Source organism: Streptomyces dryopteridis (genome assembly GCF_049606955.1).
Classification (GTDB): Bacteria; Actinomycetota; Actinomycetes; order Streptomycetales; family Streptomycetaceae; genus Streptomyces.
On the sequence record NZ_CP187113.1, the window covers coordinates 976,529 to 1,437,901 of the forward strand.

General features: G+C 73.0%; 352 protein-coding genes, 6 tRNA genes, 3 rRNA genes, 3 pseudogenes and 1 riboswitch (2 of these 365 only partly in view). Of the genes and pseudogenes, 116 read left to right on the top strand and 248 right to left on the bottom strand.

Annotation, left to right across the window (positions count from 1 at the left end; all coding sequences use genetic code 11):
* Positions 1–1,068 carry the 3' portion of an AMP-binding protein gene (locus ACN20G_RS03920; RefSeq protein ID WP_424211304.1) on the top strand. It extends 597 nt beyond the left edge of the window, so the window shows 1,068 of its 1,665 coding nt (coding positions 598–1,665); its start codon lies off the left edge, out of view; the stop codon is at positions 1,066–1,068.
* A gap of 179 nt (positions 1,069–1,247) precedes the next feature.
* Here ACN20G_RS03920 and ACN20G_RS03925 read toward each other — a convergent pair whose 3' ends face one another.
* Positions 1,248–1,988, bottom strand: a complete 741-nt coding sequence (locus tag ACN20G_RS03925; RefSeq protein WP_424211305.1) for a class I SAM-dependent methyltransferase — start codon at positions 1,986–1,988, stop codon at positions 1,248–1,250.
* 193 nt (positions 1,989–2,181) lie between these two features.
* On the opposite strand from ACN20G_RS03925, the gene ACN20G_RS03930 reads away from it, so the two are divergent.
* The gene (locus tag ACN20G_RS03930; RefSeq protein WP_424211306.1) at positions 2,182–3,051 is read left to right on the top strand and encodes a GNAT family N-acetyltransferase; all 870 of its coding nucleotides are present in this window, start codon (positions 2,182–2,184) and stop codon (positions 3,049–3,051) included.
* Between the two features lie 7 nt (positions 3,052–3,058).
* On the opposite strand, the gene ACN20G_RS03935 is transcribed toward ACN20G_RS03930, so the two are convergent.
* Positions 3,059–5,341 (bottom strand): bifunctional salicylyl-CoA 5-hydroxylase/oxidoreductase, encoded by a 2,283-nt coding sequence (locus ACN20G_RS03935; RefSeq protein ID WP_424211307.1) that lies wholly within the window; start codon positions 5,339–5,341, stop codon positions 3,059–3,061.
* 7 nt (positions 5,342–5,348) lie between these two features.
* Positions 5,349–6,179, bottom strand: coding sequence for an enoyl-CoA hydratase family protein (locus ACN20G_RS03940; protein ID WP_424211308.1), 831 nt, complete (start codon positions 6,177–6,179; stop codon positions 5,349–5,351).
* A 209-nt stretch (positions 6,180–6,388) separates the two neighbouring features.
* On the opposite strand from ACN20G_RS03940, the gene ACN20G_RS03945 reads away from it, so the two are divergent.
* Positions 6,389–6,970: an ATP-binding protein gene (locus tag ACN20G_RS03945; protein WP_424215362.1), complete on the top strand. Its 582-nt coding sequence runs from the start codon at positions 6,389–6,391 to the stop codon at positions 6,968–6,970.
* Here the strand turns inward: ACN20G_RS03945 and ACN20G_RS03950 are convergent.
* The 8 genes from ACN20G_RS03950 to ACN20G_RS03985 form a co-directional block, all read right to left on the bottom strand.
* The gene (locus ACN20G_RS03950; RefSeq protein WP_424211309.1) at positions 6,942–8,381 is read right to left on the bottom strand and encodes an amino acid permease; all 1,440 of its coding nucleotides are present in this window, start codon (positions 8,379–8,381) and stop codon (positions 6,942–6,944) included. The genes ACN20G_RS03945 and ACN20G_RS03950 overlap by 29 nt on opposite strands.
* A 161-nt stretch (positions 8,382–8,542) precedes the next feature.
* Positions 8,543–9,553 carry an ornithine carbamoyltransferase gene (gene argF / locus ACN20G_RS03955; protein ID WP_424211310.1) on the bottom strand — a complete coding sequence of 337 codons (1,011 nt, stop codon included), beginning with the start codon at positions 9,551–9,553 and terminating at the stop codon, positions 8,543–8,545.
* 217 nt (positions 9,554–9,770) lie between these two features.
* The gene (locus ACN20G_RS03960; RefSeq protein ID WP_424211311.1) at positions 9,771–11,000 is read right to left on the bottom strand and encodes an arginine deiminase; all 1,230 of its coding nucleotides are present in this window, start codon (positions 10,998–11,000) and stop codon (positions 9,771–9,773) included.
* 109 nt (positions 11,001–11,109) lie between these two features.
* Positions 11,110–11,571 carry a hypothetical protein gene (locus tag ACN20G_RS03965; RefSeq protein WP_424211312.1) on the bottom strand — a complete coding sequence of 154 codons (462 nt, stop codon included), beginning with the start codon at positions 11,569–11,571 and terminating at the stop codon, positions 11,110–11,112.
* Between the two features lie 223 nt (positions 11,572–11,794).
* Positions 11,795–14,434, bottom strand: a complete 2,640-nt coding sequence (locus ACN20G_RS03970; RefSeq protein WP_424211313.1) for a polynucleotide kinase-phosphatase — start codon at positions 14,432–14,434, stop codon at positions 11,795–11,797.
* Complete coding sequence (locus tag ACN20G_RS03975; RefSeq protein WP_424211314.1) at positions 14,431–15,972, bottom strand: 3' terminal RNA ribose 2'-O-methyltransferase Hen1; 1,542 nt, start codon at positions 15,970–15,972, stop codon at positions 14,431–14,433. The genes ACN20G_RS03970 and ACN20G_RS03975 overlap by 4 nt, the downstream gene beginning before the upstream one ends.
* A gap of 40 nt (positions 15,973–16,012) precedes the next feature.
* Positions 16,013–16,669 carry a GrpB family protein gene (locus ACN20G_RS03980; protein WP_424211315.1) on the bottom strand — a complete coding sequence of 219 codons (657 nt, stop codon included), beginning with the start codon at positions 16,667–16,669 and terminating at the stop codon, positions 16,013–16,015.
* A 54-nt stretch (positions 16,670–16,723) separates the two neighbouring features.
* The gene (locus tag ACN20G_RS03985) at positions 16,724–17,239 is read right to left on the bottom strand and encodes a putative immunity protein (RefSeq protein ID WP_424211316.1); all 516 of its coding nucleotides are present in this window, start codon (positions 17,237–17,239) and stop codon (positions 16,724–16,726) included.
* A 143-nt stretch (positions 17,240–17,382) separates the two neighbouring features.
* Between ACN20G_RS03985 and ACN20G_RS03990 the strand changes: the two genes are divergently transcribed.
* The gene (locus tag ACN20G_RS03990) at positions 17,383–18,390 is read left to right on the top strand and encodes an arylamine N-acetyltransferase family protein (protein ID WP_424211317.1); all 1,008 of its coding nucleotides are present in this window, start codon (positions 17,383–17,385) and stop codon (positions 18,388–18,390) included.
* A 79-nt stretch (positions 18,391–18,469) separates the two neighbouring features.
* Here the strand turns inward: ACN20G_RS03990 and ACN20G_RS03995 are convergent, their stop codons facing one another.
* Positions 18,470–18,682 (bottom strand): hypothetical protein, encoded by a 213-nt coding sequence (locus ACN20G_RS03995; protein ID WP_424211318.1) that lies wholly within the window; start codon positions 18,680–18,682, stop codon positions 18,470–18,472.
* 201 nt (positions 18,683–18,883) lie between these two features.
* Between ACN20G_RS03995 and ACN20G_RS04000 the strand changes: the two genes are divergently transcribed.
* Positions 18,884–19,813, top strand: coding sequence for an LLM class F420-dependent oxidoreductase (locus ACN20G_RS04000; RefSeq protein ID WP_424211319.1), 930 nt, complete (start codon positions 18,884–18,886; stop codon positions 19,811–19,813).
* Positions 19,810–20,757, top strand: coding sequence for a homocysteine S-methyltransferase (mmuM, locus tag ACN20G_RS04005; RefSeq protein ID WP_424211320.1), 948 nt, complete (start codon positions 19,810–19,812; stop codon positions 20,755–20,757). The genes ACN20G_RS04000 and mmuM overlap by 4 nt, the downstream gene beginning before the upstream one ends.
* 121 nt (positions 20,758–20,878) lie before the next feature.
* On the opposite strand, the gene ACN20G_RS04010 is transcribed toward mmuM, so the two are convergent.
* From ACN20G_RS04010 to ACN20G_RS04025, 4 genes are all read right to left on the bottom strand, one after another.
* On the bottom strand, positions 20,879–21,364 hold the full coding sequence (locus ACN20G_RS04010) for a DUF6099 family protein (protein WP_424211321.1): 486 nt from the start codon (positions 21,362–21,364) through the stop codon (positions 20,879–20,881).
* 143 nt (positions 21,365–21,507) lie between these two features.
* A complete protein-coding gene (locus ACN20G_RS04015; RefSeq protein ID WP_424211322.1) occupies positions 21,508–21,876 on the bottom strand; it encodes a nucleotide pyrophosphohydrolase in 369 nt (122 codons plus the stop codon).
* Positions 21,873–23,123: an AAA family ATPase gene (locus ACN20G_RS04020; protein WP_424211323.1), complete on the bottom strand. Its 1,251-nt coding sequence runs from the start codon at positions 23,121–23,123 to the stop codon at positions 21,873–21,875. Before ACN20G_RS04020 ends, ACN20G_RS04015 begins: the two co-directional genes overlap by 4 nt.
* Before the next feature lie 65 nt (positions 23,124–23,188).
* The gene (locus ACN20G_RS04025) at positions 23,189–23,575 is read right to left on the bottom strand and encodes a cell division protein SepF (protein WP_424211324.1); all 387 of its coding nucleotides are present in this window, start codon (positions 23,573–23,575) and stop codon (positions 23,189–23,191) included.
* A gap of 333 nt (positions 23,576–23,908) precedes the next feature.
* On the opposite strand from ACN20G_RS04025, the gene ACN20G_RS04030 reads away from it, so the two are divergent.
* Positions 23,909–24,640: a DUF2470 domain-containing protein gene (locus ACN20G_RS04030; protein WP_424211325.1), complete on the top strand. Its 732-nt coding sequence runs from the start codon at positions 23,909–23,911 to the stop codon at positions 24,638–24,640.
* A 13-nt stretch (positions 24,641–24,653) separates the two neighbouring features.
* Here ACN20G_RS04030 and ssuE read toward each other — a convergent pair whose 3' ends face one another.
* Entirely contained in the window at positions 24,654–25,241 is a 588-nt protein-coding gene (ssuE, locus tag ACN20G_RS04035; protein WP_424211326.1) for an NADPH-dependent FMN reductase, read from the bottom strand.
* 38 nt (positions 25,242–25,279) lie between these two features.
* Positions 25,280–26,302, bottom strand: coding sequence for a TauD/TfdA dioxygenase family protein (locus ACN20G_RS04040; protein WP_424211327.1), 1,023 nt, complete (start codon positions 26,300–26,302; stop codon positions 25,280–25,282).
* Between the two features lie 864 nt (positions 26,303–27,166).
* Between ACN20G_RS04040 and ACN20G_RS04045 the strand changes: the two genes are divergently transcribed.
* From ACN20G_RS04045 to meaB, 4 genes are all read left to right on the top strand, one after another.
* Positions 27,167–27,868, top strand: coding sequence for a class I SAM-dependent methyltransferase (locus tag ACN20G_RS04045; protein WP_424211328.1), 702 nt, complete (start codon positions 27,167–27,169; stop codon positions 27,866–27,868).
* Between the two features lie 216 nt (positions 27,869–28,084).
* Positions 28,085–30,004: a methylmalonyl-CoA mutase family protein gene (locus ACN20G_RS04050; RefSeq protein WP_424211329.1), complete on the top strand. Its 1,920-nt coding sequence runs from the start codon at positions 28,085–28,087 to the stop codon at positions 30,002–30,004.
* Positions 30,005–30,042: 38 nt separating this feature from the next.
* Positions 30,043–32,283 carry a methylmalonyl-CoA mutase gene (gene scpA, locus ACN20G_RS04055; protein WP_424215363.1) on the top strand — a complete coding sequence of 747 codons (2,241 nt, stop codon included), beginning with the start codon at positions 30,043–30,045 and terminating at the stop codon, positions 32,281–32,283.
* A gap of 38 nt (positions 32,284–32,321) precedes the next feature.
* On the top strand, positions 32,322–33,329 hold the full coding sequence (gene meaB, locus ACN20G_RS04060) for a methylmalonyl Co-A mutase-associated GTPase MeaB (protein ID WP_424211330.1): 1,008 nt from the start codon (positions 32,322–32,324) through the stop codon (positions 33,327–33,329).
* 58 nt (positions 33,330–33,387) lie between these two features.
* Here meaB and ACN20G_RS04065 read toward each other — a convergent pair whose 3' ends face one another.
* Complete coding sequence (locus ACN20G_RS04065) at positions 33,388–34,389, bottom strand: asparaginase (protein ID WP_424211331.1); 1,002 nt, start codon at positions 34,387–34,389, stop codon at positions 33,388–33,390.
* Positions 34,390–34,524: 135 nt separating this feature from the next.
* Here ACN20G_RS04065 and ACN20G_RS04070 point away from each other — a divergent pair, with 135 nt between their 5' ends.
* Positions 34,525–34,980, top strand: coding sequence for an Lrp/AsnC family transcriptional regulator (locus ACN20G_RS04070; RefSeq protein WP_424211332.1), 456 nt, complete (start codon positions 34,525–34,527; stop codon positions 34,978–34,980).
* Here ACN20G_RS04070 and ACN20G_RS04075 read toward each other — a convergent pair.
* A complete protein-coding gene (locus ACN20G_RS04075; protein ID WP_424211333.1) occupies positions 34,934–36,991 on the bottom strand; it encodes a hypothetical protein in 2,058 nt (685 codons plus the stop codon). The two genes, ACN20G_RS04070 and ACN20G_RS04075, sit on opposite strands and share 47 nt — an antisense overlap.
* Positions 36,992–37,548: 557 nt before the next feature.
* Between ACN20G_RS04075 and ACN20G_RS04080 the strand changes: the two genes are divergently transcribed.
* Positions 37,549–40,593, top strand: coding sequence for a BTAD domain-containing putative transcriptional regulator (locus tag ACN20G_RS04080; RefSeq protein ID WP_424211334.1), 3,045 nt, complete (start codon positions 37,549–37,551; stop codon positions 40,591–40,593).
* Positions 40,594–40,623: 30 nt separating this feature from the next.
* Here ACN20G_RS04080 and ACN20G_RS04085 read toward each other — a convergent pair whose 3' ends face one another.
* Positions 40,624–40,860 carry a hypothetical protein gene (locus tag ACN20G_RS04085; RefSeq protein ID WP_424211335.1) on the bottom strand — a complete coding sequence of 79 codons (237 nt, stop codon included), beginning with the start codon at positions 40,858–40,860 and terminating at the stop codon, positions 40,624–40,626.
* A 197-nt stretch (positions 40,861–41,057) separates the two neighbouring features.
* Between ACN20G_RS04085 and ACN20G_RS04090 the strand changes: the two genes are divergently transcribed.
* The 6 genes from ACN20G_RS04090 to ACN20G_RS04115 all read left to right on the top strand — a co-directional run bounded on the left by ACN20G_RS04090 (position 41,058) and on the right by ACN20G_RS04115 (position 50,069).
* Positions 41,058–42,923 (top strand): BTAD domain-containing putative transcriptional regulator, encoded by a 1,866-nt coding sequence (locus ACN20G_RS04090; RefSeq protein ID WP_424211336.1) that lies wholly within the window; start codon positions 41,058–41,060, stop codon positions 42,921–42,923.
* 62 nt (positions 42,924–42,985) lie between these two features.
* Positions 42,986–46,273: a non-ribosomal peptide synthetase gene (locus ACN20G_RS04095; protein ID WP_424211337.1), complete on the top strand. Its 3,288-nt coding sequence runs from the start codon at positions 42,986–42,988 to the stop codon at positions 46,271–46,273.
* A gap of 91 nt (positions 46,274–46,364) precedes the next feature.
* On the top strand, positions 46,365–47,732 hold the full coding sequence (gene glyA, locus ACN20G_RS04100) for a serine hydroxymethyltransferase (RefSeq protein WP_424211338.1): 1,368 nt from the start codon (positions 46,365–46,367) through the stop codon (positions 47,730–47,732).
* On the top strand, positions 47,729–48,409 hold the full coding sequence (locus tag ACN20G_RS04105) for a DUF2461 family protein (RefSeq protein ID WP_424211339.1): 681 nt from the start codon (positions 47,729–47,731) through the stop codon (positions 48,407–48,409). The genes glyA and ACN20G_RS04105 overlap by 4 nt, the downstream gene beginning before the upstream one ends.
* Positions 48,406–49,491: a threonine aldolase family protein gene (locus ACN20G_RS04110; protein ID WP_424211340.1), complete on the top strand. Its 1,086-nt coding sequence runs from the start codon at positions 48,406–48,408 to the stop codon at positions 49,489–49,491. Before ACN20G_RS04105 ends, ACN20G_RS04110 begins: the two co-directional genes overlap by 4 nt.
* Positions 49,488–50,069 carry an N-acetyltransferase family protein gene (locus ACN20G_RS04115; RefSeq protein WP_424211341.1) on the top strand — a complete coding sequence of 194 codons (582 nt, stop codon included), beginning with the start codon at positions 49,488–49,490 and terminating at the stop codon, positions 50,067–50,069. Before ACN20G_RS04110 ends, ACN20G_RS04115 begins: the two co-directional genes overlap by 4 nt.
* A 110-nt stretch (positions 50,070–50,179) precedes the next feature.
* Here ACN20G_RS04115 and ACN20G_RS04120 read toward each other — a convergent pair whose 3' ends face one another.
* The 15 genes from ACN20G_RS04120 to ACN20G_RS04190 all read right to left on the bottom strand — a co-directional run bounded on the left by ACN20G_RS04120 (position 50,180) and on the right by ACN20G_RS04190 (position 75,831).
* Positions 50,180–51,298 carry an acyl-CoA dehydrogenase family protein gene (locus ACN20G_RS04120; RefSeq protein WP_424211342.1) on the bottom strand — a complete coding sequence of 373 codons (1,119 nt, stop codon included), beginning with the start codon at positions 51,296–51,298 and terminating at the stop codon, positions 50,180–50,182.
* Positions 51,295–52,485: an acyl-CoA dehydrogenase family protein gene (locus ACN20G_RS04125; RefSeq protein WP_424211343.1), complete on the bottom strand. Its 1,191-nt coding sequence runs from the start codon at positions 52,483–52,485 to the stop codon at positions 51,295–51,297. Before ACN20G_RS04125 ends, ACN20G_RS04120 begins: the two co-directional genes overlap by 4 nt.
* 9 nt (positions 52,486–52,494) lie before the next feature.
* Positions 52,495–53,919 carry a condensation domain-containing protein gene (locus tag ACN20G_RS04130; protein ID WP_424211344.1) on the bottom strand — a complete coding sequence of 475 codons (1,425 nt, stop codon included), beginning with the start codon at positions 53,917–53,919 and terminating at the stop codon, positions 52,495–52,497.
* A complete protein-coding gene (locus ACN20G_RS04135) occupies positions 53,919–57,281 on the bottom strand; it encodes a non-ribosomal peptide synthetase (protein ID WP_424211345.1) in 3,363 nt (1,120 codons plus the stop codon). Before ACN20G_RS04135 ends, ACN20G_RS04130 begins: the two co-directional genes overlap by 1 nt.
* Positions 57,274–61,422: a non-ribosomal peptide synthetase gene (locus tag ACN20G_RS04140; RefSeq protein WP_424211346.1), complete on the bottom strand. Its 4,149-nt coding sequence runs from the start codon at positions 61,420–61,422 to the stop codon at positions 57,274–57,276. Before ACN20G_RS04140 ends, ACN20G_RS04135 begins: the two co-directional genes overlap by 8 nt.
* Positions 61,423–61,543: 121 nt before the next feature.
* Positions 61,544–62,836 carry an MFS transporter gene (locus ACN20G_RS04145; RefSeq protein ID WP_424211347.1) on the bottom strand — a complete coding sequence of 431 codons (1,293 nt, stop codon included), beginning with the start codon at positions 62,834–62,836 and terminating at the stop codon, positions 61,544–61,546.
* 174 nt (positions 62,837–63,010) lie between these two features.
* On the bottom strand, positions 63,011–64,057 hold the full coding sequence (locus ACN20G_RS04150; protein ID WP_424211348.1) for a winged helix DNA-binding domain-containing protein: 1,047 nt from the start codon (positions 64,055–64,057) through the stop codon (positions 63,011–63,013).
* A gap of 71 nt (positions 64,058–64,128) precedes the next feature.
* Positions 64,129–64,833, bottom strand: coding sequence for a 4'-phosphopantetheinyl transferase family protein (locus tag ACN20G_RS04155; protein WP_424211349.1), 705 nt, complete (start codon positions 64,831–64,833; stop codon positions 64,129–64,131).
* Positions 64,833–68,777: an amino acid adenylation domain-containing protein gene (locus ACN20G_RS04160; protein ID WP_424211350.1), complete on the bottom strand. Its 3,945-nt coding sequence runs from the start codon at positions 68,775–68,777 to the stop codon at positions 64,833–64,835. The genes ACN20G_RS04155 and ACN20G_RS04160 overlap by 1 nt, the downstream gene beginning before the upstream one ends.
* Positions 68,778–68,799: 22 nt before the next feature.
* The gene (locus tag ACN20G_RS04165; RefSeq protein ID WP_424211351.1) at positions 68,800–70,005 is read right to left on the bottom strand and encodes a cytochrome P450; all 1,206 of its coding nucleotides are present in this window, start codon (positions 70,003–70,005) and stop codon (positions 68,800–68,802) included.
* 1 nt (position 70,006) lies between these two features.
* Positions 70,007–70,186, bottom strand: coding sequence for an MbtH family NRPS accessory protein (locus tag ACN20G_RS04170; protein ID WP_424211352.1), 180 nt, complete (start codon positions 70,184–70,186; stop codon positions 70,007–70,009).
* 72 nt (positions 70,187–70,258) lie between these two features.
* The gene (locus ACN20G_RS04175; RefSeq protein ID WP_424211353.1) at positions 70,259–71,014 is read right to left on the bottom strand and encodes a thioesterase II family protein; all 756 of its coding nucleotides are present in this window, start codon (positions 71,012–71,014) and stop codon (positions 70,259–70,261) included.
* Positions 71,015–71,016: 2 nt separating this feature from the next.
* Positions 71,017–72,867 carry a non-ribosomal peptide synthetase gene (locus tag ACN20G_RS04180; protein ID WP_424211354.1) on the bottom strand — a complete coding sequence of 617 codons (1,851 nt, stop codon included), beginning with the start codon at positions 72,865–72,867 and terminating at the stop codon, positions 71,017–71,019.
* Positions 72,864–74,456, bottom strand: a complete 1,593-nt coding sequence (locus ACN20G_RS04185) for an aldehyde dehydrogenase family protein (RefSeq protein ID WP_424211355.1) — start codon at positions 74,454–74,456, stop codon at positions 72,864–72,866. Before ACN20G_RS04185 ends, ACN20G_RS04180 begins: the two co-directional genes overlap by 4 nt.
* A gap of 337 nt (positions 74,457–74,793) precedes the next feature.
* Positions 74,794–75,831 carry an AfsR/SARP family transcriptional regulator gene (locus tag ACN20G_RS04190; protein WP_424211356.1) on the bottom strand — a complete coding sequence of 346 codons (1,038 nt, stop codon included), beginning with the start codon at positions 75,829–75,831 and terminating at the stop codon, positions 74,794–74,796.
* 196 nt (positions 75,832–76,027) lie between these two features.
* On the opposite strand from ACN20G_RS04190, the gene ACN20G_RS04195 reads away from it, so the two are divergent.
* From ACN20G_RS04195 to ACN20G_RS04215, 5 genes are all read left to right on the top strand, one after another.
* On the top strand, positions 76,028–77,629 hold the full coding sequence (locus ACN20G_RS04195) for a tryptophan halogenase family protein (RefSeq protein ID WP_424211357.1): 1,602 nt from the start codon (positions 76,028–76,030) through the stop codon (positions 77,627–77,629).
* A gap of 196 nt (positions 77,630–77,825) precedes the next feature.
* Entirely contained in the window at positions 77,826–78,482 is a 657-nt protein-coding gene (locus ACN20G_RS04200) for a flavin reductase family protein (RefSeq protein ID WP_424211358.1), read from the top strand.
* The gene (locus ACN20G_RS04205; protein WP_424211359.1) at positions 78,469–79,737 is read left to right on the top strand and encodes a cation:proton antiporter; all 1,269 of its coding nucleotides are present in this window, start codon (positions 78,469–78,471) and stop codon (positions 79,735–79,737) included. The genes ACN20G_RS04200 and ACN20G_RS04205 overlap by 14 nt, the downstream gene beginning before the upstream one ends.
* 210 nt (positions 79,738–79,947) lie before the next feature.
* Complete coding sequence (locus tag ACN20G_RS04210) at positions 79,948–81,819, top strand: DNA/RNA helicase domain-containing protein (RefSeq protein ID WP_424211360.1); 1,872 nt, start codon at positions 79,948–79,950, stop codon at positions 81,817–81,819.
* 234 nt (positions 81,820–82,053) lie between these two features.
* Positions 82,054–82,182, top strand: a complete 129-nt coding sequence (locus ACN20G_RS04215; protein ID WP_424211361.1) for a DUF6408 family protein — start codon at positions 82,054–82,056, stop codon at positions 82,180–82,182.
* Positions 82,183–82,233: 51 nt separating this feature from the next.
* Here ACN20G_RS04215 and ACN20G_RS04220 read toward each other — a convergent pair whose 3' ends face one another.
* Entirely contained in the window at positions 82,234–84,357 is a 2,124-nt protein-coding gene (locus ACN20G_RS04220) for a DUF2075 domain-containing protein (RefSeq protein ID WP_424215364.1), read from the bottom strand.
* A gap of 644 nt (positions 84,358–85,001) precedes the next feature.
* Between ACN20G_RS04220 and ACN20G_RS04225 the strand changes: the two genes are divergently transcribed.
* Positions 85,002–86,864, top strand: a complete 1,863-nt coding sequence (locus tag ACN20G_RS04225; RefSeq protein WP_424211362.1) for a DNA/RNA helicase domain-containing protein — start codon at positions 85,002–85,004, stop codon at positions 86,862–86,864.
* Between the two features lie 199 nt (positions 86,865–87,063).
* On the top strand, positions 87,064–87,192 hold the full coding sequence (locus ACN20G_RS04230; RefSeq protein ID WP_221890625.1) for a DUF6408 family protein: 129 nt from the start codon (positions 87,064–87,066) through the stop codon (positions 87,190–87,192).
* A gap of 56 nt (positions 87,193–87,248) precedes the next feature.
* On the opposite strand, the gene ACN20G_RS04235 is transcribed toward ACN20G_RS04230, so the two are convergent.
* The 5 genes from ACN20G_RS04235 to ACN20G_RS04255 all read right to left on the bottom strand — a co-directional run bounded on the left by ACN20G_RS04235 (position 87,249) and on the right by ACN20G_RS04255 (position 99,658).
* Positions 87,249–89,372 (bottom strand): DUF2075 domain-containing protein, encoded by a 2,124-nt coding sequence (locus ACN20G_RS04235; RefSeq protein WP_424215365.1) that lies wholly within the window; start codon positions 89,370–89,372, stop codon positions 87,249–87,251.
* Between the two features lie 248 nt (positions 89,373–89,620).
* Complete coding sequence (locus ACN20G_RS04240) at positions 89,621–91,759, bottom strand: DEAD/DEAH box helicase (RefSeq protein WP_424211363.1); 2,139 nt, start codon at positions 91,757–91,759, stop codon at positions 89,621–89,623.
* Positions 91,756–93,090 (bottom strand): BREX system ATP-binding protein BrxD, encoded by a 1,335-nt coding sequence (brxD, locus tag ACN20G_RS04245; protein ID WP_424211364.1) that lies wholly within the window; start codon positions 93,088–93,090, stop codon positions 91,756–91,758. The genes ACN20G_RS04240 and brxD overlap by 4 nt, the downstream gene beginning before the upstream one ends.
* A complete protein-coding gene (gene pglZ, locus ACN20G_RS04250; protein ID WP_424211365.1) occupies positions 93,087–95,873 on the bottom strand; it encodes a BREX-2 system phosphatase PglZ in 2,787 nt (928 codons plus the stop codon). Before pglZ ends, brxD begins: the two co-directional genes overlap by 4 nt.
* A complete protein-coding gene (locus ACN20G_RS04255) occupies positions 95,873–99,658 on the bottom strand; it encodes a PglY protein (protein ID WP_424211366.1) in 3,786 nt (1,261 codons plus the stop codon). Before ACN20G_RS04255 ends, pglZ begins: the two co-directional genes overlap by 1 nt.
* 397 nt (positions 99,659–100,055) lie before the next feature.
* Here ACN20G_RS04255 and ACN20G_RS04260 point away from each other — a divergent pair, with 397 nt between their 5' ends.
* Complete coding sequence (locus ACN20G_RS04260; protein ID WP_424211367.1) at positions 100,056–103,343, top strand: AAA domain-containing protein; 3,288 nt, start codon at positions 100,056–100,058, stop codon at positions 103,341–103,343.
* 8 nt (positions 103,344–103,351) lie between these two features.
* Here ACN20G_RS04260 and ACN20G_RS04265 read toward each other — a convergent pair whose 3' ends face one another.
* On the bottom strand, positions 103,352–103,816 hold the full coding sequence (locus tag ACN20G_RS04265) for an ATP-binding protein (protein ID WP_424211368.1): 465 nt from the start codon (positions 103,814–103,816) through the stop codon (positions 103,352–103,354).
* A 150-nt stretch (positions 103,817–103,966) separates the two neighbouring features.
* On the opposite strand from ACN20G_RS04265, the gene ACN20G_RS04270 reads away from it, so the two are divergent.
* Both ACN20G_RS04270 and ACN20G_RS04275 read left to right on the top strand, forming a co-directional pair.
* A complete protein-coding gene (locus ACN20G_RS04270) occupies positions 103,967–104,812 on the top strand; it encodes a helix-turn-helix domain-containing protein (protein ID WP_424211369.1) in 846 nt (281 codons plus the stop codon).
* Positions 104,809–105,000, top strand: coding sequence for a DUF397 domain-containing protein (locus tag ACN20G_RS04275; RefSeq protein WP_424211370.1), 192 nt, complete (start codon positions 104,809–104,811; stop codon positions 104,998–105,000). Before ACN20G_RS04270 ends, ACN20G_RS04275 begins: the two co-directional genes overlap by 4 nt.
* Positions 105,001–105,056: 56 nt before the next feature.
* On the opposite strand, the gene pglX is transcribed toward ACN20G_RS04275, so the two are convergent.
* Positions 105,057–108,773, bottom strand: a complete 3,717-nt coding sequence (gene pglX, locus ACN20G_RS04280; protein ID WP_424211371.1) for a BREX-2 system adenine-specific DNA-methyltransferase PglX — start codon at positions 108,771–108,773, stop codon at positions 105,057–105,059.
* A 148-nt stretch (positions 108,774–108,921) separates the two neighbouring features.
* Here pglX and ACN20G_RS04285 point away from each other — a divergent pair, with 148 nt between their 5' ends.
* From ACN20G_RS04285 to ACN20G_RS04295, 3 genes are read left to right on the top strand one after another with little or no spacing between them, the layout of a single operon-like run.
* Positions 108,922–109,407, top strand: a complete 486-nt coding sequence (locus ACN20G_RS04285) for a hypothetical protein (protein WP_424211372.1) — start codon at positions 108,922–108,924, stop codon at positions 109,405–109,407.
* A 12-nt stretch (positions 109,408–109,419) separates the two neighbouring features.
* Positions 109,420–110,796, top strand: a complete 1,377-nt coding sequence (locus tag ACN20G_RS04290) for a KGGVGR-motif variant AAA ATPase (protein ID WP_424211373.1) — start codon at positions 109,420–109,422, stop codon at positions 110,794–110,796.
* The gene (locus ACN20G_RS04295; protein ID WP_424211374.1) at positions 110,793–112,241 is read left to right on the top strand and encodes a hypothetical protein; all 1,449 of its coding nucleotides are present in this window, start codon (positions 110,793–110,795) and stop codon (positions 112,239–112,241) included. Before ACN20G_RS04290 ends, ACN20G_RS04295 begins: the two co-directional genes overlap by 4 nt.
* Before the next feature lie 63 nt (positions 112,242–112,304).
* Here the strand turns inward: ACN20G_RS04295 and pglW are convergent, their stop codons facing one another.
* Complete coding sequence (gene pglW, locus ACN20G_RS04300; protein WP_424211375.1) at positions 112,305–116,714, bottom strand: BREX system serine/threonine kinase PglW; 4,410 nt, start codon at positions 116,712–116,714, stop codon at positions 112,305–112,307.
* A gap of 115 nt (positions 116,715–116,829) precedes the next feature.
* Positions 116,830–117,984: a hypothetical protein gene (locus ACN20G_RS04305; RefSeq protein WP_424211376.1), complete on the bottom strand. Its 1,155-nt coding sequence runs from the start codon at positions 117,982–117,984 to the stop codon at positions 116,830–116,832.
* A gap of 915 nt (positions 117,985–118,899) precedes the next feature.
* Between ACN20G_RS04305 and ACN20G_RS04310 the strand changes: the two genes are divergently transcribed.
* Together ACN20G_RS04310 and ACN20G_RS04315 are read left to right on the top strand one after the other, a co-directional pair.
* Positions 118,900–119,976 (top strand): ImmA/IrrE family metallo-endopeptidase, encoded by a 1,077-nt coding sequence (locus tag ACN20G_RS04310; RefSeq protein ID WP_424211377.1) that lies wholly within the window; start codon positions 118,900–118,902, stop codon positions 119,974–119,976.
* 3 nt (positions 119,977–119,979) lie between these two features.
* Complete coding sequence (locus tag ACN20G_RS04315; RefSeq protein WP_424211378.1) at positions 119,980–121,137, top strand: hypothetical protein; 1,158 nt, start codon at positions 119,980–119,982, stop codon at positions 121,135–121,137.
* A 19-nt stretch (positions 121,138–121,156) separates the two neighbouring features.
* On the opposite strand, the gene ACN20G_RS04320 is transcribed toward ACN20G_RS04315, so the two are convergent.
* Complete coding sequence (locus tag ACN20G_RS04320) at positions 121,157–121,774, bottom strand: hypothetical protein (RefSeq protein ID WP_424211379.1); 618 nt, start codon at positions 121,772–121,774, stop codon at positions 121,157–121,159.
* 784 nt (positions 121,775–122,558) lie between these two features.
* Here ACN20G_RS04320 and ACN20G_RS04325 point away from each other — a divergent pair.
* The gene (locus ACN20G_RS04325) at positions 122,559–123,695 is read left to right on the top strand and encodes a hypothetical protein (RefSeq protein WP_424211380.1); all 1,137 of its coding nucleotides are present in this window, start codon (positions 122,559–122,561) and stop codon (positions 123,693–123,695) included.
* Positions 123,696–123,969: 274 nt separating this feature from the next.
* Here ACN20G_RS04325 and ACN20G_RS04330 read toward each other — a convergent pair whose 3' ends face one another.
* Together ACN20G_RS04330 and ACN20G_RS04335 are read right to left on the bottom strand one after the other, a co-directional pair.
* Positions 123,970–125,322 (bottom strand): class I SAM-dependent RNA methyltransferase, encoded by a 1,353-nt coding sequence (locus tag ACN20G_RS04330; protein ID WP_424211381.1) that lies wholly within the window; start codon positions 125,320–125,322, stop codon positions 123,970–123,972.
* A 163-nt stretch (positions 125,323–125,485) separates the two neighbouring features.
* Positions 125,486–127,534, bottom strand: coding sequence for an APC family permease (locus tag ACN20G_RS04335; protein WP_424211382.1), 2,049 nt, complete (start codon positions 127,532–127,534; stop codon positions 125,486–125,488).
* Positions 127,535–128,119: 585 nt separating this feature from the next.
* Between ACN20G_RS04335 and ACN20G_RS04340 the strand changes: the two genes are divergently transcribed.
* Both ACN20G_RS04340 and ACN20G_RS04345 read left to right on the top strand, forming a co-directional pair.
* Positions 128,120–128,788, top strand: coding sequence for a potassium channel family protein (locus ACN20G_RS04340; protein WP_424211383.1), 669 nt, complete (start codon positions 128,120–128,122; stop codon positions 128,786–128,788).
* Positions 128,785–129,447 carry a potassium channel family protein gene (locus tag ACN20G_RS04345; protein ID WP_424211384.1) on the top strand — a complete coding sequence of 221 codons (663 nt, stop codon included), beginning with the start codon at positions 128,785–128,787 and terminating at the stop codon, positions 129,445–129,447. Before ACN20G_RS04340 ends, ACN20G_RS04345 begins: the two co-directional genes overlap by 4 nt.
* 159 nt (positions 129,448–129,606) lie before the next feature.
* Here ACN20G_RS04345 and ACN20G_RS04350 read toward each other — a convergent pair whose 3' ends face one another.
* From ACN20G_RS04350 to ACN20G_RS04380, 7 genes are all read right to left on the bottom strand, one after another.
* Positions 129,607–130,395, bottom strand: coding sequence for a DUF3159 domain-containing protein (locus ACN20G_RS04350; RefSeq protein WP_424211385.1), 789 nt, complete (start codon positions 130,393–130,395; stop codon positions 129,607–129,609).
* A gap of 3 nt (positions 130,396–130,398) precedes the next feature.
* Positions 130,399–130,827, bottom strand: a complete 429-nt coding sequence (locus ACN20G_RS04355; protein WP_424211386.1) for an OB-fold nucleic acid binding domain-containing protein — start codon at positions 130,825–130,827, stop codon at positions 130,399–130,401.
* Positions 130,828–130,849: 22 nt separating this feature from the next.
* The gene (locus tag ACN20G_RS04360) at positions 130,850–131,539 is read right to left on the bottom strand and encodes a response regulator (protein WP_424211387.1); all 690 of its coding nucleotides are present in this window, start codon (positions 131,537–131,539) and stop codon (positions 130,850–130,852) included.
* Positions 131,536–134,103: a DUF4118 domain-containing protein gene (locus ACN20G_RS04365; protein WP_424211388.1), complete on the bottom strand. Its 2,568-nt coding sequence runs from the start codon at positions 134,101–134,103 to the stop codon at positions 131,536–131,538. The genes ACN20G_RS04360 and ACN20G_RS04365 overlap by 4 nt, the downstream gene beginning before the upstream one ends.
* Before the next feature lie 255 nt (positions 134,104–134,358).
* The gene (locus ACN20G_RS04370; protein ID WP_424211389.1) at positions 134,359–135,123 is read right to left on the bottom strand and encodes a DUF3710 domain-containing protein; all 765 of its coding nucleotides are present in this window, start codon (positions 135,121–135,123) and stop codon (positions 134,359–134,361) included.
* 1 nt (position 135,124) lies between these two features.
* Positions 135,125–135,661, bottom strand: coding sequence for a dUTP diphosphatase (gene dut, locus ACN20G_RS04375; RefSeq protein ID WP_424211390.1), 537 nt, complete (start codon positions 135,659–135,661; stop codon positions 135,125–135,127).
* On the bottom strand, positions 135,661–136,245 hold the full coding sequence (locus ACN20G_RS04380; protein ID WP_424211391.1) for a PaaI family thioesterase: 585 nt from the start codon (positions 136,243–136,245) through the stop codon (positions 135,661–135,663). The genes dut and ACN20G_RS04380 overlap by 1 nt, the downstream gene beginning before the upstream one ends.
* Positions 136,246–136,302: 57 nt before the next feature.
* Between ACN20G_RS04380 and ACN20G_RS04385 the strand changes: the two genes are divergently transcribed.
* Positions 136,303–136,779, top strand: a complete 477-nt coding sequence (locus ACN20G_RS04385) for a DUF3093 domain-containing protein (protein WP_424211392.1) — start codon at positions 136,303–136,305, stop codon at positions 136,777–136,779.
* Between the two features lie 95 nt (positions 136,780–136,874).
* Here ACN20G_RS04385 and ACN20G_RS04390 read toward each other — a convergent pair whose 3' ends face one another.
* The 4 genes from ACN20G_RS04390 to ACN20G_RS04405 all read right to left on the bottom strand — a co-directional run bounded on the left by ACN20G_RS04390 (position 136,875) and on the right by ACN20G_RS04405 (position 140,384).
* Complete coding sequence (locus ACN20G_RS04390; protein ID WP_424211393.1) at positions 136,875–137,777, bottom strand: hypothetical protein; 903 nt, start codon at positions 137,775–137,777, stop codon at positions 136,875–136,877.
* A 12-nt stretch (positions 137,778–137,789) separates the two neighbouring features.
* Positions 137,790–138,086 carry a DUF4193 domain-containing protein gene (locus tag ACN20G_RS04395; RefSeq protein WP_424211394.1) on the bottom strand — a complete coding sequence of 99 codons (297 nt, stop codon included), beginning with the start codon at positions 138,084–138,086 and terminating at the stop codon, positions 137,790–137,792.
* A gap of 387 nt (positions 138,087–138,473) precedes the next feature.
* Positions 138,474–139,724 carry a sensor histidine kinase gene (locus ACN20G_RS04400; protein ID WP_424211395.1) on the bottom strand — a complete coding sequence of 417 codons (1,251 nt, stop codon included), beginning with the start codon at positions 139,722–139,724 and terminating at the stop codon, positions 138,474–138,476.
* 6 nt (positions 139,725–139,730) lie between these two features.
* Positions 139,731–140,384, bottom strand: a complete 654-nt coding sequence (locus tag ACN20G_RS04405; protein WP_424211396.1) for a response regulator transcription factor — start codon at positions 140,382–140,384, stop codon at positions 139,731–139,733.
* Positions 140,385–140,672: 288 nt separating this feature from the next.
* Here ACN20G_RS04405 and ACN20G_RS04410 point away from each other — a divergent pair, with 288 nt between their 5' ends.
* On the top strand, positions 140,673–140,840 hold the full coding sequence (locus tag ACN20G_RS04410; protein WP_424211397.1) for a hypothetical protein: 168 nt from the start codon (positions 140,673–140,675) through the stop codon (positions 140,838–140,840).
* A gap of 93 nt (positions 140,841–140,933) precedes the next feature.
* Here ACN20G_RS04410 and ACN20G_RS04415 read toward each other — a convergent pair whose 3' ends face one another.
* Positions 140,934–141,755, bottom strand: a complete 822-nt coding sequence (locus tag ACN20G_RS04415; RefSeq protein ID WP_424211398.1) for an inositol monophosphatase family protein — start codon at positions 141,753–141,755, stop codon at positions 140,934–140,936.
* Positions 141,752–142,939, bottom strand: a complete 1,188-nt coding sequence (locus ACN20G_RS04420) for a ferrochelatase (RefSeq protein ID WP_424211399.1) — start codon at positions 142,937–142,939, stop codon at positions 141,752–141,754. The genes ACN20G_RS04415 and ACN20G_RS04420 overlap by 4 nt, the downstream gene beginning before the upstream one ends.
* 137 nt (positions 142,940–143,076) lie before the next feature.
* Between ACN20G_RS04420 and ACN20G_RS04425 the strand changes: the two genes are divergently transcribed.
* Complete coding sequence (locus tag ACN20G_RS04425) at positions 143,077–144,348, top strand: MFS transporter (protein ID WP_424211400.1); 1,272 nt, start codon at positions 143,077–143,079, stop codon at positions 144,346–144,348.
* A complete protein-coding gene (locus tag ACN20G_RS04430; RefSeq protein WP_424211401.1) occupies positions 144,284–145,627 on the top strand; it encodes a D-arabinono-1,4-lactone oxidase in 1,344 nt (447 codons plus the stop codon). The genes ACN20G_RS04425 and ACN20G_RS04430 overlap by 65 nt, the downstream gene beginning before the upstream one ends.
* 67 nt (positions 145,628–145,694) lie before the next feature.
* On the opposite strand, the gene ACN20G_RS04435 is transcribed toward ACN20G_RS04430, so the two are convergent.
* Positions 145,695–146,717, bottom strand: coding sequence for a hypothetical protein (locus tag ACN20G_RS04435; protein WP_424211402.1), 1,023 nt, complete (start codon positions 146,715–146,717; stop codon positions 145,695–145,697).
* Between the two features lie 528 nt (positions 146,718–147,245).
* Between ACN20G_RS04435 and sepH the strand changes: the two genes are divergently transcribed.
* The gene (gene sepH / locus ACN20G_RS04440) at positions 147,246–148,265 is read left to right on the top strand and encodes a septation protein SepH (RefSeq protein ID WP_424211403.1); all 1,020 of its coding nucleotides are present in this window, start codon (positions 147,246–147,248) and stop codon (positions 148,263–148,265) included.
* A gap of 63 nt (positions 148,266–148,328) precedes the next feature.
* On the opposite strand, the gene ACN20G_RS04445 is transcribed toward sepH, so the two are convergent.
* The gene (locus tag ACN20G_RS04445; RefSeq protein WP_424211404.1) at positions 148,329–149,177 is read right to left on the bottom strand and encodes a sulfurtransferase; all 849 of its coding nucleotides are present in this window, start codon (positions 149,175–149,177) and stop codon (positions 148,329–148,331) included.
* 186 nt (positions 149,178–149,363) lie between these two features.
* Between ACN20G_RS04445 and ACN20G_RS04450 the strand changes: the two genes are divergently transcribed.
* Together ACN20G_RS04450 and ACN20G_RS04455 are read left to right on the top strand one after the other, a co-directional pair.
* Positions 149,364–150,185 carry a VOC family protein gene (locus tag ACN20G_RS04450; protein WP_424211405.1) on the top strand — a complete coding sequence of 274 codons (822 nt, stop codon included), beginning with the start codon at positions 149,364–149,366 and terminating at the stop codon, positions 150,183–150,185.
* A 99-nt stretch (positions 150,186–150,284) separates the two neighbouring features.
* Positions 150,285–150,950, top strand: a complete 666-nt coding sequence (locus ACN20G_RS04455) for a GNAT family N-acetyltransferase (protein ID WP_424211406.1) — start codon at positions 150,285–150,287, stop codon at positions 150,948–150,950.
* Between the two features lie 15 nt (positions 150,951–150,965).
* Here the strand turns inward: ACN20G_RS04455 and ACN20G_RS04460 are convergent, their stop codons facing one another.
* From ACN20G_RS04460 to ACN20G_RS04475, 4 genes are all read right to left on the bottom strand, one after another.
* Positions 150,966–151,616: a thymidine kinase gene (locus ACN20G_RS04460; RefSeq protein ID WP_424211407.1), complete on the bottom strand. Its 651-nt coding sequence runs from the start codon at positions 151,614–151,616 to the stop codon at positions 150,966–150,968.
* Positions 151,617–151,698: 82 nt separating this feature from the next.
* Entirely contained in the window at positions 151,699–152,916 is a 1,218-nt protein-coding gene (locus ACN20G_RS04465; RefSeq protein WP_424211408.1) for an alkaline phosphatase family protein, read from the bottom strand.
* Entirely contained in the window at positions 152,913–153,509 is a 597-nt protein-coding gene (locus ACN20G_RS04470; protein WP_424211409.1) for a DUF5998 family protein, read from the bottom strand. Before ACN20G_RS04470 ends, ACN20G_RS04465 begins: the two co-directional genes overlap by 4 nt.
* Before the next feature lie 81 nt (positions 153,510–153,590).
* Positions 153,591–156,308: a GNAT family N-acetyltransferase gene (locus tag ACN20G_RS04475; RefSeq protein WP_424211410.1), complete on the bottom strand. Its 2,718-nt coding sequence runs from the start codon at positions 156,306–156,308 to the stop codon at positions 153,591–153,593.
* A gap of 209 nt (positions 156,309–156,517) precedes the next feature.
* Here ACN20G_RS04475 and ACN20G_RS04480 point away from each other — a divergent pair, with 209 nt between their 5' ends.
* Entirely contained in the window at positions 156,518–156,799 is a 282-nt protein-coding gene (locus ACN20G_RS04480; protein WP_424211411.1) for an HPr family phosphocarrier protein, read from the top strand.
* Between the two features lie 225 nt (positions 156,800–157,024).
* On the opposite strand, the gene ACN20G_RS04485 is transcribed toward ACN20G_RS04480, so the two are convergent.
* The 4 genes from ACN20G_RS04485 to ACN20G_RS04500 form a co-directional block, all read right to left on the bottom strand.
* Positions 157,025–157,690 carry a GntR family transcriptional regulator gene (locus ACN20G_RS04485; protein ID WP_424215366.1) on the bottom strand — a complete coding sequence of 222 codons (666 nt, stop codon included), beginning with the start codon at positions 157,688–157,690 and terminating at the stop codon, positions 157,025–157,027.
* A gap of 209 nt (positions 157,691–157,899) precedes the next feature.
* A complete protein-coding gene (locus ACN20G_RS04490) occupies positions 157,900–158,703 on the bottom strand; it encodes a M23 family metallopeptidase (RefSeq protein WP_424211412.1) in 804 nt (267 codons plus the stop codon).
* Positions 158,704–158,715: 12 nt separating this feature from the next.
* Positions 158,716–158,873: riboswitch (cyclic di-AMP (ydaO/yuaA leader) on the bottom strand.
* A 537-nt stretch (positions 158,874–159,410) separates the two neighbouring features.
* Positions 159,411–160,778: a M16 family metallopeptidase gene (locus ACN20G_RS04495; protein WP_424215367.1), complete on the bottom strand. Its 1,368-nt coding sequence runs from the start codon at positions 160,776–160,778 to the stop codon at positions 159,411–159,413.
* Between the two features lie 23 nt (positions 160,779–160,801).
* Positions 160,802–162,157, bottom strand: coding sequence for a M16 family metallopeptidase (locus ACN20G_RS04500; RefSeq protein WP_424211413.1), 1,356 nt, complete (start codon positions 162,155–162,157; stop codon positions 160,802–160,804).
* A 296-nt stretch (positions 162,158–162,453) separates the two neighbouring features.
* On the opposite strand from ACN20G_RS04500, the gene ACN20G_RS04505 reads away from it, so the two are divergent.
* The gene (locus ACN20G_RS04505; RefSeq protein WP_424211414.1) at positions 162,454–164,913 is read left to right on the top strand and encodes a DNA gyrase/topoisomerase IV subunit A; all 2,460 of its coding nucleotides are present in this window, start codon (positions 162,454–162,456) and stop codon (positions 164,911–164,913) included.
* A 179-nt stretch (positions 164,914–165,092) separates the two neighbouring features.
* On the top strand, positions 165,093–167,354 hold the full coding sequence (locus ACN20G_RS04510) for a restriction endonuclease (protein ID WP_424211415.1): 2,262 nt from the start codon (positions 165,093–165,095) through the stop codon (positions 167,352–167,354).
* Positions 167,355–167,363: 9 nt separating this feature from the next.
* On the opposite strand, the gene ACN20G_RS04515 is transcribed toward ACN20G_RS04510, so the two are convergent.
* Positions 167,364–168,539, bottom strand: a complete 1,176-nt coding sequence (locus tag ACN20G_RS04515) for a CobW family GTP-binding protein (protein ID WP_424211416.1) — start codon at positions 168,537–168,539, stop codon at positions 167,364–167,366.
* Between the two features lie 131 nt (positions 168,540–168,670).
* Between ACN20G_RS04515 and ACN20G_RS04520 the strand changes: the two genes are divergently transcribed.
* Both ACN20G_RS04520 and ACN20G_RS04525 read left to right on the top strand, forming a co-directional pair.
* Complete coding sequence (locus tag ACN20G_RS04520) at positions 168,671–170,269, top strand: ATP-binding protein (protein WP_424211417.1); 1,599 nt, start codon at positions 168,671–168,673, stop codon at positions 170,267–170,269.
* Positions 170,266–171,024, top strand: coding sequence for a response regulator (locus ACN20G_RS04525; protein WP_424211418.1), 759 nt, complete (start codon positions 170,266–170,268; stop codon positions 171,022–171,024). Before ACN20G_RS04520 ends, ACN20G_RS04525 begins: the two co-directional genes overlap by 4 nt.
* A gap of 16 nt (positions 171,025–171,040) precedes the next feature.
* On the opposite strand, the gene ACN20G_RS04530 is transcribed toward ACN20G_RS04525, so the two are convergent.
* From ACN20G_RS04530 to ACN20G_RS04540, 3 genes are all read right to left on the bottom strand, one after another.
* Positions 171,041–172,633, bottom strand: coding sequence for a solute symporter family protein (locus ACN20G_RS04530; protein ID WP_424211419.1), 1,593 nt, complete (start codon positions 172,631–172,633; stop codon positions 171,041–171,043).
* A complete protein-coding gene (locus tag ACN20G_RS04535) occupies positions 172,630–173,253 on the bottom strand; it encodes a DUF485 domain-containing protein (protein ID WP_424211420.1) in 624 nt (207 codons plus the stop codon). Before ACN20G_RS04535 ends, ACN20G_RS04530 begins: the two co-directional genes overlap by 4 nt.
* Before the next feature lie 275 nt (positions 173,254–173,528).
* Positions 173,529–175,646 carry a DNA gyrase/topoisomerase IV subunit B gene (locus tag ACN20G_RS04540; protein ID WP_424211421.1) on the bottom strand — a complete coding sequence of 706 codons (2,118 nt, stop codon included), beginning with the start codon at positions 175,644–175,646 and terminating at the stop codon, positions 173,529–173,531.
* 449 nt (positions 175,647–176,095) lie between these two features.
* Between ACN20G_RS04540 and ACN20G_RS04545 the strand changes: the two genes are divergently transcribed.
* Positions 176,096–176,326, top strand: a complete 231-nt coding sequence (locus tag ACN20G_RS04545) for a DUF7455 domain-containing protein (protein WP_424211422.1) — start codon at positions 176,096–176,098, stop codon at positions 176,324–176,326.
* 132 nt (positions 176,327–176,458) lie between these two features.
* Here the strand turns inward: ACN20G_RS04545 and ACN20G_RS04550 are convergent, their stop codons facing one another.
* The 7 genes from ACN20G_RS04550 to ACN20G_RS04580 all read right to left on the bottom strand — a co-directional run bounded on the left by ACN20G_RS04550 (position 176,459) and on the right by ACN20G_RS04580 (position 187,021).
* Positions 176,459–177,328: a S1 family serine peptidase gene (locus ACN20G_RS04550; protein ID WP_424211423.1), complete on the bottom strand. Its 870-nt coding sequence runs from the start codon at positions 177,326–177,328 to the stop codon at positions 176,459–176,461.
* 189 nt (positions 177,329–177,517) lie between these two features.
* Positions 177,518–179,092, bottom strand: a complete 1,575-nt coding sequence (locus tag ACN20G_RS04555; protein ID WP_424211424.1) for an RNA polymerase sigma factor — start codon at positions 179,090–179,092, stop codon at positions 177,518–177,520.
* 494 nt (positions 179,093–179,586) lie between these two features.
* Positions 179,587–180,474, bottom strand: a complete 888-nt coding sequence (locus ACN20G_RS04560; protein WP_424211425.1) for a FadR/GntR family transcriptional regulator — start codon at positions 180,472–180,474, stop codon at positions 179,587–179,589.
* Between the two features lie 160 nt (positions 180,475–180,634).
* Positions 180,635–182,401 carry an ATP-binding cassette domain-containing protein gene (locus ACN20G_RS04565; protein WP_424211426.1) on the bottom strand — a complete coding sequence of 589 codons (1,767 nt, stop codon included), beginning with the start codon at positions 182,399–182,401 and terminating at the stop codon, positions 180,635–180,637.
* Between the two features lie 156 nt (positions 182,402–182,557).
* Positions 182,558–183,307 carry an NUDIX hydrolase gene (locus tag ACN20G_RS04570; RefSeq protein ID WP_424211427.1) on the bottom strand — a complete coding sequence of 250 codons (750 nt, stop codon included), beginning with the start codon at positions 183,305–183,307 and terminating at the stop codon, positions 182,558–182,560.
* A 70-nt stretch (positions 183,308–183,377) separates the two neighbouring features.
* Positions 183,378–185,339, bottom strand: a complete 1,962-nt coding sequence (locus ACN20G_RS04575; RefSeq protein ID WP_424211428.1) for a glycogen debranching N-terminal domain-containing protein — start codon at positions 185,337–185,339, stop codon at positions 183,378–183,380.
* A 140-nt stretch (positions 185,340–185,479) separates the two neighbouring features.
* On the bottom strand, positions 185,480–187,021 hold the full coding sequence (locus tag ACN20G_RS04580) for a DUF4192 domain-containing protein (protein ID WP_424211429.1): 1,542 nt from the start codon (positions 187,019–187,021) through the stop codon (positions 185,480–185,482).
* A gap of 128 nt (positions 187,022–187,149) precedes the next feature.
* On the opposite strand from ACN20G_RS04580, the gene ACN20G_RS04585 reads away from it, so the two are divergent.
* Together ACN20G_RS04585 and ACN20G_RS04590 are read left to right on the top strand one after the other, a co-directional pair.
* The gene (locus ACN20G_RS04585) at positions 187,150–189,309 is read left to right on the top strand and encodes a RecQ family ATP-dependent DNA helicase (RefSeq protein ID WP_424211430.1); all 2,160 of its coding nucleotides are present in this window, start codon (positions 187,150–187,152) and stop codon (positions 189,307–189,309) included.
* 218 nt (positions 189,310–189,527) lie between these two features.
* The gene (locus ACN20G_RS04590; RefSeq protein WP_424211431.1) at positions 189,528–190,157 is read left to right on the top strand and encodes a hypothetical protein; all 630 of its coding nucleotides are present in this window, start codon (positions 189,528–189,530) and stop codon (positions 190,155–190,157) included.
* A 67-nt stretch (positions 190,158–190,224) separates the two neighbouring features.
* Here the strand turns inward: ACN20G_RS04590 and ACN20G_RS04595 are convergent, their stop codons facing one another.
* The 7 genes from ACN20G_RS04595 to nrdR all read right to left on the bottom strand — a co-directional run bounded on the left by ACN20G_RS04595 (position 190,225) and on the right by nrdR (position 198,032).
* Entirely contained in the window at positions 190,225–190,848 is a 624-nt protein-coding gene (locus ACN20G_RS04595) for a hypothetical protein (RefSeq protein WP_424211432.1), read from the bottom strand.
* 59 nt (positions 190,849–190,907) lie between these two features.
* A complete protein-coding gene (locus ACN20G_RS04600) occupies positions 190,908–191,618 on the bottom strand; it encodes a ribonuclease HII (RefSeq protein ID WP_424211433.1) in 711 nt (236 codons plus the stop codon).
* 355 nt (positions 191,619–191,973) lie between these two features.
* The gene (locus ACN20G_RS04605; RefSeq protein WP_424211434.1) at positions 191,974–192,900 is read right to left on the bottom strand and encodes an ADP-ribosylglycohydrolase family protein; all 927 of its coding nucleotides are present in this window, start codon (positions 192,898–192,900) and stop codon (positions 191,974–191,976) included.
* An 11-nt stretch (positions 192,901–192,911) separates the two neighbouring features.
* The gene (locus tag ACN20G_RS04610) at positions 192,912–193,571 is read right to left on the bottom strand and encodes a histidine phosphatase family protein (RefSeq protein ID WP_424211435.1); all 660 of its coding nucleotides are present in this window, start codon (positions 193,569–193,571) and stop codon (positions 192,912–192,914) included.
* 124 nt (positions 193,572–193,695) lie between these two features.
* Entirely contained in the window at positions 193,696–194,301 is a 606-nt protein-coding gene (locus ACN20G_RS04615) for a YdbC family protein (RefSeq protein ID WP_424211436.1), read from the bottom strand.
* Positions 194,302–194,504: 203 nt separating this feature from the next.
* Entirely contained in the window at positions 194,505–197,390 is a 2,886-nt protein-coding gene (locus ACN20G_RS04620; protein WP_424211437.1) for a vitamin B12-dependent ribonucleotide reductase, read from the bottom strand.
* A gap of 126 nt (positions 197,391–197,516) precedes the next feature.
* Positions 197,517–198,032: a transcriptional regulator NrdR gene (gene nrdR, locus ACN20G_RS04625; RefSeq protein ID WP_424211438.1), complete on the bottom strand. Its 516-nt coding sequence runs from the start codon at positions 198,030–198,032 to the stop codon at positions 197,517–197,519.
* A gap of 468 nt (positions 198,033–198,500) precedes the next feature.
* On the opposite strand from nrdR, the gene lexA reads away from it, so the two are divergent.
* On the top strand, positions 198,501–199,394 hold the full coding sequence (lexA, locus tag ACN20G_RS04630; RefSeq protein WP_424211439.1) for a transcriptional repressor LexA: 894 nt from the start codon (positions 198,501–198,503) through the stop codon (positions 199,392–199,394).
* Between the two features lie 173 nt (positions 199,395–199,567).
* Here lexA and ACN20G_RS04635 read toward each other — a convergent pair whose 3' ends face one another.
* The 4 genes from ACN20G_RS04635 to ACN20G_RS04650 form a co-directional block, all read right to left on the bottom strand.
* The gene (locus ACN20G_RS04635) at positions 199,568–201,553 is read right to left on the bottom strand and encodes an ATP-dependent DNA helicase (RefSeq protein WP_424211440.1); all 1,986 of its coding nucleotides are present in this window, start codon (positions 201,551–201,553) and stop codon (positions 199,568–199,570) included.
* Positions 201,554–201,679: 126 nt separating this feature from the next.
* Entirely contained in the window at positions 201,680–202,411 is a 732-nt protein-coding gene (locus tag ACN20G_RS04640) for a GNAT family N-acetyltransferase (RefSeq protein WP_424211441.1), read from the bottom strand.
* 26 nt (positions 202,412–202,437) lie between these two features.
* Positions 202,438–204,333, bottom strand: a complete 1,896-nt coding sequence (locus tag ACN20G_RS04645) for an IucA/IucC family protein (protein WP_424215368.1) — start codon at positions 204,331–204,333, stop codon at positions 202,438–202,440.
* A 22-nt stretch (positions 204,334–204,355) separates the two neighbouring features.
* Positions 204,356–205,780: a diaminobutyrate--2-oxoglutarate transaminase family protein gene (locus tag ACN20G_RS04650; RefSeq protein WP_424215369.1), complete on the bottom strand. Its 1,425-nt coding sequence runs from the start codon at positions 205,778–205,780 to the stop codon at positions 204,356–204,358.
* 365 nt (positions 205,781–206,145) lie between these two features.
* On the opposite strand from ACN20G_RS04650, the gene ACN20G_RS04655 reads away from it, so the two are divergent.
* Positions 206,146–207,333 carry a trypsin-like serine peptidase gene (locus ACN20G_RS04655; protein ID WP_424211442.1) on the top strand — a complete coding sequence of 396 codons (1,188 nt, stop codon included), beginning with the start codon at positions 206,146–206,148 and terminating at the stop codon, positions 207,331–207,333.
* A gap of 99 nt (positions 207,334–207,432) precedes the next feature.
* Here the strand turns inward: ACN20G_RS04655 and hflX are convergent, their stop codons facing one another.
* The 6 genes from hflX to miaA form a co-directional block, all read right to left on the bottom strand.
* On the bottom strand, positions 207,433–208,938 hold the full coding sequence (gene hflX, locus ACN20G_RS04660) for a GTPase HflX (protein ID WP_424211443.1): 1,506 nt from the start codon (positions 208,936–208,938) through the stop codon (positions 207,433–207,435).
* A gap of 130 nt (positions 208,939–209,068) precedes the next feature.
* A complete protein-coding gene (locus ACN20G_RS04665) occupies positions 209,069–210,553 on the bottom strand; it encodes a M1 family metallopeptidase (RefSeq protein WP_424211444.1) in 1,485 nt (494 codons plus the stop codon).
* A 124-nt stretch (positions 210,554–210,677) separates the two neighbouring features.
* Positions 210,678–212,774, bottom strand: coding sequence for a RelA/SpoT family protein (locus ACN20G_RS04670; protein ID WP_424211445.1), 2,097 nt, complete (start codon positions 212,772–212,774; stop codon positions 210,678–210,680).
* Between the two features lie 138 nt (positions 212,775–212,912).
* Complete coding sequence (gene dapF / locus ACN20G_RS04675; protein WP_424211446.1) at positions 212,913–213,788, bottom strand: diaminopimelate epimerase; 876 nt, start codon at positions 213,786–213,788, stop codon at positions 212,913–212,915.
* 70 nt (positions 213,789–213,858) lie between these two features.
* A complete protein-coding gene (locus ACN20G_RS04680; protein ID WP_424215370.1) occupies positions 213,859–214,335 on the bottom strand; it encodes a hypothetical protein in 477 nt (158 codons plus the stop codon).
* A 132-nt stretch (positions 214,336–214,467) separates the two neighbouring features.
* Positions 214,468–215,406 carry a tRNA (adenosine(37)-N6)-dimethylallyltransferase MiaA gene (gene miaA / locus ACN20G_RS04685; protein ID WP_424211447.1) on the bottom strand — a complete coding sequence of 313 codons (939 nt, stop codon included), beginning with the start codon at positions 215,404–215,406 and terminating at the stop codon, positions 214,468–214,470.
* Between the two features lie 178 nt (positions 215,407–215,584).
* On the opposite strand from miaA, the gene ACN20G_RS04690 reads away from it, so the two are divergent.
* Entirely contained in the window at positions 215,585–215,992 is a 408-nt protein-coding gene (locus ACN20G_RS04690) for a hypothetical protein (protein ID WP_424211448.1), read from the top strand.
* 37 nt (positions 215,993–216,029) lie between these two features.
* On the top strand, positions 216,030–216,296 hold the full coding sequence (locus tag ACN20G_RS04695) for an antitoxin (RefSeq protein WP_424211449.1): 267 nt from the start codon (positions 216,030–216,032) through the stop codon (positions 216,294–216,296).
* Positions 216,297–216,410: 114 nt separating this feature from the next.
* Here the strand turns inward: ACN20G_RS04695 and ACN20G_RS04700 are convergent, their stop codons facing one another.
* Both ACN20G_RS04700 and miaB read right to left on the bottom strand, forming a co-directional pair.
* Positions 216,411–217,136: a hypothetical protein gene (locus tag ACN20G_RS04700; RefSeq protein WP_424211450.1), complete on the bottom strand. Its 726-nt coding sequence runs from the start codon at positions 217,134–217,136 to the stop codon at positions 216,411–216,413.
* Between the two features lie 105 nt (positions 217,137–217,241).
* A complete protein-coding gene (miaB, locus tag ACN20G_RS04705) occupies positions 217,242–218,750 on the bottom strand; it encodes a tRNA (N6-isopentenyl adenosine(37)-C2)-methylthiotransferase MiaB (protein ID WP_424211451.1) in 1,509 nt (502 codons plus the stop codon).
* A gap of 128 nt (positions 218,751–218,878) precedes the next feature.
* Between miaB and ACN20G_RS04710 the strand changes: the two genes are divergently transcribed.
* Positions 218,879–219,907, top strand: a complete 1,029-nt coding sequence (locus ACN20G_RS04710; protein WP_424211452.1) for a TAXI family TRAP transporter solute-binding subunit — start codon at positions 218,879–218,881, stop codon at positions 219,905–219,907.
* Between the two features lie 56 nt (positions 219,908–219,963).
* Here ACN20G_RS04710 and ACN20G_RS04715 read toward each other — a convergent pair whose 3' ends face one another.
* The 3 genes from ACN20G_RS04715 to ACN20G_RS04725 are packed head-to-tail and all read right to left on the bottom strand — an operon-like array spanning position 219,964 to position 226,361.
* Positions 219,964–220,974 (bottom strand): ROK family protein, encoded by a 1,011-nt coding sequence (locus ACN20G_RS04715; RefSeq protein WP_424211453.1) that lies wholly within the window; start codon positions 220,972–220,974, stop codon positions 219,964–219,966.
* A 25-nt stretch (positions 220,975–220,999) separates the two neighbouring features.
* Complete coding sequence (locus ACN20G_RS04720; RefSeq protein WP_424211454.1) at positions 221,000–222,055, bottom strand: LacI family DNA-binding transcriptional regulator; 1,056 nt, start codon at positions 222,053–222,055, stop codon at positions 221,000–221,002.
* A 7-nt stretch (positions 222,056–222,062) separates the two neighbouring features.
* Entirely contained in the window at positions 222,063–226,361 is a 4,299-nt protein-coding gene (locus ACN20G_RS04725) for a glycoside hydrolase family 38 C-terminal domain-containing protein (protein ID WP_424211455.1), read from the bottom strand.
* A gap of 406 nt (positions 226,362–226,767) precedes the next feature.
* On the opposite strand from ACN20G_RS04725, the gene ACN20G_RS04730 reads away from it, so the two are divergent.
* The 3 genes from ACN20G_RS04730 (at position 226,768) to ACN20G_RS04740 (ending at position 233,479) form a co-directional block, all read left to right on the top strand.
* Positions 226,768–228,045 carry a glycoside hydrolase 5 family protein gene (locus ACN20G_RS04730; RefSeq protein WP_424211456.1) on the top strand — a complete coding sequence of 426 codons (1,278 nt, stop codon included), beginning with the start codon at positions 226,768–226,770 and terminating at the stop codon, positions 228,043–228,045.
* 138 nt (positions 228,046–228,183) lie between these two features.
* The gene (locus ACN20G_RS04735; RefSeq protein WP_424211457.1) at positions 228,184–230,325 is read left to right on the top strand and encodes an endo-beta-N-acetylglucosaminidase; all 2,142 of its coding nucleotides are present in this window, start codon (positions 228,184–228,186) and stop codon (positions 230,323–230,325) included.
* 76 nt (positions 230,326–230,401) lie between these two features.
* Positions 230,402–233,479: an alpha-mannosidase gene (locus ACN20G_RS04740; RefSeq protein WP_424211458.1), complete on the top strand. Its 3,078-nt coding sequence runs from the start codon at positions 230,402–230,404 to the stop codon at positions 233,477–233,479.
* A 3-nt stretch (positions 233,480–233,482) separates the two neighbouring features.
* Here ACN20G_RS04740 and ACN20G_RS04745 read toward each other — a convergent pair whose 3' ends face one another.
* Together ACN20G_RS04745 and ACN20G_RS04750 are read right to left on the bottom strand one after the other, a co-directional pair.
* Positions 233,483–234,904 (bottom strand): sensor histidine kinase, encoded by a 1,422-nt coding sequence (locus tag ACN20G_RS04745; RefSeq protein ID WP_424211459.1) that lies wholly within the window; start codon positions 234,902–234,904, stop codon positions 233,483–233,485.
* Between the two features lie 13 nt (positions 234,905–234,917).
* The gene (locus ACN20G_RS04750) at positions 234,918–235,655 is read right to left on the bottom strand and encodes a response regulator transcription factor (protein ID WP_424211460.1); all 738 of its coding nucleotides are present in this window, start codon (positions 235,653–235,655) and stop codon (positions 234,918–234,920) included.
* A 284-nt stretch (positions 235,656–235,939) separates the two neighbouring features.
* Between ACN20G_RS04750 and ACN20G_RS04755 the strand changes: the two genes are divergently transcribed.
* The 8 genes from ACN20G_RS04755 to ACN20G_RS04790 all read left to right on the top strand — a co-directional run bounded on the left by ACN20G_RS04755 (position 235,940) and on the right by ACN20G_RS04790 (position 242,229).
* Positions 235,940–236,731 carry an amino acid ABC transporter ATP-binding protein gene (locus ACN20G_RS04755; RefSeq protein WP_424211461.1) on the top strand — a complete coding sequence of 264 codons (792 nt, stop codon included), beginning with the start codon at positions 235,940–235,942 and terminating at the stop codon, positions 236,729–236,731.
* A 102-nt stretch (positions 236,732–236,833) separates the two neighbouring features.
* Positions 236,834–237,664: a glutamate ABC transporter substrate-binding protein gene (locus tag ACN20G_RS04760; RefSeq protein ID WP_424211462.1), complete on the top strand. Its 831-nt coding sequence runs from the start codon at positions 236,834–236,836 to the stop codon at positions 237,662–237,664.
* Positions 237,665–237,759: 95 nt separating this feature from the next.
* Positions 237,760–238,434 carry an amino acid ABC transporter permease gene (locus ACN20G_RS04765; RefSeq protein ID WP_424211463.1) on the top strand — a complete coding sequence of 225 codons (675 nt, stop codon included), beginning with the start codon at positions 237,760–237,762 and terminating at the stop codon, positions 238,432–238,434.
* On the top strand, positions 238,431–239,309 hold the full coding sequence (locus tag ACN20G_RS04770) for an amino acid ABC transporter permease (RefSeq protein ID WP_424211464.1): 879 nt from the start codon (positions 238,431–238,433) through the stop codon (positions 239,307–239,309). The genes ACN20G_RS04765 and ACN20G_RS04770 overlap by 4 nt, the downstream gene beginning before the upstream one ends.
* A gap of 142 nt (positions 239,310–239,451) precedes the next feature.
* Entirely contained in the window at positions 239,452–241,083 is a 1,632-nt protein-coding gene (locus ACN20G_RS04775; protein ID WP_424211465.1) for an FAD-dependent oxidoreductase, read from the top strand.
* A gap of 32 nt (positions 241,084–241,115) precedes the next feature.
* Positions 241,116–241,202, top strand: coding sequence for a putative leader peptide (locus ACN20G_RS04780; protein ID WP_424215371.1), 87 nt, complete (start codon positions 241,116–241,118; stop codon positions 241,200–241,202).
* Positions 241,203–241,300: 98 nt separating this feature from the next.
* Positions 241,301–241,843 carry a cysteine dioxygenase gene (locus tag ACN20G_RS04785; protein ID WP_424211466.1) on the top strand — a complete coding sequence of 181 codons (543 nt, stop codon included), beginning with the start codon at positions 241,301–241,303 and terminating at the stop codon, positions 241,841–241,843.
* Positions 241,840–242,229 (top strand): rhodanese-like domain-containing protein, encoded by a 390-nt coding sequence (locus ACN20G_RS04790; RefSeq protein ID WP_424211467.1) that lies wholly within the window; start codon positions 241,840–241,842, stop codon positions 242,227–242,229. Before ACN20G_RS04785 ends, ACN20G_RS04790 begins: the two co-directional genes overlap by 4 nt.
* A 1,585-nt stretch (positions 242,230–243,814) precedes the next feature.
* On the opposite strand, the gene recX is transcribed toward ACN20G_RS04790, so the two are convergent.
* Both recX and recA read right to left on the bottom strand, forming a co-directional pair.
* Positions 243,815–244,693 carry a recombination regulator RecX gene (gene recX, locus ACN20G_RS04795; protein WP_424211468.1) on the bottom strand — a complete coding sequence of 293 codons (879 nt, stop codon included), beginning with the start codon at positions 244,691–244,693 and terminating at the stop codon, positions 243,815–243,817.
* A 331-nt stretch (positions 244,694–245,024) separates the two neighbouring features.
* A complete protein-coding gene (gene recA, locus ACN20G_RS04800) occupies positions 245,025–246,161 on the bottom strand; it encodes a recombinase RecA (RefSeq protein ID WP_424211469.1) in 1,137 nt (378 codons plus the stop codon).
* A 201-nt stretch (positions 246,162–246,362) separates the two neighbouring features.
* On the opposite strand from recA, the gene ACN20G_RS04805 reads away from it, so the two are divergent.
* Positions 246,363–247,133: a Clp protease N-terminal domain-containing protein gene (locus tag ACN20G_RS04805; RefSeq protein ID WP_424211470.1), complete on the top strand. Its 771-nt coding sequence runs from the start codon at positions 246,363–246,365 to the stop codon at positions 247,131–247,133.
* Positions 247,134–247,289: 156 nt separating this feature from the next.
* Here the strand turns inward: ACN20G_RS04805 and ACN20G_RS04810 are convergent.
* Positions 247,290–248,318, bottom strand: a pseudogene (locus ACN20G_RS04810) (AI-2E family transporter); the annotation flags it as partial.
* Positions 248,319–248,652: 334 nt separating this feature from the next.
* Entirely contained in the window at positions 248,653–248,847 is a 195-nt protein-coding gene (locus ACN20G_RS04815; RefSeq protein ID WP_424211471.1) for a DUF3046 domain-containing protein, read from the bottom strand.
* A gap of 120 nt (positions 248,848–248,967) precedes the next feature.
* Between ACN20G_RS04815 and ACN20G_RS04820 the strand changes: the two genes are divergently transcribed.
* Positions 248,968–250,041 (top strand): hypothetical protein, encoded by a 1,074-nt coding sequence (locus tag ACN20G_RS04820; RefSeq protein WP_424211472.1) that lies wholly within the window; start codon positions 248,968–248,970, stop codon positions 250,039–250,041.
* Here the strand turns inward: ACN20G_RS04820 and ACN20G_RS04825 are convergent.
* Genes ACN20G_RS04825 through ACN20G_RS04835 form a run of 3 tightly spaced genes read right to left on the bottom strand, consistent with a single transcriptional unit; the run spans position 250,010 to position 252,228 of the window.
* The gene (locus ACN20G_RS04825; RefSeq protein ID WP_424211473.1) at positions 250,010–250,318 is read right to left on the bottom strand and encodes an AzlD domain-containing protein; all 309 of its coding nucleotides are present in this window, start codon (positions 250,316–250,318) and stop codon (positions 250,010–250,012) included. The genes ACN20G_RS04820 and ACN20G_RS04825 overlap by 32 nt on opposite strands.
* Positions 250,315–251,169 (bottom strand): AzlC family ABC transporter permease, encoded by an 855-nt coding sequence (locus ACN20G_RS04830; RefSeq protein WP_424211474.1) that lies wholly within the window; start codon positions 251,167–251,169, stop codon positions 250,315–250,317. Before ACN20G_RS04830 ends, ACN20G_RS04825 begins: the two co-directional genes overlap by 4 nt.
* Before the next feature lie 21 nt (positions 251,170–251,190).
* Positions 251,191–252,228, bottom strand: a complete 1,038-nt coding sequence (locus tag ACN20G_RS04835; protein ID WP_424211475.1) for an AraC family transcriptional regulator — start codon at positions 252,226–252,228, stop codon at positions 251,191–251,193.
* A 71-nt stretch (positions 252,229–252,299) separates the two neighbouring features.
* Between ACN20G_RS04835 and ACN20G_RS04840 the strand changes: the two genes are divergently transcribed.
* From ACN20G_RS04840 to ACN20G_RS04850, 3 genes are read left to right on the top strand one after another with little or no spacing between them, the layout of a single operon-like run.
* Entirely contained in the window at positions 252,300–257,072 is a 4,773-nt protein-coding gene (locus ACN20G_RS04840; RefSeq protein WP_424211476.1) for an Lhr family helicase, read from the top strand.
* 39 nt (positions 257,073–257,111) lie between these two features.
* Positions 257,112–257,981, top strand: a complete 870-nt coding sequence (locus tag ACN20G_RS04845; RefSeq protein WP_424211477.1) for a DNA-formamidopyrimidine glycosylase family protein — start codon at positions 257,112–257,114, stop codon at positions 257,979–257,981.
* Positions 257,982–258,036: 55 nt separating this feature from the next.
* Positions 258,037–258,840: an SDR family NAD(P)-dependent oxidoreductase gene (locus ACN20G_RS04850; protein WP_424211478.1), complete on the top strand. Its 804-nt coding sequence runs from the start codon at positions 258,037–258,039 to the stop codon at positions 258,838–258,840.
* 544 nt (positions 258,841–259,384) lie between these two features.
* Here the strand turns inward: ACN20G_RS04850 and ACN20G_RS04855 are convergent.
* The 8 genes from ACN20G_RS04855 to ACN20G_RS04890 form a co-directional block, all read right to left on the bottom strand.
* A complete protein-coding gene (locus tag ACN20G_RS04855) occupies positions 259,385–259,765 on the bottom strand; it encodes a helix-turn-helix domain-containing protein (protein WP_424211479.1) in 381 nt (126 codons plus the stop codon).
* A gap of 109 nt (positions 259,766–259,874) precedes the next feature.
* Positions 259,875–260,360 carry a CinA family protein gene (locus ACN20G_RS04860; protein ID WP_424215372.1) on the bottom strand — a complete coding sequence of 162 codons (486 nt, stop codon included), beginning with the start codon at positions 260,358–260,360 and terminating at the stop codon, positions 259,875–259,877.
* A 71-nt stretch (positions 260,361–260,431) separates the two neighbouring features.
* Positions 260,432–261,112 carry a CDP-diacylglycerol--glycerol-3-phosphate 3-phosphatidyltransferase gene (gene pgsA, locus ACN20G_RS04865; protein WP_424211480.1) on the bottom strand — a complete coding sequence of 227 codons (681 nt, stop codon included), beginning with the start codon at positions 261,110–261,112 and terminating at the stop codon, positions 260,432–260,434.
* Entirely contained in the window at positions 261,109–262,632 is a 1,524-nt protein-coding gene (gene rimO / locus ACN20G_RS04870) for a 30S ribosomal protein S12 methylthiotransferase RimO (RefSeq protein ID WP_424211481.1), read from the bottom strand. The genes pgsA and rimO overlap by 4 nt, the downstream gene beginning before the upstream one ends.
* 294 nt (positions 262,633–262,926) lie before the next feature.
* A complete protein-coding gene (locus ACN20G_RS04875; RefSeq protein WP_424211482.1) occupies positions 262,927–263,811 on the bottom strand; it encodes a helix-turn-helix domain-containing protein in 885 nt (294 codons plus the stop codon).
* A 246-nt stretch (positions 263,812–264,057) separates the two neighbouring features.
* On the bottom strand, positions 264,058–266,967 hold the full coding sequence (locus ACN20G_RS04880) for a DNA translocase FtsK (RefSeq protein ID WP_424211483.1): 2,910 nt from the start codon (positions 266,965–266,967) through the stop codon (positions 264,058–264,060).
* A gap of 208 nt (positions 266,968–267,175) precedes the next feature.
* The gene (locus ACN20G_RS04885) at positions 267,176–267,883 is read right to left on the bottom strand and encodes a response regulator (protein ID WP_424211484.1); all 708 of its coding nucleotides are present in this window, start codon (positions 267,881–267,883) and stop codon (positions 267,176–267,178) included.
* A 262-nt stretch (positions 267,884–268,145) separates the two neighbouring features.
* Positions 268,146–273,647, bottom strand: a complete 5,502-nt coding sequence (locus ACN20G_RS04890) for a HAMP domain-containing protein (protein WP_424211485.1) — start codon at positions 273,645–273,647, stop codon at positions 268,146–268,148.
* 232 nt (positions 273,648–273,879) lie between these two features.
* Here ACN20G_RS04890 and ACN20G_RS04895 point away from each other — a divergent pair, with 232 nt between their 5' ends.
* Complete coding sequence (locus ACN20G_RS04895; RefSeq protein ID WP_424211486.1) at positions 273,880–276,405, top strand: SpoIIE family protein phosphatase; 2,526 nt, start codon at positions 273,880–273,882, stop codon at positions 276,403–276,405.
* A gap of 112 nt (positions 276,406–276,517) precedes the next feature.
* On the opposite strand, the gene ACN20G_RS04900 is transcribed toward ACN20G_RS04895, so the two are convergent.
* The 7 genes from ACN20G_RS04900 to thyX form a co-directional block, all read right to left on the bottom strand.
* Positions 276,518–276,593: transfer RNA gene (locus tag ACN20G_RS04900), tRNA-Thr, on the bottom strand.
* Between the two features lie 5 nt (positions 276,594–276,598).
* Positions 276,599–276,715: ribosomal RNA gene (gene rrf / locus ACN20G_RS04905) — 5S ribosomal RNA — on the bottom strand.
* 76 nt (positions 276,716–276,791) lie between these two features.
* Positions 276,792–279,911: ribosomal RNA gene (locus tag ACN20G_RS04910) — 23S ribosomal RNA — on the bottom strand.
* 285 nt (positions 279,912–280,196) lie between these two features.
* Positions 280,197–281,720, bottom strand: a 16S ribosomal RNA gene (locus ACN20G_RS04915).
* The 16S, 23S and 5S rRNA genes sit together here with 1 tRNA gene alongside, the layout of an rRNA operon.
* 656 nt (positions 281,721–282,376) lie before the next feature.
* Positions 282,377–284,062, bottom strand: a complete 1,686-nt coding sequence (locus ACN20G_RS04920) for a ribonuclease J (protein WP_424211487.1) — start codon at positions 284,060–284,062, stop codon at positions 282,377–282,379.
* A 109-nt stretch (positions 284,063–284,171) separates the two neighbouring features.
* Positions 284,172–285,071: a 4-hydroxy-tetrahydrodipicolinate synthase gene (dapA, locus tag ACN20G_RS04925; RefSeq protein ID WP_424211488.1), complete on the bottom strand. Its 900-nt coding sequence runs from the start codon at positions 285,069–285,071 to the stop codon at positions 284,172–284,174.
* A 162-nt stretch (positions 285,072–285,233) separates the two neighbouring features.
* The gene (gene thyX, locus ACN20G_RS04930) at positions 285,234–285,974 is read right to left on the bottom strand and encodes an FAD-dependent thymidylate synthase (protein WP_424211489.1); all 741 of its coding nucleotides are present in this window, start codon (positions 285,972–285,974) and stop codon (positions 285,234–285,236) included.
* Between the two features lie 302 nt (positions 285,975–286,276).
* Between thyX and ACN20G_RS04935 the strand changes: the two genes are divergently transcribed.
* Together ACN20G_RS04935 and ACN20G_RS04940 are read left to right on the top strand one after the other, a co-directional pair.
* Positions 286,277–286,516, top strand: coding sequence for a hypothetical protein (locus ACN20G_RS04935; RefSeq protein ID WP_424211490.1), 240 nt, complete (start codon positions 286,277–286,279; stop codon positions 286,514–286,516).
* A gap of 76 nt (positions 286,517–286,592) precedes the next feature.
* A complete protein-coding gene (locus ACN20G_RS04940; RefSeq protein WP_424211491.1) occupies positions 286,593–287,144 on the top strand; it encodes a PH domain-containing protein in 552 nt (183 codons plus the stop codon).
* An 85-nt stretch (positions 287,145–287,229) separates the two neighbouring features.
* Here ACN20G_RS04940 and ACN20G_RS04945 read toward each other — a convergent pair whose 3' ends face one another.
* From ACN20G_RS04945 to rpsO, 5 genes are all read right to left on the bottom strand, one after another.
* On the bottom strand, positions 287,230–287,691 hold the full coding sequence (locus tag ACN20G_RS04945; protein WP_424211492.1) for a hypothetical protein: 462 nt from the start codon (positions 287,689–287,691) through the stop codon (positions 287,230–287,232).
* A 22-nt stretch (positions 287,692–287,713) separates the two neighbouring features.
* Complete coding sequence (gene dapB / locus ACN20G_RS04950) at positions 287,714–288,466, bottom strand: 4-hydroxy-tetrahydrodipicolinate reductase (RefSeq protein WP_424211493.1); 753 nt, start codon at positions 288,464–288,466, stop codon at positions 287,714–287,716.
* 112 nt (positions 288,467–288,578) lie between these two features.
* Positions 288,579–289,958, bottom strand: a complete 1,380-nt coding sequence (locus ACN20G_RS04955; protein WP_424211494.1) for a M16 family metallopeptidase — start codon at positions 289,956–289,958, stop codon at positions 288,579–288,581.
* Positions 289,955–292,171 carry a polyribonucleotide nucleotidyltransferase gene (locus tag ACN20G_RS04960; RefSeq protein ID WP_424215373.1) on the bottom strand — a complete coding sequence of 739 codons (2,217 nt, stop codon included), beginning with the start codon at positions 292,169–292,171 and terminating at the stop codon, positions 289,955–289,957. The genes ACN20G_RS04955 and ACN20G_RS04960 overlap by 4 nt, the downstream gene beginning before the upstream one ends.
* Positions 292,172–292,490: 319 nt before the next feature.
* A complete protein-coding gene (gene rpsO, locus ACN20G_RS04965) occupies positions 292,491–292,778 on the bottom strand; it encodes a 30S ribosomal protein S15 (RefSeq protein ID WP_424211495.1) in 288 nt (95 codons plus the stop codon).
* 314 nt (positions 292,779–293,092) lie between these two features.
* Between rpsO and ACN20G_RS04970 the strand changes: the two genes are divergently transcribed.
* Together ACN20G_RS04970 and ACN20G_RS04975 are read left to right on the top strand one after the other, a co-directional pair.
* A complete protein-coding gene (locus tag ACN20G_RS04970; RefSeq protein ID WP_424211496.1) occupies positions 293,093–293,401 on the top strand; it encodes a DUF397 domain-containing protein in 309 nt (102 codons plus the stop codon).
* 585 nt (positions 293,402–293,986) lie between these two features.
* Positions 293,987–294,958 (top strand): annotated as a pseudogene (locus ACN20G_RS04975) (MinD/ParA family ATP-binding protein); the annotation flags it as partial.
* An 87-nt stretch (positions 294,959–295,045) separates the two neighbouring features.
* Here ACN20G_RS04975 and ACN20G_RS04980 read toward each other — a convergent pair.
* The 9 genes from ACN20G_RS04980 to rimP all read right to left on the bottom strand — a co-directional run bounded on the left by ACN20G_RS04980 (position 295,046) and on the right by rimP (position 305,906).
* Entirely contained in the window at positions 295,046–295,999 is a 954-nt protein-coding gene (locus tag ACN20G_RS04980; protein ID WP_424211497.1) for a bifunctional riboflavin kinase/FAD synthetase, read from the bottom strand.
* 49 nt (positions 296,000–296,048) lie between these two features.
* Positions 296,049–298,385, bottom strand: coding sequence for a hypothetical protein (locus ACN20G_RS04985; protein ID WP_424211498.1), 2,337 nt, complete (start codon positions 298,383–298,385; stop codon positions 296,049–296,051).
* A 303-nt stretch (positions 298,386–298,688) separates the two neighbouring features.
* Positions 298,689–299,594: a tRNA pseudouridine(55) synthase TruB gene (gene truB / locus ACN20G_RS04990; RefSeq protein ID WP_424211499.1), complete on the bottom strand. Its 906-nt coding sequence runs from the start codon at positions 299,592–299,594 to the stop codon at positions 298,689–298,691.
* A complete protein-coding gene (gene rbfA, locus ACN20G_RS04995) occupies positions 299,594–300,067 on the bottom strand; it encodes a 30S ribosome-binding factor RbfA (protein ID WP_424211500.1) in 474 nt (157 codons plus the stop codon). The genes truB and rbfA overlap by 1 nt, the downstream gene beginning before the upstream one ends.
* Positions 300,068–300,144: 77 nt before the next feature.
* The gene (locus ACN20G_RS05000; protein ID WP_424211501.1) at positions 300,145–300,438 is read right to left on the bottom strand and encodes a DUF503 domain-containing protein; all 294 of its coding nucleotides are present in this window, start codon (positions 300,436–300,438) and stop codon (positions 300,145–300,147) included.
* 230 nt (positions 300,439–300,668) lie between these two features.
* Entirely contained in the window at positions 300,669–303,791 is a 3,123-nt protein-coding gene (gene infB / locus ACN20G_RS05005; RefSeq protein WP_424211502.1) for a translation initiation factor IF-2, read from the bottom strand.
* Positions 303,792–303,952: 161 nt separating this feature from the next.
* Positions 303,953–304,228 (bottom strand): YlxR family protein, encoded by a 276-nt coding sequence (locus ACN20G_RS05010; RefSeq protein ID WP_424211503.1) that lies wholly within the window; start codon positions 304,226–304,228, stop codon positions 303,953–303,955.
* A 155-nt stretch (positions 304,229–304,383) separates the two neighbouring features.
* On the bottom strand, positions 304,384–305,391 hold the full coding sequence (gene nusA / locus ACN20G_RS05015; protein ID WP_424211504.1) for a transcription termination factor NusA: 1,008 nt from the start codon (positions 305,389–305,391) through the stop codon (positions 304,384–304,386).
* A gap of 2 nt (positions 305,392–305,393) precedes the next feature.
* Entirely contained in the window at positions 305,394–305,906 is a 513-nt protein-coding gene (gene rimP / locus ACN20G_RS05020; RefSeq protein WP_424211505.1) for a ribosome maturation factor RimP, read from the bottom strand.
* A gap of 184 nt (positions 305,907–306,090) precedes the next feature.
* On the opposite strand from rimP, the gene ACN20G_RS05025 reads away from it, so the two are divergent.
* Genes ACN20G_RS05025 through ACN20G_RS05035 form a run of 3 tightly spaced genes read left to right on the top strand, consistent with a single transcriptional unit; the run spans position 306,091 to position 308,081 of the window.
* On the top strand, positions 306,091–306,654 hold the full coding sequence (locus ACN20G_RS05025) for a hypothetical protein (RefSeq protein WP_424211506.1): 564 nt from the start codon (positions 306,091–306,093) through the stop codon (positions 306,652–306,654).
* Between the two features lies 1 nt (position 306,655).
* Positions 306,656–307,162, top strand: coding sequence for a DUF4439 domain-containing protein (locus ACN20G_RS05030; RefSeq protein ID WP_424211507.1), 507 nt, complete (start codon positions 306,656–306,658; stop codon positions 307,160–307,162).
* 16 nt (positions 307,163–307,178) lie between these two features.
* Positions 307,179–308,081 carry an aminoglycoside phosphotransferase family protein gene (locus ACN20G_RS05035; protein ID WP_424211508.1) on the top strand — a complete coding sequence of 301 codons (903 nt, stop codon included), beginning with the start codon at positions 307,179–307,181 and terminating at the stop codon, positions 308,079–308,081.
* Positions 308,082–308,120: 39 nt separating this feature from the next.
* Here the strand turns inward: ACN20G_RS05035 and ACN20G_RS05040 are convergent, their stop codons facing one another.
* The 11 genes from ACN20G_RS05040 to ACN20G_RS05090 all read right to left on the bottom strand — a co-directional run bounded on the left by ACN20G_RS05040 (position 308,121) and on the right by ACN20G_RS05090 (position 323,614).
* Positions 308,121–308,687, bottom strand: a complete 567-nt coding sequence (locus ACN20G_RS05040; protein ID WP_424211509.1) for a GNAT family N-acetyltransferase — start codon at positions 308,685–308,687, stop codon at positions 308,121–308,123.
* A 65-nt stretch (positions 308,688–308,752) separates the two neighbouring features.
* A complete protein-coding gene (locus ACN20G_RS05045; protein WP_424211510.1) occupies positions 308,753–309,598 on the bottom strand; it encodes a GNAT family N-acetyltransferase in 846 nt (281 codons plus the stop codon).
* A 153-nt stretch (positions 309,599–309,751) separates the two neighbouring features.
* Positions 309,752–310,909, bottom strand: coding sequence for a flavodoxin-dependent (E)-4-hydroxy-3-methylbut-2-enyl-diphosphate synthase (gene ispG, locus ACN20G_RS05050; RefSeq protein ID WP_424211511.1), 1,158 nt, complete (start codon positions 310,907–310,909; stop codon positions 309,752–309,754).
* Positions 310,910–311,122: 213 nt separating this feature from the next.
* A complete protein-coding gene (locus ACN20G_RS05055; RefSeq protein ID WP_424211512.1) occupies positions 311,123–312,424 on the bottom strand; it encodes a M50 family metallopeptidase in 1,302 nt (433 codons plus the stop codon).
* A complete protein-coding gene (dxr, locus tag ACN20G_RS05060; protein ID WP_424211513.1) occupies positions 312,421–313,674 on the bottom strand; it encodes a 1-deoxy-D-xylulose-5-phosphate reductoisomerase in 1,254 nt (417 codons plus the stop codon). The genes ACN20G_RS05055 and dxr overlap by 4 nt, the downstream gene beginning before the upstream one ends.
* A 45-nt stretch (positions 313,675–313,719) precedes the next feature.
* Complete coding sequence (locus ACN20G_RS05065) at positions 313,720–314,925, bottom strand: hypothetical protein (protein ID WP_424211514.1); 1,206 nt, start codon at positions 314,923–314,925, stop codon at positions 313,720–313,722.
* 125 nt (positions 314,926–315,050) lie between these two features.
* On the bottom strand, positions 315,051–315,554 hold the full coding sequence (locus tag ACN20G_RS05070; protein WP_424211515.1) for a hypothetical protein: 504 nt from the start codon (positions 315,552–315,554) through the stop codon (positions 315,051–315,053).
* A gap of 32 nt (positions 315,555–315,586) precedes the next feature.
* Positions 315,587–317,584, bottom strand: a complete 1,998-nt coding sequence (locus ACN20G_RS05075; RefSeq protein ID WP_424211516.1) for an acyl-CoA dehydrogenase family protein — start codon at positions 317,582–317,584, stop codon at positions 315,587–315,589.
* Between the two features lie 219 nt (positions 317,585–317,803).
* Entirely contained in the window at positions 317,804–319,249 is a 1,446-nt protein-coding gene (locus tag ACN20G_RS05080) for an aldehyde dehydrogenase family protein (protein ID WP_424211517.1), read from the bottom strand.
* Between the two features lie 201 nt (positions 319,250–319,450).
* Entirely contained in the window at positions 319,451–321,064 is a 1,614-nt protein-coding gene (locus tag ACN20G_RS05085) for a PucR family transcriptional regulator (RefSeq protein WP_424211518.1), read from the bottom strand.
* Positions 321,065–321,196: 132 nt separating this feature from the next.
* Positions 321,197–323,614 (bottom strand): ATP/GTP-binding protein, encoded by a 2,418-nt coding sequence (locus ACN20G_RS05090; protein ID WP_424211519.1) that lies wholly within the window; start codon positions 323,612–323,614, stop codon positions 321,197–321,199.
* 249 nt (positions 323,615–323,863) lie between these two features.
* On the opposite strand from ACN20G_RS05090, the gene gabT reads away from it, so the two are divergent.
* Complete coding sequence (gene gabT / locus ACN20G_RS05095; protein WP_424211520.1) at positions 323,864–325,198, top strand: 4-aminobutyrate--2-oxoglutarate transaminase; 1,335 nt, start codon at positions 323,864–323,866, stop codon at positions 325,196–325,198.
* Positions 325,199–325,623: 425 nt separating this feature from the next.
* Complete coding sequence (locus ACN20G_RS05100; protein ID WP_424211521.1) at positions 325,624–326,223, top strand: phosphatase PAP2 family protein; 600 nt, start codon at positions 325,624–325,626, stop codon at positions 326,221–326,223.
* On the opposite strand, the gene ACN20G_RS05105 is transcribed toward ACN20G_RS05100, so the two are convergent.
* The 8 genes from ACN20G_RS05105 to ACN20G_RS05140 all read right to left on the bottom strand — a co-directional run bounded on the left by ACN20G_RS05105 (position 326,211) and on the right by ACN20G_RS05140 (position 336,132).
* On the bottom strand, positions 326,211–328,040 hold the full coding sequence (locus ACN20G_RS05105; RefSeq protein ID WP_424211522.1) for a chitinase: 1,830 nt from the start codon (positions 328,038–328,040) through the stop codon (positions 326,211–326,213). The two genes, ACN20G_RS05100 and ACN20G_RS05105, sit on opposite strands and share 13 nt — an antisense overlap.
* 120 nt (positions 328,041–328,160) lie before the next feature.
* The gene (locus ACN20G_RS05110; protein WP_424215374.1) at positions 328,161–328,682 is read right to left on the bottom strand and encodes a hypothetical protein; all 522 of its coding nucleotides are present in this window, start codon (positions 328,680–328,682) and stop codon (positions 328,161–328,163) included.
* A 216-nt stretch (positions 328,683–328,898) separates the two neighbouring features.
* Entirely contained in the window at positions 328,899–330,317 is a 1,419-nt protein-coding gene (locus ACN20G_RS05115) for an NAD(P)/FAD-dependent oxidoreductase (protein WP_424211523.1), read from the bottom strand.
* A gap of 24 nt (positions 330,318–330,341) precedes the next feature.
* A complete protein-coding gene (locus tag ACN20G_RS05120; RefSeq protein WP_424211524.1) occupies positions 330,342–331,136 on the bottom strand; it encodes an ABC transporter permease in 795 nt (264 codons plus the stop codon).
* Positions 331,136–332,014, bottom strand: coding sequence for an ABC transporter permease (locus tag ACN20G_RS05125; protein ID WP_424215375.1), 879 nt, complete (start codon positions 332,012–332,014; stop codon positions 331,136–331,138). Before ACN20G_RS05125 ends, ACN20G_RS05120 begins: the two co-directional genes overlap by 1 nt.
* Positions 332,015–332,067: 53 nt before the next feature.
* Positions 332,068–333,222, bottom strand: a complete 1,155-nt coding sequence (locus ACN20G_RS05130) for an ABC transporter ATP-binding protein (RefSeq protein ID WP_424211525.1) — start codon at positions 333,220–333,222, stop codon at positions 332,068–332,070.
* An 89-nt stretch (positions 333,223–333,311) separates the two neighbouring features.
* Positions 333,312–334,565, bottom strand: coding sequence for a polyamine ABC transporter substrate-binding protein (locus ACN20G_RS05135; protein WP_424211526.1), 1,254 nt, complete (start codon positions 334,563–334,565; stop codon positions 333,312–333,314).
* A gap of 52 nt (positions 334,566–334,617) precedes the next feature.
* Positions 334,618–336,132, bottom strand: a complete 1,515-nt coding sequence (locus ACN20G_RS05140) for a gamma-aminobutyraldehyde dehydrogenase (protein ID WP_424211527.1) — start codon at positions 336,130–336,132, stop codon at positions 334,618–334,620.
* 174 nt (positions 336,133–336,306) lie between these two features.
* Between ACN20G_RS05140 and ACN20G_RS05145 the strand changes: the two genes are divergently transcribed.
* Positions 336,307–336,873 (top strand): NADAR family protein, encoded by a 567-nt coding sequence (locus tag ACN20G_RS05145; RefSeq protein WP_424215376.1) that lies wholly within the window; start codon positions 336,307–336,309, stop codon positions 336,871–336,873.
* Positions 336,874–336,886: 13 nt separating this feature from the next.
* Here the strand turns inward: ACN20G_RS05145 and ACN20G_RS05150 are convergent, their stop codons facing one another.
* The gene (locus tag ACN20G_RS05150; RefSeq protein ID WP_424211528.1) at positions 336,887–337,534 is read right to left on the bottom strand and encodes a DUF4190 domain-containing protein; all 648 of its coding nucleotides are present in this window, start codon (positions 337,532–337,534) and stop codon (positions 336,887–336,889) included.
* 109 nt (positions 337,535–337,643) lie between these two features.
* On the opposite strand from ACN20G_RS05150, the gene ACN20G_RS05155 reads away from it, so the two are divergent.
* Positions 337,644–338,669, top strand: a complete 1,026-nt coding sequence (locus tag ACN20G_RS05155; RefSeq protein WP_424211529.1) for an adenosine deaminase — start codon at positions 337,644–337,646, stop codon at positions 338,667–338,669.
* Between the two features lie 52 nt (positions 338,670–338,721).
* A complete protein-coding gene (locus ACN20G_RS05160) occupies positions 338,722–339,414 on the top strand; it encodes a glycerophosphodiester phosphodiesterase (RefSeq protein ID WP_424211530.1) in 693 nt (230 codons plus the stop codon).
* A gap of 21 nt (positions 339,415–339,435) precedes the next feature.
* On the opposite strand, the gene ACN20G_RS05165 is transcribed toward ACN20G_RS05160, so the two are convergent.
* From ACN20G_RS05165 to ACN20G_RS05180, 4 genes are all read right to left on the bottom strand, one after another.
* Complete coding sequence (locus ACN20G_RS05165; protein ID WP_424211531.1) at positions 339,436–340,644, bottom strand: ABC transporter substrate-binding protein; 1,209 nt, start codon at positions 340,642–340,644, stop codon at positions 339,436–339,438.
* Positions 340,645–340,747: 103 nt separating this feature from the next.
* Positions 340,748–342,424: an alpha,alpha-phosphotrehalase gene (locus ACN20G_RS05170; RefSeq protein WP_424211532.1), complete on the bottom strand. Its 1,677-nt coding sequence runs from the start codon at positions 342,422–342,424 to the stop codon at positions 340,748–340,750.
* On the bottom strand, positions 342,421–343,929 hold the full coding sequence (treB, locus tag ACN20G_RS05175) for a PTS trehalose transporter subunit IIBC (protein WP_424211533.1): 1,509 nt from the start codon (positions 343,927–343,929) through the stop codon (positions 342,421–342,423). The genes ACN20G_RS05170 and treB overlap by 4 nt, the downstream gene beginning before the upstream one ends.
* Before the next feature lie 295 nt (positions 343,930–344,224).
* Positions 344,225–345,664, bottom strand: coding sequence for a gamma-aminobutyraldehyde dehydrogenase (locus tag ACN20G_RS05180; protein WP_424211534.1), 1,440 nt, complete (start codon positions 345,662–345,664; stop codon positions 344,225–344,227).
* Positions 345,665–345,868: 204 nt separating this feature from the next.
* On the opposite strand from ACN20G_RS05180, the gene ACN20G_RS05185 reads away from it, so the two are divergent.
* The 6 genes from ACN20G_RS05185 (at position 345,869) to ACN20G_RS05210 (ending at position 352,206) form a co-directional block, all read left to right on the top strand.
* Positions 345,869–346,375 (top strand): Lrp/AsnC family transcriptional regulator, encoded by a 507-nt coding sequence (locus ACN20G_RS05185; protein ID WP_424211535.1) that lies wholly within the window; start codon positions 345,869–345,871, stop codon positions 346,373–346,375.
* Positions 346,360–347,739, top strand: a complete 1,380-nt coding sequence (locus ACN20G_RS05190) for an aspartate aminotransferase family protein (protein WP_424211536.1) — start codon at positions 346,360–346,362, stop codon at positions 347,737–347,739. Before ACN20G_RS05185 ends, ACN20G_RS05190 begins: the two co-directional genes overlap by 16 nt.
* Before the next feature lie 364 nt (positions 347,740–348,103).
* On the top strand, positions 348,104–348,835 hold the full coding sequence (locus tag ACN20G_RS05195) for an ABC transporter ATP-binding protein (protein WP_424211537.1): 732 nt from the start codon (positions 348,104–348,106) through the stop codon (positions 348,833–348,835).
* Positions 348,817–349,944 (top strand): hypothetical protein, encoded by a 1,128-nt coding sequence (locus ACN20G_RS05200; protein WP_424211538.1) that lies wholly within the window; start codon positions 348,817–348,819, stop codon positions 349,942–349,944. The genes ACN20G_RS05195 and ACN20G_RS05200 overlap by 19 nt, the downstream gene beginning before the upstream one ends.
* Before the next feature lie 26 nt (positions 349,945–349,970).
* A complete protein-coding gene (locus ACN20G_RS05205; protein ID WP_424211539.1) occupies positions 349,971–351,185 on the top strand; it encodes an LOG family protein in 1,215 nt (404 codons plus the stop codon).
* Between the two features lie 61 nt (positions 351,186–351,246).
* Positions 351,247–352,206 carry a hypothetical protein gene (locus ACN20G_RS05210; protein ID WP_424211540.1) on the top strand — a complete coding sequence of 320 codons (960 nt, stop codon included), beginning with the start codon at positions 351,247–351,249 and terminating at the stop codon, positions 352,204–352,206.
* A gap of 235 nt (positions 352,207–352,441) precedes the next feature.
* Here ACN20G_RS05210 and ACN20G_RS05215 read toward each other — a convergent pair whose 3' ends face one another.
* The 9 genes and pseudogenes from ACN20G_RS05215 to rpsB form a co-directional block, all read right to left on the bottom strand.
* Entirely contained in the window at positions 352,442–353,521 is a 1,080-nt protein-coding gene (locus tag ACN20G_RS05215) for an ABC transporter ATP-binding protein (protein WP_424211541.1), read from the bottom strand.
* On the bottom strand, positions 353,521–355,161 hold the full coding sequence (locus tag ACN20G_RS05220; protein ID WP_424215377.1) for an ABC transporter permease: 1,641 nt from the start codon (positions 355,159–355,161) through the stop codon (positions 353,521–353,523). The genes ACN20G_RS05215 and ACN20G_RS05220 overlap by 1 nt, the downstream gene beginning before the upstream one ends.
* 56 nt (positions 355,162–355,217) lie before the next feature.
* Complete coding sequence (locus ACN20G_RS05225) at positions 355,218–356,327, bottom strand: thiamine ABC transporter substrate-binding protein (protein WP_424211542.1); 1,110 nt, start codon at positions 356,325–356,327, stop codon at positions 355,218–355,220.
* Positions 356,328–356,577: 250 nt separating this feature from the next.
* Entirely contained in the window at positions 356,578–357,693 is a 1,116-nt protein-coding gene (rlmN, locus tag ACN20G_RS05230) for a 23S rRNA (adenine(2503)-C(2))-methyltransferase RlmN (RefSeq protein ID WP_424211543.1), read from the bottom strand.
* Between the two features lie 151 nt (positions 357,694–357,844).
* A pseudogene (locus tag ACN20G_RS05235) lies at positions 357,845–358,911 on the bottom strand (phosphatidate cytidylyltransferase).
* A complete protein-coding gene (gene frr, locus ACN20G_RS05240; RefSeq protein ID WP_424211544.1) occupies positions 358,911–359,468 on the bottom strand; it encodes a ribosome recycling factor in 558 nt (185 codons plus the stop codon). Before frr ends, ACN20G_RS05235 begins: the two are co-directional and overlap by 1 nt.
* Positions 359,469–359,538: 70 nt before the next feature.
* Complete coding sequence (gene pyrH / locus ACN20G_RS05245; protein WP_424211545.1) at positions 359,539–360,318, bottom strand: UMP kinase; 780 nt, start codon at positions 360,316–360,318, stop codon at positions 359,539–359,541.
* A gap of 163 nt (positions 360,319–360,481) precedes the next feature.
* The gene (gene tsf, locus ACN20G_RS05250) at positions 360,482–361,318 is read right to left on the bottom strand and encodes a translation elongation factor Ts (protein WP_424211546.1); all 837 of its coding nucleotides are present in this window, start codon (positions 361,316–361,318) and stop codon (positions 360,482–360,484) included.
* Between the two features lie 136 nt (positions 361,319–361,454).
* On the bottom strand, positions 361,455–362,387 hold the full coding sequence (rpsB, locus tag ACN20G_RS05255; protein ID WP_424211547.1) for a 30S ribosomal protein S2: 933 nt from the start codon (positions 362,385–362,387) through the stop codon (positions 361,455–361,457).
* A 270-nt stretch (positions 362,388–362,657) separates the two neighbouring features.
* Here rpsB and ACN20G_RS05260 point away from each other — a divergent pair, with 270 nt between their 5' ends.
* Positions 362,658–363,185, top strand: a complete 528-nt coding sequence (locus ACN20G_RS05260; RefSeq protein ID WP_424211548.1) for a M23 family metallopeptidase — start codon at positions 362,658–362,660, stop codon at positions 363,183–363,185.
* Here the strand turns inward: ACN20G_RS05260 and ACN20G_RS05265 are convergent.
* The 18 genes from ACN20G_RS05265 to proS form a co-directional block, all read right to left on the bottom strand.
* On the bottom strand, positions 363,139–363,678 hold the full coding sequence (locus ACN20G_RS05265) for a TetR/AcrR family transcriptional regulator (protein WP_424215378.1): 540 nt from the start codon (positions 363,676–363,678) through the stop codon (positions 363,139–363,141). The genes ACN20G_RS05260 and ACN20G_RS05265 overlap by 47 nt on opposite strands.
* A 70-nt stretch (positions 363,679–363,748) precedes the next feature.
* Complete coding sequence (gene whiG / locus ACN20G_RS05270) at positions 363,749–364,597, bottom strand: RNA polymerase sigma factor WhiG (RefSeq protein ID WP_424211549.1); 849 nt, start codon at positions 364,595–364,597, stop codon at positions 363,749–363,751.
* Positions 364,598–364,805: 208 nt separating this feature from the next.
* On the bottom strand, positions 364,806–366,041 hold the full coding sequence (gene dprA, locus ACN20G_RS05275) for a DNA-processing protein DprA (protein WP_424211550.1): 1,236 nt from the start codon (positions 366,039–366,041) through the stop codon (positions 364,806–364,808).
* The gene (locus tag ACN20G_RS05280; RefSeq protein WP_424211551.1) at positions 366,038–367,627 is read right to left on the bottom strand and encodes a YifB family Mg chelatase-like AAA ATPase; all 1,590 of its coding nucleotides are present in this window, start codon (positions 367,625–367,627) and stop codon (positions 366,038–366,040) included. Before ACN20G_RS05280 ends, dprA begins: the two co-directional genes overlap by 4 nt.
* Positions 367,627–367,974: a YraN family protein gene (locus ACN20G_RS05285; protein ID WP_424215379.1), complete on the bottom strand. Its 348-nt coding sequence runs from the start codon at positions 367,972–367,974 to the stop codon at positions 367,627–367,629. The genes ACN20G_RS05280 and ACN20G_RS05285 overlap by 1 nt, the downstream gene beginning before the upstream one ends.
* Positions 367,975–368,323: 349 nt before the next feature.
* Positions 368,324–368,632 (bottom strand): DUF2469 domain-containing protein, encoded by a 309-nt coding sequence (locus tag ACN20G_RS05290; protein ID WP_217234657.1) that lies wholly within the window; start codon positions 368,630–368,632, stop codon positions 368,324–368,326.
* A 29-nt stretch (positions 368,633–368,661) separates the two neighbouring features.
* On the bottom strand, positions 368,662–369,198 hold the full coding sequence (locus ACN20G_RS05295) for an NUDIX hydrolase (RefSeq protein WP_424211552.1): 537 nt from the start codon (positions 369,196–369,198) through the stop codon (positions 368,662–368,664).
* Complete coding sequence (gene lepB, locus ACN20G_RS05300; RefSeq protein ID WP_424211553.1) at positions 369,185–369,964, bottom strand: signal peptidase I; 780 nt, start codon at positions 369,962–369,964, stop codon at positions 369,185–369,187. The genes ACN20G_RS05295 and lepB (ACN20G_RS05300) overlap by 14 nt, the downstream gene beginning before the upstream one ends.
* 51 nt (positions 369,965–370,015) lie before the next feature.
* Positions 370,016–370,912, bottom strand: coding sequence for a signal peptidase I (gene lepB / locus ACN20G_RS05305; protein ID WP_424215380.1), 897 nt, complete (start codon positions 370,910–370,912; stop codon positions 370,016–370,018).
* Between the two features lie 115 nt (positions 370,913–371,027).
* Complete coding sequence (gene lepB, locus ACN20G_RS05310; protein ID WP_424211554.1) at positions 371,028–371,843, bottom strand: signal peptidase I; 816 nt, start codon at positions 371,841–371,843, stop codon at positions 371,028–371,030.
* A gap of 5 nt (positions 371,844–371,848) precedes the next feature.
* Positions 371,849–372,706, bottom strand: coding sequence for a signal peptidase I (gene lepB, locus ACN20G_RS05315; RefSeq protein WP_424211555.1), 858 nt, complete (start codon positions 372,704–372,706; stop codon positions 371,849–371,851).
* A 44-nt stretch (positions 372,707–372,750) separates the two neighbouring features.
* On the bottom strand, positions 372,751–373,101 hold the full coding sequence (rplS, locus tag ACN20G_RS05320) for a 50S ribosomal protein L19 (RefSeq protein ID WP_424211556.1): 351 nt from the start codon (positions 373,099–373,101) through the stop codon (positions 372,751–372,753).
* Between the two features lie 132 nt (positions 373,102–373,233).
* Positions 373,234–374,055: a tRNA (guanosine(37)-N1)-methyltransferase TrmD gene (gene trmD, locus ACN20G_RS05325; RefSeq protein ID WP_424211557.1), complete on the bottom strand. Its 822-nt coding sequence runs from the start codon at positions 374,053–374,055 to the stop codon at positions 373,234–373,236.
* Positions 374,055–374,636 (bottom strand): ribosome maturation factor RimM, encoded by a 582-nt coding sequence (rimM, locus tag ACN20G_RS05330; RefSeq protein ID WP_424211558.1) that lies wholly within the window; start codon positions 374,634–374,636, stop codon positions 374,055–374,057. Before rimM ends, trmD begins: the two co-directional genes overlap by 1 nt.
* A 79-nt stretch (positions 374,637–374,715) precedes the next feature.
* Positions 374,716–374,955 carry an RNA-binding protein gene (locus ACN20G_RS05335; protein WP_007266827.1) on the bottom strand — a complete coding sequence of 80 codons (240 nt, stop codon included), beginning with the start codon at positions 374,953–374,955 and terminating at the stop codon, positions 374,716–374,718.
* 2 nt (positions 374,956–374,957) lie between these two features.
* Positions 374,958–375,395 (bottom strand): 30S ribosomal protein S16, encoded by a 438-nt coding sequence (rpsP, locus tag ACN20G_RS05340; protein WP_424211559.1) that lies wholly within the window; start codon positions 375,393–375,395, stop codon positions 374,958–374,960.
* 246 nt (positions 375,396–375,641) lie between these two features.
* On the bottom strand, positions 375,642–376,241 hold the full coding sequence (locus ACN20G_RS05345; protein ID WP_424211560.1) for a hypothetical protein: 600 nt from the start codon (positions 376,239–376,241) through the stop codon (positions 375,642–375,644).
* A 198-nt stretch (positions 376,242–376,439) separates the two neighbouring features.
* Positions 376,440–377,852 carry a proline--tRNA ligase gene (gene proS, locus ACN20G_RS05350; protein ID WP_424211561.1) on the bottom strand — a complete coding sequence of 471 codons (1,413 nt, stop codon included), beginning with the start codon at positions 377,850–377,852 and terminating at the stop codon, positions 376,440–376,442.
* Positions 377,853–377,984: 132 nt separating this feature from the next.
* Here proS and ACN20G_RS05355 point away from each other — a divergent pair, with 132 nt between their 5' ends.
* Positions 377,985–378,671, top strand: coding sequence for a methyltransferase type 11 (locus tag ACN20G_RS05355; protein WP_424211562.1), 687 nt, complete (start codon positions 377,985–377,987; stop codon positions 378,669–378,671).
* A gap of 334 nt (positions 378,672–379,005) precedes the next feature.
* Entirely contained in the window at positions 379,006–379,377 is a 372-nt protein-coding gene (locus ACN20G_RS05360; protein ID WP_424211563.1) for a transcriptional antiterminator, read from the top strand.
* 87 nt (positions 379,378–379,464) lie between these two features.
* Here the strand turns inward: ACN20G_RS05360 and ffh are convergent, their stop codons facing one another.
* The 5 genes from ffh to ACN20G_RS05385 all read right to left on the bottom strand — a co-directional run bounded on the left by ffh (position 379,465) and on the right by ACN20G_RS05385 (position 387,236).
* Positions 379,465–381,030 (bottom strand): signal recognition particle protein, encoded by a 1,566-nt coding sequence (gene ffh / locus ACN20G_RS05365; RefSeq protein WP_424211564.1) that lies wholly within the window; start codon positions 381,028–381,030, stop codon positions 379,465–379,467.
* A 105-nt stretch (positions 381,031–381,135) separates the two neighbouring features.
* Entirely contained in the window at positions 381,136–383,607 is a 2,472-nt protein-coding gene (locus tag ACN20G_RS05370) for a [protein-PII] uridylyltransferase (RefSeq protein ID WP_424211565.1), read from the bottom strand.
* Between the two features lie 106 nt (positions 383,608–383,713).
* A complete protein-coding gene (locus tag ACN20G_RS05375) occupies positions 383,714–384,052 on the bottom strand; it encodes a P-II family nitrogen regulator (protein WP_424211566.1) in 339 nt (112 codons plus the stop codon).
* Positions 384,049–385,392 (bottom strand): ammonium transporter, encoded by a 1,344-nt coding sequence (locus ACN20G_RS05380; RefSeq protein ID WP_424211567.1) that lies wholly within the window; start codon positions 385,390–385,392, stop codon positions 384,049–384,051. Before ACN20G_RS05380 ends, ACN20G_RS05375 begins: the two co-directional genes overlap by 4 nt.
* A gap of 356 nt (positions 385,393–385,748) precedes the next feature.
* Entirely contained in the window at positions 385,749–387,236 is a 1,488-nt protein-coding gene (locus ACN20G_RS05385; protein ID WP_424211568.1) for a hypothetical protein, read from the bottom strand.
* A 411-nt stretch (positions 387,237–387,647) separates the two neighbouring features.
* Between ACN20G_RS05385 and ACN20G_RS05390 the strand changes: the two genes are divergently transcribed.
* Positions 387,648–388,316, top strand: coding sequence for a bifunctional DNA primase/polymerase (locus ACN20G_RS05390; RefSeq protein WP_424211569.1), 669 nt, complete (start codon positions 387,648–387,650; stop codon positions 388,314–388,316).
* 95 nt (positions 388,317–388,411) lie between these two features.
* Here the strand turns inward: ACN20G_RS05390 and ftsY are convergent, their stop codons facing one another.
* A complete protein-coding gene (gene ftsY / locus ACN20G_RS05395; RefSeq protein WP_424211570.1) occupies positions 388,412–389,638 on the bottom strand; it encodes a signal recognition particle-docking protein FtsY in 1,227 nt (408 codons plus the stop codon).
* Between the two features lie 151 nt (positions 389,639–389,789).
* Between ftsY and ACN20G_RS05400 the strand changes: the two genes are divergently transcribed.
* Complete coding sequence (locus tag ACN20G_RS05400) at positions 389,790–390,776, top strand: LLM class flavin-dependent oxidoreductase (RefSeq protein ID WP_424211571.1); 987 nt, start codon at positions 389,790–389,792, stop codon at positions 390,774–390,776.
* 39 nt (positions 390,777–390,815) lie between these two features.
* Here ACN20G_RS05400 and ACN20G_RS05405 read toward each other — a convergent pair whose 3' ends face one another.
* From ACN20G_RS05405 to ACN20G_RS05420, 4 genes are all read right to left on the bottom strand, one after another.
* Positions 390,816–392,249, bottom strand: a complete 1,434-nt coding sequence (locus ACN20G_RS05405; RefSeq protein ID WP_424211572.1) for a sugar porter family MFS transporter — start codon at positions 392,247–392,249, stop codon at positions 390,816–390,818.
* Positions 392,250–392,413: 164 nt separating this feature from the next.
* On the bottom strand, positions 392,414–396,112 hold the full coding sequence (locus ACN20G_RS05410; RefSeq protein WP_424211573.1) for a chromosome segregation SMC family protein: 3,699 nt from the start codon (positions 396,110–396,112) through the stop codon (positions 392,414–392,416).
* 334 nt (positions 396,113–396,446) lie between these two features.
* Complete coding sequence (locus ACN20G_RS05415) at positions 396,447–396,656, bottom strand: hypothetical protein (RefSeq protein ID WP_424211574.1); 210 nt, start codon at positions 396,654–396,656, stop codon at positions 396,447–396,449.
* 362 nt (positions 396,657–397,018) lie between these two features.
* Entirely contained in the window at positions 397,019–397,300 is a 282-nt protein-coding gene (locus ACN20G_RS05420; RefSeq protein WP_424211575.1) for an acylphosphatase, read from the bottom strand.
* 160 nt (positions 397,301–397,460) lie between these two features.
* Here ACN20G_RS05420 and ACN20G_RS05425 point away from each other — a divergent pair, with 160 nt between their 5' ends.
* Entirely contained in the window at positions 397,461–398,381 is a 921-nt protein-coding gene (locus ACN20G_RS05425; RefSeq protein ID WP_424211576.1) for a CAP domain-containing protein, read from the top strand.
* Positions 398,382–398,483: 102 nt separating this feature from the next.
* On the opposite strand, the gene ACN20G_RS05430 is transcribed toward ACN20G_RS05425, so the two are convergent.
* Positions 398,484–399,089 carry a flavodoxin family protein gene (locus ACN20G_RS05430; protein WP_424211577.1) on the bottom strand — a complete coding sequence of 202 codons (606 nt, stop codon included), beginning with the start codon at positions 399,087–399,089 and terminating at the stop codon, positions 398,484–398,486.
* Between the two features lie 150 nt (positions 399,090–399,239).
* On the opposite strand from ACN20G_RS05430, the gene ACN20G_RS05435 reads away from it, so the two are divergent.
* Positions 399,240–399,680, top strand: coding sequence for a winged helix-turn-helix transcriptional regulator (locus tag ACN20G_RS05435; RefSeq protein WP_424211578.1), 441 nt, complete (start codon positions 399,240–399,242; stop codon positions 399,678–399,680).
* Here ACN20G_RS05435 and mutM read toward each other — a convergent pair.
* The 10 genes from mutM to ACN20G_RS05485 all read right to left on the bottom strand — a co-directional run bounded on the left by mutM (position 399,656) and on the right by ACN20G_RS05485 (position 410,146).
* Entirely contained in the window at positions 399,656–400,510 is an 855-nt protein-coding gene (gene mutM, locus ACN20G_RS05440; protein WP_424211579.1) for a bifunctional DNA-formamidopyrimidine glycosylase/DNA-(apurinic or apyrimidinic site) lyase, read from the bottom strand. The two genes, ACN20G_RS05435 and mutM, sit on opposite strands and share 25 nt — an antisense overlap.
* Before the next feature lie 185 nt (positions 400,511–400,695).
* On the bottom strand, positions 400,696–401,493 hold the full coding sequence (rnc, locus tag ACN20G_RS05445; RefSeq protein ID WP_424211580.1) for a ribonuclease III: 798 nt from the start codon (positions 401,491–401,493) through the stop codon (positions 400,696–400,698).
* A 19-nt stretch (positions 401,494–401,512) separates the two neighbouring features.
* Entirely contained in the window at positions 401,513–401,686 is a 174-nt protein-coding gene (gene rpmF / locus ACN20G_RS05450; RefSeq protein WP_003957604.1) for a 50S ribosomal protein L32, read from the bottom strand.
* A gap of 2 nt (positions 401,687–401,688) precedes the next feature.
* Positions 401,689–402,336, bottom strand: coding sequence for a YceD family protein (locus ACN20G_RS05455; RefSeq protein ID WP_424215381.1), 648 nt, complete (start codon positions 402,334–402,336; stop codon positions 401,689–401,691).
* A 166-nt stretch (positions 402,337–402,502) separates the two neighbouring features.
* Complete coding sequence (locus tag ACN20G_RS05460) at positions 402,503–403,645, bottom strand: cell division initiation protein (protein WP_424211581.1); 1,143 nt, start codon at positions 403,643–403,645, stop codon at positions 402,503–402,505.
* Between the two features lie 146 nt (positions 403,646–403,791).
* The gene (coaD, locus tag ACN20G_RS05465) at positions 403,792–404,271 is read right to left on the bottom strand and encodes a pantetheine-phosphate adenylyltransferase (RefSeq protein ID WP_424211582.1); all 480 of its coding nucleotides are present in this window, start codon (positions 404,269–404,271) and stop codon (positions 403,792–403,794) included.
* A 108-nt stretch (positions 404,272–404,379) separates the two neighbouring features.
* Complete coding sequence (gene rsmD / locus ACN20G_RS05470; RefSeq protein WP_424211583.1) at positions 404,380–405,012, bottom strand: 16S rRNA (guanine(966)-N(2))-methyltransferase RsmD; 633 nt, start codon at positions 405,010–405,012, stop codon at positions 404,380–404,382.
* A 19-nt stretch (positions 405,013–405,031) separates the two neighbouring features.
* Positions 405,032–407,326: an ATP-dependent DNA helicase RecG gene (gene recG / locus ACN20G_RS05475; protein WP_424211584.1), complete on the bottom strand. Its 2,295-nt coding sequence runs from the start codon at positions 407,324–407,326 to the stop codon at positions 405,032–405,034.
* A 47-nt stretch (positions 407,327–407,373) separates the two neighbouring features.
* Entirely contained in the window at positions 407,374–409,044 is a 1,671-nt protein-coding gene (locus ACN20G_RS05480; RefSeq protein WP_424211585.1) for a DAK2 domain-containing protein, read from the bottom strand.
* 124 nt (positions 409,045–409,168) lie between these two features.
* Positions 409,169–410,146 carry a thiamine-phosphate kinase gene (locus ACN20G_RS05485; RefSeq protein WP_424211586.1) on the bottom strand — a complete coding sequence of 326 codons (978 nt, stop codon included), beginning with the start codon at positions 410,144–410,146 and terminating at the stop codon, positions 409,169–409,171.
* 281 nt (positions 410,147–410,427) lie between these two features.
* Here ACN20G_RS05485 and ACN20G_RS05490 point away from each other — a divergent pair, with 281 nt between their 5' ends.
* Complete coding sequence (locus tag ACN20G_RS05490; RefSeq protein ID WP_424211587.1) at positions 410,428–410,661, top strand: Lrp/AsnC family transcriptional regulator; 234 nt, start codon at positions 410,428–410,430, stop codon at positions 410,659–410,661.
* 22 nt (positions 410,662–410,683) lie between these two features.
* The gene (locus tag ACN20G_RS05495) at positions 410,684–411,166 is read left to right on the top strand and encodes a DUF3515 domain-containing protein (protein ID WP_424215382.1); all 483 of its coding nucleotides are present in this window, start codon (positions 410,684–410,686) and stop codon (positions 411,164–411,166) included.
* A 99-nt stretch (positions 411,167–411,265) separates the two neighbouring features.
* On the opposite strand, the gene ACN20G_RS05500 is transcribed toward ACN20G_RS05495, so the two are convergent.
* From ACN20G_RS05500 to ACN20G_RS05510, 3 genes are read right to left on the bottom strand one after another with little or no spacing between them, the layout of a single operon-like run.
* Entirely contained in the window at positions 411,266–412,423 is a 1,158-nt protein-coding gene (locus tag ACN20G_RS05500) for a D-alanine--D-alanine ligase family protein (protein WP_424211588.1), read from the bottom strand.
* A gap of 38 nt (positions 412,424–412,461) precedes the next feature.
* Entirely contained in the window at positions 412,462–413,490 is a 1,029-nt protein-coding gene (locus ACN20G_RS05505; protein WP_424211589.1) for an NAD(P)H-dependent glycerol-3-phosphate dehydrogenase, read from the bottom strand.
* Positions 413,487–414,239 carry a lysophospholipid acyltransferase family protein gene (locus ACN20G_RS05510; RefSeq protein ID WP_424211590.1) on the bottom strand — a complete coding sequence of 251 codons (753 nt, stop codon included), beginning with the start codon at positions 414,237–414,239 and terminating at the stop codon, positions 413,487–413,489. The genes ACN20G_RS05505 and ACN20G_RS05510 overlap by 4 nt, the downstream gene beginning before the upstream one ends.
* Before the next feature lie 260 nt (positions 414,240–414,499).
* Between ACN20G_RS05510 and cofC the strand changes: the two genes are divergently transcribed.
* The gene (cofC, locus tag ACN20G_RS05515; RefSeq protein WP_424211591.1) at positions 414,500–415,309 is read left to right on the top strand and encodes a 2-phospho-L-lactate guanylyltransferase; all 810 of its coding nucleotides are present in this window, start codon (positions 414,500–414,502) and stop codon (positions 415,307–415,309) included.
* A gap of 81 nt (positions 415,310–415,390) precedes the next feature.
* On the opposite strand, the gene ACN20G_RS05520 is transcribed toward cofC, so the two are convergent.
* The 4 genes from ACN20G_RS05520 to leuC all read right to left on the bottom strand — a co-directional run bounded on the left by ACN20G_RS05520 (position 415,391) and on the right by leuC (position 418,627).
* Entirely contained in the window at positions 415,391–416,086 is a 696-nt protein-coding gene (locus tag ACN20G_RS05520; protein WP_424211592.1) for an HU family DNA-binding protein, read from the bottom strand.
* Positions 416,087–416,229: 143 nt separating this feature from the next.
* On the bottom strand, positions 416,230–416,457 hold the full coding sequence (locus tag ACN20G_RS05525) for a hypothetical protein (protein WP_424211593.1): 228 nt from the start codon (positions 416,455–416,457) through the stop codon (positions 416,230–416,232).
* A gap of 137 nt (positions 416,458–416,594) precedes the next feature.
* A complete protein-coding gene (gene leuD, locus ACN20G_RS05530; RefSeq protein ID WP_424211594.1) occupies positions 416,595–417,188 on the bottom strand; it encodes a 3-isopropylmalate dehydratase small subunit in 594 nt (197 codons plus the stop codon).
* Between the two features lie 5 nt (positions 417,189–417,193).
* The gene (gene leuC / locus ACN20G_RS05535) at positions 417,194–418,627 is read right to left on the bottom strand and encodes a 3-isopropylmalate dehydratase large subunit (protein ID WP_424211595.1); all 1,434 of its coding nucleotides are present in this window, start codon (positions 418,625–418,627) and stop codon (positions 417,194–417,196) included.
* 141 nt (positions 418,628–418,768) lie between these two features.
* Between leuC and ndgR the strand changes: the two genes are divergently transcribed.
* Entirely contained in the window at positions 418,769–419,485 is a 717-nt protein-coding gene (gene ndgR / locus ACN20G_RS05540) for an IclR family transcriptional regulator NdgR (protein WP_007266782.1), read from the top strand.
* 163 nt (positions 419,486–419,648) lie between these two features.
* Here the strand turns inward: ndgR and ACN20G_RS05545 are convergent.
* The 9 genes from ACN20G_RS05545 to ACN20G_RS05585 all read right to left on the bottom strand — a co-directional run bounded on the left by ACN20G_RS05545 (position 419,649) and on the right by ACN20G_RS05585 (position 423,666).
* Positions 419,649–419,721: transfer RNA gene (locus tag ACN20G_RS05545), tRNA-Glu, on the bottom strand.
* 17 nt (positions 419,722–419,738) lie between these two features.
* Positions 419,739–419,810, bottom strand: a tRNA-Gln gene (locus ACN20G_RS05550).
* Between the two features lie 17 nt (positions 419,811–419,827).
* A tRNA-Glu gene (locus ACN20G_RS05555) sits at positions 419,828–419,903 on the bottom strand.
* A gap of 61 nt (positions 419,904–419,964) precedes the next feature.
* Positions 419,965–420,037: transfer RNA gene (locus ACN20G_RS05560), tRNA-Glu, on the bottom strand.
* Positions 420,038–420,058: 21 nt separating this feature from the next.
* Positions 420,059–420,130 (bottom strand) — tRNA-Gln (locus tag ACN20G_RS05565).
* Between the two features lie 86 nt (positions 420,131–420,216).
* A complete protein-coding gene (locus ACN20G_RS05570) occupies positions 420,217–420,948 on the bottom strand; it encodes an HAD family hydrolase (protein ID WP_424211596.1) in 732 nt (243 codons plus the stop codon).
* A gap of 106 nt (positions 420,949–421,054) precedes the next feature.
* Positions 421,055–422,536, bottom strand: a complete 1,482-nt coding sequence (gltX, locus tag ACN20G_RS05575; RefSeq protein WP_424211597.1) for a glutamate--tRNA ligase — start codon at positions 422,534–422,536, stop codon at positions 421,055–421,057.
* Positions 422,529–423,305, bottom strand: a complete 777-nt coding sequence (locus ACN20G_RS05580; protein WP_424211598.1) for a fumarylacetoacetate hydrolase family protein — start codon at positions 423,303–423,305, stop codon at positions 422,529–422,531. Before ACN20G_RS05580 ends, gltX begins: the two co-directional genes overlap by 8 nt.
* 175 nt (positions 423,306–423,480) lie before the next feature.
* Complete coding sequence (locus tag ACN20G_RS05585) at positions 423,481–423,666, bottom strand: hypothetical protein (RefSeq protein WP_424211599.1); 186 nt, start codon at positions 423,664–423,666, stop codon at positions 423,481–423,483.
* Positions 423,667–424,238: 572 nt separating this feature from the next.
* Between ACN20G_RS05585 and ACN20G_RS05590 the strand changes: the two genes are divergently transcribed.
* The 8 genes from ACN20G_RS05590 (at position 424,239) to ACN20G_RS05625 (ending at position 435,454) form a co-directional block, all read left to right on the top strand.
* Positions 424,239–428,468: a nitrate- and nitrite sensing domain-containing protein gene (locus ACN20G_RS05590; protein ID WP_424211600.1), complete on the top strand. Its 4,230-nt coding sequence runs from the start codon at positions 424,239–424,241 to the stop codon at positions 428,466–428,468.
* Between the two features lie 9 nt (positions 428,469–428,477).
* A complete protein-coding gene (locus ACN20G_RS05595; RefSeq protein ID WP_424211601.1) occupies positions 428,478–428,891 on the top strand; it encodes a roadblock/LC7 domain-containing protein in 414 nt (137 codons plus the stop codon).
* 154 nt (positions 428,892–429,045) lie between these two features.
* Positions 429,046–429,435, top strand: coding sequence for a DUF742 domain-containing protein (locus tag ACN20G_RS05600; protein WP_424211602.1), 390 nt, complete (start codon positions 429,046–429,048; stop codon positions 429,433–429,435).
* On the top strand, positions 429,416–429,997 hold the full coding sequence (locus tag ACN20G_RS05605) for a GTP-binding protein (RefSeq protein WP_424211603.1): 582 nt from the start codon (positions 429,416–429,418) through the stop codon (positions 429,995–429,997). Before ACN20G_RS05600 ends, ACN20G_RS05605 begins: the two co-directional genes overlap by 20 nt.
* Before the next feature lie 300 nt (positions 429,998–430,297).
* Positions 430,298–433,762, top strand: coding sequence for a nitrate- and nitrite sensing domain-containing protein (locus tag ACN20G_RS05610; protein ID WP_424211604.1), 3,465 nt, complete (start codon positions 430,298–430,300; stop codon positions 433,760–433,762).
* Between the two features lie 10 nt (positions 433,763–433,772).
* Positions 433,773–434,186: a roadblock/LC7 domain-containing protein gene (locus tag ACN20G_RS05615; protein WP_424211605.1), complete on the top strand. Its 414-nt coding sequence runs from the start codon at positions 433,773–433,775 to the stop codon at positions 434,184–434,186.
* A 94-nt stretch (positions 434,187–434,280) separates the two neighbouring features.
* Positions 434,281–434,892: a DUF742 domain-containing protein gene (locus ACN20G_RS05620; protein ID WP_424211606.1), complete on the top strand. Its 612-nt coding sequence runs from the start codon at positions 434,281–434,283 to the stop codon at positions 434,890–434,892.
* The gene (locus ACN20G_RS05625; protein ID WP_424211607.1) at positions 434,873–435,454 is read left to right on the top strand and encodes a GTP-binding protein; all 582 of its coding nucleotides are present in this window, start codon (positions 434,873–434,875) and stop codon (positions 435,452–435,454) included. Before ACN20G_RS05620 ends, ACN20G_RS05625 begins: the two co-directional genes overlap by 20 nt.
* Before the next feature lie 169 nt (positions 435,455–435,623).
* On the opposite strand, the gene ACN20G_RS05630 is transcribed toward ACN20G_RS05625, so the two are convergent.
* Together ACN20G_RS05630 and ACN20G_RS05635 are read right to left on the bottom strand one after the other, a co-directional pair.
* Entirely contained in the window at positions 435,624–435,827 is a 204-nt protein-coding gene (locus ACN20G_RS05630; RefSeq protein WP_424211608.1) for an acyl-CoA carboxylase subunit epsilon, read from the bottom strand.
* Positions 435,828–435,841: 14 nt separating this feature from the next.
* Positions 435,842–437,425 (bottom strand): acyl-CoA carboxylase subunit beta, encoded by a 1,584-nt coding sequence (locus tag ACN20G_RS05635; RefSeq protein ID WP_424211609.1) that lies wholly within the window; start codon positions 437,423–437,425, stop codon positions 435,842–435,844.
* A gap of 246 nt (positions 437,426–437,671) precedes the next feature.
* Between ACN20G_RS05635 and ACN20G_RS05640 the strand changes: the two genes are divergently transcribed.
* The gene (locus ACN20G_RS05640) at positions 437,672–438,280 is read left to right on the top strand and encodes a YceI family protein (protein ID WP_424211610.1); all 609 of its coding nucleotides are present in this window, start codon (positions 437,672–437,674) and stop codon (positions 438,278–438,280) included.
* Between the two features lie 71 nt (positions 438,281–438,351).
* Here the strand turns inward: ACN20G_RS05640 and ACN20G_RS05645 are convergent, their stop codons facing one another.
* The 4 genes from ACN20G_RS05645 to ACN20G_RS05660 all read right to left on the bottom strand — a co-directional run bounded on the left by ACN20G_RS05645 (position 438,352) and on the right by ACN20G_RS05660 (position 443,507).
* Entirely contained in the window at positions 438,352–439,731 is a 1,380-nt protein-coding gene (locus tag ACN20G_RS05645; protein WP_424215383.1) for a hypothetical protein, read from the bottom strand.
* A 98-nt stretch (positions 439,732–439,829) separates the two neighbouring features.
* Entirely contained in the window at positions 439,830–441,434 is a 1,605-nt protein-coding gene (cimA, locus tag ACN20G_RS05650; RefSeq protein ID WP_424211611.1) for a citramalate synthase, read from the bottom strand.
* A 326-nt stretch (positions 441,435–441,760) separates the two neighbouring features.
* Complete coding sequence (locus tag ACN20G_RS05655) at positions 441,761–442,399, bottom strand: TetR/AcrR family transcriptional regulator (protein WP_424211612.1); 639 nt, start codon at positions 442,397–442,399, stop codon at positions 441,761–441,763.
* A gap of 52 nt (positions 442,400–442,451) precedes the next feature.
* Complete coding sequence (locus tag ACN20G_RS05660) at positions 442,452–443,507, bottom strand: agmatine deiminase family protein (protein ID WP_424211613.1); 1,056 nt, start codon at positions 443,505–443,507, stop codon at positions 442,452–442,454.
* Positions 443,508–443,747: 240 nt separating this feature from the next.
* Here ACN20G_RS05660 and ACN20G_RS05665 point away from each other — a divergent pair, with 240 nt between their 5' ends.
* Entirely contained in the window at positions 443,748–443,924 is a 177-nt protein-coding gene (locus tag ACN20G_RS05665) for a hypothetical protein (protein ID WP_424211614.1), read from the top strand.
* A gap of 114 nt (positions 443,925–444,038) precedes the next feature.
* Here ACN20G_RS05665 and ACN20G_RS05670 read toward each other — a convergent pair whose 3' ends face one another.
* The 3 genes from ACN20G_RS05670 to ACN20G_RS05680 form a co-directional block, all read right to left on the bottom strand.
* Positions 444,039–445,127: a branched-chain amino acid aminotransferase gene (locus ACN20G_RS05670; RefSeq protein ID WP_424211615.1), complete on the bottom strand. Its 1,089-nt coding sequence runs from the start codon at positions 445,125–445,127 to the stop codon at positions 444,039–444,041.
* Between the two features lie 253 nt (positions 445,128–445,380).
* Positions 445,381–446,421 (bottom strand): 3-isopropylmalate dehydrogenase, encoded by a 1,041-nt coding sequence (locus tag ACN20G_RS05675; protein ID WP_424211616.1) that lies wholly within the window; start codon positions 446,419–446,421, stop codon positions 445,381–445,383.
* Between the two features lie 180 nt (positions 446,422–446,601).
* Positions 446,602–446,733, bottom strand: a complete 132-nt coding sequence (locus ACN20G_RS05680) for a hypothetical protein (protein WP_424211617.1) — start codon at positions 446,731–446,733, stop codon at positions 446,602–446,604.
* A 539-nt stretch (positions 446,734–447,272) separates the two neighbouring features.
* Here ACN20G_RS05680 and ACN20G_RS05685 point away from each other — a divergent pair.
* Positions 447,273–449,327, top strand: coding sequence for a phosphocholine-specific phospholipase C (locus tag ACN20G_RS05685; RefSeq protein ID WP_424211618.1), 2,055 nt, complete (start codon positions 447,273–447,275; stop codon positions 449,325–449,327).
* 32 nt (positions 449,328–449,359) lie between these two features.
* Here ACN20G_RS05685 and ACN20G_RS05690 read toward each other — a convergent pair whose 3' ends face one another.
* Complete coding sequence (locus ACN20G_RS05690) at positions 449,360–449,902, bottom strand: GNAT family N-acetyltransferase (RefSeq protein ID WP_424211619.1); 543 nt, start codon at positions 449,900–449,902, stop codon at positions 449,360–449,362.
* A 114-nt stretch (positions 449,903–450,016) separates the two neighbouring features.
* On the opposite strand from ACN20G_RS05690, the gene ACN20G_RS05695 reads away from it, so the two are divergent.
* Entirely contained in the window at positions 450,017–450,718 is a 702-nt protein-coding gene (locus tag ACN20G_RS05695; protein WP_424211620.1) for a nitroreductase family protein, read from the top strand.
* Between the two features lie 119 nt (positions 450,719–450,837).
* On the opposite strand, the gene pruA is transcribed toward ACN20G_RS05695, so the two are convergent.
* Both pruA and ACN20G_RS05705 read right to left on the bottom strand, forming a co-directional pair.
* Positions 450,838–452,469 (bottom strand): L-glutamate gamma-semialdehyde dehydrogenase, encoded by a 1,632-nt coding sequence (gene pruA / locus ACN20G_RS05700; protein ID WP_424211621.1) that lies wholly within the window; start codon positions 452,467–452,469, stop codon positions 450,838–450,840.
* Between the two features lie 14 nt (positions 452,470–452,483).
* Positions 452,484–453,410: a proline dehydrogenase family protein gene (locus ACN20G_RS05705; RefSeq protein ID WP_424211622.1), complete on the bottom strand. Its 927-nt coding sequence runs from the start codon at positions 453,408–453,410 to the stop codon at positions 452,484–452,486.
* 199 nt (positions 453,411–453,609) lie between these two features.
* Between ACN20G_RS05705 and ACN20G_RS05710 the strand changes: the two genes are divergently transcribed.
* The gene (locus ACN20G_RS05710; protein ID WP_424211623.1) at positions 453,610–454,878 is read left to right on the top strand and encodes a PucR family transcriptional regulator; all 1,269 of its coding nucleotides are present in this window, start codon (positions 453,610–453,612) and stop codon (positions 454,876–454,878) included.
* 157 nt (positions 454,879–455,035) lie between these two features.
* Here ACN20G_RS05710 and serA read toward each other — a convergent pair whose 3' ends face one another.
* From serA to ACN20G_RS05735, 5 genes are all read right to left on the bottom strand, one after another.
* Positions 455,036–456,625, bottom strand: coding sequence for a phosphoglycerate dehydrogenase (gene serA / locus ACN20G_RS05715; protein ID WP_424211624.1), 1,590 nt, complete (start codon positions 456,623–456,625; stop codon positions 455,036–455,038).
* Between the two features lie 276 nt (positions 456,626–456,901).
* Positions 456,902–457,903 carry a ketol-acid reductoisomerase gene (ilvC, locus tag ACN20G_RS05720; protein WP_424211625.1) on the bottom strand — a complete coding sequence of 334 codons (1,002 nt, stop codon included), beginning with the start codon at positions 457,901–457,903 and terminating at the stop codon, positions 456,902–456,904.
* A 120-nt stretch (positions 457,904–458,023) separates the two neighbouring features.
* The gene (gene ilvN / locus ACN20G_RS05725) at positions 458,024–458,548 is read right to left on the bottom strand and encodes an acetolactate synthase small subunit (RefSeq protein WP_424211626.1); all 525 of its coding nucleotides are present in this window, start codon (positions 458,546–458,548) and stop codon (positions 458,024–458,026) included.
* Between the two features lie 51 nt (positions 458,549–458,599).
* Positions 458,600–460,480 (bottom strand): acetolactate synthase large subunit, encoded by a 1,881-nt coding sequence (locus ACN20G_RS05730; protein ID WP_424211627.1) that lies wholly within the window; start codon positions 460,478–460,480, stop codon positions 458,600–458,602.
* A gap of 222 nt (positions 460,481–460,702) precedes the next feature.
* On the bottom strand, positions 460,703–461,373 hold the 3' portion of the coding sequence (locus ACN20G_RS05735) for a diguanylate cyclase domain-containing protein (protein WP_424211628.1). Its footprint extends 2,350 nt past the window's final position; 671 of the gene's 3,021 nt are visible here — the last part of the coding sequence; its start codon lies beyond the right edge, outside the window — the gene reads right to left on this strand; the stop codon is at positions 460,703–460,705.

Genomic DNA, 461,373 nt, shown 5'->3' on the forward strand with positions numbered 1-461,373 from the left:
GCGGACGATGTGGCGCTGCTGGCGTTCACCTCGGGGACCACGGGCCGGCCGAAGGGCTGTCTGCATTTCCATCGGGACGTGCTGGCGATCGCGGACACCTTCGCCGCCCACGTGCTGCGGCCGGGGCCGGAGGACGTGTTCGCGGGCAGTCCGCCGCTCGGGTTCACGTTCGGGCTGGGTGGGCTGGTGGTGTTCCCGTTGCGGTGCGGGGCCTCCGCGCTGCTGATGGACCGGGCGGTGCCGGGCCGGTTGTTGCCGGCGCTGGCCCGGCACCGGGTGAGCGTGCTGTTCACGGCGCCGACGGCGTACCGGGCGATGCTGGAGGCGCTGCGGGAGCCGGCGGGGCGGGCACTGGATCTGTCGGCGTTGCGGTTGTGCGTGTCCGCCGGCGAGAGCCTGCCGGCGGCGACCTGGCGGGCCTGGCGCGAGCGGACGGGGTTGCGGATCGTGGACGGGATCGGGGCGACGGAGCTGCTGCACATCTTCATCTCGGACCGGCCCGAGGACAGCCGGCCGGGGCGCACCGGGCGGCCGGTGCCGGGGTGGACGGCGCGGGTGGTGGACGCGGCCGGGCGGCCGGTGCCGGACGGCACGCCGGGGTTGTTGGCGGTGCGCGGCCCGGTGGGCTGCCGGTACCTGGACGATCCGCGGCAGGCGGAGTACGTGCGCGGCGGCTGGAACCTGACGGGGGACACGTACGTGCGGGAGGCCGACGGGCGGTTCCGGTACGTGGCGCGGGCCGACGACATGATCGTGTCGGCGGGGTACAACATCGCGGGCCCGGAGGTGGAGGAGGCGTTGCTGCGGCATCCGGACGTGGCGGAGGCGGCGGTGGTGGGGCTGCCGGACGTGCGGCGCGGGCAGGTGGTGGTGGCGTACGCGGTGGCGCGGGCGGGGGTGCGGGCGCCGGGCGAGGCGGAGTTGCGGCGGCACATGGAGGCCGAGTTGGCGCCGTACAAGTGCCCGCGGCGTTTCGTGTTCGTGCCGGAGCTGCCGCGCACGAACACGGGCAAGCTGCAACGGCACCGGTTGCGCGAGGCGGCCTGCGAGAGCCCGCTGCCGGGCTGACCGGGGCGGGGCGAACGGGCCTGCCGAAGAACGGGGCCTGCCGAACGGGCCGCGCGGCCCGACCCGATCCGGCCGGGGTCGTGGCCGGATCGGGTCGGGCCTGCTCAGGGCCCCCCGGAACCCCGACCCCGGGTCCCGGGTCCCGGGTCCCGGACCCCGGGGCGGGCGGGGCGAGGGGGTCAGGCGCGGCAGCGCAGGAGGGTGAGGGCCGGGTTGGCGAGGAACGCCTCCCAGTACTCGGCGCCGTGTTCGCGCACGCCCGCCTCGGAGATCTCCAGCGGCACCCAGGTCACGTCGGTGAACCCGGCGGCCGTGAGGGAGTTCTCGTAGACCTCGCGGCTGGGGACGGTCGCCTCGAAGGAGACGGGCGTCGGGTCGAGGAGGGCGGTGAGGCGGATGTGGGTGCCGATCTCGTTCTCGCCGAGCTTGTCGCACAGGAAGCCGTACTTCTCCAGGGAGGGGCCGGAGAAGTCGTACTCGGGGGACATGACGAAGAGGAAGAAGTCGGCGCCGGGGACGAGGTTGGCGTGGATGGCGCGACACATGCGCTCGACGGTGGCCACGTCCGGGGCGTAGTTGAACGCCTGGACGGCGAGGCCGACCTCGAAGGGCTCTTCGTATCGCGGGAGTTCGGCGACGTCGCCGACGGCGTACTCGATGCCGAGCGGCTCGGCCTCTTCGATGGTGTTGGCGACGGCGATCATCTCGCCGGAGATGTCGACGCCGAGTACGCGGGAGGCTCCGCGCCGCTTCAGTTCGCGGCTGTAGAAACCGGTTCCGCAGGCCAGGTCGAGGACGGACCGGCCCTTGACGTCGCCGACGAGGGCGAGGGTGCCGGCGACCTCGCCGTAGCGGGCCAGCGGCAGGTTCTTGAAGCCCTCGAATGCCTCGCCGATCTCGTCGTACAGCTGCTCGCTCATGAGTCTTCTCCCCGTGTTCACGGCGTCGGTCTTCCGTTCGACCGCGGCCCGTGGCTCAAAGTCTCCTCATCCGGCGGCCGGAGTTCGCATGGGAGGATCACACGAAGAAGATCGCGATCGAGGTTCGGTTCAAACGACGGACAGGGCTCGAAAACCGCTTGAGGTGGGCCGCGTTGAGGATTGACGATGGGTCATGACCTGGACTTTCACCGCGGACCCGGCCGTGTTCGCCGCCGCCGCGCGCCCCGCGCTCCTCGCCGATCCCGTCGCCCACACCAATCTGCTGTCCGTGCTGGACGCCTGTCTGCGGCGCGGACCGCACGCGTACGGCGACGCGGAGGGCCCGGAGCCCGTCTTCGGGTGGTGGACGGGGGACGAGGGCGCGGGAGCCGGCGCCGTCGGCGGCACGGTGGTGCGGACCCCGCCGTTCCCCTTCCTCTGCGGGACGTTGGCCCCTGGCGCCGCGACCGCATTGCCGGCCGCCCTCGCCGTCGCCCGCCCGGACCTCCTGGACGGCTCGCTCAACGTGTCGGCCGCCGACGCGCCCGCCCTCGCCGCCGGCTGGGGGCTTCCGTTGCGGGAGGTGGAGCGGCTGCGGCTGCACCGGTTGGGGACCCTCGTGCCGCCGGACCCGGCGCCGGCCGGCGCGGCCCGGCCGGCCGAGGCCCGCGATCTGCCGTTGCTGCGTGCCTGGTACGCGCGGTACGCGGCGGCGGTCGGGGATCCGGCGCCGCCCGCCGAGACGGTTCTCGCGGAGCTCGTGGAATCCGGCCGGCAGTCGCTGTGGGAGCGGGACGGGGAGCCCGTGGCGATGGCCTGCCACAGTCCGGTGATCGCGGGCACGGCCCGGGTGATGAACGTCTACACCCCGCCCGAGGCGCGCCGGCGGGGTCTGGCGGCGGCCGTCACCACCGCCGCGACCCGGGCCGCGCGGGCCGCGGGCGCGGCGGAGGTGCTGTTGTGGACGGACCTCGCGAATCCGACGAGCAACGGCGTGTACCGGCGGCTGGGCTACCTCCCGGTCACCGAGCGGGTGGTGTTGGCTCCCGTGCCCCGACCGTAGTGGCCGCTCACGCGCCCTTGCCGGTGGGCGGGCGGCGGCTGCCCGCCCGGTAGGGGGCCGGCCAGGGCGCGCCGGGGCCCCGGTAGTCCTGTTCGGCGGCGGCGTGCAGGGTCCAGTGCGGGTCGTACAGGTGGGGCCGGCCCAGGGCGCACAGGTCGGCGCGGCCGGCCAGCAACAGGGAGTTCACGTCGTCCCAGGAGGAGATGGCGCCGACCGCGATGACGGGGATGCCGGTACGGGCGCGGATCCGGGCCGCGTGGGGGGTCTGGTAGGAGCGGCCGAACTCGGGTTCCTCCTCGGCGACGACCTGCCCGGTGGAGACGTCGACGGCGTCGGCGCCGTGGGCGCGGAACGCCTCGGCGATGCCGATGGCGTCCTCGGGGGTGGTGCCGCCGGGGGCCCAGTCGGTGGCGGAGATCCGGACGGTGACGGGCCGGTCGGCGGGCCAGGTCTCGCGGACCGCGTCGAAGACCTCCAGCGGGAAGCGGAGCCGGTCGGCGAGGGCGGGGCCGCCGTAGCCGTCCTCGCGGAGGTTGGTCAGCGGGGAGAGGAACGAGGACAGCAGGTAGCCGTGGGCGCAGTGCAGTTCGAGGAGGTCGAAGCCGCAGCGGGCGGCGCGGGCGGCGGCGGAGCGGAACGCCTCGCGCAGGGCGGGCAGTTCCTCGGTGCGCAGGGCGCGGGGGGTGGCGGAGACGCCGGGCCGGTACGGGAGGGCGCTGGGGGCGATCAGCGGCCAGTTGTCCTCGGGCGCCGGCAGGGGGTCGTCCATGCCCTCCCACATGAGGCGGGTGGAGCCTTTGCGTCCGCTGTGGCCGAGTTGGACGCCGAGGGCGGTGCCGGGGGCCTCGGTGTGCACGAAGTCGACGACGCGGCGCCAGGCCGCGGCCTGGTCCTCGTTCCACAGGCCGGAGCAGCCGGGGGTGATGCGGCCTTCGGGGGTGACGCAGACCATCTCGGTCATGACGAGTCCGGGGCCGCCCAGGGCGCGGGCGCCGAGGTGCACGAGGTGGAAGTCGCCGGGGATCCCGTCGACGGCGCGGTAGGTGTCCATGGGCGAGACCACGATCCGGTTGCGCAGGGTGAGGCCGCCGAGCCGGAACGGGGTGAACATGGGCGGGGTGTCGTCGTCGGGGCAGCCGAACTCGCGCTCGACGGAGCGGGTGAACCGGGGGTCGCGCAGGCGCAGGTTGTCGTGGGTGACGCGGCGGCTGCGGGTGAGGAGGTTGAAGGCGAAGCGGCGCGGGGGCTGGTCGACGTGGTCGGCGAGTTCCTCGAACCAGCGCATGCTGGCGAGGGCGGCGCGCTGGGTGGAGGCGACGGCGGGGCGGCGGGCGCTCTCGTAGGCGGTGAGGGCGTCGCCGAGGGCGTCGGGGTCGACGCGGGCCTCGGGGCCGGTGGGCAGGTCGGCGGCGGCGAGGGCCTCGGCGAGGGCGAGGGCGTCCTCGACGGCGAGTTTGGTGCCGGATCCGATGGAGAAGTGGGCGGTGTGGGCGGCGTCGCCGAGGAGGACGACCTTGCCGTGGGACCAGCGGGCGCAGGTGACGTTGCGGAATCCGGTCCAGGCGGAGCGGTTGCCGCGCAGGGGCCGGCCCTGGAGGGTCTCGGCGAAGATCTTCGCGCAGCGGGCGGCGGACTCGTTCTCCTCGCAGAGGTCGAGGCCGGCGGCCCGCCACACCTCCTCGCGGGTCTCCACGATGACGGTGGAGGAGTCGGGGGCGTAGGGGTAGGCGTGGAGTTGGAACACGCCGTGGGGGGTTTCGGCGATCTCGAAGCGGAACGCGTCGAGGGCGAAGTCGGCGGCCAGCCACAGGTAGCGGCAGCGGCCGGTGGTGACGGTGGGGGCGAAGCAGTCGGCTCCGGCGGCGCGGGTGCGGCTGCGGACCCCGTCGGCGGCGACGACCAGGTCGTAGGCGTCGGCCAGGGCCCAGGCGGGCGGGGCCTCGGCGCGGAAGCGGAGGCGGACGCCGAGGGCGGTGCAGCGGGCGTGCAGGATCTCCAGGAGCCGGCGGCGGCCGAGGGCGGCGAAGCCGTGGCCGCCGGAGGTGAGCAGCCGACCCCGGTGCAGGATCTCCACGTCGTCCCAGCGGACGAACTCGGCGGCGAGCGCCGTGTGCACGGCGGCGTCGGCGCGTTCGATGCCGCCGAGGGTCTCGTCGGAGAGGACCACGCCGAAGCCGAAGGTGTCCTCGGGGGCGTTGCGTTCCCAGACCTCGACCTCGTGGCCCTGGCGGGCGAGCAGCAGGGCGGCGTACAGGCCCCCGGGGCCGCCGCCGACGATCGCGACCCTCACCTGAAGGTCACCTCCCGGTCCAGCGCGGGTCGCGTTTGCCGGTGAACGCGGCGTGGAACTCGCGGTAGTCCTCGCCGGTCATGAGCAGGGCCTGGGTGGTGGCGTCGAGTTCGACGGCGGCGGCGAGCGGCATGTCGAGTTCGGCGGTCAGCAGGGCCTTGGTCTGGGCGTGGGCGAGGGTGGGACCGGCGGCGAGTCGGGCGGCGAGGGCGGCGGCGGCCTCGTCGGCCCCGCCCTCGGGGACGAGGTCGCAGAGCAGCCCGATGCGGACGGCCTCCTCGGCGCGGACGGTGTCGCCGAGCATCAGCAGTCGGGTGGCGTGGCCGAGGCCGACGACGCGGGGCAGCAGGTAGGCGGCGCCCATGTCGCCGCCGGAGAGGCCGACGCGGGTGAAGAGGAACGCGAACCGGGCGGTGGGGTCGGCGATCCGGAAGTCGGCGGCGAGGGCGAGGACCGCGCCGGCGCCGGCGGCGACCCCGTGCAGGGCGGCGATCACCGGGAAGGGGCATTCGCGCAGGGCGCGGACGACCTGACCGGTCATCCGGTTGAAGTCGAGGAGGGCGGCGGTGTCGAGGGCGAGGGTGGCGCCGATGATCTCCTCGACGTCGCCGCCGGAGCAGAACCCGCGGCCCTCGCCGGCGAGGACGAGGGCGCGGGTGGTGCGTTCTCTGGAGAGTTCGGCGAGGAGGTCGCGCAGGTCCGCGTAGCCGCCGAAGGTGAGCGCGTTGAGACGCTCGGGGCGGGCGAGGGTGACGGTGACGACCTCGTCCTCGGTGCGGGTGACGCGGATGTGCTGCCATTGCGGGGTGCCGGAGGCGGAACCGGTGAATGGGCTCACTCGGCGACGGTATCACCGGGGTGTGACCTCCGTCACCGACGCGCGGGGACCTTCGGCGGGCGCGGCGGGTCGTTCTCCCGTCGCGTCGGCGTCGGGGGCCGGGCCGGCCTGGGAGTGGCGGGCGGGGCTCCGTATCGTGGGGGCCGGCGGCCGGGTTCGGTGCGCCGGGGCGTGTCGAACCGACGAGACGAAGGGGTGGTCCCGTGCCCGTGCCGGAGTCCGTGTCGGGGGCCGGTGGTCGGCGGCTGTCGTTGCCGCGGTCGGCGGTGGCGGTGCCGATCGCGCGGGCGCTGGTGCGCACGGCGTTGGCGGACGCCTGTGAGCGGGAGCCGGCGGGTTCGGGGCGGGCGGTGGCCGATCGGGACACGGCGGAGTTGTTGACGGCCGAGCTGGTGGCCAACGCGGTGGAGCACGCGCGACCGGGCGGGCGGGTCGCCGACGACGACGCGGGCGGCATCGAGTTGATCGTGGAGCTGGTCGCGGGCCCGGACGGCTGGGGCTGTCTGGTGGAGGTCCACGACGGGGACGCCCGGGTGCCCGGCGGTCTCCTCGCGCCGGAACCGGAATTGGGACCCGCGTCGGAGATGGGAACGGGAACGGGACCGGTGCCCGATCACGCGCCGGGGCACGTCTCGGACACCGATCCCGATCTGGCCTGCCCCCTGGACCTGTGGCGGGAGGACGGGCGCGGCCTGTTGCTGCTGCGCGCGCTCAGCTCCTCCTGCGGTCACCGGGCCACGGAACGCGGCAAGGCCGTGTGGTTCAGGTTGTCGGCGCGCCCGACGCCGTGAGGGAGGCGCCGAGCCGGGAGTGCCGGCGGCCGTAGACCTCGTACAGCACGGCGCCGACGGCGAGGAAGCCGGCGAACTGGAGCCAGGTGGTCCAGCCGGTGCCGTAGATCAGGTACAGGCAGAAGACGATGCCGAGCAGCGGGGTGATCGGGAACAGCGGGGTGCGGAAGGTGCCGGGGGCGGCCTCGTCCCCGTGCCGGCGGCGCAGCACGATCACGGCGATGTTGACGACGGCCATGATGGCGAGGGTGCCGATCGTGGTCAGGTTCATCACCACGTCCAGGGGGACGAAGGCGGCGGGGACGGCGAACACGCCGGCGACGATCCAGGTGTTGGCGACGGGGGTCGCGGTGCGCGGGGAGACCCGTTCGAAGACCCGCGGGATGAGTCCGTCGCGGGACATGGACATCAGGATCCGGGTCTGGCCGTACATGACGGCGAGGACCACGGAGGCGATGGCGACGACCGCGCCGAAGGCGATCACGCCGCCGCCGAGGCTGGTGCCCGTGACGGAGTCGACGATGAGGGAGAGGGCGGCGGGCTTGCCGGCGACCTCGTCGGCGGACATGGCGCCGATCGCGGCGAGGGCGACCGCGCAGTACAGGACGGTGACCACGCCGATGCAGATGAGGATGGCGAGGGGGATGTTGCGGCGGGGGTTCTTGACCTCCTCGCCGGCGGTGGTGATGGCGTCGAAGCCGATGTAGGAGAAGAAGGCGAGGGCCGCGCCGGAGGTGACGCCGGCGGCGCCGTGGCTCATGAAGGGGGTGAGGTTGCCGGCGTCGTAGGCGGTGAAGGCGATCCCGCAGAACAGCAGCAGGACGGCGATCTTGACCACGGCCATGGCGGCGGTGGCGCCGGCGCTCTCGCGGATGCCGCGCACGAGCAGGGTGGCGGCCAGCAGCATCACGAGGACGGCGGGGACGTTGACGATCCCGCCCTCGGTGGGGCCGGCGGCCAGGGCGTGGGGCAGGCGCAGGCCGGTGAGGTTGTGCAGGAGTTCGTCGAGGTACTGGCCCCAGCCGACGGCCACGGCCGACATGGAGATGCCGTACTCCAGCAGCAGGCACCAGCCGGTGAGGAAGGCGACGCGTTCGCCGAGGGTGGCGTAGGCGAAGGAGTAGGAGCTGCCGGAGACGGGGATCGCGCTGCCGAGTTCGGCGAAGGAGAACGCGGTGAGCACGCAGGTGATCGCGGCGAGCACGAAGGAGACGACGACGGCGGGGCCGGCGGCGCCGACGCTGTCGGCGAGGCCGACGAAGATGCCGGTGCCGACGATGGCGCCGACGCCGAAGCAGACGAGTTGGAACAGGCCCATGGTGCGGCGCAGTCCGTGGCCTTCGAGGTCGGCGCCCGCCTCGGCGACGAGCTGGGAGGGGGCCTTGACGCGCAGTCCGGGGGAAGGACTCATGGGGGTGGTTCTCGTTCCTGGTGGTGCGGGCCGGCCTCGGTGGGGCCGGTGGTACGGGGGTGCCGGGGGTGGTGGCAGGTGCGGGGGGTGCTCATCGTGCGGTGGTGCGGGGCGCCCGGTCGGCGCGGGGCCGACCGGGCGGGGGTGGGTGGGCCGGCGCTCTAGCGGCCGGCGAGGGTGGCGACCAGCACGGCCTTGATGGTGTGCAGGCGGTTCTCGGCCTCGTCGAACACGACGGCGTGCGCCGAGCGGAACACCTCGTCGGTGACCTCCAGCGACTCCAGCCCGTACCGGTCGAAGATGTCGCGGGCGACGGCGGTGCCGAGGTCGTGGAAGGCCGGCAGGCAGTGCAGGAAGCGCACGTCGGGGTTGCCGGTGGCGCGCAGCACGTCCATGGTGACGGCGTAGGGGCCCAGGGCCTTGATCCGCTCGTCCCAGACCTCCTTGGGCTCGCCCATGGAGACCCACACGTCGGTGGCGACGAAGTCGGCCTTGGCCACGCCCTCCTCGATCTCCTCGGTGAGGGTGATCCGGGCCCCGCTCTCGGCGGCCAGGGCGCGGGCGGCGGCCACGACGGACTCGGCGGGCCAGTAGGCGCGGGGGGCGACGATCCGCACGTCCATGCCGAGCAGGGCGCCGGTGACCAGGTAGGAGTTGCCCATGTTGAAGCGGGCGTCGCCGAGGTAGGCGAAGGCGATGCGCTCCAGCGGCTTGGCGCAGTGCTCGGTCATGGTGAGCACGTCGGCGAGCATCTGGGTGGGGTGCCACTCGTCGGTGAGGCCGTTCCAGACGGGGACGCCGGCGTGGGCGGCGAGGGTCTCGACGGTGTCCTGGGAGTCGCCCCGGTACTCGATCCCGTCGAACATCCGGCCCAGCACCTTGGCGGTGTCCTCGACGGATTCCTTGTGGCCCATCTGGGAGCCGCTCGGGTCGAGGTAGGTGGTGTGGGCGCCCTGGTCGGCGGCGGCGACCTCGAAGGCGCAGCGGGTGCGGGTGGAGGTCTTCTCGAAGATCAGCGCGATGTTGCGGCCGGTCAGTCGGCGCTCCTCGGTCCCGGCCTTCTTGGCCGCCTTCAGCTCGGCTGCGAACTCGACCAGCGCGCGGAATTCGGCGGCGGTGAAGTCGAGCTCCTTCAGGAAGCTGCGGCCGACGAGGTCGGGGGCCGGGGCCATGGGCTCTCCAGGGGACGGGTGGACGGGCAGGGAATGCTGGAAGTCTATACGAAGCCTTGCATCGATATACAGAGCCGGGATCGCTCTGACCTCGCACTCCACCCCCCGACCGAACCCCATTATGGGGGATTGCCCGGATTGGGACGGTTCATCCGTGCGGCACACCACACACCTCCCCCGTCCCGCACCCGCCCCGCCCCCTCACTCCCTCACGCCGTCACCCCACCGCGTCCCGTTCCACCGGACAGCTCATGCAGCGCGGACCGCCGCGACCCCGTCCCAGCTCGCTGCCCGGGATCTCGATCACCTCGATCCCCTCCTTGCGCAGGTGCGTGTTGGTGGTCACGTTCCGCTCGTAGGCCACGACCACCCCCGGCTCCACCGCCAGCACGTTGCACCCGTCGTCCCACTGCTCGCGCTCCGCCGCGTGCACGTCCTGCCGCGCCGTCAGCACCCGGATCCGGTCCAGCCCCAGCGCCGCCGCGATCGCCGCGTGCATGTGCTCCGGCGCGTGGTCCTCCACCGACAGGTCCCGGCCCCCGACCCCGGGCCGGATCGTGTACGAGCGCAGCATCCCCAGCCCCGCGTACTGCGTGAAGGTGTCCCCGTCGACCATCGTCATCACCGTGTCCAGGTGCATGAACGCCCGCCGCTTCGGCAGGTCCAGGGCCACGATCGTGTGCGCGGAGCCCGCCGCGAACAGTCCCCGCGCCAGCATCTCCACCGCCTGCGGGGTGGTCCGCTCGCTCATCCCGATCAGCACCGCCCCGTTCCCGATCACCAGCACGTCCCCGCCCTCGATCGTCGACGGGTAGTCCTCCTGCCCCCGCGACCAGTAGCGGAACGGGCCGCCCGTCGTGAACAGCGGGTGGTACCGGTAGATCGCCTCGAAGTGCACCGTCTCGCGCTGCCGCGCCGGCCACCGCATCGCGTTGACCGAGACCCCGTCGTAGATCCACGCCGAGGTGTCCCGCGTGAACAGGTGGTTCGGCAGCGGGCCGAGCAGGAAGTCGTCCGGCTCCAGCACGTGGAAGCGCACCGAGGCCGGCTCCGCGTGCCCCTCCAGGAACTCGCGCTTGGTGACCCCGCCGATCAGCGCCCGCGCCAACGCGTCGGGGCCGAGGGAGTCGAACGCGGCCCGCAGGTGGTCCGTGGCCAGCGGACCGTACTCCTTCTCGTCGAAGACCCGGTCCAGCACCAGGTGCCGGCCCTCCGGGATCTCCAGGGTCTCGCGCAGCAGGTCCCCGAACAGGTGTACCGCCACCCCCCGGTCCCGCAGCACGTCGGCGAACCCGTCGTGCTCCGCGCGGGCCCGGCGCACCCACAGCACGTCGTCGAAGAGCAACGCGTCCTTGTTGCTCGGGGTCAGCCGCTTCAGCTCCAGATCGGGCCGGTGCAGGATGACGCGGCGCAGCCGCCCGGTCTCGGAATCGACATGGAATCCCATGACGTACACATTCCCAGACCGGACGGCCGTGCGATGTGGCGTTCGTCGCGTTCCCCCGCGCGCCGCCCACCGGGCCGGGGCCGGGGGCCGGGGCCCGGGCCCCGCCCGGTCAGCCCAGGCCCAGCAGGGCCACCGGGTCGCCGCTCAACGCCGGGGTGACCACGCCCAGGTCGGGGGTGGTCAGGTCCGGCAGGCCGAAGTTCTCGGCGTTGGGCATGGTGAGCGGGGCCTGGACGGCGGCCTCCGGACCGCGCGCCAGCAACCGGCCGCCGGTGGACTCGATGCCGCCCGCCTGGTCGGTCTTGGGGTCCCCCAGCAGGTTGGGCACCGGCGAGGTGACGGTGGTGCCGCCGAGGTCCGCCCCGACGGGGACGGCCGGCAGCAGCGGGGTGGGCAGCATGTTGCCCTGGTGGTGCACCGGGGTCTCGGGCGTGCCCACGATCGGCACCGGCACCGCCGTGGTCAGTTGGGGGGCGTCGAGGCCGAGCGAGGACTTCAACGCACCGCCGAGCGGCACGTCCACCGGGACGGAGGCCGCGGCCGCCGGGGTCACCGCAGCCGCTGCGGCCATACAGGTCATGAGCGCCGCAATGCTTCCGCGCGCGGTCATCTTCATATCCGACATTCCGTTCTTCCAGGCTCGCGGACCCTCCGCTGCTGATGGTTGAACGATCCCGCCACCCCGTTCCCGGGCCTTCCGGCCGGAATTTCCCTCATACGGTCGACCCCCGAGGCCGCCGGTCGACGGCCCCGGGGGGATCCGGGCGGGCCCGGGGCCGGGCCCCGGGCCCGGCTCAGAGCCGGGGGTCCACCGGCTCGGACTCCAGGGCCAGCACGGCGAACACGGCCTCGTGCACCCGCCACAAGGGGTCACCCGCCGCCAACCGGTCCAGGGCCTCCAGGCCCAACGCCCACTCGCGCAACGCCAGCGACCGCTTGCGGCCCAGGGACCGCTCGCGCAGGGCGTCCAGGCGCTCGGGACGCGTGTACTCCGGACCGTAGACGATCCGCAGGTACTCCCGCCCGCGCACCTTCAGCCCCGGCTGCACCAACCGTCCCTTCCCGTCACGGACCACCGCGCCGAGGGGCTTGACGACCATGCCCTCCCCGCCCGCCCCGGTCAGCTCCAGCCACCAGTCCGTGCCGGCCTTCACCGAGGTCTCGTCGGCGGTGTCCACGTACACCCGGCGGGTCTCCCGCAGCAGCGCGGACCCGGCGGCCCGGTCGGCGGCCACCAACCGGTCCAGCCACGCGAGCTGCTCGTCGTGCGGGACCGCCGCCAGGCTGCGGCCCTCCGCCGCGAGCACCTGGAACGGGGCGAAGCCCACCCCGGCCAGGCCCTCGGTGCGCCCGCAGTAGCGCCGGTAGGCGGCCGTGAACGCGTCCGTGTCCCGGACCCGGTCCCGCTGCCGCTCCAGCAGCCCGGCCACGTCCACCCCCCGCTCACCGGCGGCGGCCAGCGCAGCCACCACCGGCGGCAGCACGTGCGCGGCGGCCGTGCCCACGGACGCGTACTGCTCGCGCAGCAACGCCCCCGCCTTCAGCGACCACGGCAGCAGCTCGCCGTCCAGCAGCAGCCAGTCCGTGCCGAACTCCTCCCACAGCCCGGCCCCGTCCGCCGCCCGCCGGACCCCGGCCAGCAGCTCCTCGGTCAACGCCGCGTCGGACAGGAACCGGCGCCCGGTCCGGGTCAGCACCGCGCCCGTGACCGTCGCCCCGGCGGCCAGGCCGAACCGGCGGCGCGCCGCGTCCGCGTCCCGGCACACCAGCACCACGGCCCGCGAGCCCATGTGCTTCTCCTCGCACACCACCCGCTCCACCCCGGCCGCCCGGTACTCGGCGAATGCCTCCGCCGGGTGCTCCAGGAACTCGGGCAGGCGGGACGTGGCCGAGGGGGCCATCGTCGGCGGCAGGTACGGCACCAGCCGGGGATCGGCCGCGAACCGGCTCATCACCTCCAGCGCGGCGGCCGCGTTCTCCTCGCGCACCGTGACCCGCCCCAGCAGGGCCGTCTCCACCCCGCGCCGCCCGGCCACATCGGTCAGGGCCGGCGGGCGCGCCGGCGGGGCCTCCACGGCCGCGTCCGGGTCCGCGCCCTCGGCGAGCAGCGGGCGTACCGGCTCGTACCAGACCCGCTCGGCCGGCACGTCCACCAGCTCCCGCTCCGGCCAGCGCAGCGCCGTCAGCCGGCCGCCGAACACGGCCCCCGTGTCCAGGCACAGCGTGTTGTTCACCCACCCGGCCGTCGGCACCGGCGTGTGCCCGTAGACCACCGCGGCCCGGCCCCGGTAGTCCTCGGCCCACGGGTAGCGCACGGGCAGCCCGAACTCGTCGGTCTCCCCCGTGGTGTCCCCGTACAGGGCGTGCGAACGGACCCGGCCCGAGGTGCGCCCGTGGTACTTCTCCGGCAGGCCCGCGTGACAGACCACCAGGTCCCCGCCGTCCAGCACGTAGTGGCTGACCAGCCCGGCCAGGAAGGTCCGCACCTCGGCCCGGAAGCCCTCGCTCTCGCGGTCCAGCTGCTCCACCGTCTCGGCCAGCCCGTGGGTCAACTGCACCTGCCGACCGCCGAGGTGCCGGGAGAGCTTGTTCTCGTGGTTGCCGGGCACGCACAGGGCGGTGCCCGCCGCGACCATGCCCATCACCCGGCGCAGCACACCGGGGCTGTCGGGCCCCCGGTCCACGAGGTCCCCGACGAACACGGCGGTCCGCCCCTCGGGGTGCGCGGCTCCGTCCACGTAGCCCAACTTCGCCAGCAGCGCGTCGAGTTCGGAGGCGCAGCCGTGCACGTCGCCGATGATGTCGAAGGGCCCGGTCAGGTGCCGCAGGTCGTTGTAGCGGCGTTCGCGGACGATCTCCACGGCGTCCACCTCGGCCTCCGAGCGCAGCACGTGCACCTTGCGGAAGCCCTCGCGGGCCAGGCCGCGCAGCGAGCGGCCGAGTTCGCGGCGGTGCCGGCGGATCACGGCGCGCGGCAGCCCGGCCCGGTCGGGACGGGCCGCGTTGCGGGCCGCGCACACCTCCTCGGGCAGGTCGAGGACGATCGCGATGGGCAGCACGTCGTGCTCGCGGGCCAGGTCCACGAGCTGCCGACGGGCCTCGCGCTGCACGCTGGTGGCGTCCACGACGGTCAACCGGCCGGCGGCCAGCCGCTTGCCGGCGATGTGGTGGAGCACCTCGAAGGCGTCCTTGGTGGCGCTCTGGTCGTTCTCGTCGTCGGCGACCAGGCCGCGGCACACGTCGGAGGAGAGCACCTCGGTGGGCTTGAAGTGCCGTCGGGCGAAAGTGGACTTGCCCGATCCGGTGGCGCCCACGAGGACCACGAGGGACAGGTCCGTGACGGGCAGCCGGCGCGGCCGGGGCGCGGTGTCGGGGATCGTGTCGGTGTCGGTGTCGGTGTCGGTGTGGGCGTCGTCGTGCGGTGCGGTGCTCATGCGGTCCTCCCCTCCAGCGGGGTCTCACGGGTGTCGGTGGTGTCGGCGGCGGTGGGGTCGAGGGTGAAGACGGCGAGTTGGGTCGGCGGGCCGACCTCGGGGTCCTCGTCGCCGACCGGGAGGTGGGTCACGCCGTAGCCGTGCCGCGCGGCCACCCCCCGCGCCCAGGCGCGGAACGTGGCCCGGTCCCATTCGAACCGGTGGTCGCCGTGCCGGTGCCGACCGGCGGGCAGGGTCTCCCAGCGCACGTTGTACTCGACGTTCGGGGTGGTCACCAGCACCGTCCGGGGCCGGGCCGCGCCGAACACCGCGTACTCCAGCGCGGGCAGCCGCTCCTCGTCCACGTGCTCGATCACCTCGCTGAGCACGGCCGCGTCGTAGCCGGCGAGCCGGGCGTCGGTGTACGCGAGCGAGCCCTGGAAGAGGGTGATCCGGGAACGCTGCCGCTCCCCCATCCGGTCCAGGCGCAGCCGGCGGGCGGCGATGGTCAGGGAGCGGGTGGAGACGTCGGTGCCGACGATCTCGGTGATCCCCTTCTCCTTGAGCAGCGCGCCCAGCAACTGCCCCTCCCCGCAGCCCAGGTCCAGGACCCGGGCGGCGCCGGTGGCGCGCAGCACGTCGAGCAGGGCCTCGCGGCGGCGCATGGCGAGCCGCACGGGGGCGTCGGCCGGGGCGTCGGCGGGCGGCTCGGCCGCGGGCGTCCCGTCGTCGCCCGGCTCGTCCTCGCCCTCGGGGTCCTGCTCCTCCGGCGCGTCGTCGACCTCGGCGAGCCGGGCCAGTTCGAGCTGTTCCAGGGCGCGTTCGGTGAGGTTGCGACGGCGGGCCAGGTAACGCGCGGCGATCAGGGCCTGCTCAGGGTGGTCGGCGAGCCAGCCCTCGCCGGCGCGCAGCAGCTTGTCCACCTCGTCGGCCGAGACCCAGTAGTGCTTGGCCCCGTCGAGCACCGGCAGCAGCACGTACAACTGCCGCAGCGCGTCGGCGAGCCGGGCCTCGCCCTCCAGCACCAGGCGCACGTAGCGGGACTCGCCCCACTCGGGGTAGGTCTCGTCCAGCGGCAGCGGCGTCACGTCCACCGTGTGCCACCCCAGCGGCCCGAAGAGCCGGCGGACCAGCTCCGGGCCGCCGCGCGCGGGCAGAACCGGAATCTCCACCCGGACCGGCCGGACCTGTTCCGGCAGCTCCGGCCGCAGGACGCAGTCGCCGCGCAGCGCGGTCCGGAACACCTGGCCCAGGGCCACGGCCAGGAGGGAGGAGGCGGCGTAGGGGCGGTCGTTGACGTACTGGGCGAGGGCCCCGTCGGCGGGGTTCTCCCGCCCGCCCCTGCCGCCCGAGCGCGCCTTGCGGGCCAGCGCCACGGGGTCGATCTCCAGCAGCAGCGCGACCGTGCACAGCTCCGCGGACGCCTCGGGGTAGAAGACGTGCGCGAGGCCGTGGGAGGTGGGGAACGACTGGGACTTGTCGGGATGCTTGTGCAGCAGAAAGCCCAGGTCGGTCGCGGGATGGTCCGGGGTGCTGGTGAGTGAGATCGTCAGGTACACCCCGCGATTATGGAACGCGGGTACGGGCCGGCGCGCGGGATTATTCGGCGCGCGCGCCCTCGTGCGGGGCCCATCCGACGGCCTCGGCCCAGGGCTCGGCGACCGCGATGACGAGGTCCACGACCGGGTCCTTCACCTCCGCGTAGGTCCCGGTGTCGGGCACGGCGGCGGCCAGGCCCCGCTTGAACGCGGCGTACGCCGGGACGGCCTCGGGGTGGGCGCGGAACCAGTCCCGGAACAGCAGCGCGATCCGCTCCCCGGGTCCCCCCAGCAGGCGCACGTGGAGGTTGACGGAGACCTCCGGGAACCCGGAAGCGGAATCCGTCTCGGAGCCCGCGGGCCGCCGGGTCCACAGGGCCTTCGCCCAGTCCTCGGGACGGTCCGGGAGGCCGGCGGGGGCGTGGTCGCGGACGGCCGACGAGGGCCGGAAACCCAGCCGCTCCAGGGGCCCGGCGAACGCGGCGCGGGCGGCGTCGAGATCCCGCACGGACACCTGGAGGTCGAAGACCTCCTTGGCGGCCATCCCCGGCACGGCGGTGCTCCCGATGTGCCGCACGTGCACGGCCCCCGCCCCGAGCACCCCGCCCAACACCCGACACAACCGCCCCCCGACCTCCCCCCACCGGGCCTCGGCGGGCACGACCACGGCGCGAACGGATTCGGTGTCGGGAACGGGGGTGGCGGGGGGATCGATCATGCGACCAGCTTAGGGAAGGTCACGGGCCGGCGAGCGGGCCGCGGCCGGGGGCGGTCAACAGTCGAAGGCCCGCCAACAGATGTCGTCCCGTAGGCGCTGATCGTCGAGGACGAGCTCACGGATCGGGTCCGGGAGCCGCTCGCGCTGCCACCGGCACTCCGCCCGTCCGGCGGTCTCGCCGTCACCGTCGGGGGCGGCGGCGCGGACGGCCTTGATCGCGTAGGCGGCCGCCCCGAGTTCGTGCGCGGCGACGTGCGCGACGACGGCGGCCTGGCCGGCGGCGTACGCGGCGAACCGGGCCGCGCCCCGCAGGTCGCGCGCGGCGCCCATCGCGTGCCCGCCCGCCGCGCGGGCCCGCATCATCGCGACCTCGCCGCGCGTCCAGGCGCGGGCGTGCTCGATCGCCTCGCGGGGCCGGGGGTCGAGGGGACGGGCGGCCTCGAAGTGGCCGAGGACGTGTTCCGCGCACGTCGCGGCCCACAGGGCGAGCAGACCGTGGTCCGCGTCGGTGAGGGTCCCGCCCCGGCGGATCGTCACGAAGCGGGGATCCCGAACCTTCGGGAGGATCATGGCGGGTGTTCCTTCCTGCCGGTGTCGGGCGAAGCCTGCGCTCCGGCCGGGCCGATCCGCAAGGCGGCTGCCCGGACCTGAGTTCCGGGGCTTGCGGGGGGCCGGCTTGACCTCATGTGGGGTTGAGGGAGGAGGCTGGGATCATGAGCGATCGTCCCACCGACAGCGACAGCGACAGCGACACCGATAGCGGCACCGACACCCCCGCGGGCGCGCGCCCGTCCGACGAGGGGTTCGTGCCCGTGCCCTCTCCGAGTCCCACCGATCACCGGGGGGACCGGTGGTCCGGGGAGGTGCTCGATCTTGACGCCTATCTGGGGCGGATCGGGTACGACGGGCCCCGCGAGCCCACCCTGGACGTGTTGCGCGCTCTCCAGCGGGCGCACACCACCGGGATCCCCTTCGAGAACACGCACGCCGTCCTCGGCCGGCCGCTGCCCCTGGACCTGGAGTCCGTGCAGGCCCGGCTGGTCGGGGCCCGGCGGGGCGGGTACTGCTTCGAGCACGTGCTGCTGTTCGCCGCCGCCGCGGAGCGGCTCGGGTTCCACGTGACCGGGCTGATCGGCCGGATCAGTCTCGGCGCGCCCAAGGTGCTGCCGGCCACCCACGGTCTGTTGGCGGTGACCGCCCGGGACGACGAGCGGGTGTGGTTGTGCGACGTGGGCTTCGGGGCCGGTCCGCTCGGGCCGATCGAGCTGGCCGACGGGGCGCGGATCGAGCACGGGGGGTGGCGGCACCGCTTGGAGCGGCGGCCGGGTGCCCGCGGGATCGACCAGTGGTGGCTGTACCAGACCTCCCCCGGTCCGGCCGGGCCGGACAAGGACCCCGAGCGGGCGCCGACCGCGTGGATCGACCGGCACACCTTCACGTTGACCGCCCAGTACCCGATCGACTACGTGGTCGGCAGTCACTTCGTGGGGACGCATCCGCGGTCGCCGTTCGTCCGTCGGCTCTTCGCCCAGCGGATGACCCCGGCCGCCCATCACAGCCTGGACGACCTGACGCTGGTCACCACCCTCCCCGACGGCACCGGCACGACGGTGGAGATCGCCCCGGAGGCCCTGGACGCGACCCTGCGGGAGGTGTTCGGGATCGCGCTGACGGCCGAGGAGCTCCGCGAGCTCGCCGCCCGTCGGGCGGTCGCGGGCTGACGGCCGGCCGGGCGGCGTGGGGCCGGGCGGTCGCCGGGGTTCGGGTGGGAGCCCCCGCGACCGCGCCCGGTCGACGGGGTCAGCCGGTGTGGCCGCGGTCGGCGGAGGGGCCGGCGGGGCCGGGGCGGTCCCCGGAGGACTGGAGGTCGGCGTCGAGCCGGGAGAGGTCGGCGTTGAGCGCCGCCATCAGCTCCTCCATCTGCTGCAAGAGACCCTTGGGCGCGGGTTGCGCGTGGTCGTGTGCGGCCTGTCCGGGCTGTCCGGGGTACTCGATCGCGGACTCCTGGGACATGGCGGCCTCCTCGGCCCTGGCCCTTCCGGGGGGAAGGGCGCGGTGGTCGCGTCCGGCGTCGGCAGCCGGCGCGCGGGCCGGGCGGTCCGGCTCCGACGGAGTCAACGATCCCCGTTGACCCTGGTCACCGGCGGGTCCGGGGGCGGCTCGCCGGATTGACACCGATTCACTCGGGCGGGGTGGAGGCGGCAGGATGGTGACATGGATCTTCGCATCTTCACCGAGCCGCAGCAGGGCGCCGACTACGAGACCCTGTCGGCCGTCGCCAGGGCCACGGAGGACCTCGGATTCGACGCCTTCTTCCGTTCCGACCACTACCTCAGCATGGGTTCGGGCTCGGGTCTGCCCGGGCCGACCGACGCGTGGATCACGTTGGCGGGCCTGGCCCGCGAGACGAAGCGGATCCGGTTGGGCACGCTGATGACGGCCGGGACCTTCCGGCACCCGGGGGTGCTGGCCATCCAGGTGGCGCAGGTGGACCGGATGTCGGGCGGCCGGGTGGAGCTGGGTCTGGGCGCGGGCTGGTTCGAGCGGGAGCACCTGGCGTACGGCATCCCCTTCCCGGCCGAGCGGATGGCGCGGCTGGAGGAGCAGTTGGAGATCGTGACGGGGCTGTGGGCGACGGAGGTCGGGGAGACCTTCGACTTCGAGGGCACGCACTACCGGCTGCGGGACTCCCCCGCGCTGCCCAAGCCGCTCCAGGAGCGGGTGCCGGTGTTGATCGGGGGGCACGGGGCGCGACGCACCCCGAGGTTGGCGGCCCGGTTCGCCGACGAGTTCAACATCCCGTTCGCGTCGCTCGCCGACACCGAGCGGCAGTTCGGGCGGGTGCGGGAGGCGGCCCGGGCGGTGGGGCGCGCGGAGGACGCGTTGGTGTACTCGAACGCGCTGGTGGTGTGCGTGGGTCGAAACGACGCGGAGGTGGCCCGGCGGGCCGCCGCGATCGGGCGGGACGTGGAGGAGTTGAAGGCGAACGGGTTGGCGGGGTCGCCCGAGGAGGTCGTGGACCGGCTCGGCGCGTACGCGGGGGTCGGGTCCTCGCGGGTCTACCTCCAGGTCCTCGACCTCGACGACCTGGACCACCTGGAACTGATCGCCTCGCGCGTGCTGCCCTCGGCCGGTGCCCTGTGAGCCGGGCGACGGGGTCGTTCGCGGACGCGCTCGCGGCGGGCCCGGTGCTGTTGGACGGGGGGCTCAGCAATGTCCTCCTCGATCTGGGCGCCGATCTGTCCGGCGGCATGTGGACGGGGCGGGTGTTGCGGGAGGAGCCGGGGACGATCCGGGCAGCGCACGCGGCGTACGCGGCGGCCGGGGCGCGGGTGTTGACCACCTCCTCCTACCAGGTGGGGTCCGGGGTTCCGGTCGGGGCGGGTCCGGACCGGGCGGAGTTGGAGGCCCTGTGGGAGCGGTCGGTGGCGTTGGCGGCGGAGGTCGCGGCCTCGGCCGGGCGGGCGACGTGGGTGGCGGCGTCCGTGGGCCCATACGGGGCCGTGTTGGGTGACGGCTCGGAGTACCGGGGCCGCTACGGGCTGAGCCGGGCCGAGCTCGCGGACTGGCACCGGCCGCGACTGCGGGCGCTGGCGGCGGCGGGCGCGGACGTGTTGGCCGTGGAGACCGTGCCGGACCTGGTCGAGGCCGAGGCCCTGACCGGGCTGTTGTCGGAGGTGGGGGTGCCGGCCTGGTTGACGTTCACCCTCTCCGAGGACGGTCGGCACACCGCGGCCGGTCAGCCCTTGGCCGATGCCTTCGCCCTGGCCGGGGCGAGTGCCGGGGTGGTGGCGACCGGGGTGAACTGTTGCGCCCCCGAGCAGGTGGCCACGGCCCTGGAGATCGCGGCCGGGGTCACGGACAAGCCGTTGGTGGCCTATCCGAACGACGGCTCCCGGTGGGAGGCCGCGACGTCCACCTGGCACGCGCCCGAGGGCGCGCCCGGTTCCCCGGCGGAGCTGTCCTGGCCGCTGGACACGTGGCGTGCGCTGGGTGCCCGGCTGATCGGCGGGTGCTGTCGGGTGGGTCCGGCGGGCATCGCGAGTCTCGCGGGCCCGCTCGGTACGCCCTCGGCCTCGGCCCGCTGAGGGTCCGGCGCCGGGCCGGCCGGCGCCGGCCGGCCGGTTTCGGGCGGTGTCGTTCCGGGCCCGTGGTGGGCGGGGCGTGTGCCGCGCCCACCACGGGTGAGGGAACGATTCGGGAGATCGGTCACGGGACCCCCGAGGTGGACCCCCGTTCCCGGACCGTCAGTCGCCGCAGGACGGCCGTGACCCGGTCCCCGGCCTCGTCGGCCGCGTCGATGGACTCGATGCACTGCCAGTACAGGCCCTCGTCGTCGGTGGACACCGCCACGCCGACGAGGGCTATCCCCACGTCCCCGAGGAGTTCCCGCAGTCCCTCCAGGGTGCGGCGGATGTCCGCCATGCCCGTGAGGGCCGCCGCGCGGGGCGGCCCTTCCGGCAGCAGGCCCTCGCCCCGGTCCGCGGCGCGGCCGAGCACGCCGCAGCCCCGGCCGCCGGCCTCCGCCAGCCCCCGTGCCTCCGCTCTCAGTTCGGGCGGCCCGACGGCCGCCAGCCAACTTCCCACGCCCTGGGCGAGGGCCTGGGTCTGCCAAGCCTCGCCCACCATCTCGATCGCCGCCCCACTCCGCGCCAGCGCAGTCCGGCCGGCCTCGATGAGCCGTACCGCATCCATGATGTCGTCCCCCGTCCGCACGACATTCCGTCGTTCTGACCACTACCCAGAGTGAGGGCAATGGCCCGGTAAAGCCAGGGGTATCGGAAAAATTGTGGACACAATCGCGATTGTGGATAACCGGATCACTCCGAAGAGTGACATCAGGGTGCTTCGGTCTCCGGAACCGGGAACCGGTGCTCGTTGCGGTCGATCTTGCGGTCCAGCGCCTCCAGCACGTCGACCCCCAACACCTCGCAGAACTGGAGCAGGTAGGCGAGCACGTCGGCCACCTCGTCCTCGACCCGGTGCGCGGTCTCGGGGTCCTCCATGACCCGCTCCGACTGCTCCGGCGTCAGCCACTGGAAGATCTCCAGCAGTTCGGCGGCCTCCACGCTCAGCGCCCCGGCCAGGTTCTTCGGCGTGTGGAAGGGCTGCCAGCCGCGCGCCGCCGCGAAGCCCGCCAACCGGGCCCGCAGCGCGGCCACCCGGTCCCGCGCCTGTCCGTCCGCCGCTTCCGTCGTCTCGTTCACGCCCCCAGGTCTACCACCGCGACCCCGGGCAGCGCCCGTGCGGCCCTCGCCCCCGCCTCCCCCGCCGTCGCCAGCACCCGCACCTGCCCGCGCGCGCAGGCCAGTTCCACGAGGTGGAGGAGTTCGAGGGTCTGCCGGGGATCGAGGTCGCGGTCCATGCCGTCGAACAGCACCGAGAGGGCCTGCCGGGCCGGCAGCAGTTCCGCCGCCGGGTCCACCTCCAGCACGCCCGGGCCGGTCAGCAGGACGAGGGCCTGGGCGAGGAAGCGCAGTTCGCCGTCGCCGAGCCGGCCGAAGGGGGTGGCGCGCCCCGTCTCGCGGACCAGTTCGGCCAGGACCAGCCCCTCCCCGGGGGCGCGGGTGACCACGTCGGTGACGGGGCCCGCGCAGGCCCGTCCGGCCGCGCCCACCAGCAGCCCGTGCCGGGTGCCGCACTCGGCCCGGGTCCGGCGCAGCACGTCGGCGAGGTTGGCGCAGTCGCGCGCGAGCCGGCCGCCGGCCGTCGGGACCGGGGCCCGCATCCGCTCCGGGCTCGGGCCGCAGGCGAAGACCGAGCGCAGCGCGACCACCACTTGTTCGGCGGCGGCCAGCACCGTCCGTTGCCCCGGTGTGCTGCCGGCCACCCGCAGGGGCAGCAGGGCGGTGCCGAGCCGGTCGTCGGGCAGCGGGGCGCGGGTGACGCCGGTCGCGCCGCCGGTGAGCCAGGCGGCCTGCACGGTGCGCCGGCCCGGGTCGCGCTGGGCGGTGGTGAGCAGGGTCTGGCCGCCGGCGCTGAGTCGTTCGCCGGCGATCCGCAACGCGGGCTCGGCCTGGACGGCGAGGTCGAGGCGGACCACGCCGGCCGGGCCCTCGACGGTGCAGCCGAGGCGGAATCCGCGCCGGCCCTGCGCGTCGGGCAGGGCGCCCTCGGGCACGCAGGCCCCGGGGTCGGGGAAGACCTCGGCGAGGGTGTCGCCGGCGCCGAGCCGGGAGAGGGCCTCGTACGCCTCGACGATCTGTGATTTGCCGCTGCCGCTGGGCCCGGTGACGACGGTGACGGGCCCGAGCGCGAACCGGGCGCCCCGGTGCGCGCGGTAGCCGGAGAGCCGCAGTTCCGCGACGGCGGGCCGGATCGGGAGCCGGACGTGACCCGCCCGGTCCGCTCCGCCCTCGGCGGGCCCGACCGGCGCGGGGCGCGGGTCGGGCACGGTGGCGCGGCGGGCGCCGGCGGGGCGGAGGGCGGGCGGGCCGGCGGCGGTGAGGTCCATGGGCGGACGCTAGGGCCGCCCGGAACCCGGCCCGGGTGCGGAACCGTTCCGCCGCCGCGACCTTCCTACGATCGGGGGACGGCCGCCGCCATGCCGTCGACCTCGGTGCCGACCGGGGCGAGGAGGAAGACGTTCCGGTCCACCCGGTGCATGCCGCTGCCGAGGCCGAAGACGACACCGCTGCTGAAGTCGAGGATCCGCTTGGCCACGTCGGTGTCGGCGCTCGTCAGGTCGAGCAGGACCGGGATCTGGGCGATCAGGTACTCGGCGACCTCGCGGGCGTCGGCGAAGACCTGCACCCGGATCACCACCATCCGTCGCTGCGCCTCCTGTTCGGCGGCCCGCGGGATGGTGCGGTGGTCCACGCGCGAGGGCCATTCGTTGCGGCTGCGCAGGGGCACGACCTGCGCGAGCCCCTCCCACTGTTCGTCGGTGACGTCGTACCTGCTCACCGGGCCACCTCGGGCCCACGCTGCTTGTGCATCCGGCCATCCTCTCGCGTTTCACCCGTTCGGCCCAACAGCGACACGGACCCGCTCCGCGCGTGTCGTCGCCGAACCCCGCAGGACGCTACCGGCCCCACCCGCCCCCGCACCCCGGGTTCCCCGATTCCCGTGCGCCACACCCCGCCCGCAGGTCACGCGGGAGCGGGATCCGGGGGCGCGCGCCCTCCGAACGCTCCGGGCGCCGCCGGCCGGATCCGGTCGGGACGGTGCGCCACGAGGACGAGATGAGTTAGGTTAGGCATACCTAAGTCAGCCGTTCCGGACGATGGAGACCCCCGCATGCGCATGTTCGGTGCCCCCGCAGCCCCGATCGACCGTCCCACCCGGCCCACCGCCGCCGAGCGGGTGCGGTCGGTGCTCGTCGCCGCGCACTCCATGACCCTCGTCACCGAGGGCGTCCGCACCGAGATCCGCCAACTGGACGGATCCGACGTGCTCGGGCGGTTCCACCTGCACCCCGCCGGCCCCGGCCCCACCCCCGCCGAGGTCATCGGACGCCCCCGGGTCACCATGGAGTTCACCGACGTGGCCCCCACCCCCGTCCGCGACCGGGTCCGGGCCCGCGTGACCGTCACCGGCCTGCTGCTGACCCCCTACACCGGGGAGGTCGGCGACAGCGTGTGCGTCGAGTACGGGCAGGCCGTACTGGAGAGCGCCGAGGGCCGGTTCGTCCTCGGCCTCGACGAGTTGGACACCGCCCACCCCGACCCGCTCGCCGCCTTCGAGTCCGGGATGCTCACCCACCTCCTCGACGAACACGGCGAACTCGTCACCCTGCTGCTGCGGCTGGTGCCCCCGGCGGCCCTCACCGGGGTCCGCCGCGCCCTGCCGCTGGCCCTGGACCGGCACGGGGTCACCCTGCGCCTGGAGGGCGCCGACCCCGCCGCCGACCGCGACGTGCGCCTGCCCTTCGCCTCCCCCCTGGAGGACGTGGAACAGTCCGGCGCCCAGATCCAGGCGCTGCTGACCAAGGCCCGCCGGATGTCCCACCGCAACTCCCTGCCCGCCTGAGCGGGCACCCGGGTCAGTGCGCGGCGGCCGGGGAGGGCAGGGTCCGGCCCGCCGCCAGGGCGCGTGCGGCGCGGTGCGCGCGGACCGCGTCCCCGAACTCGTCCACGACCTGGAACAGGTCGAGTTCCGCCTCCGGCCGCAGCCGGTCGGGCCCGTCCCCGCGCTCCACGAACGAGTCCAGCACGAACCGGCCGGCCGTCACGTGGTGGGCGTTGAGCGAGGCCAGCACGGGCCGCAGGGCGTAGTCCACGGTCAACACGTGGGCCAGGCTGCCGCCGGTGGCCAGCGGCAGGACCACCTTGCCGGCCAGGCCGTCCTGCGGGAGCACGTCGAGGAACGCCTTCAACAGGCCGGTATAGGCCGCCTTGTAGACGGGGGTGGCGATGACCACCCCGTCCGCCTCCGCCACCGCCGCCAGCGCGCGCCGAAGTTCGGGCTGCCCGGTGCGGGCGGCGAGCAGATCGGCCGCCGGCAGGTCGCGGATCGCGAGCAGATCCCCTTCGAAGCCCGCGTGGGTGAGCCGGCGCAGCACGTGATCGGCGACCACGGCGGTGCGGGAGTGCTGCGAGGGACTGGCGGTGACGACGAGCAGACGGGACACGGTGGAGCTCCTTGGGTCGTACGGGGTCGGACGGCGGGTCAGAGGGCGGGCGCGGAGGCGCCGGCGGCCGCGCCGAAGGCGGGCGCGGGGACCTCGGTGGGGGTCAGCAGCACGGAGGGACGCCCGTCGGCGCCGATCGGGAGGGTGCCGTCCACCGTGATCCGGCGCAGCACCCGCTCGTGGTCGTCGGAGTCGTCGGTGCCGTAGTGCTGGGTGGCGCGGTTGTCCCAGATCGCCACGTCCCCGGCGCTCCAGCGGTGCCGGACGGTGTTCTCCGGGCGCTCCACGTGGGACTGGAACAGGCGGATCAGGGCCCGGGAGTCGGCCGGGTTCAGGCCCGCGATCCGCTCGACGAAGCTGCCCAGCAGCAGCGCGCGCTCCCCGGTCTCGGGGTGCGTCCGGACCACGGGGTGCTCGGTGCGGAAGACGGTCGCGGCGAACACCTCCCGGTAGCGGGCGACGGCCTCGGGGGCGACCCCGGCGGGCGGGTTGGCGTAGTCGAAGGTGTTGGTGTGCACGGCGCGCAGGTCCTCGGCGAGCCGGCGCAGCGGCTCGGGCAGCGCGGCGTACGCGGCGGCCGTGTTGGCCCACAGGGTGTCCCCACCGTAGGGCGGCAGGGTGACGGCCCGCAGCACGGAGAAGGCCGGGTAGGCGGGCACGAAGGTGACGTCGGTGTGCCACTGGTTGGCGCGGACCCCGTGCGCGGAGTCGACGCCGAAGGAGTAGCGGCCGTCGGCGGAAGGCACGGTGGGGTGGGCCACGGGGGTGCCGAGCAGGGCCGCGAACGCCTCGTGCCCGGCCTCGTCGAGGTGGTCCTGACCCCGGAAAAAGACGACCTTGTGGGCGAGGAGGGCGGCGCGGATCGCGTCGACGGCCTCGGCCGGCAGGTCCCCGGCCAGGCGCACGCCGTCGAGCACCGCGCCGATCCGGCCGCCCACGCGGGTCACGGTGATCCCGGCCTTCTCGGCGGCCCGCTCGGCCCGCTCGATCGACTCGGCCGGCGGGACGGGCACGGCGGGCACGGCGGCGTGGGCGGAGCTCTGGGCGGTGGCGGTGGCCATGGGCGGTTCTCCTCGCGAGGGCGGATGCGGCGCGGCGGGCGGCACGGACCCGCCCCGGGCCTGCGGGCGGCGTGATCGGCGGATCGTGCGCGCGGTGGGACGAAGGCGGTGACGGCGGTGACGGCGGTACGGGTGACAGCGTGACGGCGGCGGGGCGGGCGGCCGGCGGGCGCGACGGGTTCGTCGGCTGATGCCCCCGGGGCCGGAGCCCCCTCCGGCCCCGGGGTGCGGGTCCGCGCGACCCCACCGAACGGGTTCGGTGCGTTCATCGCGGGTCTGCGGATCCGACCGGCGCGGGCTCCCGGTGTGTGAGGTCCGGGGCCCGTCCGGCGCGTCGGCCCCGGCGCCGAGCCCGGTGGGGCCCGTGCGGGTCAGGGTGGGTCCGGCCGTGCGGGACGGTCGGACCGGGACGGGGCGACGGCGGCCGCGCCCCGCGGGCCCACAACGGGCGGGCGGACGGCGGGGGCGGTGGTGCGGTGCGGGTGCGGTGGCGTCCGGTCAGGGACAGGGGCGGGCCGGACAGCGGCCCGGACCGGCGCCCGGGGCCCGAAGGACGCCGAGTGCGGTGTGGAGCCGCAGGTCACGAGCCCGGTGCTCGGTTGCGGTCATGGCCACGACCTTGCCGGCCGCCCGAAGACCCGGTCAAGGCCCGTCCGGCCCGGTCGACCGAGCTCGAAGCGACCCCGGCATACCGGCCCTGACCTGCGCTTTCCACCCGAACCGGCGGGCCCGGGGGCGCGGTGGGCCCGCCCGGATTTCACAGCCCGGCAACGCGGCCGCCACAGCCGCGCCCCGCACGCCACATTCCGTACACGTGCCCGAGTCCCGCGCCCGGTGTCCGGACCGGCCGGCAGGGTGGGCGGCATGACCCTTCCTCCCCTCCCCCGCCCCACCCCCGCGCCTGCCCCCGACCCCGCCGTGCGCCGTGCCTACGACCGGGTCGCCGGGGCCTACGCCGAGTTGCTCGACGGCCACCTGGAGCGCAACCCCTGGGACCTCGCCGTGCTCGACGTGTTCGCGGCCGAGACCGCGAGGGCCGTGAGGGGCGGGCGCGCGCGGGTCGCCGAGGTGGGCTGCGGCACGGGCCGGATCACCGGCCGGCTCGCGGACCGGCCCGGTCTCGACGTGGTGGGGGTGGACCTGTCGCACGGGATGCTGCGCCGCGCCCGGGCCGCGCTGCCCGCCGTCCCCCTGCTCCAGGCCGGGGCGGCCGAACTGCCCTTCGCGAGCGGCTCGCTGGACGGGGTGGTGTCCTGGTACGCGACCGTGCACACCCCGCCGGGGCAACTCCCGCCGCTGTTCGCCGAGTTCCGCAGGGTGCTCGCGCCGGGCGGGACGCTGGTGGTGGCCTTCAAGTCCGGTCTGCGACCGGCCCGGCTGCTGCGGTCCGCGTACGGGCACGAGCTGGAGCCCCCGATGCCCGTGCACCACCACCCGGTGGACCTGGTCGCGGGGATGCTCGCGGGGGCGGGGCTGCGGGTGACGGCGCGCACCGAACGGGAGCCGTATCCGGACGAGGGGCCGGTCCAGGGGCCGCAGGGCTACGTACTGGCCCGGCGGGACTGACCGCCCCCGATCCGGTCGTGATCGAGCCCCGATCATGGCCGGAACTCGGCGGGCCGGGGGGCGCGGAACGAGTGCCGGGCGCGCGTTGTCGGCGCGCGCGCCCGCCCTACCCGCTCCGACCTGCTCTTTCGAGACCCCGTACGGCTCAAACGAGAGGGACAGATCACATCGGGTGGCTCTGGGCGTTCACACGTCGACCGCCCTAGCATCACAGTCATGACGGTCCTGCCTGACGACGGGCTCTCCCTGGCCGCCGAGTTCCCTGACGCGACACATGAGCAGTGGCAGCGCCTGGTCGAAGGCGTACTGCGCAAGTCGGGCAAGGAAGTCTCCGGCGCCGAGGCGGAAGACGCGCTGTCCACCGAGTTGGAGGACGGGCTTCGCACCCGCCCGCTCTACACCGCGCCCGCCCCGGGCGCCGACCCCGGGGGGCCGGAGGCGGGCGTCGAGCCGGAGTTCCCGGGACACGCCCCGTTCTCGCGCGGCGGCCGGGCGGAGGGGAACGTCGTCGCCGGGTGGGACGTGCGCCAGCGGCTGGCCGATCCCGATCCGGCCCGCCTGAACGAGGCGGTGCTGGCCGATCTGGAGAACGGCACCACCTCCCTGTGGCTGCCCCTGGACGCCGGGGCCTCGCAGGACCCGGCCGGGTTCCTCGACCGGGCCCTGCGCGGGGTGTACCTGGACCTGGCACCGGTGGTCCTGGAGCCCCATGACGGGGGTTCGGCCCCCGGCCGGGCCCTGCTGGGGCTGTGGGAGGCGCGCGGCACCGCGCCCGAGGAGGCCCGCGGCACCCTGGGCGTGGACTGGCTGGGGCGGGAGGCCCGGACCGGGATCGAGGCGGATCCGGCCGTGATCGCCGAGGGCGTGGCCCTGGCGGCGGAGGTCTCGGCGCGCCTGCCGCACGTGCGGACCCTGGTCGTGGACGCGCTGCCCTATCACGAGGCCGGGGCCTCCCCCTCCTGGGAGTTGGCCCTGTCGCTGGCCTCGGGGGTGGCCGCGCTGCGCGCCCTGACCGAGGGCGGCGCGCTGGAGGTGCCGGCGGCCCTGGGGCAGCTGGAGTTCCGGTACGCGGCCGACGGGGACCAGTTCCTGACGATCGCGAAGCTGCGGGCCGCGCGCCGGCTGTGGGCACGGGTGGCCGAGTCCTGCGGGGCGGCGGAGGCCGGGGCGCAGCGGCAACACGCCGTGACCTCCTCGGTGATGATGACCCGTCGGGACCCGTGGGTGAACATGCTGCGGACCACGATCGCGACCCTGGCCGCGGGCGTCGGCGGCGCGGACGCGGTGACCGTGCTGCCCTTCGACTCCGAACTCGGCGCCTCCGACGCCTTCGCGCGCCGGATCGCCCGCAACACCTCGACCGTGCTGGTGCGCGAATCGCACCTGGCGCGGGTGATCGACCCGGCCGGCGGCTCCTGGTACGTGGAGGAGCTGACGGACCGGCTGGCCGAGACGGCCTGGGGCTTCTTCCAAGAGGTGGAGGCCGCGGGCGGGCTGCCGGCGGCGCTGCGGTCCGGGCTGGTGCGCGAGCGCTTGGCCGCCGGGTGGGCGAGGCGCTCGCGGCGGCTGGCGACGCGCCGGGAGCCGATCACCGGGGTGAGCGAGTTCCCGTTCCTCGCCGAGAAGCCGGTGGAACGGCCCGCCCCCGTGGGCGGTCCGGTGCGCGCGGGGCGGCCGGGCGGCCTGCCGGTGGTGCGCCGGGACGAGGCATACGAGGAGTTGCGGGCCCGGTCGGACGCGCACCTCGCGGCGACCGGGGCGCGGCCCCGGGTGTTCCTGGCCGCGCTGGGTCCGGCGGCCGCGCACACGGCGCGGGCCTCGTTCGCCTCGAACCTGTTCCAGGCGGGCGGGATCGAGCCGGTGCACGATCCGGTGTCGGTGGACGCGGAGGGCGCCGGGGCGGCGTACGCGGCGAGCGGCGCCGACGGGGTGGCCGTGCTGTGTTCGAGCGACGCGCTCTACGAGGAGTCGGCGGCCGGGGTCGCGGCGGCGTTGCGGGCGGCCGGGGCGCGGACGGTGTTCCTGGCCGGTCGGCCGGGGACGGCCGAGGGCGCGGTGGACGCGTGGGTGTTCGCGGGGTGTGACGCGCCGGCGGTGCTCGGCGGGGTCCTGGACGGAATGGGTGTGGCACGGTGAGCGGCAGCGGTGGTTCCGGGATCCCCGATTTCTCGCGGATCGCGTGGCGGGACGGCGGGGCCGGTTCGCCGGCGTCCGGTCCTTCGGGGGCCGGGGCGGCGGGCGCGGAGGAGCGGTGGCGGGCGGCGGTGAAGGAGGCGACCGGGACGGCCGCCGACGATCTGCTGTGGGAGACCCCGGAGGGCATCGGGGTCAAGCCGCTGTACACGGCGCGGGACCTGGAGGGCCTGGACTTCCTGGACACCCGGCCGGGCATCGCGCCGTACCTGCGGGGCCCGTACCCGACGATGTACGTGAACCAGCCGTGGACGATCCGGCAGTACGCGGGGTTCTCGACGGCGGAGGAGTCGAACGCCTTCTACCGGCGCAACCTGGCGGCGGGTCAGAAGGGCCTGTCGGTGGCCTTCGACCTGCCGACGCACCGGGGTTACGACAGCGACCACCCCCGGGTCACGGGTGACGTGGGCATGGCCGGGGTGGCGATCGACTCGATCCTCGACATGCGGCAGTTGTTCGACGGGATCCCGTTGGACCGGATGACGGTGTCGATGACGATGAACGGCGCGGTGCTGCCCGTGCTGGCGCTGTACATCGTGGCGGCCGAGGAGCAGGGGGTGCCGCCGGAGAAGTTGGCGGGGACCATCCAGAACGACATCCTCAAGGAGTTCATGGTCCGCAACACCTACATCTATCCGCCGAAGCCGTCGATGCGGATCATCTCCGACATCTTCGCGTTCACCTCGCAGCGGATGCCGCGCTACAACTCGATCTCCATCTCGGGCTATCACATCCAGGAGGCCGGGGCCACGGCCGATCTGGAGCTCGCGTACACCCTGGCGGACGGGGTGGAGTACCTGCGGGCGGGGCGGGAGGCGGGGCTGGACGTGGACGCGTTCGCGCCGCGCCTGTCGTTCTTCTGGGCGATCGGCATGAACTTCTTCATGGAGGTCGCCAAGTTGCGGGCGGCGCGCCTGCTGTGGGCGAAGTTGGTGCGGGAGTTCGGGCCGAAGAACTCCAAGTCGCTCTCACTGCGCACGCATTCGCAGACCTCGGGCTGGTCGCTGACGGCGCAGGACGTGTTCAACAACGTGACCCGGACCTGTGTGGAGGCGATGGCGGCCACGCAGGGGCACACCCAGTCGCTGCACACCAACGCCCTGGACGAGGCCCTGGCGCTGCCCACGGACTTCTCGGCGCGGATCGCCCGCAACACGCAGTTGCTGCTCCAGCAGGAGTCGGGGACCTGCCGGGTGATCGACCCGTGGGGCGGCAGCGCGTACGTGGAGCGGCTCACCCACGACCTGGCCCGGCGGGCCTGGGCGCACATCCGCGAGGTGGAGGCGGCCGGCGGGATGGCGCAGGCCATCGACGCGGGCATCCCGAAGCTGCGGGTGGAGGAGGCGGCGGCGCGGACGCAGGCGCGGATCGACTCGGGGCGGCAGCCGGTGATCGGCGTGAACGCCTACCGGGTGGACTCCGACGAGCAGATCGAGGTCCTGAAGGTCGACAACTCCTCGGTGCGCGAGCAGCAGATCGCGAAGTTGCGCCGGCTGCGGGCGGAGCGGGACGAGGCCGTCACCCAGGACGCGCTGCGGGCGCTGACCGAGGCCGCCGGGCGGGCCTCGGGGCCGGGTCTGGAGGGCAATCTGCTGGCCCTGGCGGTGGACGCGGCGCGGGCGAAGGCGACGGTCGGGGAGATCTCCGACGCCCTGGAGAAGGTGTACGGGCGGCATTCGAGCCAGATCCGTACCATCTCGGGTGTGTATCGCAACGAGGCCGGGGAGTCCCCGTCGGTGGAGCGCACGCGGGCGCTGGTGGAGCGGTTCGAGGAGGCGGAGGGCCGCCGGCCGCGGATCCTGGTCGCCAAGATGGGGCAGGACGGGCACGACCGCGGGCAGAAGGTGATCGCGACGGCCTTCGCCGACCTGGGCTTCGACGTGGACGTGGGCCCGCTGTTCCAGACCCCGGAGGAGGTGGCCCGGCAGGCCGTCGAGGCGGACGTGCACGTGGTGGGCGTCTCCTCGTTGGCGGCCGGTCACCTGACGCTGGTGCCGGCGCTGCGGGAGAAGCTGGCCGAGGAGGGCCGTGAGGACGTCATGGTCGTGGTGGGCGGGGTGATCCCGCCGCAGGACGTGCCGACCCTGTTGGAGATGGGCGCGACCGCCGTGTTCCCGCCCGGGACGGTGATCCCGGACGCCGCCTACGACCTGGTCGTACGGTTGGGCGAGGAACTGGGGCACGAGTTGGTCGAGCCCTCGGAGTCGGCGGACCGGGGCTGAAGGCCGGCGCCGGCCGGTCGGGAAGGGAGCGACGCGGGATGCCGCCGAGCAGGGTCGTGGACGTCGAGGCGTACGCCAAGGGCGTGTTGGACGGCAAGCGGGCGTGGATCGCCCGGGCCGTGACGCTCGTGGAGTCCACCCGGCCCGATCACCGGGTGGCCGCGCAGCGGCTGCTGACCGAGCTGACCCCGCACGCGGGGCGGGCCCGGCGGATCGGGATCAGCGGGGTGCCGGGGGTGGGGAAGTCCACCTTCATCGACGCGTTCGGGACGCTGCTGACCCGGTCCGGGCACCGGGTGGCGGTGCTCGCCGTCGATCCCTCGTCCACCCGGACCGGGGGGTCGATCCTGGGCGACAAGACGCGGATGGAGCGGCTGTCGGTGGACCCGGCGGCCTTCGTGCGGCCCTCGCCCTCGGCCGGGACCCTGGGCGGGGTGGCGAAGGCGACCCGCGAGTCGATGATCGTGATGGAGGCCGCCGGCTACGACGTGGTCCTGGTGGAGACGGTCGGGGTGGGGCAGTCGGAGACGGCGGTGGCCGGGATGGTCGACTCCTTCCTGCTGTTGTCCCTGGCCCGGACCGGGGACCAGTTGCAGGGCATCAAGAAGGGCGTGTTGGAGCTCGCCGACGTGCTCGCCGTGAACAAGGCGGACGGGCCGCACGAGCGGGAGGCGCGGGCGGCGGCCCGGGAGCTGTCGGGGGCGCTGCGGTTGATGCACCCGGTGGAGGCCGCGTGGACCCCGCCGGTGCTGACGTGCAGCGCGCGCGAGGACACCGGGCTCGCGGAGGTCTGGGAGCGGCTGGAGGCGCACCGGGCGGTGTTGGAGGCGGGCGGCCGGCTGGAGGCCAAGCGCAGCGAGCAGCGGATCGCGTGGACCTGGTCGATGGTGCACGACACGCTGCTGGCCCGGTTGCACGCCGATCCGCGGGTGCGGTCGCTGGCGCCGGGATTGGCGGAGAGAGTGCGTTCGGGCGCGCTGACGGCGACGCTGGCGGCGGAGGAGCTGTTGGCGGCGTTCACGGGCGACGCGGACGTCGCCACGTGAGCGGGCGGGCCGCCGCCGGGGGTTCCCGGCCGGCGGCCCGCCCGTCCGCGCGGTCGGCTCAGAGGCCGGCGAGGACCTGGGTGGTGTCGCTGAGGACGCGGCGCAGGATCTCGGGGCGCTCGGCGGGGGCCGCGTCGGCGAGCAGCGCGGACAGCACGGCGATCCGGGCCTGGCCGGCGCGCAGGGTGCCGGTGGGCACGGCGCCGGCGGCGACGAGGTCCACGGCCCCGCCGTGGGTGTAGATCTCGGTGACGGGTCCGGCCTGCACGCGGGTGGTGAGGGCGACCAGCACCCCTTGGGCGATGGCGGCGCGGACCGCGTCGACGATCTCGGGGGTGGCGTTGCCGGCGCCGGTGGCGACCAGCACGAGGCCCTTGGCGCCGGCCGCGACGGCCGCGTTCAGCAGCACCGGGTCGCCGTCGGCGTGGTGCATGACCATGTCCACGCGCGGGGGCACGGTCGGCATCGCGGGCAGCGCCAGCGGGGTGGAGCGGGCCGGGGTGCGCACGACGCTGACCTTGCCGAAGCCGATCTTGCCGAGCCAGTCCCCGGAGGGGTCGGCGAAGGCGTCGGCGGCGATGGTCTGGGTCTTGACGGTGCCGCGCGCGGCGTGGATCCGGCCGCCGAAGGCGATCAGGACGCCGAGGCCGCGGGTGGTGGCGGCGGTCAGCAGGGCGTCGTAGAGGTTGCCGGGGCCGTCGGCGTCCTCGCTGCCCATGGGCTTCTGGGCGCCGGTGAGGACCACGGTGCGCGGGTCGTCGTGGTGCAGGTCGAGGAGGAACGCGGATTCCTCCAGGGTGTCGGTGCCGTGGGTGACGACGACGCCGTCGACGGCGGGGTCGGCGAGGACCTCGTGCACGGTGCGCAGCAGGGTCAGCTGGTGCGCGGTGGTCAGCCGCGGGCTGTTCACGCTGAACAGGTCGACCACGTCGACGGTGACGCCCTCGGGCAGCGGCGCGGTGGCCATGACCTCGTTGCCGTCCGCGTCGGCGGCGAATCCGGAACCCTGCCAGCGGCTGGCTATCGTTCCGCCGGTGCTGATGACCACGATGCGGCCCACGGCCCGCCCTTCCTGTCGTCGAAGTGGTGCGAAAGGCTCCCCCGAGCACACCGCCCGCAATGATAGGAACATCGACGCGCAACACGATTGCGAGTTTGTGGGCCGATTTCATGTTCGACGCACGATGATTGCGCCATGGACGCCATCGATCGACACATCTTGCGTGAGCTGCAACAGGACGGCCGGCTGAGCAACCAGGAGCTCGCGGCCCGGGTGGGGCTGACCCCGTCGCCGTGCATGCGGCGGGTGCGGCAACTGGAGGAGGACGGGGTGATCACCGGGTACCGGGCGGTGATCGATCCGGCGGCGATCGGGCGCGGGTTCGAGGTGCTGGTGTCGGTGGAGGTGAAGCGGGACCGGGAGGCGGTGGAGGCGTTCGAGGCCGCGCTCCAGGACATCCCGGACGTGATCGAGGCGTACCGGCTGTTCGGGTCGCCCGGGTGTCTGCTGCGGATCGCGGTGGCCGACCTGCGGGCCTACGAGCGCTTGTGGATCGAGCAGTTGACGGCCCTGTCGGGGGTGACGGAGGTGAACTCGCAGATCATCATGAAGCGGGTGAAGGAGCCGCTGGGGTACCCCGTGGACCGCTGAGCGCGGGGCGGGGGGCGCGCAGCAGGTGGGCCACGTCCCGGTCGCCGCGCTCCAGCAGCCGGTCGATCAGGGCGACCTCGTCGGCGCCCGGCAGGTCCACGCGGCGGGCGATCAGGGCCAGGGCCTCGGTCCGGTCGGCGGGGGCGGCCCAGCCGGTGAGGCGGGCGGCGGCGTGGGCGGGGGCGAGGTCGGGGCCGGTGTGCGGCAGGCGCAGCGCGTCGAGCCGGCCGTCGGCGACGTTGAGGAAGACGAGGTCGCCCAGGCCCGCGCCGAGGTGTTCCAGGAGCGGGCGCAGGGTGCCGAGGATGGGTTGGGTGCGCCATTGCAGGGTGGTCTCGCCGGCGAGGTGCGCGAAGGTGACGGGCTCGCCGAGCGGGGAGCCGCCGATGTGCACGGCCCAGCCGGTGGGGACGGAGGTGCCCGAGCCGCGCAGGTGCTCGACCCCGACCTCCAGGCGGTACCACCAGCGGCCGTCGACGCCCCGGAAGCAGCGTCGGGTGCCGGCCACGTCGCGCCGGGGCCGGTACGCCTCGGCGGGGCGGTCGTCCTCGGCGCCGGCCAGCCGCACCCGGCCGCGGCCCGCGCGGGCGAACTCGGGGTGGTGGAGGTTGCTGCGGACGGAGGAGGCGGTGACGTCGAAGCGTTCGGTGAGGGCCTCGACCACGGCGTGGGCCTCGGCCTCGCCGCCGGCCCGGAGGATCTCGCGGGTGATCATCTCGCGGATGCCGAGGTACTCCTCGCCGCCCCAGGCGCGCAGCCCGTACCGGTTGCGGTCCACGCGCAGGAAGCGCGGGTCGCCGGTGATCTGGTTGCGCAGGCTGGCCGGGGCGGTGCCGTCGTCGAGCCGGGTGTGCAGTTCGTCGAAGGCGAGCGGGCGGCCGACCACCGCGAGGACGACGGCGGCCCGGTCGGCGACCGACCGCGACCAGTGCGCCAACAGCCCGTCCAGGATCCGGAAGCGGCCCAGGTCGAGGACCCACTCGGGCAGTACCTCGGGCCGGATCCCGAAGCGGGCGCCGACCTCCTCGGCCCGCTCCCAGGGCACGGGCCCGTGCTCGCACACGGCGAGCAGCGCGGCCCGGGTCTCGGTGCGCAGCCGGCCCGGATCCCCGCGCACCACCCAGGCGCCGGTCGCCTCGCGGTCGGGCAGCAGGCGGGCGACGACCTCGCCGAGCCGGACGTCGAGCCCCGGCACCCGGACGACGTGCCGGGGATGAGCCTCGTACACCTCGGAGAGGCGGGCGACGGCGCCGAACCGGTCGCCGAGTTCGGCGAGGTGGCCGGCGAAGGCCCGGCCCTCGGCGGCGTGCGGCCCGCGACCGATGAGCCAGTGGCCGATCCGCTCGGCGGCGTGCCGTTCGAGTTGGCGGGCCCGTTCGCGGGTGATGAGGAAGCGGTGGCCGAGCGCCGCGAGGGTGTCGGGGCGGGCGGTGAACAGCCGCCGGGCGGCGATCACCCGCATCCGCTCCTCCCAGCCGGAGACGAGGCGTTCGACGGCCTCCAGCGGATCGGGCAGCGCCGGCGCCGGGGGCGGGGTGAGCCGGCCCCGCAGCCGTTCCAGGGCGCGGCGCACCTCCTCGGGCGCGGTGTCGGGGAGCCAGCGGGCGATCACCTCGACCTCGTCGGCGGCGACGCTCCCGGGGAGGATCACGGGCAGCGTCTCCAGCACCCGGCCGAACAGGCGGGCCAGGGCCCGGTCCCCGGCGGCGAGCCCGGCGCCGGCCGAGCGGGCGACGACGGCCACGGTGCGCCCGTCCTCGGAGCCGAGCACGGGCAGGGCCTCGCCGATCGGGGTGTGCGGCCACAGGGCCCGCAGGGTGAGGGCGACGACGTGGGTGAGGGCCTCGCGTCCGATCACCCGCTCGACCTCGGTCAGCGGGGTGCGGGCCCACCAGCCCGCGGTCAGGCGCACGTCCTCCAGCCGCTCGGCGACGAGGCGTTCGTCCACGTGCCGCAGGGCGGGCAGCACGTCGACGAGACGGGCGGCGGCGAGGGGCTCGGGCGCACTCATGGCGGGGCGGTACTCCGGGGGGTGGAACGGGCGGCCCTTTCCATGATCGCGACGGGTGGGGGCGGCGCCAGGGTCGAAGGCACCGACCCCGTCCCGTTTTCGGGGCGGCGCCGGATGCGCGGCTCCCGGCCGGCGGGACGGGGGCTCCCGATCGACGGGCCGGGAGCGCGACGGCACCGGTTCGGCCGCGGGGCCGCGCCGGCCGGGCGTTGCGGGAGCGAAGCGGGGGCGGAGCGTCTTCGCGTCCGTCGGACCTGCGGGACCGGGGCCGGCGGGCCGGTGGCGACCGGGCCCCGGGTGGCGAAGCGGAAGCCGCCGACGGGTCCGACGAATCGGCGGAAACCGGATCGACCCGGGGGCCGGACGGGGCGGGGCCTTCTCGCCGAATGGGACGGGGGTGTCCCGTGACGCGGACCCACAAGCCGGTGCATCTGGCCGGAAACCGCCCCTGTTTTTCCCATCTGTTGACTGCACCAAGGCATCGGCTTTGCGGTACCGTTCCGGCCTGACGTGCGGTTTCAAGGCCGGGGGACCTTTTGAATCAGTTTGTCTTCAGAGTGTTGGGGCCACTGCTCGTCCAGACCGATAACGGACCCCTGCGGATCAACGGCCGCCGCCCGGTGGTGGTCCTGACCATGTTGCTGTTGAACGCGGACCGGGTGGTCTCCGTGGACGCGCTGGTGGACGAGGTGTGGCCCGACGCGCCGCCCGCCACCGCCCGGAATCAGATCGCCATCTGCGTGGCGGGACTGCGCAAGACCTTCAAGCAGGCCGGCGTGGACGACCTGCTCGTCACCTCCCCGCCCGGCTATCTGCTCGCGAAGGGTGAACACCGCCTGGATCTGCACGAGTTCCTGGAGACCTCCGAACGCGGCCGGCAGGCCGCCCGACACGGGCGGGCCGAGGAGGCGTGCTCCCTCTTCGAGGAGGCGCTGAGCGTCTGGCGCGGGGCCGCGCTCGACGGACCGGCCGGCGCCCGCACCGAGGCCGAGGCCGTCCGCCTGGAACAGCTGCGACTCGCGCTGATCGAGGAACGGGCCGGCCTGATGCTCCAGTTGGGCCGGCACCGGGCCCTGGGCGGGGAGCTGACCGAGCTGGTGCGCCGGCACCCGCTGCGCGAGCAGTCCCGCGAACACCTCATGCTCGCCCTGTACCGCTCGGGCCAACGCGCCGAGGCCCTGGACGTGTTCCTGGAGGGCCGGCGGCTGCTCATCGAGGAACTGGGCATCGAACCCGGCCCGGGACTGCGCCAGTTGCACGACCTGATCCTGCGCGACTCCCCCGAACTGACCCGCCCGCCGACCCCGACCGCGACCGCCGGCGCCCCCGCGCCCGGCCCCGTGCCCGCCCAGCTCCCCGCCGACGTGGTCGCGTTCACCGGCCGGCAGCGCGAGCTGGCCGCCCTGGACCGGCTGCTCAAGGAGCCCTACGACCCCCGGATCCCGCCCCTGGCCACGGTGGTCGGGGTGGGCGGGGTCGGCAAGACGGCCCTCGCCGTGCACTGGGCCAACCAGGTCGCCGACCGTTTCCCCGACGGGCAGCTCTTCGCCGACCTGCGCGGCTACGACGAGGAACACGCCCCCGTCTCGCCGGCCGCCGTCCTCGACCGTTTCCTGCGGGCCCTGGGCGTGGAGGCCCCGCAGATACCGACCGACGCCGACGAACGGGCCGCCCTCTTCCGCAGCCTGCTCAGCACCCGCGCCATGCTCATCCTCCTCGACAACGTGCGCTCCTTCCGCGCCCTGCGCCCCCTGCTGCCCGGGGCCGGCCGCAGCGTGGTGCTGGCCACCAGCCGCGAGAGCCTCGGCGACCTCACCGGGGACCACACCACCCTCAACATCCGACTGCGGACCCTGGAGCCCGCCGAGGCCACCGCCCTGCTCACCCGGCTCGCCGGCGCCGACCGCTTCGGCGGCGACCCGGTGGCCGTGGAACAGCTCGGCACCCTCTGCGACCGGCTGCCGCTCGCCCTGCGGATCGCGGGCGCCCGGCTGGCCGCCAAACCCAACCTCAGCGTGCGCGGCCTGGTCGAACGGCTGCGCGACCAGCGCGGCCGGCTGGACGTGCTCAGCCCCGGCGAGGGCGGGGTGCGGGCCGGGTTCCGCCTCACCTACCGCGACCTGACCCCCGAGGCCGCCCGCATGTACCGCCGGCTGGGCCTGCTGCGCACCGCCGACTTCGCGGCCTGGGCGGGCGCGGCCGTCGCCGACACCGACGTGTGGCACGCCGAGGACCTCATGGACCAGCTCGTCGATGCCCAGCTCCTCGAACTCGCCGAGACCGACCCCGACCGCGCGCCCCGCTACCGCTTCCAGGACCTGCTGCGGCTCTTCGCCCGGGAGCGGGCCGAGGCCGACGAGCCGGTCGGCGAGGCCGACGCCGCGCTGGAACGGGCCTTCGCGGCCTGGCTGTGGCTGGCCGAGGAGGCGCACCGGAGACTGGACGGGCGTCCGTACCCGACCGGCCGGCCCGCCGCGCCCGCGCCCGTCTTCCTGGGGTGCGTGGCCGATGACCTGCTGCGGGCGCCGATGGACTGGTTCGACTCGGAGCGGGGCTGTGTGACGGACCTGGTGGAGCACGCGGCGGAGTCCGGCCGGGCCCGCCAGGCGTGGATGCTCACCGAGAGCGCGGTGCCCCACTTCGAGACCCGCAACCACCTCGACGAGTGGCAGCGGTGCGCGGTGCGCGCGCTGGCCGCCGCCCGCGCCGCCGAGGACGTGCCCGGCGAGGCCACCATGCTGCGGCTGCTGGGCTCGCTCGCCATCTACCAGCGGCGCTACGAGCAGGCCGAGGGCTGGACCATGGCCGCGCTGCGGCTGCTGCGCGGGAGCGGGGACACGGCCGGGGCCGCGCTGGCCCACCGCAACCTGGCCATGTGCGCCCGCTTCCAGGGGGACTGGGAACGGGCGCTGGACTCGTGCGAGGAGGCCCTGCGCGGGTTCCACGCGCTCGGCGACATCGGCAACGAGGCGCATCTGGTGGGCTTCCGGGCGCAGATCGAACTCGACCGGGGCGAGGTGGCCCGCGCCCTGCCGTTGGCCGAACGGGCCGTGGCCCTGAGCGGGCGGACCGGTTCGGTGCGGGCCGAGGCCCAGTCCCACTACCGGCTGGCCGAGGTCCGGCTGCGGGCCGGGGAGCCGGCGCGGGCCGCGGCCGCCTTCGAGACGGTGCTGCGGCTGACCCGGGGCGAGGGCGACCGGGTCGGGGAGGCGCACGCGCTGCACGGCCTGGGGCAGACCCAGTGGAGCCAGGGTCTGTCCCGGGCGGCGGGCGAGACGCTGCGGCGGGCACTGGAGATCACGGACGAGCTCGCGGACCGGTTCCTGTCCGCGCGGGTGGAGACCGACCTGGGCTGCGTGGCCGCGCTGGACGGGGACACCGAGGAGGCGGCGGAGCGGTTCCGGCGGGCCTGCGCGGCCTTCGGGGAGGTCGGGGCGCAGCCCTGGCGGGCCCAGGCGGGCCGGCTGCTGCGGGCGGTGCGGGGCGGGGGCGACGGCGGGGCCGGTGACCCGTGCGCGGTGGGCGGGGCCGGGGCGGTGGGCCCGGGCCGGGTGTTCACCCCGGCCGAGTTGACCGCGCTGCTGGCGCACCCGACCGACTGAACCGGGCGCGCGGCCCGGCGGTCCGGCGGCTCAGCCCCAGGGCATGTCCTGCTGGGCGGCGCCCCCGTGCCGGGGGTGGTGCGGCTTGCCCGAGCCCCACGGCATGTCCGAACCCCACGGCATGTCCACGCCCCAGGGCATGTCCGCGGTGCGGGCGCCGGCCGGGGCGCCGGCCGGGGCGGCCAGGGCCGTGCCCGTTCCCGTGACCAGGCCGGCGAGGGCGACCAGGGTGACGGCGGCCATCTTCGCGGTGCGGGTGCTGCGCATCGGGAGTCCCTCTCCGTGGGCTTCGGCGCCGCTGCTGCGGTGCCGAGACGAACACTCGTCGCACCGCTTATCCGTTCGATGAACCGCCGATTTCGCGTCCCTCCCCCGCCGTGAAATCGACACGATATCGAGAGGACAACGGAATCCTCCAGTCTCGTTCCGAGATTCATCGCCACGAATCACGGATGGGGGCGGTCATGGAATTCCGAGTGCTCGGGCCTGTCGAGGCCCGACGGGACGGCCGGCGGATCGCGTTCTCCGGGGCGAAACTGCACACCGTGCTCGGGGCCCTGCTCGCGGCCCGCGGCGAGGTGGTCTCCGACGAGCGCCTGTGCCGCCTGTTGTGGGGCTGGGACCCGCCGGCCACGGTCAGCGCGCAGCTCTACACCTACGTCTCGCGACTGCGCAAGATCCTGGGCGACGGCGTCCTCATCGACCGCCGCCCGCCGGGATATGCCATGAGCATCGGCAATTCCACCCTCGATCTGATCGAATTCGAGAAGCTCGCGGAAGAAGGCCGCGAATGCCTGCTCCGCGAGGATTTCGAACGCGCCGGGGACCTCCTGCGGGAGGCCCTGGGCCGGTGGAACGGGCCCGCGTTCGCCAACACCACCGAACACCTCGCGGAGGCCGAGGCCCCCCGGCTCGCCGAGGCCCGCGCCGTGGCCCTGGAACACCGGATCGCCGCCGACCTCGCCCTGGGCCGGCACGAGCGGATCACCGGGGAGCTGACCGGGCTGGTCGGCGAGTTCCCGCTGCGCGAACGGATCCGGGGCCAGCTCATGACCGCCCTGTGCCGCTCCGGCCGGCAGGCCGAGGCCATCCACCTCTACCACCACGGGCGGGGGGTGCTGGCCGACGAGCTCGGCGTCGACCCGGGCGAGGAACTGCGCGGGACCTACCGCGCCCTCCTCGACGGCACCCTCGGCCGCCCCCCGCGCACCGCCGAACCCGCCGCCGGGTCCCGGCCGGCCGCCCGCCCCGCCCGAACCGCCGGGACGCCCGGGATGCTGCCCCCCGACACTGTGGACTTCACCGGCCGCGACCGCGAACTGGACCTGGTGTGCCGGGCCCTGGCCCCCACCCGGCACGCCCCCGACCGGCCCCGCCGGGTCCTGGTCACGGGCATGGCCGGGCTGGGCAAGACGGCGCTGGCCGTGCACGCCGCGCACCGCTGCCGCCCGCACTTCCCCGACGGCCAGCTCTACGCCGACCTGCGCGCCCCCGACGGCACCGCCCGCCGGCCCGCCGAGGTGCTCCCGCACCTGCTGCGGGCCCTCGGCCCGGCCGAGGAGGTGCCCGAGACCGCCGACCAGGAGGAGCTGGTGCGGCTGTACCGGGAGCGGACCCGGGGCCGGCGGCTGCTGATCGTGCTGGACAACGCCGCCGGCGCAGCCCAGCTCGGCCCGCTGCTGCCCAACACCCCCGAACCGGCCGTCCTGGTCACCGGCCGCACCGCCCTCCCCACCGTGGCCGGGGCGCACACCGTGGCCCTGACCGGACTGGACCGGGGCGCGGCGCGGGAGCTGCTGGCTCTGGCGGCCGGGCCGGACCGGCTGGCCGCCGACCCGGGGGCCGCCGACGCCATCGTCGACCACTGCGCGGGCCTGCCGCTGGCCCTGCGGATCGCCGGCACCCGGATCGCGGCCCGCCCCCACTACACCCCCGACCGACTGGCCCGGCGGCTCGCCGACCCCGGCGCCCGGCTGCGGGAACTGCACTTCGGCGACCTCGACGTGCACACCTCGCTGCTGCTGTCCTGGCGCGGGCTGCGCCCGGCGGTCCGCGCCGCGTTCCCCGTCCTGGCCCGGCTCGGCCCGCACCCCTTCCCCGCCGCCGCCGCGACCGGCCCGCTGGGCCTGTCCGAGGCCGAGGCCGAACGCCTGCTGGAGGCGCTGGCCGACGCGGCGCTGCTGGAGGTCAGCGGCGCCGACGAGCAGGGCCGGCCCTGCTACCTGTTCCACCCGCTCGTGCGGCTCTTCGCCCGCTGCCTGGGCGAGGCCGACCCGACGCCCGCCGGCCCCGCGGCCGGGCATAACCCCCGGCTAACCGCCCGCCCCTAGCGTCGCCCCCTGCCCGCCGAACGGCCCGCCGTCCGCCCCGCACCACCGATTGGAGTCGCACCATGACCGAGCTCCTGCCCGCCCGCGCGGACAGCGCCGTGTCCTTCCCCATGACCGAGACCCAGCAGGCCCTGATGATCGGCCGCGGGGAGGGCGTGGACCTCGGCGGCATCGGCTGCTACGGGTACTTCGAATGGGAACGCGAGGAGCTGGACCCGCGGCGGCTGGAGCGGGCCTGGCGCCGGCTCGTGGACCGGCACGACATGCTGCGCGCCATCGGCTCCACCGACGGGACGCAGACCCTGCCCGCCGAGCCCCTGCCCTTCGACGTGCCCGTGCTCGACCTGCGGGACCTGGCCCCCGGGCAGGCCGAGGAGCGGCTGGCCGCGCTGCGCGCCGAGATGAGCCACACCGTCTTCCCCATCGGCGCCTGGCCCCTGTTCGACCTGCGGATCGTGCGCCTGGACGGCCCGAACTCCCCGGGCCGCGTCCACCTGGGCATCGACCTCCAGGTCCTCGACGCCTCCAGCGCCTTCCAGGTCCTCTTCCCCGAACTCGTCGACCTGTACGAGGACCCGGACGCGGAGCTGCCCGAACCCGGCATCGGCTTCGCCGAGTACGCCCGCTGGCGCGCCGAGACCCTGCCCGGCACCGAGGGCTACCGGGCAGCCCGCGCCTACTGGACCGACCGCCTCGCCGACCTGCCGCCCGCCCCCACCCTGCCCGCGCCCGCCGCCGGCGCGCCCACCGGCCCGGTCCGCTTCGACCGGCACGAGCACCGGCTGCCCGCCGCCGACTGGGCCCGGCTGCGGGACCGGGCCGCCGGCGCCGGCGTGAGCCCGTCGATCCTGCTCACCGCCGCCTTCGCCGAGGTGGTCCGGGCCTGGGCCGAGGAAGTCGACTTCACGATCAACTACCCGATCTTCCAACGGCCGCCCGTCCACCCCGACATCGACGGGGTCCTCGGCGACTTCACCAACGCCGTCCTGCTGGTCGCCGACGGCTCCGGCCGCACCTTCCTGGACCGCGCCCACGCCCTGCGCGACCAGCTGGCGCGGGACGCCGCGCACGGCGACTTCAACGGGGTGCGGGTGCTGCGCGAGCTGACCCGGCGGCACGGCACGGGCGCCGGCAACGCGATGCCCGTGGTCGTCACCAGCCTCCTCGACCACCCGGTGCGCCGGCCCGTCACCGACCTCGGCCGCGAGGTGTACTCGATCTCGCAGACCCCGCAGGTCTCCCTCGACGTGCAACTGCGCGAACTGGACGGCGAACTGCGGGTGATCTGGGACCACGTGGCCGGGGCCTTCGCGCCCGGGTTCACGGCCGCCGCCTTCGACCGGTACGTCCACCTGCTGGACCTGCTGATCGCCGACCCCGCCGCGCTGCGCGCGCCCCGCTTCGACCTCGTGCCGCCGGCCGAACGCGCGCTGCGCCGCGAGGTCAACGACACCGCCGGCCAGATCCCGTGGACCACCCTGCACGAGCTGTTCGCCGATCAGGTGGCCCGCACCCCCGAGGCCGAGGCCGTCGTGGACGCCGGCCGCCGGCTGAGCTACGCCGAGCTCGCCGGGTACGCCTGGCGGATCGGGCGGGCGCTGCGCGCCGACGGGGCGCGGCCGGGCGAGCTGGTCGCCGTGGTCGCCGAGAAGGGCTGGGAGCAGTACGCGGCGGTCTACGGGATCCTCGCCTCGGGCGCGGCCTACCTGCCGTTGGACGCCTCGGTGCCGGCCGAGCGGCTGGCCCGGCTGCTGGAGCAGGGCGGGGTGACCCGGGTGCTGACCCAGTCCCGGCTGGAGGGGCGGATCGCGTGGCCGGCGGGGGTGCGGCGGTACGCGGTGGACCGGGAGTTCGAGTCCGGTGACTCCTCCCGGCCCGAGACCGCGCAGACCCCGGCCGACCTCGCGTACACGATCTTCACCTCGGGTTCCACGGGCGAGCCCAAGGGGGTGATGGTGGACCACATCGGGGTGGTCAACCTGGTCCGGGACGTGGCCGAACGGTTCTCCGTGGGCCCCGAGGACCGGCTGCTGGCGATCTCCGGGCTGCACTTCGACGCCTCGATCTACGACGTGTTCGGGGTGCTCACCCAGGGCGGGACGGTGGTGCTGCCGCCGCCGTTCGAGCACGCCGAGCCCGAGGTGTGGGCCGAGCTGGTGCGCACCGAGCGGGTCACCCTGTGGAACTCGGTGCCGGTGCTGATGGAACTGCTGGTCGGGGAGGCCGAGACCCGGGAGCGGCGCGGCGGCGGGCGGGCCCTGGAGTCGCTGCGGCTGTCGGTGCTGTCCGGGGACTGGATCCCGCTGACCCTGCCGGACCGGCTGCGGGCCCAGAGCCCGCGGATCGCGGTGGTGGGCTCGGGCGGTCCGACCGAGACGATCTGCTGGTCGCTGTTCCAGCCGATCGACGCCGTGGACCCGACGTGGACGAGCATCCCCTACGGCCGGCCCATCACCAACCAGCGCTACTACGTGGTCGACGCGGCCGGGCACGAGCGGCCCCTCGGAGTGGTCGGCGAGATGGCCGTGGCCAGCGACGTGGGCCTGGCCCTGGGCTACTGGGGGGACCCGGAGCGCACCGCGGCCCGGTTCACGCACCTGCCGGAGACCGGGGAGCGCGCGTACCTGACCGGGGACCTGGGCCGGTACCTGCCGGACGGCGCGATCGAGATCCTGGGCCGCGACGACTTCCAGGTCAAGGTGCAGGGGCACCGGATCGAACTCGGGGAGATCGAGGCCGTGCTGCGTCGCGACCCCCGGGTGTCGGCGGCCGTGGTGGTCGCCCCGACCAGCGCGCACGGGGTGCGCCGGCTGCACGCCTTCGTGGTCGCCGAGGACCCGGCGGCCGGACCGCAGGCGGGCCCGGCGATCTCGGCGCGGCTGGCCGAGGTGCTGCCCGCGTACATGGTGCCCGCCGCGCTGACCGTGCTCGACGCGTTCCCGCTGACCCGCAACGGCAAGGTGGACCGGCTCGGGCTCGCGGCCGAGGCCGGCCGGCAACCGCAGGCCCCGACCGGTCCCGCCGCCGACGTCGACCCGGCGGGGTCCGAGGACCCGTTGGCGCTGGTGCTGTGCGCGGCCGTCGGCGACATCCTCGGGCTGGACGCCGTCACCCCGACGGACAACTTCTTCAGCCTGGGCGGGGACTCGCTCAGCGGGACCCGTCTGGCCGGGCTGCTGCGGGAGCTGCTGGGGGTGCCGGTGCCGGTGAAGACGGTGTTCCGGACCCCGGTGATCGTCGAACTCGCCGCCCGGATCGCCGAGGACCCCGAGCACGGGGCGGCGGCCCGCGAGGCGGCGGCGGCCTTCGCCGCGCTGGACCCGGAGGAGGCCGGCGCCCCCGACTCCTGACCGACCCCACCGACCCGCCGCGGCCCGCCCGCCGCACCTCACCCGCCCCACCCGCCCCGTTGCCCTGTTCCCCCTCTCCCGAGGAGCCCCGATGAGTCTGACCCTGCCCGCGCCCGTCGCCGTGCCGCGCCCGGCCCCGGATCCCGATCCGGCGGTGTTCGCGGGTCACGCGGCGGACCGGCTGAGACACCTGGACCCGGCGTTGTACGGGCTGTTGGCGCGGGAGTCGGCGCGTCAGCGCGACACCCTGATGATGGTCGCGGCCTCCAGCGTCGGCGACCCCTCGGTGCTGGCCTGCGCGGGCAGCACCCTGGGCAACCTGACCGTCGAGGGCTATCCCGGCAACCGCTTCCACGCGGGCTGCCAGGTGGCCGACGAGATCGAACGGCTCGCGATCGAGCGGGCCAAGACGGCGTTCGGGGCGCGGGCCGCGATCGTGCAGCCGCACTCGGGGTCCTCGGCGAACCTGGCCGTGCTGTCGGCCCTGCTGAACCCGGGTGACGTGCTGCTGGGCCTGGACCTCGACTGCGGCGGGCACCTGACGCACGGCTCCCCCGCCTCGGTCACCGGCCGCTGGTTCCGTTCGGTGGGCTACCGGGTCACGCCCGAGGGCCTGTTGGACTACGACGCGATCCGCGAACTGGCCCTGGCGCACCGGCCGAAGGTGATCGTGGCCGGCGCCAGCGCCTACCCGCGCGCCATCGACTTCGCCCGGTTCCGGGAGATCGCCGACGAGGCCAACGCCTACCTGGTGGCGGACATCTCGCACATCGCGGGGCTGGTCGCGGCCGGGCTGCACCAGTCCCCCGTCGACCACGCGCACGTCACCACCACCAGCACCTACAAGCAGCTGTACGGGCCGCGCGGCGGGCTGATCCTGCTGGGCCGCGACGCCGACCGGGCCGGCCCGGAGCGCGGCACCCTGGCCGCGACCCTGCGCCGCGCGGTGTTCCCGTTCACCCAGGGCACCCCCGACCTGGCGTCGGTGGCGGCCAAGGCGCGGGCGCTGGACTTCGTCGCCGGCCCCGAATTCGCCGAGCTGGCCAAACGGCTCGCGGACGGGGCCCAGGCCATCGCCGAACGGCTGCGGACACGCGGCCGGCGGCTGGTGACGGGCGGCACCGACACCCACATGGTGCTGGTGGACCTGCGCGGCACCGGGGTCACCGGGGACGTGGCGGAGGAGGCGCTGGAGGCGTGCGGGATCGTCGTCAACCGCAACCGGGTGCCCGGGGACGGCACCCCGGTGCGGGTCACCGGCGGGCTGCGGCTGGGCACGAACACCCTCGCCGCGCGCGGCATGGGGCGCGAGACGGTGGTGGAGTGCGCCGACCTGGTGGCCGACGTGCTGGACGACCTGGTCGCGCACGGCGCCCTGCCCGAGGCCACGCGGGCCCGGGTCCGGGCCCGGGTGTCCGAGCTGTGCGCCGCCCACCCGCTGCCGGGGTACCCGGCGTGAGCTTCACGGGATTCCCGCCGTCGGCTCCGCGGCTGTACGCGGAGCTGGCGGCGGACAACGACCGGGCCGCGTGGCACACGCGGTTCCGGGAGCGCTGGGAACGCGAGGTGCGGGCGCCGATGGAGGCGCTGGCCGCCGAGTTGTCGGAGGTCTTCCCGGGCGGCGGGGGCGTGCGGGTGCTGGGTCCCGTGCGCGACACCCGCATGTCCCACGACAAGTCCCCGTACAAGACCTACCAGGGCGCGTGGCTGGACCTGCTGCCCTGCCTGGGGCTGTGGGTGCACCTGGACCGGGACGGGTTGTACGCCTCGGGCCGCTGGTACCCGTACGCGGGCGCCGAGGTGGACCGTTACCGGGCGGCCGTGACGGACGAGACCGCGGGCGCGGAACTGGCCGCGCTGGTGGCCGTGTTGGAGGAGGAGGGGTTCACGATGGGCGGGGACCGGCTGAAGTCCCGGCCGCGCGGGGTGCCGGCCGATCATCCTCGGCTGGAGCTGCTGCGGCACCGCAAGATCGACGCGTGGCGGCGGCTCGGCCCGGCCGAGGGGTTGGACACGGCGCGGGCCGGGGCCTTCGTGCGCGAGACCTGGGAACTGGCCGGGCCGCTGCTGCGGTGGTGCGCGGAGCAGGGCCTGACCCCCGCGCCCCGGCCGACCGCGACCCAGGCCCCGGCGTGAGCGGCGGAGCGGCGCGCGGCACGGATCTCGTGGACCTGCGCAGCGACACCGTGACCCGGCCCGGGCCCGCGATGCGGGCGGCGATGGCGGCGGCGGAGGTGGGCGACGACCTGTTCGGGGAGGACCCGAGCGTGCGGGCCCTGGAGGAGCGGGTCGCGGACCTGTTCGGTTTCCCCGGCGCCCTGTTCACCCCCTCGGGGGTGATGGCGAACCAGCTCGCGCTGCGGCTGCTGCTGGCCCCCGGCGAGGAGCTGGTGTGCGAGCAGGAGGCGCACGTCCTGGCGCACGAGGAGGGCTCGCCGGCCCTGCTCGGCGGGATCCAGACCCGGACCGTGTCGGGGGTACGGGGCCTGCTGACGGCCGCGTCCCTGGCCCGGGTGGTGCGGGTCGGGAACCCGTACACGGTGGGCACCCGGGCGGTGGCGGTCGAGCAGACCCACACCCGCGCCGGCGGCACCGTGCACCCCCTGGCCGACCTGCGGGAGATCCGCGAGTCGACGGCGTCGGCGGGGATCGCGGTGCACGTGGACGGGGCGCGGATCTGGAACGCGATGGCGGCCACGGGCACCGGGGCCCGCGCGTACGGGGCCTGCGCGGACACCCTCGCCGTGTGCCTGTCCAAGGGGCTGGGCGCGCCGGTCGGCTCGCTGCTGCTGTGTTCGGCCGAACTCCTGCCCCGGGCACGCCGTTTGCGCCACGGACTGGGCGGCGGGATGCGGCAGTCGGGCATGCTGGCGGCGGCGGGCCTGTACGCGCTGGAACACCACGTGGAGCGGATCGGCGAGGACCACGCGCACGCGGCGCTGCTGGCGTCGGGACTGCGCGGGGCGGGCTTCGACGCGGCCCCGCCCGAGACCAACATCGTCCTCGTCGCCGCGGCCGGCGCCGAGGAGGTCGTCGCACGGGCCGCACGGGAGGGGGTGGGGGTGACGGCGCCGGACCCGGGAACGGTCCGGCTGGTCACGCACCTGGACGTGGACCGCCGGGCGTGCGAACGCGCCCTGGAGGTGCTGGTGAAGGTGCTGGACGCAACGGGATCGACAGGATCCGCACGATCGACACGAGAGAGCACGGCACGATGAGTCTTGAGGTACGGCCCGCCACGGCCGAGGTGTGGGACGACGTCCGCAAGGTGTTGCAGCCGCGCAAGAGCGCGCACACCTGCTGGTGCATGGCCTGGCGGCTGTCCACCGGCGAGTACGGCCGGATGTCGGCGGAACAACGCGGTGAACACCTGCGGGAGTTGACGCAGAAGGCGGATCCGCCGCCCGGGGTGCTGGGCTTCGTGGACGGGGAGGTCGCCGGCTGGTGCAACGTCGCGCCGCGCCGGCAGTTGGACCGGTTGACCTCGTCGAAGACGATCCTGCCGGTCGACGACAAGCCGGTGTGGTCGGTGACCTGTTTCGTGGTCCGCAAGGAGTTCCGCGGCCAAGGCGTCGCCTCCGGCCTGCTGGCGGGGGCGGTGGAGCACGCCCGCGCGCACGGGGCGCCCGCGATCGAGGGCTACCCCGTGGACCCGGAGGGCGGGCGGGTCAACCCGACCCTGGCCTACGTGGGCACGATGGACATGTTCGAGCGGGCCGGTTTCCGGCGGATGACGCGCACGGAGGCCAAGAGCGACAAGCGGCACCGCTGGGTGGTGCGGCTCGACCTCGACTGAGCCGGGCGCCCGAGCCGGGCACCCGACCCGAAGAGGGAGGGAAGGGGGTTCTCCGCCGGATGCGGCGGGGAGCCCCCTTCCCGTGCGCCCGGGGCCGGCGGTGTCCGGGGTCAGAGGGTGTGCGCGGCCAGGTCCCACAGCCCGGCGGGCCGCCCGCAGCGCAGGGCCTCCCAGGCGGCCCGCCGGTAGCAGCCGGCGACGAGGGCGTCGCGGGCCAGGCCGGAGGCACCGTGTAGGTGGACGGCGTCGCGGGTGATGTCGAGGGTGGTCTCGGCGGTCAGCGCGATCAGCCCGGCGGCCTCACCCGGGGCGAGCCGGTCCTCGTCGAGGTCGCGGGCCGCGTCGCCGACGGCCCAGCGCACCGCGTCGAGGCGGGCCAGGTACCCGGCCACCCGCAGTCGGGGCCCCTGGTGGGCGACCAGGGCCCGCCCGAACTGCTGCCGGCCCCGGATCCGGGCCACGACGGCGGTGAGGGCGGCGGCGGCGATCCCGGAGAGCAGCGCGGCCTGCTGCACGGCGGCCCGCGGCCCCACCCGGGCCAGGGCCTGTTCGGCGGCCAGGCCGCGCAGCAGCACGGCTTCGGCCGGCACCGGCGCGTCCTCGAAGACGACGCCCGCGACGGCCCCACCGCCGTGGTCGCGCAGCGGGCGCACGGAGATCCCGGGCGCGGAGGGTTCCACCAGGGCCACCAGGGGGCCCTCGGGTCCGGTCGCCAGGACCAGCAGGGCGCCCGCGTCCACCCCGGCGGCGAAGGGGCCGCCGGTGCCGGTGAGCCGGACCCCGCCGGCCGGGCCCTCGGCCCGCCAGACCACCCCGGGGGGCACGTGCCCGCGCGGATCGGGCAGCCGGCCGGGCACGGCGATCGGCGATTCCCCGGCCCGGACCCGGTCCACGAGGGCCTGCGCCCCGGCCGGGGCCAGGGGGCCGAGGCCGGAGATCAGGTCGAGGGCGAGGAGGGTGTCCACGACGGGCACGGTCCGGGTCGCGTTCCCGGCCTCCTCGCAGACCATCGCGGCGACGGCCTGCCCGAGGTCGAGGCCGTCCTGGTCCATGGGCAGCGCGAACTCCCAGGCCCCGACCTGCGTGAGGGCCTCCCAGGCGCCGGGCGCGCTCGCCCCGTCCACCTCCAGGGCGCCGCGGACGGTCAGTCGCAGCCGGCGGAAGAGGGCGTCCTCGTCCTCCCGCTCCCGCCACCGCTCGCTCTTCGCGGTCTCGGTCTGTGCGGTCACGGTCGGACCTCCGCCCCGGAGTCGAGACGCAGTCGGGCCAGCGTCTCCAGCATCATCTCGGCGGTGCCGCCCGATATGCGCATGCCCGGGGCCTCGCGCACCGCCGAATCCAGTGGGTGTGGCACCCCGTCGACCGTGGGGTCGTCGAGGGTCATGCTGTGGTCCCCGTCGAGTTCCGCCGCCCACCAGGCGACCTCGGCGGCGAGTTCGGTGGTGTACCACTTGGCGGCGGCGGCCTCGTCCTCGTTGAGGTCGCCCCGGTCCAGCCGGGTCAGGACCCGGCGCACGAGGGTGCCGGCCGCGAGCAGTCGGGCGCCCAGCCGGGCCAGCCCGATCTGGTCGTGCTGCCCGGCCTCCAGCCGCTCCCCGTCCCCCTCCAGCCGGTCCAGCGCGGCCCGGTACCAGCGCAGCGCCTTCACGTAGTAGTCGAGGCCGGTGCGTTCGAAGGCGAGGGTCTTGACCACGATGGCCCAGCCCTGGCCGAGTTCGCCGACCACGTCGTCGGCGGTGACGGCCACCCCGTCCAGGACCACCTCGTGGAAGGCGTCGTCGAGGAGGCCGGGGATCCGCCGGATCGTCACCCCGGGCTGTCGCAGCGGCACCAGGAACAGGCTGAACGCCTCGTCCTCGCCGCGAGCCAGGCACAGGCCGTAATCGGCGAACCGGGCGAACAGGGAGTGCACCTTCGTGCCGTACAGGCGGTGGCCGCCCCGGCCGTCGGGGACGGCCCGGGTGGAGAGGATGTTGAGGTCGGAGCCGGCCTGCGGCTCGCTGAACAGCACGCAGCCGAAGGAGGTGCCGGCGGCGAACCCGGGCAGGTGCCGGGCCTTCATCTCCTCGCTCGCCACGCTCAGCAGGGTGGCACCGACGATCTGCACGGTCAGCGTGTGCAGCAGGTCGGGCACGTCGTGCATGGCCAGCTCCTCGACCAGCACGGCGGCGGCCACGTGCCCGGTGCCCCGGCCGCCGTACTCGGTGGGCCACTGGGGGGCCAGCAGGCCGTGTTCGCCCAGGGCCCGGTGCACGGGCCGGGGGTCGCGGGTGCGACGAGCCTCGGCCACGGGGGCGGCCACGATCGCGTCGTGGATCTCCTCGCGCAGGGCCCGCATCGGGGTGCGGGGGACCTCTCCCCCGCTCCGGACGAGCCCACAGTCCGCGGGCGCGCGGTGGAACTCGGTGGTGAGCACGGGCAGCTCCTAGGAGGACTCGTAGAGCGGGGCGGTGGGGTCGGCGGCGGCGCGGGCCAGGACCTCCTCGATGCCTGTCAGCAGACCGCGCACCTCCTCGGCCGTGCCGGCCCGCCGGTTGTACTCGGCGGTGCCGGAGATCTCGCCGTCGCGTTCGACCAGGCCGACGCAGGCCAGGGCGGCGGCCGGGTCGGGGCTGTACAGCTCCAGGTGCCGGGCGGGCGGGCCGGGCAGCCGGCCGACGGTGATCCCGGGCAGGTCCAGGGGGACCTCGGGGTAGTTGTGCAGGGCGAACAGCACCTCGTAGGGCGGCGGGGTGCCGTCGGGCCACAGGGCGTCCACCGGCAGCCGCTGCCGGCCGAGGGCCTCGGCGACGGCGGTGCGGGCCCGGCGCAGCAGGGTGCGGGCGTCGGGCCGGCCGGTCAGGTCGATGCCGAGGGGCACCACGGTGCTGAACTGCCCGACGGCCCCCTCCAGCGGGCCGGAGAACCGGCCGGCGGTGGGGACGCCGATCACCGCGCGCGGCCGGCCGGTGCGCCGGGCCAGGGTGACGGCCAGGCCCGCGAGCAGGGTCATGAAGGGGGTGACGCCCTCGGCCGCGCCCAGCGCGAACCCGGCCCGCACCGCCTCCGGCGCGAGCCGCACGGGCAGGTGCCCGCGCTCGAAGCCGCCGGGGGCCAGACGGGCCGGCGGGTCCCCGGCGAACGCGGCCCGCGTGGCGGCCAGTTCGGCGGCTCCTTCGGGGCTCGCGAGCCGGCGGTGCTGCCAGTCGAGGTGGTCGGGGAACTGGAGGGCGGGGGCGGGGATCGCGGCGGGGCCGGCGCGGTAGCCGGTGGCGAGGTCGGCGAGGAACACCCCGGAGGACCAGCCGTCGAAGACCGCGAGATGGGAGGCGAGCACGAGGACGTGCTCGTCGGGGGCCAGGCGCAGCAGCCGGAAGGCGATGGTGCGGCCGGTGACCGGGTCCAGGGCCTCGGCGGCGCTCTCGGCCAGGTGCAGGGCCATCGCCTCGGCCGCCGGGCCGGGCGGCAACGCGCTCAGGTCCACCCGGAGCGGGACCGGCCCGGGCCCGGTGACCGGCTCCAGCAGCGGGCGGGCGTGCGCGGCCGGCCCGTGCGCGGCGGTGGGCGGGCGCAGCCGCAGCCGCAGCGCCTCGTGGGTCGCGACCACCCCGGCGAGGGCGGCGGTGAGCCGGTCGGCGTCGAGGGGGCCGTGCAGGCGCAGGGCGTGCGAGCCGGTGGCGGCGGCCGGGTGGGCGGGCTGCCGGCGCCAGAGCCGGATCTGGAGGCCGCCGGCGGGGACCGGCCCCGCGCCGGAGCGCGGGGCCGGGGCGGCGGGCACGGGGCGGCGGGCGGCGAGCAGGCGTCGGGCCAGTTCGCGTTTGGCCTCGGGGAGCGCGGCGAGCGCGTCCTCGACCCCGGTGGGGGCGGGCATCAGGGGCCGTCCGGGTGCTGGAGGGAGCCGAGGAGGGCCGCGGCCTCCTCGTCGCTCATGTTCTCGATCTGCTCGAACACGGCGAGCAGTCGGTCCTGTTCGCCGGCGGCCTCGGCCTGCGCGGCGCGCACGAGCTCGGCGAGGGCGGCGACGGTGGGGTGGCCGAAGAAGTCGGCGAGGGCGATGTCGATGCCGAACAGGGCGCGGACCCGGGAGACCACGATGGTGGCCTGGAGGGAGCTGCCGCCGAGGGCGAAGAAGTCGCCCTCCACGTCGGGGCTGCGCCATTCGAGGAGCGGGGTGACGATGTCGCGGCAGATCTGCTCCTCGACGGCGTCGCGCGGGGCGGTGCCGTCGGCGGTGTCGAGGTCGCCGGGCAGCGGGAGGGCGGCGGTGTCGACCTTGCCGTGCGGGGTGAGCGGCAGTTCGTCGAGGACGAGGACCACGGGCACCATGTAGCCGGGCAGGCGCTGGGCCGCCCAGGCGCGCAGGGCCTCGGCGTCGGCGACCTCGGAGGCGTAGGCGCCGACCTGTTCGACGGTGACGTACGCGGTGAGCATCCGCTCCCCGCCGGCGGCGGGTTGGGCGAGGACGACGGCCTGGCGGACGGCGGGGTGTTCGGTCAGGACGGTCTCGACCTCGCCGGGTTCGATGCGGTGGCCGCGGACCTTGAGCTGGCGGTCGGTGCGGCCGAGGAAGTCGAGGTTGCCGCCGGGCAGCCAGCGCACGAGGTCGCCGGTGCGGTACAGGCGGGCGGTCTCGGGGCCGTCGGCGTAGGGGTTGTCGGCGAAGCGCTCGGCGGTGAGCTCGGGCCGGCCGAGGTAGCCGCGGGCCACGCCGGGTCCGGCGACGCAGAGTTCGCCGGGGACGCCGGGCGGCACCGGGCGCAGCCGCTCGTCGAGGACGAACGCCTGGTGGCCGGGCATGGGGCGGCCGATGGGCGGGTTGCGGTCGTAGGAGCCGGCGCAGTCCATGAGGGTGACGGCGACGGTGGCCTCGGTGGGGCCGTAGCCGTTGACGAAGCGGCGCTCCCCGCCGGTCCACTCGGCGACCAGACGGCCCGGGAACGCCTCGCCGCCGACCGAGACCAGCCGCAGGTCGGGCAGGTCGGCGGGGTCGAGGAGGGGCAGCAGGGCGGGCGGGAGTTCGGCGACGGTGACGGCCTCGCGGCGCATGAGGGCCTGGAGCAGGGCGGGGTCGCGGCGTTCCTCGTCGGAGGCGATGACGAGGCAGCCGCCGGCGAGGAGGGTGGTGAACAGTTCGAACACGGACACGTCGAAGGTGAGCGGGGCGAAGTGCAGGACCCGGTCGCGGTCGCGGATCTCGTAGGCCCTGGCGATGCTCTTGGCGAAGTGGGCGACGGAGCGGTGCTCGATCATGACGCCCTTGGGGGTGCCGCTGCTGCCGGAGGTGTACAGCACGTAGGCGAGGTCGCCGGGGTTCGCGGTGGGGGCCAGGGAGGGCACTTCGCGGACCGGGGCGGCGGTGCCGGTGGTGACGAGTTCGAGGGGGACGGGCAGCTCGGCCCCGTCGTCCACGAGGGCGTGCCGGACCCCGGCGTCGGCGAGGACGGTGCGGGTGCGGGCGGCGGGGGCGCCCGGGTCCACCGGCAGGTAGTGGGCGCCGGCCTTGAGGACGCCGAGGACGCCGGCGACGGCGGCCGGGCCGCGGGCCACGCGCACGGCGACCGGGTCGCCGGGGTGCACGCCCCGGTCGCGCAGCCGGTGGGCGATGGCCTCGGACCAGCGGTCCAGGGCCGCGTAGTCGAGGAGGGTGGCGCCGTGGCGGACGGCGGGGGCCTCGGGGTGGATGCCGGCGCGTTCGCGGAAGACCCGGTCGAGGGTGGTGGTCCAGGCCGCGTCGTCCACGGGGCCGCCCCGGGACAGTTCGCGGGCGTGCCGGGAGGCGGCGGGCTCCTCGACCAGGCCGAGGTCGCCGACGGTGCGGTCGGGGTCCTCGGCGATCTGCTCCAGGACCCGGCGGAAGGCGTCGAGGAGGGCGCCGGCGGTGCCGTGCCGGTACAGGCTGGTGTTGTACTCCAGGGAGAGTTCCAGGCCGTCGTTCTCGCCGACGAGGAAACTCATGTCGAATTTGGCGGCCCCGTCGTGGAGTTGGTCGATGGCGAACTCGACTCCGGCGGCACTGGTGGTGTGGGTGCCCCAGCGGCCCAGGGAGGTGAACTCGATCTGGAACAGGGGGTGGCGCAGCGGGTCGCGGACCGGGCGGACGGCGTCCACGACCTGCTCGAAGGGCAGCTCGCTGTGGGTGAAGGAGTCCATCACGGAGGAGGCGGTGCGGGCGAGGAGCTCGCGGAAGGAGAGGGTGTCGGTGACCTCCGTGCGCAGTGTGATCATCTGCACGAAGCAGCCGATGACGTTCTCCAGGTCGGGGTGCGGGCGGGAGGCGCTCGCGGTGCCGACGACCACGTCCTCGGAGCGGGTCCAATGCCGCAGCAGGGCGTTGAACGCGGCGAGGAGGGTGGTGAAGACGGTGGTGTTCTGCTCCTCGGCGAGAGCGGTGAGCCGGCCCAGGAGATCCTGGTCCAGGCCCAGCTTCAGGCCGCGTCCGTCGCCCTTGGTGGCGGGGCCGCGCGGGTGGTCGGGCATGACCTCGGTGGCGGCGGCGCCCGCGAGCAGCCGGCGCCACTGGGCGGCCAGGGCCCGGCCGTGCTCGCCCTGGTCGAGTTTGGCGCGCTGCCAGGCCGCGAAGTCGGCGTATTCGACGGCGATCTCGGGCCCGGTGGGGCGGGTGCCGGCCGCGGCGGCGGCGTAGCCGGCGGTGAGCTCCTCGGTGAAGATGCGGGTGGAGCCGGGGTCCCAGGCCACGTGGTGGACCACCCACAGCAGCAGGTGCCGTTCGGGGGCGAGTCGGATCAGGTGGGCGCGCACGGGCGGGGCGGCGGCGAGGTCGAAGGCGGCGGCGGCGCAGCTCGCGGTGAGTTCGGCGAGTTCGCGGTCGCGGTCGGCCTCGGGGCTCGCGGACAGGTCGGTGGCCTGCACGCCGAGCACGAACGAGGGCACGGGCTCCTGCCAGGGCACCCCGTCGATCTCCACGAGTTTGCTGTGCAGGACCTGGTGGCGGGCGACGACGGCGTTCAGGGCCTCGTGCAGGGCGGCTCTGTCGAGGGGGCCGGTCAGTTTCACGGCCAGGGCTATGTTGTTGCGGGCCTTGCCGGCGCCGAGCTTGTCGACGAACCACATCTGCTCCTGCTGGAAGGAGGAGCGCGAGCGCGGGCCGTGGTCGGCGCGGGCGAGTTCGACGCGCCGGCCGACGCCGGCGGTCATCTGGTTGCGCATCCGGCCCAGCAGGCGGGAGCGCTGGCCCTGGGGCAGCCGGCCGAGCCGTTCGGCGAGATCAGACATGGGTTCCTCCGTTGCGGTGCAGGTCGGTCAGCAGGGCCGCGAGCCGGTCCGGCAGGTGCTTGGCGAAGTAGTGGCGGCCGCCGGGGAGCACGGCCAGGCGCAGGTCGACGGTGTAGCGGCCCCAGGCCAGGTACCCCTGCTCGTATCCGGCGGTGGCCTCGTCGGCGTCGCCGATGACGCAGGTCAGGGGGGTGGTCAGGGGGCGGTCGAAGCCGTCGGGGGTGCGGGCGAAGAAGCGGGCGGCCTCGGTCATGTCGTGCCGGACCATGCGGAGCACGGCCCCGAGGTCGCGGTCGTCGAGGACGCCGTCGAAGCCGTCCATGCCGGTGAGGTAGGCCACGAGCTCCTCGTCGCCGGAGACCCGTTCCATCTCCAGGGCGTGCTCGGGGTCCTCGTCGGGCAGGGCGGCGGCGAGGTCGAGGGCGACGGGGGCCCGGCCGAGGCGTTCCAGGACGTGGGTGGTGGCCAGGGCGGTGACCACGCCCGCGCAGTGCCCGTAGACCACGTAGGGGCCGGTGACGGTGCGGGCGATCTCGGCGGCGGCGAGTTCCGCGAACTCGGGCACGGGCAGCATCGGGCCGGGGCGCAGCGGGTCGTGGCCGGGCGGGGAGACGGCGAGGAGTTCCACGTGCGGCGGGAGGTGTTCGGCCAGCGGCCGGTAGGCGATGGCGTCGCCGCCGCCGTGCGGGAAGCAGACCAGGGTGAGGGCGGTCCCGCCGGCGGGACGGTCGGGGGTGAGGCGGTGCAGCAGTCGGTGCGCGCCCGGGTCCTCGGCGCCGGCGTCGAGTTCGACGATCCGGGCGGCGAGGCCGGCGGGGGTGGGGCGGCCGAAGAGGTCGACGACGCGCAGGGCGGCGGCGCCGGGGTGGTCGGCGAGGGCGGCGGCGACGGCCCGGACGGTGCGGACGGCGGCGAAGGAGTCCCCGCCGAGGGCGAAGAAGTCGGCGTCGGGCCCGGGGGCGGGCACCTCCAGCACCTCGCCCCACACGACGGCCACCCGCGCCACGACGGGATCGGCGGCCGAGTCGGTGCGCGCGGCGGGGGCTTCGGCCGGTGTCGCCGTCGGTGCCAGGGCCGGGGGAAGGGCCGGGGTCGGGTGCGGGGTACGCGGATCCGGCAGGGCCGTGCGGTCCACCTTGCCGTTGGGGCTCAGCGGCAGCCGGTCCAGGAGCACGATCTCGGCGGGCACGCAGTGCGGGGGCAGCACGCGGGCCAGCGCGGCCCGCAGCGCGGCGGGTTCGGGCCGCTCGGGGGCGTCGGGCGCGGGGTCGGCGGGGACCACGTGGGCCACGAGCCGGTCGGAACCGGCCGTCCGGCGGGCGGTCACCACGGCCTCGCGGACCCCGGGCAGGTCGCGCAGGGCGCTCTCGACCTCGCCGGGTTCGATCCGCAGCCCGTTGAGCTTGATCCGGAAGTCGGTGCGGCCGAGGAGTTCGAGAGTTCCGTCGGCCCCGTACCGGGCGAGGTCGCCGGTGCGGTACAGGCGTTCGACGCGGCCGGGGGCGAGTTCGACGGTGACGAACCGTTCGGCGGTCAGTTCGGGCCGGCCCAGATAGCCGCGGGCCAGGCCGACCCCGCCCAGGTGCAGTTCGCCGGGGACGCCGACGGGCACGATCCGGTCGTGCGGGTCGAGCACGAAGGCGAGCTGATTGGCCATGGGGCGGCCGTAGGGCAGTTTCGTCCAGCCCTCCTCCACCCGGTCCACCTCGTGCTCGATCGAGTGGATGGATGCCTCGGTGGCGCCGCCGAGGGCCACGAAGCGCAGGTCGGGGGCGTGGGCGCGGATCCGGTCGGGTTGGGTGACGGGGATCCAGTCGCCGCCGAGGAACGCGGTGCGCAGGTGCGGCAGGGCCGGGCCTCCCGCGTGGTCGAGCTGGTCGAGGAGCAGGCCGAGGAGGGCGGGGGCGGAGTTCCAGACGCTGATCCGGTGCCGGTGGAGGAGGTCGGCCCAGTGGGCGGGGTCCTTGGCCGCGGCCGGGTCGGGCAGGACGAGGGTGCCGCCGGCGGCGAGGATGCCGAGGGTCTCGTACACGCTCATGTCGAAGCTGGGCGAGGACAGGGCGAGGACGGAGTCCCCGGGGCCGATGCCGTGGTGGTGGTTGAGGTCGAGGAGGTTGTTGACCACGCCCCGGTGTTCGAGGGCGATGCCCTTGGGGGCGCCGGTGGAGCCGGAGGTGAAGATGACGTAGGCGAGGTCGCGGGAGGTGACGGGGACGGTCGGGCGGGTCGCGGGCAGGGCGGTGAGCTCGGCCCGGTCGGTGTCGAGGAGGACCCGGGCGGCGCCGGCGGGGACGGGGATCCGGTCGATGAGCTCGGAGTCGGAGACCACCAGCGGCGGGGCGGCGTCGCGCAGCAGCAGGGCGAGGCGTTCGGCCGGGTAGTCGGGGTCCAGGGGCACGTAGGCGCCGCCGGCCTTGAGGACGGCGAGGATCGCGGTGACCAGGCCGGGTCCGCGCCGCAGGCACAGGGCGACGGTGCGGTCGGGTCCGGCGCCGGCGGCGATCAGCCGGCGGGCCAGCCGGTTGGCGCGTTCCTCCAGTTCGCGGTAGGTGACGCTCCACCCGCCCGCGCCGCCCAGGACCACGGCGGGGGCCTCGGGGCGGCGGTCGGCGTGGGCCTCGAAGAGGTGGTGCAGGCAGGCGGTGTCGGGGAACGGGGCGCGGGTGGCGTTCCAGGTGTCGAGGGCGGCGGTGCGTTCGGCCGGGGTGAGCAGGGGCAGTGCGGACAACGGGCTCTGGGGGGCGGTGACGGCGGCGTCGAGGGTGGTGAGGAAGTGGCCCAGGAGGCGGTCCACGGTCTCGGGGTCGAAGAGGTCGGTGGGGTATTCGACGAGGGCGCGGACGGCGCTGCCGGTGTCGTGGACGCTGATCATCAGGTCGTACTTGGTGGCGCGGGAGGAGAAGTCGAGGGGTTCGGTGTCCAGGCCGGCCAGCGCGGGCGCGGTGTCGGGGGTCTCGTCGAGCAGGAACATCACGGAGGTCAGCGGCGGCCGGCTGGGGTCGCGGGGCAGGGCGAGGGCGTCGACGATCAGGTCGAAGGGCAGTTCCTGGTGGGCGTAGGCCCGGAGGGTGGTCTGCCGGGTGGCGCGGACCAGTTCGGCGAATCCGGGGTCGCCGCCGGTGCGGACCCGCAGCGGGAGGGTGTTGACGAAGAAGCCGACGAGGTCGCCGAAGGCGGGGTGGTCGCGGCCGGAGACGGAGGTGCCGACGACGAGGTCGTCCTGTCCGGTCCAGCGGCGCAGGGTGGCGGCGAAGCCGGCGAGCATCGTCATGTAGAGGGTGGCGCCCTCGGAGCGGCCGAACTCGCGCAGTCGGGTGATGAGTTCGGGCGGCAGGTCGAGATAGCGGGAGGCTCCGGAGTGGCCGAAGACGGGCGGGCGGGGCCGGTCGATGGGCAGGTCCACGGGGGCGGCGCCGGCCAGTTCCTCCCGCCAGAACGAGGTGAGTCGTTCGCGGCGCTCGCCGGTGATCCGGGTCCGCTGCCAGCTCGCGAAGTCCGCGTACTGGAGGGCGAGGGCGGGGAGTTGTTCGGCGGGGGCGCCGACGCGGGCCGCGTAGGCCCGTTCCAGTTCGGTGTACAGCAGGCGCATGGACCAACCGTCGGTGACGATGTGGTGCAGGGTGAGGAGGAGCACGTGCTCGTCCTCGGCGAGGCGCCCGAGGCGGGCCCGCAGCGGGACGGTCCCGGCGAGGTCGAAGGGGGCGTGGGCGTCGGCGTCGTGGAAGGCCCGCACGGCCGCCTCGTCGGCGAGTTCGGTGACGGGCAGCGGCAGCCGGTACCCGTCGATCACGCGCGGTTCGGCCTCGGCTGCGCCGTCGCGGTGGTGGTAGACGGTGCGCAGCACCTCGTGCCGGTCCACGATCTCCTGGAGCGCGAGCCGCAGGGCGGGCACGTCGAGGGGGCCGCGGATCCGGGTGGCGACGGGCACGTTGTAGGCGGGGCTGCCGGGCTGGAGCTGGTCGACGAACCACAGCCGGCGCTGGGCGAAGGAGAGCACGGGCGGGGCGGCGGGATCCCGGGGGGCGGGTTCGGCGTCCTCGCGCGCGGCGGCGCGCCCGCCGCCCCGACCGGTGAGGGCCTGGAACAGGGCCCGGCGGGACTTCGGCAGTGCGGCTATGCGTTCGGCGAGGGACTCGCTCACCTGGAGCCTCCGTGCGGGAAGGGGGGACGGGTTGCGGCGGGGAAGGGGTGGGGCGGTCGGGGCGGTGCGGGCGGGCGCCCGGCGCGGGCGGCCGTGCGCCGCACCGGCCCCGGGACAGCGCTCAGGCGGTGATCTTGCTCTCGCCGGCGGGCGCGGCGGCCGGTTCGGCGCCCTCGGCCGGCGCGGCGTCCGGGCCGGTCGGCATCTCCTTGATCTTCGCGACGGGGCCGGCCAGCAGGGTCAGGCCGCCGAGGATGGTGACGGCGCCGGCAACGGCCAGGGCCGGGGTCAGTCCGATCGCCTCGCCGAGCGCGCCGCCCGCGAAGTAGCCGAGCGAGAGGGCGCCGTAGACGGCGGACAGGGCGCTGCCGGAGACCCGGCCCATCTGCTCGTTCGGGGTGACGCCCTGCACCAGGCTCAGCACGTGGATGTCGAACATCGGGGAGACGAAGCCGATGACCGCCTGGACCACCATCAGGCCCACGAACCCGCCGATGGCCCCGCCGGTCGGGACGACGATGTAGCCGGCGCCGAGGACCACGGCGGTCAGCACCAGCACCCGGCCCAGGGTGAGGACCTTGGTGACCTGCTCGGAGAGGACCGCGCCGACGATGACGAACACCGACATCACGGCGAAGGCCGCGCCGACCTGGCCGGGGCTGAGGTTCAGGACCTTGTACGCGTAGACGATCAGCAGGGCGTCGCCCATGGCCGCGCCGAGGTTGACGACGACGTTCGCGGTGAACAGGCCGCGCAGCACGGGGTTGCCGAACAGGGTCTTCAGGCCCTCCTTCAGCTCCGCCTTCGCCGAGGTCTTGCGCTCCTCGGTCCGCTCGCGCACGTCGCGGTGGCGGATGACCAGCAGCGCGACCAGCGAGATCAGGAAGGTGAACGCGTCGGCGGTGATCGCGCGGGCCGCGCCCAGCAGTTGGATCAGGGCGCCGCCGGCGCCGGCGCCGACCGCCTCGGCCACGCTGCGGCTGATCTGGAGCTTGGTGTTGCCCTCGATGAGGTTCTCGGTGCCGATCAGCTGCGGCAGCCAGGACTGGTAGGAGACCTCGAAGAAGGTGGTCAGGACGCCGGTGACGGCGGCCACCGCGTAGATGTGGGCCATGCTCACCGAGTCGAGGGCGAAGGCCAGCGGGATCGTCGCCAGCGCCAGGAAGCGCCCGAGGTCGGCCACGATCATCACGGTGCGGCGCGAGACCCGGTCGGCGACGAGGCCGGCGATCGGGGCGAGCAGCAGGAAGGGCAGGAAGCGGAGCGCTCCCAGGACGCCGACCTCGAACGCTCCCCCGTCCATGACGACGACCGCGAGGGTGGGGAGCGCGAGGAGGGAGATCTTGTCGCCGAAGTTGCTGACGGTCTGCCCGAACCACAGGCGATTGAAATCGGAATGCCGACCGAGTGCCATGTCGACGCCTTTTCTGATGGGGGACGGAAGTGTGGAGCGGCACTCACGCTAGGAATCCGGAGTTAGCGGGCGGTTATGAAATCCGGCGGTTGTAGGACGGTTGTAGGGGCGTCGTGGACACGGTGGAGACCGGGTCCCCGGACCGGCCACGACGCCCCCGGGCGGCGGGCGCGCTCAGCCGGTGAAGGCGGCCGCGGCCTCGGCCTCGCGGGTCAGGGCCGCGGTCGCGGCCGGGGTGAGCGGGGCGGTGTCCGGGAATGGCTCGATCCGGGGCGCGGCCCCCGCTCCCCCGCCCCGGGTCCACGTGCCCACGGCCAAACCGTCCACGAGCACCGTGGCCCGGATCATCCCGCCGCCGGGCCACACCCGCTTCTCGTGGGCGGCCGGCACGGTGGGTTCGCGGGTGCGGTAGGCCACGAGGTGGTCGTCGTAGGCGGGCAGCAGCCGCACGTCGGGGGCGTCCGGGTCGGGGGCCGGCGCGGGGCCCGGGTCGGTGTGGTCCCGGGCCGAGGCGGCCCATGCCTCCTTGGCCTCCCCGGTCCGCAGCCCGGACCAGTGCGCGAAGTCGGCGGCGTCGGCCGGTCCGTGGCCGATCCGGTAGCGGCGGGCCAGTTCGCGGTGGGCGGCGGCGCCGGTGAACGCGGGCGGCCCCGCCGGCGGCAGCCACGCGTCCAGGAGTGCGAAGGCGGGTTCGCCCGCGCGCAGCGGGCCGTGGCAGATCCGGCCGGTCAGGGCGGCGCGGCGGATCAGGTGGAAGGCGGCCTGCCCGGTGCCCGGCACCCCCAGGGCGCCGAGCCGGGCGGTGAGTTCGGCCCGGGTCAGCGGCCCCTCGTCCGCGATGGCCCGTGCCATCAGTTCCTCGGACCTCTCGCACAGCTCGGGCGAGAGGTCCAGTTCGCGCAGTCTGCGGGCGGCGAGGGCGAGTTGCGCGGGTCCGTACAGGGCGAGCAGCCAGCGGGCGTCGGCCGCCGGCACCAGGTGCAGGGTGCCGCGCATGAACCAGCCGCGCAGCAGGGTCCGGTCGGTGTCCAGGGCCCGGTGGACGGCGGCCCGGGTCAGGCCGGTCGAACGGACCCGCAGGCCCAGTTCGGCCGCCGGCAGGTCCTGGGCCTGCACGGCGAACACCCGGGCCAGGACCCCCTCGACCCCCTCCTCGCGGACCTGCCCGCCGACCGCCTGGGCCGCCGCGCGGGCCACCCGCTCCGCTGTGCCTCGTTCCACGTGCCTCACCGTTCTCTCGTCGTGCTTCGTGCGTCGTGCTTGGTGCGTGGTGTTTGTCGTCAAGGTGCTACTCAGGGCGGGTCGGGGTCCAGCAGCCGCAGCCGGACCGGGCCCGCGGTCGCGGCGCAGCCCACCGCCCCGGCCCGCGTCCAGTCCGTCAGGCGCCGGCCGCGCCAGCGGGCCGGGCCCCGGCCGTGCACGGGAACGTCGATGCGGGCCGCCTCGTCGAGACTGCCCGCTCCGGCCTTCACCAGGGCCTCCTTGCGCACCCACTGCCGCAGGAACACCTCCCGGCTCCCGCCCGCCGCCGTCCACGCGGCCCGTTCCTCCCGCGTGCAGGCCCGCGCGACCAGCCGCGGGTCCGGGGCCGGCCCGGCGAGCTCCTCCACGTCCACGCCGACGGGGCCGGGGGCCGCGACGGCGGCCACCCGACCCCGGGTGTGGGCGAGGCTGACGCCCAGGCCGGGCGCCTCCACGAGGCGGGGCCGGCCGTGCGGCCGGGGACAGCTCCCGCAGGATTGCACGAGGGTGAGAGCGCCCGCCGGCAGGCCCAGCAGCCGACCGGCGCACAACCGCACCAGCACGTGCGCGGCGAGGAAGTCCGCGCGGTCGGCGTCCGCGCGGAAGCCCTCGGCCCGGGCCCGTTCCACCCCGGTCAGCAGGGACCACGGGTCCGGCCCGGCCTCGGCGAGCACGGCCCCGGTGCTCCCGGCCCACACCAGACCCACCGGCGGGAGGGCCGCCGGTGGGTGCGGGCCGCGTGCGGGAGCGGGCATCAGCGGGCGCGGCGCAGGACCGCGTAGTACCCGGGCAGCAGCAGGGCGTCGGCGTCCGAGCGCGGGTCGATGGCGTGCAGTTCGATCGCCTCGTCCGCGACGACCTCCCAGCCCTGAGCGCCGAAGGCCGCGTCCAGTTCGGGCCGGGTGAAACGGTGCGAGTGCCGCACCCCGGCCGCCTCCAGCGGGCCGACCAGGTCCTCGGCCCGGCCGCGCTTGCCGCCGACGAAACCGAGGTAGCCGAAGGAGTTCCCGGAGTAGTCGGGCTCGTGCACGATCAGCGTGCCCCGGTCGCCGAGGAGATCGGCGGCCACGGCCGCGAGCCGGGCCCGGGCCTCCTGGTCCAGGACGTGGAAGACCCCGCGCACGAAGATGTTGTACGGGCCCGCGCCGAGGGTCTTCGCCTGTTCGGCGTCGGTCATGTCCAGCGCCAGGTACTCCACGCCGGGCACTCCCGCGGCCTCCCGCCGGGCGTGCTCGATGGCGCTGGCCGACACGTCCACGCCGACCACCCGCGGGTGGTGGGAGGCCAGTTCGCGGCTGTAGCGGCCGTTGCCGCAGCCGAGGTCGATGACGGGCAGCCCGGGCTCGAAGTGCCGGTCGGCCTGGTCGAGGAGCCACCGGAACTCCTCGTCGCTGTCGGCGTCCCAGATGACGTCGCCGCCGCGCCCGGTCCGCCGGACCCCGGCCCAGTAGCGTTCCCAGTTGTCGCCGGTGTCACGGGCGACGGCGCCCGCGGCGGGCGCCTCCTCGGCCCCGGGCGGGGCGGAGGGCGCCTCCCAGGCGGCGTCCTCGCCGAGGGACTCCAGCAGGGCCGTGAACTCCTCGAACATGCCCTCGACGAGGCCGTCGGGGTACACGGCGGGCAGGAAGTCCCAGTTGTAGAGCAGGCCCTCGGGCTTCTCGAACACCTGGAAGTCGAGGGAGACCTGCGGGGTCTGGGAGATGCCGTGGACGGGGGTGCCGAGCAGGTTCTCCTCGTACTGCGGGGGGTGTCCGGCGAGGCTGGTCATGACCACGGGCATGGCCGGGGCCAGCGAGCCGCGCAGCCTGGTGAGTTCCCGCAGCACCTGCACCCCGCTGAAGTAGCGGTGTTCGAGGTCGGCCCACAGCCGGCTCTGCACGGCGCGGGCCCGGCCCGCGAAGCTGCCCTCGGTCTGTTCCACGGCCAGCAGCAGGGTGGTGGTGGTGTCGGCGAGCAGCGAGTTGACCTGCGGGTGCAGCGGCAGCCGGTTGAACAACGGGAAGTTGATCGTGAACCGGGGCCGGCCCGAGGCCCGGCCGAGGATCTCGGCGTAGGCGGCGGCCAGCACCCCGGAGGGGGTGACCTCACGGGCGTGGGCGCGCTCCTGGATCCGGGCCCACAGCGCGGGGTCCACGACGTGGGTGCGGCGGGCGAAGCGGACCGGGAGTTCGGGGGCGTCGGCGGGGCGTTCGGGCAGTTCGGGGGCGGGCGGCAGGGTCTCCAGCCGGTCCCGCCAGTACCACTCGGAGCGGCGGTACAGCTCGCTGTCGCGCAGGGTGTTCCCGACGGCCAGCACGTAGTCGCGGAAGGTCAGCTCCAGCGGCGGCAGGGCGGTGTCGGGGTCGGCGTACAGGCTGACCAGGTCGGGCACGAGGACCTGGAAGTAGCTCCAGGCGTCGGCGACGAGGAAGTCCAGGCACAGGTGGATCCGGGCCCGGCCCCCGCCGAGCAGACTGATCCGCACGTCGAACAGCGGCCAGGAGTCCCCGTCGAGGACCTGGTGGGAGAGGGTCTCGCGGAGCTCCGCCAGGGCCCGCGTCCGGTCCTCCTCGGTGAGGTCGCCGAGGTCGGTGACGGGGATCTCGAAGGCGGGGACCTCCTCGAAGACCTGCTGGGTGCCGTCGGGCAGCACCCGGGTGCGCAGCGCGTCGTGCCGGGCGACCAGGGCGCGCCAGGCCGCGTCGAACCGGGCCAGGTCCAGCCGCTCGTTCTCCCACTCGAAGTAGCCGTGGCAGCCGACGTTGCCGAGGTCGACGAGGCCGCCGCGCCCGATCCACAGGGCCTGCTGGCTCTCGGTCAGCGGGAAGGGCTCGAAGCGGGCGGCGGGGTCGGGGACGATCGCGGGCAGGCCGCCGAAGGAGCCGCGGGAGCCGCCGTCGCCGGCGGTGACGAGTTCGGCGAGCTCGGCGACGGTGGGGCGGGCGGAGAGGTCGGAGAGGCTGAGTTCGACGCCGTAGCGGCGGCGGATCTCGTCGATGAGTCGGAAGGCCAGCAGGGAGTGGCCGCCGCTCTCGAAGAAGTTGTCGTGGATGCCGACGGTGTCGACGCGGAACGCCTCGGCCCACATGCGGGCCAGGCCGTCCTCGATCTCGTCGCGGGGGGCCTCGTAGCCCACGCCGGCGGCCTCGCGGCCCTCGGGCGGCTCGGGCAGGCTGCGCCGGTCCACCTTGCCGTTGGGCAGTCGGGGCAGGGCGGGCAGCACGAGGAGCGCGGAGGGGACCATGTAGTAGGGCAGGGTGCGGGCCACCTCGGCGCGAATGGCGGCCGGGTCGGGTGCGGCGCCCTCGGCGGGGGCCACGTAGGCGATCAGGCGGGTGTCCCCGGGGCCGTGCTCGACGGTGACGACGACGACCTCGGCGACGCCGTCGAGGCGGGCGATGTGCGTCTCGACCTCGCCGAGTTCCACCCGGAAGCCGCGGATCTTGACCTGGGAGTCGGAGCGGCCCAGGAGTTCGACGGCGCCGTCCTCGCGGCGGCGGGCGAGGTCGCCGGTGGCGTACAGCACCGGGTGCGGGTCCTCGGGCAGGTGGTTGGGGAGGAACTTCTCGGCGGTCAGCCCGGGCCGGCCGTGGTAGCCGGCGGCGAGTCCGGCGCCGGAGACGTGCAGCCGGCCCACCTCGCCGTCGGGCACGGGCCGGCCGTCCTCGTCGAGGAGGTGGACGCGCAGGTTGGCGATGGGCACGCCGACCGGGACCTGCCGGGCCGCCTTGACCTCGTCGGGCGTGGTCTGGCTGGTGAGGTCCACGCCGGCGCCGAGGTCGAGGCAGGAGAGCACGTTGGTGGTCTCGGTGGTGCCGTAGGTCATGACCACCCGGAACGGGGTGTCCACGGGCGGCCAGGAGTGGACCCGTTCGGCGGTGGTGACCAGGATCCGCAGCGCCGTCGCGGCGGGCCACTCCAGCCCCCACACGGATTCGGCGAGGGCGGCCACGAGCATGGTGTGGGTGATGCCCTCGCGGACCAGCCAGTCGCGGATCTGGTCGGGGGTGCGGGCCTCCCCGGCCTCGGGAATGTGGATCGCGGCGCCGGCCGGCAGGTAGGCCAGCCACTCCATGATCTGCACGGCGAAGCCGGGGGTGGAGGTCCAGGAGGCGCGGTCGCCCTCGCGGACCCCGTAGGCGCGGCGGGTCCAGTGCACGAGGTTGGTGAGCGCCCCGTGCCGTTCCAGCACCGCCTTGGGCACGCCGGTGGAGCCGGAGGTGTAGATCAGGTGGCTGACGGTGTCGGGCCCGAGGGCGACCCCGGGGGCGTCGGCGGGCAGGTCGGGATCGGCGGTGAGGGCCTCGATCTCGGCGTGCGCGACCCCGTCCGGTATCCGGCCGGCCAGGTCGGCGGGGGCCAGCACGAGCAGGGGCCCGGAGTCGGCGATCATCGCGGCGAGCCGGTCGTCGGGGTTGACGGGGTCGAGGGCCACGACGGCGGCGCCGGTCTTGAGGATCGCGAGGGAGCCGATCACGTACTCGGCGCCGCGCGGGTGGCACAGCCCGATCCGCTGTCCGGGCGCGGCGCCCCGGGCGATCAGGGCGTGGGCGAGCCGGTTGGTGACGGTCTCCAACTCGGCCCGGGTCCAGCGGCGGGCGCCCTGGACGAGGGCGGTGGCCCCGGGGGCGCGGGCGGCGAGCGCGGCGAGCAGCCCGGGGTAGTCGGTGCCGGGGAACTCGGCGTCGGTGCGGTTGTGGTCGACGAGCGCGGTGGTCACGGTGGGGGCCCTTTCCGGAGGCTTAGGCGGCGACGCGGCTGCGCAGCAGCCGGACCGGGAGGCTGTTGATCCCCCAGGTGAAGTTGGACGAGTTGAACGTGGCCGGGCCGGTGGCCTCGAAGCCGTCGAGGACCGGCAGCAGCCCGGCGAGCAGGGCGCCGAGTTCGAGCCGGGCCAGGCGCGCGCCCAGGCACAGGTGCCGGCCGTGGCCGAAGGCGATGTGCCGGTTGGGGCGGCGGTCGACGCGGAACTCGTGCGGGGCCTCGAAGAGGTCCTCGTCGCGGTTGGCGGAGACGTTCCAGAGGGTGACGCGGTCGCCGGCGGCGATGTGCCGGCCGCCGATCTCGGTGTCGCGGACGGCGGTGCGCAGGGCGTGCACCCCGGGGGTGGTCCAGCGCAGGACCTCCTCGACGGCCGGGCCGATGCCGGCGGGGCCGCTCTCGCGCAGCAGCCGCCACTGCTCGGGCCGGCGCGCGAACTCGTGGACGGCGCCGGCGGCGGAGTAGCGGGTGGTCTCGTTGGCGCCGGAGAGCACGCCGTTGAGGTTGAAGACGATCTCCTGGTCGCTGAGCGGGCGGGCGGTGCCGTCGCCCTCGTCGACGAGGGTGTCGTGGGCGATCTCGCTGATCAGGTCCTCGCCGGGGGTGGTGCGGCGCTCGGCGAGGAGTTCGATGAAGTAGAGGAAGATCTCGGAGTGGGCGGCGGCGCGGACGGACTCGTCGGGCGAGTCGAAGGCGTCGGTGGTGAGGTCGCCGATCCAGGACCAGTCGGCGCGGGGGATGCCCATCATGGCGCAGACCACCCGGTTGGGCAGTTGTTTGGCGAGCTCGATGAAGTCGAGGCTCTCGCGTTCCAGTGCCTCGGCGACGAGTTCGCCCACGACCGCGTCGACCATCGCCTCCTGGCGGGGCATCCGTGCCGGCGCGAACGCCGTGTACAGGGCCCGCTTGAGGCGGGTGTGGTGCGGCACGTCGGAGACGATCAGCATCCGGTTGGCGACGGCGGCGACGGCGGCCGGGTCGCTGCCCAGGCGCATGCCGCTCGCGGAGCTGAAGGTGTCCCCGTCGGCGTACACGGAGACGATGTCGCGGTGCTTGCTGAGCACCCAGAAGCCCTCGCCGTCGGGTTCGGGGTGGCGGTGGACGGGGTCGTGGGCGCGCAGCCAGGCGAAGGTGTCCCAGAAGTCGTTGCGCCCGAAGGGGCCCGGGTCGAGCAGGTCGATCTTCACGTCAGGCTCCTCGGGCGGGCCGCGGGCGGGTGTCGGTCCAGTGCGCGTCCACGTGGGCGGCGCAGGCTTCCTCGTCGCCCTCGAAGCCGGCGGGGCTCCAGCCCTCCGGGGCCGCGCGGCCGGCGGGGTACAGGGCGTGTTGTCCCCGGTGGTTGACGAGGACCTGGTGGGTGGTGGGCACGGGGGCCTCCGGGCTCGGGCGGGTTCGGGTGCGACGGGTTCGGGTGCGGCGGGTTCGGGTGCGGCGCGGCGGTCAGTCGCGGACGGCGCCGGTCGTGGCGCCGGCGGCCTCCCGGAGCAGGCCGGCGAGGTGGTCGAGCAGGGCCCGCGGCCGGCGGAGCACGGCGTGGTGGCCGCCGGGCACGGTGCGGCGCAGCAGGCCGGCGGTGGTGACCGCGCCCCAGCCGTCGAGTTCCTCGGCGCTGACCGTCTCGTCCCCGTCGGCGCCCCAGGCGTGCACGGGCACGTCGAGCGGGTCCCCGGCGCGGTGGGCGTAGCCGACGGAGAGCCGGGCGTCCTTGCGGAGCATCGCGACCATGAGGGCGCGGGTGTCGGCGTCGAGGAGTTCGGGGTCGAGGCCGGCGGTGTCGAAGAGCTTGTCGAGTTCGGCCTCGTCGTCCACGATGCCCCGGCCGGCGCCGTCCCAGTACCAGGGGGCGCGGCAGCCGCTGACGACGAGGGCGTGCGGGCGGACCCGGCGGGCCACCTCGTAGCCGATGAGGCCGCCGAAGCTGTGGCCGAAGACGATCAGGGGGCGGCCGGGGGCGAGGGTGTCGGCGAGTTCGGCGGCGACGGCGGTGACGGCCTCGTCGAAGGTCTCGGGCATCGGTTCGCGCCAGCGGTTCTCGCGGCCGGGCAGTTGCACGCCGTACACCTGGGCGGCGCCGGCGAGGGCGGGTTGCCAGGCGCGGAACTGTTGGCAGCCGGCGCCGGCGGGCGGGAGGCAGAGCAGGGCGGGGCGGGTGGCGTCGGCGGGGTCGGTGCTCCAGGTGGAGATCCAGCTGCCCATGCTCAGGCCCCCCGGGTGTCGTGGCCGGCGCCGGCCTCGACGGCGTCGGCTTCGGCTTCGGCTTCGGCTTCGGCGGTGTCGCGCAGGGCGGCGAGCCGGTCGAGTTCGGCGGCGAGGGCGTCGGCGGTGGGGCGGGCCAGCAGGGCGCCGAGGCCCAGTTTGAGGCCGGTGACGCGGCGCAGTTCGGAGACGACGCGGGCGGCGGCCAGGGAGTGTCCGCCGAGTTCGAAGAAGTCCGCGTCGGGGCCGGGCACGGGGATTCCGAGGACCTCCGCCCACACGCCCGTGACCAGGCCCTCGGTGAGGGTGCCGGCCCGCTCGGGGCCGGTGGGGGCCTCGGGGGCGGTGAGGTCGGCGGCGATCGCGGCGCGGTCGGCCTTGCCGGTGCCGAGGGTGGGGATCCGGTCGCGGACCCGGACCACGGTGGGGACGGCGGCGGCGGGCAGTTGTTTGCGGCAGTGCTCCACGACCCGGTCGGCGAGTCCTGCGGGTTCGGCGCCGGGCGCGGCCACCACGGCCAGGCCCAGGGTCTCGCCGGAGCCGAGGGGGGCGCATGCGGCGGCGAGGACCTCGGGGAGTTCGGCGGCGACCCGTTCGACCTCGCCGAGTTCCACCCGGTGGCCCCGGACCTTGACCTGGTCGTCGCGGCGGCCCCGGTAGTGGAGTTGTCCGTCGGGGTGGCGGACCACGAGGTCGCCGGTGCGGTACATGCGGGCGCCGGCGCCCGCGAAGGGGTCGGGCGGGAAACGGCTCGCGGTGAGTCCGGGGCGGCCCCGGTAGCCGCGGGCGACGGCCGGTCCGCCGAGGTGGAGTTCGCCCTCGACCCCGTCGGGCACGGGCCGCAGTTCCTCGTCCAGGACGTGCGCGTGGTAGCCGGGCAGGGGGCGGCCGATGCCGGTGACGTCGTCGCCTCGGGCGCTGTCGGCCCAGGTCGCGGCGATGGCGACCTCGGTGGGCCCGTACACGTTGAGGAGCCGGCGGCCGGCGGCGAAGCGTTCGGCGAGGGCGGCCGGGCATGCCTCGCCGGCGACCACGATCACCTCGGCGGACTCCAGGGCGTGCCCGTGCGCGGCGAGCAGGGAGGGGGTGAGGGAGACGGTGCGCAGGCCGGCCGGAACGGGCTCGCGGTCGGCGGCGGCGGCCTCGCGCAGGCCCTCCAGGGAGAGGTCCACGAGGGCGATGCCCTGGCCGTGCACGAGGTAGAGCAGGGTGCACCACAGCCAGCCGTCGAAGGCGGGCGAGACGGCGTTCAGGCCCAGGCCCCCCGAGGGCAGGTCCAGGGTGGCGAGGGCGGTGACGAAGGTGTCGAGACCCCGGTGGGTGATCTCGACGCCCTTGGGGCGGCCGGTGGTGCCGGAGGTGTGGATCAGGTAGGCGCGGTCCTCGGGGTCGGGCGGGGTGACGACGAGGGGGCCGGGGGCGGCGCGGCGCGCGTCGGCGGGGGTCAGCAGCCGCAGCCCGCCGCGGTCGAGGCCGGGCGGGACTGCGGCGGCCACGAGGACGGCGGGCGCGGCGTCGGCGAGCACGTGCCCGAGGCGTTCGGTGGGGTGGGCCGGATCGAGGGGGACGGCCACGGCGCCCAGGCTCCAGACGGCGAGCAGCGCCGGGACGCTCTCGCGGGAGCGGCCGAGCAGCAGGGCCACGGGCACCTCGGGGCCGACCCCGGCCTCGGCGAGGGCGCGGGCCCAGCGGGCGGTGCGGGCGGTGAGCGCGGCGTAGGTGTGGGTGCCGTCGACGGCGCGGACGGCGGTGGCGTCGGGCAGTTCGCGGGTCCACCGCTCCAGCCGCGCGAACAGCGGCGGGAGGGTCTCGGCCGGGTGCGTGACGGCCGGGTGCGTGACGGGGGTGCTCATCGGGTCTGGTCCCCTTCGGGCGCGGCGGGTCCGGCGGGCGCGGTGGCTCCGGTGGGGTCGGTGGGGTCGGTGGCGCGCAGTCGGGGGCCGACCACCCGCCCGTCGCCCTGAGGCAGTTGCAGGGACTTCGTCTCCAGGAACGCCTCCAGGCCGGCGGTCCCGCACTCGCGGCCGATGCCGGACTGCTTGAAGCCGCCGAAGGGCGCGGCGGGGTTGAACTGGCCGCCGTTGACGTCCACGAGCCCGGTGCGGAAACCCCGGGCGACGCGCTCGGCGCGGGCGGGGTCGGCGGACCAGACGGCGCCGTGCAGCCCGTAGTGGGTGTCGTTGACCACGCGCAGGGCCGACTCCTCGTCGTCGTAGGGCACGACGCACAGCACGGGGCCGAAGATCTCCTCCTGCCCGAGGTCGGAGGCGGGGTCGGTGTCGGCGAAGATCGTGGGGCGGGCGTAATACCCGCGGGTCAGGCCCTCGGGGCGGCCGGGCCCGCCGAACACGAGCCGCCCGGAGCCCTCGGCGATGCCCCGTTCCACGTACCGGGTGACGCGGGCGTGGGCGGCGGCGGAGACCAGCGGGCCGAGGTCGGTGGCCGGGTCGCGGGGGTCGCCGGTGACGTACCCGGCCATGGCCTCGGCGGCCAGCGCGAGCGCCTCCTCCTGCCGGGCGCGGGGCACCAGCAGCCGGCTCCACTGGAGGCAGGTCTGGCCGCTGTTGAAGAGGACCTGGTCGACGGTGGCGGCGACGGCGCGGGCGAGGTCGGCGTCGTCGAGGACCAGGCTCGCGTTCTTGCCGCCGAGTTCGAGGTGGACGCGTTTGATCCCGGCGGCGGCGCGGGCGGCGACGTCGCGGCCGGCGCGGGTGGAGCCGGTCAGCGAGACGGTGTCCACGAGCGGGTGCTCGACGAGGGCGGCGCCGACGGTCTCGCCGGTGCCGACGACCGCGTTGAACACCCCGGGCGGCAGGTCGGCCTCGGCCATGGCCTCGGCGAGCAGCCGGGCGTGCAGCGGGGTCAGCTCGCTGGGCTTGTGCACGACGGTGCAGCCGGCGGCCAGCGCGGGCAGCACCTTCTGCACGGTGAGCAGCAGCGGGGTGTTCCACGGGGTGACGCAGGCGGCGACGCCGGCGGCCTCGCGGACCACCAGCGAGTGCCCGATCCGCTCCTCGAACACGTGCGAGGCGGCGGTCTCCACGCAGTGCGCGGCCATGCCGAGGGAGAGGCCCACGTGGGTCTGCCGGGCCATCCGGATGGGCGCGCCGACCTCGGCGGTGATCGTGTCGGCGAAACGGTCGGCGCGGGCCTCCATGGCGGCGACCACGCGGCGCAGCAGGGCGGCGCGCTGTCGCGGCGGGGTGGCGGACCAGCCGGGGAAGGCCGCGGCGGCGGCGCGGGCCGCGCGATCGGCGTCCCGGGCGGTGCCGGCGGCGACCGTGGCCAGGGGCAGTTCGGTGGCGGGGTCGGTGACGAGGATCCGGTCCTCGGCGTCGGAGGCGGTCCAGGCCCCGCCGATCCACTGGTCGCCGTGGTGCGGCGGCGCGGGAGCCGGGGCGGCGGTCGCGGGCGGGTCCTGTCTCACGGTCGACACGGTCATGACGGGGTTCCTCACGGGGTCTCGTGACGCGGGGTGCGGGGCGGCTCCGCACGGACGTGCGGGCGGTGGGGCGGTGCGGTGGGGCGGATCGGCTCGGGCTCAATCGGCGACGCGGACGGGCGAGCGAGGCGGGGCGGGCACAGGGCGGTGGGGCGGATCGGCTCGGGCCCGATCAGTGATGCGGACGGACGGGGCGGGCGGGACGGGACGGGGCGGGGCACGGGGCGTTGGGGCGGATCGGCTCGGGCTCGGTCGGCGCGGACGGGGCGGGGCGGGGCGGGGCACGGGGCTGCGGCTCGGGGCGGACCGGCCCGGCCCGGCTCGGCTCGGCTCGTGCTCAGTCGACGGCGGGGACGGGTGGGGCCGCCGCGCGGGCGCGGGTGTCGGCGCGGGCCCGGCGGGCGGGTCGGGCCGGCAGCCCGGCGGCCCAGGGCTCGACCCCGTGCCCGGTGCCCCGGCGGCCCGCCGACCGCGCGGCGCGGATCGGGCCCCCGCCGCCGGCCGGGGCGCGCGGGGCGGCGGCGGGGACCAGGGCGCGCAGCAGGGCGCGGGTCTCGGGGGCGGGGTCCACGGCGAGTTCCTCCCGCAGCCGGCGGGCGCACAGCTCGTACCAGCGGCGCACGCAGGCGAGTTCGCCCCGGCGGCCGTGGGCGGCCATCAGCGCGCGGTAGGTCTCCTCGTGGTGCCGGTCGACGGCCAGGGCCCGCCGGCACAGTTCGATGACCTCGCCGCCGTCCTCGCGGGCCTCCGCGTCGGCCCGCAGCACGGTCAGCGCGCGCAGGGCCAGGGCCCGCAGGTACTCGCGCTGCTCCACCACCCAGTCGGCGTCCTCACCCCGCAGGAACTCCCCGCCGTACAGGTCGAGGGCGGCCCGCAGCGGGCCCCGGGCGGCGGCGGTGTCGCCTCGGGCTGCGGCGCGCAACCCGGTGTGCACGAGCTCGCGGAATGCCTCCAGGTCGGACCAGAGCCCGTCCACGTGCAGCACGTAGCCGAAGTCGCGGTGCAGCAGCCGGATCCCGGAGTCCCCGGGCCGGTCGGGGTGGGCGTCCAGGACCCGGCGCAGGGCGTGCGCGGCCACCTTCAGGGAGCTGCCGCCGGCCGCGCCGGGCCACAGGGCGTCGTGCAACCGGTCGCGGGTGAGGACCTGCCCCCGGTGCAGCACGAGGAACTGGAACAGCCCGCGGGCCTTGCCGGCCCGCCATCGGTCCACGGGCTCGCCGCGCACGGTGAGCCGGAAGTCGCCGAGGAACCGGACCCGGACCGCGGGCCCCGGACCGGCCGGCCCGCCCGTCGCGCCGGCCGAGGCGCCCGAGGCGATCCCGACGCCCGTGGCGATCGTGGCGGTGCTCGTCGCGTCGGTCCTCGCGGTGGTCATCGCGCCCTCCCCGTTCTCGTCTCCCCGCCCGCACCGCGGCCGGTGCCCCGGTGGTCTGCGAGGAGTGTGCGCGGGCGGCCTTTCACCGCCCTACAACGGCGGGCCGGACGGCGTTGTAGGCCGGTGAAAGGCCCGTCGCGCACATTTCTCGGCACGACCACCCCGCACCGCCGACCCCGAAACGAGGGCTGTTTCCATGACCAGCAGCGACACCCGGCTCCAGAAGGTCGTCATCCTCGGCGGCGGCACGGCCGGCTGGATGACGGCCGCCTACCTGGGCAAGGCCCTCCAGGGCACGGTCGACATCACCGTGCTGGAGGCGCCGTCCATCCCGCGGATCGGCGTGGGCGAGGCGACCGTGCCCAACCTCCAGCGGTCCTTCTTCGACTACCTCGGGATCGCCGAGGACGAGTGGATGCGGGAGTGCAACGCCAGCTTCAAGATGGCCGTGCGCTTCGTGAACTGGCGCACCGGCGGGCAGGGCGAGTCCGGGGCCCGTGAGCTGCCGGGCGGCGGGCCGGACCACTTCTACCACCCCTTCGGCCTGCTCCCGGACTACGACCACACGCCGCTGTCGCACTACTGGTTCAAGCGCAAGCACGAGGGCCGCACCACCGAGCCCTTCGACTACGCCTGCTTCCGCGAACCCCCCGTGATGGACGCGATGAAGGCCCCGCGCTGGCTGGACGGCCGGCCGGCCACCCGGTACGCGTGGCACTTCGACGCCCAGCTCGTGGCCGACTTCCTGCGGCGCTTCGCCACCGAGAAGCAGGACGTCAACCACGTCCGGGACGAGATGACGCGGGCCGAGCTCGACGAGCGCGGGTACGTCAAGGCCCTGCACACCAAGGGCGGGCTGACCCTGGACGCGGACCTGTTCGTGGACTGCTCCGGCTTCCGCGGCCTGCTCATCAACCAGGCCATGGAGGAGCCCTTCATCGACATGAGCGACCACCTGCTGTGCGACAGCGCGGTGGCCACCGCCGTCCCGCACGACGACGAGGCGGGCGGCGTGGAGCCGTACACCTCGGCGATCGCGATGTCCTCGGGCTGGGCGTGGAAGATCCCGATGCTGGGCCGCTTCGGCACCGGCTACGTGTACAGCAGCAAGTTCGCCGACCAGGAGACCGCGACCGCCGAGTTCGCGAACATGTGGGGGCTGGACCCGGCGGAGACCAAGTTCAACCACATCCGCTTCCGGGTCGGGCGCAACCGGCGGGCGTGGGTGAAGAACGTGGTGAGCATCGGCCTGTCCTCGTGCTTCCTGGAGCCGCTGGAGTCCACCGGCATCTACTTCATCACCGCCGCGATCTACCAGCTCGCCAAGCACTTCCCGGACAAGACCTTCAACCCGGGGCTGACCGACAGCTTCAACCGCGAGATCGAGTTGATGTTCGACGACACCCGGGACTTCATCCAGGCGCACTTCTTCTACGCCCCCCGCGACGACACCCCCTTCTGGCGCGCCAACAAGGAACTGACCCTGCCCGAGAACATCCGGCAGAAGATCTCCGCCTACAAGGCCGGCCTGCCCATCAACTCGCCGATCACCGACGAGTCCACCTACTACGGCAACTTCGAGGCCGAGTTCCGCAACTTCTGGACCAACGGCAGCTACTACTGCATCTTCGCGGGCCTCGGCCTGGAGCCGGACGCCCCGCTGCCCTCCCTGGCCCACCGCCCCGAGTCCGTCGCCGGCGCCGAGCCCCTCTTCGACACCGTCAAGCGCCAGCAGCAGAACCTCCTCGAAACCCTCCCCAGCGCCTACGACTACCTCCGCCGGCTCCACGGCGCGTAACCGCTGCCGCACGGTCCGGCCGGCGAGGCCCGGCCGACGGGTCGGAACGGGACACCAAGAGCCCACGCGCCGACTCCCGCACGACACCCGACCACCGACCACCGACCACCGCGGCCCGACGGCACGGCCCACCGGCCGCCGTCGGGCCGCGGCGCGCGTACCGCCTCCCGCCTCCCTCCACCCCAGGAGCGAAGAGATGCCCCAGCACACCGCGCCCCCGCCGCCCACCCCGCCCGAGCCCCCGGAGCCGCCCGCCGGCGGGCCGGGCCCGGTGGACCTGCGCCCGTTCATGGCCGCGTTCCCCACCGGCGTGTCCGTCGTCACCACCGTCGACACCGAGGCCCGCCCGCACGGCCTGACGTGCAGCTCCGTGGCGAGCGTGGCCCTGGCCCCGCCCACCCTCATGGTGGGCATACGCACCGCGAGCCCCACCCTCGCCGTCCTCCTCGCCCAGGGCCGCTTCACCCTCAACCTGCTGCACGAGGGCGCCCGCGCCGTCTCCGACCTGTTCGCCTCCGGCGACCCCGACCGCTTCGACCACGTCGACTGGCGCCTGCCCCTGGGGGCCGGCGGCCCGCACCTCATCGAGTCGGCGCACGCCTTCGCCGACTGCGCCGTGGAACGCGCCCTGCGGATCGGCGACCACACGGCGGTGTTCGCGCGGGTCTCCCGCGTCACCGTCCGCGAGGACCCCGCCCCCCTGCTGTACGGGCTGCGCCGCTACGGCGCCTGGTCCACCACCGCGCCGCCCCCCTCCCCCGCGCCCACGCCCGCGCCCGTGCCCGCCCAACCCCCGGCCCACCCGCGCAGACCCGCTCCGAGCAGCCTGGGGGTCGGCCGTGTCGGCAACTGACCCGCTGCCCGCCCTCCTGATCGCCGTGCCCGCCGTGATCCTCGCGAGCCAGGCCGGCGCCACCCTCTTCCGCCGGTTCGGGCAGCCCCCGGTGGTCGGCGAGATCGCCACCGGCATCCTGCTGGGCCCCTCCCTCCTCGGCCGGCTCTGGCCGGAGGCGCAGGGCTGGCTGTTCCCGCCCGCCGTGCTCCCCTACACCTCGGCCCTCGGCCAACTCGGCCTGCTCGCGTTCATGTTCCTCGTCGGTCTCGAACTGGACCTGAAGAACCTGCGCGGCCACACCCGGGTCGCGGTCGCCGTCAGTCAGGCCGGCATGCTGCTGCCATTGGCCCTCGGCGCCCTCCTCGCCGCCGCGATGTACCCGCGCCTCGCGCCGGACGGCGTCGGCCGGATGCCCTTCACCCTCTTCATCGCGGTGGCCATGGCCATCACGGCCTTCCCGGTGCTGGCCCGGATCCTCATCGACCGCGGCCTGTACGGCACCCCGCTGGGCGCGCTGGCCATGGCCTGCGCGGCCGTGGACGACGTGGTGGCCTGGTGCCTGCTGGCCCTGGTCGTGGCCCTGTCCACCGCCGGCTCCCCCCTGGAGGCCCTCACCGCGGCGGCCCTCGCGGTGCTCTTCACCCTGGCCATGCTGCACGTGGTCAAACCCCTGCTGGCCCGCTGGGCGGCTCGCGCGGAACGGCACCAGGACGGCGTGGTCCTCGTGGTCCTGTTCAGCGGCCTGAGCCTGTCGGCCCTGGCCACGGACCTGATCGGCGTGCACGCCCTGTTCGGCGCCTTCCTCTTCGGGGTGATCACCCCCCGCGGCGGCCGGCGCGTGGAGGCCGCGGCGGCGCGCATCCGCGCGTTCACGGTCCCCGTCCTGCTGCCCCTGTTCTTCGTGCACACGGGACTGCGTACGGACATCGGCGGCCTCTCCCCCGAACTCTGGCTCTGGGCCGGCGCGATCCTCGCCGTGGCGGTCCTCGGCAAATGGGGCGGCGCCACCACGGCCGCCCGCGCCATGGGCCGCCCCTGGCGCGAGTCCCTGGCCATCGGCTCCCTGATGAACTGCCGCGGCCTGACGGAACTGGTGGTCCTCAACGTGGGCCTGGAACTGGGCGTCATCGGCCCGGACCTCTTCACGATGCTGGTCCTGATGGCCCTCACCACCACAGCCCTCACAGGCCCCACCCTCACCCCCCTCACCAAACCCCCCCACCCCACCCCACCCAAACCCACCCACCCCAAACCCAGAATCCCCACCCCTTGACCCGACACGGCCCGCCGCCGGCCCGCGGACCCCCGCTCCGCCTCGACCGGCGTCGGCGGGGGCTGTGCAAACGCGGGAACCCCGTTCCGAGGCGCTGTTCTAGGATGGCGGTGTTCATCTCAGCGGCCCGCCGGGCTTCCGTTCCACCCCGTGGACCGAGGACACGCCCCCACCCGCACGAGTCGTTTCGTGCTGCCTGGGGGCATTGCCTTGTTGTTTCGTGAGTCCGCGGCGTCCCTGGCCGCGCGCACCCCTCTCGAGGGGCGACTGGCCGAACTCCTCGGTGAGAACTTCCGCCATCGACACGGACACAACCCCTCCTCCTCGGAGATCCGCTCCTGGGAACGCAGCATCCCCGTGCTGGCCAACGTCCTGGTCGAGGCCGGGCTCGGTGACGTCGAGGTGCTGCTCGAGTACGGCCTCCCCCTGACCAGCAAGCGCGCGGACGTCGTCCTGGCGGGTGTCCACCCGACCACCGGGGAATCCTCGTTCGTGGTGGTCGAACTCAAACAGTGGAGCGAGGCCCACCCCGAGGACGGCGACCCTCTGCGCTGTCGTGTGCCGTCACTGCCCCGGCTCGCCCTCAACCCGATCCTGCAGGTCCGGGGATACTGCGAATACCTGACCTCCTTCAACGGGGCACTCGATCAGTCGCCCGACGCGGTGACCGGCGTCGCGTTCCTCCACAACGCCACGGAGTTCGGTGTCGCGGGACTGCGAGAGGTACCGGAGGACCGCCATGCCCGCATGTTCACGGGCGAACAGCGGGGCGCTCTCATGGACCATCTGCGATCGCGGCTGGCGCCCAAGCCCGGTGCCCAGGCCGCCGACGAACTCCTTCAGGCTCGGATCCGTCCTTCTCGCCAACTCATGTCGGTGGCCGCGGCCGAGGTCCGGGACCGCGAACAGTTCGTTCTCCTCGACGAACAACGCCTCGCCTACGAGACCGTGATGTCCGCCGTACGCGCTGCCCGCCGCTCGAACCACAAACAGGTGGTCGTCGTCGCCGGTGGCCCGGGTTCCGGCAAGAGCGTCATCGCCCTCTCCCTCCTCGGCGAGATGTACCGACGTGGCATTCCGGCCTTGCACGCGACCGGGTCGCAGTCGTTCACGAAGACGATGCGCAAGGTCGCCGGCGCCCGCAAGCCCGAGGTCCAGAAGCTGTTCCGGTACTTCAACAGTTTCATGGAGGCCGAGCCCAACGACATCGACGTCCTGGTGTGCGACGAGGCCCACCGGCTGCGCAAGACCTCGGCCAACCGCTACACCAAGGCGTCACTGCGCACCAGCCGTCCGCAGCTCGCCGAACTCATCGACGCCGCCCGTGTTCCGGTCTTCCTCCTCGACCAACACCAGGTGGTCCGCCCCGGTGAGATGGGCACCGTCGAGGAGATCCGCCACGCCGCGGCCGAGCAGGGTCTGCACTGCGAAGTGGTCGAACTCGACAGCCAGTTCCGCATGGGCGGCAGTGACGCCTACCTGCGCTGGGTGACGGGCCTCCTCGGCCTGGAGGACGAGCCGATCCACCCGTGGGAACCCGACGGCAAGGTCTCGCTGCTCACCGTGGACAGTCCCGACGCCTTGGAGGAGCTCCTGACGGCCAAGCGCGCCGAGGGCTACGGGGCACGGCTGTCGGCCGGTTACTGCTGGAAGTGGACCACCAAGATCCCGCCGGGGTCGACCCACCTGCCGAACGACGTGACCATCGGTGACTGGGCCAAACCGTGGAACCTCTATGGGGACCGCGCCCTGCTGGGCGCGCCGCCCGCGCCGCTCTGGGCCACCGATCCCGCGGGTTTCGGGCAGGTCGGCTGCGTCTACACCGCCCAGGGCTTCGAGTACGACTGGTCAGGGGTGATCATGGGGCCCGATTTCGTGTGGCGCACCGACCGGTGGGTGGTGGACCGGACCGCTTCGAAGGATCCCGCGTTCACCAAATCCACCCCCGACGAGGACGTGGAGCGCCTCGTCCGCAACACCTACAAAGTGCTGCTCACCCGAGGGATGGTCGGCACGGCGATCTACTCGACCGACCCCGAGACCCGCGAGAAACTCCGCACACTCGTCCCCCGGCAACCCTGACCGACCCGCGAGATCCGGCCGGCACCACTTGCCGCCGGTGACGCACCAGGCTTCCCGACGCTACCCTTGCCTCCGCTGCGCACCTTCCCGGAGGGTACGGAGCCGTGGTTCTCGGTACCTCAAGGGAACGTGAGCGAGGAATGGTCGAGCCCGTCGCGCGGAAACGCGCGACGCGAGCGGTGACGCCCGGTAGGGAATCCCCTTCCATTCCGATCTCACTGCTCTGGAGTGGCCATGGACGCGGACGAGTACAAGCCTGCGCGTCGTGAAAGGATCCGCGAGATCCTGATCGACATCGTCATCGGAACCGTCTCGAACCTTGTGGTGACGGGTCTGACGGCGATGGTGAGCCTGTTCTTCTGAACAGACGGGGGGCGGGCCCGGCGAGCCCGTCCCCCACACCTCACCGGTTCCTCAGAAGAGGAACAATTCCGTACCGGAGCCGGGCTTGGTCTTCCGGGACGACTTCCTCGACCTCTTCCTGCCCTTCCGTGCGGGACGTGGCAGATGGTGGATGCGCGCCTCCGGCGGGAGTTGCTCCCAGGTGGGACGCAAGCCCGCCACCACCACCTCGCCGACACACTCCTTGAGGTATGCCCTCGTCTCCTCGTCCGTGGAATAGAGAACGGCCGCACGGCTCGCTCGGGTCATGAGCACGTGGTAGGCGTGCCGTACCAATCGGGCGAATTCCTCGTCGTCGACGCTGCCCGCACGAACCTTGGGGTCGAAGGAACCCGGGAGCCGAACCCGCCGAATCCCGTCCGACCCCTTGGTCGCCTTGCCTCGACGGAAGACCCATTCACCGTCCCGCCGCACCATGTCGTCGCCCATGATCACCCCGCACCAGTCCCACTCCAGACCCTGTGCCGTGTACACGCAGCCGATCTGCCCGATGCCGTTCTCGTGCACGCCCCAGATCCGCGAGGGTGGCACCGTCTTGTTCTCGCAGAACGAGTCGGAGTCCGCGTTCCACTGCCGGTGCCAAGAGCCGATGCGCACGTCCGCTTCCAGACGACGCTCAGCGCCGCGGGGCTTGGTCCACGGCCAGCAGTATCCGGCCACCATCCGAGCACTCGCCCCCGCGGACGCCTCCGCGCGAATGATCCGCTCCAGGTCTTCCGGGGAATCGGCGACTTCGACGTGCATCAGTCCGTCCGGCGTCCACACGTCCGTGTCGCCGCCGGACATGCCGAGCACCGCCTGTACCCAACGGGGGTAGGCGTCACTGCCGCCGCACCGAAACTGCTCACGCAGGTCCCATCGGACGAATGACGCGCCGTTCCGAGCCGCGGCGTCCTCGACGAGCGCGGCGGTTCCCACCTCCAGTGGGCGCACGGACTGTCCCTCGTCGAGAAAGAAGACCGTCATGCGGGCCGCCTGAACCAGCTCGTCCACCTGCGGCCCGACACCCCATCGATCCTTCTTCCAGTACCTGTTGGTCGTACGCGCCCTGATTCTGTGCGCCTCGTCACAGATGAGGACGTCCAGCGGAGGAACGGGCGGCTTCACGAAGTCATGGAAATAGGTGAAGGATTCCTTGAATTGGCGATCGCCGAACCCGACGTGCTCCTGCAGCGCCCCGTTGAACGCGCGGCTGCCGCTGGCGTAGAGCACCGAACGCTCTCGAGACTCCAGCTCCGCTTTCAACTGGAGTCCGACGGCACTCTTCCCCGTCCCGGCGCCACCCGTGATCAAGAACACCGCGCGCTTCTCCTCCGGCAGCAGCATCGGCGCGTCGAGAGAGGGGAGCACCCGCGTGGCCTTGTCCAACACGCGGTCCACGACCTTCTTCTGCCTACCCCGCAGCGTGAACACCGTGTCCGCGCCTCGCGAATCGATCATCGCGTCCAAGAGCGGAACGTTCCTCAGTCCCAACCCCCTGAGGACCGTCTCCGCCTCCGATTTCGCGCCGTCCTCCGCGAAGTGCTCACGGAGGTCCTCCAACAGGCGCTCGCGGTGGTCTCCGGTGTACAGAACGGTGAGAGCTCCGCCCGGCGCCTCGAAGTCGAACAACGGCCGCACGGAATCCTCCGTGGCGTTGTGCAGGTAGGCGAAGGTCCCACATTCGATATCGGCGCCGGCCAGCGGTCCTCTGGGACTCATGAACGCCTGGTGGTACTCCATCAGCTGGAGTGCCGGATGCCGCTTGGGTTCCATTCCCGGCACCCCGACCATGGCCGACACCGCTCGTTCCAAGCGCGTGACCGTCGACCACCTTTTGAGTTCCACCAGTTGGACCGAGGTCCGGTCCTCCGTCGGATGCCGTCCGACCAACACCACATCGATGAGGCGGGGGCCTTCGGCCCTCTCCATCTCGTCGAGGGTGGCGGCACACTCGACGATCATCTGGACATTCCCCCGACCGGCCGCCACCAAGTCCTCGGCGAGATTCACGAGGCTCTCGGCCCACGCCATCCGCTCCGACAGGGACGCCTCGCTCTGCCTGAAGTGTCGCCATCGAGCCGCGAGGTGCGGAACCATGCGTCGCCGAGCGTTCAAGGTGAGCAGGTCCTGAGCGGACAGCTTCAACAACAGCATGGACACGGCGCGGTCCCCCAGGGCACGAGTGATTCGCGCGGGTGGGGGCGTGTCCTCTGAGGAAGCCCGGCGGGCCGCATTCGGTGTCGCCGATCCTAGGAAACACGCGGGGTGATCCGGAAACCACTGTGCCGTTCGTCGGCCACGTGGCCGCCACGCTGTCCGAAAGCCTCCGGTACGGCGGGTCCGACCCGAACCTCACGGACGAACACGCCCCACGCCACACGCCCCGTGGGCACCCGGCCGACGCGCACGAAAAATGCCCGGTCGCCCGAATCCCCCTTCCGGGATCCGGTCGACCGGGCACTCGATGCCAAACGGTCAGTAGCTCTTTTCGACCGGTTCCAGGATCGCCACGCATTCCAGGTGGTGGGTCCCTGAGAACGCATTGAAGAGCAGGAGACTGGACAAAGTCACAGGTCAGCGCCCCCGTTTCGTCAACCAAGGGAACTGTGTGCGTCAGCGAAGCGTCGCCGTCTCCCCAAATACGAGGCTGCTGACCAGCTCAGGCGCGTGATCCACGTCCTGTTCTAGGATGGCGAAGACCATCTCAGCGGCCCGACGGGCTTCCGCTCCACTTCTGTGGAACCGAAGGACATGCCCCCACCCGCACGAGCTACTTCGTGCTGCCTGGGGGCACCTCCTTGCTGTTCCGTGAGTCCGCGGCGTCGTTGGCCAGCCGCACCCATCTTGAAGGACGGCTGGCCGAGATCCTGAGCGAGAACTTCCTGCACAGGCACCGCCACCGGCCCCACCCGTCGGAGGTGCGCTCCTGGGAACGGAGCATCCCGGCGCTCACCAACGCGCTCGTCGAAGCGGGGCTCGGCGAAGTCGAGATGATGCTGGAGTACGCGCTGCCCCTTACCAGCAAGCGCGCGGACGTGATACTTGCCGGTGTTCATCCGAGTACCGGAGAGCCCTCCTACGTGGTGGTCGAGCTGAAGCAGTGGAGCGAGGCCTATCCCGAGGAGGACGATCCGCTGCTGTGCCGCATCGATGCCTACCCGGATCCGGTCCTCAACCCGATCGAGCAGGTACGCGGCTACTGCGACTACCTCATCTCGTTCAACGGAGCGTTGGAACAGATTCCCGACTCGGTCGTGGGGGTCGCCTACCTGCACAACGCAACCGACTTCGGGGTGGCCGGGCTCCGCGCCGTCACGGAAGACGATCACGGCCGGATGTTCACCGGTGACCAGCGTGGTGCCTTCCTCGGCTACCTCCGCTCGAGGCTTGCGGCGAAGCCGGGTGCCGAAGCGGCCGATGCCCTGCTGCAGGGCAAGATTCGGCCGTCACGGCAGCTGATGGCCGTTGCCGCCGAAGAGGTGCGCGATCGGGAGCAGTTCGTACTGCTGGACGAACAGCGGCTGGCTTACGAAACGGTCATGTCGGCAGTGCGCCAGGCTCGCCGGTCCAACCACAAGCAGGTCGTCATCGTGGCCGGCGGGCCGGGTTCCGGCAAGAGCGTGATCGCCCTCTCCCTGTTGGGCGACCTATATCGGCGCGGTGTGCCGGCCCTACACGCCACCGGTTCGCAGTCCTTCACCAAGACGATGCGCAAGGTTGCCGGGGCCCGCAAACCCGAGGTCCAACGGCTCTTCCGCTACTTCAACAGCTTCATGGAGTCCGAGCCGAACGACCTCGACGTGCTCGTATGCGACGAGGCGCACCGGCTCCGCAAGACCTCCGCCAACCGCTACGCCAAGGCAACTCTGCGGACCGGCCGCCCTCAGGTTGCTGAGCTGATGGACGCGGCTCGTGTTCCGGTGTTCCTGCTGGACCAGCACCAGGTAGTACGTCCGGGCGAGATGGGAACCGTGGAACAGATCCAGGATGCCGCAGCCGAACTGGGCCTGGAATGCTCGGTGGTGGAGCTCGACAGCCAGTTCCGATGCGGGGGCAGCGATGCCTACCTGCGGTGGGTGGTCGACTTCTTGGGGATCGAAGGGAACGCGCCCAGCGCGTGGGAGCCGGACGGCAAAGTGAAGCTCCTGACTGCCGACAGCCCCCAGGAACTGGAGGACTTCCTGGCCACTCAAAAGTCCCAGGGCTACAGCGCTCGCATGTCCGCCGGCTACTGCTGGAAGTGGACGACGAAGGTCACTTCCAACATGCACGCCCTGCCCACCGACGTGGTCATCGGCCACTGGGCCAGGCCATGGAACCTCTTCGGCGACCGCGCCCTGCTCGGCGCCCCGCCCGCGCCTCTCTGGGCCACCGACCCTGCCGGGTTCGGACAGATCGGGTGCGTCTACACGGCGCAGGGCTTCGAGTACGACTGGTCGGGCGTGATCATGGGCCCGGACCTGGTTTGGCGGACCGACCGATGGGTGATCGACCGCACGGCTTCGAAAGACCCTTCGTTCACCAAGGCGACGCCCGACGAAGACGTAGACCGTCTCATCCGCAACACCTACAAAGTACTGCTGACTCGCGGCATGATCGGCACGATCGTCTACTCGACCGACCCCGAGACGCGCGAGAAGCTGCGCTCGCTCATTTCCTGAGTCACGGCACCCCTCGGCCGATATCATGATCTCGCTGCGCACCTTCCCGGAGGGTACGAGGCTGCGGTTCATTCATCAGGCCCGAACAGGCTGTGAGTGACGAATGGTTGTGCCCGTCGTGTGGTGACACACGACGTGAGCGTGGATGCCCGGTAGGGCGTCCCCCTGCCATTCCCCATCTCACTGCTCTGGAGTGGCCATGACCTCGGTCGAGTACAAGTCTGCGCGTCGTGAGCGGATCCGCGAGATCCTGATCGACATCGCTGCGGGAGTCGTCTCCAATCTTCTGGTGGCGGCACTCGCAACGATGGCGCGCCTGCTCTTCTGACGCAGGCAAGTGGCGGGCCCGGTGAGCCCGCCACCCCATCCCCTCAGCGCTCTCCGTCAGAACAGCAGCAGATCTGGTCCCTTCGCCTGGCTCTGCTTCCGCTTCCTCTTGCCTCGTCCGCCCGCCCCCTTACGAGGTCGGGGCAGATGTGGCTTGCGGGCTTCTGGGGGCAGATTGGCCCATGTGGGGCGCAAGTCGTGGATCTCGACCTCTCCGACGACTTTCTTCAGGTACGCCCGCGTTTCGGCATCCGTGGAGTACAGAACAGTCGCACGGCTGGCCCTAGTCATCAGCACGTGGTGCGCGTGGCGCACGAGCCGGGCGAATTCCTCGTCGTCGACGCTGCCGGGCTTCACCTTCGGGTCGAAGGACCCGGGCCGATCGACCCTCTTGATCCCCGAGCCCTCCTCCTTGCGGTCCTTTCCCCTACGGAAGACCCACTTGTCCCCGCGGCGCACCATGTCCTCACCCATGATCACCCCGCACCAGTCCCACTCAAGGCCCTGCGCCGTGTACACACAGCCGATCTGACCGAGACCATTCTCTTCGACGGACCAGGTCTTCGCCGGCGGCACTTGGCCCCCCTCGCAGTAGCTGTCGCTGTCTGCGTTCCAAGGGCGGTGCCACTCGCCGATGCGGACATCGGGCTCCAGTCGCCTCTCTTTGCCGAGCGGCTTCGTCCAGGGCCAGCAGTAGCCCGCGACCATGCGCGCGGAGGCGCCGGCCAGCGCTTCGGTCCGGATGATCTGTTCGAGCTCTTCCGGCGTGTCCGCCACCTCGATGTGCATCAATCCGTCTGGCCTCCATTGCTCGACCGGCTCGCCGGACACGCCGAGCACCGCCTGTACCCATCGGATGTAGGCGTCGCTGCCACCGCAGCGGAACTGCTCCCGGAGGTTGCTCGGGACCAGTACGGCGTCGTGCCGCAAGGCCGCATCCTCGATGAGGGCGACGGTCCCGACCTCGTTCGGCCTGACCGACTGGCCCTCGTCCAGGAAGAAGACGGTGAGGCGCGACGCTGCAAGGAGCTCGTCCACCTGCGGGCCCGTGCCCCAGTCCTCGGGCTTCCAGAACCGGTTGGTGGACCGGTCACGAAGACGGTGCGCCTCGTCGCAGATCAGCACGTCAAGTGGCGGGTCCGGTGGGGTGACGTAGTTGCTGAAGTAGGTGAAGGACTCCCTGAACTCCCGGTCTCCGTAGCCCACGTGCTGCTGGAGCGCCCCGTTGAAGGCCCGGCTACCGCTCGCGTACTTGACCGTCCGCCCCTGCGCCTCCAGTTCTGCCTTGATCTGGAGGCCGATCGCGCTCTTCCCCGTGCCTGCACCGCCCGTGACGAGGAAGATCACTCGTCGCTCGTCCGGGGCGAGTGCCGGACGCTCGGGGTCCGGGAGCACCTTGGCGGCCGTCTCCAGGACTTGATCGGCAACCGCCTTCTGATCTCCTCGCAGGGTGAAGACGGTGTCCTCACCGCGGGATCTGATCATCGCGTCGAGCAGTGGCGTGTTGCGCAGGCCCATGAGCTGCAGCATCCTCTCGGCCTCGGACGCCGCCCCGTCCTCCCCGAAATCCTTCCGGAGGTCGGACAGCAACTGATCGCGTCGGTCACCCGTGTACACGCGTGCGTAGGCACCCGTCGGTGCGTCCACGTCGATCAGGGGGCGCACCGATTCGTCCGTGGCGTTGTGCAGGTAGGCAAAGCCACCGCAGGCGAAATCGACCTTCCCGAACGGGCCGCGCTCGCTCGTGAAGGCCCGGTAGTACTCGCGCAACTGCAGAGCCGGGTGCTTCTTCTCCCCCATGCCCGGCACGTGCACCAGCTCCGCGGTGGCCCGCTCCACCCTGGTCACCATCGACCAGCGCTTCAGCTCGACCAATTGCACGGACGGGCGGCTCTCCTCTGGATGCCGACCCACCAGGACGACGTCGATGAGCCGGGGATCACCGGGACGGTTGCTTTCGTCGATCGTCGCGGCGCACTCGACGATCATTTCGACGTTTCCACGCTCTGCGGCAACGAGATCGTTCGCGAGACGGACCAGGCTCTCCGCCCAGGCGGACCGCTCCGACAACGATGCCTCGGCCCCGCGGAAGTGCCGCCACCGGGCAGCAAGGTGCGGAACCATGCGACGGCGTGCGTTCAGGGTGAGCAGATCTTGCGCTGACAACTTCAGCAGGAGCATGGACACGAGGTGGTTCCCCCAGGGCACGAGTGACTCGTGCGGGTGGGGGCATGTCCTGTTCTGGAAGCCCGTCGGGCCGCAATTCGGTTGTGGTGATCTTAGGTAGGGCCTGGCCTTGCCGAGAAACGTCACCACGGCTGTCGACCGGAACTACAGCGATCGTGGCTGGATCAAGCTGTACGAGTCACGCAGCACCACCCTGCGCCTGTAGCCCTTCGATCCTCCTGGGTGCTGAATGCACGTGCGCCTCAGGGCTCAGCAACCGAGGTGAATCGCACGGATTCGGCCAACACGGCGACCGCACGACCCAGGTCGGCCAACCGGGCGGAGAGCGTCGCTTCCGCCAGCCTCGGCGGCAGCGCCTCCGCAAACTTCAGGCCTCGCACGGCTCGCTCATCGACCGCCGGAAGGCAGAGCCTGTCCGCCGCTCCTCCGGTGAGACTCTTCCAGGATGCCGGCGTCACGTCCTCACGTAGCCGAATCCAGTGATCGTTGATGCGCTGGCCGGGCACCGCCAACTCATCGAGGGTGGCCGCCAGTGTGGCATTGGCCCGGTGGCCCGCCCACGTCCACCAGCGTGTGAGGCCATCAGCGTCCCGGATGACGAGCGTGCCTCCCGGATGTACTCGTTCCAGGAAATGCCCACGCGCTTCACTCAGGGATCGGACCGCCCGCTGCGTGAGTGTCACAGGCGGATCTGCACCAAGCAGCACTTCGCGTACCGCCCGCGACACTTCGAACGATGCTCCGGGACCGAATCCAGCGCTGCTCCACTTCGCCTTTCCTCCCCCGTCCACGGGCTCCACGAAGCAGCGCTTTCGCCGCCAGTCGATGTACGTGACCAGCCAACTCCGCCCGCCGAGCAACAGGCGGCGCGGCCCGCTCACCCGCTCTGTGAGCAGGCTGGGATCGGTTCGACCGATCTCCGATCGACCGTGCAGCACGGTGAATTGCGGAGGCGCAGTGAAGACTGCCGTGAGGTGCATGAAATGGCGATGGCCAAAACGCCGTTCGGCTTCGGGGCCGATGAACAGGAGCCCCCCGTCCCGGTCCAGATAGCCCTCGTCGACAAGATGTCGCGCGATCGGTTCGGCAGCGCTACCGAAGGGGCCGAGACCGTTCCACCACTCCTGCCACAGGTTCTCGCCAACCCGATGCTCCTGCAGACAGAGAGCAAGCAATTGCTGCGCAACGATGTGCCGCGGCTCCGGAGGGGCGATCACAGGCTCTACCCATCCCCGCGACCACTGCAGCAGCAACCCGGCCGCGTCCAAAAGCCCGGATTCGTCCAGTGCCAGGAAAAGGCAGTTTCGCAGGGTGCCTGCCCTGCGCCCGGTGCGACCGAGCCGCTGGAGGAAGGAAGCGACCGACGACGGCGCGTCGATCTGGATCACCCGGTCCAGATCGCCCACGTCGATACCGAGTTCCAGCGTGCTCGTCGAGATGATGACGCAGTCACGCTCTTCCGCGAAGGCCGTCTCCGACCGTTTGCGTTCGTCGAGGGACAGCGAGGCATGGGACAGGAAGGTCGTGATCCCCTTCGCCCGGAGCTTCTCGCCCAGTTCCTCCACGAGCCTTCGGGACTCGCAGAAGACAAGACGCTTCTCACCCTTGTGGAGCGAGGCGATGACGGTGGCCGCGTTGTCGAGGGAACCGACGTAGTCGAGCTGAATGTCGCCCGGTGGCAGGGCTGCGGCAGCCCCCGTCTCCGAAGGCGCCGGTCCGGAGAGGTGCGGGGCTACGACCCGGGCCGGCCGCTTCCCTGCGCCCGAGCCTTGTAGCCACGCGAGCAGGTCCTCCGGGTTGCCGACCGTCGCCGAGAGCCCGATTCGCTGGAGGGGCCGGCCCACCACCCGCTGCATCCTCTCCAGCACCGCGAGGAGATGCCACCCCCGGTCGTCGCCGGCGAAGGCATGCACCTCATCGACCACCACTGCCTTGAGCCCCGAGAAGAAGGACTCATGGTCGACGTTGGCGCTGACCAGCATCGCTTCCAGCGACTCCGGAGTGGTCAGCAGGATGTCCGGACGCTCGGCCAGGATGCGCTTCCTTGCCCCGGCGGTGGTGTCGCCGTGCCAGAGCGCGGCTGTGCGTCCCAGCCATGACGTGTAGTTCTCCAGGCGCGGAAGCAGGTTGTTGAGCAGGGCCTTGAGCGGGCAGACATACAGCACCGAGGTGCCGGTCCACCGGTTCTTCGTCATGCGTGAGAGGAGGGGGAAACACGCCGCCTCCGTCTTTCCTCCGGCCGTCGGAGCCAGCAGCACGGCGTCGTCACCTGCAAGAAGTGGGGCTACCGACTCCTCCTGAAGCGGGCGCAGGCTGCGCCAGCCCAGCGTGTTGACGATGTGGTGGACGAGCGCCGGATCGAGCTCTCCGGAGACACTCACGGCAGCTCCAGCTCGATGTCGTCCGCGCTTCCGGCAGCCGCATTGCGCTCTGTTTCCGTGAGTTCGGACGAGGTGACGGTGAAGGCGTAGTGCAGTCGGGGGTCGAAGTCCTCGAACTCGTCCACCCGGTCCAGGACGTCGGCGACCAGCTTCCGCAGGAATACCCGCGGTGCGACTCCGACCTTCCCGCCGAGTCCGCCGGTGACAGCCACGGCAAGATCACCGATGTACGCGTCGTTGACCCGCTCACTGATCCGGTCGGGATGGCGCGCCTCTTCCCGGTACAGGTTCCTCACCGCCCGGCCGAGTTCGCCGAGATGCAGAAGATCGAAGCCCGCCAGACGAAGCTGGACCGCCCGGGGGGAGTCGAACCGCGGGTCCGTGGTGAAGTCCGTGGCGAGTCGTTGCGCGAGGGGGGCCAGACGCTGAGCGCCCTGCTGGCCGTCGTAGAACGCTGGGGTGCCGGTGATGACGAGGAAGAGTCCGGGGAAGCGTCCGGCGTCGATCTCGTCGAGGAGCTGCCGCAGGGCATTGAGCCCCTTTTCACGGACGTCACCTCGGACACGTTGCAGCGTTTCGATTTCGTCAAGGACGAGAAGGAGACCGGGGTGTCCGCAGTCACGCAGCACGGTGAGGAGCCCCTGGAGAAAGCCGAGCGCCGCAAAGTGGTCGAGGTCGCCACGGACGCCAGCCGTACGGCGCGCAGAGGCTGCGACGGACTTCTGTCCGCCCAGCCAGGCAATGAGGGCTTCGGCGGTGGCCCCGTCCCCGGCCGCGACGGCCCTCCGGTAGCCGCGTAGCGCAGCGGCAAAAGCAGGCGTGGTGCGGGCGACTTCCGCCAGCCTTCGTTCCATCAGCGCGTCGACCGCCTCGGCAAGCCCCGCCTCGTCCTCTTCGTCGACCTCTCCGGCGTCGAGGACCTCCTCCTCCAAGGTGTAGAACCACGAATCGACCACCGCTCGCAGGGCACTGGGCTGATGCGTTGCGGTGGTCAGCCGCTCGGTCAGCCTGCGGTAGACCGTCTCGAGCCGGTGCAGGGGCGTCTCCGTCTCGGAGATCTGCACTTCGGCCGTGGCGAGGCCTGCCCTCTTCGCGCGCTCGGCGAGCCAGCGGGCGAAGAAGGTCTTGCCGGAACCGTAGTCACCACGAATGGCATGGAAGGCGGCCCCGCCCCGCGAGGCCGTCGCCAGATCGTCGTCGAGCGCCACTTCGAATCGGCCGAGGCCGACCGCCAAGAGATCGAGACCCGCTTGGGGTACGGTTCCGCGCCGGAGTGCGTCGATGACCTCGCGCCTCCGGACCGCGCTGGCTTGGGACACCGGGCCCGTCATCGCGACCCCTGAGTCGGTAGGAACTGCCCGCGCAGCAGCGTCTCGTCGAGTTTCACCGTGTGACCGCCGTCGATGAATCCGAGAACGGGGTACCCCTCGACGTTCAGCAGCCGCTGAAGAGTGGCGACGAAGCCTTCGATGTTTCGTCGCACGCGTCCGGTCGCCGAGATCGCCGCTGCCAGGGCGGCCGGGGACATGGTGCCGCCCGCCGCCACCAGCTCATCGATCACGGCTGCCACGATCTTCGCTTCCGGCGCCTTGCGCACGTACGCCTTCTGCGCCTCGTAGACCTCACTCGCCACCACTTGGCCGCCAAGGCTGAGCGGTGCGGCCAGGGATTCCTCGCCCCCGCGCTCATCGGCAGTGACCACGTCCGCGTCTGTGAACAGTTCCTCGGACTGCTTCCGAGGCTTGCTCTGCCTGGGCTTTGGGGACGTGCCTTCGCTTGACGAAACGGGCTCCGCAGCCGGTGCGACGGCGACAGAGGCCCGCCACCACAACGGTGCGGCCTGCTCCCGGGGAAGCGGATCCCAGCCCTGGGGCACCATTTCAGCCGAGGGCGCGAGGACCAGCACGGGCACGGTCACCTCTGCCAGGGCGGCACCGCCGTGATATCCGGCCCGACGACCCGAGTAGCGGATGTTCTCGCGCCAAGGCACGACGATCGCCCCGTCCGCGTCCAGCACGCGGGGGCCACTGAGGTTCACTTCCCCCTCCCGGGCGTCCGTGCCGGGCCGCCAGCGGGCGGACCCGACCGGGCCGGTCACCTCGACCGGACCATTGCCCGGTTCGCGCTCCAGAACGTGTCCGTGGTCGGACGTCAGGACGACGGGCCGTCCATAACTGCGGGCCGCGGCCAGCAGCTCGCGAAGGTAGGTGACGTCGTGCAGCGACCACGCCGTGCGCTGGCCCTGCTGTCCGGAGTCGAGAGCGTCGTCGATCGTGTTGAGGACGACTCCGACCACGGCGTCCGAGGCGAGGGCGAGCAGCAGTTCCGGGGCGAGGAAGTGCCCCGCGTCGCCACCGATCGAGGCTTTGTGGAAGAGGTGTGCGTTCTTGCGGCGCTTCCTCCAGAAGGCATCGAAGCCCGAGGCCTCCACCGACTGACCGCCCGCCGTCGCGGATCCTGTCAGCAGCGAGGCCCTGCTCGCCTGGGTCACCGAGGGGAGCATCGAGACTGCCGCCAGGCGCTGTGCCGGTTCGCCCTGTTCCGGACGCGGAACGATCTCCCGCCAGCCCTCGCGTTCCGTTTCTTCTCCGAGCTGGGCCGCAACGGCACTGCTCATGCCGTCCAGCACGATGAGGAGCGGAGGCGCGCCGGCGGCCAGCGGTCGCACTATGGTCTCCAGGACGTTCTCGACGACCAGAGCGCCGTCCGGCTGCTGAGCAGTGGCATGGAGCGTCCAGCCCGCCAGCTGCCGGGCGAACACCTCATCGAGTGCTTCCCGGCGGTCCCGTCCCTCGGCATACAGCGCGCGCAGATGCCGCGCAACCTCTCGGTCGCCGCCGGGGTCTCCGCTCCACAGCACCGTGAGTGCCCGGTCGGCCCAGCCCCAGTCGGCCACATGCGCTGCGACACCCGCTGCCACCCCGGGGACGGTGGGTACGGGCAGGCGCAACCAGCGTGAGAGGCGTACGGCCATTTCCGCGACCCTTACACGGTCGGGGAAGAGCCCGGCCAGGGCATGCCCGGTCAGGTCTGCGAGTTCGTTCTCGCCTGCTTCGGGAGACTGGCGGGCCGCGGCGATCACCGCCCCCAGCTGGGCTGCGAAGCTGGAGGGCAGGAAACGGCTGGCGGCCAAGCCAGTCGTAAGGCCCGCGTCGCGTGCCAGTTCGTCAGCCCGGTCGAGTACCGCGAAAACGCGCTGTCTGGCGCTGTCACTGCTGCGGGCCTCGGAGATCCAGCGGATCAGGGTCCCTTCCACCGCATCGGTGAAAGCGGTGAGTTCGGCGCGCCGGGGGCGTGCCTGACCGATGAGACCGCCGACGGCGAGGACCGTGTCCGGGCTCGCAGCCGGATCACGCAGTGCTGCGCCGAGCAGTCCGAGTGCCATGGCGTCGGTTCCCCGCCCCGTTTCCGCGAGCGCGAGCAGCACCGGTACGGCCGGGCCGGCGACCTCGCCGAGCCATTTCTTCAGCTCGCTCCGCTCGACCTCCTTGAGTTCGGCGAACCGGCGGGGTCCTGCGGTCGTGCGGGACCAGGCGAGCAGGGAGTCCGCGTCGATGGCAGTTTCCCTCGACGTGTCCGCGGAGCCTGCGGGCCGGGCCAGCCCGAGGCGTTCGACGACCAGGGCGCGCAGGGCCGAGTCCCGGGTGAGTACTCCTGCGGCTCTCGGCCAGCCACCTTCGGCGGGTTCGGCGTCGAGCAGCGCTTCCAGCAGCCAGTCCTCGCGGTACATCCGCATGTCCAGGCCGGCGGCACCGAAGCGCTGCAGGACGATCTCGGCCCTGTCCACCGTGAGCGTGCGACGGCGCACCGCGTGTCCGCGCAGGTCCCAGCCGAGGTCTGCGTCGTCCACTCCGGTGGTGACCACGAGCAGGCTGCCCGGGGCCGCGTCCGTTCGGTGCTCCTGCCACGCAGCGAGGAGCCCGAGGACGGACGACTCGTCGCGCACGCTTACCCGCCGCGGCTCACCGCCCACCGTGGCCGTGAAGGCACCGGCGGCCCCCGGTGCGTAACGGCCGTGAATCAGCATCAGAGAGCGGTCGCGCAGCGCGGAGGCGTTCTTCTCCAGCAGGGCCTCGATCGTGCGGCGGCCGACCTGCGGAAGAGGTTGTGCCATCAGTTGTCAGCCTCTTCGGTGTCGGCCGCCCCGGCATCGGCCTCGACGACCTGCCAGGAAACCTGGACGCGTGCCCCGGGATGAGCGGTGAGGAAGGTGCGGAGCTCGCTGCTGAGATCCGCGACGGTCGCAGCCAGAGTGGCTTCGAGCCGCGTCGGTTCGACGAGGTACGTGCCGTGGGAGCCCGTCGGGCCGGGGGTGGGTGCGACCGGCGGGGCAGGAACAGCAGGCGCCGGCCACTGCGTTCCCTGTCGGGGGTCCACCACCTGGGGAGAGACGGTGGGCACGGACGGCTTGCCGTGCTGCGTGAGCCGGATGTCCTCGGCGGTCGGCTGCACCGGGGCCGGCTGCGGCGTCGTCGGCTGAGCCGCCTGTGCGAGCCGGGTGGCCTCCCGCATCAGCGCCATGGCCGATCCCTGGATGCCGGCGAGGACCGGGGCGAGCGACTCGTCCGGGGACTCGTGGCTGTTCGCCACGCGCTGGACGGTGGCCAAGAGCCCTCGGGCCCGGTCGCCGACGGAGTCGTCACGCGTCGACAGCTCGTGGACCGTGTCGAGCAACGGCGGCCACTCCTCGGAGTGGAGCGCGGAGAGCACGTCGGGCGCCTGCTTGAGGGCAGCACCGATCTCCTCGTCAGTGACCTCGTAGGCGACGCTCGAGATCTCCTGGACCACAAGGGTCGGATCGCCGGTGCGCAGTACGCGTGCCATGAGATCAGCGGCAGCCTTCAGGGACTGCAGACGCGGTGCCTGAGCACCGCCCGGTCCCTCCAGGCCCAGGCGGCCGGCGTGCTTCTGCAGCAGGTCACGCGCACCTGCAACGGCCTTGCGGTGTTCGTCCGCGACGCCCCGCACCTTGGTGGCGAGCTGGGCGACGTTACGGGCGAAGAGCACCGGCGAAACGTGCACCCCGAAGATGACGCCCGCGCGGCGCAAGGCGCTGCTGAACGCATCGTCGTCCGGCAACGGCACGGCCCGCAGCCCGTAGCCGGGGCCGATCTTGTCGAGCTCGGGCGCCTGCGGCAGCGTGGAAGTCTGGTAGATCCACGTGCGGTCGTCGAGCAGGGCGTAGGAGGCGATGAGCAGGTTGCTCACGTGCCGGTCGAGCCCTTCGTAACCCATCTCGGAGATCCACGTACGGATGGTCTCCACGGCGATGTCGCCGTCGGCATCGGCACTCTCCGCCGCCCGCTTGTTGATGCGCAGCCGCCAGTCGTTGGTGACGACGAGGGGACCGTCGTGCACCTCGCCGAGACCGAGGGCGTGCACGATCTTCCGGACCTTCTCCAGATGGTGGCCGTCGACCACCACACGGCGCGACCCGTCCTCCATCGCCCGGGTGATCCATTGGAGAGTGATCTTGAGGTCGCCCAGGGTGATGGCCTTGCGGCTCAACCGGGGGTCGAAATCCGGATGCTTGGGATAGCGCGCCGCGTACATCTCGTCGGCGAGCACCAGCAGGTTCTTCTCGAAGTCGATGGAAGGTTCGGGCCGGGTCCGCTCGAAGCCGCGCTGGAGGGAGATCAGGTGCTGCCCCTCCGGCACCTGCGCCCCGACCGTCCCGGGCTCTGCCCGGTTGATCCCGTACAGCTCCAGGAGCGAGGTGGTGAGCCGCTCCGTGAGGCTGTCCCGCGAGGCCTTGAGCTGGTTGCGGATCTGAGTGCGTTCCTCTGCGGGGCGGGTGGCCGTGTGGTCCTCCAGCCGGTCCCGCTCCAGCAGGTAGTTGATCTTCAGGAGGCGGCCGAGCTGCCGCCCCGTCTGCTCGGAGAAGAAGTCGGGCAGCCAGACGAGGACGGGCTCGTTCCAGCCTGCCCGCCTGAGCTTGTCCACGCGCTGGAGGTCGTCCATCGGCGAGTGGTCGGCGTCGTCGAAGGGGTAGTCGAAGACGATGCGGATGTTGCCGGGGAGCTGCGGCGTGAACTCCTCGTCCGGCAGGTGGCTGTCGCGCACGTTCCCGAAGACGAACTCGACCCCGCGCTTGGTACCGCGCCAGACGACTTCCCGCTCGCAGACGAAGGACTCGGTGTCCTTGACGCCCAGCGCCCGCCACAGCTGGTCCTTGATCCACTGGCGGCGGTACCCGAGCTGGTCGGCGGCACCCTGCACCTCTTCGAGGAGGGGCTCCACGTCCAGGTCCGACAGGTGCAGGTGGAAGACGGGGTCGCTGGTGTCCCCCTCGCTGCGCAGCTCTCCGTCGTAGTCGACCTGGAGGTCCCGCAGCCGCTTGACGGCAACGGAGCCGGCGTCCCCGACCCGGGTGCGGATCGCGCCGTGGTTCAGCGCGGCGAGCCGACTGCCGGTGAGGCGGGTCAGCGCGGGCACGTTGGGTGCCAGAGCGGCCAGCAGCAGCGTCTTGACCAGCCTGTCGTCGGTCTGGAAGCGCTTGTCGTCCTTCGACTTGTACTTCTCCAGGAGGGTGTCCTTGACCCGACCGTGGAAGCGGTGTGCGATCTCCGACTCGCGGCGCAGCTTCGGCGTGAAGGCGGCGCCGGTGCGGTCCGCGATGACGTCGTACAGGTCTCCGAGCGGGATCAGCTCTCCGAGCTTGAGGTCGTCCCGACGGCGGCGCAGCAGTTCCTGCACCAGCTTCAGGCCGGTCCGCTCGCGCTGCAGGGCACCTGAGAGGTCGACGAGTACGTTCAGCAGGGCCGGGGAGAGCGGATAGAGCTCGCGGAAGTCGTCCCAGCTGGCCTCGGTGCGGCCCTGCGCGTCGAGGAGGACCTGCCGTACCTCGTCGTTCGACGACTCCACAATCTTGAACGCGTCGTCGCGGACGGACTCCATGCCCGGCTTGGGGGACAGCACACGGTGCTTGATGATCTCGACGAGATTGCTGTCTTCGAGATCGACGACGTCAAAGCGCTCGGCGAGGTACTCGATCTGCTGCTCGAGGTTCTCCACGTCGGCGCCGGCCACATCGCTGCCGATGAGCTGGGACAGGTCCCGCTGGCGGGAGACGAACGACACGATCGGCACCGGTCGGCTGCTGTCCGCGGACTCGATCAGCTTGACCAGCCGCTGCACCTGGTCCCGGACGAAGTCCTGCTTGCCCATGTTCGCCTGAAGCCACAGCACCAACTCGTCCAGGAAAAGCACGACACCGGTGTAGCCGAGGGACTGAGCGTGCCGGGAGATAATCTTGAGACCGTTCTCCAGCGGCACGTAGGCCCCTGCCTCACCGCGGACGCCCTGGGCGTACGAGGCCATGGGCCCGGCCAGCAGCGCGGAGACCAGCTTCTCCCGGTACGGGTCGTCCACGGCGGAAGCGGTGAATGCACGGTCGAAGTCGGCGCCGGTCCACCCGCCCGCAGCCGGTACGCCGGTACCCGCGTCCAGCGGCGGCATGTCGTCGGGATCCGCTTCCACGGGTGCGGCACTGCTGGGGGCGAGCGCCGCCGCCCCCTTGCCCAGCCACTGCAGGAACTTCGCGTCGTCGGCCAGGAACGCTCGCTGGGCTTCGGCGTCGGCGAGCAGTGCGTCAGCCCGGAAGACGGGGGGCAGCGGCTTGTCGGGGTGGAGCTCGCGCACGGTGTGCACGTAGCCGCCCAGCAGCGCCGAGTCGAGGTCGGTGGAGCCGACAAGGTGGTAGGGGACCATCAGGAACCGACTCTGCCGCAGCCAGTCCTGGTGCGGGGCGACCACCTCCATGAGGCGGGGCTTGGCCTGGACCGCCGAGTGGTTGTTGAGCACCGCGTGTAGCACGGACAGGAAGTGACTCTTACCGGAACCGAAGGACCCGTGCAGATAGGCCGCGTGCGAGTTCCCCGTACGGACCGCGTTCGACACGATGCTCAGCGCGCGCCGGAAAGCGTCCTGAAGCTGCTCGGTGACGACGTACTCGGCAACGCGAGCGTCGGTCTCGCTGAATCCCTGAGAGAGCTCGATCTTGAAGTCGCCCGCATGGACGTCTTCCTTGATGTCGATGACATCCTTCAGGAAAAGCTCGCTCGTAGGCATCAGGCGATCAGTCCCTCGGTCGGTGGCTTGGCGTGCGTCACACGGTGTGCGCTGGTCGGTACGGGTCAATCTTGCCAGGCCCACGGCAGGCGGAACCCGGCCCTCGCAAGATCCACGCCACTCCACGGCACCCTCGGTCACTTCTCCCCCATCAGGGGTCACGCTCCGTGCCGCTGGGTAGATTGGCCGCCGGGGTACGGGGTTCCGACGGGGGCGGGGGCGGTACGTGGGGTGGCGCGAGGAGATCGCTACGGCGCTCGGCGAGTGGATCGCGATCGAAGGCGGTGCGGGCAAGCCGCCCCGATGGCAGCGCATCGCGCGCGCGGTCCGCACCGGTGAGCCCGGAGGGTTCGCGGTGGACCTCCGCGGCTCCGACATCGGACCGGACCAGCTCGACGGCCTGAGGCTCTCCGGCCCTGAAGCGGACGACATCGAGGCGAACGGCTTCTCTGTATCTGAGGCGGTGCAGAACGGCTCGCTGCTCACCCTGCGCGTGGCCGAGTTCGCCGATGTCGCGGACCCGCACCTGTGGATGCTGAAGCAGCCGCCCACCTTCCTCATCGAGGCACTGCGTGACGGTATCGCGGGGCTCGGCGAGGCCCCTCTGGCCACGGCGCTGGCTGGCCGGGCCATCGGCGGGACGCCCGCGCAGGACCCGGACCCGCCCGGTTTCCATCCCGCGCAGGGGGACGCGTACCGGGCTTGCCTCGGCTCGGGGGTCCTGCTGGTGTGGGGGCCGCCCGGCACTGGCAAGACCACCGTCCTCAAGCGCGCCATCGGTGACCTGGTCGCCCGGGGCGACCGGGTGCTGCTGGTCTCCGCGACCAATATCGCCGTGGACAACGCCCTACTCGGGGTGGTCCGGGAGAAGCGCCACAGCCCGGGTGACATCGTCCGTGTGGGCCCGCCCCACCTGCGGGAAGTCGCCGAGGACGCCTCGGTGTCCCTGCCGCTAATGGTCCGGGAGCGCCTGGCAGAGGTGGCCGTGCGCCGCCGGGCGCTCGAGGTCGAGCTCGTTGCCTTGCGAGACCGGGCAGAACAGCTGGCCGCCCTGGACACGGTTCTGGCCGGTTTCGATCCCTCCGCCTACTTCGCTGCGCTGAAGCTGCTGCGCACCCCGGGCCGCGACCTGGATTCCGCTCTGGGGCGGGTGACATCGGTCGAGGCCCGGTGGGCGGAAGCGGAAGAGAGCTTCGAGGAAGCCGCCCGGGCGGCGCAGGAGGCGTTCGACCGCAGCAAGGCCACGGATGCGTCCCGCGAGCAGTGGGAGCAGGTCGACGAGTTACGTAAGGAGCAGGCCCGGGTCCGGCTGGCGGCGGAACGCCGCGAAGCTGGCGCGCTGCTCTCGGAGGACTCCTGCGGTGAGCTGCAGGAACAGTTACGGGAGCTCGAAGCCCTGGGTTCGGTGGCCCGATGGCGTAAGCGAGAGAAGATCACGGAGCTCCAGCAGCGGGTCCGCGACGCCGAGCGGCACGCGTCCAGCGACCGCCGTGCGGCAAAGGACGCACGTACGACGGCGACCACCCACATAGCGACCCTCGACACGCAGATCGCGGCGCTGACAACCGCCATCCCGTACACCCCGCAGCAGATCAACAGCCTCGCAGCCGATGTGGAAGCCAAACTGGCGGCAGCGGAACGCGCCCAGGGGGCGTGCCAGACCTGGGAGCAGGAGTCGGCGAAAGCCACCCAGGCTGCTTCGCAAGCGCAGGCGGCGCACGATCTGGCCGCAGTGGTCGACCGGAAGGGCTGGCCGCTGCAGTACGACCGGGCTCAGCGACTGCGCTCGGTCGTGGCAGGCGACGCTGCCAGGCGCCCCGCCCTGGAGAAGCAGTACGCGGAGGTCCAGGAGGAGTACGAACGCCTCGCCCGCAACGCACAGGGCGAGATCATCAAGGGCGCGAAGCTGGTCGCCACCACCCTCGCCCGATTCCGCACCAACCGGGCGGTCTTCGAGGGCCCGTACGACGTCGTCCTGGTGGACGAGGCGGGCGCCGCCACCCTGCCCGAGGTATTGCTCGCCACGGGAAAGGCCGGCCGAGCCGCCGTCCTGCTCGGGGACTTCATGCAGCTGGGCCCGGTCATACCGCCTTCCCTCAAGGAGCAGAACCGGGACGACATCAAGCGATGGCTGCTCCCCGACGTCTTCCAGCACTGCGGGATCATCGAACCGGCGGACGCACAGACCCACCCGGCCTGCGTCACCCTCACCGAGCAGCACCGCTTCGGACCGGCCGTGATGAAACTGGCCAACGACCTGGCGTACGGGGGCGTGCTGCGCGGCGGCAGCCAGGCGCGGGCGGCGCGACCGGCGGACGACCCCGAGATCGTCCTCATCGACACCGACGGCCTGCACGAACTGGCGAGAGCCCATCTGACGGGCAGCCGGAAGGGGTGGTGGCCGGCAGGCTCGCTCATCTCCCGGGCGCTGGTGGAGCTGCACCGGGAGAACGGCGAGGACGCGGGCATCGTCACCCCGTACGGAGTCCAGGCCGAGGCCACCCTGGAAGCTCTGCGGGATGCAGAGGGCTCCGGGCAGCCCCTGGCCGAGGTGGGTACGGCACACCGGTTCCAGGGGCGCGAGTTCGACGTCGTCATCTTCGACACCGTGGAGGGCGCCGACAGCCGGGAACTGTGGATGGCCCTCGCCCACCGCCAGCCCGGAGCCGACGAGTGGCGGCGCAACGGCGTCCGGCTCTTCAACGTCGCCGTCACCCGCGTCAAGACCCGGCTCTACATCATCGGCAGCTGGGAACGCATCCGCGGGGCCAAGGCAGGAACGGCCCTCGCCCAGCTGGCCGGGATGATCGGCACCCCGGGCGTCCGACGCCTCCAGGCCAAGCACCTGATCACCCCGCCGCACGCACCCACCACGTACCGGGGTGAGTTCGGGACCGCGCTCGCCGAGGTGTTGAGCCGGCATGTCGAGGTGACGGGCATCGAGGACGAGCGCGATTTCTACCGCACCTTCACGGACCAGATCCGGCAGGCACGCAAGTCGCTGTGGCTCTGGGCCCCGTGGGTCGCGAACCGGCTCCGCTCCCTGCTGCCCGAATTGCGGGATGCGGTCGCCCGCGGAGTCCGCGTCACCGTCTTCATCCGCGACGACACGGACAAGCTCCAGCGCCAGGATAGCAACCAGTCGCTCATCGCGGACCTGCGTGCTGTGGTCCACACAGTCGTCCCGATGTACGTGATGCACCAGAAGATCGCGGTGATCGACGAGCGCACGGTCATGCTCGGCAGCCTCAACGCGCTCTCACAGCACGACACACGGGAGGTGATGCTGACGATGCGGGGCTCCCACTTCGCGCGGAAGCTGCTGGAGCACGAGCACGCGGAGGTGTTCGCCCGCCCGCCGAAGTGCGGCCGCTGCAAGGGCACGGAGATCGAGATCCGCCGCTACAAGCAACGCAACTGGGTCTGGCGCTGCTACGCCACCGCCTGCAAGACCACCCCGTCGGGCGGCTCGAACGCCTGGACCAAGGACATCCAGCTGCCGGGCTCACGCTGAGCCCGTCTTCAGTGGGGGTGCGGCTGCTCCGGGCGCAGCGGGCAGTCGGCCCACACGGTCTTGCCCGGCCCGACCCGTTCCCGCACGCCCCACCGGAGCGCGAGGGCGTCAACGATCACCAGGCCCCGGCCGCCCTCCTCGCCGGGAACGGGCGGGCACTCTGCAGGCGGCGCCACCGGCCGGCGGGGGTGCGTGTCGGACACCTGGACGCGTACGGCGCTTCCGTCGGGAGTGAGCAGGAGTCGCAGCTCGAAGTCCCGGCCGGGGACCCGGCCGTGCAGTGCGGAGTTGGAGGTGAGTTCGGCGACGACGAGCGTGAACGAGTCGAAGGCGGCCGAACCTCGTGGAATGCCCCAGGCTACGGCCTCGAGTTCGGCCAGCGCCCGGGCGAGGCGCGCGCCACGGCGGGTGGCGGAGAACCGCTGGGTGAACACACGTACGGTGACGGGGGCTTGGGCGTGGGGAGCTGTCATGGGCTTCAGCGTTCCGGCCATCGGCCCTGGTCGGCAGGGATGACACTGGTACAGATCGCTCTGTACTGGTTCACGCGCTGGACTGGGCGGGTAACTGCCAGTGAGCATTGACCGGTCGGGCGGGTGCGCGTGCGGAGGGGCGGCTGTGTGATGAACGAGGACCACGGCGGCGGTACCAACAATGAACCAGAACTCTCGGACAGCCTCAAGACTTTCGGGGCGGTGCTGAAGGTACTGAGGGAGGAAGCGGGCCTGACTCAGGAGGAGTTCGCGCCTCGGGTACGGTACTCAGCTCACTACATCGCCAAGATCGAGCAGGGCAAACGCTTCCCGCCGGGCGACCTGGCGGAGCGGGCGGAGGAACCGCTGGGGGTAGTGGCGGCGAAGGTGCTGGCGGCGGCTGCGCGGAGCCTGACGCGGAAGGCCGGACTGGCGTCGTGGTTCCACAAGTGGGCGGAGATCGAAGAGGAAGCAGTGTCCCTCTACGCGTATGAGTGCCGGGCAATCCCTGGGCTCCTGCAACCCGAGGCATACATTCGCGCGATCTTCGATCGTCGATTGCCACCACTCTCCGAGGAGCAGATCGAGCGGCAGGTGACCGCCCGCTTAGAACGTCAGCAGCTCCTGGTGAACCGGCCGAACACGGCCTTCAGCTTCATCATCGAGCAAGCGCTGCTCGAACGAAACATGGGCGGCGTGGAAGTCACTCGCTGCCTCTTGGACCATCTCTTGGCCCAAGGGGCACGCCGGAACATTGAGATCCAGATCATGCCTCTGCGCCAGGAGGATCACGCAGGCGTCGACGGCCTCATGTACCTCGCCGAGACACCTCAGCACCAGTGGGTGGGCTACTCAGAAGGCCAACAGTCAAGCATCCTCATTACCGACCCGAAAGACGTGAGCGCAATGCTCCAGCGCTATGGCAAGCTGCGGTCGCAGGCCCTCGGCCGCGAAGCCACAGTAAGCCTGCTGGAGCAGATGCGAGGAGCACTATGAGCACCATCGAACTGGCCTGGTTCAAGAGCAGCTACAGCGGCAGCTCCGGCGACAACTGCGTCGAGGTTGGAGTGCACCCCGAGACCATCCTCGTCCGGGATTCCAAGGACACCCGGTTGCGACCGCTCGCTGTGTCCCGCGACGCATGGTCAACCTTCGCGGCGCACGCCGCTGACACCCACCTCTGAGACAAACCGGCCGGGTGACGACGGCGTCCACGCCGCCGCCACCCGGTTGCCCGGTCCTACTCGTCGTCCAGAGCCGCCTGCCGGACGGGCTTACGCCCCCGGGTCTTCTTCACCGGTCGCCACGCGATCAGCTCCGCCGCACCAACCTGATGCTTGCGCAGCTGCTCCTCGTACTCGGCCACCAGCTCCTCCGCCGGGACGTCGCCCCACTCGTCGTCGTATGCGCCGTGCCACTGAAGGACCCACGGCATGACCTCACGCAGGCCGGCCAACAGCGGAACGATCCGCTCGGTGTCCCAGCCGTCCCGAGTGGTACGCGCCTTGAGCAAGTCGAACAGCGCCTGCGCCTGATCCTTGTGGTCCCACCCGGCCCAGCCGAGCATCAACGTCGAGTCGGCATCCGGACCGGCCTCGGGGTACGAGATGAACCGTTCCTTGGGCACGTCGAGCTTGCCTCGGTTCGACCAATAGGAGGCGCGCAGGAAGTCGGAGGGCTTGTACTTGGCCGGCAGATCGATGTCGAGCCGCTCCCCCGTCCTGTCCTCCTTGCGCTGCAACTCCCAGACGTCTTCCCACTCCTTGCGCGTACGCAGACCGGAGTCCTTGTAGCGCATGGCAGCGAGATACGGCACGTGCTCGTCCGCGACGACCTCGGACAGCACCTGCGCGAGGGGAAGGTCGGGCTTGCCGAGGTGGTCGGCCGTATAGAGCGCGGCGACGGAGGCGAACTCCTCGTCCGTGCTGAGCTGGTCAGCGAGGTTGTTGACGGTCATGGGGCGCGGACGCTGCAGCCCATCGCGGACCTCGTACCAGAGGTCGGCGTTCTCGATCTGGTCCAGCAGCCACGTCCGCAGCGCGGCACGTTCCTTCTTATCCCACGACTCGGCGGACCAGCGCCGCTTGTGCTCCGGCCGCTCGATCAGGCCAATGCCCTTGGGCTGGCGGTTGATGAGGTCGATGCGGGCCTGAACGATGTCTCGGTACCAGTCGGGCCAGCGAGCTGGAATCTCGGTGACGGCGGTGGATCCGTGTCGCTTGAACCACTGCTCAACGGCCTCATCTGCCTCAGCCCGCGCGATCACAATCTCGAACGCACGCTCTCCGAGACGGACCTCGGGTGGGGTAAATCCATCGCGGAGAGGCGTCACGGTCCGCGATACTTCTGCTTCGCTTAGCAGCCCGTACAGGCCGTATACCTGCCAGTCCAACTCTTCCTGGACGGCAACCATCCGCTGATGGGTACGCCCGTGGCTGGCACGAGCCTCATCAAGCGCATCTCGGAGAGGAACGCCTCGCTCGACAAGCGCTCCAGGCTCCAAATTTGCAACCTCTTGCGCAAGCGAATCGAGCTCCCGCCCCAGCTCCAACGGAAGTTTCTCAGGCAGCGGAAAATCCTGGAGCTTAGTGCCGGTGAACTCATAGAAACTCTCCCACGCATAGCGCCCCGTAGAACGCTCACCACCCCGGTTCCCCTTATCTTGACTAACCTGCTTCAGCCAAAAGCAAGCGGTCGATGAATTGAGCGCCCCCAGCAACTCAAGGTGCGCATCCTCGGGGGCACCTTCAGGCAGCTTGATCACGGGGGCTGAGCGATTGAAAACCTTCCCGCCACGATCAAGTACGAAGTGGTTATGCGTGGCAACAAAAGCGAAAGAAATTGAGAGCGGTGTACTGTACGCGGAACTTGTGCGCTGCATATAGTCCCACCACTCAAGGCCAGCATCTTCCATATCACCCTGGAACGTTCTCCGAGCTCTGAGGGTTGCACGCCATGGCCAAAGTTCCTCGCGAAGACCGCCTTCCGCCGCCGCCTCCGATGGGTACCAAATAGCCACATCCGGGCTTTCTGACCAATCTCGCACAGCGTCGCCAGTAAGGAGCGGCTTCAGGCCTTTTTGCGAGCGCCCCTCATAATACGAGCGGCGCAGAGGGCGCATATAGGCCTCATCCGCCCCAGCTCGAATTGCACGCCCGATAGGCTTCGAGATGGAATCAGCAAGAAGAGAGCTCCCGTACTCCACTCGATTCAGAAGCGAGCCAGCGCCGCCACCACTGAGCGACCACGGATGACTACCAAATCCTAGCGCGATTACATCCTCAACGGAGATCCACTCTGATTCACTACCTGGCAAGTTCACCTGTCCAACAACGGAGCGCCAGACAGCCCCCTCCGACGCAACCTTCGGCTGAACAGACTCACCTCGAACCCCCAAGACCGCCCGAACCGTCCTCTCCGGGTTCGGGATCCGGTTCCGCCCCACCAGAATCACCGTCGGCGTGCCATGTCCCGGGATGTACGCCCCCGACGTGTCAATCACATGCGACAGTTCGGCCCGGTTCCGGAAGAAGACCTCGATGAGCTTCTTGCCGAACTCACGCTTCATGAAGGAGTTCGCCGTGATCTGCCCGACGAACCCGCCCCCGCCGAGCCGCCCTCCCGGCCCCCTGACCGCAAGGTCGAACAGCCGCTGCGCGAACGGCACGGACAGGGCGTACGTCCCCGCGCACACATCCTTGTACGCTGCTCGGTAGTTATCGTTCTCCTGCTTATCCTTCACGGTGATGTAAGGCGGGTTTCCCACCACCACGTGGTACGACCCCCGCCCTAGCAGGTCCACCCGCTTCGCGTAGTCCCACACGTCCTCCGTGGAGTACGCGAATGCCCCCCGCTCGCGTCCCACTGTCATCTCCGCGAACAGCGTGTCCAGGTCGGTCTGAATACCCGCCGCGCCCCGCCCGTGCAGCAGCGAGTCCCCCACCGCCACGTTGATCGGGAACGGTGGCGCGTCCGCCAGCCGCCGTGAACCCGCAGCGCGCATCGCCGCGACCAGCAGCCGGAACCGCGCAATGCTCACCGCGAAGGGGTTCTTGTCACACCCGTGCACGGACTCAAGGGAACGGCGGACCAGGGTCCATACGTCCGTGCCCGGTTCGGCCACGCGCCACTTGTCCATCAGCCGGTGGAAGATACCCAGGAGGAAGTGGCCCGATCCGCACGCCGGGTCGATGGTGCGCAGGCCGCGGTGTTCCTTGCCGTCCGGGCCAGTCCACACCGGGTTGAGGCCGAACTCGTGATCCGAGACCGCCGACTCAAGGGCGAGGTCGAGGATGAACTCCTCCACGAACTCCGGGGTCTGGAGCAGCGCATAAGTCTTACGGGCGTGCTCGCTCAGGTCCTGGTACAGATCGCCGAGGAAGCGGGTATCCCATTCCGGGTCGGTGAAGTCGTGGCGGATCTCGCCTCCCGCGCCCCACCGGCGCCAGAAGGAAAGCAGCTCGGTCGCCGCTTCGTACCCCGGAGTGATGTCCCACAGCGGGTTGTGCTCGCGATCGAAGAGGCCGGCGGCGGTGGTGTTCGCCTTGGAGACGTGGTCGAAGGCCGCAAGCAGCCAGTCACGGTTGTTGAGCCTCGGGTTCTCGCGGAAGAACGCCTCATGACGGGCCTCGGCCACGGCCAGCCGGTCGCCGGGACCGGCGATGAAGGGTTCGTCGATCAGGCCATTGTCCTCACAGAAGCGGACGAACACACAGGCCAGCACCCAGGCCGCAGCTGACTGGGTGACACGCTCGTCCCGCCAGGACTCGTACCGGGCCGCTGTACGACGCGACTCCTTCGCCTGCTGGTACTCGGTCTCCAGGCGGGTGCGGATCTCGTCCTCGGATTCGGTGCGAGCCCGCAGGTCGTCCTCCAGAAGCAGGACCTGCCGCTTCAGATCCTTCACCAGATCCTTCAAGCGCTCCGCCCGATCCGCACCGGCCGTGGTGTCCGTCACTGTTCGCTTCCTTCTCGCCGCACTGCGTCATTTGCCGCATGGCCTGCGGCTGAGGTAGTCAATCCTGCCAGCCCCCGGACCCCACCTGCGGCCCCTCGCTCCCACAAAACCCCACCCCGTTCTTGATCACCCGGATAAAGTGATCGTCGTGACGGCTCCGACCCCTCCGACGCTCCCTCGGCACACCTTCCTCAAGGCGGGCCACGACCTCTACGAAGCTGCGCTCCAGCTGTCGAACGGTGGCGCGCTCCCCGGCCCCACCGATCACCTGGCCGGACTTGCCGCGGAGTGCGTGGCAAAGGCGATGCTCATCGACTTCTTCGGCTCGGTGCAGGACTCGCCCGATGCCAAGCCGTACAGTCGCACTCTGTTGAACCAGCAGGGCATGAACAAGTTCAAGGCGAGCCACGGCCACATGCCCGGAGCGTGGGATCACCTGGTGCTCCTGGCGCATGGGCGACGAGGTGCTGAGATTCGCAGGCACATTCCACGGCAGAACCCGTTCAAGACGCAGTCTGACGAATGGAACGAGGGCCACCGGTACCGTGATGGCGCGACATTGACGTCCCAACGCGTTGCCCGGCATCTCGCAGCCGCGCTCTGCCTGATCACCGCCTACAGACATGCGAAGTAGAGAAGCGACCTGATGACCTCACTCCCTCGGTTCGACGAAGCCTGGGAAGCCGCCTGCGGTCTCGCCCGCCTGGCCGCCCGGGAGGGACGGGACGTCGTGCTCGTCCGCGACCTCTCCGGTCAGGCCACCCTCCTGATCGACGACCGCCGCGATGCCAAACCCTTGGACCTCAATTCCGACACAGCGGTGGCGCTCCGCGAGGAGTTCACAGACAAGGTCCACCCCTTCGCGGGCGATGATCCCGTCCAGGTGGCCAGTTCTGTCTTCGTCCCGGAGATGTTCTTCGGCGCGCCTGAGCTCATCGTGCTGCAGGAGCGCGAGCAGAACGGCCCCGGTCAGGTCGCCGTACTCGAACGCACCGTCGTCGGTGGGGACTGGGCCGCCATCGGCGCCGAGGTCGAGCAGCAGCCGGCTCGCCAAACCCGCCGCGTTGCCTTCTACGGTTTCAAGGGCGGCGTCGGCCGGTCCACCGCGACCACCGTCCTCGCCCGCAGCCTCGCCGAGCACGGCCACTGCGTGCTCGTCGTCGACCTGGACCTCGAATCCCCCGGCGTGTCCAACCTGCTCGCCGAGCCCGGGGCCACTCCCCCGCACGGCATCGTGGACCACCTGGTGGAGTCGGCCGTCGGGAACACAGACGGCCTGGAGCTGGTCACCCGTTCCTCCGTCCTCCCGCCCGAGCAGGGCAATGGCGAAGTATGGCTAGCCCCGGCAGCCGGCACCCCGCTCGCTGGGCGGCCGTACGACTACCTCGCCAAGCTGAACCGCATCTACAGCGACCTCCCCGCAGACGAGCCCGGAGGCGCGCCCCGCCCCTTCGCCCAGCGGCTAGAGGACGCCATCGCCGCTTGCGAGGCGCAGGTGGAGGAGAAAGGCCGCCGCCCCGACGTCGTGCTGCTCGACAGCCGGGCCGGTATCCACGACATCGCGGCCGTCACCCTGACCAAGCTCTGCGACCAGGCGCTGCTCTTCGCCGTGGACAACCCGTCCACCTGGGACGGCTACCGGATGCTCCTGTCGCAGTGGAAGCTGCGGCCCGATCGTGCCCGCGCCCTGCGCGACCGCATCCGGATCGTGGCCGCCATGTTCCACTCCGCGGGGGACATAGAACGGCTCAACACCCTTCGCCGGCACGCCTATGACGTCTTCATGGAGACGCTCTACAACCTGCCCGACGACGACTACGAGGAGCCCTTCCTCCCCGAGAAGGGTGAGGTGGACGACAAGCCCTACGCCCCCATCCCCATCCTCTTCGGCAACGATCTGGTGGGGCTGGACCCGCTGCGCAGCCGCAACTGGCCCGAGCTGCCGTTCGTCAAGGCCGCCTACCGGGAGTTCGTCGACACGGTGGAGAAACTGGTGCTGGACCCGTACGAGGACAAGTCATGAACGACCCCGCCGTCCAGGCGACCCGCACTCTGCTGATCAACGCACTCGGCTCTGCGCCCGATGCGAACACCAGCAGCCCCGACCTCCGCACCATGTTCACGCCCTCGTCCCACCGGCTCGCACTGGACCCGGACGTGACGGTGGTCCGCGGGGCCCGCGGCACCGGCAAGACGTACTGGGCCAAGGCCCTCACCGACCCCGAACTGCGTGAGGTCGCTTCCGCCTCCTACATGATGCCGAGGCTGGGCCGTATCGAGGTGATCACCGCGTTCGCGCTCGAAGGCGGTGACGAGCCGGCGTTTCCGGGGAAGCGGACGCTCGCCGACCTGGTGACCCAGGGTGTCGACCCGAAGGACCTGTGGTCGGCCGTCGTCCTCACCGCGCTCAAGGTGCCGGAGGTCCTCGCGATCACGACCTGGTCCGAGCGCATCCGCTGGACGCGGGAGAACGGCGAGGCGTACGAGAACGCACTGCGCCGGGCCGACCGGCAGACTCGGGAGCAAGGCAAGACGCTGGTCCTGCTATTCGACGCGCTCGACCACCTGCACAACGATCGCGAGCATCTCGACCAACTGCTCTCAGGCCTCTTCGAGGTGGCTCTGGAACTCCGACTCACCACGGGAACACTGCGCGCCAAGATCTTCGTACGGCCGGACATGTACGAGAGCGCCCCCAAGGCCTTCGCGGACGCCTCGAAGCTCGGCGCGAACGCCACCGACCTCAGCTGGAGCCGGGAGAACCTGTACGGGCTGCTCTTCCATCAGCTGGGCAACCACACCAGCGATCAGGCAAAGGCGTTCCGCAAGGCGACCGGTGCATGGCGGCCGGAGGGCGAGGGTCGCTACATAGCGCCCGTCGACGTGATCGCCGACCAGAAGCGACAGGAGGAAGTCCTCGTCACTCTGGCCGGACCCTACATGGGCACGGACCGCCGCAAGGGGCACACCTACACCTGGGTGCCGAACCATCTTCAGGACGGTCTCGGCCGGGTCAGCCCCAGGACATGGCTGCACACGCTCTTCCGGTCGGCGCAGCTGACCGCCGAGCGGTACGCGGGCCATCCGCTCCCCCTGCACTACGACGCGATCCGCGAGAGTCTGAGCAGCTCGTCCAAGAACCGCGTCGATGAGCTGAAGGACGACATCGGGTGGGCGGCACTCGCCGTCAAGCTGCTCGAAGGCAGCCAGGTACCCATGGAGCCGTCGGCCGTGCGGTTCGCATGGGAGAGCAACCGGCTCTCGGGCAGGATCGTGGAGCTGTTGGAGGACGTAAAGCAGGGCAGCGGTCCCCGCAAGATCGACAATCCGACCGCGATCCTCGAAGAGCTGCTGGAACTGGGTGTCATGACCAGGCGCACCAACGGCGCGATCGACCTGCCAGACGTCTACCGGCTCGCCTTCGACATCGGCCGCAAGGGCGGGGTCGCACGCAAGCCCGTGACCTGACCGACGGATGATGCGGCTACGGGGTGCTGTTCCCGGCCGAAGCCCAGGAACAGCACCCCGCCCTCACCCCTTCGCCAGCGTCTCCAGGAACGCCCCGTCCAGGTGCGCCTGCTCCCCGTCCCCGCCGATCACCTCGACGGTCCGGCCGTCCAGGTGCGGCAGTTGCGACCGGGTCTCCACCGGGCACAGCAGCCACAGCCCGTGCGGGTTCTCGACCGGGCGGCGGGCAGCGCCCTGAAGGCCGACGAGGAAGGCGTGGCCGCCCTCGTCCCAGTAGCGGGCGATCAGGCCGGCGTCGTGCAGGAACAGCACCGTGCGCGGGGCCGCGCAGCGAGCCTGCAGGTCCTCCCCGACGCGGTGCCAGACGGCGCGTACGAAGGTGGCCAGGCCCGGCTTGATCCGGCCGGGTGCGGAGGCGCTGTCCGCGCGCAGCACCGTCTGCCAGTCCTGGCCCTTCTCCTCCACCAGCTTCCGGAACTCCGCCAAGAAGACGGCGCCCAGGTCGACGGGCAGGACCGGGAAAGCGGCGGCCACGGCGTCCGCGACGCCCGGCAGCCGGATGCCCTTCACGGTCAGGGCGAGGAAGCCGCCGCGCCGGGCAGTCGCCATGAGGCGTTCGCGGACCGGGCCGTGCGGGTCCTCCCGCTCGATGCGGGTGACTCGGGGTGGCGGCAGGAGGCTGGTCAGGCCGCCGGAAGCCGTCACGGGGTGCGCGGTCCTGGCGGCCGGCAGTTGGAAGGTGTCAGTGTCGAGGTCGTAGCGGAGGTCGAACCTGGCCGCCTGCAAGGCGTCTTCCAGCTCGACGTGGGTCGGCTCCTGGCCCCCCGACAGCACCTGGAGTTCGGGGAAGCGTGCCTTGACCCGTGCCACCAGCTCCGCCGGGTTGATGCCCCGGTCGGGCCGTACGCCCGCGCCCGCCTGGGAGATGCGCAGCGCACGCTCCAGCCCGAGGTCCCGCGGGTACAGCTCCAGGCGCGGCGTGACCTCTACGGCCGGCGCGATGGCCGCGGCCAGTGCGACGAGGCGGGTGTCGGCGAGCGGCGCGAAGCCCTCCGGGGTCGGTACGGCCCTCAGCTCGCGGACCACCTCTGCCCGGCCCGGCAGCGGCTCCTGGCGGGCAAGCCCTTCGGCGGTGGCGCCGAGCGCGGAGGCGTAGTCGGCCAGCTCCCGGGGGCTCGGGTCGTCGGTACCCGGCAGGGACTCCGAGGCGAGCAGGATGGTGTCGCCGCGCCGGTGGACTGCGAGCCGCGGCTCGTGTCCTTCCGCCTCGTCGCCGGTCTCCGCCTCCACCGCTGCGCGTACGACGGCCAGCGAGCGCGCGAGGGTCCGCTGGGGGGTGTCGTCATCGGCCCCGTGCCGGGCGCGCAGTTCGGCCGCCGCCTCGGGGGCGGTCATCACACGACCCGAGGTCTCCAGGATGTCCGCGAGTTCTGAGCGGACCGGCGCCAGCCATTCCGCCTCCGCCCACTGCTTGATTTCGATGCGGTGGTGTCGGGAGACCGGCGGCTGCTTGATCTTCAGGTGATCGGCGATGCGCGCCTGTACGGGCCAGGCACCCAGCGGGGAAAGACCACCCTCCTCGGGCGGAAGCCCCAGGGTGAGCCGTACGACCTGTTCCCGGTGGGATCCCTTGCGGCCGGATGCGGGAGTCAGCAGCGCCGCCATGTCGTCTATGGACAGGATGCGGGCCATCTCCGCACCCGGGACGTCGGCGGGACCCGCATCCGGCGCGGCGGTCAGGGTCGAGGTCCGGGACGGTGTCCCGTTGCCGGGCTTGCCACGGAGGGCAGCCGCCCACTGCTTGCGGCGCCGGTTGAGTTCCTTGCGGACCAGGGCGCCCGCGCCTCGGGCCTTGGAGATGGCGTACGGCTGGATGTCCAGCAGCTGGCCGACGGTCGTCGCGCCAAGGCCGTTGGCGACGGAAACCGCGCGGGGGGACAGGCCCGCGGCCTCCAGCACAGTGGTGGCGTCGGCTGCCGCGGCCGCACTCTCCCGCGCCTCTTCGGCGTCCTCGGCGACTGTGCCGACCGTGGAGGGCGTGGTGGTGGGACGGGCCGCGTCCGCCGCCCGGAAGACCTCTTGCCAGGCGTCCTTCATCTGCCGCAGGGTGTCGAAACGCTGCTCGATCTCACGATGCAGCGCCCGCTCGAAGAAGGCCCGGAAGCCTTCCGCCAGCGCGGGTTCGAACAGCTCATTGGCGATGTGAAGTTCGGCGGATTCGTTGGTGAGCGGGTCGTACTGGCCGTCACCCCATACGGGGCGCTCACCGCTGGCCATCTCGTGCAGAGTGACGGCTGCCGCGTAGTACTCGGCATGATCGTCGTAGTGGCTGCGGCGCACCGAGCCCAGGAACGGGTCGAGGTAGCCGCGGGTGCCCGCCTTCACATCACGGTCCGAGGCGTCGGTCAGGGAGAAGTCGAAGAGCTTCAGCTGCCAGGTGCGATCCTTGCGTCGCTGGATGCCGAAGTTGTCGGGCTTGATGTCGCGGTGGCGCACTCCGTGGCCGGCGAGCTGGTCGAGCGCCTGGAAGAGGTCTTCACCGAAACGCTCCAGCTCGTGGTAAGTGAGCTTCCCCTTGCCGCGGAGCCGGGCGCCGAGCGACTGTTCGCCGGCGTACTCCAGCTCGAGGATCGTCCGCCCGTGGATCTCGCGCAGCTCCTCGCCGCGCAGCTGCACCACGGCTCCGCCGCCGACGAGTTTGAGAGCGCGGGCCTCGGCGCGCAGCCGCTCCGCCTTCTCCTCGTCCAGCGCGACCTTGAAGACGTGCTCGTCGATGCGGACCTTGCCGTCCTCGTCCTCGACCGCCCGCTCCACGAGGAGGGCACGCGCCGTGGCTCCGGTGCCGAGGACCCGGCGTACCGACCACTCGGCGTCGATCGCCTGCCCCGGCATCGCCTCCAGCGGGTCCGCTGCGGCTGCTTCCGGGGAGTCGGGCAGCACACCGGCCCGTTCCGCCTCGTCGAGCAGGTCCAGGAACGCCTCTGCGGAGCTCAGCCGGTCGTTCACATCGGAACGGGTCGCCTGATAGACCAGCGTGTCCAGGGCCTCCGAAACGCCGTCGGCCACGGCGAACAGATGCAGGCCGGAGTCTGCACGGAGGCGTTCGGTCAGCACGCTGCGCTGCGGTGCCGGCGGCTGACCGGACAGGATGAGGTGGGAGACCGCACCGAGGCCGAAGATGTCGAGATCCGCCGGATCGGCGTACGGCTGGTCCGTCTCCGGGGCGAGGTAGACGCGGGCTTCGTCCTCGATCAGGGCAGCATCGAGCGCCGAACCGCCGATCGACCGGAAGAAGGTGGCATTGCTGTCGAAGTCGCGTGCCGCGGTCTGCCAGTCCGTGATCCGCAGCTCGGGGGCGGACCCTTCACTGCGGAAGGAGACGTAGACCGACCGCGCTGCCAGCGCGCGGTGGTACAGGGACCGGTTGTGGGCGTAGCGGACGGCCTCGGCGAGCTGACGGACCATGTCGAGCCGCATCTCAGGGGTGAGCTTGCCGCCGTAAGTGTCCAGATACTGGTCCAGGCGCAGATCGCTCTGCCGATGACGGAAGAGGATGGCCGGTCCGGCCTCGTGCTCCCGGAACTCCACGGCGTCGACGATTCCGCGGTGGTTGATGCCCTGCAGCACCTGGTACTCGCGCCGCGCGGCACGCTCCGTGGACTTGCGCGCCGCCTCGGTCGCCCCCTGGCTGACCAGGTAGATCCGGACCCGTCCCTCTTCCTGCACCAGGCCGTCGTCGCGCGTGGCGAGACGGTCCTCCCAGGTCGCGCCGGCATCGAGCGGATGCGGGCGCAGCTTCCAGGCATCACCGAACCGCAGGTGCCCCGTGGACTGCCGGATGCCGATGGTCCGGAGCAGCTGCGGCAGCGTCTGCCGGGCGAACTCGGGCGTGATCCGCCGCTCCGGGCGGTCAGGGGGCAGCCCCAGGAAGTCCTGCCAGATGCGATCCAGGCCACTGCCGCCGCCGTCCCGCCCGTACACGCGGATGCGCTGGACCTCGTCCAGGTGGCTGACGAGGTCGGGGGCCGACAGGAAAACGGCGGGCTCGATCCGCGGAACGACCCGTTCGTCCATGCCGAGCTTGCGGGCGGCCCAGCGCAGTTGGCTGCGCAGCTCCTTCGACTTGAGGTCGTTGAAGTGCAGCGGGTTGTTGATGGTCCGCGTGCGGTCACTGCCGCGGAAGTTCCAGGTGGAGCCGGTGTTGTGCAGCTCTCCGGGGTGGCTCTTGATCTCGATCAGGAACAGGCCGGCCGGGACCGCGACGAGAAGATCGCACTCATTGATCCGCCCCGAGTGCGCGGTGAAGGAGAAGGTGGCCCAGGCGCGGTACGGCTCAGCCGCAGGCAGCAGTCTCCGTACGTGGTCCAGCGCCTCCTGCTCCCAGGCATAGGGGGAGGGCCGATCCTGGAACCACTGCTGGACGGGCTTCGGCGGGCCGGGCTTGGGTACCGGCTTTCCTCCCGCTGCTGTCACTTTCCGGCCTCCATCGCACCCCGCGCCCAACCAGACGGGCAAACCACCTGGTAGAGCCTATCGCGCGCCTTCTCGGAACCATGCGGTGTGCATGGTCATGTGCAGAGCCCTGCGATCAGGTGCTGTCCTCGCTCATCAGCTGTTCGATAGCCGCCAGCACCTGGCCCAGCGCCTCCGGCTGGGTGGACAGCACTGCCAGCGAAACCGCCGGCCAGCCGGTGAACCCCTTGTCCCTTTGCACCGCGATCTTCTGCCGAAGCCCTTCCACAGCCGGCAGGGCGTCTGCGAAGGCAGACGTCGCGTCACGTCCCAGGTGGTGGGTGATCGACCCGAAGCTGAAGGCAAGGTCGTCCTTGTCCGGGTCCTCGCGCAGAGAAAGCGTCCAGACGGGCACGTCCCTTCCCGAAGCCGGGAAGTAGACAGAGACGCTGGGGTACGCAGCCCTGTTGCCCACCGTGCGCCCCGCCGCCTCTGCGTGGTCGAGCAACGCGAGGGCTGCCTGCCGCAGCTCGGGGCTACGGCTCTGCAGCGCCGCGTCCACGTCAGCCCTTGTCCACCTTCGGCCCGCCTGGCCGGACCTCGACTGCGTCTTGTTCGCGGTGGCCACCTCGCCGTGGACCCTCGGGACGAGCACACGGTGATCACCGCTGCCCTTGTACTGCGTCAGCTCGACCGCGTAGACATCGGTCTGCCGCAACTGCCGGTTCAGGAACTCGACAATAGCCCTCAGTTCCAGAGGTATCCGGTCCGCCACGAAGAGCAGCCGCATCCGACCGGCCGCGAGCCGCTCCTCGACCGTCGTCCAGAACTCCTCGGGCGACTGGCCGCCCAGCAGCTCCTGGTAGGCGTCCTCGAGAGGCCGCCCGTCCACCGCACAGGTTTCCTCGAAGGTCCGCTGGAGCAGCGCGGCAGGCCAGTAACGCGCCCCGTTGGCGGCGTAGTCGAGCATCTGGCCCACGACTTCCCGTCGTATGCGGGTGTCGGCCGCCCTCTTGACCTCCACCAGGGTCGGGACACCGTCCGCATCTACGAACAGGTGGTCCAGCCAGTACGTGGCGTTGCTCTGGTTGCTGGTGGGGACTCTCATCTCGCGCGCCACGAGAACGAGCCGAAGGGGTCGGCCGTCAGCGAGCGAACCGAAGTCCAGGATCCGGGGATGGCGTGCGAGCAGCGCCTGGAACTCGGCCTCGGTGTCGAAAGGGGCAGGCTCCAGAGCGTTCAGTCCCCCACCCAGCAGGAACACCGGTTGTTCGGCCACTTCCAGCCCCATCCCCTTGAACATCGATCACCAATGCCGACAGACTTATCAAACTGCACTGACAACCGAGCAGGGATCGGTGATGGCCGCAGGTCCGCATCTCCGTCACCGGGTCCCAGGGAGCCTCGGCCGGTTGCCCTGCGAGTGGCGGGATGTCCGGCCGCTGCTCGGCCGATGCCCGTCGCGCCGACGTGAGCGCGCTGAGAGAAACCGTTCCGGTCAGAGGCTGTTCACGCTCCAGGCGCTGACGTATTCGGTTGACCAGCCAGTCAAGGGTGGGGGCGCTCAGCAGACGACGCAGCCGGGCCTCGTCAACCGAGCGGTGATGGATGTCGGGTCTGCAAGTACTCCAGCCCGGCAGACGTCTCCGCCAGCGGGTCCTGATTCGGGTCCTCTGACCGCACCGGGGCCTCTCGGCGGAGCCTCCGTGCGGTGCCCCACTCCCAGCGGGTGACCGATACCGCCGCCACCTCGTCGATCCGCGGTCTAGGCCCGGAAGCGGCCACCGTCTACGGGTCAAGTTCACCCTGACGATGAACGTGTTCGTCGGCGGCAGAGTCGTCAAAGTCATCGTCGGCGCCAAGCCCAAGGCTGCCATCCAGGGCGAGCTGCGCGACTGCATCTCCAGCTGACCGCACACCGCGCCGACGCTCTCCCGTGGCAGCTTCACCGACCCCGGCCGAGCCAAGCTCCTTGGCGGGAACGGAGCTTCTTCCTTTCCGACGCCTGCTGTTCGGCAGCATGCTCATCCACGTCGGATCAGAGTTGGACTGTCAGTGGGGCCTGGTACACCTGGAACTGCAGCAACCCACGGATCATCTGCGGAATATTCTTTGGCATAAAATCGAGTACCATCTGGAGAGTTGACATCGCCAGGGCTGGAGGTGGACGGTGCGCGACCGGAGCAGCTTGGTGGCGGATCCCGCCATGCTCACGCTGGCCCGCGACTCGCGCGGCTGGACACAGTCCGACCTTGCCCTCCAGTTGTCACGACTCGAAGGCACCCGCATCACTCAGGGGTACGTCAGCCGAGCTGAAGCGGGCCGCGTCCCCGTCAGGGATGGGCGCGTACAACTGTTCGCCGACGCGCTCCGCTACACCGCCGACCTGCTGTGCCGCACTTCCGAAACTGCCGGGGCAGGCGTTGGGCTGATCCATCACCGCAAGCGCGCCTCCATGGGGACACCTGCCCTGCGTCGGATCCATGCGACGTTGGCGCTCACCCGTCTCCAGGTGGAATCCCTGACCCAGGCGGCAAACTTTCATCGCCGCATCCAGTTCCGGCGTATTGAGGTCAACAACTTTGACACCCCTGCGGACGCGGCTGAAACGGTGCGCGAGGAGTGGAGCGTCCCCACAGGTCCCATCGATGACATGGTCGCCCTGCTCGAAGGTGCCGGCGCACTGGTCGTAGTCCGTAACCTCGGCACTACCGCACTCGATGCCGTGAGCCAGTGGCCTGCGGACAAAGCGCCACTGGTGCTCGTCAACTCCATTGCTTCCGCTGACCGTTCCCGCTTCAGTCTCGCGCACGAGCTGGGTCACCTGGTGATGCACGGCGAGCCTGGCGAGAGGCGCGTGCAGGAAGACCAGGCCAATCGGTTCGCCGCCGAATTCCTCATGCCCCACGACGCCGTCCTGCCCGAGCTGAAGCCAGGCATCGACGTATCGCGCCTGCTAGACCTCAAGGCGAGGTGGGGGGTGTCCATGGCAGCTCTCATCAGGCGAGCCATGGACCTGGGCGTTGTCAGCGAATGGCAGTACCGCACGCTCATGGTCGAGTTGTCCGCCCTTGGCTACCGCACCAACGAACCGACCACCATCCGGCGCGAAACCCCGCACCATCTCGCTCAAGCCGTCACCCGGCTTGAGGAGCGGCTCCACCTCAGTCCGACCGAGACCGCCCACCTGGCGGGCCTGGGTCGCGAGGAGTTCCACGAGATCTACTTGTGCGCTTCTTCTCCGTCCGGACACAAGGGCGTGCCGGACTCTTCTGTGAGGTGATTCATGAGCGACACTCCCTCCCCGAGGCGGCGACAGCCCGCCCTGAAGACGCTCGACCACACCGTTCCCGCCGTACCCCTTCTCCAAGGGCGGGTGCTGCTCCACGAGAATGCCGTCAATCTTCCACGACCGCGCCACACGCTCGATGACGACTTCAGCGGCGTCGTGATGACCGGAACGAAAGCCGACGAGCGTGCCTTCCACCTTCGCAGCACGGCCGGCTACGAAGGCACCCTGCTGATCGACAGCGCCCCCTACACCACCTACGTCGCGACGGCGGACGAGCCGTTCATGGCACCCACCGACGAGCTGTTCGCCTCAGTGGACACCTCGCTGGCCTTCCAGAAGGCACGCGGAGCGAGCGCAGCACTGACCCCGACCGGCTACATTCCGCCCGCGGACTCCAAGACGCTCAAGGCAGTGATACGCGAGGCCAACAAGATCGAACGCGCCGACACCGTCGTGACGCTCCCGATCGACGTCACGTGGCTGAACCGCGAGAACATCGGTCAACTCATCGCGGTCTGCACGAAGATCTGGCACCCGAAGGCCCTCGTCCTCTTCCGCCAGTTCGATCCGCTGGAACAGACCAAGGACATGCCTGCCAATCTGCGCCGCCTGCTGGCCGAGGTCGAGCACGTGGCGCTCCTGCGCACCGACCTCGCTGCGCTTGATGCGATCGCTCATGGCGCCTTCTGCGCCGGCATCGGCGTTCAGAGTTCACTCCGCCACGCGATCCCGCCCGGCGAGAAGGCTCAGATCAGGAAGGCCGGCCCCACCTACCCGAACGTGCTGATGCCGGAGCTCATGTGCTTCAAGGGCGCCGAGTCCCTCGCCAGGCTGTACGGCAACGTGGATCCCGCAACCTGCTCCTGCGAGGAGTGCGACGGGCGTGGTCTCGATCGCTTCTTCCTACCTGACGGCGAAACCAGGCGCGAGGCCGACAATCACACCGTCCTCACATGGAGCGACTGGGTCACCGAAATGGCCGGCTACCAGCCAGGCACCCCGCGCAAGTCGTGGTGGCGCGACAAATGCGCGGCCGCGATCGACCGCTACGCATTGGAGAACCAGCGCATAGGCCTGGGCGCCAGCCCCAGGTCCGGATTCCAGGTGCCCGCGCCGCTCAAAGCATGGGCGACACTCCCTGTCGGCCCGTAGCGAGCCGCGGGTCGAGCGCTCAGGGGAGCTGGCGGTGAACGTCTTCCAGGAACTTCCAGCCAGCGACGGTATGACGTCTACGCTCGAAGGGGCGCGGCGGCACCACCACTTCCACCGAGTCCCCTTGAAGCGTGAGCAGGCCGATGCCGAAGAACTCAGCGCGCAGCACAGCATCGTCCTTGCGCCGCAATGCACCGTCCACCACCACCGCGCGAGAACAGAACGGAGTAAATCGCTCCGCCTTCTCCATCGCCGACTCCCAGCTTCGGCCGGGCACGAACGCCATGTCGATGTGGACAGGCTGCGCCGCGCGACGGGTGATCGCACCGTCCCTGCGGACCACCGCGCCCTTCGGAAGGGACTTCAGCACCCGCCGCTCCCTCTCGCTCATGGAGCCGGCAGGAACCGGCTCGCCCAGGGGCAGCGACATGAGGAGATCCAGCACGTCAGGTCGCGTCAGCGGCGGCATCCCTTCAGCTGCCCGCCGTTCCCGCTCGGGCCCGTCATACCGATAGGCCACAACAGCTTCCGTCCCGAAGGCTTCGACGAGCGCGAGCTTCGCCTCGCAGGGCACGAGGTCGCAGGGAGCCAGCGCACCGGCGACGACATCCATCTGCTCTCGCGCCACGACCGACATGAACCGACCCGCTCTCGTTTCGAACTGACACCCTCGTCTAGGGAGCGTCTGCACGCCCCTGCTTACCCTCAGGCCCCCATCACCGGGAGCACGAGTGGCTCACGTTCACACGATGCACTCGCCAGTCCCTTCCCGGCCGCAGCCAGGCGGGATAGACCGCCTAACCAGCGTTCCCCTGCCCGAGACACGGGACGCCTCAGCACGGATGCCCAGGCTAGTACGGGTACTCGTACGCCGGCGGCCACCTCGTCGGATGATCGCGAAACGGCCAGCACCCGTCACTGGCCGACCAGCAAGCGTCCGCGGCGGCCACCAACGAACGACTGCGAGCCTAGCCACCACAAGCGGCCGTGCCTACATCTGTCCGAATCTTCATCGCCGCCTGCCGCCCCCTTCCCCTTCCACCCGCGCCAGGCGGAGTGCGACTGAGAGCATGCCCGTGAAGGCATTCGCACGGTGGGGAGTTCAGGTGCCGCGAGAGCTCAACGAACGGCAGCAACAGGTGCTGCAATGGGTCGGTCAAGGCTGCCCTGACGGCGTGTGGGAGGGGACCGCGCACAAACTGAGCTGCCAAGCCCTTCACAGCCGGGGACTTGTCAGAGTCTCCAGGCGCCAGGGGCGGTGGTCCGTCGCCCTCACCAAGGCCGGCCAGCAGTACCTGGACGACGGATCTCCTCCCCCGGAACAGCCTCGCAGCAGAGACGCCGTGCCCGCGCCACGGGCTGGACTCCAGCCACCTGATGTAGCCGAGGGTGAGAAGTCCAGCGTCAAGGCAGCCGCGCCTGTGCTGCCATCGCCGAGAATCAGCCCCCTCCCGCGGAAGAAGGCCAAGACCGTCACAGAGCAGCTCCTGGAGGAGCTTGCCGAAGCCGGCGGCCGAATCGTGAAACGCGAAGCCAACGGCCGGGAGACCGAGAAATGGCCGATCCGTGTTGCCGCAGCACGGCGGTCGGGAAAGATCCCTGCAGCCAAGGAACTGCACGCGGGCTGGTGCCGCGACGGATACGAGATCCGGTTGGTCGACACCCCCGCCTGGCGGTTGGCCGTGTTGTCACCCGTTTCCGTACCGGCACGGCTCCCCACTCCACACCCCGTGGTCAGAGCTCTGCAGGCGCACCCCAAACCCATGGCACTGACCAAAGCCGTGCAGGGTAGAGCCTTCCGCCTCATCCACGCGCTGCTCACGGCAACGCAGAAGCTGGGGTACGTCAGCGCGTTCGGTACAGCCGAGAGTTCACCCGCCCCTCATCGCCGGCGCGGCGGCGCTCCCCACTTCACCATCACAGCCCAGGGCCAGCGATGCGATTTCCTCATCCTGCAAGAACAGGACCGGACCGATCACATTCCCACGAAGAAGGAGCTCTCGGACGCCGAGAAGCACTCCTGGGTGCGGATTCCTCGGTACGACTACTCCCCCGCTGAACGCCTGAGGATCTGCATCAGCGGCGGGTCACGACACAGGGCCGACGAGTGGGCCGACACGGCCGCACGCCCTCTTGAGCACCAGCTCGCCGAAATCGTGCAGGAAGTGGGGCTCAGGGGTGAGGCTGCCGAGCGCAAACGGCTGGCCGACCTGGAGGCCGCCCAGGAGAAGAGGCTCCGGTGGGAAGCCGCAATGGAACAGGCAAAGATCGACTACGCCGAGGCAGTCCGTGTCCGGCGACTCGAAGCGCAAGAAAAGGCATGGCGTCGCGCAGCGGACCTGGCCGAGTACATCGACGCCCTCCGCCTCCACACACAGAACCTGCCGACTGGTACGGAGAGGGACGGAGCCGAGGCATGGATCGCTTGGGCCTCGGGCCACGTGCAGCGGCTGAACCCACTCAACGGGACGCTCCGCCTGCCGGATATTCCCGAACCTCGCGCCGATGATCTCCAGCCGTTCCTGCACGGATGGAACCCCTACGGGCCCGGCTTCTAGAAGCGAGACACCCTGACATTGTCACGGAACGTGTTCGGCGAGGTCGGCCAGAATCTGGCTCCAACACAGACCCGCCTCGACTGCCCAACGCCAAGAAGGGCGCCTCCCGCGGCAAGACCACAAGCTGCCACGGGAGGCACCCATCCGCTACTGACGGAGCGTCAGAATTTTCTGATCGCGTGCGTCAAACGTGCGTCACGAGCGTCGAATCAGCGTCAAGATATCGCCCACAACGCACACAGTGCCCATAATGCACATTGACCTAACCTGCAGGTCAGACGCCCTTTTCAGCAGGCTCAAGGATCGCGACACACTCGACATGCTGGGTCATCGGGAAGAGGTCGAAGGCTCGCAGGAGGCGGGGCTTGTAGCCGGATTCGCGGAAGTAGGCCAGGTCGCGGGCCAGGGCGGCCGGGTCGCAGGCCACGTACGCGATGCGGCGGGCGCCCAGGCCGGCGAGCTGGCGGACCGTGGCCTTGCCGGCGCCGGCGCGGGGCGGGTCGAGGACGATGAGGTCGGCCTCCGAGATGCGGGTGCGCGGCAGGACCTGTTCGACCTTGCCCTGTTCGATGCGGACCCGGGGGAAGTCGGCCAGGTTGTGGCGGGCGTCCTCCACCGCGCGCTTGGAGGACTCGATGCCGAGGACGGCGCCGGTCTCGCCGATGCGTTCGGCCAGGGCGCCGGCGAAGATGCCGACGCCGCAGTAGAGGTCGAGGGCCATCTCGCCCTTGCGGGGCATCAGGCCCTGCATGACGGCCTTGACCAGGGTGTCGGCGGCCTGCGGGTGGACCTGCCAGAAGCCGCCCATGCCGACGCGGTACACGCGGCCGTCGGAGCGTTCGCGGACGAAGGGGCGGCCGTGGACGCGGTGCACGCCGCCGTCGCGTTCCTCCACGCGGAGCACCGAGACGGGCTTGTCGAGTTCGACCAGCGGGAGTCGGCCGCCGGGGCGCGGGGTGAGGACCACCTGGCGGTCGCCGGAGCCGGAGGCGGCGATGGCCTCGACGGTGGCGAGCTGGGGCCATTCGCGCTTCTCGACGCCGAGCTCGCTGACGCCGGCGGCCGCGATCATGCAGTGGTCGACGGGTTCGATGTCGTGGGAGCGGTGGCGGCGCAGGCCGGCGCGGCCGTCCTCGTCGATCGCGTACTGGACGCGGGTGCGCCACTGCGGGACCTCGCCGGCGGGCAGCTTGTCGCCTTCGGCGGGTACGACGGTGCCGTCCCAGCCGGCCTGTTCGGGGGTGATCCCGGCGAGGCGCTGGAGCTGTTCGGTGAGGACCTCGCCCTTGAGCCGGCGCTGGGCGCCGGGCTTGGCGTGCTGCCAGTCGCAGCCGCCGCAGCGGCCGGGGCCGGCGTAGGGGCAGGGGGCCTCGACGCGGTCCTTGGAGGCGTCCAGGATCGTGACGGCGTCGGCGCGCAGGAAGCGGGAGTCCTCGGCGCCGTCGGTGACGCGGGCCACGACGCGCTCGCCGGGCAGGGCGTGCCGGACGAAGAGGACGCGGCCTTCGGCGGTGCGGGCGATGCAGTGGCCGCCGTGCGCCACGGGGCCCACCTCGACCTCGTACTCCTGCCCGATGAGCGAGTTCTCGTCGGTGTCGCGCGGGGTCGGGGCGGGGGACGGGGTCATGGTGCGGGGTACTCCAAGCGCTCGGGGGGCGACAGGCGAAACGGCCGGACGACCGACCCACCAGTCTACGTGGGTGTCGTCCGGCCGCACGAATCGTCGCCGGGAGCCGCCCGACGCACGCCGCCCGACGCCGGGCGCCCCGGCGCCCGGCCCCGTCGGTCGGTCAGTCCTTCTTCGCGGGTTCGCGGCGCGGGGTGTCCACGGGGCCGCGTCGGACCGCGCCGGGCGCGTTCCAGTCCGCGCGCCGCTTGGCCCGCCGCTTGGCGAGCTCGGAGGACTCCAGCTGGTAGGGCACGGAGGTGACCATGACGCCGGGGGTGAAGAGCAGCCGACCCTTCAGGCGCAGGGCGCTCTGGTTGTGCAGCAGGTGTTCGTACCAGCGGCCGACCACGTACTCGGGGATGTACACGCTGACCGCGTCGCGCGGGTTCTCGCTGCGCAGGCCCTTGACGTACTCGATGACGGGTCGGGTGATCTCGCGGTAGGGCGAGTCGAGGATCTTCAGCGGCACGTTGATCCCGCGGCGTTCCCATTCGGCCCGCAGGGCCTTGGTCTCGGCCGGGTCCACGCTGATGCTGAGCGCTTCGAGGGTGTCGGAGCGGGTGAGCTTGGCGAAGGCCAGGGCGCGCAGGGTGGGCTTGTGCACCTTGGAGACGAGGACGATGGAGTGCACGCGCGAGGGGCGCACGCTGTCCTCGGAGGGGCCCTCGGCTGCGGCGATCTCGGTGGCGACCCGGTCGTAGTGCTTCCGGATCGCGGTCATGGTGCCGTAGAAGATGACCATGCCGAGGAGGGCGACCCAGGCGCCGTGGGTGAACTTCGTGGCGAGGACCACGACGAGCACGAGGCCGGTGAACGAGGCGCCGAAGGCGTTGATGGCGCGGGAGCGGTGCATGCGGCGGCGGGCGGCGGGGTCGCGTTCGCTCGCGAGGTGCCGGTTCCAGTGCCGGACCATGCCGATCTGGCTGAGGGTGAAGGAGACGAAGACGCCGACGATGTACAGCTGGATCAGCTTGGTGGAGTCCGCGTCGTAGATCCACACCAGCAGCATGGCGGCGCCGGCCAGCAGCACGATGCCGTTGGAGAAGGCGAGGCGGTCGCCGCGGGTGTGGAGCTGGCGGGGCAGGTAGCGGTCCTGGGCGAGGATCGAGCCGAGCAGCGGGAAGCCGTTGTAGGCGGTGTTCGCGGCCAGGAAGAGCACGAGCGCGGTGGCGGCGGCCAGCACGATGAACAGGAAGCTGCCGTCGCCGAAGACGGCCTCGGCGACCTGGCTGATGACCGGGTGCTGCACGTAGGAGTCGCCGACGGGGGTGCCGTTGGCGAGCAGGTCCGTGGCCGGCTTCTCGGCCATCTTCACGCCGGTGGCCATGGCCAGGCCGATGATCCCGCAGAACATGGTGACGGCGAGGCCGCCCATGAGGGCGAGGGTGCTGGCCGCGTTCTTGCTCTTGGGCTTGCGGAACGCGGGCACGCCGTTGCTGATGGCCTCGACGCCGGTGAGGGCCGCGCAGCCGGAGGAGAAGGCGCGCAGCAGCAGGAAGACCAGCGCGAAGCCGGCCAGGCCCTGGTGCTCGGGCTTGATCTCCATGTTCGCGGTGGGGGCCTTCATCTCGTCGCCCAGCACCAGGCCCTTGAAGGCGCCCCAGGCGATGAGGACGAAGACGGCGCCGACGAACACATAGGTCGGGATCGCGAAGAGCTTGCCGGACTCCTTGACGCCGCGCAGGTTCATCAGCGTCAGCAGCAGGATCATGATCATCGCCGAGAGCGTCTTGTGCTCGATGACGAAGTCCACCGCCGAGCCCAGGTTCTCGACGCCGGAGGAGATCGACACGGCGACGGTCAGCACGTAGTCCACGAGCAGGGCGCTCGCGACGGTCAGACCGGCCTTGGGGCCGAGGTTGGTGTTGGCCACCTCGTAGTCCCCGCCGCCGCTGGGGTAGGCGTGGACGTTCTGGCGGTAGGAGGCGACGACGGTGAACATCAGCACCACGACCGCGACCGCGATCCAGGGGCTGAAGTGGTACGCCGAGACGCCGGCGACCGACAGGACCAGCAGGACCTCGCCGGGCGCGTAGGCGACCGAGGAGAGGGGGTCGGAGGCGAAGACGGGAAGGGCGATCCGCTTGGGAAGAAGGGTTTCCCCGAGGCGGTCGCTTCGCAGCGCCCGGCCGATCAGGATCCGTTTGGGCACGTCGGTCAGTTTGGACACGCAGAGGATCGTAAGCGTTCGAAATCGGCCCGACCAACCCCACCCCCGTCGCGTCGCGGGCCGGAGTTCCCGGCCGTCGCGCCGGGATCGGCGGACGGTGATCGGATGGTGATCGGGTGTTCTCGGGCCGCGGTTTGTCGGCGATCTTCCCGTGTTCTCCGAAGGACCTCCCGGGCGATCTTCCGCGGATTTCCGGACGGGGCGCCGCCATTTCACGGTCCGGTCCGGGTTCCGCCGGGGAATTCCGTGATCCGGCACCCCCCGTCGCACACCCCGCCGCACACCCCGCCGCACCCTTCGCGCACGTCTCCCGCACGCCCCGGCGCCCCTCCCCCGCGGGACCTCCGACGGGGCGGCGGAGGCCGGCCGGACCGGGCGGCGGGGTGCGAAGGACGGGGCCCGGGACGGCCGAACGACGTGCGAACGGGGTTTTCCGGCGTGGTCCGAGGGCCTTCCCGGCGCGCGAAAACTCACACCGGTGACCGCGCGTGTGTAGCTTGGGCCATGATCTGAGACCCTGTGAAGCCTGAGCATGTAACGAGGCTGAAAACCAGCTAATCGAAGCTGACAGCCGGAAGGACGGCCGTGCACATCGTCATCATGGGCTGCGGACGGGTGGGCTCCGCCCTCGCGCAGACCCTGGAACAGCAGGGGCATACGGTCGCCGTGATCGACCAGGACCCCACCGCGTTCCGCCGCCTGGGCGCCGGTTTCGGCGGTCGCCGGGTCACCGGAGTCGGCTTCGACCAGGACACCCTGCGCGAGGCCGGCATCGAGGAGGCGGGCGCGTTCGCCGCGGTCAGCAGCGGCGACAACTCGAACATCATCGCGGCCCGCGTGGCCCGCGAGATGTTCGGGGTCGAGAACGTCGCCGCCCGCATCTACGACCCCAAGCGCGCGGAGGTCTACCAGCGGCTGGGCATCCCGACCGTGGCCACCGTGCGGTGGACCGCCGACCAGATGCTGCGCCGGCTGCTGCCCTCCGGGGCCGAGCCGCTGTGGCGGGACCCGAGCGGCGCGGTCCAGCTCGCGGAGGTGCACACCTCCCCGGCGTGGATCGGGCACAAGGTCAGCACGTTGCAGGAGGAGACGGGGGTGCGTGTGGCGTTCCTCACCCGGCTGGGCGAGGCGATGCTGCCGACCTCCCAGACGGTCCTCCAGGAGGGCGACCTCGTCCACGTGATGATGCGGACCGACGAGATCGACAAGGTGGAGGAAGTCTTCGCCGAGGGGCCCGAGGAGGCACACGCATGAGGGTCGCCATCGCCGGGGCCGGCGCCGTGGGCCGGTCCATCGCGGGCGAGCTGTTGGAGAACGGTCACGAGGTCCTGCTCGTCGACAAGGCGCCCACCGCCATCTCCGTGGAGCGGGTGCCGCAGGCCGAGTGGCTGCTGGCCGACGCGTGCGAGATCACCTCGCTCGACGAGGCCGCGTTGCAGCGCTGCAACGTCGTGATCGCCGCCACCGGCGACGACAAGGTCAACCTCGTGGTCTCGCTGCTGGCGAAGACCGAGTACGGGGTGCCGCGCGTGGTGGCCCGGGTCAACAACCCGAAGAACGAGTGGCTCTTCAACGAGTCCTGGGGCGTGGACGTGGCCGTGTCCACCCCGCGCCTGATGTCGGCGCTGGTGGAGGAGGCGGTGAGCGTCGGCGACCTGGTGCGCCTGCTGCGCTTCAGCCACGGCGACGCCAACCTGGTCGAGCTGACCCTGCCGCCGGAGTCCTCGGTGGTCGGCACGCAGATCAGCGAGATCCGCTGGCCGCAGGACACCTCCCTGGTCACGATCATCCGCGGCAACCGGGTGCTGACCCCGAACCCGGAGGAGACCCTGGAGGCCGGCGACGAGCTGCTGTTCGTGGCGACCCAGTCGCGCGAGGAGGAGCTGGAGGACCTGCTCCAGGCCCGCCGCTGAGCCCTCGGGCTCCCCGGACCCCGGGCCGCGCCCGGGAGGCCCCGGACACGCCGAAGGCCGCCGTCCACCCCGTACAGGGGCCGGACGGCGGCCTTCGGCGTGCACCCGGTCGACGTCGGCGCGGGTCTTCGGCCGATCGGCGACCGATCGGGCGGCCGGTCAGCGGCCGGGGTCGCCGCCCGCCTCGCGCGCCGCGCGCTCGCGCTCCCGTTCGGCGGCCTCCTCGGCCTCCATCTCGGCGAACACGTCGATCGGCGGCGGCGCCTTGGCCAGGAACAGCCAGGTGAAGTACACCGCCAGCACCATCGGCGGCAGCTTCAGCGCGATCAGCAGCCAGCCGAGCTGCGTCTCGTCGCCCCACCAGTACAGCGGGAAGAGGATCGCGTACTTGGCGAGGAAGATGAGGCCCCAGGCCAGGCTGGCCTTGATGTACGCCTTCTTGCGCCCGGGGTTGCGGGTGCGCCAGGACAGGTTCTCCTTGAACACCGGCCCGAGCACCACGCCGAGCAGCGGGAAGCCCACCAGCGCCGAGATCGTGAACGCGGCGCCGAGGAAGACGCCGTAGATCATGCCCGGCAGGTAGAAGCCCTTGGCGTCCCCGGTGAACAGGGCGAAGGCCACGCCCACGCCCACCCCGAAGACCCCGCTGAAGGCGTGCTTGACGGTGTCCTTGCGGGCGAGCCGCACGATCACGAGCAGCACGGCCAGCGCGCCCGCCGCGATCGCCGAGACCTGCACGTTCTTGTTGATCGTGTAGATCATCACGAACAGCAGGCCGGGGAGCATCGTCTCGATCGTGCCCCGGATGCCGCCGAAGGCGTCGAACAGCGCCGCCTGGGTGACCTCCCGGGCCTCCGCCTCGGGGCCGCCGGCCGGGGCGTCCCCGGCCCGGTGCGCGCCGCGCCCGGGCCTCGGGCCGGGCGGCGTCTGGTTCTCCACGGAACTCACCGGCTAGTGCTCCTGTCCATACGGTCGGAGTTCGTACTTCGGATTGAACAGCACCCGCCGGCCGTGGCTCATCGAGATCCGCCCGGACGCGATCATGCGGCGGCCGGGTTCGATTCCCACGATCGAGCGACGCCCGAGCCACACCACGTCGAGCGCGGCGGAGCCGTCGAACAGCTCGGCCTCCAGCGCCGGCACTCCCGCGCGGGGGCGCAGGGTGACGGTGCGCAGGGTGCCCGTCACCTTGACTATCTGGCGGTCGTGGCAGTCGCAGATCCGCGTGCATCCCGCGGCTTCTGCGTCCTCTTGCAGCTCCGCCGAGTGGAGGTCCTCCTGGGAGGAGGACAGGCGCTCCATCATGCGGCGGAACCGGCCCGCGGGGCGGGCCTTGGGGGCCGGCCTGGCGGACTTCTCGGGACGCGGTTCAGCACTCATACAGGGAAGCGTACCGGCGTGCTCACTCCCTCTCGAAGCGGTAGCCCATGCCCGGTTCGGTGATGAAGTGCACGGGGTGCGAGGGGTCGGCCTCCAGTTTGCGGCGCAGCTGCGCCATGTAGACCCGCAGGTAGTTGGTCTCGGTGCCGTAGGTGGGGCCCCAGACCTCGCGCAGGAGCTGCTTCTGGCTGACGAGTTTGCCCGCGTTGCGCACCAGGACCTCCAGCAGGTGCCACTCGGTGGGGGTCAGGCGCACGTCGCGGCCGTCGCGGTGGGCCTTCTTCGCGGCGAGGTCCACGGTGAACCCGGTGGCCTTGACGACCACCTCGTCCTCGCCGGCCCCGGCCACGGGTTCGGCGCGGCGGACGGCGGCCCGCAGCCGGGCCAGCAGTTCGTCCATGCCGAAGGGCTTGGTGACGTAGTCGTCGGCGCCGGCGTCGAGGGCCTCGACCTTCTCGTCGGAGCTGTGCCGGGCGGAGAGCACGAGGATCGGCACCCGGGTCCAGCCGCGCAGCCCGCGGATCACGTCGACGCCGTCCATGTCGGGCAGGCCGAGGTCGAGGACGACCACGTCGGGGTGGCGGGCGGCGGCCAGCTCCAGGGCGGTGGCGCCGTCGGGGGCCGCGTCGACCTCGTACTTGCGCGCCTTGAGGTTGATCACGAGGGCGCGGACGATCTGCGGCTCGTCCTCCACCACGAGGACCCGGGTCATCTCTCGCCTGCTTTCTCTCGGAGGGGTTCGGCCCGCGTCCCGCGCGGGTCGGGCGCGCCGGTCTCGGCGGTGCGCAGGGTCAGGACCATGGTGAGGCCGCCGCCGGGGGTGTCCTCGGCGGTCAGGGTGCCGTCGATGGCCTCGGCGAAGCCGCGGGCCACGGCGAGCCCGAGGCCGACGCCGGCGCCGCGCGGGGCGTCGCCGTGGCGCTGGAAGGGGGCGAAGATCGCCTCCTTGGCCTCGTCGGGGACCCCGGGGCCGCGGTCGACCACGCGGACCTCGACCCGGTCCCCGTGGGTGCTGGCCGCGACCAGGACGGGGGCGCCGGCGGGGCTGTACTTGACGGCGTTCTCGACCACGTTGGCGACGGTGCGCTCCAGCAGCCCGGGGTCGACGGCGACCATGGGGAGGGTCTCGGGGATGTCGAGCAGCACGCTGTCCTCGGGCACCCCGCCCAGGGCCATGGGCACCACCTCGTCGAGGTCGATCTCGCGGATCAGGGGGGTGACGGTGCCGGTCTGGAGGCGGGACATGTCGAGGAGGTTGCCCACGAGGTGGTCGAGCCGGTCGGCGCCGTCCTCGATGCCGGCGAGCAGTTCGGCGCGGTCCTCCTCGGACCATTCGACGTCGTCGGAGCGGAGCGAGGAGACGGATGCCTTGATCGAGGCCAGCGGGGTGCGCAGGTCGTGGCTGACGGCGGCCAGCAGGGCGGTGCGGATCCGGTTGCCCTCGGCGAGCCGGCGGGCCTCCTCGGCCTCCCCGAGCAGCCGGCGCCGGTCGAGGACCACGGCGGCCTGGGCGGCGAACGCGCCGAGCACCCGGCGGTCCTCGGCGGGCAGCACCCGGCCGGAGAGGGCCAGGGCGAGGTGTTCGGTGACGTGGACGTCGGCGTCGGCGTCCTCGGGGCGGGTGACGGGGTGCGGGCCGACCCCGCCGGCGCTGGTCCACGGGGTGTGGTCGTCGGCGCGTTCGAGGAGGGCGGCGGACTCCATGCCGAAGGTCTCGCGGACCCGCTCCAGCAGGGCGTCCAGGCTGTTCTCGCCGCGCAGCACGCTGCCGGCGAGGAAGGACAGGATCTCGGACTCGGCCCGCGAGCGGGCCGCCTGGTGGGTGCGGCGGGCCGCGAGGTCCACCACGGAGGCCACCGAGACGGCCACGCCGAAGAACACGGCGAGGGCCAGGATGTTGCGCGGGTCGGAGATCGTGAACCGGTGCAGCGGCGGGGCGAAGAAGTAGTTCAGCAGCAGCGAGCCGAACGCGGCCGAGGCCAGCGCCGGCCAGAGCCCGCCCAGGAGGGCCGCGGCCACCGTCAGGGCGAGGAAGAGCAGCATGTCGTTCGCTAGCCCGGGGGCGTCGGCCAGGGCCGTCATGAGCAGGCACAGGCCGGGCGGGCCGAGCACGCCGACTCCCCAGCCCCACAGCACCCGGCGGCGGCCGAGCCGGCCGGCGGTGCGGGTGCCGGGGAGCGGGACGCGGCCCTTGGCGACGGCGTCGTGGGTGACGAGGTGCACGTCGAGGTCGGGGCCGGAGGCGCGGGCCACCCCGGAGCTGACCCCGGGGCCGAGCACGTACTGCCAGGGCCGGCGGCGGCTGACGCCGAGCACGATCTGGGTGGCGTTGGCGCCGCGCGCGAACTCCAGCAGGGAGGCGGCCACGTCGTCGCCGATGACGTGGTGGAAGGTGCCGCCGAGGTCCTCCACGAGGCTGCGCTGGACCGCGAGCTCCTTCGGGGAGGCGGAGGTCAGCCCGTCGCCCCGGGCCACGTACACGGCGAGGATCTCGGCCCCGGAGGTCTTGGCGGCCATCCGGGCGGCGCGCCGGATCAGGGTGCGGCCCTCGGGGCCGCCGGTGACGCCCACGACGATGCGTTCGCGGGCCTGCCAGGTGGAGCGGATGTCGTGCTCGCCCCGGTACTGCTGGAGGTAGTCGTCGGCCCGGTCGGCGACCCAGAGCAGGGCGAGTTCGCGCAGGGCGGTGAGGTTGCCGGGGCGGAAGTAGTTGGAGAGGGCCGCGTCGACCTTGTCCGACTTGTAGATGTTGCCGTGGGCCATCCGGCGGCGCAGGGCCTGCGGGGACATGTCCACGAGTTCGACCTGGTCGGCGCGGCGCACCACCTCGTCGGGCACGGTCTCGCGCTGGCGGACCCCGGTGATCGACTCGACCACGTCGCCGAGGGATTCGAGGTGCTGGATGTTGACGGTCGTTATCACGTCGATGCCGGCGCCGAGCAGTTCCTCCACGTCCCGCCACCGCTTGGTGTTGCGGGAGCCGGGCACGTTGGTGTGCGCGAGCTCGTCGACGAGGGCGACGGCCGGGCGGCGGGCGAGGACGGCGTCCACGTCCATCTCGGCGAAGACGGTGCCCCGGTGGGTCAGCTCGCGGCGCGGGAGCTGTTCGAGGCCGTGCAGCATCACCTCGGTGCGCGGCCGGCCGTGGTGCTCCACGAGGGCGACCACGCAGTCGGCGCCGCGCTCCACCCGCCGGTGGGCCTCGGAGAGCATCGCGTAGGTCTTGCCGACTCCCGGTGCCGCGCCGAGGTAGATCCGTAGCTTTCCGCGTGCCATGTCCTCATTGTCTTTCACCTGCGCCGCGACCCTCGGCCGTGGGCGGGCCGACACTCGATGGAACGCCCGGGCCGGCCGGTTCCGGGCCCCGTTGACGGCCCTCATACGGCGCCCGGGGCCCTCTTGACGCTTCCCTGACACCCCGGGGCGTCCGGCGGGCCTCCGGGGCCGGGAACGGCCGACGGGCCGCGCCCGGGAGGGGTGCGGCCCGTCGTGGGCTCGTGCGGCGGCCGGGGGGCCTGTGGGAGGGGAGGGTCAGCGGATCTCGCTGATCTCCGGTCCGCGTTCCAGCCGGCCCATGTCGCCGGAGAACCGGGAGGTCTCGGGCTCGGGGGTCTGGACCCCGTCGGGGACCATCTGCGCGTCCTCGGGGAGCTTGAGCACGATCGGGTCGCGCGGGGCCATCGGGCCGTCGCCGCGGACGACGACGGTGTCGCGGAAGATCTGCTCCAGGATCCCGGCGGACTCGGGGTGCACCGCGCCCTGGCCGGAAATCACCCCGCGCAGGAACCAGCGGGGGCCGTCGACGCCGATGAAGCGGACGATCTGCGCGCCCCGGGTGCCGTCGGGCAGCGGGACGGGCACCTGGGCCCGCAGTTCCCAGCCCAGCGAGCCCTCGATCTCGTCGATGACGCCGCCCTGGGCGGTGATGCCGGAGGCGATCTCGTCGCGGACCTCGCCCCAGATGCCCTCCTTCTTGGGCGCGGCGAACGCCTGGAGCTGCACGGCGCTGTCGCGGAGCACGACGGTGGCGGCGACGATGGCGTCACCGGCCACCTCGACGCGCAGTTCCATGCCCTCGACGCCGGGCACCAGGATGCCGCCGAGGTCGACCCGGCCGTCGGCCGGGTTGCCGGGGACCTCGTCGAGGTCCCAGGGACCGTCCGGGCGCGGGGCGGGCGGCAGGTTGACCCGCCGGCCGGTACCGCTCTCCTCGGCGGGGGTCACGTCGGTGCCGAGACCGTCGACGACCTGCTCGGCCTCGTCGCCGATGTCGTTCTTCTTGCGACGTCCGAACACGTCACTGTCCTTCCCGGTCGGGTACGACCGAAGCGTAGCCACTGCCAGCCCGTCCGCCTGCGTGCGATCCGGCCACAGCCGCGTGACCTCCGGTGGAGCCGAACCCCCCTTCGGCCCGGGCCGAGCCGGGCAGGTCCGTGACCTCGTGGAAGCGGACCTTCTCGACACGTTGGACGACGAGCTGGGCGATGCGGTCGAATCGTTCGAACCGGACGCTCTCGCGCGGGTCCAGGTTGACCACGATCACCTTGATTTCCCCACGGTACCCGGCATCCACGGTCCCCGGGGCATTCACCAGCGCGAGGCCGCAGCGGGCGGCGAGTCCGGAGCGGGGGTGCACGAACGCGGCGTACCCGTCGGGCAGCGCGATCGCGATGCCGGTGGGCAGCACGACGCGCTCCCCCGGGGCCAGTTCCGCGGCCTCGGTGGTGACCAGGTCGCAGCCCGCGTCGCCGGGGTGGCCGTAGGCGGGGAGGGGGACCTCGGGGTCCACGCGGCGGATGAGGACGTCGACGGGGTCGACGCTGTGCTGGGACATCAGGGGTTCACCTCGAAGGCGCGGGCGCGCCGGACCTGGTCCGGGTCGGCCATGGCCGCCCGGATCTCCTCGGGTCGACCGTTGTCGATGAAGTGGTCGACCTTGACCTCGATGAAGACGGCCTCGGCACGGACCGCGACGGGCCCCTCGGGCCCGCCGATCCGGCCGACGGCGGTGGAGTAGATCTTGCGTCCGGCGACGGCGGTGACCTCGGCGGTCAGGTGCAAGACGGTGCCCACGGGCACGGGGCGCACGAAGTCGGTCTCCAGCCGGCCGGTGACGGCGATGACCCGCAGCAGCCAGTTCAGGGAGCCGAGGGTCTCGTCGAGGGCGGTGGCCAGCACCCCGCCGTGGGCGAGGCCGGGGGCGCCCTGGTGGGCGGGGGCCACGGTGAACTCGGCGGTGACGCTGACTCCCTCGCCGGCGCGCGCGTCGAGGTGCAGCCCGTGCGCCTGGCCCGCGCCGCAGCCGAAACAGTGCTCGTAATGGGCGCCGAGGGGCTCGCCCGGGGCGGGGGCGTCGGGGTGCCGAACCGGCGGTATGGCGTCGGCCGGCGGCGTCAGGCTCGTGTTTCGTCCACTCACAGCCGCTGACCTTACCCGCGTCGGCACCCGGGGCGCGGCCTCTGGCAGGCTTGGGGCATGCAGACCGCGCAGTCCTCCGTCCCGCGCCACGACGAACGTCTGAGCGCGCCCCGCCCCTGGTGGCTGATCGTCTTCCTGACCGGTGTCGCGGGTGGCCTGATCGGGTTGCCGCTGGGGACGCCGGCGTTGTTGGTCGGGCTGGTCTGCGGGCTGGCCGTGGCCGGGTTCTTCGTCTCCTCCTACGGTTCGGCGCGGATCCGGGTGGTGGCGGGGACGCTGGCGGCGGGCGAGGCGCGGGTGCCGGTGGCGGCGCTGGGCGCGGCCGAGGTGCTGGACGCCGAGGAGGCGCGGGCCTGGCGGACGTACAAGGCGGATCCGCGGGCCTTCATGTTGATGCGCAGCTACGTGCCGACGGCGGTGCGGGTGCCGGTGACGGATCCGGCCGACCCCACCCCGTACCTGTACCTGTCGACGCGGCGGCCGGTGGAGCTGGCGGCGGCGATCGAGGCGGCGCGGGGCGGCGCGGCGGGCTGAGCCGGTCGGGGTCCGTGCGCGGGTCCCGGACGGTGAGAAGCGCCCGGCCGGTGTGTGTCGGCGGGCGCTTCGTCTTCGGGGATACGTTTTTGCGGTCAGGGGCCGCTCGGGCCGTGGCCCGGGGGCAGTGACCGCGCGGGTCCGGGTTCGAGGGGCTCCGGGAGCGCCGACCAGGGCACCGCGCGTCGACGGAGGTCGGCGCGGATCTTGTCGGCGAGCTTGCGGGTGTCGCGCCGGTTCATGAACGCGCCCACCGCGGCGCCGACCATGAAGGGCATCAGGTTCGGCAGGTTGCGGATCATGCGCTTGGTGATCTGTTGGCGCAGCTCTCGTTTCATCTGACCGCCGAGGGCCGCGTTGAGGGTGGTGGGTTTGGTCAGGTCCACGCCCCGTTCCTCGGTCCACGCGGTCAGGTAGGCCATGCTGCGCTCCCGCAGGGCGCCGGGCGGGCGCAGTCCGTAGACCTCGTGGAGTTCGGCGATCAGCTTGAGTTCGATCGCGGCGACCCCGGTGATCTCGGCGGCCAGTTCGGCGGGCATGGCGGGCGGCACGGGCAACATCGCCGCGGCGCCGATTCCGGCGCCCACGGTGGAGCTGCCGTTCGCGGCGCCCGCGACGAGCTTGTCCGCGAGTTCCTCCGGCCCGAGACCGGGGAACTGTCGGCGCAGGGTGGCCAGGTCCCGCACGGGCACGCGCGGGGCGTTCTCGATGATCCGGTCGGCCACCCAGAGCGTCGCGGCGCGTGCGCCGTCGCCGCTCCTGCGCACCCCGGTGCGCACGCTCCGGCCGACCGCGCGCAACCGGCCGGGGCCGGTCGCCGGGCCGTCCGGATCCGCCGGGGCGGACGCGTCGGACCCGACGGCGGTGTCCGACGGGTCCGGGGCCGCGGGGAGTCCGGGGCCCCGGTCGGGGCCCGTCGACTCCCCGAACGGCGTCACCGAGGTGTCCTGCTCCTGCTTACGGAAGCGGCGCTTCCGGAAGGGTGTCGCGCCTGCCACGGCCGACCGCCCTCACTCGCAGTCGCGGCAGATCGGCTGGCCGTTCTTCTCGCGCGCGAGCTGGCTGCGGTGGTGCACGAGGAAGCAGCTCATGCAGGTGAACTCGTCGGCCTGCTTGGGCAGCACCCGGACGGCCAGTTCCTCGTTGGAGAGGTCGGCGCCCGGGAGCTCCATGCCCTCGGCGGCGTCAAAGTCGTCGACGTCCACCGACGAGGACGACTTCTCGTTGCGTCGAGCCTTCAGTTCCTCAAGGCTGTCGTTGTCGACGTCGTCGTCGGTCTTGCGTGGGGTGTCGTAGTCCGTTGCCATAGTGTTCGCTCTCCCCCTCTGGGTGTTAGCGGTTGTCTCAGCGCACGTAACGCGCGAGAGGTCGGACTTGTGCCCGACCTGAGGCGGAGATTTTGCCTCACATCAAGGTCTGTTACTCAATCGACACCCAGTCGCACGCCTGAAGGGGCGACGGGCCGGGATGTCGACGGGGACCGTACACGGTCCGGCGGGCGTCTCGCACGAGGGTCCTCCCGTGTCTTTCCCTCCCCCCGGGGGGTCGGAAACCCGGACTTTCCGGGCCTTCGACCCCTTTCGAGGGGCATGGAACACGCCACTGGGCGCTCTCGACATTGTGATCGATCACACAGAAATCGACCACGCGAGCCGGTGGATCTTTTCGCCCACGGCGAAATCCGGGCGGGCGTGTCACATGGGCAGCGTGACACGCATCACGAGGCCACCGCCCTCGCGGGGCTCGGCCTGGATCCGTCCGCCGTGCGCCCGCGTGACCGAACGCACGATCGAGAGCCCCAGACCCACGCCCTTGTCGCTCCCCGTGCGCTCCGTCCGCAGTCTGCGGAACGGCTCGAACAGATTCTCGATCTCGTACGCGGGAACGACGGGACCCGTGTTCGAGACGCTCAGCACCGCCTGCCCGCCGCGCACCTCCGTGGTCACGTCCACCCAGCCGCCCTCCGGCACGTTGTACCGGACGGCGTTCTGCACCAGGTTCAGCGCGATCCGCTCCAGCAGCACGCCGTTGCCCTGGACCACCGCCAGGCCCCGCTCGCCCCGGAGCTCCACGCCCTTGGCGTCCGCCTCGGACCGTGCCTGGTCCAGCGCCCGCGAGGCCACCTCCGCCAGGTCCACGGGCTTGCGCTCCACGATCTGGTTGTCGCTGCGCGCCAGCAACAGCAGGCCCTCCACGAGCTGTTCGCTGCGCTCGTTGGTGGCCAGCAGGGTCTTGCCGAGCTGCTGGAGCTCCAACGGGGCCCCGGGATCGGCGAGATGCACCTCCAGCAGGGTCCGGTTGATCGCCAACGGCGTGCGCAACTCGTGCGAGGCGTTGGCCACGAACCGCTGTTGGGCGGTGAAGGCCCGCTCCAGCCGGTCGAGCATCTCGTCGAAGGTGTCGGAGAGTTCCTTCAGCTCGTCGTCCGGGCCGTCCAGCTCGATCCGGCGCGAGAGGTCGGAGCCGACCACGCGCTGCGCGGTGCGGGTGATCTTGCCCAGCGGCGAGAGCACCCGGCCGGCCATCGCGTAGCCGAAGGCGAAGGCGATGATGCTCAGGCCCAGCAGGGCCATCAGCGACCGGCTGAGCAGGTCGTCGAGGGCGTGCTTCCGCTGGGTCGCGATGCAGTCGATGATCGTCTTGTTGAACTCCGTGACGGAGCCGCCGCTGATCGAGCCCACGCCCGGACAGGTGGTGCTGGAGACCTGCACGCTGCCGGACTCGATGGTGAACGGCACGGCGTTGCCGGCGTTGAGGGCCTGCGCGGCCAGCAGGTAGATGATCGACAGCAGCAGGATGCCCGCGATCAGGAACATGCCGCCGTACAGCAGGGTCAGGCGTATGCGGATGGTGGGCCGCAGCCACGGGAACGGGCCCTCCGACTGGGGCAGCGGGTCCCAGGTCGGCTTGGCCGGCACCTGCGATGAGGCGGGGGTCGTCGCCACCGGGGGTCAGATCCGGTAGCCGGAGCCGGGCACCGTGACGATGACCGGGGGCTCGCCCAGCTTGCGGCGCAGCGTCATGACCGTCACCCGCACCACGTTGGTGAAGGGGTCGGTGTTCTCGTCCCACGCCTTTTCCAGCAACTGCTCGGCCGAGACCACAGTGCCCTCGCTGCGCATCAGCACCTCCAGCACCGCGAACTCCTTCGGCGCGAGCTGCACCTCGCGGCCGTCGCGGAAGACCTCGCGCCGGTTCGGGTCCAGCTTGATGCCCGCCCGCTCCAGCACCGGCGGCAGGGCCACCGTGGTGCGCCGGCCCAGGGCGCGGACCCGGGCGGTCAGCTCGGTGAACGCGAAGGGCTTGGGCAGGTAGTCGTCGGCCCCCAGCTCCAGCCCCTCCACGCGGTCGCTGACGTCGCCGGAGGCGGTCAGCATCAGCACGCGGGTGGTCAGCCCCAGTTCGACGATCTTGCGGCACACGTCGTCCCCGTGCACGAGCGGGAGGTCCCGGTCGAGCACGACGACGTCGTAGTCGTTGACCCCGACGCGTTCGAGGGCGGCCGCTCCGTCGTACACGACGTCCACGGCCATGGCCTCGCGGCGCAGCCCGGTGGCCACCGCGTCCGCGAGCAGCTGCTCGTCCTCGACGACGAGAACACGCACGTCGACGTCCTTCCTTCGAGCCCTCACGGGCGTGTGTGGTGCCCGTCCATCCTGCCCGTTTCCTCGGTAAACCGGATGTAAGCCGGGCGTGGCGGACGGCCGGCGCGGGCGGAGGTGAGGATTCCCTCACCTCCCGAGGTTTCCGGTGCGCGAGGGGAGGGGAGGAGGAGGTCACACACCCCCCCGGGCCGTCTCGGCTCAACCCCGACAGCGGCGCGCACCCGTGCCCATGCCTCCGGCACGTGCCGGATGCCCGTCGCCGACCCACGAAGAAGGGGCGCACCAACCATGGACGCATTCACCGCGGGGCTGCTCCAGCGGATCCAGACCACCCGGACGGACCTCCGTCTCGCCGAGGAGACCGGTGACGAGTTCCTCGTCGAGGTCGAGCAGGCGGAGCTGGAGGACCTGCACCGGCTGGCCGCCGAACACGGCGTCCACGTCACGGCCGCCTGAGGCCGACGGATCCGCGTCACCCGCACCGCGCACCACACCCGGGGCCCGGGCCGTTCCCTCACGGGGAGCGGCCCGGGCCCCGGCGCGTGCGCCTCAGTCGTGCCAGGCGCCGAGGTCCTCCAGGATCGGGGTCAGCGCGGCGTGCACCCCGGGGCTGCCGGCGACGACCAGTTCGCCCGAGGCGGGTCGGCCGGGCCGGCCACCGGTGCGGGCCCCGGCCTCCTCGGCGATGAGCACCCCGGCGGCCAGGTCCCAGGGGTTCAGGCCGCGCTCCCAGTAGCCGTCGAGCCGACCGGCGGCCACGTCGCACAGGTCTAGGGCTGCGGCCCCGGCCCGGCGCACGTCGCGCACGAGCGGGATGACCTCGGCCGCGATCGCGGCCTGCCGCACCCGGCGGGCACGCACGTAGCCGAAGCCGGTGGCCACCAGGGCCCGCTCCAGCGGCGCGTCCTCGCGGCAGCGCAGCACGGTGTCGCCGAGGTGGGCGCCGCGCCCGCGCACGGCCCGGCAGGTCTCCCCGCGCATCGGGGCGGCGACCACGCCGACCACGACCTCCCCGCGGAGTTCGGCGGCGATGGACACCCCCCAGGCGGGCAGGCCGTACAGGTAGTTGACCGTGCCGTCGAGAGGGTCGACGATCCAGCGCACCCCGCTGGTGCCGGGGGTGTCGGCGCCCTCCTCGCCCAGCAGTCCGTCGGCGGGGCGCCGGCGGCCGATGATCTCCGTGATGAGCTTCTCGGCGGCGAGGTCCATCTCGGTGACCACGTCGACGGCGCTGGTCTTGGTGGCGGCGACGCCGAGGTCGGCGGGCCGGCCGTCGCGGAGCAGGGTACCGGCCCGCTCGGCGGCCTCCAGGGCCACGTCCAGCAGCTCGTCGAGCAGTTCCTCGCGCGCCGGGTCCGTCGGGGCGCTCATCGGGCCGCTCCGGTCGGGAAGGGGCTGTCCACGCCGGCGGCGGCGGGGCGCTCGGCGCGGCCGGGGCAGCAGCCGACGGCGCACAGGTCGCGGGTGGGGCCGAAGCGGCTCAGCGCGCACCGCTCGGGGTCCTCGCCGCGTTCGCTCGCGGCCCGTTCCAGCAGCAGCTCGCGGACGGCGGCGGCGAACCGGGGGTCGGCGCCGACGGTCGCGGAGCGGACCATCGGCAGGCCGAGTTCGGCGGCCTTGGCGGCGGCCTCGGTGTCGAGGTCGTAGAGGACCTCCATGTGGTCGGAGACGAAGCCGATGGGGATCACGACGGCGGCGGGGGAGCCAGCCGCGTGCAGCTCCTCCAGGTGGTCGCAGACGTCGGGTTCCAGCCACGGGATGTGCGGGGCGCCGCTGCGCGACTGGTAGACCAGCCGCCAGGGCCGCTCCACCCCGGTCTCGGCGGCCACGGCCTCGCGGATCAGCCGGGCCACCTCCAGGTGCTCGGCCACGTACGCGCCGCCCTCGCCCGCGCGCTCGCCGAGGGTGTGCTCCTCGACGGGGCCGGAGGTGTCGGCGGCGGCGGTGGGGATGGAGTGGGTGGTGAAGGTCAGGTGCGCGCCCTCGCGCACCTCGGCCGGCAGTTCGGCGAGGGCGGCCAGCACCCCGTCGATCATCGGGCGGACGAAGCCGGGGTGGTCGAAGTAGTGCCGCAGCTTGTCCACGCGGGGCAGGTCGGCGTCGGCGACGCCCTCGGCGCGCAGGGCCGCGAGGGAGTCGGCGAGGTTCTCGCGGTACTGCCGGCAGCCGGAGTAGGAGGCGTAGGCGCTGGTGGCGAGGACGGCGACGCGGCGGATCCCGTCGGCCCGCATGGTGCGCAGGGTGTCGGTGAGGTACGGGGCCCAGTTGCGGTTGCCCCAGTACACCGGGAGGTCGAGGCCGTGGTCGGCGAGGTCCTTGCGCAGGGCGTCGAGCAGCTCTCGGTTCTGGGCGTTGATCGGGCTGACCCCGCCGAAGCCGAAGTAGTGCTGCCCGACCTCTTTGAGGCGCTCGCGCGGGATGCCGCGGCCCTTGGTGACGTTCTCCAGGAAGGGCACCACGTCGTCGGGGCCCTCGGGGCCGCCGAACGAGAGCAGGAGCAGGGCGTCGTAGGGGGCGGCGGGGCCGTATTCGGGGGCCGAGAGCTGGTCTGACATGTCTCGAATCCTGCCACCGCCGCCGGCCTTCCGGGGAACCGGGCCGGCCGCGCGGCCGGCCGGAATGATCCCCCTGCGGGTCCCGTATGGGCGGACGTAACCTGTATGGGCCGATCACGTCCCTTACGGAGGGTTCCTTGCCCAGTCCCTACCGCGCCCTCTTCGACGCACCAGGCACCAAGAGCTTCACGACCGCCGGGCTCATAGGCCGGATGCCGCTGTCCATGGTGGGCATCGGCATCCTGACCATGATCTCCGAGCTCTCCGGCCGGTACGCCCTGGCCGCCGGGCTCACCTCCACCGTCGCCCTGTCGGCGGCGCTGATCGGCCCGCAGGTCTCGCGGTTGGTGGACCAGTACGGGCAGCGCCGGGTGCTGCGGCCGGCCGCCGTGGTCGCGGCGGCGGCGATCGCGGCCCTGCTGGTGGCGGCGGCCTACGGCTGGCCCGCGTGGACCCTGTTCGCCTTCTGCGTGGTGATCGGCTGCGTGCCGAGCGTCGGCTCGATGGTCCGCGCCCGGTGGACCGCGATCCACCGCGCGAACCCGCGCGAGCTGCACACGGCGTACTCGCTGGAGTCGGTGCTCGACGAGGTCTGCTTCATCTTCGGCCCGATCCTGGCCGTGACCCTGTCCACCGCCTGGTTCCCGGAGGCCGCGCCGCTGGTCGCGGCGGTGTGCCTGCTGGTCGGCGTCTGGTGGCTGACCTCGCTGAAGGAGACCGAGCCCGAGCCGCACCCCCGGGTCAAGGGCGAGCGCAGCGGTTCGGCCCTGCGCTCCCCCGGGCTCCAGGTGCTCTGCCTGACCTTCGTGGCCACCGGCGCCATCTTCGGCTCCACCGACGCGGTCACCCTCGCCTTCGCCGAGGAGCAGGGGCACAAGAACCTCTCCGGTCTGGTGCTCGCGGTGTGGGCGACCGGATCCTGTCTGGCGGGCATCGCCTTCGGGCTGCGGCACTTCACCGGCCGGCCCGAACGCCGTTGGCTGCTGGGCATCTGCGCGATGGCCGTGAGTATGATCCCCCTCCTACTGGTCGGGAACCTTCCGGTTCTGACCGTGGCGCTCTTTGTCTCGGGCCTCGCCATCGCTCCGACGATGATCACCACGATGGCCCTGATCGAGGCGCACGTACCCCGCGCGAAGCTGACCGAGGGCATGACGTGGATCAGCACCGGCCTCGCGGTCGGCATCGCGCTCGGGTCCTCGGCCTCCGGGCTCGTCATCGACGGGGCCGGGGCGCGGACGGCGTACGTGGTCCCGGTCGCGGCGGGTGCGACGGCGGTGGCGGTTGCGTTCGCGGGGTATCGCCGGCTGACGAGGTCGGCGCGAGGGGAGGAACCGCAAGCTCATGGCAACGGTGACGGCAGGGAAGAACGGTCCGGGCGCGCGCAGGACGGCGACCGGGTGGCGTAACTGGGCGGGGAACGTGTCGGCCGCTCCGGAGCGGGTGGCCGAGCCGCGTTCGGTGGCGGAGCTGCGCGAGACCGTGCGGCGGGCGGCGGAGCGGGGGCAGCGGGTGAAGGCGGTCGGCACCGGCCACTCCTTCACCCCGGTCGCGAGCACGGACGGGATACTCCTGCGCCCGCAGGCGCTGCGCGGGATCCTCGGCGTGGACCGGGCGGCGGGCACGGTGACGGTGGCGGCGGGCACGCCGCTGAAGGACCTGAACGTGGCGCTGGCCGGGATGGGCCTGTCGCTCACGAACATGGGCGACATCATGGAGCAGACGGTGGCCGGGGCCACCAGCACCGGCACCCACGGCACCGGTCGGGACTCGGCCTCGCTCGCGGCCCAGATCCGGGCCCTGGAGCTGGTCACGGCCGAGGGGGAGCTGTTGCGCTGTTCGGCGACGGAGAACCCGGAGGTGTTCGCGGTCGCCCGGTTGGGGCTGGGGGCGCTGGGCGTGCTCACCTCGCTGACCCTCGCGGTGGAGCCGATCTTCCACCTGACGGCCCGTGAGGAGCCGATGCCCTTCGAGCGGGTGACGGAGGAGTTCGAGGCGCTGGTCGCGGAGAACGAGCACTTCGAGTTCTACTGGTTCCCGCACACCGGCAACTGCAACACCAAGCGCAACAACCGCACCACGGCCCCGGTGGCGCCGCCCGGGGCGGTGGCCGGGTGGATCGAGGACGAGCTGCTGTCCAACGGGCTCTTCCAGGCGGTGAACTCGCTGGGGCGGGCGGTGCCCGCGACCATCCCGAGCATCGCGAAGGTGGCCAGCAAGGCCCTGTCGGCGCGCACCTACACGGACGTCCCGTACAAGGTGTTCACCAGTCCGCGCCGGGTCCGGTTCGTGGAGATGGAGTACGCGGTGCCGCGCGCCGCGCTGGTGCCGGCCCTGCGCGAGCTGCGGGCCATGGTGGAGCGCTCGCCGCTGCGGATCAGCTTCCCGGTGGAGGTCCGCACCGCCCCCGCCGACGACATCGCCCTGTCCACGGCCTCGGACCGCGACAGCGCGTACATCGCGGTGCACATGTACCGGGGCACGCCGTACCACGGGTACTTCACGGCCGCCGAGCGGATCTTCACGGCGCACGGCGGCCGGCCGCACTGGGGGAAGCTGCACACCCGGGACGCGGCCTGGTTCGCCGAGGCGTACCCCCGGTTCGGGGAGTTCCTGGCGCTGCGGGACCGGCTGGACCCGCGGCGGGTCTTCGGCAACGACCACCTGCGCCGGATCCTGGGCGACTGACCCGGGGCGCCCGACCACCGGCCGCCCGGCCCGGCTCTGACCGCCGGGCGCGGGCCCGGCGCCGGTCTCAGCGACCGGCGTTCGGGTCCGCGTTCTGCTCCCCGGCACCACCCGCGCCGCCGGCGCCGCCGCCGGCCGGCGGCTTGGAGGTGTCACCGGAGGGCTCGGGGTCCGGGGTCGGCGGCACGGGCGGCTTGACGGACTGGCTCGGGCTGGCCGAGGGGCCCGGGGTGGGGGTGGTCGGCGGGGTGCTGGTGGAGGGGGAGCCGGAGGGTTCGGGGCGCTTGCCCTCCTCGCCCTTGTCCCCGCCGGTGCCGGAGCCGGGCGAGGAGTCGCCGGAGGGCAGGGTGCCCGGGTTCTCCTTCCGGCCGCCCTTCTCCCCCTCCTTCTCCTTCTTCTCCTCGTTCGCCTTGCGCTCGGCCCCGCTCGTGTAGCCGCCGCCGGTGACGGCGCCGGTCACGCTGCTGTCCGAAGCGCCGAAGGGCTTGTCCGCGACCAGCTCGTAGGTGACGATGCCGCCCATCGCGACGGCGAAGGTGAGCGCCGCGCCGATCGCCGTGCGCTTCCAGCGGCGGGTGCCGCTCGCGTGCGTGGTCGGCGCGCCGAACTCGCCGTCGCCGGGCGGGCGCGGCGTGCCGTAGGGGGCGCCCGTGCCGTGCGCGCCGAAGGCCGGGGGCGTGCCGTAGGGGTCGGCCACGGGGGCGCCCTGCGCGAGGGTCGGGTCGGCGGCCGGGAACATCGCGGTGCGGGCCGGGTCGGCGGCGGTGTCGGGCAGCGGCACCTGTCGGGCCTTGGGCCGGGTCGCGTCGCGCAGTTCGGCGCCGCCGCGTCGGAACAGGTGCTGGATGACGGGGCCGCCGGCGGTGGCCACCACACTGACCACGCCCGCGCCGAGGATGGTGCCGTACACGCCGAGCTCGGAGGCGAGCAGCGCCGCCGCGACCGTCGCCAGGGAGCTGCCGACGATCTGCGTGAGGCTCAGGTCCAGCTTGGGCTTCTCCTTCGACTCCTCCCGCGCCGCCTCGGCCTCGGCGAGCGCCTCCCGGAGGTCCGTGTACGGCTCGGTCCCTTGCGTCGACTTGCGCCCCATCCCCATCCTTCGCGGTGCCCTGTCTCGTTGCCTGTCGCCTCTTACAGCAGTTACTGACAGATCAGCGAAGCGGATAGTTCCATTTCTGGCGATTCTGTGAAGCAAGACACCTCAAAACGGCCCGGATCGCAGGTGAGAGGCGTCCGAGGCGCCATCAACTCCCGTCCGGCCGGACAAGTTCGGCGGCGTGCCGGTCCACCCCCATGGCCCGAATGGAGTACTGTGACGAACCCTGAGGCCGTACGTCCTGCCGGATGAACGACCTCGGGAGAGGGGGCCGACGGCTGACGGAGCGGCACTCGCGAACCGGCGACATCGCGGCATCGCACGGGGTCCTGCTGCACAGAGTGACGAACGGTCACGTTGAGTGGCCAACAGGCAACCGTGCCACACCGTCGATCAAGGGCTCACGCCCGACACGCCGGTTCAACTCGGCAAGGTTGTGGCAGGCTGCACCCGGGCAGGTCACACTCGACTACGGAAGCAGCGACGCACGTGACGTCGGCAGGCACCACCCGGGAGGTCCCCATGCCCGAACTGCGTGTCGTGGCCGTCTCAAATGACGGCACACGACTGGTGCTCAAGGCTGCCGACAGCACGGAGTACACCCTCCCGATCGACGAACGGCTGCGGGCCGCCGTCCGCAACGATCGCGCGCGACTGGGCCAGATCGAGATCGAGGTCGAGAGCCACCTCCGGCCCCGTGACATCCAGGCGCGGATACGAGCCGGTGCCTCCGCTGAGGAGGTCGCGCAGCTCGCCGGCATCCCGGTGGACCGGGTCCGTCGGTTCGAGGGGCCGGTCCTGGCCGAACGGGCCTTCATGGCCGAGCGCGCCCGCAAGACCCCCGTGCGTCGGCCCGGCGAGAACACCGGACCCCAGCTCGGCGAGGCCGTGGCCGAACGGCTGGCGACGCGCGGGGCCGAGAAGGAGTCCGTGCAGTGGGACTCCTGGCGCCGCGACGACGGCACCTGGGAGGTGCTGCTCGTCTACCGGGTGGCCGGCGAGCCGCACGCGGCGAGCTGGAGCTACGACCCGCCGCGCCGACTGGTGACGGCCGTGGACAACGAGGCCCGCGCGCTGATCGGCGAGACCGACGAGCTGCCCACCGCCCCCGAGCCCACCTTCCCCTTCGTGCCCCGGATCGCCCGGCTGCCGCGCGACCGGCCGCTGGACCGCACCCTGGACCGGCTGCCCGAACGCGCCCTGCCCCCGGTCACCCCCGTGCCCGACCCGGACGAGGAACGGGACTCGCTGACCAGCCTGCTGGAGGCGGTGCCCAGCTTCCGGGGCGACCTGGTGGTGCCCGAGCGGGCCGAACCCGAACCCGAGCGGGAGGCCGAGGAGCAGCAGCCCCCGGCCGCCGCCTCCGCCGGGGCCGCGTACGCCGACGTGCTCATGCCCCGCACCATCGCGGGTCACCGTGAACGCCTCACCGGCACCACGGACCGGCAGGCCGAGGCCGACGGGGTCCGCCCCGGCCGGCGCGCGGCCGTGCCGAGCTGGGACGAGATCGTCTTCGGCACCCGACGCAAGAAGCAGGAGTAGCGGACGCGGGGGCGCGCGGAAGGGGACGGGCGCGCTCGCCCCTCCCCCGCCGCGCCCCCGCGACTACTCGGGCGCGGGTCCCGTGGCCACCGGCCGGTTCGGGTCGTTCGACCACTCCGACCAGCTGCCCGCGTACAGGGCCGCCGGGATCCCGGCCACCGCCAGCGCCAGCACCTGCTGGGCCCCCGACACCCCGGACCCGCAGTACACGCCGACCTCGGAGTCCGGGCCGCTCACGCCGAAGTCCGCGAACCGGGCCCGCAGCTCCTGCGGGGAACGGAACAGGCCGTCGGGGCCGAGGTTCTCGGTGGTGGGCGCGGACAGGGCGCCCGGGATGTGCCCGGCGGCCGGGTCGATGGGCTCGACCTCGCCCCGGTAGCGTTCGCCGGCCCGCGCGTCGAGGAGGACCCCGCGTCGGGCCAACGCGGCGGCGGCGTCCGCGTCGAGCAGTCCGAGCCCGCCCGGAGCCGGCTTGAAATCGCCCTCGACCGGGTGGGGCTCCTCGGTGCTCAGCCCGCCCCCGGCGGCCTGCCAGGCCGGCAGTCCCCCGTCGAGAACGCGCACGTCGGCGTGGCCGGTCCAGCGCAGCAACCACCAGGCGCGGGCGGCGGACCAGCCCTGACCGCCGTCGTATACGACCACGGGCGTGCCCGCGCCCACGCCGGCACGCCGCATCACCGCGCCGAACTCCTCCGGATCGGGCAGCGGGTGCCGGCCGCCGGCGCCGGCGGGGCCGGCGAGTTCGCGGTCGAGGTCGACGAAGACGGCGCCCGGCAGGTGTCCGGCCTCGTAGGCGGGACGCTGATCGGGGCCGCCCAACTGCCAGCGGACGTCGAGGAGGACCGGGGGCCGTGCCTCGGCGAGTTCGGCGCGCAGTCGGTCGGCGGAGATGATCACGGTGGTGGGTCGCATGACCCCATCCTCCCCCTCCCGGCGGCGCGGCGCGTCACACACCGGACATCCGCCGTCGGTCTCGATTCGGTCATCTCGCGTCGTACGGCGCGTCGTACGGCGCGGTCCGGGCCCGCCGGCGGCCCCGGAGTGGAACCATCGCCCAGACCCCCCTTCCACTCGGCTCGACGGAAAGAGAGCGGGACCATGACCCAAGCGGCGGCCCATTCGACCCCACGCATCCCCGGCACCCCGTGCTGGGTCAGCCTGATGGTGCACGGACTGGGCACCACCGAGGACTTCTACACGGCCCTGTTCGGCTGGGAGTTCGTGCCCGGCCCCGACCAGCTCGGGCCGTACGTGCGCGCCCTGTTGGACGGCAAGGAGGTGGCGGGCATCGGCCGGCTGACCCCGGACCGACACCTCCAGGTCACCTGGACCCCCTATCTGGCCACCGACGACGCGGACGCCACCGCCGAGACCATCCGGGCCTGCGGCGGCACCGTCGCGGTCGGCCCCCTCGACGCGGGCACGGCCGGCCGGGTCGCGATCTGCGCGGACCCGCTGGGCGCGGTCTTCGGCATCTGGCAGGCCGGGGACCACCCCGGGACCCGACTGTCGGGGGTGCCGGGCACCCCGGTGTGGAACGAGCTGATCACCCAGGAGTGCTCGGCGGTGACCAAGTTCTACGAGACCGTCTTCGGTCACGAGGCCCGCGCCTGCGAGGGCGCCGAACCGGGCGAGGACCACCGCACCCTGCACCTGGGCGCGGGCCCGGTGGCCTCGGTGCTCGGGGTCGGCCGGGCCCTGCCGCACGACCGGGGGCCGCACTGGATGATCTCGTTCCTGGTCGCCGACAGCGAGCGGGCGGCGGAGGTGTGCGAGGCGAACGGCGGCCGGGTGCTGCACGCGCCGGACACCTCCCAGCCGGGCCGGCCGGCGGTGCTCGCGGACCCGGAGGGCGCGGTGTTCACGGTCCTGGAAACCCCCCCGACCGCAATCGCCCCCCACGCGGCCCACGGCGCCTGAGCCGGCGCCCCCACCACCGTGCCGGAGGGGCACCGTCCACGTTCCCGCACCCCTCTGGCACAGTTCGGGTACCACCCGTCCCCCGCTTGGAGCAGGAACGTGACCCACGATGTCGTCGTCAACGCCGCCGGCCGGTACTCGACCTGGCCCATCGGCCGGGAGCTGCCCGCCGGGTGGCGTCCGACCGGGTTCCGGGGCGGGGAGCGGGACTGCCTGGAGCACCTGGGGGCGGCCCGGACCGAAGCGATACCGGGCGGGGCGGACCCGGCGGACGCGCCCCCCGGCAACACCCTCGTCACCGGGCGACTGACGCTGCGCGAGCTGACCCCCTACGAGGTCGCGGGCCTGCTCGACGAAGGGGCCCGGTCCGCGGGCTGGGTGGCCGACTATCCGCTGGCCGGCACCAAGTACCCGGCGGGCGGCTTCGGCCGCCGCACCCCCGGGCAACTGCTCCCCGGCTTCGGCATGTACCACCTGGTCCGCTCCCACGACGGCCTGGTCATCGGGGAGATGGGCTTCCACGCCCCGCCGCGGGACGGCGCGGTCGAGGTCGGTTTCGGCCTCGCCGAGTCCTGCCGGGGCGTGGGTCACGCCGGGGAGGCGCTGACCGCGCTGACCCGCTGGGCCCTCGACCGGCCGGACGTGGAGCGGATCGTGGGCCGCGCCCTCGTCTCCAACACCCCGTCCCGCCGTGTCCTGCTGCGCGCCGGCTTCGTCCACGAGTCCCGTGACACCGACGTGGACCGCTTCGTCCTGACCCGCTGAGACCCCGCGCGGAGGTCAGCCCGGGGTGACCGGGAGGACGTCCGGGGAGAGGGCCGCCGAGTGGGAGGTCGCGCTCGTCATGCGTTTGCGGTGGTGGCGGCGGCAGAGGACCTCGTAGCCGATCTCCTCCGCCGGGCGGTTCACGTCGCCGACGACGACCTGGGCGCCCTCCACCACCATCTCCCCGCCGACCGTGCGCGCGTTGTGGGTGGCGCGGGCGCCGCACCAGCACAGGGCCTCGACCTGGAGCTGTTCGAGCCGGTCGGCCAGTTCGATCAGGCGCTGGGAGCCGGGGAAGAGCTTGGTGCGGAAATCGGTGGTGATGCCGAACGCGAACACGTCCAGGCCCAGGTCGTCGACGACGCGCGCGAGTTGGTCGATCTGCTCGGGGGCGAGGAACTGGGCCTCGTCCACGATCACGTAGTCGGCCTTGCCGCCCTTGGAGAGCTGCTCCACGAGGTACGCGTACAGGTCCATGCCCTCGGCGGCCTCGACGGCCTCGGTGACCAGGCCCAGGCGGGAGGAGAGCTTGCCCTCGCCGGCGCGGTCGTCGCGGGTGAAGATCACGCCCTGGAGGCCGCGCGCGGACCGGTTGTGGGTGATCTGGAGGGCCAGGGTCGACTTTCCGCAGTCCATGGTTCCGGAGAAAAAGACCAGCTCGGACATGGGAGGAAAGGGGCCTTTCGGATCTGGGTGGGCGGTGTTCGGCAGGGGCGGGGCGCGGGGGCGGCCGGGCGGGGCCGGAGGGTCAGGTGCGGACCTCTATGAGGGGCACGAGCTGTTCCTCGGGGGTCATCGAGCCGTGCATGCCGGTCATCGCGGACTCGTTGGGCTCCTTGACGGAGGCGGTGATCGCCACGTCGGGGAGGGCGGCGGCGGCGATCACGTCGCCGAGTCGGCCGCGGACCCGCTCGTCGACCTCGCCGGGCGGGCCGAACCAGCCGAGGTCGAGGGCCTCGTCCCGGCTCGCGACCCAGAACCGGTCGCCGAGCACCTCGCGCCAGACCGTGAGCACGTCCTCGGCGGCGCCGGGGACGGCGTACACGTGACGGGCGCGGCCCTCGCCGCCGAGGAGGGCGACGCCGGCGCCGAGCTCCCAGTCCTCGTCGAAGTCGATCCGGGCGTCCTCGGTGAACGGGATGTCGACCATGCCGTGGTCGGCGGTGATGTGCAGGGCCGTGCGGGGCGGGAGCTGTTCGGCGAGGCGCTGGGCGAGCCGGTCCACGGTCATGAGCTGGCCGCGCCAGGCGTCGGAGTCCGTGCCGAAGCGGTGTCCGGCCCCGTCGAGCTCGCTGTAGTACGTGTAGACCAAGGCGCGGTCGCCGGCGGCGAGCCGGTCGGCGGCGAGGTCCACGCGTTCCTCGCCGGTGAGCCGGCCGTGGAAGGTGCCGCCCTTGAGCGCGACCCGGGTGAGCGGGGTGGTCTCGAAGTGGGGGGCGGAGACCTGCGCGGTGGCCACGCCGGCGGCGTCGGCGTGGGCGAAGACGGTGGGGTACGGCTGCCAGGGGGCGAGTTCGGTCCACGGGTGCCAGCGGAGCTGGTTCATCAGCTCGCCGGTGGCGGGGTTGCGGACGGTGTAGCCGGGCAGGCCGTGCCGGGCCGGGGGCAGGCCGGTGCCGAAGGAGGCCAGGGAGGTGGCGGTGGTGGCGGGGAAGCCGACCGTGAGGGGTTCGCCGGTGCCGCCGACGGAGCTGCCGAGCAGCGAGGTCAGGAACGGGGCCTCGTCGGGGTGGGCCAGGAGCTGTCGCCAGCCCAGTCCGTCCACGAGGAAGACGCAGGCCCGGTCGGCGGGGGCCAGCTCGGGGATGACGGCCTCGTACCCGGGCACGCCCATGCCGGCGGCGAGGGTGGGCAGCAGGTCGGACAGCGAGCGGGCGCCGTAGGCGGGCCGGGGGGCGGCGGCGGGGTCGAGGAGTTCCGGGTCGGCCTCGTACTCGGGCCAGCCGCGGGTGGCGGTGTCGCTCATCGACGGCCCGCGCCGGCGGCGGCGGTGGCCTCGGAGAGGGCCTGGGCGAACAGGAGGGTCTGGCGGACGGCCTCGGGCCCGTCGCCGGCCTCGCTGACGCGCAGGCTGAGGTCGTCGGCGGTGGAGTTGCCGGTGTAGCCGTGGTCGGAGTCGCAGTTCGGGTCCCCGCAGGCGGCCGGTTCCAGGTCGATGCGGGAGACGGCGCCCCAGCCGATGGTCAGGACGACCTCGCGGGGCAGGGTGCCGGGGGTGTAGGACTCCGGGTTGGCGACGACCCGGCTGAGCACGACGGAGGAGATGGTGCCGAGCTTGACCGATTCGGTGGAGGTGGTCGCGTACGGGGAGGGGGAGCCCGCGTCGGCGGCCTGCTCGTCGGTGTGGCTGACGATGAACCGGTTGTCGGTGAGGACGAGGACGGTGACGTGCCGGCGGACCTCGTTCGCGTCGAACGTGGTCTCCTGGTGCACCAGGTACGACGAGATCGGCTCCCCGCCCACCGCGGCTTCCACCGCCTCGGCCACGAGGGCCGGGTAGTAGCCGCTGCGCTCGATCGCCGTGCGCAGTCCCTGGGTCGTCGTACCGGATTTCGCCATGGGGTCCATCCTAAGGCCCGGACGGACTCCTCCGACCTGCCGTGACGTCGGGGATCGCCGGTGCCCGAGGGGTCCGCGGGCTCACCAGCTGGGCAGGGTCCGGGGGCCGAGGTCGGTGCGGGCCGGGGGGTGGGCGATGCGGACGGCGGCGCTCAGCACGGACAGGCCGGCGGCGGCGACGACCACGGGTTCGAGGTCCACGCCGACCACCTCGGGGTGGTCGTCGACGAGCCGGGAGACCCGCAGCAGGAGCTCTTCGAGGGCGGCGGTGTCCACCGGGTCGCTGCCGCGCCAGCCGAACAGCAGGGGCGCGGCGCGCAGCGAGCGGACCTGGGCGGCCACGTCGCGGTCGGTGGCCGGGACGAGGCGGTGGGCGGTGTCGCCGAGGAGTTCGGAGGGCACGCCGGCGAGGCCGAAGGAGAGCACGGCGCCGACCGCCGGGTCGATCACGGAGCGCACCACGGTGTCCACCCCGCGCGCGGCCATGGGCTGGACCACGGGCAGCAGCTCCACGGGTTTGCCCAGGGCCCCGGTCAGCTCCCGGTAGGCGCGGCGCAGGTCGGCGGCGTCGGCGAGGTCGAGCCGGACCCCGCCGAGGTCGGCGCGGTGGCGCAGGTGGGGGGCGGTGGTCTTGAGGGCGACGGGCCAGCCGAGGGCCTCGGCGGCGGCGACGGCCGCGTCGGCGTCGGGGGCGGGCACGGCGGGCAGCACCGTGATGCCGTAGCGGGCGAGCAGGGCGCGGCCCTCGGCGTCGGGGAGGGTGGTGACGGAGCCGGCGGGGCGGCCGGCGAGCAGGGCGGCGAGGCGGGCGGCGGCGCCCTCCTCGTCGATGTCCTCGAACTCGGGCACGGAGCCGGCCTCGGCGTCGGCGCGGCGCCAGTCGTGGTGGCGGACGGCGTGGGCGAGGGCGCGGACGGCGCGTTCGGCGGCGGGGTAGGCGGGGACGCGGGCCTGGTCGGCGAGGGCGTCGAGTTCCACGTGGACCACGCAGACGGGTTTGCCGGGGTGGGCGGCGGTGACCTCGGCCACGGTCTCGACGAGCTCGCGGGCGACCTCCTCGGGGGTGCTCGCGGGGCCCTCGCCGCCGACCCGGGGCAGGGCGGTGACGAGGACGGCGTCGCAGGTGTCGGCGGCGAGGGCCTCGGCGAGGGCGGCGCGGAAGGCGTCGGTGTCGGCGGCGGTGGTGAGGTCGCGGGGCGGCAGGGGGCGCAGGCCCTCGGTGAGGCAGGCGTCGTAGGCGAGGACGCCGAGGGATTCGGAGGTGCCGAGGATGGCGACGCGGGGGCCGGCGGGCAGGGGTTGGGCGGCGAGCAGGAGGCCGGTGTCGACGAGTTCGGTGACGGTGTCCACGCGGATCACGCCGGCCTGGGCGAGGAGGGCGGAGACGGTGGCGTCGGGCAGCCGGGTGGTGGGGACGGGGTGGCCGGCGGGGGTGGCGCCGGTGTGCCGGCCGCCCTTGGCGACGACCACGGGTTTGACGGCGGCGGTGCGGCGGGCCAGGCGGGTGAACTTGCGGGCGTTGCCGAGGGTCTCCAGGTAGAGCAGGGCCACGTCGGTGGCGGGGTCCTCGTACCAGTACTGGAGGCAGTCGTTGCCGGAGAGGTCGGCGCGGTTGCCGGCGGAGACGAAGGAGGAGACCCCGCCGCCCCGCCGCACGACCCCGGCGAGGAGGGCGATGCCGATGGCGCCCGATTGGGTGAAGACGCCGATCCGGCCGGGCGGGGGGTCGGCGACGGGGGCGAGGGAGGCGTTGAGGCGGACCTCGGGGGCGGTGTTGACGATACCGAAGGCGTTCGGGCCCACGAGCCGCATGCCGTGGGAGCGGACCCGGCGGCGCAGTTCGCGCTGGCGGGCGAGGCCGGTGGGTCCGGTCTCGCCGTAGCCGGCGGAGAGCACGACGAGGCCCTGGACGCCGGCGGCCCCGCACTCCTCGACCACCTGGGGGACCCGGTCGGCGGGGACGGCGACGACCACGAGGTCCACGTGGCCGGCGGGGCCGATGTCGGCGAGTCGGCGGTGGGCGGGGACCCCGTCGAGCAGCTCGGTGTCGACGGCCTCGTTGACGGCGTGCAGCTCGCCGCGGAAGCCGCTGTCGCGGAGGTTGCGCAGCACGGTCGCGCCGACGCCGGTGCCGGCGCGGCTGACGCCGACGACGGCCACGGAGCGGGGGGCGAGGAGGCGCTGGACGGAGCGGGCCTCGGCGCGCTGTTCGCGGGCGCGCTGCACGGCGAGGGACTCGGCGGTGGGTTCGAGGTCGAGGGCGAGGTGGACCGAGCCGTCCTCGAAGCTGCGGCGCTGTTGGTAGCCGGCGTCCTTGAACACCTTGATCATCTTGGTGTTGGCGGGGAGCACCTCGGCGGCGAACCGGCGGATGCCGCGTTCGCGGGCCACGGCGGCGATGTGTTCGAGGAGGGCGGAGGCCACGCCCCGGCCCTGGTGGGCGTCCTGGACGAGGAAGGCGACCTCGGCCTCGGCGGAGGGGCCGGAGGCGGAGCGGCCGTCGGGGCCGATCCGGTCGAAGCGGACGGTGGCGATGAACTCGCCGCCGACGGTCGCGGCCAGGCCCACGCGGTCCACGTAGTCGTGGTGGGTGAAGCGGTGCACGTCGCGGTCGGACAGCCGGGGGTAGGGCGCGAAGAAGCGGTAGTACTTCGACTCGTCGGAGACCTGCTCGTAGAAGTCCACCAGCCGGCCGGCGTCGTCGGGGGTGATGGGCCTGATCCGGGCGGTGCCGCCGTCGCGCAGCACGACGTCCGCCTCCCAGTGGGCCGGGTACGCGGGATCCGACGCGGTCGTCATGGAGCTCACCCTAAGCGTGGCGGGGGCGGGGCGTCCCCCGGTCGGGGTGCTCGTTTGTCCTCCGCGCGGCGGATGCTGCAAGCTGGTCCAAACCCGGGCAAGCTGGGGAAGGCCGAACGGCCGCGGATTGGGGTCGAAGGTCGGACCGACCATTCCGAGTGCCGTGAGAGACTGGTCTAGACAACCGTAAGAACCTGAAGGGCATCACCATGGCAGAGCGCCGCGTCAACGTCGGCTGGGCCGAGGGCCTGCACGCTCGTCCCGCCTCGATCTTCGTCCGTGCGGCGACGGCTTCCGGCGTCCCGATGACCATCGCCAAGGCCGGCGGCGACCCGGTCAACGCCGGCTCCATGCTGGCGGTCCTGGGCCTGGGCGCCAAGGGCGGCGAGGAGATCGTGCTCGCGTCGGACGCCGAGGGTGCGGACGCCGCGCTCGACCGTCTGGCCAAGCTGGTCGCCGAGGGCCTCGAAGAGCTCCCCGAGACCGTCTGATCCCCCTCGGGTTCGACTCGGGACCGGCCCGGTCCACCGACTTCGGTCGGCGGACCGGGCCGGTCCTTTTTTCGTCACCCGCAGACGAGTCGGCACGGGCCCCCGAAAAGGGTGCCGAAAAGAAATCCCGGTGGACCTGAATCACCGAAGGAACACGAATCGACACCGCATCCGGAATCCGCGCCGGGGGAATCCCCGCCTGAATTCATTTCTACCCGATCGGTGTTACGCCCCGCCGCGCGACATGTTGACGGCAGGTTGCGGAGTCCTCACGCGCAACCGGTGCTCGCCGGCCGTGCGGGTCGCGTGCGCGGCGGCCACGGTCCGGGCCCGCTCGGCGTCCCCGCGCGCCAGCGCGTCCACCAGGGCGCCGTGCTCGGCCCAGGAGTCCGCGGGGCGCTGGCTCGACGGCGGCTCGTACATCCACGCGATCTTCGCCCGCAGCTGGGTCAGCAGATCGATCAGGCCGGGGCTGTCGGCCGCCTGGGCCAGCGTCTCGTGGAACCAGCCCCCCAGGGCCCTCAGCTCCTCCGTACGCCCCTCCCGGGCCCGTTCCTGCCCCAACCGCACCAGTCCGCGCAGCACCCGCAGGTGCCCCTCGGTGCGCCGACGGGCCGCCCGGGCCGCCGCCAGGGGCTCCACGAGCACCCGCAGCTCCAGCAGATCGGCGGCCTCCCGCGGGCCCGGCTCGGCCACGCAGGCGCCCGCGTGCCGTCTGGTGGTGACGAAGCCCTCGGACTCCAGGGTCCGCAGGGCCTCGCGGACCGGCACCCGGGAGACCCCGTAGCGGCGGGCCAGCACCTCCTCGGTGAGCCGGGAGCCCGGCTCGAAACGGCCCACGACGATGTCATCGCGGATTGCCGTGCAGACCGCGTGCGCGGGAATTCGCAATTCGACCTCCACTCGGTCACGTCCTCACGAGGACTCTATGACAACACGAGCGGAATTCCGAGAACGCCGAAATGCGCCGGCCCTCGAACACACGGGACCACACGGGAACACGAGGGGCCACGCGGAAACGCCCGCACACCCGCGCGACGCCCCGGAACGCCGGAAGGCCCCGGCGGGTGCCGGGGCCTTCACGGGAGGACGGGGTGGGCTCAGAGCGAGACGTTCTTGCCGCGCAGGTACGCGATCGGGTCGATGTCCGAGCCGTAGGCCGGGCCGGTCCGGGCCTCGAAGTGCAGGTGCGGGCCGCTGGAGTTGCCGGTGGAGCCCGACAGGCCGATCTGCTGGCCCGGGGTGACCTGCTGGCCGACGGAGACCAGGATCTGCGACAGGTGGCCGTACTGGGTGTAGGTGCCGTCGTTGTGCTTGATGACGATGTTGTTGCCGTACGCGCCGCCGTCACCGGCCTCGACGATCACGCCCGCGCCCACCGCGTGCACGGAGGTGCCCATGGACGCCTGGAAGTCGATGCCGCTGTGGCTGCCGGAGGACCACATCGCGCCACCGGCGCGGTACTGGGTGGTGACCAGCGCGTTGGCGACGGGGGCCACGAAGGAGTTGAGGAGCTTGCGCTCCTCCTCGCGAGCGGCCTTCTCGGCCTCCTCGCGCTCGGCCTTGGCCTGGATCTCGGCCTTCGACTTGGCCTCGGCGGCGCGCTCACGGGCGTCGGACTCGGCCTTGGCCTTGGCGGCCTCCTGCTCGGCGGCCAGACGCTGGCCGTCGGCCTGCGCGTCGAGCTCGGCGGAGACGGTGTCCAGCGCCACGACGGTGCCCAGGGTCTCGTCGACCGGCGGGGTGATGTCCTTGTTGTCGGCGGCGAACGCCGGCGCGGCCAGCGTGCCCACGACACCCGTGGTGGCGAGCGCGGCGAGACCCGCGATGCCCGCGGTCTTGCGGCTCAGCCGGCTGGATCCACGGTGCTTGCCGGGGGCGCGGGTGGTGCTGCCGAAGGCCATGTGTGGCGCGTCCTTTCCTTCCTTCTCGCCTACCGGGTTAGCTGACGGGTTCGGAGCAGGAAGGTCTCCTACGGGCCCCCTCTGGCGAGGCGGTCCGATTCACCCCAGGGACTTGATGGGTCCCCGGCTCCCCAGGCTCGCGCCTGACGGGGACTCGGCGATTGCTGTCCGGTGCCGCGGGTGCGGCTCACAGCGAACGAACAGCAGGGCCGACGCTAGGCGGCGGCTCGGGCAATCACCAAACAGACGGCCCAATTTGTGACCCACGACACAAGGCATACCCGTAACCTCGGCAGAGTTCGGGACATCCGGGGCCAAAAGGGCCGGCCGAACGGACCGTCACCCGCCAACCCCGGACCGTCCCGATCGTGCCGCGGCACGAGATGGCGCACGGACCGTCAGAAGGGGACGGAAGGGACCGCGGAACGATGAAAAGAGGTCCTCGGCCCTCTTTCCCTCCCGCCCCACGATCCCCCCTCGACCCGCCCACGACCCGCCCTCGGCCCGCGCGCCGCCCGAACCCCGGCCCGCGTCCCGAACACCCGGATCACCCCGCTTCCTCCCCCGCCGGCCCCCGGCGGGGGCCACGGCCGAACGCACGCGGGCCCGGCCCCCCTTCCCGGGGGTCCGGGCCCGCGACACCCGCCCGCGCCCCCGGACGACCCCTCAGGGGGCCTTCCCCGGCGCGCGGGCGACGGTGGGTCGGATCAGTTGGCGACGACCGTGACCTCGCCGATGCCGAGCTCCCGCACCGGTCCCTCGATCTGCGCGGCGTCACCCACCAGCACGGTCACCAGCCGGTCCACGGGGAACGCGGCGACCACGGCCGCCGTGGCCTCCACCGTGCCGGTCTCGGCCAACCGCGCGTACAGGTGCGCCTGGAAGTCGTCCGGCAGCCGCTGCTCGACCTGGTCGGCGAGGGTGCCGGCCACCGAGGCCGCCGTCTCGAACTTCAGCGGGGCCACGCCCACCAGGTTCTGCACCGCCACGTCCCGCTCGGCGTCGGTCAGTCCGCCCTCCGCGAGGGTCCGCAGCACCTGCCACAGGTCGGCCAGGGCCGGCCCGGTGTTCGGGGTGTCCACGGAGCCGCTGATGGCCAGCATCGACGCGCCCCGGCCGTCCTCGGTGGAACGCAGCACCTGGCCGAAGGACCGCACCCCGTAGGTGTAGCCCTTCTCCTCGCGCAGCACCCGGTCCAGACGGGAGGTCAGGGTCCCGCCCAGGCAGTAGGTGCCGAGCACCTGCGCCGCCCACACCCGGTCGTGCCGGTCCGGGCCGATCCGCCCGATCAGCAGCTGGGTCTGGACCGCGCCGGGCCGGTCCACGATCACCACGCGCCCGGTGTCGTCCGCCGTCACCGGCGGCACCTCGCGGGCCACGGCCGGCCCGCCGGTCCACGCGCCGAGGCTCTCGGCGAGGACCGCGTCGAGGTCGATGCCGGTCAGGTCGCCGACCACCACGGCGGTGGAGTGGGTCGGGCGCACGTGCGCCTCGTGGAAGGCGCGCACGGCCGCCGCGTCGATCCGTCCGACGGTCTCCTCCGTGCCCTGCCGCGGCCGCGACATGCGGGACTCGGCGGGGAACAGCTCGAAGGAGAGCTGCTTGGCGGCCCGGCGCTGCGGGTTGGCCTGCTCGTGCGGGATCTCGTCGAGCCGGTTGCGCACCAGCCGGGAGACCTCCGCGTCGGCGAAGGCCGGGGCCCGCAGGGCCTCGGCGACCAGGCCCAGGGCCTTGGCCAGCCGGGAGGCCGGGACCTCCAGGGAGACCCGCAGGCCCGCGTGGTCGGCGTGCGCGTCGAGGGTGGCCCCGCAGCGTTCGAGTTCGGCCGCGAAGTCCTCGGCCGAACGCTTGTCGGTGCCCTCGGACAGGGCGCGGGCCGTGATCGTGGCCACGCCGTCCAGCCCGGCCGGTTCGGCGTCCAGCGGAGCCTCGACGTGGATCTCCACCGCGACCACCTGCTGGCCGGGGCGGTGACAGCGCAGCACCGTCAGCCCGTTGGGCAGCGTGCCGCGCTCGGGCGCCGGGAAGGCCCAGGGGCGGGGCTGTCCGCCCGTGGGACGCGGGTGGAAGGTCATGCTGGTCAGTGCGGGCTCGGCGGTCACTGCTGCGCCCCTTCGTTCTCGGTGTTCTCGTCCTCGGCGGCGTCCGCGGGCAGCGGCTCGTAGACGAGCACCGCCCGGTTGTCGGGCCGCAGTCGGGCCGCGGCCACCGCCTGCACCTCCTCGGCGGTGATGTCCAGCACCCGGGAGACGGCGGTCAGGGCGAGCTGGGGGTCGCCGAAGAGCACCGCGTAGCGGCACAGTTCGTCGGCGCGGCCGGCCACGGTGCCCAGCCGGTCCAGCCACTCGCGCTCCAGCTGCGCCTGGGCGCGCTCCATCTCCTCGGCGGTCGGGCCCTCGGCGGCGAACCGCGCGAGTTCCTCGTCCACGGCGGCCTCGATGGCCGGCACCTCCACGCCGCCGGAGGTCTTCACGTCCAGCCAGCCCAGCGAGGGCGCGCCGGCCAGGCGCAGCATGCCGAACCCGGCCGCCACGGCGGTCTGGTCCCGGCGCACCAGGCGGTTGTGCAGGCGGGAGGACTCGCCGCCGCCGAGCACGGTCAGCGCCACGTCGGCCGCGTCGCACTCGCGGGTGCCGTCGTGCGGGAGCCGGTAGGCGGCCATCAGGGCCCGGGCCGGGACCTGCTCGACGACCTCCTCGCGCAGCTCGCCGCCCATCACCTCGGGCAGGGTGCCGTCGCGCGGCGGGGTCTTGCCGTCGTGGCCGGGGATGCTGCCGAAGTACTTCTCGATCCACGCCAGGGTCTGCTCGGGGTCGATGTCGCCGACCACCGAGAGCACCGCGTTGTTCGGCGCGTAGTAGGTGCGGAAGAACGCGCGGGCGTCCTCCAGCGAGGCCGCGTCGAGGTCGGCCATGGAGCCGATCGGCGTGTGGTGGTACGGGTGGCCCTCGGGGTAGGCCAGGGCCGTCAGCTTCTCGAACGCGGTGCCGTAGGGCACGTTGTCGTAGCGCTGCCGGCGCTCGTTCTTGACCACGTCCCGCTGGTTCTCCATCGACTCGTCGTCGAGGGCGGAGAGCAGCGAGCCCATCCGGTCCGCCTCCAGCCAGAGCGCCAGCTCCAGCTCGTGGGCGGGCATGGTCTCGAAGTAGTTGGTGCGCTCGAAGCTGGTGGTGCCGTTGAGGGAGCCGCCGGCGCCCTGGACCAGCTCGAAGTGCCCGTTGCCCTTGACGCTCGCCGAGCCCTGGAACATCAGGTGCTCGAAGAGGTGGGCGAGGCCGGTGCGGCCCTTGACCTCGTGCCGGGAGCCGACGTCGTACCACAGGCAGACCGCGGCGACCGGGGTCAGGTGGTCCTCGGAGAGCACCACGCGCAGGCCGTTGGCCAGCCGGTGCTCGGTCGCTGTCAGGCCGCCGGAACCGGCCGACGCCTCTGTGGCCGTGTGACCCATGGGCATGTGGTCCCTTCGCTCGCGATGCCGATGCTGCTTTGTCTCGTGCCTTCGTGCCCGGACCCGGGGCCCGGCCGACACCGCCGGCCGGATCGCGTCCGAAGGTGTCACTGTATGCAAGCGCGCCGACGGGCGGAGAAGTTCCCGGCGGAACGAGGCGTCACCCGCCGGTGTCACGACGGTGTCACCCCTGGGTCGGAGTCGGCGTTGTCAGCACGTCGGGCCACAATGGACGGCGTCAGACCCATCCCCCCTTCCACGGACACCCCATCCGGACACCCCAGCCAAGGAGCCGCGCAGCGATGGCCCGCCGCAGCACGAAGACCCCGCCGCCGGAGGATTTCGAGGAGCGCATCCTCGACATCGACGTCGTCGACGAGATGCAGGGCTCCTTCCTGGAGTACGCGTACTCGGTGATCTACTCCCGGGCGCTGCCCGACGCCCGCGACGGACTCAAGCCCGTGCACCGGCGGATCGTCTACCAGATGAACGAGATGGGCCTGCGGCCCGACCGCGGCTACGTCAAGTGCGCCCGCGTCGTCGGCGAGGTGATGGGCAAGCTGCACCCGCACGGGGACTCCTCGATCTACGACGCGCTGGTGCGGATGGCCCAGCCCTTCTCGATGCGCCTGCCGCTGGTCGACGGGCACGGCAACTTCGGCTCGCTCGGCAACGACGACCCGCCGGCCGCGATGCGGTACACCGAGTGCCGGATGGCCGACGCGACCTCGCTGATGACGGAGTCCATCGACGAGGACACCGTCGACTTCACCCCCAACTACGACGGCCAGGAACGCGAGCCGGTGGCGCTGCCCGCCGCCTACCCGAACCTGCTGGTCAACGGGGCCTCCGGGATCGCCGTCGGCATGGCCACGAACATGCCGCCGCACAACCTCGGCGAGGTGATCGCCGCCGCCCGGCACCTGATCCGGCACCCCGAGGCCGACCTCGACGCGCTGATGCGCTTCGTGCCCGGCCCGGACCTGCCCACCGGCGGCCGGATCACCGGCCTGGCCGGGATCAAGGACGCCTACGAGAACGGCCGCGGCACCTTCCGGATCCGCGCCACGGTCGCCGTGGAGAACGTCACGGCCCGCCGCAAGGGCCTGGTCGTCACCGAGCTGCCGTTCACCGTCGGCCCGGAGAAGGTGATCGCGAAGATCAAGGACCTGGTCGGCTCGAAGAAGCTCCAGGGCATCGCCGACGTCAAGGACCTCACCGACCGCTCGCACGGGCTGCGGCTGGTCATCGAGATCAAGAACGGCTTCCACCCCGAGGCCGTGCTGGAGCAGCTCTACAAGCTGACGCCGATGGAGGAGTCCTTCGGCATCAACAACGTGGCCCTGGTGGACGGGCAGCCCGTCACCCTCGGCCTCAAGGACCTGCTGTCGGTCTACCTCGACCACCGGTTCACCGTGGTCCGGCGCCGCAGCGAGTTCCGTCGCACCAAGCGCCGCGACCGGCTGCACCTGGTCGAGGGCCTGCTCGTGGCGCTCGTCGACATCGACGAGGTGATCCGGCTGATCCGCGGCAGCGAGAACTCCGCGGAGGCCAAGGCCAACCTGATCGAGCGGTTCTCGCTGAGCGAGATCCAGACCCAGTACATCCTCGACACCCCGCTGCGCCGACTCACCAAGTTCGACCGGCTGGAGCTGGAGTCCGAGCGGGACCGGCTGACCGGCGAGATCGACGAGCTGACCGGGATCCTGGAGTCCGACGCGGAGCTGCGCAAGCTGGTCTCGGCCGAGCTGGCCGCCGTGGCCAAGAAGTTCGGCACCCCGCGCCGCACCGTGCTGCTGGAGTCGGCGGGCACCTCCCCGGCCGCCGTGCCGCTGGAGGTCGCCGACGACCCGTGCCGGGTGCTGCTCTCCTCCTCCGGGCTGCTGGCGCGCACCGCCAACGCCGACCGGCTGCCCACCGAGGAGGCCGGCCGGTCCCGGCACGACGCCGTGATCTCCCAGGTGGCCACGACGGCCCGCGCCGACGTGGGGGTGGTCACCTCGGCGGGCCGGCTGCTGCGGCTCGCCGTGATCGACCTGCCGCAACTGCCCGACACGGCCGCCGCCCCGAACCTGGCGGGCGGGGCGCCGCTCGGCGAGTTCGTCTCCGGGCTGACCCCGGACGAGACGGTGGTCTGCCTGACCTCGCTGGACGAGTCCGGCCAGGGCCTGGCCCTGGGCACCGAACAGGGCGTGGTCAAGCGGGTGGTGCCGGACTATCCGGCGAACAAGGAGGAGTTGGAGGTCGTCACCCTCAAGGACGGCGACCGGATCGTGGGCGCGGTGGAGTTGCGCACCGGCGAGGAGGACCTGGTCTTCGTCACGGACGACGCGCAGTTGCTGCGCTACCCGGCCGGGCAGGTCCGCCCGCAGGGCCGACCCGCGGGCGGCATGGCCGGTGTGAAGCTGGCGGCCGGCGCGAAGGTGATCCACTTCGCGGCGGTGGACCCGGCGCGGGAGGCCATGGTGCTGAGCGTGGCCGGGGCCCGCGACACGCTGTCCGGGGCGGGGGCCACGTCGATCAAGCTGACCCCCTTCGACCAGTACCCGCGCAAGGGCCGGGCCACCGGTGGCGTGCGCTGCCAGCGGTTCCTCAAGGGCGAGGACGTGCTGACCCTGGCCTGGGTCGGGCACGCCCCGGCCCGCGCGGCGGCGGCGAACGGGGCGCCCGCCGAACTGCCGGCCGCGGACCCGCGCCGCGACGGCTCGGGCGGCCCGCTGTCGGGTCCGACGATCGTGGCGGTGGCCGGGGACGCCCTGTAGGAGCGCCCGGACGACGAGCGGGGAACGGGGGTGCCGGATCGATCCGGCACCCCCGTTCCCGTGCCCGAGGACCGGACTCGAACCGCCCGGTACCGGTCTGTCCGACCCATCCCCCGAAACCGTGCGAAGACCGTACAGTCGGATCGTCGTCGCAGGTGGGTGGGGAGAGTCGGGAAGAGATGAGTCGTCGGTCGACCACGAGCCAGGTGATCGGGATCTGGGCGGAGGCGCAGCGCGCCCACCAGCGCGACGAGGCGCTGCGCCAACGGGAGGCGGCGCGCCGGGAGGCCGCGCACGCCCGGGAGGCCGCGCGGGACCGGCGTGAGCAACAGGCCGCGTACCGGCAGTACCGGGAGGCCGAGGCCCGGCGCCGGACCGCCGAGCTGGAGACCCGGCTCGCCGAGCTGACGGGCCTGTTGGCGGGCGCCGACCGGCTGCCCCCGTTCCGCCTGGGCGCGCTGACCCGCCCGGAACACGTGGAGCCCTTCGCGCCCGGGGACCTGGGCCGGCCCGTGCCGATGCCCTCGCAGGAGCAGTTCCCGCCGCAGACCGGCTGGGCGATGTCGGCGGCGCGGCGGGAACGGGCCGAGCGGGAGGCGTACGAGCGCTTCACCCTGGCCTGGCACGCCGCGCAGGACGCGGAGGGCGAACGGCTGCGGGCGCTGGACGCGTACCGCCGGGAGTACGAGGAGTGGGCCGCCGGGCAGCTCGCGGAGGTGCGGCGGCACAACGAGGGGCTGGCCGAGACGGCGCGGGGGCTGCGGGCGGGCGATCCGGACGCGGTGGTGGAGTACTTCACGGCGGCCCTGTACGCCTCGCCGGCCTGGCCGCGCGAACTGCCGCGTGCCGTCAGCGCCGGGTACGAGCCGGGGCCGCGGCGGCTGGTGCTGGACTGGGAGCTGCCGGGGTTCGCGGTGGTCCCGGAGGTGAAGTCGGTCCGCTACCAGCCGAGTCTGGACCAGGACAAGGAGACCCCGCTGCCGGCGACGCGACGCCGGGCCGCGCACCGGGAGCTGATCGCCCAGTCGGTGCTGCTGGTGTTGCGGGAGGTGTTCGCGGCCGACGAGTTCGGGGCCGTGGAGTCGGTGGTGGTCAACGGGTTCGTGGACGACCACGATCCGGCCACCGGTCGGCGGGCCGAGATCGTGCTGGCCTCCGTGACGGCCTCCCGTTCGGCCTTCGAGGTGCTGCGGCTGGCGCAGGTCAGCGCGGTGGACTGCCTCGGGGACGCCCTGGGCGGGCGCCTGTCGGCGCGGCCCGACCAGTTGGCGGCGGTGGCCCCGGGCCGGCGGCCCGACGAGGTGGGGCACGTGGTCACGCACGGGGACGGCCCGGGCGGGGCGGCCGGCGAGGACGGGGAGGGCCCGGACCTGTTCACGATGGACCCCTTGGCCTTCGAGGAGTTGGTGGCCGAGCTGTTCCGGGCCATGGGCATGCGGGCGGTGACCACCGTGCGGTCCGGGGACGGCGGGGTGGACGTGGAGGCCGAGGACCCGACGCCGATCCGGGGCGGCCGGATCGTGGTGCAGGTCAAGCGATACCGCAACACGGTGCCGCCGACGGCCGTGCGCGATCTGTACGGGACGGTGCAGGACAAGGGCGCCAACAAGGGGGTCCTGGTGGCCACCTCCGGTTTCGGACCCGGTTCGTACGCGTTCGCCGAGGGCAAGCCGCTGGAGCTGCTGCCGGGCGACCGGCTGGTGGAACTGCTGCGGGAGCACGGGCTGCGCGGCCGGCTCGGCGACCGGCCCGGCGGCGGTGGGTCCGGGGGCACGGGCGGGGGCGCGCCGGCGGTGGATCCGGCGGCGCCGACGGTGGTCATGCCCTCCCCCGCGCCGCCCCCGGCCGCCGCGCCGACCCTGGTGGACACCTCCTTCGGCGCGCCCTCGCCGGCCGTCCCGCCGCGCCCCCGGCAGGCCCCCGCGAGCGCGCCCGCGCCCGCCGCCGAGGGCCCGGAGCGCAACGTGCTGGGCCTGTCCTGGTCGGGCCCGGTGCCCTTGGACGTGTGCGCGCTGGTGTGCACGGGCTCGCGGGTGCTGGACGAGTCCTGGTTCGTGTTCTTCAACAACCCCAGCACGCCGGACGGTTCGGTGCGCTCACGGGCCCACGTGCCGCCGGACCGGGCCGCCCTGGACGTGGCCTTCGAGGCCCTGCCGGCCGGCGCGGACCGGCTGGTCCTGGTCGCGGCGGTGGACGAGGAGCGGGCGCCGGCCGGTTCGGACCTGACCGGCTTCACCCGCGCCCGGATCCGGCTGCTGGACGAGGGCGGTTCGGAGCTGGGCGAGTTGGAGGTGTCCGACGGGCGGGCGGGCGAGACGGCCCTGGTGCTCGGCTCGTTCCGCCGGCGGGCGAACGGGGACTGGGACTTCGTGGCCGGCGGGCGCGGCTACCGGGACGGGCTGGCCGCGCTGCTCGCGGACCACGGGGTGGACGTGGCCTGAGGCCGCCGGTCAGTCCTCCTCGGGGTCGCCCGGGTGCCGGCAGCCGAACGGGTCCTCGGGGTAGGGGTCCACGAGGTCCTCGGGGTCCTCGCGCGGGGCCTCCCACGCCTCGGTGCGCGGCCGCAGGGGCTCGGGCACGTAGCGCAGCACGCCCCAGATCGCCTCGGGCGGCACGGCGGCGGGGTCGGGTGCGGGGCAGGCGTCGAGGGCGCGGGCCAGCCCCGCGGTGTCGACGTCGCGGCCGATCAGCACCAGCCCGCTGCCGCGCTCCTCCCCCGGCTCCCAGGGCCGGGGGACGAAGCTCAGGAAGCGGCCGACGGCGTGCACCTCGTACTTCTCGCCGTGGCCGGGCAGCCCGAACCAGACCCAGCCCTTGATCCGGTACAGGCCGGGCGGGCGGGAGTCGAGGAAGGCGATGAGGGCGCGGGGGTCGAGGGCCGCGCCGGAGGTCCAGGACAGGCTCTCGTAGCCGCTGTGCGGATGGGCGTGGGTCCCCGCGTGGTCCCCATGCGCGTGGTCCTCGTGTTCGGCGGCCTCCGCGAGCAGGTCCTCGAAGGAGAGTTGGCCCTTGGTCTCGGTCCACGGCCGGCGGTCGAAGAGCAGCTCGGGGTCGATCCGGCCGTGGTCGGCGGGGACCAGCGGGGTGCCGGGGGCGAGCCGGCCGATCAGCTCCCGCAGCCGGTCGAGGTCGGCGGGGGCGGCGCGATCGGTCTTGTTGAGGACCACGAGGTCGGCGACCGCGAGGTGCCGGTCGATCTCGGGGTGCAGGGCGCGAGTGGCGTCGAACTCGGCGGCGTCGACGACCTCGACGGCGCCGCCGTAGGTGAGGACCGGGTTCTCGTTGGCGAGCAGCATGCGCACGAGTTCCTGCGGTTCGGCCAGGCCGCTGGCCTCGATGACGATCACGTCGATGCCGTGTTCGGGGGCGGCGAGCCGGTCGAGGCAGGCGTCGAGGTCGGCCCCGTCGACGGCGCAGCACAGGCAGCCGCCGCCGAGGGAGACCATCGAGGAGTCGCCGACCTGCCCGGCCACCGCCATCGCGTCGACCTCGATGGCGCCGAAGTCGTTGACGAGCACCCCGATCCGGGTGCCGCGACTGCCGCGCAGGAGGTGGTTGAGCAGAGTGGTCTTGCCGGATCCGAGGAATCCGGCGAGCACCACGACGGGAACGGGTCGCCTGGCCATGACCCCCGAGTCTAGAACCGCGCGCCGAAGGCCCCGCACACGTCAGGCGTGGGACACCGGCACCGGGGTCGGCGGGCCGGGCGGCCCCCGCCCTGTCGCGGGATCGGGCCGTCCCCGTAGCGTGGCCGCCCATGAGCACCTGGCGCCCCGGGCTGCCCCGACGGGCCGTCTCGCAGATCCTCCTCACCCAGCTCGCGATCGCGGCCGGGGTCACCCTGCTGGCCACCGGCCTGTTCCTCGCCCCGCTCGGTGCCCAGCTCGACGACCAGGCCATGCGCCGGGCCCTGGCCATCGCGCAGAGCGCCGCCGCCGACCCCTCCCTCGCCCCCGACCTGCTGCGCACCCGCCCCACCCCCGACACCCCGGTGCAGGCCGCCGCCGAACGGATCCGGCGGGCCACCGGCGCCGAGTACGTCGTGGTCGTGGACCGCGCCGGGATCCGCCGCTCGCACCCCGAACCCGGACGGATCGGCCGCCCCGTCTCCACCGACCCCGGCCGCGCCCTGGCCGGCCACGAGGTGATGGAGATCGACGAGGGCACCCTGGGCCGCTCGGCGCGCGGCAAGGTGCCGTTGCTCGACGCCGAGGGCGAGGTGGTGGGCGCGGTCTCGGTGGGCATCGGCTACGAGGGGGTGCGCGACCGGCTGCTGGGCACCGTGCCCGATCTGCTGGCCTACGCGGGCGGGGCCCTGTCGGTGGGCGCGCTGGCCGCCTGGCTGATCTCCCGCCGGATCCACCGCCAGACCCGTGACCTGGCCTTCTCCGATATCTCGGGGCTGCTCGCGGAGCGGGAGGCGATGCTGCACTCGGTCCGCGAGGGGGTGGTGGCCCTGGACCGCGCGGGCCGGGTGCGGCTCGTCAACGACGAGGCCGAACGCCTGCTGGCCCCCGCCGCCCCGGGGCCCGCCGCCCTCGGCCTGACCCCGGAGGCGCTGCTCGGGCCGGGCCGGGCGGCGGACGTGCTGGCGGGCCGGGTCACGGGCGCGGACCTGCTCACGGTGCGCGGGCCCCGGGTGCTGGTCGCCAACCGGATGCCCACCGAGGACGGCGGCGCCGTGATCACCCTGCGCGACCGCACCGAGGTCGAGCACCTGGGCCGGGAGCTGGACGCGACCCGGGGCCTGATCGAGGCCCTGCGGGCCCAGGACCACGAGCACGCCAACCGGCTGCACACCCTCCTCGGCCTGCTCGAACTCGACCTGCCGGGCGAGGCGGCCGACTACCTCGCCGAGATCGTCGGCGCCCACCGCAGCACCGCCGAACAGGTCACGGAGAAGGTCCGGGACCCGCTGCCGGCGGCCCTGCTCGTGGGCAAGGCCACGGTGGCCGCCGAACGCGGCGTGGCCCTGCGGCTGTCGCCCGATTCCGACCTGCCGGACCGGCTCAGCGCCCCCGGCGACCTCGTCACGATCATCGGGAACCTCGTGGACAACGCGCTGGACGCGGCCGTCGGCTCCGCCGATCCCTGGGTGGAGGTGGATCTGCGGGCGGCGGAACGGACCGTGCTCGTGCGGGTCCGCGACAGCGGGCCCGGGGTGCCCGCCGACCGGTGGGAGGACGTGTTCACCGAGGGCTGGTCCACCAAGCGGCCCGCCGCGCACCGGGGCCGGGGCCTGGGGTTGGCCCTGGTGCGGCGGCTCGCCGAACGCCACGGCGGCCGGGCGGGCGTCGGGCCCGGGCCGGGCGGCGGCGCCGAGTTCACCGTCGTCCTCCCGGAGGCCCTGCGATGAGCCCCTCCCCCGAGCCCCCCGAACCGCTGTCGGTGGTGGTCGTCGACGACGACCGGCGGGTGGCCGCGCTGCACGCCGCGCAGGTGGCGCGGGTGCCGGGCTTCCGGGTGCCGGCCGTGTGCCATTCGGTGGCGCAGGCATGGGAGGCCCTGACCGAGGCCCCGGCGGACCTGGTGCTGCTGGACCACTACCTGCCGGACGGCACCGGCCTGGACCTGGTGCGCCGACTGCGCGGCGTGGACCCGCACCCCGACGTGATCATGGTGACGGCGGCCCGGGACCTGGCGACCGTGCGGGCCGCGCTGCGCCTGGGCACCCTCCAGTACCTGGTGAAGCCCTTCGGCTTCGCGGCCCTGCGGACCCGGCTGACGGCCTACGCGGAGCTGCGGCGGGAGCTGGCCGGGGCGGACGCGACGGGCGCGCCGGCCGAGGTGGAGCAGGCCGAGGTGGACCGGCTGTTCTCCACCCTGGCCGCCGCGACCGGCCCGCCCGAGCTGCCCAAGGGCCACTCCCCGGGCACCGCGGAGCTGGTGCGCGGGGTGTTGCGGGCGGCCGGCGGGGACTCGCTGTCGGCGCAGCGGATCGCCGAACGCGCGGGCATCAGCCGGCAGACGGCGCAGCGCTACCTGAAGCTGCTGGAGCGGGCCGGGCGGGTGGAGCTGAGCCTGCGCTACGGGGAGGGCGCGGGCCGGCCGGAGCACCGCTACACCTGGCGTCCCGGCCCGAGCCCCGACCCGCCTGCGGACCCCCGTTAGACCGCGCCGGACCGGGTCAGACCGCGCCGGCGCCGGTCAGGGCGCGGACCTCGGTCTCGGCGTGCCGGGCGATGTCCGGCTCCTCCTTGGAGGTGACGGTGCCCAGCCAGCCCGCGAGGAAGCCCAGCGGGATCGAGACCAGGCCCGGGTTCTGGAGCGGGAACAGGGCGAAGTCCACCCCGGGGAAGAGCGCGGCGGGGGCGCCGGAGACCACCGGGGAGAAGACCACGAGCACCACGGCCGGCACGAGGCCGCCGTAGACCGACCACACCGCCCCCCGGGTGGTGAACCCGCGCCAGAACAGCGAGTACATCAGCACCGGCAGGTTCGCGGAGGCCGCGACCGCGAAGGCGAGGCCGACCAGGAAGGCCACGTTCAGTTCTTGGGCGAGCAGGCTGAGCGCGATCGCGACGGCGCCGATGCCCACGGCGGCGGCCCGCGCCACCGACACCTCCCGGTACTGCTTGGCGTGCCGGCGCTTGAGGGAGGCGTACAGGTCGTGGGCGACGGAGGCGGAGGAGGCCAGGGTGATGCCGGCGACCACGGCCAGGATGGTGGCGAAGGCGATGGCCGCGACGAACGCGAAGAGCACCGCCCCGCCCGTGGACTCCGCGCCGCCGCCGAGATGGGCGGCGAGCAGCGGGACGGCCGTGTTGCCGGCCGCGTTGGACGCCTTGACCTCCTCCGGGCCGACCAGCGCCGCCGCGCCGAACCCGAGCACGATCGTCATCAGGTAGAACCCGCCGATCAGCCCGATGGCCCACACCACGGACCGGCGGGCGGCCCGCGCGGTGGGCACGGTGTAGAAGCGGGTGAGGATGTGCGGCAGGCCGGCCGTGCCGAGCACGAGGGCCAGGCCGAGGCTGATGAAGTCCATCCGCGAGGTCCAGTCCGCGCCGTAGCGCAGGCCGGGGCCCAGGAACGCGGCGCCGTGACCGCTGCGGTCGGCGGCGGTGCGCAGCAGCCGGTCGAAGTCCCCGCCGAAGTGGATCAGGGTGAGCACGGTCAGGGTGATGGCGCCGCCGGTGAGCAGCACGGCCTTGACGATCTGGATCCAGGTGGTGGCGCGCATGCCGCCGAATGAGACGTAGACGACCATCAGGGCGCCGACGCCGATCACGGTCCAGGTGCGGGCCCCGGTGCCGGAGTCGCCGATGAGCAGGCCGACGAGGCTGCCGGCGCCGACCATCTGGGCCACGAGGTACAGGATCGAGACGACCACGGAGGAGGTGCCGGCGGCCACCCGCACGGGGCGTTCGCTCATCCGGGCGGCGACCACGTCGGCGAGGGTGAAGCGGCCGCAGTTGCGGACCAGCTCGGCGACGAGGAAGAGCACGACGAGCCAGGCCACGAGGAAGCCGACGGAGTAGAGCAGGCCGTCGTAGCCGAAGAGGGCGATGAGGCCGGAGATGCCGAGGAAGGAGGCGGCGGACATGTAGTCGCCGGCGATGGCGAAACCGTTCTCCATGGGGGAGAACAGCCGGCCGCCCGCGTAGAACTCCTCGGTGGAGCCGCGCCGGTTGCGGCCGGCCCAGGCGGTGATGCCGAGGGTGACGGCGATGAAGAGGGTGAACAGGACGAGGGTGAGGGTGTGGTGGGAGGTGCTCACGCGCCGGCCTCCGGGCGGGTCTCGGCGGCGGCGGACCGCGCACGGCCCCGGTCCCGCTCCTGTTCGAAGACGCTCCAGCGCAGGTCGAGGGCGACCCGGTCCCGACGCAGCCGGGCGTGCCGGGCGTAGGCCCAGGTCAGCGCGAAGGTGGTGAGGAACTGGGCGAGGCCGGCGAGGAGGGCCACGTTCACGGCGCCGAACACGGGCCGTGACATCAGCTCGGGAACGGCGGTGGCGGCCACCACGTAGCCGAGGTACCAGAGCAGGAACCCGGCGGTCGCGGGCACGACGAACCGCCGGTAGTTGCGGCGCACCTCCTGGAAGGCGGGGCTGCGCTGCACCTCCAGGTAGATGCGGGCGGCGTCGGTGAGGCCGTCGGCCGCCGGGTCGGCGGGGGCGTCGGCGCCGGCCGGGGCCCCCGCGGCCCCGGCGTCCGCCGTTCCCCCGCGCGGGCCGGGCGGCGCGGTCGGCTCGGGGCCGGGGCGCGCGCCGGTGGTCGGGCTCGTCCGCCGCCGCCTCGGGCGGGCCGTCTCGGCCCCGTCCCAGCCGGTGGCCGGCTCCTCCTGCCAGGGGTCGTCGAGCCGGATCGTTCCGGCATCGCGGCCTTCGTGCTTGTCCACCGCTCACTCCTTGTCCGCGGCCGCACCGGCCGCGCGCCCCAAGGATGGGGGCCGTTCGGCCGAGTGGGGCCGGGTCGGCGGACTCTTCACCCCAACAGGTGATGTACCCGGGGTTTTCGAGGTGCCCGAGCCATCCGATCGCTCGCTCGAATCGGGGAACGGGGCGGACGGGAGTGGACGCGGACGGCCCGCGGAACGGGCCGTGAACGCGCCGGACCGCGCCCTGGGGCGCGGTCCGGGTGTCGAACGGGGGCCGTCGGCGGGCCCGTCGGGGCTCAGGCGTCGATGCGGGAGCGGTCCAGGGTGGCGGCGGAGGAGGTGATGAACTCCTTGCGGGGGGCGACCTCGTTGCCCATGAGCAGGTCGAAGACCTGTTCGGCGGAGTCGAGGTCGCCGATGTTGATCCGGCGCAGGGTGCGGAAGCGCGGGTCCATCGTGGTCTCCGCGAGCTGGTCGGCGTCCATCTCGCCGAGGCCCTTGTAGCGCTGGATGGAGTCCTTGTAGCGGATCCCCTTGCGCTGGTACTCCAGCAGGGTCTGGCGCAGCTCGTTGTCCGAGTACGTGTACACGTACTTGTCCTGGCCGCGCTTGGGCTGCACGAGCTCGATCCGGTGCAGCGGCGGCACGGCCGCGAAGACCCGGCCCGCCTCCACCATCGGCCGCATGTACCGCTGGAAGAGGGTGAGCAGCAGGCAGCGGATGTGGGCGCCGTCCACGTCGGCGTCGACGAGGAGGACGATCTTGCCGTAGCGGGCCGCGTCGATGTCGAAGGTGCGGCCCGAGCCGGCTCCTATGACCTGGATGATCGCCCCGCACTCGGCGTTCTTGAGCATGTCCGAGACGGAGGACTTCTGGACGTTGAGGATCTTGCCGCGGATCGGCAGCAGCGCCTGGAACTCGGAGTTGCGCGCGAGCTTCGCCGTGCCCAGGGCCGAGTCGCCCTCGACGATGAACAGCTCGCTGCGCTCCACGTCGTCGCTGCGGCAGTCGGCGAGCTTCGCGGGCAGCGAGGAGGACTCCAGGGCCGTCTTGCGGCGCTGCGCGTCCTTGTGCTGCCGGGCCGCGATCCGGGTCCGGGCCGCCGCGACGATCTTCTCCATCACGGCGCGGGCCTGCTGCTTGTCGTCCCGCTTGGTGGAGGTCAGGAACGCCTTGAGCTCCTTGGAGACCACGGCGGCCACGATCCGGGCGGCGGCCGAGGTGCCCAGGACCTCCTTGGTCTGCCCCTCGAACTGCGGCTCGGCCAGGCGGACGGTGACCACGGCGGTCATGCCCTCCAGGGCGTCGTCCTTGACCACGTCGTCCTCGGCCACGCGCAGCAGCTTGGAGGAGCGCAGCACCTCGTTGACGGTGCGGGTGATCGCCCGTTCGAAGCCCGAGACGTGGGTGCCGCCCTTGGGCGTCGCGATGATGTTCACGAAGGACTTGACGTGCGCGTCGTAGCCGGTGCCCCAGCGCAGCGCGATGTCCACGCCCAGCTCGCGGGTGACCTCGGTCGGCGTCATGTGGCCCAGGTCGTCCAGGACCGGGACGGTCTCCTTGAACGTGCCCTGGCCGGAGAGCCGCAGCACGTCGCACACGGCCTTGTCCTGCGCCAGGTACTCGCAGAATTCGCTGATGCCCCCGTCGAAACGGAAGACCTCCTCCGTCTTGCCCGCCCCGTCGACGGCCCGCTCGTCGCGCACCACGATGGTCAGACCGGGCACCAGGAAGGCGGTCTGTCGGGCCCGCTGGTAAAGCGTGTCCAGCGAGAGCCGGGCCTCCTTCAGGAAGATCTGGCGGTCCGCCCAATAGCGGATCCTCGTTCCCGTGCGCCCCTTCGGAACCCGCTTCCCCTTGCGCAGCCCGTTGCCCGCTTCGAAGGGGGCGTCGGGGCCCGCTCCGGAGAATGCGCCGGGAACACCGCGGCGGAAACTGATCGAGTGGGTGGTGGAACGGTCGACCTCGATGTCGAGACGCGCGGAGAGCGCGTTGACGACGGAGGCTCCGACTCCGTGCAGACCGCCGGAAGCGGCGTAGGAACCGCCGCCGAACTTTCCGCCGGCGTGGAGTTTGGTCATGACGACCTCGACCCCGGAGAGGCCGGTCTTGGGCTCGATGTCGACCGGGATGCCGCGACCGTTGTCACGGACCTCGACCGAGCCGTCCTCGTGCAGGACCACCTCGATGTGATCGCAGAAGCCGCCCAGGGCCTCGTCGACCGCGTTGTCGATGATCTCCCAGAGGCAGTGCATCAGGCCACGACTGTCGGTGGACCCGATGTACATGCCGGGGCGCTTGCGGACGGCCTCGAGTCCTTCGAGGACGAGCAGGTGCCGCGCGGTGTAGTTGGAGCCGTCCCGGTCTGCCCCGGTCAGCAGCGCGTTCGAAGGCACGGACGTGTCGGCGGTCACGCAGTTCGCTCCTCGCTGAATTTCTCTGCCGGCCCGGTCGGGCGCGGCGGTGGCTCGTTCGCCGCTCCGAGGGTACCGAGCCCAGGTAGAGCCCATGTAACGCCATCGGATCGACCGATCCACCCTAGCCGGGATGCGCACGCGTGTTCGATCCCCCGGACGGGTGAAGCAAACATCACGTTCCCTTCCCGGCATGAACCATTTATGGTTCGGGCACGTCCTCATCAACAACCGGCACTCCCGCCGGGGAGGACCGAACCTGCTGCACGACCGACAAGCAAGCCCCGCGAAACCGTAAAGCAACGCAATACGGCTCCTTCGCCGCCAACCGGCAACAGCCGGCCAGCTTCGGAAGGAAGTTTCGAGGAAAAGCCGCGAGCGGGAACGTTTTCGGCCTGGTTGGATGTTGACCCTGGTACGACAGCTCGTCGAGCTAGAGAAGAGGCGACGTGACTACTGTTCTGACACCCGCGACCCCGCTGACGGCCGCTGACCGATGCGACCGCTGCGGCGCCCAGGCATATCTGCGCGTCGTCCTGATGAGCGGCGGTGAGCTGCTCTTCTGCGCCCACCACGGGCGCAAGTTCGAGCCGGAACTCAAGAAGATCGCCGCGGAAATACAGGATGAGACCGAGCGACTGAACGCCGCTCCGGCTTCGGCCGACACCGAGGACCGCTGACACCACCTCGTTTCGCATCCGACGAGCCAGGACCGGCCCAGGCCGGTCGACGGGCGGCACCCCTGAGACCCAGGGGTGCCGCCCGTACTCGTTCCCGCCCTCCGGCGGTCCCGGCCTCGCCGCTCGGGCCCCTCAGCGGCGCGTCCGGGCCCCCGGCTCCGCCGCCGGCGCCCCCGCCGCCGCCACGAACTCCGCCAGCGGCGCGATCCGCGTGTACACCCCCGGGCTGTCGGCCTGACCGCAGCCCCGGCCCCAGGACACCAACCCGATCAGGCGCCCGCCGGAGACCAGCGGCCCGCCGCTGTCCCCCTGGCACGCGTCCCGCCCGCCCCGCTCGTCACCCGCGCAGAGCATCGACTCGGCCCGGAAGCGGCCGTCGGGCCCGCCCGGATAGGCCCGCGCGCACACCCCGTCCGCGAGCACGTCCACCCGCGCCGCCCGCAGCCCGTACGCGTAGTCCCCGAAGCCGCTGGTGTCCCCCCAGCCGTACACGGTGGCCTCGGCGCCCTCCCGGTACCCCGGATCGCCCGCGGCGGCCAGGGGCAGCACGGGAACGTCCGTGAGGGGCCGGGCCAGCCGCAGCAGGGCGAGGTCCCCCGCGTTGGCCGCCGCGTCGTAGCCCGGGTTGACCAGCACCTCCGCCACCGGCACCTCCCGCCCCTGCTCCCCCCGGGCCAGCTCGGTGCGGCCCACGATCACCCGGAAGTCGCGCACCTTCTCGGCCGGGCCGCCGAGCACCGCCGGGTTCAGGCAGTGCGCGGCCGTCACCACCGTCGCCGGCCCCACCAGCACCCCGCCGCAGAACTGCCCGCCGCGGGTGGAGCCGAACCGGTCGCGGCTGGCCAGCGCCACCACCCACGGGTGCTCCGTCACCGACACCGGCCGCCCGCCGATCACCACCCCGTCGGCGGCGGCCCGGTTCAGCCGGTCGGGGGGACCCACCGCGGCCACCACCGTCACGGCGAGGGCGCCAACCAGGGCTTGGGCGAGGATGCGACGCACGGGTTCTCCTGACTCCGGGTGCGGGTTGCCTGAACCCAGAGTGAGCGGATCGCGCTCACCGCGCACCCGCACGCCCCCGCCCCCACCCGTACCGGCGACCCCCGGGCACACGCGGACGGGCCCGGCGCGCGAGGTGCGCTCCGGGCCCGTCAGTGGGCGTGGTGGGCCGTTCGGGCCGGCCCCCGGCCCTCAGTCGAGGTAGTCGCGCAGCACCTGCGAGCGGGACGGGTGGCGCAGCTTCGACATGGTCTTGGACTCGATCTGCCGGATCCGCTCCCGGGTGACCCCGTAGACCTTGCCGATCTCGTCGAGGGTCTTGGGCTGCCCGTCGGTGAGGCCGAAGCGCATGGAGACCACGCCCGCCTCGCGCTCGGAGAGGGTGTCGAGCACCGAGTGGAGCTGTTCCTGGAGCAGGGTGAAGGAGACCGCGTCGGCCGGGACGACCGCCTCGGAGTCCTCGATGAGGTCGCCGAACTCGCTGTCGCCGTCCTCGCCGAGGGGGGTGTGCAGGGAGATCGGCTCGCGCCCGTACTTCTGGACCTCGATGACCTTCTCGGGGGTCATGTCGAGTTCCTTGGCCAGCTCCTCCGGGGTGGGCTCGCGCCCGAGGTCCTGGAGCATCTGGCGCTGCACGCGGGCCAGCTTGTTGATCACTTCGACCATGTGCACGGGGATGCGGATGGTGCGGGCCTGGTCGGCCATGGCGCGGGTGATCGCCTGCCGGATCCACCAGGTGGCGTACGTGGAGAACTTGTAGCCCTTGGTGTAGTCGAACTTCTCGACCGCGCGGATCAGGCCCAGGTTGCCCTCCTGGATCAGGTCCAGGAAGAGCATGCCGCGGCCGGTGTAGCGCTTGGCCAGCGAGACCACGAGGCGGAGGTTGGCCTCCAGCAGGTGGTTCTTGGCCCGACGCCCGTCCTCGGCGATGATCTCCAGCTCGCGCTTGAGCTTGGGGGCGAGCTTGTCGGAGTTGGCGAGCTTGTCCTCGGCGAAGAGCCCGGCCTCGATCCGCTTGGCGAGCTCCACCTCCTGCTCGGCGTTGAGCAGGGGCACCTTGCCGATCTGCTTGAGGTAGTCCTTGACGGGGTCGGCGGTGGCGCCGGCGACGGCGACCTGCTGGGCGGGCGCGTCGTCCTCGTCGTCGGAGAGGACGAAGCCCTTGGCCTCGCCGCCGGTCTCCTCCTCCTCGTCCTCGCCCGGCTTGCCCGCGCCGCCGGCCTCGTCGACGACCCCGGGGTCCTCGCCCGGCTCCTCGCCCTTCTTGGCGGCCGTCTTGCGGGCGGTGGTCTTCTTCGCGGCGGTCTTCTTGGCCGGCGCGGCCTTCTTGGCGGCCGTCTTGCGGGCGGTGGCCTTCTTCGCGGGCGCGGCCTCGTCGGCGCCGGCCTCGGGGGCCTCGGCCGGCTCCGGGTCGACGGCGGTCGGGGCGGCCGCCTCGGCGGCGGCCCGGGTGGTGGTCGTGGTGGTGGTCACGGCGGTCTTGGCGGCCGTCCGCTTGACAGGGTTCTTCGCCGCGACGCTCTTGCGGGCGCGTTTGGGCGATTCCGCCGCACTGACCATCAGCGTCACACCCTCTTCCTCCAGGATCTGGTTGAGGCTGCGCAGGACGGTCTTCCACTGGGCCGGCGGAATCTGGTCGGTCTCGAAGGCCCGACGCACGTCATCGCCGGCGATCTGCCCCTCGGCCTTTCCCCGCTCGATGAGCGCCATCACAGACTCGGATTCGGAGATCTCCGGCGGGAGCGTACGGGATGTGCTGGCCGACACGAACAACCTCTCGGAACGATGGGAACGGCTTTCGACTCCGGTCAGGTGCGCACCGGGTTCGACGACCACCGACGGGAAGGGCCGGCGGCGCGGCAGGACAACCGGGGAATCGCGCGACACCGGACTCTCGCAGGGTGCTGCTCGTTTCCATCGGCCACCACCTCTTAGGTCATCGCGAGACCTCGCGGAGCGTTACGCCCAATCTTCGTGGCCCGAGTCACACCCCGATTCCTCCGAAACACGGTCATACAGTCACAGGGACGCCCCTCGCGCGCGCCACGCCGTGACGGGCCGCCCGAAACCCCGACCCGGCCCGGAGGGGGCGCGCCGGCGGCCTCGGAATCGACGGGACCTGTGCCGCGCGCCTACCCCGCGCGGCGGGCCCCGACACCTGTCGACTTGGGCCGGCCGTACGGGGAACGGTCGTTCGACGCGGGCACGCGGACGGGCGGGCGCCCCGCTCGGCGCCCGCCCGTCCCTCCCCGGCCGCGACCTCAGTGTTCGCGCGGCGCGGGCACGACCCGCTCGACCTCCGGGTGCACGGTCAGCAGCTGGCGCATGGCGTTCTCCGCGGCCGAGGCGTCGCCGGCGGCCAGCGCCTCCACGATCCGCGCGTGGTGGGCGACGCAGGTCTCGCCCGGGCGGTCGCAGGCGGTGACGGGTCCGCCGGAGACCTGGAGGGCGGCGGAGACGATCCCCGACAAGTGCTCCAGCATCCGGTTGGCGGCGAGCTGGATCAGCAGGGCGTGGAACTCGGTGTCGGCGCGCGAGAAGGTGATCGCGTCGCCCTGCCCGAGGGCGTGGCCCATGATCTCGACCATGTCGGCGAGCCGCTGCTGCACGTCGGGACGGCCGTGGCCGGCGGCGAGGCGGGCGGCGAGGGGTTCGATGGTCCAGCGCAGTTCGTTCAGCTCGCGGCGCTGGTCGTCGCGCTGCGGGCCGAAGGCGCGCCACTCGATGATGTCGGGGTCGAGCAGGTTCCAGTCGGCGACGGGGCGGACCCGGGTGCCGACGTTGGGCCGGGCGCTGACCAGACCCTTGGCCTCCAGGACGCGCAGGGACTCGCGGACCACCGTGCGCGAGACCTCGAAGCGCTGCCCGATCTCCTCGGGCACCAGGGGGCGATCGGCGCCCAGGTCGCCGGAGACGATCATCTGGCCGAGCTGCTGGACGAGTTGGCCGTGCAGGCCGCGGCCGCGACTGCCGGCGGCACGGCGACCCACCCGACCCAACTCCACGTCGGGGCCGTCCCAGTGGGGTACGCCGACGCGGTCGGCGGCGGGGGCCTCCGGGTAGGGGTAGCGGTCGAGTTCGCCCGCGCCGGCGAGGCCGGATTCGGCGTGGCGGGCGGCGGTCATCATGGTGTGCGCAAGGGTACTCACGAATCCTTTGTCGGCCGTGTTCCGGCCACCCTTGAGGGCTTTGGTGAAAAGCACACGAAAGGGTGATCGGTGCCCCCTGCGCAATTGACGACTTATCGTAAAGAACCGTGCCTTTTCGGGGGAGTTGCGCAAGGGCTCCGCCCATCACGCGGACATCCGGTCACCAACGGGCCCTTCCGCGCAGGCCGATGATCCCGTACACGCAGATCAGGGCGAGAAGCGACACGAACACGGCGGCGCCGACCGGGTGCGCGAGCGCCCGCGCGAGCTGTTCCGGCGCCCCCTCCCAGGGCGCGGGCCAGTGCCCGAGGCCCACCTCGCGCAGCCGGTGGGCGAGTCCGGGGGCGGGGCGCAGCGCGGGCCCGGCGAGCAGGGCGCGACAGGCCGGGACCACGAGGACCGGGATCGCGAGGACGGCGGCGAACCCGGCCGCCGTGGCCCGGAACACCGCGCCGGCCAGGAGTCCGGCCCAGGCGCAGCCCACCGAGAGCGCGAGCCAGCCCGCGAGCGCGGCGGGCCCGTCGGCGGGCGGCAGGTCCAGGGCCTCGCCCCAGACCAGGGCGAGCAGCCCGAGATCGAGGGCGGCGGCGGTGAGCACCAGGCCGACCGCGATCCCGGTGGCGATCCCGGTCTTGGCGAGCAGGGTGCCCAGTCGGCGGCCCGAGAGGCCGAGTTCGGCGCCGAGGGTGGGATGCCGGTGCTCCTCGCCGAAGGCGGCGGCCCCCAACAGCCCGGCCCCCAGGGCCGTCGGCGGCAGCGGCAACCAGTCCGGACGGCCCGAGACGGCCTGGGCCACGGGGGTTCCGGCGGTGCGCGCGGCGAGCAGCGCGGCGAGGGCGGACCCGAGGAGGGTCAGCGCGAGCACGAGCCAGGGCCCGGGCACCCCGAACACCCGGCGCAGTTCGCACCGCCAGGGTCGGGCCGGGCCGGTGGGCGGGGCGACGGCGACCACACCGGGCGCGCGCGACGCCGCCGGACGCCGGTGCCGCCCGCGCGCCCCCTCGGGCTCCGGGTCGGGGCCCGCGACGACGACGACGGGGGCCGGGGCGGGGCGCGGTTCGGCGCCGACCTCGTCCGCGAGCCGGTGCACGAGCACCCCGTGCCGGAACGCCACGTCGCCGACCTCCGCGCAGCTCCCGCCGTAGACCGACAGCCGGCTGCCGCCCTCGCGCACCACCTCCACGGTCCGCCGGCCCGCCCGCGCCTCGCGGTCGAGGAGTTCGGCCAGCCGGGCCGCGTACGGGGTGCGGACCACGACCCGGGGGCGCAGTCGGGTGCGGGCGAACTCGGCGGCCGACACGTCCGCGACGAGCCGGCCGGAGTCGAGGGCGAGCACCCGGTCGGCGAACCGGGCGGCCTCGCGCGGGTCCTCGGTGGCGAAGAGCACGATGCCGCCGCGTCGGGCGTGAGCGCGCAACAGGGCGTGGAGGGAGACCTGTTCACGGGGGGTCAGACCGGCGGTGGGCCGGTCGAGGAGGAGCACGCGGGGGTCGGCGAGGAGGGCGGCGGCGAGGCCGACCCGGCGGTCCGCGGCACGCGGCAGGACCCCGAGTCGACGGTCGCGCAGGGCCCCGGCGCCCACGGCGCGCAGCACGGCGTCGGCGCGGGCGGCGGGGACGCCGACGGCGGCGCACGCCATCCGCAATTGTCCGCGCACGGTGCGGGAGGGGTGTCCGGGCACGTCCCCGAGGACGGCCCCGACCTCCCGGGCGGGGTGCTCGACCCGGTGCAGGGGGCGGCCCCCGTAGGCGGTCAGTCCGCGCCCGGGGTCGAGGTCCAGCATCAGGCGCAGGACCTCGGTCGATCCGCAGCCGGGTGGGCCGTGGAGGGCGGTGACGGTGCCGGGGGCGAGCTCGAAGGAGAGGTTGTCGACGGCGGGGGGCAGGTCTCGGCGGGGGGCGCCGGTGAGTCCGATGGCCTGGAGCATCGCTTCTCTCGCGGGGAGGTCGGACCGCTCTGCGGACGGCTGGGGCGTGGTGGTGTGAGTACCACCGGCACCATAGCCCCGCAAATCCTATTTGCGACGTATATGACCATCTGACGGCGTGTAGGAACGCGCGCCGCCGACCTCGGAGCCCGGCGCTCAGACCTCGGGTCGCAGCATCGGCGGGTTGAGGAGCGTGGCCCCGCCCGCCCGGAACAGCTGTGCCGGCCGCCCGCCCTGACGGGTCGTCGTCCCGCCCGCCGGCACCAGGAAGCCCGGGGTGCCCGTCACCTTCCGGTGGAAGTTGCGCGGGTCCAGGGACACCCCCCACACCGCCTCGTAGACCCGGCGCAGCTCGCCGACCGTGAACTCGGCGGGGCAGAAGGCGGTCGCGAGGGAGGAGTACTCGATCTTCGACCGGGCCCGCTCCACCCCGTCCGCGAGCACCCGGGAATGGTCGAAGGCCAGCGGCTCCGGGCCCGCGCCGTCGGTCAGCGGCACGAGCTCGCCCACCGGCGCCCACCGGGCCCCGTCGGCGTCCCCGCCCGGGCGGGGCGCGGGCAGGTCGGGGGCCAGCGCCAGGTGCGCCACGCTGACCACCCGCATCCGGGGGTCCCGGTCGGGGTCGCCGTAGGTGCCGAGCTGTTCGAGGTGCGCGCTCTTCGGGGACTCGGGGCGGTCCGGGTCGTGCACGGCGAGCCCGGTCTCCTCCGCGAGTTCGCGCGCGGCGGCGGCGCCGAGGTCCTCGTCCCCCCGCACGAACCCGCCGGGCAGCGCCCAACGCCCCTGGAAGGGCGCCTCCCCCCGGCGGACGACCAGGGCGCAGAGGGCGTGATGGCGCACGGTGAGCACGACCAGGTCGACGGTGACGGCGAAGGGCGGAAAGGCCGACGGGTCGTAGGGCGACATGCCGTCGATCATAGTCGTCTCCCTGACGATAAACAGCCCCTCGGTCGGGTCCGCACCCGAGGAGCGACGATCACACGGACAGCCGCAGGGACCCGGCCGCCTCCTCCACCATCCCCAGTCCCATCCGGCTGACCCGCGCCGCGAACGGCTCCCCGGCCAGCCGCAGCCCGGACAGCCCGAGCGCGCCGAACGGGGCCGTGCCGGCGGGCACCAGCGTGACCGTGCCGGCGGGCGCGTCCGGGCGCGGACCGACGAGCGCGGTGATCACGTGCACCGCGGCGGCGGCGGCCACGGCGGCGGGCCGGCAGGCCGCCGGGTGCGGCCAGGGGGCGGCCCCCGCCGTGCGCTGCTCCCCCGCGTACATCTCCGGCAGCCGGTGGTCGAACGCCTCGGCCGCGTCGAGGAGGCCCCGGGCCAGACCGGCGGCCTCCTTCTCGTACCCGGCGGCGACCAGTCCGGAGACCGCGAGGGCCGTCTCGTGGGCGCGGACGGCGCCCGAGTGGTGGCCGAAGGGGTTGTGGCCGGGTTCCCGGGAGGACAGGCTGCGCAGGCCCCAGCCGCAGTCCATCGCGGGGGTGCCCAGGGCCCGGGCCAGGTGTTCGGTGCGCACGGAGTCCAGCAGTCCGGGGGCGAGGGTGCCGCCGGCGGTGAGCCCGGTGTCCAGGAGGTGGGCCGCCGCGCCGGTGAGCAGGGCGAGGGGGCGGCCGTCGGCGTGCAGGGCGGCGGCGGGCAGCCCGCCGGAAGGGCCGTCCACCCAGAACTCGGCGCGGAACCGGACCCGGAGGTCCACGGCGAGGTCCCGCAATTCGGCGGCGCCGGGCCGGTCGTGATCGGCGAGGAGCTCGGCGCCCAGGAGGGCCGCGCGGTGGGCGTGGGCCTGGAACTCGCAGCGTCGCGGGCCGCCGCCGGGATCGGCGAGCAGCCCGCCCCCGTCGAGAGCGCGCCGCAGCCAGCCCAGGCAGTCCTCGGCGGCCGGCAGGAGTTCGGCGACCTCCCGTTCGGACAGGCCCCAGCGGCGGGCCTCGGCCAGGACCACGGGGAAGGCCAGCGTGGCCTCCGTGCCGGTGCAGGCGGGCGGCAGTCCCGGCCAGGAGCCGCGCAGGGGCCCCGGCAGTCGGCCCGCGTCCGGGCCCTGGTCGCGGATCCGGGTGCGGGCCAGCATCCGCAGGGTGCCGGCGGCGGGCGCGGTGCCGAGCGGGAGCGCCATGCGGGCGGCCCACAGGGACTCGGCGGGGGCCGGTCCGAACCGCCAGGGCGCCCCGGCGGCGAAGCACACGTCGGTGGGCTCCTCGCGGTCCCGCACGAGCAGGGCGCCGAGGTCGTCGACGGCCGCCCGCAACCACCGGTCCACCCGGGGGTCCTCCCCCTCGGCCCGCGCCTCGCCCAGCAGGCCGGCCACGGGGGTGGGGCGCGGGATCCGGTCCTGCCCGGTCCGCAGTTCGATCGTGCGGGACTGTCCCGGCGCCAGGTCCAGGTGCCAGCGGAGCAGGCCGGCCGAGGCGATGGCGTCGTCGGGGGCGGGTTCGGCGGTGGTGACGGCGCGGGCGTGGGCGGTGGTCCAGTGCAGGCCGGCGGCGTGCACCCCCGCCGGCACCTCCTCCCCCGCCCTGCCGGCGGCCACCGCGGCGAGGTCGGCGAGGTCGGTGCCCAGGGACAGTTCGACGGGCAGCCGCACCGGGCGGCCGGCCCAGTTCCGCAGCGTGATCCGCTCGGTGCCGTCCGCGTGCCGGACCCGCTCGACCCCGATGTCGGGATCGGGCCCGGGATCGGCCCCGGTGCGGACGGTCGCGACGAACACCGCCCGATCGGCCCCCAGCGAACGGGCCTGCACCGCCACCGGATCGCGTCCCGCGACCCGCAGCAGCGCCCTCGACAGCAGCCGGCGCCCGTCGCGGTAGATCCCGTCGGCCCCGCGTCCGGTGAGCTGCCCGTGCTCCGGTGAGATCGCCACCCACGGCACGGCCACACACACCAGCGCGCCGTGCACGGGGGGCAGTTCGGGCCGCCGGCCCGGGGGGTGCGGATGTGTCATGCGTCGCCTCGCCCACGCTCGATGCCTACGAGGGCCCGAGCGGCCCGAAGCGCCCTCCCCCGCCCGGTCAACGCGGGCACCGCCCCCTCGGTCACGCCCGGCCCCCGGCCCGTCTCGGGCCGGGCGGGCCGGGGTGGGGATCACGGGCGGGGGCCTCCGGTCTCGGGGCGGGGTCGGCCCGGGGTCTCGGGGCCGGTGCGCGGGGGCGCGGCCGGGGCCGGTGCGAAGAGGGTCAGTTGGCCCGGCGACACCGGCTCGGGCTCGCGGGGGTGTTCGGCGGGGCCGCCCCGGCCGGGTCGCCCGGGAGCGCGGGCCGGCCCGGGCCGGGCGGGCCCGGTGCGGGCCCGGGTCCGGCCAGATCGGGGCACGGGCGGCCGGCGCCGGGGCCGGACGCGGGTCCGGGGGCCGCCGGAAGGGCCCTCGGGCGGGCCGTCGACGGCCTCCGGCGCGGTGCGCGGCCGGGGGACCCCGGCAGGGCCCCCGGGTCCTCCCTTCGGGCGGGCGGGGGCCGCCGCGCGGGCGGCGCGGGACTCGCGCAGGCAGGTGCGGAGCCGCTCGGGGTCGAGGCCCTCGTTGCAGGCGTGGTGCAGCAGACGGGCGAACTGGTACCGCTCGTCGGCGCGCAGGGCCAGTCCCAGGGCGATCCGGGCGGTCGGTTCGTCGCCGGTGGACCAGGACACCCAGCCGGCCAGCGCGAGCGGGGCGGCGGCGTGCTCGGCGTACGCGCCGACGCAGCGGCGGGCCAGGGTCCGCCACAGCCGCAGGGCCGGCGCCGCCTCCGCGCCCTCCATCCACTCGGCGGCCGCGTCCCGGGTGTCGCGGTCCTGGAGTCCCAGGATCAGCGTGGCCGCCTCGTCGCAGTCGATCAGGGCCTCGTCCCGGGCCGGGTCCGCGCCCCATCCGGGGCGGGGGCGGAAGCGGGTGAGGCGTCGCATCAGTTCCTCGGCCAGGGCGAGGGTCTCGGCCCGGATCTCCTCGGCGGCGACCGCGTCGTTCAGCATCCGGGGCACCAGTCGGCCGGCGGCCCGGTCCAGGGCGCGCAGTTGTTCCTCGGCCCGGGGCCCCTCGACGGGCGCCAGGTCGGCCTCCAGGTCGCGCAGGGTGCCCCGGATGCGCAGTCCCGCGTAGGTGGCGGTGGCCGCCATGACGGAGCTGCCGGCCGGCGGCAGCGGGGTGCCCGCGCGGGAGCAGCAGCCGGGGTCCGGGCAGAGGTAGGACCACCAGCGGCCCGCCGCGAGGCAGAGGGCCTCGACCACCGGCACCTCGCGGGACCCGCAGGCGAGGCGGACTCGCCGGGCGAGGGGTTCGAGCCCTCGCGCCACCTCGACCGGGTCCTGTCCGGGCCGGGGGTCGCGGCACAGGTACAGGACCGCGCCCCGGGGCCGGGCGCCGTGCCGCTCGCTGCCCTCGACGAGGCACGCGGCGACCTGTTCCGCGAGCGCGTCCCACCGCCGCGGGTCCTCGGGCAGGGGGACCCGCAGGCGGGCGCCGAGGCGCCCTTGGTCGTCGCGGAGGCCGAGCAGCACCAGGGAGTCGGTCGGGTGGTAGCCGAGCAGGTAGGGGAGCGCGTCGGCGAGCTCGCCGGGGTCGCGCAGCGCCACTCCCGGCGGCGGCTCGGCGGCCGCCCCGGGGAGGGCCTCGTGGGGGGTGTGGTTCGTACGGGGTTCGTCACTGTGTGTCATGAACAACAGGCTGGGGGTGATCGAATCCGGGCTCAACCCCTGTGGATAACTCGCGGTCGGCCCGTCGGTTGTCCACAGGCGCGGGCGGTCGCCGGCGCGGTGTCCGAGGGATCGGGTTCCATGGGGGCATGAACGCAGATCTCAGGGCCACCGCCGATGCCGTGCTCGCCCGTCTCGTCGGGGACCCCACGGGCACCGCCCGCTTGCGGGAGGACCAGTGGCGGGCCGTGGAGGCCCTCGTCGTGCGCAAGCAGCGGGCCCTGGTGGTGCAGCGCACCGGGTGGGGCAAGTCGGCCGTGTACTTCGTGGCGACCTCGCTGCTGCGGGCCGCCGGCGGCGGGCCGACCGTGATCGTGTCCCCGCTGCTGGCCCTGATGCGCAACCAGGTCGACGCGGCCGCGCGGGCCGGGGTGACGGCCCGGACCATCAACTCCGCGAACCCGGAGGAGTGGGAGACCATCCAGGCCGAGGTGGCCGAGGGTGCCGTGGACGTGCTGCTCGTCAGCCCGGAGCGGCTCAACAACCCCGATTTCCGTGACCAGGTGCTGCCCAAGCTGGCCGCCGCCACCGGTCTCCTCGTGGTGGACGAGGCGCACTGCATCTCCGACTGGGGGCACGACTTCCGGCCGGACTACCGACGACTGCGGACCATGTTGGCCGATCTCCCGCCCGGGGTCCCGGTGCTCGCCACCACCGCCACCGCCAACGCCCGGGTGACGGCCGACGTGGCCGAGCAGTTGGGGACGGGCGCGGGGTCGGACGCGCTGGTGCTGCGCGGCCCGCTGGACCGGGAGAGCCTGAGCCTGGGTGTCGTGAACCTGCCCGACGCCGCGCACCGGCTGGCCTGGCTCGCCGACCACCTCGACGGCCTGCCGGGGTCGGGCATCGTCTACACGCTCACGGTGGCCGCCGCCGAGGAGGTCACTGCCTACCTGCGGCACCGGGGGCACCCGGTGGCCTCGTACACGGGGCGCACGGAGAACGCGGACCGGCAGCAGGCCGAGGAGGACCTGCAGGCGAACCGGGTGAAGGCGCTGATCGCGACCTCGGCGCTGGGCATGGGCTTCGACAAGCCGGACCTGGGGTTCGTGGTGCACCTGGGCTCGCCGTCCTCGCCGATCTCGTACTACCAGCAGGTGGGGCGCGCCGGTCGTGGGGTGCGGCACGCGGAGGTGCTGTTGTTGCCGGGGCGGGAGGACGAGGCGATCTGGGCCTACTTCGCCTCGGTGGCCTTCCCGCCGGAGGAGCAGGTGCGGCGGACCCTGGACGTGTTGGCGGCGGCCGGGCGTCCGTTGTCGCTGCCCGCGCTGGAGCCGCTGGTGGACCTGCGGCGCAGCCGGTTGGAGACGATGCTGAAGGTCCTCGACGTGGACGGGGCGGTGCACCGGGTCAAGGGCGGGTGGACCGCCACGGGCGAGCCGTGGGCGTACGACGCGGAGCGGTACGCGTGGGTGGCCCGGCAGCGGGCCGCGGAGCAGCAGGCCATGCGGGAGTACGCGGGCACGTCGGCGTGCCGGATGGAGTTCCTGCGCCGGCAGTTGGACGACGAGGGGGCCGAGCCCTGCGGTCGGTGCGACAACTGCGCCGGGTCCCGGTTCACCGGCGAGGTCTCGGCGGCGGCCCTGGACACGGCCCGGGGGGAACTGGGGCGGCCGGGCGTGGAGTTGGACCCGCGTCGGATGTGGCCCACGGGGCTGCCGGCCGTCGGGGTGGAGCTGCGGGGGCGGATCCCGGCCGGTGAGGTCACGCGGCCGGGCCGGGCCCTGGGCCGGCTGTCGGACATCGGGTGGGGGAACCGGCTGCGGCCGCTGCTGGCCCGGGAGGCGCCGGACGGTCCGGTCCCGGCCGACGTGGCCGACGCGGTGGTGACGGTGCTCGCGGACTGGGCGCGGGGGCCGGGCGGTTGGGCCTCCGGGGCGCCGGACGCGCCGGCCCGGCCAGTGGGGGTGGTGGCACTGCCCTCGCGGAGCCGGCCCGCGCTGGTGGGTTCGCTGGCGGCGCGGATCGCGGAGGTGGGTCGGCTGCCGTTGCTGGGGGCCCTGGAGTACGCGGTGGAGCCGCCGGAGTTCGGGTTGCCGTCCTCGAACAGCGCGCAGCGGGTACGGGCACTGGACGGCATCTTGACCGTGCCTCCTGCGCTGGCCGCGACCCTGGCGGAGACGGCGGGTCCGGTGCTGCTGGTCGACGACCGCGCGGAGACGGGTTGGACCCTCGCGGTGGCCGGCCGACTGCTGCGACGGGCCGGGGCGGCGGAGGTCTTTCCGCTGGTGTTGGCCGTCCAACCGTGAACGAGGCGTCACGACCGGGTTGAGGGGGCAGGGATATGAAAGGCATACCGGCCATATGCGGGCGGCGGGACCAATTGCTCGTTGCCGCGCGGTCGGGGCCCGCGCGAGAATCGAGGCAGCTCCCGCTCGGCTCTTCGGCATCCCACTCGGGCCGTGCCGCGGTGTGCCCCCACCCAGCCGTGCCCGTCGCCAGCGGGCGTGTACCCGAAGGGAGGACCGTGACCTTCGGATTCGCCGGGCCCTCTGCGTCCTTCTCGTCCCTGACCGCCGGGGCTCCCCGGCACGGCCGCTCACTGGAGCCCGCGGAGTGGACGGCGGCCGGTGTGCCGCTGTTGCGCGATCCGCGGGACGTGGTCAGCGGTCTGCACGCCCGGCACGCGCCGGTGCCGTCGACGGCGGTGATCGCGGTGTTCGGGCCGGAGGACCGGCTGGAGGCCAGCGCCTCCTTCGTCCAACGGACCGTGTCCACGGACGGCTGGGAGTACCGCAACGCGCTGCTGTCGCGGCTGCGGCGGGTGCTCCCGCACGACCTGCGGCGCCGTTCCCCCGTGCGGACGGCGGTGTTGATGTACTGCCGGTCCGGTGACGAGCGGTGGACGGAGGAGGACGGGGCCTGGATGTGGGGCCTGCGGGACGCCTGCACCCTGCACGGGCTGCGGTGCGGGGCGTACATCACCGTGACGGACGACGGATGGCGGGTGGTCGGCGAGGGACGCGGCGGGCGTCATCCGCACGCCGGCTCACGGCCCTCCGCCCTCGGCGACGCGCACGCGGAGTTCGCGCCCCCGGCCATGACCCGCGGTGGCGGCGGAGTGGTCGAGGCGCTGCGGCACACGGCGGCCCGCTGACGGACCCGGCGGGGTCGTGGGGTGCGGGCGGCGCGGCCCGTACCCGACGACCCTCGCCGACGGGTCCTCAGACTCCGGCGACCGGGGCGGTGTCGAGGACCTTCGAGTCCCCGCACACGACCAGGAGGGTGCCGGCGAGGGCGCGCACGGCGGGCAGCAGTCGGGCCGCCGCCCCGGCGTCGCCGTTGACGGCGAGCACGACGATCGGACGGCCGGTGAGGCGTCCGCTCTCGCGCGCGTCGGCGTGGAACACGTCGTCGGCGGCCGCCTGCTGGGCCCAGTAGCCGGCCTCGCCGAAGGACAGCTCGTGCGCGGCCCACGGGTGGAGTTCGCCCGTGGTCAGGACGAGGATCTCGCCGGGGGCGCGACCGGAGTCCAGGAGCAGATCGACCGCCTCGTCGGCGGCGGCCGGCGCACCCTCGGCCGAGGCCGGGATGAGCTGGACCTGGGGAACCGCGCCGGAGACGGAGGGCTCGGGGGTGGGAGTGGGCCGGGGGCCGGGAACCGGTCCGGCGGCGGGGGTCACCCGGGCGGCGGGGCCGGGGCGGGGTGCGGGCCGGGGCACGGGGGCCGGACGCGGACCGGGTACGGGGCGGGGGGTCTGGGCGGCGCGGCTCGTGGTGGGCGCGGCGCCGGAACCCTGGGCACTCTCGGGAATCGGAGGCTCCTCGAAGGCGGGGTTGAGAGGCATGTGTCGTTGTCCATCAAACATCGGTGCGAAAGGTACCGGTGATCGGCACCCGTGTGCGATCAGAAATCGAAGCCGAGTTGGCCTCCGGTTTCCAACTCCGCCGACTCCGCCGAGCGGCGCGCCTTCTTCAAGTGGCGCCAGCGGGGCAGTGCGTCGAGGTAGGACCACGAGAGCCGGTGGAACGTGGTGGGGCCGCGCCGCTCCAGGGCGGCGCGGTGGACCGGCGAGGGGTAACCGGCGTTGGCTGCGAAGCCGAACTCCGTGATGTCCTCGTCGGGAGAGCCGAGTTGGGCCATGGCGCGGTCCCGGTGGACCTTCGCGATGACGGAGGCCGCGGCGACCGAGACGCAGGACTGGTCGCCCTTGATCACCGTCCGGACCCGCCAGGGGGCGCCGAGGTAGTCGTGCTTGCCGTCGAGGATCACCGCGTCGGGGCGGACCGGGAGCCCTTCGAGGGCGCGGACGGCGGCCAGCCGCAGGGCGGCGGTCATCCCGAGCGCGTCGATCTCCTCGGGGCTCGCGTGGCCGAGGGCGTGGGCGGTCACCCAGTCCAGCAGCTCGCGTTCGAGGGCGTCGCGACGCTTGGGGGTCAGCAGTTTGGAGTCCGTCAGCCCCTCCGGGGGGCGGCGCAGTCCGGTGACGGCGGCGCACACGGTGACGGGGCCGGCCCAGGCACCTCGTCCGACCTCGTCGACGCCGGCGACGACACGTGCGCCGGTGGTGGCGCGAAGTGAGCGCTCGACGGTGTGGGTGGGTGGTTCGTACGGCATGGCGACTGCAAGGTTACGCCGATCCCCGGGGGCTGCGACACCCCGGGGCACGCCCCTCTCGCCGGCCGCGTCGCGCGAACCGGCGCGCGCTCCGTGCGCGCTCCCGCGCATCGTCCACCCCTTCGCCTTCGCACACACATCGCATCACCCCGGAGCACCTCGATCCCGGCCCCGCCGGCCCGCCCGGACCCGGGACACGACCCCACCCACACCCCCTGCACACACAGGCAGGGGCCCGGTCAACCGGCCGACCGGCCCCGCCAGGCAGCACGCTCGCGCCACAGCCCCGTCGCACCCGTGTCGCATTCGCGAAGGATGACCGGCGCGCGGCGCCGGGCCGGCGCCGTGCCTCAGGTCACGTGCCCGAGGACCCCGTAGATCCCTTGCCGACCAGCCAGGCCGGCAGCGCCTCGGTCTCGGCGTCCCAGATCGTGGGCAGCGGCGTCCCGGCGGCGCCCAGGATCCCGCCCACGATGGCGCAGGTGGTGTCCACGTCCCCGCCGACCGAGGCCGTCGTCCAGAACGCCGTCTCGAAATCGCCCAGGGCGCGCGCCGCGGACCACAGGGCGAAGGGCACCGTGTCGTGCGCGCTGGTGCGCCGGCCGCTGCCGAGCACCGCCGCCACCGTGTTCGCGTCCCCGTAGTCGAGCATGTTGCGGGCCCGGCGCAGCCCCGCGCCCACCGCGCTGCGGGGCACCAGGTCGATCACCCCGTCCAGCAGGTCCCCGGCGGCCGGCGGGCCTCCGGCCCGGGCGGCCAGCGCGGCGGCGGCGGCCACCGCCATCGCCCCGCAGACCGCCTCGCGGTGCTGGTGGGTGGTGTACGCCGAGATCTCCGCCTGGTGCGTGGCCTGGACCGGGTCGTCGGCGTACCAGGCGCCGAGCGGTGCGATCCGCATCGCGGCCCCGTTGCCCCACGAGCCCTGCCCGTTGAACTGCTCGGCGGCCAGGGTCCGCCAGTCGCCGCCCTCCCGCACCAGCCGCAGCATCCGGTTCACCCCGGGACCGTAGCCCCGGTCGAAGTCGTGCCGGCGGGCGAAGGAGGCCGCGAGGGCGTCCTGGTCGACGCGGCCGTGCGCGGCCAGCACGGCCACGACGGAGGCCGCCATCTCGGTGTCGTCGGTCCACTGCCACGGGCCGGGTGGCAGCTCCCGGCGCTTGAGCAGCGGGTAGTTGACGGGGACGAAGAACTGGGAGCCCAGGGCGTCCCCGAGGGCGAGCCCGCGCAGGGACGCCAGCGCGCGTCCGAGGCGCGCGTCGGTGGAGGTGTCAGGGATGGTCATCGCCGATCAGCCTAGCCGTCCAGGTCGTAAGGTTCCGGTGTGGTCCAGCGCTCAAACGGGCGATCGAGCCGGTAGCGGCCGTCCTCGGCGAGTCGCAGTACCCGGAATTCGCCGTTCCCGGGATTGGACAGGCACTCGAACTCCGCCACCGACCAGTGGAACCACCGCATGCAGAACAGCCGCATCGTGAGCCCGTGCGTCACGAGCAGCACGTTCGGCGGGTGGTCGGGGGCCTCGAAACTGCGATAGAGGCTCTCCAGGAAGGAGCCCACCCGGTCGTAGACGTCCGCGCCCGACTCGCCCTGCGCGAACCGGTAGAAGAAGTGCCCGTAGGCGTCGCGGTACGCCTTCTGGAGCCGCACGTCGTCCCGGTCCTGCCAGTTGCCCCAGTCCTGCTCCCGCAGCCGGGGCTCCTCGCGCACCCGGACCCGGCCGGGGTCGAGCCCCAACTCCCGGAAGGTCTGCAGGGTGCGCCGGTACGGCGAGAGGTACGCGCTGACGCCCTCGTCGCCGAACAACTCCCGCAGCCGCTCCCCCGTCGCGGCGGCCTGGGCGTGGCCGCGGGGGGTCATGCGCAGGGCGTGATCGGGTTCGCGCTCGTAGACGGTGTCGTCGACGTTGCCCTCCGATTCGCCGTGCCGTACGAGAACGATGCGCCGCGGTCTTACCATCCCACGACCCTAAGGCGCCCCGGCGCGCCGCGACGACCGGGCGCGCCGCCCGTGTTCCGATCCGCCGGGCGCCCGCTCACGCTGCGCGCACGCCCCCGCGCCCCGCGTGACGCGGGGCCGTCCCTCACACCGTCCAGGAGGGTTCGAGGTCGACGACGTCGCCGGTCAGCGCGGCCACGTCGGCCTCGGTGCGGGCCCGCAGCGAGAGCCGTTCCACCCGTTCCTCGCGGTACTTGCCGTGCTCGGCGGCCGAGCGCCACATGGACAGGACGAGGAACTCGCCGCCGGGCGCGGCCCCGAACAGGCCGCGCACCATGCCCGGTGAGCCCGCCATGGCCGGGTTCCAGACCTTCTCCTGCATCAGCGCGAAGTGCTCGTCGCGGCCCTCGCGCACCCGGGCGTGCGCGACCCGGACCACGTCGGCGTCGCCGAACCTCGGCTCGAAGCCGGTCTTCACGTCGAAGCGGTGGTCGAAGAGGTCGGCCCGCAGGCCGGCGTAGGTGCCCTGTTGGGCGGCGGCGAGCCGGTCGTGGGCGCGCGCCATGAAGGAGTCGTAGAACGCGCGACTCTCCCAGAACGCGAAGACGTGCGCGATCCCCGGTCGGCTCCGGCTCCAGCCGCCGCCCTGCCCGCGGAAGCCCGGCTCCCCCGGCAACCCCGCCCATTTACGCTGCCCGCGCTCGAACCCTCGGCGGTCCGTCACCGTGCACCGAATCCACTTGACCAGCACCGCGCCATCGTACGGGCGCGGGCCGCCCCGCATCAGTCCCCCGGGGCTCCTCGCCCCCCGCCGGCCCCGATTCGTCCCGAGCACCCGTCCGGGGCCCGTACGCGTGTCCGCGCGAACGCCGTGAGGGCGCCGACCTCGCGGTCGACGCCCTCACGGGTGGTGCGGTGCCCGGCGCGCGGCGGGGTGCCGTGCGCCGGGGTGGATCAGCTGCAGCCGCTGGTGGAGCCGCAGCCCTCGCAGATGTAGCAGGAGCCGGCGCGCTGCATCTTCGTCCCGCAGGAGAAGCAGAGCGGGGCGTCGGCGGAGACGCCGAGCTGCATCTCGACCAGTTCGGCGTTGCTGTGCGCCGTGCGGGTCACCGGGGCCGGGATCTCGACCGGACGCGGGGTGGTCGGAGCGGCCGAGACGGGGGCCGACTGGGCCAGGGACTCGGTGTCGAGCTCCTCGTCCAGGGGCTCGTAGGAGCCGGTCTCCAGGTGCCGCTGACGCTCTTCGGCGGAGTGGATGCCGAGGGCGGAGCGGGTCTCGAAGGGCAGGAAGTCCAGCGCCACGCGACGGAAGATGTAGTCGACGATCGACTGCGCCATCCGCACGTCCGGGTCGTCCGTCATGCCGGCCGGCTCGAAGCGCATGTTGGTGAACTTCGCGACGTAGGTCTCCAGCGGCACGCCGTACTGGAGGCCGACCGAGACGGCGATGGAGAAGGCGTCCATCATGCCCGCGAGGGTGGAGCCCTGCTTGGACATCTTCAGGAAGACCTCGCCCAGACCGTCGTCCGGGTAGGTGTTGGCCGTCATGTAGCCCTCGGCGCCACCCACGGTGAAGGAGGTGGTGATGCCGGGCCGGCCCTTGGGCAGGCGCTTGCGGACCGGACGGTACTCGACGACCTTCTGGACGGCCGGGGCGACGGGCGCGGCGGCCGCGGCCGGAGCCGGGGTCTCCTCGACCTTGTCGTCCTTCTTCTTCGCCGACAGCGGCTGGCCGACCTTGCAGTTGTCGCGGTAGATCGCGAGCGCCTTGACGCCGAGCTTCCACGCCTCGAAGTAGATCTCCTCGACCTCTTCGACGGTGGCGGTCTCGGGCATGTTGACGGTCTTGGAGATGGCGCCGGAGATCCAGGGCTGGATCGCGGCCATCATCCGGACGTGGCCCATCGCGGAGATGGAACGCTCGCCCATGGCGCAGTCGAAGACCTCGTAGTGCTCGGTCTTCAGGCCGGGGGCGTCGACCACGTGGCCGTTCTCGGCGATGTGCGCGACGATCGCCTCGACCTGCTCCTCCGGGTAGCCCAGACGACGCAGGGCCTGCGGCACGGTGCCGTTGACGATCTGCATCGAGCCGCCGCCGACGAGCTTCTTGAACTTGACCAGGGCCAGGTCCGGCTCGACACCGGTGGTGTCGCAGGACATCGCCAGACCGATGGTGCCGGTCGGGGCGAGGACGGACGCCTGGGAGTTGCGGAAGCCGTTCTTCGCGCCGAGGCGCACGACGTCCTGCCACGCCTCGGTGGCCGCGGCCCAGATCGGGGAGTCCAGGTCGTCGCCGCGGGGGGCGACGCCGTTGGCGTCCGCGTGCTGCTTCATGACCCGCTGGTGCGGCTCGGCGTTGCGGGCGTAGCCGTCGTAGGGGCCGACCACGGCCGCGAGCTCGGCGGACCGCTTGTAGGCGGTGCCGGTCATCAGCGAGGTGATGGACGCGGCCAGGGTGCGGCCGCCGTCCGAGTCGTACGCGTGGCCGGTCGCCATCAGCAGGGCGCCGAGGTTGGCGTAGCCGATGCCGAGCTGGCGGAAGGCGCGGGTGTTCTCGCCGATCTTCTCGGTGGGGAAGTCGGCGAAGCAGATCGAGATGTCCATCGCGGTGATGACCAGCTCGACGACCTTCGCGAAGCGCTCGACGTCGAAGGACTGGGTGCCCGCCCCGTCGTCGTCGAGGAACTTCATGAGGTTGAGGGAGGCGAGGTTGCAGGACGTGTTGTCCAGGTGCATGTACTCGCTGCACGGGTTCGACGCGGTGATCCGGCCGGACTCGGGGCAGGTGTGCCAGCGGTTGATCACGCCGTCGTACTGGATGCCCGGGTCGGCGCAGGCCCACGCGGCCTCGGCCAGCTTGCGGAACAGGGCCTTGGCGTCGACCTTCTCGATGACCTCGCCGGTCATGCGGGCGCGCAGGCCGAACTCGGTGCCGTTCTCGACGGCCGTCATGAACTCGTCGTTCACGCGGATCGAGTTGTTGGCGTTCTGGTACTGCACGGAGGTGATGTCGTCACCGCCGAGGTCCATGTCGAAGCCCGCGTCGCGCAGGGCGCGGATCTTCTCCTCTTCCTTCACCTTGGTGGCGATGAAGTCCTCGACGTCCGGGTGGTCCACGTCGAGCACGACCATCTTGGCCGCGCGGCGCGTGGCGCCACCGGACTTGATGGTGCCGGCGGAGGCGTCGGCGCCGCGCATGAAGGAGACCGGGCCGGAGGCGTTGCCGCCCGAGGACAGCAGCTCCTTGGAGGAACGGATCCGGGACAGGTTCAGGCCCGCGCCCGAACCGCCCTTGAAGATCATGCCCTCTTCCTTGTACCAGTCGAGGATCGACTCCATGGAGTCGTCGACGGACAGGATGAAGCAGGCGGAGACCTGCTGGGGCTGGGGGGTGCCGACGTTGAACCAGACCGGGGAGTTGAAGCTGAAGATCTGGTGCAGCAGGGCGTGGGTCAGCTCGTGCTCGAAGATCTCGGCGTCGGCCGGGGAGGCGAAGTAGCCGTGCTCCTCGCCCGCCTTCGTGTAGGTCTTCACGATGCGGTCGATGAGCTGCTTGAGACCGGTCTCGCGCTGCGGGGTGCCGACCGCGCCGCGGAAGTACTTGCTGGTGACGATGTTGACCGCGTTCACCGACCAGAAGTCGGGGAACTCGACGCCACGCTGCTCGAAGTTGACCGAGCCGTCGCGCCAGTTGGTCATGACGACGTCACGGCGCTCCCAGACCACCTCGTCGTACGGGTGCACGCCGGGGGTGGTGTGGATGCGCTCGATGCGCAGGCCCTTGGCCTTGGCTCCCTTGGCGCGGGAACCACGTGCCGAACCGCTCGCCGTCTCTGTCATGCCGCCTCCCATATGCGGGCAAAAACGCCCTGAAGTGCCAGCACTATTCCCACTGGCACGGTCGTGAACTGTGACTGTGTACTTCGCCTGACGTCCGGACGCGCGGCAGGAGCGCGGCGGGCCGGATCAGTCGGCGGCGGAGGCGGGCACGGGAACCGTGGGGTTCCCGCAGTGCTCGCACTCGTCGGTGCTGTGAGGTCGGCCCTCGCGCAGTTCGGCGATGGCCGCCTCGAAGTCCTCAAGGCTGTCGAAAGCCCGGTAGACGGACGCGAACCGCAGGTACGCGACCACGTCGAGTTCCCGGAGCGGGCCGAGTATGGCCAGCCCCACGTCGTGCGTGGTGAGCTCGGCACTGCCCGTGGCCCGGACCGCCTCCTCGACCCGCTGCCCGAGCTGGGCGAGCGCGTCCTCGGTGACCGGCCGGCCCTGGCACGCCTTGCGCACCCCGGAGATGACCTTGGTGCGGCTGAAGGGCTCGGTGACCCCGCTGCGCTTGATCACCATGAGGGACGCGGTCTCGACCGTCGTGAAACGGCGAGAGCAGTCCGGGCACTGGCGACGCCGGCGGATCGACGTGCCGTCGTCCGTGGTGCGGCTGTCGACGACACGGCTGTCGGGATGCCTGCAGAAGGGGCAGTGCACGGTTCCCTTACCCTCTCTCGCGGCACGACTGAACAGCCCACACAACCCCGTGGGGAGCAGAGGCAAGACTCTGCGGGGGTTGGTGAAGCGGTCACCAGCATATGCGATCCCGAGCCCCTCGGCAGACCCGAGGACCACAACTTGTGGGACGCGTCGCCCATCCAACCACTAGATCTTGGGTTGCGCAGGAAACACGCCCTACGGCGTGTCGACATGCGGGATGGCCTGGAATCGGCGTTTGAGCCGTACCTTCAGGGGAGACGCGCCACTGCGGGGCACGACCCGGAAGGGTACCGCACGTGCGGGAGGTCACGCCGAACCGGCGTTCGATCTTCCGATCGTCCATACACCGCTTCATGTGACCGCGACGACCTATCCTCCTTTTTTCACTCGAACGTGTGTTTGGCGCAACCTTTCGAAAGCAACTACCGTTGTCCAGCCAGGGAGAACATTTCGAGAGGGGCCGACGTGACCACCACCGCAGACAGCGCGACCATCACCGCTCAGCACCGCTCCCAGGGCCGAGTCGAACCCGCTCACACCGGGGGCAACCCCGGGAACACCCATGCCACGAGCGGCGTCCCGGGGATGAACACAATGCACACCAACGCGAATTCCGCGCATTCCCAGCATTCCCAGAATGCGCCCCTGGAGGGACCGGGCCACGGGGAATCCGAGGCCAATCGACCGACCCGCTCACTGCCCGGTCGCCCTCCCGGCATTCGCGCCGACAGTTCCGGACTCACCGACCGCCAACGGCGCGTGATCGAGGTCATCCGCGACTCCGTGCAGCGGCGGGGCTACCCACCGTCCATGCGCGAGATCGGCCAGGCCGTCGGCCTGTCCAGCACCTCCTCCGTCGCGCACCAGCTCATGGCGCTGGAGCGCAAGGGCTTCCTGCGCCGCGACCCGCACCGCCCCCGCGCCTACGAGGTGCGCGGCTCGGACCAGCCCAGCTCGCAGCCCACGGACACCACGGGCAAGCCCGCCGCCTCCTACGTGCCGCTGGTGGGCCGGATCGCCGCCGGCGGCCCGATCCTGGCCGAGGAGTCCGTGGAGGACGTCTTCCCCCTCCCCCGGCAGCTCGTCGGCGACGGGGAGCTCTTCGTCCTCAAGGTGGTCGGCGACTCCATGATCGAGGCCGCGATCTGCGACGGGGACTGGGTCACCGTCCGCCGCCAGCCCGTGGCCGAGAACGGGGACATCGTGGCCGCGATGCTGGACGGCGAGGCCACCGTGAAGCGCTTCAAGCGTGAGGACGGCCACGTGTGGCTGCTCCCCCACAACAGCGCCTACCAGCCCATCCCCGGCGACGAGGCCACCATCCTCGGCAAGGTCGTCGCCGTCCTGCGCAGGCTCTGAAGCCCGGCCGCGGCGAGCACCACGGGCCCTCCGACGGCCCCACCGGACGGCCCCGGGACCCCTGCGCCGGTCCCGGGGCCCTCGCCTGCCCGCCGCCCCGCCACCGCCATGCACGCGCGCACGCGGAAAGGCCCCGGAGCCCGTCGTTCCGGGGCCTTCGCGCGCTCCGGGCCTCAGGCCCCGTCCGCCACCGCCATCGCGTCGATCGCGGCCAGCGAGCGCCGCACCTGGTTGCGGTCCGTGGTGTACCAGAAGTCCGGCAGCCCGGCCCGCAGGAACGAGCCGTACCGGGCCGTGGCCAGCCGCGGGTCCAGCACCGCGACCACCCCCTTGTCCCCGGTCGCCCGCACCAGCCGGCCCGCGCCCTGGGCCATCAGCAGCGCCGCGTGCGTCGCCGCCACCGCCATGAATCCGTTGCCCCCGTGCTCCTCCACCGACTTCTGCCGCGCGCTCATCAGCGGATCGTCCGGCCTCGGGAACGGGATCCGGTCCATGACCACGAGCTGACAGCTCGGCCCCGGCACGTCCACGCCCTGCCACAGCGACAGGGTCCCGAACAGGCAGACCTTCGGCTCCGCCGCGAAGTTCTTGATCAACTCGCCCAGGGTCTCCTCCCCCTGGAGCAGGATCGGGTGCTCGATCCGCCCCCGCAGCTCCTCCGCCGCGGCCTTCGCCCCGCGCATCGACGAGAACAGCCCGAGGGTCCGCCCGCCGGCCGCCTCGATCAGCTCCGCGAGCTCGTCGAGCATGTCCCCGCGCGTGCCCTCCCGCCCCGGCACGGCCAGGTGCCGGGCGACGTAGAGGATGCCCTGCTTGGGGTAGTCGAAGGGCGAGCCCACGTCCAGGCCCCGCCACACCGGCTCCTCGCCGTCCTCCCCCGCGCCCTCGGCCACGCCCTCCGGGGCCAGGCCCATCGAGGCCGCGACCCCGTTGAAGTCCCCGCCCAGCTTCAGGGTCGCCGAAGTCAGCACCACCGACCGCTCCGCGAACAGCTTCTCCCGCAGCAGCCCCGACACCGACAGCGGCGCCACCCGCAGCGTGGCCCCGAACCGGTCGTGCCGCTCGTACCAGAGCACGTCGTACTCCGAGCCGATCAGCACCCGCTCGGCCACCGCGTGCACGTTCTCCACCGCCGCCAGCGCCTGCTTGCGCAGCGCGTCCTCGTCGGAGAGCGACTTGTCCCGCGAACCGCCCAACGCCGTGATCACCGCCCGCGCACCGTCCCGCAGCAGCGCCAGCGCGTGCGCGAGCTCCTCCGGCACCGTCTCCAGCCGCCCCGGCAGGGCCAGTTCCATGATCCGCTCGAAGGACTCGGAGCCCGTCAGCAGGGCGTCCGCCGACTTCTCGTCCACCAGCTTCGCGGAGTGCTTCAGCGCCCTGTTGACCTGCCCCGGGGTGAGCTCCCCGGTGGCCACCCCGGTCACCCGTGAGACCAGCTCGTGCGCCTCGTCCACGATCAACACCTCGTGCGAGGGCAGCACCGGCGCCCCCTCGATCGCGTCGATCGCGAGCAGCGCGTGGTTGGTCACGACCACGTCGGCGAGCTTGGCCCGCTCCCGCGCCGCCTCCGCGAAACACTCGGCCCCATAGGCACACCTGCTCGCGCCCACGCACTCCCGGGAGGTCACCGACACCTGCGACCAGGCCCGGTCCGAGACGCCCGGGGTCAGCTCGTCGCGGTCCCCGCTCTCCGTCTCGTCCGCCCAGTCCCGCAGCCGCAGCAGGTCCTTGCCCAGCTTGCTGGTGGGGGCCGCCGCCTCGAAGGGGTCGAACAACCCCTCCTCCTCGACCTGCGGCACCCCCTCGTGCAGACGGTGCAGACACAGGTAGTTGGAGCGGCCCTTGAGCATCGCGAACTCGGGCCGGCGCCGCAGCAGCGGCTGCAACGCCTCCACGGTGCGGGGCAGATCCCGTTCCACGAGCTGGCGTTGGAGGGCCAGCGTCGCGGTCGCGATCACCACCCGCTCGCCGTGCGCGAGGGCGGGGACCAGGTAGCCGAGGGACTTTCCGGTGCCGGTGCCGGCCTGGATGAGCCGGTGCTCGCCGGCGTCCACGGCCTCGGCGACGGCCTCGGCCATCGCCACCTGGCCGGGACGCTCGGTGCCGCCGACGGCGGAGACGGCGGCATGGAGCAGATCGGGGAGGGAGGGCTTCGTCATAGCACCGACCAGCCTACGGGGCGCCGCCGACAGCGGCCCCCGCTTCCCCTCGCTTCACCCCCCCGCCGACCCGGCGCCGACCCGTCGTCGGACCCCGCGCCGCCGCCCGTACGGGGGACCCCGGCGTCAGAGCAGGCCGCGCAGCGACCGGTCCCTGATCATCAGCGCCGCCCGCTTCTCCGGCAGCTCCAGCTCGCCCGCACGCCGGAAACCGGCCCCGAGGAACGCGCCCACCGAGGCCCCGTTGCGCACGTCGGGCTCGGCGATCACCCGCTCGCAGCGCGGCCGGTGGTCCAGGACGAGATCGGCCACGGCCCGGATCAGCGCCGTGCCCAGCCCGCGCCCCCGGTCGGCCCCGTCGCCGATCAGCACGTGGATACCGCAGTCGTGCGGCCGGGCCGGGTAGTGCGCGGCCAGCGGTTCCAGATCGGCCCGGTACACCTCCCAGTAGCTCATCGGCACTCCGTCGAGCAGCCCCAGGCAGGGCACGCTGTGCCCGTCCCCCGTGACCTGCCCCCGCACGTGCGCCGCCGTCACCTCCTCGGGTCCGGCCAGCTCCCAGAACGCGTCGACCGCCGGATCGTTCATCCACCGCCCCAGCAGGCCCAGGTCCCGCGCGAGGCGGACCGGCACGAGCCGGAACACCCCGACCGGGGTGTCGACCGCGCCCCATTCGACCGGCGAGTCCAGCAGCTCGGCCTCCGCCAGCAGCGGCAGCGCCTCCCGCGACGGGGCGGGGATGGGGGCGGACAGGAGGGTGACGGGGCCGCCCGTCGCCGCGTAGGGCACCCGGACCTGACCGGTCGGGGGCGGGGGGACGGCGGGGGCGGGCAGGGGACCGGGGGTGACGGCAGGCATGAGGGGTCTCTCGGGGGGAGGGGCGGTCAGTGGTGCAGCGGGTTGGCGAGGGTGACGTACACGGACTGGGTGTCGACGGGCCCGACGAGTTCGTCCAGGCCGCCGAGCCGGGTGAGGAGGTTGGCCTTGCAGCGCAGGGTGGGGGCGGCCAGGAGCTGCTCGGGCAGCCGGCCGTGCGCGCCGCCGGCGGCCCGCTCGGTCAGGAAGCCCCGGAAGGCCGCGAGGAGGACCCGTTCGTCGGCCAGGCCCTGGGAGCCGAGGGCGCCGATCAGGCCGAGCACGTTGTTGATGCCCAGGTAGTAGGCGAAGCGCTCGTCGGCGACCGCGTCGGCCACGAAGGTGTCGCTGGATTTTCCGATGCCGGGCAGCCGCCCGTCGAGCTCGGCGCGCCGGGACTCGCGGAAGTAGTAGCCCTGGTTGTCGCGGAAGCGCCCGCCGACCGGCCAGCCCGCCGGGTCCAGCACCACCAGGGTGTTCTGCTGGTGGGCCTCCAGCGCGATGCCGGCCAGGGCGTCGAAGGCGAGGATCGGGGCCACGACCGCGTCGAGATAGCGCAGGAACCACTCGGCGGCCACCGCGGCCGGCGGCCGCCCCGTGCCCTCGGCCAGCGCCGTGACCAGCTCCCCGAGCCGCGAGCCCAGCGCGGCCCGGCCCGGTCGGGGACGCGGCGAGACCAGCGCGGCCAGGCACCACACGTCCTGCCCGGGGCCGAAGGGGTTGTGGCGCAGCAGGACGTCGAGTCCGGGCACCGGCAGCCCGTCCGGCCCGTCGACGGCGATCCAGGCCGGGTCGCGCACGATGTCGAAGCCCGGGTGCCGGGCCTGCCAGGCGTCGGCGAGACCGGAACGCAGCAGCCGGTGCACCTCCACCCCCCGGTGCAGCTCCTTGCGCAGGTGCTCGCGGCGGGAGTTGGTGATCGGCAGGCCCAGGGAGAGCTTCAGCATGACCGGGGCGCCGGGGCGGTGCACGGTGCGGACCGAGGAGGTCGGGTGCCAGGGGCCGCCGTGCGGTCCGAGGTCGTGCAGCAGTCCGGTGTCGAGGAGGTGGCGGACGGCGGGACGGGTGAGGACCTCGCGGGCCTGCCAGGGGTGCAGGGGCAGCGGGGCCGTGCCGTCGGGCAGCGGCAGGCCGGGGGCCAGGCGCGACAGCAGCTCCTCGGCCCGGACCGGCCGGCCGCGTTCGGTCCAGGCCGAGTCGGTGGCGAGGACCGACCGGTCGACGGCGAACCAGTGCAGCGGGAAGGCCCCGTGCAGTTCCGGGGAGTACAGCCGACCCTCGGCCTCGCCGAGCCCCTCCCGGCTCTTGGGCGTGGGGTGCAGGCCGTGGCCGAGGACGAGGGACTGCTCGCCGTGCAGGAAGGGGTCGGCGGCCACCTGCGGGGGCGGCACGGGCCGGGCCCGGCGGGCGGCGAGGAACCCGGCGACGCGGCGGGTGGAGTCGGCGACCCGGCTCACGAGGTCCCCGGCCGCCGGGCCGTACGCCCCGCCCTCGCGGGCGAGGAGGGCGGCGAGGGTGACGGCGTCCACGCTCGGGGCCTCGGCCGGCGCGCCTTCGACGCGGGCCGGTCCGAAGCGGTGCCAGCCGGTGGGCGACCAGTGCCGGACGGGCACGAGGAGGGCGGTGCCGGTGGCGGGCAGCGGGATCCGCAGCGGGTCCCCGGCCGCGCCGGGCGGGCGGGTGGGGCCGGTCTCGCGGACCCAGCAGCGCAGCAGGTTCTCGGTGGCCGCGGCCTCGGCGGCCCGCTGCGGGTCGGGATCGTCGAGGGGGTCCGGGGTGGGGACGGCGACTCCCGTCTCGGCCCGACGGGGCCCGTTGTCCTTCTGCCGGGGCACGAGGCCCGGGGCGTCCGGCGGGGATCCCGCCGCCGTCGTCTCGGTGTCGTCGGCGGAGAAGGGTTCGGGACTGGGGTGGGCACTCACGATGACCTGGTTCCTTGTGGAGTTGTCAGGGCCGGGGGGCGGTGGGCGGGGCGGGGGCGGCCGGGCCGGGCACCCGCAGCAGGGTGCGGGAGGGGGCGACGCGGGTGCGGTCGCGGTCCACGGCGGCCACGGCGTCGGCGAGCCGGTCCAGGACGGCGCCGGCCTGTTCGTCGGTGAGGGTGAGCGGGGGCAGCAGGCGCACCACGGCGGAGTGTCGGCCGCCGAGTTCGACGATCAGGCCCCGGTCCAGACAGGCCCGGCGGACGGCGGCGGCGAGGTGGGGCGCGGCGGGGGCCGGGCCGTGGGCGGCGTCGGGGTGGTCGGGGTCGACCATCTCCAGGCCGATCATGAGCCCGCGGCCGCGCACCTCGCCCACGCAGGGGTGCCGGTCGGCGAGCGGGCCGAGGACGCCGAGCATGCGGGCGCCGAGGTCGGCGGCGCGGGCGGCGAGGCCCTCACGGCGGACGAAGGCGAGGGTGGCGGCGCCGGCGGCCATCGCGAGCTGGTTGCCGCGGAAGGTGCCGGCGTGCGCCCCGGGACCCCACACGTCGAGTCCGGAGCGGTAGACGATCACGGCCAGCGGGAGGCTGCCGCCGATGGCCTTGGACAGGACCATCACGTCGGGCACGACCCCGGCGTGGTCCACGCCCCAGAACGCGCCGGTGCGGCCCACCCCGGTCTGGACCTCGTCGGCGATCAGGGGGATGTCGTGGGCGTGGGTCAGCTCGCGGATCCGGCGCAGCCAGGCGTCGGGGGCGGGCAGCACCCCGCCTTCGCCCTGGACGGGTTCGACGAGGAGGGCCGCGGGTTCCGCGATGCCGCTCTTGGGGTCGGTGAGCAGGGTCTCGGTCCACCGGGCGGCGAGCCGGGCGCCTTCGGGGCCGCCGACGCCGAAGGGGCAGCGCAGGTCCTGGGGGAAGGGCAGGCGGGTGACGCGGTTGTCGCGGCCGCCGCCGGAGGCGGCCAGGGCCCCGGCGGTCATGCCGTGGTAGGCGCCGGTGAAGGCGAGCAGTCCGGTGCGGCCGGTGGCGGCGCGGACCAGGGTGAGGGCGGCCTCGACGGCGTCGGTGCCGGCCGGTCCGCAGAACTGGATCCGGGCGTCGGCGGCGAGGGCCGGCGGCAGGGTGGCGAAGAGTTCGCTGGTGAAGGCGTCCTTGACGGGGGTGGCCAGGTCCAGCACGTGCAACGGGGCGCCGGAGTCGAGGACGGCGCGGATGGCCTCCAGCACCACGGGGTGGTTGTGGCCCAGGGCCAGGGTGCCGGCGCCGGAGAGGCAGTCGAGGTAGCGGCGTCCGTCGGCGCCCTCGATGGTCAGGCCCCGGGCGCGGACGGGCACGACGGGCAGGTGGCGCGCGTAGGTGCGGGCGGCGGATTCGCGGGCGCGTTGTCGGCGGAGGATGGCGGCGGGGCCGGTGTCCCCGGTGGCGCCGTCGCGGCCGGCGGTGGCCAGGCCCCGGCTGGTGGGTCCGGTGACGGGGCGGCGGGCCGGGGGGAGGTCGGGGGCGGGGGCGGTGCCCGTCGCCGCGCCGGCTGCCTGGTCGAACACGGCCACGAGTCTCGATCCTCCTGAATGCGCGTCCGCGGGCGGACTGCGGGCGTGCTTCGCCCGTACGTACCAACGACGGGGCGGACGGGGGATCACGGGTCGGGCCAAGATCCTTGGCCCGAAAGGGGTTTGAAGAGGGCCAAGGGGGCGCACGCGAGCGGGCTCGGCGGGGGAACCGCGGACCCGGCGCACGCCGTCCCCGTCTCCGGCGGCATAGTGGGGTACCGCATTTGCACACCTCGCCTCGAATCACCAGGGGGATTCACGACATGCGACCGAGACGACCGGTCATCGCCGTGCTGTGCGCGGCGGCCCTCGCCTTCACGGCGGCGGCCTGCGGCCCGGGCAACGACGAGGCCGGCGGGGACGCCAAGCCGACCGTGGCGGCGAGCGACCCGTCCGGCGTGGGCGGCATCACCATTCCGGACGAGTTGAAGAACAAGCTCAAGGAGCACGGCTTCGACCTGGACAAGTGGAAGGGGGGTGCGTGGAAGAACTGGAACAAGGACGACTGGCTGCGCGAGGCCAACGAGTTCGTCAACCCGATCATCGAGGACCTGTGGGACTCGAACCGGATGCGGGAGGCGGAGCAGCCCAAGGAGCGGCCGGTGGCGGCGCCCGACCTCGGCGCGGACAAGGGCAAGACCGACCCGACGCCGGTCCCGGTGCGGGCCTCGGCGGTGAAGGCCCCGTACCACGGCAGCGCGCCGGCCTCGGGGAAGGTGTTCTTCGACGGGCCCGAGGGTTCGATGGTCTGCTCGGCGACGGTGGTGAAGGACCCGGCGAACCCGGGGAAGTCGAACCTCGTGTGGACGGCGGGGCACTGCGTGCACGCGGGCGCGAAGGGCGGCTGGTACCGCAACATCGCGTTCGTGCCCTCGTACAACGACGCGGGTCGGCCGGCCTCGGCGCTGGAGGGCGCCTCCCGTGAGCAGATCGCCCCGTACGGGGTGTGGTGGGGCGACTGGGCGCAGACCTCGGACCAGTGGATCTCCACGGGTGGTCCGACGGGCGGCGCGGGCGCTCCGTACGACTTCGCGGTGCTGCACGTGACCCCGGAGAAGGGGGCGACGAAGTCGTTGGAGGAGACGGTGGGCACGGCGCTGCCGGTGTCCTTCGAGGCTCCGGCGGTGGCGCAGATCGCGAAGATCACGGCGACCGGGTACCCGGCGGCGAAGCCCTACGACGGTCAGTTGGCGTACTCCTGCGCCGACAAGCCGGGTCGGCTGTCGCTGAACGCGACGGACCCGGTGATGTACCGGATCGGGTGCTCGATGACGGGCGGTTCCTCGGGCGGCGGTTGGGTCGCGGCGGGGCCGGACGGCAAGCCGGCGCTGGTGTCGAACACCTCGATCGGTCCGGCGACGGCCGGGTGGCTGGCGGGTCCGCGGTTGGGTCCGGAGGCCAAGGGCGTGTTCCGGGCGGTCTCGGACAAGTTCGCCAAGCAGAAGCAGTAGCGGTGGTGGTGGCGGGTTCGGCGCTCGCGCCGGGCACGCGAACGGGCCGGTCACCCCGCGAGGGGTGACCGGCCCGTTCTGCGTCCGCGTGCGGTCGCCTCAGTGGGCGGCCGGCACGTACGGCGCGAGGTCCGCGGCGAGTTCGGCGTGGACCCGTGCCTTGAGCAGGGTGCCTTCGGCGGTGTGCTCCTCGGAGAGCACCTCGCCCTCGGCGTGGGCCCGGGCGACGAGGCCGCCGTGGGTGTAGGGCACCAGCACCTCCACCGTGACGGCGGGGCGCGGGAGTTCGGCGTCGATGAGCGCGAGGAGTTCCTCGATGCCGGCGCCGGTGCGGGCGGATACGGCGATCGAGTGCTTCTCGACGCGCATCAGCCGCTGGAGGGTGAGCGGGTCGGCGGCGTCCGCCTTGTTGATCACCACGATCTCGGGCACGTCGACCGCGCCGACCTCGCGGATGACCTCGCGGACGGCCGCGAGCTGCTCCTCGGGGGCCGGGTGCGAACCGTCCACGATGTGCAGGATGAGGTCGGAGTCGCCGACCTCCTCCATGGTGGAGCGGAACGCCTCGACCAGGTGGTGGGGCAGGTGTCGGACGAATCCGACGGTGTCGGCCAGGGTGTAGACGCGGCCGGTGGGGGTCTCGGCGCGGCGGACGGTGGGGTCCAGGGTGGCGAACAGGGCGTTCTCCACCAGGACGCCGGCGCCGGTGAGCCGGTTGAGGAGGGAGGACTTGCCGGCGTTGGTGTAGCCGGCGATGGCGACCGAGGGCACCTTGTTGCGGCGGCGTTCCTGCCGCTTGAGGTCGCGGCCGGTCTTCATCTCCGCGATCTCCCGGCGCATCTTCGCCATCTTCTCGCGGATCCGACGCCGGTCGGTCTCGATCTTGGTCTCACCGGGGCCGCGGGTGGCCATGCCACCGCCACCGCCACCGCCCATCTGGCGGGAGAGCGACTGACCCCAGCCGCGCAGTCGCGGCAGCATGTACTGCATCTGCGCGAGCGCGACCTGGGCCTTGCCCTCGCGGGACTTGGCGTGCTGGGCGAAGATGTCGAGGATCAGGGCGGTCCGGTCGACCACCTTGACCTTGACGACGTCCTCCAGCGCGATGAGCTGGCCGGGGCTGAGCTCGCCGTCGCAGACGACGGTGTCTGCGCCGGACTCGACGACGATGTCGCGCAGCTCGCGGGCCTTGCCGGAACCGATGAAGGTGGCCGGGTCGGGCTTGTCGCGGCGCTGCACGACCCCGTCGAGGACGAGGGCGCCGGCGGTCTCGGCGAGGGCGGCGAGCTCCGCGAGGGAGTTGTCGGCGTCCCGCGCCGTGCCCGAGGTCCACACGCCGACGAGCACGACCCGCTCCAGGCGGAGCTGGCGGTACTCGACCTCGGTGACGTCCTCGAGTTCGGTGGAGAGGCCGACGACGCGGCGAAGGGCGGCGCGCTCGGAGCGGTCGAACTGGTCGCCGTCCCGTTCGCCGTCCACGGAGTGGCTCCAGGCGACGTCCTCTTCCATCAGGGCATCGGCACGAAGGCTCTCGGTGCGGCTCTGCGCGTCCGGCGCGTCCTCGGTGTGCGCGTCACGGGAAGCGGAGGAAGAGGAGGAGGTCATTGGATCCTTACGTCGTGGGAGTGTTCCGCGTCGGTACAACGCCGTCCGCCGTCCGAAGATTCCCGGGCGGCCGGCCGCGTCGCCGACCTCACGATGGTGACATGCCCGCCGGGGGCGGGTCACACCCTTTTCACGGTCGGGGACGGGCGGGGTCGGAGCTCCACTGGGGACGGCCGGGCATGGGCGGGGTCTTCTCCCCGTACAGCCAGGGCCGCAGGAAGGGGCCGAGGTCGCGGCCGGCCTCGGCGGAGGCCAGGCGCACGAAGTCGGCGGTGTCGGCGACCCCGTCGGCGTGCTCGGCGACCCAGCGGCGTTCGATCCGGTCGAAGGCGGCGGCGCCGACCTCGGCGCGCAGGGCGTAGAGGATCAGGGCGGCGCCGTCGTAGACCACGGGCCGGAACAGGCCGATCTTCTGGCCGGGGGCGGCGGGGCGGGGGGCGGCGGGCGGGCCGCCCTCGGCGCGCCAGCGGTCGGAGCGGGTGTAGGCCACGCGCATCCGCTCCTCCAGGGTGGTGCCGCCGTGCTCCTCGGCCCACGTGGCCTCGTACCAGGTGGCGTGGCCCTCGTTGAGCCAGAGGTCGGACCAGTCCCGGGGGGAGACGCTGTCGCCGAACCACTGGTGGGCCAGTTCGTGGACCATCACGGATTCGACGTACCAGGCGGGGCGGCCGGTGCCGGTGAACAGGCCGCGTTCGAAGAGGGAGAGGGTCTGGGTCTCCAGCTCGAAGCCGGTGTCGGCGGTCGCCACCAGGACCCCGTAGTTCTCGAAGGGGTAGCGGCCCAGGCGCTCCTCCAGCCAGGCGACGTGGCCGGGGGTGCGGCGCAGCCAGGGTTCGAGGCGGTCCCGGTCGGCGGCGGGGACCACGTCGCGCAGCGGCAGTCCGTGCGGTCCCTCGCGGCGCACGACGGCGGAGCGGCCGATGGAGACCTGGAGGAGTTCGGTGGCCATCGGGTGCAGGGAGCGGTGGTTCCAGGTGCGGGTGCCGGGGGCCGCGCGGCGGACGCGGGTGGGGGCGAGGGCCTCGACCCCGCTCGCGACCACCGTGTACTCCTCGGGGGCGGTGACGTGGACGGTGAAGAACGCCTTGTCGGAGGGGTGGTCGTTGCCGGGGAACACGCGGTGGGCGGCGTCGGCCTGGTTGGCCATGGCGAGGCCGTCGGCGGTGACCACCCAGCCGCCGTCGCTCGCCCGGCCGCGCGGGTCGCTGGTGTGGTGGACGGTGATCCGCAGCGTGGCTCCGGCGGGCACGGGGGCGGCCGGGGTGAGGACGAGGTCCTCGCCGGCGCTCTCGAAGCGGGCCGGTCGGCCGCCGACCTCGACGGCGGAGACGGTGCCGTGGGTGAAGTCGAGGTTGATCGTGTCCAGGGCGGTCGTGGCCCGGGCGTCGATGACGGTGACCGCGTCGAGCGGGGTGCGGTTGTCGTGGAAGGTGAGGTCGAGGTCGTAGGCGAGGACGTCGTACCCGGGGTTGCCGAGCGTCGGGAACAGGGGGTCGCCGATGCCGAGGGGGGCGGGGGCGGGCAGGGCCGCCGCGACCAGGGCGAGGGAGGTCGCGGCCAGCACGGCGAGCCGGCCGCCGACCCGGCGCGCGCGGCGGGTGGGGGTCTGGTGCATCCCCCACGCATACCGGCGGACCGCTCCGGGGCCGGTCCGACGCGCACCGCTTCCACCCGAACGGTGCCCCGGGCCGGAGCCGTGCTGACCCGGCCGTCCCCCACACCGGGTCGGGGGCGGCGGGTCAGACGGGGCCGGCGGCCCGGTCCACGTCGTACACGCCGGGGACCTCGCGCATCGCGCGCATCAGGGCGACGAGTCCGCCGGCGTCCCGCAGGTGGAGGGTGTAGGTGTGCTTGACCCGGCCGGCGACCGGGGGTTCCACGGTGGCGGAGATGACCTCGACCCCTTCGCGGGCGATGGCCTCGGTGAGGTCGGCCAGCAGGTGCGGGCGGCCGAAGGACTCGGCCACGAGGGTGACCCGGCAGTCCCCGCCGGCCTCCCAGCTGACGGGTTCCTCGGTCCGGCCGAGGTCCCGCATCCGGGCCACCGCCGGGCAGACCTCGCGGTGCACGGTGACGGCCCCGCCGCGGACCCGGAACCCGGCGATCTCGTCCAGGGGCACGGGGGTGCAGCAGCCGGCCAGCCGGACCGGGGCGCCGGGGCGGCCGGTGACGGCGGTGGCGCCGCCGGGGCGCAGGTTGACCAGGGAGAGCGGGGCCCGGGGCACGCCGGCCTCGGCGGCGGGGCCCTCGGGGTGCCGGCGCAGCCAGTCGGCGATGGCGATCCGGGCGGCGGGGGTTCGGGCGTGGTCGAGCCAGTCGAGGGCGGGGCCGGCCTCGGGGGTGGCGGGGTCGGCGAGGAGGGCCTGGACGGTGTCGCCGTCGGCGAGTCGGCTGGTGAGGGAGGCGAGCCGGCCGTTGACGCGGGCCCCGACACAGCCGTGCGCGGCCTCGCCGTGTTGGGCGTAGGCCGCGTCGATACAGGTGGCGCCGGCGGGGAGGGAGAGGGTGCCGCCGCCGTCGGCGCGGAAGACGGTGATCTCGCGGTCCTCGGCGAGTTCGGCGCGCAGCTGGCTCCAGAAGGTGTCCGGGTCGGGCGCGGCCTGCTGCCAGTCCAGCAGGCGGGAGAGCCAGCCGGGGCGGGTGGGGTCGACGCGTTCGTCCTCCGCGCCGGCGAGGGCGGCGGCGGCGAGGGACCCGCCGGTATAGGGGTTGCCCAGGGCCACGACGCCGGCCTCGGCCACCAGGTGCATGCGGCGGGTGCGGACGATGACCTCGGCCACCTGTCCGTCGGGGATGGCGACGGCGGTGTGCAGGGATTGGTAGAGGTTGAACTTGGGGGCCGCGATGAAGTCCTTGAACTCGGAGATCACCGGGGTGAAACAGGTGTGGAGTTCGCCGAGGACGGCATAGCAGTCGGCGTTCTCGGTGACCTGGACCAGCAGCCGGCCGAAGTCGGAGCCGCGCATCTCGCCGCGTTTGCGGGCCACGCGGTGCACGGAGACGAAATGTCGGGGCCGGATGGAGACCTCGGCGCTCAGGCCGGCCTCGCGCAGGACCGTGCGGACGGCCTCGGCGATCCGGGGCAGCGGGTCCTCCTCGCCGGCGCGGCTCGCGATGAGGGCGCGGGTCCGCTCGTACTCCTCGGGGTGGAGGATGGCGAAGACCAGGTCCTCCAGCTCGGTCTTGAGGGCCTGCACGCCGAGGCGTTCGGCGAGCGGGATGAGGACGTCGCGGGTGACCTTGGCGATCCGGGCCTGTTTCTCGGGGCGCATCACGCCGAGGGTGCGCATGTTGTGCAGCCGGTCGGCGAGCTTGATGGACATGACGCGCACGTCGTTGCCGGTGGCCACGAGCATCTTGCGGAAGGTCTCGGGTTCGGCGGCGGCCCCGTAGTCGACCTTCTCCAGTTTGGTGACCCCGTCGACGATGAACGCGACCTCGGCCCCGAACTCCTCGCGGACCTGCTCCAGGGTGACCGGGGTGTCCTCGACGGTGTCGTGGAGGAGGGAGGCGGTCAGGGTGGTGGTCTCGGCGCCGAGCTCGGCCAGGATCAGGGTGACGGCGAGGGGGTGGGTGATGTACGCCTCGCCGCTCTTGCGCATCTGGCCCCGGTGCGAGTGCTCGGCGAGGACGTAGGCGCGGCGCAGCACGGTCAGGTCGGCGTCGGGGTGGTGGGCGCGGTGGGCTTCGGCGACGTGACTGATCGCGTCGGGCAGCCGGTCCCGGGGGGTCGGCCCGAGCAGGGCGGCGCGCCCGAGTCGTCGCAGGTCCAGCCTGGTGCGGCTGCGTCTGCGGAACTCGGGGCGTGCTTCGGGGTTCGTGGCCTCTGCACTCATGGGGCACCTCCGGCGACGTCGACCGGCGGTGGCGGGCGGGGGGTGAGCCCTCGGGGCCGGTGTTAGATGTTACCGACCCCACCACGTGGCGCAGTCCTGGTCTCGCTTAGCGTGAAATGGATCACCCGTTGGAGGGAATCAGCGGGCGAAAGCCGTTTCGGTCAGCCACGTCGGGTCGAATTCGCCCTCCGCGACGATGACGGCGGGTCCGGTCATCTCGATCAGGCCGTCGGGGTGTTCGGTGATCACCAGGGTGCCTCCGAGGACGTCGACGGTGTAGGTGGTCGGTTCTCCGGTCACGGCGGGGTCGAGCCCGTCGCGCCGGATCGCCGCCACGGCGACGGCGCAGGCGCCGGTGCCGCAGGAGCGGGTCTCGCCGGAGCCGCGCTCGTGGACCCGCAGGGCCACGTGCCGGGGGCCGCGGTCCACGACGAACTCGACGTTGACGCCCTCGGGGTAGACGGCGGCCGGGGTGACCAGGGGCGCGTCGAGCAGCGGGCCGGCCTGGTCGAGGGAGTCGACGAAGGCCACCGCGTGCGGGTTGCCCATGTTCACGTTCCGGCTGGGCCACGTGTGCGCGCCGACGGTGACCTCGGCGGTCTCGGCGGGCAGCGCGGCGCGGCCCATCGCGACGGTGACGTCCCCGCTCTTGTCGAGGTGGACGCGCTTGATCCCGCCGCGGGTGGCGACGGCGAAGTCCCCGGGTTCGACGTGGCCGGCGTGGGCGAGGTAGCGGGCGAAGACCCGTACGCCGTTGCCGCACATCTCGGCGATCGAGCCGTCGCTGTTGCGGTAGTCCATGAACCACTCGGCCTCGTCGGCCATGGCGCGGGCCTCCGGGTGGGCGGCCGAGCGGACCACGCGCAGCACGCCGTCCGCTCCGATCCCGGCCCGACGGTCGCACAGGCGGGCGACGGCGGCGGCGGGCAGGTCGAGGGCGTTGTCGGGGTCGGGAACGATGACGAAGTCGTTCTCGGTGCCGTGGCCCTTGAGGAAGCGGAGGTTGCTGGTCACGCGGCCATGGTAACGGGGGCGACGGGTGGGGCGCGGAGCGGACCGGGGTGTGGGACGCGGGCGGGGCCGGTCAGCGCAGCCGGGCGACGCGCCACACGGCCAGGGCCGCCACGCCGAGCACCACGAGGGTGTAGAGGGCCAGGATCCGCCAGTCCGGGCGGATCCCGGAGCCCCGGGGGGGCAGTCCGGGCCAGCTGTGGCCGACCCGGCGGGCCGCCATCATGCCCCAGCCGCCCGCGCAGGAGCTGATCAGCAGCCCCAGCATGGCGACCACGGCGCCGCCGTCGCCGAACTCGAAGGCGAGGGGGAAGGCGAACATGAGGGAGCCGGCGGCGGCGAGCATCACGATGGGGGCGAGTTGCCAGATCCGCAGCCGGCGCTGGGGCCGCAGTTCGACCTCGACGGCGGGACCGGCGGCCAGTTCCGTCTCGACCGGGTCGGGTCCGTCGGAGGTGAGCCTGCCGGGGTCGGCGGGCAGTCCGAGCACCTCGTCAGCGCGCTCGCCCCGGTCGTCGTCGCGCCCGGTGTCGCGAGGGCCGGCCTCCATCGCCACGCGCCCTCCCCACCAGGACCTCGTATCGCCGCCGTTCACCGCCGGTGACCACACCGGCGGAATTCGATGATGGCACGGCCGGGGGCCGCCCAAGGACGCCCGAGACGTCCCGATGCCATCACGTGATCAGGCTGTGACCGCTCGTTCGAGCAACGAGAGCGCGTGCCCGGGGAGTTCCCCCCGGTCGGCGGCGGCCCCGCTGAGCCAGTGGACCCGGGGATCACGGCGGAACCACGAGTTCTGGCGGCGGGCGAAGCGCTTGGTGGCGCGGATCGTCTCGGCCCGCGCCTCCTCCTCGGTGCACTCCCCGGCGAGGGCCGCGAGCACCTGCTGGTAGCCCAGGGCGCGGGAGGCGGTGAGGCCCTCGCGCAGCCCCTCGGCCTCCAGGGCGCGGACCTCGTCGACGAGCCCGGACGCCCACATGCGGTCGACGCGGTCGGCGATCCGCGCGTCGAGTTCGGGGCGCTCCACGTCGACGCCGATCTGCACGGTGTCGTAGACGGAGTCGTGGCCGGGGAGGTTCGCGGTGAAGGGCCGGCCGGTGATCTCGATGACCTCCAGGGCGCGGATGATGCGCCGGCCGTTGCCGGGGAGGATCGCGGCGGCGGCGGCCGGGTCGAGGGCGGCGAGCCGCTGGTGCAGGGGGCCGGGGCCGTGCTCGGCGGCCTCGGCCTCCAGGCGGGCGCGGACCTCGGGGTCGGTGCCGGGGAACTCCATGGCGTCCAGGGCGCCGCGCACGTACAGGCCGGAGCCGCCGACGAGGACGGGGACGCGGCCGGCGGCGAGCAGCCGGTCGATCTCGGCGCGGGCCAGGCTCTGGTACTCGGCGACGTTCGCGGTGCGGGTGACGTCCCACACGTCGAGGAGGTGGTGGGGGACGCCGCCGCGTTCCTCGGGCGTCAGTTTCGCGGTGCCGATGTCCATCCCCCGGTACAGCTGCATGGAGTCGGCGTTGACGACCTCGCCGTCGAAGTGACGTGCGAGGGCGACGCCGAGATCGGACTTGCCGGCGGCGGTGGGGCCGACGACGGCGATGACCCGGGGCTTGGGGGATGCGGTGCTCACCGCCCCAGTCTCGCAAATCCCGCGCGCCTCACCCGATCGGGCGAGGTGACGGGGGTGGTCGGGGCTCGTTCCCCTCTCGGGGTTCCGGGCTCGGGCGCACCCGTCGTGACCTGCCCGAACGGGCGTGTCCGCGCCGGCGGGAACCTCACCCCGACGAGTAACGTTACTGGGAGTGGACATGGGCGTATTCGACCTGTTTCGACGGCGCAAGACCGTGGTGGAGCCCGCGGCGGAGGAGGTGTCCGCGGCGGTCGACACCGGTTCGGCGCCCCGGGACGGTGTCGAGGAGCCGGAGACGGGGCCCGCGGCCGAGGTGACGGAGGTCGCCGAGGAGGCGGGCGCCGCGGAGCCCGTGGCCGGTACGGAGACCGACGCGGAGGTCGAGGTCGACGCCGAGGACGACGTCGCGGTCGCGGCGGAGGTCACGGCCGGGGCCGACGCGGAGGCGGAGGACGACGGCGGTCCGCGGGCCGGGACCGACGCGGAGGTCGAGGCGGAGGTCGAGTCGGTGGGCATCCCCCGTCAGGGCGGCGCGAACGCGCCGGCCGAGGCGGTGGCCGCCGGTGAGGCCGCCCGTACACAGTGAGCGCGGCCGGGCCGCGCACCGATCGGGAAGGTGTTCCATGGGACTGCTGGACAATCTGAAGGCCAAGCTGGGACCGGCCAAGGAGAAGGTCGGTGACCTCGCGCAGCAGCACGAGGGGAAGATCGGCCAGGGCCTCGACAAGGTCGCCCAGGTCGTGGATGCCAAGACCAAGGGCAAGTACAGCGACCGCATCGCGTCCGGCGCCGACAAGGCGAAGGACGCGCTGGGCAAGGTCGCCCACCAGGACGGCACCGACGGGACGGACGGCACGCAGCGGCCGCCGACCCCGCCGCCGGCCTCCTGACCGGATTCGCGCGCGGAAACGGGGCGGGTCCCGGTGCCTCAGGGCATCGGGACCCGCCCCGTTCGCGTGTCCGGGTCCGGGTCCGGCGGGCGGACGGCGCGGCGGACGGCGGGGTCAGGACCAGGTGGCCACGAGGTAGCCGACGCCGTAGGGCGCGTCCTCGTACAGCAGCCGGCCGGCCGGGGCGGCGGGCGCGGCGGCGCCGGCGAGGACCTGCCAGGGGGCCCGGCCGTCGACGAGGAGTTCGTGGGCGAGGTTCGGGTCGAGGGCGGCGAGGGCCGCGGTGTCGGCGGAGCCGAGGGCGGCCGCGGCGGCGGCGTCGTGGGCGGCGGCCCGGTCGTCGAGGTAGCCCGGGGCCTTCAGGGTCCGGCGGGCGCTGCCGTCGCCGAGGACGAGCAGCGCGACCCGGCCGGCGGACCCGGCGAGGTCCGCGCCGAGGGCGGCGCACTCCTGCGGCGTGGCGGTGTCGGCCACGGCGAGGCCGGTCACGGGGGCGCCGGCCCAGGCCACGTGGTCCAGCAGCCAGGCGCCGACGGCCAGGCCGGTGGGCAGGGTGCGGGCGGCGGGGCTCAGGTCGCCGGCGGGCCCGAGCCGGACCTCGGCGGCGGGTCCGGTGATCCCGAAGCCCCGGAAGGAGCCGGGGCTGCCCTCGGGGTATTCGCCGGCGCGGGCGGCCTCGGCGGAGGCGACGACCACGAGCCGGTCGGGGCGGGCGGCGGCGAGGACGCCGAGGGCGTCGACGACGGCGCGCCGCAGGTCGTCGAGTTCGGAGGCCGCGCCGGCGGCGACCTCGGGCACGAGCAGGGGCGCGGCGGGGCACACGGCGGCTGCGGTGAACATGATCGTCAGCCTACGCCCCCGGCCCGCTCCCGGGGCCGACGCGCGCGAACCCCCGCCCGGCGGGTGGGCCGGGCGGGGGTCCGTGCGCGCGTGGGTGCTGTGCGGCTAGCCGACCGAGCAGCCGCCGGTGGCGGCCGGCAGCGGGGCGGGGGCGCCGATGCCGGGCAGGCCGAGCATCACGCCGGCGGGCTGCGCGGGGGCGGCGTTGCGGCGTTCCCAGGCGTCGCCGGCGCGGGTGCGGCGGACGGCGGTGGCCTCGCCCTCGGCGAGCAGGTGGTGCGGGGCCGCGTAGGTGATCTCGACCGTGACCACGTCGCCGGGGCGGACCTCCTCGGCGGGCTTGGTGAAGTGCACGAGGCGGTTGTCGGGGGCGCGGCCGGAGAGGCGGTGGGTGGCGCCGTCCTTGCGGCCCTCGCCCTCGGCGACCATCACGTCGAGGACGCGGCCGACCTGCTTCTTGTTCTCCTCCCAGGAGATCTCCTCCTGGAGGGCGACCAGCCGCAGGTAGCGGTCCTGGACCACGGCCTTGGGCACCTGTCCGTCCATGGTCGCGGCGGGGGTGCCGGGGCGCTTGGAGTACTGGAAGGTGAAGGCGTTGGCGAACCGGGCCTCGCGGACCGCGTGCAGGGTCTGCTCGAAGTCCTCCTCGGTCTCGCCGGGGAAGCCGACGATGATGTCGGTGGAGATCGCGGCGTGCGGGATCGCGGCGCGGACCCGCTCGATGATGCCGAGGAAGCGGTCCTGGCGGTAGCTGCGGCGCATGGCCTTGAGGATCGGGTCGGAGCCCGACTGGAGCGGCATGTGCAGCTGCGGCATCACGTTGGGCGTCTCGGCCATGGCGGCGATCACGTCGTCGGTGAAGTCGCGGGGGTGCGGGGAGGTGAAGCGGACCCGCTCCAGGCCCTCGATCCTGCCGCAGGCGCGCAGCAGCTTGGAGAACGCCTCGCGGTCGCCGATGTCGGAGCCGTAGGCGTTGACGTTCTGCCCGAGCAGGGTGATCTCGGAGACGCCCTCGGCGACCAGGGCCTCGATCTCGGCGAGGATGTCGCCGGGCCGGCGGTCCTTCTCCTTGCCGCGCAGGGCGGGCACGATGCAGAAGGTGCAGGTGTTGTTGCAGCCGACCGAGATCGACACCCAGGCCGCGTACGCCGACTCGCGGCGGGTGGGCAGGGTGGAGGGGAACGCCTCCAGCGATTCGGCGATCTCGACCTGCGCCTCCTCCTGGATCCGGGCGCGTTCCAGCAGCACCGGCAGCTTGCCGATGTTGTGGGTGCCGAAGACCACGTCGACCCAGGGGGCCTTCTTGACGATGGTGTCCCGGTCCTTCTGGGCCAGGCAGCCGCCGACGGCGATCTGCATCCCGGGCCGGGCGGCCTTCATCGGGGCGAGGTGGCCGAGGTTGCCGTACAGGCGGTTGTCGGCGTTCTCGCGGACGGCGCAGGTGTTGAAGACGATCACGTCGGCCCCGCCGTCGGGGGTGTCCTCGGGGGCCCGCACGTACCCCGCGCCCTCCAGGAGACCGGAGAGCCGTTCGGAGTCGTGCACGTTCATCTGGCACCCGTAGGTGCGCACCTCGTAGGTCTTCACTGCTGTCGCCTCGCCCTCAACACTCACCCGACAAGGGTAAGGCTTCGCCCCGGGGCTCCCGGCCGGTCGTGGACGGGCCCGACCCGGGCCGGGGCGGAGCGCACGGCTCCGCTCGGGTGGTGACAGGGCGCCGGGGGGCCGGCAGGATCGCGGGCATGTCGCACTCCCCCGCCCCGCCCCCCGTCGACGCGTCCCCGGTCGGCGCCGGCGCCCGGTGGGCCCGGCTGCGGCTGCCGGCGGTGGCGCTGCTGGTGGTGGGCGCGCTGGTGGCCTGGTGGTTGTGGCCGACCGCGCCGAAGGAGCCGAGCGGCACGCTCACGTTCAGCACCGGGGTGCCCACCGGGGTGTACCACCGGTACGGGGAGCTGCTGCGCGAACACCTGGCGCAGGACATGCCGGAGGTCTCGGTGCGCCTGGAGCCGAGCGAGGGTTCGCAGCAGAACCTGGCCCGGGTGGCCTCGGGCGAGGCCGATTTCACCGTGGCCACGGCCGACGCGGTGGCCAAGTACCGCCTGGACGGCCGGCCCGGGGCGGTGTGGCTGCGCGGGTGCGCTCGCCTGTACGACGACTACGTGCAGCTGGTGGTGCCGGCGGGCTCCCCGGTGCGGAGCACGGCGGACCTGCGGGGCAAGCGGGTGGCCGTGGGGCAGCCGGGGTCGGGGGTGCGGCTGATAGCGGAGCGCATGTTGCGGGCGGCGGGCTTGGATCCGGCCGAGGACGTGCGTCCGGTGTCGATCGGGATCGACACGATGCCCACCGAGCTGGAGCAGGGCCGGATCGACGCCTTCTTCTGGTCCGGCGGTCTGCCGACGAACTCGGTGAAGGAGCTGTCGGAGCGGTACGAGATCCGGCTGGTGCCGCTCGGCGACCTGGTGGCCTCGGTGCAGGCCCAGGGCGGGCCGGCGCGCTACTACCGGGCGGCGGCGATGCCGCAGGACGCGTACGCGAAGATCCGCAACACCGAGCCGGTGCCCACGCTCGCGGTGCCGAACCTGCTGGTCACCACGGAGCGGCAGGACGCGCGCCTGACCGAGCGGTTCACCCGCACGGTGATCGACAGCCGCCCCTCGATCGGGGGCGAGGTGCACGCCGCGCAGCTCGTGGACCTGCGCACGGCGATCTACACCGATCCGCTGGACCTGCACGAGGGCGCCGCCGCGTACTACCGCTCGGTCAAGCCCTGATCCCGTGCGGCCGTGCCGTCCGCTCCCCGTCAGGCCCGACGGGGAGCGGACGGGGTTCAGCGGCCGGCGGGGGCGGTGGGGATGAGGTCGCCGGCGGCGGCCGCCGCGCCGATCAGGCCGGCGTCGGTGCCGAGGGCGGCCGGGACCACGGCGAGACCGGAGACGAAGCCGAGGGTGGCGAAGTCGGCGAGGTGGCGGCGGATGGGCCCGAACAGGGTCTCGCCGGCGCTCGCGACCCCGCCTCCGATGACGGCGATGTCGGTTTCCACGAGGGTGGCGGTGGCGGCGATCGCGGCGGCCAGGGCGCGGCCGGCGCGGTCGAAGGCGGCCAGGGCCACGGGGTCGCCGGCGTCGGCGGCGCGGGCCACGGCGGCGGCGTCGGCGCGGTCGCCGGCGGCGGGGGTCCAGCCCTGTTCGGCGGCCCAGCGGGCGATGGCGGTGCCGGAGGCGATGGCCTCGACGCAGCCGTGGCCACCGCAGCCGCAGATCGGGCCGGCCACGTCCACGCTGATGTGGCCGATGTGGCCGGCGTTTCCGGTGGGGCCGGGCAGGAGTCGGTCGCCGAGGACGAGGCCGCCGCCGACCCCGGTGGAGACGACCATGCACAGGGCGTTGGCGTGGCCGCGCGCGGCGCCGTGGCGGTGTTCGGCGGCGGTCATGGCCACCCCGTCGCCGACGAGGACCACGGGGACGTCGGCGCCGTGCCGGGTCAGCGCGGCCTCGGTGCGGGCGCGGACCGGGTACTGCCGCCAGGCGGTGATGTTGACCGGGCTGACGGTGCCGGTGACCGCGTCCACGGGGCCGGCGGAGCCGACGCCGCAGCGGGTGACCTCGCTCCAGGCGGGGGCCGCGGCGAGTTCGGCCACGACCTCCTCGACGGCCGCCATGACCTCGTCCCCGGACACCCCGCGCGGGGTGTCGCGCCGGGCGCGGACGCTCATCGTGCCGTCGTCGTGCACCAGGGCGCCGGCGATCTTGGTGCCGCCGATGTCGATGGCGACGGTGAGTCCGCCGCGCCGCGCGGCGCGCGGGCCGGGGACCGAGGGGGCGGGGGTGGGGGTGGTCACGGGACGCTCCTGGGTGGGGTGGTTCTCAGTGTGCGGCGGACGGGGGCGCGGGCGGGGCGGGCGGCGGGGCGGTGGACTCGCGGGGGGTCAGCCGGGGCTGTTCGGCCTCGACGGCGCGGGGGGTGCCGCCGGCGAGCAGGGCGAGGAGTTCGCGCGCGGCGAGCCGGCCGAAATCGGCGGTGTCGCGGACCAGGGCGGTCAGGCGGGGGTGGGTGACCCGGCACAGGGCCGAGTCGTCCCAGGCCACGACGGAGACCCGGCCGGGCACGGGGATGCCCAGGCCGCCGGCGACGGCGACGCCCGCCACCGCCATCACGTCGTTGTCGTAGATCAGGGCGGTGGGGGCGGCGGCTCCGGCGGTGAGGACCCGGCGGGTGGCGGCGGCGCCCTCGGTGTCGGAGTAGTCGGTGACCACGGAGCGGACCTGGTCCGGGCTGAGGCCGAGGCGTTCGGCCTCGTCGCGCAGGGCCCGGATGCGGCGGGCGGTGTGGGCGAGGTCGGGCATGCCGGCGATGTGGGTGATGCGGCGGTGGCCGAGGGCGTGCAGGTGGTCGAGGACCTGGGTCATGGCCTGGGCGTCGTCGGCCCAGACCGAGGAGAGGGCGGGGGCGGGGCTGCTCTCGCCGACCTCGACGGCGGGCAGTCCCAGGGAGGCGAGGAGGGCGGGGCGGGGGTCCTCGGAGCGGGGGTCCACCACGAGGACCCCGTCCACCCGACGCTCCGCCCACCAGCGGCGGTAGACGGCGCACTCGGCGTCGATGTCCTCGACCACCTGGAAGAGCAGGGCGGTGCGGTCGGCGGCCAGGACCTCCTGGATGCCGGAGACCAGCTGGAGGAAGAAGGACTCCACGCCGAGGGTGTGCGCGGGGCGCGCGAGGACCAGGCCGACGGCGCCGGAGCGTTCGCCGGAGAGGGCGCGGGCGGCGCTGTTGGGCTGCCAGCCGAGTTCCTCGGCCACGGTGCGGATCCGGGCGCGGGTCTCGCGGGAGACCCCGGGCCGGTCGTTGAGGGCGAAGGAGACGGCGCTCTCCGACACCCCGGCCTGCCGGGCGATGTCCTTGATGGTGGGTCTGCGGGCCATGGGTGTTCTATCCCTCGGTGACTCGGATGGCGATGGCCGGACCGTACGCGATCCGGCCATCGCCGACCGCCTTGACGGCCGCCCAGTACGTCCCGGGGGTGGTGCCCGGAGGGGGCCGTACATCGAATTGGACCGTTTCGGGGTGGTCCGGGTCCAGTCGGAAGGGGAGGGCGGCGGGTCCGGCGAGATCCCACGTCCCGAAGGGCGAGACGAGGAGGGCGGTGCCGCGCAGGGGTCCGCGCAGTCCTTCGGAGCCGATCCGGGCGGTGAGCGGGGCGTGCGCGCCGGGCGCGACGCACAGCGGTTCGGCGGGGTCGCGGTCGGCCTCGACCCACAGTCGGGCCGCGTCGGGGATCTCGCCGTCGAGGCCGGGGACGAGGACGGCGTACACGTCCTCGAAGGGGCCGGCGGGGGTGTGGGCGGTGATCCGGACCGGGTGTTCGCCGGGGGCCGCGTCGGGGGCGGGGGTGAGGGCGAGGTCGAGGAGGGCGTGGCCGGCGTCGGCGAGCTCCGTCTCGTGTTCGCTCCAGCCGGTGGTCCAGCCCTCGGGTGCGGTGACGGTGAGGGTGACGGGGCCGCCGGCGCCGTGGGCGGAGACCCGGACCCGCAGGTGTTCGGGGGTGCCCTCGGCGGTCACGGTCCAGGGGGCGTCGCCGAGCGGGGCGGTGCCGGTGTTGTGCAGCCAGTACCGGCTGAAGACGGGTGTCTCGGTGCGGTCGCGGACGGGGTCGGCGAGGGGCATCCCGGATTCGGTGAGCAGGAGGGCGGTGCGGGTGGCGCCGCCGGGGATCCGGCCGTCGAAGGGGCCGACGGGGCGGTCGAGGAGGTCGGCCTCGGCGGAGGGGTCGGTGGCGTACTCGGTCCAGACGGTCGCGGGGCGGCCGTGGGTCTCGCGGAGCCGGACGGCGAGTTCGCCGCGCGGGCCGGCGGCGCGTTTGACGGTCTCCACCAGGACCCGGTCGGCGGGTTCGACGGTGAGGAGGCTGCGGGCCGACGGGTTCGGTCCGGCGGTGGGCTGGGTGACGACGGCGGTGAGCGGCTTGTTGAAGGCGCGGCCCCGGCGGGCCAGGTCGAGCTCGTGGAAGTCCCCGGCGCCCGCGACCAGGGCGTGCTCGAACTCGTGCGTCCAGTGCTGGAGTTGGAAGGAGGCCCCGTCGGGGAGGGTGCGGCGCGGCGGGTCCATCCACTCGGCGCTGGGGCGGCCGGTGGAGGAGCGCATGAGGGTGCTGTGCAGCCGGCCCTCGGTGTCGATCACGCAGCTGGGGACGCCGCGGGTGAGGAGGGCCACGGTGTGTCCGGCCCAGGGCCGGTCCGGGTCGACGGGGGCGCCGGTGTCGGTGCCGGGGCGCACGGCGTCCAGTCGGCCGCGGGCGTCGAGGTCGGCGGCGAGGTCGGCGGCCGGGTCGGTGAGGACGAGCACGGGCAGGGCGCGGGGGTCGGTGAGGTCGCAGCCGGGTTCCCAGGTCTCGCGCAGGCCGGCGCGGGCCGGGATCCAGACCCGTCCGCTCGCGCGCAGGGCCTCGGCGTGGGCGGGGTCGGCCGCGGCCAGGACGCGGGCGGTGAAGGGGTTGGTCTCGGGGCCGCCGAGGGCGATCCGCAGGTCGGGCAGGGAGCTGTCGACGGCGATGTCGCCCCAGCGGGGGCCGTCGGCGCGGGTGGGGGTGGCGGTGACCCCGCGCCGGCCGAGGGCGGTGACCAGCTCGCGCAGGTCCTCGGGGGCGCCGCTCGCACCGAGGACGATCTCGGCGGCGCCGACGGCGCGTCCGGGGGTCGGCTCGGCGTCGGTGCCGTCGCCGAGGGCGGTGCGCAGCGGGGCGGAGAGCCCGAACCAGTTGAGGCAGGGGCTGTCGAGGGTGCGGGGGGCGCGGGTGTGGTCGACGCCGGTGTCGGCCTCGGGGAAGCCGAAGCCGCGCCCGATGGCGGCGGCGGCCGTCTCCACGACAGGCACGGCGCCGGGCACGTCGGCGGGGATCCGCAGCCGCAGCAGTTGGTCGCTGCCGGTGAACTCGTCGACGCGGGTGCTCAGTTCGAGCTGGTCGTGGCCGTCCCAGAGGGTGCTGGTCCGGGTCCAGGCGACGGGTCCGGTGCGGCCGGAGGCCACGATCCGGGCGCCGAGCGGGCCGCGTTCGACGCGGAAGGACTCGGCGGGGGCGGCGCCGGAGCCGGTGCCGGGGCCCTTGGGCAGCAGGTGCCAGGGGCCTTCCTCGAAGTAGGGGTGCTGGTCGTACTCGTCCTGTACGACGAGTTCGTCGACGGCGCCGGGGTCCAGGACCTCGCGTCCGGTGCGCCGGTCGAGGATCCGGCACAGGCCGCCGCCGCGCTCCGGGTCGGCCTCGACGCGCAGGTGTTCGTTCTCGATGGCCCGCGTCGGGCCCTCGACGGGCTCCCAGCCCCCGGACAGGGGCTCTTCGGTGGGTCGCAGCCACCAGGTGCGGTGCCCGAGCGGGGGCACGTCGACGGCGCGGAAGCGGAGTTCGGCGCGGCCGTCGGCGCAGGCGTCCACGTGCACGGGGGCCTGGTGTCCGGCGGCGTCGACGAGGGCGATCCGGGCGGCGTCGGCCGGGGCGGGGCCCAGGCCCAGGTCGGCGAGGGCCACGCAGGCCCGTACGAGGTCGGTGCGGGTGAAGGAGAGCGGGTTGTGGACGGTGACGGCGAGGGGGCCGGGGCCCGCGGTGTCGGCGGCGGCGGTGAGCGCGGCCAGGGCCCGGTCGCGGACGGCGTCGGCGAGGTCGGCGGCCTCCCGCCAGGTCGGCAGCAGGTCGAGGTAGACCTGATCGGAGACGGTGCCGGTGACGGCGTCGTGGTGGGAGGCGTGCAGGAGGTGGCGCCAGGCCAGCGACAGGCTCTGTTCGGGGTGGTCGACCAAGCCCTCGGCGCAGGCGAGGGCGGAGAAGGTCTCGGCGGCCTCCAGCCGGTTCTCGGCGGCGCGGTGGGCCTGCTTGACGTCCACGTAGGTGACGTCCTTGCCGGTGTAGATCGGGCCCATGTCGCGGGTGACGGGCAGCGGGGCCTCGCCGCGCTCGGCGAGTTCGGCGCGGACGGCGTCGAAGTGGGCGCGAGGGCCGGAGTGTTCCATCCGGGGCCACAGGTAGCGGCGGTTCCAGGCGTGCTGCACGTCCAGGCCCCACTGGTGCGGCCAGGAGAAGTCGGTGCCCAGCGGGATGAGGACGTTGCGGGTGGCGGCGCCGACGCGCAGCAGCTCGTACAGGTCGAGGAGCTGTTCGGCGGCGGTCTCGGCGTCGGGCGCGGCATTGGAGAACCAGCCGCAGGAGTAGTGGGCCGGCAGGTAGTGCATGAGCAGGCCGGTGCCGTCGGGGGAGATCCACTCGTACTCGGCGGGCAGCTGCATCGCGGTCGGCGGGCGCAGGGTGTCGCCCCAGGTGTCCATCATCGGGCCCCACTGGTGGTGCGGGCCGCGGGCGAGGACCACGGAGTCGAGGCCGACGCCGGCCATCAGCGCGGGGAAGGAGGGGTCGTGGCCGAACACGTCGAGCTGCCAGGCCGTGCGCGGGTCGGCGCCGAGGGCGTCGCGGTGCAGGGCGAGGCCGTGGACGGCGCTGCGGACGGTGGTCTCGGCGCCGGTGAGGTTGGTGTTGGGCTCGTTGTAGGTGCCGCCGACCACCTCGACGCGGCCGGCGTCGATAAGGGCGCGCAGTTCGGCCCGGTCCTCGGGGTGGGCGTCCCAGTAGGGCTTGAGGTAGTCGACCTCGGAGATGACGAAGGTGTACGCCGGGTCGTCGCGGGCGGCCTGGAGGTGCAGCGGGATGAGGGTGAACGCGGGGACGCCGGTGTACTCCCAGCCGCGTTCGGCCTCGCCGGGGCGCAGCGGGCGGTCCCACAGGGCGGTGTAGGCGGCCTGGGTGTTCCACCACAGGGGGTCGTAGTGGAAGTGAGGGACGAGGCGGACGGTCCAGCCGGGTTCGGCGACGACGTACCGGAAGTCGAGCGCGGCCAGCGGGCGGCCGTCGGGGGTGGTGACGCGGGCGACGGCCGGCAGTGCGGTGCCGGGGGCCTCGGCGCCGGTGTGCTCGACGGAGACCTCGACCACGGATTCGAGGCCGTCGCGGCCGGTGTCGGAGTCGGCGAGCGCGGCGCGGGCGTCGGTGCCGGCGTACGCCTCGGCGGTGTCGGCGCGGACCACGCGGGGGTGCGGGGTGCGCAGGCCGGGGCCGTCGACGGTGACGTGCAGGGGGCCGGCGGGGCGGGTGCGGCGGATCCGGACGCGGACCACCTGCCGGGGCGACTCGGCCGTGCCGGTGAAGAGGGCGGGGGTGGTGACCCCCACCAGGGTGATACCCGTGTCCATTTCCGCCCACTTCCTTGTACGACGCACCGGGAAATTGCAGGTGAAGCGCCCGGCGGAACAGTTCAAGCCGTTCAACTAAAGCGCATTAGCGCCATCAGACTCAGCCTCTGGAACCCTGCTGTCAACAGGACTGAAGCGCTTAAGTCCGAGTGTCACCCCGGGTAGGGACTTTCATCCTTTCAAGTCGGGACGTTCAGAGATAAGGGCCATGTTGACTTTCCCCCGCACGGCGCGGCAGGTTGGGCACGCCCGGAGAAATTCCGCACGCGGCACCGGGGGCGTCCGCGCCCGTCGCCGTCCCCGCACCTCCCGCCCGCCCCGCACGCCCACGCGTCCCGGCCCCGGCCCCCGCGCCGACCCGCCCCTCCTCGTCCCCGCGGTTTCGCCCACCACCCCAGGACCCTCCATGCACGACTCCGACGTCGCCCCCCGAACCCCGCGCACGCTCCGGTTCGGCGCCAACTACACGCCGACCCGAGGCTGGTTCCACCACTGGCTCGACTTCGACCTCGACGAGGTCAAGGCCGACCTCGACTCCATCGCCGGCCTCGGCCTCGACCACGTCCGGGTCTTCCCCCTGTGGCCGCTGTTCCAGCCCAACCGGACCCTGATCCGACCGCGCGCGGTCGAGCAGCTCGTGGCCCTCGCCGACGCCGCCGCCGAACGCGGCCTCGACGTCAACGTGGACGGCCTCCAAGGACACCTGTCCAGCTTCGACTTCCTGCCCGCCTGGACGCGGACCTGGCACCGGCGCAACATCTTCGCCGACCCGGACGTGCTGTCCGGGCAGGAGGAGTACCTGCGCACCCTGGCCGCCGCCCTCGCCGACCGGCCCAACTTCCTCGGCATGACCCTGGGCAACGAGATCAACCAGTTCTCCGACGGCCCGCACCCCGACCCCGACCGGATCACCCGCGAGCAGGCCGAGACCTGGCTGACCCGGATGCTCGCCGCGTGCGAGGCCGGCGCCCCCGGCAAGTTCCACCTGCACGCCGAGTACGACGCGGCCTGGTACCAGGACGGCCACCCCTTCACCGTCGACCAGGCCGCCAACCTCGGCGGCGCCACCGCCGTGCACTCCTGGGTGTTCAACGGCACCGCCCAGCGCCACGGCCGCACCGGCACCGCCACCGAGCACCACGCCGCCTACATGATCGAGCTCTCCAAGGCGCACGCCCGCGACCCGCGCCGCCCGGTCTGGCTCCAGGAGGTCGGCGCGCCCGCCCCGCTGATCCAGCCCGAGCACGCCGCCGAGTTCACCTCCGCCACCGTCGCCAACGCCCTGGACTGCCCGGACGTGTGGGGCGTGACCTGGTGGTGCTCGCACGACGTCTCCCGCGAGCTGGCCGACTTCCCCGAGCTGGAGTACGGCCTGGGCCTGCTCACCAACGACCGCGTGGTCAAGCCGGCCGGCGCGACCATCGCGGCGATCGTCGAGGAGTGGAAGGGCCGCGAGCACGCGCCCGCCCCCCGCACCGTGGGCCTGGTGGCCGACGTGGGCGGCGCCGAGGCGGCCCCGCGACGTTCCGTGTGCGCCCCCGGCGGCGAGGTCTTCGAGGCATGGGCCCGGCTCACCGCCCAGGGCGCCCGCCCGACGGTGGTGCTGGCCGAACGCGCCGAGGACGCCGAGCACCTCGCGGCGCGCGGGATCACCGAGCTGATCCTCCCGGCCGACGTGGTCTGAGCCCCACCCCGCCCACCGCTCGCTAGAACGACCGCGCGGGGGCCGGCCCGGTCCGGCCCCCCCGCGGCGCGATCAGCACCCATCGCACCATCCGCGTCACCCGCAGCACCCCCGTCACCTCCCGAAGGAGCCCCTGACATGGCCGAGTCCGACAACGGCGTCGACACTCGCACCTCCCCCTCCCGGCGCCGCGTCCTGCTCGCGGGCGCCGGCGCGGCCGGCGCCGCCGCCCTCCTCACCTCCCCCGCCCTCACCGGCACCGCGACGGCCGCCCCCACCACCCCCGGCGCGGACGGCGCACGGGGCGCGGCGGCCGACATCGCCCCGTACGCCTCGTACTGGTTCCCCCAGCACCTGCCCGCCGGGCAGCCCGGCCCCGGCATCGTCTGGCGCTCCCTGCTGGACTGGCGCCCGGAGACCGACCCGGACCTGCCCTTCAACCGCTCCACCGTGCCGCTCGCCCCCCGCTTCACCCCCACCCCGCCCAACGTGACGGCCCGCGCCGACCAGGCCCGGATAGCCTCCCTGGTGTCCTTCGGGAACACCGCCGGCAGCCCCTCCCAGGGCTCCCCCACCGCCGATTACTACGCCCTCACCCACTGGGCGTACATCGACGAGCTGGTCTTCTGGGGCGGCTCCTCCGGCGAGGGCATCGTGCTCGCGCCGAACGCGCCCGTCGTGGACGCCGCCCACCGCAACGGCGTGCGCGTCATGGGCAACGTCTTCCTGCCGCCCGTGCCCTACGGCGGCGACCTCCAGTGGACCCGCGACCTGGTGCAGAGCGACGCCCTGGGCCGCTTCCCGGTGGCCGAGAAGATGGTGGAGGTGGCCCTCGCCCACGGCTTCGACGGCTGGTTCGTCAACGCCGAGACCGACGGCGGCGACAGCGAACTCGCGAGCCGCATGCAGCGCTTCCTGCGCGCCCTGCGCGCCGCCGGCGAACCCCGCGGCCTGCACATCACCTGGTACGACGCGATGAACCGGACCGGCAAGGTCGGCTGGCAGGGCGCCCTGAACCAGGAGAACCAGGAGTTCTTCGAGGACCGCGCCGGCAAGGTCGCCGACACCATGTTCGTGGACTTCCGCTGGAACCCCCAGCGGCTGCTGGACTCCGCCGCCCGCGCCGACGGCCTCGCCGGCCGCGGCCGCTACGAACTGTGGGCCGGCGTGGACGTGGAGGCCAACGGCTGGAACTCCCGCGACCGCTGGGACGCCATCGTGCCGCGCACCGGCGAGCACGTCGTGAGCTACGGCTTCTACCGGCCCGAGTGGACCCGCAACCACCTCGCCGACCGCTCCCCCGGCGCCTTCCACGCCGCCGACGACCGGTTCTGGACCGGCGAGTCCCTCGACCCGGCCCGACCCGCCCCCGACGGCCCCTGGCGGGCCCCGGCCACCGTGGTCGCCGACCGGGGCACGATCGCCGCCCTGCCCTTCGCCTGCTCCTTCAACACCGGCCACGGCCAGGGCTGGTGGGAGAACGGCCGGCGGGTCTCCACCACCCCGTGGAACCACCTCGGGCTCCAGGACCGGCTCCCGGGCCGGCGCTGGGTCCTGGACACCCACGCGGAGGGCGCCGCCCGCCCCGAGGTCACCCTCGACTTCGCGGACGCCTGGCGCGGCGGCTCCAGCCTGCTGGTCGCGGGGAAGGTCGACGGGCCGGTCACGGTCGGCCTGCACGCCACCCGCTTCCCCGTCACCCGCGACACCGTGCTGGAGCTGACCCACCGCACCGAGGGCGGCCCGGTGGCCGTCGAGATCGGCGTGGCGGACGCGGAACCCGCCCGCCCCGGCGCCCCCGTCCCGTACACCTGGCTGAAGGCCGAGAACCTCGGCGCCGGCCAGGGCTGGCGCACCAACCGCGTCTCCCTCGCCCGACTCGCCGGGAAGACCGCGCACGGCCTCGCCGTCCGCCTGACCGCCCGCGGCCACAAGCCGCTGAACTGGCGACTGGGCCGGATCGCCGGCCACGACGGGACCCGCCCCGCCCCCGCCGCCCCGACCGCGCCCCGGATCACCGCGAGCGCGCCGGCCGGCGCCGGCCGGGGCACGGACCTGCGGCTGCTGTGGACGGCCGCCCCCGGCCCGGTCCGCGCGCACGAGGTGCACCGCGTGCTCCCCGACGGCACCCGCCGCTACCTCGGCGGCACCCCCGGCGAGGCCCTGTTCCTCACGAGCCTGGAACGCGCGGGCACCGAGCGGGCGGCCGTGCTGGAGGTGCGGGCCGTGGACGAACTGCACGCGGCCTCGCGCCCCGTCCGCGTCACCCACGCCTGGTAGCACCGCCCACCCTCCCCCCACCTCCCCCGGGGCGCCGCGTCGCCGGCGCCCCGGGCCCCCGAAGGAGAGCACCCCCATGCACGACGACCGCACCCTGGTCGAGGCCCGCCTGCGCCGGGTCCTGAACGAGCGGGTCCGCCCGGCCGTGTACCCGGCCGCCGTCCCGTTGGAGATCTCGGCGTGGACCGCGCCCGGCCGCGAACCGGTGCCGGTGGCCGAGGGCCTGGCCGCCGAGCACACCCCGGTGGCGGTCGGCGACGCCTGGGGCGCGCCCTGGGACACCACCTGGTTCAAGGTCACCGGCGAGGTGCCCGCCGACTGGGCGGGCCGGGAGGTGGAGGCCCGGATCGACCTCGGCTTCGACGAGCGGATGCCCGGCTTCCAGTGCGAGGCCCTGGTGTACCGGCCCGACGGCACCCCGGTGAAGGCGATCAACCCGCGCAACCAGTGGGTGCGGGTGCGGCCCGGCGCGGAGCCGGTGGCGGGCGGCGAGCGGGTGGAGTGGCACCTGGAGGCCGCGTCGAACCCGGTGATCCTGGAGGTGGAGCCCTTCCGCCCGACCGGCCTGGGCGACCGGCACACCGCCGGCGACGAGCCCCAGTACCGGCTGGAGCGGATCGAGTTGGCGGTCTTCGACCGCACCGTGTGGGAGCTGGCGACCGATCTGGAGGTGATCGAGGAGCTGCTGCCCGAGCTGCCCGCCGACACCGCCCGCCGGCACGAGTTCGTCCGGGCCGTGGAACGCGCCCTGGACGCCCTGGACCTGACCGACGTCGGGGGCACGGCCGCCGCCGCCCGCGCCGAACTCGCCGCGGTGCTGGCCGCGCCCGCGAACGCCTCGGCGCACCGGATCAGCGCCGTGGGCCACGCGCACATCGACTCGGCCTGGCTGTGGCCGCTGCGCGAGACGGTCCGCAAGGTGGCCCGGACCACCTCCAACATGACCTCCCTGCTCGCCGACGAACCCGAGTTCGTGTTCGCGATGTCGCAGGCCCAGCAGTACGCGTGGATCAAGGAGCACCGGCCGGAGGTGTACGCGCGGCTGAAGGAGGCCGTGGCCGAGGGCCGGTTCGTGCCGGCGGGCGGCATGTGGGTGGAGTCCGACACCAACATGCCCGGCTCGGAGGCGATGGCCCGGCAGTTCGTCCAGGGCAAGCGCTTCTTCCTGGAGGAGTTCGGCGTCGACAACGAGGAGGCGTGGCTGCCGGACACCTTCGGGTTCGCCGCCGGTCTCCCGCAGATCATCAGCGCCGCCGGCTCCCGCCGGCTGCTGACGCAGAAGATCTCCTGGTCGCAGATCAATTCCTTCCCGCACCACACCTTCCGCTGGGAAGGCATCGACGGGACCCGGATCTTCACCCACTTCCCGCCCGTGGACACCTACAACTGCTCGGTCTCGGGCCGGGAGATCGCCCACGCGGCCCGCAACTTCAAGGACAAGGGCGTGGCCCGGCACTCGCTGGCCCCCACCGGCTGGGGCGACGGCGGCGGCGGCACCACCCGCGAGATGATCGCCAAGGCCCGCCGGCTGCGGGACCTGGAGGGCTCGGCCCGGGTGGCGTGGGAGACCCCGACGCAGTTCTTCGAGAAGGCCGAGGCCGAGTACCCCGAGCCGCCCGTGTGGGTGGGCGAGCTGTACCTGGAGCTGCACCGGGCCACCCTGACCAGCCAGGCCGGCACCAAACAGGGCAACCGGCGCTCGGAGTCCCTGCTGCGGGAGGCCGAGCTGTGGTGCGCCACCGCCGCCGTGCGCGCCGGGCACCCCTACCCGCAGGAGACCCTGGACCGGATCTGGCGCACCGTGCTGCTGCACCAGTTCCACGACATCCTGCCCGGCTCCTCCATCGCCTGGGTGCACCGCGAGGCGGAGGCCACGTACGCGGCCGTCGCCGTCGAGCTCCGCGCGCTGATCGAGGACGCCCAGCGCGCCCTGGCCGGGGACCCCGAGGCCGCGGACGCCGTCGAGCTGGTCTTCAACGCGGCCCCGCACACCCGGGCCGGGGTCCTGGCCGGCGGGAGCGCCCCCCGCTCCGCCGCCCCCGCCTGCGAGCCCACCGCGGTGACGGCCCGCGAGGACGGCGGGTTCGTCCTGGACAACGGCCTGCTGCGGGTCGAGGTGGACGGGCGCGGCCTGGTGGTCTCGGTGCGCGAGCACGCCTCGGGCCGGGAGTCGGTGGCGCCGGGGCAGGCCGCGAACCTGCTCCAGATCCACCCCGACTTCCCGAACATGTGGGACGCGTGGGACGTGGACTCCTTCTACCGCAACACCGTCACCGACCTGGTCGACGTGGACGCGGTGGAGCCGGTCGGCCCGGACTCGGTGCTGGTGACCCGTTCCTTCGGCGCCTCGCGGGTGGAGCAGCGGCTCACCCTGGCGGCGGGTTCGGGCCGGCTGGACTGCGTGACGGAGGTGGACTGGCACGAGACGGAGAAGTTCCTGAAGGTGGCCTTCCCCTTCGACGTGCACGCCGAGCGGTACGCGTCCGAGACCCAGTTCGGGCACCTGTACCGCCCCACCCACACCAACACCTCGTGGGAGGCCGCCAAGTTCGAGGCGTGCCACCACCGGTTCCTGCACGTGGCGGAGCCGGGCTGGGGCGCGGCGCTGGTCAACGACTCGATGTACGGGCACGACGTGACCCGCTCGGTCCGCGCGGACGGTTCGGGCACGACGACCACCGTGCGGCTGTCGCTGCTGCGGGCGCCCCGCTTCCCGGACCCGGAGACCGACCAGGGCCGGCACCGCTTCGGCTACGCGCTGGTGCCGGGGGCGGGGCTGACGGAGGCAGTCCGCGAGGGCGCCGGGATCAACCTGCCGGAGCGGGTGACGCGCGGCACGCGGGTCACCGAGCCGCTGGTCTCGCTGTCCGACGACCGGATCGTGCTGTCGGCGCTGAAGCTGGCGGACGACGGCTCGGGCGACGTGGTGGCCCGGGTCTACGAGGCGACCGGGGCCCGGGTGTCGGGGGCGCGGCTGCGGCTCGGTTTCGCCGCGGACTCGGTGGTGGCCGCGGACCTGCTGGAGCGGCCGTGGGAGACCACGGCGGCCGGCGCCGAGGGCCGGCGTCAGGCCCCGCCGCTGGTGGCGGGCGAGCTGGAGCTGGAGCTGCGCCCGTTCGAGCTCCTGACCCTGCGGTTCGCGCGGAGCCGCTGAGGGTCAGGATCGCGGGCCGGTGCGCGGGACGGCGACCGTGACCCGCAGCCCGTGCGGCGGGTTCGTCTCGTAGGAGAGGGACCCGCCGCCCGCGGCGAGCAGGCTGCGGGAGATGGACAGGCCGAGCCCGGAGCCCTTGACGTTCTGGTGGCGGCCGCTGCGCCAGAACCGGTCGCCGATCCGGTCGAGTTCCTCCTCGGTGAGGCCGGGGCCGGAGTCGGCGACGACGATCTCGGCGTGCCCGCCGCGCACCGCGCAGGAGACGGCGACGGGCGCGCCGGCCGGGGTGAACTTCAGGGCGTTGTCCACGACGGCGTCCAGGGCGCTGGACAGGGCGACGGGGTCGGCCCAGCCGGTGACGCCGGTGTCGCCCTGCCAGAGCAGCGCGACCTCCTTGTCCTCGGCGAGCGGCAGCCACGCCTCGACGCGTTCGGCGGCGAGTTCGCCGACGTCGACGAGGCTGATCCGGGAGCCGGCGGCGTGTTCGGCCAGGGCCAGGTTGAGGAGGTCGTCGAGCACGCTGGTGAGGCGTTTGCCCTCGGTGCGCACGGAGGCGATCTCGGGGTTGCCCTCGGGGAGTTCCAGGGCGAGGAGTTCGATCCGCAGCAGGAGGGCGGCGAGCGGGTTGCGCAGCTGGTGGGAGGCGTCGGCGACGAACGCCCGCTGCTGTTCGAGGACGTCCTCGACGTTGTCGGCCATCTCGTTGAAGGACCGGGCCAGCCGCCGCAGTTCGGGCGGGCCGGAGGAGGCGGCGACCCGGGAGTTGAGCCGGCCGGTGGCGATGCCGTGGGCGGCGGCGTCCAGGGTGCGGACGGGTTTGAGGACCCAGCCGGTGAGGCGGAGCGCGGCGCCGAAGGCCAGCAGCATCGCGGCGCAGAGCCCGGCTCCGATGAGGAGCCAGCCGTGCAGGACGTCGGAGCGCATCCGGTCGGTGGGCGATTCGGTGACGACGACCCCGACCACGTCCCCGTCGAGGACCACGGGGGAGGCCACCACGAGGGTGCCGCGGCGCTGCCAGGGCCACACCTGGGGCGGGTCGTGGCTGCGCCGGCCGGTGAGGGCCTCGTCGAAGGCGGTGCGTCCGGGGCCGCCCTGCTCGGGCGTGGGCAGTTCCCACCAGCCGGGGGCGCGGACCATGGCGTTGTTGTCGCGGTAGAAGATCCCGACCCGGATCCCGTACAGCTCCTGGTACCGCTGGAGTTCGAACTGGAGGGTGTCGCGGCGTTCGTCGGCGCCGCTGGAGCGGGAGCTCTCGGCGTCCACGACGAACTGGGCGAGGGCGGCGAAGCGGGCACTGTCGTCGATGCGGTCGACGACCACGCGTTGTTGGGCGGCGGCGGCCAGGCTCGCGGCGAGCGGCAGGCCGAGCGCGAGCAGCACGCCGGCCATGAGGACGACGAGCAGGGGCAGCAGCCTGGTGCGCACGGGTGGGCCGCGGTCAGTGCGGGGCGGAGGGGGCGGGGGCCACGAGCCGGTAGCCGACGCCGCGCACGGTCTCGATCAGGCGGGGCATGGCGAGCTTGGAGCGCAGCGAGGCCACGTGCACCTCCAGGGTGCGGCCGGTCCCCTCCCAGCTGGTGCGCCAGACCTCGCTGATGATCTGTTCGCGGCGGAAGACGACGCCGGGGCGGCCGGCGAGGAGCGCGAGCAGGTCGAACTCCTTGCGGGTGAGGGGGATCTCGACCCCGTCCACGGTGACGCGGCGGGTGGCGGTCTCCACGCGCACGCCGCCGAGGTCGAGCCCGGGTTCGCCGGGGCCGGGGGCGCTCGGGGCGGGCGCGGGTTCCTCGGGGCCGGGGGTGCGGCGGGCCACGGCGTGGATGCGGGCGAGGAGTTCGCCGGTGTCGTAGGGCTTGACCACGTAGTCGTCGGCGCCGAGGTTGAGGCCGTGGATCCGGGAGCGGACGTCGGCGCGGGCGGTGACCATGATGACGGGCACAGAGCTGCGCTTGCGGATGCGTCCGCACACCTCGTAGCCGTCCTGGTCGGGCAGGCCGAGGTCGAGGAGGACCACGTCGAAGGCGGGGTTGGGGGCGCCGGCCCCGGTGGTGGGGAGCAGGGCCTGGAGGGCCTCCTCGCCGCCGCGGGCGTGGGTCACCTTGAAGCCGTGGCGGGCGAGGACCGCCGACAGGGCGGCGGCCACGTGGTCGTCGTCCTCGACGAGCAGCAGTCTCACGGGTGTGCCCCCTTTCGTGGTCGGCGCCGGATCGCGGCGCGGCTGTCCCATCTGAATCCACGCCGATCGGGGGCCGCCCGTCAAGGGGGTTCCGGTTCGCCACGCGGTGTCGTTACGGACCCGGTACCCGGCTCGCGCCCGCGGGGTCGCGCGCGAGCGGATCCCGTACGCAGCGTATCCGCGCGAGTCCGGATCGTTATGCTCAAATGTCCCTCAGATGTGATGACGACCTGCGCAAACCCTCACTACTGTCCTCCCAATCGAGGAGGACGGAGCGGGGACCGATGAGCGCAGAGTCCGGTACCGGGGACGTGCGGGACGAGGCCGCCGTCGCCGAGGGCGGCGACCTGGTCGTGTTGAGCGGGGTGAACAAGCATTTCGGCGCGTTGCACGTGCTGCAGGACATCGATCTGACCATCGCGCGGGGCGAGGTGGTGGTGGTGATCGGACCCTCCGGTTCCGGCAAGTCCACGCTGTGCCGCACCATCAACCGGCTGGAGACCGTCGACTCGGGCACGATCACCCTGGACGGCAGGCCGCTGCCGGCCGAGGGCAAGGCGCTGGCCGCGCTCCGCGCCGACGTGGGCATGGTGTTCCAGTCCTTCAACCTGTTCGCGCACAAGACGGTGCTCCAGAACGTGATGCTGGGGCAGCTCAAGGTCCGCAGGACCGACGCGGCGACGGCCGAGCGCAAGGCCCGTGAGCTGCTGGACCGGGTCGGCGTGGGCACCCAGGCCGACAAGTACCCGGCGCAGCTCTCCGGCGGCCAGCAGCAGCGGGTGGCGATCGCCCGCGCCCTGGCCATGGGCCCGAAGGTGATGCTCTTCGACGAGCCGACCTCGGCCCTGGACCCGGAGATGATCAACGAGGTGCTGGAGGTCATGCAGCAACTCGCCGCCGAGGGAATGACGATGGTCGTGGTGACGCACGAGATGGGCTTCGCCCGTTCCGCCGCCGACCGTGTGGTCTTCATGGCCGACGGGAAGATCGTCGAACAGGGCACCCCGGAGCAGTTCTTCAGCAACCCGCGCAGCGACCGCGCCAAGGACTTCCTTTCGAAGATCCTGCACCACTGAGCCCTCCCGTCCGGTACAGGTAGGGGGCCCGCCCCCGATCGGCGCGCCGCGTCGGCTCGGTGCTCGTCACACCAACAACGTCTGATTCGAGGGAAGTTCACGATGAAGTTCACGAAGGTCGGCGCGCTCGCCGCCGTCGCCGTCTCGCTGGCCCTGACCGCGACCGCGTGCGGCAAGAACGACGCCGGTTCCGGCGGCGGCAGCGACAAGATCGTCATCGGCATCAAGTTCGACCAGCCCGGTCTCGGCCTGAAGAGCCCCGACGGCAAGTTCTCCGGTTTCGACGTGGACGTGGCCACGTACGTCGCCAAGGAGCTGGGCTACTCCGCCGACAAGATCGAGTTCAAGCAGGCCATCAGCGCCGAGCGCGAGAACCTGATCCAGAACGGCGACGTGAAGTTCATCGCGGCCACCTACTCGATCAACGACAAGCGCAAGGCGAAGGTCGACTTCGCCGGCCCGTACCTCCTGGCCCACCAGGACCTGCTGGTCCGCGCCGACGAGACGGGCATCACCAAGCCCGAGGACCTGAACTCCAAGAAGCTCTGCTCGGTGACCGGCTCGACCTCCGCGCAGAACGTCAAGGAGAAGCTGGCCCCCAAGGCCGACCTCCAGGAGTTCGGCGGCTACTCCGAGTGCCTGACCGGCCTGGAGAACAAGGCGGTCGACGCGCTGACCACCGACAACTCCATCCTCGCCGGCTTCGCCGCCCAGGAGAAGAACCGCGGCAAGTTCAAGCTGGTCGGCCTGAGCCTGAGCAACGAGAACTACGGCATCGGTCTGAAGAAGGGCGACAAGGAGCTCCAGACCAAGATCAACGCCGCGCTGAAGAAGATGGTCGAGGACGGGTCCTGGGAGAAGGCCGTCCAGGCCAACTTCGGCCCGGCCAACTACAAGAACGAGCCCGCCCCGAAGATCACCGAGGGCAGCTGACCTCCCGATAGGGGCCCGGAACGCCGCCGACCTGCCTGCGGCGGCGCTCCGGGCCCCCTCGGCCTGACCCGTCACTGGGGAGAGCGCAGGACAACGTGTTCGAGTTTCTTGAGTCCGGGCGGTACGACCTGCTCGGCGCCTTCTGGGTGACGGTGCAGCTCACCCTCTGGTCGGCGGCCGGATCCCTGGTCTGGGGCACCGCGCTGGCCGGCATGCGGGTCAGCCCCGTCCCGGTCATGCGGGCCTTCGGCACCGGCTACGTCAACATCGTGCGCAACATCCCGCTCACCGTGTTGATCATCGCCTGCTCCCTCGGCCTCAACCAGACCCTGGGCATCACCCTGGGCGGCGGCGACTTCAAGTCCATCGGCTTCCGCCTCGCCATCCTGGGCCTGGTCGCCTACACCGGCACCTTCGTGTGCGAGGCCCTGCGCTCCGGCATCAACACCGTCCCGGTCGGGCAGGCCGAGGCCGCCCGCGCCCTCGGCCTGGGCTTCTTCCAGGTCCTCACCCTCATCGTGCTGCCGCAGGCATTCCGGGCCGTGATCGCCCCGCTCGCCAACGTGCTGATCGCGCTGACGAAGAACACCACCGTGGCCGCCGCCATCGGCGTCACCGAGGCCGCGCTGCTGATGAAGGAGATGAACGAGAACGAGGCCGACTCGATCATGGCCGTCTTCCTGGTCATCGCCATGGGCTTCGTCCTCCTGACCCTGCCCACCGGCCTGCTCCTGGGCCGGCTCGCCCGACGCATGGCGGTGAAGCGATGACCAACGTCCTCTACGACACCCCGGGGCCCCGCGCCAAGGTCCGCAACCACCTGTACACGGCCGCGTTCGTCGTCCTCTTCGGCGCCGCCCTGTGGTGGATCCTCGCGCGGATGGCCGACAAGAACCAGCTGGACGCCGACAAGTGGACCCCGTTCGTCACCGACGGCCGGATCTGGACCACCTGGCTGATACCCGGCATCGGCCAGACCCTCCTCGCCGGCGTGATCGCCATGGCCATCTCGCTGCCCCTGGGCGCCCTCCTCGGCATCGGCCGGCTCTCCGACCACGCCTGGGTGCGGGTCCCGGTCGGCGCCTTCGTCGAGTTCTTCCGCGCCATCCCGGTGCTCGTGCTGATGTTCCTCGGCAACGTCCTGTACGCCACGTACAGCAGCGTCAGCTCGGAGTTCCGCCCCCTGTACGCCGTCGTCACCGGCCTGGTCCTCTACAACTCGACCGTCATCGCCGAGATCGTCCGCGCCGGCGTGGAGTCCCTGCCCCGGGGCCAGAGCGACGCCGCCAAGGCCATCGGCATGCGCAAGGGCCAGACCATGGCGTACGTGCTGATCCCGCAGGCCGTCACCGCGATGCTCCCTGCCCTGGTCAGCCAGCTCGTCGTCATCCTCAAGGACACCGCCCTCGGCGGCTCCCTGCTGGCCCTGACCGAACTGCTCTCCATGAACCGTCAGATCGCGGCCAACTACAGCAACCCCATCGCCACCCTCGTGGTGATCTCCCTGATCTACGTGGCGGTCAACTTCGCCCTGACCACCTTCGCGAGCCGCCTGGAGTCCCGCCTGCGCCGCTCCACCAAGAGCACCGGCGCCGTGCTGTCCGCCGGATCCGTCGAGGACGCCGCCTCGGGGCGCGCCGTCTGACACACCGACACCTCCCGTATCGTGGTGCGGCGGAACCTTCCGCCGCACCACGACCGTTTCCGGACCTGTGTCACTTGACGGGCGCACCTCCAGTGGGTTGCATACGTTCTGTGATCACATACCGGACATCGGGAGCCATGCCTTGGACCCGGTGATCGTCGTCGGCGCGGGCCCCGTCGGACTCTCCCTGTCCCTGGCCCTCGCCGATCAAGGCGTGCCCTCCGTCCTCCTCGACGAAGGACCGGGCAAGGACGAGCCCCGCCCGGCCCGCACCGTCGTCCTGCACGCCGACACCGCAGCCGCCCTCCGCCGCCAGGGCTGCGTCACCCTCCACGACGAGGCCGTGCGCTACACCGCCTGGCGCACCCTGCGCCGACGCCAGGAGACCGGCCGCGTCACCTTCGAGGACCACACCGCCCCCCTCCACCTCCCCCAGCACGCCCTCACCCGCGCCCTGCGCGCCGCCGCCGCCGGAAACCCCCTGATCACCCGCGTCGACCAGGTCCGCGTGGACGTGCTGGAACAGGACGAACGCGGGGTCAGCGCCCACACCCGCGGCGCCGAGACCACCTGGTGGCGCGGCAGCCACCTGGTCGGCTGTGACGGCGCCCGCTCCACCGTCCGCAAACTCCTCGACATCCGCTTCCCCGGCCGCACCGCCGTCGAACGCCACGCCGTCGCCGCCCTGCGTACCGAACTCCCCTGGCCCGGCGAGGCCGTCCTGCACCGCGGCCTGTCCGGCCCCGCCGCCGAGGTCACCGCCCGCCCCCTCGCCGACGGCCTGTGGCGCCTGGACTGGCTGCTGCCCGCCCGCGGCGAACTCGTCACCCCCGACGCCCTGGTCCTGCTCATCCGCGACACCCTCGCCGGCTGGTGCGGCGGCGCCACCCCGCCCTACGACCTCGTCGACACCGGCGTCCACACCCTCCACCACCGCCTCGCCCGCACCTGGCGCGTCGGCCGCGCCTTCCTCGCCGGCGACGCCGCCCACCTGCTCGGCGCCCTCGGCGTGCAAGGGGTGGAGGAGGGCCTGCGCGACGTCGCGAACCTCTCCTGGAAACTGGCCCTGGACTGGCGCCAGGGCGCCCCCGACGCCCTCCTCGACAGCTACGGCGCCGAACGCCGCGCCGCCGTCGCCGCCCGCCTGCGCGCCGTGGACTCGGCCATGCCCGCCCTGCGCGGGGGCGGCGGACTGCGCCCCTGGCTGCCCGGGGCCTCCCGCTCCGCCGAATCCCTCTTGGCCGACGCCCACCTCGGCCGCGGCGCCCTGGGCGCCGCCCCCTGCTACGCGCCACCCGGCGCGACCTGCGAGGTCCCGGTGGACACCCCCCTCGGCGAACTCGTCGCCGACGTCCCCGTCACCACCTCCGACGGCGCCACCGTCCCCCTCACCGACCTCATCGGCCGCGGCACCTGCCTGGTGGTCCTGGTCGCCCCCGGCACCGGCGTCTGGGACCGCCGGCACTGGGCCCGGGCCGGGCTCATGCCCCGCCTCGCCGAAACCGTCGAATCCCTGCCGCTGCCCGCCGAACTCGTCGTCGCCGACGGCTACCCCGGCGCCCCCGCCCACACCGTCCTCCTGATCCGCCCCGACGGCCACCTCGCCGACACCTTCGCCGGCGTCCGCCCCGCCGAACTCCTCGCCGCCGCCGACGCCCTGCGCACCGGCGGCACCGAACTCCCCCGCCCGCCCCGCCCCCGCACCGACCCCGACGAGACCCCGCACGCCGAACCCGACCCCGTCACGACACCGTCCGGAGCCGTGATCGATTGACCCGACGAGCCGGCCGTGGTTCACTCCGACCCATGACCGGCAACGACGTACACCTGTGGCGGAGGGTCCATGTGGACCTGCTCCGATTCGCGGGCTGCGTCTGTCGCCCTTCCTGCTGATTCGCCCCCTTCCCCGCGCCCCGCCACGTCCGCCCGTGCCCCACGGGCCGTCGACGCCGCCGCGCGCGCCCACGCGAACCCAGGACGGTCACCCCGCCATGCCGACGACGCACGCCCCCACCCTGCCCACCCCCCTGCGCGCCCACCCCGGCCCCTCCGCCGCCGAACTCCTCGACTTCGCCCGCCGCACCGCCGCCGACCCCGAGGTCATCGCCCGCCTCCCCCTCGACCCCGAGGGCCGCACCTGGATCCGCCTCGACGGACCGGGCGGCAGCGAGGCATGGCTGATCGGCTGGCCCCCCGGCACCGGCACCGGCTGGCACGACCACGCCGAATCCCGCGGCGCCTTCGCCACCGCCCGCGGCCGCCTCACCGAACACTCCCTGGCCGTCCGCATCCCCACCACGGGCTGGCGCTCCCTGGAACTCGAACCGGACGTGGACCGCACCCGCACCCTCGCCGAGGGCACCGGCCGCGCCTTCAACGAACACCACGTCCACGAGGTCCTCAACCCCTCGGACACCGAACACGCCATCTCCGTGCACGCCTACCACCCCCCGCTCCCCAGCATCCGCCGCTACAGCCGCACCGGCCCCGTGCTGCGCCTGGAGCAGGTCGAGATCCCGGAGGACTGGCAGTGACCGAGAGCATCGACAACCTCATCGACCGCCTGCGCACCACCTACACCCGCCTCACCCCGGCCGAGGCCCACGAGGCCGTCACCACGGGCCGCGCCCTCCTGGTCGACATCCGCTACCAGGCCCTCCGCGACCGCGACGGCCTCATCCCGGGCGCCCTGATCGTGGAACGCAACGAACTGGAATGGCGCCTGGACCCCCAGGGCACCCACAAACTCCCCGAGGCCGTGGACCACACCCGCCCCTGGATCGTGGTCTGCAACGAGGGCTACGCCTCCACCCTCGCGGCGGTCTCCCTCCACACCCTGGGCCTCACCCACGCCACCGACCTCATCGGCGGCTACCAAGCCTGGAAATCCACAGGCCACCCCACAACACCCCCCACCTAACCCCCACCCCACCCCGACCGGCCCGCTCCCCGCACACGCGGGGGGGGGCATGCCCGGACCATAGAGCCGCACCGTTTCCCGGGTTCATCCCCGCGTACGCGGGGGGGCGGACGCCGCAGACTCCAGTCGAGATCGTCGCCGGGGGTTCATCCCCGCGTGCGCGGGGGGGGCGGGTCTTTCACCTGCGGGTTTGTGGCGGCCGGGAGGGGTTTTGAGCAAGGATTGAAGATCGCGACATTCCGGGCATTACGGGGTCCTTAAGCCTCTGGGGATCTTCGTTAGGGCGGCGCGTTCGGTTGTTATCGCCACGGATTTTCGCAGCCGGTGGGGTGCGTACGTCGGGATGGGTTCGGGTTGTCGCGCACGGGGCGGTTGGGTGGGGCTGGGGTGGCCGCCTGCCGGCGGCGGGCAAGTCAAAAGCTTTTCCCAGGGGCGGCGGAGGGGGGCCGGGGCCTGGGTCCGTAGCCGTTCGCCGGTCCGCTCGGGGCCGGGGTAGGTCCACGGCAAGCGAGAGGCCCAGGGGCGACTGGGGTGGTCTGCTCCATGAACTGCGACCGTGCGCCCCGCCACCCGCCGCGCTCACCGGGCGGTCTCGGGCGCGTGCGGGCCCGTCGTGCACCACAAGCCCCGGCCGCCTGACACCTGGCGGGCCCGACTACGACCAGCCCGGCGTGTCGCCACGTCGAGCGGCCACCTGGCACCTGGCGGGCTCGGCAGCGGCCGGGCCGGCGTGCCGCCACGGGCGGCCGTCTGACACCGAGCGGGCCCAACTGCGTCCTACCCGGCGTGTCGCCACGTCGGGCAGCCGTCTGACGCATGGGCGTCCCAGGCGCGGCCGGGCCTGGTGCGCTGCCACATGCCCCAGCCGTCTGGCGCGTGGGCGTCCCGGGCACGGCCGGGCTGGCGCGCTGCCACGCGCCCCAGCCGTATGACGCATGGGCGTCTCAGGCTCAGCTGGGCCTGGTGCGCTGCCACATGCCTCAGCCGTCTGGCGCGTGGGCGTCTTGGGCGTGGGCGGGCCTGGTGCGACTCCACGGGCCGACTCGCAGGCAGGGGACGGGCTTGGGCACAGGTGGCCCCTCCGCCCGGCACGTTTCTTTCGGATAGGGGGCGGTGCCGGCAGAGCGGTTGGCTTGCGCCGGTGGGGACGGGGTCAAGGGTGGCGCTTGCGCCATCGCGCAGCGACGCGACCGAAGGGAGCGCCCTTGAAGCCGGCCCCGCCGGTGAAAGACGATCGGGCTGACGGGAGCGACCCGACACCACCCCAGCCACCCACCAAGCCACCAACCCACCCGCACCCCGCCGACGGCGCCTGACGGTCTCGGGCCGTGGGCGGGGTGGTGCACCAACAGGGGCCATCGCTCCCCCTCCCCTCCTCCCTCCCACCCACCCCGCCCAGGTGGATCGGCCTCAGGGGTGGTCGCCTCCCCTTGTCCGCCTGGGGTCTTGCGACCGACAGCGTGTGCCCCGGCCTGGTGTCAGGCGTTCGTTGGGCTCGCGCACTGCCCGGTTCGCGCGGCCCCGCCTGCCGCCACCACCTCCACCACCTCCACCACCCCCAGCGCCCCCGGTTCGGCCCGACCGGCTACCAGGTGGGGCCCAGGTCGTCCGTTTCCTCGCCCTCTTCCTCCAGCGCGCGGCGGACCACTCGTAGGGCCATGCCCTCCGGGTAGCCCTTGCGGGCCAGCATTCCGGCCAGGCGGCGGATGCGTTTGTCGCGGTCCAGGCCCCGGGTCGTGCGGAGTTTGCGGTCGACGAGTTCTCGGGCCGTCTGTTCTTCCCGGTCCGAGTCGAGGCGTCCCAGGGCCTCCTCGACAACGTCCCCCTGCACCCCCTTCGTGCGCAGTTCGCGGGCCAGGGCGCGGCGGGCCAGGCCCCGGCCGTGGTGGCGGGATTCGACCCATGCTCCGGCGAAGGCCGCGTCGTCGATGAGTCCCACTTCCTCGAAGCGGGAGAGCACCTCCTCCGCCACCTCGTCCGGGATGTCCCGGGCCTTCAGGGCGTCGGCGAGTTGCCGGCGGGTCCGGGGGGATCCGGTGAGCAGGCGCAGGCAGATCGCCCTGGCCTTCTCCTCGGGGCTCTGGCTCGACTCCTCTCGCGCCCGGCGCCCCTTCGCGCCCGCACCGTCCACGCCCACGTCCGCGTCCGCGTCACCGTCACGCACGCGCTCTCGCGCGCGCTCTCGCGCGCGACCTTGCGCACTACGCCCCCGACCCGAGCGGCCCGACTCGCCGAACGCTCGCGAGCGCGTCCGCCCGTACTCCCGTGCCCGACCGCCCCCGGCGTTCCGGTCGTCGTCCCGACCGTCCCAACCGTCCCGGCCGCCGCCGTCCTCGTGCCCACCACCCTCGTGTCCACCGTCCGCCACAGCGCCACCGTCGGCGACGGCCGCGGCGAACCAGTCCGGCGGCCCGGACGCGGTGTTCGCCCCGGCCGGTCCCTCATCGTCGAACGAGTCGACCACGCCTTCTCCTCCGTCGGGTCGCCCCGACCGCTCTCGCCCGCGGTCCCCGTTCCGTCGGGGGGTCGGACGGCGTCACCGTCCCACCCCCGTCCCCGAGTCCTCGCGAACGTTCAACTCTCCGATCCCGCCCCGCACGCCCTGCACGCCCCACACGCCCGACACGCCCCGCCCGCCCCGGCCGAATGCCCGAAGCCGGATCGACTCGTCCCCCCGCCGTGACCTGTCCGCCGGCGGATCGTCACCGCGGCCGCCGCCCCCGGACCGGCCCGGTCTCCCGGGCCGGTCCGAACCGGCGTCCGCGTTCCCGTCCGTGGCCGAACACGGTCCGGGCCTAGCTCTTGGCGGTCGCGGCCTTGGCCGGCTTGGCCTTGGCGGCGGTCGCCGTCGCGGCCTTCGCCTCGTCGGTGCCCTCCGCCGCGCCCGCGCCCGCGGCCGCCGTGTCGGTCGCGGTCTCCGCGTCCGCCGCCGGCTTGCGCACGCCGACGCCCAGCTTCTCCTTGATCTTCCGCTCGATCTCGTCGGCCAGGGCCGGGTTGTCCTTGAGGAAGTTGCGGGCGTTCTCCTTGCCCTGGCCGAGCTGGTCGCCCTCGTACGTGTACCAGGCGCCGGCCTTGCGCACGAAGCCGTGCTCCACGCCCATGTCGATCAGGCCGCCCTCGCGGCTGATGCCATGCCCGTAGAGGATGTCGAACTCGGCCTGCTTGAACGGCGGCGCGACCTTGTTCTTGACGACCTTGCAGCGGGTGCGGTTGCCGACCGCGTCCGTGCCGTCCTTGAGGGTCTCGATCCGGCGGATGTCGATGCGGACCGAGGCGTAGAACTTCAGCGCGCGACCACCGGTGGTGGTCTCGGGCGAGCCGAACATGACGCCGATCTTCTCGCGGAGCTGGTTGATGAAGATCGCGGTGGTCTTGGACTGGTTGAGCGCGCTGGTGATCTTGCGCAGGGCCTGGCTCATCAGGCGGGCCTGGAGACCCACGTGCGAGTCGCCCATCTCGCCCTCGATCTCCGCTCGCGGCACGAGGGCCGCCACGGAGTCGATGACGATGAGGTCGAGGGCACCGGAGCGGACGAGCATGTCCACGATCTCCAGGGCCTGCTCACCGGTGTCAGGCTGGGACAGGATGAGGTTGTCCGTGTCGACGCCGAGCGCCTTGGCGTACTCGGGGTCGAGGGCGTGCTCCGCGTCCACGAAGGCGACGGTGCCGCCCGCGCGCTGCGCGTTGGCCACGGCGTGCAGGGTGAGGGTGGTTTTGCCGGAGGATTCCGGGCCGTAGATCTCGACCACTCGGCCGCGCGGCAGACCGCCGACGCCGAGGGCGATGTCGAGGGCGGTGGACCCGGTGGGGATGACTTCGATGGGGTCGTTGGGGCGGTCGCCCAGGCGCATCACCGCGCCCTTGCCGAATTGTCGCTCGATTTGTGCGAGAGCGGCGTCGAGCGCCTTCTCGCGGTCGGTGCCTGCCATGGGTTCCACCCGGGTTACTTGAGTCGATCGCTTCACGTCGACGACGCTAGCGCGTGCCACTGACAATGCGCCTCCACGCCCTCGCACCTGTGGATAACTCACCTGAACGGATGTTCGAATTCCGTGTCAAGCGCACCCCTCCACAACCCACTGACAACCCATGGTTGACAGTCACCGAACTGTCAACCTAAGGTTGTCACCATGACGAACCCTCCCGTGGAACCCGTCCGCATGAACCACCACGTCCGGCTCGACGATCTGATCGACGCCATCAAGAACACCCACCCGGACGCCCTGGAACAGCTCAGCGGCGCCGTGGTCGCGGCCGAGCACCTCGGCGACGTCGCCGACCACCTCATCGGCCACTTCGTCGACCAGGCCCGACGCTCCGGCGCCTCGTGGACCGACATCGGCCACAGCATGGGCGTCACCCGCCAGGCCGCCCAGAAGCGCTTCGTGCCCAAGAGCGACAAGCCCGGCGAGAGCCCGACCGACATGAGCCAGAACTTCGGCCGGTTCACCCCCCGGGCCCGCAACGTCGTGGTCGCCTCGCAGAGCGAGGCCCGCAAGGCCCACAACGCCGAGATCGGCGTCGAACACCTGCTCCTCGGGCTGCTCGCCGAATCCGAGGGCCTCGCCGCGCACGTGCTGCGCGGCCAGGGCGTGGACCCGGCCGAGGCGCGCGCCGCCGTCCTCGCCCGACTGCCCGAGCCCGGCGAGACGGTGCCGGACCTCATCCCGTTCGACCCGAAGGCCAAGAAGGCCCTGGAGTTGACCTTCCGCGAGGCCCTGCGCCTGGGCCACGAGTACGTGGGCACGGAGCACGTGCTGCTCGCCCTCCTGGAGCAGGAGAACGGCGCGGGCGCCCTCGCCGACCTGGGCGTGGACAAGACCAGGACCGAGGAAGCGGTCGCGGCCACCCTCTCCGCCCTCGGGGCGCTCACTCCCGGGGACGCCCCGACCGCCGAGTGACCCCACCGACCCGGGACCCCTCCCCCGGTCCGCCCCTTCCTTCCCCGCGCCGGACCTCCGAGCGGCCCGTCCGGGGCACGGCGTCGAGCGCACCGGACCGGCCCGCGCCCGAGCACAGGCGGGCCGGTGTGCTCAGCCGGCGCCGTCGAGGGATCGTTCCGCCACCTCGTAGCGGGTCACGTACGCGCCGAGGAACGCCTGGAGGGTGGCGACGGCCGGGATCGCGATGAGCGCCCCGACCGCGCCGAGCAGGGCGGTGCCGGCGATCACCGAGCCGAAGGCGACGGCGGGGTGGATGTCGACGGTGCGCGCGGTCAGCTTCGGCTGGAGCAGGTAGTTCTCGAACTGCTGGTAGATCACCACGAAGCCGAGGACGTACAGCGCGTACCAGGGGTTCACCGTGAACGCGATCAGCATCGGCAGCGCGCCCGCCAGGTAGGTGCCGATGGTCGGGATGAACTGCGAGACCAGGCCGACCCAGACCGCGAGGGCCGGCGCGTACGGCACGTCGAGGGCCTCGAAGAGCACGTAGTGCGCGATCCCCGAGATCAGCGCCATCAGCCCCCGCGAGTACAGGTACCCGCCGGTCTTGGCGACGGCGATCTCCCAGGCCCGCAGGACCTCCGCCTGCCGGGCCGGTGGCAGCACCGAGCACAGGGCGCGCCGCAGTCGTGGCCCGTCGGCGGCGAAGTAGAACGAGAACAGGGCGATCGTCAGCAGCCGGAACAGCCCGCCCAGCACCGTCGCCGAGACGTCCAGCACACCGCCCGCGCTGTTCTGCACGTACTTCTGGAGCCAGTCGGAGTGCAGCAGGCTGTCCTGGATCTCCAGCCGCGAGAGCTCGGTGTGGAAGGTGCGGTTCACCGACGCGATGACGGAGTCCAGGTACCGGGGCATGTCGGCGACGAGGTCGACGATCTGGCCGGCGAGCATGGACCCGAGCAGCACCACGAACCCGAGGGAGGCGAGCAGGATCGCGAGGAAGACCAGGAAGGTCGCCAGTCCGCGCCGCATTCCCCGGGCCGCCATCCGCGCGACGGCGGGTTCCACGGCCAGGGCCAGGAAGAACGCGATCAGGATGTTCACGAGCAAGCCGGTGACCTGCAAGAAGGCCCACGAGGCGAGGGTGTAGCAGGCGTACAGCGCGAACACGAGGAGCGCGGCGCGCGGCAACCACCGAGGCATCCGCGACCCCCCGAACCCGCTCCGGACCCCCGCGTTCCCCGGTGGGCTCCCCGCCCCGCCGTCCCGGGAGGACCGGGGCACGTGCCCGAGGCCGTCACCCCCGCCGTCCCGACCGCCCCGGCCGCCCCCGCCGCCACCATCCGCGACAGCGCCGCCCACGCCGCCGGCCGCCCCGTCGCCCGATCCGCCGTTCCCGGCGTCGGGCCTCACGCCCGACGTCCCGGCGCCTTCCGGTTCGTCCGCCGCGCCGCCTGCCCGTTCCTCTGTTCCAGCCACCCCACCAGTCTCACGCACAAGATCACCGGGACCGGCCCGGCGCGAGCGGCGGTCGGGTTCAGCGCAGCGACGCGGGGATGTCCACGGCCGCGCAGACCGCGCGCCACACGTCCTTGGTCTCCCAGCCCTGTTCGAGGGCCTGGTGGACGGTGAGCCCGTCGAGCTCCGCCATGACGTGGTCCCGCGCGAAGGAGTCGGCGTAACCGGCCCCGAAGTGCTCGGCCATCCGCTCCCAGAAAATCGTCAACCGCATGCGTACATCGTCCCACGCCCGCCCCACGCGGATCCGGGTTCGGGTTCGGACAGAAACCCCAAAGAGTGCACTCGTGCCGTTTCGTCACCGTGTCACCGCCCGGGACCCTAGCGTGTTCCCATGGCAGGCAACGAAGCGGCAGCGCTCGCCCTCGCCCGGGCCGAGCAGTTCATCTGGCTGACGGCGCGGGTCCTGGAGCAGCGACGGTTCGCGTTCCACTTCCTGGGTGCCGAGGCCGATCCGGTCGAGACGGCCCTCGGCCCCTACCTCAACCCCGACGGCGGTTACGGTCACGCCCTCGATCCGGACCTTCGGGGTCCTCTGAGCCAGCCCCTGCACACCCTGCACGCGCTGCGCGTCCTGGACTCCCTGGGGCGCTGCGAGGGACGGCGCGTGGAACGCGTCTGCCGGCACCTGACGCAGGTCTCGACCCCCGAGGGCGCGCTGCCCTCCGTGCTGCCGGTCCCGCGTTCCCATCCCGTGGCCCCGCAGCACCGCACGGCGGTGGACCTGCCCGCCGACCTCGTCGCCACCGGGCCCGTCGTCGGCCTCCTGCACCGCAACCGGATCTGGCACGCCTGGCTGTTCCGTGCCACCGACTTCTGCTGGCAGCGGGTGGAGAGCGCGAGACCGGCGCGGCTGTCGGAGATCCCCGCCGCCGTGGCCTTCCTCGACGGGGCCCCCGATCCGGGCCGCGCGGCCGCCGCGGCGGACCGGCTGGGGCGTGTGGTGCGCGAACGGGGCCTGGTGACGCTGGACCCGGACGATCCGCTCCCCCGCCCGGCCCCGAGCGGCCCGACCCCGAGCGGTCCGCCCGCGCCGAGGCCCCCCGCCGGTCAGGGCCCGGCCGCCCGACCCTCCTCCCCCCTGCTGCCGCACGAGGTCGCCCCCCGGCCGGATTCGGCGGCCCGCGCCTGGTTCACGGACGAGGAGATGGATCGTTCCCTCACCCACCTGGCGGCGCAGCAGCAGGAGGACGGCGGGTGGCCGGCGCGGCGGCGCGGCTGGACGGCGGGCGCCGTGCTGGAACAGCGGCCCATCGCGACGATCGAGGCCCTGCTGACCCTGCGGGCCTACGGACGACTGCCCGACCAGGGCTCCGCCGCCCCGACCGGGCCCGGCCCGGGCGCGATCGACTCGGGGGACGCGGCGGACGGCGGCCTCAGCCCGTCAGGGCCCGCACCCCTGCGGTGACGGCCACGGCCACCCCGACCACCAGCAGGAACGGTGCGCGCAGCAGCAGCGCGACGGCGGCGGCGGCGAGCCCGACCGCCCGTGCGTCCAGCACCAGGTCGCGACCGGCGGCGAAGGTCTGCTGCGCGGTGAGCGCGGCGAGCAGGGCGACCGGCAACAGGGCCGCGAGCCGGCGCACCCACGGGCGTTCGAGGGCCCCGGCGGGCACCAGCAGGCCGGCGAGTTTGACGGCGTAGCATCCGACGGCCGTCACGCCGATGGTGATCCACACGTTCACGACCGCGCCCCTCCGTCCTTCTCGTCCACGTCGACCTCGTCCACGCCGACGTCCTCGTTCTCGTTCTCGTTCACGGGTACGGCCCGGTCGCGGCCGGTCAGGAAGAGCACGGCCGGCGCGGCGAGGGCCGCGATCAGCACCGGCAGTCCGGCCGGCAGCACCGGCAGCAGTCCCAGTGCCGGCACGAGGGCCACGAGGGCCACCAGCCGCTCCGTCCGCCCCCGCAACATCGGCGCCAGCAGGGCGAGGAAGACTGCGGGCCCGGCGGCGTCCAGGCCCCACGCGGAGGTGTCCCCCAGGGCCTCGGCCCCCAGCGCGCCGAGCAGCGTCGTCAGGTTCCACAGCACGTACAGGGTGAGCCCGGTCACCCAGAAGCCGAGCCGGGCGGAGTCGCGGTCGCGGCGGGTCAGGGCCACCGCCGAGGTCTCGTCGATCACCCAGTGCGCGGCGAACGGACGGACCGCCCCGCGCAGGGCCAGCAGCTGCGACAGCCGCAGCCCGTAGAAGGCGTTGCGGGTGCCGAGGAAAAAGGCCCCGGCCGCCGCCGTGAACGGGTTGCCGCCCGCCGCCAGCGCGCCCACCAGCGCGAACTGGGAGGCCCCGGTGAACACGAGCAGGCTCAGCGCGCACGCCTGCCAGACGCTCAGTCCCGATCCGGCGGCCGTCACCCCGAACGCGAACCCGGACAGGCCGACGGCCACACCCACGCCGAGGGCGTCCCGCACGACGGCCCGTCGCCCTTCCACATCCGCACCCGCGCCCTCGCCCGCGTCCGGGCCCTGGTCCTGGTCCTGGTCCTGCCCTCGACCCGATATCGCTCCGGACGCGACCGCGTCCCGTTCCTCGATCATTAACCGACCTCCCACACCGGCTCAGCCAAGCAGATCGGTCCCGCGCGGTCTTGTACGTTCTTGCACGTCGCGGGCCCCCGCCCCGCCCTCCGTCGGCCCGTGCTCGCGCCGGTACGCCCCCGGCGGCACCCCCACGATCCGGGTGAAGTGCCGGTTCAGGTGCGGCTGGTCCGAGAAGCCCACCAGCGCGGCCACCGCGGCCGGCCCCGTCCCCCGTTCCATCAGCACGCGCGCCCGGCGCACCCGGGCGTCCGTGAGCCACGTGTGCGGCGGCATCCCGTACCGCGCGCGGAACGCCCGCAGCAGCGCGAACGAGCCCGTGCCCAGCTCCCCGGCCAGTTCGGCGAGCGTCGGCGGGTCCGCCATCCGTTCGGTGAGGATCTCGCGGGCCAGCTCCGCCGCCCTCGCCCCGGCCGCCGCCGGGGTCCGGGCCGAGGTCGGGGCCGCGTACCGGGTGACCAGCCGGGCCACCACTCCCCGCAGCAGGGTGTCGGCCGCCGTGGCCTGCCCGGCCTCGGCGGCCCGGTGCACCGCCACCACGGTCCGCGCCGCCTCCGGGTCCACCACCAGCGACTCGCGGAACAGCGGCGGCGCGGTCCCGCCCGCGCGCACCCCCCATTCCGCCGCGACCTCGCCCACCAGGGCCCGCCCGGGGTAGAGGGTCGCGTACGCCCAGCCCTCCGGGCCGGCCGCCCGCGCGCTGTGCGGCACCTCCGGGTTGATCATCGCGATGGTGCCGGGCACCGCCCGCACTCCGCCGCCCGGCAGGCCGATCTCCTCCACGCCCCGGGTGACGGCGCCCAGCACGTACCCGTCGTGGGCGTGCCGGGGGAAGGTGTGGCGCACGTAGCGGGCGCTGAGCAGGTGCAGGTCCGGCAGGTGCGGCGAGCGCCAGTGCCGCGCCCACTCCCCGTCGGCGCGCCGCCCGTCGACGACCGGCCCATCGACGACCGGCCCACCCGTGCCGGGACCACCCGTGCCCAGCCCGTCGCCGCGCGGCGGCCCGTCCCCGCCCCGCGCGTTCCCCGCGCCCGTGCCCGTGCCCTCGTCCGTGCCCATCCCCCCATTCTCCGCGCCCCCGGGCGCGGCGGCCCGGGGGCGTTGTCGGTGCCGGGGTGCACGATGGGGGGATGGCCGACCGCGCGCTGGATCAGTTCTCCCCCGCCACCCGTTCCTGGTTCTCGGGGGCCTTCGACGCGCCGACGGCCGCCCAGGAGGGCGCGTGGCGCGCCATCGCCGAGGGCTCGGACGTGCTGGTGGTGGCGCCGACCGGGTCCGGCAAGACCCTGTCGGCGTTCCTGGCCTCCCTGGACCGGCTCGCCTCCACCCCGCCCCCGGCCGAGCCCCGCAAACGCTGCCGGGTCCTGTACGTGTCCCCGTTGAAGGCCCTCGCGGTGGACGTGGAGCGCAATCTGCGCAGCCCGCTGACCGGGATCCGGCAGGAGGCCGTCCGCCTGGGGCTGCCGGAGCCGGAGATCCGGGTCGGGATCCGGTCCGGTGACACCCCGCCCGCCGAGCGGCGCGCCCTGGCCACCCGGCCGCCGGACATCCTGATCACCACCCCCGAGTCCCTCTTCCTGATGCTGACCTCGAACGCGCGGGAGGCCCTGACCGGGGTCGAGACGGTGATCCTCGACGAGGTGCACGCCGTCGCGGGCACCAAGCGCGGCGCCCATCTCGCGCTGACCCTGGAGCGGCTCGACGCGCTGGTGGCCCGGCCGGTCCGCCGGATCGGGCTGTCCGCGACGGTCCGGCCGGTGGACGAGGTGGCCCGGTTCCTCGCGCCGCGCGGCCGGGTGGAGATCGTGCAGCCGCCGTCCACGAAGCGCTTCGACCTGTCCGTGGTCGTGCCGGTGCCCGATCTCGGCGAGGTCGGCGCGGCGCCCGCCGCCGACGCGGGGTCGAAGGGGGCCGACGGCGGGGACCGTCCGTCGATCTGGCCGCACGTGGAGGAGCGTGTCACGGACCTGATCGGCGCGCACCGTTCCACGATCGTGTTCGCCAACTCCCGCCGGCTCGCCGAGCGGCTGTGCAACCGGCTGAACGAGATCACGGCCGAACGCGCGGCCGGCGCCGCCCTGCCGGAGGCGGCCCCGCCCGCGGAGATCATGGCCCAGTCGGGGGCGGCCAAGGGAGCCCCGCCCGTGCTCGCGCGCGCCCACCACGGCTCGGTGTCCAAGGAGCAGCGGGCGCTGGTGGAGGAGGACCTCAAGGCGGGCCGGCTGCCCGCCGTGGTGGCCACGTCCAGTCTGGAGCTGGGCATCGACATGGGCGCGGTGGACCTGGTGGTGCAGGTGGAGTCGCCGCCGTCGGTGGCCTCGGGGCTGCAACGGGTGGGGCGGGCCGGGCACCAGGTGGGCGCGGTCTCCACCGGGGTGGTCTTCCCGAAGTACCGGGGTGACCTGGTGCAGGCGGCGGTGGTCACGGAGCGGATGCGCGCGGGGGCGATCGAGGCGCTGCGGGTGCCGGCCAACCCCTTGGACGTGCTGGCGCAGCAGATCGTCGCGATGACGGCGATGGACGTGTGGCAGGTGGACGAGCTGTTGGCGCTGGTGCGGCGCGCCGCCCCGTTCTCGGCGCTGCCCGAGTCCGCGTTCACCGCCGTCCTGGACATGCTGGCGGGCCGCTATCCCTCGGACGCGTTCGCCGAGCTGCGGCCCCGGGTGGTGTGGGACCGGATCGCGGGCACGATCACGGGCCGGCCGGGCGCGCAGCGGCTCGCGGTCACCTCCGGCGGCACCATTCCGGACCGGGGCCTGTTCGGGGTGTTCCTCGTGGGCTCCGACCCGAAGAAGGGCGGGGGCAGGGTCGGGGAGCTGGACGAGGAGATGGTGTACGAGTCCCGGGTGGGGGATGTGTTCACGCTGGGCACGAGTTCGTGGCGGATCGAGGACATCACGCGGGACCGGGTGCTGGTCTCGCCGGCGCCGGGGGTGCCGGGGCGGTTGCCGTTCTGGAAGGGCGACCAGTTGGGGCGGCCGCTGGAGTTGGGGCGGGCGCTGGGGGCGTTCCTGCGGGAGGTGCACGCGGCGCCGGAGCCGGCGGCGCGGGAGCGGTTGACGGCGGCGGGGCTGGACACGTGGGCCGCCGACAACCTGTTGGCGTACCTGGCGGAGCAGAAGCGGGCGTGCGGGCACGTGCCGGACGACCGGACGATCGTGGTCGAGCGTTTCCGCGACGAGTTGGGCGACTGGCGGATCGTGGTGCACTCGCCGTTCGGGGCGCAGGTGCACGCGCCGTGGGCGCTGGCGCTGGGAGCGCGGCTCGCGGAGCGGTTCGGGATGGACGCGCAGGTGATGCACGCGGACGACGGGATCGTGCTGCGGCTGCCGGACGCGGACCTGTTGGGCGACTGGGGGGCGGAGGGCGCGGGCGGGTCGGAGGGCGCGGGGGCGGGGCCGACCGATCTCCTCGACCACGATCCCGCCGCCCCGGGCGGGGCGTTCCCGCGTCCCGCGTTCCCCTTGGACGCCGACGGGGCGCCGCCGGTCGGGGCGGGCGACGTGCTGTTCGCGAAGGAGGACGTGTCGGGGATCGTGACGGAGCAGGTGGGCGGGTCCGCGCTGTTCGCGTCCCGGTTCCGGGAGTGCGCGGCCCGCGCCCTGCTGTTGCCCCGGCGCGATCCGGGGCGGCGCACACCCTTGTGGCAGCAGCGGCAGCGGGCGGCGCAGCTCTTGCAGGTGGCGTCCGAGTTCGGCTCGTTCCCGATCGTGCTCGAAGCGGTGCGCGAGTGCCTTCAGGACGTGTTCGACGTGCCGGGGCTGGTCGAGCTGATGGGGGATGTGGAGGCGCGCCGGGTCCGGTTGGTGGAGGTGACCACGACCGAGCCCTCGCCGTTCGCGCGCTCCCTGCTGTTCGGGTACGTGGCCCAGTATCTGTACGAGGGGGATTCGCCGCTGGCGGAGCGGCGGGCGGCGGCCCTGTCCCTGGACTCCCGGCTGCTCTCGGAGCTGCTGGGGCAGGCCGAGCTGCGGGAGTTGTTGGATCCGGAGGTGCTGGCCGAGCTGGAGCGGGAGTTGTCCTGGTCCACGGAGGAGCGCCGGGTCAGGGACGCGGAGGGCGTCGCGGACCGGCTGCGGCTGCTGGGTCCGTTGACGGACGCCGAGTTGGCGGAGCGCGGGGCGACGGCCGAGTGGGCGCCGGAGTTGGGGCGGGCCCGGCGGGCGATCCGGGTGCGGATCGCGGGGGTCGAGCACTGGGCGGCGATCGAGGACGCGGGCCGGTTGCGGGACGCGTTGGGCACGGCCCTGCCGGTGGGGGTGCCGGAGGCGTTCACCGAGCCGGTGGCGGATCCGCTCGGTGATCTGTTGGCCCGGTACGCGCGGACCAGGGGGCCGTTCACGACGGGTGCGGCGGCGGCCCGGTTCGGGCTGGGCCCGGCGGTGACGGAGGGGGCGCTGCACCGGTTGGCGGCCTCGGGTCGGTTGGTGCGGGGCGAGTTCCATCCGGCGGGCACGGGCCAGGAGTGGTGCGACGCGACGGTGTTGCGGCGGCTGCGGCGCCGGTCCCTGGCCGCGTTGCGCGAGGAGCTGGAGCCGGTGGCGCCGGCGGCGTTGGCCGCGTTCCTGCCGCGTTGGCAGCACCTGGACACGGGCCTGCGGGGGGTGGACGGGCTGCTGCGGGCCGCGGAGCAGTTGCAGGGGGCGGCCGTGCCGGCCTCGGCGCTGGAGCGGCTGGTGCTGCCGAGTCGGGTGGCGGGCTACGACCCGTCGTTGTTGGACGAGCTGACGACCGGCGGGGAGCTGGTGTGGGCGGGCGCGGGGGCCTTGCCGGGCAAGGACGGCTGGGTGGCGCTGTACCCGGCGGACACGGCGCCGCTGTTGTTGCCGGAGCCGGGGCCGCTGGAGCTCACGCCGGTGCACCGGGCCCTGCTGGGGGCCTTGGCCGGGGGGTACGGGCTGTTCTACCGGCAGCTCGCGGACGCGGCCCGCCGCGCCCTGGCGGCGGGCTCGGCCGAGGGCGCGGGCGAGAACGGGGGGCCGGAGGTCTCCGATGTGGAGCTGACGGCCGGCCTGTGGGAGCTGGTGTGGTCGGGGCGGGTCACGAACGACTCCCTGGGCCCGCTGCGCGCCCTGCTCGGTTCGGGTCGCACGGCGGGGTCCACGGCGCACCGGGCGCGGCGTCCCGTGCCCCGGGGCCGGTACGGGTCGCTCACGGGCGCCCTCGGATCGCGCGGGTTCGGCTCCGGCGGCTCCGGCGGGTTCGGCGCGGGTGGGTTCGGCGCGGCCCGGCAGTCCTCGCCGACGGTGGCCGGGCGTTGGTCCTTGCTGCCGGAGCGGGCCGGGGACCCGACCCTGCGGGCGCACGCCCTGGCCCGGACCCTGTTGGACCGGCACGGGGTGGTGACCCGGGGGGCGGTGCAGGCGGAGGGGGTGCCGGGCGGGTTCAGCGCCGTGTACCGGGTGCTGTCGGCCTTCGAGGACAACGGTCAGGCCCGGCGGGGGTACGTCGTGGAGGGCTTGGGGGCGGCGCAGTTCGCGATGGACGGGGCCGTGGATCGGCTGCGGGCCTTCGATCCGCAGGGTCGGGAGCCGCGGGCGACGGTGTTGGCGGCCTGTGATCCGGCGAACGCCTACGGCGCGGCCCTGCCGTGGCCGGAGCCGCCGGCCGGGGTCACGCACAAGCCGGGCCGCAAGGCGGGGTCCACGGTGGTCCTGGTGGACGGCGAGTTGGCGGGCTACCTGGAGCGGGGCGGGCGGACGCTGCTGGTCTGGCCCGAGCCGGAGTCCCCGGTGTGGGCGGCGGCGCTCGCGGCGCTGGCCGACGCGACCCGCGCGGGTCTGCTTCCGCCGTTGACGGTGGAGCGCGTGAACACGGTCTCGGCCCTGACCTCGCCGGTGGCCCCGTCGCTGGAGGTGGCGGGGTTCCACGCGACGCCCCGGGGGCTGCGGCTGCGGCCGTGACGGGCCGGTCCGCGGGAGCGGCCCCGGCACAATGGGGGGATGCCCGAAGGTGACAGCGTCTGGCGCGCCGCTCGGCGTCTGGAGGAGGCGCTCAGCGGGCGCCGGATCACGCGCTGCGAGCTGCGGGTGCCCCGCTTCGCGACCGTGGACCTCGTCGGGCGCGAGGTGCTGGAGACGGTGCCGCTCGGGAAGCACCTGCTGACCCGGGTGTCCGGGGGCCTGACCCTGCACACGCACCTCGGCATGGAAGGGGCTTGGCGGCTGCTGCCGCCCCGGGCTCCGTGGCCGGGGGCCGAGCACCAGGTGCGGGTGGTGCTGGCCACGGCGGACCGGCTGGCGCTGGGGCTGCGGCTGCCGGTGGTGGAGGTGGTGCGGACGGCGGCCGAGGGCCTGCACCCGGTGCTCGCCGCGCTCGGACCCGATCTGCTGGCCCCGGACTGGGACGCGGAGGCCGCGCGGGTCGCGACCGGCCGGCTGGCGGCGGATCCGGGGCGGCCCCTGGGCGAAGCCCTGCTCGACCAGCGCAATCTGGCCGGGGTCGGGAACATCTTCATGTGCGAGCTGTGTCATCTGGCGGGGGTGACCCCGTGGACCCCGGTGGGCGAGGGGCCCGAGCCGGCCCGGATCGTGGCGGCCGCGCGCCGGCTGTTGCTGGCGAACGCGGTGGTGGAGCCGGGGCCGGGGCCGGGGCCGGGGCCGGGGCCGGGAGGCGTATGGCCCGCGCGCTCCCCGCGACCCGTGCGGTCGACGACCGGGAGCCGGGTGCCGGGGCGGGAGCTGTTCGTGTACGGGCGGGGCGGCCGGCCCTGCCGCCGGTGCGGGACGCCGGTGCGCAAGGCGTGGCGGGAGGAGCGGCCGACGTACTGGTGCCCGAGCTGTCAGCGGGGTCCGGCGCCCGGCCCGGCGTGATCCCGCACCGCCCCCACCGTTGACGGTCCGTCAGATACGGACGTACCGTCCCGGCATGCCCACGACACCCGAGCCCTCGTCCGCCCCCGGGCGGGACCTCCAGGACCTCACCGGCCGCACCGCCCTCGTGACCGGCGCAGCGAGCGGCATCGGCCGCGCCGCCGCGCTGCTGCTGGCCGACGCCGGGGCCGCCACCCACCTGCTGGACCGGGACGCCGACGGGCTCGCCGAGACGGTGCGACTGGTCGGGAAGGCCGGCGGCCGGGCCGTCGCCCATCCCGCCGACGTCACCGACCGGGAGGCCGTGCGCGCCGCCGTCGCGAGCGCCCGCGCCGAGACCGGCCGGCTCGACGTGGTCGCCGCCATCGCCGGGATCATGCACAGCAGCACCGTCCTCGACACCCGCGACGAGGACCTCGACCGGGTGTGGGACGTGAACTTCCGGGGGGTGCTGCACGTGTGCCGGGAGGCCGGTCGGGTGATGCGGGAGCAGGGCTCCGGCTCGGTGGTGACGATGGCCTCGGGCGCCGTGGACACCGCGCAGGAGAGCCTGCTCTGCTACAGCGTGGCCAAGGTGGCCGTGGTCCAGCTGACCCGGACCCTGGCCACCGAACTCGGGCCGTACGGGGTGCGCGCGAACGTGGTCGCCCCCGGCTGGATCGACACCCCCATGACCGCCCGGCACGGCGCCGAGGTCCGCGACCGCACCGCCGCCGCCATGACCCGGCTGACCCCCCTCAAACGGGTGGGAGAGGCCGCGGACGTGGCCCGCGCCGTGCTGTGGCTGGCCTCCGACGCCTCGTCCTTCGTCACGGGTCAGATCATCCGCCCGAACGGCGGGATCGCGATGCCCTGGTGACCCGGCCGCCGCCCCGCCGGCGCCGACGCCGGGCGCAGTGCACGGGTATCAGCGTGATCCCCCACCCCGCCGCCAGGGCCAGTTGCTCCCCGGGATCCGGGCCGGGCGCCTCGAAGCCGCCCACCGTGCCCAGGGGCAGCGCGAGGGAGCCGGCACCGGGCCCTCCCGTCACCCGCCACACCATCCAGCACCACAGGGCGAGCCCGAGCAGCGACAGAACCGCGCGTGGGGCGAGGAAACGTTTCACACGGGTGCCGGGGGAGGTCGCCGGGGCGCTCGCGGGGTCCAGGACCGGTGCGGATACCGGTGCGGGTACCGGTGCGGATATTCGCCGGGGCCGCCGCACATTGCCTCCCGGGGTCGGTCACCGCTGCTCGTCGTCGCGTCGCCCCGTCATCCTCCCGCAGCCCTCCGGGCCACGCACCCCGAACAGCGCGAAACCCCGACCGGTACCCGAGGGGGCACCGGCCGGGGCCGCGTGACGAACTCGTCCGTCACGGCGGCCACCCCACAGGGCGGCCGTCAGGACGGCACCGCACAGCACTCAGGCGGCGACGACGTTCACCGCTTCCGCGGGCGCCTTGATCGTGACCCGATCCGGACCGCCCGTGACCGAGGCCACCGAAACGGTGCCCAGCATGGGTCGGACCGGCACCGGGACCGGATCGGTCGCCGCGGCGGACTGCGCGAGCTCGGCGAGCGACAGTTCGTCGCTGACCTCGCGCATCAACTCTGACATCCGTACATCCAACGCGTCGCAGATGGCGGAGAGCAGCTCGGAAGATGCCTCCTTCTGCCCCCGCTCCACCTCGGAGAGATAGCCGAGCGAGACTCGGGCGGACGAGGAGACTTCGCGCAGAGTACGGCCCTGGCGCTGGCGCTGCCGACGCAGCACGTCACCCAGCAGGCGACGGAGCAGAATCATCGGTGGCTCCCTCCTCTGACCGTATAGCCGCAACCTTCACGCCCCACCGTACCGCCTCGCGACGCGGCCGTGCGGGGAGCGATGACGTGTTCACTCAGGGCTGCAAACATCAAATCCCCCCGTTCCGTTCCGTATCCTGCCCCCGCGCATTCCCGCGGAGTTCTCCCAAGAGGAGTTCGAGCACTCCACGGACACTCTCCCTACGAATGTCCGCACGGGAGCCGTTCAACCACAGTCGGCGGGTTTTCACTCCCGCCGGGCCGGCGACCGCCACGTACACGGTGCCCACCGGCCGCCCGTCCTGCGGGTCCGGACCGGCCACTCCCGTGGTCGCGATCCCCCAGTGCGCGCCCAGCCGCTCCCGCACGCCCGCCGCCATCGCGGCGGCCACGTCCTCGTCGACCGCGCCCCGCTCCGCCAGCAGTCCCGCCGGCACGCCCAGCACGCTCGCCTTGATCTCGGTGGCGTACGCCGTGACCGAACCGCGGAAGGCCCGCGAGGCCCCCGGCACCCCGGTCAGCTCACCGGCCACCAGCCCGCCCGTGAGGGACTCGGCCACCGCCAGGGTCTGCCCGGCGAGGACGAGGGCGGCCAGCGCGGCGGCGGCCGGTCCGGACGCGTCCGCGCCCTCTCCCGTGTCCGCGCCCCCGTCGGCCGCCCGCGAGCTCACAGCGCCGCCCGCTCCGCCTCGGCCCGGGCGGCCCGCTCGGCCGCCATGCCCCGACGACGCAGCACCACGGCCTGCCGGATGTAATCCAAACCGGTGACCACCGTCAACACCACGGCGACGGCCATCACCCAGAACCTGAACGTGGCCAGCGGCCCGGTCAATGCCAGCACGTACATGCCGACCGCCGTGCCCTGCGCCAGGGTCTTCATCTTCCCGCCGCGACTGGCCGGAATGACCCCGTAGCGGATCACCCAGAACCGCAACAGCGTGATCCCCAGCTCCCGACCCAGGATCACACCCGTGACCCACCAGGGCAGGTCCCCCAGCCACGACAGGGTGATCAACGCCGAGCCCATGATCGCCTTGTCGGCGATCGGGTCCGCGATCTTCCCGAAATCGGTGACCAGGTTGTACGTCCGGGCCAGGTGCCCGTCGAACAGGTCCGTGATCATGGCGATGGCGAACGCGGCCCACGCGAGCGACCGCCACGCGGGGTCGTAGCCCCCGTTCGCCAACAGCAGGGCGACGAATCCCGGCACCAGCAACAAGCGGATCATCGTCAGGATGTTGGCGATGTTCCACAGGCTGGCCTGGTTGACGGCCGCCGCGCCCAGCTTCCCGCCGGGCCCGGGCCGTCGCGCGGCTCCGCTCGCCGCCGATGCCGGGATACCCGTCATCCGGCCGCCTCCTCACCGTGCACGTCGTCACCGGCCCCGGTGAACAGCGGTTCGACCACGAGGTCCACGCCGAGGCTGCCGACGACCTTCGCCGTCACGAACTCGCCGACCTTGAGCCCGGCCGCGTCGGTGAAGACGACCTGCCCGTCGGTCTCGGGCGCCTGGTGCGCGGCCCGGCCGTAGCCGCCGCGCTCCTCGTCGTCCTCGTCCAACGCGGTCACGGATTCGACGAGGACCTCCACGGTCTCACCGATCCGCTCCTCCGCGCGCTGGGTGGTCAGCTCCTCGGCGAGCCGCTGCATGTGCGCGAGCCGCTCGGCGATCACCTCGGCGTCCAGCTTGTTCTCGTACCCGACCGCCTCGGTGCCGTCCTCGTCCGAGTAGCCGAAGACGCCGATCGCGTCGAGCCGCGCGTGGGTGAGGAAACGCTCCAGCTCGGCGAAGTCCGCCTCGGTCTCGCCGGGGAAGCCGACGATGAAGTTGGAGCGGACACCGGCCTGCGGGGCCTTGGAGCGGATCGTGTCGAGCAGCTCCAGGAAGCGGTCGGTGTCGCCGAAGCGGCGCATCGCGCGCAGCACGTCGGGCGCCGAGTGCTGGAAGGAGAGGTCGAAGTAGGGGACCACCTTGTCGGTGGAGGTCAGCACGTCGATCAGGCCGGGGCGCATCTCGGCGGGCTGGAGGTAGCTGACCCGGACCCGCTCGATGCCGTCGACGGCCGCCAGCTCCGGCAGCAGCGTCTCCAGCAGGCGGATGTCGCCGAGGTCCTTGCCGTACGAGGTGTTGTTCTCGGAGACCAGCATGATCTCCTTGACGCCCTGCTCGGCCAGCCAGCGGGTCTCGCCGAGCACGTCGCTCGGACGGCGCGAGACGAAGGAGCCGCGGAAGGACGGGATGGCGCAGAAGGAGCAGCGCCGGTCGCAGCCGGAGGCCAGCTTCACCGAGGCGACGGGGCTCGCGTCCAGCCGGCGGCGCAGCGGCGCGCGCGGGCCGGAGGCGGGGGCCAGGCCCTCGGGCAGGTCGGCGGGGGCCTCGGCGGGCTCCTCGGCCTGGACCTGCGCGTGTCCGGGCAGGGCCACGGCGGCGTCCTGCCGCTCGGCCGGGCTGATCGGGAGCAGCTTGCGCCGGTCACGGGGGGTGTGCGAGGCGTGCACGCCACCGCTGAGGATGGTCTGCAGGCGGTCGGAGATGTCGGCGTAGTCGTCGAAGCCGAGCACGCCGTCGGCCTCGGGCAGCGCCTCCGCCAGCTCCTTGCCGTAGCGTTCGGCCATGCACCCGACGGCCACGACGGCCTGGGTGCGGCCGTGGTCCTTCAGGTCATTGGCCTCCAGGAGCGCGTCCACGGAGTCCTTCTTGGCGGCTTCGACGAAGCCACAGGTGTTGACGACGGCGACGTCCGCGTCGGAGGCGTCCTCGACGAGCTCCCAGCCATCCGCCGCCAAGCGGCCTGCGAGCTCCTCCGAGTCCACCTCGTTACGGGCGCAGCCAAGAGTGACAAGGGCGACGGTACGGCGTTCGGGCATGGACTCAAGACTACTTCGTCCCGACGCCGGCACCTGCCGCGCGCCCCTCGCGAAGCCGGCCGCGCCGGCGGACCCGGGCCGCGGGGGCACGGGCGGAGCGCCGGTCGGGGCCCGGCCGGGGCGCCCACCGGGGGACAAACCGGTCGTGATCCGATCGGAACAGATCGTTCCGTGCCCCGGGCCCGGTCGGCGGGCTCCGTCACCTCACTCACACCCGCCCCTCACGCACCGCACACAAGGGTGCGGGGGCCCGGTCTCCCGAACCCCCGCACCCCACTCTCGGCGTCCCGCGCGCTAGCCCGCCCGCGCGGGCCCCTGGGCCGGATCGTCCTTGGTGTAGGTCAGCCGCTCCACCTGACCCACCTCGAACTTGTCCTTGACCTCCTTGCCGTTCACGAACAGCTTCACCGCGCCCGCGTTCCCGAGCACGAGGTCCAGCTTGTTCTTGTCCGTGAACGTCTTGGTGTCGCCCTGCTCCAGCGTCCCGTCGAAGACGACCTCCCCGGAGGAGTCCGTCGCCGAGATCCAGCTCTCCGCCGAGACCGCCGTCAGCATCACCGTCACCACGTCCTTGGGCGCGGCGGCGATCGGGCTGTCGGAGGGCACCGGCTTGGGGGTGGGCTTGGGGGGCTGGGTGATCAGCTTCCCGGTCTGCTTGGGCGCGGGCTGCGGGGTCGCCGCCCCCTCCGCCAGCGGCCGCTTCTGGGTGTCGTCGCCGTCGCGGAACGCCGTGAACCCGACGAAGCCGACCACGGCCACGATGGCCGCGACCATCGCCGCCGTCCAGTTCGGCCGCTGCCGTTCCGGGCGGATCCGCTCGGCCTCGAACAGCGGGGCGGCGGGGGTGGGCGCCGGCCGCCCGCCGTGCGCGTCGTCGTACTCCTCGATCAGCGGTGCCGGGTCGAGGCGGACCGCGCGGGCGAGGGTGCGGATGTGGCCGCGGGCGTAGACGTCGCCGCCGCAGCGCGTGAAGTCGTCCTGTTCGATCGCGTGGACGATCGGGATGCGGACGCGGGTCACGGCGCTGACCTCGTCCACGGTGAGCCCGGCGGCGATCCGGGCCTTCTTCAGGGCCGTCCCGATGGAGAAGGACGGCGGGTTCGGGAGGTCGGTCGACCGGTCGTCACCACTCGGCGAAGGGCGGTCGTCTTCAGGGGAGTTGGATTTGCCGATGGACACGAGGGCGCCTTTCGAGCGTGGAGCCACCTGCCGGAAGACCAGTCTAGGGGGGTGGGGAAAGGGTGGGGCAACCGCTGGGAGCCGTGCCTACGCCATCCGAATGTCACGATTCGACCCGCCCCCTCGCCGTACCCCTCGACGGCGCGGAACCCGCACGCGCGCGGCCCCCCGCCCCCGTTCAACCGGCCCGGGCGCCGGGGGGAAACGGCCGGGCCCGCCCGAACAGGCGAGCCCTCCCCCGGCGCGCTACCCGGAAGCCTCCCCGCGGATGACCGCGAGCACACCGTCCAACTCGTCCGGCTTGAGGAGCACGTCGCGCGCCTTGGAGCCCTCGCTGGGCCCGACCACGCCCCGCGACTCCATGAGGTCCATCAACCGGCCGGCCTTCGCGAAGCCCACCCGCAGCTTGCGCTGGAGCATGGAGGTGGACCCGAACTGCGTGGAGACCACCAGCTCGGCGGCCTGGCACAGCAGGTCGAGGTCGTCGCCGATCTCCTCGTCGATCTCCTTGCGCGGTTTCGCGTCGAGGGTCACGTCCTCGCGGAACACGGGCTCCATCTGCTTCTTGCAGTGCGCGACCACCTTGCCGATCTCGTCCTCGGTGACGAACGCGCCCTGGAGCCGCGTCGGCTTGTTGGCGCCCATCGGCAGGAACAGCCCGTCGCCCTTGCCGATCAGCTTCTCCGCGCCGGGCTGGTCGAGGATGACCCGGCTGTCGGCCAGCGAGGAGGTCGCGAACGCCAGCCGCGAGGGCACGTTCGCCTTGATCAGACCGGTCACCACGTCCACCGAGGGCCGCTGGGTGGCGAGCACCAGGTGGATGCCGGCGGCGCGCGCCAGCTGCGTGATGCGGACGATCGCGTCCTCCACGTCCCGGGGCGCCACCATCATCAGGTCGGCGAGCTCGTCCACGATCACCAGCAGGTACGGGTAGGGCTGCAACTCGCGCTCGCTGCCCTCGGGCAGCTTCACCTTCCCGTCCCGGATCGCCGCGTTGAAGTCGTCGATGTGCCGGAACCCGAACGCCGCGAGGTCGTCGTAGCGCAGGTCCATCTCCTTCACCACCCACTGCAGGGCCTCGGCGGCCCGCTTCGGATTGGTGATGATCGGCGTGATCAGATGCGGGATCCCCTCGTACGCGGTCAGCTCCACCCGCTTGGGGTCCACCAGCACCATCCGCACCTGCTCCGGGGTGGCCCGCACCATCACCGAGGTGATCAGACAGTTGATGCACGAGGACTTGCCCGAACCGGTGGCGCCCGCGACCAGCACGTGCGGCATCTTCGCGAGGTTGGCCATCACGTAGCCGCCCTCCACGTCCTTGCCCAGCGCCACCAGCATCGGGTGGTCGTCCTCGGCCGCGTCCGCGAGCCGCAGCACGTCCCCGAGGTTGACCATCTCCCGGTCGGTGTTCGGGATCTCGATGCCCACCGCAGACTTGCCCGGGATCGGGCTGATGATCCGCACGTCGGGCGAGGCCACCGCGTACGCGATGTTCTTCGTCAGCGCGATGATCCGCTCCACCTTCACCGCCGCGCCCAGGGTCACCTCGTAGCGGGTGACCGTCGGGCCCCGGGTGAAGCCGGTGACGTCGGCGTCGACCTTGAACTCGGAGAACACGTTCCGCAGGGAGGCGACGACCACGTCGTTGGCCTCGCTGCGGGACTTGCCCGGCCCGCCCCGCTCCAGCAGGTCCAGGGCCGGCAGGGCGTAGGTGACGTCCCCCCGCAGCCGCAACTGCTCGGCCCGCACCGGCAGCGCCCGCTCGCTCTCGGGCGGCGGGGTCTTGGTCAGGTCGGGCACGGTGAACGCGCCCGCGGCGGCCGTGGTCGGGGCGCTCGCGGAACCGGAAGCGGAACCCCCGGCCGCGCCGCTCGCGCCGGCCGCGTCGAGGTCGAGTTCGATCTCGTACCCCTCGGCCTCCGCCCCCTCCCCCGACCCGACCGGGTCCGGGGTGACGGGCGCCGGGGTGCCCGCGATCGTGCCCGGATGCCGGCCCGGGGCCGGGGCCCCGCCCCGCGCCGAGGGCACGGGCCTGGTCGGCGCCGCCGGCACCGGGGTCGTCGGCTCCCCGTCCCGCCCGGGACCGATCCCGTGGGTCAGGTCGGCGACCACCGGCGACGGCGGCAGCCCGCCGTAGACGGCCCCGTCGAGGGCGGCCGCGGCGGCCGCCGCCACGTCCACCGCGTCCATCGACCCGTTGCCCGAGGCCCGACGCGGTCGACGCCGGCGACGGGCCAGGGCCTCCTCCTCCGCCGTCGAAGCGCTCTGCGGCCGCTCGCCCTCGTGCTCGGCCCAGGCCCGCCGCCGCTCCTCGGCCGCCGCCCGCGCCTCCTCCGGGTGCATCTCGTCGTGCTCGCCGGGCTGGATCACCCGCAGCCAGATCCCGAGCCGCCGCAGCCGCTGCGGAATCGCGTTCACGGGGGTCGCGGTGACGACGAGCAGCCCGAACAGGGTCAGCAGCACGAGCATGGGCACCGCCAGCGGCGCGCCCATGGTGAAGATCAACGGCTTGGACGCGGCCCAACCGATCAGGCCGCCCGCGTCCCGTATGGCGGTGGTCCCCTCGTCCCGGCCGGGCGCGCCGCACGCGATGTGCACCTGCCCCAGCACCCCGACGACCAGCGCCGACAGGCCGATCCCGATCCGCCCGTTGGCCTCGGGGCGGTCCGGGTGGCGGATGAAGCGGACGGCCATCACCCCGAGCAGCAGCGGCACGAGCAGGTCGAGCCGGCCGAAGGCACCGGTGACGAGCATGGTCACCAGGTCCCCGACCGGACCGCTCAGGTTCGACCAGGTCCCGGCGGCCACGATCAACGCGAACGCGAGCAGCAGCAGCGCGATCCCGTCCTTGCGGTGCGCGGGATCGAGGTTGCGGGCCCCGCGTCCGATGCCCCGGAACACGGCCCCGACCCCGTGCGCGAGCCCGAGCCACAGGGCCCGCACCATGCGCACGATCCCGCCGGTGGGCGAGGGCGCGGGTTTGGCGGGGACCTTGCGGACGGGGGCGCGCCGGGCGGGCGCGGCGGCCTTGCGCGCCGGCGGCTTCGCCGGGCTCGTCGTCTTCTTCGCGGGCGCGCCCGTACGGCCGGAACGGCCTTTCGCGGTGCCCGCGGCGCTCTGGGAACCCTTGCTGCCGGAGGTACGTGAGGCCATGGGGGCGAGGGTACCCGCGCCCGCGCCGGCGGACACGCTGTGGACCCCTTCACCCGTTCGTGTCGTCCGCGTCGTACCCGATATGACGCAGCGTCCGAACTGACGGCCACTCATCCGGCGGCGGGACGCGGCCGACGGACGAGCGGAGGGGCAACCGGAACCGTTTCGACCGGACCGGCGGCCCGGCCCCCGCGCCCGATGCCCTGGCTCAGCCCTGGGCGGGCAGCACTCCGGCGGGCGCGGCCTCGTCGACGCTCGGGGAGCCGGGCTCCAGGGCGTCGAGCGCGCGGCGCAGCCCGGTCAGTTTCCGTTCCAGGTGGGCGGCGGTGGCCACGAGGGCGGCGCCTCCGGTCTCCTCGCCCAGCTGCTTGGTGAGGGCCTCCGCCTGCTCCTCGGCCGCGGCCAGCCGCGCGGAGAGCTCGGCGAGCAGCCCGGCCGTCTCGCGACCCCCGTCCGGGCCGGGCCCGGATCCGTTGCGGGAGCCGTCGAGCTGCGAGCGCAGCAGCGCGGCCTGCTCGCGGAGCTGGCAGTTCTTCGTGTACAGCTCCACGAACACCGACACCTTGGCGCGCAGCACCCACGGGTCGAAGGGCTTGGAGATGTAGTCCACGGCGCCGGCCGCGTAGCCCCGGAAGGTGTGGTGCGGCCCGTGGTTGATGGCGGTGAGGAAGATGATCGGGATGTCCCGGGTCCGCTCCCGCCGCTTGATGTGCGCGGCCGTCTCGAAGCCGTCCATGCCCGGCATCTGGACGTCCAACAGGATGACGGCGAAGTCGTCCGTCAACAGCGCCTTGAGCGCTTCCTCCCCCGACGACGCACGGACCAGGCTCTGATCGAGCGCGGAGAGGATGGCCTCCAGCGCCAACAGATTCTCCGGCCGGTCGTCGACCAGGAGGATCTTGGCCTTCTGCACCATGCCCTGTCCTCCTCAGCCCCGACACGGGGCCACGTCCGATCGCCTGTGCAGCCCGAGCCACCGGATCCCGCCCCGGCGCACGGCATCCTCACGCCGTCCGCCCCGTGCCGGCCATCGTAGCCCCAGTCTCCGGATCGCCACACCCTGTCACCGAGATGTCACCGTACCCGCACCGAAAACGCGGCGCGTGCCGGGAAGGTTCCCGCACGCGCCGCTTTCGTCACCACACGTCGCGACCCGGGCGCGATCCGCGCCCGAGCGGTCACTTCCCGTGCATCCACTCCTCCATCACGGTCAGCAGGTAGTCGGGGTCCACCGGCTTGGTCACGTAGTCGGAGGCGCCGGAGTCGATGGCCTTCTCCCGGTCCCCCTTCATGGCCTTGGCCGTCAACGCGATGATCGGCAGGCCCGCGAACTGGGGCATCCGGCGGATCGCGGCCGTGGTCGCGTAGCCGTCCATCTCCGGCATCATGATGTCCATCAGCACCATCGTCAGATCGTCGTGCTGCTCCAACACCTCCAGCCCGGCCCGCCCGTTCTCGGCGTACAGCACCTCCAGGCCGTGCTGTTCGAGGACGGCGGTCAGCGCGAAGACGTTGCGCACGTCGTCGTCGACGATGAGCACCTTCAGGCCGCGCAGGTTGTGTTCGCGGCGGGGCGCGGGCGCCGGGCGGCTCCCGTTCGCGCCCGCGCGCCGGGTCCCATCCTCGGCGGGCGCCGCCTCCCCCGTGCCCGAGTCGGCCGCCGCGGCGACGGGGGCCTCGGACGCGGGCACGGGCACGGGCGCGGGCGCGCTCTCGGCCGGCGCCCCGGCCGCGCTCCCGTCCCCGGCCGGCCGCACGTCCTCGACGGGCGTCGGCGCGGGCGCCGGCGTCGCGCCGTCACCACCGGCCGGGAGCGCCGCCGGCCCCCGTCGGAGCTGCTCGCCCCGGGTCCCGGCCCCGCCGGTCTGCGGCGCGGCGTACCCCTGCGGGGGCAGCTCGCTGGGGTGCAGCGGCAGGTACAGGGTGAACGTCGAGCCCTTGCCGGGTTCGCTGGAGGCGTGGATCTCGCCGCCGAGGAGGCGGGCGATCTCCCGGCTGATCGACAGCCCGAGCCCGGTGCCGCCGTACTTGCGGCTGGTGGTGCCGTCCGCCTGCTTGAACGCCTCGAAGATCACCAGCATCTTGCTCGCGGCGATCCCGATGCCGGTGTCGGTCACGGAGAACGCGATCAGGTCCCCGTCCGCGTCCCGCAGCGATCCCGCCTCCAGGAGCTGCTCGCGGATCTCGACGGGCACGTCCGCGCCGGCCGGTCGGATGACCAGTTGCACGGCCCCGCCGTCGGTGAACTTCACCGCGTTGGAGAGCAGGTTGCGCAGCACCTGCAGCAGCCGCTGCTCGTCGGTGTGCAGGGTCGCGGGCAGCTCCGGGGAGACCCGCACCGAGAAGTTCAGGCCCTTCTCCGCGGTCAGCGGCCGGAACGTCGCCTCCACGTAGTCCACGAGCTGCACGAGCGCGATCCGGGTCGGCGAGACGTCCATCTTGCCCGCCTCGACCTTCGACAGGTCCAGGATGTCGTTGATCAGCTGGAGCAGGTCCGAGCCGGCCCCGTGGATGGTGTCGGCGAACTCGACCTGCTTGCCCGACAGGTTGCCCTCGGCGTTGTCGGCGAGCAGCTTGGCCAGGATCAGCAGCGAGTTGAGCGGGGTGCGCAGCTCGTGCGACATGTTGGCCAGGAACTCGGACTTGTAGCGCATGGATACGGCGAGCTGTTCGGCCCGCTCCTCCAACACCTGCCGGGCCTCCTCGATCTCGGTGTTCTTCACCTCGATGTCCCGGTTCTGCTTGGCCAACTGCGCGGCCTTGTCCTCCAGTTCCTGGTTGGCGGACTGCAGCTCGGCCTGTTGGTGCTCCAGCTCGTCGGAGCGCTCGCGCAACTGCTCGGTCATCTCCTCGGACTGCTTGAGCAGCAGCTCGGTACGGGTGTTCGCGCCGATGGTGTTGACCGTGGTCCCCATCATCTTGGCGATCTGCTCCAGGAAGTCCTTCTGGATCTGCGTGAACGGCGAGAAGCCGGCCAGCTCGATCACCCCGAGCGCCTTCCCCTCGAACAGCACCGGCAGCACGATCACGTGCGAGGGCGGCGCCTCCCCCAGCCCGGACTGGATCCGCAGGTAGAGCGGGGGCGCGCTCTCCATCAGCACGGTCCGCTTCTCCTGCGCGACCATCCCGACCAGGCCCTCGCCCACCCGGAACGCGACCGGCATCTGCGGCCGGCTCGCGTACTCCCCGCACAGCCGCAGCTCCACCGCCTCCTCCTCCGGACCGTCCACCGTGAGGTAGAACGTGCCGTGCAGCGCGGAGACCACCGGCGGGACCTCGCTCATGATCAGCGAGGCCACGTCCTCGAAGTCCCTGCGGCCCTGCATGAGACCCGAGATGCGGGTGAGGTTGGCGTTGAGCCAGTCCTGTTCCTTGTTGGCCATGGTCGTGTCGTGCAGGTTCACGATCATGGTGTTGATGTTGTCCTGGAGCGCGAGGATCTCCCCGGCCGCGTCCACGTCCACCTTGACGCTGAGGTCGCCCCGGGTCACCGCGGTGGCCACGTTCGCGATCGCCCGCACCTGCCGGGTCAGGTTCTCGGCCATCTCGTTGACCGACTCGGTCAGGTCGCGCCAGGTGCCGTCCACGTCCCGCACTCGGGCCTGACCGCCGAGGACCCCCTCGGTGCCCACCTCCCGGGCCACTCGCGTGACCTGCTCGGCGAAGGAACTGAGCTGGTCGACCATCGTGTTGATGGTCGTCTTGAGCTCCAGGATCTCGCCGCGCGCGTCGATGTCGATCTTCTTGGTGAGGTCGCCCTTGGCGATGGCGCTGGTCACCATGGCGATCTGCCGGACCTGCCCGGTGAGGTTGTCGGCCATGCCGTTCACCGAGTCCGTGAGGTCCTTCCATGTCCCCGACACGCCGGGCACGTGCGCCTGACCGCCCAGCCGGCCCTCGGTGCCCACCTCACGGGCCACCCGGGTGACCTCGTCGGCGAACGAGCCCAGCGTGTTGACCATCGTGTTCACCGTGTCGGCCAGCTCCGCGACCTCGCCCCGCGCCTCGACCTGCACCTTCTTGGTCAGGTCACCGTGCGCGACGGCCGCCGACACCTGCGCGATCCCGCGCACCTGCCGGGTCAGGTTCTCCGCCATCGTGTTGACGTTGTCGCTGAGGTCCTTCCAGATGCCGGTCACCCCGGGCACGTGCGCCTGACCGCCCAGCCGGCCCTCGGTGCCCACCTCACGGGCCACCCGGGTCACCTGTTCCGCGAAGGAACTCAGCTGGTCCACCATCGTGTTGACGGTGGTCACCAGCTCCAGGATCTCGCCCTTGGTGTCCACCGTGATCTTCTTCGACAGGTCGCCGCGCGCGACGGCCGTCGTGACCTCGGCGATGTTGCGCACCTGCGAGGTCAGGTTGTTGGCCATGAAGTTGACCGACTGCGTGAGGTCCTTCCAGGTCCCGGAGACCCCCTTGACCTCGGCCTGCCCGCCGAGGATGCCCTCGGTGCCGACCTCCCGCGCGACCCGGGTGACCTGCTCGGCGAAGGCGGAGAGCTGGTCGACCATCGTGTTGATGGTGTTCTTCAGCTCCAGGATCTCGCCCCGCGCGTCCACGTCGATCTTCTGCGACAGGTCACCGCGCGCGACGGCCGTGGCCACCTGCGCGATCTCCCGCACCTGCCCGGTCAGGTTCTCGGCCATCCCGTTCACCGAGTCGGTCAGGTCCTTCCACGTCCCCGACACCCCCGGCACGTCGGCCTGCCCGCCCAGCCGGCCCTCCGTGCCCACCTCGCGGGAGACCCGGGTGACCTGCTCGGCGAAGGCGGAGAGCTGGTCGACCATCGTGTTGATGGTGTTCTTCAGCTCCAGGATCTCGCCCCGCGCGTCCACGTCGATCTTCTGCGACAGATCGCCCTGGGCCACCGCCGTGGTCACCTGGGCGATCTCGCGGACCTGCGCCGTCAGGTTCTCGGCCATGAAGTTGACCGAATCGGTCAGCTCCTTCCACGTGCCCGACACGCCCTCGACCCGCGCCTGACCGCCGAGCCGGCCCTCGGTGCCCACGTCCCGCGCCATCCGCGTGACCTCGTCGGCGAAGGAACTCAGCTGGTCCACCATGGTGTTGACGGTGTTCTTCAGGTCCAGCATCTCGCCGGACACGTCCACGGTGACCTTCTGCGACAGGTCACCGGTGGCGACCGCCGTGGTCACCTGCGCGATGTTGCGGACCTGTCCGGTCAGGTTGCGGAACGCGGTGTTCACCGAATCGGTGAGGTCCTTCCACGTCCCCGCCGCCCCCGGCACCTGCGCCTGTCCGCCCAGCTCGCCCTCGACGCCGATCTCCCGCGCGACCCGCGTGACCTCCGCGCCGAACGCCGACAGCTGGTCCACCATCGTGTTGACGGTGTTCTTCAACTCCAGCATCTCGCCGGAGACGTTGACGGTCACCTTCCGCGACAGGTCACCGCTGGCCACGGCCGTGGTCACCTGCGCGATGTCCCGCACCTGCGTGGTGAGGTTGCGGAAGACCGTGTTCACGGAGTCCGTGAGGTCCTTCCACGTCCCCGCGGCCCCCGGCACCTGCGCCTGACCGCCCAGCAGCCCCTCGGCCCCGACCTCGCTCGCGACGCGGGTGACCTCGTCGGCGAAGGTCCGCAGGGTCTCGGTCATCTGGTTGATGGTCTCCGCGAGCTGCGCGACCTCGCCGCGCGCGCTGACCGTCACCTTCCGCGACAGGTCGCCGCGGGCCACGGCCGTGGTCACCTCCGCGATCCCCCGCACCTGAGCCGTGAGGTTGCCGGCCATCGTGTTGACCGAGTCGGTGAGGTCCTTCCACACCCCGGCCACCCCGGGCACCTTCGCCTGCCCGCCGAGCGCCCCCTCGGTGCCCACCTCGCGGGCCACCCGGGTCACCTCGGAGGAGAACGAACTGAGCTGGTCCACCATCGTGTTGACGGTGTTCTTCAGCTGCAGCATCTCGCCCGAGACGTGCACGGTGACCTTGCGCGACAGATCGCCCTTGGCCACCGCCGTCGTCACCAGCGCGATGTCCCGCACCTGCGCCGTCAGCCGGTACGCCATCGTGTTCACGGAGTCCGTGAGGTCCTTCCAGGACCCCGACATCCCCCGCACCTGCGCCTGCCCGCCGAGCTTGCCCTCGGTGCCGACCTCCAACGCGACCCGCGTCACCTCGTCGGTGAACGCCGACAGCTGGTCGACCAGGTTGTTCACGGTCCGGCCGACCTTCAGGAACTCCCCGCGCAGCGGATGCCCGGCCCCGTCCGGCCCGGGCGAGCGCAGGTCCATGCGCTGCTCCAGGTCACCGTCGGCGACCGCCGTCAGCACCCGGCTGACCTCGGACACCGGCCGGGCCAGGTCCTCGACGAGCTGGTTCGAGGCGTCGATGGACGCCGCCCAGGCGCCCTCGCAGGGCCCGGTCTCCAACCGTTCGCTGAGCTTGCCCTCGCGCCCCACCATCCGCCGCACCCGCGACAGCTCGGAGGCCAGGTGCAGGTTCCGATCGGCGACCTCGTTGTACACGGCGGCGATCTCCGCCATGACCCCGTCGCCGGAGACCGTCAGCCGCTTGCGGAAGTTCCCGTCCCGCATGGAGACCAGAGCGGTCAGCAGACGCTGCAGGGCCGCGGAGTCCACCTCCGTCGTCCCGTTCCGTCGGGGCCGCCCACTCTTCGCGCGCGTCCCCGTGCGCCGCGTCGCCGCACCAGCCTCCACCGTGTCCCTCCCGAAAGGGTCGACCTGTGTTCCACACCGGACCCGCCGCGAGGCGCGACCCGGTCCTTCGAGCCTTCCCAGTGTTTCACTCCCATCGAACCCGGCCACAACACTTGGAAGTCTTCCCCCCGCCCCGCCCACCTCGCGAGTGGATTCGACCGGGACCCCGCCCCCGAGGCCCCGAAGGTAAGTAACCTGGCCTTTCGATCGTCCACCGCGTCGAAGGAGACTCGTGATCACGGCACGCGCGGCTGCCAGCTTCGATCCCGTCGGACGCTCGGTCGCCGGCGCCCGCGCCTTCGTCCGTGACACCCTCCAGGGCTGGGGCTTCGGCGACATCGTCGACGACGCCGTGGTCCTGACCAGCGAACTCGTCACGAACGCCGTGGTGCACGCGGGCACCCGCGCCGACGTCCTGTGCCTGCGCGCCGAGGGCGGGGTCCGCGTCGAGGTCGCCGACCACTACCCGGAACGCGAACTTCCGCTGACTCCTCCCGGTGACCGCCCCTACGCCGATCCGGACCGCGAGAGCGGCCGCGGGCTGATGCTCTGCGCGGCCCTGGCCACCCGGTGGGGCGTCGAGTACACGGCCACTCGCAAACAGGTCTGGTTCCGGCTCGACCTCCCCGACCGCCCGGTCGGCACCCGCGCCGCCGGTCCCGCCCTCCCGGACCGGATGCTGCCGCTGGCCGACACCCGGGTCCGCGTCGCGGTCCTCCAGGTCGACGGCGCGGGCAACGTCACCACCTGGAACGAGGACGCCGAGCACGTCTTCGGCCACCCCGCCGCCAAGGTCCTCGGCCGTCCGCTCCTCGACCTCGCGGCCTGGCCGCAGACCCCCGGCACCGGCACCGGCATCGCCGAGGCCCTCGCCCTGTCCCGCTGGGAGGGCTCCTACGGGATGCGCGCGGCGGACGGCCGCGTCATCCCCGTCTACGGCTCCCACCTGCGGGTCCGTGACGCCCACGGCGATCCCTCCACGGTCTGTCTGCTCGTCCACGACGACGAGCGCGCCGTCCTGCAGACCCCCTCCCGCGGCCCGGCCGCCGCGCCCGACGACAGCCACGGCCCCGAGGGCCGGGCCACCGACCCCTTCGAGGTCCTCGTCGGCTCCCCCGCCCCCGACGACCTCGACAGCCTCCTGCAGCGCACGGTGGAACGCGCCCGGGACATGCTCGACGCGGACGCCGCGTTCCTGCTCCTCGCCACCGACGACGAGACGGAGTTGGAGGTCCGCGCCTCGACCGGCCTGCCCTCGGCCCGTCAGCGCTTCGCCCGCGTGCCCGTCGAGGCCGGCACGGCCCGCTACGGCTCGGCCCGCATGCCCGCCGTCCACGAGGACCTGCCCGCCACCCCGGGCGCCGTCCCGCTGCTGGAGGGCACCGGCATGCGCTCGGTGATCACCGTGCCGCTCAAGATCGAGGGCCGGCTGACCGGCTCCCTCGGCGTCGCTGCCGAGGTCCCCGGCCGCTACACCAACGACGAGGCCCTGCGTCTGCAGTTCGCCGCCGACCGCCTGGCCCTGGCCGTGGAGTCGGCCCGCCTCAGCGAACTGGAGCGCCTGCGCCGCGGCTCGCTGTCCTTCCTGGTGGAGGCGTCGGACCTGCTCGCGGGCACCCTGGACCGGGACCAGACGCTGGCCCTGATGGCCCAGATGACGGTCCGCGCCCTGGCCCCCTGGTGCGCCGTGTACACGATCGCGGAGCAGGACGCCGAGCCGGTGCTGGGTTTCGTCCTGCACGAGGACGAGGACCGGATCGACGACCTGCGGGACCTGCTGCGCGGCATGGCCCCGCCGCTGCCGGTCAAGGAGCCGGGCGCCCTCGTGTGGGACGCGGCCAAGACCGCCACCGGCGGCGACGTGGTGGTGCTGCCGCTGCTGGCCCGCAACCGCGTGATCGGCATGCTCGTCCTCGGCACCTCGGGTGACGAGCACTTCCGCCAGGAGATCCTCGAACTCGCCGAGGACCTCTCCCGCCGGGCCGCCCTGGCCCTGGACAACGCCCGCCTGTACTCGGAGCGGATGGCCATCAGCCGTTCCCTGCAACGCAGCCTGCTGCCCCCGGGCGAGCCCGCGATCCCCGGCATGGAGGTCGAGGTGATCTACCGGGCGGCCGGCGAGGGCAACGAGGTGGGCGGCGACTTCTACGACGTGTTCCCCATCTCCGAGGGCGTGTACGGCTTCGCGATCGGCGACGTGTGCGGCACCGGCCCGGAGGCCGCGGCCGTCACGGGCCTGGCCCGGCACGCGCTGCGCCTGCTGGCCCGCGAGGGCCTCGGCGGCCCGGCGGTCCTGGAACGCCTCAACGCGGCGATCCTCGACGAGGGCACCCGGTCCCGTTTCCTGACCCTCCTGTACGGCGAGTTGCGACCGCGGGAGGACGGCGGCGCCGAACTCCGCGTGGTCTGCGCCGGCCACCCCCTGCCGCTGCGCCTGCGCCCCACGGGCGAGGTCACCTCGGCGGCGGACCCGCAGCCGCTCCTCGGCGTGATGGACGACCTGGAGCTGCACGAGCAGACCGTGGTCCTCGACCCGGGTGATGTACTGCTGTGCGTCACGGACGGGGTGACGGAACGTCGGGAGGGCCTGCGCATGCTCGGTGACGACGGCCTGGCCGAGGTCCTCACCACGTGCACGGGCCTCACGGCGGGCGCGGTCGCGGCCCGGGTCCTGCGCGCGGTGGAGCGCTTCGCGGCGGCCCCGGCCTCGGACGACATGGCCATCCTGGCCCTGCGCGTCCCCGAACAACGCCGCTGACCGGTGCGGGGTCGGGGGATCACGACGACGATCCTCCGACCCGAACGGCGGGCGCGCACAGGACCCCGGAAACGCGAAAAGGCCCCCACCGAATGGTGGGGGCCTTCTCACATGGAGCCCTTTAACGGAATCGAACCGTTGACCTTCTCCTTACCATGGAGACGCTCTACCGACTGAGCTAAAAGGGCGGGTTGTTCGGCGGCGTCCTACTCTCCCACAGGGTCCCCCCTGCAGTACCATCGGCGCTGAAAGGCTTAGCTTCCGGGTTCGGAATGTAACCGGGCGTTTCCCTAACGCTATGACCACCGAAACACTATGAAATTCTGAACTCAACCGGCAAACGGGAGTTCGTTATTTCAGAACTAACACAGTGGACGCGAGCAACTGAGGACAAGCCCTCGGCCTATTAGTACCAGTCAGCTTCACCCGTTACCGGGCTTCCACATCTGGCCTATCAACCCAGTCGTCTACTGGGAGCCTTACCCTCTCAAGGAGGTGGGAATACTCATCTCGAAGCAGGCTTCCCGCTTAGATGCTTTCAGCGGTTATCCCTCCCGAACGTAGCCAACCAGCCATGCCCTTGGCAGGACAACTGGCACACCAGAGGTTCGTCCGTCCCGGTCCTCTCGTACTAGGGACAGCCCTTCTCAATATTCCTACGCGCACAGCGGATAGGGACCGAACTGTCTCACGACGTTCTAAACCCAGCTCGCGTACCGCTTTAATGGGCGAACAGCCCAACCCTTGGGACCGACTCCAGCCCCAGGATGCGACGAGCCGACATCGAGGTGCCAAACCATCCCGTCGATATGGACTCTTGGGGAAGATCAGCCTGTTATCCCCGGGGTACCTTTTATCCGTTGAGCGACGGCGCTTCCACAAGCCACCGCCGGATCACTAGTCCCGACTTTCGTCCCTGCTCGACCCGTCGGTCTCACAGTCAAGCTCCCTTGTGCACTTACACTCAACACCTGATTGCCAACCAGGCTGAGGGAACCTTTGGGCGCCTCCGTTACTCTTTGGGAGGCAACCGCCCCAGTTAAACTACCCATCAGACACTGTCCCTGATCCGGATCACGGACCGAGGTTAGACATCCAGCACGACCAGAGTGGTATTTCAACGACGACTCCACAACCACTGGCGTGGCCGCTTCACAGTCTCCCACCTATCCTACACAAGCCGAACCGAACACCAATATCAAACTGTAGTAAAGGTCCCGGGGTCTTTCCGTCCTGCTGCGCGAAACGAGCATCTTTACTCGTAGTGCAATTTCACCGGGCCTATGGTTGAGACAGTCGAGAAGTCGTTACGCCATTCGTGCAGGTCGGAACTTACCCGACAAGGAATTTCGCTACCTTAGGATGGTTATAGTTACCACCGCCGTTTACTGGGCTTAAGTTCTCAGCTTCGCAACCCCGAAAGGTCACTAACCGGTCCCCTTAACGTTCCAGCACCGGGCAGGCGTCAGTCCGTATACATCGCCTTACGGCTTCGCACGGACCTGTGTTTTTAGTAAACAGTCGCTTCTCGCTGGTCTCTGCGGCCACCCCCAGCTCAGAGTGCAAGACTCATCACCAGACGTGGCCCCCCTTCTCCCGAAGTTACGGGGGCATTTTGCCGAGTTCCTTAACCATAGTTCACCCGAACGCCTCGGTATTCTCTACCTGACCACCTGAGTCGGTTTAGGGTACGGGCCGCCATGAAACTCGCTAGAGGCTTTTCTCGACAGCATAGGATCATCCACTTCACCACAATCGGCTCGGCATCAGGTCTCAGACTATGTGCACGACGGATTTGCCTACCGTGCGTCCTACACCCTTACCCCGGGACTACCACCGCCCGGGCTGGACTACCTTCCTGCGTCACCCCATCGCTTACCTACTACCACCTTGGATCAACGGCTCCACCACTCCCCTTTGCCCGAAGGCTCCAGGACGGCTTCACGGTCTTAGCATCAGAGGATTCGATATTGGGCGTTTCAAAGCGGGTACCGGAATATCAACCGGTTGTCCATCGACTACGCCTGTCGGCCTCGCCTTAGGTCCCGACTTACCCTGGGCAGATCAGCTTGACCCAGGAACCCTTAGTCAATCGGCGCAAGAGTTTCTCACTCTTGTATCGCTACTCATGCCTGCATTCTCACTCGTGAACCGTCCACAACTACCTTCCGGTGCTGCTTCACCCGGCACACGACGCTCCCCTACCCATCACAGCAGGCGTTGGCCCTAATGCTGCAATGACACGACTTCGGCGGTACGCTTGAGCCCCGCTACATTGTCGGCGCGGAATCACTTGACCAGTGAGCTATTACGCACTCTTTCAAGGGTGGCTGCTTCTAAGCCAACCTCCTGGTTGTCTCTGCGACTCCACATCCTTTCCCACTTAGCGTACGCTTAGGGGCCTTAGTCGATGCTCTGGGCTGTTTCCCTCTCGACCATGGAGCTTATCCCCCACAGTCTCACTGCCGTGCTCTCACTTACCGGCATTCGGAGTTTGGCTAAGGTCAGTAACCCGGTAGGGCCCATCGCCTATCCAGTGCTCTACCTCCGGCAAGAAACACACGACGCTGCACCTAAATGCATTTCGGGGAGAACCAGCTATCACGGAGTTTGATTGGCCTTTCACCCCTAACCACAGGTCATCCCCCAGGTTTTCAACCCTGGTGGGTTCGGTCCTCCACGAAGTCTTACCTCCGCTTCAACCTGCCCATGGCTAGATCACTCCGCTTCGGGTCTAGAGCGTGCAACTCAAACGCCCTGTTCGGACTCGCTTTCGCTACGGCTTCCCCACACGGGTTAACCTCGCTACACACCGCTAACTCGCAGGCTCATTCTTCAAAAGGCACGCAGTCACGAGAACAAGGCAAGCCTCGTTCCGACGCTCCCACGGCTTGTAGGCACACGGTTTCAGGTACTATTTCACTCCGCTCCCGCGGTACTTTTCACCATTCCCTCACGGTACTATCCGCTATCGGTCACCAGGGAATATTTAGGCTTAGCGGGTGGTCCCGCCAGATTCACACGGGATTTCTCGGGGCCCGTGCTACTTGGGAGATGAGCAAGCAAGCCGTACAGATTTCAGCTACGGGGGTCTTACCCTCTACGCCGGACCTTTCGCATGTCCTTCGCCTATCCATACGGTTTCTGACTCGCCTCACGACCGGCAGATCGTGAAAGCTCATTCCCACAACCCCCATGACGCAACCCCTGCCGGGTCTCACACATCACAGGTTTGGCCTCATCCGGTTTCGCTCGCCACTACTCCCGGAATCACGGTTGTTTTCTCTTCCTGAGGGTACTGAGATGTTTCACTTCCCCTCGTTCCCTCCACACTGCCTATGTGTTCAGCAGCGGGTGACAGCCCATGACGACTGCCGGGTTTCCCCATTCGGACACCCCCGGATCAAAGCTCGGTTGACAGCTCCCCGGGGCCTATCGCGGCCTCCCACGTCCTTCATCGGTTCCTGGTGCCAAGGCATCCACCGTGCGCCCTTAAAAACTTGGCCACAGATGCTCGCGTCCACTGTGTAGTTCTCAAACAACGACCAGCCACCCACCACCCCAAACCAAACGGTTCGAGTTCACTGGGGCCGGAATCCGAAGGTTCGACCAACCGGCCGTACCCTCAGGACCCAACAACGTGCCAAGCACGACCCTTCACGGACCTCATCACGTTCCACGCCGAAGCAGTACTGGTGAGGGATCCATCCGGACCGTGCCAACTAATCAACGTTCCACCCATGAGCTGACCGTGCAGAACATTCGCCTGCAATCGGTACTGTGCTCCTTAGAAAGGAGGTGATCCAGCCGCACCTTCCGGTACGGCTACCTTGTTACGACTTCGTCCCAATCGCCAGTCCCACCTTCGACAGCTCCCTCCACAAGGGTTGGGCCACCGGCTTCGGGTGTTACCGACTTTCGTGACGTGACGGGCGGTGTGTACAAGGCCCGGGAACGTATTCACCGCAGCAATGCTGATCTGCGATTACTAGCGACTCCGACTTCATGGGGTCGAGTTGCAGACCCCAATCCGAACTGAGACCGGCTTTTTGAGATTCGCTCCACCTCACGGTATCGCAGCTCATTGTACCGGCCATTGTAGCACGTGTGCAGCCCAAGACATAAGGGGCATGATGACTTGACGTCGTCCCCACCTTCCTCCGAGTTGACCCCGGCGGTCTCCTGTGAGTCCCCATCACCCCGAAGGGCATGCTGGCAACACAGGACAAGGGTTGCGCTCGTTGCGGGACTTAACCCAACATCTCACGACACGAGCTGACGACAGCCATGCACCACCTGTATACCGACCACAAGGGGGCGACCATCTCTGGCCGTTTCCGGTATATGTCAAGCCTTGGTAAGGTTCTTCGCGTTGCGTCGAATTAAGCCACATGCTCCGCCGCTTGTGCGGGCCCCCGTCAATTCCTTTGAGTTTTAGCCTTGCGGCCGTACTCCCCAGGCGGGGAACTTAATGCGTTAGCTGCGGCACGGACGACGTGGAATGTCGCCCACACCTAGTTCCCAACGTTTACGGCGTGGACTACCAGGGTATCTAATCCTGTTCGCTCCCCACGCTTTCGCTCCTCAGCGTCAGTATCGGCCCAGAGATCCGCCTTCGCCACCGGTGTTCCTCCTGATATCTGCGCATTTCACCGCTACACCAGGAATTCCGATCTCCCCTACCGAACTCTAGCCTGCCCGTATCGAATGCAGACCCGGGGTTAAGCCCCGGGCTTTCACATCCGACGTAACAAGCCGCCTACGAGCTCTTTACGCCCAATAATTCCGGACAACGCTTGCGCCCTACGTATTACCGCGGCTGCTGGCACGTAGTTAGCCGGCGCTTCTTCTGCAGGTACCGTCACTTTCGCTTCTTCCCTGCTGAAAGAGGTTTACAACCCGAAGGCCGTCATCCCTCACGCGGCGTCGCTGCATCAGGCTTTCGCCCATTGTGCAATATTCCCCACTGCTGCCTCCCGTAGGAGTCTGGGCCGTGTCTCAGTCCCAGTGTGGCCGGTCGCCCTCTCAGGCCGGCTACCCGTCGTCGCCTTGGTAGGCCATCACCCCACCAACAAGCTGATAGGCCGCGGGCTCATCCTTCACCGCCGGAGCTTTCCACCCGAGAAGATGCCTTCCCGAGTCGTATCCGGTATTAGACCCCGTTTCCAGGGCTTGTCCCAGAGTGAAGGGCAGATTGCCCACGTGTTACTCACCCGTTCGCCACTAATCCACCCCGAAGGGCTTCATCGTTCGACTTGCATGTGTTAAGCACGCCGCCAGCGTTCGTCCTGAGCCAGGATCAAACTCTCCGTGAATGTTTACCGGTAATCCGGTGCCCACTCGCGTTGAGCGGAACGAGTCATGGACCGGAATGTGGTCGACTCGTTCACAGCGTCCTCGCTGTGTGGTTGCCTCACACGATCCGAAGAGGATCGTCCGAGGACTTTTCAAAGGAACCTCGTCTCCGAAGAGACGGGGTATCAACATATCTGGCGTTGATTTTTGGCACGCTGTTGAGTTCTCAAGGTGCGGACGCTTCCTTCGTTCCCGTTTCCGGGCCCTCCGGGCGCTTCCTTCGTTCTTGCTCTTGTTTTTCGTTCTTGCGTTTCCGACTCTATCACACCGTTTCCGGCCCGATTTCCTCGGCGCTTTCCAGTTCCTCGCTTTCGCGATTTCCTTTCCGGCGGCTCCGACTCTATCAGATCCTTTCCGCACCGTTTCCGGTTCGGAATCGAATTCCAATGCCCGTCGGAAGGGCTTGTTTCCTCTTTCGAGGCGTCCGGACACTATCAGGTTTCCCTGGCCGATCCGGAATTCCCACAACCGACCCATGACGAACCGTCGGACGCATCTCTGCGCCGAGTCCGTACGGGGGGTGGGTGAGTAAACGTACTGGAGCGGGGCCCCGGACGCAAATCCGGGGCCCCGCTCGGTCGTTCGTGTCGAGTCGGCTCGGGGCCGGCTCGGTCGGTCAGACCTCGACCACGACCGGAAGGATCATCGGGCGGCGGCGGTAGCTGTCCGAGACCCACTTGCCGACGATGCGGCGGATCAGCTGCTGGAGCTGGTGCGGCTCGGCGACCCCGTCGGCCGCCGCACGGGCGATGGCCTCCTCGATCTTCGGGAGCACCCCGGCGAACGCGGAGTCCTCGATGCCCGAACCGCGGGCGTTGACGTTCGGGCCGCTGACCATCTTGCCGGTGCTGCTGTCGACCACGACGAACACCGAGATGATGCCCTCGTCGCCGAGGATCCGGCGGTCCTTGAGCGATGCCTCCGTGACGTCGCCGACCGAGAGGCCGTCCACGTACACGTACCCGGCCTGGACCTTGCCCGAGATGCGGGCCTTGCCGTCGATGAGGTCGACGACCACGCCGTCCTCGGCGATGACGATGTGGTCCTTGGGGACACCCGTCATCGCGCCGAGCTCGGCGTTGGCCCGCAGGTGGCGCCATTCGCCGTGCACCGGCATCAGGTTCTTCGGGCGGCAGATGTTGTAGAAGTACAGCAGCTCGCCGGCCGAGGCGTGGCCCGAGACGTGCACCTTCGCGTTGCCCTTGTGGACGACGTTCGCGCCCCAGCGGGTCAGGCCGTTGATCACGCGGTACACCGCGTTCTCGTTGCCGGGGATCAGCGAGGACGCCAGGATCACGGTGTCGCCGGGGACGATCCGGATCTGGTGGTCGCGGTTGGCCATGCGCGACAGCGCGGCCATCGGCTCGCCCTGCGAACCGGTGCAGACCAGCACCACTTCCTCGTCCGGCAGGTCGTCCAGCGAGCGGACGTCCACGATCAGGCCGGCCGGGACCCGCAGGTAGCCCAGGTCACGGGCGATGCCCATGTTTCGGACCATGGAGCGGCCCACGAACGCGACCCGACGGCCGTACTCGTGCGCGGCGTCCAAGACCTGCTGGATGCGGTGCACGTGGCTCGCGAACGAGGCCACGATGATCCGCTTCTGCGCGCCCGCGAACACGCCGCGGATCACGTTGGAGATGTCGCGCTCCGGCGGGACGAAGCCCGGGACCTCGGCGTTCGTCGAGTCCGACAGCAGGAGGTCGATGCCCTCCTCGCTGAGGCGCGCGAACGCGTGCAGGTCCGTGAGCCGGTTGTCCATCGGCAACTGGTCCATCTTGAAGTCACCGGTGGCGACGACCATGCCCGCGGGGGTGCGGATGGCGACGGCCAGGGCGTCCGGGATGGAGTGGTTGACGGCGATGAACTCGCAGTCGAAGGGACCGAGGCGCTCGCGCTCCCCCTCCTTCACCTCCAGGGTGTAGGGGCGGATCCGGTGCTCCTGGAGCTTCGCCTCGATCAGCGCGAGGGTCAGCTTGGAGCCGATGAGCGGGATGTCCGGCTTCTCGCGGAGCAGGTACGGGACCGCTCCGATGTGGTCCTCGTGACCGTGCGTGAGCACGATGCCCTCGATCTGGTCGAGGCGGTCACGGATGGACGTGAAGTCCGGAAGGATCAGGTCGATGCCCGGCTGCTCCTCCTCGGGGAAGAGCACGCCGCAGTCGACGATCAGCAGACGGCCGTCGAACTCGAAGACGGTCATGTTGCGGCCGATCTCGCCGAGACCGCCCAAGGGGGTGACGCGCAGGGCGCCCTTGGGGAGCTTCGGCGGCGGGCCGAGTTCAGGGTGCGGATGACTCAAAAGACTCTCCTCACCACACACGCCACGTACCCCTTGTGGCACGTGGCGCGTGTGACATTCGTGCATGTGCGGTTGTCGGTCCTGCTTGTTCAGTTGTGAAGGCTCGATGTCAGAGCTGTACCCCACCGGCGGCGAGATCGACCCGCAGCTGGGCGGTCTCTTCGGCGGTCAGCTCGACCAGGGGCAGGCGCAGCGGGCCGGCCGGGAGCCCCTGGAGGGCGAGGGCGCCCTTGGTGGTGATGACGCCCTGGGTGCGGAACATTCCGGTGAACACGGGCAGCAGCTTCTGGTGGATCTCCGTGGCCTTGCGGACGTCGCCGGAGAGGTGCGCCTCCAGCAGGGCCCGCAGCTCCGGGGTGACCACGTGGCCGACCACGGAGACGAAACCGCAGGCTCCCACGGACAGCAACGGAAGGTTCAGCATGTCGTCACCCGAGTACCAGGCGAGACCGGACTGGGCGATGGCCCAGCTGGCCCGGCCCAGGTCGCCCTTGGCGTCCTTGTTGGCCACGATCCGCGGGTGCTCGGCGAGTCGGACCAGGGTCTCGGTGTTGATCGGGACGCCGCTGCGGCCCGGGATGTCGTACAGCATCACCGGCAGCTCGGTGGCGTCGGCGATCGCCGTGAAGTGACGGTACAGGCCCTCCTGCGGGGGCTTGTTGTAGTACGGGGTGACGGCGAGCAGGCCGTGGGCGCCGACGCGCTCGGCTTCCTTGGCCAGCTCCAGGGTGTGGCGGGTGTCGTTGGTCCCGATGCCGGCGACCACGTGGGCGCGGTCTCCGACGGCTTCGAGTACGGCTCGTACGAGGTCGTTTTTCTCCGCGTCGGTGGTGGTCGGGGACTCGCCGGTGGTGCCGTTGACGATCAGGCCGTCGTTGCCTGCGTCCACCAGGTGGACGGCGAGCCGCTGCGCGCCGTCGAGGTCGAGTGCGCCGTCCGCCGTAAACGGCGTGATCATGGCGGTGAGGACCCGCCCGAAGGGGGTCTGCGGAGTCGAGATCGGAGCCATGGGTAACACGCTACTCGCTGCCACGCTCGGTCGGACGCCTCGGGGGGCGTGCCGGGGTGCTGGAGCCCGGCACTGCCTGCTCGGGGGTTCAAGCAGTGCCGGGTCCGTTTGATCAGCCTAGATGAACTTCACGAAACGCCGCAATACGGACACTTCGGTCTTCTACGGCGCGACCCGTCCGTTGGCGTTGAACGCCGCGTACGTGAGCGGCATCAGCCGGGCCCAGTGGGCCTCCATCCGCTCGCCCACCATCTCGATCTCGCGCTGCGGGAACGAGGGCACGGCGGCCAGCTCGTGCTGCGTGCGCAGGCCCAGGAAGTGCATGAGCGAGCGCGCGTTGCAGGTCGCGTACATCGACGAGAACAGTCCGACGGGCAGGACCGAACGGGCGACCTCGCGGGCCACGCCGGCGGCCAGCATCTCCTGGTACGCCTCGTACGCCTGGCGGTAGGAGTCCTCCATGGCGCGGGCGGTCAGGTCGGCCTGGGCCTCGGTGCCCTCGACGAACACGTACTTGCCCGGACGACCCTCCTGGACCAGCTTGCGGTCGGTGCCGGGGACGTAGAAGACCGGCTGAAGCTCCCGGTAGCGACCCGATTCCTCGTTGTAGGACCACCCGACGCGGTGCCGCATGAACTCGCGGAAGACGAAGATCGGGGCGCTGATGAAGAAGGTCATCGAGTTGTGCTCGAAGGGGCTGCCGTGCCGATCCCGCATCAGGTAGTTGATGAGGCCCTTGGAGCGCTCGGGGTCCTTGGACAGCTCGTCCAGGGACTGCTCTCCGGCGGTGGAGACCCGGGCGGCCCACAGGACGTCGGAGTCGGCGGCGGCGTGCTTCACCAGCTCGACCGTGACGTCGCTGCGGAAGGTCGGCTTCGGGTCGGGGGTTGCGGTCTCGGTCACGAGATCCTTCCGGCGAACGGGGGGAGGGGGGCCCGTCCACTTTACGGCGCCGGGCGGGGCGGCCCGGCCACCCCGTCACCCGTCCGCCGGTGTTTCGAGCGCGACGGCGGCCGGGGGAAGGGGACCTGACGGAGGGTCCGCCCTCCGTCGGGACCTCCGGACGGATTCCCTCGGAATTTCGGGGGAAGTACCCGGAGGACGGCACCAAACGGGCCGGTCGTACGTCCTACTTTGTGACAGCGCACACCCACCCCCCTGCCGCCCCCGGCCCTCCAGGCCTGAACCGTGAGGAGTGTCCCTTTATGTTCCGCCGGCGCGAGCCCGTTCCCTTCGCCTTCGTCGCCGAGGCAGATCGATTCCGCAGTAACGTCACTCCTCCGCCACGGGAGCGTCCGAGCTTCGGTCAGATCGCCACACGTAGTCTGGTCGGACTGACCGTCGTGGCGGGTCTGGTCGGCTCGCTGCTGTTCGGCGTCCCCGCCCTGCAGCCCGCGAAGACGCCCGAGAAGGCGCACCAGCCAGAGGCGTCCCAGGGCCGTTGACGCGGTGCGTCCCGACCGGCTCGATCGGTCCGCGCCCCACACACGACCGACACGCACCAGAGCCCGAGGAACCACCGTGCCCCTGCCCTTCCTGTCCGCGGACGACAGCTCCGCGGAGCTCGACGAAGCCCTGCCCCACGAGGACCACGACCGCTGGCGCCGGCCCTACCGGCCCGGCCCGTGGCGGGTGGGGACGGCGGCCCTGATGCTGCTGCTCTCCTCGTTCATGCTGCTCGCGACGATGATCGTGGCCTTCGTCGGCGCGTGGGTCGGCGCGGGCGTGTGCCTGGGCGCGGCCCTGCTGGTGCTGGGGGCCGCGCTGCGGCTGCTGCGCACCGGGATCTGGGTCAGCCGGGCCGGGCTGCGGCGGGTGACGTTCTTCCGGACCCGTCGGATGGGCTGGGAGCAGGTCGTGGACGTGCGGACCGTGCAGCAGCCGGTGCGGTGGCTCGGGCTGCCGCGTCGGGTGCAGGGCCAGGCCCTGACGGTGACGCGGGCGGGCGGCGCGGCGGTGCCGGTGCTGCTGACCGACCACAACGCCGACTTCCTCTCGCGCGGTGACGCCTTCGACCGGGCCGCGGGCGTGGTGGAAGCCTGGGCGCGGGAGTACGGGCCGGTCGCGGCCTGAGTCCCGAGCGGGGACGCGAACGCACGAGGGCGGCCCGGATCCGATCGGATCCGGGCCGCCCTCGTGTACGCGGGGCCCTCGGCGGTCAGCCGGCGGCGCCGCGGGCGTGCTCGGCCCGGTGCAGGGCGATGGCGCGTTGCATGGCCTTGCGGGCCCTGGGGGTGTCGCGGGCGTCGTGGTAGGCGGTGGCCAGGGCGAACCAGCGGCGCCAGTCGCCCGGGGCGGCCTCGGTGTCGGCCTTGCGGGCGGCGAAGACCCGGTCCGCGGATTCGCGCGTGATCCGGCCGTACTGGTCGCGTTCGAGTTCGTCCGGCGGGAGTTCTCCGGCGGCCTCCAGTTCGGCGGCCAGGGCGCCCGCGCGGAGCACGAAGCGGGTGTTGGCCCAGAGGAACCAGACGCCGATGAAGGGCAGGACGAGGACGGCGAGCCCGAAGGCGATCGTGAGGGCCGTGCCGTGCCGGAGCAGGGCCACGCCACGGCTGCCGACCAGGAGGAAGTACAGGACCAGGGCGGCGGCGGTGACGAGGTAGGTGATCTTGGCGCGCATGCCGGGGCTTTCGCTGGGGTCTTTACAGGTCGAGGAAGTTTTCCAGACCGTGGGTCAGACCGGGGGTGGTGGTGACGCGACGCACACCGAGCAGGATGCCGGGCATGAAGCCGGAGTGGTGCAGGGAGTCGTGGCGGATGGTGAGGGTCTCGCCGACGCCGCCGAGCAGGACCTCCTGGTGGGCGAGGAGGCCGCGGGCGCGCACGGAGTGCACGGGGACGCCGTCCACGAGGGCGCCGCGGGCCCCGTCGAGGGCGGTCTCGGTGGCGTCGGGCTGCGGGGCGCAGCCGGCCTCCGCGCGGGCGGCGGCGATGAGCTGGGCGGTGCGGGCGGCGGTGCCGGAGGGGGCGTCCACCTTGTTGGGGTGGTGCAGCTCGATGACCTCGACCGATTCGAAGAAGCGGGCGGCCTGGGCGGCGAAGGTCATGGTGAGGACGGCGCCGATGGAGAAGTTGGGGGCGACCAGGACGCCGGTGCCCGGGGAGGCGGCCAGCGCGGTGCGCAGGGTGTCGAGGCGCTCGTCGGTCCAGCCGGTGGTGCCGACGACGGCGTGGATGCCGTGGCGGACGCAGAAGTCGAGGTTCCCCATGACGGAGGCGGGGGTGGTGAGCTCGACGACGACCTGGGCGCCGGCGTCGACGAGGGCGTCGAGCTTGTCGTCGCGGTCGAGGGCGGCGACCAGTTCCATGTCCTCGGCGGCCCGGACGGCCTTGACGGCCTCGGAGCCGATGCGGCCCTGGGCACCGAGAACCGCGACCCGCAGCTTGCTGCTCATGCGTGCTTCCTTCGCTTCCACTTGTGGTTCGGTGTCGCGGCGGTCGGGCGAGCCGTCGGCCCCGCGGGGTGCGGGGTCGACGGCCCGCCCGCCGCGACGTGCGCGCGCCGGCTCAGGCGACTGCCTCGTCGAGGCGGGCGGCCTGCTTCTCCTTGAGCGGGCCGATCACCGCGAGCGAGGGGCGCGCGGTCAGTACATCGCGTGCGACCTCGCGGACCTCGTCCGGGGTCACCGAGGCGATCCGGGCGAGGAGGTCGTCGACGGACATCTGGGTGCCCCAGCACAGTTCGCTCTTGCCGATGCGGTTCATGAGGGCGCCGGTGTCCTCCAGGCCGAGGACGGTGGAGCCGGAGAGCTGGCCGACGGCGCGGCGGATCTCGTCGTCGGTGAGGCCCTCGGCGGCGACCTTGTCGAGTTCGTCGCGGCAGATCCGCAGTACGTCGTGGACCTGGCCGGGGCGGCAGCCGGCGTAGACGCCGAAGAGGCCGGTGTCGGCGAAGCCCGAGGTGTAGGAGTACACGCTGTAGGCCAGTCCGCGCTTCTCCCGGACCTCTTGGAAGAGGCGGGAGGACATGCCGCCGCCGAGGGCGGTGTTGAGGACGCTCAGGGCCCAGCGGCGTTCGTCGGTGCGGGGCAGGCCGGGCATGCCGAGGACGACGTGGGCCTGTTCGGTCTTGCGGTTGACCAGTTCGACGCGGCCGGCGGTGCGGATCCGCTTGTGTCCGGTGCGGGGGGCCACGGGGACGGCGTCGGGGTGGTTCAGGGCGCCGGCGCGTTCGAAGGCGGCGCGGACCTGGCGGACGACCTTGGCGTGGTCGACGTTGCCGGCGGCGGCGACGACGAGGTGGCGGGGGTCGTAGTGCTTGCGGTAGAAGCGGGCGATCTGGTCCCGGGTGAGGGCGTTGATCGTGTCGACGGTGCCGAGGACGGGGCGGCCCAGGGGGGTGTCCCCGTACATGGTCTGCGCGAACAGGTCGTGGACCATGTCGCCCGGGTCGTCCTCGGTCATGGCGATCTCTTCGAGGATGACGCCGCGTTCGGCGTCGACGTCGCGTTCCTCGATGAGGGAGCCGGTGAGCATGTCGCAGACCACGTCGATGGCCAGCGGCAGGTCGGTGTCGAGGACGCGGGCGTAGTAGCAGGTGTACTCCTTCGCCGTGAAGGCGTTCATCTCGCCGCCGACCGCGTCCAGGGCGGCGGAGATGTCGAGGGCGGTGCGCTTGGCGGTGCCCTTGAAGAGGAGGTGTTCGAGGTAGTGGGTGGCCCCGTTCAGCGTGGGGGTCTCGTCGCGGGATCCGACGTGGGCCCAGATGCCGAAGGTGGCGGAGCGGACGGAGGGGAGCGTCTCGGTGACGACGCGCAGGCCGCCGGGGAGGACGGTGCGTCGGACGGTGCCGATGCCGTTCTCGCCCTTGAGCAGGGTTTGGGTACGGGCGACGGCCCGCCCCTCGGTGGAGGGGCGGGCCGTCACTCGGGCACTGCGCGAGGTCACGAGGTCGCGTCGTCCTTCTCGGCCTCGGCGTCCTCGCCCTCGATCACGGGGATCAGGGAGAGCTTGCCGCGCTGGTCGATCTCGGCGATCTCGACCTGCACCTTGGAGCCCACGGCGAGGACGTCCTCGACGTTCTCGACGCGCTTGCCGCCGGCGAGCTTGCGGATCTGCGAGATGTGCAGCAGGCCGTCCTTGCCCGGGAGCAGGGAGACGAAGGCACCGAAGGTGGTGGTCTTGACGACCGTGCCCAGGTAGCGCTCGCCGACCTCCGGCATGGTCGGGTTGGCGATGCCGTTGATCGTGGCGCGGGCGGCCTCGGCGGCCGGGCCGTCGGCGGCACCGATGTAGATGGTGCCGTCGTCCTCGATCGTGATCTCGGCGCCGGTGTCCTCCTGGATCTGGTTGATCATCTTGCCCTTGGGGCCGATGACCTCGCCGATCTTGTCCACGGGGATCTTGACGGTGATGATCCGCGGGGCGTTGGGGGACATCTCGTCCGGGGTGTCGATCGCTTCCATCATCACGTCGAGGATGTGGAGGCGGGCGTCACGGGCCTGCTTGAGGGCGGCGGCCAGGACGGAGGCCGGGATGCCGTCGAGCTTGGTGTCGAGCTGGAGCGCGGTGACGAACTCCTTGGTGCCGGCGACCTTGAAGTCCATGTCGCCGAACGCGTCCTCCGCACCGAGGATGTCGGTGAGGGCGACGTAGTGGGTCTTGCCGTCGATCTCCTGGGAGATCAGGCCCATGGCGATGCCGGCGACGGGGGCCTTGAGGGGCACACCGGCGTTCAGCAGGGACATGGTGGAGGCGCAGACGGAGCCCATGGAGGTGGAGCCGTTGGAGCCGAGGGCCTCGGAGACCTGACGGATCGCGTAGGGGAATTCCTCGCGGGTCGGCAGGACGGGCACGATGGCGCGCTCGGCGAGGGCGCCGTGGCCGATCTCGCGGCGCTTGGGCGAGCCCACGCGGCCGGTCTCGCCGACGGAGTACGGCGGGAAGTTGTAGTTGTGCATGTAGCGCTTGCGCGTCACCGGGGAGAGGGTGTCGAGCTGCTGCTCCATGCGGAGCATGTTGAGGGTGGTGATGCCCAGGATCTGGGTCTCGCCACGCTCGAACAGGGCGGAGCCGTGCACGCGCGGGATGGCCTCGACCTCGGCGGCCAGGGTGCGGATGTCGGTGACGCCGCGGCCGTCGATGCGGACCTTGTCCTTGATGACGCGCTCGCGCACCAGGGCCTTGGTCAGGGAGCGGTAGGCGGCGGAGATCTCCTTCTCGCGGCCCTCGAAGGCCGGGAGGAGCTTCTCGGCGGCGATCTCCTTGACGCGGTCCAGCTCGGCCTCGCGGTCCTGCTTGCCCGCGATGGTGAGGGCCTGGGCCAGCTCGCCGCGGACGGCGTCGGCCAGCGCGGCGTACACGTCGTCCTGGTACTCCAGGAAGACGGGGAACTCGCCGGTGGGCTTGGCGGCCTTGGCGGCGAGGTCGGCCTGGGCCTTGCACAGGACCTTGATGAAGGGCTTCGCGGCGTCGAGGCCGGCGGCCACGATCTCCTCGGTGGGCGCCTCGGCGCCGCCCTTGACGAGCGCGATGGTCTTGTCGGTGGCCTCGGCCTCGACCATCATGATCGCGACGTCGCCGTCCTCCAGGACGCGACCGGCGACGACCATGTCGAAGACGGCGTCCTCGAGCTCGGTGTGGGTCGGGAACGCCACCCACTGGCCGCGGATCAGCGCGACGCGGACGCCGCCGATCGGGCCGGAGAAGGGCAGGCCGGCGAGCTGGGTGGACGCGGACGCGGCGTTGATCGCGATGACGTCGTAGAGGTGGTCCGGGTTGAGCGCCATGATGGTGGCGACGACCTGGATCTCGTTGCGCAGGCCCTTCTTGAAGGAGGGGCGCAGCGGGCGGTCGATCAGGCGGCAGGTGAGGATCGCGTCCTCGGAGGGCCGGCCCTCGCGACGGAAGAAGGAGCCGGGGATCTTGCCGGCGGCGTACTGGCGCTCTTCGACGTCCACCGTGAGGGGGAAGAAGTCGAGCTGGTCCTTGGGCTTCTTGGACGCGGTGGTCGCGGAGAGGACCATGGTGTCGTCGTCCAGGTAGGCCACGGCGGAGCCGGCGGCCTGACGGGCGAGCCGGCCCGTCTCGAAGCGGATGGTGCGGGTGCCGAAAGCGCCGTTGTCAATGACGGCCTCGGCGTAGTGGGTCTCGTTCTCCACTAGCGTTTTCTCCATTTTCGTCGTCTCCGTCCGGCACCCGTGTGGCGGCGGACGGTCAGGAGAAGCGCGCCTTGCGTGCGGGCCGGTCTTCGATCGAAGCATCCGGGTGCGTGCCCGTGCGGGCGTTCCGGGTGCCACTACCGAGGACCGGCGGCGTAGGGAGGGCGCTTCCCCCTTCTTCGGTTGTGCGCGCGCGTGCGGCAGAGGCCGCGGCGTGCGGGGCGCGCACGTACCAGACTACAAAGGGTCCGGTGAGTCCCGCACGTACGGCGAAGGGAGCGGCCCCCTCGATGTGGGAACCGCTCCCTTCACTGACGTCTTACTTGGCGCCGGCGGCACCGCGGCGGATGCCGAGGCGCTCGACCAGCGTACGGAAGCGCTGGATGTCCTTCTTGGCCAGGTACTGCAGCAGACGGCGACGCTGGCCGACCAGGATCAGCAGACCACGACGGGAGTGGTGGTCGTGCTTGTGGGTCTTGAGGTGCTCGGTCAGGTCCGAGATGCGGCGGGACAGCATGGCGACCTGGACCTCGGGGGAGCCGGTGTCGCCCTCCTTGGTGCCGAACTCGGCGATGATCTGCTTCTTCGTGGCGGTGTCGAGCGACACGTGCACTCCTCAGTGATGTCTTCGGGGCCACCGAGTGCCCCAGGTCTCAATCTCTGGGGATCTTCCGAAACTCGGGAGGCGGCAAGGTCCGTCGGGCGCGGGCTCCGGAGGTGTCCGGAAAGCGCGTACACAGACGGCCGTCACACAGCGTACCAGTACGCCGGGTGGGGGTGTCTCGAATATCGAGAGGGAGGGGGGCCGGGGTCACCCGTGCCGGGGGCGGTGCGGAGTACGGCTGCGCGGGCCGGGGCGTGCTGCGTACGATGCCGCGAAGGTTGTTCGAGTGATCCGCACCACCCGGGAGGGACCCGCCGATGAGCGACGCGAGTGAGGCCGTGCAGGCCGTGGAGGAGTCGGACGAGGAGCGGGCCGCCGCTCGGGAACGGGTGAAGGACGAGCTGTACGCCCTGGACATCTCCGACGTGGAGTGGTCGGGGGCGCCGGGCACCGAGAACGACGAGGAGCGGGTGGAGATCGCGCGGCTGCCCGACGGGGCGGTGGCGATGCGTTCCTCGCTGGACCCGGACACGGTGCTGCGGTACACGGAGGCCGAGTGGCGGGCCTTCGTGCTGGGCGCGCGGGACGGCGAGTTCGACCTGGACCGGCACCGCACGGCGGAGTGAGACGGGACGACGACGGGGCGGTCGGCGCGCGGCGCCGGCCGCCCCGTTTTCCGTGCCGTGCGGCAGTAGGGTGGCGCCGCCGCGCGCCGGGTCGGGCGGCGGTGGCGGCGGGCGGCGCGAGGGGCGCGCCCGGTCGCACGGGGTCGGCGGCACGGAGGCCGGATGGAGCGGGACACGGGCGGGTACGGGGACGCGGCGGATGCGGGCGGGGTCGCGCGGGCGGCCCCGGATCCGGTGATCGCGCAGGTGGGGGACGGGCGCGGGGCGCGGGACGGGGCCTGGTGGGGGCCGGCCCCGGATCCCGGGGCGGCGCCCTGGTACGCGCGGGTGCCGGTGCCGGACGGGCTGCCGCCGCTGCCCCGGGGCGGGGTGTTCCTGCCGGCTCCGGCGGCCGGTGGGGGGCCTGGGGCGGGGTCGGGGGATTGCGCCGAACGGGTGGGTTCGGGGGACGGGATCGTGGCGCCCGAGGAGTGGTCGGGGCTGGAGGTGGAGGCGGGGGACGAGGTGCGTCCCGACCCCCGGCCGGCCGGGTACGGGTTGTGGACGCCGCGGGCCGTGCCCTCCCCCGGGCCGGGTGCCTGGCCGACGCCCGCCGGCGGGGCGCGGCCGGTCTCACCCGGGCCGGTGCCGACGCCGGTGCCGGTGTTCGGGTCGGGTGCTGGGTCGGGGCCGGTGTCCGGGGCCGGGTACGGGGTGGAGCCGGAGTTGTCGGCGCGGCGGTTGGTGCGCCGGCCGGGCGGGCCGGCCGCGTGGTTGCCGTGGCGGGCCCGGGGCGCCGCCGCCCGGCGTCGGCGGGAGCTGATCGGGACGCCGCTGTGGACCTGTCACCGGATCGCGGTGATCAGCCTGAAGGGCGGGGTGGGGAAGACCACGACCACCCTGGCCCTGGGGGCGACGCTGGCGGCGGAGCGCCGGGACCGGGTGCTGGCCCTGGACGCGAACCCGGACGCCGGGACGCTGGGGCGGCGGGTGCGGCGGGAGAGCGGGGCGACCGTGCGCGATCTGGTGCGGGCGGCGCCGGGGCTGCGCTCGTACATGGACGTCCGCCCGTTCACCTCGCGGTCGTCGAGCGGTCTGGAGGTGGTCGCGGGCGATCTGGACCCGGCGCTGTCCACGGCCTTCGACGAGGCGGACTACCGGTTGGCGATCGACACCGTGGGCCGGCAGTACCCGATCGTGCTGACCGACTCGGGCACCGGGCTGCTGCACTCGGCGATGCGGGCGGTGCTGGACCTCGCGGACCGGTTGATCGTGGTGACGACCCCGTCGGTGGACGGGGCGGCGAGCGCGGCGACCACCCTGGACTGGTTGGCGGCCAACGGGCGGGCGGAGCCGGCGCGGCGGGCGCTGACGGTGATCTCGGGGGTGCGGGAGAGCGATTCCCGGCTGATCCGGGTGGACGACATCGTGCGGCACTTCGAGAGCCGGTGCGCAGGGGTGGTCGTCGTGCCCTTCGATCCACACCTGGCGACGGGCGCCGAGGTGGAGCCGGAGCGGCTGCGGCCGCGCACGCGGGCGGCGTACCTGGAGCTGGCGGCGCTGGTGGCGGAGGGCTTCGCGGGCGACCGGCCCTGAGGCCCGCCCGGGGCCGGGGCCCGGGCCGCTCCGCGCCGCGCCCGGGTGGGGGCGGCGCGGGGCGGGGGGTCAGACGCGGTCGTGGCCGTCGGTGAGGGCGCGGGCCTGCTTGACGTCGTCGGCGATGGCGTCGAGGAGGCCGTCGAGGGACTCGAAGCGGGCCATGCCGCGCACGTAGGCCAGGAAGTCGACGGTGACGTGCATGCCGTACAGGTCGAGGCCGACGCGGTCGATGGCGTACGCCTCGACGGTCCGCTCGGTGGCGTCGAACTGGAGGTTGGTGCCGACCGAGATCGCGGCGGGCATCCGCTCGCCGTCGGCCGTCAGCCAGCCCGCGTACACGCCGTCGGCGGGGATCGCGGTGTGCGGCAGGGTCTCGACGTTGGCGGTGGGGTAGCCCAGCTCGCGGCCGCGCTGGGCGCCGCGCACCACGGTGCCCTCGACCCGGTGCGGGCGGCCGAGGATCTCGGCGGCGCCGGTCACGTCGCCCTCGGCGACCAGTCGGCGCACGAGGGTGGAGGAGAAGGGCTCGCCGCCGCCGGCCTCGCCGCGCACGACCAGGTCGACGACCTCGACCTCGTAGCCGTGGTCGGTGCCGAGTTCGGCGAGGAGGGCCACGTCGCCGGCGGCGCGGTGGCCGAAGCGGAAGTTGGGGCCCTCGATGACGGCCCGCGCGTGCAGCCGGTCCACCAGCACCTTGACGATGAACTCCGCCGGCGACAGCTGGGAGAACCCGGCCGTGAAGGGCAGGACGAGCACGGCGTCCACGCCGAGTTCGGCCATCAGCTCGGCCCGTCGGCCGTGCGGGGCCAGCAGCGGCGGGTGGCTGCCGGGCCGGACGACCTCGCTGGGGTGCGGGTCGAAGGTGACGACCACGGAGGGCACGCCCAGTTCGCGGGCGCGGGCCACCGTGCGCCCGATGATGATCTGGTGTCCCCGGTGGACGCCGTCGTAGGAGCCGATGGTGACGACGCTGCGCCCCCAGTCCTGGGGGATCTCCTCCAAGCCGCGCCAGCGCTGCACTGTGACCGCTCCTCGCCCGATGTCGTGTTGCAGGGGTGTTCTTGCAGCTCTAAGGGTGCCATGTCCCGGTGCGGGCGCCCGCATCGGTGGGCACGGGGGCGAGCAGGGCGCGGACCCGGCCGGCCTCGGGTTCGGACAAGCCGGGCAGGACGGCGGCCAGGGCGGCGCGTACGAGGGGGTCGGCGGGAGGGGCGTCGGGGGCTTCGAGGCCGGTGAGAACGTCAGGTCGGGTGCCCGGGTCGTGCAGCAGGACCGCGAGGGCGGCGGGGTGCGGGGACCGGGCGTGGGCGAGGAGGGCGTGGGCGGCGGCGCGCAGCAGGGGCCGGTCCTCGGGGCGGGCGCGGGCGGCGACGGCGGGGGCCCGGGCGGCGGCGTGGGCGCGGTGTTCGGGTCGGGGGTCGTGGGCCCAGCGGTGCACGTCGTGGGCGTCGGCGAGGCGGTCGAGGAGGTGGGCGGCGGCGGTTCCGGGGGTCGTGGCGAGGGTGTCGGCGAGTTCGTCGGGGAGGCCGGGGTCGGGGAGGGGGAGCTCGCGCCAGAAGGCGGGGGTGAGGGGGCCGTCGGGGTGTGCGGCGGCGAGGGCGGTGAGCAGGGGGAGGTGGGGGCGGGCGTCGGGGAGGGCGGTGAGGGTGCCGGTGAGCAGGCGGTGGGCCCACCAGCGGCGGGCGTCGGGGGCGTCGAGGGCCTGCCCGCACAACCGGAGCCAGGGGGTGAGCGCGGTGGGGGTCAGGGTGAGGAGGGCGGCGGCGACGGGTCCGACGCGGTGCGGGGGGACGGGGCCGAGTCCGGGGTCGACGAGGAGGGCGCGCAGGGCGGCGGGCAGGTCGAGGTGGCGGGCCTGGAGCCAGTCGGCGCACTCCTCGTCGGCGAAGCGGTAGTCGGGGCCGGCGGGGACGAGGAGGCCCTCGGCGAGGACGGCGGCGGCGCGGCCGGTGCGCCAGGGCAGGAGTTCCTCGAAGTCGGCGCGGCGCAGGGCGCCGTGGGTCAGGCAGCGGCGGGCCGCCTCGTGCAGGGCGCCCTCGATTCGGAGGGCCTCGCGGGTGAGTTCGCGGGGGTGCTCGCGGCCGGTGTGGGCGGCGATCCGGCCGGCTGCGCGCAGGCAGCCGAGCGCGAGGTGGGCGGCGTACAGCTCGGGGCGGGTGGGGGCGCCGAGGGGGGCGCCGGCGGCGGCGATCTCGGCGCGGGCGCGCAGGGCGAGGGGGTGGCGGCGATCGGCGGGTGGGAGGGAGTCGGCGGGCAGGCCGAGGCGGGTGCGCAGTTCGTGGGCCTGGGGGTGGCCGAGGGGGCCGACGGTGAGGTCGGGGGCGCGGAGGGGGGCGGGGAGGTGGGGGGCGGCCTGTTCGTGGAACTCGGGGCAGGTGGCGAGGACGAGGCGGGCGCCGTGGGCGAGGAGTCGGGCGGTGGTGGCGGCGAGGAAGGCGGGGAGGCGGTCGACGACGGCCGGGGGCATCTCCTCGGGGCCGTCGAGGAGGATCCACGGTTCCCGGCCGGCGGCCCGCAGGGCGGTGGTGACGCCGGGCGTGTCGTGGACGGGGAGGTCGGCATGTCGGGCGGCGCGGGCCAGGATCCGGTCGAGGGCGGCGTCGAGGTCGCGGTCGGTGGGGTCGATCTCGGCGCCGCGCAGCCAGAGCGTGGGCAGTCCGGCGTCGGTGCGGGTGCGGGCGAGTGCGGCGAGGAGGGTGCTGCGGCCGCTGCCGGGCCGGCCCACGCAGCTCAGGACCCGCTGTCCGGGCCCGAACTCGGCCCGCAGGTCGGGGCGTTGGACGTGCACGGCGGGCAGGGCGGCGGGGGCGGTGGTGAGGGCGGCCAGGGTGCTGGCCTCGGCGGCGTCGGGGATCGGGCCGGGGCGGTGGGCGGCGCGGGCCAGGGCGGCGGCGACGGGTCCGTGCGGGGCGGCCAGGACGTGGGCGCGCAGGTCCGCGGCGCGGGCCGGGCCGGTGGGGTCGGGGGCGAGGAGCACGCCGAGGACGGCGGTGGTGCTCGGGTCCCAGACGGGGCCGCCGGGGGTCTCGGCGGCGGTGCGCAGGGCGTCGGTGCCGTCGGTGCCGAGGGCGAGGGTGAGACCGGCGTCGGGGCCGGCGGCCAGGATCCGGGCCTGGCGGGGGCCGGCGGCCCAGAGGCGGACGTAGGCGCCGGGGGCGGTGGGGGTCTCGGGGGCGGCGACGGGACGCGGGAGGGTGGGCAGGCCGCAGTGGACGACGGCGAGGGGGCCGCAGGTCTCGACGGGGCCGGTGAGTTCACGGCCGTCGAGGCGGACCCGGGCGGTGGCGGCGCCGGCGACGACGGAGGCGGCGGTGAGCACGGTGCCGTGGCCGTCGGCGACGAAGCCGCTGCCCCGGACCCGCCCGGCCTCGTCGAGGATGACCACCGGGTGCGCCGCGCGTTCCATGGTCCGAACCGTAGGTCGGCGAAGATCGGGCGGAAAGCCTCCCGAGGCGAACGCGCCCCCTTGCGCTCCCCCAGTCACTCCGCGCGCCCGCCCGGACGGGTGAGTTGGGCCGTTCGGGTGGACAGGACCAGGGGCGGAGGGGAGTCGTGGAGCGGTGAGCGGCGGAGGTCACGCGCTCACCGCTCCACGTCAAGACCGGCCCGGGACCCCGGACACGCGTCGGGGCCCGACCCCGTGAACCTCCCGGGACCGGACCCCGACGCACCGCGAAACTCCGCGGGACGAAACGGCCGGACGAAGCGGCTAGACGAACACGGCCAGCGATTTGGCCTTGCCCTTCTGGCTCTCCACCAGGCCGAGCAGTCGCCCGCTCGGGTCGTACACGGCGACCGGACCCCGGTCGGCGTACTCGTCCGGCATCTCCAGCCGGACCCCGTTGACCAGCAGCCCGGCGCGGCGTCCGTCGAGTTCCCAGCGCGGGAACGCGGCGGCGGCGGCCTCGCCGATGGGCATGACGGTCAGCTCCTCCTGGAGCTGGTCCAGGGTGCGGGCCCGGTCGATCTTGTACGGGCCGACCCGGGTCCGGCGCAGGGCGGTGAGGTGGCCGCCGACGCCGAGGTCGGCGCCGAGGTCGCGGGCCAGGGCCCGGATGTAGGTGCCGCTGGAGCAGACCACCGAGCAGACCACGTCGACGACGGGGGTGCCGTCCTCTGCGGTGGCCGGGCGCACGTCGTAGACCGTGAAGGAGAAGATCGTGACCGGACGGGCCGGGATCTCGAACTCCTCGCCGTCACGGGCGCGCTTGTAGGAGCGCACGCCCTTGATCTTGATGGCGCTGACCTTGGACGGGACCTGCATGATCTCGCCGGTCAGCTTGGCCACCCCGGCCTCCACGGCCTCGCGGGTCACGGCCGAGGCGTCGGTGGAGGTGGTGATCTCGCCCTCCGCGTCGTCCGTGAGGGTGTCCTGGCCGAGCCGGATGGTGCCCAGGTACTCCTTCTCGGTGAGCGCGAGGTGTCCCAGGAGCTTGGTGGCCTTCTCGACGCCGAGGACGAGCACGCCCGTGGCCATGGGGTCGAGGGTGCCGGCGTGGCCCACGCGGCGGGTCCTGGCGATCCCGCGCATCTTGGCGACCACGTCGTGCGAGGTGAAGCCGGACGGCTTGTCGACGATGACCAGGCCGTCCGGCGTCGGGGGCTGCGTGGTCATCAGGCGCGCTTGCCCTCGTCCTCGGCGGTCTCCCCCGCGTCGGAGTCCTCGTCCGCGGGCTTCTTGTACGGGTCGGCACCGGCCGCGTAGGCGGCACCGGCGGCGGCCTGGCGGGCCGCCGCGTCGGAGAGCCTGGCCTTGTCGAGGAGGTCCTCGATGGTCTTGGCGGTGTCCGGGAGGGCGTCCGCCACGAAGGTCAGGGTGGGGGTGAACTTGGTGCCCGCGACCCGGCCGACGGCCGAGCGGAGCATGCCCTTGGCGCTCTCCAGGCCCGCGGCGACGCCGGCCCGGTCCTCGTCGTCGCCGTAGACCGTGTAGAAGACCGTGGCCTCCCGGAGGTCGCCGGTGACCCGGGCGTCGGTGATGGTCACGTGAGTGCCCAGTCGGGGGTCCTTGATCCCCCGCTGGAGCTTCTCGGCGACCACCTCGCGGATGAGGTCCGCCAGCTTCTTCGCCCGCGCGTTGTCGGCCACTGGTCCGTCTCCTTACATGTTGCTTTCCTGCGTGCGTGTCGTCGTCCGGGCGCGCGGACGCGCCCGGGGGTGACACCTCAGTCTTCATCCCCGTGATACCGCCGGCGCACCGACAGCAGTTCCACTTCCGGACGGGCCGCGACCAGCCGTTCACAGCGGTCGAGCACGTCCGACACGAATCCCGCGTCCCCGCTGACCAGCGCGACCCCGATACGGGCGCGCCGGTGCAGGTCCTGGTCGCCCACCTCCGCCGCGCTCACGGAGAACTTGCGTTGGAGCTCGGCGACGATGGGCCGGACGAGGGAGCGTTTCTCCTTCAGCGAGTGGACGTCACCGAGGAGCAGATCGAAGGACAGGGTCCCCACGTACATGTGGTGCCGGATGTCCCGCCGGTTCGGGTTCGACGACCTGAGGGGCAGCCGCCCGTCAGGGACATCGAAACCGTACACGCAACGGCCGGGGCCGATCGACGGATATTTCTCCCCGTCGACCGGCCCCGGTCACGTCACGGTCCCGTGCTTCCCGGGCCCCAGGCCGCGCCCCGACCGGTGAGGGTCGCGGCGTGGCCCGGGGTTCCGGGTGCGAGGGCAAGCCCGGCTGGTCAGCCGCGCGGCTTCTCGCGCATCTCGTAGGTGGCGATGACGTCGTCGATCTTGATGTCGTTGAAGCTGCCGAGGTTGATACCGCCCTCGAAGCCTTCGCGGATCTCGGTGACGTCGTCCTTGAAGCGGCGCAGGCCCGAGATGGTGAGGCTCTCCGCGATGACCTTGCCATCGCGCAGCAGGCGCGCCTTGGTGTTGCGCTTGACCTCGCCCGAGCGGACCAGGACACCGGCGATGTTGCCGAGCTTGGACGAGCGGAAGACCTCGCGGATCTCCGCGGTGCCGAGCTCGACCTCCTCGTACTCCGGCTTGAGCAGACCCTTCAGGGCCGCCTCGATCTCCTCGATGGCCTGGTAGATCACCGAGTAGTACCGGACGTCCACGCCTTCGCGCTCCGCCATCTGCGCCGCGCGGCCCGCGGCGCGGACGTTGTAGCCGATGACGATGGCGTCGGAGCCCATCGCGAGCGAGATGTCGGACTCCGTGACCGCACCGACGCCGCGGTGCAGGATGCGGATGTCCACTTCCTCGCCGACGTCGAGCTGGAGCAGGGAGGACTCCAGGGCCTCGACCGCACCGGACGCGTCGCCCTTGATGATGAGGTTGAGTTCCTGGACCAGACCGGCCTTGAGCACCTTGTCGAGGTCCTCGAGGGACACGCGACGGGTGCGCTTGGCGAAGTTGGCGTTGCGCTCGCGCGCCGCCCGCTTCTCGGCGATCTGACGGGCCGTGCGGTCCTCGTCGACGACGAGGAGGTTGTCGCCGGCGCCCGGGACGTTGGTGAGACCCAGCACCAGGATGGGGGTCGACGGACCCGCTTCCTCGATGTTGTTGCCCTTGTCGTCGAGCATGGCGCGGACGCGGCCGTAGGCGTCGCCGACGACGACCGTGTCACCGATGCGGAGGGTACCGCGCTGCACCAGGACCGTGGAGACGGCGCCGCGACCGCGGTCGAGGTGGGACTCGATCGCGATGCCCTGCGCGTCCTGCTCCGGGTTGGCCCGCAGGTCGAGCGAGGCGTCGGCGGTGAGGACCACGGCCTCCAGCAGGGAGTCGATGTGCAGACCCTGCTTGGCGGAGATGTCGACGAACATGGTGTCGCCGCCGTACTCCTCGGCCACCAGGCCGTACTCGGTCAGCTGACCGCGCACCTTGACCGGGTCGGCGCCCTCGACGTCGATCTTGTTGACCGCGACCACGATCGGAACGTCCGCGGCCTTGGCGTGGTTGAGCGCCTCGATCGTCTGCGGCATCACACCGTCGTTGGCCGCGACCACGAGGATCGCGATGTCGGTGGACTTCGCACCGCGGGCACGCATGGCGGTGAACGCCTCGTGACCGGGGGTGTCGATGAAGGTGATCTTGCGGTCCTCACCGTTGACCTCGGTGGAGACCTGGTACGCGCCGATGGCCTGGGTGATGCCGCCGGCCTCGCCCGCGACCACGTTGGTCTTGCGGATCGCGTCGAGGAGTCGGGTCTTGCCGTGGTCGACGTGACCCATGACGGTCACGACCGGCGGACGCGCGACGAGGTACTCCTCGCCGCCCTCGTCCTCGCCGAACTCCAGGTCGAAGGACTCGAGCAGCTCGCGGTCCTCCTCCTCGGGGCTGACGATCTGGACGACGTAGTTCATCTCCGTGCCGAGCAGCTCCAGGGTCGCGTCAGAGACCGACTGGGTGGCCGTGACCATCTCGCCGAGGTTCATCATCACCGCGACGAGCGACGCCGGGTTGGCGCCGATCTTCTCGGCGAAGTCGGTGAGGGAGGCACCGCGGGAGAGACGGATGGTCTCGCCGCCACCGCGCGGCAGCATCACGCCGCCCACGGACGGGGCCTGCATGGCCTCGTATTCCTGACGACGCTGGCGCTTGGACTTGCGACCGCGCCGGGCGGGACCGCCCGGACGACCGAAGGCACCCTGCGTGCCACCGCGGCCACCGGGGCCGCCGGGACGCCCGGCGAAACCGGGACGACCGCCGCCACCGGCGCCGGCACCCGGGCCGCCGCCGAAGCCGCCGCCACCCGGACGCGGGCCGCCGAAGCCGCCACCGGCCGGACGCGAGCCCGGACCGGCCGGACGACCGGCGAAGCCGCCACCGGGACGACCGGCGCCGCCGCCGGGACGACCCGCGCCGCCACCGGGACCACGACCGCCGGCACCGGGGCCGGGACGGGGGCCCGCGGCCGGACGCTGCGGCATCATGCCGGGGTTCGGACGGTTGCCGCCCGCGGCGGGACCGGGACGCGGCCCGCCCTGCGGACGCGGCATGCCGGCCGGCGAGGGACGGGGACCGCCCTGGCCGGGGCCGCCCTGCGGACGGGGACCGCCGCCGGCGCCCTGCGGACGCGGGCCGCCACCCTGACCGGCGCCGGGGGCACCGGGACGGGGGGCACCCTGCGGGCGCGGAGCCTGCGGGCGGGCCATGCCGGTGGAACCACCGGAGGTGAAGGGGTTGTTGCCCGGACGGGGACCCGCGGGACGGGCACCACCGGGACGGGGGGCCTGACCGGCCGGACGCGGGGCCTGACCGCCGGCGCCCTGGCCGGGAGCCGGACGGGAACCGCCGGGACGGGGGCCGGACTGACCGGCGCCGGGCGCGGGGCGCTCGGAACGCTCGGGGCGCTGCTGCGCGGCCGGACGGGGACCCGGAGCCGGACGCGACGAGGCGGCGGGGGCCGCCGGCGGCGCGGTGAACTCGGGGACGACCGGAGCCGGAGCCGCCGGAGCGGGCTTCGGCGCCGGACGCGGGCCGGGACGCGGGCCGGAACCGGCCGGGGTCACGGGGGCCGCGGGGGCGCTCGCCACGGGGGCCGCGGGCGTGGCCGGCTTGGGGGCCGGGGCACCGGGCTTGGGGGCGGCGGGGCGAGCCGCGGCGGCCGGGGAGGGCGCGGCGGGCTTCGCGGGGGAGGGCGCCGTCTTGCGGGGCGCACCGGGCTTGGCAGCGGTCTTGCCGGCGGAGCCGGGACCCTGCAAAGCGTCAGTCAACTTGCGTACAACCGGCGCCTCGATCGTCGAGGACGCCGAACGGACGAATTCACCGAGTTCTTGGAGCTTGGCCATGACGACCTTGCTCTCGACTCCGAACTCCTTGGCGAGTTCGTATACCCGGACCTTAGCCACTTCGCTCCTTTGAGGTCCGGGTTACGCCGGACCGTCGCTACTTCATGGGCGTACTCATCGCGTACTCATCGAGTGCTCATCGCAATCTCGACCTACTTCCAACTCGCGAGGTACCTGACCGCACGGAAGGTCTCCGTGCCGTACAACGTGCTGTGCACCGTTCACGGTGCGGTTTCCACGACCTGTCGCAGTCGTGTCGTGTCGAGCGCTCCGGCGGACCGGAGGGCCCGGGGGAAGGCTCGGCGGCGCACCGCCTTGTCGAGGCAGGTCGCGGCGGGGTGCAGGTACGCACCCCGGCCGGGCAGCGTACCGCGAGGATCGGGGACGCAGTCGTCCTCGATCGCCACGATGCGCAGCAGATCGCCTTTGGCCGCTCGCTCCCTGCACCCCACGCAGGTGCGTTCGGGGCATGCGCGGGTCTGCGTCCGGCCAGACACGATGAAGTCTACCTCCCCGCACCGACCTCACCCCTTCGGGCGAGAAATCGAACGGATGTCGTCGTGGCGTGGGGCGTCCGGGCGGGTGTGAAACGCCGCGGACGCCGTGCGTCCACTGTCCTGTGTACCGTGCGGAAGGCCCGAACGGTACCGGTTTATTCCCGGCCCCGGTCCGCGTCCGCGTCGGCGGGCTCGGTGTCGGGACGGATGTCGATGCGCCAGCCGGTGAGGCGGGCGGCGAGGCGGGCGTTCTGGCCCTCCTTGCCGATCGCCAGCGACAGCTGGTAGTCGGGCACGGTCACCCGGGCGGACCGGGCGTACAGGTCCACGATCTCGACCTTGGTCACCCGGGCGGGGGACAGCGCGTTGGCGACCATCTCGGCCGGGTCGTCCGACCAGTCCACGATGTCGATCTTCTCGCCGTGCAGCTCGGCCATCACGTTGCGCACCCGGCCGCCCATCGGGCCGATGCAGGCGCCCTTGGGGTTGAGGCCGGAGCGGGTGGAGCGGACCGCGATCTTGGTGCGGTGGCCGGCCTCGCGGGCGATCGCCGAGATCTCGACGCTGCCGTCGGCGATCTCGGGGACCTCCAGCGCGAACAGCTTCTTCACCAGGTTGGGGTGGGTGCGCGAGAGGGTCACGGAGGGACCGCGCACGCCCTTGGCCACGCGCACCACGTAGGTGCGCAGCCGCAGCCCGTGCGTGTACTCCTCGCCCGGGACCTGCTCCTGCACCGGCAGGATGGCCTCCAGCTTGCCGATGTCCACCAGCACGTTGCGCGGGTCCTTGCCCTGCTGCACCACGCCGGTGATGACGTCGCCCTCACGGCCCGCGAACTCGCCGAAGGTCAGGTCGTCCTCGGCGTCGCGCAGACGCTGGAGGATGACCTGCTTGGCGGTGGTGGCGGCGATCCGGCCGAAGCCCGACGGGGTGTCGTCGAACTCCTGGGCCTCCTGCCCCTCCTCCAGGTCCTGCGGGTCCTCCTTCGCCCACACGGTCACGTGACCGTTGGTGCGGTTCAGCTCGACCCGGGCCCGGCGGCGGCTGCCCTCGGTGCGGTGGTACGCGATGAGGAGGGCCGACTCGATGGCCTCCACGAGGAGGTCGAAGGAGATCTCCTTCTCCCGGACCAGACCCCGCAGGGCACTCATGTCGATGTCCACGACTACGCCTCCTCTTCTTCCTGAACGCCGTCGTTCTTGTCTTTGCGGTTGAACTCGATCTCGACACGCGCCTTGGCGATCTCGGCGAAGGTCAGCCGGCGGGTGGTGGCCTTGCGGCCCTTCACGCCGGGCACCTCCAGGTCGAGCCCCTCCTCGTCCACGCCGAGGATCCGCGCGACCAGGTCGGCGCCGTCGCCCAGCTTGAAGGCGACGAGGCGGCCGGTGGCGCGCCGGTAGTGGCGCGATTCGGTGAGAGGGCGGTCGGCGCCCGGGGAGCTGACCTCCAGGACGTACTCGTCCTCGCCCATGGCCTCGGTCTCGTCGAGCCGGTCGGAGATCTCACGACTCAGCTCGGCGCACAGGTCCAGTTCCACGCCGGTGTCGGAATCCACGATGATCCGCAGCATCCGTCGGCGGCCGGCCCGGGACTGCTCGATCTCCTCGAGGTCGAGGCCCTTGGCGAGTACCAGTGGCTCCAGCAGTTCGCGCAGCCTGTCGCTCTGGGTGGTGCTCATCCGGGTGACTCCTCGGCCGCGTGTGCTGTTGTGGATCGGACCGCGCGTGGGTCGCGTGTCAGGTCAAAGGGTATCCGGTCCGGCGGGGTGTTGCCGTCCGCGCCCCGACCGGGGTCCCCGGTACCGTGATCACCGACACATCCGGTCCCGGGCGCCCCGGGCCCCGAACGACGAGGATCCCGCCGTGCCCGAGACCCTGCCCTCCCGAAGGAGCCTGCTCGTCGGGGCCGCCGGCGCGGCCGGCGTCGCGCTGCTGTCGGGCTGCACCTCCGGCCCCGAGGAGGCCCGACGGGCCGCCGAACGGGCCGGCGTCCTGGCCGACCTGCGGGTACGGCGCACGGCGGCCGAGGCGAGCCGGGCCCTGTTGGCGCGCTACGAGGCCACGGCGGCGGCGCACCCCGCGCTGACCGCCCGGCTGGCCCCGCTGCGGGCCACCGTGGCCGCGCACCTGGCCGCGCTGGAGGAGCCCGCCGGCGTCTCCGCCTCCCCCTCGCCGGCGCGCGGGGCCGCCGGAGCGGACGGCGCGCCCTCCGGGGCCGCGCCCGCGCCGGTCGCGGCCCGGCCCGAGCAGGCCGTGCGGGAGCTGGCGGCGGCGGAGCGGCGACTGGCCGAGGACCGGCTGGTCGCGCTCGGGCAGGCGCCCGGCGAACCCGCCCGGCTGTTGGCCTCGCTGGCGGCGGCCGGCCTGGTGCACCAGCACCTGCTGACCGCCGGCCCGGACTCCCCCACCCCGAAGGACGGTGCCTGAGATGTTCCAGCGAGGACGGGACGCGGACCCGGTCGACCCGAGCCCCGCCCCCACCGGCTCCGCCGGCCCGGACGCGGCGGCGTTGGAGGCGGCGCAGGCCGCGCTGGCGGCCGAGCACGCGGCGGTGTGGGCGTACGGGGTGATCGGCGCCCGGGTCGCCAAGGAGCGGCGCGACGAGGCCCGGCAGGCGCACGAGGCGCACGTGACCCGGCGGGACTCGCTGGCGCGGACGGTGCGCCGACTGGGGGCGGCGCCGGTGGCGGCGGAGGCCGCGTACGCCCTGCCCTTCCGGCCCGACACGGCGGCCGACGCGGTGCGCCTGGCGGCCGGGATCGAGGACGGGGTGGCGGGTGCCTGCGCCGATCTGGTGCGGGCCGCCCGGGGGTCCCTGCGGCGCGAGGCGGCGGACGCGCTGGGCGCGGCGGCGGTGCGCGCGGCGCGGTGGCGCGGTGTCGGCGTAGCCTTCCCTGGGCTCGCGGAACGAAAGAATCGAGCCACGGAGAGCTGAAAGGGAACCCGCACGCATGGCTTTCGAACCGCCGCAGCGGCTTGTCCGGGCGCTCGGCGAACTGCCGGACCCCACCGCGACCGACCAGTGGCTTGAGCGGCTGCCCCGGCTCGCCGAGGAGGCGATGGCCCGGCACGAGGTGCGGGCCGAACGGGTGCAGGCGCCGGGTGGGCGCAGCTCCCTGGTGGTGCTCGTGCGGTACCCGGACGGGACCCCGGCGACCGTGAAGCTGGCGCCGCCGGCGGGTCGGCCCGGGGCGGAGCGGGCCGCGTTGGAGCGGTGGGGCGGTTTCGGGGCGGTGCGGCTGTTGGACGACCGGCACCGGGAGGGCGGGGAGCTGCTGTTGGAGCGGCTGCGTCCGGAGGTGTCGCTGCGTTCGCTGCCGGAGGCCAAGGCCCTGTTGGAGGCGGCGGGCACGGTGCGCCGGCTGTGGGTGCCGGTGGAGCCGGGGCACCCGTTCGAGACGGTGGCGGAGCGCACGGCGCGGCAGAGCGCGGGTTGGGAGGCGGCGCCGGAGGTCGCGCGGCCGCTGGTGCGGGTGGCGCGGGCCGTGCGCGAGGAGTTGGTGGCGGCGGCGGAGCCGGAGGAGTTCCTGCTGCACGGGGCGTTCCGGCAGGGGAAGGTGCTGGCCGGGGACCGGGCCCCGTGGCTGACGGTGGGTCCGGAGCCGGTGGTGGGCGAACGGGCCTACGACCTGGCGCGGTTGGTGCGGGACCGGTTGGAGGACCAGATCGCGGGCTCGGGCGGTCCGGGGACGGCGCGGCGCCGGATGAACCGGCTGGCCGATTCGCTGGAGCTGGACCGGGACCGGCTGCGGGGCTGGACCCTGTTCCGGGCGGTGGAGTCGGGGGTGCGCGCGCTGACGGTGGGGCGCCGGCGCGACGGGGAGCTGCTGTTGGAGTACGCGGGCTGGTTGTGAGCCCGCCGTTGTGAGCCCGCCGCGCCCCTCCCCCGCCCGTCACCAGCGGCGCAGCGGGAGCGGGGCGCCCATCACGGCGTAGGGGCGGGCGGCGCTGGGGAAGTGCACGCGGCGGGCGAGGTCCACGTAGCCGAGCCGGGCGTAGAGGGCGCGGGCGGGGCTGTCCACGTCGATGGCGGACAGGATGGAACGGGGCAGTCCGCAGGCGTCGGTGACGCGGGTGATGAGGGCGCGGCCGACGCCCTTGCCCTGGTGGTCGGGGTGGACGTGGAGTTCGGTGACGGCGAAGGACTCGTCGAGCCAGTGGTCGAGGCCGCCGGTGAGCAGGTGGGGTTCGACGATGGTGGACCACCAGTGGGCGCGGTCGTTGGGCATGCCGTAGACGAAGCCGGCGATGGCGCCGTCGGGGGTGTACGCGGCCAGGGCGCGGGCGCCGGGGGCGCTCATGTGGCGGCGGACGATGTGCCGGCGGATGGCCACCTCTTCGGGGCCGAGGCCGAAGGCGAGGGCCTGGACGGCGAGGGCCTCGTCGGCGCGGGCGGCGAGGTCGAGGGGGCCCAGGCTCAGGCCGGCGGGGGTGGGCGGGAGCTCGTGATCGCGCGACATGACGTGACCCTAATGCCCCGGCCGGGCGGGTGGGGCGGGGTCGTGGGTCACGGTCGCGGCGGGGGTCAGAACAGGACGCTGGTGAAGGCGCCGATCTCGCGGAACCCGACGCGTCGGTAGGCGGCGCGGGCGGCCGTGTTGTAGTCGTTGACGTACAGGCTGACCAAGGGGGCGACCTCGCGCAGGGCGTGGGCGAGGACGGCGGCCATGCCGGTCTCGGAGTGGCCGCGGCCGCGGTGTTCGGGGGCCACCCAGACGCCTTGGATCTGGCATGCCTCGGGGGTGGCGGCGCCGATCTCGGCCTTGAAGACGACCCGGCCGTCCTCGATGCGGGCGAAGGAGCGGCCGGTGCCGACGAGTTCGGCGACCCGGGCCTGGTAGAGCAGGCCGCCGTCGCCGGCGAGCGGGGAGACGCCGACCTCCTCGGTGAACATGGCGACGCAGGCGGGGAGGATGAGGTCCATCTCGTCGCGTCGGACGCGGCGCACGAGGGGGTCGGGGGTGATCTCGGCGGAGGGGGCGTCGGCGAGCATCAGCGGTTGGTGGGCGCGGACTTCCCTGGCGGGGCCCCAGTGGGGTTCCAGGAGGCGCCACAGGGGGCCGGCGGCGTCGCTGGGGCCGACGATGGAGGAGCAGCGGCGGCCGGTGCGGCGGGCGCGGTCGGCGAAGGCGCGGACGGCCTCGGGGCCGGCGCCGACGGGCACGAGGTTGGCGCCGGAGTAGCACAGGGAGCGGAGTTCGCCGTCGGTATACCAGCCCCACATCTCGCCGCCGAGCCGCCACGGGTCGAGGCCGGCGACCCGGACGCGGGAGGTCACGAAGGCGTTGGCGACCGGGTCGCGGCCGAGTACGACGAGGGCGGCGTCGAGGTCGCCGACGTCGAGCACTCGGGTGGTGGTCTGCGTCAACACTGGGGCCTCACCATGCGAGTCTGCTGATTTCCGCACTGTACCCGCAGGTCCGTCGCCTTGGCTCGTCACGGACCGGGGGAACCGGGCACGCCCCCGGGCCGGTGGGCGGCGCGGGGGCGTGCGGCGGGGCGTGTGGGGCCGAGGGGCGGGAGGTCAGCCGGCGACGGCGACGGTGGGTTCGCCGGAGGCGACCCCGTCGCGCTCCATCTCGGCGGCGATCTTGAGGGCCTCTTCGATGAGGGTCTCGACGATCTTGGACTCGGGGACGGTCTTGATGACCTCGCCCTTGACGAAGATCTGGCCCTTGCCGTTGCCGGAGGCCACGCCGAGGTCGGCCTCGCGGGCCTCGCCGGGGCCGTTGACGACGCAGCCCATGACCGCGACGCGCAGGGGCACCTCCATGCCCTCGAGGCCGGCGGTGACCTCCTCGGCGAGCTTGTACACGTCGACCTGGGCGCGGCCGCAGGAGGGGCAGGAGACGATCTCCAGCCGGCGCTGGCGCAGGTTGAGGGATTCCAGGATCTGGATGCCGACCTTGATCTCCTCGGCCGGCGGGGCGGAGAGGGAGACCCGGATGGTGTCGCCGATGCCCTCGGAGAGCAGGGCGCCGAAGGCGACGGCGGACTTGATGGTGCCCTGGAAGGCGGGGCCGGCCTCGGTGACGCCGAGGTGGAGGGGGTAGTCGCACTGGGCGGCGAGCTGCCGGTACGCCTCGATCATGACGACGGGGTCGTTGTGCTTGACCGAGATCTTGATGTCGCGGAAGTCGTGCTCCTCGAAGAGGGACGCCTCCCACAGCGCGGACTCGACGAGGGCCTCGGGGGTGGCCTTGCCGTACTTCTGGAGCAGGCGGCGGTCGAGGGAGCCGGCGTTGACGCCGATCCGGATCGGGGTGGCCGCGTCCTTGGCCGCCTTCGCGATCTCCTTGACCTTGTCGTCGAACTGCTTGATGTTGCCGGGGTTGACGCGGACGGCGGCGCAGCCGGCCTCGATCGCGGCGAACACGTACTTCGGCTGGAAGTGGATGTCGGCGATGACCGGGATCTGCGACTTGCGGGCGATCACCGAGAGGGCGTCGGCGTCGTCCTGGGTCGGGCAGGCGACGCGGACGATCTGGCAGCCGGAGGCGGTGAGTTCCGCGATCTGCTGGAGGGTGGCGCCGATGTCCGAGGTGCGCGTGGTGGTCATGGACTGCACCGAGACGGGGGCGTCTCCACCGACGGCCACGGATCCGACCTGGATCTTGCGGCTGACCCGTCGGTCGGCGAGCTTCGTCGGCACGGACGGCATTCCGAGTGAGATGGCAGTCATCTGCTGTGCAACCCCAAGGTGTGGATCGAGGTCCCGGTATCGGCGGGCTCCAGCCTTCGAGACTACGCCAACGGACGCACGCGTCGCGCACCCGCCGGGGCGTGCCACCCGAACGTAGGGGGTCGGGCACGATGCGTGCCCGACCCCCGTACATACGCTCGTATGACCGGCCCACCATCCGATCGTCGGATGGGTTTCGTCGCCGGTCGGCGTCTAGGTGATGCGGATCGGGTTGACCACGTCGGCCACCAGCACCAGCAGGGTGAAGCAGACGAACACCCCGGCCACCGCGTACGCCACCGGCATCAGCTTGGCCACGTCGAAGGGGCCCGGGTCGGGTCGGCGGAACAGCCGGGCGAGGTTGCGCCGCAGCGACTCCCACAGCGCGCCCGCGATGTGCCCGCCGTCCAGCGGCAGCAGCGGCAGCATGTTGAACAGGAACAGCGACAGGTTGAACATGCCGACGAGCTGGAGGAAGAACACCAGGCGCTGTTCGGCCGGGATGTCCAGGGTGGCGATCTCGCCGCTGATCCGGGCCGCGCCGACGATGCCCATCGGGGAGTCCGGTTCGCGTTCGGCGCCGCCGAAGGCCGCGTCCCACAGGGCCGGGATCTTGGCGGGCAGCCGCAGCAGGCCCTCGACGCTGTTGTCGACCACGTCGCCCATGTGCGACAGGGACTGGCCGAAGGTCAGCGGGAGGATCTCGTTGGTGGGCGAGAAGCCCAGCCAGCCGGCCTTGAGGTACTCGCCCTTGACGTAGCCGCCGTGCCCGTCGGTCTTCGGCACGGTGTTCTCGATCAGGGTCACCGGCAGCACCAGCTCGCGGCCCGCGCGTTCCACCGTGACGGTGGCCGGGCCGATGGTGTCGCGGATGCGCTGCTGGAGCGCGGTCCAATCGGCGATCGGCTTGCCGTCGAAGGCCGTGATCCGGTCCCCCGCCTGGAGGCCGGCGGCCTTCGACGGGGAGGCGGGGTCGCCGGCCTTGCACACGTCGCGCTTCTCGCTGGCCTGGATCACGCAGGGCGAGACGGAGGAGACGGTGGTGGTGGTCTGGTTGGTGCCGAAGGTCATCCACACGCCGAAGAACACCAGCAGCGCCAGGACCAGGTTCATGAACGGCCCGGCGAACATGACGACGACCCGCTTCCACGGGGCGCGGGTGTAGAACAGCCGCTTCTCGTCACCCGGCTGGAGCTCCTCGTAGGCCGCCGAGCGGGCGTCCTCGATCATCGCCCGGAACGGGGAGGTGGAGCGGGCGGTGATCCGGCCGTCCTCTCCGGGCGGGAACATCCCGATCATGCGGATGTAGCCGCCCATCGGGATCGCCTTGATCCCGTACTCCGTGTCGCCCTTGCGGCGCGACCAGATCGTCGGGCCGAACCCGACCATGTACTGCGGCACCCGGATGCCGAAGAGCTTGGCCGTCGACAGGTGGCCCAGCTCGTGCCAGGCGATCGAGACCAGCAGGCCGACGACGAAGATCAGTATCCCGAGCACCGTCATGAGTACGGTCATGCGTTCGCCTCCACGGCGGCTCCGGCCGCCAGTTCCCGGGCCCGGGCGCGGGCCCAGGTCTCCGCCTCGAGGACGTCCGACACGGTCAGGGAGGACCCCGCCGCCGGCACGCCGTGCTCGTCTGCCACGGCAGCGACGGTATCCATGATTGCTGTGAACGGCAGCCGCCCGGCCAGGAACGCCGCCACACACTCCTCGTTCGCCGCATTGAACACGGCCGGTGCGGTACCGCCGAGGGCGCCCACGTGCCGGGCCAGGTCCACGGCCGGGAACGCCTCGGTGTCCAGCGGCAGGAACTCCCAGGTGGAGGCCGTGGACCAGTCGAAGGCCGGGGCCGCGTCCGGGACCCGCTCGGGCCAGCCGATGCCGATCGCGATCGGGCCGCGCATGTCCGGCGGGGTCGCCTGGGCCAGCGTGGAGCCGTCCGAGAACTCCACCATCGAGTGGACGTAGGACTGCGGATGGACCACGACCTCGATCCGTTCGAACGGGATGTCGTACAGCAGGTGGGCCTCGATCACCTCCAGCCCCTTGTTGACCAGGGTCGCGCTGTTGACGGTGATCACCGGGCCCATGGCCCAGGTCGGGTGCGCGAGCGCGTCCTCGACGGTGACGGAGGCCAGTTCGGCGCGGGTCCGGCCGCGGAAGGGGCCGCCGGAGGCGGTGACCACGAGCTTGCGCACGTCGGCGCGGGTGCCGGCGGCCAGGGCCTGGAAGAGCGCGGCGTGCTCGGAGTCCACCGGGATGATCTGTCCGGGCGCGGCCAGTTCCTTGACCAGCGGGCCGCCGACGATCAGCGATTCCTTGTTGGCCAGGGCCAGGGTGCGACCGGCGCGCAGGGCCGCCAGGGTGGGGGCGAGCCCGATCGAGCCGGTGATCCCGTTGAGGACGGTGTGGCAGGCGGAGCCCGCGAGTTCGGCGGCGGCCTCGGGGCCGGCGAGGATCCCCGGGAGCGGCTCGCCCGGCCCGTACCGGGCGGCCAGCGCCTCGCGCAGCGCGGGCACGGCGTCCTCCCGGGCCACCGCCACCGTCTCGACCCGCAGCCGGTGCGCCTGCTCGGCCAGCGGCTCGGGGCGTCCGCCGGCCGCCGACAGGGCGGTGACGCGGAACCGGTCGGGGTTGCGGAGCACGAGGTCGACGGCCTGGGTTCCGATCGAGCCGGTGGACCCGAGCACGACGAGGTCCCGGCGGCCGGCCGCGGGGTCGAAGAGGAGGTGCGGATCGGCGAGGGGGGCTGGGCTGTCGCTCATCCCCCCATTGTCACCGCCCCGGCCCACTGCTCCGACGCCCCCCGGTCACCGGCGGCCGGACGCGCGCAGGGAGTCGAGGAGTTCCGGGAGCGTTCCGACGAACTCGGGGAGCGCGCGGGCGGCGCACCACCAGGCCACCGGGTCGGTGCCCAGGCCCGCGCCGAGCAGCCGGTCGGCCTCGGCGCGGGCGGCGAGCACGGCGGCCGGGCGGTCGAAGCGGTCGGGCCGGTCCACGGTGCCCAGCCACTGGGCCTCGTCCAGGGCCCAACAGCCGGGGACCTTCGAACGGAGCACGTCGGCGCCGGTGATCAGCCCGAGGTCGAGGTGCCGGCGGGTGGCGGCGAGGTCCTCGGCGAGGGTGGGGTGGGGCAGGGAGAGTTCGGCCAGGGCCAGTTCGCGGTCGACGCCGGGGACCGGGTCCGGCCCGCGCCGGTCGGGGCGGGGGGTCCCGGTCCCGGCCCCGGTCTCGGCCGTCACGCGGGTGACGGCGCCGCGGTACTCGGCGAGTTCGTCGAGGTTCCAGCGCGGTCCCCGGGCGCGCGGGCCGGGCCGCTCCCACAGCGCGTCGCGCAGCGCGGCCGGCAGCCCGCGGACGAGTTCCTCGGGGGTGAGCAGCCCGGAACGCACGGCGCGCACCGCCGGCCGTCGCCAGTCCCGCCCGGTGGGCCGGCCCGGTCGGGCCAGCAGCGCCAGGGCCACGTCCGGGGCGGGTTCGCACAACAGCAGCACGGCCTCCACCGCCCCGGTGGGCAGCGGGGCGGTGGCGTGCGCGGGCAGCAGGGCGGCCGGGTCGAGGGGGACGCCGGCGGCGCGGGCGGCACGCAGCACGGCCAGGGCCCCGCGCGGCCGGGCCCCGCCGTGGGCGCGCAGCAGGGCGGTGGAGCGGCCGGGGTCGGCGGCGGGCCGGCCGGCGGGGGCGGTGCGGCGGCCCCGACGCTCGGCGGCGGCGTACCGGGCGGCCCCGGGCAGCCCGGGCAGCGGCCGGCCGAGCACGTAGGGGTTGCGGGCGAGGAGTTCGCGGTCGCGGTCGGTGCCCTCGCGCAGCAGGAGGGTGACGGCGCCGGCGGGCAGCGGTTGGTCGCGGCAGAGCCGGCGTCGGGTGGCGGGGTCGACGGCCACCGGGCCCTCGGCGGCGAGGAGGGCCCGGGAGACCGCGTCGGGCGCGTGCCGGAGCAGCGGCGCGAGGGCCTCGGCGCGGCGCCGGCCGAGCCGGTCGGCGTCGGCGGCGGACGGGGGCGGCACGTGGGTCATGGCGGTCCGGGGGTGCTCGATGCGGGCACGGGTCGGGGGCGGGGGGCTGACGCGTGGCGTGTGGCGTGTGGTGTTCGCATTGTGCGGGAGGGCGGGCGGCCGGCGCGGTGGCCGGGGGATGGCCGTCAGATGAGGTTCTCGGCGCGGACGGGGTGGATCCGGTAGGGGTCGAGGCGCAGTTCACGGGGTCCGAGGCAGTCGGCGACCAGGGTCGCCGGGCGGGCTCCGCAGGGGCACAGGAGGTTGCGGCCGCTGTCGCCCCGGGGCCCGCAGCAGCCCTGGGAGGCGCGGCCGGGAGCAAGGGTGAGGGCGGGGGCGTCGGCGGGGTGCAGCACGATCGTGCCGGCGGGGGCGTCGGCGGCGTCGGGGTCCTCCGGGACCCGGCCGGGGGCGCGGCCGGGCGCGGGGACCGGGGCGCCGCCGGTGGGGGCGCGGTCGGCGGTGAGCCAGGCGGGGCCGGCCCAGGGCTCGGGGTCGACGGCGTAGGCCCCGCGCGCGACGGCGGCGGGCGCGGCGGCGGTGTCGGCGTCCCGGTCCCGGGGGTCCTCCTCGGGCTCGGGGAGGACCGGCAGCTCCCGCAGGTCGGGGGTGAGGGGGGTGCCGCAGCGGGCGCAGAGGAAGACGGTCATGACGCCATTCCACACCCTCTCCCCCGGTCCCGTCAGGGGATCGGGCGGTGCACGGAGCGGCCGGGGTCGGGGGTGTCGGGGTCGTCGGGGTCGGGATCGGTGTCGGCGATCCAGGGGCCGTCGCCGGAGGGGTCGAGGATCCCGTCCTCCAGCCAGGCGTAGGTGCCGGACAGGACGCCGGCGGTGACGGTGCCGTCGAGGTCGTCGGTGTTGGCCCACAACCGGCCGAAGAGTTCCTCGACCCGCAGCCGGGCCTGCCGGCAGAACGCGTCGGCGAGTTGGTATGCCTCGCGGCCGTGGTCGTCGGCGGCGCGTTGGTGTTCGGCGCGCACGCAGGCGGCGCTCATCGCGAAGAGTTCCGCGCCGATGTCGACGATCCGGCCGAGGAAGCCCTGTTTGGTCTCCATCCGGCCCTGCCAGCGGGACATGGCGAGGAAGGTGGAGCGGGCCAGCCGTCGGCTCGCGCGTTCCACGTACCGCAGGTGGCCGGCGAGGTCGCGGTGCCCGGCCGGGTGGAAGGCCCGGTAGGCGCCGGGGAGCTGTCCGGCGCCGGTGGCGAGGGTGGGCAGCCAGCGGGCGTAGAACCCGGCGGCGCGGGCCCCCGCCCGGGCCTTGTCGCCGAGGTCCTTGTCGGGGTCGATGAGGTCGCCGGCGACGGAGAGGTGGGCGTCGACGGCCTCGCGGGCGATCAGCAGGTGCATGATCTCGGTGGAGCCCTCGAAGATCCGGTTGATCCGCAGGTCGCGCAGGAGCTGTTCGGTGGCGACGGCGCGTTCGCCGCGGGCAGCGAGGGAGGCGGCCGTCTCGAACCCGCGTCCGCCCCGGATCTGCACCAGGTCGTCGGCCATCCGCCAGGCGGTCTCGCTGCCGTACAGCTTGGCGAGGGCGGCCTCGATGCGGATGTCGTTGCGGTCCTCGTCGGCCATCCGGGAGGCCAGGTCGACGACGGCCTCCAGGGCGAAGGTGGTGGCGGCGATGCCGGAGATCTTCAGCGCGACGGCCTCGTGCCGGCCCACCGGCCGACCCCACTGTTCGCGGACCCCGGACCATTCGCGGGCGATCTTCAGGCACCACTTGCCGGCGCCGACGCACATGGCGGGCAGGGAGAGCCGGCCGGTGTTGAGGGTGGTCAGCGCGATCTTGAGGCCGGCGCCCTCCGGGCCGATCCGGTTCGCGGCCGGGACCCTGACCCCGCGCAGCCGGGTCACCCCGTTCTCCAGGCCGCGCAGGCCCATGAAGGAGTTGCGGTGCTCGACGATCACGCCGGGGCTGTCGGCCTCGACCACGAAGGCCGTGATCCCGCCCCGCCGGCCCTCGGCGGCCGGGACCCGCGCCATCACCACGAGCAGGTCGGCGATCACCCCGTTGGTGGTCCACAGCTTCACGCCGTCCAGCACGTAGCCGTCCTCGCCGTCGGGGACGGCGGTGGTGGCCAGACGGGCCGGGTCGGAGCCCACGTCGGGTTCGGTGAGCAGGAAGGCGCTGATGTCGTGCCGGGCGCAGCGGGGCAGCCAGGTCGCCTTCTGTTCGGGGGTGCCGAACATCTTCAGGGGCTGGGGCACGCCGATGGACTGGTGCGCGGAGAGCAGGGCGCCGACGGCCGGGCTGACCGAGCCGACCAGGGCCAGCGCCCGATTGTAGTGCAGTTGGGTCAGGCCCAGTCCGCCGTACTCGGGGTCGATCTTCATGCCGAGGGCGCCGAGTTCGCGCAGGCCGCGGATGGTCTCGTCGGGGATCCGGTCCTCGCGTTCGATGCGGGCCCCGTCGATCTCGCTCTCGCAGAACGCGCGCAGTCGGGCCAGGAACTCCTCGCCCCGTCGGTTCTCCTCGGCGTCCGGTTCGGGCCAGGGGTGCAGCAGGTCCAGGCGGAACCGGCCGAGGAAGAGCTCCTTGGCGAAGCTGGGTTTGCGCCAGTCCGTCTCGCGCGCGGCCTCGGCGACCTGCCGGGCCTCCCGTTCGGTCACCTTGGGGGTGGGAGGGGGCGCGGAGGGGGTGGGGCCGGAGGGGGTGGGGCCGGGCCGTGCGGACATGCGGGTCACCTCGCCGCCGAGTCGGGTGGATCGGGCACCCGGGCGTCGCGGCCCCCGGGTGTCGGGCTCCTGCCCCGAACACGTACCCGGCCACACCCACCCGGAAAAGACCCGACACCCACCCACCCCGAATCGGAGCAACCGGCCGGGCGGCCCGGGAACGCGAGGGCGGCCCGAACCCCCGCACAGTGGGTTCGGGCCGCCGGTCCGCGGGGCGGGTCAGATGGCCAGGCCGGTGAGGACCAGGACCCGCTCGTAGGTGTAGTCGTCCATCGCGTAGCGGACGCCTTCGCGGCCGACGCCGGACTGCTTCACGCCGCCGTAGGGCATCTGGTCGGCGCGGTAGGAGGGGGCGTCGCCGATGATCACGCCGCCGACCTCCAGTTCGCGGTGGGCGCGGAACGCGGTCTGCACGTCGTGGGTGAACACGCCGGCCTGGAGGCCGAACTTCGAGTCGTTGACCGCGGCGAAGGCGGCGTCGGTGCCGTCGACCTTGTGCAGGGTCAGGACCGGGCCGAACACCTCCTCGACGGCGAGGGTGACGCCGGCGGGCAGCTCGGCCAGCACGGTCGGGGCGTAGGTCGCGCCCTCGCGGGAGCCGCCGGTGAGCAGCTTCGCGCCGCCGGCCACGGCCTCGTCCACCCAGGACTCCACGCGGCGCGCGGCGTCCTCGCTGACCAGCGGGCCGACGTCGGTGGCGGAGTCGTTCGGGTCGCCGGTGACCTGGGCGCGGACCTTCTCGACGACCTTCTCCACGAGCCGGTCGTAGACGGAGGCGTCGGCGATGACCCGCTGCACGGAGATGCAGGACTGGCCGGCCTGGTAGTTCGCGAAGGTCGCGATGCGGGTCGCGGCCCAGTCCAGGTCGGTGTCGGAGGACCAGTCGGCGAGGACGACGGCGGCGGCGTTGCCGCCGAGCTCCAGGGTGCAGTGCTTGTGCGGCACCGAGCGCTGGATGGCGTAGCCGACGGTGTCGGAGCCGGTGAAGGAGATCACGGGCAGCCGCTCGTCCTGCACCAGGGCGGGCATCTTGTCGTTGGCGACGGGCAGCACGGACCAGGAGCCGGCCGGCAGGTCGGTCTCGGCGAGGAGCTCGCCGAGGATCAGGCCGGAGAGCGGGGTGGCCGGGGCCGGCTTGAGGATGATGGGGGCGCCGACGGCGATGGCGGGGGCCACCTTGTGGGCGCACAGGTTCAGCGGGAAGTTGAACGGGGCGATGCCGAGGACCGGGCCCTTGACGAAGCGGCGGGTCAGGGCGAGGCGGCCGTTGCCGCCGGCCTCGGTGTCCAGGCGCTGGGCCTCGCCGCCGTTGAAGCGCCGGGCCTCCTCGGCCGCGAAGCGGAACACGGACACGGCGCGGCCGACCTCGCCGCGGGCCCACTTGATGGGCTTGCCGTTCTCGGCGGAGATCAGCAGGGCGATCTCCTCGGTGCGCTCGGCGAGCCGCTTGGACACGTGGTCCAGGGCGGCGGCGCGCACGTGGGCCGGGGTGGCGGAGAACTCGGCGGTCGAGGCGTGGGCCGCGGCGACGGCCTCCTCGACCTGGGCGTCGGTGGGGACGCTGACGGTTCCGACGACGCGGCCGTCCCAGGGGGAGGTCACGTCGAAGGAGTCCTCGCCGGTGGCCTGTCGGCCGGCGAGCCAGAAGGCGTGCGTGGAGGTCATGCGGATCCCGGGCCCTTCGAGACGGTGCGGTGGCGGCTGCGGCGCGCGGGCACGACGCTGCGGCCCGACACCTCCCCACCGTAGGACCCCGGGGCGACGGACGGGCTTGTCCGCGCTGGAGTGCGGACCGGTTCGGGTGCGCCGGTTTGTCAGTGTCCGCCTCCCGCCCGCACGGGCCCGGGCTGGGGCCGGGCCGGTGGTTCAGGGCAGGGGGGTGGTGTCGGCCGCCTTGAGGGCCAGCCAGAGTTCCATCCGGGCGTCGGGGTCATCGAGGGACCGGCCGAGGATCTCCTCGACCCGGCGCATCCGGTACCGCAGGGTGTGCCGGTGCACGCCGAGGTCGGCGGCGGCGGCGTCCCACTGGCCGTGCCGGGACAGCCAGGCCCGCAGCGAGGCCACGAGGTCGCCGCGGCCGGTCGCGTCGTGCTCGCGCAGCGCCCGCAGGGTGCCCTCGGCGAAGGCCCGGACGGCGTCGTCGGCGAGCAGCGGCAGCACGGATCCGGCGGCCAGGTCCTCGTGCTCGACCAGGGGCCGGCCGCGCCGTCGGGCCACCGCCAGGCACTGTTCGGCCTGGCCGAGCGCGGTGGGCGCGCCCGCCGCGCCGGTGGGCGCGGACAGTCCCACGACGAGTTCGCCGGGTTCGGGCACGGCCTCGGCGGCGCGCCGGTCGGCGGCCGACAGCACGTGCTCGGCGCAGGCCCGGCGGGCGGCCCCGTCCTCGGCGACGAGGAGGGTGAGGCGCTCGGGGGTGACGGCCACCAGCACCGGCTCCCCGTGCCGGGCCGCCGCCGACTCGACGGCGTCGGCGAGCCGGGCCAGGGCCTCCGCGCCCGGGCCGGCGGGGGCGGCGCCGGCGGGAGCGGGCGGGGCCGGGTGGGCGGGTTCGACGAGCAGGGCGCGGAACGGGCCGTCGAGGAGTTCCCCGTACAGCTCCCCCGCCACCTCCCGGGCGTGCCCGCCCTCCCCCGCCGCCAGCATCCGCAGCACCGCCGCGCCCAGCCGGGACTCGGCCTCGGCCAGGGCCCGGGAGCGCTCGGTGGTCAGGGTCAGCAGGGCGACGGCGGAGTGCACGGCGTACCGCTCCGCCGTGCCCAGCGGGGCCCCGGTGCCGACGGCGAGCGCGCCCCGGGCCCGGCGGCCGGTGCCCAGCGACTGCAGCTCCACCCGGTCCTCGGCGTCCCCGATCACGGCGCCCGCCGGCGCGGGCCGGTCCCGCAGTCGCTCCACCTCCGGCACCAGCCGGGCCGCGCGCCGCGCCGCCCAGTCGGGGGCCGCGGCCACCACGGCGCCCGCCGCGTCGTAGAGCGCCGCCCAGCCCTGCACGTGCGCGGCCAGCCGGGTCAGCAGTTCGGTGGGGCCGTCGGCGGAGAGCGCGGCCCGGGTCAGCTCCCGCTGCGCCTCGAAGCCGGCGGTCACCGCCCGGTACTGGTCGGCGGCGAGGGCGGCGGAGACCGCCTTGCTGATCGCGAGGAACGGGGTCCGGCGGGGCACCTCCAGCAGCGGCAGGTCCTCCGCGACGGCGGCCGCCACCAGGGCCTCGGGCACCTCGTCGTAGCTGACCCCGACCGCGAACCCGATCCCGACCACCCCGGCCCCGGCCAGCCGGCGCACGTACCGGCGCATCTCGGCGGGGTCCTCCGCGTCGAGTTTCATCGCCGTGACGAGCAGCAGCTCCCCGCCCTCCATATAGGGGACGGGATCGGCCAGCTCACTGACGTGCGCCCACCGGACGGGGGTGTCCAGCCGCCCCTCACCGGCCCGGACCCGCAGTTTCAGCGCCGAGTGGTGGACGAGGGAGGCGAGGGTGAGCGGCATCGGGGGCTTTCGCGGGCGCTGAGGAACGGGGAGGCCCGTTTCGCCGTCGTGGCGAAACCGGTGGTGTCGATTCTGCCGGCACGGCGTACATCCCGGCGGGTCGAGCGCTCGACGTCGGCCGCCCGGCACGGCTCACGCGTCGCCGAGCTCCACCAGCAGGGGCGCGCAGCGCTCGCCGCGCACGGTGGTCAGGGAGAGGACGGCCGCACCGGCGGGAACGGCGTGCGCGAGGTCGGAGGCAGACCACCGTTCCCGCTCCACCTGCCGGACCGTGACCGCGTCGGTGGTGACGGCCTTGCCGGTGACGAGCTTGCGGAAGGAGTGGATGGCGCGGGTGAGGGGCTGGTCGGCGAAGACCTGCCGGCTGGTCACGTCGCGGGTCTCCACCCATTCCGTGCCCCACGCCTCCGCGAACCGCTTGCCGTCCCAGGTGGTGACCCCGGAGAAGGCCATCCGGCCGCCGACCGCGCCGAGCAGCGGGGTCCGCAGCTCCTCGGCCACGTCGTCCAGCGACCGCAGCGCGAGCAGCACCCCCGCGTGCGCGGTGCGCAGTCGCTGGATGCCGCGCACGGCCTCCCGGGTGAGGGTGTGGGCGGCGTCGTCGAGGACGAGGAACGCGAACAGGGAACGGTCGGTGCGGGCGGCGACGCTCGCCGTGAACTGGGCCAGGACCAGCCGGGCCAGCATCCGCGATGCCTCCGCGTGGGCCCGCTCGGGCAGGTCCACGCGGACCCGCAGCGGGTGTTCGAGGGAGCGCAGGGAGAAGGGCCGGCTCCGGCCGGAGGTGTCGAAGAACTCGGCGAACGCGGGCCGGTCCAGGAGCGCGATCCGGTCGGCGAGCAGCGGGCCCGGGTCGCCGGCGCCGCCGTACTGCCGTTCGCGGGCGTCGAGCTCGCGGAGCATCCCGCTCTGGCCGGTGCCTTCGAGGGCGCGGCGCAGCCGGTCGAGGGCGGGCGGCAGGTGGTCGAGGAGTTCGCGCAGTTCGGGGACGGCCGGGTAGCGGCCGTGGGCGGTGCGGAACGGTCCGAGGAGCTGGGCCAGGACGGTGGCCGCGCGACGGGTGTCGACGCCGGCGATGTCGCCGACGAGGGCCTCGGCGAGGAGGGAGGCCGCCTCGTCGGGGTCCCCGGCGCCGCCGTACAGGTCGAGGTCGTGGGCGGAGCCCGGGTCGCCGAGCCGGACCACCACGTCGAAGGCCGCGTCCTCGCCGAGCCGGGTGCCGGCGGCGGCCACGACGATCACGGCGGCGTGCCCGGCGAGGGCCTGCAGGGCGAGGGACTCCACCACGGGCCGCACAAGGCGGGCCGTCTTGCCGCTGCCGGCCGGGCCGACGGCGAGCAGGGAGGTGCCGAGGACCTCCGGGTCCAGGGCCACGCCGGAGCCCCGGCGGGGCCAGGGGTTGCGGTCGGTGTCGGCGACGGTGCCGAGCCGGACCTGCCGGGTCAGCAGATCGTGCCGGGCCGCGCGGGCGGGCAGGTCGCGGTCACCGGAAGGGTGCACGCAGGCGGCGGCGCCCCGGTCGCGGACGGCGCCCGCGAAGGCGGGACGGCGGGTGGGGTCGGCGACGACCCCGTCGAAGGCCCGCCGGATCCGCAGCCAGTCCACGTCGTTCATGCGGTCGGCGCCGATCTCGGCGGTGAGCCGCTCGGCGGCGTCGAGCAGCCCGGCGGCGCGCAGCGCGGGCCACCCGGCCGGATCCCGCGGGTCCCCGGCGGGCACCGGCGCCTGCGAGGCGTCCCGCGCCTGCGCCCCGGCCCGCTCGGGCCCGGCGGCGGGCCGGCCCCCGCGCCGCCAGGGCAGCACCCCGCCGAGCCGCGCGAAGGGCACGAGCACACCGAGCCAGATCGCCGCGAGGATCGGATAGCTGAGTGCGCCGGTGAGCGCGGCGTCCTCCGGGGCGTAGGAGAGGTGTCCGTACAGGAGGTCGTAGACGGGGACCGTGCCGGTGAAGATGATCAGCAGCACGAACGCCGCGCCCGTCGCCGCGCCCGCCGCTCGGGCCGTGCGGCCTCGGGCGGCGATGAGACGGTCGAAGGCCGTGCGCCAGCGGCCGAGTCGGGCGAAGCCCCACAGCAGGGCCGCCGCGACGAGGATGTGGTAGATCTCCAGCGCCGCCCGGCCCCGGCCGTCGACCGGGGTGAACTCCAGGCCGCCCCACCAGTCGCGGGGGGTGAAGAGGCGGACAGGGACGGTCGCGTAGGGGACGTAGCCGTTGGCGTACAGGGACCACAGCAGCACGCAGACCAGGAACGTGAGGATCGCGCCGGAGGCCAGCGAACGCTCCTCCCCCGCCTCCGGGGCGCGTTGGGCGCGCGGCCGGTGGCCCAGGCGCCAGGTGCCGGGCTCGACCTCGGGGCGGGGGGCGCGCAGCCAGCGGGTGAAGCGGGTGTCGAGGGCGGCGGCCCCGCCCTCGGTGTCCGCGGCGTGCGGGGCCGGGGCGGCGCGCCGGGCGGCGTCGGGGGCGTGGCGGGGTTTGGGCGGTACGGGTCCGGGGGTGTCCGCGCCGGTCGTGCCGCGGATGTCTTCGTCGTGTGTGTGTTCGCCGCCCATGTGCCTGCCCCTGCCCCCGTGCCGAGCCGCTGTCGCCTTGTCCACCCAGGTGCGCGCGGGTGCGCGCGCCGCTCAATCTAGTGCCCGGGGGCCCGGTGCGGGTCCCGGCGGGTCCGGGGTGTCCTATGTCCGTCGCGGACAACGACACGCCGGCTTCACTCCCGAACGGCACATGCCGGGGGTCCCCGTCCGGGCCTAGCCTGCGACCAAAGGAACAAGTGCGTCCGAATACCCCCTCAGGAGCCCCCTATGACCGCTGTCCCGCAGGAGCGCCGCATCGTCACCGCGATCCCCGGCCCCAAGTCGCAGGAGCTGCAGGCCCGCCGTCTGGAGACGGTGGCCGGTGGCGTGGGCTCGGTGCTGCCCGTGTTCACGGCGCGCGCCGGTGGCGGGGTGATCGAGGACGTGGACGGCAACCGTCTGATCGACTTCGGTTCCGGCATCGCGGTGACCTCGGTGGGCGCGTCCGCCGAGGCCGTGGTGCGGCGGGCGGCGGCGCAGCTGGCCGATTTCACCCACACCTGTTTCATGGTGACCCCGTACGAGGGCTACGTGGAGGTGTGCGAGGCGCTGGCCGAGCTGACCCCCGGTGACCACGCGAAGAAGTCGGCGCTGTTCAACTCGGGCGCCGAGGCCGTCGAGAACGCGGTGAAGATCGCCCGCGCGCACACCAAGCGGCAGGCCGTCGTGGTCTTCGACCACGGCTACCACGGGCGCACCAACCTGACGATGGCGCTGACGGCGAAGAACATGCCGTACAAGCAGGGCTTCGGCCCGTTCGCGCCCGAGGTGTACCGGGTGCCGGTGGCCTACGGCTACCGCTGGCCCACGGGTGCGGAGAACTGCGGCCCGGAGGCCGCCGCGCAGGCCATCGACCAGATCACCAAGCAGATCGGCGCGGAGAACGTCGCCGCGATCATCATCGAGCCGGTGCTCGGCGAGGGCGGCTTCATCGAGCCGGCCAAGGGCTTCCTGCCGGCGATCGTGAAGTTCGCCAACGACAACGGCATCGTGTTCGTGGCCGACGAGATCCAGTCCGGCTTCTGCCGCACCGGCCAGTGGTTCGCGTGCGAGGACGAGGGCATCGTCCCGGACCTGATCACGACGGCGAAGGGCATCGCGGGCGGTCTGCCGCTGGCCGCGGTGACCGGTCGCGCCGAGATCATGGACGCCGCGCACGCGGGCGGCCTGGGCGGCACCTACGGCGGCAACCCGGTAGCGTGCGCGGGCGCGCTCGGTTCGATCGAGACGATGCGCGAGCTGGACCTCAACGCGAAGGCCCGCCGCATCGAGGAGGTCATGAAGGCCCGCCTGTCGGCGATGCAGGAGAAGTACGGGATCATCGGCGACATCCGCGGTCGCGGCGCCATGATCGCGATCGAGCTGGTGAAGGACGCGGAGTCGAAGACCCCGAACCCGGAGGCGGCGGGCGCCCTGGCGAAGGCGTGCCACGCGGAGGGCGTGCTCGTGCTGACCTGTGGCACCTACGGCAACGTGCTGCGCTTCCTGCCGCCGCTGGTGATCGGCGAGGACCTGCTGAACGAGGGCCTGGACGTGATCGAGGCGGCCTTCGCGACCCTGTAGTCGCCCCGGTCGCACGTGCCGGTCGCACGCGCGCTCGACGCGCGGGGCGCCCCACGCCGACCCTACCGACGGTAACGGTCGGGCGGTGTGAAGAAGTTGCGGGGGGCCGATGGCGGGGGACCGTTCCCGCTGTCGGCCCCCCGTCGCGTGCCGTACGGTTTCTTCGAGTGAGTGAGAAACACCGCTCCCGGACCTCCGGGGGCGATCCCGGTCCCGCGCTTCCCCAGCACCGGAACGGGCGTGCCTCCGGGCGCACTCCTCCTCTCCGATCGGACGGTCGCGCGCCCCACACCCCCCGGGGCGCCCGATCCGCCGATCCGGCCGGCCGTCCCGGAACCATCCCCCCTGTTCCGGGGCGGCCGGCCCCTCCTCCTCCCGGATCCTCCCCGCGAGCCGGTCGGCCCCGTGCCGGTCGGCCCTTCGGCTTGCTCGCGGCCGTCCTGGCGTGCTGGCTCGGGTTCGCGCTGGTCACCTGGCAGGTGCTGACGGCGGGGCCGCTCGCGCGGGCGGACGAGCGGCTGGGGGCGCGCCTGGCGCGGTCGGCGCCGGACGCGGTGACGGAGCGGCTCGCGGACCTGGGGAACGTGCCGGTGGCGCTGCCCGTGCTGCTGCTGGCGATGGTGTGGGCGTGGCGGCGCGGGGCCCGGTGGGCGCCGGTCGCGGCGGGGGCGGCGATGGCGCTGGTGCCGGCGTTGGTGGTGCCGTTGAAGGACTGGACGGCGCGGCCGGGGCCCTTGGAGCCGTGGGCGGCGGGCTATTTCCCGTCCGGGCACACGGCCACGGCGCTGGTGGCCTACGGCGGGGCGGCGCTGCTGCTGGGGGCGTGGACCCGGTGGGCGTGGCCGGTGGTCACCGCCGCCGGCCTGGTGGCGGCGACGGTGACCGGTCTGCTGTTGCGGGGGTTCCACTGGCCCCTGGACGTGCTGGGCAGCGTGTTGTTGTGCCTGCCCTTGTTGTGCGGGGTGGGATGGGCGCGGCGCGTGGACGGGGTCCGGGCGGCGGCCCGGGTGGGTCAGGGCCAGTAGGCGTCGAAGTTGCGGCTGAACTCCCAGCCGCCGAAGCGGTCCCAGTTGATGGACCAGGTCATCAGGCCGCGCAGGGCGGGCCAGGTGCCGTGGGTGGTGTAGCTGCCGCAGTTGGTCTTCTTGGTCAGGCAGTCGAGGGCCTTGGTGACCTCGGCGGGGCTGGTGTGGCCGTTGCCGGCGTTGGTGGTGGCGGGCAGGCCGATGGCGACCTGTTCGGGGCGCAGGGCGGGGAAGAAGCGGCTCGCGTCGCCGGCGACGGGGAAGCCGGTGAGCAGCATGTCCGTCATGGCGATGTGGAAGTCGGCGCCGCCCATGGAGTGGTACTGGTTGTCGAGGCCCATGATGGGGCCGGAGTTGTAGTCCTGGACGTGCAGCAGGGTGAGGTCGTCGCGCAGGGCGTGGATGACGGGCAGGTAGGCGCCGGCGCGCGGGTCCTGGCCGCCCCAGGGGCCGGAGCCGTAGAACTGGTAGCCGAGCTGGACGAAGAAGGTCTCGGGGGCCATGGTCAGGACGAAGTTCGGGCCGTACTTGGCCTTGAGGGTCTTGACGGCCTGGATGAGGTTGACGACGACCGGGCTGGTGGGGTTGCGGAAGTCGGTGTCGCCGGTGTCGAGGGAGAGGGAGTGGCCCTCGAAGTCGATGTCGAGGCCGTCGAGGCCGTACTCGTCGATGATGCGGCCGACGGAGGCGACGAAGGCGTCGCGGGCGGCGGTGGTGGCGAGCTGCACCTGTCCGTTCTGGCCGCCGATGGAGATGAGGACCTTCTTGCCGGCGGCGCGCTTGGCCTTGATGGCGGCCTTGAACTCGTCGACGGTCTCGACGTTGGGGCATTCGGTCTTCGGGCAGAGCGCGAAGCGGATGTCGCCGGAGGTGACCGAGGTGGGTTCGCCGAAGGCCAGGTTGATCACGTCCCAGGAGGCGGGCACGTCGGCCATGCGGACGTAGCCGGAGCCGTTGGCGAAGCTGCTGTGCAGGTAGCCGACGAGGGCGTGCGGGGGCAGGCCGGCGCCGGGTCCGGGGCCGCCGGGGTCGGTGCCGCCGGTGGTGGCGGGGACGGCGGCGCTGGGCGCGGACTCGCCGGTGGCGTTGGCGGCGCGCACGGTGAAGCTGTAGGCGGTGCCGGCGGCCAGGCCGGTGACGTTCAGGGCGGGTGAGGTGGTGGTCGTGGAGACGCCGCCGGGGTCGCGGACCACCCGGTAGGAGGCGGCGCCGGCGACGGGGTTCCAGCTCAGGGCGACGGAGGAGGTGGTGACGGCGCCGACGGCCAGTCCGGTGGGGGTGGCGGGGGCGGTGGGGGTGGTGGGGCCGCCGGGGTCGGGGCCGACGAGGGTGACGTCGTCGGTGAGGTGCGCGGGTTGTCCGTACCAGCCGTGGGTGTAGACGGTGACGGAGGTGGTGGCGGGGCCGGTGCGGAAGGTGGTGGTGAGCTGCTTCCAGGCGCCGGGGGTCTGGGCCCAGGTGGACGGGTCGGTGGTGCCGGTGCCGCTCGCGCCGAGGTACACGTAGGCGCCCTGCACCCAGGCGCTCAGGGTGTAGGTGGAGTCGGGTTTGACGGCGACGCTCTGGCCGCAGCGGGCGTTGTCCTGGCCGGCGGGGGTGGCCTTGAGGGCGGCGGTGCCTCCGTGGGCGGTGCCCGTGGCCACGGCGCCGCTGCCGCCGGAGCAGGTCCAGGGGGCGAGGCCGGATTCGAAGCCGCCGTTGCGCACGAGGTCGGTGTCGGCGGTGTCGGCGGCGGCCACGGGTGGTCCGGCGGTGAGGAGGCCCGCGACGGCCAGGGCGAGGGCCGCGAGGAGGGGGACGGTGGGGCGTCGGCGCACGAGTTCCTCCGGGGTGGGGGGAGGGTGGGCAGGCCGGGGCGCCGGGTCCGGTCCTGGCGTGACCGGGCCCGGATCCGCGATCCGAAGTGGCGCCCAAGATGGTCCAGACCAATGCGCCTGTCAAGGGTGGCGACCGAAGGAACTCCCCTGCCGTCCGGGCCCCTTGGGCTCCGAGGGCCCGCCGCGTCGCGGCCGGGCCCCGAGCGCCCCGCGCGCCGCCGCCTCGTGCACGGCCAGTTCCAGCACGGCCGGGTCGGTCAGCGTGCCCTCGCCGTCCGGCAGCACCAGCCAGCGGGCCCCGATCGTGCGCCCGGGGTGCGGCACGGCGATCCAGGTGCCCCGGCCGGCGGCCCGGATGCCGGTGCCGAGCCAGCCGGCGGCCGTGCCGACGGGCACGAAGAAGCCCACCCGCGCGTCCCCCGAATCGGCCAGCACCGGCCCGGGCCGCTCCAGCAGCAGGCCGAGCACCTCCAAGGTGCCGCGCCCGAGGTCACCGGGGAGGATCAGCACGTCCCAGTTCCGGCCCGCCGGCAGCAGCACCACCCCGAGGGGGTTGCGCTCCCAGTCCCAACGGCAGCCCTCGGGGTCGGGGGCCGTCGCCACCAACCACTCCACGGCGGCCTTGATCTCCGCGCCCGGCATCGACATCGCCACACTTCCCATCACATCCGGGGCCCCGACCCGTGCGGGGGCATCCTCCGGGAGAGAGAGCGGCCCCGGACCCCGTCGTGACGCGGGTTGTGACCACCCGTGGGAGTGAACGGGGCGGACGCGACCGGTGGGGGAGTGCGCCGGGGCGCGCACGGCCCTCGGGACGGCGCGCGCGTCGAAGCCCGCGCCGCCCCGGTCCTCGTCCTCTCAGCTGTCGAAGCCGAGCCCGAACCGGTCCATGGTCCGCAGCCACAGGTTGCGGTGCCCGCCGTGGGTGTCGGCGTGGGCCAGGGACCACTTGGTGAGCGCGATCCCGGTCCACTTGAAGGGCTCGGGCGGGAAGGGCATCGGCTTGGTGCGCACCATCTCCAGCGCGGTGCGCTCGGTCCGCTCCCCCGCCAGCAGGTCGAGCATCACCTCGGCGCCGAAGCGGGTGGCGCCCACCCCCAGGCCCGTGTAGCCGGCCGCGTAGGCCACCTTGCCCTGGTGGGCGGCGCCGAAGAACGCGGAGAAGCGGGCGCAGGTGTCGATGGCCCCGCCCCAGGCGTGGGTGAAGCGGACCCCGGCGAGCTGGGGGAAGCAGGCGAAGAAGTGTTCGGCGAGCTTGAGGTAGGTCTCGGGGCGCCGGTCGCGCTCCGGGTCGAGCCGGCCGCCGTAGGGGTAGATGGCGTCGTAGCCGCCCCACAGGATCCGGTTGTCGGCGGTGATCCGGAAGTAGTGGAACTGGTTGGCGCTGTCGCCCAGGCCCTGGCGGTTCTTCCAGCCGATGGCGGCGAGCTGCTCCCCGGTGAGGGGTTCGGTGGTCAGGGCGTAGTCGTAGACGGGGACGACGTAGGGGCGGACCCGCTTGACGAGGTTGGGGAAGACGTTGGTGCCGAGCGCGACCCGGCGGGCCAGGATCCGGCCGTAGGGGGTGCGCACGATCATGCCGGGGCCGGCGTTGACGAGTTCCGTGGCCCGGGTGTTCTCGTAGATGCGCACGCCGAGGTCGAGGCAGGCCCGCTTCAGGCCCCAGGCGAGTTTGGCGGGGTGCAGCATGGCCACCCCGTCGCGGTCCCAGAGCCCGCCGAGGAAGGTGGGCGAGTCGACCTCGGCGCGCAGGGCGTCGCGGTCCAGCCAGACGGAGTTGCCCGCGAGGCCCAGTCGCTCGGCCTCGGCGTGCAGTTCGCGCAGTTCCGCGACCTGGTGGGGGGCGGTGGCCACGTCGATCTCGCCGGTGCGCTCGAAATCGCAGTCGATGCCGTACTTCGCGACGGCGGCCTCGATGGCGTCCAGGTTGTCCGCGCCGAGCTCCTCCAGCCGGGCGAGTTCCCCGGGCCAGCGGGCCATGCCGTTGGCGATCCCGTGGGTCAGGGACGCGGCGCAGAAGCCCCCGTTGCGGCCCGAGGCCGCCCAGCCCACCTCGTGCCCCTCGACCAGGACCACGTCCCGGTCGGGGTCGCGCTCCTTGGCGATGAGCGCCGTCCACAGGCCGCTGTACCCGCCGCCGACGACCAGCAGGTCGCAGCGTTCGTCCTCGGTGAGGGCGGGCAGCGGGGCGGGGCGGCCGGGGTCGTCCAGCCAGAAGGAGACCGGGCGGGCCTCGGAGAGGGATCGTGCGGCGGTTCGCATGGCTACGGGGGCCATGGCTTCCAACTCCCTACGAAAGGTCTACTGGGGTTGTGCCTTCTTGCGGCGGTTGCCGATCGCCTGACCGGCGACGACCACCAGCACGGCGATGACGAACATCGCGGTGCCGATGACGTTGATCTGCACGGGCGTCCCGCGTTGGGCCGAGCCCCACACGAACATGGGGAAGGTGACGGTGTTGCCCGAGTTGAAGTTGGTGATGATGAAGTCGTCGAAGGAGAGCGCGAAGGAGAGCAGCGCGCCGGCGGCGATGCCGGGGGCCGCGATCGGCAGGGTCACGCGCAGGAAGGTCTGCACGGGTCCGGCGTAGAGGTCGCGGGCGGCCTCCTCCAGGCGCGGGTCCATCGACAGCACGCGGGCCTTGACGGCGGCGACGACGAAGCTGAGGCAGAACATCACGTGGGCGATGAGGATGGTCCAGAAGCCCAGCTCGACGCCCATGTTGAGGAAGAGGGCGAGCAGCGAGGCCGCCATCACGATCTCGGGCATCGCCATCGGCAGGAAGATCAGCGAGTTGACGGCGGCCCGGCCGCGGAAGCGGTAGCGGACCATCGCGAAGGCGATCATCGTGCCCAGGGCGGTGGCGCCGAGGGTGGCCCACAGGGCGATCTGGAGGGAGAGGGCGAGGGAGCCGCACATGTCGGCGACCCCGCACGGGTCCTTCCAGGCGTCCAGGGAGAACTCCTGCCAGGCGTAGTTGAAGCGCCCGGTGGGGTTGTTGAAGGAGAAGAGGGTGACCACCAGGTTCGGCAGGATCAGGTACCCGAGGGTGGCGAGTCCCGCGATGACCACGAGGTTGCGGCGCAGCCAGTTCATCAGACCAGGTCCTCCGTCCCGGCGCGGCGGATGTAGATCGTGACCATCACCAGGACGACGGCCATGAGGATGAAGGACAGGGCGGCGGCCGTCGGGTAGTCCAGGATCCGCAGGTACTGGGACTGGATGACGTTGCCGATCATGCGGGTGTCGGTGGAGCCGAGGAGTTCGGCGTTGACGTAGTCGCCGCTCGCCGGGATGAAGGTGAGCAGGGTGCCGGAGACCACGCCGGGCATCGACAGCGGGAAGGTCACCTTGCGGAAGGTGGTGGCGGGGCTCGCGTAGAGGTCGCCGGCCGCCTCGTGCAGGCGGGTGTCGATGCGTTCCAGGGAGGTGTACAGCGGCAGGATCATGAAGGGCAGGAAGTTGTAGGTCAGGCCGCAGACCACCGCGAGGGGGGTGGCCAGCAGCCGGTTGCCCTCGGTCATGCCGAGCCAGCTCGTGACGTCGAGGAAGCCGATGGAGTCGAGGACGCCGACCACGGGGCCGCCGTCGGCGAGGATCGTCTTCCAGGCCAGGGTGCGGATCAGGAAGCTGGTGAAGAACGGGGCGATGACGAGGATCAGCAGCAGGTTGCGCCACCGGCCGGCCTTGAAGGCGATCAGGTAGGCCAGCGGGTAGCCGAGCACGAGGCACAGCACGGTGGCGGTGCCCGCGTACAGCAGCGAGCGCAGGAACTGCGGCCAGTACTCGGTGAACGCGTCCCAGTAGGTCGCCAGGTGCCAGGTGACCTCGAAGCCCTCCTCCAGCGACCCGGTCTGGATCGAGGTGGATGCCTGGTAGAGCATCGGCAGCACGAAGAAGACCAGCAGCCACAGCACCCCGGGCAGCAGCAGCCAGTAGGGCACGAGCCGCTTGCGGCGCGAGGGCCGGTGCACGGGCGGTTCGGCGTCCGCCGCCGCGCCGGCCGTCGCCGCGGGTGCGGGGGCGCTCACGCCTCGACCGCCGCGGTCTGCGCTCCGGCGTCGATGTCCTGGGCGGCGTCGAGGCCGAAGGTGTGCTCGGGGTTCCAGTGCGCGATCACCTCGGCGCCGGGGACCAGGCGCGCGTCCCGCTCGATGTTCTGGACGTACACCTCCAGTTCGGGGCAGACGGGGCTGTCGATCACGAACTGGGTGGAGACCCCGATGAAGGAGGAGTCGAGGATCCGGCCGGTGAGCCGGTTGCGGCCGGCCGCGATGCCGTCCGCCTCGGCGGCGGGGACCAGCGAGATCTTCTCGGGACGGACCCCGACCAGCAGCTTCCCCCCGGCCCGGGGGGTGGTCGAACATCGCCGGGCGGGCAGCCTCAGGGCCGTCTCCGCGACCTTGACGCCGACCGTGTCCCCGGTCTCGACCACCTCGGCCTCGATGAGGTTGGAGGTGCCGAGGAAGTTGGCGACGAAGGTGGTGCTCGGGTTCTCGTAGAGCTCGGCGGGCGCGCCGAGCTGTTCGACCCGGCCGCCGTTCATGACCGCGACCGTGTCGGCCATGGTCATGGCCTCCTCCTGGTCGTGGGTGACGTGCACGAAGGTGATGCCGACCTCGGTCTGGATCCGCTTGAGTTCGAGCTGCATCTGGCGCCGCAGCTTGAGGTCGAGGGCGCCCAGCGGTTCGTCGAGGAGCAGCACCCGGGGGTGGTTGATCAGGGCCCGGGCCACGGCCACGCGCTGCTGCTGCCCGCCGGAGAGCTGGTGCGGTTTGCGGGCGGCGAACTGGCCGAGCTGCACGAGGTCGAGCATGTCGTCCACCGGCTTCTTCACCGACTTGATCCCGCGCCGGCGCAGTCCGAAGGCCACGTTCTCGTGGATGGTCAGGTGCGGGAACAGGGCGTAGCTCTGGAAGACGGTGTTGACCGGCCGCTTGTGCGGGGGCAGGTGGGTGACGGCCTGCTCGCCGAGGTGCACGGTGCCGGTGGAGGGCTCCTCCAGGCCGGCGATCATCCGCAGGGTGGTGGTCTTGCCACAGCCGGAGGCGCCGAGGAGGGCGAAGAAGGAGCCCTGCGGGATGGTCAGGTCCAGGGGGTGGACGGCGGTGAACTCGCCGTAGTGCTTGCTGATGCCGGTGAGGCGGACGTCGCCGCCCTCGGTCGTCGTCGTGTCGGTCATGTACAGGGCGCCCTTTTTGTGGGTGGAAGCGGCAGCGGGTGCGGTGCGGGAGGGAGGGGTGCGGCCCGGGGGCGGGCCGCGGCGACCGGTCAGGCCCCGATGAGCTTGGCGAACTTCTCCTCGAAGGCCGTCTCCTCCTCGGCGGAGAGGGAGCGGAAGGAGTGCGACTTGGCGGCCATGGCCTTGTCGGGGACGATCAGCGGGTTGTCGGCGAGGGCCGGGTCGATCTTCGCCAGCTCCTCCTTGACCCCGTCCACCGGGCAGACGTAGCTGATGTACGCGGCGAGCCGCGCGGCCACGGCGGGCTCGTAGTAGTAGTCGATCAGCCGCTCGGCGTTGGTCTTGTGGGTCGCGCCGGCGGGGACGAGCAGGTTGTCGGTGGAGGTCATGTAGCCGGCGGCGGGGACGGCGTACTTGATGTCGGGGTTGCCGGCCTGGAGCTGGATCACGTCGCCGGCCCAGGCGAGACAGGCCGCGAGGTCGCCCTTGTCGAGGTCGGCGGTGTAGTCGTTGCCGGTGAAGCGACGTATCTGCTTGGTGTCCACGCCCTTTTGGAGCCGGCCCACGGCGGCGTCGAAATCGGCGTCGGTGAACTTCTCCGGGTCCTTGCCCTGGTCGAGCAGGACCATCCCGACGGTGTCGCGCAGTTCGGTGAGGAAGCCGACCCGGCCCTTGAGGGAAGGATCGTCGAGGAGCTGGGTGACGGAGTCGACGGTGCGCCCGCCGGTGGCCTTGCTGTTGTAGGCGATCACCACGGAGATGCCGGTCCACGGATAGCTGTACGCCCGGCCCGGGTCCCAGTCGGGGGTGCGGAACTGGGGGGCGAGGTTGGCGTAGGCGTGCGGCAGGTGCGTGGGGTCGAGCTTCTGCGCCCAGCCGAGCCGGATGATGCGGGAGGCCAGCCAGTCGGTGACGACGATCAGGTCGCGGCCGGTGTCCTGGCCGGCGGCGAGCTGGGGGCGGATCTTGCCGAAGAACTCGACGTTGTCGTTGATGTCCTCGGTGTACTTGACCTTGATGCCGGTGCGGCGGGTGAAGGCGTCGAGGGTGGGGCGGGACTTCTCGTCCTCGGAGACGTCCATGTACTCGGTCCAGTTGGAGAAGGCGAGGGTCTTCTCCGCGGCCGAGCGGTCGTTCGAGGCGGCGGCCCCGTCCGCCCGTTTGGCGGGCGGGATCCCGCAGCCGGACAGGGCCGCGAACCCGCCGAGGGTGAGCGCGCCGACCCCGCCGGCGCGCAGTAGGGAGCGCCGGGTGAGGGCGCCGCGACCGCCGGTCAGGGTGCGGCGTACGGCGGCGAGTCGGGCCGCCGACAGGGGGGCTTCGGGGTGCTCGTGCTGCTCCATGGCCGTGCCCTTTCCACAAGGAGGTATGGGTGTGCCGCCGGCCCGGCGGCTGTTATCGGTCCCCGAAGATCGTGCGGTGCCAGTCCTTCGCGGCCACCGCCGTGTTGTCGAACATCACGTGCTTGACCTGTGTGTACTCCTCGAACGAGTACACGCTCATGTCCTTGCCGAAGCCGCTCGCCTTGTATCCGCCGTGCGGCATCTCGCTGATGATCGGGATGTGGTCGTTGATCCACACGCAGCCGGCGCGCAGTTCGCGGGTGGCGCGCTGGGCCCGGAAGACCCCGCCGGTCCAGGCCGAGGCGGCCAGGCCGTAGGGGGTGTCGTTGGCGAGGGCGAGGCCCTCGTCGTCGGTGTCGAAGGGCAGCACGACGAGCACCGGGCCGAAGATCTCCGCCTGCACCACCTCGCTGTCCTGCGGCGCGTCGGTGATCAGGGTGGGCCGGTAGTAGGCGCCGGCGGCCAGTTCCCCGCCGGGGGCCTCGCCGCCGGTGACGATCGTGGCGTACGCGCGGGCCCGGTCGACGATGGCGGCCACCCGGTCGCGCTGGGCGTGGGAGACCAGCGGGCCGAGGTCGGTGTCGGCGGCGAAGGGGTCGCCGAGGCGGACCGTGCCCATGAGTTCGGCGACGCGGGCCACGAAGCCCTCGTACAGGGGGCGCTGGACGTAGGCGCGGGTGGCGGCGGTGCAGTCCTGGCCGGTGTTGATGAGGGAGGCGGCCACGGCGCCGTGGGCGGCGGCCTCGGGGTCGGCGTCGTCGAAGACCACGAAGGGGGCCTTGCCGCCGAGTTCGAGGTGGAGGCGCTTGACGCCGGCGACCGCGAGTTCGGCGACCCGCTTGCCGATGGCGGTGGAGCCGGTGAAGGAGGTCATGGCCACGTCGGGGTGGGAGACGAGGCGTTCGCCGGCCTCCTTGCCGGTGCCGCAGACCACGTTGACCACCCCGGCCGGGATGCCGGCCTCGGTGGCCGCCTCGGCGAACAGCAGCGAGGTCAGCGGGGTGAGTTCGGCGGGCTTGAGGACGATCGTGTTGCCGGCGGCGACGGCCGGGAGGATCTTCCAGGCGGCCATCTGGAGCGGATAGTTCCAGGGGGCGATGGAGCCGATCACGCCGATCGGCTCGCGCCGGACGTAGGAGGTGTGGTCGCCGGAGTACTCGCCGGCGGCCTGGCCGGGCAGGTGCCGGGCGGCGCCCGCGAAGAAGGCCGTGTTGTCCACGGTGCCGGGCACGTCGAACTCGGTGCTCAGCTTGAGCGGCTTGCCGCACTGCACCGATTCGACCTCGGCGAACTCGGCGGCCCGGTCGGCGAGGATCCCGGCCCAGCGGTGCATCAGCTCGGCCCGTTCCCCCGGGGTGGTGCCGGCCCAGCCGGGGAAGGCGCGGACGGCGGCCGCGACGGCGGCGTCCACGTCGGCCGCGCCGGCGAGTTCGTAGGTGAGGACCTCCGCGCCCGTGGCGGGGTCGACGACGGTGTGCGACCGGCCCGAGGTGCCGGTGGTCCACGTGCCGTCGACGTACTGCGCGCCCCGCGCGAAGCGGTCCTTGATCCGGATGCGGTTGCCCATCACGCTCTCCGTAGCTCCAGCTCGAATTGAGTGCCGATCCTGACAGAGCGAAATCACCCGGCCAAGTGATTCCGTTGTTGCCTTTTGATTACGCGACGGAATGCGTCGACCATCTGTCGAGGCAGACCGCAAAACCCATACGAAGTGTCCGTGGCCCCTGTCAGACTCGCGTGCATGGAGCTGATCGACAAGCTGATGGAGCAGGTCAACGCGGGAGAACGCGTGAAGTTCCTGCCGTTCTGGGGGCACCGGCCCAGGCCGGACGGGCGGTTGGGGCCGAGCTGTCTGAGCCAGTGGTGGCCGGCTCCGTTCACGGTCGGTGACGTTCCGTATCCGACGGCGGAGCACTGGATGATGGCCGGGAAGGCCCGGCTGTTCGGCGACGCCGAGGCCGAGCGGGCGGTGCTGGCGGCCCGCACCCCGGGCGCGGCCAAGGCGGCGGGCCGGCTGGTGCGGGGCTTCGACGAGGAGGTGTGGGTGCGGGAGCGCTTCGAGCTCGTGGTGCGGGGCGGCACGCACAAGTTCGCGAGCACGCCGGAGCTGCGCGCGTACCTGCTGGGGACCGGGGACCGGGTGCTGGTGGAGGCCAGTCCGGTGGACCGGATCTGGGGCGTGGGGCTGGCCCCGGAGGATCCGGCGGCGCTGGACCCGGCCCGTTGGCGGGGGCTGAACCTGCTGGGCTTCGCCCTGATGGAGACCCGCTCCCGGCTCCGCGCGGGGGCGGGGCCGGAGGCGGGGTAGGCCGGGGGGCGGCTCAGTGCCGGTGGAGGACCTGGGAGACGGAGTTCGGGGCGCGGTACTCGTCGATCCCGTCGTCGGTGGACCCGCCGAACTCGTCGAGGGCCCCGGAGAGGTCCAGGATCACGAAGACGCCGAGCACGAGGCCGAGCAGGGTGCCGACGGAGCCGGTGATGATGCCGGCCAGGGTCACGCCGCCGTTGTTCGCCTCCCCGTGCTTGACCCGCCGTTGTCCGAGCACGCCGAAGACCACGGCCAGCACCCCGAGGACGAACGCGAACCAGCTGGTGACGCAGAGCACCAGCGAGGCGATGCCGAGCACGAGGGAGGTCACGCCGAAGCCGTTGCGGGCGGGCGGCGCGTAGGGCGGCATCCCGCCGTAGGGGAGGCCGTAGGGGGCCGCGCCGTACGGCGGGGCGCCGTACGCGGTGGGGTCGGGGCCCGGCGCGCCGTACCCGGGGGGCGGCGGGCCCTGGTACCCGGCGAAGCCCTCGTGCCAGTGGCCGCCGGCGCCGATGGTGGGCTGGTCGGCGACGCCCGGCCCGTACGGGGTCCCCGGCGGGGTCCCGCGCGTGCCCTCGCCCGCGTCGAAGGACGGGCGGGCCGGTGGGGCCCAGGGGTCCTCGGGTCCCGTTCCCGATGCGCCCGGTGGTTGTTCCGACATGTGCGTCGCCCCCTGTCGTGCTCGTACACCCATGCTATGCGCCGGCCGCGGCGCCGCCGGCCCTGCCTACGATGAGCGGGCACCTGCCCGTCGCGTCCTCGGAGTACCCATGCCCGATCCGCACCCGTTCATCGCCGGTCTGCCCAAGGCCGAACTGCACGTCCACCACGTGGGGTCCGCCTCCCCGCGGATCGTGGCCGAGCTGGCCGCCCGGCACGCCGACTCCAAGGTCCCCACGGACCCGGAGGCCCTCGCCGACTACTTCACCTTCACCGACTTCGCGCACTTCATCGAGGTGTACCTGTCCGTGGTGGACCTGGTCCGCACCCCCGAGGACGTCCGCGACCTCACCTTCGACATCGCCCGGGACATGGCCCGGCAGAACATCCGCTACGCCGAGCTGACCATCACCCCCTGGTCCTCGACCCGGCGCGGCATCGACGAGCGCGCGTTCATGGCCGCGATCGAGGACGCCCGCAAGGCCGCCGAGACCGAGCTGGGCGTCGTGCTGCGCTGGTGCTTCGACATCCCCGGCGAGGCCGGGCTGACGGCGGCCGAGGAGACCACCCGGCTCGCGCTGGACCTGCGGCCCGAGGGCCTGGTCTCGTTCGGGCTGGGCGGCCCGGAGATCGGGGTGCCGCGCCCGCAGTTCGCCCCGTACTTCGACCGGGCCCGCGCGGCCGGTCTGCACAGCGTGCCGCACTCGGGCGAGACCACCGGCCCGCAGAGCGTGTGGGACGCGATCAACCTGCTGGGCGCGCAGCGGATCGGGCACGGCACCAGTTCGGCCGAGGACCCGGAGCTGCTGAAGTACCTGGCCGACCACCGGATCGCGCTGGAGGTGTGCCCCACCTCGAACGTGGCGACCCGGGCCGTGAAGGACCTGGAGAGCCACCCGATCAAGCGGATGGTGGACGCCGGGGTGTTGGTGACGATCAACAGCGACGACCCGCCGATGTTCGGCTCGGACCTCAACAACGAGTTCGCGGTCGCGGCCCGGCTGCTGGACCTCGACGAGCGCGGCATCGCGGCGCTCGCGAAGAACGGCGTGGAGGCATCGTTCCTGGACCCGGCGGGCAAGGCCCGGATCACGGCCGAGATCGACGCGTACACCGAGGCGTGGCTGGCCCGCTGACCCGTTCGCCGGGCCGGCCGGTGCGGGCGCCCGATCCGGGCACAATGGCGCCATGAACGCCTTTACCGTGGTCGGGCACCGTGGCGACCCCTACCGAGTCCGCGAGAACACCCTCGGCTCGATCCGCTCCGCGTTCGCGCGCGGGGCGGACGCCGTCGAGATCGACGTCCGCACGACCCGGGACGGGGTGCCGGTGCTGTTGCACGACGACACCCTGGCCCGGTTGTGGGGCCACGAGGTGCGGGTGGACGCCGTGTCCTCCTCGGACCTGGTCGAGCTGTGCCAGGACGGGGTGCCCACCCTGCGGGCGGCGCTGGCCGCGGCCGGCGCCGGGCGGGTGTGGATCGACCTGCCGGGGGCCGACGGGCCGACGGTGCGCCGGATCGTGGACCAGGTGCGGGAGAACGGCGCCCGGGACCGGGTCGCGTACTGCGGCGGCGCGGACGCCATGGTCGCCGTGCGGGCGGCCGATCCGGGCGCGGAGATCGCCCTGACCTGGACCAGCCTGAACCCGCCGCGCCGGCCGCTGATCGACGCCGTCTCCCCCCGGTTCCTGAACTACCGCTTCGGTCTGTTGACGCCGGAGCTGGTGGCGGCGCTGCACGCGGACGGGCTGTTGGTGTCGGCGTGGACGGCCGACACCAAGCGGTCGATCCGGGCGCTGGCGGCGGCGGGGGTGGACTCGATCACCACCAACCGGCCGGACGTGGCGGTGGCGGTGCGCGACCGGGACCCGAAGGACTGAGCCCGCTCCCGGCCGCGCGGCCTACAGGCCGACGATGCCGTTCCAGCGGCGGGCGAACTCCCGCCGCTCGGAGGCGGCCACGTCGCGGGCCACGGCGAGCCGGGAGCGCATCGCGGTGTCGGGGAAGATCAGCGGGTTCTCGGCCAGGGCCGCGGTCTCCTCGTCCTCGGAGGCGGCCAGCACCTCGCGGGCGGCGGGCACGGGGCACACGTAGTTGACGTAGGCGGCGAGTTCGGCGGCGACCTCGGGCCGGTAGTAGTGGTCGATCAGCGCCTCGGCGTTGCGCTTGTGGCGGGCGAGGTCGGGGATGAGCAGACTCTCCGCCCAGAGTTCGGCGCCCTCCTCGGGGACCACGAACTCGATGTCGGGGTTGTCGGCCCGGAGCTGGATCACGTCCCCGCTGTATGCCTGGCAGGCGAGCACGTCGCCCTTGCCGAGGTCCGAGGTGTAGTCGTTGCCGGTGAACCGCCGGATGCGCTTCTCGCGGACCATCCGCTCCACCCGGTCGCACATGCGGTGGAAGTCGTCGGCGGTCCAGCGGGTGACGTCCACCCCGTCGCCCTGCATGAGCAGCGCGAAGGACTCGTCGAGGCCGGAGAAGAGGGTGACGCGGCCGGCGAGGTCGGGGTGCCACAGGTCGGCGGTGGACCTGATCTCGCGGCCCAGGGCCTTGCGGTTGTAGGCGATGCCGGTGATCCCGGACTGCCAGGGCACGCTGTGCAGCCGGCCCTCGTCGAAGCCGGGGCGGGAGAGCTGCGGGTCGAGGTGTTCGGTGACGTGGGGTTGGGCGGCGCGGTCCATGCGCTGGGCCCAGCCCAGGCGCACGAAGCGGGCGGCCATCCAGTCGCTGACCACGATCAGGTCGTGGCCGGTGCTCTGCCGGTTCATCAGGGCCGGGCCGACCTTGCCGAAGAACTCGTCGTTGTCGTTGATGTCCTCGGTGTAGCGGACGCCGATGCCGGTGCGCTCGGTGAACTGCTCCAGGGTGGGCCGGCGGGACTCGTCCTCCTCGTCCACGTCGATGTAGAGCGGCCAGTTGGAGAAGGCGAGGGTCCGTTCGGCGGCCGAGGCGTCGGGCCCGCCGCGTCGGTCCTCGGGGATGGTGGCGGCGGGCACCCCGCACCCGGCGAGGGCGGCCAGGACCCCGGCCGCGCCCAGCCCGCGCAGGGCGGTGCGACGGGACAGGGCTCGGGCGGGGCGGGGGGCGGCGCCCCCGGGCGTCGATCGCATGGGCGCAGGATGCCGGGGGGCGCGGGGGCCCGGCAATGGACGCCGCGTCCAGCGCGGTGTCCGTTGCCGGCGACAGTCTGTCGAGGTCCCGGGGGGCCGGTGTTCAGGTGGTGCGGGTCCACAGGGCGGCCTGCCAGGGCCGCAGGGTGCCGCCCTCGGGGCCGCCGAGCACGTGCGGGTGGCTGGTGGCGCGGGTCTCCCAGCCGCCGCCGTCGACGGCCGCCGGCGGGGTCCAGGGGGTGGCGGCGCCGCTCAGGTTGGCGACGACGAGGAGTTCGGTCTCCCCGTGTCGGCGCAGGTAGACCCAGAGGCGGGGGTCCTCGGGGAGCAGGTCGAGGTAGTCGCCGTGGGTGAGGACGGGTTCGGTCTTGCGCAGGGCGATCAGCCGTCGGTAGGTGTGGAAGACGGAGTCGGGGTCCTTGCGGGCGGCGGCGGCGTTGACGGCGCCGGTGTCGGGGGACGGGCGCAGCCAGGGGGTGCCGGTGGTGAACCCGCCGTTGACGGTGTCGTCCCACTGCATGGGGGTGCGGCCGTTGTCGCGGGACTTGGCGGCGAGGACGGCGAGGATCTCGGCCTCGGGGACGCCGGCGGCGGTGCGTTCGGCGTGCAGGTTGAGGCTTTCGACGTCGCGGTAGTCGGCGAGGGAGGTGTAGCGGGGGTTGGTCATCCCGATCTCCTCGCCCTGGTAGACGTACGGGGTGCCCTGGAGGCCGTGGAGGGCGATGGCGAGGGCCTTGGCGGCGGGTTCGCGCAGGGGGCCGTCGTCGCCGAACCGGGACACGATCCGGGGCTGGTCGTGGTTGCACCAGAACAGCGCGTTCCACGCGTGTTCGTGCATGCCCTGCTGCCAGTGGGTGAACAGGGCCTTGAGGGCGACGAGGTCGGGCGGGGCGACTGTCCACTTGTCGCCGCCGGGGTAGTCGACCTTCAGGTGGTGGAAGTTGAAGGTCATGGAGAGTTCGGAGCCGTCGAGGGCGGCGTAGCGGCGGCAGTGCTCCAGGGTGGTGGAGGACATCTCGCCGACGCTCATCAGGCCGTGCGGGCGCAGGGCGCGGGCGCTGAACTCGGCGAGGTGCTCGTGGACGCGGGGGCCGTCGGTGTAGAACTCGCGGCCGTCGGTGCCGGGGGCGTCGGGCAGTCCGTCGGTCTTGGAGACGAGGTTGACCACGTCGAGGCGGACCCCGTCGACGCCCTTGTCGGCCCAGAAGGCGACGACCTCGGCGGCGGCCTCGCGGACGGCGGGGTTCTCCCAGTTGAGGTCGGGTTGTTCGGGGGCGAAGAGGTGCAGGTGGTACTGGCCGCGGGTCTCGTTGAAGGTCCAGGCGGGGCCGCCGAACTTGGAGCGCCAGTTGTTGGGCGGGCCGCCGTCCTCGGCGGGGTCGCGCCAGATGTAGAACTCGCCGTGCGGGCCCTGGGGGTCGGCGACGGAGGACGCGAACCAGGCGTGCCGGTCCGAGGTGTGGTTGAAGACCATGTCCATGATCAGGCGCAGGCCGCGGGCGTGGAGTTCGGCGACGAGCTCCTCGAAGTCGGCCATGGTGCCGTAGGCCGGGTCGATGGACCGGTAGTCGCTGACGTCGTAGCCGTTGTCGATCTGCGGGGAGCGGTAGACGGGGGTGAGCCAGACCGCGTCCACGCCGAGCTCGACGAGGTGGTCGAGGCGGTCGACGACGCCCCGGAGGTCGCCGGTGCCGCTGCCGGTGGTGTCCTGGAAGGACTTGGGGTAGATCTGGTAGACGGTCCCGGTGCGCCACCAGGGCAGTTCCTCGGGGGTGTTCACGCGCTCGCTCCGGCGGTCTCGGTGGTCTGGGTCCCGGTCTGGGCGGTCTCGGTGCCGGCGGCGTCCTTGCGGGCCTGGCGGCGGGCGAAGTACGAGGTCAGCAGCAGGGGGACGACCACGGCGACGGCCATGGCCAGGGCGTAGACGGCCCAGTACTTCGGCTGGATGGAGAGGATGCCGGGCAGGCCGCCGACGCCGATGCCGTTGGCCATGACCCCGGCGATGCCGCAGACGAGGGCGGCGCAGGCGGAGCCGGCCATGGCGGCGAACATGGGGTACTTCAGCCGCAGGTTCATGCCGTACATGGCGGGTTCGGTGACGCCGAGGTAGGCGGAGACGGTGGCGGGGACGCCGAGTTCGCGGTCCTTGGCGCGCTTGCTGACGAGCAGGACGCCGACGACGGCGCTGGCCTGGGCGATGTTGGAGAGGGCGATCAGCGGCCAGATCGGGGTGCCGCCGATGTCCTGCATGAGCTGGAGGTCCACGGCGTTGGTGGTGTGGTGGATGCCGGTGATGACCAGGGGGGCGTAGAAGAAGCCGAAGACCACGGCGCCGAGGGGGGCGATGTCCCCGGTGAGCATGGCCTTGGCGCCGCTGCCGACGAGGTCGCCGAGTTCGCGGCCGACGGGGCCGAGGACGGCGTGGGCGAGGATCACGGTGGTGACCAGGGCCACGAAGGGCACGACGACCTGGTAGAGGGCGGCGGGCACGATCCGCTTGAGGCGCAGTTCGAGGAAGGCCAGGCAGAGGCCGGCGAGGACGGCCGGGATGACCTGGGCCTGGTAGCCGACCATGGGCATCTGGGCGAAGCCGAAGTCCCAGACCTTCGGGGTCTCCTGGCCGATGGCGTAGGCGTTCATCAGCTGCGGGGAGACCAGGGTGATGCCGAGGACGATGCCGAGGATCTCGGTGCCGCCCATCTTCTTGACCGTGGCCCAGCAGACGCCGACCGGCAGGAAGTGGAAGATGGCCTCGCCGATCAGCCACAGGAAGCTGTGGGTGCCGGCCCAGAAGGTGCTGGTCTCGACGAGGGTCTTCCCGTCGAACATCCGGATGTCGCCGATGACGTTGCGGAAGCCGAGGATCAGACCGCCGGTGATGATCGCGAAGAGCAGCGGCACGAAGATCTCGGCGAGGTGCGAGATGCCGCGTTCCCACCAGGGCATGTTGGCGCGGGCGGCGTGCTTGGTCTCGTCCTTGCTGCTCGCGGAGGACTCGCCGAGGCGGGTGGTCAGCTCCTTGTGCCAGGTCTCGACCTCGCTGCCGATGACCACCTGGAACTGTCCGCCGGTGCTGAAGCAGCCCTTCACCCCGGGCAGTTCGTCGATGGCCTTGGGGTCGGCGAGCGCGGTGTCGGCGAGGACGAAGCGGAGCCGGGTCAGGCAGTGGCTGACGGTGGAGACGTTGGCCGCGCCGCCGACCAGTTCGATCAGGCGCTCGATCCGGTCGCGCAGGTCGGTGGCCCCGTCCGGGGCTTTGGGGGCATCGGGGGTGGCAACGGCCATGGGGACACCTTCGTCGGGGCTCGGGAGTCCGTCGCGGGTCGTGGGGGACCGCGCCGACGGAGGTAAAAGGAACGCAAAATCCGTTGCCCCATTCTGTGCTCCCGGCCCGGCACCGAACCCCGGCGTTGGGCCCCGGCGGACGGGACCTCCGTCGTGCGCGTCCGGGCCCGTGCGGGCTTGCGCGCGGGCACCGCGCCGTGCCGGCCCCGCCCGCGCGGCGCCCCCCGGAACGCCGCCGGGGCCGTCCCCGCGCGCGCTGCGCGGGAACGGCCCCGGTGGGTGCCGCGGTGACGGATCAGCCGTCGAGCGAGGTCATCACGTGCTTGATGCGGGTGTAGTCCTCGAAGCCGTAGGCGGAGAGGTCCTTGCCGTAGCCGGACTTCTTGAAGCCGCCGTGGGGCATCTCGGCGACGAGCGGGATGTGGGTGTTGATCCACACGCAGCCGAAGTCGAGGTTCTTGGACATCCGCATGGCGCGGGAGTGGTCCTTGGTCCAGACGGAGGAGGCCAGGGCGTAGTCCACGCCGTTGGCGTGCGCGAGGGCCTCGGCCTCGTCGGTGAAGGACTGGACGGTGATGACGGGGCCGAAGACCTCGTTCTGGATGATCTCGTCGTCCTGCTTCAGGCCCGAGACCACGGTGGGGGCGTAGAAGAAGCCCTTGTCGCCGACCCGGTGGCCGCCGGCCTCGATCTTGGCGTGCGCGGGCAGCCGCTCGATGAACCCGGAGACCTGCGCGAGCTGGTTGGGGTTGTTGAGCGGGCCGTAGAGCACGTCCTCGTCGTCGGGCTGCCCGGTCTTGGTGTCGGCGGCGGCCTTGGCCAGGGCGGTGACGAACTCGTCGTGGATCGACTCGTGGACGAGCACGCGGGTGGCGGCGGTGCAGTCCTGGCCGGCGTTGAAGAAGCCGGCCACGGAGATGTCCTCGACGGCCTTGGCCAGGTCGGCGTCCTCGAAGACCACGACCGGGGCCTTGCCGCCGAGTTCGAGGTGGACGCGCTTGACGTCCTTGGCGGCGCTCTCGGCCACCTGCATGCCGGCGCGGACGGAGCCGGTGATGGAGGCCATCGCCGGGGTCCTGTGCTCGACCATGGCGCGGCCGGTCTCGCGGTCGCCGCAGATCACGTTGAACACGCCGGCGGGCAGGATCTCGCCCATGATCTCCGCCATCAGCACGGTGGAGGCCGGGGTGGTGTCGGAGGGCTTGAGGACCACGGTGTTGCCGGCGGCCAGGGCCGGGGCGAACTTCCACACCGCCATCATCAGCGGGTAGTTCCACGGCGCGACCTGGGCGCAGACGCCGACCGGCTCGCGGCGGACGATGGAGGTCATGCCGTCCATGTACTCGCCGGCCGAGCGGCCTTCGAGCAGGCGGGCGGCGCCGGCGAAGAAGCGGATCTGGTCGACGGCGGGCGGGATCTCCTCGCTCGCGGTGAGGATCAGCGGCTTGCCGGTGTTCTCGGACTCCACGGCGACCAGCTCGGCCGCGCGGGCCTCGAAGGCGTCGGCGATCTTCAGGAGGGCCTTCTGCCGCTCCGAGGGGGTGGTGTCGCGCCAGCCGGGGAACGCGGCGGCGGCCGCGGCCATCGCCTCGTCCACGTCCGCCTGGCCGGACAACGGGGCGGTCGCGTAGACCTCACCGGTCGCGGGGTTGACGACATCGCTGGTCCGTCCGTCGGCGGCGTCCCGGAATTCGCCGCCGATGAAGTTGCGCAGCCGACGCAGTTCGGTGGTCACGGCCACCCCTCCTGTCGATTAAGCCCGTCAAGTCAAGAATTCAAGGTCTGAAGTCTGTGTCCAAAGTATGGGACAACCACCTACCTTAGTCCCAGCGCGGACGGTTTCGACAGGGTCGAACGTCAAGAAGTGCGAAATCAGTGCTCCGGGAGATCCCTCACAACGGATTCCCTCGGTTCCGTCTTGCGGAACCGCGCAGACCTCGTGCACAGTGAGGGCGTGGTCAGTCGAAGCGGCTCAGATGCCAGGAACAAGCAACCGTCCCCCTCAGTCGATGCTGTGTCCCTGGCGATCATCGAGCAACTGCAGGAGGACGGACGCCGCCCCTACGCGGCGATCGGCAAGGCCGTGGGCCTGTCCGAGGCGGCCGTCCGCCAGCGCGTGCAGAAGCTGCTCGACCAGGGCGTGATGCAGATCGTGGCGGTCACCGACCCGCTCACGGTGGGCCTGCGCCGCCAGGCCATGGTCGGCATCAACGTCGAGGGGGACCTCGACCCGGTGGCCGACGCGCTGACCGCGATGGCCGAATGCGAGTACGTGGTGATGACCGCCGGCTCCTTCGACCTGATGGTGGAGATCGTCTGCGAGGACGACGACCACCTGCTGGAGACGATCAACAAGAAGATCCGCGCGCTCCCCGGCGTGCGATCCACCGAAAGCTTCGTGTACCTGAAGCTGAAGAAGCAGACCTACATGTGGGGAACCCGATAACCGTGACCCAGGACCTGTCCAAGACCGCGTACGACCACCTGTGGATGCACTTCACCCGCATGTCCTCGTACGAGAACTCCCCCGTCCCCACCATCGTGCGGGGCGAGGGCACCTACATCTACGACGACAAGGGCAAGCGCTACCTGGACGGGCTCGCCGGCCTGTTCGTGGTCAACGCCGGCCACGGCCGCAAGGAACTGGCCGAGGTCGCCTACAAGCAGGCCCAGGAACTCGCGTTCTTCCCCGTGTGGTCCTACGCGCACCCCAAGGCCGTCGAGCTCGCCGAGCGCCTGGCGAACTACGCCCCCGGCGACCTCAACAAGGTGTTCTTCACCACCGGCGGCGGCGAGGCCGTCGAGACCGCCTGGAAGCTGGCCAAGCAGTACTTCAAGCTCAAGGGCAAGCACACGAAGTACAAGGTCATCTCCCGCGCCGTCGCCTACCACGGCACCCCGCAGGGCGCGCTCTCCATCACCGGCCTGCCGGCCCTCAAGGCCCCCTTCGAGCCGCTGGTGCCGGGCGCCCACAAGGTCCCCAACACCAACATCTACCGCGCCCCGATCCACGGCGACGACCCCGAGGCGTTCGGCCGCTGGGCCGCCGACCAGATCGAGCAGGAGATCCTCTTCGAGGGCCCCGACACCGTCGCCGCCGTCTTCCTGGAGCCCGTGCAGAACGCGGGCGGCTGCTTCCCGCCCCCGCCCGGCTACTTCCAGCGGGTCCGCGAGATCTGCGACCAGTACGACGTGCTGCTCGTCTCCGACGAGGTCATCTGCGCCTTCGGCCGGCTCGGCACCATGTTCGCGTGCGACAAGTTCGGCTACGTCCCGGACATGATCACCTGCGCCAAGGGCATGACCTCGGGCTACTCCCCCATCGGCGCCTGCATCGTCTCCGACCGCATCGCCGAGCCCTTCTACCAGGGCGACAACACCTTCCTGCACGGCTACACCTTCGGCGGCCACCCCGTGTCCTCCGCCGTGGCCCTGGCCAACCTGGACATCTTCGACAAGGAGGGCCTCAACCAGCACGTGCTGGACAACGAGAGCACCTTCCTGAAGACCCTCCAGAAGCTGCACGACCTGCCGATCGTCGGCGACGTCCGCGGCAACGGCTTCTTCTACGGCATCGAGCTCGTCAAGGACAAGGACACCAAGGAGTCCTTCACGGACGAGGAGACCGAGCGCGTGCTCTACGGCTTCCTCTCCAAGGCCCTCTTCGACTCCGGGCTCTACTGCCGCGCCGACGACCGCGGCGACCCGGTCATCCAGCTCGCGCCGCCGCTCATCTCCGGCCCCGAGCAGTTCGACGAGATCGAGCAGATCCTCCGCTCGGTCCTCACCGAGGCGTGGACCAAGCTGTAACGGTTCAGCACCTCCCCCCGCGACCGGCGGGTCGGTGACGCGCGACGCGGCGCGCGCACCGGCCCGCCGGCTGTGCTCCATCAGGCGGCCCGGGGCCCTCCGTTCGAGTGAGAACGGCGGGCCCCGGGCCGCTTTTCACATTCGTCACCGCTGTTCATCGTTTTGGATGGGTCCCACGGCGCGAGTGACCGAACGGCCCCCGGTTCGTTCCCCCGGACGACAGGCCGCGCGCCCCACCCCCGGCCCCGGGCCCCACGGCCCGCCGCCCCGAAGGAGGGCGCACCCCCGCGAGGCGCCCGGCCTCCGCACGTCCACCGTCCGCCTCCCACCGTCCCCCGGTCGGTGGTCCCGCGAAAGAACGCTGATGCCGGCTCCCCCGGACAACCCGCTGCTTCGGGCCCTGAACCTGCACCACTCCCACGCCGGCGCCCCCGCCCTGGCCGGAGTCCACGCCACGGTCCGCGCCGGCGAGATCCTCGCCGTCACCGGACCCCGAGCCAGCGGCAAGACCACCCTGCTGCGCTGCCTCGCCGGCCGCCTGCGCCCCGACGAGGGCGAGGTCTGGTTCGACGAGATCCCCCTGCACGCCCTCGGCCCCGGCGCCCGCGAACGCCTGCGCCGCGAACGCTACGGCCGGATCGGCCCCGACCCGCTGCTCCTGCCCGAGCTGTCCGTCTGGGAGAACGCCGCCCTGCCGCTGCTCGCCCTCGGCGCCGGCCGCCGCGCCGCCAAGAGCGCCGCCCGCGAATGGCTCGACCGCCTCGACCTCGGCGCCCTGGCCCGCAAACGCCCCCGCGCCCTGACCCGCGCCCAGTGCCAGCACGTGGCCCTGGCCCGCGCCCTCGTGCACGAGCCCGCCGTCGTCCTCGCCGACGAGCCCACCGCGCCCCTGCACCGCGCCGACGCCGCCCGCCTCCTGCGCACCCTCACCACCGCCGCCCGCTCCCACGGCATCACAGTGGTCCTCGCCACCCACGACCTCGACGTCGCCGAAGCCGCCGACCGCCGGCTCGCCCTCCTCGACGGCCGGCCGGCCGACGGCGCGGGCGACCCCCACGCCCCGGAGGACCGCCCCGCGTGCTCGCTCTCCGTCTAGTCACCGGCTCCCACCCCCTGGTCCAGGCCCGCCGGCTGCTGGTCGCGGCCGCCTCCGCGGGCAGCGCCTTCCTCCTCCTGTACGCGCTGGTCGCCGCCGTGGACCACCCCGGCGGCTCCTTCCCCCGCATGCTGTGGGCCCTGGTGCCGCTCGCCGCCACCGTCCTGTTCGCGGTGGCCGTGGCCCGCACCGACCCCGCCACCCGGCCCCGCTCCGGACTGGACGCCGCGGGCCTCGGCCCCCTGCACCGCACCCTCATCGCCGGGGTCTCCACCGGCGTCGCCTGCGCCCTCGGCAGCGTCCTCGCCCTCGCCGTCTTCCTCCACCTGCGCGGCCAGGTCAGCGGACTGCCCTTCGACGGCGCCGGCGCCGACCTCCTGCACGCCGACCGCCCGCTGCCGCTGGCCGCCGCCCTCACCCTCGTCAGCCTCCCCCCGCTGATCGGCGCCGGCGCCGCCGGACTCGTCCTGCGCCCCCGCCCCGCCCCCTTCGAGCACCCCGGCGAGGACGGCACCACCGGCCCCGCCCCCGCCGAGCGCTCCCCCTTCGCCCTGCTGCCCTGGGGGATCGCCGCGACCGCCGTCGGCCTCGCCGTCGAGGCCGCCGCCGGCCCCTCCGCCACCGGGACCCTCGCCGGGCTCCTCGTCACCGCCCTGGGCCTGACCCTCGTCGGCCCCGCCCTCGTGCACGCCGCCGGCACCCTGCTGCAACTGCACCGCCCCGGCACCCTGCGACTGCTCGCCGGCCGCACCCTGCGCGAGGAGGCCGTCCGCGTGGGCCGGCCGCTGGGCCTGCTGTGCGCGGTGGCCGCCGTCGGCATCACCGCCCTGCTCCGCCCGGGCCTCGGCGTCACCGGCTCCGCCCCCCTCGGCCCGCTGACCGCGCCCGCCGCCGCCCTCGTCGCCGGCTGCGTGATCGCCACCGTCCTCAGCACCGCCCTGGAGATCCGCCAGACCCGCGACGCCGCCCGCGCCACCCTCGTCGAGCACGGCGTGCCCGCCGCGACCCTCCGCTCCGCCGCCGTCCTGCGGGCCGCCGCCCTCCTGGCCACCGGCGCCCCGCTCGCCTGGGGTGTGGCGTATCTGACCTCGCTCACGCTCACCCGCTGACCGGATCGGCCCTTAGGGTGACGCGAATGGGCACCGCAGCGCACGACCAGAACCGGACCCGGCCGATCCCCGACCGCGACCGGCCCCCGGCCCGTCCGCACCGCGCCCCGCCGCCGCGGGACGCGGACGCCGGGGGCACCGGCCGGGTGCGCGCCGACGCCGAGATCGAGACCCTCGACGCCTTCGACGCGGCCGCCGAGGCAGGCGCCCTGAGCGGCCGGCGCTTCCAGGCCCTCGACCTCACCGACCGCACCCTGGCCCTGCTGGCCGCCGACACCTCGGCCTCCGTCTTCCTCGGCTGCGCCATGACCGCCGACGCCGACACCAAGGTCCGCGCCGACGGCGCCCTGGTCTTCCCGCCGGTCCCGGCCCTCCCCTTCGACCCCTACCGGGCCGCCCTGTACACCGCCGACGAGCTCTACGCCGATCTCGACGCCGGCTACCACCGCACCCCCGACGCCCGCGCCTACGCCTGGTTCCGCGAGTCCCTCGGCGACGGCGACGTGCTCTCCTCGATGCTCCGCGCCATCCACGACGACGCCGTCTCCGACGCCCTCGACGAACACCTCGTCGGCCGCGAGGTCGTCGGCGTCATGGGCGGCCACGCCCTGGTCCGCGGCGGGAGCGAGTACGCGCGGGCAGCCGCCCTGGGCCGCGCGCTGTCCCGGTCCGGCCTGACCGTGGCCACCGGCGGCGGCCCCGGCGCCATGGAGGCCGCGAACCTGGGCGCCTGGCTCGCCCCGGCCCCCGACTCCGCCCTGCCCGAGGCCCTGGCCCGGCTCGCCGAGGCCCCCTCCTTCAGCCCCTCGATCGGCGACTGGGCGCGGGCCGCGTTCGCCGTGCGCCGCGCCCACCCCGAGGGCGGGCCCTCGGTGGCGATCCCCACCTGGTTCTACGGGCACGAGCCGCCGAACCCCTTCGCCACGCACATCGCGAAGTACTTCGCGAACGCCACCCGCGAGGACGGCCTGCTGGCCCGGTCCACCGCCGGCGTGATCTTCCTGCCGGGGGCCGCCGGCACCGTCCAGGAGGTCTTCGACACCGCCACCGCGAACTACTACGGCTCGCGTGGCGAACCCTCCCCGATGATCCTGGTGGGCCGGGCGCACTGGACGAAGGAGCTGCCGGTGTGGCCGCTGCTGACGGCCCTGGCCAAGGGCCGTCCGATGGCCGCGCGGATCGCCTTGGTGGATTCCCCCGACGAGGTCCCCGCGATGTTGACGCGGCTGCGCGCAACCTGAGGGCCCGTTCCGTCGTCTGGCAGAGGTATCCGTCTCCTGCCCGACCCGAACGGAGCCCCTCGTGCTCATCGGCCTGCTCACCGCCATCGCCGCCTCCCTGTGCTACGGCACGGGCTCGGTCCTGCAAGCCGTGGGATCGCGGCGCGCGGCCCGTGCCCACCCGGTGGCCGCCGGGGTCACCGCACACGGCGGCCCCACCCTGGCGGCCACCGCGAAGGCGGCGACGACCTGGGAGTTCATCGTCGGCACGGTCCTGGACTTCGTGGGCTTCGGCCTGGGCGCGCTGGCGGCCCGGCTGCTGCCGCTGTTCCTGTCCCAGACGGTGATCAGCGCGAACCTGGTGGTCACGGCGGTGCTCAGCGTGCGGATGCTGGGGCTGCGGCTGACCCGCAAGGAGTGGTCCTCGATCGCGGTGGTGTGCCTGGCCCTGGTGCTGTTGGCGACGGCCGCGGGCGCGGAGGGCGGCGGGGACACCTCGCGGGCCACGCACTGGTGGCTGCTGGCCGTCACCGCGGTGATCATCGCGGGTGGCACGGTGGCGGTGCGGCTGCTGGGCGGTCGGGCCGCGATCCTGGCGGGTCTGCTGTCGGGGCTGGGCTTCGGCGCGCTGGGGGTGGGGGTGCGGATCCTGGACGGGGTGGCGCCGTTCCACCTGCCGACCCTGCTCGCGGACCCGGCGCTGTACGCGATCGTGTTGGCGGGCGCCGGTGGCATGTACCTGCACACGGTGGCCCTGCAGATCGGTTCGGTGAACGGGGCGACGGCGGCGCTGGTGGTGGGCGAGACGGTGCTGCCGGGCGCGATCGGCGTGCTGTGGCTGGGCGACGCCTCGCGGCCGGGCTTCGGCTGGTTGGCGATCCTGGGCTTCGTGGCGGCGGTGGCCGGCGCGGTGGCGGTGGCCTGGTACGGCAAGCACGAGGGCACGGACCCGGCACCGACCGACCCGGTGACGGGCCGCATCCCGGAGCCCTCGGGTGATCCCACCGAGGATCCGACCCCCCACCCGGCGGGCCGCGCCTAGGCCGTCTCTTTTGGATCTTGCCGGTTAAGCCCGCGCCGTCTGGTGCCGTGCATCGCAAGGCGGTGGGGGCACCTCCCGGCCCCCAAGGGCCGGGGGACGAGGCCCTCGTACTGGGCGTACGAGGGTGTTGCGACAACGCGGCGTGGGGGTACCCCCGGGCGGAGCCTGGGGGAGTGCGGTGCCAGGCGGCGCGGGCCAGGCAAGATCCGGAAGAGACGGCCTGAGCCTGGGGGTCTCAGTCCTCGGCGGGGAGCAGGACGGTCTCGGCGCGGTCGAAGGTGACGCGGAGGTGGTCGCCCGCGGTCGGGGCCGCGCCGAGCTCGCACTCGGCCTCCAGCGCGGGGCCCTCGTCGGGGGTCAGGGTGAGGGCCACGTGGCTGCCCCGGAAGGTGCGGGCGGCGACGGTGCACGCGAGGGCCGGCTCTCCGGTCCCGGTCTCCGCGTCCGGGGGGAGGATCCGGACCCCGGCGGGGCGCACGAGGAGTTTCGCGGGGCCGGGGGCGGCGTCCTTCGCGACGGGCACGGGGCCCCAGGCGCCGTGGGCGCGGCCCTCGGCCACCTCGACGGCGATGACGTTGTCGAAGCCGAGGAAGCGGGCGACGAACTCGGAGGCGGGGCGGCTCCAGACCTCGGCGGGCGGGCCGCTCTGGGCGATCCGTCCGTCGCGCATGACCACGACCCGGTCGGCGAGGGCGAATGCCTCGCCCTGGTCGTGGGTGACGGCGAGGACGGTGGTGCCCAGGCGGGTGAAGAGTTCGCGCAGTTCGACGACGAGCCGTTCGCGCAGCCCCCGGTCGAGTTGGCCGAGCGGTTCGTCGAGCATCAGCAGGCGGGGTTCGGGGGCCAGGGCGCGGGCGAGGGCGACGCGTTGCTGTTCGCCGCCGGACAGGGAGCCGACGGCGCGGGCGCCGGCGCCGGGCAGGCCGACGAGGTCGAGGAGTTCCTCGGTGCGGGGGCCGCGTTCGGCCTTGCCCAGGCCCCGCATCCGCATGCCGAACTCGACGTTCCCGGCCACGTCCCGGTGGGGGAAGAGCTGGTGGTCCTGGAACATCAGGCCGACGCCGCGTTTGTGCGCGGGGACGCCGGCCTGGTCGGCGCCGGCGAGGCGGACGGTGCCGGCGGTGGTGGGCTGGAGGCCGGCGAGGACGCGCAGCAGGGTGGACTTGCCGCTGCCGGAGGGGCCGAGCACGCAGACGATCTCGTGTTCGGCGACGTCGAGGTCGAGGTCGGTGACCACGTCGCGGTCCCCGAAGCGGACCGTGATCCCGGCCAGCTCGACCAGCGGGGCGGCGTCGGACAGCGGGTCGCGGGACATCAGAACTCTCCGGAGGTCTTGTCGGGGCGCAGTCGTTCCAGCGCGAGCAGGGAGAGCGCGCACACGAGCATCAGGATGGTGCTGAGCGCCATGGCCTGGCCCTGGTTGAGTTCGCCGGCGCGGCCCAGGAGCCTGGCGACGGCGACGGGCAGGGTGGGGTGGTCGGGGCGGGCGATGAACACGGTCGCGCCGAATTCGCCGAGGGAGACGGCGAACGCGAAGCCGGCGGAGATCAGCAGGGCCCGGCGGACCAGCGGCAGGTCGATCTCGCGCCAGACCCGCCAGGGGGAGGCGCCGAGCACGGCGGCGGCCTGGCGGAGCCGGTCGTCGACGGCGCGCAGCACGGGCAGCATGGTGCGGACCACGAAGGGGACGCCCACGAGGGCCTGCGCGAGGGGCACCAGGATCCAGGAGGTGCGCAGGTCCAGCGGGGGCTCGTCGAGGGTGATGAGGAAGCCGAAGCCGACGGTGACGGCGGAGACCCCGAGCGGCAGCATGAGCAGGGCGTCGAAGCCGCGCAGCAGGCCGCGCAGCCCGCGCGGGGCGTGGTCGCGGCCGCCGCGGACGGTGAGGGCGGCCGCGGCGAGGCCGCCGACGGTCAGGGCGATCGCGGTGGCGGCGAGGGCGTATTCGAGGGAGTTGCCGATGGCCTCCAGCGGCGGCACGAGGAAGGTGCCGCCGGCGCCGAGTTCGCCCAGGGCCCGGTAGTAGCCGAGGCCGTACCCCTCCGGGCCGGCGAGGGAGCGTTCGACGAGGACCGCGAGCGGCAGCACGATCAGGAGCAGCACGCTGAGCAGCACCCCGCCGAGGAGGGCGCGCTGTCCGGCGCCGCGCGGCCGTCGCGCGGTGTGCGCGGGGTCGACCAGCCTTAGGGCGGTCTCGCGGCGGCGCACGGTCCACGCGTGCACCCCGAGGACGAGGCCGACGGCGAGGAACTGGACCAGGGTGAGGACGGCGGCGGTGGGCAGGTCGAGGAGCTGGGCGGTCTGCCGGTAGACCTCGACCTCCAGGGTGGCGTAGCCGGGTCCGCCGAGGATCTGCACGACGCCGAAGGAGGTGAAGGTGAACAGGAAGACCATGAGGGCGGCGGCGGCCACGGCGGGGGCGAGGGCGGGGAGGGTGACGCGGAGCCAGGCCCTGAGGCGGCCGGCGCCGAGCATGCGGGCGGCCTCCTCCTGCCGGGGGTCAAGCTGGGCCCACAGCCCGCCGACGGTGCGCACGACGACGGCGTAGTTGAAGAAGACGTGCGCGAGGAGGATGGCCCAGACGCTGGTGTCCAGCCGCAGGCCCCACAGCTCGTCGAGGAGTCCGCGGCGGCCGACGAGGGCGAGGAAGGCGGAGCCGACCACGACGGTGGGCAGCACGAAGGGCACGGTGACCAGGGCCCGCAGCGCGTTCTTGCCGGGGAACTCGAACCGGGCGAAGACGTAGGCGCCGGGCAGGGCGACGAGCAGGGTGAGGGCGGTGGAGGCCAGGGCCTGCCAGGTGGTGAACCACAGCACGTCGAGGATGTCGGGTCGGGTGAGGACCTCGACGAGCCGGCCGGGCCGCCAGCCGGCGTCGGTGCGCAGGCCGCGGGCGAGGATCGCGCCGACGGGCCAGGCGAAGAGCAGCCCGAAGAAGGCGAGCGGGCCGGCCATGAGGGCGAGCCGGAAGGCGACCGCGCGGGTCGCCTTCCGGGCGGTGCGGGGGGTGCTCACTTGACGACGAGCGAGGTCCAGCCCTGGATCCAGCTCTCGCGGTTCGCGGCGATGACGTCGGGGGCGACGGTCTCGGGCTTGTCGACGGTGACGCCGTGCTCGGTGAACAGCTCGGGCAGCTTGGCGTCCTTGACCACGGGGTTGACGAACATCTGGAGCGGCATGTCCTCCTGGAACCGCTTCCCGATCAGGAAGTCGATCAGGGCCTTGCCGCCGGCCTCGTTCTCGGCGCCCTTGAGGAGGCCCGCGAACTCGATCTGCCGGAAGCAGGTGCCGGTGGCCACGCCGGTGGGGGCCTGGGCGGGGCGGGGGTCGGCGTAGAGGACCTCGACGGGCGGGGAGGAGGCGTAGGAGACCACGAGGGGCCGGTCGCCCTTGGCCTTCTTGCCGCCGGCGGAGCCGGAGAAGCGCTCGTTGTACGCCTGCTCCCAGCCGTCGACGACCTCGACGCCGTTGGCCTTGAGCTTGCTCCAGTAGTCCTTCCAGCCGTTCTCGCCGTACTTGCCGACGGTGGCGAGGAGGAAGCCGAGGCCGGGCGAGGAGGTGGCGGCGTTCTCGACGACGAGGAGGTCCTTGTACTCGGGCTTGGCGAGGTCGTCGAGGGTGACGGGCGGGGCGATCCTCTTGTCGGCGAACCACTGCTTGTCGTAGTTGACGCAGATGTCGCCGGAGTCCACAGGGGTGACCCGGTGCGCCTTGTCCAGGACGAACTCGGGCTTGACGGTGTCGAGGCCCTTGGCCTCGTAGGGGGTGAAGACGCCGTTGTCGAGGGCGCGGGAGAGGAGGGTGTTGTCGACGCCGAAGAACACGTCGCCGCGCGGGGAGCCCTTGGTGAGGATCTCCTGGTTGAGGGCGGCGCCGGCGTCGCCGGACTTGAGGACCTTCACGGTGTACCCGCTGGCGCTCTCGAACTCCTTGAGCACGGCGGGGGTGACGTTGAAGGAGTCGTGGCTGACGAGGGTGACGGTCTTGCCGCCGGCGGGGCCGGAGGCGCCCGGGTCGGCCTTGTCCCCGGAGCCGCCGGAGCCGCCGCAGGCGGCGAGGCTCGCGGTGAGGCCGAGGGCGGTGAGCAGGGCGAGGCCCGCGCGCCGGGTGGTGGTGCTCATTGCTTCATTCCTCCTGGGGTGTCCAGGAGAAGACGCGGCCCTGCCCGGCGGGCCGCACGGGGCGGGGCCGGGCAGGGCGCAACAGCTTGAGGTGGTGACCGAACTTCCTACCCGGAATGACCCGGGCAAGGTTCAGAGGGTCTGCGGCGCGGGGCCGCACTCTCAGCGCTGTGGCGCTCCCCTGTCGGAATCTGTGGTTGTTCGGCCACAGCGTACCCCGTGGCCGAACTCGTTCGAACGCCGTCCGGTTCTACCGTTCGGAGGCGGCGAGCTGCCCGCAGGCGCCGTCGATCTCCTGACCGCGGGTGTCACGGACGGTGACGGGGACCCCGTGGCGGGCGATGGCCTCCACGAAGGCGCGCTCGTCCTCGGGGCGGGAGGCGGTCCACTTGGAGCCGGGGGTGGGGTTGAGCGGGATCAGGTTGACGTGGACCCGCTTGCCCTTGAGGAGCCGGCCGAGGAGGTCGCCCCGCCATGCCTGGTCGTTGATGTCGCGGATCAGGGCGTACTCGATGGAGACCCGGCGGCCGGACTTCTCGGCGTACTCCCAGGCCGCGTCGAGGACCTCGCGGACCTTCCAGCGCGTGTTCACGGGCACGAGGGTGTCGCGCAGCTCGTCGTCGGGGGCGTGCAGGGAGACCGCGAGCCGGCACTTGAAGCCCTCGTCGGCGAACCGGTGGATGGCGGGGACCAGGCCGACGGTGGAGACGGTGATCCCGCGCTGGGACAGGCCGAGGCCGTCGGGCTCGGGGTCGGTGAGGCGGCGGATGGCGCCGACGACCCGCTTGTAGTTGGCCAGCGGTTCGCCCATGCCCATGAAGACGATGTTGGAGAGGCGGGCCGGGCCGCCGGGGACCTCGCCGTCGCGCAGGGCGCGCATCCCGTCGACGATCTGGTGCACGATCTCGGCGGTGGACAGGTTGCGGTCGAGCCCGGCCTGGCCGGTGGCGCAGAACGGGCAGTTCATGCCGCAGCCGGCCTGGGAGGAGATGCACATGGTGACCCGGTCGGGGTAGCGCATGAGCACGGACTCCACGAGGGTGCCGTCGTGCAGCTTCCACAGGGTCTTGCGGGTGGTGTCGTCGTCGCAGGAGATGTGCCGCACGACGCTCATCAGCTCGGGGAGCAGGGCGTCGCGGAGCTTCTCGCGGGCGGCGGCGGGGATGTCGGTCCACTCGGCCGGGTCGTGGGCGTAGCGGGCGAAGTAGTGCTGGGAGAGCTGCTTGGCCCGGAAGGGCTTCTCCCCGATCTCGGCCACGGCCTCGCGGCGTTCGGCGGGGTCGAGGTCGGCGAGGTGCCGGGGGGGCTTCTTGACCCCTCGGGGGGCCACGAAGGTGAGTTCTCCCGGGGCAGGACGGGGGGCCATGAGCGGTTCTCCTCCAGGGGTCGAGGCGGTCTTCGGGGCCGGATCGGCTCGACCGGAGTGGACCTCGCGGGGGTGGGCCCCGCGTCGTGGCGGGGACGGCAAAAGGCGCGCCGCACGGATGCGACGCGCCTTCCAGGGTAACCCGCCCGGCTCAGCCGGTGCCGACGAAGGCCGCGAGCAGCAGCCACACCACGGGCGCGGTGGGGAGCAGGGAGTCCAGTCGGTCCATGATCCCGCCGTGTCCGGGGAGCAGGGTGCCCATGTCCTTGATGCCGAGGTCCCGCTTGATCATCGACTCGCCGAGGTCGCCGAGGGTGGCGCTGACGGCGACGGCGAGGCCGAGGACCAGGCCCTGCCACCAGCTGCCGCCGTCGATGAGGAACTCGGTGCACAGGGCGCCGGCGACCATGGCGAAGGCGATGGCCCCGAAGAGCCCCTCGCGGGTCTTGCCGGGGCTGATGCGCGGGGCCAGCTTGTGCTTGCCGAAGCGCCAGCCGACGGCGTAGGCGCCGGTGTCGCTGACCACCGTGAGCACGAGGAAGGTGATGACCCGCTGGGGGCCGTCCTCGGCGGTCAGCAGCAGGGCCACGAACGTGGCGAGGAAGGGCACGTAGAACGCGGCGAACACGCCCGCGGTGACGTCCTTGAGGTAGTCCTCGGGCGGTTCGGTCATCCGCCAGACGAGGACGGCCAGGGCCGTCAGCGCCATGGCGACCCAGGCCCCCTCGGGACCCCGGACGTAGCCGGCGACGATCATCGCGGCGCCGCCGACGGCGAGCGGCACCAGCGGGACCTTGATCCCCTTGCTCTCCTTGAGCCGGGAGGTCAGTTCCCACAGTCCGACGACGACGGCGGCCACGATCACGCCGACGAAGACGGCCTTGACGATCAGCAGCGACGCGAAGATGACCGCGCCGAGGCCGACCCCGACCCCTATGGCGGCGCGCAGGTCTCGCCCGGCCCGCTTCTTCTGCGGCGGGGACGGGGCGTCCTGGGGGGCCTGCGGCGGTGGCGTGGACATGGGCTCCTGCGAAGGTGTTCCGGCACCGGCCGGGGGCCGCCGTGTGCGGCGGCCCCCCGGTCGTGTGCGTCCCGGTCGTCGAAGTCACGGCCGGCGGCGTCGGGCACGATGGGCATGGGCCGAGTCTGCGGTCCTGCGGGCACATCGTGGACGGGACCCGCCGTGGCCGGCTCCGGGCCCCGGGATGAGTGGTTCATCAGACTTCGAGGAGTTCGGCTTCCTTGTGCTTCAGGAGCTCGTCCACCTGGGCGACGTACTTCGCGGTGGTGTCGTCGAGCTCCTTCTCGGCGCGGCGCACCTCGTCCTCGCCGGCTTCCTTGTCCTTGACGAGCTTGTCGAGGGCGTCCTTGGCCTTGCGGCGCACGGCGCGGATGGAGATCTTGGAGTCCTCGGACTTGGTCCGGGCCACCTTGATGTACTCCTTGCGGCGCTCACCGGTCAGCTCGGGGAAGACCACGCGGATGATGTTGCCGTCGTTGCTCGGGTTGACGCCGAGGTCCGAGTCGCGGATGGCCTGCTCGATGTTGCGCAGGGCCGTCTTGTCGAACGGGGTCACCACGGCCATGCGGGGCTCGGGGACCGAGAACGAGGCCAGCTGGTTGATGGGGGTGATGGCACCGTAGTAGTCGGCGACGATCTTGTTGAACATCGCCGGGTGCGCACGGCCGGTGCGGATCGCGGCGAAGTCCTCCTTGGCGACCACGACGGCCTTCTCCATCTTCTCTTCGGCCTCGAGAAGAATCTCTTCGATCACCACGTGCTCCTGGATGTCTCGTGTGAATGGTGCGTGCGGGCGGGCGGGGCCGTCGGGCCCACGGGGTGGGTCAGGCGCGGGTGCCCTGGTCGCTGACCAGCGTGCCGATCTTCTCACCCTTGACGGCGCGGGCGATATTGCCCTCGGCGAGGAGTTCGAAGACGAGGATGGGCAGCCGGTTGTCCCGGCACAGGGTGATGGCCGTGGCGTCGGCGACCTTCAGGTCGCGGGAGAGGACCTCGCCGTATTCGAGCGCGTCGAACTTGACGGCGTCGGGGTTGGTCTTGGGGTCGGAGTCGTAGACCCCGTCCACGCCGTTCTTGCCCATGAGGAGGGCTTCGGCGTCGATCTCCAGGGCGCGCTGGGCGGCCGTGGTGTCGGTGGAGAAGTAGGGCATGCCCATGCCGGCGCCGAAGATGACGACGCGGCCCTTCTCCAGGTGGCGCACGGCGCGCAGCGGGATGTACGGCTCGGCGACCTGACCCATGGTGATCGCGGTCTGGACGCGAGAGTCGATGCCCTCCTTCTCCAGGAAGTCCTGGAGGGCGAGGCAGTTCATCACGGTGCCGAGCATGCCCATGTAGTCCGAGCGGGCCCGGTCCATGCCGCGCTGCTGGAGCTCGGCGCCGCGGAAGAAGTTGCCGCCGCCGATGACGATGGCGATCTCGGCCCCGTCCCGGACCACGGCGGCGATCTCCCGTGCGATGGCGTGCACGACGTCTGGGTCGACTCCCAGGCCACCGCCGCCGGAGAAGGCTTCGCCGGACAGCTTCAGCATGAAGCGCCCGCCCCTCTTCTCGGGGTCGTTCTTGTCGGGGGAAGCGGTGTGGGGGTCAACGCCCTGATTCATGGAATCTCCTCGTGCACATACGAAGAAGGCCATTGCCGGTGGGTCCTCGTGGGTTCCCTACTGCGGCAATGGCCTCCTCGTCAGATCTGCGGTCGTCCGGCGCGAACGCGGACGACTGCCTCAGACCCTACCGGGGTCCGGTGTCCGTCGCGTACGGACGGACTCAGATGCCGACCTTGATGCGGGTGAAGCGCTTCAGGGTGACACCGGCCTCGTCCAGGATCTGCTGGACGGTCTTCTTGTTGTCCAGCGCGTAGGGCTGGCCCAGGAGGGTGGCCTCCTTGAAGAAGCCGTTGACGCGACCCTCGACGATCTTCGGGAGCGCGGCCTCCGGCTTGCCCTCGGCGCGGGTGGTCTCCTCGGCGACGCGACGCTCGGTCTCGACGACCTCGGCCGGGACGTCCTCGCGGGAGAGGTACTTCGGGGCGAAGGCGGCGATGTGCTGGGCGATGCCCTTGGCCAGGGCCGCGTCTTCCTTGTCGAACTCGACGAGGACGCCGATCTGCGGGGGCAGGTCGGGCATGGTGCGGTGCATGTAGGCCGCGACGAAACCGTCGGTGAACTGCGCGAAGCGGTCCAGGACGATCTTCTCGCCGAGGTTGGCGTTGGCCTCGTCCACGAACGCCTGGACGGTCTGGCCGGCCTTGATCTCGGACGCGAGAAGCGCCTCGATGTCGGCCGGCTTGGCGGCGGCGACGTGCGCGGCGATCTCGTTGGCGACGGCCTGGAACTTGTCACCCTTGGCGACGAAGTCGGTCTCGCACTTCAGCTCGACCAGAACACCGGCGGTGTTGTCGTCGGCGATGAGGGACACGACCGCACCGTTCTCGGCGGAACGGCCCTCGCGCTTGGCGACGCCCTTCTGGCCCTTGATGCGGAGCGCCTCGACGGCCTTGTCGACGTTGCCGTCGGCCTCGTCGAGGGCCTTCTTGCAGTCCATCATGCCGGCGCCGGTGAGCTCGCGGAGCTTCTTGACGTCAGCGGCGGTGTAGTTCGCCATGAGTCTGTGATTCTCTCTCGAAGTCGTGAATCTACGGGTGAACGGCGGGGCGGACGCGCTCGTGGCACGCCCTCCCCCGCCGTCATCGTCCGTTCTGCGAGTGCCCGGCGGGTGAACGCCGGGCCCCCTCAGTGGGTCAGGCCTGCTCGGCGGCCGGGGCCTCGGCGGCGGGCGCCTCGGTGGTCTCGGCGGCGGCCTCGGCGGCGGGCGCCTCGTCGGCGGCCGGGGCCTCGGCGGCGGGGGCCTCAGCGGTCTCGGCGGCGGGGGCCTCGACGGTCTCGTCGGCCTTCTTGTCGCCCTCGAGCAGGTCGCGCTCCCACTCGGCGAGGGGCTCGCCGGCGGCCTTCTCGCCCGGCTTCGAGTCACCGGTGGCCACGCCGGAACGGGCGATGAGGCCCTCGGCGACGGCGTCGGCGATCACGCGGGTGAGCAGGGTGACGGAGCGGATCGCGTCGTCGTTGCCCGGGATCTTGTAGTCGACCTCGTCGGGGTCACAGTTGGTGTCGAGGATCGCGACGACCGGGATGTGGAGCTTGCGCGCCTCACCGACGGCGATGTGCTCCTTCTTGGTGTCGACGATCCAGACGGCGCTCGGCACCTTCTGCATCTCGCGGATGCCACCGAGGGTCTTCTCCAGCTTGGCCTTCTCGCGGGAGAGGACCAGGAGCTCCTTCTTGGTGAGGCCGGAGGCGGCCACGTCCTCGAAGTCGATCGCCTCAAGCTCCTTCAGACGCTGAAGGCGCTTGTAGACGGTGGAGAAGTTGGTGAGCATGCCGCCCAGCCAGCGCTGGTTCACGTAGGGCATGCCGACGCGGGTCGCCTGCTCGGCGATCGCTTCCTGCGCCTGCTTCTTGGTGCCGACGAACATGATGGAGCCGCCGTGGGCGACGGTCTCCTTGACGAACTCGTAGGCGCGGTCGATGTACGACAGCGACTGGAGCAGGTCGATGATGTAGATGCCGTTGCGCTCGGTGAAGATGAAGCGCTTCATCTTCGGGTTCCAGCGACGGGTCTGGTGACCGAAGTGGACGCCGCTTTCCAGCAGCTCCCGCATCGTGACGACGGCCATGGCCATCTCCTTGTTTTCTCGGTTTGGTTCCTGACGCCCCGACGCGCCCTGCCCCTGGATACAGGGACCGAGAGACGCTGTCGCTCGACCGAGACGGTCGGCGCTGGGGCGTGCGAAGTCGACCCGGTGACCCGGATCGCCACAAGAAGTGTACGGGACCCGGCGGTGTGCCGGCTGACGGGTGTTCTCCGCCCCACCTCCGGTTGTCCACAGCCGTCGGGTTGTCCACAGTCGCGTACGCTCCGTGTCCGGATCCGGCAGTCTCCCGCCATGAACGCACTGCTCACGGCCCTGGTCCCGCCGCTCCTCGCCCTCGCCCTGGCGCTGCCCGGGGCCGCCGCGCCCCGGCTCGTGGTCCGCCCGCTGCCGGCGCCGCTGGTGGTGGCGCGCTGGTGGGAGCCGCCGCCCTCGCCGTACGCGGCGGGGCACCGGGGAGTGGACCTGCGGGCACCGGCCGGATCACCGGTGCGGGCCCCGGCGGCGGGCCTGGTGCGGCACGCGGGCCCGGTGGCGGGCCGGGGGGTGCTGTCGCTGGCCCTCGCGGAGGATCTGTGGCTGACCTTCGAGCCGGTCCGCCCGCTGGTGCGGGCGGGCGCGCGGGTCCGGGCCGGTCAGGTGGTGGCGGTCCTGGAGTCCTCGGCGGCCTCGCACTGCGGCCCGAACGTCGCCTGTCTGCACTGGGGGGTGCTGCGCGCGGACCGGTACGAGGACCCGCTGCCCCTGCTGCCGCGTCCGGTCCCGCGCCTGCTGGTCAGCCGCGCACGCCGCGCAGGGCCATCGCGACCGCGGTCTCGGTGATCGCCTCGGGGTCACTGTCCACGCCGAGTTCGATGCGGCGGACGGCCGCGTCGACGATGCCCTGGAGGAGCATCGCGGCGAGGCGGGGGCTGTCGTGGCCGAGGGCGGCGAGGGCCTCCACGATCATGGTGACGAGTCCGCCGTGGGCGGCCCGGATCTTCTCGCGGGCGCCCGCGTCGAGCTCGCCCGCGGAGATCGCGACGACGGCGCGGTGCCGGCGGTCGCCGACGAGGGTGAGCTGGTGGCGCACGTACGCCTCGATCTTGCCCTCGGGGGACTCCTCGGCCTCCATCGCGGCCTCGATCTCGGCGGCCCAGACGGGGAAGTCGACCGCGCAGAGTTCCTCGACCACGGCGGCGCGGGAGCGGAAGTACTCGTAGACGGAGGACCTGGCGAGCCCGGTCCGTTCGGCGAGGGCCGGGAAGGTCAGGGCGTCGGTCCCTCCTTCGGACAGGAGGGAGCGCGCGGCGTCCAAGAGGGCGCCGCGTTGCATGGTCCGGTGCTCGGCCACCGAGGCCGCTCGAATCCTGGGCACCCTTCCACTCTACGGAGCGGGCGCAAGCTCACCGACCGACATCCGCCAGCTTTGCCCGCAGTTGGAGGACGGATTTGGTGTGGATTTGGCTGACGCGGCTCTCGGTGACCCCGAGCACGTTGCCGATCTCGGCCAGGGTGAGGCCCTCGTAGTAGTAGAGGGTGACGACGGTCTTCTCCCGCTCGGGCAGGGTGTTGATGGCGCGGGCGAGGAGTCGGCGCAGCTCACGGTCCTCGGCGATCTCGACGGGGTCGTCGGCGGCGGTGTCCTCCAGGGTGTCCATGAGGGAGAGCCGGTCCCCGCCGCCCTCGCCGCCGCCGACGTGCAGGAGTTCTTCGAGGGCCACGACGTTGGCCAGGGAGAGCTGGCTGAAGACGGCGTGCAGGTCCTCGACGGCGATGCCCATCTCCTCGGCCACCTCGCCCTCGCCGGGGGTCCGCCGCAGTCGGGCCTCCAAGGTGGCGTAGGCGCGTTCCACCGCGCGGGCCTTCTGTCGGACGGAGCGGGGGATCCAGTCCAGGGCCCGCAGTTCGTCGATCATGGCGCCGCGGATGCGGGTGATGGCGTACGTCTCGAACTTGATGGAGCGCTCGATGTCGAACTTCTCGATCGCGTCGATGAGGCCGAAGACGCCGGAGGAGACGAAGTCGGCCTGTTCCACGTTGGGCGGCAGGCCGACGCTGACCCGCCCGGCCACGTACTTCACCAGCGGCGAGTAGTGCAGGATCAGTTGCTCGCGCAGGCGTTCGTCACCGCTGCTCTTGTAGGCGCGCCACAGGCTCTCCAGGGACGAGGGCGCGGTCGACCGCTCGCCGCCGCGTGCGGCGGGGGGCGCGGTGGCGGTGGCGCGGTCGGACCCTGAGGTGTGCTGGGGCATGTGTCGCCTTTGCCGGAGCGGGGTTCCTTGGGAGCGTGGCGTGACTGGAATGTCGCGGTCCGCGCAGAGTACGGGATCCCGGGGCGGGGACGGGGCCCCGTCCTCGCGGGAAGCGTCCGGGTCCGGCGCCCCACGCGCCGTCCCGGGTGCACCCGTTCGCAAGACCCCGTCGCTCATCGGGTTCACCCTTTCACCGGAACGCCCCAGGTCACGACGCGGCTCGCCGGTCCGGGTCGGATTCCGCGGCCCGAGCGCGCGACACGCGGGCCAGCCGCCACCGATCGCCCACGCGTTCGACGAACCCCAGAGAGTGAAGTTCGTACAGTCTGCCGATGACCTCGTCGGGCGCGGTGTCCGAGGCCCGGGCGAGCCAGTGCGGAGGGTGTTCGGCGCCGGCCGAAAACGCCTCCAGGAGACGCGCGGTGTCGGGGTCGAGGAGGTCCCTGGGGCGGGCCTCGGGGGGCGGGTTCGGGGCGAGTTCGCCGATGGCCCCGACCATCTCCACGATCTCGGCCGCGTTCGTCACCAGGTGTCCGCCACCGGTGCGCAGGAGTTCGTGCACCCCGGCGGACATGCCGCTGGTGACGGGGCCGGGGACGCCCATGACCTGCCGGCCGAGGGCGAGGGCGTGCCGGGCGGTGGACAGGGAGCCACTGCGGTGGGCCGCCTCGACCACGACGGTGCCCCGGGACAGGGCGGCGATGACCCGGTTGCGGGTGATGAACCGGGCCCGGGTGGGGTGTTCGCCGGGTGGGAGTTCCCCGATGAGGAGTCCGCTGTCGGCGACCCGGGCGAGGAGCTCGGCGTGGCCCCGGGGGTAGGGGGTGTCGAGTCCGCAGGCGAGGACGGCGCCGGTGGCCCCGGCGGCGGCCAGGGCGCCCCGGTGGGCGGCGGCGTCGATGCCGTAGGCGCCGCCGGAGAGCAGGGTCCAGCCGTGTTCGGCGAGTTGGGCGCCGAGTTCGCCCGCGACGTGGGCCCCGTACGGGGTGCAGGCGCGGGCGCCGACGACGGCCACCGCCCGCAGGCACCACAGCCGCAGGTGGGGTCGGCCGCGCAGCCACAGTCCGATGGGGCGGGCGTCGCCGAGGTCGTCCAACTGGGTGGGCCATTCGGGGGTTCCGGGGTGGACGAAGCGCCCGCCGAGGGCCTGGTGGAGGGCGAGGTCGCGGTGCGGGTCGGCGGCCCGGGCGCGGGCCCGGCAGCCGGCGAGCCGTTCGGCGCGCACGCCGGTGAGCGCGGCCTCGGCACTCTCCTCGGGTCCGGTGAGCAGGTCGAGGAGGGCGCGGGCGCCGTGTGCGGCGAGCCAGCGCCCGCCGGCGGCCTCGCCTGGTTCGAGCACCCGGGTCAGGGCGGCCCGGGCGAGGGTCTCCTCGTCGGGGCCCTCGGGACACTCGGCGGGTTCGGGGGCTTCGGGGGTTTCGGGGGTGTCCGGGTCCGCGTTCACACCGCCACCCCCCGGGAGATCGCGGTGCGCAGTTCCAACGCGAGGAGCACGTCGCGGGCTTCGGGACGGTCGACCCCCCGGAGGTCGGCGGCGGTCCAGGCCACCCGCAGCACGCGGTCGAGACCGCGGGCGGTCAGCGCGCCGCGTTCCACGTCGCGTTCGGCGGCGCGCAGGGCGCCGGGAGCGGCCTGCCAGCGGGTGCGCAGTTGGTGGCCGGGGACTTCGGCGTTGATCCGCCAGGGGGTGTCGGCGAGGCGGGCGGCGGCGCGGTCCCGGGCCTCGCCGACCCGGGCGGCGACGGTGGCGGAGTCCTCTTCCTCCCGCCGGGCGACGCCGAGGAGTTCGGCCCGGGTCACGGGTTCGACGACCACCCGCAGGTCCACGCGGTCGAGCAGCGGCCCGGAGAGCCGGGCCCGGTAGCGGCGGACGGCGGCGGGGCCGCAGTCGCAGGCCGGCCCAGGGCCGCCGTGCCGGCCGCAGGGGCAGGGGTTGGCGGCGAGCACGAGCAGGAAGCGGGCCGGGAGCCGGACCACGCCGGCGGCGCGGGCCACGGTGACGTGCCCCGATTCGAGGGGTTGGCGCAGGGCCTCCAGGGCGCGCGGGGCGAACTCGGGCGCCTCGTCGAGAAAGAGGATGCCGCGGTGCGCGAGGGAGACCGCGCCGGGTCGGGGCAGTCCGTGTCCGCCGCCGACCAGGGCCTGCATGGTCGCGGAATGGTGGGGCGCGCAGTAGGGCGCGGTGGTGACGAGGGGTTGGTCGTCGGGGAGGATCCCGGCGACGGAGTGGACGGCGGTGACTTCGAGGGCCTCGTGCCGGGTGAGCGGCGGCATGATGCCGGGGAGGCGTTCGGCGAGCATGGTCTTGCCCGCCCCGGGCGGTCCGGTGAGCGCGAGGTGGTGGCCGCCGGCGGCGGCGATCTCCAGGGCCCGCCGGGCCCTGGTCTGACCGGCCACGTCCCGCAGGTCGAGGGGGTCGCGGCGGCCCGTGGCGGGGTCGAGGAGAGTGCGGGCGGTGGTGTCGGCGCCGGCGGTGTCGGGTGGCCCGCCGGGCGGGGGCCCGGGATCGGGGGCCGGATCGCCGTTCAGGAGCGCGATGAGTCCGCGCAGGTGGTCCACGCCGTGCACCTCGGCCTCGGGGACGAGCGCGGCCTCGGCGGCGCAGGCCCGGGGGACGACCACGCGGCGGTGTCCCGCGTCGACGGCGGCGAGCACGGCGGGCAGCACCCCGCGCACGGGCCGGACCCGACCGTCGAGCCCGAGTTCCCCGATGAGCACGAGGTCCACCAGGCCGCGCGGATCCACGTGTTCGGCCGCCGCGAGGACGGCGCCGGCGATGGCGAGGTCGAAACCGGCGCCGCTCTTGGGCACCGAGGCCGGGCTGAGGCCGACGGTGAGCTTCTTCTGCGGCCAGGGCACCCCGGAGTTGACGAGCGCGGCGCGCACCCGGTCGCGGCTCTCGGTGAGGGTCTTGTCGGGCAGTCCCACCAGGGTGAACGCGGCGACCCCGGGTTCGAGGTCGGCTTGGACCTCGACGAGCACCCCCTCGACCCCGGTCAGGGCGACGGAACAGGTACGGGCGAAGGCCATCACGCCACGCCCCTGAGGTGTTCGACGAACGGGGCGCCGGCGCGGGGCAGGGTGACGGCGACGAGGTCGATGCGGACCCCGCCGGCCGGGGCGGGGCCGTGGGCGGCGGTCCAGTGCTCGGCGAGCCGGCGCAGCCGGGCGGCGCGGCTCGGACGGATGGCCTCGCAGGGCGCCTCGAAGCGGCCGTCGCGGCGGGTCTTGACCTCGCAGATGACGAGGGTGTCCCCGTCCCGGGCCACGATGTCGACCTCGCCGGTCCGACCGGCCCGCCAGTTGCGGGCCAGCAGGGTCAGGCCGGTCTCGGTGAGCAGGCGGGCGGCCCGGTCCTCGCCCCAGCGGCCCAGCATCCGAGCCCGTCGGGCCCGCTCGGCCCGGGCCGTGGGCGCGGGAGCGGGCGCGCGATCACCGGCGGGTTCGGGTGGCGGCGCGGCCTGCGCCGGGGCCGTCGGCCCGGTCGCGGGCGCGGGTGCGGTCGTCGGCGGGGGGCCGCTGTGCGGGGCATGGGGCGTGCGCGGGTCGGGTGCGCGGTCGGTCTTCTGTCGGGTCATCGGGACCACCTCCGGCCCTGACTCTCCGTGATTCCGCGAAGGCTTGTGGATCTTGGTGGACAACTCCGGGCCTGTGGAAAACCCGTTCACCCTCCGGTGTCACACCACCCCCGCGGCGCCCTCGTCCCCGCTCTCGTCCCCGTCCCGCTCAGCTGCCGGGCATCTCCAGGTCGCTCTTGTTGAGCTCCTCGATGTTCACGTCCTTGAAGGTCAGCACGCGCACCTGCTTCACGAACCGGGCCGGCCGGTACATGTCCCAGACCCAGGCGTCGGCCATGGAGACCTCGAAGAAGACCTCGCCCTGGACGGAGTGCACCTGCATCTCGTAGTCGTTGGTCAGATAGAAGCGACGTTCCGTCTCGATGACGTACTTGAACAGCCCGACGACGTCGCGGTACTCCCGATAGAGCTTCAGCTCCATCTCGGTCTCGTATTTTTCGAGGTCCTCGGCGCTCATGGCATGTTCCCCTTCAGCCGTGCGTCCCCCTATTGTGCGCCGGCCCCGTGCGTCCCAGAACGAAATTCCGACGCCAGGACCAACGGTTCCCCGGGGGGCCCGTCGTCGAGCAGCGTGCGGAGCAGCTCGGCGAGTCCGTTCGGGTACACCGTCTCACGCGTGGCCCGCAGTTCCCGGCAGCTCCACCAACGCGCTCCGCTGACGCTGCGCCGTTCCAGTTCCGTCTGCCCGTCCGCGACCGTCCCGGTGTGCTCGGTCCGGGCCAGGAAGAACCATTCGTCCTGTTCCCACCAGCGTCCCGCGAACGGGAACCCGCAGTGCCGGCGCCACAGCACCGGGCCGAGGGTCACCTCCGTGATCCCGGTCTCCTCGGCCAGTTCCCGGCGCGCCGCCTCCGCCCGGGTCTCCGTCCCCTCCAGTCCCCCGCCCGGGGTGAACCACCACCGGGTGTCGGGGTCCTCGGGTTCGTGCCCGTGCAGCAGCAGGATCCGGTCCTCGGGGTCGAGCAGGACCACCCGCGAGACCCGCCGCACCTCCCCCGCGCCGCCCGCCTCAGTGGACGACATCGGAATTCCGGCTCCCGTCCCCGCGCGCGAACGTGTCCCCACCCCGACCGCCGCGCCGGCCGGCCAGCAGGTTCGCCACCGGGCCCCAGGCCGCGCCGCCGAGCACGAACACCCCGCCGAGCACGATCGCCGCGAGCTGGATCAGCACGGGCCCCGGCTCCGAGGTCCCGCCGGGCATCCCCGCGAACACCTGCGGCCGCGCCGGCATCGACTGCCGGGGCCACACCACGGCGTCCATCCGGGCCGTGATCGCCCCCACCGGCACGGTGCCCTGCCCGGCCTCCTGGAGGTGGGCCCGCGAGTCCAGGGAGCCGGTCCGCCGGTCGCCGAGCAGGAACACGTGGCCCGCGGGCACCTTCACCTCGAACCGGATGTCCGAGGGCCGCGCGTCGGAGCCGAGGTAGTCCTCGTCCAGGGGCGCGTCGTTGAGGAGCAGCCGGCCGTCCGGGCCGCAGCAGCGCACGGTGTCCCCGCCCACGCCCACCACCCGCTTGACCATCGGCACGTTGCTCCACACGGTGTCGGTGAAGACGACCACATCCCCGCGCCGCACCTCGGAGCCGTCCACCCGCTGCGCGAGCACCCGGTCACCGGCCATGACGGTCGGCTCCATCGAGTTCGTCGGGACGGTGTAGGGCCGGTACACCAGCGCGCCCCACACGAACCCGCCGAGGAACAGCACAAAGCCGATGGCCACGGCCAGCCCGGAAATCACGTTCCCGAGCCGGCCGCGGCCATCGCGTTCCGGTTCCGTCGTTCCGCCCATGTCGGCCCCCAGCCTCGGCACACGCTGACGGGCGCAATCTACCGGGCGGGGCTACTCGGCGGTACGCCCCGCGGCGGACCGGGTGTTCTCGATCCGGCGCTTGCGGCGCCACAGCACGATCGGCACGGCTCCCGCGAGCCCGGCGCCGGCCGGAGCCAGGGAGACGGCGGCGGCCGCGGCCTTGGTGCCGATGCCCGGCTGGTCGAAGGTGTCCGGCACGGGCAGGGTCGCCCAGCGGGTCACCGGCCACGCGATCACCACGGCCCGGCCGACGACCTTGTCCACCGGCACGAAGCCCCGGGTGGGGTCCTCCTGGTGGTAGCGCGAGTCGTAGGAGTCCTGGCGGTGGTCGCCCATGACCCAGATGTGCCCCTTGGGGACGGTCAGCGGGCCGAAGGGCTTGTCGTCGCAGGGCGAGTTGCCGGGGAAGATGTACGGCTCGTTCAGTTCCTTGCCGTTGACGATCACCGGACCGCCCTTGGCGCAGGAGACGGTGTCCCCGCCGACCGCGATGGTCCGCTTGATCAGGTCCTTCTCCTCCGCCGAGGGCATCAGGCCGATCCAGCTCAGGCCCTTCTGGAGGATGTTCGGCTCCGGGGTGGGCTCACCGGCGAGCCAGTTCAGCGGGTCGTGGAAGACGACGACCTCGCCGCGCTCCGGCTCCGACCCGAACCACGGCGTCAGCTTGTCGACGAGCACCCGGTCGCCCCGCTGCAGGGTGTTCTGCATGGAGTCCGACGGGATGGAGAACGCCTGCACGAGGAAGGTCTTGATCAGGAGGGCCAGGACCAGCGCGACGCCGATGAGGATCGGCAGTTCCTTCCAGAAGGACCGTGGTTGCGGCTCCGCGTCCTCGTCGTCGGCGACCTCGCCCTCGGCGGCGCCCTCGATCTTCTGCTCGGGCTTCTCCTCGGGCTCCTCGCGACCGGATCGCGCGCCTACCGCCACGTCCCCCACATCCAACTCCTCACGCCGATTCGTCGCCCGCGCCGAGCTGCGGCACGGTACCTCCACTCCCCCTAACGAGCGGGAGTTCCCCAAGGGTCGGGAGACGGAGAACACACTATGCGACCGGAGCGGCCGCGCGACGCCGCCGGCGGCCGCGTCGGCCGGGTTCCGGGACCCGCGCGAACGTCCCCCGGTCGTCGAGGGAGGCCCAGTGTCCGGTGGGCCAGGCGATCACGAAGGCGCGCCCCACGACCTTGCCGACGTCGATCGTGCCGCGAAAGCCCTCGTCGAGGTGGTAGCGGGAGTCCGCCGAGTTCGAACGGTGATCGCCGAGCACGAACAGCCGGCCCTCGGGGACGGTCACGTCGAAGGGGATCTCCGAGGGCGCGTTCCCCGCCATCACATAGGGCTCGTCCAGGGGCGTGCCGTTGACGCTCACCCGCCCCTGCGCGTCACAGCAGGTGACCCGATCCCCGCCGACCCCGATCACGCGCTTGATGAGGTCCTGCTCGTCCGCCGACGGCAGCAGGCCGATGAACGTCAACACTTCCTTGACCTGCTTGATCACCACCGGATCGGGGGCGGGCCGGGCCTGCTCCCCCTGCAACCAGTTCCCCGGGTCCTCGAACACCACCACGTCGCCCCGGCGGATCTCCTTGCCGAACCACGGGGTCAGCTTGTCCACGAGCACCCGGTCCCCGATCCGGATCGTCTGCTCCATCGACCCGGACGGGATGTAGAACGCCTGGACCAGGAAGGTCTTCAGCACGAGCGCGATCAGCAGCGCCATCACCACCAGCAGCGGGATCTCGCCGACCCGCTTGGTGCGGCGCACCCGCTTGTCCCGGCGGGCCTTGCGGCGGCGCTGGGCCCTGCCCCCGGGCGGGGACGGCTCCGCGCCCTCCTCGTGCGGCCCCGGTCTCCCTGTCATCTCGTTCACCCCTGACCGCCCGCACCGCCGGCGCCGGCCCCGGCACCCGGGGTCGGTTCGGCGCGCGGGGTCCACTCGCCGGCCCGCGAGGGCTCCGGCAGGGGCACCGAGCCGGGCACGGGCTCGGGGCGCCGCTCCGGCAGCCCGCCCCAGCGGCCCGCCGGCCACACCACCCACGCGGCCCGCCCGATCACCTTCTCCACCGGCACCGTGCCGCCCCCGGGGTCCCCGAGGTGGTCACGGCTGTCGCGGGACTGGGCGCGGTGGTCCCCCATCACCCACAGCCGGCCCTCCGGCACCAGCGTGCGGAACGGGACCCGCGAGGGCGCGTCCCCGGCCCGCAGATACGGTTCCCCGATCGAGGTCCCGTTCACCTGGAGCCGTCCGACCGCGTCGCAGCACACCACCGAGTCCCCGCCCACGCCGATCACGCGCTTGACGAAGTCGGTGTCCGGGGGTTCCACCAGGCCGGCGGCGGCCGCGACCCGTCGCAGCAGCGCGCCGAACCCCGCGTCGGCCGCCGACTCCCGCACGAAGGACCCGGTGCCGTCGAAGACCACCACGTCCCCGCGTTTCGGCTCCTCGCCGAACGCGTAGGCCAGGCGGTTCACCAGCACCCGGTCCCCGACCGCCAGGGTCGGCTCCATGGAGCGGCTGGGGATGAGGAAGGGTCGGGCCACGAACGCGCAGGCCCCCAGGGTCAGCAGCACGCAGCCGACCAGGACCGCCGCCCACCGGCGCCGCCGGGACCAGGACCCGAGCCGTACCCAGGACCCCGGAAACGCCGAACGCGACCGCTCCTCCCCCGGGTCGGTCCCGGGTTCGGTGCGGTCGCGTGGCGTGAAACGTGCGTCGGTGTCCATCGTGGAGGAGCCTAACCGGCCCTCCCGGGGATCCGGGCGCGGGTTCAGCGGTCGCGCTTCTCCTTGATCTTCGCGGCCTTGCCGCGCAGCTCACGGAGGTAGTACAGCTTGGCGCGGCGGACGTCACCGCGGGTGACCAGCTCGATCTTCTCGAAGATCGGGGAGTGGACCGGGAAGGTACGCTCCACACCGACGCTGAAGGAGACCTTGCGCACGGTGAAGGTCTCGGAGACGCCCGAGCCCTGGCGGCGGATGACGACACCCTTGAACTGCTGGATACGGGAGCGGTTGCCCTCGATCACGCGGACGTGCACGTTGACCGTGTCACCCGGGCGGAAGGCCGGGAGGTCCGAGCGCAGGGTGGCGGCGTTGATGCCGTCGAGCAGGTGAGACATGTTCTTCGTCTGCTTTCTTCGCACGACGCCACAGGTCGCCGAGCGGGTTTTCGGAGAGATTTCGTCAGTCGTGCCACCCGACGGGCGACGGTCCCCCTGTGGCAGGGGCGCACACGGGCGTACGACAGCCGCCTATTCTTCCACGTCCTGCGGCCGACGCCAAAACCGGCCGTCGGGGCTGGGCGACCAGCCCATGATCGAGAGCGTCTCGCGGTCCTTCTTGTCGAAGGTCCTCGGGTCGGTGCGCTCGATCAGGTCGGGGCGGTGGGCGGCGGTGCGCTCCAGCGCCCGGTCCCGGCGCCAGCGCGCGATCTTCCCGTGGTGGCCGCTGAGCAGCACCTCCGGGATGCCCCGGCCGCGCCACTCCGGGGGCTTGGTGTAGACGGGGCCCTCCAGCAGGTTGGCCATGGCCCCGGGGGCGAAGGAGTCGTCCTGGTGGGACTCGGCGTTGCCGAGCACCCCCGGCAGCAGTCGGGCCACGGCCTCGGTGATGACGAGGACGGCGGCCTCCCCGCCCGCGAGCACGTAGTCCCCGATGGAGACCTCGTACACGGGCATCCGCGTCGCGTACTCCTCGGTGACCCGGCGGTCGATGCCCTCGTACCGGGCCGGGGTGAAGATCAACCACGGCCGGGCGGCGAGTTCGACGGCGAGTTCCTGGGTGAACGGCCGGCCGCTGGGGGTGGGGACCACGAGGGCCGGGCCGTGCGCGCCGGCCTCGTAGCCCGCCGCGATCGCGTCGTCGAGGCAGTCGCCCCACGGGTCGGTCTTCATGACCATGCCGGGGCCGCCGCCGTACGGGGTGTCGTCCACCGTGTTGTGCCGGTCGTGGGTCCAGCGGCGCAGGTCGTGGACGTGCACGTCCAGGCTGCCGCGCCGGCGGGCCTTGCCGACCAGCGAGACGTCGAGCGGGTCGAGGTACTCGGGGAAGATCGTGACGACGTCGAGGCGCATCAGGGGGCGTCCCCGGCGCGCTCGGCGGCCTCGGCCTCCGCGGCCGTCTCACGGGCGGAGGCGACCTCGGCCCGGTCGTCGATCAGGCCGGGCGGCGGGTCGATGACGGCGCGCTGCTCCGCGAGGTCGATCTCGGTGACGATCTCCTCCACGAACGGGATCATCACCTCCGAGCCGTCCTCGCGCTCCACGATGAACAGGTCCTGCGAGGGCAGGTGGGAGATCTCGGTGATCCGGCCGACCGGGGTGCCGTCGACGAGGACCACGTCGAGGTCCATCAACTGGTGGTCGTAGTACTCCTCGGGGTCCTCCGGCATCTGCTCCGGGTCGACCTCCGCGATGAGGAGGGTGTTGCGCAGGGCCTCGGCCCCGGTGCGGTCGGTGACACCGGCGAACCGCAGCAGCAGCCGGCTGCTGTGCACCCGACCGGTCTCGATCGTCAGCGGTCCCACCGAGGGCGGGTCGGTGGCGAGCACGGCGCCCGGTGCGAGCCGCAGTTCGGGCTCGTCGGTGCGCACCTCGACGGTGACCTCACCCTTGATGCCATGGGCGCGGCCCACCCGCGCGACTACCAGCTGCACTCTTCCTTCTCCTGTCCATACGACGACGGGCCGGGGCGGGCGATTGCCCTCCCCGGCCCGTGCCGGTGTTCCGCACTGCTCAGCGAACCTGGTCCACGTCGACGAGGTCGACGCGGATCCCCCGCCCGCCGATGGCGCCCACGACGGTGCGCAGCGCACGCGCGGTGCGGCCGTTGCGGCCGATCACCTTGCCGAGGTCGTCGGGGTGAACCCGGACCTCCAGCACCTGGCCGCGCCGCAGGTTGCGCGAGGCGACCTGCACGTCGTCGGGGTTGTCGACGATGCCCTTCACAAGGTGCTCAAGGGCCTCCTCGAGCATGCTCAGCCCTCGGTCGACTCGGCGGCGGCCTCGGCCTCGTCCGCCTTCTTGTCGGCCTTCTTCTTCTGGGTGATGGCCTCACCCTTCGCCTCGGTGCCCTCGAGGGCCTTGGCGAACTCGTCGAAGGAGCGGCGCTTGTCTTCCTTGGTCGCCGGGGCCAGCAGGCCCTTCTCCGGCGCCGGCAGGCCCTTGGCCTTCTGCCAGTCACCGGTCAGCTTCAGGATGGCGAGGACGGGCTCGGTCGGCTGGGCGCCGACGGAGAGCCAGTACTGCGCGCGCTCCGAGTCGACCTCGATACGCGACGGGTTGTACGTCGGGTGGTAGAGGCCGATCTCCTCGATCGCACGGCCGTCACGGCGGGTGCGGGAGTCGGCGACGACGATGCGGTAGTGGGGCTGGCGAATCTTGCCGAGACGCTTCAGCTTGATCTTGACTGCCACTGGAGTGGTGTCTCCTGAACTTGACGTGGTGGGGCACCGTTGATGCCACGTGGGGTTGTGGTACTCGGGTGGCCCGATGGACGCGTCAGCCGGAGGCGAGAGGGTTCCTGTGCGACTGTCGAGTACAGCTGCCCATTGTGCCACACACCCGCCGGGGCCCCTACCCGGGCCGGGAGCGCGCGCACGCCCCGGCCGGCCGCCTCGCGGCGGTGGTCCGGGGCGCGTGGGGCGCGGACGGGTCGGGGGTCAGGAGGCCGCCGCCGCGACCGCGGCCTCCGGGATCCGGAAGGGCTTGCCGCAGCCGCCGCAGACGATCGGGGCCTGGGCGAGGACGGAGGGCACGACGCGGACGTTGCGCCCGCAGTCGCAGACGGCCTTGACGCGGACGCCGCCCCCGGAGGAGCCGTGCCGGGCGGCCGGCCCGCGGAAGCTGCGCTTGGTGTCGGCGCTGGTGGCGGCGTCGTGCGCCTTGAGTGCGCGCTGGAGCCTCTCGATGGTGGGCCGGTAGCGCTTCTTGGCCTCGGGGTTGAGGGTGACCAGCGAGAAGCCGCTGCTGGCGTGCGGCTCCTCGGAGTGGTCGAGCCCCATCTCCTCGGCGATCGCGAGGAAGCGGCGGTTGTGGTAGCGGCCCGCCCGCGAGGTGTCACGGACGCCGCGCGCGGCGGCGATGCCGTGCACGGCCTCGTGGAGCAGCCGCTCGAAGGAGAGCTCGTGACCGCAGGCGGACGAGGACTCCCCGATCAGGGATTCGGGTGCGGCAAGGTCCGGCAGCTCGGGGTGGTGCCGTTGAATGTCGGCCCACGCCTGCGCCAGCTCTGCGGCGAGGACAGGTGGTGTCGTGCTCACGTCGTGACAACGAGCCGGGGGGCTCCGGTGTTCCGATTCCCGTCCATTCCAAATTCTTTTGCACTTACCAGTCAGTTCGGCCTGATGCACGTGGACGAGGGCGGGTGCGCGGATCTGTGGAGGACTCGGTACACACCGGGGCCCGGCGGACGTGGTCCACCGGGCCCCGGGTCGCTGTCACGGTCGTGACCGGTCCGCTCAGTAGGAGCGGGCCACGATCGCCACGGTGCCGGGGGCGTCGTCGGCCTCGGGCACCGAGCCGTCCTCCGCGATCAGGCAGCGGACCGAGACGGCCTGCTCGCCGAGCTTGGCCTCGCCCTCGGGGCCGAGGTCGGCCCACGGGATGCGGGCCCAGCCGCCGCCGATGGCGACCTCGGCCGCCTCCTCGATCGTGCTCACGTCGCTGGTGCGGGACTCGCGACGATCGCGGGACTCGCGCAGCAGCTGCGCCTGGTCCTCGTCGAGGACCTTCGGGAGCAGGTCGACCAGCTCGTCGACGCTGACGGCGACCTTGCCGCCGGGGATGCGGCGGGCCAGCATCGCGGTGCCGTTCTCCAGGTCGCGCGGGCCGATCTCGACGCGCACGGGCACGCCCTTGAGCTCCCAGTCCACGGCGCGGCGGCCGAAGGGGGTCTCGACCCGGTCGTCCACGTGCACGCGGATGCCGGCGGCCTTGAGGCGGTCGCCGAGCTCGCGGACCTTGGCCACGGCCTCGTCGCCCTTGATCGCCATGACGACGACCTGGACGTGGGCCAGGCGCGGCGGGACCCGCAGGCCGTTGTCGTCGCCGTGGGACATGATCAGCCCGCCGACCATGCGGGTGGAGACGCCCCAGGAGGTCTGCCAGACCAGCTCCTGCTTGCTCTCCTTGGAGAGGTACGTGGTGTTGAACGCCTTGGCGAAGTTCTGGCCCAGCTCGTGGCTGGTGCCCATCTGGAGGGCCTTGCCGTCGCCCATCATGCCCTCGAGGGTGAGGGTGTTGATGGCCCCGGCGAAGCGCTCCTTGGCGGTCTTGCGGCCGAGGACCACGTCGATGCCGAGGACGTTGGTCATGAAGTCGCCGTAGACGTCCCGGTGGATCCGGGCCGCGTACTCGCGGGCGTCCTCGTACGTGGCGTGGGCGGTGTGCCCCTCCTGCCACAGGAACTCGCTCGTCCGGAGGAACACGCGCGGACGCATCTCCCAGCGGACGACGTTGGCCCACTGGTTGATGAGCAGGGGCAGGTCGCGGTGGCTCTGCACCCACTTCGAGAAGTACTCGTTGATGATCGTCTCGGAGGTGGGCCGGACCACGACCGGCTCTTCCAGCTCCTTGCCGCCGCCGTGGGTGACGACGGCGAGCTCGGGGGCGAAGCCCTCGACGTGCTCGGCCTCGCGCGTCAGGTACGACTGCGGGATGAAGAGCGGGAAGTACGCGTTCTGGGCGCCCGCGTCCTTGATGCGCGCGTCCATCTCCTGCTGCATCCGCTCCCACAGCCCGTAGCCGTACGGTCGGATGACCATGGTGCCGCGAACCGGCCCGTTGTCGGCCAGCTCGGCCTTGTTGATCAGATCCTGGTACCAGCGGGGGAAATCCTCCGCCTGGGGGGTGAGAACGGGAGCCTTTGCCATGGCGCGAATGGTACGGCGCCTCGCCCCGTGAGCGTGAATCGGGTCGGACGCTCCTCTGGACGCGGGGGCGATTGCGGAGTTCCCTGACAACTGGGGGGCAAGGGGGCGAGAAGGATCAGGAGCTTTCTTTCGATGACATCGACGTCGACGGCGACGCTCGTCGCCCGGGACTGGGCCGAGATCCAGGAACGGATGCTGGTACCGCTCTACGAGGCGGTCTACGAACGGCTGGAGGCCGGTCCGGGCGATCGTCTGCTCGGACCGGCGTGCGGGACCGGGCTGGCGCTGCTGCTGGCCGCGTCCCGGGGCGTGCGCGCGACCGGGGTCGAGGAGGATCCGGCCCGTCGGGCGCTGGCCCGGGAGCGGGCGCTGGCGGTGCGGGCCGAGCCGCCGGAGCCGGCGGAGGCGGGGGCCGGGTACGACGTGCTCGCCGCGTTCTCCCCGGCCGGGGTGGACGCCGTGCCGGACGCGTTGCCGCTGGTGCGGCGGGGCGGGGCCGTGGTGGTGGCGGGCTGGGGCCCGGCCGAGCGGTGCACGGTGCCCAGCGTGCTGGGCGGCGGGCCCGCGCCGCAGGACCTGGACGCCGTGGTGGAGGGGGTGGGGCTGCGGCCGGAGGGCTCGGGCCGGGTGTTCTGTCCGTTCGGGTACGCCGACGCGCACAGCGCGGTGCGGGGCCTGGCCTCCACCGGGCTGTACGACCTCTCCGACCCGGTGCAGGCGGAGAAGGAGCTGGCCGAGGCCCTGCACCCGTACGGACGGCCCGACGGGTCCGTCTGGCTGCCCAACGTGTTCCGTTACGTGATCGCCCGGGTTCCCTGAGCCCGGCGCGTCCGTCGCCCTCCGCCCGCGTCCGGGTCCCGTCGGGGCCCGGACGCGGGCGTGTGCGCGGGGTCCGCGCGGGGCGGCGTCCGGGTGGGGTGGGCCCGATGCGGCAGGCGCGCGTGCGTGGCCGGTGCGGTCCGGGGTGAGGTCCGGCGCGCACGACGCGTCCGCCGGGCGGGGGATTTCCGGCCGTGCGCGGGGGTGTGCGACGGCGCGATCCGGCCGACCCCCGTCCCCTTCGGCCCTGGCAGGTCGGGACCAAGGCCACCCGGCGCGGTCGGGGACCGCCGGCTACTGTCGAATCAGCCGAACGGACGAGAGGAGGGCCCCGATGGACGAGCGGCTCGCACTGCGCCTGGAACTCCTGCGGGACAGCGGACGGGTGCCGCCGGAGGTGGCCTCCTTCGTCGGCGAGGAGCTGGGGCTGCTCGCGCGGGAGGGGTACGTGGTCACGGAGACCACGGCCGGGATGCTGACCGGTCACCTGGCGATGGCGTTGACCCGGTTGGCGGACGGCGAGCCCGTCACCCGGTTCCTGACCGACGAGGCGGTGACGGCGGAGCTGGCCGGGCATCCGGGGGCGACGGCGCGGGCGCGGGCGCTGGCGGACCGGGCGGCGCTCGCGCTGGGCGCGAGCCTGCCGGCCTCGGAGGTCAACTTCCTCGGGATGCACCTGGCGGTGCTGGCGCGCCAGTCCCGCTGACGTGACGGCCGCGGGGCCGGGAGTCGCCCGAGGGCCGCTCCCGGCCCCGCGGCCGTCGTGCGCGCGGGGTGGTTCACCCCGGCGGGGTCACTTCATGAACTTCTTGAACTCGTCGGGGAGTTCGAAGTTGCCGTCCTGACCGGTGGGCAGGCCGAACGGGCTGCTGCCGTCGGCCGGCGCGATCTCGGCGGGGCCCTGCTCGCGGCGGGCCGCGGCGGCGGCCTCGTCGGCCTTGCGCTTCATCGGGTTGCCGCTCTTGCGCTTGCCCTTGGCCTGCTTGATCTGCTTCTTCTGCCGGCCGGGGCCGCCGCCCATGCCCGGCATGCCGGGCATCCCGGGCATGCCGCCGCCCTGGGCCATGCGGGACATCATCTTGCGGGCGTCGAAGAAGCGCTCGACGAGGTTCTTGACGGCGCTGACCTCGACGCCGGAGCCCTTGGCGATGCGGGCGCGGCGGGAGCCGTTGATGATCGTGGGGTCCTGGCGCTCGGCCGGGGTCATCGACTTGATGATGGCGGCCGTGCGGTCCACGTCGCGCTCGTCGATGTTGTTGATCTGCTCCTTGATCTGGCCCATGCCGGGGAGCATCCCGAGCAGCTTGGAGATGGAGCCCATCTTGCGGACCTGCTCCATCTGGGCCAGGAAGTCGTCGAGCGTGAACTCCTTGGGCCCCTTCGCCAGCTTGGCCGCCATCTTCTCGGCCTCGGCCTGGCTGAAGGTCTGTTCGGCCTTCTCGATCAGGGTGAGCATGTCGCCCATGTCGAGGATCCGGCCGGCCATCCGGTCGGGGTGGAAGGCGTCGAAGTCGTCCAGCTTCTCGCCGTTGGAGGCGAACATGATCTGCTTGCCGGTGACGTGCGCGATGGACAGCGCGGCGCCGCCGCGGGCGTCGCCGTCGAGCTTGGAGAGGACCACGCCGTCGAAGCCGACGCCGTCGCGGAACGCCTCGGCGGTGTTGACCGCGTCCTGGCCGATCATGGCGTCGACGACGAAGAGGATCTCGTCGGGGCTGACGGCGTCACGGATGTCGGCGGCCTGCCGCATCAGTTCCGCGTCGATGCCGAGGCGACCGGCGGTGTCCACGATGACGATGTCGTGGACCTTGTTCTTCGCGTACTCGATGGAGTCCTTGGCGACCTGGACCGGGTCGCCCACGCCGTTGCCGGGCTGCGGGGCGTAGACCGCGACCCCCGCGCGCTCGGCGACCACGGAGAGCTGGTTGACGGCGTTGGGGCGCTGGAGGTCGCAGGCGACGAGCAGCGGGGAGTGGCCCTGGCCCTTGAGCCAGTGGCCGAGCTTGCCGGCGAGGGTGGTCTTGCCCGCGCCCTGGAGGCCGGCGAGCATGATCACGGTGGGGGCGGTCTTGGCGAAGCGCAGCCGGCGGGTCTCGCCGCCGAGGATGCCGACGAGCTCCTCGTTGACGATCTTGAGGACCTGCTGGGCGGGGTTGAGGGCCTTGGAGACCTCGGCGCCGCGGGCCCGTTCCTTGACGTTCGCGATGAAGGACCGCACGACCGGCAGGGCGACGTCCGCCTCGAGGAGGGCGATACGGATGTCCCGGGCCGCAGCGTCGATGTCGGCCTCGCTGAGGCGGCCCTTGCCCCGGAGGTTCTTGAAGGTCGCGCTGAGGCGGTCGGAAAGCGTATCGAACACGGTGGTCGCGATTCCTCGGGTCGGGGGCGGTGTCGTCGCCCCCCAGGGTATCCGGCCCGGCGCTCGGGGCGGGTGCGGTGGGTGGGGGTGGGCCGCCCGTGACGGTCAGTCGGCGCGCAGGGCCTCGGCGACGCGGCCGGCGAGGGCGCGGGCGGCCTCTGCGGTGAGGGGTTTGCCGTCGGGGTCGGTGACGTAGACGGAGTCGACGGCGTTGCCGCCGAGGGTGGAGACGTGGGCGCTGCGGACCCGGGCGCCGGCCCCTTCGAGGGCGGCGCCGATCCGGTGCAGGAGTCCGACCTCGTCGGGGGCGCGGACTTCGAGGACGGTGGCGGTGGCGGAGACCTCGGCGAGCACGGTGACGGTGGGTTCGGGCGGGCGGGCGCCCCGGCGGCGGGGGGCGGCGGCGCGGCGGGCGGCGAGTTTGGCGCCGAGGTCGAGGGTGCCGTCGAGGGCGCGCAGCAGGTCGGCGCGGAGTCGGGCGGCCTCGGGGAGGGTGCCGTACTCGGCGGCGACGCGCCAGCGCAGCACGAGGGCCTCGCCGGTGAGGCCGGTGGTGTCGGGCGGGGTGACCTCGCGGAGGTCGGCGGCGTGCACGGTGAGCCGGTGCAGGGCGAGGACCCCGGCGAGGGCGGGCAGCACCCCGGGGCGGTCGGGGACGGCGACGAGGAGTTCGGCGCCGATCTCGGGGTCGTGGTCGCCGAGCGGGCCCGCGTCGGCGTCGGGGCCGGTCCCGGGGTGGGCGCGGGTGCGCAGGGTGAGGACGGGGGCGCCGGTGCGGAGGGCTTCGAGGGCGAGGCGTTCGGTCTCGGCGGGGTCGGTGTGGGGGTGGGGGGCGGGAGGCCCGGGGGTGGAGGCGCCGAGGTGGGCGGCGACGCGGCCGACGAGGTCGGTGACGAGGCCGGCGCGCCAGGCGGTGCGGGCGGCGGGGCCGGTGGCGGCGGCGTCGGCCTCGGTGAGGGCGTGGAGGAGTTCGAGGGTGCCGGTGTCGCCGACGGCGTCGGCGACGAGCCGGATGGTGGCGGGGTCGTCGAGGTCGCGCCGGGTGGCGGTGTCGACGAGGAGCAGGTGCCGGCGGACGAGGACGGCGAGGGTCTCGGTGTCGGCGGGGTCGAAGCCGATCCGGCGGGCGAGGTCGCGGGCGATGGTCTCGCCGGCGACGCTGTGGTCCCCGGGCCAGCCCTTGCCGAGGTCGTGCAGGAGGGCGGCCATGAGGAGGAGGTCGGGGCGGTGGACGCGGCGGGCGCGGGCGGCGGCGTGGACGGCGGTCTCGATGAGGTGCCGGTCGACGGTCCAGGTGTGCACGGGGTTGCGTTGGGGGCGGCAGCGGACGCGTTCCCAGTCGGGCAGGAGGCGGGTGATCAGGCCCTCGGCGTCGAGGGCCTCCCAGACCGGGACGGTGGGCGGGCCGGCGCCGAGGAGGGTGAGGAGTTGTTCGCGGGCCTCGGCGGGCCAGGGCACCGGCAGTGGGGCCCCGTGCTCCAGGAGGCGGCGGACTGCGTGCGGGGCCACGGGCAGGCCGGCGCGGGCGGCCGCGGCGGCCAGCCGCAGCGGGAGGACGGGGTCGCGTTCGGGGCGGGCCGTCAGGGCGAGGCCGACCTCGCCGTCCTGGACCACGACCCCCTCGGCCAGCGGGCTGCGGGCGGCGGGGGCGGACCGGCCGCCGAGCAGGCCGCGCAGCCGGGGGCGGGCGGCGCGGGCGCGCAGCACGCGGTCGACCTCGCGCCAGGTGAGGTCGGCGGCGTAGGAGACGACGTGGGCGGCCTCGTAGACCTCGCGCAGCAGGGCGTCCCCGTCGGGGAGGTCGAGGCGGCGGGCGACCTCGGGTTGTTCCTGGAGGGTGAGGCGGTCGCCGGCGCGGCCGGTGGTGAGGTGGAGGGCGTCGCGGGTGTCGAGGAGCCGGCGGCGGGCGCGTTCGAGTCCGGTGCGGGGGGCGTCGGCGAGCCAGGAGGCGGCGACGGCGCGCAGGGCGGTGAGGTCGCGCAGGCCGCCGCGGGCCTCTTTGAGGTCGGGTTCGAGGAGGAAGCGGAGTTCGCCGGCGCGGTCGGCGCGCTCGCGGCACAGCTCGCGCAGTTCGGGGAGGCGGGCGGCGGCCCGGTTGCGCCAGTCGGTGAGGATCCGGCTGCGCAGGGCGGTGACGGCGGTGTGGTCGCCGGCGACGGGGCGGGCGTCGAGGAGGCCGAGGTGGGCCTTGAGGTCGTCGGCGGCGACCTTGCGGGCCTCGGTGGGGGTGCGGACGGCGTGGTCGAGGTCGAGGCCGAGGTCCCACAGGGGGTACCAGAGGCGTTCGGCGAGGGCCGTGAGCGCCTTGCGGTCGGCGCCGCCGTCGTGCAGGAGGAGCAGGTCGAGGTCGCTGCGGGGGGAGAGTTCGGCGCGGCCGTGGCCGCCGACGGCCACGAGGGCGGCGCCGGTGACGCCGGTCTCGCGGACGGCGGTGTCGAAGGCCCGTGCGAGGTGCCGGTCGGTGAGGGCCGCGAGGGCGGCGCGGCGGGCGGGGCCGGTGGGTGACGGGTCGGCGAGGAGGGCGGCGCGGGCCTCGGCGTACCCGGCGTCGGGGGCGGGCTGGTCGGCTGGGGTCACCGGGGGCTCCCGTCGGTTCGGTGGCGCACCGGCCCGGGGCGCGTGGGGGCGCCCCGGGCTCGGTCTTCGGGTCTCTCGGTCGCTGGGTCTCGGGATCTCTCGGGGGTCAGAGGGCCTCGGGACCGCGTTCCCCGGTGCGGACCCGGATGACGGTGTCCACGGGGACGCTCCACACCTTGCCGTCGCCGATCTTCCCGGTCCGGGCGGCCTTGACGAGGATGTTCATGACGTCCTCGGCGGCCTCCTCGTCGACGACGACCTCGATGCGGATCTTGGGGACGAGGTCCACGGTGTACTCGGCGCCCCGGTAGATCTCCGTGTGGCCGCGCTGCCGGCCGTAGCCGCTGGCCTCGGAGACGGTCAGGCCCTGGACCCCGAAGGTCTGGAGGGCCTCCTTGATCTCGTCGAGGCGGTGCGGTTTGACGATGGCGGTGATCAGCTTCACGCGGTCACCTTCCTGGTGTTCGGGGTGGGCACGGCGCCGCCGGCGGCGGACCGGGCGGAGCCGCCGCCGGCGCCGCTGAAGTCGTAGGCGGTCTCGGCGTGCTCGGCCTGGTCGATGCCGGAGACCTCGTCGTCCTCGGGGACGCGCATGCCCATGGTCTTGTCGAGGACGAGGGCGAGGAGCGCCGACACGACGAGGGAGTAGGCGAGCACGGCCACCACGCCGAGGGCCTGCTTGCCGAGCTGGGCGAACCCGCCGCCGTAGAAGAGGCCGGCCACGTCGGACTGGACGCCGCCGGTGGCGAAGAGGCCGACGAGCAGGGAGCCGAGGATGCCGCCGACGAGGTGCACGCCGACCACGTCGAGGGAGTCGTCGTAGCCGAACCGGTACTTCAGGCCCACGGCCATGGCGCAGGCCACGCCGGCGATGACGCCGATGGCGATGGCGCCGAGCGGGGAGCAGGAGCCGCCGGAGGGGGTGATGGCGACGAGGCCGGCGACGGCGCCGGAGGCCGCGCCCAGGGTGGTGCAGGCGCCGTGGCGGATCTTCTCGTAGCCGAGCCAGGCGAGCATGGCGGCGGCGGTGGCGACCTGGGTGTTGACGAACATGACGGCGCCGACGCCGTCGTCGTTGCCGAGCCAGGAGCCGGCGTTGAAGCCGAACCAGCCGAACCACAGCAGGCCCGCGCCGAGCATGACCAGCGGGAGGCTGTGGGGGCGCATCGGGTCCTTCTTGAAGCCGACGCGCTTGCCGATGACGAGGATGACGCCGAGGGCGGCGGCGCCGGCGTTGATGTGGACGGCGGTGCCGCCGGCGAAGTCGATGACGCCGAGTTCGAAGAGCCAGCCGCCGGCGCCCCAGACCCAGTGGGCGACGGGGAAGTAGACGAGGGTGGCCCACAGGGTGATGAACAGGGCCCAGGCGCCGAACTTCACGCGGTCGGCGAGGGCGCCGCTGATCAGGGCCGGGGTGATCACGGCGAACATGAGCTGGAAGACGGCGAAGACGTACACGGGGATGGTGTAGCCGTCCCAGAGTTCGGTGATCCCGATGCCGCTGAGGCCGAGGTAGTCCCCGGACCAGCCGATCACGGAGCCGACGTCGGCGCCGAAGGCGAGGCTGAAGCCGTAGAGGACCCACAGGACGGTGACGATCCCGAGGCTGATGAAGCTCATCATCAGCATGTTGAGGCTGCTCTTGACGCGGACCATGCCCCCGTAGAAGAAGGCGAGGCCCGGGGTCATCAGCATGACCAGGGCCGAGCAGATGAGCATGAACCCCGTGTTGGCCGCAGACAGTGAGGGGGTGTCTGCGGCGAGGTTCGTGATGGCTGAGGCCATCGGCGTCTCCTCGTCGTGGTGGCGCTCGCTGTGCGGGCGAGCGGGGGAACCGCCGGCGGCGGCGCGGGCGGGGCGGGGGCAACCGGGACGGGAGCCGGCCGGTTGTGAGCCCCGAGGTTCCCGCGCGCCGGTTTCGGATGGCGCCGTGGGGTGTTTCACCGGGGTGACGAAGGACCGGGGCGTGTTACGCGGCCGTGAACGCCGGGCCGGTCGGTCGCGGGCCGTTCGGGGGAACGCCGGCGGGGTCCGCGGGCGGGGGCCGGCGGGGGTGGGGCCGGTCGCGGCAGGGCCCGGATGACCTGGCGGGGGAGCCTGATCGGGCGTATCGGGGTCGCTGCCGCGACCGGGGTCGGGGGTCAGACCGCCTGGGCGGTCTCGGGGAGCCGGGCGCTGAGGTGCTCGGTGAGGGAGCGGACCTCGGCGACCCGACCGTATTCACGCACGGCCGTGTCGACGGTTGTCCGCAATCGGGAGTTCACGCGTTCGGAGCGCACCTTTTTGGCCACGTCGAGGGCTTGGTCGAGCCAGGTGGTGGCGCGTTCCGGTTCGTTCTTCAGGAGGTGGACGGAGGCCATGCCGACGAGGTTGAGGGCGAGGCTGCGCTGGTGCTTGCCGTCCTTGGCGAAGAGCTCCGCGGCCCGGGCCATGATCGGTTCGGCGTGGGCGGCGTAGAGCCGGGAGCGGCCGGCCACGTAGGCGAGGTCGCGGTAGGAGTGGGAGTTCTCCCCGCTGAGCTCCGCCTCGGAGAAGAAGCGGATCCAGTCGGGTTCGGCGGCGTCCTCGAACTCGGCGTCGGAGAAGGTGTCCTCGGCCATGCGGACGGCCCGCTTGCAGCGCGCGGCCTGGCCCATGTTGGCGTAGGCGCGGCCCTCGACGGCGTGCAGCATGGCCTGGGTGCGGGCGCCGGCGCAGTCACGGCTGCCGTACTGGGCGAGGTGCACGAGTTCCAGGGCGTCCTCGGGCCGGCCGAGGTGGATCATCTGGCGGGCCATGTTGGACAGGATGTAGGAGCCGAGCGGCTTGTCCCCGGCCTCCTTGGCCGCGTGCAGGGCGAGCACGAAGTACTTCTGCGCGGTGGGGTGCAGGCCGATGTCGTAGCTCATCCAGCCGGCGAGTTCGGCGAGTTCGGCGGCGACCTTGAAGAGCCGGCGGCGCACGGCGGTGGGGTGGTTCTCCTGGAGCAGGTCGGTGACCTCGTGGAGCTGGCCGACGACGGCCTTGCGGCGCAGTCCGCCGCCGGACTGGGCGTCCCACTGGCGGAACATGACGATGGTCTGTTCCAGCAGGTCGAGTTCGGGGCCGGAGAGGCGGGCGTTGCGGTTGCCGGGGAGTTCGCGGGGGCTGCCCTCGCCGCCGGGGGTGGGTACGAGCCAGCGCTGCATGGGCTCGATGAGGGAGGGGCCGGCCGCGAGGGCCAGCGAGCTGCCGAGGAAGCCGCGGCGGGCGAGCATGAGATCGCTGCGGGAGAACTCGCCGAGCAGGGAGACGGTGTGCGCGGCGGCCCAGGGCATGTCGACCCCGGAGAGGGAGGGGGTCTGGTGGGCGGTGCGCAGGCCGAGGTGTTCGATGGCGACGACGGAGCCGAAGCGTTCGGAGAAGAGTTCGGAGAGGATCCGGGGGACGGGTTCGCGGGGTTGTTCGCCGTCGAGCCAGCGGCGGACCCGGCTGGTGTCGGTGCTGATGTGGTGCGCGCCGACCTGGCGGGCGCGGCGGTTGACCTGGCGGGCGAGCTCGCCCTTGGACCAGCCGCTGCGGACGAACCAGTCGGTCAGCTTCTCGTTGCGTCCGCCGGTGGGGTCCCCGCCCGTGCCGTCGGCCCCGTCCTCGCCGCCGCTGCCGTTCACGTAGAGAACGCCCCCATCCGCCCCGATCGGCCTCTTCACACGAAACCCTGCTAGGGATCGCACCGGCCGCCCGGGACCTTCACAAGCCCTTCACCGATTGCCTCCGGCATACCCACGTATGGATGTGCCGGCCGAGGTTCGTGTACCGAAAGTAATCCTACGATCACCCCCGCGGTGAGTCGATCCGTGAAACGCCACCATTCGCCACCCCTTCGAATGAACCCGCCGCCGGCCGGGCGCGATTCACTTGACAGCGGCAGACATCGACCGGGTGGACCGGTGCACGAGGGGGCGCGCGAGGGCTCTCGCGCGCCGGGGGCGGACCGCTGCCGCCGGACCGCACGCCGCGGCCGCCGGCGGACGACCGCTCGTAACCACCGGCGCGTTCGACCCGTTGGAGGGGGCATGGGCATGGGCTTCACGATCGGCGGCAGCCGTGGCACCAGGGAGTTCCGGTCCGGCTCGCGGCGGCGCGGCCGGACCTCGGACTGTACGGCGGTGGCCGAGTACACGGGCTTGTGGGGGTGGGACGTGGTCCCCGGGGCCCGGGCGGCCGGCCCCGGACGGGACTGCTCCTGTGGGGACGCGCGGTGCGCGGCCCCCGGCGCGCACCCCCTGGACTTCGCGGCCGAGGTGGCGGCCGGCGCCACCCTGGACGAGGTCACGGGCTGTTGGGGCGAGTTCCCGGGCGCGGCCGTGCTGCTGCCGGTGGGACGCGCCTTCGACGTGATCGAGGTGGCCGAGGAGGCCGGGCGGCGGGCGCTGGCCCGGATGGAGCGGATGGGGCTGCCGCTCGGGCCGGCGCTGGTGACCCCGACCGGCCGGGCGCAGTTCCTGGTCGCGCCCGGGGCCGCCGTCGAGCTACCGGCCCTGCTGTACCGGATGGGCTGGGACGACGCGGGGCTGGACCTGCGGGCCCTGGGGTCCGGGGCGCACCTGACGGCCCCGCCCTCCGATCTGGGCGGGCACGGGCCGGTGGCCTGGTTGCGTTCGCCGGCCCTGGACTCGGGCGGTCGGCCGCCGGAGGCCCGGCTGCTGCTGGGTACCCTCGCGTACAGCTCGCACCGCTTCCGCGCCTGAGCCCCTCCCCTCCTCCCCCGCGCCGGACACGGCCGAGGCCCCCGCGTCCCATGGGACGCGGGGGCCTCGTGGCGGGTGCGCCGGGGCGGGTGGGGTCAGTCGCCGATCAGGGCGTCGACGAATGCCTCGGGCTCGAAGGGGGCCAGGTCGTCGGCGCCCTCGCCGAGTCCGACGAGCTTGACGGGGACGCCCAGCTCGCGCTGGACGGCGACGACGATGCCGCCCTTGGCGGTGCCGTCGAGCTTGGTGAGGACGATGCCGGTGATGTCGACGACCTCGGCGAAGACGCGCGCCTGGGTGAGGCCGTTCTGGCCGGTGGTGGCGTCGAGGACGAGGAGCACCTCGTCGAGCGGGCCGTGCTTCTCGACCACGCGCTTGACCTTGCCGAGCTCGTCCATGAGCCCGGTCTTGGTGTGCAGCCGGCCGGCGGTGTCGATGAGGACCACGTCGGCGCCCTCGGCGATGCCCTCCTTGACCGCGTCGAAGGCGATGGAGGCGGGGTCGCCGCCCTCGGGGCCGCGCACGGTGCGGGCGCCGACCCGGTCGCCCCAGGTCTGGAGCTGGTCGGCGGCGGCGGCGCGGAAGGTGTCGGCGGCGCCGAGGACCACGCTGCGGCCGTCGGCGACCAGGACCCGGGCGAGCTTGCCGGTGGTGGTGGTCTTGCCGGTGCCGTTGACGCCGACGACCATGACGACCCCGGGGGTGTCCAGGCCGGACTCGGTGCGCACGGCGCGGTCCATGTCGGGGCCGACCAGGGTGATCAGCTCCTCGCGGAGCAGGGCGCGCAGTTCCTCGGGGGTGCGGGTGCCGAGCACCTTGACCCGCTCGCGCAGGCGCTCCACGAGTTCCTGGGTGGGGATCACGCCCACGTCGGCGATGAGGAGGGTCTCCTCGATCTCCTCCCATGTGTCCTCGTCGAGGTGTTCGCGGGAGAGCAGCGTGAGCAGGCCCTTGCCGAGGGAGTTCTGCGAGCGGGCCAGCCGGGCGCGCAGCCGGACCAGGCGGCCGGCGGTGGGCTCGGGGACCTCGATCTCGGGCGCCGGGGGCGCTTCGACGACCGGGTCCTCGATCGCGACCGGGGTCTCGGTGGGGGCGGCCTCGGTGTCGGGGAGGACGACCTCCTCGACCGTGCGGCGGGGTTCGGGCGCGGTGTCGGCCGCGTCCTCCCCGACGCTCGGTTCGGCGGGCGGGGCGGTGATGGTGGGCGTGGCGGTGGGGGCCGAGGGGGGGAGCTGCTTCTTGCGGCGGCTCCCCACCACGAGTCCGCCGACCGCGACGACCGCGACCAGGGCGATGACTACAGCGAGAATGACGATGTCCATAACCGCTCCAGTATCGGCCACGGGCGCGGGGCGGCACCGGTAGGCGGCGCGAGGTCGCCCGAACGCCGTGGGCGGGGGGCGACCCCCTGGGAATCTGACGTCTCGTCAGTTACGGTCGGCGCACCATCGTCGGCCGAGGGGACACACGCCCATGCCCATCACCGTGGCCCGTTTCAACCTCGTCGACCCCGAGGGCACCCGCGAGTCGCTGGCCGCGCGCTGGCAGGCCGCGCTGGAGATGGCCCGCTACGCGGACGCGCACGGGATCGACACGATCCAGACCGAGGAGCACCACGGCACCGACAACCACTGGATCCCCTCCCCCTTCGTCTTCGCGGGCGCCGTGTTCGGCGCCACCAACCGGATCGCGGTGACCGTCTCGGCGATCATCGGCCCGCTGCACGACCCGCTGAAGGTGGCCGAGGACATCGCCGTGCTGGACCTGATCGGCGGCGGCCGGCTGGTGACGGTCTCCGGGATCGGCTACCGGCGGGCCGAGTACGAGCAGCACGGCGTCCCCTGGGAGCGGCGCGGCCGGCTCCAAGACGAGCTGTTGGAGACCCTGCTGAAGGCGTGGACCGGGGAGCCCTTCGAGTTCCGGGGCCGCACGGTGCGCGTCACCCCGGTGCCGTTCACCCGCCCGCACCCCCTGCTGCTGGTCGGCGGCAGTTCCCGGGCGGCGGCCGAGCGGGCGGCCCGGCTGGGCCTGCCCTTCTTCCCGAGCGCGCACCTGCCCGAGCTGCGCGAGTTCTACGAGGAGCGGCTCGCCGCGCACGGCACGGAGGGCTTCTGCATGATGCCCGCGCCCGTCACCCCGCTGCTGCACGTGGCGGAGGACCCGGACCGGGCCTGGGCCGAGTACGGCCGACACTTCCTGCACGAGGCGTCCGTCTACGCCTCCTGGCAGTCCGCCGACATCCGCTCGGCGGTCTCCTCCACGGCGCGCACCGTCGAGGAGCTGCGGGCGGAGGGAGTGTACCGGATCCTCACCCCGGACCAGGCGGTGGCGCACGCGCGGGAGGCGGGGGACGCGGGCAACCTCGTGCTGCACCCCCTGTGCGGCGGGATGCCGATCGAGGAGGGGTGGCGGAGCCTGACCCTGCTGGGCGAGAAGGTCCTGCCCCGGCTGCGGGACTGAGCCGGGGCGGGACGGGGCCGGGCGGCCGGGGCCCGCGGCTCAGCCCATCTCCTCCAGCGACTTGCCCTTGGTCTCGGGCACCCACTTGAGGATGAAGGGGATCGAGAGCAGGGCGAAGACGGTGTAGATCACGTAGGCCCCGGACAGGTTCCAGTCCGACAGGGTCGGGAACGTGACGGTGATCAGCCAGTTGGCCACCCACTGGGCGGCGGCGGCCACGCCGAGGGCCGCCGCCCGGATCCGGCCCGGGAACATCTCGCCGAGCAGCACCCAGACCACCACGCCCCAGGACAGGGCGAAGAACAGCACGAAGGCGTGGGCGGCGATCAGGGCCGTGGTGCCCTGCGCGTCCGGCATGGTGATGTGGTCCCCGCTGCCGGTCTTGTAGGAGAAGGCCCACGCGGCCAGGCCCAGCGAGACCGTCATGCCCACCGAGCCGATCAGCGCCAGCGGCTTGCGGCCGATCCGGTCCACGAACAGCATCGCGATCACGGTGCCGATGATGTTGATGATCGAGGTGGTGAAGGAGTACAGGAAGGAGCTGCTCGGGTCGATGCCCACGGACTGCCACAGCGAGGAGCTGTAGTAGAAGATCACGTTGATGCCGACGAGCTGCTGGAACACCGACAGGCCGATGCCGATCCAGACGATCGGGAGCAGTCCGAACCGGCCGCCGAGCAGGTCGCGGAAGGTGGACTTCTGCTCGGAGCGCATCGCCCTGCGGATCTCGGCGACCCGCCCGTCGAGGTCGGCGTTCTCGCCCTCGACCTCGGCGAGCACCTTCTTGGCCTGGTCCAGCCGCCCCACCGAGATCAGGAACCGGGGGGACTCGGGGATCGCGAAGGACAGCAGGCCGTACAGCAGCGCCGGGACCACCATCACCCCGAGCATCCACTGCCACGCCTCCAGCCCGCCCACCTTGCCGCGCTGGTCGCCGTCGGCCATCCCGAGGATCCCCCAGTTGACGAGCTGGGAGACCGCGATGCCGATGACGATGGCGGCCTGTTGGAACGAGGCCAGCCGGCCCCGGTAGGCCGGCGGGGAGACCTCGGCGATGTACGCCGGGCCGATCACCGAGGCCATGCCGATGGCGAAGCCGCCGAAGACCCGCCACATCGCCAGGTCCCACAGGGCGAAGGGCAGGGCCGAGCCGACGGCGCTGACCGTGAAGAGGGCAGCCGCGATCCGCATGCACCGGATCCGGCCGATCCGGTCGGCGATCCGGCCCGCCGTGGCCGCGCCGATCGCGCACCCGATCAGGGCCGCGGCGATGACCTGGGCCAGGGCCTCCGAGCCGATCGCGAACCGTCCCCTGATGGCCTCGACGGCCCCGTTGATCACGGAGCTGTCGTAGCCGAAGAGGAAGCCGCCCATCGCGGCGGCGGCGGTGATGAAGACGACGTGCCCGAGGTGCTCGGGCGGTCGCGCGGACCCGGCGGGGCCGGCGGCCGGCGCGTTCGGAGAGCTGGTCACGAATGCTCCTGGGAGGGGGCAGGACGAAGGTCCGGGCGGGACGGGCTCCGACACCGAACGCGCCCGCCGGGAGACGGGCCGCGTTCTCGTGTTCCTCCAGTGGCGCACACGAAACGGGCCGGCACCAGCCGAACATCGCCAACGGGGGGCGGCCCCCGCGCGGCTCACCGCAGACGCTGACTGATCACCTTGGACACCCCGTCGCCCTGCATCGAGACCCCGTACAGCGCGTCGGCCACCTCCATCGTCCGCTTCTGGTGCGTGATCACGATCAGCTGCGAGCTCTCCCGCAGCTCCGCCATGATGCCGATCAGCCGTTGCAGGTTGGTGTCGTCGAGGGCCGCCTCCACCTCGTCCATCACGTAGAAGGGACTCGGCCGCGCCTTGAAGATCGACACCAGCAGCGCCACCGCCGTCAACGAGCGCTCCCCGCCCGACAGCAGCGAGAGCCGCTTGACCTTCTTGCCCGGCGGCCGGGCCTCCACGTCCACCCCGGTGGTCAGCATGTTCTCCGGGTCGGTCAGCACCAGCCGGCCCTCGCCGCCCGGGAACAAGCGCCCGAACACGCCCTCGAACTCGCACGCGGTGTCCGCGAACGCCTCCGAGAACACCTGCTCCACCCGCCTGTCCACCTCCTTGACCACGCCGAGCAGATCGGCCCGCGTCTTGCGCAGGTCGGCGAGCTGCTCCCCGAGGAAGGCGTGCCGCTCCTCCAGGGCCGCGTACTCCTCCAGGGCCAGCGGATTGACCTTGCCCAGCTTCTCGTGGGCCCGCTCGGCGGCCTTCAACCGCTTCTCCTGCTCGGCCCGCACGAAGGGCACGGTGCGCGGCTCGGCGTCGGCCGGCGCGTCCGGTTCGGGCACCACCGGCACCGGCAGGTCCGGCCCGTAGACCCCCACCAGGGTCTCCGGGTCCACGCCCAGCTCCTCCCGGGCCCGGGTCTCCACCTGCTCGATCCGCATCCGCTGCTCCGCGCCCAGGACCTCGCCCCGGTGCACCGAGTCGGTGAGCTTGTCCAGTTCCCCCTTCACGGCCCGGCCCCGGTCCCGGGCCCCGGCCAGCGCCGTCTCCCGCACCCCGCGCTCCGCCTCGGCCCCGGCCCGGGTCTCGGCCGCCTCGGCCAGCGCCGACTCCACCCGGGCCAACAGCACCCCGGCGCCCACCGCGACGGCCCGCGCCACCTCCGCCTCGCGCCGCCGCCGGGCCGCGCGGGCCTCGGCCCGGGACCGGGCCTCCCGTTCGGCGCGGGCCGCCCGGTCCAGGGAGTCGGCGCGGCCGGCCAGCGCGGCCACCCGTTCCTCGTCGGTGCGCAGCCGCAGCCGCGCGTCGGTCTCCACCTGCCGGGCCGCGACCCCGGCGGCCGCCAGCCGGTCCCGTTCGGTCCGGTCCGGTTCCTCCTGCGCGTCCCCGTCTCCGGAGAGTTCCTCGGCCGCCGCCAGCCGGGCCGCGCACTCCTCGACCTCGGTCTCCGCCCCGGCGAGCGCCCCGGCGGCCCCGGCCGCCGCCGACTCGGCCCGTTCGGCCTCCTCCGCCGCGCCCTTGGCCTGTCCGGCGAGCCGGCCCAGGCGGGCGGCGACCTCGGCCCGGGCCCGCTGGGACTCGCGCAGCCGCGCCGCCCCCGCCTCCACCCGCTCGGCGAGCTCGGCCCGCTCGGCGAGCGCCGGCTCCCGGGCCGCCGTCAGCTCGGCGATCCGGTCCGCCAGCTCGGCCAGTTCGGCGTCCACCGCGTCCACGGCCGCCCGCACCTGGAGGGCGCCCGGGGCGCCGGCCGCCCCGCCGCGCGCGATCCGGGCCCCCAGCACATCGCCCTCGGCGGTCACCGCGACCAGCTCCGGGCGGGTCCGCAGCAACTCCTCGGCGGCGGCGAGATCGGGCACCAGCACGTGCCCTTCGAGCAGCGCGCCCACCGCACGCAGCACCGACTCCTCCCCGCCCAGCACCGACAGCACCGGTCGGGCGGGCACGTCGTCGAGGAGCACGGCCGCGGCCCCCGCTCCCGCGAGCGCCGTGCCCGGCCCCCCGGTCCGCTCCTCGGTCCGCTCGTCGGCGGCCGCCTGCGGTCTCGGCACCACACCCACACCCCGCTCGGCCCCGGCCCCGGCGGTCCCGATCCCGGCCGGGTCCCGACGGGCCGGCGGCACGGGCCCGGCGCCGGGGGCGATGAGCAGGGTGGCCCGACCGGCGTCCTGGGCCCGCAGCCAGGCCAGGGCGCGCGCCGCGTCCGCCGTGGACCCGGCCGTCAGCGCCTCGGCCGCCGAGCCGAGCGCGGCGGCCACCGCCGGCTCGTGCCCGGGCAGCACGGTCAACCGGTCCGCGACCGGGCCGAGCACCCCGGCCGGCCCGGCCGTCGCCAGCGCCTCGGAGCCGTCGGCCCCGCGCAGCCCCAGGGCCAGGGCCTCGCGGCGGGCCGCGCCGGCGGCGGCCCGGCGTTCCAGGTCCACGAGGGTGTCGCGGGCCACGCCCAGGGCCGCGTCGCGCGCGGCGAGTTCGGCGCGCTCCTCCTCGTGGACCCGCGCCGTCTGCGCCTCCTCGCCCTCCTGAGCGGCCACGATCTCGGCCAGGGCCGCGTGCTCGGCACCGGCCTCGGCGGCCCGGCGCACGGCCGCGTCCCGGGCCCGCTCCAGCCCCTCGATGCCCTCGCGGGCGGCGTGCGCCCTGGACCGGGCCGCGCCCAGCCGGCCGGTGAGCCGGGCCAGGCCCTCGCGGCGGTCGGCCAGGGCCCGGGCGGCGTCGCGCAGCCGGCGTTCCTCCGTCGCCAGCTCCTCCTCCAGCGCGGTGCGGCGCTCCACGGCCTCCTCCAGCACGGCCCGCGCGGTCTCGGCGGCCCCGGCCAGTTCGGCCTCGCGTTCCCGGACCCGTTCGGCCTCCCGGGCCAGCTCCTCGGGGTCCCGGCCGCGTCGCTCCTCCTCCACCGGGGCCACGGCGCCGCGCACCCGGGCCTCGGCGAGCTCGGCGGTGCCCCGGACCCGTTCGACCAGCCCCGACAGGTCGTACCAGCACTGTCGGGCGGCGGCCACGCGCGGCCCGAGCTCCCGGACCGCCGCCTCCAGCTCGGACTCCTCGCGCAGGGCGGTCGCGAGTTCGGCCTCGGCCTTCTCCTTCGCGGTGCGCAGGGCCGCCTCGTCGGCGAGCTCGGCGGCCAGGGCGCGGCGCAGCACGAGCAGGTCGTCGGCGAGCAGCCGCAGGCGGGCGTCGCGCAGGTCGGCCTGGATGACGGAGGCCCTCCGGGCCACGGCGGCCTGCCGGCCCAGCGGCCCGAGCTGCCGGCGCAGTTCCTCGGTGAGGTCGGAGACCCGCGCGAGATTCGCCTTCATCGCGTCGAGTTTCCGCAGCGCCTTCTCTTTTCGCTTGCGGTGCTTGAGGACTCCGGCGGCCTCTTCGATGAAGGCGCGGCGGCCCATCGGGTCGGCGTGCAGGACGGAGTCGAGTTGTCCCTGTCCGACGACCACGTGCATCTCGCGGCCGATACCGGAATCCGAGAGGAGTTCCTGAATGTCGAGGAGCCGGCAGGTGTCCCCGTTGAGCCGGTATTCGCTGCCGCCATTGCGGAACATGGTGCGGGTGAGGGTGACCTCGGCGTAGTCGATGGGGAGGGCCCCGTCGGTGTTGTCGATGGTCAGGGACACTTCCGCCCGGCCCAGGGCGGGTCGGCCGCCGGAGCCGGCGAAGATCACGTCCTCCATCTTCCCGCCGCGCAGGGATTTCGCCCCCTGCTCCCCCATCACCCAGGAAAGGGCGTCGACCACATTCGACTTGCCGGAGCCGTTGGGTCCCACGACACAGGTGATGCCGGGCTCGAATCGGAGGGTGGTCGCGGAGGCGAAGGATTTGAATCCCCGCAGGGTGAGGGCCTTGAGGTGCACGCCGCCGGACTCTACCCGGGCCTTTCGGTTTCGCCGGGGAAGGCACAGGGCAGAGAAGACCTCAAGGATCGTGAGGGGCCCGGGATTGCCCCGGGCGGGGGAGGCGGAAGAGGCCGGCCGGGGCCGGCGGACCGGGCGTCGGGCAGACCCCGGACATGACAGAAGGGACGCCGGAGCGCCCCTTGCAGATCATGTGCGGGTCATGCCGACGAGCGGTGGTGCCCGACGTGCCGCGTGATCACGAGGTTGCGTGGTACTGCCGTGATGCGGGTGGTGCGCCGTGCTGTGGTGCGAGCGTGCGCGGCGGGGTCGGGCGGCGGGACGACAACGGGAATCAGGTGAGCGCGGGCTCTGCCGAAACGTCGATGTCCATGTCCAGCAGCGAGTCTCCGTGCTGAGCTGCGGCAGCGTTGAGCGCGTCGTTCTCGGACTGGATCCGTACGAGCTCGGATTCGAGGTCCTGGACGCGCTGCTGAAGCCGTCGCATCTCGGAGAGGAGTCGCGGGTCGGAGCCGCCGACGTAACCGAGAAGCGCCTTTGCCATGATGGATGGTCCTCCACACTGAGTGACCGACCGAAGTGGTGTGGGTCGTGAGGGAATCGCACCCGCGACGTCCTGCCAGTACCTCTCAGTAACTGCGCTCGCACTGTGGGCACTGTCGGAACGGCTCAGGTGCGCGGGGCTTCCAGCGTCTCACCAAAAAGTTTGACGGTCAACACGATCACGCCCGGGTTCGGCTCCGCGCCCGTTCCCCCCAAGGGTTCCGGGCCGGTGCCCACCCTTCGAGGGTGCCGGCCGGCGGCCCCGTCGGCAACGGACCCGGTCACCCGCGCGAGCACAAACGCGCAGTTCCGGACGGGTCTGGAGATCCATACGGACAGTAGGCGGATCCGATGGAACGATGATCAGCGGATCGCGAACCCTTCGTAGCCGCCGCGCGCGGGTCCCCAGATTTCGGTGACGCCCTCCACGTGTCCGGGCGTGTCGTCGGAGTGCAGCCACTCCAGCAGGCGGTGGCAATTCTCACGTCGCCCCTCGGCCACCACCTGCACCCGACCGTCGTCGAGGTTGAGGGCGAAACCCGTCAGCCCCCCGATCTCCAGAGCGTTTGCCCTGGTGAACCATCGAAACCCCACGCGCTGTACACGGCCGCGTACCCACGCGGTCATCCGGACGTCCTCGTTCATGCCCGAACGCTAACCGGAGCGTCGCCTTCGCCACACCTCCCGCCCCCGTCCCCATGCCGTAGGGTCGCCGTCTGATACCCCTCACCCGTTCGGGTGAGCGCGGCGGCCCCCCTTCCCGCGGGCCGGCCGCCTTCTCGCGCCCCGCCCGGAAGGACCGACGATGGGACGTCACCGCAACCCCGCCCCTCGCCGCCCCGGCCGCGCCGGCGCCGTGCGCAACGGACTGGTCGTGCTCTCGGCGGGCGTGGTGCTGGGCACCGGCGCCGTCGCGGGCGGCCTGGTCCCGGTCGGCGACGCCTTCCCCTGGGTGGGCCGGCAGCCGAGCTCCGCCGAGGAGGCCCGGGCGCAGGCGAGCCCGGCCCCGCAGAACGCGGTGGACGGGCAGGACGGGCTCGCGAGCCTGTCGGGTCGGGGCGCGGACCCCACCCCGTCCGCCTCCCCCTCCCCCGCCGCGCCCTCCGCCTCGCCCGCGCCCTCCGCTCCGGCCGCGAAGCCCTCGCCGAGCGCGAGCACCGCCGCCCCGGCGGCCCCGAGCACGAGCGCCACGAGCGCCCCGGTCACCCCGCCGAAGCCGAAGTCGGAGCCGAGGTCGAGCGCGACCCCGGGGGCCGCCGTCGCGAACACCCCGGCCGCGAGGCCCTCGCCGAGCGCGAGCCCGTCCGCGAAGCCCTCCCCGTCCTCCTCCCCGAGCGTGGACACGGGGCACTCGGCCGAGGAGGCCGCCGTGCTGGCCCTGGTCAACGTGGAGCGGGCCAAGGTGGGCTGCCGGCCGGTGCGGGCCAATCCGCCGCTGGCCGCGCTGGCCGGCGCCTTCTCCAAGGACATGAAGGAGCGCGGGTTCTTCGACCACGTCGACCCCGACGGCCGGACCCCCTGGGACCGGGCCGACGCGGCCGGGATCTCGGGCCTGGCGGCCGAGAACATCGGGCGCGGGCAGGGTGACGCGGCCTCGGTGATGGCGGCCTGGATGGGTGATCCGGAGCACCGCGCGAACATACTCGACTGCGAATTCCGCACCCTCGGCGTGGGCGTGGCCACCGGCTCCGGCGGCCCCTGGTGGACCCAGCTCTTCGGCTTCTGAGCCGGTCGGACGCGCGAAACGGCGGGCGCCGACCCCCACTCCCACGCGGGAGGAGGGGGTCGGCGCCCGCCGTTTCGGCGTGTGCGCGGGAACGGGCGCGGATCAGGCGGCGGCCAGCGCGGCCAGGCCCGCGTTGCGCACCAGGGCGGCGCGCGCGACCCGGGCGCCGAGGTGCTCGGCGGTGGCGATGTCGGCCTTGTGCACGGCGTCCGGGCCCTCGTCGGAGTTGGACTGGGCGGCGGCGCCGGAGAAGAAGCCGAGGCGGTTGAGGTCGTTCTCGGAGCCGGTGGAGGAGTTCCAGCCGGGCTTGAGGCCCAGGTTCACCCAGGTCATGCCGTGCTGGGCGGCGAGGGTCTGGAAGAACTGGAGGGTGTGCAGCTTGTCGCCGCTCTTGGAGCCGGAGTTGGTGAAGCCGGCCGCGAGCTTGTCCTGCCAGGCGTCGCCGAACCAGCGCTTGGAGGTGGCCTCGGCGAAGACGTGGAAGGCGCCGGAGGCGGTGCCCATGTAGGTGGGCGAGCCGAAGACGATGGCGTCGGAGGCGTCGAGCTGCCCCCACTGCTCCTCGGTGATGGTGTCCACGGCGACGAGGTGGACGGTGGCACCGGCGTCTGCGGCGCCGGCGCGGACCGCCTCGGCGATGACGGCGGTGTGGCCGTAGCCGGAGTGGTAGGCGACGGAGACGACGGGGGCGGCGGTGTTCTCGGACACGAGGGGCTCCTGTGAAAGCGGTGACGGGCAGGACGGTGCGCGGGCCGGGACGACCGGGGGCCGGCACCGTCGAGCACTGCGAAAAGGAAAGCACTAACTTTTAGAAAGCGCAATCCTGTACACAGCGCTGCCCGGGAGTACGCTTGCTCCATGGACTCGACCCCCCGCCCCGAGGCCGCCCCGCCCGCCGCCGACCCCGCGCTCGACGAAGCGGCCTGCGCGAGCGCCCTCGCCTTCGACGTCTTCGCGCGGGCCTGCCCCTCCCGCGAGGTACTCGAACACGTCACCGGCCGCTGGGGCACGCTGACCCTGACCGCCCTGCACGACGGCGCGCACCGCTTCAACGAGCTGCGCCGCCGCGTCGAGGGCGTCAGCGAGAAGATGCTCTCCCAGACCCTGCACGCCCTCGAACGCGACGGGCTCGTGCGCCGCGAGGCCCAGCCCACCAACCCGCCGCGGGTGGACTACGAACTGACCGAGGCCGGGCGGGGCGTGGCCGAGAAGCTCCTCGTCATGATCGACCACCTGGAGGAGGCCATGCCCGGCGTCCTCAGCGCCCGCGAGTCCTACGACGCGCGCGCCGGTCGCTGACAGCGCGGACAGAAGTAGCTCGACCGGTTCATCCACGGCCGTCGCCGGATCGGCGCCCCGCAGCGCCGACACGGCTCGTCCTCGCGCCCGTACGCGTCCAGCGACCGGTCGAAGTAGCCCGACTCGCCGTTGACGTTCACGTACAGGCTGTCGAAGCTGGTGCCGCCCACGGCCAGCGCCGCCGACATGACCTCCCGCACGTGCCCGAGCAGTTCCGCGCTCTTGGCCCGGGAGATCCCGGCTGTGGGCCGCTCGTAGTGCAGCCGGGCGCGCCACAGCGACTCGTCCGCGTAGATGTTGCCGACCCCGCTGATCAGCGACTGGTCCAGCAGCGCCCGCTTGATCGTGGTGCGCTTGGCCCGCAGCGCCCGGTGGTAGAGCTCCTCGTCGAAGAGGGGGTCCAGGGGGTCGCGGGCGATGTGCCCGATGACGTCGGGCAGCCCCTCGGGCGTGGTCGGGTGCAGGCTCAGGCCGCCGAAGGTCCGCTGGTCCACGAACCGCAGCTCGGTGTCGGCCCCGTCCGCGAACCCGATCCGCACCCGCAGGTGCTTCTCCGCCGGGGCCGTCGACGGCTGCACGAGCAACTGCCCGCTCATCCCCAGGTGCCCCAGCACCGCGAGGTCGCCGTCCAGGGGCAGCCACAGGTACTTGCCCCGTCGGCTCGGCACCCCCAGGGTCCGTCCGGTCAGCCGGGCCGCGAAGTCCGGGCCGCCGGCCAGGTGCCGGCGCACCGCGCGCGGGTGCAGCACCTCCACCCCGGCCACGGTCCGCCCCGCGATCCAGCGTTCCAGTCCCCGCCGGACGACCTCCACCTCGGGCAACTCGGGCACGCGCGTCCTCCCCTGTGCTCACCGGCCGCCCGCGCCACCTCGGCCCGGGTCGCGCCGTCGGCCCACGATAACGACCCCGGACACACCCGTGTCCCGCCTCCCCCGAGGGGGCGACGGGACACGGGGACGGTACGGGGACCGTGCTCGGGGAAGGGAGCCGAGACCGGACGGCGCGCTCACGGGGCTCAGGCCCCGGTGGACGCTCCGGTGCCGACCTCGCCGACCTCGGCCGCGGCCTGCGCCGCGATCCGTTCGTCGGCGGCCGCACGGATGGCCCGCCAAGCGGACTCCGCGGCCTGCTGCTCCGCTTCCTTCTTGCTGCGGCCGGTGCCGGTGCCGTACGAGACACCACCGACGCGGGCGGCAGCTGTGAAGGTCTTCTCGTGGTCCGGGCCGGTCTCGGTCACCAGGTATTCCGGTACGCCGAGACCCTCGGCGGCCGTGAGCTCCTGGAGACTGGTCTTCCAGTCCAGGCCGGCACCGAGGTTGGAGGACTTCTCGATCAGCGGGTCGAAGAGCCGGTGAACCAGCTCCGAGGCCGCGTCGAGGCCCTGGTCCAGATAGACCGCGCCGATCACCGCTTCGAGGGTGTCGGCCAGGATCGATGCCTTGTCCCGGCCACCCGTGCCCTCTTCACCGCGGCCGAGCCGGATGAAGGAGCCGAGTTCCAGACCGCGACCGACCTCCGCGAGCGCCCGAGAATTGACCACCGCGGCCCGGAGCTTGGCCAACTGGCCCTCCGGGAGATCGGGGTGGGTCCGGTACAGCGTGTCCGTGACCACGAGGCCGAGCACGGAGTCCCCGAGGAACTCCAGTCGCTCGTTCGTGGGCAGACCGCCGTTCTCGTACGCGTACGAACGGTGGGTCAGCGCACGCACCAGAAGGGCGGTCTCGACGTGATAGCCGAGCCGCCCTTCCAGAAGCGTGTGGGACGAGGCCGCGTTGTTGTCTGCCTGCTTCTTCTCGCCGGCAAGATCGGACATTGCGCCTCTCACCAGCCGCTCAGACCGCGAGGACCTGGCGCTTGTTGTAGGTGCCGCAGCTGGGGCACGCGATGTGCTGCTGCTTCGGCTCCTGGCAACGCTCACACGAAACCAGGGTGGGGACCGCAGCCTTCCACTGCGACCGGCGGTGGCGCGTGTTGCTGCGCGACATCTTCCGCTTCGGAACAGCCACGGCTACTTCTCCTGCTTCTCGGCGGCGCTCTGAACTCCGTCAGATGCAGTGCCGCTCATGTTGTCCTTCTCGTCGTCCTGATCGGTCGCGACGAGTCCTTGCAATGCCGCCCATCGAATGTCGACGGCGTCATGGTGGTGGTCGGGGTCCGCGTTGAGACCGATCCCGCAATCGGGGCACAGTCCCAGGCAGTCCTGCCGACACACCGGCTGCAGCGGCAGTGCGAGCACCACCGAGTCCCGCAGCAGGGGTTCGAGGTCGAACAAGCCGTCCTCGAGGAAGTACCTGTCCTCGTCGTCCTCGGCGTCGTCGGCCGGTTCCGCCTTGCGGCCCCGGTCGTCGGCGTCAGGGTACGTGAACAGTTCCTGGAAATCCGCTTCGAGCTCGCGCTCCACGGTCTCCAGACACCTTACGCACTCCCCCACGGCCGATGCACGGGCGGTGCCTGTGACAAGCACCCCTTCCATGACCGACTCAAGGCGGAGGTCGAGCTCCACGGGGGCGCCGACCGGCACCCCGATGACCGTCTCGAGGCCGAGGTCCGCGGGGGCCTCGACGGTGCGGGACAGCCGCTGAATGCCACCGGGACGCCGACCCAGCTCGTGCGTGTCGAACACGAGGGGGTTTCGGTGGTCGAGGCGGGTGTTCAGGGCCGTTCCTGCTTTCGTTGCGATCCGTGACGGGCGCCCGGGGGCGACCGGAGATCGCCGACTTCGGGCACACGAATCAGCCGCGCACATGCGCGACCGAACAGCCAGGATACCCGGCACCGCCCGATGCGCCCAATCCGGTCCCTGCACCCCCTTCCGCCGCAGGTCAGCGGTGGTCCGGGGGGTGCGGGAAGCGCGAGAGGTCGATCATCGAGGTGTCGAAGAGGCTGGTCTCGTCCAGGGTGCCCGCGTAGGGGTCGGGATACCCCGAGCCGGGGGCCGAGGGCGCGGCGCCGGGCGTACCGGCCGGCACCACGTTCTGGCCGGGCAGGCCGCCCCAGGTCTCGTAGGGCCCGTAGGGGTCGGGGTAGGCGGGCCCGAGGGAGGGGGCGTACACCTCGTACTCGGGGGCCCGGCCGTACGCGGGGTCGTACGGCGCCTCGTACGGCGCCTCGTGCGCGCCGCCGGTCGCGGCCGGGGCGTACCCGGTCGTGGCGAGCGGCTCGGGGTCGGGGGCGGCCAGCCCGGCCAGGAACTCGGCGTCGCTCCCCGCCTCCCGGGCCCGGCCGCCGGCCGCCGCCTCGGCCGCGTCCCGCGCCGCGAGCTGGGCGCCGAGCCCGTCGCCGGCGGTGTGGCCCTGGAGTTTGGCCCGGCCCCGGCCGACGGCGTCGAGGGTGTCGGCGAGCACGGCCTCCAGGGAGGCGAGCCGGGCGTCGGCGTAGGCGTCGGCGCGCCGGCGGGCCTCGGCCGGGTCGCCGGTGGGCTCGGGCGGGGCCGGGTCGGCGGGGTCGAGGGGGTCGACGGCGCCGGTGGCGAGCCGGGCCCGGCCCCGGACGACGGAGCCGTGGGTCTTGGCGAGCACGGCCTCGAAGTTGGCGAGCTTGGCGTCCACCCAGTCCTCCGCCTCGGCGCGGATCACGGCGGCCTCGGCGCGGGCCTCGGCCAGGGCCCGTTCGGCCTCGGCGTGCGCCCCGCGCGCGACCTCGGTCTCGGAGACGAGGTGCTCGCGGCGGGTACGGGCGCCGGACAGCATCCGGTCGGCCTCCCGACGGGCCTCGGCGACCAGGTGGTCCCGGCCGGCGAGGAGGTCGGCGGCCCGGTCGAGGGCTCCGGGCAGGGCGGCGCGGAGTTCGGCGAGCAGTCCGAGCAGTTCGGCCCGGTTGACCACGCAGGAGGCGGACACGGGCACGGCCCGCGCGTGGGTGACCAGGGCGACGGCGGCGTCGAGCGGCCGACGGACCGGGCTGTCGTCGGGGCCGGCGCCGCTCGGGCCGGGCGTCGGGTGGCCGGGGGCCTTCCGCATGTCCATGGGGACTCGCACTCTCTCGGCCTCGGGTGGTTCCCGAGACGGGCGGGGACGACTGTAGGGCCGTCCCCGCCCGCCGACGGGGGTGTGCGGGCCACAACCGCGCGAACGGGGGACACCGAAGGGGGCGCGTGTCGTCCCGGCGTCGCTCAGTGGCGGTCGAGGCGCTCCAGGAGGGCGGTGTGCACGGTGGGGGGCAGCATCGGGGAGACGTCCCCGCCCCAGCCGGCGACCTCCTTCACCAGGGAGGAGGACAGGAAGCTGTAGGTGGGGGAGGTGGGCATGAACAGGGTCTCGACCCCGGTGAGCCCGTGGTTCATCTGGGCCATCTGGAGTTCGTACTCGAAGTCGGAGGCGGCGCGCAGCCCCTTGACGATGGCCGCGATCTCCCGCTCCTTGCAGTAGTCGACGAGCAGGCCCCGGAAGGACTCGACCTCGACGTTGCCGAGGTCGGCGGTGGCCTCGCGGATCAGTTCGATGCGCTCCTCGACGGTGAACAGGCCCTGCTTCTTGGGGTTGATCATGACGACGACGTGGAGCACGTCGTAGAGCTTGGAGGCGCGTCCGATGATGTCGAGGTGCCCGTTGGTGATCGGGTCGAAGGATCCGGGGCAGACGGCGCGGCGCAACGGGACTCCTGGGGTTCGGGACGGATGCGGGACGGGTGGTGCGGGTGGTGCGGTTGCGGGTCCGGGCGCGGGACGGCGCGCGGACCCGGCCGGGTCACGCGGCGCCGGTCACCCGGCGTCGACGGCCCGGGCGTACCAGAGGGTGCCCTCGCCGTAGCGGCGCGAGCGCAGTGGTTCGAAGCCCTCCGGCCACGGGAAGACGCCGCCGCGGGTGGCGCGTTCGGCGGTGATCAGGGCGTCCTCGGCGAGCCAGCCGCCGTCGGCCAGCGCGCGCAGGATGGCGCACAGTTCGGCGTTCTCGACGGCGTAGGGCGGGTCGAGGAAGACGAGGTCGTAGGGGTCGGCGGGGGCGGGGCCGGCGGCGATCTGCTCGGCGCGGCCGGTGCGGGCCTCGGCGCCGGGCAGCCGCAGGGCGGCGATGTTCTCGCGGATCACGCGGGCGGCCTTGGGGTCGGCCTCGACGAGGAGGGCGTGGGCGGCGCCGCGCGAGAGGGCCTCCAGGCCGACGGCTCCGGAGCCGCCGTAGAGGTCGAGGACGCGGGCGCCCGCGATCTCGTGCAGGGAGTCCCAGGTGGAGAAGAGGCCCTCGCGCGCCCGGTCCGAGGTGGGGCGGGTGCCGGTGCCGGGGGGCACGGCCAGGCGTCGGCCGCCGGCGGTGCCGGCGATCACGCGGGTCATCTGCGGGTCCTTGCGGTTCGGGAACGGGACGGGCGGGGTCGGTGGTGACCCCCGCCCGTCCACGATATGGCCTGCGCGGGGTTCACCCCTTGTCGAGGTAGCGCTCGCGCTCGGCGTCGAGCAGCGCGTCGAGGGTGGTGCGCAGAGCGGGCAGCCCGAGGAGTTCGGGGTCCTCGGCCACCACGCGCGTGGCTTCCTCGCGGGCGGCGGCGATGACCTCCTCGTCCTCGATGACGGCGAGGACGCGCAGGGAGGAGCGCACGCCGGACTGGGCCTGGCCGAGCACGTCGCCCTCGCGGCGCTGTTCGAGGTCCACGCGGGAGAGCTCGAAGCCGTCGAGGGTGGCGGCCACGGCGCCGAGGCGGGCTCGGGCGGGGCCGGCCTCGTGGGCCTCGCTGACCAGGAGGCACAGGCCGGGCGCGGAGCCCCGGCCGACCCGGCCGCGCAGCTGGTGGAGCTGGGAGACGCCGAACCGGTCCGCGTCCATGATGACCATGACGGTGGAGTTGGGGACGTTGACGCCGACCTCGATGACGGTGGTGGCGACCAGCACGTGCACCTCGCCGGCGGCGAAGCGGCGCATCACGTCGTCCTTGTCGGCGGGGTCCATGCGGCCGTGCAGGACCTCGACCACGAGTCCGGCGAGGGGGCCTCCGGCCAGTCGGGCGGCGATGTCGAGGACGGCGAGCGGGGGGCGCTTGTCGTCGCCGTCGGGCCCGTCGGCCTCCTCGGCGGCGCGCGGCCGGGCCTTGGCGCCCTTGACCGCCTTCGCCGTCTTGGCGGCCTTCCCGGCCTTGGGGTCGTCCTCCTCGTCGCCGATGCGGGGGCAGACCACGTACGCCTGGTGGCCGGCCTCCACCTCCTCGCGCACGCGCTCCCAGGCGCGGGTCAGGAAGTGGGGTTTGTCGCGGGCGGGCACCACGTGGGTGACGATCGGGGACCGGCCGGCCGGGAGCTGGTCGAGGACGGAGGTCTCCAGGTCGCCGAAGACGGTCATGGCGACGGTGCGCGGGATGGGGGTGGCCGTCATGACGAGCAGGTGCGGGGGTTGTTTGCCCTTGGCGCGCAGGGCGTCGCGCTGTTCCACGCCGAACCGGTGCTGTTCGTCGACCACCACGAGGCCGAGGTCGTGGAAGGTGACCTTGTCCTCGATGAGGGCGTGGGTGCCGATGACCAGGCCCGCTTCCCCGGTGACGAGGTCGAGGAGGGCCTGGCGGCGGGCGGCGGCGCCCATGGAGCCGGTGAGCAGGACCACCTTGGTGCCCAGGTCGGAGCCGCCGAGCAGGCCGGCCTCGGCGAGGTCGCCCATCATCTCGACGATGGAGCGGTGGTGCTGCTGGGCGAGGACCTCGGTGGGGGCGAGCATCGCGGCCTGGCCGCCGGCGTCGACCACGGCGAGCATCGCGCGCAGGGCCACCATGGTCTTGCCGCTGCCGACCTCGCCCTGCAGCAGCCGGTGCATGGGGTGTTCGGTGGCCAGGTCGGCGAAGATCTCGGCGCTGACGGTGCGCTGGCCCTCGGTGAGGGTGAAGGGCAGTCGGGCGTCGAAGGCGTCGAGGAGGCCGCCGGGCACGGGGCGGCGGGCGACGGCGGGGATCTGGGTCTCGGCGTGCCGGCGGCGGGCGAGGGCGACCTGGAGGACGAACGCCTCGTCCCATTTGAGACGTTGGCGGGCGGTCTCGATCTCGGCCTTGGTGCGGGGCCGGTGCACGGCGTACAGGGCCTCGGCCAGGGGTTGCAGGCCGCGGCCGGCGCGCAGGGCGGGCGGGAGCGGGTCGACGGCCTCGGCGGCGCGCGGCAGCACCGCGTCGACGGCCTTGGCGATCTTCCAGGACTCCAGTTGTTTGCAGGCCGGGTAGAGCGGCAGGAGCCGGCCGGCGAAGGCGTCCACGGCGGCCGCGTCGGCGGCCGCACCGTCGGCGTCCACGAGGGGGCCGCCGAGGGTCTGGTAGGCGGGGTGGGCGAGCTGGAGGCGGTGGTTGAAGACCCCGACCTTGCCGGCGAACATGCCGCGGGTGCCGGGCAGCAGTTCCTTCTGCGGTTTGTGCACCCCGGAGCCGAAGAACACGAGCTGGAGCCGGCCGGAGCCGTCGGTGAGGGTGACCTCCAGGCGTTTGCCGCGGCCGCCGTTGAAGGTGAGCACGCGGGCCTCGGCGACCTGGGCGACGACGGTGACGTGCTCGTCGATCTGGTCGGAGAGTTCGGCGAGCGGGGTCAGTTCGCCGCGCTCGGCGTACTTGCGCGGGTAGTGGTGGAGCAGGTCCCCGACGGTGTGCAGGTCGAGGTGGTCCGCGAGGACCTTGGCGGTGGCGGCGCCGAGGGTCTTGCGCAGGGGTTCGGCGAACGGGTCGGCGGGGGTCTCGTTGAGCGCGTGCACCGGTCCATTGCACACCATGGGGCCGACAGTCGGGGTCGGCCCCCGCGCTATTCGACGCCGATGAGCAGCGGGGCGCTGTGCCGGCCGCCCCGGTAGGTGACGGTGTCCACGGCGAGGTGCCGGGCGCGGACGTGCCCTTCGAGTCGGGCGGCGAGGTCCTCGGGGGCGTCCTCGCCGAGGACGAGGGTGACGAGTTCGCCGCCGGGGCCGAGCATCCGGTCCAGGACGGTGACGGCGGTGTCGGCGAGGTCGGTGCCGATGACGGCCACGTCCCCGTCGATGAGGCCGAGCACGTCGCCGGCCTGGCAGATTCCGGCGGAGGTGAAGGAGCGGGCGGCGGCGACGGTGAGTTCGCCGTGGCGGGTGGCGCCGGCGGCGGCGGTCATGGCGATGACGTCCTCGTCGAAGCCGCCGGCGGGATCGTGGACGGCGAGGGCGGCCAGGCTCTGCACCGGGGAGCGGGTGGGGATGACGGCCACGCGGATCCCGTCGGCGCGGGCCTCCTCGGCGGCGAGGGCGGCGGCGGGGCGCAGTTCGGGCAGGCCTGTGAGGAGGACGACCTCGGCGGCGCCGGTGGCGGTGAGGGCGGCGGCGAGTTCGGCGGCCGAGGGCGGGGTGTCGGGGTGGGCGGGGACGGGGTGGGCGTCGGCGGCGGCGCAGAGTTCGGCCAGGCCCTCGCCGGGCAGGACGGCGACGACGGTGCGGCCGGTGCGGGTGGCGCGGGTGCGGGCGCGGTCGTGGGCGTCGCCGAAGTGCGTGACGCGGATCCGGTGCGGCCGGCCGGCCTCGACCCCGGCCTCGACGGCGGCGCCGGGGTCGTCGACGTGCACGTGCACGTTCCACAGGCCGTCGCCGCCGACGACGACGAGGGAGTCGCCGAGCCGGTCGAGCCGGGTGCGCAGGGTGTCGACGGCCGGTTCCTCGGCGTCGAGGAGGTACACCACCTCGAAGCGGGGCCCGTCCAGTTGCCGTTCGCAGGGGGTGCCGGGCTGCGGGACCACGGGCACGGCCGGGCCGGGCACGGGTTCGGGGTCGTGGCGTTCCCCGGACAGGGCCTGGCACAGCGCGTCCAGGACGGTGACCAGTCCGCAGCCGCCGGCGTCGACGACCCCGGCGCGGCCGAGGGCGGCGAGTTGGTCGGGGGTGCGGGCGAGCGCGGTGCGGGCGGCGTCGTGGGCGGCGCGGGCGCGGGGCAGCGGGCCGGCGTCGGCGGGGAGTTCGCGGGCGGCGTCGGCGGCGGCGCGGGCCACGGTGAGCATGGTGCCCTCGACGGGGTGGGCCACGGCCCGGTAGGCGGCGTCGGCGGCGTCGCCCAGGGCGCGGGCCAGGTCGGGGCCGGGGTCGCCGTCGGGGCCCTCGGCGGTCGGGGCGGTGAGGCCGTCGGCGACCCCGCGCAGGAGCTGGGCGAGGATCGTGCCGGAGTTGCCGCGGGCGCCGAGGAGGGCACCGCGGGCGTAGGCGCGGACGGTGGCGTCGAGGGTGGGGTGGGGGGCGGCGGGGTCGGTGTCGGCGGTCCGCCACAGGTCGGCGACGGCGGCGGCCCCGGAGTCGGCGGTGAGGGCCAGGTTGGTGCCGGTGTCGGCGTCGGCGATCGGGTAGACGTTGATCGCGTCGAGGTCGGCCCGGGCCCGGCCGAGACCGGCCGAGACCAGGGAGGTCCAGGCGCGCACGGCGGCCGCGTCGAGCACGCCGGTCGGGGTCTGGGGCTCGTGCGGCACCGGGTGTTCCTCCTTGTGCGGGCCGGGGTTCACCGGCCGGGGGCGGTGTCCGTCGGCGTCATCGTAGTTTCCCCCCGCCGGCCCCGGCCCCGGTGGGCGGGGGCCGGGGCCGGCGGGGGGCGGTTCAGCGGCCGGTCTCGTCGGTCGCCCCGCCGAAGTGGTCCCAGCCGCCGGCCGCCGTCCAGGCCGCGCCGTCCACGGTGACCTGCGGCAGCGCGGACACGTTCAGGACCTCGCCGATCACCTTCCAGCGGGCGGGGAGCTTCACGTCCCGGGGGAAGGTCGCGACGATCGCGTGGTCCTCGCCGCCGGTGAGGACCCACTGGTAGGGGTCGACGCCGACGGCGGTGCCGATGTCGTGCATCTGGCCGGGCACGTCGATGGCGGCGGTGCGCAGGTCGATGCGGACCTTGCTGGCCTCGGCGATGTGCCCGAGGTCGGCGACGAGGCCGTCGCTGACGTCGGTCATGGCGGTGGCGCCGAGGGCGGCGGCGGCCGGGCCCGCGTGGTACGGGGGTTCGGGCCGGCGGTGGGCCTCCACGAAGGCGCGCGGGGAGCGGAAGCCGCGTTGGAGGATGGCGAGTCCGGCGGCGGACCAGCCGAGCCAGCCGGTGACGGCGACCACGTCGCCGGGGCGGGCCCCGGAGCGGAGCACCGGTTCGTGGCCGCGCAGGTCGCCGAGGGCGGTGATGGAGACGGTGATGGTGTCGCCGCGCACCACGTCGCCGCCGACCACGGCCGCGCCCGCGACCTGACATTCGTCGCGCAGCCCGTCCATGAGTTCGGTGGGCCAGGCGGCGGGGAGTTCGGCGGGCAGGACGAGACCGAGAAGGAGGGCCGTGGGCACGGCCCCCATCGCGGCGATGTCGGCGAGGTTCTGCGCGGCGGCCTTGCGGCCGACGTCGTAGGCGGTGGACCAGTCCCGGCGGAAGTGCCGGCCCTCGATGAGGATGTCGGTGCTGGCCACGACCCGACGGTCGGGGGCCGAGACCACGGCGGCGTCGTCGCCGGGTCCGACCCGGACGGCCGGGGTGGTGGTCAGGCGCGCGGTGAGTTCTCGGATGAGCCCGAACTCCCCCAGCTCGCCCACGGTGCCCTTCATCGCTGTGCTCCTTCCGGCCCGGCGGGCCTGCGGTCGCGGGCCGCCGCCGGGGTGGGTACCGTCAACGGATACGTCAACGTGTGCGGTGCGCGCGCCCCGGGGCGCGCGGCGACGGACGTCCGGGTCTCCCCGTGGCACGGGGTGGCGCGGTACCGTGGCGTCTCTTCTCCCCCGGGGCCGCTCACCCGAGGGTCCTCCCCCGTCCGCCTCGCCCTCACGGCGCGGGTCGGGGGTCGACGACAGCCGGGGGATCCACCCCTCATGGCCCTCCTGGAGGTCCCGTGGTTCAGGCGTACATCCTCATCCAGACCGAGGTGGGCAAGGCGTCCACGGTCGCCGCGTCCATCGGCGAGATCCCGGGTGTGATCCAGGCCGAGGACGTGACGGGTCCGTACGACGTGATCGTGCGCGCCCAGGCCGACACCGTCGACGAACTCGGTCGCATGGTGGTCGCCAAGGTCCAGCAGGTGGACGGCATCACCCGCACCCTGACCTGCCCGGTCGTCCATCTGTAGCCCCGTCTAGTCTGGGCCGGTGATGTTCTCGCACCGCCGGCCGCCCTCGCGCCTGCTCGTCCTCGTCGCCCTGGTGGCCCTCGCGGGCTGCGGTGCCCGAACTCGCGTGGACCCCCCGCCCACTCCGCCGGCCGACGTCGCGAAGCACTGTGCGGCGTTGCACGGGGAGCTTCCCGAGGAGGTGGCGGGGGCCGCCCGGAGCGACACCGATCCGGACTCCGAACTGACCGCCGCGTGGGGCGGCTCCGCGATCGTACTGCGGTGCGGGATCCCCAAGCCCCCCAGGATGGCCGATCCGGATCAGGACGGCGTCGAGGTGAACGGGGTGTCGTGGTTGTTGGAGCCCCTCGACGGCGGGCGGTTCCGCTTCACCACCGGTCTGCGGGTCGCGTACACCGAGGTGGTGGTGGACGCGGCCACCGCGAAGGACCGGGGTGCCGGTCTGCTGGTGGGGATATCGGCGGCGGTGGCGAAGACGGTGCCGGAGGGCATCGCCTCGTACTGACGCCCGCCCGGTCCCCGTCGGGGCCCGTCCCTCACGCGCGTCCGCCCGCCCGGGTCTCCTCGACCGGGCGGGCGGACGCGCGTGGCGTGCCGGGAGGGGTCAGCGCAGGCCGGTGGAGCGGCGCAGCGCGGCCTTGATCAGCAGGTCGACCAGCTCGGGGTAGGACACCCCGGTCTCCTCCCACATGCGCGGGTACATGGAGATGGGGGTGAACCCGGGCATGGTGTTGATCTCGTTGATGACGAACTCGCCGTCCTCGGTGAGGAAGAAGTCCGCGCGGACCAGGCCCTCGCAGGAGGCGGCGTCGAACGCGGCCACGGCCAGGGCGCGGACCTCGGCGATCTGCTCCTCGGTCAGCGGGGCCGGGACGATCCCGGAGGCCGAGTCGATGTACTTGGCCTCGAAGTCGTAGAAGTCGTGGCTGGAGACCGGGGGGATCTCGGCGGGGACGCTGGCGCGCGGGCCGTCCTCGAACTCCAGGACGCCGCACTCGATCTCGCGGCCCCGCAGCAGCGCCTCGACCAGCACCTTCGGGTCGTGGCGGCGGGCCTCGCGGATCGCCTCGTCCAGGCCGGACTCGTCGTCGACCTTGGTGATGCCGATGGAGGAGCCGGCGCGGGCGGGCTTCACGAACAGCGGCCAGCCGTGCTCCCCGGCGAACTCCAGGATCCGGGCGCGGGCGCCGGCCGCGTCGTTGTCCCATTCGCGGGGGCGGACGGTGAGGTAGGGGCCGACCTTGAGCCCGAAGGACTCGAAGACCCGCTTCATGTACTCCTTGTCCTGCCCCACGGCGGAGGCCAGGACGCCGGAGCCGACGTAGGGGATCCCGGAGAGCTCCAGCAGCCCCTGGAGGGTGCCGTCCTCGCCGTAGGGGCCGTGCAGCATCGGGAAGACCACGTCCACCTCGCCCAGCACCTTGGGCACGGCGCCGGGTTCGGTGTAGAGGACCTCGCGGTTGGCGGGGTCCACGGAGAGCACGACGGTGCCGTCGGCGGACTCGGCCAGCTCCGCGACCTCGGGCAGCTTGCGGTCGGCGATGGCCATCCGCTCGGGGGCGTCGGCCGTGAGCGCCCAGCGCCCGTCGGTGGTGATGCCGACCGGCAGCACCTCGTACTGGGTCCGGTCGATGGCGCGCAGGACGGCACCGGCGGTGACCACCGAGATGGCGTGCTCGGAGCTACGGCCGCCGAAGACGAGGGCCACGCGCGGCTTGCGGCCGCCCGACTGCGGGGTCTGGGGGAGGTTCTCGCTGCTCATATCGCCACGAGGGTACCCGCTCGCACGTCCGAACGGGGTCAGCGCCTTTCCGATTTGGCGCTGCGTCCCATCAGCTCCTTGAGGGCGACCAGCGGCGGCTTGCCGTGGTGGACGATGTCGACGACCGTGTCGGTGATCGGCATCTCCACCCCGTGCCGGCGGGCGAGGTCGGCGACGGACTCGCAGGACTTGACGCCCTCGGCGGTCTGCTTGGTGACCGCGATGGTCTCCGCCAGGCTCATGCCGCGCCCGAGGTTGGTGCCGAAGGTGTGGTTGCGGGAGAGCGGCGAGGAGCAGGTGGCGACGAGGTCGCCGAGGCCGGCGAGGCCGGAGAAGGTGAGCGGGTCGGCGCCCATGGCGAGGCCGAGCCGGGTGGTCTCGGCCAGGCCGCGGGTGATCAGGGAGCCCTTGGTGTTGTCGCCCAGGCCCATGCCGTCGGCGATGCCGACGGCGAGGCCGATGACGTTCTTGACCGCGCCGCCGAGTTCGCAGCCGATCACGTCGGTGTTGGTGTACGGGCGGAAGTAGGGGGTGTGGCAGGCGGCCTGGAGCCGGCGCGCGACCTCCTCGTCCCGGCAGGCGACGACGGCGGCGGCGGGCTGCCGGGCGGCGATCTCGCGGGCGAGGTTGGGGCCGGTGACCACGGCGACCCGCTCGGCGGCGACCCCGGCGACCTCGCGGACCACCTCGCTCATGCGCTTGGCGGTGCCCAGCTCGATGCCCTTCATCAGGGAGACCAGCACGCTGTCGGCGGGCAGCAGCGGGGCCCAGGCGGCCAGGTTGCCGCGCAGGGTCTGGGAGGGCACGGCGAGCACGACGAACTCGGCGCCGGCGGCGGCCTCGGCGGGGTCGGTGGTGGCCCGGATCCCGTCGGGCAGCGGCACGTCGGGCAGGTAGTCGGGGTTGACCCGCTCGGCGTTGACGGCGTCCACGAGCTCCTTGCGGCGGCCCCACAGGGTCACCTCGCAGCCCGCGTCGGCGAGCACCATGCCGAAGGCGGTGCCCCAGGAGCCGGTTCCGTAGACGGCGACCCTCGGGCCGCCGGACCTGGTGTCGTTCGCGTTCACCGCTTGTCCTCCCCGGCGGCCCTGCGCCGCTGCTCGGCCCGCGCCTGGCGGTGGTCGTAGGGGCGCTCGGGCGCCTTCTCCCCGCGGAGTTCCTCCAGCAGGGCCGTGATGGCCGCCATGATGGCCTCGGTGGCCTCGCGCAGGACCTCGGGGGTGGGTTCGAGGTCGTGGAAGCGGGAGAGGTCCACGGGCGGTCCGGCGAGCACCGTGAGGGTCTTGCGGGGGAACAGGTTGAGCTTGTTCTCCTTGGCGTACGGCGGCATCGCCAGGTTCGCGCCCCACTGGGCGACCGGGATGACGGGCGCCTTGGTCAGCAACGCCACCCGCGCCACGCCGGTCTTGCCGGCCATCGGCCACTGGTCGGGGTCGCGGGTGAGGGTGCCCTCGGGGTAGAAGGCCACGCACTCGCCGTTCTCGATGGCGTTCACGGCGGCCCGGAACGCGTCGAGGGCGTTGGTGGTCTCGCGGTAGACCGGGATCTGGCCGGTGCCGCGCAGGATCGCGCCGACGAAGGCGCCCTTGAACAGTCCGGCCTTGGCGAGGAAGCGGGGCACCCGGCCGGTGTTGTACTGGTAGTGCGCGTACGACAGCGGGTCCAGGTACGAGTTGTGGTTGACGGCCGTGATGAAACCGCCGTCGGTCGGGATGTGTTCCGTGCCACGCCAGTCCCGTCGGAACAGCACGACCAGCGGCGGTTTGGCGATGACCGCCGCCAGGCGGTACCAGAAGCCGATTCTGCGGCGGGACACGCGCGCACCTTCCTCTTCGAACGGCGGGTTCTCGGGGATCGAGGACATCCGACCGGTGTCGCCGGCGCCGTGTGGGGGGCTCGGCGAGCCGGACAAGTCTGGCCTCGCTCCGGTCGCGTGTCGAGAACACCGTACGCCCCGCGCGCGCCCCGGGGGCTCCGGGCCCGTGCGGCGACGAGTGACAATGGGGGCCGCCCGGGCCCCTCCGGGCGGCCTGGGGGCGTCGAGGGAAGGGGGCCGTCACGGGCACGGGATGGAGCGTGGTGGTGCCGCTGAAGCGGCTGGAGGCGGCCAAGAGCCGCCTGGCACCGGCGGTGGGGGGCCGGAGGTCGGAGTGGGCGCTGGCGTTCGCGAGGGACACCGTGGCGGCCGTCGCGGCCTGTCCGTCGGTGCTGGATGTGGCGGTGGTCACGGACGATCCCCGGGCACGTCGCGCGCTGCGGGCGCTGGGGGCCCGGATCCTGCCGGACCCGCCGGGCGACGGGGGGTTGAACGCCGCGCTGGCGCACGGGGCGGACCGGGTGCGGGCGCTGCGGCCCGGGGCCCGGGTGGCGACGTTGAACGCGGACCTGCCCGCGCTCCGGCCGGCGGAATTGCAACGGGTGCTCGACAATGCGGAGCTATTTCCGAGGGCTTTTCTCGCGGACGCGGCGGGAATCGGCACGACGTTGCTTTCCGCTGCTCCGGACGAGGAATTGCGCCCCTCGTTCGGCGGTGCGTCGCGCGCTCGTCATATCGCCTCGGGTGCGAGGGAAATCACGCTGGCGGACGTGCCGAGCGTGCGGCGGGACGTGGACACGTGGGAGGACCTGACGGCCGCGCGGCGGCTGGGATTGGGCCCGCACACGTCCCGTTACAGTGGCTCCGTGCAAGCGACGGCGTACACCTTCGACCCCTCCACCCGCCACGGGAGCGTGCTCCTGGACGACGGGACCCCGGTGCCCTTCGAGGCGCCCGCGTTCGACGCGGGCGGCCTGTTGTTGCTGCGGCCGGGACAGCGGGTGCGGATCGAGACCTCGGGCGAGGGCGCGGGAATGCACATCGACCTGATCACGCTGCAGACCTTCTGACCAGGGCGGGCGCCGGGAACGACCGCGGGCCGGCCTCCCCGGAACAGGGGAGGCCGGCCCGACGCCGTGACGGGAGAACCCTTACTTCTTGCGGGTGGCCGTCTTCTTCGCGGTGGTCTTGCGCGCCGTGGCCTTCTTGGCGGGGGCCTTGGTCGCGGCCGCGGCCTTCTTGGCGGCCGGGGCGGTCTTCTTGGCGGTGGTCTTCTTGGCCGCCGCCGGAGCCGCCTTGGTCGCGGTCTTCTTCGCCGGGGTGGCCTTCTTGGCCGCCGCGGTCGTCTTCTTCGTGGCCGTGGTCGCCTTCTTGGCGGCGGCGGTGGTGGTCTTCTTGGCCGCCGCCTTGGTCGCGGTGGCCTTCTTGGCGGGGGCCTTGGTCGCGGCCGCGGCCTTCTTGGCGGCCGTGGTCTTCTTGGCGGCGGCCTTCTTGACGGTGGCCGAGGCCCCGCCGGTCAAGCTGCCCTTGGGGGCCTTCTTCACGGAGACCTCGCCGCCCTTGGGCAGCTTCTTGGAGCCGCTGACCAGGTCCTTGAAGCCCTGACCGGCCCGGAAGCGCGGCACGGAGGTCTTCTTGACCCGGACCCGCTCGCCGGTCTGCGGGTTGCGGGCGTACCGCGCCGGACGCTCGACCTTCTCGAACGAGCCGAAGCCCGTGACCGAGACCCGGTCGCCCGCGACGACGGCGCGGACGATGGCGTCCAGCACCGCGTCGACGGCGTCGGCGGCCTGCTGACGGCCGCCCATTTTGTCGGCAATCGCTTCTACGAGCTGCGCCTTGTTCACGTCTTCCCCTTCGGAGACATCGCCAGAACGAATCTGTTCAAGCTATTTCGCACGGTAGGCGGATATATACCGCAAATCAAACACGAAACGGGCTAATCACCCTAGTGCCGCAACGACGTGAGCCGTCGCGGAGTTCCTTCGCATCAGTCGCCTTCAGGGAATCGGCCCTCGTCGAGGTCCTTCATCAACCTGTCCAGACGTCTGGCCGCATCGGCGAGATCGTGCTTCGCCGCGGCCGTGACGACCAACAGCTTCCGGGACAGCGTCATCCTTACGCCCTCCGGGACTTGCAGTGTGCGCACCCTTGCGTGTGCTTCTTTCAACCGGTCCGCGACGAGTTCGGTGAGCTTGAGTTGACTGTCGCGTTCCATGCACAGATTGTGCCATCTGGGGCGAGTTGTCGCCTCATGGGCCCTCAACAAACGCGGATGCCCCCCGCCGGGAAGGCGAGGGGCATCGCGGATGAGTTCACTTCGGGATCGGTGAACAATCCCTGGTCACAGCGGAATCAGACGGTCAGCGTCCGGGGCTTGTGGGCCGGTCGGTTCGATTCGTAGGCGTCGATCTCGGCCTCGTTCCGAAGGGTGATGGAGATGTCGTCCAGCCCCTCCAGCAGGCGCCAACGGGCATTGTCGTCGAGTTCGAAAGCGGCCTCGATACCCTCGGCCACGACCCGGCGTTCGACCAGGTCCACGGTGATCTCGGCGGTCGGGTCGGCCTCGGTCAGGGCCCACAGCCGGTCCACGGTCTCCTGCGGCAGCACCACCGTCAGCAGCCCGTTCTTCAGCGAGTTGCCGCGGAAGATGTCGGCGAAGCGGCTGGAGATGACGGTCTTGAAACCGAAGTTCTGCAGCGCCCAGACGGCGTGTTCGCGGGAGGAACCGGTGCCGAAGTCGGGACCTGCGACCAGGACCGTCGCCCCCTGCCGCTCGGGCCGGTTGGTCACGAACTCCGGGTCCTTGCGCCATGCCTCGAAGAGCCCGTCCTCGAAACCGTCACGGGTGATCTTCTTCAGCCAGTGGGCGGGGATGATCTGGTCGGTGTCGACGTTGCCGCGGCGCAGCGGGACGGCCCGGCCGGTGTGGGTGGTGAAGGCTTCCATGGTTCTCAGACTCCTGCGGGGGCGGTGTCGGCCGGGGCGTCGGTCAGGTCGGCGGGCGAGGCCAACCGGCCCAGCACGGCGGTGGCGGCGGCCACCGGCGGGGAGACCAGGTGGGTGCGTCCGCCCTTGCCCTGCCGGCCCTCGAAGTTGCGGTTGGAGGTGGACGCCGAGCGCTCACCGGGGGCCAGCTGGTCGGGGTTCATGCCCAGGCACATGGAGCAGCCCGCGTGTCGCCACTCCGCGCCGGCCTCCTTGAACACCTTGTCCAGGCCCTCCTCGACGGCCTGCAGCGCCACCCGGACGGACCCCGGCACCACGAGCATCCGGACCCCCTCGGCGACCTTGCGGCCCCCGATCACCTCGGCCACGGCCCGCAGGTCCTCGATCCGGCCGTTGGTGCACGAGCCGACGAACACGGTGTCCACGGCGATCTCCCGCAGCGGCTGCCCGGCGGTCAATCCCATGTACTCCAGCGCCTTTTCGGCGGCCAGCCGCTCCGAGGGGTCCTCGTAGGAGGCCGGGTCCGGCACGGAGGAGGACAGCGGGGCGCCCTGGCCCGGGTTGGTGCCCCAGGTGACGAACGGCGCCAGCGCGGCCCCGTCGATGACGACCTCGGCGTCGAAGACGGCGTCCTCGTCGGTGCGCAGGGTCTCCCAGTAGGCGACCGCGGCGTCCCAGTCGGCGCCGACGGGGGCGTGGTCGCGGCCGCGCAGGTACTCGAAGGTGGTGGCGTCGGGGGCGATCATGCCCGCCCGCGCGCCGGCCTCGATGGACATGTTGCAGATGGTCATCCGCGCTTCCATCGACAGCTTCTCGATGGCCTCGCCGCGATATTCCAGGATGTAACCCTGGCCGCCGCCGGTGCCGATCTTCGCGATGATCGCGAGGATCAGGTCCTTGGCGGTGACGCCCTCGGCCAGCTCGCCGGTGACGGTGATGGCCATCGTCTTCGGGCGGGCCAGCGGCAGGGTCTGGGTGGCCAGCACGTGCTCGACCTGGCTGGTGCCGATGCCGAAGGCCAGCGCGCCGAACGCGCCGTGGGTGGAGGTGTGGGAGTCGCCGCAGACCACGGTGGTGCCGGGCTGGGTCAGGCCGAGCTGCGGGCCGACCACGTGGACCACGCCCTGCTCCACGTCGCCCAGCGGGTGCAGGCGCACCCCGAACTCGGCGCAGTTCTTGCGCAGGGTCTCCAACTGGGCGCGCGAGACCGGGTCGGCGATGGGCTTGTCGATGTCGAGGGTCGGGGTGTTGTGGTCCTCGGTCGCGATGGTGAGGTCGACCCGCCGGACCCCGCGTCCGCTCAGGCGCAGCCCGTCGAACGCCTGGGGGCTGGTCACCTCGTGGAGCAGGTGCAGATCGATGTAGAGGAGGTCGGGCTCGCCTTCCGCACGTCGCACGACGTGGTCGTCCCAGACCTTCTCCGCGAGTGTCCTGGCCATCGCTTTCCCTTCGGCCGACGGCCCACGTCGGCGCTGCTGGAGATCCCGAACCCAGTGGTTCGTGGGCCCGTACATACAGACTGTCGGGTTCTTGGAAAATTTGAACTTGCGTTTCACAGTGTGAGACGCGAATATCGTTGCATGGACAACTCTAGCGGCGTCGGCGTTCTCGACAAGGCAGCTCTGGTATTGAGCGCACTGGAGTCCGGTCCGGCCACCCTCGCCGGGCTGGTCGCGGCGACAGGGCTCGCACGACCCACGGCACACCGGCTGGCCGTGGCTTTGGAACACCACCGGATGGTGGCGAGGGACATGCAGGGACGGTTCATCCTCGGACCGCGGCTGGCGGAACTCGCCGCCGCGGCCGGCGAGGACCGCCTGCTGGCCACGGCGGGACCGGTACTCACCCATCTTCGCGACGTGACGGGGGAGAGCGCGCAGCTCTACCGCCGCCAGGGCGACATGCGGATCTGCGTGGCCGCGGCCGAGCGGCTCTCGGGCCTGCGGGACACCGTCCCGGTGGGCTCCACGCTCCCGATGAAGGCGGGCTCGGCCGCCCAGATCCTGATGGCCTGGGAGGAGCCCGAGCGGCTCCACCGCGGCCTCCAGGGCGCGCGCTTCACGGCCACGGCCCTCTCGGGCGTGCGCCGGCGCGGCTGGGCGCAGTCGATCGGCGAGCGGGAGCCCGGTGTGGCCTCCGTCTCGGCCCCGGTGCGCGGCCCCTCCAACCGCGTGGTGGCCTCGGTCTCGGTCTCCGGGCCGATCGAGCGCCTGACCCGGCACCCGGGGCGGATGCACGCCCAGGCCGTGATCGACGCCGCCGCGCGCCTCACGGAGGCCCTGCGCCGCTCCGGCTGACCCTTTCCCCACTCCCCCACTCCCCCGGCCCGGGGGCGCGCACGACGCCGCACACGTCCGCACAGCGCGCCCCCGGGCCTTCTCACGTCCGGGGGCGGGGGAACACGCAACGCGAAAAAGGAAGAGCCCCTTCGACTGTCGTCGAAGGGGCTCTTCCCTCGTGTACCCCCGACCGGATTCGAACCGGCGCTACCGCCTTGAGAGGGCGGCGTGCTAGGCCGCTACACAACGGGGGCAAGATCTTGGAGATCCGCTGGCCTACCTGGACTCGAACCAAGACTAACTGAACCAGAATCAGTCGTGCTGCCAATTACACCATAGGCCACTGGCTGGAAGACCAGTTGGTACCCCCGACCGGATTCGAACCGGCGCTACCGCCTTGAGAGGGCGGCGTGCTAGGCCGCTACACAACGGGGGCCCTAGCGATCCTGCATCAAAACATCCGGGTGCGACCCTGGACACTTCGCGGGAAGGATCTGTACCCCCGACCGGATTCGAACCGGCGCTACCGCCTTGAGAGGGCGGCGTGCTAGGCCGCTACACAACGGGGGCAAGCACTGCATGCGCACTGCGCTGGGGTACCAGGACTCGAACCTAGAACAACTGAACCAGAATCAGCCGTGTTGCCAATTACACCATACCCCACCAAAACTCAACCCCTTGTCGGGGGCTTCGTTCGGGTTGCGCCTCCTTCCGGCCCTTTCGGCCCGCTTGGCGGCGCAGAAAGAACATTACCGGATGCCTGACCGTGCTCCAAAACGGGTATCGATGCCGCTCGCCTCCGCGAGCTCGGAGAGGCCGCGGATCCGGTGCGCGCCCTCGGGCACGGGGGCGTCCGAGCCGGTGCGGTCGATCCAGACGGCCGCGAGCCCGGCGGCGTGGGCGGCCCGCGCGTCGGTCTCGGGCTGGTCGCCGACGTAGAGCACCTCGGCGGGCGGCAGGCCCAGGGCGGCGCAGGCCGCGTGGAAGGCCCCGGGGTCGGGTTTGGCGCGGCCGAGGTCGTCGGAGCAGAGCAGCAGCTCGAAGCGGTCGCGGATGCCCAGGGCCGTGAGCTTGCGGTGCTGGATCGGGTTCACGGAGTTGGACAGGATCGCGTGCCGGTGGCTCGCCGCGAGGGCGTCCAGGGTGGGCAGGGTGTCCGGGAAGAGCCGCCAGGATGCCTCGTAGCGCTCCAGGTGCCCGGCGAACCAGGCCCCGGCCTCGGCGTCGCTCAGGTGGGGCGCGGCCAGGAACTCGCGGACCCGGTGCAACCGCTGGTCCTCGAAGGTCAGCTCCCCGGCCTCGAACCGCGCCCAGTGCCGGGCCGTGGCCGCCCGCCAGGCCGCGAGCGCGGCGGCCGGGCTCCCGTGGCGCGGGGCGGTGGGCCCGGAACGCGCGAGGAGGGCGACCAGGGCGTCGGTGTCGGCGCCGGTGTGGTCGAAGAGGGTGTCGTCCACGTCCCAGAGCACGGCTCGGATCGGCATGGGACCGAGCCTACGTCCGCGCGGGTCGCGATGGCGGGGGAACGGGAGAGGGCCGGTCGCGGCGCGGGTGCGTCGCGACCGGCCCTCGGGGGTGCCGGGACGTGCGTCAGGCGGCGAGGCGGGCCAGGGCCGCGTCCACGCGGGCCAGCGAGCGCTCCTTGCCCAGGATCTGCAGGGACTCGAAGAGCGGCAGGCCGACGGTGCGGCCGGTGACGGCGACGCGGACCGGGGCCTGGGCCTTGCCGAGCTTGAGGCCGTGGGCCTCGCCGGCGGTCAGCACGGCCTGCTTGAGCGACTCCGGGTCGTTCCAGTCGGCCGCGTCGAGGTGCTCGCGGGCGGTGGTCAGCAGGGCCGCCGGCTCGCCCTTCATGGCCTTGTCCCAGGAGGGCTGGTCGAAGACCGGCTCGGCCAGGAACAGGAAGTCCACGTTGGCGGTGATCTCGGAGAGCACCGTCAGGCGGGTCTGCGCGTACGGGGCGATGGCCTGCCACGCGGCCTCGTCGAACTCGGCCTCGGCCCAGTTCGCGTGCGGGGCGCGCAGCCAGGGGCGGCATGCCTCGGCGAACTCCTTCGGGTCCAGCCGGCGGATGTGCTCCGCGTTGATGGACTCGGCCTTCTTGAGGTCGAAGCGGGCCGGGTTCGCGTTGACGTCCGCGATGTCGAACTTGGCGACCATCTCGTCCAGCGTGAACAGGTCCTGGTCGGCGGAGAAGGACCAGCCGAGCAGGGAGAGGTAGTTCAGCAGGCCGGCGGGGAGGAAGCCGCGCTCGCGGTAGAGGTTGAGCGATGCCTGCGGGTCGCGCTTGGAGAGCTTCTTGTTGCCCTCGCCCATGACGTACGGCAGGTGTCCGAAGGCCGGGATCTCCTTGGCCACGCCCAGCTCGATGAGCGCCTTGTAGAGGGCGATCTGGCGGGGGGTGGAGGAGAGCAGGTCCTCGCCGCGCAGGACGTGGGTGATCTCCATGAGGGCGTCGTCGATCGGGTTGACCAGGGTGTACAGCGGGGCGCCGTTGGCCCGGACGATGCCGTAGTCCGGCACGTTCTCCGGGGTGAAGGTCAGCTCGCCGCGCACCAGGTCGGTGAAGGTGATCGGCTCGTCGGGCATCCGGAAGCGGACGATCGCGGCGCGGCCCTCGGCCTCGTACCCGGCCTTGGCCTCGGCGGTCAGCGCGCGGCAGTGGCCGTCGTAGCCGGAGGGCCGGCCGGCGGCGCGGGCGGCCTCGCGGCGCTCGTCGAGCTCCTCGGTGGTGCAGTAGCAGTGGTACGCGTGACCGGCGGCCAGGAGCCTGCCGGCGATGTCCGCGTAGATGTCCATCCGCTGGGACTGGCGGTAGGGGGCGTGCGGGCCGCCGACCTCGTCCGGGCCCTCGTCCCAGGTGAAGCCGAGCCACTTGAGGGAGTCCAGGAGCTGCTCGTAGGACTCCTCGGAGTCACGGGCGGCGTCGGTGTCCTCGATGCGGAAGACGAAGGAGCCGCCCTGGTTCCGGGCGAAGGCCCAGTTGAAGAGGGCGGTCCGGACCAGGCCCACGTGGGGGTTGCCGGTCGGGGAGGGACAGAACCGTACGCGGACGGGAGATGCGCTAGCCACGCTTGATCACCTTGTTGGTGAGAGTGCCGATACCTTCGATGGTGACGGCGACCTCGTCGCCGACGTTGAGGGGGCCGACTCCGGCCGGGGTCCCCGTGAGGACGACGTCGCCGGGGAGCAGCGTCATGGCCTCGGTGATGTGCACGATCAGGTCCTCGATCGGGCGGACCATCTCGGCGGTGCGGCCGAGCTGGCGCTGTTCGCCGTTGACGGTGCAGCCGACGACGAGGTCGCTCGGGTCCAGGTCCGTCTCGATCCACGGGCCCAGGGGGCAGGAGCTGTCGAAGCCCTTGGCGCGGGCCCACTGGCTCTCGCGGCGCTGCACGTCGCGGGCGGTCACGTCGTTGGCGCAGGTGTAGCCGAGGATGACGTCCTTGACTCGCTCGCGGGGGACCTCGCGGCACATGCGGCCGATCACGACGGCCAGCTCGGCCTCGTGGTGGAGTTCGCCGGCGAAGGAGGGGAAGACGATCGGGTCGCCGGGGCCGACCACGGAGGTGGAGGGCTTGAAGAAGGTGACCGGGACCTCGGGGACCTCGTTGCCGAGCTCCGCGGCGTGCTCCGCGTAGTTGCGGCCGATGGCCACGACCTTGTTGGGGAGGACCGGGGGCAGCAGGCGGACCTTGTTCAGCGGGACCTTCGTGCCCGAGAGCTCGAAGTCCGCGAACGGGATGCCCTTGATGATGTCGAGGACGAGCTCGTCGGGAGCCTCGCCCTGCACGGCGCCGAAGGCGACGTTTCCGTCGATCGAGAATCTGGCGATGCGCAAGGCCGGCGCCTGCCCCTCTGTGATGCCGCCGCCGGGCCCCGGGGGGCGGCGGCGGTGAGCCGAAGTCTGCGGGACCCAGGCTAACGCGACGGGGGCGTCGGCTCGCGCGACGACGACGGCGGCCGGCTCGACCGGGTGGGTCGCGCCGGCCGCCGGCCGGGTGCTGCGGGGTGGTTCAGGAGGCGACGGGGGTCTGCGGCGCGACCATCAGGACGGTGCGGCGCGGGTTGGCCGTCACGGCGGGCAGGTCCACGGAGTACTCGCGGGTCTCCGGGAGCAGGCTGGTCGCGTTCTCCAGGTGCATGAGGGTGGTGCGGCGCGGGTTGGCCGTGGTGCGGTCCGTGGGCGTCGTCTCGTTCATCGACTTCTCGTCAACCTCGTCGTGGGGTCGGCGCGGGGGGCGCCGACGGGCGGATGGGCCATCCCTGTAAAGATTCAGGCTAAACATCGGATTACCCGGGAGAACGAGCCGACAGGGCTTCCCGGCGTGTGAGTTTGCTCACCCGTGATCGGACAAACCGGTCATTCCCGGCGGTCAATTCCGCTCAGGGAAACGGACATTGCGTCACTGAATGCAATATTCCACTCGTGATCATCGGACACGAGGGCTCGGATTGACCACGAAAACTACGGGCGGATAGTCCGTTTCATGCCGATAAGGGCTCCACTTGGGGTAATCTCCGAGTCACCCCGTGTGACCGCCTCCGTGAGGGCGCCGGCGCACCTTGTTGGAGATCCGGCACTGTGCTGGAATTCGCGGGACCGCCGCGAGAATGAGCCGGCGCGCGAGGGTGCGACAACGCTCCGCGCGCGCAGGGCGCGGAAAGGAACGAACGCGCCGGTCACCGACGACCACAGGGGCACCGGCCCCGATGACTCGACACCGTTTCGCCGCTCACCGGCGGGACGCCTGGTCCAGAGGTTGCGACGCCAGTGCAGGGACGTTTCAAGAGGGATGGCAACGCCGCGGCGGGGCAGGAGCCGCGCGGCGGGAACGAGCGCGGGTCCTCGCCCCAGCACGCCCAGAACCGCGGCCCCGGCGCCGAGGGAGCGGACGCGTTCGGCGCCGCGGCCTTCGGCGGCGGGCGACCCGCGGGCGGTCCGACCGGCGGCCCCGGAAACCCGATCGTCGGTCCCGGCGGCGCGGGCCCCGTGCCCGGCCCCGGCGGCTCCATACCCGGCCCCGGCGGCTCCGGCATACCCGGCCCCGGCGGACCGCGCGTCCCCGGCCCCCGGATCCCGGCCCCGCCGGTCGCCCCCGAGCCCGAGGGCAAGAAGGGCAAGCGCAAGGGCAAGGCCAAGGCCGCCCCGCACCCCAAGCCCCCGAAGGGCCGCGCCGCCAAGAAGGGCAAGGGCGCCGAGGGTTCCGCCCCGCAGAGCGGCGCCGCCGGCCCCGTGCAGAGCGACACCGACCCCGCCACGCCCCCCGCGTCCGCCGCGCCCCGCTCCACCGGCTCCCGCCTCGCCGTCCAGAACTGGCGCATCAGCACCCGACTGGTCTCGCTGCTGACCCTCCCCGTGGTCGCGGCCACCAGCCTCGGCGTCCTGCGCATCATGGACTCGCGCGACGACATCCAGCAGCTCGAACACATGAAGCTGCTGACCACGATGACCAACCAGGCCACCAACCTGGCCGCGGCCCTGCAGGAGGAGCGCGACCGCTCCGCCGGCCCGATGACCGCGAACAAGGGCAAGACCAACTCGATCGTCAACGGCGTCCGCGCCCAGACCGACACCGCCATCGACGCGTTCATCCAGGCCACCGACCCGGTGAACGACAAGCGCGGGGCGGCCGGCCAGGACGAGACCCTGGCGTCGATCCGCAACAACATCCTGCAGATCTCGCGCAGCCTCGGCCAGATCGAGCAGACCCGCAAGGACGCCTACAAGGAAGGCAACAACACCTTCCAGACGGTGACCTCCTACAACCGGATCGTCGCCGCCCTGCTGTCCCTCTCCCAGGACATGGCGCAGGCCACCTCGAACCCGGTCATGATCAAGAAGACCCGTGCGCTGGCGGCCTTCTCCTCCGCCAAGGAGAACGCCTCCATCCAGCGCGCGATCATCGCCGCGGCCCTGCCCGAACAGCCCACCACCCCCGGCAAGATGTCCGAGGCCGACCGGCTGTACGCGCAGAACGCCTTCGTCTCCGAGGCCGCCGCGCTGCGCACCTTCGGCCTCGTCTACAGCGCCAACGGCGGTGACGCCAACGAGCTGCTCGCCCCACTGAACAGCGGCAACAGCGAGATCGCGACCGCGAACCACTACGTCCGCCGCGTGCTGAGCACCCCCGACGCCCTGTCCAAGGAAGCCAACCGGTCCAACTCGGACTGGTACGACTCGGACGACGTCAAGATCGCGACGATGAAGAAGATCGAGCTGACCCTGCTGAACGACATGCAGGACAGCGCGCGCCTTCTGAAGAACGAGGCGACCACCGACGCCTGGATCAACGGTGTCCTGATCTTCCTCGTCATCGGCATCTCCTCGGCCGGTGCCTTCGTCATGGCCCGGTCCATGATCCGTTCGCTCCGTCGCCTCCAGGACACCGCGACCCGGGTCGCCCAAGACCGGCTGCCCGAGCTCGTCAAGCAGCTCTCCGAGTCCGACCCGCAGGACGTGGACACCTCCGTGGAGTCCGTCGGCGTGCACTCCCGCGACGAGATCGGCCAAGTGGCCGCGGCCTTCGACGAGGTGCACCAGGAAGCGGTCCGACTCGCCGCCGAGCAGGCCCTCCTCCGGGGCAACGTCAACGCGATGTTCACCAACCTCTCGCGGCGTTCCCAGGGCCTCATCCAGCGCCAGCTCTCGCTCATCTCCGAGCTGGAGTCCCGCGAGGCCGACCCGGACCAGCTGTCCTCCCTCTTCAAGCTCGACCACCTCGCGACCCGCATGCGCCGTAACGGCGAGAACCTCCTCGTCCTCGCGGGCGAGGAGCCGGGCCGACGCTGGACCCGCCCCGTGCCGCTCGTCGACGTGCTCCGCGCCGCGGCCTCCGAGGTGGAGCAGTACGAGCGGATCGAACTCTCCTCGGTGCCCACCACCGAGGTCGCCGGCCGCGTCGTCAACGACCTCGTGCACCTCCTCGCCGAGCTGCTGGAGAACGCCACCTCGTTCTCCTCCCCGCAGACCAAGGTCAAGGTCACCGGTCACGCGCTGCCCGACGGCCGGGTGCTGGTCGAGATCCACGACACCGGCATCGGCCTCTCCCCCGAGGACCTGGCCGCGATCAACGAGCGGCTCGCCGCGCCGCCCACCGTGGACGTGTCGGTCTCGCGCCGCATGGGCCTGTTCGTGGTCGGTCGACTCTCGCTGCGCCACGGCATCCGCATCCAGCTCCGTCCCTCCGACTCCGGCGGCACCACCGCGCTGGTCATGCTCCCGGTGGACGTGGCCCAGGGCGGCCGCAAGCCCGGTCAGCCGGGGCAGCCCGGTCAGCCCGGTCAGCAGCAGCCCGGCGGCCCGAACCAGGGCGGCGTCCCCGGCCAGGTCCCGCCGGTGCCCGGCGCGGGCAACCGTGCCGAGGCCCCCGGGGTCGGCGGCGCCCCGCAGCGCACCCCGGTCGGCTCGGCCCCGCAGCGCGGGCAGGTCGGCGGCGGTCCCCGGACCGCCCTGCCCGGCGGCCCGAACCAGGGCGGCGTGCCCGGCGCACCCGCCCCGCTGCCCCCGCGCACCCCGCAGGTCCCGCAGCCGCCGCAGGTCCCGCAGCCGCAGCGGGCCGCCCAGAACCCGAACGGCGCCCCCGCCCTGCCCTCGCGCGGCGAGCAGCGCCCCGGCGACCGGGCCGGCCTCGCGCCCCAGTCCGGCTTCGAGCGGCCCACGCCGCCGCCGGCCCCGGCCGCCCCGCGACCCCAGCTCCCCGCCCGCGGGCAGGGCGGCGGGATCCCGACCGCGGACCTCTCGTCCCCGCACACCGACCCCGCCGAGACCAGCGGCTTCCACCTCGCCCCGCCGCCGGCCGCGCGGCGCGGCGCGGACGACTGGCCCGGTGCCGAGCGGACCCCGCGCGGGCACGACGAGCTCTCCGGGCCCGGCTCCACCGCCGAGTTCGCCCGTCCCGACCTCGGCTCCCCGCTGCCGCGCCGCACCCCGGACCCGACCGCCGGCTTCGAGCACGGCGACCGTCGGGACCCGGCGAGCACCGGGGCCTTCCCGCAGGCCGGCGGCGGACAGTTCGCCCTCCCCGGCGAGCCCCCGGCCCCCGCCTCGCCCACCACCACCGGCCAGTACGCGCTGCCCGGCGACCCCTCGGCCGCGGGCGGGTTCCCGCAGCCCGGCCGACCGCAGCAGACGCAGACGCAGCAGCAGCCGCAACAGCAGCAGCCCGACCCGAGCACCACCGGTCAGTACGCGCAGCCGCAGCAGCCGGGCGGGTACGGCTACCCGACCCCGCCGCAGCAGCCGCAGTCCGCGACCACAGGCCAGTACCCGCAGTTCACCGGCGGGTACGGCTACCCGACCCATCAGGCCGACCCGACCGCGACCGGCCAGTACCCGACCGCGCAGCCGCAGCAGACCGGCCAGTACCAGCAGTACCCGGCCGCGCAGCAGCCGAACGGCCAGTACCAGGACCAGCAGCAGCACCAGAACCAGCAGTACGCGCAGCAGAACCCGCCGCAGAACGGGCAGTACGGGCAGTCCGACCCGCTCGGCGGGTACGGCTACCCGGGCGGGCAGCAGTACGGGCAGCCGCAGCCCCCGCAGCAGAACGAGTGGGCCCCCGCGGGCACCTCGATCCCGCCCGCGCCGCAGCGCCCGCAGCCCGTGCCCGGACTGTCCGTGCCCCAGCAGCCGCTGGAGCCGCGCGGCCCGGAGCGGGTCGCCGAGCCGCACCGGGCGGACGCCGCGAACCCGACGGTCAGCTGGAAGCCCTCGCCGAACGACGAACTCATGCGGCAGGCCGAGCGCGTGCGTCAGCCCGCCGCCGGCGGCGTCACCACCTCGGGCCTCCCGCGCCGGGTGCCGCGCGCGAACCTCGTCGCCGGCACCGCCGCCCAGCAGACCGAAGGCCAGGCCGCCGGTCCGCAGGTCTCCCGCGCCCCCGACGACGTCCGGGGCCGGCTCACCAACCTCCGCCGGGGTATCCAGCAAGGCCGTCAGGCCGGAACCGGACCGACGACCGGCAGTCACCCCATCGACCCCACTCACCGGCAGGAGCGTTAGTTGAGCTCGATGAGCCAGGCGGCACAGAACCTGAACTGGTTGATCACCAATTTCGTGGACAACACCCCCGGGGTGTCGCACACGGTGGTGGTCTCCGCCGACGGCCTCCTTCTGGCCATGTCCGAGGGCTTCCCCCGGGACCGCGCCGACCAGTTGGCGGCGGTGGCCTCCGGGCTCACCTCGCTGACCGCCGGCGCCTCCCGCATCTTCGAGGGCGGCGCCGTCAACCAGACCGTCGTCGAGATGGACCGGGGGTTCCTCTTCCTCATGTCCATCTCCGACGGCTCCTCGCTGGCCGTGCTCGCGCACCCCGAGTGCGACATCGGCCTCGTCGGCTACGAGATGGCCCTCCTCGTGGACCGCGCGGGCAACGTCCTCACCCCGGACCTGCGCGCCGAACTCCAGGGAAGCCTTCTCATCTGACCGTGAACCTCCCGGCCGGCCGGTAGCGCCGACCGGGACCCCGGGGCCCTCCCTGGTCCCCGGCCCCAGTACCCCCGTCAGGCCGCGAGAACCGTCCCCCCACCGGCCCCGTCCGACGGCACGCTGACCCGATGCTGTCCAGCCCGGAGGATCCATGACCCCGCCCCCCGCCTATCCCGACGCGTACGACGCGTACGCGGAAGGCGACCAACCCCTGGTGCGCCCGTACGCGATGACGGGTGGCCGCACCCGGCCCCGCTACCAGCTCGCCATCGAGGCGCTGGTCAGCACCACCGCCGATCCCATGCACCTGTCCGGGCTGCTGCCCGAGCACCAGCGCATCTGCACCCTCTGCCGCGAGGTCAAGTCGGTCGCCGAGGTCTCGGCGCTGCTGTCGATGCCGCTCGGCGTCGCGCGCATCCTCGTGGCCGACCTCGCCGAGGCAGGCATGGTCGCCATTCACCAGCCCGGCAACGGCGAGGCGGGCGGCACCCCGGACGTGACTCTGCTCGAAAGGGTGCTCAGTGGACTTCGCAAGCTCTGACGGCGGAGCGACTCGCTCCACCACCTCCGCGAAGATCGTGGTGGCGGGTGGCTTCGGCGTGGGCAAGACCACGTTCGTCGGAGCCGTCTCCGAGATCAACCCCCTGCGCACCGAAGCCGTCATGACCAGCGCCTCCGCCGGCATCGACGACCTCACCCACACCGGCGACAAAACCACCACCACCGTCGCCATGGACTTCGGCCGCATCACCCTCGACCAAGACCTCATCCTCTACCTCTTCGGCACCCCCGGCCAAGACCGCTTCTGGTTCATGTGGGACGACCTCGTCCGCGGCGCCATCGGCGCCGTCGTCCTCGTCGACACCCGACGCCTCGCCGACTGCTTCCCCGCCGTCGACTACTTCGAAAACAGCGGCCTCCCCTTCGTCATCGCCCTCAACGGCTTCGACGGACACCAGCCCTACACCCCCGAAGAAGTACGCGAAGCCCTCCAAATCGGCCCCGACGCCCCCATCATCACCACCGACGCCCGCCACCGCGCCGACGCCAAAAGCGCCCTCATCACCCTCGTCGAACACGCCCTCATGGCCCGACTGAAGTGACCGGGGGGATCGGGCGATCCCCAACCCGACGGGCGGGCTGTGTCATAGGACACGGCCCGCCCGCTCGTTCATAACGTTTCGACAGAGAATTGACCCCGGATCGCGACTCCGGGCGACCGGCCGGTGCCTCAGAGCGCACAGCGGGACCGATATTTGGCGCCACAAGCTCCTTATGTCCGTTTTACGGTGAAGAACTGTCCCGGGCAACAACCGATTTCAGGTGTTTGGACCACGGCCGCCGACCGTGCTGGAATTCAAATGAAAACCAGCCGGTAGCACCGCCGAGAGGTTGTTGGTCGAGTGAGGCGAAGCAACGCAAGCACCGCGGAGGAACCCGCGCGCGGCAACTTCACCCCGCCGCAGCGCGCGGCCGTGCCGGGTCCCGGCGCGCCCGACCCGCAGCCCGCGCCGAGCGCCGGCTCCGGGAGCCGGTTCTCCCCGCGCAACTGGCGCGTGCCCACCCGACTGAACGCCATCCTGCTGCTGCCCGTGCTCGTCGGCCTCGTCATGGGCGGATTCCAGGTGAAGGGCTCCGTCGACACCTGGAACGAGGCCAAGGACGCGGAGAAGACCGCCCGCATCGTGCAGGCCGCCGCCGCCTACGGCGAGGCCCTGCTCAACGAACGCGACCTCACCGCCGCCCCCCTGCTCGCCGGCAAGCGCGAGGACCCGGCGGTGGCCAAGGCGTACGCCGCGACCGACGCCGCCAAGACGGCCTTCGACCGGTCCCTCGTCGGGATGCCCACCGGCCAGGGGCTCGAACGACGTCTGGAGCTCTTCCGCCAGGAGGAGCCCAAGCTCGCCAAGCTCCGCGAGTCCGCCTACCTCGCCCAGCCCGAGACCGCCAAGAAGAAGCTGCCCGCCGCGGCCGGCCCCGTGCCGACCGAGGAGGGCTACGTCCTGGTCCAGCACTATCTGATGCAGTTCGCCAACGAACTGGGCCTGGGCACCGGCAACGTCACCTCCTACGGCCGCATGGTCTACGCGCTCCAGCTCGCCAAGGCCGCCGGCTCCCTCCAGCGGTCGATCGGCACCCACCTGCTGGTGCGGCCGAGCGAGGACGACGACGTCCGCAAGAGCCAGCTCGTCGCCTTCTCCTCGTACGCCTACCTGGAGGAGATAGCCGTCGGCGAGTACGTGGCCGCCGGCACCCAGGCCGACACCGACCGGCTCGTCGAGGTCATGTCGAAGCGCTCCCAGGAGGGCGCCGCCCGGCTCGCCGAGGCGCAGAAGCAGGCCCGGGACGCCGGGAAGACCCTGAAGGCCCCGCCCACCGTGGACGGGTCCCCGCTCCAGGGCATGACGGAGGCCATCGCGAGCGGCGCCAAGCCGACCGCGCTCGCCGAGGGCGGCACCACCGCCCCCGCGTGGAACGCCGCCGCGACCGCCAAGTTCGAGGGCTACGCCGAGATCGAGAAGGAACTCCTCGACAAGGCCCTCGCCGACGCCGTGGCCGTCTCCGACGAGGCCCGCAACGACGCGATCCTCACCGGCGCCATCGTCGTGATCGCCCTGACCGTCGCCTTCCTCCTCGCCGCCATGGTCGCCCGCCAGATGGGCCGCTCCATGCGCCGACTGCGCGGCGCCGCCTTCGAGGTCGCCGAACAGCGCCTGCCCGGCCTGGTCGACCAGCTCTCGCGCACCGACCCCGGCAAGGTGGACACCCGGGTCGCCCCGATTCCCATCACCTCCCGCGACGAGATCGGCGAGATCGCCCGCGCCTTCGACCAGGTGCACCGCGAGGCCGTCCGGCTGGCCGCCGAGCAGGCCCTGCTCCGGGGCAACGTCAACGCGATCTTCACCAACCTCTCGATCCGCAACCAGTCGCTGATCGAGGGCCAGTTGACCCTCATCACCGACCTGGAGAACAACGAGGCCGACCCCGACCAGCTGGAGAACCTGTTCCGGCTGGACCACCTGGCCACCCGCATGCGCCGCAACGGCGAGAACCTGCTCATCCTCGCCGGCGAGGAGCCCGGCCGCCGCTGGGACCAGCCGGTCCCGCTGGTGGACGTGCTGCGGGCCGCCTCCTCCGAAGTGGAGCAGTACGAGCGCATCGAGCTCTCCGGGGTGAGCGAGGCCGAGATCCACGGCCGCGCCGTCACCGACCTCGTGCACCTGCTCGCCGAGCTGCTGGAGAACGCCACCACCTTCTCCTCCCCCCAGACCAAGGTCCGCGTCAACGCCACCCGGCTGCCCGACGGCCGCGTCATGATCGAGATCCACGACAAGGGCATCGGCCTGACAGCGGCGGACTTCGCCGACATCAACAACAAGCTTGCCGACCCGCCCACCGTGGACGCCGCGGTCTCCCAGCGCATGGGCCTCTTCGTGGTCGGCCGGCTGGCCGACCGGCACAACATCCGCGTGCAGCTGCGCCCCTCCGGCGAGCAGGCCGCCGGCACCACCTCGCTCGTCATGCTCCCCGAGGTCATCACCCACGGTGGCGGCGGCGAGCAGGTGCCCGAGGGGGACTTCACGGTCTCCTCGATCATCCCCGCGCAGGCGCCGGGCCCCTTCGGCGGCGCCCCGACCGGCCCCGCCGGGCACGCCCCGACCGCCGCCGAACTCGGCTTCGACGACTCGCGCTACCAGGGCGAGGCCGACGCCGTGCAGCGCTCGCTCACGCACCAGGAGCGCCGCGCCGCGCTGGAGGCCCAGGTCGGCCGCCAGTCCCCGGAGCAGCCGCAGGAACACGGGTGGCAGCCCGAGCGGACCGGCGAGCAGCCCGCGCCGCAGCACGGCGCCCCGGGTGAATTCGGCACCGGACAGGGGCAGTTCGGACAGCAGCAGGCCGGCTGGGAACAGCCCTGGCAGCCCGAGGGCACCGGCACCCACCCGGCGCCGGTCGCGCCGGACTGGCAGCAGCCGCACACCCCGGCCCAGCCCTTCCCGGCCCTGGAACAGCAGCCCTCCTTCCCCCCGGAGGCCCCCGCGGCCCCCCTCCCCGGCGCCCTGGAACAGCAGGATTTCGGCCAGGGTTGGAACGCTCCGGCACCCGAGAACTCCCCCTCCCCGTGGCCGGGATACGCCCCCGCGGTCGAACCCGGGTACGGCGACGGATGGCAGCCCGCGTACGACAACGGTCCCGGTGCGGACGCGGGCCGGTCGCACCCGGTCGAGGGTTGGCAGGACCCGTCCTCCGGCACCCCGGGGACCCCGGGCACCGAGCAGGTGTACGAGGTGGCCGGCCAATCGTTCCCGGCCTCCGGGCAGTGGCCGGATCAGAACCCGGTTCCGGCCTCCTACCAGCACAATCACGGGACCGAATCGGAATCCCCGGTCGCTCCCGAACCGGCTCCGGAACGCGTAGGCTTCGATCGACCGGACACCACTGACGACACCGGCCATCAGCTGACCGGCGCGGGTCTCCCGCGTCGCGGCAGCCGATCGCAGTGGCAGCCGGCGCAGCAGGAAGCGGAGTCCCCCAAGTCCTTCTTCGAAGGCCGGAAGGTCCAGCCGGCCGAGTCGGAGGCGGAGGAGGACGGCAATGGCTGGCGCTCTCGCAACGACGAGCGCTGGGCACAGGCCGGAAAGCTTCGCGAGCCGAAGGCCGGCGGGGTCACCCCGTCCGGTCTCCCCCGGCGGGTTCCCAAGGCCAACCTGGTCGAGGGCACCGCGGAATCGACCCCGCAGGGAGGCCCCTCGGTCTCCCGCGCTCCGGAGGACGTGCGGGGCAGGTTGAGCAACCTGCGACGCGGTGTCCAACAGGGCCGCAGCGCGGGTTCGGAGCAGTCAAGTACCAGCTATGACCAGGAGCGTTAGTGTGAGCCCGATGAGCCAGGCGGCACAGAACCTGAACTGGTTGATCACCAATTTCGTGGACAACACCCCCGGGGTGTCGCACACGGTGGTGGTCTCCGCCGACGGCCTCCTTCTGGCCATGTCCGAGGGCTTCCCCCGGGACCGCGCCGACCAGTTGGCGGCGGTGGCCTCCGGGCTCACCTCGCTGACCGCCGGCGCCTCCCGCATCTTCGAGGGCGGCGCCGTCAACCAGACCGTCGTCGAGATGGAGCGAGGGTTCCTCTTCCTCATGTCCATCTCCGACGGCTCCTCGCTGGCCGTGCTCGCGCACCCCGAGTGCGACATCGGCCTCGTCGGCTACGAGATGGCCCTCCTCGTGGACCGCGCGGGCAACGTCCTCACCCCGGACCTGCGCGCCGAACTCCAGGGAAGCCTTCTCAACTGACAGACAGGCAGTGCGGTTCGCGTCATCGCACCATTAGGGTGCGGTGGCGCGGCTCCACAGGGAGTACTGCGTTCTTGGAGTCGGAGGAGGAAACGTGACAACACCCGGAGAACATCCCTATGGCGGCGCCCAGCCGCAGGGTGGGCACGACCACAACCGCTTCAACTTCCCCTCGGCGCCCAGCCGTCAGCCCTCCCCGGAGCAGAACCCGTACCAGCAGCAGGAGCCCTACCGTCAGGACCAGGGGCACCCGCAGTATCCACCCCAATCACCGCCCCCGCCCCCCGGGCAGCCGTACGGGCAGCAACAGCGGCAGCACCCCGGAGCGACGCACCGGCCCTCGCAGCCGGCCGCTCCGAAGGCGCACAACCCGTTGGTGCGCCCGTACGCGATGACGGGTGGTCGGACCCGACCCCGCTACCAGCTCGCCATCGAGGCACTGGTCAGCACCACGGCCGATCCGGCCCTGCTGCAAGGGCAGTTGCCCGAGCACCAGCGGATCTGCCGCCTGTGCCAGGAGATCAAGTCCGTCGCGGAGATCTCGGCACTGCTCTCCATTCCGCTTGGCGTCGCCCGCATCCTCGTAGCCGATCTGGCCGAGGCGGGCCTCGTCGCCATTCACCAGCCCGGCGGGGACGATTCCGCCGGCGGTCAGCCAGACGTGACACTGCTCGAAAGGGTGCTCAGTGGACTTCGCAAGCTCTGACGGCGGAGCGACTCGCTCCACCACCTCCGCGAAGATCGTGGTGGCGGGTGGCTTCGGCGTGGGCAAGACCACGTTCGTCGGAGCCGTCTCCGAGATCAACCCCCTGCGCACCGAAGCCGTCATGACCAGCGCCTCCGCCGGCATCGACGACCTCACCCACACCGGCGACAAAACCACCACCACCGTCGCCATGGACTTCGGCCGCATCACCCTCGACCAAGACCTCATCCTCTACCTCTTCGGCACCCCCGGCCAAGACCGCTTCTGGTTCATGTGGGACGACCTCGTCCGCGGCGCCATCGGCGCCGTCGTCCTCGTCGACACCCGACGCCTCGCCGACTGCTTCCCCGCCGTCGACTACTTCGAAAACAGCGGCCTCCCCTTCGTCATCGCCCTCAACGGCTTCGACGGACACCAGCCCTACACCCCCGAAGAAGTACGCGAAGCCCTCCAAATCGGCCCCGACGCCCCCATCATCACCACCGACGCCCGCCACCGCGCCGACGCCAAAAGCGCCCTCATCACCCTCGTCGAACACGCCCTCATGGCCCGACTGCGGTAACGAGCGGCGCGCGGCCGCGCGCACGCGTCCACACGAGGCCGACGGCCCGTGCCCCCGCGAAGGGGGCCGGGTCCCGGCCTCGTCCGCGTGCCCGGCGGATCGGGGCCGGACACGCGGAAGGCCGCCGCCCCCTCGCGGGGACGGCGGCCTTCGTGGTGACGCGCGGGGCTCAGCCCTGCCAGCTGTGCGGCGCCCGGAAGCCCGGGGTGCGCTCCAGCCGGCGCCAGCCGGCGGTGGACCGGCGGGGGCCGACGACGGCGGCGGTGGGCTCGGCGGCCGCGCGGGCCATGAGGATGGCCGTGATCGCGGCCAGTTCCTCGGGCGCGGCGGTGCCCTTCTCGACCTTCAACAGGGTGTCGGTGGCGGTGCTCATGCGGGGCAGGCTCCTTACTGCGGCGGGTTGCCGTGCTTGCGGGAGGGCAGATCGGCGTGCTTGTTGCGGAGCATGGCCAGGGCGCCGACGAGGGTGTGGCGGGTGTCGGCGGGGTCGATGACGTCGTCCACGAGGCCGCGCTCGGCCGCGTAGTACGGGTGCATCAGCTCCGCCTTGTACTCCTTGACCATGCGGGCGCGCATGGCCTCGGGGTCCTCGGCCTCGGCGATCTGCTTGCGGAAGATGACGTTCGCGGCGCCTTCGGCGCCCATGACGGCGATCTCGTTGGTGGGCCAGGCGTAGGTGAGGTCGGCACCGATGGACTGGGAGTCCATGACGATGTACGCGCCGCCGTACGCCTTGCGCAGGATGAGCGAGATCCGGGGCACGGTCGCGTTGCAGTACGCGTAGAGCAGCTTGGCGCCGTGCCGGATGATGCCGCCGTGCTCTTGGTCGACGCCGGGCAGGAAGCCGGGGACGTCGAGGAGGGTGACGATGGGGATGTTGAAGGCGTCGCAGAGCTGGACGAAGCGCGCGGCCTTCTCGGAGGCGTGGATGTCGAGCACGCCGGCGAGGTGGCCGGGCTGGTTGGCGACGATGCCGACGACCTGGCCGTCGAGGCGGGCCAGGGCGCAGATGATGTTGCGGGCCCAGCGCTCGTGGATCTCCAGGACCTCGCCGTCGTCGACGATCTCCTCGATGACCTTGAGCATGTCGTACGGGCGGTTGCCGTCGGCCGGCACGAGGTCCAGGAGGACGTCGGAGCGGCGGTCGGCGGGGTCGTCGCCCTGGACGACGGGGGGGTTCTCGCGGTTGTTGGAGGGCAGCATCGAGATGAGGTAGCGGACCTCGGCGATGCAGGTCTCCTCGTCGTCGTACGCGAAGTGCGCGACGCCGGAGGTCTCGGCGTGCACGTCGGCGCCGCCGAGGCCGTTCTGGGTGATCTCCTCGCCGGTCACCGCGCGGACCACGTCGGGTCCGGTGATGAACATCTGCGAGGTGTCGCGGACCATGAAGACGAAGTCGGTGAGGGCGGGGCTGTAGGCCGCGCCGCCGGCGCAGGGGCCGAGCATGACCGAGATCTGCGGGATGACCCCGGACGCCTTGGTGTTGCGCTGGAAGATGCCGCCGTAGCCGGCGAGGGCGGAGACGCCCTCCTGGATGCGGGCGCCGGCGCCGTCGTTGAGGGAGACCAGGGGGGCGCCGGCCGCGATGGCCATGTCCATGATCTTGTGGATCTTGGTGGCGTGGGCCTCGCCGAGGGCGCCGCCGAAGATCCGGAAGTCGTGGGCGTAGACGAAGACGGTGCGGCCCTCGACGGTGCCCCAGCCGGTGATGACTCCGTCGGTGTAGGGCTTCTTGGCCTCCAGGCCGAAGCCCGTGGCGCGGTGCCGGCGGAGCTGCTCGACCTCGTGGAACGACCCCTCGTCCAGGAGCAGGGCGATGCGCTCGCGGGCGGTCAGCTTGCCCTTGGCGTGCTGCGCCTCGGTTGCGCGCTCGGAGGGTCCACGCTCGGCCTGCTCGCGCAGGGCGTGCAGTTCGGCGACGCGACCCCGCGCGTCCGTGGGCTCACTGGAGGTTTGGTCGACAACGGTCATGTAATGACCTTACGAAGAGGGCCCAAGAAATCTCTCCGTCGACACCGGACAGTGTCCGGCGCTGTCCGCTGTGTGGGCCGCACATACGGGGGGTGCGGGGGACGGACCCCACCAGCTGGGACCTTCGTCCTTTGTGGGACTCCGACAAAGCGGCCCGACACGGGGTCGAAGAAGTTGAAACTTGAACGGAATGGGCCTAGGCTGGTTTTCGTTGAAGGTTAAACGAACTCGTCCGAGGAGGATGTCATGGGTCTCTTCACCCGCCGCCACCAGAACACCGCCGTCGCCGTCGCCGAGACCCCGGTGAACCCGGCCCTCGCCGCCCTCACCGGGGACTGGGCCATCGACCCGAGCCACACCAACATCGGCTTCACCGTCCGGCACGCCATGGTCACCAACGTGCGCGGCTCCTTCACCGAGCACACCGGCACCCTGCACCTCGACGGCACCGACCCGGGCCGGTCCACCGCCGCCATCGACGTCACCATCGCCTCGGTGGACACCGGCATCGCCGACCGCGACGGCCACCTGCGCAGCGCCGACTTCTTCGACGCCGAGAACTTCCCGCTGATGACCTTCCGCTCCACCCGCGCCGAACAGCTCGGCGGGGACCTCTACCGGATCACCGGCGACCTCACCATCAAGGACGTGACCCGCCCGCTCGCGATCGACCTGGAGTTCACCGGCTCCGCCACCGACGTCTACGGCAACCTGCGCGTGGGCTTCGAGGGCGCCGCCGAGATCCTGCGCTCCGACTGGGGCCTGACCTGGAACGCGGCCCTGGAGGCGGGCGGCGTGATGGTCTCCGACAAGGTGAAGCTGACCTTCGACATCTCCGCGATCAAGCAGGGCTGAGCGGCGCCGCACGGACGGGCGAACGCGCGCGACCGCCGTCGCGCGCCGCCCCGCCCCGTGGCGGTCGCCCGTCAGTCGAAGCCGCCGCCACCGCCGAAGTCCCCGCCACCGCCGAAGCCACCACCGCCGCCGAAGTCGCCGCCGCCGAAGGCCGAGGGGTCGAAGTCGGCGCCAGACACGTCCCCGCCCTCGAAGCCCGCGCCCGCCGCGTCGCCGCCGAAGCCCCCGCCGAAGTCCGAGGCGTAGGCCGGGGTCGCCATCATCGAGCCGAGCATCGTGCCCACGAGCAGGCCGGGCAGCATCCCGCCGCCGAAGTAGCCGCCCGCCCACGGCCCGTACGCCGGGCCCGCGTCGTAGTAGGGCCGCCGGCCCTCCGCCGTCTCCACCGTGCGCACCATCGGTTCCCGCCCCTCCCGCAGCCGCACGGCGTCCGCCGCGCAGACCGGCACCGTGCGCGCCGCCCCGCCCTGCGGGGTCCACTCCACGTCCTCGACGGATACCCCGTGCCGGGGGTCGAAGAAGCAGGGCGTGCGCCGCTCGGGCAGCGGTCGGCCCTCGCGGCGGGCCGCCAGGCTCGCCAGCGCGAAACGGCCGTCCTCCAGCGCCTCGGTGACCCCGGTGACCTCGTCGGGGCGGGTCACCCGCGCCATGATCGCCTTCGCCCGTTCGTAGGAGTCCAGGCCGCGTTCCCAGTCCGCGCGCATCGCGTCGTCCGCGCCGGGCTCGCCCGGGTGGAAGTCCAGCCGGTCCAGTTCCTCGCCGAAGGCCGTGATGTCCTCGTCCACGACCACCCGCAGTCGGGCCAGCGCCTCCGCGCGGGCCGCCTCCTGCTTGCGGCGGCGCGAGCGCACCAGGGCGTAGCCGGCGCCGCCGCCGGCCACGAGCACCGCGGCGAACCCGATCAGGGCGCCCGCGCCGACCCCGTCCGCCGTGTCGCCCCCGCCGCCCCAGGAGGCCGGGGCCTTCCCCTTCAGCTGGGGCAGGGCCTGGGTGACGAAGGCGTCGAGCTGGTCGGCGGCCGAGACGGGCCCGCCCGCCTTGACGGCCGCGGTCAGGTTGGCGGTCGCGCTGCGACTCAGCACGCTCGGGTCGGAGCCGGCGTTGAAGCCGGTGCCGAGCCGGACGGCGTAGGTGCCGGTGATCCCCGCGCCGGTGCGGATCGCGCCGAGCAGGTCCTTGGGCGGGAACTCGGAGGTCGCCGGCAGCACCGCCACGAACAGCGGCTTGTCGGCGTCCTTGATGCGTTTGGCCAGGGCCTCGGCCCGATCGGGCGGGAGCTGGTCGGTGACCCGGGGGTCCACGTACACGGGGTTCTCCCGCAACGCCTCCCCCACGGCCACGGGGCCGCTCGCCGCGTGGGCGACCGGGGCGAACGCGACCGTGCCCAGGCACAGCGCGAGCACCGCGACCACCGAGGCGGGCAGCGACCGGACCCACGCGCGGGAGGACATCCGGGACGGGCGACTCGGGGCGGTTCGGCTCATACCACCGAAGTTACCCGAATCGCCCGTTCGGCGGCCGTGAGAGCCCTTCGCCCCTTGCGTCCCGCCTACTCCGTGGGCTCCACGCCGGCGTGCAGCAGGCCGTAGGTGTACGCGTCCTCCAGGGCCTGCCAGGAGGCGGCGATCACGTTCGGGGCCACGCCCACCGTGGACCACTCGCGGTTGCCGTCGCTGGTGGAGATCAGCACCCGGGTCGTGGACTCGGTGCCGTGCTTGCCCTCCAGGATGCGGACCTTGTAGTCGAGCAGCTCGAATTTGGCGAGCTGCGGGTAGAAGGGCTCCAGGGCCACCCGCAGGGCGTTGTCCAGGGCGTTCACCGGGCCGTTGCCCTCGCCGGTGGCCAGGATCCGCTCGCCCTTGGCCCACAGCTTCACCGTGGCCTCGTTGGCGTGGGTGCCGTCGGGGCGGTCCTCGGTGATGGCGCGCCAGGACTCGACGCGGAAGTAGCGGCGGGCCCGGCCCTCGGCCTCGGCGCGCAGCAGCAGCTCGAAGGAGGCGTCGGCGGCCTCGTAGGTGTAACCGGCCAGCTCGCGTTCCTTGACCCGTTCCACCACCCGTCCGACCAGGAGGCGGTCCTCGCCGAGGTCCACGCCCAGCTCGCGTCCCTTGAGCTCGATCGAGGCCCGGCCGGCCATGTCGGAGACCAGCATCCGCATGGTGTTGCCGACCCGCTCGGGGTCGATGTGCTGGTAGAGGTCGGGGTCCACCTTGATCGCGGAGGCGTGCAGCCCGGCCTTGTGGGCGAAGGCGGACACGCCCACGTAGGGCTGGTGGGTGGCGGGGGCGAGGTTGACCACCTCGGCGATGGCGTGCGAGATGCGGGTCATCTCGGTCAGCGTGCCGGGGGGCAGCACCCGGCGGTCGTACTTCAGCTCCAGGGCCGCGACCACGGGGAAGAGGTTGGCGTTGCCGACCCGCTCGCCGTAGCCGTTGGCGGTGCACTGCACGTGGGTGGCGCCGGCGTCGACCGCGGCCAGGGTGTTGGCGACCGCGCAGCCGGTGTCGTCCTGGGCGTGGATGCCGATCCGGGCGCCGGTGTCGGCGAGGACGGTGGCCACGACGGCCCCGATCTGGGCCGGCAGCATGCCGCCGTTGGTGTCGCAGAGCACGACCACGTCGGCGCCGGCCTCGTGGGCGGTGCGCACCACGGACTTGGCGTACTCGGGGTTGGCGCGGTAGCCGTCGAAGAAGTGCTCGCAGTCCACGAACACCCGGCGGCCCTGGGCGACGAGGTGGGAGACGGTGTCGCGGACCATCTCCAGGTTCTCTTCGAGGGTGGTGCGCAGGGCGAGTTCGACGTGCCGGTCGTGGGACTTGGCGACCAGGGTGATGACGGGGGCGCCGGATTCGAGGAGGGCGCGGACCTGCGGGTCCTCGGCGGCGGTGGCGCCGGGGCGGCGGGTGGCGCCGAAGGCCACGAGGCGGGCGTGCCGGAACTCGATCTCGGTCGTGGCGCGGGAGAAGAACTCGGTGTCACGGGGGTTGGCGCCGGGCCAGCCGCCCTCGATGAACCCGACGCCGAACTCGTCGAGCCGGCGGGCGATGGTCAGCTTGTCGGCGACCGTGAGGTTGATGCCTTCGCGCTGCGCGCCGTCGCGCAGTGTGGTGTCGAAGACGTGGAAGCTGTCGTCGGGGACCTCGGTCGTCGTCATGCTGATCTGGCTCCTGTCGGATGAGTGGGTCCGAGAGTTCCGGGTTCCACTTGCTCCATCATCGCGCGCCCTGCGGTCCCGGTCGGTGGCGGGCCCGAAAACGAAAAAACCCCTCGCGGGTGCGAGAGGTCTGCGCGCGGGTCTGGGGCACGGTGCCCGTGATCCCGTGGATCACCACGGGTCAACGGTCATCGCGGACCGGCGCGCCGCCGCCGATAATCACGGTCTGAGCGAACACGTCGGCAGTCTGTCACATCCCCTCCGGCGGCGGACACGCGTCCCAGGATGCGGACGCGGGCGCCGGTCGGGTCCGGCTCAGGGGCGGGTCAGGGGCCGATCGCCTCGGTGAGGTACTCGTTCGCGTGGGCGAGGATGTCGGCGCGGTCGACACCGGGCAGGCCGACGGCGAGCTGGATGGAGAAGCCGTCGAGCAGGGCCCGCAGTCGGGCGGCGATCCGGTCGCTGTCCCCGGCCCGCAGTTCGCCGCGGGAGGCACCCTCGGCGAGGAGGGCGACGAGGTCGCGGTGCCAGGCGCCCTCGATGGCGCTCTGGCGGGCGCGTTCGGCGGGGCCGGCGTCCTGGCAGCGGTTCCAGACCTCCAGCCACAGGCTCCAGTGCGGGTCCCGGGGGGCGGTGGGCACGTAGAGGTCCACGTAGGCGCGGATCCGGTCGACCGCGGGGCCGGGGCGCGAGAGCAGGGCGCGGCGGCGTTCGCCGAGGGACGCCTCGCTCCATTCGAGGGTCTGCAGGAGCAGTTCGTCCTTGCTGCGGAAGTAGTAGAGGAGGTGGCCGCTGCTCATGCCGACCTCGCGGCCGAGGCCGGCCATGGTGAGGCCGTCCAGGCCGCGTTCGGCGATGGTGGCCATGGCGGCGGCGAGCACGTCGGCGCGGGGTGGGGCGTTGCGCCGGGCCGCCCGGGCCCTGGGGGTGGTCTCGGGGTGCGCGTCCGTGCCGCCCGCAGCCATGGTCGCTCCTGTGTCGTGTGGGGTGGGGTCGGGGCGTGCGGGCCCCGTGCCCTCACACCTTCGGCTGCTGCTGCGTGATGCAGTGGATGCCGCCGCCCCCGGCGAAAATCGTACGTGCGTCGACGAGGGTCACGGTGCGCTCCGGGAAGAGCCGGCGGAAGATCTCGGCGGCCTCGGCGTCGCGGGGGTCGTCGAAGGAACAGAGGATGACGCCGTCGTTGCACAGGTAGTGGTTGATGTAGGACCAGTCCACCCATTCCCCGTCCTCTTGGAGGACGGTCGGGGCGGGGACCTCGACGACCTCCAGGCGGCGGCCCCGGGCGTCGGTCTCGGAGCGCAGCAGGTCGGCGATGAGCTTGCCGCGTTCGTGGTCGGGGTGGGCGGGGTCGGGCTGGGAGTGGACGAGGACGACGCCGGGGCGGGCGAAGGCGGCCACGATGTCCACGTGTCCCTGGGTGCCGTAGGTGCCGTAGTCGCCGACGAGGCCGTAGGGCAGCCAGATGGCCTTGGTGGTGCCGAGGTGGGCGTGGATCTCGGCCTCGACCTCGGCGCGGGTGCGGCCGGGGTTGCGACCGGCGCCGAGTTGCACGGTGTCGGTGAGGAGGACGGTGCCCTCGCCGTCCACGTGGATGGCGCCGCCCTCGTTGACGAGGGGGGTGGAGTAGGTGGGGGTGCCGAGGAGGTCGGAGACGTGCCGGGCGATGTGGGCGTCGTGCTCCCAGCGGGCCCAGTCCTGGGCGCCCCAGCCGTTGAAGGTCCAGTCGACGGCGGCGAGCCGGCCGGCGCCGTCGGTGACGAAGGTGGGGCCGATGTCGCGCATCCAGGCGTCGTCGAGGGGGCGTTCGACGATCTCGACCTCGGGGCCGACGAGGGCGCGGGCGCCGTCGGCGTCTCCGGGGGCCACGACGAGGGTGACGGGTTCGTGAGCGCGGACGGCGCGGGCCACGGCGGCCCAGGCGGCGCGGGCCCCGGCGAGTTCGTCCTCGTCGGTGAAGGTGGGGTTGGGGCTGGGCCAGGCCATCCAGGTGCGCTCGTGCGGGGCCCACTCGGGGGGCATCCGGTAGCCGTCGGCGGCGGGGGTGGCGCGGGGTGCGGGGTGCGGGCTCATGGCGGGTGCGGGTCCTTGGCGGGAGGGCGGACGGGCGAGGTTTAGAACACCACTCTAACTTGCCGGTGCGCACGGGACCAAGGGTGCGGGCGGAGCATGTGCCGCGTCGCATCGAGCGACGCTCGAACTCGGTGGGACCTGACGGATCACGCCCGGCGGTCAACCCGCGGGCCCTGCGCGGCGTCCTTCCCCGTGACCGGGCACGGCCCGGGACCGGACGAGGAACGAGGGGGCAGTGTCGTGGAGGAACTGGCGTACGTGGCGGGCAAGGCGCTCCGGGGGCTGGGCACCCTGCTGGGCATGGGCGGGGACGTGGCGGTGGAGTACGCGGTGGAGCGGCGCATCGAGTCCCAGCGCGACAAGGACAGGGCCCGGGACGAGGGCGAGGGCGGCGCGGACGGCGCGGCGCGCGCCTGATCCGCCCGCCCGATCCGCGCCCGCCCCGGGTCCGGACGCCACGAGGCCCCCGCCGCGACCGCGATCGGTCGTGACGGGGGCCTCGTGCGCGTGCGCCGGTCGGCGCGGTCCGGCTCAGCCGCCGAGCGGGTGCATCCAGCCGTGCGTGTCGGCCGCGTGGCCGGTCTGGAGCTCCAGGAGGGCCTTGCGGAGCTTCATGGTGACGGGGCCGGGCTCGCCGTCGCCCTGCACCCATGCCTGCCGGGTGGACTTGACCGAGCCGACGGGGGTGATCACGGCGGCGGTGCCGCAGGCGAAGACCTCGGTGAGGGTGCCGTTCTCGTTGTCGCGGGCCCAGTCCTCGACCGTGATGCGGCCCTCCTCGGCGGTGTGGCCGAGGTCGCGGGCGATGGTGAGGAGGGAGTCGCGGGTGATGCCGGGCAGCAGGGAGCCGGTGAGCTCGGGGGTGACGATGCGGTCCCCGTACACGAAGTACAGGTTCATGCCGCCCATCTCCTCGATCCAGCGGTGCTCGACGGCGTCCAGCCACACCACCTGGTCGCAGCCGTGCGAGGCGGCCTGCGCCTGGGCCACGAGGGAGGCCGCGTAGTTGCCGCCGGTCTTGGCGGCGCCGGTGCCGCCCTTGGCGGCGCGCACGTACTCCTCGGAGAGCCAGACCGAGACGGGCTTGACCCCGCCGGGGAAGTAGGCGCCGGCGGGCGAGGCGATCACGATGAACGTGAACTCGTTGGCCGGGCGGACCCCGAGGCCGACCTCGGAGGCGAACATGAACGGGCGCAGGTACAGGCTGGCCTCGCCGGAGCTGGGCACCCACGCCCGGTCCTGGGTGACCAGCGCGTCGCAGGCGGCGACGAACAGGTCGGTGGGCAGCTCGGGCATGGCCATGCGCCGGGCCGAGGCGTTGAAGCGCTCGGCGTTGGCGAACGGGCGGAAGGTGGCCACGGAGCCGTCGGGCTGCCGGTACGCCTTGAGGCCCTCGAAGATGGTCTGCGCGTAGTGCAGGGTCATGTTCGCCGGGTCGATCGACAGCGGGGCGTACGGCACCAGCTCGGCGTCGTGCCAGCCGCGGCCCTCGGTCCACTTGACCGTGACCATGTGGTCGGTGAAGTGGCGGCCGAACCCGGGGTTGGCCAGGATCGTCTCGCGCTCCGCTTCGGACAGCGGGTGGGAGGAGGGCTTGAGTTCGATCGTGGGCGTCGTCATGAGTGCTTGTCCTTCACCGGTTGTGTAATGGCGGACCGCGCTCATTGCGTACCCCGTACGGAAGTACCAGGACGTCCGAACTTCCCCGTATTCCGCGGCCTCGCGTTCGATTATCGCGCGTGGGGTGGCCGGACAGAAACGGGGCGTCGGCGATTGCGGCCCACGGGCATGGTGGCACCCGGGGCCGTGCCGGAACAGCCGCCCGGGACCCGAGGTCCCGGACGGCCGTCGCCGTCGTGCCGTGCGGCTGCCGTCAGCCGGCCACCCGGGCGGCGATCGCGTCGCCGATCAGGTCCGTGCTGCGGAAGGTGCCGTCGCGCTCGGCCAGGTCGGCGCTGACGGCGTCCTCGATGCGGGCGGCCTCGGACTCGTGGCCCAGGTGCCGCAGGAGGAGGGCGACGGAGAGGATCGTCGCCGTGGGGTCGGCCTTGCCGGTGCCCGCGATGTCCGGGGCCGAGCCGTGGACGGGCTCGAACATGGACGGGAAGGCGCCGGTGGGGTTGATGTTCCCGGAGGCCGCCAGGCCGATTCCGCCGGTGACGGCGGCGGCGAGGTCGGTGAGGATGTCACCGAAGAGGTTGTCGGTGACGATCACGTCGAAGCGCTCGGGCTGCGTGACGAAGAAGATCGTCGCCGCGTCCACGTGCAGGTAGTCCGTGCTCACCTCGGGGTACTCGGCGGCGACGGCGTCGAAGATCCGCTTCCACATGCCGCCGGCGAACACCAGGACGTTGTTCTTGTGGACCAGCGTCAGCTTCTTGCGGGGGCGGGCCGCGGCGCGGGCGAAGGCGTCGCGCACCACGCGCTCCACGCCGTACGCCGTGTTCACGCTGACCTCGGTGGCCACCTCGGCCGGGGTGCCGACGCGCAGCGCGCCGCCGTTGCCGGTGTAGGGGCCCTCGGTGCCCTCGCGGACCACGACGAAGTCGATCTCCGGGGCGCCGGCCAGCGGGGTGGCGGTGTTCGGGAACAGCTTCGAGGGCCGCAGGTTGATGAAGTGGTCGAAGGCGAACCGCAGCTTGAGCAGCAGGCCCCGCTCGAGGACGCCGGACGGGACCGAGGGGTCGCCGATCGCGCCGAGGAGGATGGCGTCGTGGCCCTTGAGGGCCGCCAGCTCCGCGTCCGGCAGGGTCTCGCCGGTGCGGTGCCAGCGCTTGGCGCCGAGGTCGTACTCCTTGGTCTCCAGCTTCACATCCTGGGGCAGGACGGCGGCGAGGACCTTGAGGCCCTGAGCCACGACTTCCTGTCCGATGCCATCACCGGGGATCACTGCGAGATTGATGCTGGTCGACATGGCTGAACCCTACTCCTCGTCCCACCCTTCGGGCTTCCGGCGTCCATGATGTGGACACGGGCGGAGCCTCGGCGCCGGTCCGGCCGAACCCGAAGCGGAACGTGTCCGCGGGGACGACCCGGGGCCCGGGGATGTCCGGGCGGCGCGGGGCGGGGTGGGGCGGGGACGGGGGATCCGAGGTCAGTGGCCGGTGGAGCCGCCGTTGTCCCGGCGGTCGAGGGCGCGTTGCAGGGCGGCCGCGGCGTTCTTGCGGTCGGCCTCGGCGGAAGCGGAACGGCGGGTGCGACGACGTGCGGGGGAGGTGGTGTGCATGGTGATCGACTCCTTGAGATCACGGCGCGAGCGGGCACGGGCCCGTCGCGGATGAGGGGTTCCTTCAAGGCGCCGGAAGGGGCGGGGAGCGGTGTGCCGCAGGGGTTGCCTGCCGGGGCACGGGCTCTCGTCCGCCGTTCGCCGGATCGGCGAGTCGTTCGGCTCATACAAAGCTAGACCGCTTCGGGCTGTATGTCTCCGAAATTACTCGGACTTCCTACTATCTGAGACGCCGAACCCCTCGAAAGGCCCTCCCCCGCGACTCCCCGCGACCGCCGACGGGCCCATTGGTCCGAATCCGCACCAAAAAACGGCCGGCCGGAGCGTTCCCGACCCGTTCCCGCGCGCCGCGCGCTCCCCCGCCCGACCTGCGACAGCGTCACCCGGAACGTCCCGCGACCGTGCCGGACCGGCGCGCGGAACCCGCGCTCCGGATGTTCACCGTTTCCTTACCGCACGGCCGTGGACCTTTGCGGGCCGGACGAGGAGTCTGTCCGCCGACGTGCCGACCGGGCACCGGAGCGGAGAGCGAGCGGTCAGTGACACCGATCAGTCGAAGAGGATTCGTGGGCGGCGTGGGAGCGGGCCTGGCGGCCGGCGCGGGACTGACCGAACGGGCGAGCGCGGCCGGCGCCCGCCCCGCCGTCCTCTCCGCCGCGGCCCGAGCCGCCCGCGGGGACATCACCGACGTGCGGCACGTGGTGGTCCTCATGCAGGAGAACCGCAGCTTCGACCACTACTTCGGCCGGCTGAAGGGCGTGCGCGGCTTCGGCGACCGGGCCGCCGGCAACATCCCCGGCGGCTGGAGCACCTTCCAGCAGCCGAACTGGGGCGGCCGGCAGTACCCGTGGAAACTCTCCGCGACCCCGCCCGCCGGCGGGGTGGACGGCGAGACCCTCGCCCAGTGCACCGGCGACCTCCCGCACAGCTGGACCTCCCAGCACTCCGCCTGGAACCAGGGCCGGATGGACAACTGGGTCACCGGGGTCGGCAACACCCGCACCCTCGGCCACCTCGACCGCTCCGACATCCCCTTCCACTACGCCCTCGCCGACCACTACACGATCTGCGACGCCTACTTCTGCTCCACCCTGAGCGCCACCGGCCCCAACCGCACCTTCCTGTGGAGCGGCAAGGTCGACGCCGGCAGCAAGGACGGCGGCGAGGAGTCCGGACTGACCTGGGAGACCTACGCCGAGGCCCTCCAACGCGCCGGGGTGAGCTGGAAGGTCTACCAGAACGCCCAGGACAACTACGGGGACAACGGGCTGGCCTACTTCAAGCGGTTCACCGACGCCGGACCCGGCGACCCGCTGTGGGACCGGGGCATGGCCTCCGTGCCCCGGGTCACCGGCTCCACCCCCGACGACATCGCCGCCGCCATCCGCGCCGACGTCCTCGCCGGCACCCTCCCCCAGGTCTCCTGGGTGGTGGCGAGCGAGGCGTTCTCCGAGCACCCCTACGCCCCGCCCGGGGACGGCGCCCACTTCGTGGACCTGGTGTACCGGGCGCTGGCCGCCGACCCCGAGGTCTTCGACTCCACCGTCCTGTTCCTGAACTACGACGAGAACGACGGCTTCTTCGACCACGTCGCCCCGCCCGTGGCCCCGCCGGGCACCCCCGGCGAGTACCTGGACGGGGTCCCGATCGGGCTCGGCTTCCGCGTGCCCATGCTCGTGATGTCCCCGTGGACCCGGGGCGGCTGGGTGAGCTCCGAGGTCTTCGACCACACCTCCGTGCTGCGCTTCATGGAGACCTGGACGGCCGCGCTCGGCACCCCGGCCGCCTGCCCGAACATCAGCGACTGGCGGCGCCGCGTGGTCGGCGACCTCACCGGCTGCTTCGACTTCGCCCGACCCGTGTACGGGGTGCCCGCCGGCCTGCCCGGCACCGCCAAGGTGATCGGCCAGTCCACCTGCGCCCCGCTGCCCAACCCGGCCCCGCAGAACAACGCCCTGCCCGCGCAGGAGCCCGGCACCCGGCCCGCCCGCGCCCTGCCCTACCAGCCCACCGGCGACCTCGACCGGCTGGAGTTCGGCTCCGGCGGCAAGATCCTGGCCTGGTTCTCCATGGGCAACACCGGCGAGCAGGCCCGCCGCCCCGCCCACTTCTCCCTCCACCCGCACCAGTACCGGGCCACGAACGCCTGGGAGTACACCGTCGAGCCCGGCGCCACCGCCTCCGACTTCCTCAACATCGGCCTCGGCAACGGCTCCGGGAAGTACGACATATCCCTGTACGGCCCCAACCGCTTCCTGCGCCGCTTCCTCGGCGACGCCTCGAAGGCCGGCAAGGACGTCGAGGTGGCCGGGCGCTACGCGGTGGAGCCCGGCACCGGCAAGCTCGCGCTGTGGCTGAAGCTCGTCAACCGCTCCGCGCGCGCCGTCACCTTCACCGTCCGCCCCAACGCCTACCGCACCGACGGCCCCTGGACCTACACCGTGCCCGCCGGCGGGACCCGGGAGGACTTCTTCAACGCCGTCGCCTACTCCGACGGCTGGTACGACATGACCGTCCTCGCCGACATCGACGGCACCTGGTCGCGCCGCTACACCGGCCACATCGAGACCGGCGCCCCCAGCGTCTCCGGCTGACGGGCGCGGACGCACGGCTGACGGGCGCGCCGCTAGAGCACGTCCCCGTCCCGCCAGTCGAAGCTCAGCCGACCGACCGGACCCGGCCGGAACGTCCCGGCCGGGGCCCACACCCACGTGGAACCCTCCTCCTCGGGCAGCCGCTCCGGCCCGCGCGGCCCGAGCACCCCCACCTCGCCCGGCCACACCCACCAACCGCGCGCCGCGTACAGCCCGGCGCCCGCCGCCGAGGCCGACAGCGCCCCCAGCTCGTACCCGCCGTCCACCACCCGCTCCAGCCGGCCCATCACCCGTCCGCCCCAGCCCAACCGGCGCCGGTCCGCCCGTACCGCCACCGCCTCCACGTACCCGACCCGCAGCGCCCGCTCCCCCAGCGAGGCCCGCCGCTGCACCACCGAGCCGTGCGCCACCAGGGCCCCGTCCGCGCCCTCTCGGGCCAGCACGTGCAGCCCGCCGAGGCAGTGCTCGAAGTCCTCGTCGGAGAACCGGCCGGCGAAGGCCCCGTCGAGGAACTCCCGCAGTTCGGCCCGCTCCCAGGCGGTCAACTCCGCCGTGTGCGCCACGCGCACGCCCATCCCGCACCCCTCTTCTCCGCGCTTTCGGATACCGAACGATCTTCGGCCGGAATTCGCTCCCGCTGTCCGCGACGGGGCCGGCACCGCGCGCCGTGCCCCGGGCAGAATCTGCCCATGTCACCCGAGACCACACAGTGGATCCCCACCCACGGCGACCCCTACCGGGGCGTGCCGTACCGGCCCGACCGCGTGCCCGCCGAGGAGTCCCTGGCGCGCGCCGCCGAGCTGCGCGCCCGCATGGACGCCCGCCGCACCGTGCGCGCCTTCTCCCCCGACCCGGTGCCGGAGCAGGCGGTGCGGGACGCGATAGCGTGCGCGGCCACCGCCCCCTCGGGCGCCCACCAGCAGCCGTGGACCTTCGTGCTGGTCCGCGACCCCGAGGTGCGGGCCCGGATCCGGGAGGCGGCCGAGGAGGAGGAGCGGCTGTCCTACGACGGGCGGCTGGGCGAGGAGTGGCTGGCGGCCCTGCGCCCGCTGGGCACGGACGCGGTCAAGACCCACCTGACCGACGCGCCGGCCCTGGTGGTGGTCTTCCAGCAGCGGTACTGGCTCGGCCCGGACGGCGCCAAGCGCAAGCACTACTACGTGGACGAGTCGGTGGGCATCGCCGTCGGCATGCTGCTCTCCGCCCTGCACCTGTCCGGGCTCGCGGCCCTCGTGCACACCCCGAGCCCGATGCGCTTCCTCGGCGAGGTGCTGGGGCGGCCGGAGAACGAGAAGGCGTTCGCGGTGATCCCGGTCGGGTACCCGGCGGCCGACTGCGAGGTGCCGGACCTGGTGCGCAAGTCCCTGGACCAGGTCCTCGTGGAGGTCTGACGGCCGGAAAAAGGGGACCGCCCCCGCTCCGGACTTGGGGGTACCGGAGCGGGGGCGGGGTGCGCGGGGCGGGTGCGGCCGGGCCGTGCGGGGCGGTACGCCGCGCGGCCCGGTCGACCTCAGCCCTGGTGCGGGTAGGTGTAGTCGGTCGGCGGGACCAGGGTCTCCTTGATGGAGCGGGTGGAGGTCCAGCGCAGCAGGTTGGAGGCCGCGCCCGCCTTGTCGTTGGTGCCCGAGGCCCGGCCGCCGCCGAAGGGCTGCTGGCCGACGACGGCGCCCGTGGACTTGTCGTTGATGTAGAAGTTGCCCGCGGCGAACCGCAGCTTCTCCATCGCGTCGGCCGCGGCGTAGCGGTCGGCGGCGATGATCGAGCCGGTCAGGGCGTAGGCCGAGACGGACTCCATCTGGGCGAGCATGGCCTCGTAGTCGGCGTCGTCGTAGACGTACACGGCGAGGATCGGGCCGAAGTACTCGGTGGTGAAGACCTCGTTGGTCGGGTCGGTGCACTCGATGACGGTGGGGCGCACGAAGTACCCCTCCGAGTCGTCGTAGGTGCCACCCGCGACGATGGTGCAGGTCGGGTCGGCGGCGGCACGGTCGATGGCGGCCTTGTTCTTGGCGAAGGACCGCTCGTCGATGACGGCGCCGATGAAGTTCGACAGGTCGGTGACCGGGCCCATGGTGATGGAGTCGACCTCGGCCGCGAACCGCTCCTTGAACCCGTCGTTCCAGATGGAGGCCGGGACGTAGGCGCGCGAGGAGGCCGAGCACTTCTGGCCCTGGAACTCGAAGGAGCCGCGGGTCAGGGCGGTCTTGAGGATCGCGTGGTCGGCCGAGGGGTGGGCGACGACGAAGTCCTTGCCGCCGGTCTCGCCGACCAGGCGGGGGTAGGAGCGGTACTTCTCGATGTTGTTGCCGACCGTCTTCCACAGGTACTGGAAGGTCTTGGTCGAGCCGGTGAAGTGGATGCCGGCCAGCTCGGGGTGGTTCAGGGCCACCTCGGAGACGGCGATGCCGTCGCCGGTCACCAGGTTGATGACGCCCTTGGGCAGCCCGGCCTCCTCCAGCAGCTCCATCAGCAGCACGGCCGAGTGGGTCTGGGTCGGGGAGGGCTTCCAGACCACCACGTTGCCCATGAGGGCGGGGGCGGTGGGCAGGTTGCCCGCGATGGCCGTGAAGTTGAACGGCGTGATCGCGTAGACGAAGCCCTCCAGCGGGCGGTGGTCGCTGCGGTTCCACACGCCGGCGGAGTTCGCGGCGGGCTGCTCGGCGAGGATCTGCCGGGCGAAGTGCACGTTGAAGCGCCAGAAGTCGATCAGCTCGCAGGGCGTGTCGATCTCGGCCTGCTGGGCCGTCTTGGACTGGCCGAGCATGGTGGACGCGGCCAGCTTCTCGCGCCAGGGGCCGGCCAGCAGCTCGGCGGCGCGCAGGATGATCGCGGCGCGGTCGTCGAAGGCCATGGAGCGCCACGCGGGGGCGGCGGCCAGGGCGGCCTCGACGGCCTCGCGGGCGTCGTCCTCGGTGGCGTTGGCGTAGGTGCCGAGCACCCGGGCGTGGGCGTGCGGCTGCACGACGTCGAAGCGCTCGCCGCCGCCCATGCGCTTGGCGCCGCCGATGGTCATCGGCAGCTCGATCGGGTTCTCGGCGAGCAGCTTGAGCTGCTCCTCCAGGCGGGCGCGCTCCGGGCTGCCGGGGGCGTAGGAGTGGACCGGCTCGTTGACCGGCGTGGGGACCTGGGTCACTGCGTCCATGGGGTGTGGACTCCCTAGTTCTTGGTGATCATCGAGCGGAGGAAGAAGAGGAGGTTCGCGGGCTTCTCCGCGAGGCGGCGCATGAAGTACCCGTACCAGTCGGTGCCGTACGCGGTGTAGACGCGCATCCGGTGGCCCTCGGCGGCCAGTCGCAGGTGTTCGTCGCCGCGGATGCCGTAGAGCATCTGGAACTCGTACTCGTCGAGCTTGCGGCCGGCCTCCCGGGCCAGCTCCTGGGCGATCGCGATCAGACGCGGGTCGTGGGAGCCGATCATCGGGTAGCCCTCGCCGCGCATGAGGGTCTTCATGATCCGGACGTATGCCTTGTCGATCTCGGCCTTGTCCTGGTAGGCGACCTCGGCGGGCTCCTTGTAGGCGCCCTTGACGATCCGGACCCGGCTGCCGGCGGCGGCCAGTCGACGGGCGTCGGCCTCGGTGCGGAACAGGTACGCCTGGATCACGCAGCCGGTCCGCGGGAAGTCCCGGCGCAGTTCCTCGTGGATGGCGAACATCGAGTCGAGGGTGGTGTGGTCCTCGGCGTCGAGGGTGACGGTGGTGCCGATCGCGGCGGCGGCCTCGACCACCGGGCGCACGTTGGCCAGCGCCAGCTCGTGGCCGCCGTCCAGGGCCTGGCCGAACATGGAGAGCTTGACCGACATCTCGGCCTTCTCGCCCAGACCCAGGTCCTTCAGGCGCTCGATCAGTTCGAGGTAGGCGTCGCGCGCCGCGTGGGACTGCTCGACGGTGGTGATGTCCTCACCGACCACGTCGAGGGTGATCTCCAGGCCCTTGTCCGCCAGGTCGGTGACGATCGGGACGACCTGATCGACGGTCTCGCCGGGGATGAAGCGGTCCACCACCGGTTTGGTGACGGGGGCGGCGGAGACGATGCGGCGCATCTTCCCGCTGCGCGAGGCGGCGAGGATCACGGGACCCAGCACGGGTACCTCCAACGGATGGCAGAGAGGGCGGTACGGACCGTGGGGGAACGGGCCGCCCGGTATACGCGGAACGCAAGTAAAACCACCGTGAAATCTATGAATCGGCACGATCCTCGACCATCTACAACTGTCACGCATCCGCGCCCCGGTTCTCATACAGATGTATGAGGGCGGGGTGTCGGGGTGGGAGAATGCCACAGTGAAGGGCGATTACCAGGAGCTGGTGGACGAGATCTCGGCGCTGCTCGGCGCCCCGGCGACGCTGGAGAACCGGGACTTCCGTCTGATCGCCTTCGGCGCGCACGACAGCGACGACGACCTCGCGATGGACCCCGTGCGGACCCGGTCGATCCTGACCCGGCAGTCCACGGCGGCCGTGCGCTCCTGGTTCGAGGGCTTCGGGATCACGCGGGCCACCGGCCCGGTGCGGATCCCGGCGGCGCCGGAGGCCGGGGTGTTCCGGGGGCGGATCTGCCTGCCGGTGCGGCACCGGGGCATCGTGCACGGGTACGTGTGGCTGCTGGACCGGGACGGCCCCCGGGCGACGGACGGGGCGGAGCCGGGGCCGGGGCCCGCCGCGCTGGCGGCGGCGATGGCGGTGGCGGAGCGGATCGGACGGCAGTTGGCGGCCGAGGCCCGGGCCGGTGCCGACCTCTCGCGGGAGCTGGCGGCGGCCCTGACGGCCGCTCCCGGGCCGGCCCGGGAGCGTGCCCTGGCGGCCTTGGCGCGGGCCTTGGGCGAACCGGAGCCCGGGAGCGCGGAGGGGCGGGGCGAGGGCGGGTCCGAGGGCGCGGCGGGTGCTCCGGGGGCGGCGTACGCCCTGGTGTGCGTGGATCCCTGGCAGGGCGAGGCGCCGGCCTCGGTGCCCGGGGCGGTGGCGGTGGCCTCGGTGGCGGTACCGGCGGCCGGGACGCCGGGCGGTCCGGGGCCGACGGGCGGGTTGATGGGCGGCGGGGCGGGGCGGACGGCGCTGGCGGTGCTGGTGCGCCCGCGCGGGACGGAGCTGCCGGCGGCGACGCTGGCGGCGGTGGAACGGGTGCGCGAGGCCGAGCCGGGGCGCACGGCGGGGGTCTCGTACGGCAGGCCGGGACCGGCCTGGCTGCCGGGCACCTGGGAGCAGGCGGTGGCGGCGGCTCGGGCGGCCCGGGCCCGGCCGGGGCTGGGGCCGGTGGCCCGGTGGTCGGCGATCGGCCCGTACCGGATGTTGTCGGTGCTGGCGGCGCGGGGCGGGGAGGATCCGGCGACGCGCGAGCTGCTGGGGCCGGCCCATCCGGAACTGGCCCGGACGGCGGAGGTCTTCCTGGACTGCGCGGGGCAGGCGGGGCGGGCGGCGGCGGCCCTCGGCATCCACCGGCAGACCCTGTACTACCGGCTGGAGCGGGTGGAGCGGTTGACGGGCCTGGACCTCGACGAGGGCGAGGACCGGCTGCTGCTGCACATGGCGATCAAGGCGGCCCGGCTGCGTTGAGCCGGGCGGGCGGTCGTGATCCGTCCGGGCCAGGTGCGGCCGGGCGGGTGAGCGCGGGCGCGCGGCGGGGCGGGCACGGCCGCGGGCCGGGTCCGGCGGGAGTGTCCCCGCCGGGCCCGGCCCGGGGTGTTCTCGTCCGTTCGGGGGTGAGCCCGGATCAGCCGAGGTTGACGGTGCGGGCGGACTCGGCGCCGATCTCCTCGGAGATCTCGGCGAGCACCGTCGCGGGCACGGCCGCGTCGACGGTCAGGACGACGAGGGCCTCGCCGCCCTCCTCGGCGCGGGCCACCTGCATGCCGGCGATGTTCAGGCCGGCCTCGCCGAGGACCCGGCCGACGGTGCCGACGACGCCGGGACGGTCGGTGTAGCGGAGCACGATCATGTGGTCCGCGAGGTTGAGGTCCACGTCGTACTCGTCGATGCCGACGATCTTCTGGAGGTGCTTGGGGCCGGCGAGGGTGCCGGAGACCGCGACCTCCTGGCCGTCGGAGAGGGTGCCGCGCACGGTGACCACGTTGCGGTGGTCGGGCGACTCCGAGCTGGTGGTCAGGCGCACCTCGACCCCGCGCTCCTGCGCGAACAGGGGGGCGTTGACGTAGGAGACGGTCTCGTCGACCACGTCCTCGAACACGCCCTTGAGCGCGGAGAGTTCGAGCACCTTGACGTCGTGCTGGGTGATCTCGCCGCAGACCTCGACGTCGAGGCGGACGGCCACCTCGCCGGCGAGGGCGGTGAAGATGCGGCCGAGCTTCTCGGCGAGCGGGAGGCCGGGGCGCACGTCCTCGGCGATGACCCCGCCCTGGACGTTGACGGCGTCCGGCACGAGTTCGCCGGCGAGCGCTAGGCGCACGGACTTGGCGACGGCGATGCCGGCCTTCTCCTGGGCCTCGTCGGTGGAGGCGCCGAGGTGCGGGGTGCAGACGACCTGGTCGAGCTCGAACAGCGGGGAGTCGACGCAGGGTTCCTTCGCGTACACGTCGAGGCCGGCGCCGGCGACGCGGCCCTCCTTGATCGCGGTGTAGAGGGCGGCCTCGTCCACGATCCCGCCGCGCGCGGCGTTGACGATGCGGACGGAGGGCTTCACGCGGTGCAGGGCCTCGTCCCCGATGAGACCGAGGGTCTCGGGGGTCTTGGGCAGGTGCACGGTGATGAAGTCCGCGACCTCCAACAGCTCGTCGAGGGCGAGCATCTTGACGCCCATCTGGGCGGCGCGCGCGGGCTGCACGTAGGGGTCGTAGGCGACGACCTTCATGCCGAACGCGGACATGCGCTGGGCCACGAGGACACCGATGCGGCCGAGGCCGACGACGCCGAGGACCTTCTCGCTGAGTTCGACGCCGGTGTACTTGTTCCGCTTCCACTCGCCGTTCTTCAGGGCGGTGTTGGCCTGCGGGATGTTGCGGGCCGTGGCGATGAGCAGGCCGCAGGCCAGCTCGGCGGCGGTGACGATGTTGGAGGTCGGCGCGTTGACGACCATCACGCCCGCCTTGGTGGCGGTGGCGACGTCCACGTTGTCGAGGCCGACGCCGGCGCGGGCCACGACCTTCAGCTTCTTGGCCGCGTTGATGGCCTCGGTGTCCACCTTGGTGGCGGAACGGACCAGGATCGCGTCGACGTCCTCGATGGCGGGGAGCAGTTCGGCGCGGTCGGCGCCGTTGCAGTGCCTGATCTCGAAGTCGGGGCCGAGCGCCTCCACGGTGGCGGGCGACAGTTCCTCGGCGATGAGTACGACAGGTTTCGAGCTCACGTGGGTCCTCACAAATCCAGTGCGGACGGCCGTCCCGACGGCCGCAGGCGGTGGAGGGGGTAGCCGCGTGGAAGACGCACGACACTGTGGGCCTGACGCGTATGTGTTGAGCAGTGTAGTGGCGCGGGGCTCCGGGTTTTCCACCTGCCCGGAAGGATCACCCGTCCGGGATTGGACGCGGTGGACAAGGCGCCCCCCGCTCGCCCGTCGCACCGTCCGGTGCCGAGAGCGCGGCGGGGCCGGGACGACACGCGTCCCGGCCCCGCCGCGCGAGGATCAGTTGTCCTCGCTGTCGACCCAGCTCATGAGCTTGCGCAGCTTCTTGCCGGTGGTCTCGAGCAGGTGCTCCTCGTCGGCCTTCTTGTACTCGTTGTACTTGGGCAGACCGGCCTGGTACTCGGCCATCCAGGTCTTGGCGAAGGTGCCGTCCTGGATCTCGGCGAGGACCTTCTTCATCTCGGCCTTGGTGGCGTCGGTGATGACGCGCGGGCCGGTGATGTAGTCGCCCCACTCGGCGGTCTCGGAGACCGACCAGCGCATCTTCTCCAGGCCGCCCTCGTACATGAGGTCGACGATGAGCTTCAGCTCGTGGAGGCACTCGAAGTAGGCGATCTCCGGCTGGTAGCCGGCCTCGGTCAGGGTCTCGAAACCGGCCTTGACCAGGGCGGAGGCGCCACCGCAGAGGACGGCCTGCTCACCGAACAGGTCGGTCTCGGTCTCCTCGGTGAAGGTGGTCTTGATGACGCCGGCGCGGGTGCCGCCGATGCCGGCAGCGTAGGAGAGCGCGAGGGCGAAGGCGGAGCCGGAGGCGTCCTGCTCGACGGCCGCGATGCAGGGGACGCCGCGACCCTCTTCGAACTGACGACGGACGAGGTGGCCCGGGCCCTTCGGGGCGACGAGGGCGACGTCCACGTCGGCCGGCGGGTTGATGAAGCCGTAGCGGATGTTGAAGCCGTGACCGAAGAACAGCGCGTCGCCGGCCTTCAGGTTGTCCTTGATGGACTCCTCGTAGACCTGGGCCTGGATCGGGTCCGGGGTCAGGATCATGATGAGGTCGGCCTCGGCCGCGGCCTCGGCGACGGAGACCACGCGCAGGCCCTGCTCCTCGGCCTTGGCCTTGGACTTGGAGCCCTCCTGGAGGCCGACGCGGACGTCGACACCCGAGTCACGCAGGGACAGCGCGTGGGCGTGGCCCTGGCTGCCGTAGCCGATGACCGCGACCTTGCGGCCCTGGATGATGGACAGGTCGGCGTCGTTCTCGTAGAACAGCTCGGCCACTGGTATCTCCTTGGTGCGCTGGTGTTGCTCCCACCGTACGGCGGGATGCGGAATTCAAGTCTCGGGGTCTCGTCATGTGGGCGGGCCGGCGGGGGCCCGCCGCACACGGGACGAGGGGGATCAGGCGCTGCGGTCCAGGGCCCGCAGGCTGCGGTCCGTGATGGACCGGCCGCCACGCCCTATGGCGATGGTGCCGGACTGGACCAGCTCCTTGATGCCGAAGGGCTCCAGCATCTTGAGCATGGCGGTCAGCTTGTCGGTGCCGCCGGTGGCCTCGATGGTGACGGCCTCCGGGGAGACGTCGACGGTCTTGGCGCGGAACAGCTGTACGATCTCGACGATCTGCGAGCGGGTCTCGTTGTCGGCGCGGACCTTGACGAGGACCAGTTCGCGCTCGATCGCGTGCGAGGGCTCCAGCTCGACGATCTTGAGGACGTTGACCAGCTTGTTGAGCTGCTTGGTCACCTGCTCCAGCGGGAGGTCCTCGACGTTGACGACGATGGTGATCCGGGAGATGTCGGGGTGCTCGGTGACACCGACCGCGAGCGAGTCGATGTTGAACCCGCGACGCGAGAACAGGGCGGCGATCCGGGCGAGGATGCCGGGCGTGTTCTCGACCAGGACCGAGAGCGTGTGCTTGGACATGTCAGTCGTTCTCTCTTGTGGGGCTCGTTGCCGGGCTGCCGGATTGCCTGATCAGTCGTCTTCGCCGTCGCCGAAGTCGGGACGGATCCCGCGGGCGGCCAGGACCTCGTCGTTGGAGGTGCCGGCGGGGACCATCGGCCACACCATGGCGTCCTCGTGGACGATGAAGTCGATGACGACGGGGCGGTCGTTGATCGCGTTGGCCTCGGCGATGACCCGGTCGAGGTCGGCGGGGTCCTCGCAGCGGAGGGCGACGCAGCCCATGGCCTCGGAGAGCTTGACGAAGTCCGGGACGCGGGTGCCCTGACGGCGGCCCTCGGACTCGCCGAGCTGGGAGCCGACGGTGCCGTGTCCGGTCTCGTCGTTGTGCAGGACGGTGTTGGAGTACCGCTGGTTGTAGAACAGGGTCTGCCACTGGCGGACCATGCCCAGGGCGCCGTTGTTGATGATGGCGACCTTGATGGGGATGTCGTTGAGGGCGCAGGTGACCAGTTCCTGGTTGGTCATCTGGAAGCAGCCGTCGCCGTCGATGGCCCAGACGGTGCGCTCGGGCATACCGACCTTGGCGCCCATCGCGGCGGGGACCGCGTAGCCCATGGTCCCGGCGCCGCCGGAGTTCAGCCAGGTGCGTGGCTGCTCGTAGTCCACGAAGTGCGAGGCCCACATCTGGTGCTGGCCGACGCCCGCCGCGTAGACGGTGCCCTCGGGGGCGAGCTTGCCGATCCGCTCGATGACCTGCTGCGGGGAGAGCATCCCGTTGGCGGGGATCTCGTAGCCCAGCGGGTAGGTCTCGCGCCAGCGGTTGAGGTCCTTCCACCACAGCGCGTAGTCGCCGACGTGGCCCTCGGTGTGCTCGGCCTGGACGGCCTGGACCAGGTCCGCGATGACCTCGCGGGCGTCGCCGACGATCGGGACGTCGACGGCGCGGTTCTTGCCGATCTCCGCGGGGTCGATGTCGGCGTGGATGACCTTGGCGAACGGGGCGAAGCTGTCCAGCCGGCCGGTGACTCGGTCGTCGAAGCGGGTGCCCAGGGCGATCAGCAGGTCGGCCTTCTGCAGGGCGGTGACGGCGGTGACCGCGCCGTGCATGCCGGGCATGCCCACGTGCAGCGGGTGGCTGTCGGGGAACGAGCCGAGCGCCATCAGGGTGGTGGTGACCGGCGCGCCGGTCAGTTCGGCGAGGACCTTCAGCTCGGCGGTGGCGCCGGCCTTCATGACGCCGCCGCCGACGTACAGGACGGGGCGCTTGGCCTGGACGATCAGCTTCGCGGCCTCGCGGATCTGCTTGGCGTGCGGCTTGGTGACCGGGCGGTAGCCGGGCAGGTCCTGGGTCGGGGGCCAGGAGAAGGTGGTCTTCGACTGCAGGGCGTCCTTGGCGATGTCGACGAGGACGGGGCCCGGGCGGCCGGTGGAGGCGATGTGGAATGCCTCGGCGATGGTGCGCGGGATGTCCTCGGCCTTGGTCACCAGGAAGTTGTGCTTGGTGATCGGCATGGTGATGCCGACGATGTCCGCCTCCTGGAAGGCGTCGGTGCCGATGGCCTTGGAGGCGACCTGGCCGGTGATCGCGACGAGCGGGACCGAGTCCATGTGGGCGTCGGCGATCGGGGTGACGAGGTTGGTGGCGCCGGGGCCGGAGGTGGCCATGCAGACGCCGACCTTGCCGGTGGCCTGGGCGTAGCCGGTCGCCGCGTGGCCGGCGCCCTGCTCGTGGCGGACCAGGATGTGCCGGACCCGGGTCGAGTCCATCATCGGGTCGTACGCGGGGAGGATCGCGCCGCCGGGGATGCCGAAGACGGTGTCGCACCCCACCTCTTCGAGAGAACGGATGAGGGACTGCGCACCCGTGACGTGCTCAACTGCTGCGGGCTGCTGCCCGCCGGAACGGGCCCGCGGCTGCGGATGGGGGGCCCCGGTGGCCTGCTCGGTCATCGTCGTCTCTTCTCGAAGCTGAGGGTTTTCGCAAAGGGTTCGTCTGCGAGGTCGGCGTATGCCAGTGCAACAAAAAACCCCTCGTGCCGGATGGCAAGCGAGGGGAGCGCGTCGGGTGCGATGAGCGGGGGCGTGAGAGGCCCGGCTTCAGCCGACGCGCTTTCCAAGTACGAGAATTCGGGTGCGCATGGCACTGACCCTCCCTCCGGGGGGAGGGGGATGTCAAGTGGGTGGGACGGGAGTCTCATTATGTGAGCCCCTGTGGGGGATCCGTGAAGAGCCGGTCACACCGGCTTTCAGGGGTCCCGCGGGGGTGTCCGGACCCGACAGGGGAAAGCTACCGCGCACCAGGGCCCGACGCAGCCGGTATTCGTCCAGGGGGCCGGAAAACGCCGTCCCGCGGGCATGGGTGCAGCCCATGGCGCGCAGGGCGAGGGCCTGCTCGGGCAGCTCGATCCCGTCCGCCACCGATTGCATGCCCAGATCGTTTGCAATGCGCAACAACCCGGAGGTGATCTTGTGCAGTCTCGCCGATTCGACCACCCCCTCGACCAGCCCCCGGTCCAGGGTGACGAGGTCCAGGGGCAGCCTGCGCAGGGCCCCGAGGGCCCCGTAACCGCCGCCGATCCCGTCGAGGGCGATCCGGACCCCGGAGCGGCGCAGGCAGCTCAGGCGCCGCTCCAGCTCCTCGACGGGCACCCGGGGGTCGTTGTCGGCGAGTTCGAGGATCAGGCCGCCGGGGGGCAGCCCGTGCCGGGTGAGCACGGCCTCCACCGAGCCCAGCGGCCGATCGCGCTCCAGCAGCCGGCGGACCCCGATCCGGATCACGACGGGGGTGTGGTGCCCGGCCCGGTGACGGTCCGCGGCCATCTCGACGGCGTCCTCCAGCAGCC

Excerpts from the sequence above, each read along its gene's own strand:
- ACN20G_RS04620 (WP_424211437.1), bottom strand. The coding sequence starts at position 197,390 with ATGACAGAGACGGCGAGCGGTTCGGCACGTGGTTCCCGCGCCAAGGGA.
- ACN20G_RS04190 (WP_424211356.1), bottom strand. The coding sequence starts at position 75,831 with ATGACCACCGCGAGGACCGACGCGACGAGCACCGCCACGATCGCCACG.
- ACN20G_RS04610 (WP_424211435.1), bottom strand. The coding sequence starts at position 193,571 with ATGGTAAGACCGCGGCGCATCGTTCTCGTACGGCACGGCGAATCGGAG.
- ACN20G_RS05335 (WP_007266827.1), bottom strand. The coding sequence starts at position 374,955 with ATGCTCGAGGAGGCCCTTGAGCACCTTGTGAAGGGCATCGTCGACAAC.
- ACN20G_RS05115 (WP_424211523.1), bottom strand. The coding sequence starts at position 330,317 with ATGGCCCCCGTAGCCATGCGAACCGCCGCACGATCCCTCTCCGAGGCC.
- ACN20G_RS05295 (WP_424211552.1), bottom strand. The coding sequence starts at position 369,198 with ATGTCGTCCACTGAGGCGGGCGGCGCGGGGGAGGTGCGGCGGGTCTCG.
- ACN20G_RS05600 (WP_424211602.1), top strand. The coding sequence starts at position 429,046 with ATGACCCCGCCCCCCGCCTATCCCGACGCGTACGACGCGTACGCGGAA.
- ACN20G_RS04345 (WP_424211384.1), top strand. The coding sequence starts at position 128,785 with ATGAGGGTCGCCATCGCCGGGGCCGGCGCCGTGGGCCGGTCCATCGCG.
- ACN20G_RS04180 (WP_424211354.1), bottom strand. The coding sequence starts at position 72,867 with ATGAGCACCCCCGTCACGCACCCGGCCGTCACGCACCCGGCCGAGACC.
- ACN20G_RS04320 (WP_424211379.1), bottom strand. The coding sequence starts at position 121,774 with ATGTCGGTCGTGGCGCGAGAGCAGATGGATGTCGTCGCCGGTGCGCTG.
- truB (WP_424211499.1), bottom strand. The coding sequence starts at position 299,594 with ATGACCACGCAGCCCCCGACGCCGGACGGCCTGGTCATCGTCGACAAG.
- ACN20G_RS05655 (WP_424211612.1), bottom strand. The coding sequence starts at position 442,399 with ATGGCTGCGGGCGGCACGGACGCGCACCCCGAGACCACCCCCAGGGCC.
- ACN20G_RS04365 (WP_424211388.1), bottom strand. The coding sequence starts at position 134,103 with ATGGCACGCGGAAAGCTACGGATCTACCTCGGCGCGGCACCGGGAGTC.
- lepB (WP_424211555.1), bottom strand. The coding sequence starts at position 372,706 with ATGGACACCGACGCACGTTTCACGCCACGCGACCGCACCGAACCCGGG.
- ilvN (WP_424211626.1), bottom strand. The coding sequence starts at position 458,548 with ATGTCCAAGCACACGCTCTCGGTCCTGGTCGAGAACACGCCCGGCATC.
- pyrH (WP_424211545.1), bottom strand. The coding sequence starts at position 360,318 with ATGAATCAGGGCGTTGACCCCCACACCGCTTCCCCCGACAAGAACGAC.
- ACN20G_RS04115 (WP_424211341.1), top strand. The coding sequence starts at position 49,488 with ATGAGTCTTGAGGTACGGCCCGCCACGGCCGAGGTGTGGGACGACGTC.
- ACN20G_RS05140 (WP_424211527.1), bottom strand. The coding sequence starts at position 336,132 with ATGGGCAACCGCATCCGGATCAAGGACCGCTTCGCGCGGGGCGCGCAG.
- ACN20G_RS04460 (WP_424211407.1), bottom strand. The coding sequence starts at position 151,616 with ATGTCCGAGCTGGTCTTTTTCTCCGGAACCATGGACTGCGGAAAGTCG.
- ACN20G_RS05595 (WP_424211601.1), top strand. The coding sequence starts at position 428,478 with ATGAGCCAGGCGGCACAGAACCTGAACTGGTTGATCACCAATTTCGTG.
- sepH (WP_424211403.1), top strand. The coding sequence starts at position 147,246 with ATGCCCGAACTGCGTGTCGTGGCCGTCTCAAATGACGGCACACGACTG.
- ACN20G_RS04760 (WP_424211462.1), top strand. The coding sequence starts at position 236,834 with ATGAAGTTCACGAAGGTCGGCGCGCTCGCCGCCGTCGCCGTCTCGCTG.
- ACN20G_RS05525 (WP_424211593.1), bottom strand. The coding sequence starts at position 416,457 with ATGGAACGCGACAGTCAACTCAAGCTCACCGAACTCGTCGCGGACCGG.
- dxr (WP_424211513.1), bottom strand. The coding sequence starts at position 313,674 with ATGAGCGACAGCCCAGCCCCCCTCGCCGATCCGCACCTCCTCTTCGAC.
- ACN20G_RS05380 (WP_424211567.1), bottom strand. The coding sequence starts at position 385,392 with ATGGCCTCAGCCATCACGAACCTCGCCGCAGACACCCCCTCACTGTCT.
- rpsB (WP_424211547.1), bottom strand. The coding sequence starts at position 362,387 with ATGGCCGTCGTCACGATGCGGGAGCTGCTGGAAAGCGGCGTCCACTTC.
- ACN20G_RS05035 (WP_424211508.1), top strand. The coding sequence starts at position 307,179 with ATGGCTTTCGAACCGCCGCAGCGGCTTGTCCGGGCGCTCGGCGAACTG.
- ndgR (WP_007266782.1), top strand. The coding sequence starts at position 418,769 with ATGGACAACTCTAGCGGCGTCGGCGTTCTCGACAAGGCAGCTCTGGTA.
- ACN20G_RS04830 (WP_424211474.1), bottom strand. The coding sequence starts at position 251,169 with ATGATCGAGGAACGGGACGCGGTCGCGTCCGGAGCGATATCGGGTCGA.
- ACN20G_RS04445 (WP_424211404.1), bottom strand. The coding sequence starts at position 149,177 with ATGCGACCCACCACCGTGATCATCTCCGCCGACCGACTGCGCGCCGAA.
- ACN20G_RS04755 (WP_424211461.1), top strand. The coding sequence starts at position 235,940 with ATGAGCGCAGAGTCCGGTACCGGGGACGTGCGGGACGAGGCCGCCGTC.
- ACN20G_RS04805 (WP_424211470.1), top strand. The coding sequence starts at position 246,363 with ATGACGAACCCTCCCGTGGAACCCGTCCGCATGAACCACCACGTCCGG.
- ACN20G_RS05695 (WP_424211620.1), top strand. The coding sequence starts at position 450,017 with ATGTCACCCGAGACCACACAGTGGATCCCCACCCACGGCGACCCCTAC.
- ACN20G_RS04525 (WP_424211418.1), top strand. The coding sequence starts at position 170,266 with ATGAGCCCCTCCCCCGAGCCCCCCGAACCGCTGTCGGTGGTGGTCGTC.
- ACN20G_RS04785 (WP_424211466.1), top strand. The coding sequence starts at position 241,301 with ATGCCGACGACGCACGCCCCCACCCTGCCCACCCCCCTGCGCGCCCAC.
- ACN20G_RS04565 (WP_424211426.1), bottom strand. The coding sequence starts at position 182,401 with ATGCTCCAGGCCATCGGACTCACCGGCGCCCCCCGCCGAGACCTGCCC.
- ACN20G_RS04155 (WP_424211349.1), bottom strand. The coding sequence starts at position 64,833 with ATGCCCGCTCCCGCACGCGGCCCGCACCCACCGGCGGCCCTCCCGCCG.
- ACN20G_RS05000 (WP_424211501.1), bottom strand. The coding sequence starts at position 300,438 with ATGTACGTGGGGACCCTGTCCTTCGATCTGCTCCTCGGTGACGTCCAC.
- ACN20G_RS04580 (WP_424211429.1), bottom strand. The coding sequence starts at position 187,021 with ATGACACACAGTGACGAACCCCGTACGAACCACACCCCCCACGAGGCC.
- ACN20G_RS05110 (WP_424215374.1), bottom strand. The coding sequence starts at position 328,682 with ATGCCGGGCGCGGAGATCAAGGCCGCCGTGGAGTGGTTGGTGGCGACG.
- ACN20G_RS04095 (WP_424211337.1), top strand. The coding sequence starts at position 42,986 with ATGACCGAGCTCCTGCCCGCCCGCGCGGACAGCGCCGTGTCCTTCCCC.
- ACN20G_RS04665 (WP_424211444.1), bottom strand. The coding sequence starts at position 210,553 with ATGCACCAGACCCCCACCCGCCGCGCGCGCCGGGTCGGCGGCCGGCTC.
- ACN20G_RS05220 (WP_424215377.1), bottom strand. The coding sequence starts at position 355,161 with ATGGCCGGCCCGCTCGCCTTCTTCGGGCTGCTCTTCGCCTGGCCCGTC.
- ACN20G_RS04885 (WP_424211484.1), bottom strand. The coding sequence starts at position 267,883 with ATGGTGCAGAAGGCCAAGATCCTCCTGGTCGACGACCGGCCGGAGAAT.
- ACN20G_RS04680 (WP_424215370.1), bottom strand. The coding sequence starts at position 214,335 with ATGGAGGCCGGCCCTCGCGACACCGGGCGCGACGACGACCGGGGCGAG.
- ACN20G_RS05285 (WP_424215379.1), bottom strand. The coding sequence starts at position 367,974 with ATGCTGGGCCGCTGGGGCGAGGACCGGGCCGCCCGCCTGCTCACCGAG.
- ACN20G_RS05290 (WP_217234657.1), bottom strand. The coding sequence starts at position 368,632 with ATGAGCGCCGAGGACCTCGAAAAATACGAGACCGAGATGGAGCTGAAG.
- ACN20G_RS04880 (WP_424211483.1), bottom strand. The coding sequence starts at position 266,967 with ATGGCCTCACGTACCTCCGGCAGCAAGGGTTCCCAGAGCGCCGCGGGC.
- ACN20G_RS03965 (WP_424211312.1), bottom strand. The coding sequence starts at position 11,571 with ATGGCCGCAGCGGCTGCGGTGACCCCGGCGGCCGCGGCCTCCGTCCCG.
- ACN20G_RS05635 (WP_424211609.1), bottom strand. The coding sequence starts at position 437,425 with ATGACCGTTGTCGACCAAACCTCCAGTGAGCCCACGGACGCGCGGGGT.
- ACN20G_RS05585 (WP_424211599.1), bottom strand. The coding sequence starts at position 423,666 with ATGAACGAGACGACGCCCACGGACCGCACCACGGCCAACCCGCGCCGC.
- ACN20G_RS03925 (WP_424211305.1), bottom strand. The coding sequence starts at position 1,988 with ATGAGCGAGCAGCTGTACGACGAGATCGGCGAGGCATTCGAGGGCTTC.
- gabT (WP_424211520.1), top strand. The coding sequence starts at position 323,864 with ATGACCGCTGTCCCGCAGGAGCGCCGCATCGTCACCGCGATCCCCGGC.
- meaB (WP_424211330.1), top strand. The coding sequence starts at position 32,322 with ATGCCGCCGAGCAGGGTCGTGGACGTCGAGGCGTACGCCAAGGGCGTG.
- ACN20G_RS05165 (WP_424211531.1), bottom strand. The coding sequence starts at position 340,644 with ATGCGATCGACGCCCGGGGGCGCCGCCCCCCGCCCCGCCCGAGCCCTG.
- ACN20G_RS04695 (WP_424211449.1), top strand. The coding sequence starts at position 216,030 with ATGGGACTGCTGGACAATCTGAAGGCCAAGCTGGGACCGGCCAAGGAG.
- ACN20G_RS04475 (WP_424211410.1), bottom strand. The coding sequence starts at position 156,308 with ATGACGACCGCGTCGGATCCCGCGTACCCGGCCCACTGGGAGGCGGAC.
- ACN20G_RS04290 (WP_424211373.1), top strand. The coding sequence starts at position 109,420 with ATGACCTCACTCCCTCGGTTCGACGAAGCCTGGGAAGCCGCCTGCGGT.
- ACN20G_RS05415 (WP_424211574.1), bottom strand. The coding sequence starts at position 396,656 with ATGGCAAAGGCGCTTCTCGGTTACGTCGGCGGCTCCGACCCGCGACTC.
- ACN20G_RS04710 (WP_424211452.1), top strand. The coding sequence starts at position 218,879 with ATGTCGCACTCCCCCGCCCCGCCCCCCGTCGACGCGTCCCCGGTCGGC.
- ACN20G_RS04985 (WP_424211498.1), bottom strand. The coding sequence starts at position 298,385 with ATGGAACGCGCGGCGCACCCGGTGGTCATCCTCGACGAGGCCGGGCGG.
- ACN20G_RS04720 (WP_424211454.1), bottom strand. The coding sequence starts at position 222,055 with ATGGCCCGCAGACCCACCATCAAGGACATCGCCCGGCAGGCCGGGGTG.
- ftsY (WP_424211570.1), bottom strand. The coding sequence starts at position 389,638 with ATGGACATCGTCATTCTCGCTGTAGTCATCGCCCTGGTCGCGGTCGTC.
- ACN20G_RS04510 (WP_424211415.1), top strand. The coding sequence starts at position 165,093 with ATGAGTCGTCGGTCGACCACGAGCCAGGTGATCGGGATCTGGGCGGAG.
- ACN20G_RS04570 (WP_424211427.1), bottom strand. The coding sequence starts at position 183,307 with ATGTCGCCCTACGACCCGTCGGCCTTTCCGCCCTTCGCCGTCACCGTC.
- ACN20G_RS05075 (WP_424211516.1), bottom strand. The coding sequence starts at position 317,584 with ATGTCCGCACGGCCCGGCCCCACCCCCTCCGGCCCCACCCCCTCCGCG.
- proS (WP_424211561.1), bottom strand. The coding sequence starts at position 377,852 with ATGGCAAAGGCTCCCGTTCTCACCCCCCAGGCGGAGGATTTCCCCCGC.
- dapB (WP_424211493.1), bottom strand. The coding sequence starts at position 288,466 with ATGAGCAGCAAGCTGCGGGTCGCGGTTCTCGGTGCCCAGGGCCGCATC.
- ACN20G_RS05040 (WP_424211509.1), bottom strand. The coding sequence starts at position 308,687 with ATGTCGCGCGATCACGAGCTCCCGCCCACCCCCGCCGGCCTGAGCCTG.
- ACN20G_RS05670 (WP_424211615.1), bottom strand. The coding sequence starts at position 445,127 with ATGACGACGCCCACGATCGAACTCAAGCCCTCCTCCCACCCGCTGTCC.
- ACN20G_RS04595 (WP_424211432.1), bottom strand. The coding sequence starts at position 190,848 with ATGCCTCTCAACCCCGCCTTCGAGGAGCCTCCGATTCCCGAGAGTGCC.
- ACN20G_RS03960 (WP_424211311.1), bottom strand. The coding sequence starts at position 11,000 with ATGGGATTCCATGTCGATTCCGAGACCGGGCGGCTGCGCCGCGTCATC.
- ACN20G_RS04935 (WP_424211490.1), top strand. The coding sequence starts at position 286,277 with ATGTTCCGCCGGCGCGAGCCCGTTCCCTTCGCCTTCGTCGCCGAGGCA.
- brxD (WP_424211364.1), bottom strand. The coding sequence starts at position 93,090 with ATGACGGGCCCGGTGTCCCAAGCCAGCGCGGTCCGGAGGCGCGAGGTC.
- ACN20G_RS04360 (WP_424211387.1), bottom strand. The coding sequence starts at position 131,539 with ATGACCCGGGTCCTCGTGGTGGAGGACGAGCCGCAGATCGTCCGCGCC.
- ACN20G_RS04075 (WP_424211333.1), bottom strand. The coding sequence starts at position 36,991 with ATGAGTGCGCCCGAGCCCCTCGCCGCCGCCCGTCTCGTCGACGTGCTG.
- ACN20G_RS04515 (WP_424211416.1), bottom strand. The coding sequence starts at position 168,539 with ATGGCCAGGCGACCCGTTCCCGTCGTGGTGCTCGCCGGATTCCTCGGA.
- ACN20G_RS04030 (WP_424211325.1), top strand. The coding sequence starts at position 23,909 with ATGCGCATGTTCGGTGCCCCCGCAGCCCCGATCGACCGTCCCACCCGG.
- ACN20G_RS04085 (WP_424211335.1), bottom strand. The coding sequence starts at position 40,860 with ATGCGCAGCACCCGCACCGCGAAGATGGCCGCCGTCACCCTGGTCGCC.
- ACN20G_RS04070 (WP_424211332.1), top strand. The coding sequence starts at position 34,525 with ATGGACGCCATCGATCGACACATCTTGCGTGAGCTGCAACAGGACGGC.
- recA (WP_424211469.1), bottom strand. The coding sequence starts at position 246,161 with ATGGCAGGCACCGACCGCGAGAAGGCGCTCGACGCCGCTCTCGCACAA.
- ACN20G_RS04970 (WP_424211496.1), top strand. The coding sequence starts at position 293,093 with ATGAGCGACGCGAGTGAGGCCGTGCAGGCCGTGGAGGAGTCGGACGAG.
- ACN20G_RS05080 (WP_424211517.1), bottom strand. The coding sequence starts at position 319,249 with ATGACCTCCACGCACGCCTTCTGGCTCGCCGGCCGACAGGCCACCGGC.
- ACN20G_RS04735 (WP_424211457.1), top strand. The coding sequence starts at position 228,184 with ATGGCCGAGTCCGACAACGGCGTCGACACTCGCACCTCCCCCTCCCGG.
- tsf (WP_424211546.1), bottom strand. The coding sequence starts at position 361,318 with ATGGCGAACTACACCGCCGCTGACGTCAAGAAGCTCCGCGAGCTCACC.
- ACN20G_RS04450 (WP_424211405.1), top strand. The coding sequence starts at position 149,364 with ATGACCCAAGCGGCGGCCCATTCGACCCCACGCATCCCCGGCACCCCG.
- ACN20G_RS05135 (WP_424211526.1), bottom strand. The coding sequence starts at position 334,565 with ATGGAGCAGCACGAGCACCCCGAAGCCCCCCTGTCGGCGGCCCGACTC.
- ACN20G_RS05435 (WP_424211578.1), top strand. The coding sequence starts at position 399,240 with ATGGACTCGACCCCCCGCCCCGAGGCCGCCCCGCCCGCCGCCGACCCC.
- ACN20G_RS04275 (WP_424211370.1), top strand. The coding sequence starts at position 104,809 with ATGAGCACCATCGAACTGGCCTGGTTCAAGAGCAGCTACAGCGGCAGC.
- ACN20G_RS04730 (WP_424211456.1), top strand. The coding sequence starts at position 226,768 with ATGCACGACTCCGACGTCGCCCCCCGAACCCCGCGCACGCTCCGGTTC.
- ACN20G_RS05495 (WP_424215382.1), top strand. The coding sequence starts at position 410,684 with ATGTTCTCGCACCGCCGGCCGCCCTCGCGCCTGCTCGTCCTCGTCGCC.
- ACN20G_RS05160 (WP_424211530.1), top strand. The coding sequence starts at position 338,722 with ATGAACGCCTTTACCGTGGTCGGGCACCGTGGCGACCCCTACCGAGTC.
- ACN20G_RS04220 (WP_424215364.1), bottom strand. The coding sequence starts at position 84,357 with ATGCTGTTGTTGAAGCTGTCCGCTCAGGACCTGCTCACCTTGAACGCT.
- ACN20G_RS04850 (WP_424211478.1), top strand. The coding sequence starts at position 258,037 with ATGCCCACGACACCCGAGCCCTCGTCCGCCCCCGGGCGGGACCTCCAG.
- ACN20G_RS04835 (WP_424211475.1), bottom strand. The coding sequence starts at position 252,228 with ATGGGCACGGACGAGGGCACGGGCACGGGCGCGGGGAACGCGCGGGGC.
- ACN20G_RS05085 (WP_424211518.1), bottom strand. The coding sequence starts at position 321,064 with ATGCCGCTCACCCTCGCCTCCCTCGTCCACCACTCGGCGCTGAAACTG.
- ACN20G_RS04230 (WP_221890625.1), top strand. The coding sequence starts at position 87,064 with ATGACCTCGGTCGAGTACAAGTCTGCGCGTCGTGAGCGGATCCGCGAG.
- rimO (WP_424211481.1), bottom strand. The coding sequence starts at position 262,632 with ATGCCCGAACGCCGTACCGTCGCCCTTGTCACTCTTGGCTGCGCCCGT.
- ACN20G_RS05660 (WP_424211613.1), bottom strand. The coding sequence starts at position 443,507 with ATGAGCCCGCACCCCGCACCCCGCGCCACCCCCGCCGCCGACGGCTAC.
- ACN20G_RS05150 (WP_424211528.1), bottom strand. The coding sequence starts at position 337,534 with ATGTCGGAACAACCACCGGGCGCATCGGGAACGGGACCCGAGGACCCC.
- ACN20G_RS04945 (WP_424211492.1), bottom strand. The coding sequence starts at position 287,691 with ATGCGCGCCAAGATCACCTACCTCGTCACCGCCGCCGCCCTGGTCCTG.
- ACN20G_RS04415 (WP_424211398.1), bottom strand. The coding sequence starts at position 141,755 with ATGAGCGCCCCGACGGACCCGGCGCGCGAGGAACTGCTCGACGAGCTG.
- ACN20G_RS04330 (WP_424211381.1), bottom strand. The coding sequence starts at position 125,322 with ATGACCCCGTCCCCCGCCCCGACCCCGCGCGACACCGACGAGAACTCG.
- hflX (WP_424211443.1), bottom strand. The coding sequence starts at position 208,938 with ATGACCTCCTCCTCTTCCTCCGCTTCCCGTGACGCGCACACCGAGGAC.
- ACN20G_RS04385 (WP_424211392.1), top strand. The coding sequence starts at position 136,303 with ATGCAGACCGCGCAGTCCTCCGTCCCGCGCCACGACGAACGTCTGAGC.
- argF (WP_424211310.1), bottom strand. The coding sequence starts at position 9,553 with ATGGCCCCGGCCCCCGACCTCGTCGGCCGCAGCTTCCTGAAGGAGCTC.
- ACN20G_RS04500 (WP_424211413.1), bottom strand. The coding sequence starts at position 162,157 with ATGCCCATGGGTCACACGGCCACAGAGGCGTCGGCCGGTTCCGGCGGC.
- ACN20G_RS05420 (WP_424211575.1), bottom strand. The coding sequence starts at position 397,300 with ATGAACGAGGACGTCCGGATGACCGCGTGGGTACGCGGCCGTGTACAG.
- ACN20G_RS04480 (WP_424211411.1), top strand. The coding sequence starts at position 156,518 with ATGGCAGAGCGCCGCGTCAACGTCGGCTGGGCCGAGGGCCTGCACGCT.
- ACN20G_RS04820 (WP_424211472.1), top strand. The coding sequence starts at position 248,968 with ATGGCAGGCAACGAAGCGGCAGCGCTCGCCCTCGCCCGGGCCGAGCAG.
- ACN20G_RS05070 (WP_424211515.1), bottom strand. The coding sequence starts at position 315,554 with ATGACCGTCTTCCTCTGCGCCCGCTGCGGCACCCCCCTCACCCCCGAC.
- ACN20G_RS04270 (WP_424211369.1), top strand. The coding sequence starts at position 103,967 with ATGAACGAGGACCACGGCGGCGGTACCAACAATGAACCAGAACTCTCG.
- ACN20G_RS04200 (WP_424211358.1), top strand. The coding sequence starts at position 77,826 with ATGCCCCAGCACACCGCGCCCCCGCCGCCCACCCCGCCCGAGCCCCCG.
- ACN20G_RS04050 (WP_424211329.1), top strand. The coding sequence starts at position 28,085 with ATGACGGTCCTGCCTGACGACGGGCTCTCCCTGGCCGCCGAGTTCCCT.
- ACN20G_RS04505 (WP_424211414.1), top strand. The coding sequence starts at position 162,454 with ATGGCCCGCCGCAGCACGAAGACCCCGCCGCCGGAGGATTTCGAGGAG.
- ACN20G_RS04040 (WP_424211327.1), bottom strand. The coding sequence starts at position 26,302 with ATGGCCACCGCCACCGCCCAGAGCTCCGCCCACGCCGCCGTGCCCGCC.
- ACN20G_RS03930 (WP_424211306.1), top strand. The coding sequence starts at position 2,182 with ATGACCTGGACTTTCACCGCGGACCCGGCCGTGTTCGCCGCCGCCGCG.
- ACN20G_RS05260 (WP_424211548.1), top strand. The coding sequence starts at position 362,658 with ATGAACGCACTGCTCACGGCCCTGGTCCCGCCGCTCCTCGCCCTCGCC.
- ACN20G_RS04310 (WP_424211377.1), top strand. The coding sequence starts at position 118,900 with ATGCTCACGCTGGCCCGCGACTCGCGCGGCTGGACACAGTCCGACCTT.
- trmD (WP_424211557.1), bottom strand. The coding sequence starts at position 374,055 with ATGCGCCTCGACGTCGTCACGATCTTCCCCGAGTACCTCGACCCGCTC.
- ACN20G_RS04575 (WP_424211428.1), bottom strand. The coding sequence starts at position 185,339 with ATGACACATCCGCACCCCCCGGGCCGGCGGCCCGAACTGCCCCCCGTG.
- ACN20G_RS03990 (WP_424211317.1), top strand. The coding sequence starts at position 17,383 with ATGAGCGATCGTCCCACCGACAGCGACAGCGACAGCGACACCGATAGC.
- ACN20G_RS05280 (WP_424211551.1), bottom strand. The coding sequence starts at position 367,627 with ATGGCCTTCGCCCGTACCTGTTCCGTCGCCCTGACCGGGGTCGAGGGG.
- ACN20G_RS03980 (WP_424211315.1), bottom strand. The coding sequence starts at position 16,669 with ATGATCGATCCCCCCGCCACCCCCGTTCCCGACACCGAATCCGTTCGC.
- ACN20G_RS05225 (WP_424211542.1), bottom strand. The coding sequence starts at position 356,327 with ATGAGCACCACCACCCGGCGCGCGGGCCTCGCCCTGCTCACCGCCCTC.
- ACN20G_RS04520 (WP_424211417.1), top strand. The coding sequence starts at position 168,671 with ATGAGCACCTGGCGCCCCGGGCTGCCCCGACGGGCCGTCTCGCAGATC.
- ACN20G_RS04585 (WP_424211430.1), top strand. The coding sequence starts at position 187,150 with ATGAACGCAGATCTCAGGGCCACCGCCGATGCCGTGCTCGCCCGTCTC.
- ACN20G_RS05355 (WP_424211562.1), top strand. The coding sequence starts at position 377,985 with ATGACATCGACGTCGACGGCGACGCTCGTCGCCCGGGACTGGGCCGAG.
- ACN20G_RS04420 (WP_424211399.1), bottom strand. The coding sequence starts at position 142,939 with ATGTCAGACCAGCTCTCGGCCCCCGAATACGGCCCCGCCGCCCCCTAC.
- ACN20G_RS05265 (WP_424215378.1), bottom strand. The coding sequence starts at position 363,678 with ATGCAACGCGGCGCCCTCTTGGACGCCGCGCGCTCCCTCCTGTCCGAA.
- ACN20G_RS04635 (WP_424211440.1), bottom strand. The coding sequence starts at position 201,553 with ATGACGAAGCCCTCCCTCCCCGATCTGCTCCATGCCGCCGTCTCCGCC.
- ACN20G_RS04495 (WP_424215367.1), bottom strand. The coding sequence starts at position 160,778 with ATGACCTTCCACCCGCGTCCCACGGGCGGACAGCCCCGCCCCTGGGCC.
- ACN20G_RS04700 (WP_424211450.1), bottom strand. The coding sequence starts at position 217,136 with ATGTTCACCGCAGCCGCCGTGTGCCCCGCCGCGCCCCTGCTCGTGCCC.
- ACN20G_RS04305 (WP_424211376.1), bottom strand. The coding sequence starts at position 117,984 with ATGGGGCTGGAAGTGGCCGAACAACCGGTGTTCCTGCTGGGTGGGGGA.
- ACN20G_RS04815 (WP_424211471.1), bottom strand. The coding sequence starts at position 248,847 with ATGCGGTTGACGATTTTCTGGGAGCGGATGGCCGAGCACTTCGGGGCC.
- ACN20G_RS05425 (WP_424211576.1), top strand. The coding sequence starts at position 397,461 with ATGGGACGTCACCGCAACCCCGCCCCTCGCCGCCCCGGCCGCGCCGGC.
- ACN20G_RS04655 (WP_424211442.1), top strand. The coding sequence starts at position 206,146 with ATGCGACCGAGACGACCGGTCATCGCCGTGCTGTGCGCGGCGGCCCTC.
- ACN20G_RS05485 (WP_424211586.1), bottom strand. The coding sequence starts at position 410,146 with ATGAAGGGCACCGTGGGCGAGCTGGGGGAGTTCGGGCTCATCCGAGAA.
- ACN20G_RS04020 (WP_424211323.1), bottom strand. The coding sequence starts at position 23,123 with ATGGACCTCACCGCCGCCGGCCCGCCCGCCCTCCGCCCCGCCGGCGCC.
- ACN20G_RS04010 (WP_424211321.1), bottom strand. The coding sequence starts at position 21,364 with ATGGATGCGGTACGGCTCATCGAGGCCGGCCGGACTGCGCTGGCGCGG.
- ACN20G_RS04000 (WP_424211319.1), top strand. The coding sequence starts at position 18,884 with ATGGATCTTCGCATCTTCACCGAGCCGCAGCAGGGCGCCGACTACGAG.
- ACN20G_RS04770 (WP_424211464.1), top strand. The coding sequence starts at position 238,431 with ATGACCAACGTCCTCTACGACACCCCGGGGCCCCGCGCCAAGGTCCGC.
- ACN20G_RS04605 (WP_424211434.1), bottom strand. The coding sequence starts at position 192,900 with ATGACCATCCCTGACACCTCCACCGACGCGCGCCTCGGACGCGCGCTG.
- ispG (WP_424211511.1), bottom strand. The coding sequence starts at position 310,909 with ATGACTGCCATCTCACTCGGAATGCCGTCCGTGCCGACGAAGCTCGCC.
- lepB (WP_424211553.1), bottom strand. The coding sequence starts at position 369,964 with ATGGGCGGAACGACGGAACCGGAACGCGATGGCCGCGGCCGGCTCGGG.
- ACN20G_RS03970 (WP_424211313.1), bottom strand. The coding sequence starts at position 14,434 with ATGAGCACCGCACCGCACGACGACGCCCACACCGACACCGACACCGAC.
- ACN20G_RS04215 (WP_424211361.1), top strand. The coding sequence starts at position 82,054 with ATGGACGCGGACGAGTACAAGCCTGCGCGTCGTGAAAGGATCCGCGAG.
- ACN20G_RS05615 (WP_424211605.1), top strand. The coding sequence starts at position 433,773 with ATGAGCCAGGCGGCACAGAACCTGAACTGGTTGATCACCAATTTCGTG.
- ACN20G_RS04145 (WP_424211347.1), bottom strand. The coding sequence starts at position 62,836 with ATGGCACTCGGTCGGCATTCCGATTTCAATCGCCTGTGGTTCGGGCAG.
- leuC (WP_424211595.1), bottom strand. The coding sequence starts at position 418,627 with ATGGCCAGGACACTCGCGGAGAAGGTCTGGGACGACCACGTCGTGCGA.
- ACN20G_RS04395 (WP_424211394.1), bottom strand. The coding sequence starts at position 138,086 with ATGGCAACGGACTACGACACCCCACGCAAGACCGACGACGACGTCGAC.
- ACN20G_RS05055 (WP_424211512.1), bottom strand. The coding sequence starts at position 312,424 with ATGACCGTACTCATGACGGTGCTCGGGATACTGATCTTCGTCGTCGGC.
- ACN20G_RS04490 (WP_424211412.1), bottom strand. The coding sequence starts at position 158,703 with ATGGCCTTCGGCAGCACCACCCGCGCCCCCGGCAAGCACCGTGGATCC.
- lepB (WP_424211554.1), bottom strand. The coding sequence starts at position 371,843 with ATGACAGGGAGACCGGGGCCGCACGAGGAGGGCGCGGAGCCGTCCCCG.
- ACN20G_RS04265 (WP_424211368.1), bottom strand. The coding sequence starts at position 103,816 with ATGACAGCTCCCCACGCCCAAGCCCCCGTCACCGTACGTGTGTTCACC.
- glyA (WP_424211338.1), top strand. The coding sequence starts at position 46,365 with ATGAGTCTGACCCTGCCCGCGCCCGTCGCCGTGCCGCGCCCGGCCCCG.
- ACN20G_RS04295 (WP_424211374.1), top strand. The coding sequence starts at position 110,793 with ATGAACGACCCCGCCGTCCAGGCGACCCGCACTCTGCTGATCAACGCA.
- ACN20G_RS05155 (WP_424211529.1), top strand. The coding sequence starts at position 337,644 with ATGCCCGATCCGCACCCGTTCATCGCCGGTCTGCCCAAGGCCGAACTG.
- ACN20G_RS05390 (WP_424211569.1), top strand. The coding sequence starts at position 387,648 with ATGGGCTTCACGATCGGCGGCAGCCGTGGCACCAGGGAGTTCCGGTCC.
- ACN20G_RS05205 (WP_424211539.1), top strand. The coding sequence starts at position 349,971 with ATGGGCACCGCAGCGCACGACCAGAACCGGACCCGGCCGATCCCCGAC.
- ACN20G_RS04410 (WP_424211397.1), top strand. The coding sequence starts at position 140,673 with ATGGACGCATTCACCGCGGGGCTGCTCCAGCGGATCCAGACCACCCGG.
- dut (WP_424211390.1), bottom strand. The coding sequence starts at position 135,661 with ATGTCCCAGCACAGCGTCGACCCCGTCGACGTCCTCATCCGCCGCGTG.
- ACN20G_RS05145 (WP_424215376.1), top strand. The coding sequence starts at position 336,307 with ATGGAGCTGATCGACAAGCTGATGGAGCAGGTCAACGCGGGAGAACGC.
- ACN20G_RS05400 (WP_424211571.1), top strand. The coding sequence starts at position 389,790 with ATGCCCATCACCGTGGCCCGTTTCAACCTCGTCGACCCCGAGGGCACC.
- ACN20G_RS05680 (WP_424211617.1), bottom strand. The coding sequence starts at position 446,733 with ATGCACACCACCTCCCCCGCACGTCGTCGCACCCGCCGTTCCGCTTCC.
- ACN20G_RS04740 (WP_424211458.1), top strand. The coding sequence starts at position 230,402 with ATGCACGACGACCGCACCCTGGTCGAGGCCCGCCTGCGCCGGGTCCTG.
- ACN20G_RS04465 (WP_424211408.1), bottom strand. The coding sequence starts at position 152,916 with ATGAGCGACACCGCCACCCGCGGCTGGCCCGAGTACGAGGCCGACCCG.
- pglZ (WP_424211365.1), bottom strand. The coding sequence starts at position 95,873 with ATGGCACAACCTCTTCCGCAGGTCGGCCGCCGCACGATCGAGGCCCTG.
- treB (WP_424211533.1), bottom strand. The coding sequence starts at position 343,929 with ATGGCCGTTGCCACCCCCGATGCCCCCAAAGCCCCGGACGGGGCCACC.
- rplS (WP_424211556.1), bottom strand. The coding sequence starts at position 373,101 with ATGTCTCACCTGCTCGACGGCATCAACGCCGCCACCCTGCGCTCGGAC.
- ACN20G_RS04090 (WP_424211336.1), top strand. The coding sequence starts at position 41,058 with ATGGAATTCCGAGTGCTCGGGCCTGTCGAGGCCCGACGGGACGGCCGG.
- ACN20G_RS05730 (WP_424211627.1), bottom strand. The coding sequence starts at position 460,480 with ATGACCGAGCAGGCCACCGGGGCCCCCCATCCGCAGCCGCGGGCCCGT.
- ACN20G_RS04600 (WP_424211433.1), bottom strand. The coding sequence starts at position 191,618 with ATGCCGTACGAACCACCCACCCACACCGTCGAGCGCTCACTTCGCGCC.
- ACN20G_RS04130 (WP_424211344.1), bottom strand. The coding sequence starts at position 53,919 with ATGCCCGCCCCCACCGGGGTCGAGGACGCGCTCGCCGCGCTCCCCGAG.
- ACN20G_RS05460 (WP_424211581.1), bottom strand. The coding sequence starts at position 403,645 with ATGGACATGCGGAAGGCCCCCGGCCACCCGACGCCCGGCCCGAGCGGC.
- ACN20G_RS05675 (WP_424211616.1), bottom strand. The coding sequence starts at position 446,421 with ATGTCGACCAGCATCAATCTCGCAGTGATCCCCGGTGATGGCATCGGA.
- ACN20G_RS03985 (WP_424211316.1), bottom strand. The coding sequence starts at position 17,239 with ATGATCCTCCCGAAGGTTCGGGATCCCCGCTTCGTGACGATCCGCCGG.
- whiG (WP_424211549.1), bottom strand. The coding sequence starts at position 364,597 with ATGCCCCAGCACACCTCAGGGTCCGACCGCGCCACCGCCACCGCGCCC.
- rnc (WP_424211580.1), bottom strand. The coding sequence starts at position 401,493 with ATGTCCGATCTTGCCGGCGAGAAGAAGCAGGCAGACAACAACGCGGCC.
- ACN20G_RS05690 (WP_424211619.1), bottom strand. The coding sequence starts at position 449,902 with ATGGGCGTGCGCGTGGCGCACACGGCGGAGTTGACCGCCTGGGAGCGG.
- ACN20G_RS04175 (WP_424211353.1), bottom strand. The coding sequence starts at position 71,014 with ATGGGCAGCTGGATCTCCACCTGGAGCACCGACCCCGCCGACGCCACC.
- ACN20G_RS04185 (WP_424211355.1), bottom strand. The coding sequence starts at position 74,456 with ATGACCGTGTCGACCGTGAGACAGGACCCGCCCGCGACCGCCGCCCCG.
- ACN20G_RS03950 (WP_424211309.1), bottom strand. The coding sequence starts at position 8,381 with ATGAGTCCTTCCCCCGGACTGCGCGTCAAGGCCCCCTCCCAGCTCGTC.
- ACN20G_RS04435 (WP_424211402.1), bottom strand. The coding sequence starts at position 146,717 with ATGGGGCGCAAGTCGACGCAAGGGACCGAGCCGTACACGGACCTCCGG.
- ACN20G_RS03995 (WP_424211318.1), bottom strand. The coding sequence starts at position 18,682 with ATGTCCCAGGAGTCCGCGATCGAGTACCCCGGACAGCCCGGACAGGCC.
- ACN20G_RS05065 (WP_424211514.1), bottom strand. The coding sequence starts at position 314,925 with ATGACCCACGTGCCGCCCCCGTCCGCCGCCGACGCCGACCGGCTCGGC.
- ACN20G_RS04855 (WP_424211479.1), bottom strand. The coding sequence starts at position 259,765 with ATGATTCTGCTCCGTCGCCTGCTGGGTGACGTGCTGCGTCGGCAGCGC.
- ACN20G_RS04670 (WP_424211445.1), bottom strand. The coding sequence starts at position 212,774 with ATGAGTGCAGAGGCCACGAACCCCGAAGCACGCCCCGAGTTCCGCAGA.
- ACN20G_RS05500 (WP_424211588.1), bottom strand. The coding sequence starts at position 412,423 with ATGAGCAGCGAGAACCTCCCCCAGACCCCGCAGTCGGGCGGCCGCAAG.
- ACN20G_RS04845 (WP_424211477.1), top strand. The coding sequence starts at position 257,112 with ATGCCCGAAGGTGACAGCGTCTGGCGCGCCGCTCGGCGTCTGGAGGAG.
- leuD (WP_424211594.1), bottom strand. The coding sequence starts at position 417,188 with ATGGAAGCCTTCACCACCCACACCGGCCGGGCCGTCCCGCTGCGCCGC.
- rlmN (WP_424211543.1), bottom strand. The coding sequence starts at position 357,693 with ATGGCCCCCCGTCCTGCCCCGGGAGAACTCACCTTCGTGGCCCCCCGA.
- ACN20G_RS04780 (WP_424215371.1), top strand. The coding sequence starts at position 241,116 with ATGACCGGCAACGACGTACACCTGTGGCGGAGGGTCCATGTGGACCTG.
- ACN20G_RS04045 (WP_424211328.1), top strand. The coding sequence starts at position 27,167 with ATGACCCTTCCTCCCCTCCCCCGCCCCACCCCCGCGCCTGCCCCCGAC.
- ACN20G_RS05130 (WP_424211525.1), bottom strand. The coding sequence starts at position 333,222 with ATGACCGACACGACGACGACCGAGGGCGGCGACGTCCGCCTCACCGGC.
- ACN20G_RS05195 (WP_424211537.1), top strand. The coding sequence starts at position 348,104 with ATGCCGGCTCCCCCGGACAACCCGCTGCTTCGGGCCCTGAACCTGCAC.
- ACN20G_RS05570 (WP_424211596.1), bottom strand. The coding sequence starts at position 420,948 with ATGCCGATCCGAGCCGTGCTCTGGGACGTGGACGACACCCTCTTCGAC.
- ACN20G_RS05030 (WP_424211507.1), top strand. The coding sequence starts at position 306,656 with ATGTTCCAGCGAGGACGGGACGCGGACCCGGTCGACCCGAGCCCCGCC.
- ACN20G_RS04430 (WP_424211401.1), top strand. The coding sequence starts at position 144,284 with ATGGCAACGGTGACGGCAGGGAAGAACGGTCCGGGCGCGCGCAGGACG.
- ACN20G_RS04725 (WP_424211455.1), bottom strand. The coding sequence starts at position 226,361 with ATGGACACGGGTATCACCCTGGTGGGGGTCACCACCCCCGCCCTCTTC.
- cimA (WP_424211611.1), bottom strand. The coding sequence starts at position 441,434 with ATGACGACGACCGAGGTCCCCGACGACAGCTTCCACGTCTTCGACACC.
- ACN20G_RS04135 (WP_424211345.1), bottom strand. The coding sequence starts at position 57,281 with ATGTCTGATCTCGCCGAACGGCTCGGCCGGCTGCCCCAGGGCCAGCGC.
- pruA (WP_424211621.1), bottom strand. The coding sequence starts at position 452,469 with ATGGACGCAGTGACCCAGGTCCCCACGCCGGTCAACGAGCCGGTCCAC.
- ACN20G_RS04235 (WP_424215365.1), bottom strand. The coding sequence starts at position 89,372 with ATGCTCCTGCTGAAGTTGTCAGCGCAAGATCTGCTCACCCTGAACGCA.
- ACN20G_RS04690 (WP_424211448.1), top strand. The coding sequence starts at position 215,585 with ATGGGCGTATTCGACCTGTTTCGACGGCGCAAGACCGTGGTGGAGCCC.
- ACN20G_RS04470 (WP_424211409.1), bottom strand. The coding sequence starts at position 153,509 with ATGGCGAAATCCGGTACGACGACCCAGGGACTGCGCACGGCGATCGAG.
- ACN20G_RS05630 (WP_424211608.1), bottom strand. The coding sequence starts at position 435,827 with ATGAGCACCGCCACCGACACCCTGTTGAAGGTCGAGAAGGGCACCGCC.
- rimP (WP_424211505.1), bottom strand. The coding sequence starts at position 305,906 with ATGAGCACCACCCAGAGCGACAGGCTGCGCGAACTGCTGGAGCCACTG.
- pgsA (WP_424211480.1), bottom strand. The coding sequence starts at position 261,112 with ATGACGGGTATCCCGGCATCGGCGGCGAGCGGAGCCGCGCGACGGCCC.
- dapA (WP_424211488.1), bottom strand. The coding sequence starts at position 285,071 with ATGGCTCCGATCTCGACTCCGCAGACCCCCTTCGGGCGGGTCCTCACC.
- ACN20G_RS04640 (WP_424211441.1), bottom strand. The coding sequence starts at position 202,411 with ATGCCTGCCGTCACCCCCGGTCCCCTGCCCGCCCCCGCCGTCCCCCCG.
- ACN20G_RS04195 (WP_424211357.1), top strand. The coding sequence starts at position 76,028 with ATGACCAGCAGCGACACCCGGCTCCAGAAGGTCGTCATCCTCGGCGGC.
- ACN20G_RS05120 (WP_424211524.1), bottom strand. The coding sequence starts at position 331,136 with ATGAACTGGCTGCGCCGCAACCTCGTGGTCATCGCGGGACTCGCCACC.
- ACN20G_RS05640 (WP_424211610.1), top strand. The coding sequence starts at position 437,672 with ATGGGTCTCTTCACCCGCCGCCACCAGAACACCGCCGTCGCCGTCGCC.
- ACN20G_RS05360 (WP_424211563.1), top strand. The coding sequence starts at position 379,006 with ATGGACGAGCGGCTCGCACTGCGCCTGGAACTCCTGCGGGACAGCGGA.
- ACN20G_RS05215 (WP_424211541.1), bottom strand. The coding sequence starts at position 353,521 with ATGTCCCGCGACCCGCTGTCCGACGCCGCCCCGCTGGTCGAGCTGGCC.
- ACN20G_RS04840 (WP_424211476.1), top strand. The coding sequence starts at position 252,300 with ATGGCCGACCGCGCGCTGGATCAGTTCTCCCCCGCCACCCGTTCCTGG.
- ACN20G_RS04315 (WP_424211378.1), top strand. The coding sequence starts at position 119,980 with ATGAGCGACACTCCCTCCCCGAGGCGGCGACAGCCCGCCCTGAAGACG.
- ACN20G_RS05645 (WP_424215383.1), bottom strand. The coding sequence starts at position 439,731 with ATGTCCTCCCGCGCGTGGGTCCGGTCGCTGCCCGCCTCGGTGGTCGCG.
- ACN20G_RS04355 (WP_424211386.1), bottom strand. The coding sequence starts at position 130,827 with ATGAGTGCTGAACCGCGTCCCGAGAAGTCCGCCAGGCCGGCCCCCAAG.
- ACN20G_RS05090 (WP_424211519.1), bottom strand. The coding sequence starts at position 323,614 with ATGGGCGGCGAACACACACACGACGAAGACATCCGCGGCACGACCGGC.